Annotated in this window: 424 protein-coding genes, 3 tRNA genes, 1 pseudogene and 5 riboswitches (2 of these 433 cut by a window edge); of the genes and pseudogenes, 206 read left to right on the forward strand and 222 right to left on the reverse strand. The window is 70.0% G+C overall.

Annotation, left to right across the window (positions count from 1 at the left end):
- On the forward strand, positions 1-131 hold the final stretch of the coding sequence (locus tag NVV32_RS14005) for a TetR/AcrR family transcriptional regulator (RefSeq protein ID WP_055767609.1). It extends 484 nt beyond the left edge of the window; only the last 131 of its 615 coding nucleotides appear in the window; its start codon lies beyond the left edge, outside the window; its stop codon occupies positions 129-131.
- Positions 132-502: 371 nt separating this feature from the next.
- Positions 503-1,312 carry a type IV toxin-antitoxin system AbiEi family antitoxin domain-containing protein gene (locus tag NVV32_RS14010; protein WP_422390564.1) on the forward strand — a complete coding sequence of 270 codons (810 nt, stop codon included), beginning with the start codon at positions 503-505 and terminating at the stop codon, positions 1,310-1,312.
- Between the two features lie 125 nt (positions 1,313-1,437).
- On the opposite strand, the gene paaZ is transcribed toward NVV32_RS14010, so the two are convergent.
- Genes paaZ through NVV32_RS14030 form a run of 4 tightly spaced genes read right to left on the reverse strand, consistent with a single transcriptional unit; the run spans position 1,438 to position 6,414 of the window.
- A complete protein-coding gene (paaZ, locus tag NVV32_RS14015) occupies positions 1,438-3,525 on the reverse strand; it encodes a phenylacetic acid degradation bifunctional protein PaaZ (RefSeq protein ID WP_422390565.1) in 2,088 nt (695 codons plus the stop codon).
- Positions 3,522-4,460: a 3-hydroxyacyl-CoA dehydrogenase family protein gene (locus NVV32_RS14020; protein WP_422390566.1), complete on the reverse strand. Its 939-nt coding sequence runs from the start codon at positions 4,458-4,460 to the stop codon at positions 3,522-3,524. Before NVV32_RS14020 ends, paaZ begins: the two co-directional genes overlap by 4 nt.
- A complete protein-coding gene (locus NVV32_RS14025) occupies positions 4,460-5,206 on the reverse strand; it encodes an enoyl-CoA hydratase/isomerase family protein (RefSeq protein WP_055767599.1) in 747 nt (248 codons plus the stop codon). The genes NVV32_RS14020 and NVV32_RS14025 overlap by 1 nt, the downstream gene beginning before the upstream one ends.
- Positions 5,206-6,414: a thiolase family protein gene (locus NVV32_RS14030; RefSeq protein WP_422390567.1), complete on the reverse strand. Its 1,209-nt coding sequence runs from the start codon at positions 6,412-6,414 to the stop codon at positions 5,206-5,208. The genes NVV32_RS14025 and NVV32_RS14030 overlap by 1 nt, the downstream gene beginning before the upstream one ends.
- A 186-nt stretch (positions 6,415-6,600) precedes the next feature.
- Here NVV32_RS14030 and NVV32_RS14035 point away from each other — a divergent pair, with 186 nt between their 5' ends.
- Entirely contained in the window at positions 6,601-8,796 is a 2,196-nt protein-coding gene (locus NVV32_RS14035; RefSeq protein WP_422390568.1) for a S9 family peptidase, read from the forward strand.
- Here the strand turns inward: NVV32_RS14035 and NVV32_RS14040 are convergent.
- The 5 genes from NVV32_RS14040 to NVV32_RS14060 are packed head-to-tail and all read right to left on the reverse strand — an operon-like array spanning position 8,727 to position 14,465.
- A complete protein-coding gene (locus tag NVV32_RS14040; protein ID WP_422390569.1) occupies positions 8,727-9,806 on the reverse strand; it encodes a LacI family DNA-binding transcriptional regulator in 1,080 nt (359 codons plus the stop codon). The two genes, NVV32_RS14035 and NVV32_RS14040, sit on opposite strands and share 70 nt — an antisense overlap.
- Positions 9,806-11,275, reverse strand: coding sequence for a GH1 family beta-glucosidase (locus NVV32_RS14045; RefSeq protein ID WP_422390570.1), 1,470 nt, complete (start codon positions 11,273-11,275; stop codon positions 9,806-9,808). The genes NVV32_RS14040 and NVV32_RS14045 overlap by 1 nt, the downstream gene beginning before the upstream one ends.
- Entirely contained in the window at positions 11,272-12,171 is a 900-nt protein-coding gene (locus NVV32_RS14050) for a carbohydrate ABC transporter permease (protein WP_422390571.1), read from the reverse strand. The genes NVV32_RS14045 and NVV32_RS14050 overlap by 4 nt, the downstream gene beginning before the upstream one ends.
- An 11-nt stretch (positions 12,172-12,182) precedes the next feature.
- Entirely contained in the window at positions 12,183-13,169 is a 987-nt protein-coding gene (locus NVV32_RS14055) for a carbohydrate ABC transporter permease (RefSeq protein WP_055767580.1), read from the reverse strand.
- Positions 13,170-13,172: 3 nt separating this feature from the next.
- Entirely contained in the window at positions 13,173-14,465 is a 1,293-nt protein-coding gene (locus tag NVV32_RS14060; protein ID WP_422390572.1) for an ABC transporter substrate-binding protein, read from the reverse strand.
- A gap of 529 nt (positions 14,466-14,994) precedes the next feature.
- On the opposite strand from NVV32_RS14060, the gene NVV32_RS14065 reads away from it, so the two are divergent.
- The gene (locus tag NVV32_RS14065; RefSeq protein WP_235498697.1) at positions 14,995-15,345 is read left to right on the forward strand and encodes a PaaI family thioesterase; all 351 of its coding nucleotides are present in this window, start codon (positions 14,995-14,997) and stop codon (positions 15,343-15,345) included.
- 20 nt (positions 15,346-15,365) lie between these two features.
- Complete coding sequence (locus NVV32_RS14070) at positions 15,366-16,229, forward strand: SGNH/GDSL hydrolase family protein (protein WP_422390573.1); 864 nt, start codon at positions 15,366-15,368, stop codon at positions 16,227-16,229.
- Positions 16,230-16,379: 150 nt separating this feature from the next.
- Here the strand turns inward: NVV32_RS14070 and NVV32_RS14075 are convergent, their stop codons facing one another.
- Positions 16,380-17,261, reverse strand: a complete 882-nt coding sequence (locus tag NVV32_RS14075) for a tyrosine-protein phosphatase (RefSeq protein WP_422390574.1) — start codon at positions 17,259-17,261, stop codon at positions 16,380-16,382.
- A 100-nt stretch (positions 17,262-17,361) separates the two neighbouring features.
- Between NVV32_RS14075 and NVV32_RS14080 the strand changes: the two genes are divergently transcribed.
- The 4 genes from NVV32_RS14080 (at position 17,362) to NVV32_RS14095 (ending at position 21,241) form a co-directional block, all read left to right on the forward strand.
- A complete protein-coding gene (locus tag NVV32_RS14080; protein ID WP_422390575.1) occupies positions 17,362-18,111 on the forward strand; it encodes a GAF and ANTAR domain-containing protein in 750 nt (249 codons plus the stop codon).
- Positions 18,112-18,211: 100 nt separating this feature from the next.
- On the forward strand, positions 18,212-19,165 hold the full coding sequence (locus tag NVV32_RS14085) for a 1,4-dihydroxy-2-naphthoyl-CoA synthase (protein ID WP_055767565.1): 954 nt from the start codon (positions 18,212-18,214) through the stop codon (positions 19,163-19,165).
- A 7-nt stretch (positions 19,166-19,172) separates the two neighbouring features.
- A complete protein-coding gene (locus tag NVV32_RS14090) occupies positions 19,173-20,303 on the forward strand; it encodes an AMP-binding protein (protein WP_422390576.1) in 1,131 nt (376 codons plus the stop codon).
- 53 nt (positions 20,304-20,356) lie between these two features.
- Complete coding sequence (locus tag NVV32_RS14095; RefSeq protein WP_422390577.1) at positions 20,357-21,241, forward strand: 1,4-dihydroxy-2-naphthoate polyprenyltransferase; 885 nt, start codon at positions 20,357-20,359, stop codon at positions 21,239-21,241.
- Positions 21,242-21,280: 39 nt separating this feature from the next.
- On the opposite strand, the gene NVV32_RS14100 is transcribed toward NVV32_RS14095, so the two are convergent.
- Complete coding sequence (locus NVV32_RS14100; protein ID WP_055767555.1) at positions 21,281-21,577, reverse strand: DUF4229 domain-containing protein; 297 nt, start codon at positions 21,575-21,577, stop codon at positions 21,281-21,283.
- A 30-nt stretch (positions 21,578-21,607) separates the two neighbouring features.
- On the opposite strand from NVV32_RS14100, the gene NVV32_RS14105 reads away from it, so the two are divergent.
- Positions 21,608-22,054 carry a PLD nuclease N-terminal domain-containing protein gene (locus tag NVV32_RS14105; protein WP_082471234.1) on the forward strand — a complete coding sequence of 149 codons (447 nt, stop codon included), beginning with the start codon at positions 21,608-21,610 and terminating at the stop codon, positions 22,052-22,054.
- A gap of 400 nt (positions 22,055-22,454) precedes the next feature.
- Here NVV32_RS14105 and ccsB read toward each other — a convergent pair whose 3' ends face one another.
- From ccsB to NVV32_RS14130, 5 genes are all read right to left on the reverse strand, one after another.
- The gene (gene ccsB / locus NVV32_RS14110; protein WP_422390578.1) at positions 22,455-23,489 is read right to left on the reverse strand and encodes a c-type cytochrome biogenesis protein CcsB; all 1,035 of its coding nucleotides are present in this window, start codon (positions 23,487-23,489) and stop codon (positions 22,455-22,457) included.
- Positions 23,489-25,207 carry a cytochrome c biogenesis protein ResB gene (resB, locus tag NVV32_RS14115; RefSeq protein ID WP_422390579.1) on the reverse strand — a complete coding sequence of 573 codons (1,719 nt, stop codon included), beginning with the start codon at positions 25,205-25,207 and terminating at the stop codon, positions 23,489-23,491. Before resB ends, ccsB begins: the two co-directional genes overlap by 1 nt.
- 55 nt (positions 25,208-25,262) lie before the next feature.
- Positions 25,263-26,066, reverse strand: coding sequence for a cytochrome c biogenesis CcdA family protein (locus tag NVV32_RS14120; RefSeq protein ID WP_422392055.1), 804 nt, complete (start codon positions 26,064-26,066; stop codon positions 25,263-25,265).
- Between the two features lie 33 nt (positions 26,067-26,099).
- Positions 26,100-26,669: a TlpA family protein disulfide reductase gene (locus NVV32_RS14125; RefSeq protein WP_422392056.1), complete on the reverse strand. Its 570-nt coding sequence runs from the start codon at positions 26,667-26,669 to the stop codon at positions 26,100-26,102.
- 90 nt (positions 26,670-26,759) lie between these two features.
- Complete coding sequence (locus NVV32_RS14130; protein WP_422390580.1) at positions 26,760-27,431, reverse strand: histidine phosphatase family protein; 672 nt, start codon at positions 27,429-27,431, stop codon at positions 26,760-26,762.
- Between the two features lie 171 nt (positions 27,432-27,602).
- On the opposite strand from NVV32_RS14130, the gene NVV32_RS14135 reads away from it, so the two are divergent.
- Both NVV32_RS14135 and NVV32_RS14140 read left to right on the forward strand, forming a co-directional pair.
- Complete coding sequence (locus NVV32_RS14135) at positions 27,603-28,160, forward strand: YceI family protein (RefSeq protein ID WP_152812704.1); 558 nt, start codon at positions 27,603-27,605, stop codon at positions 28,158-28,160.
- A gap of 285 nt (positions 28,161-28,445) precedes the next feature.
- Positions 28,446-29,105, forward strand: coding sequence for a hypothetical protein (locus NVV32_RS14140; protein ID WP_422390581.1), 660 nt, complete (start codon positions 28,446-28,448; stop codon positions 29,103-29,105).
- A gap of 17 nt (positions 29,106-29,122) precedes the next feature.
- Here the strand turns inward: NVV32_RS14140 and NVV32_RS14145 are convergent, their stop codons facing one another.
- Complete coding sequence (locus NVV32_RS14145; RefSeq protein ID WP_055767534.1) at positions 29,123-29,809, reverse strand: redox-sensing transcriptional repressor Rex; 687 nt, start codon at positions 29,807-29,809, stop codon at positions 29,123-29,125.
- 218 nt (positions 29,810-30,027) lie between these two features.
- Positions 30,028-30,291 carry a glutaredoxin family protein gene (locus tag NVV32_RS14150; protein ID WP_422390582.1) on the reverse strand — a complete coding sequence of 88 codons (264 nt, stop codon included), beginning with the start codon at positions 30,289-30,291 and terminating at the stop codon, positions 30,028-30,030.
- A 60-nt stretch (positions 30,292-30,351) separates the two neighbouring features.
- Between NVV32_RS14150 and NVV32_RS14155 the strand changes: the two genes are divergently transcribed.
- The gene (locus NVV32_RS14155) at positions 30,352-31,164 is read left to right on the forward strand and encodes an HAD family hydrolase (protein WP_055767531.1); all 813 of its coding nucleotides are present in this window, start codon (positions 30,352-30,354) and stop codon (positions 31,162-31,164) included.
- 228 nt (positions 31,165-31,392) lie between these two features.
- Here NVV32_RS14155 and NVV32_RS14160 read toward each other — a convergent pair whose 3' ends face one another.
- The 4 genes from NVV32_RS14160 to NVV32_RS14175 all read right to left on the reverse strand — a co-directional run bounded on the left by NVV32_RS14160 (position 31,393) and on the right by NVV32_RS14175 (position 33,906).
- Positions 31,393-31,491, reverse strand: coding sequence for a 30S ribosomal protein bS22 (locus NVV32_RS14160; RefSeq protein ID WP_003792170.1), 99 nt, complete (start codon positions 31,489-31,491; stop codon positions 31,393-31,395).
- Positions 31,492-31,698: 207 nt separating this feature from the next.
- Positions 31,699-31,911, reverse strand: a complete 213-nt coding sequence (locus tag NVV32_RS14165) for a helix-turn-helix domain-containing protein (RefSeq protein WP_055767529.1) — start codon at positions 31,909-31,911, stop codon at positions 31,699-31,701.
- Positions 31,912-32,140: 229 nt separating this feature from the next.
- Entirely contained in the window at positions 32,141-32,653 is a 513-nt protein-coding gene (locus NVV32_RS14170) for an ArsR/SmtB family transcription factor (RefSeq protein WP_422390583.1), read from the reverse strand.
- Between the two features lie 50 nt (positions 32,654-32,703).
- Entirely contained in the window at positions 32,704-33,906 is a 1,203-nt protein-coding gene (locus tag NVV32_RS14175; RefSeq protein ID WP_055767522.1) for an acetoin utilization protein AcuC, read from the reverse strand.
- Positions 33,907-34,034: 128 nt separating this feature from the next.
- On the opposite strand from NVV32_RS14175, the gene NVV32_RS14180 reads away from it, so the two are divergent.
- From NVV32_RS14180 to NVV32_RS14190, 3 genes are read left to right on the forward strand one after another with little or no spacing between them, the layout of a single operon-like run.
- Positions 34,035-35,447 carry a TrkH family potassium uptake protein gene (locus tag NVV32_RS14180; protein ID WP_055767518.1) on the forward strand — a complete coding sequence of 471 codons (1,413 nt, stop codon included), beginning with the start codon at positions 34,035-34,037 and terminating at the stop codon, positions 35,445-35,447.
- Positions 35,440-36,108: a potassium channel family protein gene (locus NVV32_RS14185; RefSeq protein ID WP_055767514.1), complete on the forward strand. Its 669-nt coding sequence runs from the start codon at positions 35,440-35,442 to the stop codon at positions 36,106-36,108. The genes NVV32_RS14180 and NVV32_RS14185 overlap by 8 nt, the downstream gene beginning before the upstream one ends.
- A 1-nt stretch (position 36,109) precedes the next feature.
- Entirely contained in the window at positions 36,110-37,342 is a 1,233-nt protein-coding gene (locus tag NVV32_RS14190; RefSeq protein WP_422390584.1) for a glycosyltransferase 87 family protein, read from the forward strand.
- Here the strand turns inward: NVV32_RS14190 and proC are convergent.
- The 6 genes from proC to NVV32_RS14220 all read right to left on the reverse strand — a co-directional run bounded on the left by proC (position 37,308) and on the right by NVV32_RS14220 (position 45,956).
- Positions 37,308-38,165 carry a pyrroline-5-carboxylate reductase gene (proC, locus tag NVV32_RS14195; RefSeq protein ID WP_422390585.1) on the reverse strand — a complete coding sequence of 286 codons (858 nt, stop codon included), beginning with the start codon at positions 38,163-38,165 and terminating at the stop codon, positions 37,308-37,310. The genes NVV32_RS14190 and proC overlap by 35 nt on opposite strands.
- 287 nt (positions 38,166-38,452) lie before the next feature.
- Entirely contained in the window at positions 38,453-39,253 is an 801-nt protein-coding gene (locus NVV32_RS14200) for a sugar phosphate isomerase/epimerase family protein (RefSeq protein ID WP_422390586.1), read from the reverse strand.
- Position 39,254: 1 nt separating this feature from the next.
- Positions 39,255-40,268 (reverse strand): Ppx/GppA phosphatase family protein, encoded by a 1,014-nt coding sequence (locus NVV32_RS14205; protein WP_422390587.1) that lies wholly within the window; start codon positions 40,266-40,268, stop codon positions 39,255-39,257.
- Between the two features lie 55 nt (positions 40,269-40,323).
- Positions 40,324-43,071, reverse strand: a complete 2,748-nt coding sequence (topA, locus tag NVV32_RS14210) for a type I DNA topoisomerase (protein ID WP_422390588.1) — start codon at positions 43,069-43,071, stop codon at positions 40,324-40,326.
- 123 nt (positions 43,072-43,194) lie between these two features.
- The gene (locus NVV32_RS14215) at positions 43,195-45,030 is read right to left on the reverse strand and encodes a DUF7059 domain-containing protein (protein WP_422390589.1); all 1,836 of its coding nucleotides are present in this window, start codon (positions 45,028-45,030) and stop codon (positions 43,195-43,197) included.
- Positions 45,030-45,956: a rhodanese-related sulfurtransferase gene (locus tag NVV32_RS14220; protein WP_422390590.1), complete on the reverse strand. Its 927-nt coding sequence runs from the start codon at positions 45,954-45,956 to the stop codon at positions 45,030-45,032. Before NVV32_RS14220 ends, NVV32_RS14215 begins: the two co-directional genes overlap by 1 nt.
- Positions 45,957-46,042: 86 nt before the next feature.
- Here NVV32_RS14220 and NVV32_RS14225 point away from each other — a divergent pair, with 86 nt between their 5' ends.
- Positions 46,043-46,693, forward strand: a complete 651-nt coding sequence (locus tag NVV32_RS14225; protein WP_422390591.1) for a GNAT family N-acetyltransferase — start codon at positions 46,043-46,045, stop codon at positions 46,691-46,693.
- Between the two features lie 48 nt (positions 46,694-46,741).
- Complete coding sequence (locus NVV32_RS14230; RefSeq protein WP_422390592.1) at positions 46,742-49,132, forward strand: DEAD/DEAH box helicase; 2,391 nt, start codon at positions 46,742-46,744, stop codon at positions 49,130-49,132.
- 125 nt (positions 49,133-49,257) lie between these two features.
- Here the strand turns inward: NVV32_RS14230 and NVV32_RS14235 are convergent, their stop codons facing one another.
- From NVV32_RS14235 to ssd, 7 genes are all read right to left on the reverse strand, one after another.
- On the reverse strand, positions 49,258-49,644 hold the full coding sequence (locus NVV32_RS14235; RefSeq protein ID WP_422390593.1) for an Rv3654c family TadE-like protein: 387 nt from the start codon (positions 49,642-49,644) through the stop codon (positions 49,258-49,260).
- The gene (locus NVV32_RS14240; RefSeq protein WP_422390594.1) at positions 49,637-50,107 is read right to left on the reverse strand and encodes a TadE family type IV pilus minor pilin; all 471 of its coding nucleotides are present in this window, start codon (positions 50,105-50,107) and stop codon (positions 49,637-49,639) included. Before NVV32_RS14240 ends, NVV32_RS14235 begins: the two co-directional genes overlap by 8 nt.
- A complete protein-coding gene (locus NVV32_RS14245; protein WP_055767484.1) occupies positions 50,107-50,370 on the reverse strand; it encodes a DUF4244 domain-containing protein in 264 nt (87 codons plus the stop codon). Before NVV32_RS14245 ends, NVV32_RS14240 begins: the two co-directional genes overlap by 1 nt.
- A gap of 655 nt (positions 50,371-51,025) precedes the next feature.
- Positions 51,026-51,544 (reverse strand): type II secretion system F family protein, encoded by a 519-nt coding sequence (locus tag NVV32_RS14250; RefSeq protein ID WP_422390595.1) that lies wholly within the window; start codon positions 51,542-51,544, stop codon positions 51,026-51,028.
- Positions 51,545-51,627: 83 nt separating this feature from the next.
- Positions 51,628-52,410: a type II secretion system F family protein gene (locus NVV32_RS14255; protein ID WP_422390596.1), complete on the reverse strand. Its 783-nt coding sequence runs from the start codon at positions 52,408-52,410 to the stop codon at positions 51,628-51,630.
- The gene (locus NVV32_RS14260; protein WP_422390597.1) at positions 52,407-53,717 is read right to left on the reverse strand and encodes a TadA family conjugal transfer-associated ATPase; all 1,311 of its coding nucleotides are present in this window, start codon (positions 53,715-53,717) and stop codon (positions 52,407-52,409) included. Before NVV32_RS14260 ends, NVV32_RS14255 begins: the two co-directional genes overlap by 4 nt.
- Positions 53,714-54,790, reverse strand: a complete 1,077-nt coding sequence (ssd, locus tag NVV32_RS14265; RefSeq protein WP_422390598.1) for a septum site-determining protein Ssd — start codon at positions 54,788-54,790, stop codon at positions 53,714-53,716. Before ssd ends, NVV32_RS14260 begins: the two co-directional genes overlap by 4 nt.
- Positions 54,791-54,906: 116 nt before the next feature.
- Between ssd and NVV32_RS14270 the strand changes: the two genes are divergently transcribed.
- Positions 54,907-56,598, forward strand: coding sequence for a bifunctional 3'-5' exonuclease/DNA polymerase (locus NVV32_RS14270; protein ID WP_422390599.1), 1,692 nt, complete (start codon positions 54,907-54,909; stop codon positions 56,596-56,598).
- Positions 56,599-56,692: 94 nt separating this feature from the next.
- A complete protein-coding gene (locus tag NVV32_RS14275) occupies positions 56,693-58,186 on the forward strand; it encodes a hypothetical protein (protein WP_422390600.1) in 1,494 nt (497 codons plus the stop codon).
- On the opposite strand, the gene NVV32_RS14280 is transcribed toward NVV32_RS14275, so the two are convergent.
- The 3 genes from NVV32_RS14280 to NVV32_RS14290 form a co-directional block, all read right to left on the reverse strand.
- Positions 58,098-58,784, reverse strand: a complete 687-nt coding sequence (locus NVV32_RS14280; RefSeq protein ID WP_422390601.1) for an NUDIX hydrolase — start codon at positions 58,782-58,784, stop codon at positions 58,098-58,100. The genes NVV32_RS14275 and NVV32_RS14280 overlap by 89 nt on opposite strands.
- An 87-nt stretch (positions 58,785-58,871) precedes the next feature.
- Positions 58,872-59,675, reverse strand: coding sequence for an endonuclease III (nth, locus tag NVV32_RS14285; protein WP_422390602.1), 804 nt, complete (start codon positions 59,673-59,675; stop codon positions 58,872-58,874).
- 60 nt (positions 59,676-59,735) lie between these two features.
- Entirely contained in the window at positions 59,736-61,064 is a 1,329-nt protein-coding gene (locus tag NVV32_RS14290; RefSeq protein ID WP_422390603.1) for a hypothetical protein, read from the reverse strand.
- A gap of 292 nt (positions 61,065-61,356) precedes the next feature.
- Between NVV32_RS14290 and acs the strand changes: the two genes are divergently transcribed.
- Positions 61,357-63,315, forward strand: a complete 1,959-nt coding sequence (gene acs, locus NVV32_RS14295; RefSeq protein ID WP_422390604.1) for an acetate--CoA ligase — start codon at positions 61,357-61,359, stop codon at positions 63,313-63,315.
- Positions 63,316-63,374: 59 nt separating this feature from the next.
- On the opposite strand, the gene NVV32_RS14300 is transcribed toward acs, so the two are convergent.
- Positions 63,375-63,797 (reverse strand): organic hydroperoxide resistance protein, encoded by a 423-nt coding sequence (locus NVV32_RS14300; protein WP_055767462.1) that lies wholly within the window; start codon positions 63,795-63,797, stop codon positions 63,375-63,377.
- A gap of 116 nt (positions 63,798-63,913) precedes the next feature.
- On the opposite strand from NVV32_RS14300, the gene NVV32_RS14305 reads away from it, so the two are divergent.
- From NVV32_RS14305 to NVV32_RS14320, 4 genes are all read left to right on the forward strand, one after another.
- Positions 63,914-64,495 (forward strand): TetR/AcrR family transcriptional regulator, encoded by a 582-nt coding sequence (locus NVV32_RS14305; RefSeq protein ID WP_422390605.1) that lies wholly within the window; start codon positions 63,914-63,916, stop codon positions 64,493-64,495.
- Between the two features lie 75 nt (positions 64,496-64,570).
- A complete protein-coding gene (locus tag NVV32_RS14310) occupies positions 64,571-65,896 on the forward strand; it encodes an MFS transporter (protein WP_422390606.1) in 1,326 nt (441 codons plus the stop codon).
- A gap of 7 nt (positions 65,897-65,903) precedes the next feature.
- A complete protein-coding gene (gene aroQ, locus NVV32_RS14315) occupies positions 65,904-66,371 on the forward strand; it encodes a type II 3-dehydroquinate dehydratase (RefSeq protein WP_422390607.1) in 468 nt (155 codons plus the stop codon).
- 98 nt (positions 66,372-66,469) lie between these two features.
- Entirely contained in the window at positions 66,470-68,392 is a 1,923-nt protein-coding gene (locus NVV32_RS14320) for a dipeptide ABC transporter ATP-binding protein (protein ID WP_422390608.1), read from the forward strand.
- A gap of 6 nt (positions 68,393-68,398) precedes the next feature.
- Here the strand turns inward: NVV32_RS14320 and NVV32_RS14325 are convergent, their stop codons facing one another.
- Positions 68,399-69,952 carry a reverse transcriptase family protein gene (locus NVV32_RS14325; protein ID WP_422390609.1) on the reverse strand — a complete coding sequence of 518 codons (1,554 nt, stop codon included), beginning with the start codon at positions 69,950-69,952 and terminating at the stop codon, positions 68,399-68,401.
- A 403-nt stretch (positions 69,953-70,355) separates the two neighbouring features.
- Between NVV32_RS14325 and NVV32_RS14330 the strand changes: the two genes are divergently transcribed.
- Entirely contained in the window at positions 70,356-71,336 is a 981-nt protein-coding gene (locus tag NVV32_RS14330) for a DUF5996 family protein (RefSeq protein ID WP_422390610.1), read from the forward strand.
- Between the two features lie 120 nt (positions 71,337-71,456).
- Here NVV32_RS14330 and NVV32_RS14335 read toward each other — a convergent pair whose 3' ends face one another.
- The 3 genes from NVV32_RS14335 to NVV32_RS14345 all read right to left on the reverse strand — a co-directional run bounded on the left by NVV32_RS14335 (position 71,457) and on the right by NVV32_RS14345 (position 75,195).
- Positions 71,457-72,398 (reverse strand): ABC transporter permease, encoded by a 942-nt coding sequence (locus NVV32_RS14335; protein ID WP_055767447.1) that lies wholly within the window; start codon positions 72,396-72,398, stop codon positions 71,457-71,459.
- The gene (locus tag NVV32_RS14340; RefSeq protein WP_055767444.1) at positions 72,395-73,399 is read right to left on the reverse strand and encodes an ABC transporter permease; all 1,005 of its coding nucleotides are present in this window, start codon (positions 73,397-73,399) and stop codon (positions 72,395-72,397) included. Before NVV32_RS14340 ends, NVV32_RS14335 begins: the two co-directional genes overlap by 4 nt.
- Before the next feature lie 101 nt (positions 73,400-73,500).
- Positions 73,501-75,195, reverse strand: coding sequence for an ABC transporter substrate-binding protein (locus NVV32_RS14345; protein WP_082471225.1), 1,695 nt, complete (start codon positions 75,193-75,195; stop codon positions 73,501-73,503).
- A 214-nt stretch (positions 75,196-75,409) separates the two neighbouring features.
- Between NVV32_RS14345 and NVV32_RS14350 the strand changes: the two genes are divergently transcribed.
- The gene (locus NVV32_RS14350) at positions 75,410-76,414 is read left to right on the forward strand and encodes a DUF2332 domain-containing protein (RefSeq protein WP_422390611.1); all 1,005 of its coding nucleotides are present in this window, start codon (positions 75,410-75,412) and stop codon (positions 76,412-76,414) included.
- Between the two features lie 4 nt (positions 76,415-76,418).
- Here NVV32_RS14350 and NVV32_RS14355 read toward each other — a convergent pair whose 3' ends face one another.
- Positions 76,419-77,618, reverse strand: coding sequence for a MarP family serine protease (locus tag NVV32_RS14355; RefSeq protein WP_422390612.1), 1,200 nt, complete (start codon positions 77,616-77,618; stop codon positions 76,419-76,421).
- 242 nt (positions 77,619-77,860) lie between these two features.
- Between NVV32_RS14355 and NVV32_RS14360 the strand changes: the two genes are divergently transcribed.
- Positions 77,861-78,538 (forward strand): Crp/Fnr family transcriptional regulator, encoded by a 678-nt coding sequence (locus tag NVV32_RS14360; protein ID WP_055767432.1) that lies wholly within the window; start codon positions 77,861-77,863, stop codon positions 78,536-78,538.
- Between the two features lie 102 nt (positions 78,539-78,640).
- Here the strand turns inward: NVV32_RS14360 and NVV32_RS14365 are convergent, their stop codons facing one another.
- The 3 genes from NVV32_RS14365 to NVV32_RS14375 are packed head-to-tail and all read right to left on the reverse strand — an operon-like array spanning position 78,641 to position 80,208.
- On the reverse strand, positions 78,641-79,555 hold the full coding sequence (locus NVV32_RS14365) for an NUDIX hydrolase (RefSeq protein ID WP_055767428.1): 915 nt from the start codon (positions 79,553-79,555) through the stop codon (positions 78,641-78,643).
- Positions 79,556-79,558: 3 nt separating this feature from the next.
- The gene (locus NVV32_RS14370; protein WP_422390613.1) at positions 79,559-80,050 is read right to left on the reverse strand and encodes a RidA family protein; all 492 of its coding nucleotides are present in this window, start codon (positions 80,048-80,050) and stop codon (positions 79,559-79,561) included.
- Between the two features lie 2 nt (positions 80,051-80,052).
- Positions 80,053-80,208, reverse strand: coding sequence for a DUF4177 domain-containing protein (locus NVV32_RS14375; RefSeq protein WP_152812776.1), 156 nt, complete (start codon positions 80,206-80,208; stop codon positions 80,053-80,055).
- A gap of 35 nt (positions 80,209-80,243) precedes the next feature.
- Here NVV32_RS14375 and NVV32_RS14380 point away from each other — a divergent pair, with 35 nt between their 5' ends.
- The 5 genes from NVV32_RS14380 (at position 80,244) to NVV32_RS14400 (ending at position 87,535) form a co-directional block, all read left to right on the forward strand.
- Positions 80,244-82,571 (forward strand): transglycosylase domain-containing protein, encoded by a 2,328-nt coding sequence (locus NVV32_RS14380; protein WP_422390614.1) that lies wholly within the window; start codon positions 80,244-80,246, stop codon positions 82,569-82,571.
- 1 nt (position 82,572) lies between these two features.
- Positions 82,573-83,520 (forward strand): metallophosphoesterase, encoded by a 948-nt coding sequence (locus NVV32_RS14385; RefSeq protein ID WP_157365736.1) that lies wholly within the window; start codon positions 82,573-82,575, stop codon positions 83,518-83,520.
- Between the two features lie 112 nt (positions 83,521-83,632).
- On the forward strand, positions 83,633-85,465 hold the full coding sequence (locus tag NVV32_RS14390) for an ABC transporter ATP-binding protein (protein ID WP_422390615.1): 1,833 nt from the start codon (positions 83,633-83,635) through the stop codon (positions 85,463-85,465).
- Positions 85,462-87,360, forward strand: coding sequence for an ABC transporter ATP-binding protein (locus NVV32_RS14395; RefSeq protein ID WP_422390616.1), 1,899 nt, complete (start codon positions 85,462-85,464; stop codon positions 87,358-87,360). The genes NVV32_RS14390 and NVV32_RS14395 overlap by 4 nt, the downstream gene beginning before the upstream one ends.
- A 98-nt stretch (positions 87,361-87,458) precedes the next feature.
- Positions 87,459-87,535: transfer RNA gene (locus NVV32_RS14400), tRNA-Pro, on the forward strand.
- Positions 87,536-87,595: 60 nt separating this feature from the next.
- On the opposite strand, the gene NVV32_RS14405 is transcribed toward NVV32_RS14400, so the two are convergent.
- The 3 genes from NVV32_RS14405 to purD form a co-directional block, all read right to left on the reverse strand.
- Positions 87,596-88,579 (reverse strand): hypothetical protein, encoded by a 984-nt coding sequence (locus NVV32_RS14405; protein WP_422390617.1) that lies wholly within the window; start codon positions 88,577-88,579, stop codon positions 87,596-87,598.
- 362 nt (positions 88,580-88,941) lie between these two features.
- Complete coding sequence (locus NVV32_RS14410) at positions 88,942-89,841, reverse strand: phosphoribosylaminoimidazolesuccinocarboxamide synthase (protein ID WP_422390618.1); 900 nt, start codon at positions 89,839-89,841, stop codon at positions 88,942-88,944.
- Positions 89,838-91,130: a phosphoribosylamine--glycine ligase gene (purD, locus tag NVV32_RS14415; RefSeq protein WP_055767413.1), complete on the reverse strand. Its 1,293-nt coding sequence runs from the start codon at positions 91,128-91,130 to the stop codon at positions 89,838-89,840. Before purD ends, NVV32_RS14410 begins: the two co-directional genes overlap by 4 nt.
- A gap of 104 nt (positions 91,131-91,234) precedes the next feature.
- On the opposite strand from purD, the gene NVV32_RS14420 reads away from it, so the two are divergent.
- The 7 genes from NVV32_RS14420 to purM all read left to right on the forward strand — a co-directional run bounded on the left by NVV32_RS14420 (position 91,235) and on the right by purM (position 99,196).
- On the forward strand, positions 91,235-92,935 hold the full coding sequence (locus tag NVV32_RS14420) for a molybdopterin-dependent oxidoreductase (RefSeq protein WP_422390619.1): 1,701 nt from the start codon (positions 91,235-91,237) through the stop codon (positions 92,933-92,935).
- A gap of 137 nt (positions 92,936-93,072) precedes the next feature.
- Positions 93,073-94,077, forward strand: a complete 1,005-nt coding sequence (locus NVV32_RS14425; protein ID WP_055767407.1) for an asparaginase — start codon at positions 93,073-93,075, stop codon at positions 94,075-94,077.
- Between the two features lie 12 nt (positions 94,078-94,089).
- Positions 94,090-94,455: a sterol carrier family protein gene (locus NVV32_RS14430; protein ID WP_422390620.1), complete on the forward strand. Its 366-nt coding sequence runs from the start codon at positions 94,090-94,092 to the stop codon at positions 94,453-94,455.
- The gene (locus NVV32_RS14435) at positions 94,452-95,996 is read left to right on the forward strand and encodes a DUF2079 domain-containing protein (RefSeq protein WP_422390621.1); all 1,545 of its coding nucleotides are present in this window, start codon (positions 94,452-94,454) and stop codon (positions 95,994-95,996) included. The genes NVV32_RS14430 and NVV32_RS14435 overlap by 4 nt, the downstream gene beginning before the upstream one ends.
- Positions 95,997-96,015: 19 nt before the next feature.
- Complete coding sequence (locus NVV32_RS14440) at positions 96,016-96,474, forward strand: hypothetical protein (RefSeq protein WP_235498653.1); 459 nt, start codon at positions 96,016-96,018, stop codon at positions 96,472-96,474.
- A gap of 59 nt (positions 96,475-96,533) precedes the next feature.
- Positions 96,534-98,093 (forward strand): amidophosphoribosyltransferase, encoded by a 1,560-nt coding sequence (gene purF, locus NVV32_RS14445; RefSeq protein ID WP_422390622.1) that lies wholly within the window; start codon positions 96,534-96,536, stop codon positions 98,091-98,093.
- The gene (gene purM, locus NVV32_RS14450; RefSeq protein ID WP_055767397.1) at positions 98,090-99,196 is read left to right on the forward strand and encodes a phosphoribosylformylglycinamidine cyclo-ligase; all 1,107 of its coding nucleotides are present in this window, start codon (positions 98,090-98,092) and stop codon (positions 99,194-99,196) included. The genes purF and purM overlap by 4 nt, the downstream gene beginning before the upstream one ends.
- Positions 99,197-99,520: 324 nt before the next feature.
- Here purM and NVV32_RS14455 read toward each other — a convergent pair whose 3' ends face one another.
- Both NVV32_RS14455 and NVV32_RS14460 read right to left on the reverse strand, forming a co-directional pair.
- Positions 99,521-102,568, reverse strand: coding sequence for an endo-1,4-beta-xylanase (locus NVV32_RS14455; RefSeq protein ID WP_422390623.1), 3,048 nt, complete (start codon positions 102,566-102,568; stop codon positions 99,521-99,523).
- A 153-nt stretch (positions 102,569-102,721) separates the two neighbouring features.
- Positions 102,722-103,894 carry an endo-1,4-beta-xylanase gene (locus NVV32_RS14460; RefSeq protein WP_055767395.1) on the reverse strand — a complete coding sequence of 391 codons (1,173 nt, stop codon included), beginning with the start codon at positions 103,892-103,894 and terminating at the stop codon, positions 102,722-102,724.
- 203 nt (positions 103,895-104,097) lie between these two features.
- On the opposite strand from NVV32_RS14460, the gene NVV32_RS14465 reads away from it, so the two are divergent.
- From NVV32_RS14465 to NVV32_RS14475, 3 genes are all read left to right on the forward strand, one after another.
- Positions 104,098-105,099: a LacI family DNA-binding transcriptional regulator gene (locus tag NVV32_RS14465; RefSeq protein WP_235498652.1), complete on the forward strand. Its 1,002-nt coding sequence runs from the start codon at positions 104,098-104,100 to the stop codon at positions 105,097-105,099.
- Positions 105,100-105,183: 84 nt separating this feature from the next.
- A complete protein-coding gene (gene xylA / locus NVV32_RS14470) occupies positions 105,184-106,374 on the forward strand; it encodes a xylose isomerase (RefSeq protein WP_422390624.1) in 1,191 nt (396 codons plus the stop codon).
- Between the two features lie 3 nt (positions 106,375-106,377).
- Positions 106,378-107,856: a xylulokinase gene (locus tag NVV32_RS14475; protein ID WP_422390625.1), complete on the forward strand. Its 1,479-nt coding sequence runs from the start codon at positions 106,378-106,380 to the stop codon at positions 107,854-107,856.
- 67 nt (positions 107,857-107,923) lie between these two features.
- Here NVV32_RS14475 and NVV32_RS14480 read toward each other — a convergent pair whose 3' ends face one another.
- The 3 genes from NVV32_RS14480 to ppk2 all read right to left on the reverse strand — a co-directional run bounded on the left by NVV32_RS14480 (position 107,924) and on the right by ppk2 (position 110,551).
- Complete coding sequence (locus tag NVV32_RS14480) at positions 107,924-108,544, reverse strand: hypothetical protein (RefSeq protein ID WP_422390626.1); 621 nt, start codon at positions 108,542-108,544, stop codon at positions 107,924-107,926.
- Between the two features lie 238 nt (positions 108,545-108,782).
- The gene (locus NVV32_RS14485) at positions 108,783-109,547 is read right to left on the reverse strand and encodes a histidine phosphatase family protein (protein WP_422390627.1); all 765 of its coding nucleotides are present in this window, start codon (positions 109,545-109,547) and stop codon (positions 108,783-108,785) included.
- A gap of 5 nt (positions 109,548-109,552) precedes the next feature.
- Positions 109,553-110,551, reverse strand: coding sequence for a polyphosphate kinase 2 (gene ppk2 / locus NVV32_RS14490; RefSeq protein WP_422390628.1), 999 nt, complete (start codon positions 110,549-110,551; stop codon positions 109,553-109,555).
- 294 nt (positions 110,552-110,845) lie between these two features.
- Between ppk2 and NVV32_RS14495 the strand changes: the two genes are divergently transcribed.
- Positions 110,846-111,904, forward strand: a complete 1,059-nt coding sequence (locus NVV32_RS14495) for a LacI family DNA-binding transcriptional regulator (RefSeq protein WP_422390629.1) — start codon at positions 110,846-110,848, stop codon at positions 111,902-111,904.
- 94 nt (positions 111,905-111,998) lie between these two features.
- Positions 111,999-113,156: an ROK family protein gene (locus NVV32_RS14500; protein ID WP_422390630.1), complete on the forward strand. Its 1,158-nt coding sequence runs from the start codon at positions 111,999-112,001 to the stop codon at positions 113,154-113,156.
- 172 nt (positions 113,157-113,328) lie between these two features.
- Here NVV32_RS14500 and NVV32_RS14505 read toward each other — a convergent pair whose 3' ends face one another.
- Positions 113,329-113,568 (reverse strand): DUF3073 domain-containing protein, encoded by a 240-nt coding sequence (locus NVV32_RS14505; RefSeq protein ID WP_055767377.1) that lies wholly within the window; start codon positions 113,566-113,568, stop codon positions 113,329-113,331.
- Between the two features lie 301 nt (positions 113,569-113,869).
- Here NVV32_RS14505 and NVV32_RS14510 point away from each other — a divergent pair, with 301 nt between their 5' ends.
- Positions 113,870-114,880: a septum formation family protein gene (locus tag NVV32_RS14510; protein ID WP_422390631.1), complete on the forward strand. Its 1,011-nt coding sequence runs from the start codon at positions 113,870-113,872 to the stop codon at positions 114,878-114,880.
- Between the two features lie 70 nt (positions 114,881-114,950).
- Here the strand turns inward: NVV32_RS14510 and clpB are convergent, their stop codons facing one another.
- On the reverse strand, positions 114,951-117,563 hold the full coding sequence (gene clpB, locus NVV32_RS14515) for an ATP-dependent chaperone ClpB (protein WP_422390632.1): 2,613 nt from the start codon (positions 117,561-117,563) through the stop codon (positions 114,951-114,953).
- 122 nt (positions 117,564-117,685) lie between these two features.
- Positions 117,686-118,375 (reverse strand): TetR/AcrR family transcriptional regulator, encoded by a 690-nt coding sequence (locus tag NVV32_RS14520; RefSeq protein ID WP_422390633.1) that lies wholly within the window; start codon positions 118,373-118,375, stop codon positions 117,686-117,688.
- An 88-nt stretch (positions 118,376-118,463) separates the two neighbouring features.
- Between NVV32_RS14520 and NVV32_RS14525 the strand changes: the two genes are divergently transcribed.
- The 4 genes from NVV32_RS14525 to NVV32_RS14540 all read left to right on the forward strand — a co-directional run bounded on the left by NVV32_RS14525 (position 118,464) and on the right by NVV32_RS14540 (position 123,533).
- Positions 118,464-118,811: a DUF2834 domain-containing protein gene (locus tag NVV32_RS14525; protein ID WP_422390634.1), complete on the forward strand. Its 348-nt coding sequence runs from the start codon at positions 118,464-118,466 to the stop codon at positions 118,809-118,811.
- Positions 118,808-119,773, forward strand: coding sequence for a hypothetical protein (locus tag NVV32_RS14530; RefSeq protein WP_422390635.1), 966 nt, complete (start codon positions 118,808-118,810; stop codon positions 119,771-119,773). Before NVV32_RS14525 ends, NVV32_RS14530 begins: the two co-directional genes overlap by 4 nt.
- 101 nt (positions 119,774-119,874) lie before the next feature.
- A complete protein-coding gene (locus NVV32_RS14535) occupies positions 119,875-121,905 on the forward strand; it encodes a penicillin-binding transpeptidase domain-containing protein (RefSeq protein WP_422390636.1) in 2,031 nt (676 codons plus the stop codon).
- Positions 121,906-122,042: 137 nt separating this feature from the next.
- Positions 122,043-123,533 (forward strand): flotillin family protein, encoded by a 1,491-nt coding sequence (locus NVV32_RS14540; RefSeq protein ID WP_055767355.1) that lies wholly within the window; start codon positions 122,043-122,045, stop codon positions 123,531-123,533.
- 180 nt (positions 123,534-123,713) lie between these two features.
- Here the strand turns inward: NVV32_RS14540 and NVV32_RS14545 are convergent, their stop codons facing one another.
- The 3 genes from NVV32_RS14545 to NVV32_RS14555 all read right to left on the reverse strand — a co-directional run bounded on the left by NVV32_RS14545 (position 123,714) and on the right by NVV32_RS14555 (position 127,145).
- Positions 123,714-124,115 carry a YccF domain-containing protein gene (locus NVV32_RS14545; RefSeq protein ID WP_422390637.1) on the reverse strand — a complete coding sequence of 134 codons (402 nt, stop codon included), beginning with the start codon at positions 124,113-124,115 and terminating at the stop codon, positions 123,714-123,716.
- A gap of 95 nt (positions 124,116-124,210) precedes the next feature.
- The gene (locus NVV32_RS14550) at positions 124,211-125,887 is read right to left on the reverse strand and encodes a DEAD/DEAH box helicase (RefSeq protein ID WP_055767348.1); all 1,677 of its coding nucleotides are present in this window, start codon (positions 125,885-125,887) and stop codon (positions 124,211-124,213) included.
- Between the two features lie 211 nt (positions 125,888-126,098).
- Entirely contained in the window at positions 126,099-127,145 is a 1,047-nt protein-coding gene (locus NVV32_RS14555; protein ID WP_055767345.1) for a LacI family DNA-binding transcriptional regulator, read from the reverse strand.
- A gap of 227 nt (positions 127,146-127,372) precedes the next feature.
- Between NVV32_RS14555 and NVV32_RS14560 the strand changes: the two genes are divergently transcribed.
- The 9 genes from NVV32_RS14560 (at position 127,373) to NVV32_RS14600 (ending at position 137,251) form a co-directional block, all read left to right on the forward strand.
- Positions 127,373-128,356, forward strand: coding sequence for an ABC transporter substrate-binding protein (locus NVV32_RS14560; protein ID WP_422390638.1), 984 nt, complete (start codon positions 127,373-127,375; stop codon positions 128,354-128,356).
- Positions 128,357-128,455: 99 nt separating this feature from the next.
- Positions 128,456-129,979 carry a sugar ABC transporter ATP-binding protein gene (locus NVV32_RS14565; protein ID WP_422390639.1) on the forward strand — a complete coding sequence of 508 codons (1,524 nt, stop codon included), beginning with the start codon at positions 128,456-128,458 and terminating at the stop codon, positions 129,977-129,979.
- Positions 129,976-131,007: an ABC transporter permease gene (locus NVV32_RS14570; RefSeq protein ID WP_422390640.1), complete on the forward strand. Its 1,032-nt coding sequence runs from the start codon at positions 129,976-129,978 to the stop codon at positions 131,005-131,007. The genes NVV32_RS14565 and NVV32_RS14570 overlap by 4 nt, the downstream gene beginning before the upstream one ends.
- Positions 131,007-132,020, forward strand: a complete 1,014-nt coding sequence (gene yjfF / locus NVV32_RS14575) for a galactofuranose ABC transporter, permease protein YjfF (RefSeq protein ID WP_055767331.1) — start codon at positions 131,007-131,009, stop codon at positions 132,018-132,020. Before NVV32_RS14570 ends, yjfF begins: the two co-directional genes overlap by 1 nt.
- 168 nt (positions 132,021-132,188) lie before the next feature.
- Entirely contained in the window at positions 132,189-133,439 is a 1,251-nt protein-coding gene (locus NVV32_RS14580) for a M20 metallopeptidase family protein (RefSeq protein ID WP_422390641.1), read from the forward strand.
- A gap of 25 nt (positions 133,440-133,464) precedes the next feature.
- A complete protein-coding gene (trmB, locus tag NVV32_RS14585; RefSeq protein ID WP_055767325.1) occupies positions 133,465-134,343 on the forward strand; it encodes a tRNA (guanosine(46)-N7)-methyltransferase TrmB in 879 nt (292 codons plus the stop codon).
- Positions 134,340-135,557: an MFS transporter gene (locus tag NVV32_RS14590; protein WP_422390642.1), complete on the forward strand. Its 1,218-nt coding sequence runs from the start codon at positions 134,340-134,342 to the stop codon at positions 135,555-135,557. Before trmB ends, NVV32_RS14590 begins: the two co-directional genes overlap by 4 nt.
- 120 nt (positions 135,558-135,677) lie before the next feature.
- Positions 135,678-136,694: a hypothetical protein gene (locus NVV32_RS14595; protein ID WP_422390643.1), complete on the forward strand. Its 1,017-nt coding sequence runs from the start codon at positions 135,678-135,680 to the stop codon at positions 136,692-136,694.
- A complete protein-coding gene (locus NVV32_RS14600; protein ID WP_055767316.1) occupies positions 136,691-137,251 on the forward strand; it encodes a hypothetical protein in 561 nt (186 codons plus the stop codon). Before NVV32_RS14595 ends, NVV32_RS14600 begins: the two co-directional genes overlap by 4 nt.
- A 247-nt stretch (positions 137,252-137,498) precedes the next feature.
- On the opposite strand, the gene NVV32_RS14605 is transcribed toward NVV32_RS14600, so the two are convergent.
- The 3 genes from NVV32_RS14605 to NVV32_RS14615 form a co-directional block, all read right to left on the reverse strand.
- Positions 137,499-138,182, reverse strand: coding sequence for an SDR family NAD(P)-dependent oxidoreductase (locus NVV32_RS14605; protein ID WP_055767313.1), 684 nt, complete (start codon positions 138,180-138,182; stop codon positions 137,499-137,501).
- 105 nt (positions 138,183-138,287) lie between these two features.
- Positions 138,288-138,989, reverse strand: coding sequence for a PspA/IM30 family protein (locus NVV32_RS14610; RefSeq protein ID WP_422390644.1), 702 nt, complete (start codon positions 138,987-138,989; stop codon positions 138,288-138,290).
- A 52-nt stretch (positions 138,990-139,041) separates the two neighbouring features.
- A complete protein-coding gene (locus tag NVV32_RS14615; RefSeq protein ID WP_422390645.1) occupies positions 139,042-139,608 on the reverse strand; it encodes a hypothetical protein in 567 nt (188 codons plus the stop codon).
- Positions 139,609-139,771: 163 nt separating this feature from the next.
- Here NVV32_RS14615 and NVV32_RS14620 point away from each other — a divergent pair, with 163 nt between their 5' ends.
- Together NVV32_RS14620 and NVV32_RS14625 are read left to right on the forward strand one after the other, a co-directional pair.
- The gene (locus NVV32_RS14620) at positions 139,772-140,116 is read left to right on the forward strand and encodes a PadR family transcriptional regulator (protein WP_422390646.1); all 345 of its coding nucleotides are present in this window, start codon (positions 139,772-139,774) and stop codon (positions 140,114-140,116) included.
- Entirely contained in the window at positions 140,113-141,102 is a 990-nt protein-coding gene (locus tag NVV32_RS14625; RefSeq protein WP_422390647.1) for a hypothetical protein, read from the forward strand. Before NVV32_RS14620 ends, NVV32_RS14625 begins: the two co-directional genes overlap by 4 nt.
- 39 nt (positions 141,103-141,141) lie before the next feature.
- Here the strand turns inward: NVV32_RS14625 and NVV32_RS14630 are convergent, their stop codons facing one another.
- The 4 genes from NVV32_RS14630 to NVV32_RS14645 all read right to left on the reverse strand — a co-directional run bounded on the left by NVV32_RS14630 (position 141,142) and on the right by NVV32_RS14645 (position 147,036).
- Entirely contained in the window at positions 141,142-143,055 is a 1,914-nt protein-coding gene (locus NVV32_RS14630; protein ID WP_422390648.1) for an alpha-amylase family glycosyl hydrolase, read from the reverse strand.
- A gap of 3 nt (positions 143,056-143,058) precedes the next feature.
- Positions 143,059-144,000, reverse strand: coding sequence for a sugar ABC transporter permease (locus tag NVV32_RS14635; RefSeq protein WP_055767295.1), 942 nt, complete (start codon positions 143,998-144,000; stop codon positions 143,059-143,061).
- On the reverse strand, positions 143,997-145,598 hold the full coding sequence (locus NVV32_RS14640; RefSeq protein WP_055767291.1) for an ABC transporter permease subunit: 1,602 nt from the start codon (positions 145,596-145,598) through the stop codon (positions 143,997-143,999). The genes NVV32_RS14635 and NVV32_RS14640 overlap by 4 nt, the downstream gene beginning before the upstream one ends.
- A 136-nt stretch (positions 145,599-145,734) precedes the next feature.
- Positions 145,735-147,036, reverse strand: coding sequence for a sugar ABC transporter substrate-binding protein (locus NVV32_RS14645; RefSeq protein ID WP_422390649.1), 1,302 nt, complete (start codon positions 147,034-147,036; stop codon positions 145,735-145,737).
- Positions 147,037-147,291: 255 nt separating this feature from the next.
- Here NVV32_RS14645 and NVV32_RS14650 point away from each other — a divergent pair, with 255 nt between their 5' ends.
- Both NVV32_RS14650 and NVV32_RS14655 read left to right on the forward strand, forming a co-directional pair.
- The gene (locus tag NVV32_RS14650) at positions 147,292-149,031 is read left to right on the forward strand and encodes a glycoside hydrolase family 13 protein (protein ID WP_422390650.1); all 1,740 of its coding nucleotides are present in this window, start codon (positions 147,292-147,294) and stop codon (positions 149,029-149,031) included.
- A gap of 108 nt (positions 149,032-149,139) precedes the next feature.
- Positions 149,140-150,153 (forward strand): LacI family DNA-binding transcriptional regulator, encoded by a 1,014-nt coding sequence (locus tag NVV32_RS14655; protein WP_055767283.1) that lies wholly within the window; start codon positions 149,140-149,142, stop codon positions 150,151-150,153.
- A gap of 66 nt (positions 150,154-150,219) precedes the next feature.
- On the opposite strand, the gene pulA is transcribed toward NVV32_RS14655, so the two are convergent.
- Complete coding sequence (gene pulA, locus NVV32_RS14660) at positions 150,220-153,297, reverse strand: pullulanase-type alpha-1,6-glucosidase (RefSeq protein ID WP_422390651.1); 3,078 nt, start codon at positions 153,295-153,297, stop codon at positions 150,220-150,222.
- A 146-nt stretch (positions 153,298-153,443) separates the two neighbouring features.
- Between pulA and NVV32_RS14665 the strand changes: the two genes are divergently transcribed.
- Positions 153,444-154,487 carry a LacI family DNA-binding transcriptional regulator gene (locus tag NVV32_RS14665; protein ID WP_422390652.1) on the forward strand — a complete coding sequence of 348 codons (1,044 nt, stop codon included), beginning with the start codon at positions 153,444-153,446 and terminating at the stop codon, positions 154,485-154,487.
- Here the strand turns inward: NVV32_RS14665 and NVV32_RS14670 are convergent.
- The 5 genes from NVV32_RS14670 to NVV32_RS14690 form a co-directional block, all read right to left on the reverse strand.
- On the reverse strand, positions 154,484-154,939 hold the full coding sequence (locus NVV32_RS14670) for a heat shock protein transcriptional repressor HspR (protein ID WP_055767274.1): 456 nt from the start codon (positions 154,937-154,939) through the stop codon (positions 154,484-154,486). The genes NVV32_RS14665 and NVV32_RS14670 overlap by 4 nt on opposite strands.
- A gap of 50 nt (positions 154,940-154,989) precedes the next feature.
- Positions 154,990-155,985 (reverse strand): DnaJ C-terminal domain-containing protein, encoded by a 996-nt coding sequence (locus tag NVV32_RS14675; RefSeq protein WP_055767271.1) that lies wholly within the window; start codon positions 155,983-155,985, stop codon positions 154,990-154,992.
- A gap of 208 nt (positions 155,986-156,193) precedes the next feature.
- Positions 156,194-156,856: a nucleotide exchange factor GrpE gene (locus tag NVV32_RS14680; protein ID WP_055767268.1), complete on the reverse strand. Its 663-nt coding sequence runs from the start codon at positions 156,854-156,856 to the stop codon at positions 156,194-156,196.
- A gap of 2 nt (positions 156,857-156,858) precedes the next feature.
- Complete coding sequence (gene dnaK / locus NVV32_RS14685) at positions 156,859-158,727, reverse strand: molecular chaperone DnaK (RefSeq protein WP_055767265.1); 1,869 nt, start codon at positions 158,725-158,727, stop codon at positions 156,859-156,861.
- 274 nt (positions 158,728-159,001) lie between these two features.
- Positions 159,002-159,424, reverse strand: coding sequence for a low molecular weight phosphatase family protein (locus NVV32_RS14690; RefSeq protein WP_422390653.1), 423 nt, complete (start codon positions 159,422-159,424; stop codon positions 159,002-159,004).
- Positions 159,425-159,764: 340 nt separating this feature from the next.
- Between NVV32_RS14690 and NVV32_RS14695 the strand changes: the two genes are divergently transcribed.
- The gene (locus NVV32_RS14695; RefSeq protein ID WP_422390654.1) at positions 159,765-159,986 is read left to right on the forward strand and encodes a hypothetical protein; all 222 of its coding nucleotides are present in this window, start codon (positions 159,765-159,767) and stop codon (positions 159,984-159,986) included.
- Between the two features lie 131 nt (positions 159,987-160,117).
- On the opposite strand, the gene NVV32_RS14700 is transcribed toward NVV32_RS14695, so the two are convergent.
- Positions 160,118-160,834, reverse strand: a complete 717-nt coding sequence (locus tag NVV32_RS14700; protein WP_422390655.1) for a CHRD domain-containing protein — start codon at positions 160,832-160,834, stop codon at positions 160,118-160,120.
- A gap of 194 nt (positions 160,835-161,028) precedes the next feature.
- Between NVV32_RS14700 and NVV32_RS14705 the strand changes: the two genes are divergently transcribed.
- Together NVV32_RS14705 and NVV32_RS14710 are read left to right on the forward strand one after the other, a co-directional pair.
- Entirely contained in the window at positions 161,029-161,574 is a 546-nt protein-coding gene (locus NVV32_RS14705; protein WP_055767251.1) for a sigma-70 family RNA polymerase sigma factor, read from the forward strand.
- Positions 161,571-162,308: a hypothetical protein gene (locus tag NVV32_RS14710; RefSeq protein ID WP_055767249.1), complete on the forward strand. Its 738-nt coding sequence runs from the start codon at positions 161,571-161,573 to the stop codon at positions 162,306-162,308. The genes NVV32_RS14705 and NVV32_RS14710 overlap by 4 nt, the downstream gene beginning before the upstream one ends.
- 85 nt (positions 162,309-162,393) lie before the next feature.
- On the opposite strand, the gene NVV32_RS14715 is transcribed toward NVV32_RS14710, so the two are convergent.
- Complete coding sequence (locus tag NVV32_RS14715) at positions 162,394-164,022, reverse strand: LCP family protein (RefSeq protein WP_422390656.1); 1,629 nt, start codon at positions 164,020-164,022, stop codon at positions 162,394-162,396.
- A 182-nt stretch (positions 164,023-164,204) separates the two neighbouring features.
- Here NVV32_RS14715 and NVV32_RS14720 point away from each other — a divergent pair, with 182 nt between their 5' ends.
- Entirely contained in the window at positions 164,205-165,164 is a 960-nt protein-coding gene (locus tag NVV32_RS14720; RefSeq protein ID WP_422390657.1) for a DUF368 domain-containing protein, read from the forward strand.
- A 12-nt stretch (positions 165,165-165,176) separates the two neighbouring features.
- On the opposite strand, the gene NVV32_RS14725 is transcribed toward NVV32_RS14720, so the two are convergent.
- A complete protein-coding gene (locus NVV32_RS14725; RefSeq protein ID WP_422390658.1) occupies positions 165,177-165,782 on the reverse strand; it encodes a LysE/ArgO family amino acid transporter in 606 nt (201 codons plus the stop codon).
- A gap of 68 nt (positions 165,783-165,850) precedes the next feature.
- Between NVV32_RS14725 and NVV32_RS14730 the strand changes: the two genes are divergently transcribed.
- Positions 165,851-166,753 carry a LysR family transcriptional regulator ArgP gene (locus NVV32_RS14730; RefSeq protein WP_422390659.1) on the forward strand — a complete coding sequence of 301 codons (903 nt, stop codon included), beginning with the start codon at positions 165,851-165,853 and terminating at the stop codon, positions 166,751-166,753.
- A gap of 71 nt (positions 166,754-166,824) precedes the next feature.
- Positions 166,825-166,899: riboswitch (cyclic di-GMP riboswitch) on the forward strand.
- A gap of 121 nt (positions 166,900-167,020) precedes the next feature.
- On the forward strand, positions 167,021-167,845 hold the full coding sequence (locus NVV32_RS14735; RefSeq protein WP_422390660.1) for a response regulator transcription factor: 825 nt from the start codon (positions 167,021-167,023) through the stop codon (positions 167,843-167,845).
- Positions 167,846-167,908: 63 nt separating this feature from the next.
- On the opposite strand, the gene NVV32_RS14740 is transcribed toward NVV32_RS14735, so the two are convergent.
- Together NVV32_RS14740 and NVV32_RS14745 are read right to left on the reverse strand one after the other, a co-directional pair.
- Positions 167,909-168,241: a hypothetical protein gene (locus NVV32_RS14740; RefSeq protein WP_422390661.1), complete on the reverse strand. Its 333-nt coding sequence runs from the start codon at positions 168,239-168,241 to the stop codon at positions 167,909-167,911.
- A gap of 315 nt (positions 168,242-168,556) precedes the next feature.
- Positions 168,557-170,707, reverse strand: coding sequence for an MMPL family transporter (locus NVV32_RS14745; protein ID WP_422390662.1), 2,151 nt, complete (start codon positions 170,705-170,707; stop codon positions 168,557-168,559).
- A gap of 100 nt (positions 170,708-170,807) precedes the next feature.
- On the opposite strand from NVV32_RS14745, the gene NVV32_RS14750 reads away from it, so the two are divergent.
- The 13 genes from NVV32_RS14750 (at position 170,808) to NVV32_RS14810 (ending at position 181,925) form a co-directional block, all read left to right on the forward strand.
- Positions 170,808-171,278: a MarR family winged helix-turn-helix transcriptional regulator gene (locus tag NVV32_RS14750; RefSeq protein ID WP_055767230.1), complete on the forward strand. Its 471-nt coding sequence runs from the start codon at positions 170,808-170,810 to the stop codon at positions 171,276-171,278.
- Between the two features lie 26 nt (positions 171,279-171,304).
- Positions 171,305-172,102: a methyltransferase domain-containing protein gene (locus NVV32_RS14755; RefSeq protein ID WP_422390663.1), complete on the forward strand. Its 798-nt coding sequence runs from the start codon at positions 171,305-171,307 to the stop codon at positions 172,100-172,102.
- Positions 172,103-172,203: 101 nt separating this feature from the next.
- Complete coding sequence (locus NVV32_RS14760; protein ID WP_422390664.1) at positions 172,204-172,713, forward strand: low molecular weight protein-tyrosine-phosphatase; 510 nt, start codon at positions 172,204-172,206, stop codon at positions 172,711-172,713.
- A gap of 23 nt (positions 172,714-172,736) precedes the next feature.
- Positions 172,737-173,354, forward strand: a complete 618-nt coding sequence (locus NVV32_RS14765) for a LysE family transporter (protein WP_055767220.1) — start codon at positions 172,737-172,739, stop codon at positions 173,352-173,354.
- Between the two features lie 3 nt (positions 173,355-173,357).
- A complete protein-coding gene (gene pabB / locus NVV32_RS14770) occupies positions 173,358-175,439 on the forward strand; it encodes an aminodeoxychorismate synthase component I (protein WP_422390665.1) in 2,082 nt (693 codons plus the stop codon).
- Positions 175,440-175,597: 158 nt separating this feature from the next.
- Positions 175,598-175,771 carry a DUF1059 domain-containing protein gene (locus NVV32_RS14775; protein WP_082471216.1) on the forward strand — a complete coding sequence of 58 codons (174 nt, stop codon included), beginning with the start codon at positions 175,598-175,600 and terminating at the stop codon, positions 175,769-175,771.
- A gap of 38 nt (positions 175,772-175,809) precedes the next feature.
- On the forward strand, positions 175,810-176,991 hold the full coding sequence (locus NVV32_RS14780) for an EAL domain-containing protein (RefSeq protein ID WP_422390666.1): 1,182 nt from the start codon (positions 175,810-175,812) through the stop codon (positions 176,989-176,991).
- Between the two features lie 299 nt (positions 176,992-177,290).
- A complete protein-coding gene (locus NVV32_RS14785; RefSeq protein ID WP_055767207.1) occupies positions 177,291-177,524 on the forward strand; it encodes a hypothetical protein in 234 nt (77 codons plus the stop codon).
- A gap of 58 nt (positions 177,525-177,582) precedes the next feature.
- A complete protein-coding gene (locus NVV32_RS14790; protein ID WP_422390667.1) occupies positions 177,583-178,188 on the forward strand; it encodes a GNAT family N-acetyltransferase in 606 nt (201 codons plus the stop codon).
- A 38-nt stretch (positions 178,189-178,226) separates the two neighbouring features.
- The gene (locus NVV32_RS14795) at positions 178,227-179,105 is read left to right on the forward strand and encodes an aminodeoxychorismate lyase (RefSeq protein ID WP_422390668.1); all 879 of its coding nucleotides are present in this window, start codon (positions 178,227-178,229) and stop codon (positions 179,103-179,105) included.
- Between the two features lie 106 nt (positions 179,106-179,211).
- Positions 179,212-179,329, forward strand: a riboswitch (SAM riboswitch).
- Between the two features lie 175 nt (positions 179,330-179,504).
- Entirely contained in the window at positions 179,505-180,419 is a 915-nt protein-coding gene (locus tag NVV32_RS14800; protein WP_422390669.1) for an ABC transporter substrate-binding protein, read from the forward strand.
- A 10-nt stretch (positions 180,420-180,429) separates the two neighbouring features.
- The gene (locus tag NVV32_RS14805) at positions 180,430-181,191 is read left to right on the forward strand and encodes an amino acid ABC transporter permease (RefSeq protein ID WP_422390670.1); all 762 of its coding nucleotides are present in this window, start codon (positions 180,430-180,432) and stop codon (positions 181,189-181,191) included.
- A complete protein-coding gene (locus tag NVV32_RS14810; protein ID WP_422390671.1) occupies positions 181,188-181,925 on the forward strand; it encodes an amino acid ABC transporter ATP-binding protein in 738 nt (245 codons plus the stop codon). The genes NVV32_RS14805 and NVV32_RS14810 overlap by 4 nt, the downstream gene beginning before the upstream one ends.
- 103 nt (positions 181,926-182,028) lie before the next feature.
- Here NVV32_RS14810 and NVV32_RS14815 read toward each other — a convergent pair whose 3' ends face one another.
- Genes NVV32_RS14815 through NVV32_RS14825 form a run of 3 tightly spaced genes read right to left on the reverse strand, consistent with a single transcriptional unit; the run spans position 182,029 to position 184,921 of the window.
- A complete protein-coding gene (locus tag NVV32_RS14815; protein ID WP_422390672.1) occupies positions 182,029-182,826 on the reverse strand; it encodes an energy-coupling factor transporter transmembrane component T family protein in 798 nt (265 codons plus the stop codon).
- Positions 182,823-184,316, reverse strand: coding sequence for an ABC transporter ATP-binding protein (locus tag NVV32_RS14820; RefSeq protein WP_422390673.1), 1,494 nt, complete (start codon positions 184,314-184,316; stop codon positions 182,823-182,825). Before NVV32_RS14820 ends, NVV32_RS14815 begins: the two co-directional genes overlap by 4 nt.
- Positions 184,313-184,921 carry an ECF transporter S component gene (locus NVV32_RS14825; RefSeq protein ID WP_055767182.1) on the reverse strand — a complete coding sequence of 203 codons (609 nt, stop codon included), beginning with the start codon at positions 184,919-184,921 and terminating at the stop codon, positions 184,313-184,315. The genes NVV32_RS14820 and NVV32_RS14825 overlap by 4 nt, the downstream gene beginning before the upstream one ends.
- Positions 184,922-184,981: 60 nt before the next feature.
- Positions 184,982-185,106, reverse strand: a riboswitch (TPP riboswitch).
- Positions 185,107-185,271: 165 nt separating this feature from the next.
- Between NVV32_RS14825 and NVV32_RS14830 the strand changes: the two genes are divergently transcribed.
- On the forward strand, positions 185,272-185,532 hold the full coding sequence (locus NVV32_RS14830; RefSeq protein WP_055767179.1) for a DUF4235 domain-containing protein: 261 nt from the start codon (positions 185,272-185,274) through the stop codon (positions 185,530-185,532).
- A gap of 102 nt (positions 185,533-185,634) precedes the next feature.
- On the opposite strand, the gene NVV32_RS14835 is transcribed toward NVV32_RS14830, so the two are convergent.
- Entirely contained in the window at positions 185,635-186,759 is a 1,125-nt protein-coding gene (locus NVV32_RS14835) for an FUSC family protein (RefSeq protein WP_422390674.1), read from the reverse strand.
- Between the two features lie 115 nt (positions 186,760-186,874).
- Here NVV32_RS14835 and NVV32_RS14840 point away from each other — a divergent pair, with 115 nt between their 5' ends.
- The 3 genes from NVV32_RS14840 to NVV32_RS14850 are packed head-to-tail and all read left to right on the forward strand — an operon-like array spanning position 186,875 to position 189,435.
- Positions 186,875-187,522 carry a 4a-hydroxytetrahydrobiopterin dehydratase gene (locus NVV32_RS14840; RefSeq protein WP_422390675.1) on the forward strand — a complete coding sequence of 216 codons (648 nt, stop codon included), beginning with the start codon at positions 186,875-186,877 and terminating at the stop codon, positions 187,520-187,522.
- A 15-nt stretch (positions 187,523-187,537) separates the two neighbouring features.
- The gene (locus tag NVV32_RS14845; RefSeq protein WP_422390676.1) at positions 187,538-189,100 is read left to right on the forward strand and encodes an FAD-dependent monooxygenase; all 1,563 of its coding nucleotides are present in this window, start codon (positions 187,538-187,540) and stop codon (positions 189,098-189,100) included.
- A complete protein-coding gene (locus tag NVV32_RS14850; RefSeq protein WP_055767167.1) occupies positions 189,097-189,435 on the forward strand; it encodes a UBP-type zinc finger domain-containing protein in 339 nt (112 codons plus the stop codon). The genes NVV32_RS14845 and NVV32_RS14850 overlap by 4 nt, the downstream gene beginning before the upstream one ends.
- Positions 189,436-189,529: 94 nt before the next feature.
- On the opposite strand, the gene NVV32_RS14855 is transcribed toward NVV32_RS14850, so the two are convergent.
- The 9 genes from NVV32_RS14855 to NVV32_RS14895 form a co-directional block, all read right to left on the reverse strand.
- Positions 189,530-190,036: a MarR family winged helix-turn-helix transcriptional regulator gene (locus NVV32_RS14855; protein WP_055767164.1), complete on the reverse strand. Its 507-nt coding sequence runs from the start codon at positions 190,034-190,036 to the stop codon at positions 189,530-189,532.
- On the reverse strand, positions 190,033-190,413 hold the full coding sequence (locus NVV32_RS14860) for an Hpt domain-containing protein (protein ID WP_055767161.1): 381 nt from the start codon (positions 190,411-190,413) through the stop codon (positions 190,033-190,035). The genes NVV32_RS14855 and NVV32_RS14860 overlap by 4 nt, the downstream gene beginning before the upstream one ends.
- Positions 190,414-190,598: 185 nt before the next feature.
- The gene (locus tag NVV32_RS14865) at positions 190,599-190,979 is read right to left on the reverse strand and encodes a response regulator transcription factor (protein ID WP_162237509.1); all 381 of its coding nucleotides are present in this window, start codon (positions 190,977-190,979) and stop codon (positions 190,599-190,601) included.
- 128 nt (positions 190,980-191,107) lie between these two features.
- On the reverse strand, positions 191,108-191,626 hold the full coding sequence (gene mnhG / locus NVV32_RS14870; RefSeq protein WP_082471213.1) for a monovalent cation/H(+) antiporter subunit G: 519 nt from the start codon (positions 191,624-191,626) through the stop codon (positions 191,108-191,110).
- A gap of 3 nt (positions 191,627-191,629) precedes the next feature.
- Positions 191,630-191,887 carry a monovalent cation/H+ antiporter complex subunit F gene (locus tag NVV32_RS14875; RefSeq protein ID WP_055767154.1) on the reverse strand — a complete coding sequence of 86 codons (258 nt, stop codon included), beginning with the start codon at positions 191,885-191,887 and terminating at the stop codon, positions 191,630-191,632.
- Entirely contained in the window at positions 191,884-192,429 is a 546-nt protein-coding gene (locus NVV32_RS14880; protein WP_055767151.1) for a Na+/H+ antiporter subunit E, read from the reverse strand. Before NVV32_RS14880 ends, NVV32_RS14875 begins: the two co-directional genes overlap by 4 nt.
- Positions 192,426-194,036, reverse strand: a complete 1,611-nt coding sequence (locus tag NVV32_RS14885) for a Na+/H+ antiporter subunit D (protein ID WP_055767148.1) — start codon at positions 194,034-194,036, stop codon at positions 192,426-192,428. Before NVV32_RS14885 ends, NVV32_RS14880 begins: the two co-directional genes overlap by 4 nt.
- The gene (locus NVV32_RS14890; RefSeq protein WP_055767145.1) at positions 194,033-194,509 is read right to left on the reverse strand and encodes a Na(+)/H(+) antiporter subunit C; all 477 of its coding nucleotides are present in this window, start codon (positions 194,507-194,509) and stop codon (positions 194,033-194,035) included. Before NVV32_RS14890 ends, NVV32_RS14885 begins: the two co-directional genes overlap by 4 nt.
- Positions 194,506-197,508: a Na+/H+ antiporter subunit A gene (locus tag NVV32_RS14895; protein WP_422390677.1), complete on the reverse strand. Its 3,003-nt coding sequence runs from the start codon at positions 197,506-197,508 to the stop codon at positions 194,506-194,508. Before NVV32_RS14895 ends, NVV32_RS14890 begins: the two co-directional genes overlap by 4 nt.
- Positions 197,509-197,648: 140 nt before the next feature.
- Here NVV32_RS14895 and NVV32_RS14900 point away from each other — a divergent pair, with 140 nt between their 5' ends.
- The gene (locus NVV32_RS14900; protein WP_055767139.1) at positions 197,649-199,037 is read left to right on the forward strand and encodes an MFS transporter; all 1,389 of its coding nucleotides are present in this window, start codon (positions 197,649-197,651) and stop codon (positions 199,035-199,037) included.
- Positions 199,038-199,069: 32 nt separating this feature from the next.
- On the opposite strand, the gene dcd is transcribed toward NVV32_RS14900, so the two are convergent.
- Both dcd and NVV32_RS14910 read right to left on the reverse strand, forming a co-directional pair.
- Complete coding sequence (gene dcd / locus NVV32_RS14905) at positions 199,070-199,645, reverse strand: dCTP deaminase (RefSeq protein ID WP_055767136.1); 576 nt, start codon at positions 199,643-199,645, stop codon at positions 199,070-199,072.
- 88 nt (positions 199,646-199,733) lie between these two features.
- Positions 199,734-200,588, reverse strand: coding sequence for a tryptophan 2,3-dioxygenase (locus tag NVV32_RS14910; RefSeq protein WP_055767133.1), 855 nt, complete (start codon positions 200,586-200,588; stop codon positions 199,734-199,736).
- A 79-nt stretch (positions 200,589-200,667) separates the two neighbouring features.
- Between NVV32_RS14910 and NVV32_RS14915 the strand changes: the two genes are divergently transcribed.
- From NVV32_RS14915 to NVV32_RS14965, 11 genes are all read left to right on the forward strand, one after another.
- On the forward strand, positions 200,668-201,717 hold the full coding sequence (locus tag NVV32_RS14915) for a M4 family metallopeptidase (protein ID WP_422390678.1): 1,050 nt from the start codon (positions 200,668-200,670) through the stop codon (positions 201,715-201,717).
- A complete protein-coding gene (locus tag NVV32_RS14920) occupies positions 201,714-202,121 on the forward strand; it encodes a hypothetical protein (protein ID WP_422390679.1) in 408 nt (135 codons plus the stop codon). The genes NVV32_RS14915 and NVV32_RS14920 overlap by 4 nt, the downstream gene beginning before the upstream one ends.
- 37 nt (positions 202,122-202,158) lie before the next feature.
- Positions 202,159-202,229 (forward strand) — tRNA-Gly (locus NVV32_RS14925).
- A gap of 98 nt (positions 202,230-202,327) precedes the next feature.
- Positions 202,328-202,759: an aspartate 1-decarboxylase gene (gene panD, locus NVV32_RS14930; RefSeq protein WP_422390680.1), complete on the forward strand. Its 432-nt coding sequence runs from the start codon at positions 202,328-202,330 to the stop codon at positions 202,757-202,759.
- A 208-nt stretch (positions 202,760-202,967) separates the two neighbouring features.
- Positions 202,968-204,287 carry an extracellular solute-binding protein gene (locus NVV32_RS14935; protein ID WP_055767120.1) on the forward strand — a complete coding sequence of 440 codons (1,320 nt, stop codon included), beginning with the start codon at positions 202,968-202,970 and terminating at the stop codon, positions 204,285-204,287.
- Positions 204,284-205,288 carry a carbohydrate ABC transporter permease gene (locus NVV32_RS14940; RefSeq protein WP_422390681.1) on the forward strand — a complete coding sequence of 335 codons (1,005 nt, stop codon included), beginning with the start codon at positions 204,284-204,286 and terminating at the stop codon, positions 205,286-205,288. Before NVV32_RS14935 ends, NVV32_RS14940 begins: the two co-directional genes overlap by 4 nt.
- The gene (locus tag NVV32_RS14945; protein ID WP_055767117.1) at positions 205,288-206,136 is read left to right on the forward strand and encodes a carbohydrate ABC transporter permease; all 849 of its coding nucleotides are present in this window, start codon (positions 205,288-205,290) and stop codon (positions 206,134-206,136) included. The genes NVV32_RS14940 and NVV32_RS14945 overlap by 1 nt, the downstream gene beginning before the upstream one ends.
- Positions 206,137-206,166: 30 nt before the next feature.
- Positions 206,167-207,537, forward strand: coding sequence for an ABC transporter ATP-binding protein (locus NVV32_RS14950; protein ID WP_055767113.1), 1,371 nt, complete (start codon positions 206,167-206,169; stop codon positions 207,535-207,537).
- Positions 207,538-207,623: 86 nt separating this feature from the next.
- Entirely contained in the window at positions 207,624-209,546 is a 1,923-nt protein-coding gene (locus tag NVV32_RS14955) for a helicase HerA-like domain-containing protein (protein ID WP_422390682.1), read from the forward strand.
- A gap of 40 nt (positions 209,547-209,586) precedes the next feature.
- Positions 209,587-209,973 (forward strand): hypothetical protein, encoded by a 387-nt coding sequence (locus NVV32_RS14960; RefSeq protein ID WP_422390683.1) that lies wholly within the window; start codon positions 209,587-209,589, stop codon positions 209,971-209,973.
- Between the two features lie 26 nt (positions 209,974-209,999).
- Positions 210,000-210,983: a hypothetical protein gene (locus NVV32_RS14965; RefSeq protein ID WP_422390684.1), complete on the forward strand. Its 984-nt coding sequence runs from the start codon at positions 210,000-210,002 to the stop codon at positions 210,981-210,983.
- Positions 210,984-211,004: 21 nt separating this feature from the next.
- Here NVV32_RS14965 and NVV32_RS14970 read toward each other — a convergent pair whose 3' ends face one another.
- The 10 genes from NVV32_RS14970 to NVV32_RS15015 form a co-directional block, all read right to left on the reverse strand.
- Complete coding sequence (locus NVV32_RS14970) at positions 211,005-212,099, reverse strand: SDR family oxidoreductase (protein WP_422390685.1); 1,095 nt, start codon at positions 212,097-212,099, stop codon at positions 211,005-211,007.
- Positions 212,100-212,994: 895 nt separating this feature from the next.
- A complete protein-coding gene (locus tag NVV32_RS14975) occupies positions 212,995-214,977 on the reverse strand; it encodes an NHL domain-containing thioredoxin family protein (RefSeq protein WP_422390686.1) in 1,983 nt (660 codons plus the stop codon).
- A complete protein-coding gene (locus NVV32_RS14980; protein WP_422390687.1) occupies positions 214,974-217,124 on the reverse strand; it encodes a cytochrome c oxidase assembly protein in 2,151 nt (716 codons plus the stop codon). Before NVV32_RS14980 ends, NVV32_RS14975 begins: the two co-directional genes overlap by 4 nt.
- Before the next feature lie 130 nt (positions 217,125-217,254).
- Positions 217,255-217,533, reverse strand: a complete 279-nt coding sequence (locus NVV32_RS14985; RefSeq protein ID WP_055767099.1) for an HU family DNA-binding protein — start codon at positions 217,531-217,533, stop codon at positions 217,255-217,257.
- A gap of 283 nt (positions 217,534-217,816) precedes the next feature.
- Positions 217,817-218,122 carry a 30S ribosomal protein S14 gene (gene rpsN / locus NVV32_RS14990; RefSeq protein WP_026545363.1) on the reverse strand — a complete coding sequence of 102 codons (306 nt, stop codon included), beginning with the start codon at positions 218,120-218,122 and terminating at the stop codon, positions 217,817-217,819.
- A 2-nt stretch (positions 218,123-218,124) separates the two neighbouring features.
- Entirely contained in the window at positions 218,125-218,292 is a 168-nt protein-coding gene (gene rpmG / locus NVV32_RS14995; protein WP_019481734.1) for a 50S ribosomal protein L33, read from the reverse strand.
- Positions 218,292-218,528 carry a 50S ribosomal protein L28 gene (rpmB, locus tag NVV32_RS15000; RefSeq protein WP_043441573.1) on the reverse strand — a complete coding sequence of 79 codons (237 nt, stop codon included), beginning with the start codon at positions 218,526-218,528 and terminating at the stop codon, positions 218,292-218,294. The genes rpmG and rpmB overlap by 1 nt, the downstream gene beginning before the upstream one ends.
- 304 nt (positions 218,529-218,832) lie before the next feature.
- Positions 218,833-219,975, reverse strand: a complete 1,143-nt coding sequence (locus NVV32_RS15005) for a glucose-1-phosphate adenylyltransferase family protein (RefSeq protein ID WP_422390688.1) — start codon at positions 219,973-219,975, stop codon at positions 218,833-218,835.
- Between the two features lie 44 nt (positions 219,976-220,019).
- Positions 220,020-220,616, reverse strand: coding sequence for a MarR family winged helix-turn-helix transcriptional regulator (locus tag NVV32_RS15010; RefSeq protein WP_422390689.1), 597 nt, complete (start codon positions 220,614-220,616; stop codon positions 220,020-220,022).
- Positions 220,617-220,790: 174 nt separating this feature from the next.
- Complete coding sequence (locus NVV32_RS15015) at positions 220,791-221,573, reverse strand: SGNH/GDSL hydrolase family protein (protein WP_422390690.1); 783 nt, start codon at positions 221,571-221,573, stop codon at positions 220,791-220,793.
- Positions 221,574-221,654: 81 nt separating this feature from the next.
- Here NVV32_RS15015 and NVV32_RS15020 point away from each other — a divergent pair, with 81 nt between their 5' ends.
- Complete coding sequence (locus NVV32_RS15020; RefSeq protein WP_422390691.1) at positions 221,655-222,653, forward strand: diacylglycerol/lipid kinase family protein; 999 nt, start codon at positions 221,655-221,657, stop codon at positions 222,651-222,653.
- Positions 222,654-222,736: 83 nt separating this feature from the next.
- Here the strand turns inward: NVV32_RS15020 and NVV32_RS15025 are convergent, their stop codons facing one another.
- From NVV32_RS15025 to NVV32_RS15055, 7 genes are all read right to left on the reverse strand, one after another.
- The gene (locus NVV32_RS15025; protein ID WP_422390692.1) at positions 222,737-223,795 is read right to left on the reverse strand and encodes a peptidoglycan DD-metalloendopeptidase family protein; all 1,059 of its coding nucleotides are present in this window, start codon (positions 223,793-223,795) and stop codon (positions 222,737-222,739) included.
- Positions 223,796-224,178: 383 nt separating this feature from the next.
- Positions 224,179-225,231: a siderophore-interacting protein gene (locus NVV32_RS15030; RefSeq protein WP_055767086.1), complete on the reverse strand. Its 1,053-nt coding sequence runs from the start codon at positions 225,229-225,231 to the stop codon at positions 224,179-224,181.
- Positions 225,228-226,190 (reverse strand): ABC transporter ATP-binding protein, encoded by a 963-nt coding sequence (locus tag NVV32_RS15035; RefSeq protein ID WP_422390693.1) that lies wholly within the window; start codon positions 226,188-226,190, stop codon positions 225,228-225,230. The genes NVV32_RS15030 and NVV32_RS15035 overlap by 4 nt, the downstream gene beginning before the upstream one ends.
- A 1-nt stretch (position 226,191) precedes the next feature.
- On the reverse strand, positions 226,192-227,268 hold the full coding sequence (locus tag NVV32_RS15040) for a FecCD family ABC transporter permease (RefSeq protein WP_422390694.1): 1,077 nt from the start codon (positions 227,266-227,268) through the stop codon (positions 226,192-226,194).
- Positions 227,265-228,236: a FecCD family ABC transporter permease gene (locus NVV32_RS15045; protein ID WP_422392057.1), complete on the reverse strand. Its 972-nt coding sequence runs from the start codon at positions 228,234-228,236 to the stop codon at positions 227,265-227,267. Before NVV32_RS15045 ends, NVV32_RS15040 begins: the two co-directional genes overlap by 4 nt.
- 235 nt (positions 228,237-228,471) lie before the next feature.
- Positions 228,472-229,497: a glutathione S-transferase family protein gene (locus tag NVV32_RS15050; protein ID WP_422390695.1), complete on the reverse strand. Its 1,026-nt coding sequence runs from the start codon at positions 229,495-229,497 to the stop codon at positions 228,472-228,474.
- A 94-nt stretch (positions 229,498-229,591) separates the two neighbouring features.
- Positions 229,592-230,683 (reverse strand): YihY/virulence factor BrkB family protein, encoded by a 1,092-nt coding sequence (locus NVV32_RS15055; protein WP_422390696.1) that lies wholly within the window; start codon positions 230,681-230,683, stop codon positions 229,592-229,594.
- Between the two features lie 147 nt (positions 230,684-230,830).
- On the opposite strand from NVV32_RS15055, the gene NVV32_RS15060 reads away from it, so the two are divergent.
- The gene (locus NVV32_RS15060) at positions 230,831-231,913 is read left to right on the forward strand and encodes an NAD-dependent epimerase/dehydratase family protein (protein ID WP_422390697.1); all 1,083 of its coding nucleotides are present in this window, start codon (positions 230,831-230,833) and stop codon (positions 231,911-231,913) included.
- A 51-nt stretch (positions 231,914-231,964) separates the two neighbouring features.
- Here the strand turns inward: NVV32_RS15060 and NVV32_RS15065 are convergent, their stop codons facing one another.
- From NVV32_RS15065 to NVV32_RS15080, 4 genes are all read right to left on the reverse strand, one after another.
- Positions 231,965-234,034 (reverse strand): ATP-binding protein, encoded by a 2,070-nt coding sequence (locus NVV32_RS15065; protein ID WP_422390698.1) that lies wholly within the window; start codon positions 234,032-234,034, stop codon positions 231,965-231,967.
- 289 nt (positions 234,035-234,323) lie between these two features.
- Positions 234,324-235,376 carry an NAD(P)-dependent alcohol dehydrogenase gene (locus tag NVV32_RS15070; protein WP_055767069.1) on the reverse strand — a complete coding sequence of 351 codons (1,053 nt, stop codon included), beginning with the start codon at positions 235,374-235,376 and terminating at the stop codon, positions 234,324-234,326.
- Between the two features lie 103 nt (positions 235,377-235,479).
- Complete coding sequence (locus tag NVV32_RS15075; RefSeq protein WP_422390699.1) at positions 235,480-236,466, reverse strand: helix-turn-helix transcriptional regulator; 987 nt, start codon at positions 236,464-236,466, stop codon at positions 235,480-235,482.
- 113 nt (positions 236,467-236,579) lie between these two features.
- The gene (locus tag NVV32_RS15080) at positions 236,580-237,341 is read right to left on the reverse strand and encodes an STAS/SEC14 domain-containing protein (protein WP_055767066.1); all 762 of its coding nucleotides are present in this window, start codon (positions 237,339-237,341) and stop codon (positions 236,580-236,582) included.
- 150 nt (positions 237,342-237,491) lie between these two features.
- Between NVV32_RS15080 and NVV32_RS15085 the strand changes: the two genes are divergently transcribed.
- Positions 237,492-238,862: a dihydrolipoyl dehydrogenase family protein gene (locus NVV32_RS15085; RefSeq protein WP_422390700.1), complete on the forward strand. Its 1,371-nt coding sequence runs from the start codon at positions 237,492-237,494 to the stop codon at positions 238,860-238,862.
- Between the two features lie 87 nt (positions 238,863-238,949).
- On the opposite strand, the gene NVV32_RS15090 is transcribed toward NVV32_RS15085, so the two are convergent.
- Positions 238,950-239,588: a GNAT family N-acetyltransferase gene (locus tag NVV32_RS15090; RefSeq protein ID WP_422390701.1), complete on the reverse strand. Its 639-nt coding sequence runs from the start codon at positions 239,586-239,588 to the stop codon at positions 238,950-238,952.
- A 201-nt stretch (positions 239,589-239,789) separates the two neighbouring features.
- Between NVV32_RS15090 and NVV32_RS15095 the strand changes: the two genes are divergently transcribed.
- On the forward strand, positions 239,790-240,074 hold the full coding sequence (locus tag NVV32_RS15095; RefSeq protein WP_055767056.1) for a hypothetical protein: 285 nt from the start codon (positions 239,790-239,792) through the stop codon (positions 240,072-240,074).
- A gap of 33 nt (positions 240,075-240,107) precedes the next feature.
- On the opposite strand, the gene NVV32_RS15100 is transcribed toward NVV32_RS15095, so the two are convergent.
- Positions 240,108-241,088 carry a bile acid:sodium symporter family protein gene (locus NVV32_RS15100; RefSeq protein WP_055767052.1) on the reverse strand — a complete coding sequence of 327 codons (981 nt, stop codon included), beginning with the start codon at positions 241,086-241,088 and terminating at the stop codon, positions 240,108-240,110.
- 101 nt (positions 241,089-241,189) lie between these two features.
- Between NVV32_RS15100 and NVV32_RS15105 the strand changes: the two genes are divergently transcribed.
- Positions 241,190-241,579: a hypothetical protein gene (locus tag NVV32_RS15105; RefSeq protein WP_422390702.1), complete on the forward strand. Its 390-nt coding sequence runs from the start codon at positions 241,190-241,192 to the stop codon at positions 241,577-241,579.
- A 138-nt stretch (positions 241,580-241,717) separates the two neighbouring features.
- Positions 241,718-241,984, forward strand: coding sequence for a DUF6480 family protein (locus tag NVV32_RS15110; protein ID WP_055769106.1), 267 nt, complete (start codon positions 241,718-241,720; stop codon positions 241,982-241,984).
- Positions 241,985-242,062: 78 nt separating this feature from the next.
- On the opposite strand, the gene NVV32_RS15115 is transcribed toward NVV32_RS15110, so the two are convergent.
- The 3 genes from NVV32_RS15115 to NVV32_RS15125 form a co-directional block, all read right to left on the reverse strand.
- The gene (locus NVV32_RS15115) at positions 242,063-242,389 is read right to left on the reverse strand and encodes a PRC-barrel domain-containing protein (RefSeq protein ID WP_157365729.1); all 327 of its coding nucleotides are present in this window, start codon (positions 242,387-242,389) and stop codon (positions 242,063-242,065) included.
- 79 nt (positions 242,390-242,468) lie between these two features.
- Positions 242,469-243,524 (reverse strand): iron-siderophore ABC transporter substrate-binding protein, encoded by a 1,056-nt coding sequence (locus tag NVV32_RS15120; RefSeq protein ID WP_422390703.1) that lies wholly within the window; start codon positions 243,522-243,524, stop codon positions 242,469-242,471.
- A gap of 112 nt (positions 243,525-243,636) precedes the next feature.
- Positions 243,637-244,059: a ChaB family protein gene (locus NVV32_RS15125; protein ID WP_422390704.1), complete on the reverse strand. Its 423-nt coding sequence runs from the start codon at positions 244,057-244,059 to the stop codon at positions 243,637-243,639.
- A 220-nt stretch (positions 244,060-244,279) separates the two neighbouring features.
- Between NVV32_RS15125 and NVV32_RS15130 the strand changes: the two genes are divergently transcribed.
- Positions 244,280-245,473: a M14 family zinc carboxypeptidase gene (locus tag NVV32_RS15130; protein WP_235498646.1), complete on the forward strand. Its 1,194-nt coding sequence runs from the start codon at positions 244,280-244,282 to the stop codon at positions 245,471-245,473.
- Positions 245,474-245,747: 274 nt separating this feature from the next.
- On the opposite strand, the gene NVV32_RS15135 is transcribed toward NVV32_RS15130, so the two are convergent.
- From NVV32_RS15135 to NVV32_RS15160, 6 genes are all read right to left on the reverse strand, one after another.
- Positions 245,748-246,131, reverse strand: a complete 384-nt coding sequence (locus tag NVV32_RS15135) for a YchJ family protein (RefSeq protein ID WP_422390705.1) — start codon at positions 246,129-246,131, stop codon at positions 245,748-245,750.
- Between the two features lie 8 nt (positions 246,132-246,139).
- Positions 246,140-247,162: an NADPH:quinone reductase gene (locus NVV32_RS15140; protein ID WP_422390706.1), complete on the reverse strand. Its 1,023-nt coding sequence runs from the start codon at positions 247,160-247,162 to the stop codon at positions 246,140-246,142.
- Positions 247,101-248,255 (reverse strand): hypothetical protein, encoded by a 1,155-nt coding sequence (locus NVV32_RS15145; RefSeq protein WP_422390707.1) that lies wholly within the window; start codon positions 248,253-248,255, stop codon positions 247,101-247,103. Before NVV32_RS15145 ends, NVV32_RS15140 begins: the two co-directional genes overlap by 62 nt.
- Before the next feature lie 134 nt (positions 248,256-248,389).
- A complete protein-coding gene (locus tag NVV32_RS15150) occupies positions 248,390-249,337 on the reverse strand; it encodes an alpha-L-glutamate ligase (RefSeq protein ID WP_191931656.1) in 948 nt (315 codons plus the stop codon).
- Positions 249,338-249,444: 107 nt separating this feature from the next.
- Positions 249,445-251,013 carry an AbgT family transporter gene (locus NVV32_RS15155; RefSeq protein ID WP_422390708.1) on the reverse strand — a complete coding sequence of 523 codons (1,569 nt, stop codon included), beginning with the start codon at positions 251,011-251,013 and terminating at the stop codon, positions 249,445-249,447.
- A 55-nt stretch (positions 251,014-251,068) separates the two neighbouring features.
- Complete coding sequence (locus NVV32_RS15160; protein ID WP_422390709.1) at positions 251,069-252,388, reverse strand: M20 family metallopeptidase; 1,320 nt, start codon at positions 252,386-252,388, stop codon at positions 251,069-251,071.
- 190 nt (positions 252,389-252,578) lie between these two features.
- Here NVV32_RS15160 and NVV32_RS15165 point away from each other — a divergent pair, with 190 nt between their 5' ends.
- The 3 genes from NVV32_RS15165 (at position 252,579) to NVV32_RS15175 (ending at position 255,090) form a co-directional block, all read left to right on the forward strand.
- Positions 252,579-252,812 carry a hypothetical protein gene (locus NVV32_RS15165; RefSeq protein ID WP_055767023.1) on the forward strand — a complete coding sequence of 78 codons (234 nt, stop codon included), beginning with the start codon at positions 252,579-252,581 and terminating at the stop codon, positions 252,810-252,812.
- A 203-nt stretch (positions 252,813-253,015) separates the two neighbouring features.
- Complete coding sequence (locus tag NVV32_RS15170) at positions 253,016-254,653, forward strand: ABC-F family ATP-binding cassette domain-containing protein (RefSeq protein WP_422390710.1); 1,638 nt, start codon at positions 253,016-253,018, stop codon at positions 254,651-254,653.
- 53 nt (positions 254,654-254,706) lie between these two features.
- Positions 254,707-254,765: riboswitch (guanidine-III (ykkC-III) riboswitch) on the forward strand.
- Between the two features lie 10 nt (positions 254,766-254,775).
- Positions 254,776-255,090 carry a DMT family transporter gene (locus tag NVV32_RS15175; RefSeq protein ID WP_055769096.1) on the forward strand — a complete coding sequence of 105 codons (315 nt, stop codon included), beginning with the start codon at positions 254,776-254,778 and terminating at the stop codon, positions 255,088-255,090.
- Positions 255,091-255,127: 37 nt separating this feature from the next.
- Here the strand turns inward: NVV32_RS15175 and NVV32_RS15180 are convergent, their stop codons facing one another.
- The gene (locus tag NVV32_RS15180) at positions 255,128-255,925 is read right to left on the reverse strand and encodes a GAF domain-containing protein (RefSeq protein WP_162237508.1); all 798 of its coding nucleotides are present in this window, start codon (positions 255,923-255,925) and stop codon (positions 255,128-255,130) included.
- Positions 255,926-256,188: 263 nt separating this feature from the next.
- Here NVV32_RS15180 and NVV32_RS15185 point away from each other — a divergent pair, with 263 nt between their 5' ends.
- Complete coding sequence (locus NVV32_RS15185) at positions 256,189-256,779, forward strand: hypothetical protein (protein WP_422390711.1); 591 nt, start codon at positions 256,189-256,191, stop codon at positions 256,777-256,779.
- A 2-nt stretch (positions 256,780-256,781) separates the two neighbouring features.
- Here the strand turns inward: NVV32_RS15185 and NVV32_RS15190 are convergent, their stop codons facing one another.
- Complete coding sequence (locus tag NVV32_RS15190) at positions 256,782-257,978, reverse strand: TerC family protein (protein WP_422390712.1); 1,197 nt, start codon at positions 257,976-257,978, stop codon at positions 256,782-256,784.
- A gap of 134 nt (positions 257,979-258,112) precedes the next feature.
- On the opposite strand from NVV32_RS15190, the gene NVV32_RS15195 reads away from it, so the two are divergent.
- The 3 genes from NVV32_RS15195 to NVV32_RS15205 all read left to right on the forward strand — a co-directional run bounded on the left by NVV32_RS15195 (position 258,113) and on the right by NVV32_RS15205 (position 261,005).
- Entirely contained in the window at positions 258,113-259,231 is a 1,119-nt protein-coding gene (locus NVV32_RS15195) for an alcohol dehydrogenase catalytic domain-containing protein (RefSeq protein WP_422392058.1), read from the forward strand.
- Between the two features lie 77 nt (positions 259,232-259,308).
- Positions 259,309-260,172, forward strand: a complete 864-nt coding sequence (locus NVV32_RS15200; RefSeq protein ID WP_422390713.1) for an aldo/keto reductase — start codon at positions 259,309-259,311, stop codon at positions 260,170-260,172.
- Positions 260,173-260,300: 128 nt separating this feature from the next.
- Entirely contained in the window at positions 260,301-261,005 is a 705-nt protein-coding gene (locus tag NVV32_RS15205; protein ID WP_422390714.1) for an SDR family oxidoreductase, read from the forward strand.
- 218 nt (positions 261,006-261,223) lie between these two features.
- Here the strand turns inward: NVV32_RS15205 and NVV32_RS15210 are convergent, their stop codons facing one another.
- From NVV32_RS15210 to NVV32_RS15220, 3 genes are all read right to left on the reverse strand, one after another.
- The gene (locus tag NVV32_RS15210) at positions 261,224-261,907 is read right to left on the reverse strand and encodes a YqjF family protein (RefSeq protein WP_422392059.1); all 684 of its coding nucleotides are present in this window, start codon (positions 261,905-261,907) and stop codon (positions 261,224-261,226) included.
- 107 nt (positions 261,908-262,014) lie between these two features.
- A complete protein-coding gene (locus NVV32_RS15215) occupies positions 262,015-263,178 on the reverse strand; it encodes a glycoside hydrolase family 26 protein (protein WP_422390715.1) in 1,164 nt (387 codons plus the stop codon).
- Positions 263,179-263,262: 84 nt separating this feature from the next.
- A complete protein-coding gene (locus NVV32_RS15220; RefSeq protein WP_422390716.1) occupies positions 263,263-264,330 on the reverse strand; it encodes a spore photoproduct lyase family protein in 1,068 nt (355 codons plus the stop codon).
- A gap of 121 nt (positions 264,331-264,451) precedes the next feature.
- Between NVV32_RS15220 and NVV32_RS15225 the strand changes: the two genes are divergently transcribed.
- The 5 genes from NVV32_RS15225 to NVV32_RS15245 all read left to right on the forward strand — a co-directional run bounded on the left by NVV32_RS15225 (position 264,452) and on the right by NVV32_RS15245 (position 269,730).
- On the forward strand, positions 264,452-265,792 hold the full coding sequence (locus NVV32_RS15225) for a hypothetical protein (RefSeq protein ID WP_422390717.1): 1,341 nt from the start codon (positions 264,452-264,454) through the stop codon (positions 265,790-265,792).
- Positions 265,793-265,930: 138 nt separating this feature from the next.
- Positions 265,931-266,809 (forward strand): metal ABC transporter substrate-binding protein, encoded by an 879-nt coding sequence (locus tag NVV32_RS15230; protein ID WP_422390718.1) that lies wholly within the window; start codon positions 265,931-265,933, stop codon positions 266,807-266,809.
- A complete protein-coding gene (locus NVV32_RS15235; RefSeq protein ID WP_422390719.1) occupies positions 266,802-267,632 on the forward strand; it encodes a metal ABC transporter ATP-binding protein in 831 nt (276 codons plus the stop codon). Before NVV32_RS15230 ends, NVV32_RS15235 begins: the two co-directional genes overlap by 8 nt.
- Entirely contained in the window at positions 267,629-268,648 is a 1,020-nt protein-coding gene (locus NVV32_RS15240) for a metal ABC transporter permease (RefSeq protein ID WP_422390720.1), read from the forward strand. The genes NVV32_RS15235 and NVV32_RS15240 overlap by 4 nt, the downstream gene beginning before the upstream one ends.
- 125 nt (positions 268,649-268,773) lie before the next feature.
- Positions 268,774-269,730, forward strand: coding sequence for a hypothetical protein (locus NVV32_RS15245; protein ID WP_422390721.1), 957 nt, complete (start codon positions 268,774-268,776; stop codon positions 269,728-269,730).
- A 95-nt stretch (positions 269,731-269,825) separates the two neighbouring features.
- Here the strand turns inward: NVV32_RS15245 and NVV32_RS15250 are convergent, their stop codons facing one another.
- Positions 269,826-270,620 carry a GAF domain-containing protein gene (locus NVV32_RS15250; protein ID WP_422390722.1) on the reverse strand — a complete coding sequence of 265 codons (795 nt, stop codon included), beginning with the start codon at positions 270,618-270,620 and terminating at the stop codon, positions 269,826-269,828.
- A 395-nt stretch (positions 270,621-271,015) separates the two neighbouring features.
- Between NVV32_RS15250 and NVV32_RS15255 the strand changes: the two genes are divergently transcribed.
- The 4 genes from NVV32_RS15255 (at position 271,016) to NVV32_RS15270 (ending at position 272,879) form a co-directional block, all read left to right on the forward strand.
- A complete protein-coding gene (locus NVV32_RS15255; protein ID WP_422390723.1) occupies positions 271,016-271,498 on the forward strand; it encodes a hypothetical protein in 483 nt (160 codons plus the stop codon).
- A gap of 28 nt (positions 271,499-271,526) precedes the next feature.
- Positions 271,527-272,048: a MarR family winged helix-turn-helix transcriptional regulator gene (locus tag NVV32_RS15260; RefSeq protein WP_422390724.1), complete on the forward strand. Its 522-nt coding sequence runs from the start codon at positions 271,527-271,529 to the stop codon at positions 272,046-272,048.
- Complete coding sequence (locus tag NVV32_RS15265) at positions 272,045-272,272, forward strand: hypothetical protein (RefSeq protein ID WP_157365727.1); 228 nt, start codon at positions 272,045-272,047, stop codon at positions 272,270-272,272. Before NVV32_RS15260 ends, NVV32_RS15265 begins: the two co-directional genes overlap by 4 nt.
- A 244-nt stretch (positions 272,273-272,516) precedes the next feature.
- The gene (locus NVV32_RS15270) at positions 272,517-272,879 is read left to right on the forward strand and encodes a hypothetical protein (RefSeq protein ID WP_055766975.1); all 363 of its coding nucleotides are present in this window, start codon (positions 272,517-272,519) and stop codon (positions 272,877-272,879) included.
- Between the two features lie 131 nt (positions 272,880-273,010).
- Here the strand turns inward: NVV32_RS15270 and NVV32_RS15275 are convergent, their stop codons facing one another.
- From NVV32_RS15275 to NVV32_RS15295, 5 genes are all read right to left on the reverse strand, one after another.
- Entirely contained in the window at positions 273,011-273,646 is a 636-nt protein-coding gene (locus NVV32_RS15275) for a uracil-DNA glycosylase (RefSeq protein ID WP_055766972.1), read from the reverse strand.
- 159 nt (positions 273,647-273,805) lie between these two features.
- Positions 273,806-274,753 (reverse strand): TolB family protein, encoded by a 948-nt coding sequence (locus NVV32_RS15280; RefSeq protein ID WP_235498641.1) that lies wholly within the window; start codon positions 274,751-274,753, stop codon positions 273,806-273,808.
- 91 nt (positions 274,754-274,844) lie between these two features.
- Entirely contained in the window at positions 274,845-275,891 is a 1,047-nt protein-coding gene (mgrA, locus tag NVV32_RS15285; RefSeq protein ID WP_422390725.1) for an L-glyceraldehyde 3-phosphate reductase, read from the reverse strand.
- A gap of 162 nt (positions 275,892-276,053) precedes the next feature.
- Complete coding sequence (locus NVV32_RS15290; RefSeq protein ID WP_422390726.1) at positions 276,054-277,196, reverse strand: Gfo/Idh/MocA family protein; 1,143 nt, start codon at positions 277,194-277,196, stop codon at positions 276,054-276,056.
- A complete protein-coding gene (locus tag NVV32_RS15295) occupies positions 277,193-277,927 on the reverse strand; it encodes a sugar phosphate isomerase/epimerase family protein (RefSeq protein WP_422390727.1) in 735 nt (244 codons plus the stop codon). Before NVV32_RS15295 ends, NVV32_RS15290 begins: the two co-directional genes overlap by 4 nt.
- Before the next feature lie 111 nt (positions 277,928-278,038).
- Here NVV32_RS15295 and NVV32_RS15300 point away from each other — a divergent pair, with 111 nt between their 5' ends.
- Both NVV32_RS15300 and NVV32_RS15305 read left to right on the forward strand, forming a co-directional pair.
- Positions 278,039-279,058, forward strand: coding sequence for a LacI family DNA-binding transcriptional regulator (locus NVV32_RS15300; RefSeq protein WP_055766959.1), 1,020 nt, complete (start codon positions 278,039-278,041; stop codon positions 279,056-279,058).
- A gap of 165 nt (positions 279,059-279,223) precedes the next feature.
- On the forward strand, positions 279,224-279,625 hold the full coding sequence (locus tag NVV32_RS15305) for a VOC family protein (protein WP_422390728.1): 402 nt from the start codon (positions 279,224-279,226) through the stop codon (positions 279,623-279,625).
- Positions 279,626-279,708: 83 nt separating this feature from the next.
- Here NVV32_RS15305 and NVV32_RS15310 read toward each other — a convergent pair whose 3' ends face one another.
- From NVV32_RS15310 to NVV32_RS15340, 7 genes are all read right to left on the reverse strand, one after another.
- On the reverse strand, positions 279,709-280,626 hold the full coding sequence (locus tag NVV32_RS15310) for an ROK family protein (protein ID WP_422390729.1): 918 nt from the start codon (positions 280,624-280,626) through the stop codon (positions 279,709-279,711).
- Positions 280,623-283,214, reverse strand: coding sequence for a glycosyl hydrolase 2 galactose-binding domain-containing protein (locus NVV32_RS15315; RefSeq protein ID WP_422390730.1), 2,592 nt, complete (start codon positions 283,212-283,214; stop codon positions 280,623-280,625). Before NVV32_RS15315 ends, NVV32_RS15310 begins: the two co-directional genes overlap by 4 nt.
- A gap of 57 nt (positions 283,215-283,271) precedes the next feature.
- Entirely contained in the window at positions 283,272-284,063 is a 792-nt protein-coding gene (locus NVV32_RS15320; RefSeq protein WP_422390731.1) for an ABC transporter ATP-binding protein, read from the reverse strand.
- The gene (locus NVV32_RS15325; protein ID WP_055769078.1) at positions 284,060-284,902 is read right to left on the reverse strand and encodes an ABC transporter ATP-binding protein; all 843 of its coding nucleotides are present in this window, start codon (positions 284,900-284,902) and stop codon (positions 284,060-284,062) included. The genes NVV32_RS15320 and NVV32_RS15325 overlap by 4 nt, the downstream gene beginning before the upstream one ends.
- A gap of 128 nt (positions 284,903-285,030) precedes the next feature.
- Positions 285,031-285,990 (reverse strand): ABC transporter permease, encoded by a 960-nt coding sequence (locus tag NVV32_RS15330; protein WP_422390732.1) that lies wholly within the window; start codon positions 285,988-285,990, stop codon positions 285,031-285,033.
- Between the two features lie 8 nt (positions 285,991-285,998).
- Positions 285,999-286,988: an ABC transporter permease gene (locus NVV32_RS15335; protein ID WP_422390733.1), complete on the reverse strand. Its 990-nt coding sequence runs from the start codon at positions 286,986-286,988 to the stop codon at positions 285,999-286,001.
- A gap of 96 nt (positions 286,989-287,084) precedes the next feature.
- Positions 287,085-288,734 carry an ABC transporter substrate-binding protein gene (locus NVV32_RS15340; RefSeq protein WP_422390734.1) on the reverse strand — a complete coding sequence of 550 codons (1,650 nt, stop codon included), beginning with the start codon at positions 288,732-288,734 and terminating at the stop codon, positions 287,085-287,087.
- 381 nt (positions 288,735-289,115) lie between these two features.
- On the opposite strand from NVV32_RS15340, the gene NVV32_RS15345 reads away from it, so the two are divergent.
- Positions 289,116-289,589, forward strand: a complete 474-nt coding sequence (locus NVV32_RS15345) for an aminoacyl-tRNA deacylase (protein ID WP_422390735.1) — start codon at positions 289,116-289,118, stop codon at positions 289,587-289,589.
- 7 nt (positions 289,590-289,596) lie between these two features.
- Here NVV32_RS15345 and NVV32_RS15350 read toward each other — a convergent pair whose 3' ends face one another.
- Positions 289,597-290,181, reverse strand: a complete 585-nt coding sequence (locus tag NVV32_RS15350) for a GNAT family N-acetyltransferase (protein ID WP_422390736.1) — start codon at positions 290,179-290,181, stop codon at positions 289,597-289,599.
- A 152-nt stretch (positions 290,182-290,333) separates the two neighbouring features.
- Here NVV32_RS15350 and NVV32_RS15355 point away from each other — a divergent pair, with 152 nt between their 5' ends.
- Together NVV32_RS15355 and NVV32_RS15360 are read left to right on the forward strand one after the other, a co-directional pair.
- Complete coding sequence (locus NVV32_RS15355; RefSeq protein WP_422390737.1) at positions 290,334-290,933, forward strand: SGNH/GDSL hydrolase family protein; 600 nt, start codon at positions 290,334-290,336, stop codon at positions 290,931-290,933.
- Between the two features lie 71 nt (positions 290,934-291,004).
- Positions 291,005-292,219 (forward strand): ROK family transcriptional regulator, encoded by a 1,215-nt coding sequence (locus NVV32_RS15360; protein ID WP_162237506.1) that lies wholly within the window; start codon positions 291,005-291,007, stop codon positions 292,217-292,219.
- A gap of 100 nt (positions 292,220-292,319) precedes the next feature.
- Here the strand turns inward: NVV32_RS15360 and NVV32_RS15365 are convergent, their stop codons facing one another.
- On the reverse strand, positions 292,320-292,991 hold the full coding sequence (locus NVV32_RS15365) for a peroxiredoxin-like family protein (protein WP_422390738.1): 672 nt from the start codon (positions 292,989-292,991) through the stop codon (positions 292,320-292,322).
- A gap of 247 nt (positions 292,992-293,238) precedes the next feature.
- Positions 293,239-293,313, forward strand: a riboswitch (cyclic di-GMP riboswitch).
- Positions 293,314-293,330: 17 nt separating this feature from the next.
- On the opposite strand from NVV32_RS15365, the gene NVV32_RS15370 reads away from it, so the two are divergent.
- On the forward strand, positions 293,331-294,569 hold the full coding sequence (locus tag NVV32_RS15370) for a glycoside hydrolase family 26 protein (protein WP_422390739.1): 1,239 nt from the start codon (positions 293,331-293,333) through the stop codon (positions 294,567-294,569).
- A 41-nt stretch (positions 294,570-294,610) separates the two neighbouring features.
- Here NVV32_RS15370 and NVV32_RS15375 read toward each other — a convergent pair whose 3' ends face one another.
- Entirely contained in the window at positions 294,611-295,408 is a 798-nt protein-coding gene (locus NVV32_RS15375) for a DNA-formamidopyrimidine glycosylase family protein (protein WP_422390740.1), read from the reverse strand.
- Between the two features lie 368 nt (positions 295,409-295,776).
- Here NVV32_RS15375 and NVV32_RS15380 point away from each other — a divergent pair, with 368 nt between their 5' ends.
- Entirely contained in the window at positions 295,777-296,028 is a 252-nt protein-coding gene (locus NVV32_RS15380) for a hypothetical protein (protein WP_152813077.1), read from the forward strand.
- 30 nt (positions 296,029-296,058) lie between these two features.
- Here the strand turns inward: NVV32_RS15380 and NVV32_RS15385 are convergent, their stop codons facing one another.
- Positions 296,059-297,327, reverse strand: a complete 1,269-nt coding sequence (locus NVV32_RS15385) for a multidrug effflux MFS transporter (RefSeq protein WP_422390741.1) — start codon at positions 297,325-297,327, stop codon at positions 296,059-296,061.
- Between the two features lie 167 nt (positions 297,328-297,494).
- Here NVV32_RS15385 and NVV32_RS15390 point away from each other — a divergent pair, with 167 nt between their 5' ends.
- Entirely contained in the window at positions 297,495-297,935 is a 441-nt protein-coding gene (locus tag NVV32_RS15390; RefSeq protein ID WP_422390742.1) for a YtxH domain-containing protein, read from the forward strand.
- 62 nt (positions 297,936-297,997) lie between these two features.
- On the opposite strand, the gene NVV32_RS15395 is transcribed toward NVV32_RS15390, so the two are convergent.
- Together NVV32_RS15395 and malQ are read right to left on the reverse strand one after the other, a co-directional pair.
- A complete protein-coding gene (locus NVV32_RS15395; protein WP_422390743.1) occupies positions 297,998-298,930 on the reverse strand; it encodes an NAD(P)/FAD-dependent oxidoreductase in 933 nt (310 codons plus the stop codon).
- A gap of 142 nt (positions 298,931-299,072) precedes the next feature.
- On the reverse strand, positions 299,073-301,232 hold the full coding sequence (gene malQ, locus NVV32_RS15400) for a 4-alpha-glucanotransferase (RefSeq protein ID WP_422390744.1): 2,160 nt from the start codon (positions 301,230-301,232) through the stop codon (positions 299,073-299,075).
- Between the two features lie 182 nt (positions 301,233-301,414).
- Between malQ and NVV32_RS15405 the strand changes: the two genes are divergently transcribed.
- Positions 301,415-301,642, forward strand: a complete 228-nt coding sequence (locus NVV32_RS15405) for a hypothetical protein (protein ID WP_422390745.1) — start codon at positions 301,415-301,417, stop codon at positions 301,640-301,642.
- A gap of 3 nt (positions 301,643-301,645) precedes the next feature.
- Here NVV32_RS15405 and NVV32_RS15410 read toward each other — a convergent pair whose 3' ends face one another.
- From NVV32_RS15410 to NVV32_RS15425, 4 genes are all read right to left on the reverse strand, one after another.
- Positions 301,646-302,119: a MarR family winged helix-turn-helix transcriptional regulator gene (locus tag NVV32_RS15410; protein ID WP_055766901.1), complete on the reverse strand. Its 474-nt coding sequence runs from the start codon at positions 302,117-302,119 to the stop codon at positions 301,646-301,648.
- A gap of 71 nt (positions 302,120-302,190) precedes the next feature.
- On the reverse strand, positions 302,191-303,204 hold the full coding sequence (locus tag NVV32_RS15415; RefSeq protein ID WP_422390746.1) for an MBL fold metallo-hydrolase: 1,014 nt from the start codon (positions 303,202-303,204) through the stop codon (positions 302,191-302,193).
- Positions 303,205-303,345: 141 nt separating this feature from the next.
- Positions 303,346-303,450 carry an MFS transporter small subunit gene (locus NVV32_RS15420; protein ID WP_414826595.1) on the reverse strand — a complete coding sequence of 35 codons (105 nt, stop codon included), beginning with the start codon at positions 303,448-303,450 and terminating at the stop codon, positions 303,346-303,348.
- A gap of 1 nt (position 303,451) precedes the next feature.
- Entirely contained in the window at positions 303,452-304,840 is a 1,389-nt protein-coding gene (locus NVV32_RS15425) for an OFA family MFS transporter (RefSeq protein ID WP_055766896.1), read from the reverse strand.
- Between the two features lie 180 nt (positions 304,841-305,020).
- On the opposite strand from NVV32_RS15425, the gene NVV32_RS15430 reads away from it, so the two are divergent.
- Positions 305,021-306,349 (forward strand): APC family permease, encoded by a 1,329-nt coding sequence (locus NVV32_RS15430; protein ID WP_055766893.1) that lies wholly within the window; start codon positions 305,021-305,023, stop codon positions 306,347-306,349.
- A gap of 27 nt (positions 306,350-306,376) precedes the next feature.
- Here NVV32_RS15430 and NVV32_RS15435 read toward each other — a convergent pair whose 3' ends face one another.
- Entirely contained in the window at positions 306,377-306,919 is a 543-nt protein-coding gene (locus NVV32_RS15435; RefSeq protein WP_055769072.1) for an acyl-CoA thioesterase, read from the reverse strand.
- Positions 306,920-306,980: 61 nt separating this feature from the next.
- Between NVV32_RS15435 and NVV32_RS15440 the strand changes: the two genes are divergently transcribed.
- Both NVV32_RS15440 and NVV32_RS15445 read left to right on the forward strand, forming a co-directional pair.
- The gene (locus NVV32_RS15440) at positions 306,981-307,721 is read left to right on the forward strand and encodes a maleylpyruvate isomerase family mycothiol-dependent enzyme (protein ID WP_422390747.1); all 741 of its coding nucleotides are present in this window, start codon (positions 306,981-306,983) and stop codon (positions 307,719-307,721) included.
- A gap of 65 nt (positions 307,722-307,786) precedes the next feature.
- Entirely contained in the window at positions 307,787-308,788 is a 1,002-nt protein-coding gene (locus NVV32_RS15445) for an NADP-dependent oxidoreductase (protein WP_422390748.1), read from the forward strand.
- Between the two features lie 219 nt (positions 308,789-309,007).
- On the opposite strand, the gene NVV32_RS15450 is transcribed toward NVV32_RS15445, so the two are convergent.
- Positions 309,008-309,640, reverse strand: coding sequence for a GNAT family N-acetyltransferase (locus tag NVV32_RS15450; protein ID WP_422390749.1), 633 nt, complete (start codon positions 309,638-309,640; stop codon positions 309,008-309,010).
- Positions 309,641-309,882: 242 nt separating this feature from the next.
- Between NVV32_RS15450 and NVV32_RS15455 the strand changes: the two genes are divergently transcribed.
- Entirely contained in the window at positions 309,883-310,194 is a 312-nt protein-coding gene (locus NVV32_RS15455) for a hypothetical protein (RefSeq protein ID WP_422390750.1), read from the forward strand.
- A gap of 75 nt (positions 310,195-310,269) precedes the next feature.
- On the opposite strand, the gene NVV32_RS15460 is transcribed toward NVV32_RS15455, so the two are convergent.
- Positions 310,270-311,196, reverse strand: a complete 927-nt coding sequence (locus NVV32_RS15460; RefSeq protein ID WP_422390751.1) for an alpha/beta hydrolase — start codon at positions 311,194-311,196, stop codon at positions 310,270-310,272.
- A gap of 138 nt (positions 311,197-311,334) precedes the next feature.
- On the opposite strand from NVV32_RS15460, the gene NVV32_RS15465 reads away from it, so the two are divergent.
- From NVV32_RS15465 to NVV32_RS15475, 3 genes are all read left to right on the forward strand, one after another.
- Positions 311,335-312,162, forward strand: a complete 828-nt coding sequence (locus NVV32_RS15465) for an aldo/keto reductase (RefSeq protein WP_422390752.1) — start codon at positions 311,335-311,337, stop codon at positions 312,160-312,162.
- A gap of 254 nt (positions 312,163-312,416) precedes the next feature.
- Positions 312,417-313,193: a sulfite exporter TauE/SafE family protein gene (locus NVV32_RS15470; protein WP_235498639.1), complete on the forward strand. Its 777-nt coding sequence runs from the start codon at positions 312,417-312,419 to the stop codon at positions 313,191-313,193.
- 32 nt (positions 313,194-313,225) lie between these two features.
- Positions 313,226-314,266, forward strand: a complete 1,041-nt coding sequence (locus NVV32_RS15475) for a zinc-binding metallopeptidase family protein (RefSeq protein ID WP_055766876.1) — start codon at positions 313,226-313,228, stop codon at positions 314,264-314,266.
- A gap of 3 nt (positions 314,267-314,269) precedes the next feature.
- Here NVV32_RS15475 and NVV32_RS15480 read toward each other — a convergent pair whose 3' ends face one another.
- Positions 314,270-314,932: a pyridoxine/pyridoxamine 5'-phosphate oxidase gene (locus tag NVV32_RS15480; RefSeq protein WP_055766873.1), complete on the reverse strand. Its 663-nt coding sequence runs from the start codon at positions 314,930-314,932 to the stop codon at positions 314,270-314,272.
- 151 nt (positions 314,933-315,083) lie between these two features.
- On the opposite strand from NVV32_RS15480, the gene NVV32_RS15485 reads away from it, so the two are divergent.
- The 6 genes from NVV32_RS15485 (at position 315,084) to NVV32_RS15510 (ending at position 321,327) form a co-directional block, all read left to right on the forward strand.
- Complete coding sequence (locus NVV32_RS15485) at positions 315,084-315,875, forward strand: phosphatase PAP2 family protein (RefSeq protein ID WP_055766870.1); 792 nt, start codon at positions 315,084-315,086, stop codon at positions 315,873-315,875.
- The gene (locus NVV32_RS15490) at positions 315,862-316,584 is read left to right on the forward strand and encodes a TetR/AcrR family transcriptional regulator (protein ID WP_422390753.1); all 723 of its coding nucleotides are present in this window, start codon (positions 315,862-315,864) and stop codon (positions 316,582-316,584) included. Before NVV32_RS15485 ends, NVV32_RS15490 begins: the two co-directional genes overlap by 14 nt.
- 105 nt (positions 316,585-316,689) lie before the next feature.
- On the forward strand, positions 316,690-318,150 hold the full coding sequence (locus tag NVV32_RS15495; protein ID WP_055769065.1) for an amino acid permease: 1,461 nt from the start codon (positions 316,690-316,692) through the stop codon (positions 318,148-318,150).
- Positions 318,151-318,287: 137 nt separating this feature from the next.
- On the forward strand, positions 318,288-319,769 hold the full coding sequence (locus tag NVV32_RS15500; RefSeq protein ID WP_055766863.1) for an APC family permease: 1,482 nt from the start codon (positions 318,288-318,290) through the stop codon (positions 319,767-319,769).
- Between the two features lie 101 nt (positions 319,770-319,870).
- The gene (locus tag NVV32_RS15505; RefSeq protein ID WP_422390754.1) at positions 319,871-320,317 is read left to right on the forward strand and encodes a hypothetical protein; all 447 of its coding nucleotides are present in this window, start codon (positions 319,871-319,873) and stop codon (positions 320,315-320,317) included.
- A gap of 179 nt (positions 320,318-320,496) precedes the next feature.
- Entirely contained in the window at positions 320,497-321,327 is an 831-nt protein-coding gene (locus NVV32_RS15510) for a DUF1684 domain-containing protein (protein ID WP_422390755.1), read from the forward strand.
- Between the two features lie 65 nt (positions 321,328-321,392).
- On the opposite strand, the gene NVV32_RS15515 is transcribed toward NVV32_RS15510, so the two are convergent.
- Positions 321,393-321,623, reverse strand: a complete 231-nt coding sequence (locus NVV32_RS15515; protein ID WP_152813129.1) for a hypothetical protein — start codon at positions 321,621-321,623, stop codon at positions 321,393-321,395.
- A gap of 3 nt (positions 321,624-321,626) precedes the next feature.
- Positions 321,627-323,141 carry a glycosyltransferase gene (locus NVV32_RS15520; protein WP_235498638.1) on the reverse strand — a complete coding sequence of 505 codons (1,515 nt, stop codon included), beginning with the start codon at positions 323,139-323,141 and terminating at the stop codon, positions 321,627-321,629.
- Positions 323,142-323,420: 279 nt separating this feature from the next.
- Between NVV32_RS15520 and NVV32_RS15525 the strand changes: the two genes are divergently transcribed.
- Positions 323,421-324,080 (forward strand): alpha-ketoglutarate-dependent dioxygenase AlkB family protein, encoded by a 660-nt coding sequence (locus tag NVV32_RS15525; RefSeq protein WP_422392060.1) that lies wholly within the window; start codon positions 323,421-323,423, stop codon positions 324,078-324,080.
- A gap of 6 nt (positions 324,081-324,086) precedes the next feature.
- Here NVV32_RS15525 and NVV32_RS15530 read toward each other — a convergent pair whose 3' ends face one another.
- The 3 genes from NVV32_RS15530 to NVV32_RS15540 all read right to left on the reverse strand — a co-directional run bounded on the left by NVV32_RS15530 (position 324,087) and on the right by NVV32_RS15540 (position 326,042).
- Positions 324,087-324,599, reverse strand: a complete 513-nt coding sequence (locus NVV32_RS15530; protein ID WP_422390756.1) for a mycothiol transferase — start codon at positions 324,597-324,599, stop codon at positions 324,087-324,089.
- On the reverse strand, positions 324,596-325,237 hold the full coding sequence (locus NVV32_RS15535; protein WP_422390757.1) for a GNAT family N-acetyltransferase: 642 nt from the start codon (positions 325,235-325,237) through the stop codon (positions 324,596-324,598). Before NVV32_RS15535 ends, NVV32_RS15530 begins: the two co-directional genes overlap by 4 nt.
- A gap of 94 nt (positions 325,238-325,331) precedes the next feature.
- Positions 325,332-326,042 (reverse strand): FadR/GntR family transcriptional regulator, encoded by a 711-nt coding sequence (locus NVV32_RS15540; RefSeq protein WP_055766849.1) that lies wholly within the window; start codon positions 326,040-326,042, stop codon positions 325,332-325,334.
- A 120-nt stretch (positions 326,043-326,162) separates the two neighbouring features.
- On the opposite strand from NVV32_RS15540, the gene NVV32_RS15545 reads away from it, so the two are divergent.
- A complete protein-coding gene (locus NVV32_RS15545; protein ID WP_422392061.1) occupies positions 326,163-327,452 on the forward strand; it encodes an alpha-hydroxy acid oxidase in 1,290 nt (429 codons plus the stop codon).
- Positions 327,453-327,469: 17 nt separating this feature from the next.
- Here the strand turns inward: NVV32_RS15545 and NVV32_RS15550 are convergent, their stop codons facing one another.
- Complete coding sequence (locus NVV32_RS15550; RefSeq protein ID WP_422390758.1) at positions 327,470-328,522, reverse strand: alpha/beta fold hydrolase; 1,053 nt, start codon at positions 328,520-328,522, stop codon at positions 327,470-327,472.
- Between the two features lie 132 nt (positions 328,523-328,654).
- On the opposite strand from NVV32_RS15550, the gene NVV32_RS15555 reads away from it, so the two are divergent.
- The 10 genes from NVV32_RS15555 (at position 328,655) to NVV32_RS15600 (ending at position 335,671) form a co-directional block, all read left to right on the forward strand.
- Positions 328,655-328,945: a hypothetical protein gene (locus NVV32_RS15555; protein WP_157365719.1), complete on the forward strand. Its 291-nt coding sequence runs from the start codon at positions 328,655-328,657 to the stop codon at positions 328,943-328,945.
- 231 nt (positions 328,946-329,176) lie between these two features.
- Positions 329,177-329,980 carry an anti-sigma factor domain-containing protein gene (locus NVV32_RS15560; RefSeq protein WP_422390759.1) on the forward strand — a complete coding sequence of 268 codons (804 nt, stop codon included), beginning with the start codon at positions 329,177-329,179 and terminating at the stop codon, positions 329,978-329,980.
- 339 nt (positions 329,981-330,319) lie between these two features.
- Positions 330,320-330,739, forward strand: coding sequence for a DUF2243 domain-containing protein (locus NVV32_RS15565; protein ID WP_321166879.1), 420 nt, complete (start codon positions 330,320-330,322; stop codon positions 330,737-330,739).
- Positions 330,736-331,629, forward strand: a complete 894-nt coding sequence (locus NVV32_RS15570) for a cytochrome c oxidase assembly protein (protein ID WP_422390760.1) — start codon at positions 330,736-330,738, stop codon at positions 331,627-331,629. The genes NVV32_RS15565 and NVV32_RS15570 overlap by 4 nt, the downstream gene beginning before the upstream one ends.
- Before the next feature lie 48 nt (positions 331,630-331,677).
- A complete protein-coding gene (locus NVV32_RS15575) occupies positions 331,678-332,490 on the forward strand; it encodes a hypothetical protein (protein ID WP_422390761.1) in 813 nt (270 codons plus the stop codon).
- A gap of 3 nt (positions 332,491-332,493) precedes the next feature.
- Positions 332,494-332,772: a hypothetical protein gene (locus tag NVV32_RS15580; protein WP_422390762.1), complete on the forward strand. Its 279-nt coding sequence runs from the start codon at positions 332,494-332,496 to the stop codon at positions 332,770-332,772.
- Positions 332,773-332,876: 104 nt separating this feature from the next.
- A complete protein-coding gene (locus NVV32_RS15585; RefSeq protein ID WP_055766824.1) occupies positions 332,877-333,323 on the forward strand; it encodes a hypothetical protein in 447 nt (148 codons plus the stop codon).
- Positions 333,324-333,391: 68 nt separating this feature from the next.
- A complete protein-coding gene (locus NVV32_RS15590) occupies positions 333,392-334,711 on the forward strand; it encodes an alpha-amylase family glycosyl hydrolase (RefSeq protein WP_422390763.1) in 1,320 nt (439 codons plus the stop codon).
- 101 nt (positions 334,712-334,812) lie between these two features.
- Positions 334,813-335,079 (forward strand): hypothetical protein, encoded by a 267-nt coding sequence (locus NVV32_RS15595; RefSeq protein ID WP_157365717.1) that lies wholly within the window; start codon positions 334,813-334,815, stop codon positions 335,077-335,079.
- An 85-nt stretch (positions 335,080-335,164) separates the two neighbouring features.
- Positions 335,165-335,671: a DUF5684 domain-containing protein gene (locus tag NVV32_RS15600; protein ID WP_422390764.1), complete on the forward strand. Its 507-nt coding sequence runs from the start codon at positions 335,165-335,167 to the stop codon at positions 335,669-335,671.
- Positions 335,672-335,750: 79 nt separating this feature from the next.
- On the opposite strand, the gene NVV32_RS15605 is transcribed toward NVV32_RS15600, so the two are convergent.
- Positions 335,751-335,823, reverse strand: a tRNA-Ala gene (locus NVV32_RS15605).
- Between the two features lie 114 nt (positions 335,824-335,937).
- Here NVV32_RS15605 and NVV32_RS15610 point away from each other — a divergent pair.
- The 3 genes from NVV32_RS15610 (at position 335,938) to NVV32_RS15620 (ending at position 341,062) form a co-directional block, all read left to right on the forward strand.
- Positions 335,938-337,539: a DHA2 family efflux MFS transporter permease subunit gene (locus NVV32_RS15610; RefSeq protein ID WP_422390765.1), complete on the forward strand. Its 1,602-nt coding sequence runs from the start codon at positions 335,938-335,940 to the stop codon at positions 337,537-337,539.
- 36 nt (positions 337,540-337,575) lie between these two features.
- Entirely contained in the window at positions 337,576-339,084 is a 1,509-nt protein-coding gene (locus NVV32_RS15615) for a S10 family peptidase (RefSeq protein WP_422390766.1), read from the forward strand.
- 286 nt (positions 339,085-339,370) lie between these two features.
- Positions 339,371-341,062, forward strand: coding sequence for a glycoside hydrolase family 15 protein (locus tag NVV32_RS15620; protein WP_422390767.1), 1,692 nt, complete (start codon positions 339,371-339,373; stop codon positions 341,060-341,062).
- 88 nt (positions 341,063-341,150) lie between these two features.
- Here the strand turns inward: NVV32_RS15620 and NVV32_RS15625 are convergent, their stop codons facing one another.
- Entirely contained in the window at positions 341,151-341,651 is a 501-nt protein-coding gene (locus tag NVV32_RS15625; protein ID WP_055766806.1) for a DUF456 domain-containing protein, read from the reverse strand.
- Positions 341,652-341,780: 129 nt separating this feature from the next.
- Between NVV32_RS15625 and NVV32_RS15630 the strand changes: the two genes are divergently transcribed.
- Positions 341,781-342,905 carry a YrzE family protein gene (locus tag NVV32_RS15630; protein ID WP_082471200.1) on the forward strand — a complete coding sequence of 375 codons (1,125 nt, stop codon included), beginning with the start codon at positions 341,781-341,783 and terminating at the stop codon, positions 342,903-342,905.
- 101 nt (positions 342,906-343,006) lie between these two features.
- On the opposite strand, the gene NVV32_RS15635 is transcribed toward NVV32_RS15630, so the two are convergent.
- The gene (locus NVV32_RS15635) at positions 343,007-343,924 is read right to left on the reverse strand and encodes an SDR family oxidoreductase (protein WP_055766803.1); all 918 of its coding nucleotides are present in this window, start codon (positions 343,922-343,924) and stop codon (positions 343,007-343,009) included.
- 393 nt (positions 343,925-344,317) lie between these two features.
- On the opposite strand from NVV32_RS15635, the gene NVV32_RS15640 reads away from it, so the two are divergent.
- The 4 genes from NVV32_RS15640 to NVV32_RS15655 all read left to right on the forward strand — a co-directional run bounded on the left by NVV32_RS15640 (position 344,318) and on the right by NVV32_RS15655 (position 348,381).
- Positions 344,318-345,772 carry an MFS transporter gene (locus NVV32_RS15640; RefSeq protein ID WP_422390768.1) on the forward strand — a complete coding sequence of 485 codons (1,455 nt, stop codon included), beginning with the start codon at positions 344,318-344,320 and terminating at the stop codon, positions 345,770-345,772.
- Between the two features lie 109 nt (positions 345,773-345,881).
- Positions 345,882-346,511, forward strand: a complete 630-nt coding sequence (locus NVV32_RS15645; RefSeq protein ID WP_422390769.1) for a flavin reductase family protein — start codon at positions 345,882-345,884, stop codon at positions 346,509-346,511.
- A gap of 116 nt (positions 346,512-346,627) precedes the next feature.
- Complete coding sequence (locus NVV32_RS15650; protein ID WP_422390770.1) at positions 346,628-347,710, forward strand: fatty acid desaturase family protein; 1,083 nt, start codon at positions 346,628-346,630, stop codon at positions 347,708-347,710.
- Positions 347,711-348,150: 440 nt separating this feature from the next.
- Complete coding sequence (locus NVV32_RS15655) at positions 348,151-348,381, forward strand: zinc-ribbon domain-containing protein (protein ID WP_422390771.1); 231 nt, start codon at positions 348,151-348,153, stop codon at positions 348,379-348,381.
- A 3-nt stretch (positions 348,382-348,384) separates the two neighbouring features.
- Here the strand turns inward: NVV32_RS15655 and NVV32_RS15660 are convergent, their stop codons facing one another.
- Complete coding sequence (locus NVV32_RS15660; RefSeq protein ID WP_422390772.1) at positions 348,385-349,233, reverse strand: HpcH/HpaI aldolase/citrate lyase family protein; 849 nt, start codon at positions 349,231-349,233, stop codon at positions 348,385-348,387.
- Between the two features lie 278 nt (positions 349,234-349,511).
- On the opposite strand from NVV32_RS15660, the gene NVV32_RS15665 reads away from it, so the two are divergent.
- Complete coding sequence (locus tag NVV32_RS15665) at positions 349,512-351,173, forward strand: thiamine pyrophosphate-binding protein (RefSeq protein WP_422390773.1); 1,662 nt, start codon at positions 349,512-349,514, stop codon at positions 351,171-351,173.
- A gap of 66 nt (positions 351,174-351,239) precedes the next feature.
- Here NVV32_RS15665 and NVV32_RS15670 read toward each other — a convergent pair whose 3' ends face one another.
- Positions 351,240-351,563: a hypothetical protein gene (locus tag NVV32_RS15670; protein ID WP_422390774.1), complete on the reverse strand. Its 324-nt coding sequence runs from the start codon at positions 351,561-351,563 to the stop codon at positions 351,240-351,242.
- Positions 351,564-351,724: 161 nt separating this feature from the next.
- Between NVV32_RS15670 and NVV32_RS15675 the strand changes: the two genes are divergently transcribed.
- Both NVV32_RS15675 and NVV32_RS15680 read left to right on the forward strand, forming a co-directional pair.
- Positions 351,725-352,135, forward strand: coding sequence for a MarR family winged helix-turn-helix transcriptional regulator (locus NVV32_RS15675; RefSeq protein ID WP_422390775.1), 411 nt, complete (start codon positions 351,725-351,727; stop codon positions 352,133-352,135).
- Between the two features lie 107 nt (positions 352,136-352,242).
- The gene (locus NVV32_RS15680) at positions 352,243-352,677 is read left to right on the forward strand and encodes a VOC family protein (protein ID WP_422390776.1); all 435 of its coding nucleotides are present in this window, start codon (positions 352,243-352,245) and stop codon (positions 352,675-352,677) included.
- Between the two features lie 133 nt (positions 352,678-352,810).
- On the opposite strand, the gene NVV32_RS15685 is transcribed toward NVV32_RS15680, so the two are convergent.
- The gene (locus NVV32_RS15685) at positions 352,811-353,335 is read right to left on the reverse strand and encodes a CGNR zinc finger domain-containing protein (RefSeq protein WP_422390777.1); all 525 of its coding nucleotides are present in this window, start codon (positions 353,333-353,335) and stop codon (positions 352,811-352,813) included.
- A 25-nt stretch (positions 353,336-353,360) separates the two neighbouring features.
- Here NVV32_RS15685 and NVV32_RS15690 point away from each other — a divergent pair, with 25 nt between their 5' ends.
- Positions 353,361-353,573 carry a hypothetical protein gene (locus tag NVV32_RS15690; protein ID WP_055766770.1) on the forward strand — a complete coding sequence of 71 codons (213 nt, stop codon included), beginning with the start codon at positions 353,361-353,363 and terminating at the stop codon, positions 353,571-353,573.
- Positions 353,574-353,591: 18 nt separating this feature from the next.
- On the opposite strand, the gene paaK is transcribed toward NVV32_RS15690, so the two are convergent.
- The 4 genes from paaK to NVV32_RS15710 all read right to left on the reverse strand — a co-directional run bounded on the left by paaK (position 353,592) and on the right by NVV32_RS15710 (position 359,168).
- Entirely contained in the window at positions 353,592-354,923 is a 1,332-nt protein-coding gene (paaK, locus tag NVV32_RS15695; RefSeq protein ID WP_157365715.1) for a phenylacetate--CoA ligase PaaK, read from the reverse strand.
- Between the two features lie 60 nt (positions 354,924-354,983).
- Entirely contained in the window at positions 354,984-356,348 is a 1,365-nt protein-coding gene (locus NVV32_RS15700) for an MFS transporter (RefSeq protein ID WP_422390778.1), read from the reverse strand.
- A 179-nt stretch (positions 356,349-356,527) separates the two neighbouring features.
- Positions 356,528-357,250 carry an IclR family transcriptional regulator gene (locus NVV32_RS15705; RefSeq protein ID WP_422390779.1) on the reverse strand — a complete coding sequence of 241 codons (723 nt, stop codon included), beginning with the start codon at positions 357,248-357,250 and terminating at the stop codon, positions 356,528-356,530.
- A 1-nt stretch (position 357,251) separates the two neighbouring features.
- A complete protein-coding gene (locus NVV32_RS15710) occupies positions 357,252-359,168 on the reverse strand; it encodes an FAD-binding monooxygenase (protein ID WP_422390780.1) in 1,917 nt (638 codons plus the stop codon).
- 287 nt (positions 359,169-359,455) lie between these two features.
- Here NVV32_RS15710 and NVV32_RS15715 point away from each other — a divergent pair, with 287 nt between their 5' ends.
- The 6 genes from NVV32_RS15715 to NVV32_RS15740 are packed head-to-tail and all read left to right on the forward strand — an operon-like array spanning position 359,456 to position 365,837.
- Positions 359,456-360,922, forward strand: coding sequence for a fumarylacetoacetate hydrolase family protein (locus tag NVV32_RS15715; protein WP_422390781.1), 1,467 nt, complete (start codon positions 359,456-359,458; stop codon positions 360,920-360,922).
- Positions 360,915-361,583, forward strand: a complete 669-nt coding sequence (locus NVV32_RS15720; protein ID WP_055766756.1) for a GntR family transcriptional regulator — start codon at positions 360,915-360,917, stop codon at positions 361,581-361,583. Before NVV32_RS15715 ends, NVV32_RS15720 begins: the two co-directional genes overlap by 8 nt.
- Positions 361,584-361,593: 10 nt before the next feature.
- On the forward strand, positions 361,594-363,144 hold the full coding sequence (gene hpaE / locus NVV32_RS15725; protein ID WP_422390782.1) for a 5-carboxymethyl-2-hydroxymuconate semialdehyde dehydrogenase: 1,551 nt from the start codon (positions 361,594-361,596) through the stop codon (positions 363,142-363,144).
- A 40-nt stretch (positions 363,145-363,184) separates the two neighbouring features.
- The gene (gene hpaD / locus NVV32_RS15730) at positions 363,185-364,258 is read left to right on the forward strand and encodes a 3,4-dihydroxyphenylacetate 2,3-dioxygenase (protein ID WP_422390783.1); all 1,074 of its coding nucleotides are present in this window, start codon (positions 363,185-363,187) and stop codon (positions 364,256-364,258) included.
- Positions 364,259-364,260: 2 nt separating this feature from the next.
- Positions 364,261-365,046, forward strand: coding sequence for a 2-oxo-hept-4-ene-1,7-dioate hydratase (gene hpaH / locus NVV32_RS15735; protein WP_422390784.1), 786 nt, complete (start codon positions 364,261-364,263; stop codon positions 365,044-365,046).
- Positions 365,031-365,837, forward strand: coding sequence for an HpcH/HpaI aldolase family protein (locus NVV32_RS15740; RefSeq protein ID WP_422390785.1), 807 nt, complete (start codon positions 365,031-365,033; stop codon positions 365,835-365,837). Before hpaH ends, NVV32_RS15740 begins: the two co-directional genes overlap by 16 nt.
- 65 nt (positions 365,838-365,902) lie before the next feature.
- On the opposite strand, the gene NVV32_RS15745 is transcribed toward NVV32_RS15740, so the two are convergent.
- The 12 genes and pseudogenes from NVV32_RS15745 to NVV32_RS15800 all read right to left on the reverse strand — a co-directional run bounded on the left by NVV32_RS15745 (position 365,903) and on the right by NVV32_RS15800 (position 380,537).
- On the reverse strand, positions 365,903-366,913 hold the full coding sequence (locus tag NVV32_RS15745) for a DUF808 domain-containing protein (protein WP_422390786.1): 1,011 nt from the start codon (positions 366,911-366,913) through the stop codon (positions 365,903-365,905).
- A gap of 526 nt (positions 366,914-367,439) precedes the next feature.
- Positions 367,440-368,534 (reverse strand): Gfo/Idh/MocA family protein, encoded by a 1,095-nt coding sequence (locus NVV32_RS15750; protein ID WP_422390787.1) that lies wholly within the window; start codon positions 368,532-368,534, stop codon positions 367,440-367,442.
- Positions 368,519-369,214, reverse strand: coding sequence for a ThuA domain-containing protein (locus NVV32_RS15755; protein WP_055766735.1), 696 nt, complete (start codon positions 369,212-369,214; stop codon positions 368,519-368,521). Before NVV32_RS15755 ends, NVV32_RS15750 begins: the two co-directional genes overlap by 16 nt.
- Positions 369,211-369,441 (reverse strand): annotated as a pseudogene (locus tag NVV32_RS15760) (hypothetical protein); the annotation flags it as partial. The gene NVV32_RS15755 and the pseudogene NVV32_RS15760, both read right to left, overlap by 4 nt.
- Before the next feature lie 43 nt (positions 369,442-369,484).
- Entirely contained in the window at positions 369,485-370,663 is a 1,179-nt protein-coding gene (locus NVV32_RS15765; protein WP_422392062.1) for a Gfo/Idh/MocA family protein, read from the reverse strand.
- A gap of 293 nt (positions 370,664-370,956) precedes the next feature.
- Positions 370,957-371,706 (reverse strand): YfbU family protein, encoded by a 750-nt coding sequence (locus NVV32_RS15770; RefSeq protein ID WP_422390788.1) that lies wholly within the window; start codon positions 371,704-371,706, stop codon positions 370,957-370,959.
- Between the two features lie 172 nt (positions 371,707-371,878).
- Positions 371,879-373,384: an alpha-N-arabinofuranosidase gene (locus NVV32_RS15775; RefSeq protein WP_422390789.1), complete on the reverse strand. Its 1,506-nt coding sequence runs from the start codon at positions 373,382-373,384 to the stop codon at positions 371,879-371,881.
- Positions 373,385-373,695: 311 nt separating this feature from the next.
- Complete coding sequence (locus NVV32_RS15780; RefSeq protein ID WP_422390790.1) at positions 373,696-374,952, reverse strand: endo-1,4-beta-xylanase; 1,257 nt, start codon at positions 374,950-374,952, stop codon at positions 373,696-373,698.
- The gene (locus tag NVV32_RS15785) at positions 374,949-377,294 is read right to left on the reverse strand and encodes a beta-glucosidase family protein (RefSeq protein WP_422392063.1); all 2,346 of its coding nucleotides are present in this window, start codon (positions 377,292-377,294) and stop codon (positions 374,949-374,951) included. The genes NVV32_RS15780 and NVV32_RS15785 overlap by 4 nt, the downstream gene beginning before the upstream one ends.
- A 34-nt stretch (positions 377,295-377,328) precedes the next feature.
- Entirely contained in the window at positions 377,329-378,201 is an 873-nt protein-coding gene (locus NVV32_RS15790; RefSeq protein WP_055766721.1) for a carbohydrate ABC transporter permease, read from the reverse strand.
- Positions 378,201-379,196: a carbohydrate ABC transporter permease gene (locus NVV32_RS15795; RefSeq protein ID WP_422392064.1), complete on the reverse strand. Its 996-nt coding sequence runs from the start codon at positions 379,194-379,196 to the stop codon at positions 378,201-378,203. Before NVV32_RS15795 ends, NVV32_RS15790 begins: the two co-directional genes overlap by 1 nt.
- 39 nt (positions 379,197-379,235) lie before the next feature.
- Complete coding sequence (locus NVV32_RS15800; RefSeq protein ID WP_082471197.1) at positions 379,236-380,537, reverse strand: ABC transporter substrate-binding protein; 1,302 nt, start codon at positions 380,535-380,537, stop codon at positions 379,236-379,238.
- Between the two features lie 120 nt (positions 380,538-380,657).
- Between NVV32_RS15800 and NVV32_RS15805 the strand changes: the two genes are divergently transcribed.
- The 6 genes from NVV32_RS15805 (at position 380,658) to NVV32_RS15830 (ending at position 387,220) form a co-directional block, all read left to right on the forward strand.
- Positions 380,658-381,674, forward strand: coding sequence for a LacI family DNA-binding transcriptional regulator (locus tag NVV32_RS15805; protein ID WP_055766715.1), 1,017 nt, complete (start codon positions 380,658-380,660; stop codon positions 381,672-381,674).
- Between the two features lie 200 nt (positions 381,675-381,874).
- Positions 381,875-382,897: an NAD-dependent epimerase/dehydratase family protein gene (locus tag NVV32_RS15810; RefSeq protein WP_422390791.1), complete on the forward strand. Its 1,023-nt coding sequence runs from the start codon at positions 381,875-381,877 to the stop codon at positions 382,895-382,897.
- Between the two features lie 246 nt (positions 382,898-383,143).
- Positions 383,144-383,527 carry a cupin domain-containing protein gene (locus NVV32_RS15815; RefSeq protein WP_422390792.1) on the forward strand — a complete coding sequence of 128 codons (384 nt, stop codon included), beginning with the start codon at positions 383,144-383,146 and terminating at the stop codon, positions 383,525-383,527.
- Positions 383,472-383,684, forward strand: coding sequence for a zinc-binding dehydrogenase (locus NVV32_RS15820; protein ID WP_422390793.1), 213 nt, complete (start codon positions 383,472-383,474; stop codon positions 383,682-383,684). Before NVV32_RS15815 ends, NVV32_RS15820 begins: the two co-directional genes overlap by 56 nt.
- A gap of 277 nt (positions 383,685-383,961) precedes the next feature.
- Positions 383,962-384,693, forward strand: coding sequence for an HAD family hydrolase (locus NVV32_RS15825; RefSeq protein ID WP_422392065.1), 732 nt, complete (start codon positions 383,962-383,964; stop codon positions 384,691-384,693).
- Positions 384,694-384,739: 46 nt separating this feature from the next.
- Positions 384,740-387,220: a glycoside hydrolase family 65 protein gene (locus NVV32_RS15830; protein ID WP_422390794.1), complete on the forward strand. Its 2,481-nt coding sequence runs from the start codon at positions 384,740-384,742 to the stop codon at positions 387,218-387,220.
- A 145-nt stretch (positions 387,221-387,365) separates the two neighbouring features.
- On the opposite strand, the gene NVV32_RS15835 is transcribed toward NVV32_RS15830, so the two are convergent.
- From NVV32_RS15835 to NVV32_RS15865, 7 genes are all read right to left on the reverse strand, one after another.
- Positions 387,366-387,692: an L-rhamnose mutarotase gene (locus NVV32_RS15835; RefSeq protein WP_055766699.1), complete on the reverse strand. Its 327-nt coding sequence runs from the start codon at positions 387,690-387,692 to the stop codon at positions 387,366-387,368.
- 61 nt (positions 387,693-387,753) lie between these two features.
- On the reverse strand, positions 387,754-389,223 hold the full coding sequence (locus NVV32_RS15840) for an arabinose isomerase (protein ID WP_422390795.1): 1,470 nt from the start codon (positions 389,221-389,223) through the stop codon (positions 387,754-387,756).
- A gap of 136 nt (positions 389,224-389,359) precedes the next feature.
- A complete protein-coding gene (gene rhaS, locus NVV32_RS15845; RefSeq protein WP_422390796.1) occupies positions 389,360-390,424 on the reverse strand; it encodes a rhamnose ABC transporter substrate-binding protein in 1,065 nt (354 codons plus the stop codon).
- Between the two features lie 61 nt (positions 390,425-390,485).
- Positions 390,486-391,574 carry an ABC transporter permease gene (locus tag NVV32_RS15850; protein WP_422390797.1) on the reverse strand — a complete coding sequence of 363 codons (1,089 nt, stop codon included), beginning with the start codon at positions 391,572-391,574 and terminating at the stop codon, positions 390,486-390,488.
- Between the two features lie 142 nt (positions 391,575-391,716).
- Positions 391,717-392,760 (reverse strand): ABC transporter permease, encoded by a 1,044-nt coding sequence (locus NVV32_RS15855; RefSeq protein WP_422390798.1) that lies wholly within the window; start codon positions 392,758-392,760, stop codon positions 391,717-391,719.
- Positions 392,757-394,247 (reverse strand): sugar ABC transporter ATP-binding protein, encoded by a 1,491-nt coding sequence (locus NVV32_RS15860; RefSeq protein ID WP_422392066.1) that lies wholly within the window; start codon positions 394,245-394,247, stop codon positions 392,757-392,759. The genes NVV32_RS15855 and NVV32_RS15860 overlap by 4 nt, the downstream gene beginning before the upstream one ends.
- 201 nt (positions 394,248-394,448) lie before the next feature.
- The gene (locus tag NVV32_RS15865) at positions 394,449-395,480 is read right to left on the reverse strand and encodes a LacI family DNA-binding transcriptional regulator (RefSeq protein WP_422390799.1); all 1,032 of its coding nucleotides are present in this window, start codon (positions 395,478-395,480) and stop codon (positions 394,449-394,451) included.
- A gap of 227 nt (positions 395,481-395,707) precedes the next feature.
- Here NVV32_RS15865 and rhaI point away from each other — a divergent pair, with 227 nt between their 5' ends.
- From rhaI to NVV32_RS15880, 3 genes are read left to right on the forward strand one after another with little or no spacing between them, the layout of a single operon-like run.
- Complete coding sequence (rhaI, locus tag NVV32_RS15870; protein ID WP_422390800.1) at positions 395,708-396,874, forward strand: L-rhamnose isomerase; 1,167 nt, start codon at positions 395,708-395,710, stop codon at positions 396,872-396,874.
- Positions 396,871-398,958, forward strand: a complete 2,088-nt coding sequence (locus tag NVV32_RS15875) for a bifunctional aldolase/short-chain dehydrogenase (protein WP_422390801.1) — start codon at positions 396,871-396,873, stop codon at positions 398,956-398,958. The genes rhaI and NVV32_RS15875 overlap by 4 nt, the downstream gene beginning before the upstream one ends.
- 1 nt (position 398,959) lies before the next feature.
- Positions 398,960-400,417, forward strand: coding sequence for a rhamnulokinase (locus tag NVV32_RS15880; protein ID WP_422390802.1), 1,458 nt, complete (start codon positions 398,960-398,962; stop codon positions 400,415-400,417).
- 125 nt (positions 400,418-400,542) lie between these two features.
- Here NVV32_RS15880 and NVV32_RS15885 read toward each other — a convergent pair whose 3' ends face one another.
- Both NVV32_RS15885 and NVV32_RS15890 read right to left on the reverse strand, forming a co-directional pair.
- On the reverse strand, positions 400,543-400,926 hold the full coding sequence (locus NVV32_RS15885; RefSeq protein WP_422390803.1) for a DUF2256 domain-containing protein: 384 nt from the start codon (positions 400,924-400,926) through the stop codon (positions 400,543-400,545).
- A gap of 16 nt (positions 400,927-400,942) precedes the next feature.
- Complete coding sequence (locus NVV32_RS15890) at positions 400,943-401,878, reverse strand: DUF1206 domain-containing protein (protein WP_422390804.1); 936 nt, start codon at positions 401,876-401,878, stop codon at positions 400,943-400,945.
- Between the two features lie 126 nt (positions 401,879-402,004).
- Here NVV32_RS15890 and NVV32_RS15895 point away from each other — a divergent pair, with 126 nt between their 5' ends.
- Positions 402,005-403,567, forward strand: coding sequence for a diguanylate cyclase domain-containing protein (locus NVV32_RS15895; RefSeq protein ID WP_422390805.1), 1,563 nt, complete (start codon positions 402,005-402,007; stop codon positions 403,565-403,567).
- 109 nt (positions 403,568-403,676) lie between these two features.
- Here NVV32_RS15895 and NVV32_RS15900 read toward each other — a convergent pair whose 3' ends face one another.
- Together NVV32_RS15900 and NVV32_RS15905 are read right to left on the reverse strand one after the other, a co-directional pair.
- A complete protein-coding gene (locus tag NVV32_RS15900; protein WP_422390806.1) occupies positions 403,677-404,441 on the reverse strand; it encodes a MerR family transcriptional regulator in 765 nt (254 codons plus the stop codon).
- Between the two features lie 178 nt (positions 404,442-404,619).
- Entirely contained in the window at positions 404,620-404,883 is a 264-nt protein-coding gene (locus NVV32_RS15905) for a hypothetical protein (RefSeq protein WP_055766661.1), read from the reverse strand.
- A gap of 158 nt (positions 404,884-405,041) precedes the next feature.
- Here NVV32_RS15905 and NVV32_RS15910 point away from each other — a divergent pair, with 158 nt between their 5' ends.
- Positions 405,042-405,458 carry a helix-turn-helix domain-containing protein gene (locus tag NVV32_RS15910; RefSeq protein ID WP_422390807.1) on the forward strand — a complete coding sequence of 139 codons (417 nt, stop codon included), beginning with the start codon at positions 405,042-405,044 and terminating at the stop codon, positions 405,456-405,458.
- A gap of 28 nt (positions 405,459-405,486) precedes the next feature.
- Here the strand turns inward: NVV32_RS15910 and NVV32_RS15915 are convergent, their stop codons facing one another.
- Positions 405,487-406,716 carry a PucR family transcriptional regulator gene (locus tag NVV32_RS15915; protein ID WP_055766658.1) on the reverse strand — a complete coding sequence of 410 codons (1,230 nt, stop codon included), beginning with the start codon at positions 406,714-406,716 and terminating at the stop codon, positions 405,487-405,489.
- A gap of 265 nt (positions 406,717-406,981) precedes the next feature.
- Here NVV32_RS15915 and ald point away from each other — a divergent pair, with 265 nt between their 5' ends.
- The gene (gene ald, locus NVV32_RS15920; protein ID WP_422390808.1) at positions 406,982-408,097 is read left to right on the forward strand and encodes an alanine dehydrogenase; all 1,116 of its coding nucleotides are present in this window, start codon (positions 406,982-406,984) and stop codon (positions 408,095-408,097) included.
- A gap of 20 nt (positions 408,098-408,117) precedes the next feature.
- Here the strand turns inward: ald and NVV32_RS15925 are convergent, their stop codons facing one another.
- From NVV32_RS15925 to NVV32_RS15935, 3 genes are all read right to left on the reverse strand, one after another.
- Complete coding sequence (locus NVV32_RS15925; protein ID WP_422390809.1) at positions 408,118-409,185, reverse strand: Gfo/Idh/MocA family protein; 1,068 nt, start codon at positions 409,183-409,185, stop codon at positions 408,118-408,120.
- Positions 409,186-409,200: 15 nt separating this feature from the next.
- A complete protein-coding gene (locus NVV32_RS15930; RefSeq protein ID WP_055766645.1) occupies positions 409,201-410,028 on the reverse strand; it encodes a GAF and ANTAR domain-containing protein in 828 nt (275 codons plus the stop codon).
- Positions 410,029-410,163: 135 nt separating this feature from the next.
- Positions 410,164-410,757: a TetR/AcrR family transcriptional regulator gene (locus NVV32_RS15935; protein WP_422390810.1), complete on the reverse strand. Its 594-nt coding sequence runs from the start codon at positions 410,755-410,757 to the stop codon at positions 410,164-410,166.
- A gap of 114 nt (positions 410,758-410,871) precedes the next feature.
- On the opposite strand from NVV32_RS15935, the gene NVV32_RS15940 reads away from it, so the two are divergent.
- Entirely contained in the window at positions 410,872-411,432 is a 561-nt protein-coding gene (locus tag NVV32_RS15940) for an NAD(P)H-dependent oxidoreductase (RefSeq protein WP_055766640.1), read from the forward strand.
- 106 nt (positions 411,433-411,538) lie between these two features.
- Here the strand turns inward: NVV32_RS15940 and NVV32_RS15945 are convergent, their stop codons facing one another.
- The 3 genes from NVV32_RS15945 to NVV32_RS15955 all read right to left on the reverse strand — a co-directional run bounded on the left by NVV32_RS15945 (position 411,539) and on the right by NVV32_RS15955 (position 412,969).
- A complete protein-coding gene (locus NVV32_RS15945) occupies positions 411,539-411,730 on the reverse strand; it encodes a hypothetical protein (RefSeq protein WP_055766637.1) in 192 nt (63 codons plus the stop codon).
- 42 nt (positions 411,731-411,772) lie between these two features.
- The gene (locus NVV32_RS15950; protein ID WP_422390811.1) at positions 411,773-412,741 is read right to left on the reverse strand and encodes a lantibiotic dehydratase C-terminal domain-containing protein; all 969 of its coding nucleotides are present in this window, start codon (positions 412,739-412,741) and stop codon (positions 411,773-411,775) included.
- 87 nt (positions 412,742-412,828) lie between these two features.
- A complete protein-coding gene (locus NVV32_RS15955; protein WP_157365713.1) occupies positions 412,829-412,969 on the reverse strand; it encodes a hypothetical protein in 141 nt (46 codons plus the stop codon).
- A 376-nt stretch (positions 412,970-413,345) separates the two neighbouring features.
- On the opposite strand from NVV32_RS15955, the gene NVV32_RS15960 reads away from it, so the two are divergent.
- Both NVV32_RS15960 and NVV32_RS15965 read left to right on the forward strand, forming a co-directional pair.
- Positions 413,346-414,314 carry a helix-turn-helix transcriptional regulator gene (locus NVV32_RS15960; protein ID WP_422390812.1) on the forward strand — a complete coding sequence of 323 codons (969 nt, stop codon included), beginning with the start codon at positions 413,346-413,348 and terminating at the stop codon, positions 414,312-414,314.
- A 63-nt stretch (positions 414,315-414,377) separates the two neighbouring features.
- Positions 414,378-415,676 carry a PLP-dependent aminotransferase family protein gene (locus NVV32_RS15965; RefSeq protein ID WP_422390813.1) on the forward strand — a complete coding sequence of 433 codons (1,299 nt, stop codon included), beginning with the start codon at positions 414,378-414,380 and terminating at the stop codon, positions 415,674-415,676.
- A 12-nt stretch (positions 415,677-415,688) separates the two neighbouring features.
- Here NVV32_RS15965 and NVV32_RS15970 read toward each other — a convergent pair whose 3' ends face one another.
- From NVV32_RS15970 to NVV32_RS16000, 7 genes are all read right to left on the reverse strand, one after another.
- Positions 415,689-415,904 carry a hypothetical protein gene (locus NVV32_RS15970; RefSeq protein WP_422390814.1) on the reverse strand — a complete coding sequence of 72 codons (216 nt, stop codon included), beginning with the start codon at positions 415,902-415,904 and terminating at the stop codon, positions 415,689-415,691.
- Between the two features lie 9 nt (positions 415,905-415,913).
- Complete coding sequence (locus NVV32_RS15975) at positions 415,914-417,692, reverse strand: 2-oxo acid dehydrogenase subunit E2 (protein ID WP_422390815.1); 1,779 nt, start codon at positions 417,690-417,692, stop codon at positions 415,914-415,916.
- Positions 417,693-417,701: 9 nt separating this feature from the next.
- Positions 417,702-418,676 (reverse strand): alpha-ketoacid dehydrogenase subunit beta, encoded by a 975-nt coding sequence (locus NVV32_RS15980; protein WP_422390816.1) that lies wholly within the window; start codon positions 418,674-418,676, stop codon positions 417,702-417,704.
- Positions 418,676-419,896 carry a pyruvate dehydrogenase (acetyl-transferring) E1 component subunit alpha gene (gene pdhA / locus NVV32_RS15985; RefSeq protein ID WP_055766620.1) on the reverse strand — a complete coding sequence of 407 codons (1,221 nt, stop codon included), beginning with the start codon at positions 419,894-419,896 and terminating at the stop codon, positions 418,676-418,678. Before pdhA ends, NVV32_RS15980 begins: the two co-directional genes overlap by 1 nt.
- Before the next feature lie 135 nt (positions 419,897-420,031).
- Complete coding sequence (locus tag NVV32_RS15990) at positions 420,032-421,192, reverse strand: histidinol-phosphate transaminase (protein ID WP_422390817.1); 1,161 nt, start codon at positions 421,190-421,192, stop codon at positions 420,032-420,034.
- Complete coding sequence (locus NVV32_RS15995; RefSeq protein WP_422390818.1) at positions 421,189-422,490, reverse strand: hypothetical protein; 1,302 nt, start codon at positions 422,488-422,490, stop codon at positions 421,189-421,191. The genes NVV32_RS15990 and NVV32_RS15995 overlap by 4 nt, the downstream gene beginning before the upstream one ends.
- On the reverse strand, positions 422,487-422,792 hold the full coding sequence (locus tag NVV32_RS16000; protein WP_422390819.1) for a hypothetical protein: 306 nt from the start codon (positions 422,790-422,792) through the stop codon (positions 422,487-422,489). Before NVV32_RS16000 ends, NVV32_RS15995 begins: the two co-directional genes overlap by 4 nt.
- A 123-nt stretch (positions 422,793-422,915) precedes the next feature.
- Between NVV32_RS16000 and purB the strand changes: the two genes are divergently transcribed.
- The 3 genes from purB (at position 422,916) to NVV32_RS16015 (ending at position 426,802) form a co-directional block, all read left to right on the forward strand.
- Positions 422,916-424,346 carry an adenylosuccinate lyase gene (gene purB / locus NVV32_RS16005; RefSeq protein WP_422390820.1) on the forward strand — a complete coding sequence of 477 codons (1,431 nt, stop codon included), beginning with the start codon at positions 422,916-422,918 and terminating at the stop codon, positions 424,344-424,346.
- 61 nt (positions 424,347-424,407) lie between these two features.
- The gene (locus NVV32_RS16010; protein ID WP_055766610.1) at positions 424,408-425,286 is read left to right on the forward strand and encodes an endonuclease/exonuclease/phosphatase family protein; all 879 of its coding nucleotides are present in this window, start codon (positions 424,408-424,410) and stop codon (positions 425,284-425,286) included.
- 73 nt (positions 425,287-425,359) lie between these two features.
- Entirely contained in the window at positions 425,360-426,802 is a 1,443-nt protein-coding gene (locus NVV32_RS16015) for a lipase maturation factor family protein (RefSeq protein WP_422390821.1), read from the forward strand.
- On the opposite strand, the gene NVV32_RS16020 is transcribed toward NVV32_RS16015, so the two are convergent.
- The 5 genes from NVV32_RS16020 to NVV32_RS16040 form a co-directional block, all read right to left on the reverse strand.
- A complete protein-coding gene (locus NVV32_RS16020; protein ID WP_422390822.1) occupies positions 426,779-427,339 on the reverse strand; it encodes a 2'-5' RNA ligase family protein in 561 nt (186 codons plus the stop codon). The two genes, NVV32_RS16015 and NVV32_RS16020, sit on opposite strands and share 24 nt — an antisense overlap.
- A 122-nt stretch (positions 427,340-427,461) precedes the next feature.
- The gene (locus NVV32_RS16025) at positions 427,462-428,376 is read right to left on the reverse strand and encodes an FHA domain-containing protein (RefSeq protein WP_422390823.1); all 915 of its coding nucleotides are present in this window, start codon (positions 428,374-428,376) and stop codon (positions 427,462-427,464) included.
- Between the two features lie 14 nt (positions 428,377-428,390).
- Positions 428,391-428,645, reverse strand: a complete 255-nt coding sequence (locus NVV32_RS16030; RefSeq protein ID WP_422390824.1) for a hypothetical protein — start codon at positions 428,643-428,645, stop codon at positions 428,391-428,393.
- Between the two features lie 135 nt (positions 428,646-428,780).
- Positions 428,781-429,764 carry an aldo/keto reductase gene (locus tag NVV32_RS16035; RefSeq protein WP_422390825.1) on the reverse strand — a complete coding sequence of 328 codons (984 nt, stop codon included), beginning with the start codon at positions 429,762-429,764 and terminating at the stop codon, positions 428,781-428,783.
- Positions 429,765-429,773: 9 nt separating this feature from the next.
- Positions 429,774-431,456 carry a cryptochrome/photolyase family protein gene (locus NVV32_RS16040; RefSeq protein WP_422390826.1) on the reverse strand — a complete coding sequence of 561 codons (1,683 nt, stop codon included), beginning with the start codon at positions 431,454-431,456 and terminating at the stop codon, positions 429,774-429,776.
- A 104-nt stretch (positions 431,457-431,560) separates the two neighbouring features.
- Between NVV32_RS16040 and NVV32_RS16045 the strand changes: the two genes are divergently transcribed.
- Entirely contained in the window at positions 431,561-433,048 is a 1,488-nt protein-coding gene (locus NVV32_RS16045; protein WP_422390827.1) for an FAD-dependent oxidoreductase, read from the forward strand.
- 16 nt (positions 433,049-433,064) lie between these two features.
- Here NVV32_RS16045 and NVV32_RS16050 read toward each other — a convergent pair whose 3' ends face one another.
- The 3 genes from NVV32_RS16050 to NVV32_RS16060 all read right to left on the reverse strand — a co-directional run bounded on the left by NVV32_RS16050 (position 433,065) and on the right by NVV32_RS16060 (position 434,917).
- On the reverse strand, positions 433,065-433,751 hold the full coding sequence (locus tag NVV32_RS16050) for a Pr6Pr family membrane protein (RefSeq protein ID WP_422390828.1): 687 nt from the start codon (positions 433,749-433,751) through the stop codon (positions 433,065-433,067).
- The gene (mscL, locus tag NVV32_RS16055; protein ID WP_055766590.1) at positions 433,748-434,167 is read right to left on the reverse strand and encodes a large conductance mechanosensitive channel protein MscL; all 420 of its coding nucleotides are present in this window, start codon (positions 434,165-434,167) and stop codon (positions 433,748-433,750) included. The genes NVV32_RS16050 and mscL overlap by 4 nt, the downstream gene beginning before the upstream one ends.
- 192 nt (positions 434,168-434,359) lie before the next feature.
- Positions 434,360-434,917 carry a TetR family transcriptional regulator gene (locus NVV32_RS16060; RefSeq protein WP_422390829.1) on the reverse strand — a complete coding sequence of 186 codons (558 nt, stop codon included), beginning with the start codon at positions 434,915-434,917 and terminating at the stop codon, positions 434,360-434,362.
- Between the two features lie 61 nt (positions 434,918-434,978).
- Here NVV32_RS16060 and NVV32_RS16065 point away from each other — a divergent pair, with 61 nt between their 5' ends.
- The 3 genes from NVV32_RS16065 (at position 434,979) to NVV32_RS16075 (ending at position 440,162) form a co-directional block, all read left to right on the forward strand.
- Positions 434,979-436,580 (forward strand): MFS transporter, encoded by a 1,602-nt coding sequence (locus NVV32_RS16065; protein WP_422390830.1) that lies wholly within the window; start codon positions 434,979-434,981, stop codon positions 436,578-436,580.
- A gap of 164 nt (positions 436,581-436,744) precedes the next feature.
- Positions 436,745-437,542 (forward strand): ABC transporter ATP-binding protein, encoded by a 798-nt coding sequence (locus NVV32_RS16070; RefSeq protein WP_422390831.1) that lies wholly within the window; start codon positions 436,745-436,747, stop codon positions 437,540-437,542.
- Between the two features lies 1 nt (position 437,543).
- A complete protein-coding gene (locus NVV32_RS16075; protein WP_422390832.1) occupies positions 437,544-440,162 on the forward strand; it encodes an ABC transporter permease in 2,619 nt (872 codons plus the stop codon).
- Positions 440,163-440,456: 294 nt separating this feature from the next.
- Here the strand turns inward: NVV32_RS16075 and NVV32_RS16080 are convergent, their stop codons facing one another.
- A complete protein-coding gene (locus NVV32_RS16080; RefSeq protein ID WP_422390833.1) occupies positions 440,457-441,692 on the reverse strand; it encodes an epoxide hydrolase family protein in 1,236 nt (411 codons plus the stop codon).
- A 105-nt stretch (positions 441,693-441,797) separates the two neighbouring features.
- Between NVV32_RS16080 and NVV32_RS16085 the strand changes: the two genes are divergently transcribed.
- Complete coding sequence (locus NVV32_RS16085; protein WP_422390834.1) at positions 441,798-442,421, forward strand: MarR family winged helix-turn-helix transcriptional regulator; 624 nt, start codon at positions 441,798-441,800, stop codon at positions 442,419-442,421.
- Positions 442,418-443,332, forward strand: a complete 915-nt coding sequence (locus tag NVV32_RS16090) for an NmrA family NAD(P)-binding protein (RefSeq protein WP_422390835.1) — start codon at positions 442,418-442,420, stop codon at positions 443,330-443,332. The genes NVV32_RS16085 and NVV32_RS16090 overlap by 4 nt, the downstream gene beginning before the upstream one ends.
- Positions 443,333-443,341: 9 nt before the next feature.
- Here NVV32_RS16090 and NVV32_RS16095 read toward each other — a convergent pair whose 3' ends face one another.
- Positions 443,342-444,598 (reverse strand): GAF domain-containing sensor histidine kinase, encoded by a 1,257-nt coding sequence (locus NVV32_RS16095; protein WP_422390836.1) that lies wholly within the window; start codon positions 444,596-444,598, stop codon positions 443,342-443,344.
- Positions 444,599-444,726: 128 nt separating this feature from the next.
- Between NVV32_RS16095 and NVV32_RS16100 the strand changes: the two genes are divergently transcribed.
- The 3 genes from NVV32_RS16100 (at position 444,727) to NVV32_RS16110 (ending at position 447,814) form a co-directional block, all read left to right on the forward strand.
- Positions 444,727-446,340 carry a peptide chain release factor 3 gene (locus tag NVV32_RS16100; protein WP_422390837.1) on the forward strand — a complete coding sequence of 538 codons (1,614 nt, stop codon included), beginning with the start codon at positions 444,727-444,729 and terminating at the stop codon, positions 446,338-446,340.
- A gap of 342 nt (positions 446,341-446,682) precedes the next feature.
- Positions 446,683-447,087, forward strand: coding sequence for a hypothetical protein (locus NVV32_RS16105; RefSeq protein WP_422390838.1), 405 nt, complete (start codon positions 446,683-446,685; stop codon positions 447,085-447,087).
- Between the two features lie 499 nt (positions 447,088-447,586).
- Positions 447,587-447,814, forward strand: coding sequence for a hypothetical protein (locus NVV32_RS16110; protein WP_422390839.1), 228 nt, complete (start codon positions 447,587-447,589; stop codon positions 447,812-447,814).
- 266 nt (positions 447,815-448,080) lie between these two features.
- Here the strand turns inward: NVV32_RS16110 and NVV32_RS16115 are convergent, their stop codons facing one another.
- Positions 448,081-448,869 carry an IclR family transcriptional regulator gene (locus tag NVV32_RS16115; protein ID WP_422390840.1) on the reverse strand — a complete coding sequence of 263 codons (789 nt, stop codon included), beginning with the start codon at positions 448,867-448,869 and terminating at the stop codon, positions 448,081-448,083.
- Between the two features lie 168 nt (positions 448,870-449,037).
- Between NVV32_RS16115 and NVV32_RS16120 the strand changes: the two genes are divergently transcribed.
- The 5 genes from NVV32_RS16120 to NVV32_RS16140 form a co-directional block, all read left to right on the forward strand.
- On the forward strand, positions 449,038-449,856 hold the full coding sequence (locus tag NVV32_RS16120; RefSeq protein ID WP_055766537.1) for a maleate cis-trans isomerase family protein: 819 nt from the start codon (positions 449,038-449,040) through the stop codon (positions 449,854-449,856).
- A gap of 8 nt (positions 449,857-449,864) precedes the next feature.
- Complete coding sequence (locus NVV32_RS16125) at positions 449,865-451,256, forward strand: SLC13 family permease (RefSeq protein WP_422390841.1); 1,392 nt, start codon at positions 449,865-449,867, stop codon at positions 451,254-451,256.
- 276 nt (positions 451,257-451,532) lie between these two features.
- Complete coding sequence (locus NVV32_RS16130; protein WP_422390842.1) at positions 451,533-452,168, forward strand: hypothetical protein; 636 nt, start codon at positions 451,533-451,535, stop codon at positions 452,166-452,168.
- A 473-nt stretch (positions 452,169-452,641) separates the two neighbouring features.
- Positions 452,642-453,496 carry a DsbA family protein gene (locus tag NVV32_RS16135; RefSeq protein WP_422390843.1) on the forward strand — a complete coding sequence of 285 codons (855 nt, stop codon included), beginning with the start codon at positions 452,642-452,644 and terminating at the stop codon, positions 453,494-453,496.
- Between the two features lie 64 nt (positions 453,497-453,560).
- On the forward strand, positions 453,561-454,944 hold the 5' portion of the coding sequence (locus tag NVV32_RS16140) for a cytochrome c oxidase assembly protein (RefSeq protein WP_422390844.1). It continues 689 nt past the right edge of the window; 1,384 of the gene's 2,073 nt are visible here — the first part of the coding sequence; the start codon lies at positions 453,561-453,563; the stop codon falls past the right edge of the window.

Genomic DNA, 454,944 nt, shown 5'->3' on the forward strand with positions numbered 1-454,944 from the left:
CCACGACGCGCCTCATCTTCGGGACCATCAACTCGATCGTGGAGTGGTACCGACCCGGAGGACCGCTCACCGCGGACAAGCTGGCCGACGACATCATCCTCATGGTCTTCGACGGCCTGCACCGGCGCTGACCGGGCTGCTCCCCGGCGTCGGCTGGCCTCCCACCCACCAGCATGCAGGGGCGAACGTGCGAAGACTTCCATCGCTGAGGGGTTCCGAGGGGGATCGCCGCGTCGTCGACATCGTGCCTCGGGCTCGCGTCTCGGGCTCGACTCCCCCTCCGCATTCATACCGACTGCGCCCCGGGCCGCCGATGCCCGTACCGAACCGCCCGACGACGTGAGCTCTTCCTACCGACCGTTGCCGGTCAGTGGGAATGGGCACTCCTTCCCACCGACGGAAGCCGGTGAATGGGCTGGCGCGTCACCGCAACGGGGCCATGGCGTCGTCCACAGAGGGACACACGGCACCCTGGATCCCGACGGACCGTCACAGTGGTCCCATGACTGTCGTTCACCTGCTTTCCGAGCTGGGTGGGGTGGCCCGGCTGCCGGAGCTCGTGGCAGCCGGCACGGGGAGGGCCGCCATCGCGAAGGCGTGCGAGCGGGGTCAGGTCCTCCGGGTTGCCCGCGGCATCTATGCGCTTCCGGACCATGATCCCGTGGTCGTGGCCGCGCTCCAGCTGGGCACCGAACTCGCCTCCGTCAGTGCGGCGCAGCACCGCGGGCTCTGGATCCTCCGACGACCCGGGCTGATGCATGTCGCCACGGACCACGGGCGGCCGATCGACACTGCCGGCTTGCGCGTCCATCGGGCGGCACGCCCCGTGACGGACCTCGTCGTGTGCCTGCAGGTGATGCGGTGCCTGCCGGAACTCGATGCCCTGTCCATCGTCGAATCAGCAGTCGTCCGGGGTTCCGTCACGCTCGATGACCTGCGGGAGCACGTCGTCGGGCACAGGTCCGGCACCCTGCGCCGGATCGTGGCGCTGATCGATCCGCAGGCCGAGTCGATCCTCGAGACGGTTGCGAGGTATCGCCTGCTCGAGGCCGGGTTCCACGTCGCATCGCAGGTGCAGGTGTCCGGCGTCGGTCGTCCCGACCTCGTTGTCGATGGAGTCCTGGGGATCGAGGCCGACGGGCGCGAGTACCACAGTGACCGGCCCGCCTTCGAGGAGGACCGTCGCCGGGGGAATCTGCTGACTGCACGGGGCATGCCCGTGCCGCGCGTCACCTGGCCCCTGCTGCAGAACGATCCGGACACCTTCATTCGACTCGTCAGGGCGGCCCTCGAGGTGCACTCTGCCCAGTGACCGCGGTCGGTCGGTGGGCAGAAGCGTCTCCTCCCACTGACCGGCCTCGGTCAGTGGGAGGAACGCCGACCGACGGCCCCGGAGTGGGCGGAACGGCAGCCCCGAACCGGGACCAGCAGCTACGGCTACTTCTGCACGAGGGTCAGGACGTCGTAGGTCGCCACGATCTCGTCGTCCTGGTTGTGCAGCACGGCGTCCCAGGCCACCTCGCCGTACTCGTCGGTCTCCCGCGGCGTGATGCGCTTGGCCGTCAGCGTGACCCGGATGGAATCACCCGCGGCGACCGGCGTGATGAAGCGCAGATTCTCCAGGCCGTAGTTGGCGAGGACGGGCCCGGGCTCGGGATCGACGAACAGGCCGGCGCCCCAGGAGAGCAGCAGGTAGCCGTGCGCCACGATGCCGGGGAAGAACGGGTTGGCGGCAGCGGCCTCCTCGTTGGTGTGCGCGTAGAAGGTGTCGCCCGTCGTCTCGGCGAACGCGGTGATGTCCGCCAGCGTCACCTGCCGCAGTTCGGACCGGACGCTGTCGCCGATCCGCAGCGCCGCGAGGTCCTTGCGGAACGGGTGGACGTCGTCGAAGCGGCGGTCAGCTCCCGTGTGCCACTCGCCCGTGATGCTCGTGAGCATGTTCGGGGAGCCCTGGACCGCGGTGCGCTGCATGTGGTGCAGCACCGAGCGCATCCCGCCGAGCTCCTCGCCGCCGCCGGCCCGGCCGGGCCCACCGTGCACCAGGTGCGGGACGGGCGAGCCGTGCCCGGTCGAGGAGCGGGCGTCCTCGCGGTTCAGGATGAGCACGCGGCCGTGGTGCGCCGCGATGCCGAGGACCAGTTGCTGCGCCACGGCGGGGTCGTTGGTGCAGACCGTGGCGACGAGCGAACCGGATCCGAGGGCCGCGAGGCGGACGGCGTGCTGGACGTCGTCGTACCCGATCACCGACGCGACGGGGCCGAAGGCCTCGACCGAGTGGAGCGCCCCGGCTTCGACGTCCTGCCAGGTGAGCAGCACCGGTTCCATGAACGCCCCGCCCGGCGCCTTGCCGGAGGTGTTGTCGGCGAGCACGACGTCGGGCGCGTCCAGCGACCCGAACGCCAGGGACGCGCCGCCCGCGATCAGTTCGCGCACGGATTCCTGCACCCCCTCGAGCTGGGCGAGGGAGGCGAGTGCGCCCATCGTGACGCCCTCGGCGCGTGGGTCCCCGAGGGTCACACGCTCCCGGATCCGATCGCCGGCAGCCCGGACGACGTCCTCGACCAGCGCGTCCGGCACGATGGACCGCCGGATGCTCGTGCACTTCTGGCCGGCCTTGACCGTGATCTCCGTGACGAGCGACTTCACGAAGGCGTCGAACTCGGGGGTGCCGGGGACGGCGTCGGGTCCGAGGATGGCCGCGTTGAGGGAGTCCGTCTCGCACGTGAACCGGACACCGCCGCGCGCGATGGATGCATGCGACTTGAGGTGGTTCGCCGTCGAGGCCGAACCGGTGAAGGACACGAGGTCGCGGTAGTCGAGGTGGTCGAGGATGTCGCGGGCGGGACCGGAGATCAGCTGCAGCGCGCCCGTCGGCAGGATCGCCGAGCCGATGATGAGCTTCACGACGGCGGCGGTCAGGAACCCGGTGGGCGTGGCGGGCTTCACGATGGTCGGGACGCCGGCGAGGAACGCGGGGGCGAGCTTCTCGAGCATTCCCCACACCGGGAAGTTGAAGGCGTTGATCTGCACGGCGACGCCCGGGATCCGCGTGTGGATGTGCGTCCCGAGGAAGGAGCCGTCCTTCGAGAGCACCTCGGGCGGGCCGTCGACGATCACGTGCGAGTTCGGCAGCTCGCGGCGGCCCTTCGAGCCGAACGTGAAGAGCACGCCGATGCCGCCGTCGATGTCCACCATCGAGTCGATCCTCGTGGCGCCGGTCTTCGCGGACAGCTCGTACAGCGGTTCGCGGTGGGCATTGAGGTACTGGGCGAGCTCCTTGAGCTTCAGTGCGCGCTCGTGGAAGGTGAGGCGACCGAGTTCGGCCTGCCCCGTGGCCCGCGCGAATTCGATCGCCGCGGCGGTGTCGATCCCGGCCGTGCTGACGACGGCGAGCTCCTCGCCCGTGCTGGCGTCGCGCACCACGGTGCCGTCGTCGTCCGCGGCGGTGCGGTCGGGCGTCCACCAGGCGTCCTCGATGAAGCTGGGGACGACGTCGATCTGTACTCGTTCCGGGGCGGTGGTCATGGCCGCTCACCTTTCGCTGGTTGTGCCGAGGGAGGAGGGGAGTCGGAGGACGACGGCGCATCCTCCCAGTCGAAGAAGCCGCGGCCGCTCTTGCGTCCGAGGTGCCCCGCGGCGACCTTGTCGCGCAGGATGGCCGGCGGGGTGAAACGGGGGCCGAGTGTGGACTCGAGGTATTCGGCGATGCCGAGGCGGACGTCGAGGCCCACGAGGTCCGTGGTGCGCAGCGGCCCGACCGGATGCCGGTACCCGAGGACCATCGCGGCGTCGATGTCCTCCGCCGACGCGACGCCCTCCTCGAGCATGCGCATGGCCTCCAGGGCGATCGCGACGCCGAGACGCGAACTGGCGAAACCGGGGGTGTCCCGCACGACGACGGGCACCTTGCCGAGCGCGGTCACCCAGGTCCGCGTGGCGGCTTCGAGCTCCGGGGAGGTCTGGCTGCCGACGACCACCTCGATCAGCGCGGAGGCGGGGACGGGGTTGAAGAAGTGGAGGCCGCAGAACCGCTCCGGCCGCCGCAGGGCGCCGGCCAGTGCATCGACCGAGAGCGACGACGTGTTGGTGGCGAGCCAGGCGCCGCCGTCGATCACGTCCTCGACGGCCCGCAGTGCGTGCCGCTTGAGGTCCAGGTCCTCGGGAACCGCCTCGACGACGAGCCCGCAGTCCGTGAAGGCGGCGTAGTCCGTGGAGACCGAGACGCGGGCGGACAGGGTTCCGAGGTCCTCCGGGGTCGTCCCGCGGTCGACGCTGCGCCCGAGGGCCTGTGTCACGCGGTCGAGCCCGGCCGCGGCTGCGGCGTCGTCACGCTCGACGACGACGACGCGCGCGCCCGCGAGGCAGAAGGCGTGCGCGATCCCCGCGCCCATGCGGCCACCGCCGAGCACGCCGACCCAGGTGGGGACACCGGCGACCGAGGGGACGTCGAGGGAGGTCATCAGGAACCCTTCTTCCGGTCGAGGAACTGCTGCATGCGCTCGAACTTGGCCTCGGATTCGAAGAGGATGGCCTGCGCCAAGTGATCGATCACGGGATGCGACTCCCGGGGGGCGTGGAAGACGCTCTTGGTGATCCGGACGGCGAGGGGATCCTGGCGGGCGATCCGGTCCGCGAGTCCGTGGGCTGCTGGCAGGAGTTCGTCCGGCTCGTGGATCGAGGAGATGAGGCGTGCGTCGAGGGCCTCCTCCGCGGAGAGGATGCGCCCTGCGAGGAGGATCTCCTTCGCGAGCGGCTCCCCCACGAGCTCCTTCAGGCGCCAGGTGGCTCCAGCTGCGGGCAGGATGCCGAGGCCCGTCTCGGGGTTCCCGATCTTCAGGCGCGGTGTGCCGATGCGGAGATCGGCGGCGAAGGCCAGTTCCGCACCGCCGCCGAGCGCATAGCCGTCGAGGGCGGCGATGACGGGCATCGGCAGGGCCGCGATGCGGGCGAACAGGGTCGAGTTGATGCCGGCGAGAGCGTCGTCGCGCCGCCGTTCCCTCAGCTCGGCGATGTCGGCGCCCGAGGCGAACACGCCGCCGGACCCGATCAGGATCAGCGTGCGCGGAGCGCGCTCGAGGTCCGCGCAGACGGCATGCAGCTCATCGACCATCTGCCGGTCGATGGCGTTGCGGACCTCGGGCCGGTGGAGTTCGACGACCAGGGCGTTCGAGCCCTCGTCTTCGGTGAGCTGCAGCGCGGCGGGCATCAGACGCCCTCGAGCAGCATCGCGGTGCCCTGGCCGACGCCCACGCACATGGTTGCGAGCCCGAGCCGGCGCGCCTCCCCGCCGAGTTCCCGCTCCATGCGCCCCAGCAGGGTGATCGCGATGCGGGAGCCCGAGGAGCCGAGCGGGTGGCCGAGGGCGATCGCCCCGCCGTCCCGGTTCACGATCTCCTCGTCGAGGCCGAGGCGGCGGATGCATGCGAGGGACTGCGTGGCGAAGGCCTCGTTGAGTTCGACGGCGCCGAGATCGGCGATGCCCGCTCCGGTCCGGTCCAGGACCTTCTGCGTGGCGGGGACGGGGCCGATCCCCATGATCTCCGGGGGCACACCGGCGGAGGCGCCGTCGAGGATCCGGGCCCGCGGCGTCAGCCCGTAGCGCTGCAGGGCCGCCTCCGAGGCGACGATCACGGCGGACGCGCCGTCGTTCAGCGAGCTGGAATTCCCGGCCGTGACGATCCCGCCCGGCCGGACGACGGGGCGGAGCTTCCCGAGGACCTCCAGGGTCGTCTCGGCGCGCGGTCCCTCGTCGGTGTCCACGGCGAAGGACGTGCGGCCCCGGTTGACCTGCACGGACACGATCTCGTCGTCGAAGCGCCCCGCCTCCATCGCGGCCAGCGCCCGCTCGTGGGACCGGAGCGCGAAGGCGTCGGCGTCGTCGCGCGTGATGCCGTCCAGCGAGGCGAGCTCCTCGGCCGTCTCGGGCATCGAATAGGTGGTCTTCTCCCGTGCGGCGAGCAGCGGATTGGTGAAGCGCCAGCCGATGGAGGTGTCGACGACGGCGCCCGGCTTGGCGAAAGCCTTGTCCGGCTTCTCCATGACCCAGGGCGCGCGGCTCATGGACTCGACGCCGCCCGCGATCACGATGTCCGCGGCACCCGCCTTGATCATGTGGGAGGCCATGATGATGGCGGAGAGGCCGGATGCGCACAGGCGGTTGACGGTGATGCCGGGGACGGTGTCCGGGAACCCTGCGAGCAGGGACGCGAGGCGCGCGACGTTGCGGTTCTCCTCGCCGGCGCCGTTCGCGTTGCCGAGGATCACCTCGTCGACGGCGGCCGGATCGAGGCCGGCACGCTGGACCACCGAGGAGAGGACGAGCGCCGCGAGATCGTCGGGGCGGACGCTGGACAGTGCCCCGCCGTAACGGCCCACGGGGGTGCGGACTCCCCCTACCAGGAATGCCTCGGCCATGGTCGTCTCCCTCGTCGTCACAGGTCCAGCCCCGTCGCTCGGAACGAATTACTGAACGCTCGTTCTGTAAAGGCCTGCTCCACCCTTACATGCCCGCCCTGCACGGTCAACCGGCGGCAACCCGAGCCGGGAGACCCGGCCCGGCGGGTCGACCCCCGCCGTGTGGGCAGTGGCAAGATGGGAGCCATGACCGCTGACGCCACCGCGCTTGAAGTCCCCGTCCCGCCCCCCGCCAGGAAGGTCCCCTCCGACCGCACGCACCACGGGGACACCTTCGTCGACCACTACGAGTGGATGCGCGACAAGGAGAGCCCGGAGCTGATCGAGTACCTCGAGCGCGAGAACGCCTACACCGAAGCCGTCGCCCGGCACCAGGAGCCGCTGCGCGAGGCCATCTTCACGGAGATCAAGGACCGCACCCAGGAGACCGATCTGTCGGTGCCCGCCCGCAAGAAGGGCTGGTGGTACTACTCGCGCACCGAGGAGGGCAAGCAGTACGGCATCCAGTGCCGCGTCGCCGCGGCGGACACGGGTGATGTGGGCCGTGACTGGACGCCGCCGGAGGTGGTGCCAGGGCGCCCCGTGCCCGGAGAGCAGATCATGCTCGACGGGAACGAGCTCGCCGAGGGCAAGCCCTTCTTCTCCCTCGGCGGCCTGTCCGTGACCGAGGACGGGACGCTGCTCGCGTACTGCGAGGACAACGCCGGCGACGAGCGCTTCACGCTCCGCATCAAGGACCTGACGACCGGCGAGCTCCTCCCCGACGAGGTGCCGAACGTCTTCTACGGCCTCGCCTTCTCCCCCGACGGATCCCGCGTCTACTACACCGTCGTCGATGACTCGTGGCGCCCGTACCAGGTGCGCTCGCACACCCTCGGCACCCCGGTGACGGATGACGACGTCGTCTACCAGGAGGACGACGTGGCCATGTGGACGGGCTTCGAGGTCTCGGCGGACCGCACGCAGCTCCTCATCAGCATCGGCTGCTCCGAGTACAGCGAGTACCGCGTCCTCGACCTCGCCCGGCCCGACACCGGCCTCACCACGCTGATCTCCCGCGACGAGCGGATCCTGTACGACGCCGAGCCCGTCGTCGTCGACGGCACCGCGCACTACCTGCTCACCCACGACCGCGACGCGAAGAACTCGATGGTCAGCCTCGTCCGGCCCACGGAGTTCGCCCGTCCGCTCGCGGACCAGGAGTGGACGACGGTCCTCCCGCACGACGACGCCGTCCGCGTGAACGGGTTGACCGTCACGCAGACCCACCTCGTCCTCTCGGTCCGCAAGGACACCATCGAGCGCGTCCAGGTCCTGCCGCTGGCAGGTCTCGGGTCGAGCGACCAGGAGCTGCCGACGGAACCCGACTTCGACGAGGAGCTGTTCACCTGCAACCTCGCGAACGCCGAGTTCGAATCCCCCGTCATCCGGCTCTCCTACACGTCCTACCTCACTCCGCCACGCGTCTACGACTACGTCCTCGCGGCCGGTTCACTGGAGTTGCGCAAGGAGACCGAGGTCCGTGGCGGGTACGACGCGGCGGAGTACGTCGCCGAGCGGCAGTGGGCTCCGGCCGCGGACGGCACCCTGATCCCGCTGTCGGTGGTCCGCCGCGCCGACCTCGCGCAGGACGGTACGCATCCCGCCGTCGTCTATGCCTACGGCAGCTACGAGGTCAGCATGGACCCCGCCTTCTTGATCGCGCGGCTCTCGCTCCTCGACCGCGGCATCGTCTACGTGACCGCGCACATCCGTGGGGGCGGCGAGATGGGCCGGACCTGGTACGAGCAGGGCAAGAAGCTCGCGAAGAAGAACACGTTCACGGACTTCGTCGATGCCACCACCTACATCGGCTCCTCGGGCTGGGTGGACCCTGCGCGCATCGCCGCGATCGGTGGTTCGGCGGGCGGACTGCTCATGGGTGCCGTCGCGAATCTGGCGCCCGAGAAGTACCGGGCGATCGTGGCGCAGGTCCCGTTCGTCGACGCCCTGACCACCATCCTCGACCCGGAGCTCCCGCTCTCCGCGCTCGAGTGGGAGGAGTGGGGCAACCCGATCACGGACCCCGAGGTGTACCGGTACATGAAGGAGTACACGCCCTACGAGAACGTCCGGCCCGTGGCCTACCCGCGGATCGCGGCCGTCACGAGCTACAACGACACCCGGGTCCTGTACGTCGAGCCGGCCAAGTGGGTGGCGCAGCTCAGGGAGACGACGACGGGCACGGAGCCGATCGTCCTGAAGACCGAGATGGACGGTGGCCACGGCGGCGCCAGCGGACGCTACTCCCGCTGGCGCGACATCGCGTGGGACTACGCCTTCGCCGCCGAGGCCGTCGGCGCCACGGATGTGCTGGCGCGTTCCACGAGCTCCGTGGAGTAGATGACGGGCTCCGGGTGCGAGCCCGGAGCCTCGATCTCCTCGAGGAGCATGGTGCCCGCCTTCACGGCCATCTCGACCATGGGCTGCGTGATGGTCGTGAGGGGCGTGGCGGCCGTCTCCGCCACGGCGTGGTTGTCGTAGCCCATGAGGGCGATGTCCCCCGGCACGCTCCTGCCCGCCGCCTGGATGGCCTCCATGACGCCGAGCGCCATGAGGTCGGACGCGGCGAAGATGCCGTCGATGTCCGGGTGCTCGGCCAGCAGCCGCCGGGCGGCAGCGGTGGCCCCGTCGGTCGTGAAGTCGGCGTGGACCACCGGACCCTCGGGCAGGCCCGCCTCGCGGAGGCCCGCCTGCCAGCCGCGGAGGCGGTCGACGGCGGCCGTCATGTCCGCGGGTCCGGCGACGGTCGCGAGCCGGCGGCGACCGATACCGCTCAGGTGCCGCGCGGCGATGCGCCCGCCGCCCTCGTTGTCGGTGTCCACATACGTGACGTCGAACGCCGTGTCCCAGGGGCGGCCGATGAAGATGGTGGGCAGGCCGGTCTCGGAGAGCGATCTCGCCCAGGAATCGGCCTTGTGGTGGGAGACGACGATCGCGCCGTCCACGTGGCCTCCGCGCAGGTAGCGCAGGGTGCGCGCGGAGTCGTCGTCGGTCCTCGACATCAGCAGCACGAGCTGGACGTCGGTCTCGCGGAGCGCCTCCGTGATCCCGGTGATGACGACGGCGAAGAAGGGGTCCATCATGACCCGGACGTCGGGTTCGGGGATGACCAGCGCGATCGAGGAGGTGCGCCGCGTCACCAGGCTGCGGGCAGCCCTGTTCGGGATGTAGCCGAGGGACACCACGGCGCGGTCCACGGCTGCCTGTGCCTCGGGGCTGACGCGGTCCCCTCCGTTGATCGCGCGCGAGGCCGTGGAGCGCGACACCCCGGCGGCCAGGGCCAGGTCCTCGAGCGTGGGGCTCGGGCGGCCTGGCACCTGGCGCAGTGACCGGGGCGGGGAGGCGTTCATCACCTCGACAATACGACACCCGGCTTTCCCGCGTCCGCGGCCGAGGCGTCGGCGCTCAGCGCGTTGGTCGCGGCGAGGCGCGCGTACCAGAGGGCGCTGGCCTTCGGGATACGCTCCTGGGTCGCGTAGTCCACCCGGACCAGACCGAAGCGCTGGTGGTAGCCCCACGCCCATTCGAAGTTGTCCAGGAGGGACCAGGCCAGGTAGCCCCGAAGGTCCACCCCGTCGTCGATCGCGTCCTTCATGGCCCGGACGTGCTGGTCGAAGAAGGAGAGTCGGTCCTGGTCGTCCACGAAACCACCCTCGTCCGGGACGTCGTCGTACGCCGCCCCGTTCTCGGTGATGTACACGGGGATCCCCGCAGGTCCCGTGTACTCGTCCTGCAGGCGGTTGAGCAGCCGGCGGAGTCCCTCCGGCTGCACCTCCCAGTCCATCGCGGTGACAGGCAGGCCGCGCGGCACCGAGCGCACGCCGTGTGCCGCGACGTAGGGCGAGGAGATCGGGCGTTCGAGCGGCGCATGGCCCTCCTGCGGGACGGACCCCCCGGCCGGCGTCATGGTGACGGCCTCGCCGTGGTAGTAGTTCACCCCGAGGACGTCGATCGGTGTGCCGATGATCTCCAGGTCGCCCTCCCGGATGTGCTCCGTCATCCCCAGGTGCGCGACGTCCGCGAGCACGTCCTCGGGGTAGGCGGCCCGGAGGACCGGATCGAGGAAGATGCGGTTGAACTGCCCGTCGATCCGGCGGGCCGCATCGCGGTCCGCCTCGCTCTCGGGATCGAGCGGGTCGGGGACGGTGAGGTTCAGCGTGATGCCGAGGGTCGCCTCGGCGTCACGCCGGCGCAGCTCCTGCGTGGCGAGTCCGTGCCCGAGCAGGAGGTGGTGCGCGGCGGCGAGCGCCGCCGTCGGCTCCTGGCGGCCGGGGGCATGGATGCCCGCGGCGTAGCCGAGGAAGGCCGCGCACCACGGCTCGTTGAGCGTGGTCCACACGCGGACGCGGTCCCCGAGCGCCTCGTGCATGACTGCCGCGTACTCGGCGAACCGGTGGGCCGTCTCGCGGTTGGTCCAGCCGCCCTCGTCCTCGAGGGCCTGCGGAAGGTCCCAGTGGTAGAGGGTGAGCCACGGCTTGATGCCCGCTTCGAGGAGCTGGTCCACGAGTGCCGAGTAGAACGCGATACCCTCCGCGTTCGGGGTGACGCCGTCGGGCATGCAGCGCGACCACGACGTCGAGAAACGGTACGCCTGCAGGTTGAGGCTCTTCATGAGGGTGACGTCCGAGACGGACCGGTGGTAGTGGTCGCACGCGACGTCGCCGTTGTGTGCATCCGCCACCGCCCCCGGCACCCGGCTGAAGGTGTCCCAGATGGACGGTCCCCTGCCGCCCTCCCGGGCTGCGCCCTCGATCTGGTAGGCCGCGGTGGCCGCACCCCAGAGGAAGCCCTCGGGGAAGGTGATGTCGGTGCTGCTCATCCTTTGACTGCTCCTTGCATGATTCCTGAAACGAGTTGGCGTCCCGCGACGGCGAAGAGGAGCAGCAGCGGGATGGTGGACAGCACGGCCCCGGCAAGCACGATCGAGTAGTCGACGAAGTGCGCAGCCTGGAGCAGCTGCAGGGCCACCGGGAGGGTGGGGTTGGAGGGATCCAGCACGATGAACGGCCAGAAGAAGTTGGTCCACGTCGCGACGAAGGTGAAGAGTGCGAGCATCGCGGCCGCGGGCCGTGCTGCCGGCAGCCCAACGTACCAGAACGCCTGGATCATCGACGCGCCGTCGATCCGCACGGCCTCGATGAGTTCGTCGGGCAGCGCGTCGCGCAGGTACTGCGTCATCCAGAAGACACCGAAAGCCGTGACGACGCCGGGCACGATCACGGCCCAGAGGGAGCCGGTCCACCCGAGTTTCGCCATCACGATGAACAGCGGGACCACGCCGAGCTGTGTCGGCACCGCCATGGTGGCGATGACGAACACGAGGAGGACCTTGCTGCCGCGGAAACGGAGTTTGGCGAACGCGAACCCGGCAAGCGTGGAGAACAGCACCACCGAGGCGGCCGTGACGGTGGAGACGATGATGCTGTTGCTCAGGGCCTTCCAGAACGGGATGCTGTCCAGCACGGTGGCGGCATTGGCGAGGAAGTTGCCGCCCGGAGTCAACGGGACGCCCTTGCTGATCACCGAGCTGTCGTGGCTGCCCACGAGGAAGGACCACCAGAGCGGGAACACGGATCCGAGGATCACCGCGCCGAGGAAGCCGTAGGTCAGGAAGCCGGGGCGTCGCATGGTCCCGCCGGCCCCTCCGCGGCGCCGGGCGCCCAGGCCACGCTGGGCGGCCCGGGCAGCGCCCTTGCCCGCGGTCTGCTCGATCATGGGGACGGAGCTCACTGTCGGCCTCCCTGGTTGGCGATGCGGCGGGTGATGAGGAAGTTCGCCATCGCGATGATGACGATGATCAGGAACAGCAGCCAGGCGACGGCGGATGCCCTCCCGAAGTTGCGCTGGCCCCAGCCGAGCTCCCAGATGTACATGGTGAGCGTCTGCCACTGGCGGTCCGCCCCGCCGAGGCCGGCCTGGTCGAACACCCGGGCCTCGTCGAAGATCTGGAGTCCACCGATGGTGGCGGTGATGACCACGAAGATGATGGTGGGGCGAAGCATCGGCACGGTGACCGAGAAGAACTGGCGGAGCCGGCCCGCACCGTCGATGGTCGCGGCCTCGTAGACGTCCCTCGGGATGGCCTGCATGGCCGCGAGGAAGATCAGGGCGTTGTAGCCCGTCCAGCGGAAGTTGACCATGGTGGCGATGGCCGCATGGCTCGCCAGCGAGTCGGAGTGCCAACGGACCGGGTCCAGGCCCACCCCCACCAACATCTCGTTGACCAGGCCTGCCTGGTCGGCGAAGAGGTTGTTGAAGATCAGCCCCACGGCCACAGGGGCCACCACGAAGGGAACCAGGACGCCCATCCGCCAGAACGTCCGGGCCCTGAGGTTCGCATCCAGCACCGCGGCGATGGCGATGGCGATGACGACCTGCGGGACCGACGAGAGGAGGAAGATGCTGAACGTATTGCCTACCGCGTTCCAGAAGAACGGCTGCGCGAGCACGAACTCGTAGTTCTCCAGCCCGGTGAACTCGCCCTGGCCTCCGATGAGGTTCCAGGAGTGCAGCGAGACCCATGCCGTGTAGAGCAGCGGGAAGAGCCCCGTGACGGCGAAGAGCAGGAAGAACGGTGAGATGTAGAGATACGGGGACAGCTTGACGTCCCACTTCGATACCTTCTGGGAGAAGGCCAGCCGCTTCACGCTCTTGTCGCGTGGAGCCCGCTGTCTCGTAGGGGGTGGGGTGTGGACCCGGTCCGTGACGGCCATCGGCTACAGAGCGCCCACAGCGGTGACGAACTTCTCCCAGGAGGAGTCGGGATCGTCGGTCTCGTCGACGTCCACGCGGGTCAGGGCCTGCTGCATCGCGTCGTTGATGGCGAAGTACTTCGGGCCCTTGAACGGCGTGACCTCGACGGCGGTGGCGCGGTTCGCGAGGATCTCGCCGGTCGGCGCGTCGTTGAAGAAGGCGTTGGTCTGGCCCAGCAGCGCGTCACTCTCGAGCGCCTCGACCTGGCTGGGGAACGTCCCCTTCGACTCGAAGGCCTTGACCTGCTGCTCGGGAGCCGTGAGCCACTCGGCGAGCTTCTTCGCCTCGGCCTGGTTGGCACCCTGCGTCGGGATAGTCAGGTACGAGCCGCCCCAGTTGCCGCCGCCACCGGGGAAGACATCAGCGATGTCCCAGCCCTCGACGCCTTCGGCGTTGCCCTCGATGACACCGAGCATCCAGCCCGGGCAGAGCTTGGTGGCGAAGGCGTCGGACTGGAAGCTCGCCACCCAGTCGTCCTCCCACTGCGTGAGGTGGGCCGAGAGTCCGTCGGTGACGGAGGCCTGGAGGACCTGCTCGTAGATGTCCTTGACCTCGGAGTTGTCGGTCGCGATGACCGCGCCCTCGTTGTCCTCGTAGGCGTTCTGGACCTGGTTGATCATGCCCTGGTAGGTGGCTCCGGCGGAGTCGAACCAGGCGACGCCGTCACTTGCGGCGACGAATTCCTTCCCGGCGTCGAAGTAGTCCTGCCAGGAGCCGTCGAGCATGTCCGCGACGGACTCGCGGTCGCTCGGCAGGCCGGCCTTCTCGAAGAGGTCCGCGCGGTAGCACACGCCCTGGGGGCCGGCGTCGGTGCCGTAGCCGATGAGCTGGCCGTCCTCGGTGGTCGCGGCCGCCGTCTTCCAGTCCAGCCAGCGGCCCTCGACAGCGGGATCGCTGAGGTCGGCGAACTGGTCGGGGTATTCGAGCAGTTCGGGCAGCCAGTCGACCTCGATGCCCTCGATGTCGGACAGGCCCGAGCCGGCGGCGAGCCTCGTGGTGAGGTTGTCGCGGGCCTCGTTGGAGGTCGCAGCCTTCTTGTGCTCGATCGTGACGTTCGGGTTGAGCTCCTCGTACTCGGTGAAGAGCTCCTCGTAGCCGAACTCGTTGAAGGTGCCGACCGAGAGGGTGACGTCCTCGGTGCCGGTCTCGCCTTCGGTTCCTGCGTTCTCGGTTCCGCCGGCTCCGCAGGCGGTGAGGGCCAGGGCGAGGCATGCCGCCGCGGCGGAAAGTGCTGTGATGCGTGCTCTGCTGTGCACGGGTGACTCCTTTGTCAGCTTCGACACCTGCGGGCGCAGGGCTGTCGAGGGGTTTCTTTGGGTGGACTTTCCTGGCGGCCGGACGGGTTCTCTCACCGCGATGGATGACGAACCGGGACCAGGACGGGGGTGGCGGCGGCGAGAACCGGGAGCACCCGGAACCCGCCGCCGGAGCGAGTGGATTCGCAGCCCGAGACGTCGGTTCCCGCCACGCTGATCAGGAGCGGTGGGAGCGCTCTCACGCTGTCAGATCATCCTGACTGTGACGTATGGCACTGTCAAGTGGGAGCGCTTCCACGGTGTGCGGAAGACTTCGAGAGCGCAGCATCGTCGCAGGTCAGGGGCGGGACATGATGGTCTTCGTGATGGGATCGTTACCGGAAGGACGCGATCGGGAACCCGAGGACTCCCCCGGGGAAGGGCTAGAGTTGCCGTCGACCGACCCCGTTCCACCGCCCCGGAGACCGCAGCCGTGACCCACGAATCCCCCGCACCCTGGACCATCACCCTCGGCGAGCTCGACGAGAAGATGGGCGTGCGGATCCTCGAGCAGTCCGTGGAACGCGTGGTCGCCACGATGCCTGTCGAGGGCAACCGTCAGTCCTTCGGACTGCTGCACGGCGGTGCTTCCCTGGCCGTCGGGGAGGCGGTCGGCTCCTGGGCCGCGGTCATCCATGCCTCCACCCTCGGCCGGACGGCCGTCGGTGTCGACGTGTCCGCGACCCATCACAGGAGTGCGCGCGAGGGCGTCATCACCATCACCGCGACCCCGATCCACCTGGGCCGGACCCTCACCACCCACGAGGTCCTGATCACCGATGCGGCAGGCGGGCGGCTGTGCACCCTGAGGATCACGAACCTCCTCCTCGACAAGCGCTGATCCGCGAGTACCGTTAGGCCATGACTCCCGCCGCGCGTGTCCTCCGTCAGCACTCCCTCAGGTTCGCCGTCCTCGCGACCGCAGCCTCCGCCCTCCTGGCCGGTGGTGCCGCCCCCGCGGCAGCAGCGCCCAAGCAGCCGCTCTCCTATGTCTCGCTCGGTGACTCCTACGCCTCCGGTTTCGGTGCCGGCTCCTACGTGAACGCGTGCGGCCAGTCACCCTTGGGCCTGCCCGGCATCCTGGACGGCAAGAAGCAGGTGCAGCTCGTCGCCGACGCCACCTGCGCAGGAGCCAAGGCCGCCACGGAGCCGGGTGGCGCCCTCGATCTCCCCGAGCAGGTGGCCCGGGTGGCGGCTGCAGGCGCGCTCTCCCCCGCCACCGACCTCGTCACCCTCTCGGCAGGCGGGAACGACGTCGGATTCGGCGAGATCGCCGGTGTGTGCGCCACGCAGTCGACGGCCGTCTGCGCCCAGGTGATCGCCGGCAAGAACGCGACAGCGCTGCCGGTGCTCGACCGGAACCTGGACACGCTCTTCGATTCCCTCGATGCGGCCGCGCCGAACGCGACGGTCGCCGTCACCGGGTACCCCCACCTGTTCTCGCCCGAGTTCGGCGTCCCGGTCATCCCGGTCGCCTCGCAGACGGCCTTCAACGCCGGGACGGATGCGCTCAATGCGGTCATCCGGAACCAGGCCGAGGCGCACGGGTACACCTTCGTGGACCTCGTGCAGAAGTTCGACGGTCACGGCCTCGGCTCCCCGTCGCCGTGGATCACCTTCCGCGCCGGTGCGGTGGACAATCTGCACCCGACGGCGGAGGGGTACAAGTCGGGGTACTTCCCCGCCGTTCGCAGCTCGGTCAACCTCGCCCAGCTGCAGCGCTGATCACCCCTTGCCGCTGGGCAGGTCCAGCAGCACCCGGTCCTGGCGGGCAGGGATCTCCCGTCGGGGACGAGCGGCTCCGCGGTCGTCGGATGCCCGGTGGTCCTGCGGGGCCGGCTCCCGGCCCTGGCGCCGCCCGCCCGGTCGGCGTCGCTAGCGGTGCGCGGGTGCTCGCGGACCGGTGAGCCGCGCGCGCAGCAGGTCGAGCTCGGCCTCCGTGAGTCCGGCGTCGAGGAGGTAGCGGGCGGCGTCGAGCGAGGACAGCAGCGTTCGGAGGTGCCCCTGCGCGACGGTGAGCCACTCGGTCAGTTCCTCGTCGGAGCGCGGCGTCTCGTGCGGCACCTCCTGGCCCCGGTAGCGGTCATTGATCGCCGTCACGGCTCTCGCGTAGTCGGCGCCGATTTCCGGATGCGGGATGCCGGACGCCGCCAGCAGCAGCGCCACCACCATGCCCGTCCGGTCCCTGCCGGCGGCGCAGTGGATGACGACTCCCCCGGGTGGTGCGGTGATGAACGCCCGGGCGATGGCCCCGAACTTCTCCGGCCAGCGGTCCAGGTTCTCGCGGTAGTGCTCGGGGGTGTTCAGGTACGGGCCGGTCAACGCCATGAAGTCGGCGTCCGCCTGGTCCTCGGTCGGCAGGTTGAGGACCAGGAACCGGGCGAGGACGTCCGGCTGGACGCGCGGATCGGGGGAACGTCGTCCCAGCTCGAACGGGTTGCGCAGGTCGATCACGGTGCGGACGCCGTGATCCCAGGCCTGCTCCCACCCCGCCTCCGTGACCCACTCCTGCCGGCCCATCCGGTAGAGGCGCCCCGGCTGCACAGCGGACACGACCGCTCCGACGTCACGCGCGTTCACCGCTCCGTCCCAGAGCGGAGCCCGTGCCGCGGCTGCGGTTGCCGGCGTGTGCGAGCCGGACGGTCCCGCGTCCGCGGCGGGCGACACCGGCGCGCCGGACCGGACGGGCGGCACCGGCGCGCCGGACCGGACGGGCGGGACTGGGTGGAGCGGGCTCGAGACCGGTGCGGCGTCCATGCGCCGAAGCCTAGCAAGCACAGTCCGGCGGGCGGCGCACGGCCCATCGTCGACGCACACGCCTCCTGCATCGGCGGCCGGCGCTGAGTACGGTGGTCCGATGACACCGAACGGGACCGATGACAGCAGCGCCGTCGAGCAATCGGTGGACGGCGATCTCCTGGACTTCGTGACCGGGACGGAGGACGTCCACGAATTCCTGCAGGAGATCGCCGCCCGGGCCGCACACCGGCTCACGACGCCGGACCACCAGGTGATGTGCGCCGTCTCCCTGCTGCGCCGCCGACGCCCCATGACCGTCGCCTGGAGCAACGAGGACGCGCGGCGACTGGACGACGAGCAGAACCGCGTGGCCGAGGGGCCGTGCATCACGGCAGCCCGCTCGCTCGAGACGGTGTACGTCCCGGACACGCTGCAGGATGACCGGTGGCCCGACTACCTGCCGACGGCGAGCGGACAGGGCGTACGCTCCATCCTCGGCACGCCGTTCCACCTCGCCGATGAGGCGGACGCGGGCCTGAACTTCTACAGCTCGTCCCCCGATGCCTTCCCTGCCGCATCGATCGGCGTCGCGCACGAGTTCGTCCGGGAGACCTCGAATGCACTCCGGCTGGCCGTCCGTCTCGCCGTGCTCGCCTCCGAGCGGGACGATCTCGACGCTGCCCTGCGTTCGCGGTCGACGATCAACACCGCCGTCGGGATCCTGATGGCCCAGAACCACTGCTCGCAGAAGGAGGCGCTGACCTTCCTCGAGCGCGCCTCCAGCGTCCGCAACCTGAAGCTGCGGGACGTGGCGGCCGCCGTCGTCGCCTCCGCCGGCGGTACCGCGGGTCCCCCGCCTGCGCCGTGACCGGAACCGTGGCAGCCGGGGCCTTCGCCCCGGCACTCCGCGGCCTGCATCGCGCAGGAAGCTCGGCAGGGCCTGCCTCCCGCGCGGCTAGACTCGACGGGTGACTTCAGAGCTCCCCGCCTCGGTATCCGACACCTTCGACCCCGCTCGTTGGCGCGTCGTCGCAGGATTCGAGGACTTCACGGACCTGACCTACCACCGCCAGGTGGAGCGCGACCACGACGGCGACGTGGTGCGCGACCTCCCCACGGTGCGCATCGCGTTCGACCGCCCCGAGGTCCGTAACGCCTTCCGCCCGGGCACCGTCGACGAGTTGTACCGCGCGCTCGACCACGCCCGCATGACCCCCGAGGTCGCCACGGTCCTGCTGACCGGCAACGGGCCGAGCCCTCGCGACGGGGGCCATGCCTTCTGCTCCGGCGGCGACCAGCGGATCCGCGGCCGGGACGGCTACCGCTATGCGGAGGGCGAGACGAGGGAGACGATCGACCCGGCACGCGCCGGACGGCTCCACATCCTGGAGGTTCAGCGCCTGATCCGCACCATGCCGAAGGTCGTGATCGCCGTCGTCAACGGCTGGGCAGCCGGTGGGGGGCACAGCCTGCACGTCGTCGCGGACCTGACGATCGCCTCCGCGCAGCACGGGAAGTTCAAGCAGACCGACGCGACCGTGGGCAGTTTCGACGCCGGATACGGGTCCGCGCTCCTCGCGCGCCAGATCGGGCAGAAGAAGGCGCGGGAGATCTTCTTCCTCGCGCGTGAGTACTCGGCGGCGGAGATGGTGGAGATGGGGGCCGTCAACGAGGCCGTCGACCATGCGGAGCTGGAGGTGGTGGCGCTCGGATACGCGGCGGACATCGCCCGGCAGAGCCCGCAGGCCCTCCGTATGCTGAAGTTCGCCTTCAATCTGGCGGACGACGGCCTCGCCGGGCAGCAGGTCTTCGCGGGCGAGGCGACGCGCCTCGCCTACATGACCGACGAGGCCGTGGAGGGCAAGGAGGCGTTCCTCGAGAAACGCGCTCCCGACTGGTCCTCGTTCCCCTACTACTTCTAGGAGCGGCGTGGAACTTCTTCCCGTCCACACCCCGGACGGTTCCGATCCCCTGGAGCTGCTCCCATCCCTCGCCGCGGCACTCGCCGGCGAGGGTCCCGCCGTCGCCCCCCACGTGCTCCCCGGCCAGGAGTTCCGGGGCACGCTGCCCAACGACGAGATCGCCGCCGTGATCAGCACCTCCGGGTCCACCGGCACGCCCAAGCAGACGATGCTGAGCGTCGACGCCCTCGCCGCCTCGGCCATGGGGACGGCGTTCGCCCTGAAGGGCGAGGGACAGTGGCTCCTCACCCTGCCGGTGCACTACGTGGCCGGCTTCCAGGTGCTGGTCCGGTCGCTCTTCGCCGGGACGCAGCCGTGGGTCATGGACACCTCGGCGGGCTTCACCCCGGCAGCCTTCACCGCGGGGGCGGCCGAACTGACGGACAAGGTCCGCTTCACCTCGCTGGTGCCCACGCAGCTCCACCGCCTGCTGACCGATCCCTCCCCGGAGACCCTGCGGGTCCTGCGGCGCTTCGACCGGATCCTCCTCGGCGGCGCACCCGCCGGTTCCGCCCTGCGCTCCCTGGCGCGCAGCCACGACCTGCGGATCGTCGAGACCTACGGTATGAGCGAGACCTGCGGCGGGTGCGTGTACGACGGCGTCCCGCTCGACGGCGTCGACCTCCGTTCCGTCGACGGACGCCTGCGCATCGGTGGAACGGTCCTCGCCGAGGGGTACCTGGGCGCGCCCGAGCTCACCGAGGAGCGGTTCGTCTTCAATGCCGGCCAGCGGTGGTTCGCGACCGACGACGCCGGGGACGTGGCCCTCGACGGCTCGGTGACGGTGCACGGCAGGCTCGACGACGTCATCATCACCGGCGCCCTGAAGGTCTCCGCCGCCAAGGTCACCGACGTGATCGAGGCGCTTGCTGGCGTCGAACAGGCCATGGTGCTCGGCGTCCGCAGCGAGGAGTGGGGCACGGCCGTGGCGGCGGCGATCGTGGGCGACGTGGACGCCGACGTCATCCGCCAGGCGGTCCACGTCGAACTGGGAGCACACGCCGTGCCGAAGGCCATCGTGACCCTGGACGCCTTCCCCCTCCTGCCGGGCGGTAAGCCGGACCGCCGCACCATCCACACCCTGCTCGAACGCGCCTGACCCTCCGGGCAGAGGGCTCCTCCGACATCCGCACCGACCAGAAGGACCTCCCCGTGGCGACTGCCGCTCAGTGGCTCGAAGGAGCCCGCCCCCGAACCCTGCCGATGGCGTTCGCCCCGGTGATCATCGGCAGCGCGGCGGCCTTCGGGCTCGGCGAGTTCAAGCCCGTCAACGCCGTGCTGGCCGCGATCGTCTCCGTGCTGCTGCAGGTCGGCGTGAACTTCGCCAACGACTACTCGGACGGCATCCGCGGCACCGACGACGAGCGCGTGGGTCCCCTCCGTCTCACCGGCTCCGGCGCAGCAGAGCCGCGGCAGGTGAAGCGGGCGGCCTTCGCGGCGTTCGGTGTCGCGATGCTGGCGGGCCTCGCCCTGATCGTCCTGTCACAGGCCTGGATACTCCTGCTGGTCGGTGTGGGCTGCATCGCGGCGGCGTGGGGTTACACCGGCGGCAGGAACCCCTACGGCTACCTGGGGCTCGGTGACGTGTTCGTCTTCGTGTTCTTCGGGCTCGTCGCCACCCTCGGCACCACGTACACGCAGGCCGACCAGCTCTCCGCACCGGCATGGATCGGCGCCGTCTGCACCGGGCTGATCGCCACGGCACTCCTGATGGCCAACAACGTCCGCGACATCCCCACGGACAGCGTGGTGGGCAAACGGACCCTGGCGGTGCGGCTGGGCGACACCGCCGCCCGCATCAGCTATGTCATGATGCTGGCGGCCGCCGTCCTGCTGCCCCTGTTGCTCAGCTACGACTACCCGTGGGTGCTGCTGGTGCTCCTGCTCATCCCGGCCTGCCTCATGCCCAGCTGGTTGATGCTCAAGGGGAAGAAGCGCAAGAGTCTGATCCCGGTCCTGAAGCAGACGGGCCTGATCAACCTCGCCTTCAGCATCCTGTTCGGCGCCGGAATCGTCATCACCACGGCCCTCGCCTAGCTCCTGCAGTCCTGGCGGGGTCTTCCTGCACCCGTCCTGCTAGGCGCGGGGCTTGCGGTCGGAGTTGACCGGCATATTGGGGTCCAGTGCGTCCTCCGCGGCCGCGTCGTCGAGCTCGACGGCGGTGCGCACAGGTGGTGCCCCCGGCGTGAACCGACGCTGGAGCGTCGCTGCCGCGGCGTCCCGGAGGTCGCGGGCGAAGAGGTAGGTCAGGCACCAGGCGAGGATCGCGGCGACCACGGCGGAGAAGAACAGTCCGAGGCCCAGCAGCACGCAGGCCACATAGAACACGACGATCAGCAGGAGGCGCAGGGCGCTGAATTTGAGGAAGGCCACGCTCCAAGTTTACTCGCCTACAATTGGCGCATGCCTCGCCTCCTGCTGTTCGCCGCGATCCTCGGGGTCGCCGTCATCATCTACGCGCTCATCGATTGCGTGATGAGTCGCAAACACGAGGTACGCAGCATCTCCAAGACCGCGTGGTTCATCACGATCCTCGTCCTGCCGCTCATCGGAGCCGGCATGTGGTTCCTCCTGGGCCGCCCGCGCAACGACGGCCCATCCGGTCCGCGCCGGCCCGCACCGCGCAAACCCACCGCACCCGATGACGATCCCGCCTTCCTCCAGAACCTCGAGGCACAGCGGCGGCAGCAGGCGCGCGAGCAGGAACGTCGACGGCGCGAGCAGGAGCAGAAGGATCTCGACGCGAAAGCGCGCGAGCGGGATGCCCGGGGCCCTGCCGAGGACGGCAAGGCCGACGGCGAGGGGAACGACGACGCCGGATCCGGCCCCGCGGGAGTCCACCGCCCCTAGCGGGCCTTCCAAGGACCTTCGGTGTCAGGGCCTACCGAGGGCGTCCATAGGCCGTCGCGGGCTTACCGGGGGCGTTCATCATCCGCCGCGGACTCCCGGTGGCCGGCACCCCGTGCGCTGCGTCCCTCCGACCGTCCAGCAGGATGACGTGGAATGGTCGAGCCCTCCCAGGTGCGGAGGCCTCGGGCGGGCAGATCCGCGCACCTGCAGTTCCCGGCGTGCCGAGCACGCAGCAGGAAGGTACTCAGGCGCCCACGCAGGAGCTCCGGCCCACAGTGCATGGGCACACCACGGGCAACAACTCAGGGATCGCTACACCCCACCCACCCACCCACGCATCCCGGACACGACGAAGCCCCGCGGTCGGGACCGCGGGGCTTCGTCGTGGGCCCGGCTGCTCCTAGACGCCGGAGTAGCTGTGCAGGCCCGAGAAGTAGATGTTCACGATCGTGAAGTTGAAGACGATGCAGAGGTACCCGACGATCGAGAGCCAGGCGGCGCGCGTACCCGTCCAGCCCCTGGTGGCGCGAGCGTGCAGGTACCCGGCGTAGACGGTCCAGATCACGAAGGTCCAGACCTCCTTGGTGTCCCAGCCCCAGTAACGGCCCCAGGCCTGCTCCGCCCAGATGGCGCCGGCCATGAGGGTGAAGGTCCAGCCGACGAACGCGATGGCGTTCAGGCGGTAGGACAGATTCTCGAGGCTGAGGGCCGAGGGCACCAGGCGGAGGAACTTCGCGGTGTCGACCTTGCCCGCGAGCAGCTTCGCCTCCCGGCTGGTCTGCAGGAGCTGCAGCACGGACATCGCGAAGGTGATGGTGAACAGGGCCGAGGAGGCGACGGCGATGGAGACGTGCACGATCAGCCAGTAGCTCTGCAGGGCCGGGATCAGGCGGGCGACGGGCGTGGGGAACCCGACCGTTGCCGCGCACAGCATGATCACGACGAGGCCCACCACGAAGGAGCCCACGAAGCGGAGGTCCTTGCGGGTGAGGGTGATGAGGAAGATGGCCGCGACGAGGAAGGCACCCGTGGTGCAGAACTCGTACATGTTGCCCCAGGGCACGCGGTTCGCGGCGACACCACGGCTCACGACGGCGGCCCCGTGGATCACGGCCGCCAAAATCGTCAGCGACACCGCGACCCTCGCCGTCCCCCGCCGTGGGCCGGCGCCGTAGTCCATGGAGTCGTCCGCGGTCGCGCGGGCCGGCGGCGTGGACCCCGCTGCCACCGCCCCGCCCCGTGCCCCGACGCCGGCGAGTGCACGCTCGGGCGCACCCTGCTGGCTCGCGAGCCGGGACTCGATCGTGCCGATGGTCGTGCTGGACCGGACGAGGTCCAGCACGAAGAAGATCAGGGCCACCACATAGGCGATGGAGGCCAGCAGCATGAGGAGCTCGCTGATCTGCCCGAGCTCGGCGTTGACTGGTTGTGGCATCAGTTGTCCTTCGTCATGTGGTGCGAATTCCCCGTGCCGGCTGCCGATGTCCCGGCCTCCTGCAATGTATCTTCCTCCGCGGCACCCTCGGGTGCCAGCCAGCGGTCGGCCAGCAGCTTCTCGACAGCCGTGCCTTCGGCCGGCAGGCGGTGGTCCTCGCCGCGGGCGAGCAGGCCGTACTCGAGCATGATGCGCCCGTCGGGGTGCTCGCCCGTGCGGACCCAGAGCCTGCGCCTGCCGATGAACAGGGACGCCGTCAGGCCCACCAGCGCGAGCGTCGAGAAGACGAGTGCTCCGACCTCCCCCGGGTCGTGGTGGATGTCCAGCGCCACGTAGCGCTTCAGCCCGTCGAAGGTGACCGAGCCCTTGCCCTCGGGCAGGTCGTAGGTCTGGCCGACCCCGAGCACGATCCCGCCGTCGTCGTTCGTGCGGCTGTTGAGCTCGGTCAGGTTCTCGGTGTCGAGGACGTAGACGTTCTCGGGGGTGCCGTCGTCGAGCCCCAGGTCCCCGTAGTAGGAGTTGAGGTTCAGCTGCGGGTTGAAGGGATCAGGATCCCTCGAGAAGGAGACGCCCTCTTCGTCGACGAAGGCGGTGGGGAGGAAGAATCCGACGAAGCCGAGCTGGTCCGGCTTCGCGTCGGGCGCCTTGATGACGATCAGCGAGGTGTAGAGACCGTCGGACGGTACCGAGACGACAGGCCCCTCGGAGGCGATGTTGCCCTCGCCGTCGCGCACCGTCACGACCGGCGCATACCCGTTGCCCACCAGGTAGACGTTGGTGCCGCCGATGGTCACCGGCGCATTGACCTTGAGGACCTGCGGCTCCTCGTCGGCGCCCGGCCCCTCCTGCGTGGTGATGTTCGCCGTGAAGTCCAGGGGCTGACCGTAGTGGCTGGTCTGCTCGCGGTCGAAGCGCACGTCGAAGGAGTCGAGGCGGATCGAGAAGGGATCGAGCCGGTCGTCGGAGAAATTCGATCCGGGGTTGAAACTGTCGTACCCGATCAGGGTGTTGACGAAGCTGTCGCCCTCGACGATCACCTTCTGGCCGTTGTAGCCGAACAGCCCTCCGACCGCCACGGAGACGAGCACGCCGATCAGCGAGGTGTGGAAGACGAGGTTGCCGAACTCCTTCGCGAGTCCGCGTTCCGCGCCCACCGAGGGACGGTCCGTGCCGGCGTCGCGCACGTCCACCCGGTAACCGCGCTTCTTCAGCAGGGCTGCGGCCTCCTCGGCAGCGGACGACGGCGTGAGCCCTGCCGCGCGTACCCGATGGGCGGGGACCTCGAGCGTGCCGTAGACGGGCAGTCGCGAGAGCCGTCTGGGTGTCCGCGGGGGCGTGGAGCGCACAGCCCTGAAGTGCGCCCGTGCTCGGGGGACCACGCAACCGATGAGCGAGATGAAGAGCAGCAGGTAGATCGCGGAGAACCAGACGGACGAGTAGACGTCGAAGAGCTGGAACCAGTCCAGCACCGGGCCGGTGTCCGGGTTGTTCTGGATGTACTGCGTGACGACCGCGGGATTCGCGGGGCGCTGCGGGAAGAGCGAACCGGGCACCGCCGCGACGGCGAGGAACAGGAGGAGGAACAGCGCGGTGCGCATGCTGGTCAGCTGCGTCCAGGCCCACCGCAGGGTGCCGAGGAAGCCGAGGGAGGGCAGGACGACGTCGGACCGGCGGCTGCCGGCCGTGCTCCCCGTGTCCTCCGAGATGTCCTGCTTCACAGCGCCCTTCCCGTCCGTGCTTCGTCCTCGTGGCTGTTACCGGCGCGTGGGGTCGTCATATCGGCAGCACCACGTTCCCGATCACCAGGTCCTGCAACCGGGTGATCCAGGTGTTCCACAGACCCGTGACCATCAGCACGCCGACGAGGACGAGCATGCCACCCCCGGTGCGCTGCAGCAGGAGGCGGTGCCTGCGGAAGAACGCGAGTGCGCCCATGCCGCGCCGGACGCCGAGTGCGATCAGGAGGAACGGGAGCCCGAGTCCGAGGCAGTAGACGAAGGTCAGCAGGGCACCCTTGAGCGCCGTCGCGTCATCGCCCGAGATGGCCAGGAGCTGGACCGCCCCGAGCGTGGGGCCGATGCAGGGCGCCCACCCGAGCCCGAACGTCACGCCGAGCAGCGGGGCTCCCAGCAGGCCGGCGGGCACCTTCGCGTGCACGCGGCTCTCGCGCTGGAACCAGGACAACCCGCCCATGAAGACGACGCCGAGGAGGATCACGACGACGCCGAATACCTGGATGAGCCACCCCTGGGAGACGCGCAGGAAGGCCCCGAGCTGGCCGAAGAGCGCCCCGTAGGCCATGAACACGACGGAGAAGCCCAGCACGAACAGCCCGATCCCGGCGACCATCCGGCCGCGCCGCTGCTTCTCGAGGTCCACCCCGGTGAGCCCCGTGACGTAGCCGAGGTAGCCGGGGACGAGCGGGAGAACACAGGGTGAGGCGAAGGAGACGAGCCCTGCCAGCAGGGCGACCGGCAGTGCGAGGAGCATGGACCCGCTGAGCACGGCGTCAGCGAAGGCGTTCCCCGCGACGAGGGGAACGGAGGTGGAGAGGTGACCGGCCGCGGGCAGGACCATCGAGGTGGTCATCGGCGCGCTGCGCGCACGGCGCTACTCCGCGAGCGCATCGGTGATCAGCGCCTTCAACGTACTGCGGTCCGCGAGGCCGAGGATGCGTGCGGACACGCGCCCCTCCTTGTCGAGCACGATGGTGGTCGGCACGGCCTGCGGGGGGACGTACTGCGTCATGTCCAGCAGGACGCCGCCGTCCTTGTCGTCGAAGCTCTCGTACGGGATGGCGAAACTGCGCTCGAAAGCCTCGGCCGTGGCCTGCTCGTCGCGGATGTTGACCCCGTGGAAGACGGCGCCCTGCGGCGCGTATTCGTCGTGCAGCGAGACGAGGTCGGGCGCCTCCTCGCGACAGGGCGCGCACGAGGCGTACCAGAAGTTGAGGACGGCGACCTGGCCGGTCCAGTCGGAACTGGAGACCGCCGTCCCGTCGAAGAGGGTGCCGTCGATGGCGACGGGTTCGCCCCGATCCGTCGGGTCGTACTCCGTGACGGAGCCGTCACCGGCGATGTAGTTCTTGCCGTCTCCCGCATCGGCCTGCTGGGCCAGGGGATCGTCCGCGGCGCACGAGGTCACCACGAGGGACACCGGCACGGTGAAGGCCAGCGCCATGCCCAGCCTGAGCAGCAGGCGACGCCTGGTGGAGCGGACGAGTGTGGTCACGGCTTCTTCCGTTGATTTCTACGACGTGTAGTAATTCTATTACGCCCCGGGGACATTCGCCGCACCGGGCAGGAGGTCCGCGCAGGGTTCGGCGTACCGGACCCGCCGGATGACGTCACCCTCGAAGTCGATCGAGGTCACCGAGGTCAGCGTGCACTCGCGCTGGCGCGGATCGTGCCAGAGACGACGGTGCTCGGCCGCGAGTCGGGTGACCCAGATAGGGAGCTGATGGCTCACCAGGATGGCCTCGGCCGGGGCCTCGGACGCACCGCCCAGCTCGACGGCGCGGCGCCGTGCGTCCTGCACGCCCCTCATGACCCGCTCCGCCTGCTCGCTGTACGGCTCGCCCCAGGACGGACGGAACGGGTTGACGAGCAGCGGCCAGTACCGGGGCTGGCGGAGGCGGCTCTTGATCCTCGACATCCCCTCGAAGCGGTTGTCCGCCTCGATGATGCGCTCGTCCGTGGAGATCTCGAGATCGAGGGCCTCGGCGACGGGCTGCGCCGTCTCCTGCGCACGGGTCAGGGGAGAGGCCACCAGCAGGACGATGTTCGCGCCGTCGTCCCGTCGCTGCGCGAAGTGACCGGCCATCTGGGACGCCATGCGCCGCCCGAGCTCGGAGAGGTGGAACTCGGGGAGCCTGCCGTAGAGGACGCCCTCCGGATTGTGGACCTCACCATGGCGTACCAGGTGGACGGTTGATCTCTGCATGCCCCCAGTTTCCCGCATGCCACCGTGTCACGGCCAATCGCCGACGAGGAGGCGTAGGGCGCCCTCGTGATCAGTTGGTTGAAGATTTGAGCGATGTGTGGAATAAAACATGCATACGCATGCTTTTCCATCTCGTAAGCATTCGCCATCCCTCTTCTCCAGGAGATCATCATGACCGTTCCCACAGGCCTCACCTCCGGCACCTGGTCCTTCGACCCCGCGCACAGCGAGGTCGGCTTCAGTGTCCGCCACGCCGGCATCAGCAAGGTCCGAGGCTCCTTCAAGGATGTCGACGCCTCCCTCGCCGTCGGCTCCTCCCTCGAGGACTCCGCCATCACCGTCACCATCAAGACCGCCTCCTTCAGCTCGGGCGACGAGAACCGCGACGGCCACGTCAAGAGCGCCGACTTCTTCGACGTCGAGCAGTTCCCGGAGATGACCTTCGTCTCGACGTCGCACGCCGGCTCGGGCGAGAGCTACACCATCACCGGTGACCTCACCATCCGCGGCATCACCAAGTCCGTGGTCCTGGAGGCCGATTTCAACGGCGTCGCCGTCGATCCCTTCGGCACCACCCGCGCCGGCGTCTCGGCGTCCACGACCATCTCCCGCAAGGACTTCGGCCTGACCTGGAACGCCGCGCTCGAAGCCGGCGGCGTCCTCGTCGGTGACAAGGTGACCATCAGCATCGAAGCGGAGTTCGTCGCTCCCGTCGCCGCGACGGTCTGACCCGACCCTCCTCCCCCGCCGCACCGCCCGACGGCCGGCGTCGTCCCCCGACGACGGCGGCCGTCGGCGTCCCACGCGCTTCCCGCGGTGGACGTCGCGCACGGGGCGAGCCCGGGTGAGGAGCCCGCCGTCCGCGCCCGGATCGGACGCCGTCTGCCTGTCACCCTCGCGGGGGAACTACTAGGCTGACGGAAGACCGCACCGGCGGCGGGGACGTCCATGGGGGCACCGGCGCTGATCCTGCGGATCCAGGACAGCCACGCACTGCACACGGAGGACGCCGCGATGAGTACGCCACACAACGACCAGGGCCCGGGGAACAACGCGCAGGGCTGGAACCCGCCCGGAGGCGAGAGCCAGGACGGCCGCCCCGCCGGGCAGCAGTACGAGCAGCAGAACAGCTCGGGGCCCAGCGGCTACCAGCCTGCCCAACCTTCGAGCTACGCCTACCCGACCTCCGGCAACAGCGCCGGCGGCTCGGACGCACCCGGGAAGGGCCCTGCTCCGAGGGAGGTCGTCCGGGCGTACTACCTCATCCTGGCCGCCGGGGTCGCCTACCTCGTCTCCTCGATCACCTCGGCGCTGCTGATCGACATTCCCGAGATGGCCGGCGGCTCGTTCGGGGTCGGGATCAGGCTGGTCTTCGCCGTGGTGTTCGCGGCCGTCTACGTGGTCCTGGCGCTGTTCATCCGCCGGGGCCAGAACTGGGCCCGCATCACCGCGACCGTCCTGGCAGCGCTGAACGTGGTGTCCACCGTCGGGTCGCTCCTGCTCCTGCCGATCATCAACCAGGCCGCGGAGGCCAGCGGGACCGTCGTCCCCGAGACGCCCGTGATCTCGACGGCGCTCGGCCTCCTCGTCATGCTGCTCGGCGTGGCCGGCGTCGTCATGACCTACCTGAAGCCCGCGCGCCCCTACTTCGCGCCGCAGCGGCTGGGGTACTGACCCCGCACGACCGCCGGCTACTGGGCGCGGGAGATCGGACCGAGGTCCGGCTCCTGCGCCCTCTGTGCGTGGTAGGCGAGGATCTGCAGCTCGGTGGACATGTCGACCTTGCGCAGCTGCACGTGCGGAGGGACCTGCAGCACCACCGGGGCGAAGCTCAGGATGCTGGAGATGCCCGCCGCGACCAGCCGGTCGCACAGTTCCTGGGCGACCGGCCCGGGCACGGAGAGCACGGCCATGTTGGTGCGGGTCCGCTCCAGAACCGTCTCGAGGTCGTCCACGGCACTGACCCGGAGATATCCGACCTCCGATCCGACGACGAGCTGATCGGCGTCGAACAGCGCCACGATCTCGAAGCCGCGCGAGACGAAGCCCGAGTAACCGGCCAGCGCCCGGCCGAGGTTGCCGGCGCCGATGATGGCTACCCGCCAGTCGAGCGTCAACCCAAGGGCGATGGAGATCTGGCGGTTGAGATACTGCACGTCGTAGCCGACGCCGCGCGTGCCGTAGGAGCCGAGGTAGGACAGGTCCTTGCGGAGCATCGGCGAGTTGACCCCCGCGGCGTCCGCGAGCTCCTCCGAGGAGACGCGCTCGATCCCCTCGCCGAGCAGGCTGTTGAGCGCCCTCAGGTAGATGGTGAGGCGCGCCACCGAGGCGGGAGGGATATGGCGCACCGGATCACCCACGGGGTGGAGGCCTGGCATGTCCGGTGGTGTCACAGTGTGCGGCTCCGTTGCTAGCGCCGCCGCATCCCGGCGGAGGACGGCGGATCCTGGACCCTCGACGGCGGGGCGGACGTATCACCACTTTATGCCGAGCGCGCAGGGCCACCAAGCCCACCGTCGGCCGACACTCCCCGGACATCCCGGCCGTGGCTCGTCGGAGCTCCGGAGGAGCTCGGCGGGGGCGGTTCGTCGCCGCCTCACCCGCCGGAGAGCAGCCTCCGCAGCCTCGCCTCGTCGATGGACCAGAAATCGCGCTGCACCCCGTCGATGAACAGCACCGGCAGTTCCTCCGCGAAGCGGGCTCCTGCCGTGGGAGCCTCCGTGACGGAGACCTCCTGCCACTCGAGCCCCAGCTCCTGCACGACGCGGGCCACGACGAGCCGGGCCTCCTCGCAGAGATGGCATGCCGGACGGGTCAGGAGGACGATGCCGGTCGCGGGGATCTCCGCCGATGCTTCCATCACTCCACCGTACTGCCGGGTGACGGCAGGGGCAGCGGGACGACGAACTACACTCGGAGCATGCCGGACGCCGCTCGGGGCACGCAGCCCATGCCAAGGCCTCCGGCGACCGTCCAGGGCGAGGCCGCCTTCTTCGACGTGGACAACACGCTGATGCGCGGTGCGAGCCTCTTCCACGTCGGCCGGAAGATGTACCAGCGCAAGGCGTTCACCCTGCGCTTCGCCGCCGGCCTCGCATGGAAGCAGCTCCGTTTCATCATGCGCGGCGAGACCATGACGGACGTCAACTCGGTGCGGGACGCCGCCCTCGCCTTCGCCATCGGCATCGCCCACGAGGACATCCTCGCGCTCGGCGAGGAGGTGTACGACGAGATGATCGCCTCCAAGATCTGGCCCGGCGCGCGCGCCCTCACCGAACACCACCTGTCCTCGAACCGCCAGGTCTGGCTCGTGACGGGGACTCCGGTCGAAGTGGCAGCGGTCATCTCGAGCAGACTGGGCCTGACCGGCGCCCTCGGGACCGTCGGCGAAGTGGCCGACGGCCTGTACACGGGGAAGCTGGTGGGCGAGTTCCTCCACGGACCCGCGAAAGCCGTCGCCGTCCTCGACCTCGCGGCACGGGAGAACCTCGATCTCTCGCGCTGCTGGGGATACAGCGACTCCTACAACGACATCCCGCTGCTGACCGCCGTCGGCCATCCCGTGGCCATCAACCCGGACGGCAGGCTGCGCCGTCACGCCCGCGCGAACAACTGGCCCGTCTACGACTTCCGGAGCGGACGCCGCGCCGCGACGCTCGGGCTGCGGGCGGCGACGATTGCGGGATCGGTCTACGGCCTCTGGCGGAGCTTCTCCCGCTTCCGGAACCGCTGACGCGCGGCGGCTCACAGGTCGCCGTCTCCGCGGGGTGGGCACCGCCCGGGCTCCGGTCTCCGGTGGGTGGTGGCCGGCGATCCCGCCCCGTCTCCTGGGGCCGGCCTGCAGTCTCCGGGCTCCGGTGGTCGGTCCTGATCGCCCCCGGGTACGACGACGGCCCGGCACCCACACCACGAGGGCGGGATTCCGGGCCGTTCGGCAGACCTCGGCGCTGGGCCGGGCTGTCTACTTCTTGTTGCGGCGCTGGTGGCGCGTCTTGCGCAGCAGCTTGCGGTGCTTCTTCTTGGCCATACGCTTGCGGCGCTTCTTGATTACTGAACCCATAGAGTCCTCACAGACTGTTGTGGTGCCGGTCCCGCTCTCCGGCGACGTGCCAGGAGTCGGTACCGGGGCTGACGAAAGGCGTGTACCTGGTGGCAATCGCCCGGGTGATGCACTGACTCGGACGGACCTGTGGCCGCCGAAAACGCTCCCTAACAGGGTACATCCGTTTGGTGGAGGGTCAGGACGGCCCGGCCCGGCGACCGCGGCTCAGGCGCTCTCGGACTGGCCGTCCACCTGCGCGCGCTGGAGGAATTCCTGGACGGCCGACTCCGGAACGCGGTACGAGCGACCGAACTGCACAGCGGGCAGGTCCCCGGCGTGCACGAGCCGGTACACGGTCATCTTCGACACTCGCATGAGGTCGGCGACCTCCGCGACCGTCAAGAACTGCACATCCGAGAAGTTAATCCCGTCTGCCATCTCACCACTATTCCTTTGCATGGAGGTCCGTAACTCACCCTGAGACCGGCATCGAGAAAGACACCCCTGAGCGACTGATCGGCGTGTCGCCTTGAAGCATAAGGATTATCCGCCTAGGGGATTACTGTAGTGGCTGATGTGACCAAAGTGAAAGGGCGCCCCGGAGCCTGTACCCGCCTCCTCGAACCGGCCGTTCTCCGGCCTCGAAGGGCGGCGCGACCGGCCGGTGCTACGAGGACGGATCGCGACGCCGCCGGAGCTGCGACAGGAGATCGGCAGCCCGCTCCGCCGCACGTCCCATGGTCCGGCCGAGCTGCGCCCTCGAACCGTCCGCCTCGGCGAGGGGATCCGGTCCGGCGAGGACCGCGGCGGCCAGCACGGCGTCCTGCACCCGGCCCTCGCCGGCCCGGCCCTGCCCCGGCTGCGTGCCGAGCGTCTCGACGAGGTCCTCCACCGTCGGCGCCTGCGCCTCGGCGAGCGGTCGTGGCTCCACGCCGTCGAGCCACTGCCTCACGAGGCCCAGTGGAGCGGTGTCGAGCGAGTAGAACCGCTTCTGCCCCTGGGCCCGCATGGAGACCAGTCCCGCCTCCCGGAGGACCTTGAGATGCTTCGAGACGGTCGGCTGGCTCACGTGCAGCTCGATCACAAGCTCCCCCACCGCTTTGTCGCCGTCGCGCAGATGCTCGAGGATCTGCCTGCGCGTGCTCTCGGCGATGACAGCGAAAACATCATCGATACCCATTCGCCCACCCTAGCGATATATACGTCGGGCGGCATCCTGCCGCGCGATGGTCAGTCGAACCAGGGGTCCAGCCCGTGGAGGGGGAAGACGGCCTTGCGCGTCGCCATGACGGTGCGGTCCAGCTCGTCGTCGGGGTCGTAGCCGATCTCCCAGGAGCGCCACCACGTATCGGCGCCGTCACCCATGAGGCGTGGCGCATCGACGCCGTGCCGTTCGAGCACGTAGTCCCGCCAGGCCGCAGGGACGGGTGTCGCCGGGCCCATCGGAGCCCCCGCAGCGACCGCGACGAGGAGCGTCCATGACCGCGGGACCACGCTGGCGAGCGCGTACCCGCCCCCGCCGGTCGCGATCCAGCGACCCCCGCAGAGCCGGTCCGCCAGGTCCCGGACCGCCAGCATGAGGATGTGCTGGGCGTCGACGCTGACCCTCAGGTTCGTCAGGGGATCCTCGCGGTGGGAATCGCAGCCGTGCTGGCTGACGACCACGTCCGGAGCGAAGGCCCCGGCAAGCTGTGGGACCACTGCGTGGAAGGCCCGCAGGAGAGCGGCGTCTCCGGCCGTCGTCGGCAGTGCGACGTTCACTGCGGACCCCTCCGCGCCCGGCCCGCCGATCTCGTTCGCGAATCCCGTACCCGGGAACAGGCTCATCCCGGTCTCATGGAGGGAGATCGTCAGGACCCGGGGATCGTCCCAGAAGATGCTCTCGGTGCCGTCCCCGTGGTGGGCGTCGACGTCGATGTAGAGGACGCGCTGCGCTCCGCGGTCGAGCAGTCGCCGGATGGAGGCGGCGGCGTCGTTGTAGATGCAGAAGCCGCTGGCCCGGGACCGTGCCGCATGGTGCATCCCGCCACCGAAGTTGACGGCACGGACGGCGCGACCGCTCATGAGTGCGTCGGCGGCATCCAGGGACCCGCCGGCGAGCCGTGCGCTGGCCTCGTGCATGCCGCTGAACGCGGGGTTGTCCTCGGTGCCGATTCCGTGAGCCGGGTCCGATCGGTCGGGATTGCCACTCAGGTCGCGGACGGCACGGATGTAGTCGTCGCTGTGGACCGTCGCGAGGTCCTCGTCGGAGGCGACGGAGGGGGCGACCACGCGGACGCCGTCGAGGTCGAGCAGCCCGGAGTCACCCAGGAGCCGGGCCGTCAGGTGCAGCCGCTCAGGGTTCATGGGGTGCTGCAGGCCGAAGTCGTAGGCCAGCATCGCCTCGTCCCAGGCGACCTGCAGGGGTACCGCCGGACCGGTGTGCGTAGACATCCCTGCAAGGGTACGCGATGCCTGATCTCCCCACGACGGTCCGGAGTGAGATGCTTTACTACTGCAGGGGAGAATGAGGGGCAGCCGCTTCGGCGGAAGGACCGGCACACGGGGCAGAGCGGACGTCAATGGTAAGTCAACAGCCACGGTGGCTGAAGGACGATCGACGCGGGTACGTCAGGCTGCTGGCCTCGGTCCGCGACTTCGTCGACTCCTTCGCGAACAGCTCCCCCGCCCGACTGGCGCTCTTCATCTTCACAGCGGTCATCCTCCTGTTCACCGCGCTGCTGAGCCTGCCGATGTCCTCGGCGACCGGAGAGGTCACGGCACTGCACGACGCGTTCTTCACCGCGGTGTCCGCCGTCTGCGTCACCGGCCTCACCGTCGTCTCGACCGCCACCCACTGGTCCTTCTTCGGGCAGCTGGTGATCCTCCTCGGCATCTTCATCGGCGGCCTCGGCACCCTGACCCTCGCGTCGCTCCTCGCGCTGATCGTGAGCAAGCGGCTCGGGGTGCGCGGGAAGCTCCTGGCCCAGGAGGCGCTCAACAACGCCAGCCGGCTCGGCGAGATCGGCACCCTGCTGCGGATCGTCATCACCACCTCCGTGCTGATCGAGATCGTCCTCGCCATTGTGCTGATCCCCCGGTTCGTGATCCTCGGCGAGCCGTGGTGGCAGGCGGTCTGGCACGGCGTCTTCTACTCCATCTCCGCCTTCAACAACGCCGGCTTCACCCCCCACAGTGACGGGCTGGTGCCGTACGAGACCGACCTCTGGATCCTCACACCCCTGATGGTCGGCGTGTTCCTCGGCAGTCTCGGCTTCCCTGTGGTGATGGTGCTCGTCCAGGTGCGGCACCGTTTCCGCAAGTGGACGCTGCACGCGAAGCTGACCGTCTCCGTCTCCCTGATCCTGCTCGTCGCGGGCACCTTCGCCTGGGGCTTCCTCGAGTGGGAGAACGAACGCACCATCTCGGACCTGAGCGTCGCCGACAAGACGATCCACGCCCTGTTCGCCTCGGTGATGACGCGGTCCGGCGGCTTCAACCTCGTGGACCAGAACGACATGACGTCCACCACGATGCTCCTCACCGATGCCCTCATGTTCGCCGGTGGCGGCTCGGCCTCGACCGCGGGCGGTATCAAGGTGACCACCATCGCCGTCATGTTCCTCGCGATCGTCGCAGAGGCCCGCGGGGACAGCGACGTGAGGGCCTGGGGCCGCACCATCCCCTCGGGCGCCATGCGGGTGGCCATCTCCGTGATCTTCATGGGCGCCACCCTGGTGCTGATCGGCAGTGCATTGATCCTCAGCATGACGGACGAGCCCCTGGACAAGGTGGTGTTCGAGGTCATCTCCGCGTTCGCGACCTGCGGCCTCAGCACGAACCTCAGTGCCGAACTCCCGCCCGCCGGCAAGTACGTCCTGTCCGCCCTGATGTTCGCCGGGCGCATGGGAACCATCACGCTCGCCTCAGCCCTGGCGCTGAGGCAACGCAGCACGCTCTACCGCTACCCCGACGAGAGGCCGATCATTGGCTGAGAGACCCGCCCACAACGCCCCCGTCCTCGTGATCGGCCTCGGCCGGTTCGGCGCGGCGACCGCCGAGCAACTGGTCCGCCAGGGGCGCGAGGTCCTCGCCATCGAGCGGGATCCGCAGCTCGTGCAGAAGTTCGCGAGCATCCTCACGCACGTCGTGGAGGCGGATGCCACGAACATCGATTCGCTGCGCCAGCTCGGCGCCCAGGAGTTCTCCGCGGCCGTCGTCGGGGTGGGCACGTCGATCGAGTCGAGCGTGCTCATCGCCGCGAACCTCGTGGACCTCGGAATCGATCACCTGTGGGTCAAGGCGATCACCCCCTCGCACGGCAAGATCCTGAAGCGTATCGGCGCGAACCATGTCATCTACCCCGAGGCCGACGCCGGGCAACGCGCAGCGCACCTCGTGGGCGGACGGATGCTGGACTTCATCGAGTTCGACGACGGCTTCGCGATCGTGAAGATGTATCCGCCGAAGGAGACCCAGGGCTTCACGCTCGCGGAATCGGCGGTGCGCTCCAAGTACGGCGTCACCGTGGTCGGGGTGAAGTCGCCGGGCGAGGACTTCACCTACGCCCGCCCGGACACGAAGGTCTCGGGCCGGGACATGCTGATCGTCTCGGGGCACGTTGACCTGCTCGAGCGCTTCGCCGGCCGGCCGTAGGGTGCCGGCACTCCAGACCCCGGCGGCGCCGGCGGCGTCCGGCAGGGTGGCCGCGCTCAACGCTGCCGCCTGCGCCCTGGTGCTCGCCGTCGTCGGCCTCGCCGCGCAGATCCATGGCCTGGACCTCACGGTGTACCGGGAGGGTGCGCTCGCCCTGCTGGGCCGCGCGGGGGACAAGGAGCTGTACGACGACGCGCTGGTCCAGACGGACACGCGCGGGCTGCCCTTCACCTACCCGCCCTTCGCGGCGCTCCTCCTCATCCCCGTGGCACTCGTCCCCGAGGCATTCGCCCTGGCACTCGTCACCGGGCTCTCCTGCATCTGCCTCGTGGTGGTGTCGGTCGTCGTCGTACGGTACCTGCGCTCCTCCGGTGTGTCCTGGAGTCGGCCGCCCCTGGCCCTTCCGGCGGTGGTACTCATGATCGGCATCAGCGGACCGTGGCGGGAGGGCCTCGGTTTCGGGCAGGTCAACGCACTCCTGATGGTGCTGGTCCTCGCCGACCTGCTGCGCTCCACGCGGCTTCCCTCGGGGGTCCTGATCGGCATCGCCGCGGGGATCAAGCTGACGCCGCTCGCCTTCGGCCTGGTGTTCCTGGCCCGCCGCGACTGGCGCTCGCTCGCCTGGCTCGCCGCCTCCTTCGGCTCCACGGTCGCGGTCGCCTGGCTGGTGGCACCCCGCGACTCGGCGATCTTCTGGCTGGGGGCGCTCTTCGACGCCTCCCGCGTGGGTGACACCGCGGACCTCTACAACGTGTCGCTCAACTCGGTCGTCATGCAGTCCGGCCTTCCCGACGGCCTCCAACGCCCGCTCTGGCTCCTTGCGTCGCTCGCCGTGATCGTGGTCGGCTACCGCGCCATCCGGCGTGCCGACGACGACGGCGACCGGCTGCGCGCAATCACCGCGAACGCCGTCGTGATGCTGGCGATCTCGCCCATCTCCTGGTTCCACCACTGGGTGTGGATCGCCCTGCTGTTCCCGGTGGGTCTCGTGTTCGCACGTTCGCGGGCGGGAGTGACGCGCGTCGTGACGCGGATCCTGCTCGCGGTGCTCGTGCCGGTCACGATGTTCTCCTCCATCACCGTCACCCTGACCCTCACGGGCACCGTGTCCGGCCAGGGGCCGCTGCCGCTGGCGGTCTTCGCCGGCCTCGGCGTCGTCGTGCCGGTGGCCCTGCTGGCGGTCTGGTCCCTGCGTCCGGTCAGGACGACGCAGGAGCAGCCAGTTCGCGCGTGATCTCGGCGGCGCGTGCCGTCGCCGCCCGCGCCCCGCTCGCGATGATCGACGGCAGCCCCATCGCCTCGAACGTCTCGATGGCACTCTGCGTGGTGCCGTTGGGGCTCGTGACGCCGCGCCTCAGTGCTGCGGCGTCGGCGTCCTCCTCGGCCAGCATGAACCCCGCCCCGGCCACGGTCTCCCGGGCGATCAGCGCCGACAGGTCCGCGTCGAGTCCGAGCTCGACTCCCGCCGCCGCCATGGCCTCGGCGAGGTAGAAGGCGTAGGCCGGGCCGGAACCGCTGACGGCCGAGAGGGCGTCCACCTGGGACTCGGGGATCTCCACCACGGTACCGGCAGCGGCCAGGAGCTCCCGCACCCTGCCCAGGTGCTCCGGCGTCGCCGCAGACCCCGCGGAGATCGAGAGCACGCCCCTGCCGAGCCTCGACGGCGTGTTCGGCATCGAGCGGACCACGGCCTGGCCCTCGGACAGGGCGGCCTCGATCATGGCGAGCGACACCGCGGCCGCGACACTGACGACGACGGCGGTCGGCTTCAGCACCGCGGCGATCTCGCGGGCGAGCGGGACGATTCCCACGGGCTTCACGCCCAGGATGACGACGTCGGCCCCGCGCGCCGCGGCGGCATTGGCGCCGTCGTCGTCACCCGTGGCGAGGACCGTGACGCCGTGCCGTGCGCGGAGCTCCTCCGCCCGCGCCGATCGGCGGACCGTGGCGGTGACGCCTGCGGGGTCGGTGCCGGCAGCCAGGAGGCCGGCCAGGATGGACTCGTTCATGGATCCGCAGCCGAGGAAGGCGATGCGCTGTGAGGTGTCGGCAGTCATGCAGCCATCCTGCCACGAGGGGCTCACAGCCTACTCCCAGCGTCCTTGCCGTTGCAGCACAAGGACGGGTCCTAGTGTTACTGGTACCTCATAAGGGTGCGAGTGATGAGGACCGGAATTCCTGATCCGGTCCGGCGTCGGTGGCAACAGATGATTCCCCCAACATCTGAACAGTCCACCGGCGCCATTCCATTTAACCCGCAGGTGCCCGGTGGCATCGTCGCCATCTTCCCCTCGTCCTCACCACGAACGGGCAGTCCGTCGGTCGGCGAAAGGGACGTGCAGCGTCAGCTGACGAGATGCTCGCGCGCGAACCGGAGGGTCTCGGCGAGCCATTCCTCCCGTTCGCCCGCACCTCGGGCGCGTCGCGTACTGACCTCGACCGCCACCACGCCGTTCCAGGCACCGGCGGCGAGATGTTCCAGCGCTTCGGCGCACCGCTGCTGGCCCTGGCCCGGCAGCAGGTGCTCGTCCTTGCCGTTCGGTGTCCCGTCCGTCAGGTGCACGTGGGCGAGCCGGTCCCCCAGCCCCCGGATCTCCTCGTACGAGTCCATCCCGGCGATCGCAGCGTGGGAGAAGTCCCAGGTGATGCGGTCGTAGGGCTCCGGCACGGGATTCCAGTGCGGCAGGTAGGCCTTCGCCTCGCGGCCACGGACCTTCCAGGGATACATGTTCTCGACCGCGATCTCCACACCGTACTCCGCCGCCACCCGCCGGATACCCTCGGGGAACCCCTCGGCATACCCCGTCTGCCAGCGGAACGGCGGATGCGTGACCACGGTCTTCGCGCCCACTTCCGCGGCCATGGCCGCGGAGAGCTCGATCTTCGTCCAGGCCTTGCCCCACACCTGCTGCGTGAGCAGGAGCGTCGGCGCGTGGATCGCCAGGATGGGCATCTCGTAGCGCTCGCTGAGGACCCCCAGCTGGTCCGGGTCCTGGCTCACCGAGTTGTTCGTCACCATGACCTCGACGCCGTCGTACCCGAGATCCTGCGCCAGGGCGAAGGCGTCATGCACCGCGAGCGGGTAGACCGAGGCGCTGGAGAGTGCCACGGGGATGGCGGGACGTGCATCCGGCGTGAAGGCCACGTCAGGCCCCCCGGGACAGCGGGACGCGCCGCGTCGAGTCGAGCTGGGCGTGGCCCACGCCCGCACCGGGCAGCGGCTCCTCTGCCTCGAACATCTTGGCGTCGAACCGTCGCAGGAGCAGCCCTTCACGCAGCGCCCAGGGGCAGATGTCCATGGAGGGCACCTCGAACAGTTCCAGGGCGCACTCGGCGACGAGCGCGCCGGCGAGCACCTGGGGCGCGCGGAGCTCCGAGACGCCGTCGAGGTTGGTCCGATCCTTCGCGCTCATGGCGGCGAGCCGCTTGGTCCAGAGGGTGAGGTCCTCCCGGCGCAGTTCGCGGCGGACGAAAGGACCAGCAGCCGACGGCGCAGCGCCGGCGATCCGCGCGAGGGACCGGAAGGTCTTCGAGGTCCCCGCGACCAGGTGCGGCCGTCCGAGATGGGCGAACTGCGGCACGGCCTCGCGGAGGGTGGACCTGATGTAGCGGCGCAGCTCCTTGACGCTCTTGGCCGACGGAGGATCACCCTGCAGCCAGTCGCGGGTCAGCCTGCCCGCGCCCAGCGGGACGGACAGCGCGACCTCGGGCAGCTCGTCCGTGCCCATCGCCAGTTCGAAGGACCCTCCACCGATGTCCAGGTTGAGGATCGACTCCGCACCCCAGCCGTACCAGCGGCGCACGGCCTGGAAGGTGACCGCAGCCTCCTGGTCACCGGAGAGTTCCTGGAGGTCGACGCCGGTCTCCGCGCGGACCCGCGCCAGCACCTCGCGGCCGTTGCCGGCCTCCCGGATGGCGGAGGTGCAGAACGCGAGGAAGTCCTCGGCGTCGTGCCGGTCCGCGAAGGCGCGTGCCTCCTGCACGAACCCCACGAGCTCGTCCTGGCCCTCACGGGAGATGCTCCCGCGCTCGTCGAGGTAGGCGACGAGCTGCAGGGGCTTCTTGTGGGACGCGAACGGGACGGGCCTGCCGCCCGGGTGGGCGTCCACGAGGAGAAGATGGACCGTGTTCGACCCTATGTCCAGCACACCTAGCCGCATTGTTCCCGCGCTCCCAGCTCAGCCCCCACCATTGTCCGTGTCCGCAGTGCCGCGGCTACTTGCCCGCCCCGACCTTGCGTTTGGCGGGTGCCCGCCGGGTCGTCTTCTTCGGCGCCGGACCCTTGGCGCGCTTCTCGGCCAGCATGTCGATCGCCTGCTCGCGCGTGAGCTCCTCGATGGCCATCGATCCCGGCACGGTGATGTTGGTGACGCCGTCGGTCACGTACGGACCGAAGCGCCCGTCCTTCACGACGATCGGCTTCTCGCTCACCGGGTCGTCACCGAACTCCGCGAGCGGCGGGGTGACCGTGCGGCCGCCACGCTGCTTGGGCTGCTTGTAGATCTCCAGCGCCTGCTCGAGGGTGATCGTGAAGATCTCCTCCTCCGAGCCGATCGACCGGGAATCGCTGCCCTTCTTCAGGTACGGCCCGAAGCGGCCGTTCTGCACGGTGAGCTCCTTGCCCTCCTCGTCCGTGCCGAGCACGCGCGGCAGATTCATGAGCTTGAGGGCGTCCTCGAGCGTCACGGTGTCCACGGACATGGACTTGAACAGCGATCCCGTGCGCGGCTTGACCTTCGCTGGCTTCTTGGGCGGCTTGGGCTTGCCGTTCTTGTAGTACTCCACGGGCTGGCTCGCGAGTTCCTCGGCCGTCACCTCCGGGATCAGCTCGATCACGTAGGGTCCGTAGCGCCCGTCGCGGGCCACGATGGTACGCCCCGTCTCGGGATCCTTCCCGAGCTCCCGCTCCTGCGACGTCGGAGCCTCCATCAGTTCGATGGCCTTCTCCGCCGTCAGCTCGTCCGGAGCGAGGTCCTCGGGCACGTTGGCACGCTGCGGCTCCGTCCCCTCGGGCGCGTCCGCGGGGAGCGGCTTCTCGAGGTAGGGGCCGAACTTGCCGACGCGCAGCGTGATGCCGTCCGCGATCTCCACCGAGTTGATGCGCCGTGCGTCGATCTCGCCGAGGTCGTTGACGATCGTGTGGAGGCCCGTCTCCTTGCGATCGCCGTAGTAGAAGCGGTTCAGCCATTCGACGCGGCCGGCCTCGCCGCGCGAGATGCGGTCGAGGTCCTCCTCGAGCTCCGCTGTGAAGTCGTAGTCCACGTAGTCGTTGAAGTGCTCCTCGAGCAGGCGCACCACGGAGAACGCGATCCAGCTCGGTACCAGCGCCTGGCCGCGTGTCCGGACGTAGCCGCGGTCCATGATGGTGGACATGGTCGCCGCGTAGGTTGACGGGCGGCCGATACCGCGCTCGTCGAGGACCTTCACCAGGGAGGCCTCGGTGTAGCGCGGGGGCGGGGACGTCTCGTGGCCTACGGCCTCGATGGCCTTCGCCCCGAGCGCGTCACCCTTGGCGACGTTCGGCAGGCGGGTCCCCTGCGCGTCGTCGTCGGCGCCGTCCTCGGCGCGGTCGGCGTCGCGCCCCTCCTCGTAGGCGGCCATGAAGCCGCGGAAGGTGATGACGGTGCCGGACGCCGCGAATTCTGCGTCCCTGCCGTCCGCGCTCGTCGCGCCGAGGCGCAGCGACGCCGTCGACCCCTTGGCATCGGCCATCTGCGAGGCGACGGTGCGCTTCCAGATCAGCTCGTAGAGGCGGAACTCGTCGCCGCGCAGGGACTGCGCCACCTGGGCGGGCGTGCGGAAGGAGTCACCGGCGGGGCGGATCGCCTCGTGTGCCTCCTGTGCATTCTTGGCCTTGCCCTTGTAGACGCGCCGTGCCTCGGGCACGTACTCGGGTCCGTACAGCTCCGAGGCCTGCCGGCGCGCCGCATTGATGGCCTGGTCCGAGAGCGAGGATGAATCCGTACGCATGTAGGTGATGTAGCCGTTCTCGTACAGGCGCTGCGCCACCTGCATGGTCACCTTCGAGCTGAAGCGCAGCTTGCGCGCGGCTTCCTGCTGCAGGGTCGACGTCGTGAACGGGGCGGCGGGACGCCGCGTGTAGGGCTTGGTCTCCACCGAGCGGATCGCGAACGTCGCCGACTCGAGGCCGGCCACCAGCGACCGTGCGGAGTCCTCGTCGAGGCGTGCCACGGCCGATGACTTGAGCTCGCCACGGTCGGTGAAGTCCTTGCCGGAGGCGATCCGGCTGCCGTCGACGGCGACCAGCTTCGCGGGGAATGCGCTGCCCTTCGAGGAGTCCTCGGGCGTGAACGTGCCGGTCAGGTCCCAGTAGGACGCGGCGCGGAACGCCATGCGCTCCCGTTCGCGCTCGACGACGAGGCGTGTGGCGACGGACTGCACGCGTCCGGCCGAGAGCCCGCGGGCCACCTTGCGCCACAGGACGGGCGAGATCTCATAGCCGTAGAGCCGGTCGAGGATGCGCCGCGTCTCCTGGGCGTCCACCATCGGGATGTCGACCTCGCGCAGTTCACCGAGCGCGCGGGTGACGGCCTCCTTGGTGATTTCGCCGAAGGTCAGGCGGTACACGGGGACCTTCGGCTTCAGGACCTGCAGCAGGTGCCACGCGATGGCCTCGCCCTCGCGGTCGGCGTCGGTGGCGAGATAGAGCTCGTCGGCGTCCTTCAGGGCCGCCTTCAGCTCGGCGACGGTCTTCCGCTTTTCCGGGGAGACGACGTAGTACGGCTCGAAATCCTTGTCGAGATCGACGGCGAACTTGCCCACCGAGGACTTCTTGAGCTCCGCCGGCAGATCCGACGGCTGGGGGAGATCACGGATGTGCCCCATGGACGCCGCGACCTGGAAACCCTCACCGAGATACCCCGAGATGCTCTTGATCTTGCTCGGGGACTCGACGATGACGAGCTTCTTGCCGTGCTTCTTGTCCGTGGCCTTGGTCGGCACTTCTCTCCTATATATACGGGTGCGATACCTCGGCAGGTTCGCGGGTTCACGGTCCGGAACCCCCTGCTGGGCCTCACCACACAGTATGCGTCATGCGTACCTGCACAAGGGTAACGGCTGGTTTCAGGCCCCCGGAATCAGGAACCCCTCCCGGATCAGCTGCTCGACATCGACCAGCAGCCCGGTGCTGAACGCGGGATCCGGCCGCTCGAGGAGCATCGCGAGAGCCCCCGCGATCTGCCCCGCCGTGAGGTCGCCGTCGCACGCCGAGGCGAAGCCCGCGAGTTCCGTGCTGAGGAGCGACGTCCGCCGGAGACCCGCCCCCTGGCGCAGCAGGATGACGCCGGGGTGCTCTGCGCCCGGGCGCTGGTGCCGTTCCTCGGTGACGTCATCGGCCACGAGGAGGAACTCGTCCGCGATGCCGAGGCCCGACGCCGACTGCTCGGTCCGCGCGGAGAGCCAGTCCGCGCGTCCGACGGCGGCGGCCAGGTGCGGGCCGATGGGCTGCTCGATCTCGTGCGTGATCTCCTCGAGCACGACCCGGACGAGTGCGTCCTCCCCGGCAGGGCGTCTCAGCCAGACGGAACCGAATCCGACGGCCTCGACGTTCCGCGAGGAGAAGTCCGCGAGGTACGCGGCGAAACTGCCGAGGTACGCCGCCCGGTCCCGGTTCTCCGCGGCGTCGCGCAGCCAGGTCTCGGCGTACTGCACCGGGGTGAGCTGCTCGCGCTGGATCACCCAGGCATCGACGCCGGCCGGGACGAAGGAACGGATCCGCCGGTCCCACGGGGTTCCCTCCGTGATCTCCCAGTTGCCGAGCAGCTGGGCGGCGCCGCCCGGCGCGAGCACCCCGGGAAGCTCGCGGACCAGCGTCTCCACGATGGCGTCCCCTGCCAGGCCGCCGTCGCGGTAGGTGTAGGACTCCTCCTGCGGACCGGTGCGCGGCGTGATGACGAAGGGCGGGTTCGAGACCACGAGATCGAAGTGCTCGCCCGCCACGGGCTCGAGGAGGCTCCCGAGCCGGAGGGTGATCCGGTCCCCCGGCTGCTCCGAATCGACCCCGAGCACGGGCCCGTTCAGCAGGAGGTTGAAGCGGGCGAACGCGAGCGCCCGGTCCGAGATGTCCGTGGCGGTGACGTGCCGGGCATGGGACAGCAGATGGAAGGCCTGGATGCCGCAACCCGTCCCGAGATCGAGAGCGCGGCCCACCGGCGTCCGCATCACGGTCTGTGCCAGGGTAAGCGACGCCCCGCCGATCCCGAGGACGTGGTCGTGGCGGAGAGGCCCGGGACGCTGCTCGGAGCCGAGGTCGCTCGCGACCCACAGGTCCCCGCCCACGTCGGAGCCGTAGGGACGCAGTTCCACGGCGGCCCGGATGCCCTGCGCCATGCCGGGCCCGGGCGACGTCCCCGTGTCGGCTGCAGGGTCCGCCCATGACTCGGCGGAACCGCCGGTGCCGGCGGACCCGCCCTCCTCGACCGGCTGCCCCTCCTCGACCAGCCGGAGCCGGAGGAGCCCCGCTCGTCCTGTCCGGGGGAAGGCGGCATCGATCGCGGTGCCGTCCACGGCGTCCCCGAGGAGCCACAGCAGCACAGGGACGGCTCTCACCGGCTCGGAGCGGGGATGCTCGCCGCCGTCGACGCGCTGCGATGACGTCAGGATCAGGGGTTCGCGCGCCGGACTCCCCAGCAGCCTCCTGGCCTGCAGGAGTGCCGGAGCCAGCTGTCCCCGGGCGAGGGCCGCGTAGGCGGCCGGGCCCAGCAGGGCTCCGACGCCGTCGACCGTGTAGTCGAGCGCCTCGAGGTCGGCAGCGAGCGCGACGAGCAGTGCGGGGTCCTGGCTCGACGGCGCAGTCGCGACATCGGCGTCGAACTCCGGCCACGCGCTGCCCGCCCGAGCCGAGGCAGCCTCGACGTCGTCGGCGTCGCTCGACCTGACCGCATCCTCACGCCCGCGCATCAGGCGGCACCCGCTGCTGTCGCTTCGGACTCGTCGGCCTCGCAGCCCTGCGGGCAGCGCAGGGTGACGGGGTCCGCGGCGCAGCCTGCGCAGTACAGGGTGAGGTTCCGGCACTCCTGATTGGAGCAGTTCTGGAAGGTGCTGGTGGGCGCAGCACACCGCACACACCTGCCGAGGGTGACGGCGTCGTCACTGAATTCGAGGTGCATGCGCTTGTCGAACACGTACAGCGAACCCTCCCAGAGTCCCCCGTCGCGGTACTTCTCGCCGTAGCGGACGATCCCGCCGTCGAGCTGGTACACCTCCTGGAAGCCGCGATTGATCATGAGGCTGGACAGGACCTCGCAGCGGATGCCACCCGTGCAGTAGGTGACCACCGGCTTGTCCTTGAGGTCGTCGTACTTGCCGGAGTCGAGCTCGCGGACGAAGTCGTGGGTCGTCCGCACGTCGGGGACGATCGCGTTCCTGAACCGGCCGATCTGCGCCTCGAGGGCGTTGCGCCCGTCGAAGAACACGACCTCCTCCCCCGCCGCCTTCTTGGCGTCGACCAGGGCATGGAGCTCCTCGGGTGCGAGGTGCGCGCCGCCTCCCACCACCCCGTCGCGGTCCACGCGGAGCTCGCCCGGCGCCCCGAAGGAGACGATCTCGTCCCTGACCTTCACGCTGAGCCGGGGGAAGTCCGCTGCGCCGCCGTCGGACCACTTGATGTCCATGCCCTTGAACGCGGGATACTCGCGGGTGGTCTTCACGTACTGTTTGACCGCGGCGATGTCCCCACCGACGGTGCCGTTGATGCCGTCCTTCGAGATCAGGATCCGGCCCCGCAGCCCCCACTTCTCGCAGAGTGCGCGCTGCCAGAGTCTGATGGCGTCGGGATCGGGGAGCGGCGCAAAGGCGTAATACAGGGCAATACGGTTCATCGACACGACTTAAAGCCTACTTTGCGTCTCAAAACGGTCACCCTCGCGCCCGTCCCTGTGATTAGCCGCCGCCGAGAACTATGGTTCAGCACATGGGCGTACATGCAGACGAAGAACTCCTCCAGACCTGGATCGCCGGATGGTCCGCGTGCCGCGGGTACGACGCGCACCGGGACGCGCGCAGCACCTCCGTGCTCCTGACCGACCAGCAGGACCAGACGGAGCACTTCCTCTTCGAGCCCACCGCTGAACGCTTCAGGGAGCTCGCGGCCGAGACGAAGGATGACCCGCGGCGCATCCTCACGGTCGTCACGAACCGGATGCGGGAGTTGATCGACGAGGCGGAATCCGCCGGACTGCGGGTGACCGATCGGCAGCAGTCGCTGATGAGCGCGGACATGCACGGACAGGACGTCGAGGACCCGCGACCGCCGGGCGACGAGTTCACGCTCGAACGGGACAGCGAGGGCGCCTGCCGGCGCGTGACCGTTCGGTCCGGCGACGCCGTCGCCGCGCGAGGGTCGGTCTCGGTGGTCGATGACTACGCGGTGTACGACCGCATCGTCACCGAGGAGGACTTCCGGCGCCGCGGACTCGGCAGCTACGTGATGCGGGCCCTGACCGCCGGGGTCCTCGAGGACGATGTCAGGACCGGGCTCCTCATGGCGTCCGCGGACGGCCGCGCCCTGTACGAGTTCCTCGGGTGGCAGCACCTGGCGGACGTGTTCGTCGTCAGAGGATAAACCCCCTCCGACCCGTCGCTGCGCCCGCCCCGATGGGAGAATTGCCGGGTGGCGCCGCCGAACCCCCTGATCCCCCTGCTCGGGGGTGGAACCGACCCCGAGCAACTCCTCCATGTGCGGGAGATCCCGGCGCGCGAGGCGGATTATGCTCCGTGGCCTGACTGGGCCCACCCCGACGTCGTCGAGGCCTTCGGGGCTCGCGGCGTCCGTGAGCCCTGGCGGCACCAGGTCGAGGGGGCGACGTCGGCTCACGGTGGGGAGCACACCATCATCGCGACCGGGACGGCCTCCGGGAAATCCCTGTGCTACCAGTTGCCGGTGCTCGACGAGATCCACCGCAGCGAACTGGCGAACCGCGCCACGCTCGCGCCCAACGGCTCGGTGGCGCTGTACCTGGCCCCGACGAAGGCGCTGGCCGCGGACCAGCTGTCCGCCATCAACGCTCTCAAGCTGCCGACCGTGCGCGCCGAGACCTACGACGGCGATACCGAGTCGGGGGCGCGCCGCTGGATCCGCGACCATGCGAACCTGGTCCTCGCGAACCCCGACATGCTCCACTACGGGATCCTCCCGAACCACACCTGGTGGGCGAGGTTCTTCCGCCGGCTGAAGTACGTGATCATCGACGAGGCGCACAGCTACCGCGGTGTCTTCGGCTCCCACGTCGCCAATCTGCTGCGGAGACTGCGGCGGATCTGCGCGAGCTACGGGGCGCATCCCGTGTTCATCGGGGCGTCGGCCACCTCGGCCGAGCCCGCGGCGTCCTTCGGCAGGCTGATCGGGGCACCCGTACGCGCCGTCGACCGGGACAGTTCCCCGCACGGCTCGACGACGGTCGCCTTCTGGGAGCCGCAACTCACCGGCGCCAGGGGCGAGAACGGAGCGGCCACCCGGAGGACCGTCATCGCGGAGACCTCCGACCTGCTGGCCAATCTCGTCGCCGCCCGGGTGAGGACCATCGCCTTCATCAAGTCCAGACGGGGAGCGGAGAGCATCGCCCAGACGTCGCGCCGCATGCTCGAGGACGTGCACCCCAGCCTGCCCCACCGCATCGCCGCGTACCGCTCGGGCTACCTGCCGGAGGAGCGGCGTGCCCTCGAATCCGCCCTCCGCAGCGGCGAGCTCCTCGGCGTGGCCAGCACGTCCGCGCTGGAGCTCGGCATCGACATCTCCGGCCTGGATGCGGTGCTCGTCGCGGGGTGGCCCGGTACCCGCGCCTCGCTGATGCAGCAGATCGGCAGGGCCGGACGATCGGGTCAGGATGCCATCGCCGCCTTCGTCGCGAGCGATGATCCCCTGGACACCTACCTGGTCCATCACCCGGAGGCCGTGTTCGACCTCGCCGTCGAAGCCACGGTGTTCGATCCCTCGAACCCGTACGTCCTCGGCCCGCACCTCTGCGCCGCCGCCGCGGAGCTTCCCCTGACGGACGAGGACCTCGACCTCTTCGGTCCCACCACCGGTGAACTCCTCGGCACCCTGTGCGAGCAGGGCTTCCTGCGCCGCCGTCCAGCCGGGTGGTTCTGGACGCATCCCCAGAGCGCGGCGGCGATGGTCAATCTGCGGGCCGACGGCGGCGGACCCATCAACATCGTGGAGGAGGAGTCCGGCGCGCTGCTCGGGACGATGGATTCCCCGCAGAGCCACTACCAGGCTCATCCCGGCGCGGTCTACGTCCACCAGGGACGGACCTACGTGGTGCAGGAACTCAACGAGGAGGACCACTGCGCCGTGGTGTCGAGGGCCCACCCCGACTACTACACGCAGGCACGCGACGTCACGCAGATCGAGGTGATCGGACGTGACATCAGCGTGTTGTGGGGAGAGGTGCTCGCCAACTTCGGCGACGTGAAGGTGACCACGCAGGTGGTCTCCTTCCAGCGCAAGGCGTTCTCCTCGAACGAGATCCTGGGTGAGGAACCCCTCGAACTCGGTGCGCGGGACCTTTTCACCAAGGGCGTCTGGTTCGAGATCAGCCCCCAGCTCCTCGAGGCCGAGGGCATCTCCGCGGAGGAGCTGCCCGGCGCTCTCCATGCGGCCGAGCACGCAGCGATCGGCCTGCTGCCGTTGGTGGCCTCGAGCGACCGCTGGGACATCGGCGGGGTGTCCACAGCACTGCATGCGGACACCGGGCAGCCGACCATCTTCGTGTACGACGGCCATCCCGGCGGGGCGGGGTTCGCCGAGCGCGGTTTCGAGGCCGCCCGGACATGGCTGTCCGCCACACGCGATGCGATCGAGGCCTGCGAGTGCGCGTCCGGCTGCCCGTCCTGCGTGCAGTCGCCGAAGTGCGGCAACCGCAACAATCCGCTCAGCAAGGGCGGCGCAGTGGCCGTGCTGTCCCTCATCCTGCAGCAGGCGGGGCCTGCACCCGCCGCTGTCTCCGAGGGCCGGACGGCAGGTACGGGCAGGTCCATCCCCGCCGGCGGAAACCACTGACCCGCGCACGCGCCGAGGAGCGGACCGGCTGCGCCCGTGACGCGCCGGCTCCGCGGACACCGTCGCATGCAGCAGGACGACCGGCCGCCGCCTCGCGGGTCCTCCTCCTGGGCGGATGAACGTCCTCACGGTGGCGGGCCCGCGCGTGCCGCTCCGACCGCATCGGGCAGGACACCGGCGAGGTCGATCCGCACGCGAACGGTGACAGTTCCCTCGCCGGTCGCCTCCACTGCGCAGTCCTGCACCGTCGCTCCGTGCCTGGCAGCCACCTCGGCCGCTACCGTGCAGGGCTCACCGACCGCGAGCCCGCGTGCCGTGTCCGCCGCGGCCAGTGCGGACAGGTCCGCCGCCGTCGCCGCTTTCGATGCGGCCGAGGCCGCCTGCAGAAGCAGTCCGGCCGATCCGATGAGAAGGAGTGCCAGTAGCGCGAGTCCCGCCATCAGCACCGTCCCGGCGCCCGTCTCATGGTCGAGCCGATCTGGGCCGGCTCCCGGGCCGGTCGACCTAGCCATTCGTCTCCTCCCGACCGGATGCCGACGCGATGAGGTCGATGTCCATCAGGTCGACGAGCGGCCCCACGACCTCGGCCCGGACGTGTACCGTCGTCCAGCCGCCGCTTGATTCGATGGAAGCGACGGCGCCATCGCCCGCGAGCCTCCGCACGGTCTGCTGCACGGAGTCGCTGCTCTCGCCGCGAACCGCCTCCCGCGCTCCGGCGCGCGCCGCCTCGTCGATGCGCAGTTGCAGCACGCCGACGTGGCCGATGCCGAGCAGCAGACCTGCGAGGAGGACCAGGGCGGGCAGCACGACGGCGACCTCGGCGGTGACCGACCCGCGGTCGAAGCACTCGCGGCCCTGCGCCCTCGTGGAGTCGAAGGAATGCAGGACCCGCGCCGGGCCGCGAACGGAGTCGACATCGGCAGCAGCCCGCGCCCCGACGTGACCGCCGTCGGATCCGCCCTGATCCCTGCGCATCAGCCGAAGTTCAGGGCCGACGTGATGAGGGACATGAGCAGCCCCTTGATCTCTCCGCTGGAGAGGACCGCGACGAGCAGCGCGGCGAAACCCACCGCCGCGAGGGTCGCGATGGCGTACTCCGCCGTCGCCATACCGGCCTCGCGATCGATCGGGCCGGCCCCGCGGTCACGGAGGATCCGCTCGTTGGAGCGGCGGCGCCGCGCGAGAGCACGCCGGGCAGCCCGGTTGCGGCCGGCGTCGTCGGCCCCTCCGTGCAGCACAGTCCCTTTGTCCGGCGCGTGGCTGTGCCCCCGTCCGTCGCGGTCAACGAGGCCGGAGGGCGGGATGACAGGGAGGCGCGGTACGACGAACATCCTCGACCCATCCCCGCAGTGGGTAGATGCCAAGGGCTCGGCCTCACGCGGATCGCGTCCTGCGACCGGGCCCGACGGGTGAACGGGATCATCATCCTGCAGTCCCTCCCCGGCGTGCAGCGTCCTCTGGTGAGTCTCCGGGCGACTCGTGGGCAGTTCGTTGACCATGACATCTCCTTCTCGTCGTGGGCTTCCCCACGCTCGGTGCGCGACGGTCGTCGCAGGAACAACTCTCGCCAGCTCGACCGATGACCCGGTCGGACGGAGGCGCTAAGTGGATAACCGGTCGCGGATGACGCAGCAGGTCCTGCTCCGGCCCGATCGCCGCGTCGGCCGGCGGGCTGCTGCGGCGGATCCACAGGGCACGGCCCGACCGAACAGTCACGGCCAGCGGGCGGCCACCGGACCGAACGGTCACGGCAACGAGGGGGCTGACGTCCGAGCCGGACTCGGCCAGACGGGGGTCGACGACCCTGACCGGGCAGGGCCCGCCGGCGGTCGCCGGACCGGATGGAGCGGGCACGGCATGAGCGGAACCGACGGAGCACGCCGATGGACCCGCCTAGAGCGCCGGCAGGAGACCGAGGACCACGGGAACGACGCCGAGGCAGATGAACGCCGGCAGGGAGCAGAGTCCCAGCGGCAGGACGAGGTGCACCCCGAGCGCCGCTGCCTTCCGCTCTCCTGCGCTGATGCGGCGACGCCGGATCTGCAGGGCGTGTGCCCGCAGCAGTTCGGCTGACGGGGCGCCGGTCGTGACCGCGAACTGGAGTCCGCGACGCACGGCACCAACGGTCCCTGCGGCGCGCTGCTCACCTCCACGCAGGGGAACGCGTGGCCGGCCGCCCGGCTCCGTCCTCGTGGTCACCGCCATCTCCCAGGCGTCGTCCCAGGCGGCTCCTAGACGTCGTGCCTGATGAACCCGGCTCAGTGGGGTACCGACGTCGACGTCCGCCACCGAGGCAACCGCAGCCAGGGCATTCTCGACCGAGGACCCCGCGTCGAGCATCGCCGCCATCAGGTCGAGGAGCAGGGGCGCGTCGTCCACACCCCGCCGCTCGCGGGAGCGTCGCGACGGCACCGGTGCGCGCCTGGTCCGAGGTGGGTGCAGAGAGAGGAGGATCGTCCCTGCAGCGAGCAGCAGCGCCGTCAGCACACCCTCCATCAGGAGGTCGATTCCGCTCGTCGGACGAGGCGCCCCGACCACCACCGCGCGACGACCATGAGCAGCACGCCCGTGCAGAGAGCTGACCGTCCCCATGGGTCGGTGGACAGCACCTGCACCGGATCGACGCCCAGCGCGAAGCCGAGCAGCAGTCCGACGACGGGCAGCCAGGTCAGGAGGACGACCGTGGCGCGCGGTCCGGCAAGAGCCGTCTCCCTCGCGGCCCGCCCCGCGAACTCGGCCTCCAACTGGGCGGCGTAGTGGTCCAGGATCGTGGCCAGCGGGGCACCGCTCCTCTCCGCCACGGCCAGGCATGCCGCAAGATCTCCCCAGAGACGACCGACCGCCTCGGTCAGGAAGCCCCCCGTGGTGTCCTGCGGTGCGGCACCGAGGGCGTCGCTCAGGGTTTCCGGGACACTCAGGCCCAAGGCGGACGCCCGCCGTGCCGCCGAGATCACTGGCCTCGCCCGGGCGGCGAACCCGGTGCCCTCCTTCGCATACACACCCTCCAGATCGATCCACAGCACGGAGGGAGGTCTCCCCGCCCTGAGCAGGCCGGCCATCTGGCGGACGAACAGGGGTAGCTCCTCCACCGACTCCGACCCCGACTCCGACCCCGGCATGCGCCCGAATCGCGACCGGAGCCGGAGGACCCCGGGCGGACGTCCCACGGCCCTCCGACCGGCGGAAGCCACTGCGCCTTCGTGACGGACGGGCCTGCCCGGATCCGCGAGCACGAGGACGGCGAGCACGAGCAACAGGGCCACTGCTGCCCCGGTCATGGGACCGTGCGGGCCGGACACCGGGCCTCGACCGCGAGCTCCGGCACAGGACCGGTCCAGCCGACACGCCGCGCGAAATCGACCCACCCGCCGGACCGGAAGCAACCCTGCCCGGCGTCGACGAGGACGGGGTCGACGACCAGCCCGGCAGCCCGCTCGAGTCGGAGGAGGTTCAGGCTCCCGACGTGCCGCCCACGGCCGTCTCGGGCGACGTGCACCACGACGTCGAGTGCACTGGCCGCCTGGCGGTCGAGTGCCTCGGGTGTCAGACCCGCCAGTGCGGCGAGCGCACTGAGCCGTGCGGGTACGGCCTCCGCGGAATTCGCATGGATGGTCCCGCCACCGCCGTCGTGACCCGTGTTCATCGCGGCCAGGAGCTCCCTGACCTCGGCGCCACGGCACTCCCCGACGACCAGGCGGTCCGGCCGCATCCTCAGGGCCTGGCGAACCAGTTCGGTGAGGTCGAGGACGCCGGCCCCCTCGAGGTTCCCGTGCCGTGCCTGCAGACCCACCGTGTGCGGATGAGCGGGATCGAGTTCCGCCGCGTCCTCGACCAGCACCAACCTCTCCTGCGGCGACGCGAGCCCGAGCAAGGTGGAGAGCAAGGTGGTCTTCCCCGTACCCGTGGCGCCGCTGATCAGGAAATTCAGCCGCGCCTGCATCATCAGGGTCAGGGCCTGCGCCATCACCGGCGCCACGGCCCCGGACGCCACCAGCTCCTCCAACGTGAGGACACGCCGCCTGCGGATCCGGATGGACAGGAGCGTACCTGCGGTCGAGATCGGCGGAAGCACCGCATGGACACGGAACCCGTCGAGCTGGACGTCGACGGCCGGACACCCGTCATCAAGACGCCGCCCCCCGGCCGCGACCAACCGGACGGCCAGCGTCCGCACCTCCGCGTCCGCGGTGAAGATCCGCCCGATCCGCTGTAATCCGTCGGGACCGTCGACCCATACGTCCTCGGGCCCGTTCACGAGGATGTCGGTGACCGTGGGATCGGCGACCAACTGCTCCAGCGGTCCGAGACCCTCGAGCTCGGCCCGGACGAGATCGAGAGCGGTCAGGACGCCCTCCGACCCGAGCAACCTGCCGGTGGACCCGATCGCGCCCGCGAAGGAAGCATCCGTCGCGGCCACCTCGCCGGCCAGCACCGCCCGTCTGACGGAGTCCACGAGGGCAGCATCGCGGTGCCCATGCTCCGGGCGGAGGAACCCCGACACATCCGTGCTGCGGCGACCGGGCTGCTCCGACGAAAGCCGGATCTCGCGGCGCGTCCGGCCCGCCGCCGATCTCCCGTGCGTCATGCCGGCCCCCTGAGGACCCGGCAGATCGTATCGACGGTTCTCCGCGCCTTCCGCGGCAGACGGAGGTCGGCCTGGCGGCCGCTCACCTCGGCAGCGGACGCGCCGCGGACGGACGGGAGGAGCGGGAGCGGACCCGGCACCCCCAGCATCTCCGCGACGCACCATGCATCGAGCCCATCGGTGACGGGGCCTCGCAGCACGACGGTGACCGGAAGTGCCGCATGGGAGCGGAGGGCGGCACCGGCCGCCGTGATGCCGCGCGGACGGGACGGCACGAGGAGGACGAGAGCATCGCACAGCTGCACCAGCGGGCCGCCGCCGGCGTGCCCGGAGGGAAGGTCGACGAGGGTGAGGTCGAATCCGGCACGGGCGGCATCAAGGACGATCCCACCCGCTTCGGCCGTGGCCTGCAGTCCCCCTCTGGCCCGGTCTCCCGACGGCGCCCTGTGGGACAGGACCGACAGGTCCTTGACCGTCGGCAGGGCGGAGGAGAGCTGATCCGCGTTGAGCGTTCCCCGGATACCGTCCAGGTCCTCCCACCGGACGCCCGGATGTTCCTCCCAGCCGATGCTCACCTCCAGTCCCCCGCCGGCGGGGTGTCCGTCCACCAGCAGCGTCCTGTGCCCTTCGCGGGACAGCGCCCGCGCGCACCAGAAGGCGAAGGAGCTGACACCGCAACCACCCGAGGAGCCGGTGAATCCGATCACGGACCCACCGGTCGCCGGATGGAGGCGACGTCCGAGGTGTTCGGCCAGCCACCCGCCGCCCTGCGGCACGATGACCACCCGGGACGATGCGAGATGGGCCGCCTTCCCCCACACACGGGCCTCCTCGTCCGCCGCGGCAACCACGATCACGTCACGCGTCGCCGAGAGTTGGTCGAGGGGTGCGTCCACACCCACCAGCAGTACCTCGGGGTCGAGGTGAAGCGCCTCGGCGAGACCGTTCACGAGGACCGGAGCGATACCGGCGGCAGCGCAGGCCCGGGCGACCTGATCCCTGATGAACTGCGATCCACCCGCGAGGACGACCCCGCACTGCGCGGTATCGACCTTCCACCCCTGCTGAGTCATGACCCAAGCCTCGATCTCCATGAGGTGGCAGCGGGGCGGTGGTACGGCTATGTGGACAAGCAGGCGGAAAGGCTGCGGATTGCAGGAATGACACCGGGACGGCCGACAATATGGGCATGTACATCGCCGTGGCGCCGCCGTCCGGGCGCGCTGATCCCGGTGACGTCCAGCTACAGCGTCTCGACGTCGGCGGGGCCCTTGTCGGCGGGGCCCGAACGGTCTCCCGCCGGGAGCTACCGTCGGTCGTGGCGACCGAGGAGTCGGGCCGGCCGAGGTGGGTCTGGAGCAGTACGCGGCAGTGGTACCCGGATCTGCTGCGCGCAGGTTCGGATGTCGACCGCTGCTGGGATCTGGCCCTGACCCGCACGATCCTGACGAACTCGCCTTCTTCCGGCGCGTCACCCTACCTCGACGCGCTGAGGGCGAACGGGCCGAGCGGTGACGGGACGGAGCCGCCTCGCACCCTCCTGCCGCCACCGGTGGCCGCCAACCAGCATTCGCTGTTCGACCAACCCCAGGAGCCCACGGGCCCTCGCCTCGACGAGGTCGTCGAAGAGTTCCGGAACCAGCTCGCTGCGAGCGCAGGAACCACGGACCACACCAGGCTATCCCTCCTGATCGCCGCCGAGTCCGCGGGCGGACTGATCGCTGCGGAGATGGAGCACTCCGGCCTGCCGTGGCGGCGGGACGTTCATGAGGACCTTCTCGAACGGACCCTCGGACCGAGACCTCGGGAAGGAGTGCGGCCGGTGGAACTCGAGCGGCTGGCCGACGCACTGCGGACTGCCCTCGCCAGCCCTGCGCTGAATCCCGACTCCCCGCAGGACATGCTGAGGGCGCTGCATCGCGCGGGAATCGAGGTGAGGACAACCCGCTCCTGGGAGCTGGAGCAGCATCATCACCCGGCCATCGGACCGCTCCTGGCGTACAAGAAGCTGTCCCGTCTCCTCACGGCGAACGGGTGGATCTGGCTCGACACGTGGGTGCGCGACGGACGCTTCCGCCCCGAGTACGTCGTCGGTGGAGTGGTGTCCGGTCGGTGGGCGTCCCGCGGGGGTGGGGCGCTGCAGATCCCTCGCCAGGTACGTGACGCCGTCCGGCCGGACGACGGTCAGTGCTTCGTCGTCGCCGATGCCGCGCAGCTCGAACCCCGGGTCCTGGCGGCCCTCGGTCGTGATTCCGCGTTGGCGGCTGCGGCACGCGGCCGCGACCTGTACCAGGGCATCGCCGACCAGGGCTTCGGAGGTGACCGGTCGAAGGCGAAGCTGGCCATGCTCGGGGCCATGTACGGGGCCACGAGCGGCGAGTCCGGCAGACTCATGCCCCAGCTGACACGCGCCTACCCGCGCGCGATCGGTGTCGTCGAGGCCGCGGCGCGGGCCGGCGAGACGGGTAGGGGCGTCTCGAGCTACCTGGGCCGCGGGTGCCCTCCCGCGTCGGAGGAATGGTTCGCGCGGCAGCGGACGACGACGGCGGAGGAACAGCGTCGCGCCGACAGCGCGGCGCGGGCCCGCGGACGGTTCACCCGTAATTTCGTGGTGCAGGCCTCCGCTGCCGAATGGGCCCTGTGCTGGTTGGCGGAGGTGCGGCGGCGCATCGCGACGGCGGCTTTTCCTGAGCCACGCAGCCGCATCGCCTTCTTCCTCCACGACGAGGTGATGCTCCACGTCCCCGTCGCTCGCGCCGAGGAGGCGCAGGCCGTGCTCGAGGACGCTGCGCGAGCCGCGACGCGACTGATCTTCGGTGACATCCCCATCGACTTCGCGATCACGACGGCGATCGTCAGCTCCTACGCGGACGCCAAGTAGCTCCCGCGCAGGGTTGTCCACATCGTCCCGCCCTTCCGGCCGAGGAGATCGTCCGGCCCGTACGGTGGCACGGTCACAGGGGAGGGTGAGTTGGATGCACGCGCTGAGGATCGACACGGACCGGATGGAGGAGGCGTCCGCATTCGTCGAGGCGGCGGGCAGCAGGATCTCCGATGCGGTCGGTGTTCTGGGCGGGATCCTCGACCGGAGCGGTGGAATGGCGGGCTGGGACGCCCTCGGGTCCGACTGGGCTGCCTCGTACGATCCGGCCGCCGCCGAAGCGGCCGATGCCTGCCGCGAGCTCGAACTCGCCTGCTCGGACACCTCGCGCGCTCTCGCCATCGCAGCTGGGAAGTACCTCCAGGCCGAGCACGTCGCGTCGATGGGTGTCTCTGCCCTCATGACCCCGTTCCTGCCCGCGTTCCGTCCGGACGGGCCGGCATGGGTGTTTCCCTCCGCCGCTGACGGCAATAGGGGCTGTCCTCCGCCTGGCTGGGACATCGTCGCGGGGATCGCGGGCGTCCTCTGGCCGGCCGGAGACCCTGAAGCGCTCCGATCCGCGAGCACCGCATGGAGGGAGCTCGCCGCGCAGATCGAGGGAGGGATGGACGGTTCTGCGGCCGTCGCCGGCGACGCCGTGCAAGGGCTCGCCTCGGCGGACCTGACGCAGTTCCGCACGAGGAACGCTGCAATCCAGGACACCGGCCGGCAGATCGCGGTGGCAGCGCGGGACATCGCCGGCGCCTGCAGCTCGCTCGCAGAGGCCATCACCCTCGCACACGAAGAACTCATCGACGAGACGCACTCCTTCCTGCTGGAATGCGCGGCTCTCGCGGGGGTCGGCATCGCCCTGAGCTTCGTGACGCTCGGCGGATCGGCGGCGATCACGTCCCTCGTCGGAGCGGCTCGGGCTGCGCAGATGGTGATCCGGGTGCAGGCCGTCGTGGCACGGCTCACCACGGCGGCCCGCTCCGTCGGTGCGGTGGCGGCACGTCTCCCGGGAGCGGGTCGGCTCACGACCGGGCTGCATGCGCTCTCACGAACGCCGGCCGCCCTGTCCTCGCTCGTCGGTCCGCCGCGACGGACCCTGTCCGTGACGGCCTGGCATGCCGCCTCCTCCCCCCGACTCTCGGTGCTCGCGCCGGCAGTGCGGTTCGTACACCCCGTCGGAGCCGCCGCCGTCAGGTTCGTTGATTCGAAGGCGGTCTCCCTGGCCCTCTCCAATCCCGCCTCACTCACTCTCGGCCTCCTGCCGGTCGCCACCCGCCGGACGGTCCTGCGATCGGTCCTGCCCCAGGGGAACACTCCGGAACGCGTGCTCGAACTGGTCCGGGCGAAGGGCGTCGGGACACAGCTGCTCCCGGCCGCGAGCGCTGCGGTCAGGACGAAGGAACGCCTCGACACCGTTGAGGGGCTCGTGGGCCTGCCGGCGCACGTGGGCGAACGCTACCTGCCGGCGAGACCCTCGACAGTGCCGCTCGGGGAGGGCCCGGGCCGGCTCACAGCGGTGCGGGGATCTCCAGCGAGCGGTCCCACGCGCGGGTCCACCCCAGTCCGTCGAAGATCGCGTCCAGAAGCATCGCCGTGAATCCCCAGATCACGGCGTGGGGCGTGACGAAGGCCGGGGTACGGCTGACGAAGCCGTCGCGTTCCAGGAACGCCGTCCGTCTGCGGTCCGGGTCGAGCAGGGTACTCACGGGGCACCGGAAGACGAGTTCGGATTCCGCAGTGTCCACGGCGTGGGTCGGCGACTGCCGCTCCCACCAGGCGAGAACGGGAGTGACCATGAAGTTGCTGACCGGGAGGCCGACCTCCGGAAGCGGGCCGAGGAGCGCGACTCCCTCGGGATCGAGGCCGGTCTCCTCCCGCGCCTCACGGAGCGCTGCGCCGCCCTCGTCGACGTCACCGGGATCGATGGTCCCACCGGGAAACGCCACCTGCCCGGGATGATGGGACAGCGAGCCTGCGCGGACCACGAACAGGAGATCGAGGTCGTCATGGGTGAGGTCGCCCGGAGCCGGCGCTGGGCTGCGATCCTGTCGCACGCCGAACAGGACCAGGACGGCCGCACGACGGGTTCGTGCCGGATCGAGCCTGGCGAACTGCCAGCCCTCGGGCCGCACGAGCGCCGCGTCGGTGCCCTGCATCGAGCGGACCCAGACGGACACGTCGTCGCGGACGCTCATCGCCGGCCGACCGACAGGGCGCAGCGTCGTGGCCGACAACGGTCGGTCGACCGTGACGCTGCGCCCCTTCCCCTGGGCGTCGATGATTCAGGCACCCAGTCCGTGCCCTGCCTCGCGGAGCTCTGCCCGGGTGCGTCCCGCTCGCATGAGGTCCAGGAGGTCCTCGCGTCCCGGTGCGAGCTCGTACTTGAGGAGTTTCGCTGCCTTGACGGGGTCCGTCTCGCCCTCTCCGTAGGACGGGCACAGGGCTGCGACGGGGCAGACACCGCAGGCGGGCTTCTTGGCGTGGCAGATCCGCCTGCCGTGGAAGACGACGTGGTGGGACAGCATGGTCCAGTCCTTGCGGTCGAACAGCACGCCCACCTCCATCTCGACCTTCACCGGATCGTCCGATGCCGTCCACCGGAAGCGACGGGCCAGACGCCCGAAGTGCGTGTCGACCGTGATGCCCGGAACGCCGAACGCGTTGCCGAGCACCACATTGGCCGTCTTGCGGCCCACTCCGGGCAGCGTCACGAGATCCTGCAGCGAGGGCGGGACCTCGCCGTCGTAGTCGTCGACGAGGCGGCGGGACAGGGACAGGAGGCTGTTCGCCTTCGCGCGGTAGAACCCGGTGGGGCGAATGATCTCCTGCAGCTCCATCTCGTCCGCCTCGGACAGGGTCCTGGCGTCCGGATACCGCTCGAACAGGGCCGGCGTGGTCAGGTTCACCCGGACGTCGGTGGTCTGCGCCGACAGGACGGTCGCGACGAGGAGTTCGAAAGCGTTCCTGAAGTCGAGTTCGGCGACCGCGTACGGATACGTCTCACCGAGGATCCGGTTGATCTTCCGAGCACGGCGCTTGAGGGTGACCGGAGCCTCCTCCTCGAGCTTCACTTTCCTGCCTGCCACGATAGGGCTTCCTTCCAGCGGTGCGTCTCTGTCCACGTGCTCGCCGTGGCGGTCGGTGCGTCAGTCGCGGGGGGCGCGCTCGATGTTGCGGAGATCGCGCAGGATACCGACGGCGCCCGTGCGCTTGTCCTGGACGAGGAATTCGTGCCCCCGGTCCTCGATGCCCACTTCCCAGTCACCGGGTTGCAGGGTGAAGATCTCGCGTCCCGACTGTTCGTCCACGACGGGACGGGGGGATCCGACGGCGAACCAGAAGGCTTCGACGACCGGTTCCTCATCCGCGGACCGGGTGGCGGTGATCGGCTCCTGCCGCGCGCGTTCCTCCGGTGCTGCGTCGGCCGCCCCGTAGGTCTTCGTCGATTCGTCCCGCACGACGTCGTGCGCGCGAATCTGATCCGCGGCGCCCGTCCGGGACTCCGGCGAGCGGTCGGAGCGGCCATCCGTCCGCTCATCGGCATCCTCACCGACGGAGTGCGCGCCCGACTCGGCCGACGCATCCCGATCGGATGCCTGCGCGGCGGACCGCTCCAGCCCGGACTGGCCCGACGCTGCGGCTCCTGCTCCCACCACACCCGCGCCACCCGCGCCATAGAGGCCTGCACCGTTCTGCCGGACGGCAGCCGCAGCCGGATTGATGTCATCCCCCGCTCGTCCGCGATCGGTGGCACCCGACCGGCCGGGAGCTGCCGAGCTGCCGGCGTCACCCGTGGCCGGTCCGGTCGTCACGGAGGCTAACGACTTCTCGGCCTTCAGCACCTTTCCAGGCTTCTCTGCCTTCTCTGCCTTCTCTACCTTCTCCGGCCTGGGTGGGCGGGGGCCGGCGGCCGTCATGGGACGTGCCGTGCGATGGGCCGCAACCTCCGGCCGGTCCTCGAAGTCGTTCCTCACCACGGGTAGGAAGGGGCCGACGACGGTCGCCGCCAGCATGCCGAGGGCTCCGATCAGCGCCAGCAGGGACCCGGCCCGGAAGTCGGTGACGGTCTCCAGGAAGAAGAAGGCGGCGGCCAGCACGGCGCTCACGGACGCGAACTGGTCGACGGAGAGCGATCCCACCCGGAGCCCGTGCGATCCGAGCCGACGACCGGCCAGCAGTGCCAGCGCGATCACGGGCATCAGGATGCCGATGCCGATGAAGAACAGCGGCTCGGTGTTCCAGAACGTGGCAGAGCGCACCATGCCGTCGATGAACGGCAGCAGCGTACCGATGAAGACCAGGGCCACGCCCCCGCCGAAGACCGTTTCGCGGAGCGTGAAGGGACCGACGAGCGCTGTACTGGGGCCGACCGGGGAGGACGACACTCCCGGATCCGAGCCGTGCCCCGAGGACGAGGGTGCCGGCCCTCCGGTGTCCGCACCGGCGGCGCGCTGCCCCTCGGATGATTCGGTCATGGTCTTCTCCCGTTCGTAGCCCTGGTCACCGGCGGCCCCCGACCACCGGCGCTGATTACCTTCGTCCACCCTAGCCACCGGCCCGTGGCAACTCCACCGACGAGGCGCGGAGCGTCCTGGCCACTCACCGCACAATCGCCGCATCTCGGCTAGGCCGTGTGACCGCGGGCACACGGCGAGCGGAGAACTCGATAGTGTTCCGGTGGAGCACGTCGCCATGCTGCGATTCCTCGCGGCCCCGGCCGGGCTCCTCCATCGAATCTGTACCGGACACGTCATAAAGGGGTAGAACATGAGCGCCGATCGCCAGGGCGACGCCTTCGAGAACCTGCTGCACGAGGAGCGCCGATTCCCGCCCAGCGCGGAGTTCGCCGCGAACGCCGTCGCCCAGCCGTCCCTCTACGACGAGGCGCGCGAGCAGGGCACGGAGTTCTGGGCGGCCCAGGCCCGTGCACTCCTGTCCTGGGACACGGACTTCACGCAGACGCTCGACTGGACCGATGCCCCGTTCGCCAAGTGGTTCGTGGGCGGGACCATCAATGCGGCCTATAACGCGCTGGACCGCCATGTCGAGGCCGGGCTCGGCGATCGCGTGGCCATCCACTTCGAGGGCGAGCCCGGAGACACCCGGACCATCACCTATGCGGAGCTCACACGGGACGTGAAGAAGGCTGCCAATGCCTTCGAATCGCTCGGCGTCGAGAAGGGCGACCGTGTTGCGGTGTACCTCCCCATGGTCCCGGAGGCCGTGGTCACCATGCTCGCCTGCGCGCGCATCGGCGCGGTCCATTCCGTGGTGTTCGGCGGGTTCTCCGCGGACGCCCTCCGCAGCCGCATCGACGATGCCGAGGCGAAACTCGTGGTCACCTCCGACGGCACCTACCGCCGGGGCAAGCCCAGTGCCCTCAAGCCCGCGGTCGACGGTGCGCTCGAGAAGGAGGGGCACACCGTCACGAACGTCGTCGTGGTCCGCCGCAACAACGAACCCGTCGAATGGACCGAGGGGCGCGACGTCTGGTGGCACGACGTCGTGGAGGGGGCGTCCGACGAGCACGCCGCGGTGGCCCACGACGCCGAGCACCCGCTGTTCATCCTCTACACCTCCGGCACCACCGGGAAGCCGAAGGGCATCCTCCACACGACCGGTGGCTACCTCGCGCAGACCGCCTTCACGCACCGGAACACGTTCGACCTCCGCCCCGAGACCGATGTCTTCTGGTGCACTGCGGACATCGGCTGGGTGACGGGCCACAGCTACGTCGCCTACGCGCCCCTCGTCAACGGCGCGACGCAGCTGATGTACGAGGGGACACCGGACACCCCGCACCAGGGCCGATGGTGGGAACTCGTCGAGAAGTACGGCGTCACCATCCTCTACACGGCCCCGACGGCCATCCGCACCTTCATGAAGTGGGGGCGCGACATCCCCCAGAAGTACGATCTGTCCTCCATCCGCGTCCTCGGTTCCGTCGGCGAACCCATCAACCCCGAGGCCTGGATGTGGTACCGCGAGGTCATCGGCGGTGGCAAGGCTCCGATCGTCGACACCTGGTGGCAGACGGAGACGGGCGCTCACATGATCGCGCCGATGCCCGGTGTCACGGCGACGAAACCGGGCTCGGCGCAGGTCGCCGTCCCCGGCATCGCGATCGATGTCGTCGACGAGCTCGGCGCCTCGGTACCCGACGGCTCCGGCGGCTACCTCGTCATCCGCGAGCCGTGGCCCTCGATGCTGCGGGGTATCTGGGGCGATCCCCAGCGCTTCAAGGACACCTACTGGTCCCGCTTCGACGCCATGTACTTCGCGGGGGACGGCGCGAAGAAGGATGCCGACGGCGACATCTGGCTCCTCGGTCGCGTGGACGACGTCATGAACATCTCGGGCCACCGGCTCTCCACCACGGAGATCGAATCGGCGCTGGTGAGCCACCCGTCGGTGGCGGAGGCGGCCGTCGTCGGCGCGAGCGACGAGACGACGGGTGAGGCGGTGGTCGCCTTCGTGATCCTGCGGGGCTCGGCGAAGGACGACGACGACATCGTCACCACCCTGCGGAACCATGTGGGCAAGGAGATCGGGCCCATCGCCAAGCCGAGGAACATCCTGGTGGTGCCGGAACTGCCGAAGACCCGCAGCGGGAAGATCATGCGCCGCCTGCTCAAGGACGTGGCGGAGGGTCGCGAGGTCGGTGACGCCACCACCCTGTCGGACCCGACGATCATGCAGCAGATCGCCGTGTCCCTGCGGAAGTAGCAGCGCAGGCAGAGGACCCCCGCCCTCGGGCGGGGGCCTTCTGCGTCCATCGGGGCAGATCAGCCGATCGTGGCGTCCACCGTGACGTCGATGTTGCCGCGCGTGGCATTCGAGTAGGGGCAGACCTGGTGGGCCTGCTCGACGAGGGAGTCTGCCGTCTCCTGGTCCACGCCGCCGATCTCGGCGTGCAGTGCGACAGCGAGCTGGAACCCGCCGCCGTCCGTCGGGTTGATGCTGACCTCGGCCGTGACGGCGGTGTCGCTGATCTTCGCCTTGCTGCGGCCCGCGACGAGCTTCAGGGCGCTGTGGAAGCAGGCGGCGTACCCGACGGCGAAGAGCTGCTCGGGGTTGGTCGCGCCACCGGCTCCGCCCATCTCCTTCGGGACGGCCAGGTCGACGGCGAGCTGCCCGTCGTCGGTCCGGGCCTCGCCGTTGCGCCCGTCGCCCGTTGCCGTGGCCACTGCCGTGTAGAGAGCACTCATGGTGTCGATCCTTTCGTCCCGGGTGCCAGGGTGACGCCCATCCCTTGTAGACTAACTAGTAACTCTACGTCCACAAAATCGTCGCCGGAGAAGCCCCGAACCCCGAATGGAGCACGATGACCGCCCAGCCGCCCGTCCGCGAGCGCATCCTCGCCTCGGCCACCGCACTGTTCGACGCCACGAGCATCCGCTCGGTCAGCGCCGATCGCGTCATCGCCGACGCCGGTACCACCAAGGTGACCTTCTACCGCCACTTCCCCTCCAAGGACCACCTCGTGGTCGCCTACCTCGATCAGCAGCTCGGCCTGCTGCAGCAGGCCGTGGCGAAGGAGCGTGCGGCCGGGCTCGACGCCTGCACGGTCCTGCTGCACGTCGCCGAAGCCAACGGCAGCGCTGCCTGCCGTCCGGGCTTCCGGGGCTGCACCTTCATCAACGCCGCAGCCGAGTACCCCGCGGCAGGTAACCCGGTGCGGGCCGCCGTCGCCCGGTACCGCTCCTGGCTGCACGGCGTCGTCGCAGACCTCCTGCGCGACCTCGGTGCGGACGAGCCGGACCTCGTCGCGGACCAACTCATCATGCTGCGGGACGGCGCCATGGTGCACGGATTCATGGAGGACCCCGCCGCCGTGACCGGGGCGCTCGTGGCGGCGGGGCGGGCGACCATCGGGGCGCAGGTGCGACGGTCCCTGCCCGCGTAGGCTCCCTGGGCCGCAGCAGTGTGATGTTCGTCCTGAAACGTGGCCCCACGGCACTGCCGAGAGGACAATTTCAGCGTGTCCACTACGCTTCAGCAGCCTCCCGTATCGAATCCGCGCATGGCCCGCCGCGTCGCCGGCGCCTCGTTCGTCGGAACAGCACTCGAGTCCTACGACTTCTACGTGTTCGGCACCGCAGCCGCACTCGTGTTCAATGTCGTCTTCTTCACCGAGCAGGATCCGCTGACCGGCACCCTCTCGGCGTTCCTGGTCTTCGCGATGGGATTCGTCGCCCGCCCCCTCGGAGCCATCCTCTTCGGCCACCTCGGTGACCGGATCGGCCGCAAGCGGACCCTGATCTGGACCATCACGCTGATGGGTCTCGCCACGGGGACCGTGGGGCTGCTTCCCGACTACAACGCCATCGGGATCTGGGCGCCCATCATCCTGACCGCGCTCCGCTTCCTGCAGGGACTCTCCCTGGGCGGCGAGTGGGGCGGCTCCATCCTCATCGCGACCGAGCACGCCGAACCCCGGAAGCGGGCGCTCTACGCGTCGATCCCCCAGCTCGGGTCCCCGGTCGGCACCATGCTGATCTCGGTCATCTTCCTGGTCCTCGCCGTCGTCGCACCCGAAGTCATGACCACCTGGGGCTGGCGCATCCCGTTCCTCCTCGCCTTCCCGTTCCTCGCCGTCGCGATCTACCTGCGCCTCGCCATCGACGAGACCCCGGTCTTCAAGCAGGTGAGCGAGGGACACCGGCTGCCCCGCATCCCCTTCCTCGAGGTCCTGAAGTCCCAGCCGGTCGCGATCGTCGTCGCGATCGCCTCCGCGGTGCTCGGGATCGGCTCCTACTTCCTCATGGTCACCTACACCCAGGCCTACGGCACCGAGACGCTCGGCCTCTCCCAGGCCACGGTGCTCAACGCCGCCCTCGTCGGGTCCATCCTCCAGCTCGGCACCATCCCGGCGTTCGGATACCTCGCCATGCGCATCGGGTCCGCGAAGGTCGTCGCCGGCGGGGCCCTCGGAACGGCGTTGATCGCCTTCCCGCTGTACTGGGTCATCAGCATCGCCACCGAACCGATGTACATCGCCGCCATCATCCTCGGCGGCATCCTGCCGACGGCGAGCTGGGCCGCCCTCGGTGGACTCATGGCGGACATCTTCAAGCCGGCGACGGCGTTCACCGCGCTGTCCTTCGCCTACAGCATCGCCGCGATCGTCGCGGGATTCGCACCCTCGATCACGCAGCGCTTCGGCATCGCGACCGACGGCGCCTGGTGGCACCCCGGCGTCGTCCTCGCCGCCATGAGCCTGGTGACGGTGGCCGGTGCGATCGGTGCCGTCCGCCTGCGCGCGCGGCTCGCCGATCCGGTGCCGGCCGGGAGCCGTGCGGCATAGTGGAGGCATGACGCACCACACGCCCGGCATCCTCGTGATCAACGGCCCCAACCTGAACCTGCTCGGCACCCGGGAGCCGTCCGTGTACGGCACGGCCACGCTCGACGACGTCGTGCGCCTGGCCGAGGAGGCCGCGCAGGCAGCGGGCTGCACGACGACGGCGATACAGTCCAACCACGAGGGCGAACTCATCGACGCGATCCACGCGGCGCGAGGCACCGCGGACGGCATCGTCATCAATGCCGGTGCTTTCACCCACACCTCCATCGCGCTGCGGGACGCCCTCTCCGCCGTCGGGCTGCCGGTCGTCGAGGTGCACATCAGCAACGTGCACCGGCGCGAGGACTTCCGGCACCACTCGTACATCTCCGGCGTGGCCGACGCCGTGATCGTGGGGGCGGGCATCGACGGGTACCGGCTCGCCGTCGATCACCTCGCCCGCCGCCTGACCGGGCACCGGGCGGCCGAGGCGTAGCAGGCGCACCGCACCGGTCCGTCCATCGTTCCCGAAAAGTTGTGGCGAGCGGCCCCGACCGGACGGGAACACGCCCGTCGATAGGGCACGATGGTGCTATGACGGACATCACCCCCGCCGCGACCGACCGGCCCGAGGATCTCGACGCACCCCTGCTGGAGGTTCGGGACCTCGCAGTCAGTTTCCGGACCACGCACGGCGAGGTCCAGGCGGTCGAGAACGCCAGTTTCAGCCTGAAGCGCGGCAGCGCGCTGGCCATCGTCGGTGAGTCCGGCTCCGGCAAGTCGACGACGGCGATGGCCTGCATCGGCCTGCTGCCCGGCAACGGCCGTGTCACCTCCGGCAGCATCATGTTCGAGGGACAGGACCTCGTGCAGCTGCCCGAGGCGAAGATGCGCTCCATCCGCGGACGCGCGATCGGCCTCGTGCCGCAGGACCCGATGTCCAATCTGAACCCGGTGACGAAGATCGGCACGCAGGTCGCCGAGACGCTCCTGGTGCACGGCATGGCGACGAAGAAGAACGTCAAGCAGCGCGTCATCGACGTCCTCTCCGCGGCCGGCCTGCCCGACGCCGGCGAGCGCGCCAAGCAGTACCCGCACGAGTTCTCCGGCGGCATGCGCCAGCGCGCGCTGATCGCCATCGGCCTCGCCTGCCAGCCGCGCCTGCTCATCGCGGACGAGCCGACCTCGGCGCTCGATGTCACGGTGCAGCGCACCATCCTCGACCAGATCGAGACGATGACGGAGCAGCTGGGCACGTCCGTGCTCCTGATCACCCACGACCTCGGCCTCGCCGCCGAGCGTGCGTCGCAACTCGTGGTCATGCATCGCGGCCGCGTCGTCGAGACAGGTCCCGCCGACCAGCTGCTCAACGATCCCCAGCACCCCTACACGCAGTCCCTGGTGCGCGCGGCGCCCAGCGTCGCCGCGGTCCGCCTGCGGCCGGGAGCCTTCACGGCCGATGCCGCATCACGCCTCAAGCTCGCCGAGGCGGTCTTCGCGGAGCACGAGGCGGAACACGAAACCGGGCACGGGACAGCGCACGGGACGGGGCACGGGACAGGGCACGACGCCGGACCGGGTGCAGCTCCCAGCGGCGAACAGGCGTCGTCCGCCCCCGCCGCCGAGGCCGGCGGCGCGGGCGCCCATGCGGCGACGTCGTCGGCCGATCGCCCGACCGCCCCGGCACCGGTCGCGGACGGCTCGGCGCACACCCCTCCCGCGAACATCGTGGAGATCCGCGACCTCACGAAGATCTACAAGCGGCGCGGCAGCAAGGACGACTTCTATGCGGCGAAGAACGTCACCCTGGACGTCCCCCGCGGACAGACCGTGGCGATCGTCGGCGAGTCAGGCTCGGGCAAGACGACGACGGCGCGCATGCTGCTCAAGCTGATCGAACCGACGTCGGGCACCATGACGTTCGACGGCATGGATGTCGCGACCCTCGACAAGGCGCAGCTGAACGACTTCCGCCAGCGCGTGCAGCCCATCTTCCAGGACCCGTACTCCTCGCTGAACCCGATGTTCACCATCGAGCGGATCGTCGAGGAGCCGCTGAATGCCTACAAGCGCGGATCCAGGAAGGAACGCGCAGCACGCGTCCGCGAGCTGATGGACCAGGTCTCGCTCCCCCAGAACGCCCTGCGGCGCTACCCGGCGGAACTCTCGGGCGGGCAGCGCCAGCGCGTCGCGATCGCCCGTGCCCTGGCCCTGCAGCCCGAGCTGATCGTGTGCGACGAGCCGGTGTCAGCCCTCGACGTCCTGGTGCAGGCCCAGATCCTCAAGCTCCTCGGCGACCTGCAGTCGGAGCTCGGCCTGAGCTACCTCTTCATCTCGCACGACCTCGCGGTGGTACGCCTCATCTCCGACTACGTCTGTGTCATGAAGGACGGCGAGCTCGTCGAGGCCGCGAGCTCCGAGGAGGTCTTCCAGAACCCCCGCCACCCCTACACGCGGAAGCTCCTGGCGTCGATCCCCGGCAACGAGCTCAACATCAACGAGGACCTCGCGTCCTAGTCCGGCTCACCAGCTGATCCGCTCGAACGCGTCGCGCAGCTTCTCGCCGCGTGACGCGTTGAGGGCGGACACCCGCGCGATGCGCCCCGCGAGGTGGTCGCTGAACTCGGCCCGGCCGCGGCGCTGGGACTCCGGACCGTGGAGCGCGCAGTTGTGCAGGATCGCCTTCAGGGTGTCGTACTCCGTCCGTGCGACATTGGGGTGCGCATTGACCACGATCCCCGTCACCGACTGGCGGACGCTGCTGCCGCGTACCCGCGTCTTCCGGGCGTTGACCGAGAGGCCCTCGGCGGTGACGATGCGTCCCACTCCCCGGACGAAGGCATCCGCCCGACGCGCGAGGTCCGCGGAGCCGCTGAACGCGAGGTCGTCGGCATAGCGCGTGTAGACCCCGCCCGCGGCTTCGGCGTAGCCGGTGAGCCGAGCATCGAGGCGCCGCACCGCGAGGTTCGCGAGGGCGGGCGATGACGGGGCGCCCTGCGGCAGGTGCGCTGTCCGCAGTGCCCGGCGCAGGGCGAAGCGCTCGTCCGGCCCGCCGCCGTCCGGCATGGACCGGAGGACGGCGTCGGGTACGGAATGCGTAGTGAGTCCCGTCAGCACATGGGCGGCCGCCTCGGGATAGCCCGCCTGTCGCAGTGCCCCGAAGATCCGCCCGGGTACGACGTGCGCGAAGAAGGCGGTGAGATCGAGGGAGATGACGACGTCGGCCCCGGTGTGGAGCGCAGCGCCCGTGAGCGCACTGCGCCCGCGGACGAAGCCGTGCGCCGCCGGATGCAGTGGAAGCGGAGCGAGGATGCGGTCGAGCAGGCGGCGTTGGACGATGCGCAGGCGGGGTCCGGGCACCTCGAGGAGGCGCGGTACCCGGCCCGGTCGCTGCCGCCAGGAATACCGGTAATGCTGCAGGACCGGGACCGCGCGGCGGTTCCGCTGCCGGGTGTCGGCGAACCAGTCGAGGTCGCCGGGCGTCAGCCGCAACTCACGCGCCAGCCAGGTGAGGTCGCAGGACTCCCGGGACTCGTGCGCCCCGGGTCCCCCGGCTGTCGGGGCCGTGGGGACCGTCGGGACCGTGGGGGCCGCCACAACCGTCGGGGCCGTCGGCGCCGTGGGGGCGGTCGGGATGGCGGTGGTCGCGTCGGCGGCTGCGGCCGCGGGGAGGACATGCGACGGCGCGATGGGTCTGCTGTTCGCGGCGGCCGTCCCGACCGCGTCGGTCAGTGCCGGTTGCGCGGCGATCCAGCGGGACAGCTCCCGCGGGGCGCCCGCCGGTCTCCGGGGATACCCCGTCAGGACCGACCGCACGAGCGGTCCGAGCCACCGCCGTCGTGCCCCGAGAACGTATGCTCCCGCATCGACGAGGTCCTCGCGCCGCCAGTCGGACGCGTCGAGGAAGGCTTGGGCCAGCAGCCGCGCGAGGGCGGCGACGCCCGGCGCGGGAGTACGGGCGAGCACCAGGGACCCGGCCGCCGGCCGGAAGGGTGACCGTCCCGCGGCCTGCGCCAGGTCGGGCAGGACGTGGTCCTCGCGCAGGACGTGGTCGTGCGACCGGTCGTCCTGCTCCATGGCCTCCCCCTGACCCGCCCGCGGTGATCGCGCGGCGTGACGGACCCCGGCCGACCTGTCGTCCTGTTCGGGCGCTGAGCTGCGCGGAGCGCAGTCAGGTGCCCGAGGCGCTCTGTGCTGGTCGGTCTGCGTGCCCCGGGGTATCCCCGGAGAGGACCGCGTACCGCGTACGTGGCCCGCCTCGGCCGGGATCCGTCGCTGCCACCCTAGCAAGCAGTGCGCGCCCTTCCGCGCGGTACCGACCGCCGCGACACGCAGGGGACCGGAGGACCCGCCATCACCGCGCGCACCCGCCGGAGGTGTCCGGGTGGTTCCGCGCCCCCGTGGTCCCGAACCTGTACCGGACGGCCGCCAGTGAATAGATTGGCTGCACGACGACGATCACTTCAACGGACGGGGCGGCATGGGAGAGCGCGACGGCAGGGAGGGGACCACACCCACCGTGATCCCCGCACAGCGATGGTCCGAGGGGTGGCCCGCGCTGCGCGTGGCCGACTGGAAGGACACGCAGGCGACGCTCCACATGTGGATGCAGGTGGTCGGCAAGATCCGCATGGCGCACGCGCCGCTGGTGAACCACTGGTGGCAGGTGCCGTTCTACGTGACCCCGCGGGGCCTCGGCACCTCCTCCATCCCCTACGGCACCGGCGTCTTCGACCTCGAGTTCGACGTCGTCGCCCACCGCCTGCTGATCCGCACCAGCCTCGGCGAGGAACGCAGGGTGCCCCTCGAGCCGCAGTCGGTCGCCCGGTTCCACGAGCGGGTCATGACGGCGCTGGCGGACCTGGGGGTCGAGGCACCCATCCGACCCGTCCCCACCGAGGTGGAATCCACGGTCCCCTTCCCCGAGGACCACACGAATGCCTCCTACGACGCCGCCGCCGTCACCGCCTACTGGCAGCAGTTGATCCAGGCCGAGCGCGTCATCACCCGCTTCCGGGCCGAGTTCCTCGGGAAGGTCAGCCCCGTGCACTACTTCTGGGGCGCCATGGACCTGGCCTGCACGCGCTTCTCCGGCCGCCCGGCACCCACGCATCCCGGCGGTGCCCCGAACTGCGCGGACTGGGTGATGGAGGAGGGGTACTCGCACGAACTCTCGAGCTGCGGCTTCTGGGCCGGTGGCGGCGAGGAGGGCGCCTTCTACTCCTACGCGTACCCGGAGCCGGAGGGCTACCGGGACGCCTCGCCCGGCGTCGAGGGGGCGTTCTACAGCGAGGAGTTCCGGCAGTTCCTCCTGCCCTACGAGGCGGTCCGGACGTCCACCGATCCGGATGCCACGCTGCTCATGTTCCTGCGCGCGACCTACCGGGCCGCAGCCGAGACGGGGCACTGGGACGAGGGCCTGCTGATCGACCCGCACCGGCTGGAGAAGCACGCCCGGTAGGACGGCCCGGCCCCCGCAGCTGCCTCCGCCTCTGCGTCGGCCTGGCCCGCATGCGGATACGACGACGGCCACCACCGGGGTAGGTGGTGGCCGTCGTCGTGCACGGGTGGGACGCGGCGGCTACTTGCGCCGCGTCTTCGGGTCCAGCGCCTCCCGGAGCGACTCGCCCAGCAGCGTGAAGCCGAGCGCCGTGATAGCGATGCAGGCGCCGGGCAGGAAGGCGAGCTGCGGTGCCACGGCGAGTTCGGCCTGCGCGTAGGTGAGCATGCGCCCCCACTCGGCGGCCTGCGGTAGCCCACCGCCGAGACCGAGGAAGGACAGTGCGGCCGCGTCGATGACGGCGGTCGCGAGCGTCAGCGTCGCCTGCACGATGACCGGGCCCATGCTGTTCGGCAGGAGGTGGCTCATCGTGATGGTGCGCCGGCTGAGCCCCAGGGTCTGCGCCGCGAGGATGTAGTCCGCGCCGCGCTGCGACAGCATCGAGGAGCGCAGGAGCCGCGCGAAGATCGGGATCTGCGAGACACCGATGGCGATCATGATCGCGTACGAGCTCTGGCCCAGCACCGCGGCGATGCTGACGGCGAGGAGCAGGTTCGGCACGGACAGCAGGATGTCGACGAAGCGCATGATCACGTTGTCCACCCAGCCGCCGAGGCCGCCCGCCAGGACGCCGAGCAGCATGCCGCCCGCGAGCCCCAGCGCCGTGGAGACGACGCCGATGAGCAGCGAGGCCTGCGCACCCCAGATGAGCTTGCTCAGCACGTCACCGCCGAAGCGGTCGAGGCCGAGCGGGAAGCCGTCGATCTCGCCCGGCCCGGGGATGGTGGTCGGGGTGATGGACGTGCGGCCCGGCAGTTCGTCGCCGCCGTAGGGGGCGAGGAGCGGCGCGAGGATGGCCACGAGCAGGAACAGACCGATGATGACGGCGCCCACGATCGCCTGCGGATTGCGGCGCAGGCGGAGGAAGGCGTCCTTCCACAGGCCGGTTCCCCGGCCGGTGTCGATGGCGGGGTCGTTCGGGGCTGCTGAACCGCCGGCGGCGGGAGGCAGGATGGTACTCATTGCACACGCACCCTCGGGTCGATGACGGAGTAGGACAGGTCGACGATCAGGTTGATCAGGGCGTAGAGGATCGCGATGAAGATGATGAAGCCCTGCAGCACCGGGTAGTCCAGGCCGAAGATCGCGTCCCGCAGGAACCGCCCGATGCCGTTGAAGGCGAAGACCGTCTCGGTGAGGACCGCCCCCGAGATGAGCAGGCCCAGCTGGAGGCCGATGGTCGTGACCACGGGCAGCATGGCGTTCCGTAGGATGAAGCTGCCGCGGATGGTGCGCTCCATGAGGCCCTTGGCGCGGGCGGTGCGGACGTAGTCGGCGTTCTGCACCTCGAGCACCGAGGCCCGCGTGATGCGGACGATGATGGCGAGCGGGATGGTACCGAGGGCCAGCCCCGGCAGGATCAGGTGCAGGAAGGCGTCCCACGCGGCGTCGTACTCCCCGGTCAGGATGCCGTCCAGGACGTAGAACTGCGTGTAGTGGGTCGCATCGATGCGTGCGTCCTGCCGGCCGTCCGGGGGCAGGATGCCCCACTGGATGGCGAAGATGTACTTCAGGATGAAGGCGAGGAAGAAGACCGGCACCGTGATGCCGATCAGGCTGAGCACCACCGAACTGTGGTCGAGGAACCGGCCGTAGTACCGCGCGGCGAAGTAGCCGAGGGGCACTCCGACGCCGATCGCGAAGATCAGGGCGACGACGGTCAGTTCGAGCGTGGCGGGGAAACGCGTGGCGAATTCCTCGAGTACCGGACGGCCGGTGTTGATGGAGACGCCGAAATCGCCCTGCAGCAGGCGTCCGACGTAGGTCAGGTACTGCGTGAGCAGCGGCCGGTCGAAGCCGTAGAGCTCGTTGACCCGGGCGATCGCCTCGGGGGTCGCCTTCTCGCCCAGCAGGGCGGTGGCGGGACCACCGGGGAGGCTGCGCACCCACAGGAACAGCAGGATGGACAGTCCGAACAGGGTGGGGATGAGCAGGGCTATCCGTTTACCGATGACGCGTAACACTCGAGGGATCCTTCCGGGTCGACCGGCGCGAGCCGGACAGGGGGCCTACAGCGCGATGGAGCCGGCCCCGACCAGGGACCGGCTCCACACGGGTACTGCTGCTACTCGCTCAGCTCGATCTCGGTGAAGACCTCGTCATTGACGGGGCTCGCCGGGTAGGAGGTGACGCGGGGAGCGAAGGCCAGCGACGGAGCGGGGTGCGCGAGCGGGATGGCCGGGTTGTACTCGGCGATCTGCTCGTTGATGTCCTTGTAGAGCTCCGTCTGCTGCTCGCGGTCGCTGACACCGCGGGCCTCGTCGAGGGCCGCGAACAGCTCGGGGTTGTCGAAGCCGAACTCCAACTTCTCCTGCCCGAAGAAGACGCCGATGAAGTTGTCGGTGTCGTTGTAGTCGCCGGTCCAGCCGAGCAGGTGCAGGCCGTGGTCCGGGGTGCCCTGGACCTGGTTCAGGTAGTCGGGCGACCAGGCGGCGGGAGCGGGCTTGACCGTGATGCCGACCTCGCTGAGCTGGGCCTGCAGGTTGGTGAAGACCTGCTCGGGGGTGGGCATGTACGGACGGGACACGTTCGTCGGGTAGTTGAAGGTGACCTCGAAGCCGTCGGGGTAGCCCGCCTCGGCCAGCAGCTCCTTCGCGCGCTCGGGGTCGTACTCGTAGGTGGTGACGTCCGGGTTGTAGCCGTCGACGACCTCCGGGATGAACTGCGTCGCCACCTCGGTACCCTCGGGCAGCGTCTGGGCGACCAGCGCCTCCTTGTCGATGGCGTGCGCGATGGCCTCGCGGACCTGCGGGTCGGCGAGCTCGGGGATCGCCTGGTTCATGCCCAGATAGAGGATGGTGAAGGGATCGCGCGGCGTGATGTTGTAGCCGGCGTCCTTCAGCGACTGCGTGTCCGCGGGCGCCACGAGGTCGTAGCCGTCGATGTCTCCGGCCTCGAGCGCCTGGCGGCGTGCCTGCGGGTCGTCGATGATCCGGAAGATCGTGTTGGTGATCTGGCCCTTGTCACCCCAGTAGTCGTCGTAGATCGAGATCTCGAGCTGCTGCCCGACATCCCACGAGTCGAACTTGAAGGGACCCGTACCCACCGGGTGGCCCAGGGCGTACTCGCTCAGCGACGGGGCCTCGGCCGTGCCGCCGATCTCGTCGGCCGCGAACTCCTCGAGCGCCGTCGGGCTCTGCATGGCGAACGCGGGGAGGGACAGCGCGGCGATGAACCCGGCGAACGGCTTGGCCAGGTTGATGGTGACCTCGTTGTCGCCATTGGCCTCGCAGGATTCGTAGACCGCGTTCTCGGGGCTGTCGGCGAAGCCGCGGAACAGCGATCCGTAGTAGTAGGAGGTGGTCTCGGCCTGCTGGATGCCGGTCCAGTTGTACCAGCGGTCGAAGTTGAAGCAGACGGCTTCGGCGTCGAACGGCGTTCCGTCGTGGAAGGTCACGCCCTCCTTGAGCTGGAAGACGGTCGACAGTCCGTCCTCGGCAGTCTCCCAGGACTCGGCGAGCAGCGGCGCGGGATCGGCGGTGCCTGGTTCGACGCCCACGAGGCCCTCGAAGATCTGGCGGCTGACGCGGAAGGACTCGCCGTCGCTCGCGAAAGCCGGATCGAGGGACTTCGGATCGGACGATGCGGCGAAGACGAAGGTGGAGTCGATGGCGGACTCGCCCTCGGCGCCGGTGTTCTCCTCGCGCTCGCTCTGCACGCAGCCGGTGAGGAGGAGTGCTGCGACGGAGAATCCTGCAGTGAGCACGGCGCGTTTTCTTGCGAAACCGGTGCCGCGCACGGATGTGCCTCGGTTGGACATGTGTTGCTCCCTGGTGAACGAGTGATTCCTACCGGATCTACCGGTATCCATGGGGACCACAGCGGCGAACGCGCTGATCCGTGTGACGAGCCTAACTTCCGGGAGGTCCACGAACGGTATTTCCCGGGCGTCGGTGGTTACGATTTGGCATCACGGGCCGCCGCGCAGGCGCCTGTCACGGCCCCGAAACGTGGCTGAAACCGAAGGGAACGCCATGGAGACAGGAACGACGACGTCCGCCCGCTACCGGCGCTTCGCGGAACTCGAGGCACGCGGCTACTCACCGCTGTACGACGACTGGTGCATCGGCATCAGCGATGACGCGGAACTGCTCGCGCTGCTCGACACGCTCCCTCCGGCCCGCCGCCAGCCTGTCCTGTTCCTCGGCGCAGCGCGCTTCGTCGGGGTCCCCCTGGACGGCTTCGCCACCTTCCGGTCCTTCGTCGTCGCCCGGTGGCCCATGATCCGGCAGGTGATGCTGACGCGCACCACGCAGACCAACGAGGCGGGGAGGTGCGCCGTCCTGCTGCCCTCCCTCGCCGCGATCAGTGCCGTGGAGGGCAGGCCCCTGGCCCTGATCGAGGTCGGCGCGTCAGCGGGTGCCTGCCTCTACCCGGACCGCTACGCCTACCGCTATTCCCCCGGACCGGCCCTCGATCCGGTGGGCGGGTCCTCCGTCCCCGCCCTCGACTGCTCCACGGCGGGTCCGGTCCCGTTCCCGCAGCGCCTGCCCCATGTGGTGTGGCGGGCGGGTATCGACCTCAACCCGCTGGACGCCCACGACGGCGACGACGCCCGCTGGCTGGAGGCGCTCGTCTGGCCCGAGCACATCTTCCGGCTCGATCGGCTCCGCGCCGCCCTCGGCGTGGTCCGGTCGGAGCCGCCCCTGCTCGTCCGGGGGGACCTCACCGAGGAGATCGAGCCGCTCGTGGACCGGGCACCCCCGGACGCCGTCGTCGTCGTGTTCCACAGCGCCGTGCTCGCCTATGTCGACGCGGAGGGCAGGAACCGGTTCCGCGAGACCATGCTGCGGCTCGCCGAGGCCCGCGACCGCCCGGTGCACTGGCTCTCGCACGAGGGCCACGGGACGCTGGCAGGGGTGGACGGGGCGATGGGGCGCGCGCCGGGGGAACTGGACGGGCGGTTCGTGCTGCAGCACAACGGGCGGACGGTGGCACGCACCGGGCCCCACGGCCAGTCGATCGAGTGGCTCCCGTAGGCGCCTAGCCGCGCGTGCACTGACCGGCGGAGACGGCGTCCTGAAGACCCGGCGCACCCTCGGCGATCGGGCGGAGCTCGTCGAGGGACAGCGCGTAGCCCACCGGCGCATCCGCCGTCGACTTCGCGAAGACCACCCCTGCGACCCGGCCGTCCATGTCCAGCAGCGGGCCACCCGAATTCCCCTGCTGCACGTTCGCGGCGAGGCTGTAGACCTGCAGCGGCTGGGGATCGGCGCCGTAGATGTTGTTCACGAGCACCGGCGAGAGGCTCTGCACGCTGGCCGGCTGAATCCGGTACGGACCGCCCGCCGGGTAGCCGGCGAAGGCCACGGTCGTCCCGTCGGCCACTTCGTCGCCGAGTGGGAGCGGTGCGGCCTGCAGCCCGTCCACGGCGATCACGGCGATGTCCCGGGCCGTGTCCAGCTGGACCACCCTGCCGGGCAGGGCCCCGCCACCGGGTACCTCCACCACCGGTTGATCGACACCGGCGACGACGTGCGCATTGGTGATCACGCGATCGGGCGCGACGACGAAGCCGGACCCGGTCTGGTTCTGGCCGCACTGGAACGCGGTGCCCGTGATCCGGACGACCGACGCGGCAGCAGCCGCCAGTTGGGGGGTATCCACCGAGGCGTCGGGCACGGCCGCCGGCGTGGCCGGGCCGACGCCCTCGAGGAGGGTGGGGATGCCGTCGTCGACCGCGATGGTGCGGAGCTGCGCCGTCCAGGTGCGGACGGGACCGGGTGTCGCGCTGTCGATCGCCCGGATGACCTGGGAGGACGCCAGCTGCTGGGACAGGAACGGTACGCCGAGGGTCCCCACGCCGAAGGCGAGCATCGACAGGACCAGCGCCGCGACGACGACATTCACCACACCGCCGAGGATGCGGTCCACGACGCGCAGCGGCGGGACGTCCGACCACTTGCGGATCGAGGCGCCGAGCGCCGAGCCGACGGCCTGGCCGATGATGATGAGGACGATCACGGTCGCGATGACGGCGATGAGCCGCCAGGGGTTGTCCGGAACCCAGGCACTCACGAGGGGGATCGCGAAGAACGCCGCGACGGCGCCCGCCACGAATCCGACGATCCCGCCGAGCGTCACGAGGAAGCCGTTGCGGATCCCCGTGACGAGGTAGCCCAGCAGCACCACGACCAGGACGAGGTCGAGGAGGGTGAATCCCGCGAGATTGACTTCCGGCACGAACATTCTCCCCTGGCTATGGACGGCGGGAGCATGGGCGGCCTCCCGGCACTGCGAGCGATTCTAGCGGCGAAGCATGGGAGGAGCGTGGGAGGACCGGGGCGCCTGCGCCCTGACGACGCGGATTGCGCTGCCCGGGGCGTGTATCAGTCGTCACATCTGCTCCCGTACGGCAAGATGGTCAGGAGAAGGCAGCGGGTACCGCCGCGGAACGACGCACCACAGACGCATCAGGAGAATTCATGGACATCGAAGTACTGCGCCGGGCGCCCCTCTTCGCCTCACTGGGAGACGATGTCTTCGCCGCCCTGACGGACGAGCTCATCGAGGTGGACCTCCCGCGTGGTTCCTCGGTCTTCCGCGAGGGCGACCAGGGCGATCAGCTGTACTTCATCGTCTCCGGCAAGATCAAGCTCGGCCGCACGGCCCAGGACGGCCGCGAGAATCTCCTCGCGATCCTCGGTCCGGGTGAGCTGTTCGGCGAGATGGCGCTGTTCGACCCGAGCCCGCGGACCGCGACGGCGACCGCCGTGTCGGAGACACGCCTCGCCGGGCTCAAGAACGAGAACCTGCGCACGCTGCTGGAGACGCGCCCCGAGGTCTCGGCGCAGCTCCTCCAGGCGCTCGCGCGCCGCCTGCGTCGCACGAACGAATCCCTCGCGGACCTCGTGTTCTCCGACGTCCCGGGTCGCGTGGCGAAGGCCCTGCTCGATCTCGCGGACCGCTTCGGCCGTCCCGCGACGGACGGCGTCCTCGTGGCGCACGAACTGACGCAGGAGGAACTGGCGCAACTCGTGGGAGCGTCCCGCGAGACGGTCAACAAGGCGCTCGCCGAGTTCGTGCAGCGCGGCTGGCTGCGCCTCGAGGCCCGCGCCGTCGTCATCCTCGACATCCAGCGCCTGCGGCAGCGCAGCCGCTGATCCGTGCGGCCCCGGGTGCCGCACGGGAAGGACGAAGGCACCCGCCGGACGGCGGGTGCCTTCGTCATGGGATGGCGGGTGCCTCCGTCGGGTGCGGATGGATCAGCGGCCGCGCTGCACCGAACCGCCCTCGGTGAGTTTCGGGCACTCGACCTTGAGCATCAGGTCGCCGTCCTGCTCTGCGAGCTCCGGGTAGTACACCTTGACCGGTCGCTTGTGGGACAGGTAGGCGATGCAGCCCCGGCTTGACCCGATCTTCTCGAGGATGATCTCGACCGCCGGGACCGCCAGCTCGCTGAGGACGTGCCCCACGGTGTTCGGCTGTCCGACCTCGTCGCCGAGCCGGGTGGTGTCGCGGTCGGCGATCTCCTGCGCCGCCCACCGCCACTGCCCCCACACACCCTTGCTGTCGAGGATGCTCGGCTCCTGGTTCACGGGCTGCGCCGCCGCGAAGTAGTGGGTGTCGAACCGCCGGTGCGCGAAGTCGGGTGTGAGCCAGTGCGAGAGCGGCTTGATGAGGTCGGTGCGGACACCGAGCCCGCGGCGGCTGAGGATGTCCGCGAAGCGGCACTCGCCCTCGTTGATGGCCTCGCGCGCCTTCATCCACTCCTTGGCCTGTGTGCCCTCGACGAGCGAGGAGGCATCGGGTCCCGCCAGCAGGACACCCGTCTCCTCGAAGAGCTCCCGGATCGCGCAGAGGACGTGCCGTCGCGCTGCCCGGTGGTCGTCGAGCCCGAGGGTCTTCGCCCACATGGCCGGTGTCGGGCCGTACCAGGGCAGGTCGTCATCGTCGGACTCCTCGATGCTCCCGCCGGGGAACCCGATCACCCCGAGCGGTGACTGGCCGCGCCGGTAGGACAGGTAGGTCTCGGTGCCGATCGCGCTGTCACGCAGCAGGACCACGGACGACGCCGGCCGGGCCTTGAGCGGCGTGCGCTGGCCGTGCTCGATCCAGCTCAGTGCCGCGGTGCGCTGGTCCGGGTGAACAGGGAAGAGCCTGGTGCTGAGACGGTCCACGGCCTAGATGAACTCCGCGATGACCTCGACCTCGACGGGCGAGTCGAGGGGGAGGACGGACACTCCGACGGCCGAGCGTGCGTGAACGCCCGCATCGCCGAGGACGGAACCGAGGAGCTCCGACGCGCCGTTGACGACACCGGGCTGTCCGGTGAAGGAGGGATCGGAGGCCACGAAGCCCGCCACCTTCACGATCCGCGTGATGCGGTCGAGGTCCCCGATCTGGCTCTTGATCGCAGCGAGGGCGTTCACGGCGCAGGTCGCCGCGAGGGCTGTCGCGGTCTCGGCATCGACCCCGCCATCGGCCGCCCCGACCTTCCCCGAAGCTGGGAGTTTGCCGTCAATCATGGGCAGCTGCCCGGAGGTGTAGACGTGGTTGCCGCTCACGACGGCGGGAACGTACGCGGCCAGCGGCGGGACGACGCCGGGAAGCGTGATGCCGCGCTCCGCGAGACGCGCCTCGACCGCGGAAATCACGGGTTCGGGAGCTGCCACTGCTAGTTCTTCTCCCGCTTCAGGTAGGCGACCAGACCCTTGCCGTCCGGCCCGGGAACCACCTGCACGAGCTCCCAGCCATCATCGCCCCACTGATCGAGGATCTGCTTCGTCGCGTGGATGATGAGCGGAATCGTGGAGTACTCCCATTTCTTCATGGGGAAAGCGTAGCGGGTGCTTGTAAACTGGAATAATGGCTGCGCGCAAATCACCCCTCTTCGACACGGCTACCACTCTCGGCAAGATCGTCGCCTTCCTCGGAATCAGCGGGCTGGCCGGCGTGCTCGCCGCAGGTCTCCTCGTCCCCGTGGCCGCCGCCGCCGGTACAGGAGCCTCCGCCTCGATCCAGTTCTTCGAGGAGCTGCCCGCGGAGCTCGAGCGGGAGGCCCTCGCCCAGCCGACGACCATCGTGGCCTCCGACGGGTCCCTCATCGCCACGCTGTACGAGGAGAATCGGCAGCCCGTCACCCTCGACCAGATCTCGCCGTCCATGAAGGATGCGCTGATCGCGATCGAGGACTACCGGTTCTACGACCACGGCGGCGTGGACATGGAGGGCATCCTCGGTGCGATCGCCAGCAACCTCACCAGTGACACGACGCGCGGTGCCTCGACCCTGACGCAGCAGTTCGTCACCAACGTGCTGAACGACACGGCACGCCAGAACGACGGCACGGCCGTCTTCAACGGCAGCAAGTCCGTCGGTGACAAGCTGCGCGAGATGAAGCTCGCCATCGCCGTCGAGAAGGAGCTCTCCAAGGACGAGATCCTCGAGGGGTACCTCAACATCGTCCAGTTCAACGGCACGAGCTACGGCGTGCAGGCCGCGTCGAAGTACTTCTTCAACGTGGATGCGAAGGATCTCAACATCCAGCAGAGCGCGCTGCTGGCCGGTGTGGTCAACGGCCCCACGATCTACAGCCCGGAGCTCAATCCGGAGGGCGCGCTGCAGCGCCGCAACATCGTGATCGGCGCCATGCTGACGCGCGGGAAGATCACGCAGGAGGAGCACGACGCGGCCATCGCCACGGACCTCGGACTGGCCATCACCCCGACCCTCAGCGGGTGCGTCGGTGCCGCGCAGGCACCGTACTTCTGCGACTACGTCACCCACCTGATCCTGAACGATCCCGCCTACGGCGAGACGACGGAGGATCGCCGGAAGGTCCTGTACCGATCGGGCCTCACCATCAAGACGACGCTGGATTCGCGCGTGCAGGGCGCGGCACAGACCGCTGTCAACGAGACCGCGAACCCCGACACGACCGACGGCAAGGTCGGCCACACGATGCTCAGCCTCGACCCGAAGACGGGCAACATCCTGTCCATGGCGCAGAACACCCGGTACAACCCCGAGCTGGCCCAGGGCAACACGGTCCTGAACTTCAACGTCGACCAGTTCGACGGCGGAGACCCCGCGAAGAGCCTCGGCGGCGGCGGCGGGTTCCAGCCCGGCTCGACCTACAAGCCCTTCACCGTGGCGGCCTGGGTGGAGGCAGGCAAGAGCCTGAACCAGCAGATCGACGGACGCAAGCGCGTCTACCCCGAGGGTGACCGCTGGCGCGCGAGCTGCGAGCCGGGCGGGAACTACGTCATCAACACGCCCGACGGCGAGGGCTACGAGCCGCAGAACTACGGCGACGAGAACTACGGCACGTACACCGTGCTGTACGGCCTCGCCCAGTCCCTCAACACGATCACCATGGAGACCGCCAGGCAGCTGGACCTGTGCCGCATCAGGGACATCGCCTTCGATCTCGGGGTGCACAACGCGAACAGCAGCGAAGGCGCGCCGACTCCTCCCGGCATCAACCCGCCGGCGCTGATCGGTGGCGCCGTCTCGGCCGCCCCGATGTCGATGGCCACGGCTTTCAGCGGATTCGCCAACGAGGGAACGGTCTGTACAGCGCGGGCGCTGACGGAGGTCACCGCCGTGGACGGCACCAGCTATCCGGTGCCGCCCGTGACGTGCGAGCGGAAGATCGAAACCGACGTCGCCCGGGGAGTCAATTACGCGACGCAGGAAGTCATGCGGATCGGCTCCGGGTCAACGCTCCAGTACGGCGGCATCCCGATGGCCGGCAAGACGGGCACCAACGACGCCCGTTCGCAGACGTGGTTCATGGGCTACAACTCGGACATGGTCACCGCGACCTGGGTCGGTAACTGGCAGGGCGAGGGTGAGGAAGCCTCGCTCGGCGGCCTGCAGATCGGCGGCCAGGTGTACCCCGAGATCGACGGGTCCCTGATCGCCGCCCCGTCCTGGGCGCGTTTCATGCAGCAGATCCCCGGACTCTACGTCGGGAAGCCGTTCACCGCGCCGCCGTCGTCGATGATCAACGGTCCCCAGCGGGGCACCACGCCCACCTCCCCGGTCCGCCCGGGAGGACCCGGGGCCCCCGGCACCAACACCGGCGGAACTGGCACCGGCGGTACCACCGGTGGTACCACTGGAGGAGCGGCCGACAACGGCGGCAACAACGGCAACGGTAACGGTGCCGGTAACGGAGGAAACGGCTAGCGTGACATCGACTCAGACATCCCGGAGCGGGGCACCGCTCGGCTGGGCGGCGGGCCTCACCCTGACCGCCGCGGCCGCAACCCTCGCCTACGCCTCGGCGGTCGAACGGACCCTGTACGGGGTCCGGGAGGAGACGGTGCCGATCCTGCCTCCGGGTGCAGCCCCCCTGCGGGTCCTGCACCTCTCGGACATCCACATGGTGCCGGGACAGAAATCCAAGGCGGACTGGCTGCACGGCCTGGCACGCCTCAACCCCGACCTCGTGGTCAACACCGGTGACAACCTGAGCCACCGGAAAGCCGTCGGGCCCCTGCTGGAGGCCCTCGAGCCGCTGCTGGGTGTACCGGGCGTCTTCGTCCCCGGGTCCAACGACTACTACGCGCCGGTGGTCAAGAATCCCCTACGGTACTTCGCGGGTCCCTCGATCGCCCCGAAGGAGTCCGCGCCGCAGGACCTGCCGTGGGCCGACATGTTCAGTGCGTTCGGGGCGGCGGGCTGGGTGGACCTCACCAACAGGTCGCAGTCCATCGGCTTCGGCAACATGCGCATCGACTTCACCGGCGTCGACGACCCGCACCTCGACCGTGACCGCTACGTGCCCTACCCGTCGGGCAGCAGCACGTCCGCCGAGGCCCCGCACATCCGCGTCGCCGTGGCGCACGCGCCGTACCAGCGGGTACTCGACTACTTCACGGCGGGTGGCGCGGACCTCATGCTCGCCGGCCACACCCACGGCGGGCAGGTCCGCGTGCCCGGCTACGGTGCACTCGTCAGCAACTGCGACCTGCCGACGTGGCGGGCCCGGGGCCTCACGGAGTGGGACCACGAGGGCCGCACGGTGCCGCTGAATGTCTCGGCAGGCATCGGCACGTCGCGCTTCGCTCCGATCCGCTTCGCCTGCCGCCCCGAGGCGGTCCTGCTGACCCTTACCCCGAGGAGTTCCCGCTAGCGGGTATTTCCCGGTTCTTCGCGCTTCACGAACCTGATCGGCGTCACAGCGGGCTTGCCCTAGGATTGTTGCTGAGGGACACCAACAACCATCGATCACCGAAGAGATGGCCATGAAGAACCAGAACACCCTGTGGGAATCGCTCGGACGGCTGTACCCGCACGTGAGACCCATCATCCCCCGCCTCGTCCTCGGCCTGCTCTGCGCCCTCGGTGCGAGCATGATGGCGCTGGCCATCCCCCAGGTGCTGCGCGTCCTCATCAATGACGCCCTCGCCGAGGGTGGCTCGGCGCGCACCGTCTGGGTGGCCTCCGGCGTCGTCCTGCTCCTCGGTGTCCTCGAGGCCACGTTCGTGGCCCTGCGCCGCCAGTTCGTCATCACCCCGGCGACGACGGTGGAGACGAACATGCGCACGTCCTTCTACCGGCATCTCCAGAACCTGACGATCGAGTTCCACGACCGCTGGGGCAGCGGCCAGCTCCTCTCCCGCGCGATGAGCGATCTCAACCTCATGCGCCGCTGGATGGCGTTCGGGCTGATCATGCTCGTCGTGACGTCGCTGACGGTGGTGATGGGCGTGGTGATCATGTTCTTCACCAGTTGGGTCCTCGCCCTGATCTTCGTCGCCGCGGCGATCCCCCTCATGATCTACGGCTACCGCTTCCGCGCCTCCTACAGCCGCGTGTCACGGAAGAGCCAGGACCAGGCCGGCGACCTCGCCACGACCGTCGAGGAGTCCGTCCACGGCATCCGGGTCCTCAAGGCGTTCGGCAGGAGCCGTGAAGCCCTCGAGGACTTCGAGGAGCAGGCCGAGGAACTCCGGCGGACCGAGATCCACAAGGCCCGCTCGCTCGCCACCTTCTCCATGATCGTCACCCTTCTCCCGGAACTCGCGCTCGGGGCCTCGCTCGTCGCCGGGGTGACCCTGGCAGCCAACGGCGAGGTGACCATCGGTGCCCTCGTGGCCTTCTTCGCCACGGCTGCGGCCGTCGCCGGTCCGGTGGAGTTCATCGGCCCCCTGCTCGCCATGACCTTCACGGCCAAGACCGCGATCGACCGCCACTACGAGGTCATGGAGTCGGAGAACACCATCGCCGACCCTGAGCAGCCGGTCCACCTCGACACCCCGGAGGGGGAGATCGTCTTCGAGGCCGTGCACTTCCGCTACCCTGACGCGCAGGACGACGCCGGGGACGTACTCGACGGCATCGACCTGCGCCTGCGCGCGGGCGAGACCATGGCGCTGGTCGGCGTGACCGGGTGCGGCAAGAGCACGCTGCTGCAGCTCGTCCCCCGCCTCTACGACGTGACCGGCGGATCCATCACCATCGACGGCGTCGACCTGCGGAGCCTCACCCTCACGGAGCTGCGCACCCTGGTCGCCGTCGCCTTCGAGGACACCACCCTGTTCTCCACCTCGGTGCGGGACAACGTCCTCATGGGCTCGGACGCGACCGGCGCAGAGGCGGACCGCATCCTCGCGGAAGCCCTCGACGTGGCCCAGGCGCAGTTCGCCCACGACCTGCCGGACGGGGTCGACACGCTCATCGGCGAGGAGGGGCTGAGCCTCTCCGGCGGCCAGCGCCAGCGCATCGCCCTCGCCCGGGCCATCGCGGCCCGGCCGACGGTCCTGGTGCTCGACGATCCGCTGTCGGCCCTCGACGTCGCCACGGAGGAACGCGTGGAGGAGGGCCTCCGCGCGATGCTCCGCTCCACGACCACGCTCATCGTCGCGCACCGGCCCTCCACGGTGGCACTCGCCGATCGCGTCGCGCTCATGCGGGACGGGCGGATCGCCGACGTCGGGACGCACTCGGAACTGCTCGCGCGCAGCGGCCACTACCGCTACGTGATCGCCAGCCTGGACGACGAGGAGATCGCGCAGCTCGGACGCACCGCGGTCACCGGACAGACCGTGCCCGACGACGAGGAGGCGCTGGCATGAGCCGCACCACGACGACGCCCGGCGGCGCTCCGAAGGACCGCGGGCCCCGGCGGACACCGAAGGCACAGGAGACACCGGCGGAGTCGGGCTCCACGTCCGCCGGCGTCCTCAACGAGGACGACGTCCTCCTCGACCGCGCGCAGAGCAAGGCGGTGCGCTCCCGCTCCTTCCGCCTGCTCGGCTCGCTCATCCGGCCGAACCGTCGGCAGTTCATCTGGACCGTCCTGCTCGTCGTCGTCTCGCAGGCCGCGCGCGTGGCCGGCCCGGCGATCATCGCGTTCGGCATCGACCGGGCCCTGCCGGCCCTGATCGACGGCGATCCGCTCATGCTCTGGGTGGCGGGTGGCACCTACCTCCTGGCCGCCGTCCTCGCCGCCGTCCTGACGGCCGGGTACGTCCGGGCCACCGCGCAGCTCAGCCAGTCGATGCTCCTGGATCTCCGGGTGCGGGTCTTCCGGCACACGCAGCGACTGAGCCTGGAGTTCCACGAGAAGTACACGTCGGGCCGCATCATCTCCCGCCAGACCTCCGACCTCGAGGCGCTGCGGGAACTGCTCGACTCGGGGATCAGCTCCCTGGCCTCGGGTGCCATCTTCATGCTGTTCACCGCAGCCACCATCTTCGCCCTCGACTGGCGCACCGGGTTCCTGATCCTCGCGGCCGCGGTCCCGATGTTCTTCCTGGCCCGCTGGTACCAGAAGCACTCCCAGATCGCGTACCGGGAGTCCCGGGTGGTGTCGGCGAAGCTGATCGTGCACTTCATCGAGACCATGACCGGCATCCGCGCCGTGAAGGCCTTCCGCCGTGCGACGGTCAACGCCGAGCGCTACGACGACCTCGCGGAGGACTACCGCACCGTCACCGTGCGCTCCATCAACCTCAACGGCGTCTTCCAGCCCGGCCTCGTGCTGATCGGCAACGTGACGGTCGCCGTCGTCCTGGTGTCCGGTGGGTTCCGCGTGCTCGGCGGCTCGCTCGAGGTCGGCGCGCTCCTGGCCCTCCTCCTCTACAGCAAGCGGTTCTTCCAGCCCGTGGACCAGATGGCCATGTTCTACAACTCGTTCCAGTCCGCCGCCGCGGCCCTCGAGAAGGTGTCCGGGCTGCTCGAGGAAGTGCCGACCGTCCGTCCGCCGAAGAACCCGGTGTCGCTGCCGGACCCGCGGGGGGACATCGACTTCCACGGCGTCCAGTTCCGCTACGGCAACGGCCCTGTGGTGCTGCCCACGCTGGACCTCTCCATCAGGGCCGGGCAGACGGTCGCACTCGTCGGCCAGACGGGTGCCGGGAAATCTACCCTCGCCAAGCTGATCGCGCGCTTCTACGACGTCTCGGCGGGCCGGCTGACCCTCGACGGCGTCGACCTCCGGGAGCTGGCGCCGGCGGACCTCCGGCGCGCGGTCGTCATGGTCACGCAGGAGGCCTTCCTCTTCAGCGGTACGGTGGCCGACAACATCGCCGTCGGCAAGCCCGAGGCCGGGCGCGAGGAGATCATCGCGGCTGCCCGCGCCGTCGGAGCCGAACAGTTCATCCTCGAGCTGCCCGAGGGCTTCGACACCGATGTGAACAAGCGCGGCGGCCGCGTCTCCGCCGGGCAGCGGCAGCTGATCAGCTTCGCCCGCGCCTTCCTCGCCGACCCGGCGGTCCTCATCCTCGACGAGGCGACGTCCTCACTCGACATCCCGAGCGAACGCCTGGTGCAGGAGGGCCTGCAGAAACTCCTCGGCAACCGGACCGCACTGATCATCGCGCACCGCCTCTCCACCGTCGCGATCGCCGACCGCGTCCTCGTGGTGCACGACGGGCGGGTCGTCGAGGACGGCACGCCGGCGGACCTCATCGGCGGCACGGGGCGCTTCGCCACCCTGCACGCCGCGTGGAAGGACTCGCTGGTCTGAGCGGGCAGGCGCCGCCGGGCCCGGTTTTCCTCGCCGCTGATCCTCGGCTATCCTTGGACAGTTGCCGTTCCGGAGGTCCTCCCTCCCGCCGGTGGCACCGGGGTGTGGCGCAGCTTGGTAGCGCGCGTCGTTCGGGACGACGAGGTCGCAGGTTCAAATCCTGTCACCCCGACCACAGGAACATCTGCAGAAGGCCCGCCGGTCACCCGGCGGGCCTTCTGCGTCGAGGGTCGGATCAGCGCGCGGAGGTCGTCACGACCTCGTACCCGTCGGGATCCACGGCGCCGAACTTCGCGTTGGCGAGGGCCAGCGTGTTGCCGAACAGTGCCACGGTGGTCGGCACGTCGAAGAGCGGACTCGTGATGACATCCTCCACCTCGCCGCTCGATCGGTCCTCCGACAGGCTGATCCGGCTGACCTGGTTGAGCCGGTTCTGCACGGCGTAGACGGTGTCGCCCTGGGCGAGGATGCCGTCCACGGCCGGCAGGGGGACCGTCGTGATGGCAGCGCTCGCGCCCGTCGCGGGATCCACGGTGTAGAGGGCCTGATTGGCGGAGTGCGCCACGATCAGGGTGTCACCGCCGTCGAACGACGTGATGCCGTTAAGGTTGAAGCCGGGCGTTACGAGCGCGGCGGGTCCCGTGAGCGTGATGGTCTCGACCTCGCCCAGGGCGCCCTTCGGTCCGACGGGGAGGAAGTAGAGTTCGGCGCTGCGTGAGTTCGTGAACCAGGCGCCGTCCTTCGTGAGGGTGACGTCGTTGATGAAGGCGTCGCCCGTGGCCAGCTGGACGTCCGCGACGGGCGCTCCGGTGCGGGTGTCGTACACGTAGGCCTGGCCGGTCGGCCCACCCGAGACGAAGAGCAGGTCGTTCCGCACGTCGGCTTTCAGCCCCACGGCGACCCTGCCCTCGGGGGCGTCGATGAAGAGGTCCGCCGTCCCCTTCCGGACGTCGCCGCGGTAGATGTCGCCGTCGCCGAGGTCGCCCGCGTAGAACGTCGAGCCCTTGCCTGCGGCGATCCCTTCCGCACCGGACGCACCGGGCAGCGGGATGAAGGCGCCCTGCTGCTGGGACGAGGCGGCGTTCGCAGGTGGGGCCGCGGGCTGCGCGGCGACGGCACCGGCAGCGGGCAGCAGCAGGCCGCCGGTCGCGACGACGGCGACGGCGGCGCGGGCCAGGCCGTGGCGGCGGGAACGGGTGGAGGGGGAATCGGTGTTCACGGTGCTCCTCGATGGTTCTGCGCGGGCGGACCATGGGGTGTACCGCACCGCGCTGTGTCGACTGGGTCCTGGCCGTCCGGTGGACGGCCATCATCGTGTACCACGGCCGGGACGGCCGCCGGCGCCGGCGCAGTCCTGGAACTGTGGCCGGTCCTCACCCATAACGCTCGGGTCACGGCCATCGTCCCCGGGAACCATCCCGGACCCATCAACGATCGGACGCTCGTCCACACCTCTCGGCGGGTGGAGGGCGTGTCGTTGACCGGCACGCCGTCCTGGGCAGCACGGACCCGGACGAAGCGTGAACGACGGCGCGCGTCACCCGGGGAGAACCGGCGCGGAGCCCGACGCCGTCAGGAGCCTCAGGCGAACGTACGGCCCGTCAGGCGCTCGTACGCCTCGATGTAGCGGGCGCGTGTGCGCTCGACGACGTCCGCGGGCAGTGCGGGCGGGTCACCGGAGCGGTCCCAGGCGGCGTCGTCGGACGTCAGCCAGTCTCGGACGAACTGCTTGTCGAACGAGGGCTGCGCCTGCCCGGGCGCGTACAGGGCAGCGTCCCAGAAGCGCGAGGAATCGGGGGTCAGGACCTCGTCGCCGAGGGTGATGGCGCCGGTGGCCGGGTCCAGGCCGAACTCCACCTTCGTGTCCGCGAGGATGATCCCCCGCTCCCGTGCGATCGTCTCGGCCCGCGTGTAGATCCCGAGCGTCAGGGTCCGGAGCTCGGCCGCGGCGTCGTCGCCCACGGTCATGACGACCGCGTCGTACGTGATGTTCTCGTCGTGCTCCCCCACCTCGGCCTTCGCCGACGGTGTGAAGAGCGCGGGTTCCAGGCGCGAGCCGTCCACGAGGCCGTCGGGCAGCGGCAGCGAGCACACCGTCCCGGACGCCCGGTACTCCAGCAGGCCGCTGCCGGTGAGGTAGCCGCGCGCGATGCACTCGATGGGGTACATGGCGAGCTTCCGGCAGATCATGGCCCGCCCCTCGACCGCGGCGGGCACTCCCCCGGCGGCGTCGGACGCGATGACATGGTTCGGGATCCCCGCGAGCCGCTCGAACCACCAGAGGCTCAGCTGCGTCAGCACGCGGCCCTTGTCGGGGATCTCCGTGGCGAGCACGTGGTCGTACGCGCTGATGCGGTCGCTCGCGACCACCAGGACGACGTCGTCGCGCCCGTCCTCGGGCTCGTACAGGTCCCGGACCTTGCCCGAGTAGACGTGCCGCCAGCCCGGGAGCTCGGGGTGCGCGGGGGCGAAGGTGCTCATGCGGTCGCCGCCGCCGGTCCGGTGACGGACACCTCGGCGCGCGCCGCCTTCAGCGCGATGTCCGTCCGGTACTGCCCGCCCTCGAGATCGATCAGTGCGAGTCCTTCGTAGGCGGTGGAGCGCGCGTCCTCGAGGGAGTCCCCGAGTCCGACGACGGCGAGTACACGGCCCCCGGAACTCACCACCTTGCCGTCCCGCTCCGCCGTGCCGGCGTGGAGCACGTGGGCGCCGTCGACCTTCGCGGCCTTCCGCAGCCCGCGGACGCGGCGACCGGTCACCGGGGTGTCCGGGTAGTTCTCCGACGCGAGGACCACGGCGACAGCGGTCTTCGGCGACCAGTTCAGGGGGTCGATCTGGTCGAGGGTCCCCTTCGCCGCGGCGAGCAGCACTCCCCCGAGCGGCGTGGTGAGCCGGGCGAGGACGGCCTGTGTCTCGGGGTCACCGAACCGCGCGTTGAACTCGATCACGCGCATGCCGCGCGAGGTCAGGGCCAGCCCCACGTAGAGGACACCCGCGAAGGGCGTGCCGCGGTGCGCCATCTCGTCGATGACCGGCTGCGCCACGCGCGTCAGGACCTCGTCGACGAGACCGGCCGGCACCCATTCCAGGGGCGAGTAGGCACCCATGCCACCCGTGTTCGGGCCCTGGTCGCCGTCGTTGATGCGTTTGAAGTCCTGCGCCGGAGCGAGCGGGACGACGGTCCGGCCGTCGGAGAGGACGAACAGGGACACCTCGGGGCCGTCGAGGTACTCCTCGATGACCACGGTGCCGCCTGCACGGAAGCACTCGGACGCGTGGGCGCGGGCCTCGTCGAGGTCGTCGGTGACCACGACCCCCTTGCCGGCGGCGAGGCCGTCGTCCTTCACCACGTACGGGGCACCGAACGTGCAGAGCGCCTCGCCGGCCTCCTCGTCGGTCGCGGCGACTCGCGCCATGGCGGTGGGGACGCCCGCAGCGGCCATGACCTGCTTCGCGAAGGCCTTCGACGCCTCGAGCTGGGCCGCGGCCCTCGTGGGCCCGAAGACGGGGATGCCGGCGTCGAGCAGTGCATCGGCCACCCCGGCCGCCAGCGGCGCCTCCGGCCCGATCACCACGAGGTCCGACCCGAGCGAGCGGGCCAGGTCGACGACGACTCCCGGCGAGCCGGCATCGACGTCGTGCGTGGGCACGTCCGCCGCGATCCCCGCGTTGCCGGGAGCCGCATGCACCTCGCGGACGAACGGATCGGCCAGCAAGGCCCGGACGATGGCATGTTCGCGGCCGCCGGGGCCCAGCACTAGAACCTTCACAGTAGGACAGCGTACTGGAGGCGTCCGGGCCCACCCACTGGGTCGCCCCTGTTACGGGAGGCCCGCCTACCCATACTGTCCAGCGCCCTCTCCGAATACTTCACATGAGCAACTCCACCAAGCCCCGCCGCGGCCTCTCCCTCCTCGCCGCGCTTGCCGGCATCATCGCGGCCGGCGTGGTGCTCGGTGTCGCCGAGCTCGTCGGAGCCTTCTTCCGGGCCAGCGCCACTCCCGTCATCGCGATGGGGTCCACCTTCATCGACTTCACGCCGCCGTGGATGAAGGATTTCGCGATCGAGACCTTCGGCACCAACGACAAGCTCGCGCTGCTGGTCGGCATGGGCGTCACCATCACGCTGCTGGCGGCGGTGCTCGGTATCCTCGCCTTCCGCAGGTGGGCCCTCGGGGTCGCCGGCGTGGCCTTCATGGGCGCGATCATCATCGCGTGCGTCCTCACCCGGGCCGGAGCCTCACTCCCGGATGCCGTCCCCACGCTGGTCGGCACGGCCGCGGGCCTGCTGGCGCTCCGCTGGCTGATCGCCCGGCTCCGCCACGCCGCTGCTCCCGCCACACCGACGACGGGCAGGGCCGACGTGGCCGGGACCGACACCCGGGGCTCCTCGCGGGGCGATGGCGTCACCGTGACGGAGGCCCGCGAGGTCTCGTCCGAGCACGACGGCGCCCGGGGTTCCGTCGCGACCGCGGCACGGCCCACGACCGGTGGCACGGCCGGCAGCACGTCGCGCCGCGGCTTCTTCGCCGCAGCCGGCATCACCGCGGTGATCGCCGCTGCGGCGGCCGGCGGCGGACGGCTGCTCTCCGGCGCACGCAACAACATCGCCGCCGTTCGGGACGGGCTGCAGTTCCCCGCACCCGCGAGCGCCGCACCCGCACTTCCGGCCGGTGTCCAGTCACCCGTGGAGGGCGTGACACCCTTCGTCACCCCGAACGGCGACTTCTACCGGATCGACACCGCGTTGAGCGTGCCCCAGCTGACCACCGACGACTGGGTGCTCCGCGTGCACGGCATGGTGGAGGAGGAGTTCGAACTCACGTTCCAGGACCTCCTCGACGCCGACCTGATCGAGCGCCATGTCACCCTCACCTGCGTGTCGAATCCTGTGGGCGGCTATCTCGCCGGCAACGCGAAGTGGCTCGGCTACCCGCTCCGTGAGGTCCTCGCCCGGGCCAGGCCGCTCGACGGCGCGGACATGGTGCTCTCCACCAGTTCCGACGGCTTCAGTGCCTCCACTCCCCTGCCCGTGCTCCAGGACGACCGCGACGCCATGCTGGCCGTCGCCATGAACGGCGAGCCCCTGCCCGTGGAACACGGCTTCCCCGTCCGCATGGTGGTCCCCGGCCTCTACGGCTACGTCTCGGCGACCAAGTGGGTCGTCGACCTCGAGGTCACGCGCTTCGCGGACCGGACGGCCTACTGGACCGACCGCGGCTGGTCCGAGATGGGACCCATCAAGACCATGGCGCGCGTCGAGGTCCCGCAGTCCTTCGCCTCCTTCGAGGCCGGCACCGTCATGATCGGTGGTGTCGCCTGGTCCCAGCAGCGGGGGATCACGAAGGTCGAGGTGTCCGTCGACAACGGCGCCTGGGAGGAAGTCACCCTCGCTGCCGAGGCGTCGGTGGACACCTGGCGGCAGTGGTCGCACGAACTCACGCTCGAATCGGGGCTGCACACCGTCAAGGCGCGGGCCACGGACGCGGTGGACGGCCTGCAGACCGAAGAACGGGCGGACACGGTACCGAACGGCGCGTCCGGATGGCAGTCGGTCCAGTTCACCGTCACCTAGGCCACCCGGCACCCATGAGCCAGGAGCACGTCGCTCCACACGATCTGCGCCCACCGGATGAACCGTTCCCTCCGGTGGGCGCAGTTCGCCCCGCCGGACTCGGCCGACCGGCCGGAGCGATAGGGAATACTGGGATCATGCCCTCCACCTTCACTACGGCTGACGCCGTGGACTTCGCCGTCCTCGAACGCAACGGCTTCATCGAATCCCGCCACGTGGGTGCCGCCGTCGTCCTCGCTGCGGACGGCTCCGTGGTGACGGAACTCGGGGACATCACCAGCCCGATCTTCCCGCGGTCGACGCTCAAGCCGTTCCAGGCCCTCGCGAGCATGAAGGCGGGCGTCCCGCTGCGTGGCCCGCAGGTGGCCCTCGCCGCCGCGAGCCATGTCGCGAGCAACGAGCACATGGACGTGGTGCGCACCATGCTCGACGCCGCCGGGGTGACCGAGGAGCACCTGCAGTGCCCCGAGGACTGGCCGCAGGACGAGCAGGCCCGCAACGACCTCGTCCGTGCGGGGAAAGGCAAGCAGCGCATCGCGTTCAACTGCTCGGGCAAGCACGCGGCCTTCCTGTGGGCCTGCACCGAGAACGGCTGGGACACCTCCACCTACCTCGAGCCGTCCCACCCGCTCCAGCGCTCCGTGGCCTCGGTCATCGAGGAGTACACCGGGGAGTCCGTCGCGGCCTGGGGCGTGGACGGCTGCGGCGCTCCCGTGGCCGCGGTCTCGCTGACCGGGCTCGCCCGCGGGATCGGGAAGGTGTCCCGGGCACCGTCGGACAAGCACGCCGATGCCCGCGCCGCGACGATCGCGACAGCCATGCTCGACTACCCCTGGGCGGTCCACGGCGAGGGCATGGAGAACTCCGTGGTCATGGAGGACCTCGGAGTCGTCGCCAAGAGCGGCGCCGAGGGAGTCCTCGTCCTCGGAGCGCGAACAGGCGCATCGCTGGCCCTGAAGGTCCTGGACGGTAACAACCGCGCCGCAACCCTGGTGGGCCTCACGCTCTTCGCCGCCTCGGGAGCCATCGACGCCGAGAAGGTCGGCGCGGTGCTCGAGAAGGTCGTCCCGCCGGTCTTCGGTGGAGGGCGGCCCGTCGGCAGCCTGCGCCTCGCGGCCCCGGTCATGGCTCTCCTCGACTAGGGCTCCCGGACCATGGCACGGCGACGCATCACGGGCGAGGACGGACGGGACGCCCTCGCCTCCGTTGCGGCGGGGACCGGCGGCAGGCCGGAGCTCGCCACGGCGGTGCGCTTCACGCTCGAGGAGCTCGCCGAGCTGGCGCCCGGCAACAGCGTCGAGGTGCGCGTGCCGCCGTTCGGCGTGACACAGTGCGTCGCCGGCCCCCGCCACACGCGGGGGACCCCGCCCAACGTCGTCGAGACCGACGCCACCACCTGGCTGGCCCTCGTGGGCGGGACGGTCACCTGGCCCGAGGCCGTCGCCGCCGGGAAGGTCGCGGCGTCGGGGCAGCGCGCAAACCTGAGCGCGTGGCTGCCGCTCTTCGGGCGCCAGGCATGAACGTCCCCGTGCAGGGCGGGGGCCCGGGCCCCGACACGCAGGACCGGCGCACGACGGCGTCCACCGCAGGACGCGCCACGCCGACCGGCGCGATCGCCAGACGGAACGCACCGGCAGCGGGCGGCCCCCGGGACCGGCTCCGCCGCGTCCGGACCGCTGCCGCCTCCGCCGTGCGCCGCCAGCCCCGCGGAGCCTGGCTCGTCGGCCTGGCCGCCGCCGTCCTCTACAGCGTCTTCTCCGTCACCCAGTGGAACCTGCTCGACGCGCCGTCGTGGGATCTCGGGATCTTCACGCAGCTCGCGAAGGCGTACGCGGGCCTCGACGCCCCGATCGTGCCGATCAAGGGCGAGGGGTTCAACCTCCTCGGCGATCACTTCCACCCCCTGCTCGTGCTCCTCGCGCCGGCCTACGCCCTGGCGCCGTCGGGCCTCACCCTGCTGATGGTGCAGAACCTCCTGTTCGGGCTGTCCGTCGCCGTGGTCACCCGGGCCGGCATGCGCCTCGTCTCCCCCCTCGCAGGCATGGCCGTGGGCGTCGCCTATGCGCTGTCCTGGGGCCTGCAGTCGGCCGTCGCCGCCCAGTTCCACGAGATCGCCGTCGCAGTGCCGCTCCTCGCCCTCAGCCTCGAGGCGCTGCTGCGGCGACGCGTGCTGCCGGCCGTCCTCTGGGGCGGCACCCTGGTCTTCGTGAAGGAGGATCTCGGCCTGACGGTGATCGCACTGGGCCTCGTCATCGCGTGGCGATTGCGGACGGCGGCAGGGCTCTGGCTCTCGGTCTGGGGTGCGCTGTGGCTGATCATCTCGGTCCGCCTGATCCTGCCCGCACTGAACGCGACGGGCCAGTACGACTACTCGGACCGGATCGACGTCGGCGGGATGATCGCCGATCCCGCCGGCGCCGTCATCGACCTCGTGTCCGGCGCGCCCAAGCACGAGACGCTCCTGCTGCTCCTCCTCGCCGGTGGCTTCGTGGTCCTGCGGTCCTCGCTGAGCCTGGTCCTGCTCCCCACCCTGCTGTGGAGGTTCGCCTCGGGCCAGGAGGGCTACTGGGGGCCGGAGTGGCACTACAGCGCCGTCCTCATGCCGGTCCTGTTCCTGGCCCTCGTCGACGCCGTGCACACGCTGCGCAGGAGCAGGCGCGGATGGGTCCGGGCGATCGCGCTCATCGGTGTCCCCAGCGCCGTCGCGGCCGCCCTGGTCCTGCTGCCCACGCAGAAGTTCGCCGTGCTCGCCGAACCGGCCACCTATCGGCAGTCGGAGCGCTGGGACCCGGCGCATCGCATGATGGACCTCATCCCCCGCGGCGCGACGGTCGAGTCCGGCGTGGTCCTCATGGCCTACCTCGTCCCGGACACCCGGGTGTACTGGCTCGGCAACACCAACCCGGCACCGGACTACCTGATCGTCGACGCCGAGGACTGGAGCTGGGGTCCCGTCCGGCCGGCCGACGCCGAGGCCCACGCGGAGCAGCACTATCCCGGCACCGACTACACGACGGTCTTCGACGAGGCCGGCTACCAGCTCGTCGAGCGGCAGCGCTGACGCCCGCTAGCCTTGACGCATGACCTCCGAGCACCCCTCGCCGCACGGCACCCCAGAGCAGCCCGAGACCCGCGGTGCCGTGCCGGCGGACGGGCAGCCGAGCCCTGCCGACCGCGAGGCGACGCCGGTCGTGCAGCCCGATGGGGCATCCGGTACCACGGCCTCGCCCGGATCGGCCGACTCGCCCGCATCACCCGGTTCCCCCGCCTACCGTGAGGTGACCGTCCGCAGGGCGCCGAAGTTCGTGCCCTTCATGGCGGTCGGGGCGATCCTCGGATTCCTGGCGGCCCTCGTCGTCGCCTACACGGGACCGGTCGATCCCACGCTGACGCGCGAATCGATCCTCGGCTTCTTCACCATCGCCTTCGCCCTGCCGGGGGTGCTCCTGGCGGCACTCCTGGTGCTGGTCGTCGATCGCCGCAGCGTCAAGCGGGCGGAACGGGCACGCGCCCAGCGCACCTACGACGACGGCGCCTGAGGCCGTACGCCCCCTTCCCACCGCGCGGGCGCCATTGCGTGCCGTGAGAGAATGGGCCCATGGTGCGCGGCGACGGACAACTCTCCCACGATCTTCTCCCCGGCGAAAAAGGACCCCAGGATGCCTGCGGCGTCTTCGGCGTCTGGGCGCCCGGTGAGGAGGTCGCCAAACTCACCTACTACGGCCTGTACGCGCTGCAGCACCGGGGCCAGGAATCGGCGGGCATCGCGACCAGCGACGGCCGCCGGATCAACGTCTACAAGGACATGGGCCTGGTGTCCCAGGTCTTCGACGAGTCCACCCTGAACACCCTGACCGGGCACATCGCCGTCGGGCACTGCCGGTACTCCACCACCGGATCCTCCCACTGGGCCAATGCCCAGCCCACCCTGGGCGCCACCGCCGCGGGCACGGTGGCCCTCGCCCACAACGGCAACCTCACCAATTCCGCGGAGCTGTACCAGATGGTGCTGGACCGTCATGGCAAGCCCCGCGCGGGCGAGCTGGCGCAGGGCAACACCACCGACACGGCGCTGGTGACCGCGCTGCTCGGCGGGAATGACGACCGCTCCCTCGAGGAGACCGCCATGGAGCTCCTGCCGAGCATCCGCGGCGCGTTCTGCTTCGTCTTCATGGACGAGGGCACGCTGTACGCGGCGCGCGATGCCCACGGCGTCCGGCCCCTCGTCCTCGGCCGGCTCGAGCGCGGCTGGGTGGTCGCCTCCGAGCAGGCGGCGCTCGCCACCGTCGGCGCCAGCTACATCCGCGAGATCGAGCCCGGCGAGTTCATCGCCATCGACGAGGACGGCGTGCGCAGCAGCCGCTTCGCCACCCCGACCGCCGCGGGGTGCGTCTTCGAGTACGTCTACCTCGCGCGGCCCGACGCCGCGATCGCGGGCCGGTCGGTCTACGAGTCCCGCGTCGAGATGGGCCGGCAGCTGGCGCGCGAGAACTCCGCCCCGGGAGACATCGTGATCCCCGTCCCCGAATCCGGGACCCCCGCCGCGGTCGGCTTCGCCGAGGAGTCCGGCATCCCCTTCGCCCACGGTTTCGTGAAGAACGCCTACGTGGGCCGCACCTTCATCCAGCCCAGCCAGACGCTGCGCCAGCTCGGCATCCGGCTGAAGCTCAACGCCCTCGAGTCCGTCATCCGCGGCAAGCGCATCATCGTCGTCGACGACTCGATCGTCCGCGGCAACACCCAGCGCGCCGTCGTCCGCATGCTCCGCGAGGCCGGTGCCGCGGAGGTCCACGTCAAGATCTCCTCGCCGCCCGTGCGCTGGCCGTGCTTCTACGGCATCGACTTCGCCTCGCGCGCGGAACTGATCGCCAACGGCGCGGCGATCGACGAGATCAGCGCCTCGATCGGCGCCGACAGCCTCGCGTACATCTCCGAGGACGGCATGATCGACGCCACGCAGCAGCCCCGGGAGCGCCTCTGCACCGCCTGCTTCACGGGGGTCTACCCCATCGAACTGCCCGACGGCGACCGCCTCGGCAAGAACCTCCTGGAGCGCCTGGACCCCGCCGACAAGTCCGGCGCCACCGGCTGCGATCCCGGGCCCGACGCCGAGTTCGAAGCCGTCCTGACCGCCGAAGACAAGAAGGAACGGGTATGAGCCTCCCCATCACGTACGCCAGTGCCGGAGTGGACGTCGAGGCGGGTGACCGCGCCGTCGAGCTCATGAAGGACGCGGTGCGGGCCACGCACGGCGAGCAGGTCATCGGCGGGGTGGGCGGCTTCGCCGGGCTCTTCGACGTGTCCCGGCTCCTCACCTACACGCGGCCGCTGCTCGCGACGTCGACGGACGGCGTGGGCACCAAGGTCGCGATCGCGCAGGCCATGGACATCCACGACACCATCGGGTTCGATCTCGTGGGCATGGTCGTGGACGACATCGTGGTGGTGGGTGCCGAGCCGCTGTTCATGACCGACTACATCGCCTGCGGCAAGGTGGTCCCGGAGCGGATCGCCGATATAGTCCGCGGCATCGCGGCCGGCTGCTCCCTCGCCGGCACCGCGCTGGTGGGCGGCGAGACGGCCGAGCATCCGGGCCTGCTCGGTGAGCACGAGTACGACGTCGCCGGTGCGGCGACCGGAGTCGTCGAGGCCGACCGCGTCCTGGGCCCGGAGCGTGTGCGGGCGGGCGACGTCGTCATCGGCATGGCGTCCTCGGGCCTCCACTCCAATGGCTACTCCCTGGTCCGCCGGGTCATCAACCAGGCCGGCTGGGCGCTCGACCGCCAGGTCTCCGAGCTCGGCCGCACCCTCGGTGAGGAACTGCTGGAGCCCACACGGATCTACGCCGCCGACTGCCTCGCGCTCGCCCGCAACGACGACGCGCAGGTGCACGGGTTCAGCCACGTCACCGGGGGCGGCCTCGCCGCGAACCTCGCGCGCGTGCTGCCCCGGGGGCTCGAAGCCACGGTGGACCGCTCCACCTGGGAGCTTCCCGCCGTCTTCACGCTGGTCTCGCAGCTCGGCTCCGTGCCCCTGCCCGACCTCGAGCGCACGCTCAACCTCGGCGTCGGGATGGTCGCGATCGTCGGCGCCGACGGAGCCGATGCCGCGCTGGCCCAGCTCGGCGCAGCCGGCGTGCCCTCCTGGGTCATGGGCAGCGTGCAGGTCGCGGGCAGCGGGAGTACCGACGGCCCCGACTACGTGCAGGGAGCCAAGGGCGTCGACGGCGGATCGGTGCGGCTGCTCGGCGCCTACGCCTGACGCACCTGCCGGTCCGCGGCTCGATCCGCTGCGGAACGGCGCATCCGAGCGAGGGCGTTCCGCCTCGCCGTTTCACCCACCAACCAGCTCCGATCCCTGGGTACAGGCGGTCCGGCCCGCCGTTCCGCCCACCGACGACGGGGCCGGTCCGCCTCGCCGTTCCGCCCACCGACCGGCTCCGGTCGCTGGGCGGAGAGGCTTCCTCCCACCGGCCTCCGCCGGTGGGAGGAAGCGCACCCTGCGGAAAGCCGGCCACGGCTCACGACGAAGCCCCCGCCCTCTTCGAGGAGGACGGGGGCTTCGTCGTGCCGGGGGCGGGCAGGCTCAGGGCTTCCCGGGCACCTTGCGCGTCACGACGACGTCGAAGGAGCTGGTCCGGGTGTTCCCCGCCTCGTCCGTCGCCGTGCACGCGACCGTCGTGGTGCCGATGCGGAAGCGGGATCCCGACGCCGGTGCGCAGTCGAGGGGCACCACGCCGTCGAGCGTGTCGATGGCGGACGGCAGGGCGTAGGTCACCTTCGCCCCGCTGGCGCCGTTGGACACCGCCGTGACGTCCGGGGAGTCCGCGATGCGCGGGGGCAGGACGTCGGCCGGGCGGGCCGGCAGCCGTGACGGATCGACGATGCCCCAGTAGGCCGGTGTGACCTGCAGGTCGTCGTCGAACGGAAGGGGCTGCTCCCAGGGGCGTGCCATCGGCCACGTCCGCAGCCAGGTGCGCGCGTTGCTGATGCCCCAGAACGTCACGGACTCCACCGAGTCGGCGTGGTCCGTGAGCATCGCGAACAGGTCCCGGTAGTAGTAGCCGACCTCCGCAGCAGCATCGGCGTCGTCCCGGAAGGCGGGGCTGTACGGATCCACTGGAGCACCGCTGACGTCGGCTCCCTGGTTCTCGGTGGAAGCGTTGACGTCCAGCTCGGTGATCGCCTGCAGGAGGGTGGGATCGAGTGCCTCGACGGCCTCGATGGAGTCCTCCAGCCACTGCACGGGCCGGGCGACATCGACGTGGGCCTGGTGCCCCACGCCGTCGATCGGGACGGACCGTGCCTGCAGTGCCCCGATGAGGTCGAGGTAGTCGGCACGCTTCTCCGGCATCTCCGTGTTGTAGTCGTTGATGAACAGCTCCGCGTCGGGGAAGTACCGGTCGGCGAGGCGGAAGGCCTCGTCGACGAAGCCCTCGCCGAGGACCTGGAACCAGCGGCTGTCCCGCATGTCGTGGGGGTTGGCCGTGTCGCCGTCCGCGATGACCTCGTTCACCACGTCCCAGGCCCAGATGGGACTGTCACCGTCGGGATACCGCGCATCGATGTGGTCCGCGATCCCCTTGATGTGGGCCTCCATGCGCGCCTTCAGCAGCGCCTGGTCCGCCGGGCTGTTCGTGAGGTCGCGGTCACCGTCCCTGAAGAACCAGGCCGGGGTCTGGGAGTGCCAGGCGAGGACGTGCCCGTACACTTCGACGCCGTTCTCGTCCGCGAAATCGAGCAGCTGGTCCAGCTGGGTGAAGGTGAACCGCCCCTCCACCGGCTGCACGCTCTCCGGCTTCCCGGCGTTCTCGGGGGTGAAGGCGTTGTAGTGCTTGCGGAGCAGGTCGGCTGCGGCACCCACCGTCTCGCGCGCGTCGATCGCCACGCCGACGTGCTCGATCCCCTGGCTGCCGAGCACGTCCTTCAGCGCCGGCACGTCCGCCTGGATCGGCGTCTCGGCGAACGGTGCCAGGCTGAAGTCGTCGAGCAGGAAGTCGACCCCGACGGGGCCCTCGACATAGACCTGCGCCGTGTCGGCCGCAGCGCCGAGCGTGTACGTGCCCTTCAGCTCCGTCCAGCCGTCGGCCGTGACGGACGCGCCCGCGCCGGCGACGCCGTCGTAGGCACTGCCGCCGCCGTTGTCGCGCTGCACCGAGACCTTGAGGGAGGCCGGCTGCTGCCCGGGCGCGAGCCTCGCCCACACCGACACCTCGACGGCGACGCCGACGGGAAGGCCCGCCGTGACATCGAGCGCCGCACCGTGCCAGGGCTGCGTGCGGCCGGTGACCAGCAGGCTGCCGGTCCCGGTGCGGGCATCGGTCGCGGTGGTGACCGAGACGCCGTCGCCCCGGGCGGTCCAGCCGTCCGTGCCGGTCTCGAACCCGGAGGTGATCCCCGCCGTGGCAGCCGCTGCCCCACCCTGCGGGAGCGTGAAGGTCCAGCCCTCGGCCAGTTTCTCGGCCACGACCGTCGCCACGGCGTCAACGGTGTTCGACCGGTCTCCGCCGCCGTCGTGGGCGAGCACCACCGCGCCGGGTGTGAAGGCTGCGCGGAGGTTCGCCGTCAGGGTCTCCTCGCCGAGATCGTTGCCGTCCCAGTCGAAGATGACGTTGCCGAGCCCGAGCGGCTGCATGCCGAGCGCGGCAGCCACCTCGCCGGTGGCACCCCAGCTCCCGTTCGGCGCCCTGAAGTAGGGCACCGGCTGGGCCGGATCGCCGACGGCGGCGCGGATGATGCGGAGGTTCTCCTTGAGGTCCGTCTCCACCTGGCCCTGGGTCCACGATCCCATGTCCGCATAGGACGTCCCGTGGTTGCAGAGCGTGTGCCCCTCGGCGACGATCCGGCGCAGCAGGTCGGCGCCGCCCTCGGCCTGCACGTTCTGGCCGATGATGCAGAAGGTCGCGGTGATGCCGCTGTCCCGGAGGAGATCGAGCACGGCGTCGGTCTCCCCCGGATTGGGACCGTCGTCGAAGGTGAGGGCGACGGCGTTCCCGGTGCCGCGCGCAGCGGCGACGGGTGTGCTCGTGGGGTTGCCCGCACCGCCCGGGACGAAGGCGGGGTCAGGGGTCGGCTGCCAGGTGCCGCCGTCGGCGGATGCCGCCGTGCCGGTGATCACGACGTCGTCCACCAGGTAGTCGTAGGGCGCGCCGAGGTCCGCGGTGCCGAGGTAGGCCCGCAGCGTGGCGGGATCGGCGCCGGCGGGTGCGGTGAAGGTGCCGGAGACCGTGGTCCAGGCGTCGGCCGAGACGGTGGTGTTGCCGACCCAGCTGTACGCGGGTTCGACGACGAAGCGGGCCGAGGCCGTCGTGCCCGGTGCGGACGCCAGCTTCAGCTGCGCGGAGAACGTGTAGGTGCCGCCCGCCTGCAGCAGGTTCGCAGGCGTCTTGATGCCGTCGTAGTCGTTGGCACGCCCGGTCACGAGGAGGGCCTTGTCGCCGCCGTCCTCGACGACGGACAGGGTGGCGGCACCGTTCTGCACGAGGGGGCCGGGATCGCCGTCCTCGAAGTCCTCACTGAGGATCACGGTGGGCTCATCGGGGTCGGCGGCCTGCGCGGCCGGGAGCGTGAGGGCTCCGGCCCCGGCCATCAGCCCGAAGGCCGTGGCGCCTGCGATCAGACGTCGTTGTCTCATGGTTCTCCTTCGTCGTGCGTCCGGCCCCCGCGGGAACCGGACAGCAGCCGCGGAACGCGGCGGTGGGGGTGCGATGGTCACGCACGGGTGCTGCGGGTGATACCTGTGCGGGGCGGGCGCGGTCCCCCTCCGCGCCCGCCCCGCAGTGCTCGACTAGCGGTTGCCGCGTCCCGGGGACGCCTGCTCGAGCGTGTCCTGCAGTACGTAGTAGGCGGGCTTGCGGGTGAAGTCGTCCTCCATGACGGTGGCTTCGCCCTCACCGGTGAAGAAGACGGGGACCCAGGAGTACTTGTCCGTGAAGCCCCAGATGGTGAAGGAGTTGCATTCCTCGACCGACACGCAGGCCTCGAGGGCCCGCTGGTAGTAGCCCGCCTGGGTGGCGAGCTGCGCGGCGGTCGGCTCGGTGCCGGCCGCGACGTCCATGCGGACGTCGATCTCCGTGATCGCGGTCTCCAGTCCCAGGTCGTCGAAACGCTGCAGATTCGCCTGCAGGTCTCCCGGGAAGCCGTAGCGCGTGCTCAGGTGCCCCTGGATGGCGAATCCATCCACCGGTACGCCCTCGGCCTGCAGGCGCGGGATCAGCTCGAGGTAGGCGTTGCTCTTCGCGTTGACGCCCTCGACGCCGTAGTCGTTGAAGAAGAGCCTGGCCTTCGGATCCGCCTCGTGCGCCCAGCGGAACGCGTCGGCGATGATCTCCGGACCCAGCTCGCGGATCCAGATGTTGTCGGTGGTGCGCAGGGTCCCGTTGTCGTTGAAGATCTCGTTGGCGACGTCCCACTGCTGGATCCTGCCCGCATAGCGCCCGACCACGGTCTGGATGTGGTCCTTCAGGATGGCCCGCAGCTCCTCCTTCGTGAAGTTCCCCTCCTCGAGCCACTCCGGGTTCTGGCTGTGCCAGAAGAGGGTGTGCCCGCGGACCACCTGCTTGTTGGCCTGGGCGAACTGCACGATGGCGTCCATCTCGGCGAACCGGTAGGTGCCCTGTTCCGGGTGGACGAACTCCCACTTGAGCTGGTTCTCCGGGGAGACGGAGTTGAACTCGGCGGCGAGGCGTCCGCGGTACTCCTGGTCGAAGGTGAACGGGTCGGGATAGGGCTGCGTCTCGTGGTGTCCGCCGCCCGCCACGGCGGTGCCGATCCTGAGGTCCTTCGGCGCGACCCAGCGCAGGGTGTCCTTCTTGTCGTCTCCTTTCCCGATCCGCTTCTCCATTCCCTTCTCGATCCCTGGGGACCGTGAGGGCTGGGATGCGGCGTGGGCGGGCAGTGCCAGGGGAAGGATCATGGTCGACGCGAGGACTGCTGCGGCGATGGATGAACGGACCTGCATGAGCTCTCCTTTGAGGTACCTGAGGTGCGGCTACCGATACTGTGATCAGAATTTTCCGGAAGTTTCCGGAAAGACCGTTGCTGTAGGTTAGGAACATCGCACCCGGAACGTCAAGGGTGCTGTCGAAGATGGCTACGGGGGTGCGCTGATGCCTCTTCGGTGTTCCCAGGGAGGACGACGTGCAGGACAATGCCCAACCCGCGGTGACCATCTCTGCCATCGCAGCCGCTGCAGGCGTCTCGGTACCGACGGTCTCCCGCGTCCTCAACGGCAGGTCCGACGTCGCCTCCGGCACCCGCGAACGCGTCGAGGCGTTGCTGCGTGAGTCCGGCTACCGACGCCGTGGTGCCGTCGTCGCCGCGCCGTCCGGGCTGGTCGACCTCGTCTTCAACGACCTGGACAGCCCGTGGGCGGTGGAGATCATCCGCGGGGTGGAAGAAGCGCTCAACAGCGAGGGACTCTCCGTCGTCGTCTCGGCGATCCACCGCCGCGGCAGCGCGGACTCGACCCGCAAGTGGCTCGACACGCTGGGCGCCCGGCCCAGCGACGGAGCCATCCTGGTCACGACCGACCTCGACTCCTTCCTCCACGCCGAGTTGCAGCGGCTTCACCTTCCGATCGTGGTGATCGATCCCGCCGGGGTGCCCGACCTGGAGGTGCCGACCATCGGCGCGACGAACTGGACCGGCGCCGTGAACGCCACGGAATACCTGATCCAGCAGAATCATCGCCGCATCGGCTTCGTGGCGGGGCGCCCGGGGATCTGGTGCAGCCGGGCACGCCTGGACGGATACCGCGCCGGTCTCGAGGCGGCCGGCATCGCCGTGGACCCGGACCTCGTCCAGGACGGCGACTTCGACTACGCCTCCGGCTTCAGGGCCGGCACCGCCCTCCTCGCGCTGCCGGACCGTCCGAGCGCCATCTTCGCGGCGAGCGACCAGATGGCGCTCGGCGTGTACGAGGCCGCGCGGCAGCAGGGACTGCGCATCCCCGACGACCTCAGCGTGGTGGGCTTCGACGACCTGCCCGAAGCCGGCTGGGCCTCCCCTCCCCTGACGACCATCCGCCAGCCCCTCTCCGACATGGGCACGCTGGCCGCCCGGACGCTGGTCCGGTTGATCCGCGGCGACGCGGTGGAGAGCCCCCGCATTGAGCTGTCCACCCGGCTCGTCCAGCGCGCCAGCGTCCAGGCGCCCGGGACCTGACGTCGGATTGCTGCTTGACTCCCGGCGAAAAGCTAATATGTTTGTAACGACAACATATTCGTCACACACCCTCTGGAGCACTCAATGGCGATCGAGCCCACCCGCGACGACAAATTCTCCTTCGGACTCTGGACGGTGGGCTGGGAAGCCCAGGACCAGTTCGGATCCGCGACCCGCCCGCCCCTCGACGCCGTCGAGGCCGTCAACCGCCTCAGCGACCTCGGCGCGTACGGCATCACCTTCCACGACGACGACCTCTTCCCCTTCGGTTCGACGGCCGACGAGCGCCGGAACCAGATCGACCGCCTGAAGGGCGCCCTCGACTCCACGGGCCTGATCGTCCCGATGGTCACCACGAACCTCTTCAGCCACCCCGTCTTCAAGGACGGCGGCTTCACCAGCAACGACCGCGGCGTCCGCCGCTTCGCCCTGCGCAAGGTCCTCGACAACATCGACCTCGCCGCGGAGCTCGGCGCGAAGACCTTCGTGATGTGGGGTGGACGCGAGGGCAGCGAGTACGACGCCGCCAAGGACATCCGCGGCGCCCTCGAGCGCTACCGCGAGGCCGTCAACCTGCTCGGCGACTACGTCACCGACAAGGCCTACGACATCCGCTTCGCGATCGAGCCGAAGCCCAATGAGCCGCGCGGCGACATCCTGCTGCCCACGCTCGGACACGCGATGGCCTTCATCGAGACCCTCGAGCGCCCCGAGCTCGTCGGCATCAACCCCGAGACGGGCCACGAGCAGATGGCCGGCCTGAACTTCACGCACGGGATCGCGCAGGCGCTCTACCAGGGCAAGCTGTTCCACATCGACCTCAACGGCCAGCGGAGCATCAAGTTCGACCAGGACCTGGTGTTCGGCCACGGCGACCTGCAGAACGCCTTCTCGCTCGTGGATCTGCTCGAGAACGGCGGGCCCGACGGCGGCCCTGCCTACGACGGCCCCCGCCACTTCGACTACAAGCCGAGCCGCACGGAGGACATGGACGGCGTCTGGGACTCGGCTGCCGCGAACATGCAGACCTACCTCCTGCTCAAGGAACGCGCCGCGGCCTTCCGCGCGGATCCCGAGGTGCAGGCCGCACTGTCCGCCTCGCGTGTCTCCGAGATCAACGAACCCACGCTGAACAGCGGGGAGGGCTACGAAGCCCTGCGCGCCGACCGCTCCGCCTACGAGGACTTCGACGCCGACGCCTACTTCAACGGCAAGGGCTTCGGCTTCGTGAAGCTGCAGCAGCTCTTCATCGAGCACCTCCTCGGGGCCCGCTGATCCATGGCCCTCGTCACCGGCGTCGACTCCTCGACGCAGAGCTGCAAGGTCGTCGTCGTCGACACCGCGACCGGCGCCGAGGTCCGCACCGGACGTGCCCTCCACCCGGAGGGCACGGAGGTCGACCCGGAAGCGTGGTGGCAGGCACTGCTCGCCGCACTGGAGGAGGCGGACGGCCTCGGCTCCGACGTCGACGGCCTGGCGATCGCCGGCCAGCAGCACGGGATGGTGCTGCTGGGCCACGACGGCAGGGTCCTGCGGGACGCGCTCCTGTGGAACGACACCCGGTCCGCGGGCGCTGCCGAGGACCTGATCGGCGAACTCGGCCTCGCGGACCTGGTGGCCCGCACCGGGTCCGCGCCCGTGGCGTCCTTCACCGGCACGAAGGTGCGGTGGGTCCGTGACGCCGAACCCGACGTCGTCCCGGGCATCGCCGCCGTGGCCCTGCCGCACGACTGGCTGACCTGGCGGCTGCGCGGCTTCGGACCCGACGGTGGGTCGCCGCTCGGACCGGTGCTCGACGAACTCGTGACCGACCGCTCGGACGCGAGTGGCACCGCGTACTGGAATCCGACCACCGGGGCGTACGACCTCGCGCTCTTCGGGCAGATGCTGGGCCGTCCGGCCCGTGAGGCGCAGGCCGGGGACGCCGGGGACCCGGACACCGTCGTGCTTCCGCGCGTGCTGGGGCCCGCCGCTCCAGCGGGGACGGTGCACGCTGCCTACCTCGCGTCGGCCGACCGGCGCATCGTCCTCGGACCCGGCGCCGGTGACAACGCCGGCGCTGCCCTGGGGCTCGGGGCGGAGGAGGGGGACGTCGTCGTGTCCCTCGGCACCAGCGGGACGGTCTTCGCCGTCGCCGCGGACGCCGTCGCGGACACCTCCGGGACGGTGGCCGGCTTCGCCGATGCCAGCGGGCTGTTCCTGCCCCTGGTGGCGACGCTCAACGCCGCGCGGGTGCTCTCGTCCGTCGCGGACGTCCTGGCGGTCGATCATGACGGCTTCGCGGAGCTTGCCCGGAGCGCCGGGCCGGGGGCAGGGGGCGTCGTCCTCGTCCCCTACTTCGAGGGTGAGCGTACGCCCAACCTGCCGACGGCCAAGGCGAGCTTCCACAACCTGAGCATCGCCTCGGCCACCCGGGGGAACATGGCCCGTGCCGCCATCGAGGGCATGCTCTGCGGCTTGGCGGACGCACTGGACGCCGTCCGCGCAACCGGCGTCGTCCCCCGGCACCTCCTGCTGATCGGCGGCGCCGCCCAGAACGGGGCGGTCCAGGACGTGGCCGCACAGGTCTTCGACCTGCCCGTCCGCATCCCGGCGCCCGGGGAGTACGTGGCGCGGGGCGCGGCGGTCCAGGCGGCGTGGGTCCTCGCCGGCGGACGGCCGGCCTGGCCGGTCGCCACCCTCGAGGACCGTGCGTCGGACCACCGGCCGGTGATCCGCGAGCAGTACCGGTCGGCCCTTGCGTCGCTCTCGTTCTGACATCGCGCGCACAGCGGAAAGGCACCCCCGACCGGGGGTGCCTTTCTGCTCTCGAGGCCCGCGCGGCCTACCGGTGGGTCTGGTGGTCGATGCCGACCTGGTCGACCTTGCGGTGGAAGTGCATGCCCGCCTTGCCACCGAGGATCGCCGCGACGAGCGGGACGAGGAGGGCGATGGCCAGGGCGATGAGGCCGCTCGCGGTCAGCATGTCCCGGTCGAACCGGATGCTGGGCGCACCATTGAGGTTCGAGAGCACGTTGAACTGGTCGCCGGCGACCGCGGCGAGGATCGCGAGGACGATCGCGACGATGATGCCCCACAGCCAGACGGCGAGACCCTGCTTGACACCGTCGAACCGGGCCATCCGGCCGGCCACGTACCCGCCGCAGTAGTAGGCGATGAACAGGATCACGGCGAGGACGATCCCGCTCACGATCCCGATGGTCTGGGCATTCTGCTGGGCCTGGTCGGCCGCCTCGTTCGCGCTGCTGGAGGTGGAGGCCCCGATACCGACGCCGATCGCCGTCGCCAACGCGCTGAGGATGACGGTCAGGCCGATCGCCGTCAGCCACCCGAAGAACGCCGACCCGAACTTGATGCCGCCGAACTGCTCCTTCTCCGCCGCGACGACGTCGTTCCGCCGGCTCTTCGGGGTGCTCGCACCCGATGTGTTCTCTGCTGCTGACATGATGCTCGCGCTCCTTGGTGAGTAGGGATGACCAGCCCGGCCGGCTTCTGCTCCGGATCGGGATGATCAGTCTGCTTACTACCGTGATGCAGTGGCGAGGGTCAGCGCAAGCGACTTAAGTTGCCCGCTGTGCACCTTCGAGCTGCACGACGCTCCGAACCGATGGGCCGACGCGTCCCTGCGCGCCGATCGTCGACCGCGGGAGGGCGTCCGCTGAAGCGCAGCCGCGATCCGGCCGTCAGTGCCGCTTGCGAAGGTCCATCGGCAGGCCTACAGTGCCGTCTCCCGCGACGCTCGCCGCACCTCCGGCCCTCCTCCGGGACCCGGACTCCTCGGCGACGCGCTCCGCACTCTCGCCCGTCGCGTCGGTGGCCGAGTGGTCCGCTAGCCGCAGGCCGCCGAGCGGTTCGGGGTGCCACCGTTCCAGGTGCCAGCCGGCGGTCGGCGACCCGTCGAGGACTGCGGCGCCCGTGTTCCGGATGTCGAGCTGCGCGGCCCGGTCGCCGTGCATCCCGGTGCGGAGGGCCGTGTAGACGCGGATCGCTGCACCGTGGGCGACGACGGCGACGGTGTTCTGGTCCCGGTATGACCCGGCGAGGCGCCCTATCGCGGCATCGAACCGTTGGAGGAAGCCGTGCCCGTCGACCCCACCGGGGAGGCTGCGGTCGAGGTCACCGTGCATCCAGCCGACGAGGCAGGCAGCGTACTCCTGGCGGGCCACCGCGTCGGCGCGCATCTCCAGGGCGCCCGCCGTGATCTCCTCGAGCCCGGGCACCACCTGCACCGACAGGGACCGCGCAGCGCCGAGGGGTGCCGCGGTGAGCTGCGTCCGCAGCAGGGGCGAGGCATGGATGCCGACGATCGGCTCATGGGCCAGGGCCGCCGGAAGAGCCGCGGCCTGCGCTTCGCCGAGGGCCGTGAGTGGCGCTCCGGGAAACGCCGTGTCCAGCGCTCCGACCACATTGCTGGGGGTCTGGCCGTGCCGGATCAGGATCAGCCGCACGGGCGCTAGTCACCCACGGCGTCGCGGCCGCGCTGGACGATCAGCGGATCCGCTCCGTACACCACGTCCGGATCCTTGTCCTCGTAGTCGAACTGGTCCAGGAAGTAGCGCATGGCATTGAGCCGCGCGCGCTTCTTGTCGTTCGACCGCACCGTGATCCAGGGCGCATGATCGGTGTCCGTCCGCAGGAACATCGCCTCTTTCGCTGCCGTGTAGTCGTCCCAGCGATCGAGGGACGCGAGGTCCATGGGAGACAGCTTCCACCGGCGCACGGGATCGATCTGGCGGATGGCGAAACGGGTCCGCTGCTCGCGACGGGTGACGGAGAACCAGAACTTCGTGAGATGGATCCCGGAATCCACCAGCATCTTCTCGTATCCGGGTACCTGCTGCATGAAGGTCTCGTACTCGTCGTCCGTGCAGAACCCCATGACCCGCTCCACATTCGCCCGGTTGTACCAGGAGCGGTCGAACATCACGATCTCCCCGGTGGTCGGCAGATGCTGGACGTAGCGCTGGAAGTACCACTGGCCCTGTTCCCGGTCCGACGGCTTGCCCAGCGCCACGGACCGTGCAGCACGCGGATTGAGGTGCTCGGAGAACCGTTTGATGGTGCCGCCCTTGCCCGCGGCATCCCTGCCTTCGAAGACGATCACGTGCCGCAGGTCGTGGTCCTGCCCCCAGTACTGGAACTTGAGCAGCTCGATCTGCAACCGGTACTTCTCCAGCTCGTAGGCCTGTCGCGTGACGCGCTCGTCGTAGGGGTAGTCCTCACGCCAGGTCTCCACGGCCGACCCGCCGGGGTCGATCAGCTCGGGATCCTGGCCCTGGCCACCGCGGACCGTGTAGCCCTCGCTCACGAGGTGGTCGATCGCCTCGCGGAGGTTCTCGCGGATCCAGCCCTGCTCGTCGGAGTCCCAGGAGCGCCCCGGCTGTGTCAGGGCGTCCGCCCTTTCGCGGAGACGGGCTTCGTCCGGCAGCGGGGTGTCGTCGTGGGAGGTCATGAAGCCAGACAACCACGGGGGCGGAACCGGGCGCCACCGCGGATGCCGGGATTCGCGCCTGTTCACCGGGGCGCCGGACGGCCCACCGCGGCGTCCGCCGGCGCTGCGGGACAGCCAGGGTCGGAAGTTCCTGGGTGAACGCCGTCCGAAAGTTTTGACATCTGCGTCGATAGCCAGGTGGTGCCGAGAGCTTCCGCCGGTCACGCCTCAGCACGAGATCCTCTCCGCAGCGGGGCATACTCCGCACCTGGCGGCGCCTGCATCGCGCTCAGGCGCCGAGGTAAGCTGTCCCGCATGTCGATCCCGGCGGAAGAACCGCGCGTCACCCTCGCCCAGCTGGCAACTGCGGCGGGCGTCTCCCTCTCCACCATCTCCAAGGTGCTGAACGGCCGGTCCGACGTCTCCTCGAAAACCCGATCGAAAGTTGAGGAGCTCCTCGAGGAGCATGGGTACCGGCGCCGCCTCGTGTCCGCCAGTCAGTCCGCCCTGGTGGAACTCGTCTTCCACGAGCTCGAGAGCGCCTGGGCGCTGGAGCTGATCCGCGGGGTGGAGAACGTGGCGCGCGAACACGGGATGAGCGTGGTCCTGACCGAGTCAGGGACGCGGCACGCCCCCGGCCCGGAGTGGATCGAGGGCGTGATGGCCCGCCGTCCCGCCGGCGTCGTGCTCGTCTTCTCCGACCTGCCGCAGGACTATCGGGCCAAGCTGGCAGCCCGCTCCATCCCGTTCGTCATCATCGATCCCGCGGGCGACCCCTCCCCCGACGTCCCGTCCGTCGGGTCGGCGAACTGGTCGGGCGGCATGATGGCCACGCGCCACCTGATCGATCTGGGCCACACGAGGATCGCCACCATCAGCGGCCCCGAGGACATGATGTGCTCCCTCGCACGCATCGACGGCTACCGGTCCGCGATGGGCATGGCCGGCCTGCCGATCGAACCAGGCTTCATCCGGTACGGCAACTTCCACGTGGACGGCGGACGCGACCACGCATTCACCCTGCTCCGCAGGCCGCACCCGCCCACCGCCATCTTCGCGGGCAGCGACCTGCAGGCGCTCGGCGTGCTCGACGCCGCCCGTCAGATCGGCCTCCGCGTGCCGGACGAGCTCTCGATCGTCGGGTACGACGACCTGCAGCTGGCGCAGTGGTCCAGCCCGGCCCTGACCACCGTCCACCAGCCGCTCATCCAGATGGCGGAGGAGGCCACGCGGATGGTCCTCCGGCTGCGGGACGGCGAGCGGCCCAACAACCTGAGGCTCGACCTCGCGACCAGCCTGGTGGTCCGCCAGAGCACCGCGGCCCCGTCCGAGGGGTCGGCACAGGCGACGACGGCCGCCCAGCAGCGCGCCTGACCGCCACCCGGGCAGGGGCTCCGTCGAGGGTCTGGATACGATGGGGCCTGATCAGGTGGGCGGAGGCCTCCTGCGGAGCGAAGGAGGCCAGGACGTGCGGTCGTCACCCGGCACACTGAACGGTACCGAGGGTCTCCGCGCGCAGAACCTGTCCCAGATCCTGACGATGGTCCACCGCCACGGCCCCCTCTCCCGCTCGGAGCTGACCCGGCGCACGGGGTTCAACCGATCGACCGTCGGCGCCCTCGTCCTCGCCCTGACCGGGAAGAACCTGGTCCGCGAGACGGAGCCCACCGGCGGCCGCGTGGGACGGCCCAGCCCGATCGTCGAGGCCAACCCCGGTATCGCCGTCCTCGCCGTCAATCCGGACATCGACGCCCTGACGGTCGGCGTCGTCGGGCTCGGCGGCCGGGTGCACGCTCGCGTCCGGCGGGAGACCGACACCCTGCCCACCCTCGACGACACCGTCCGCCTCACCGGGGAGATCGTGGCCGATCTCGAACCCGTCCTCACAGGTCTCGACCGCCTGCTCGGGGTGGGGATCGCCCTGCCCGGGCTGGTCAATGCCGGGACCGGCCGCGTCCTCGTGGCGCCGCACCTCGGCTGGCGGGACACCGACCTCACCGGACCCTTCGGCTCGGCACTGGCGCTGCCGGCCGTGGCGGCGAACGATGCCTCGCTCGGATCGCTGGCCGAGAGCATCTTCGGCGCCGCCCTCGGCGTTGCGGATGCCGTCTACCTCAATGGGAGCGCGAGTGGCATCGGCGGCGGGATCGTGACCGGCGGCGCGCAACTGGTCGGCAGCCGCGGGTACGGCGGCGAACTGGGGCACACCCTCGTCAGCCCGGGCGGATCGCCCTGCCACTGCGGCCGGTCCGGCTGCCTCGACGCCGAGGTGCGGCTGGAACGCCTGCTGGAGGCTGCAGGAGCAGACGGGGGAGGCATCGAGGCCCTGGAACGCCTGCTGTCCGGAGACCCCGGCAAGGCGGTCCTCGCCGAAGCGGAACGGCAGGTGGGGCTGCTCGCCGTCGCCCTCGTCGACTTCGTCAACATCTTCGACCCCGAGCTGATCGTGCTCGGCGGTTTCCTGGGTTCACTCGTCGGTTTCGCCGGCGCTCGCCTCGAGGACGCGGTGAACGAGGCATCGCTGGCCGGACGGGTCGACGTCCGCCGCGCGGCACTGGGGCCGGAGCTGCTCCTCGTCGGGGCGGCCGAACTGGCCTTCCAGCCCCTGCTCGCCTCACCCGCCTGACGAGGACGCCCGGTCTGCCCGGCGGCAGTGCCGGGCGGCCGTTCGTGCGCGGACGCGGCGTGGAGCCCGGAGCGCGAGGCCGCCTTCGTCGACTTCCGGGCACACAGAACGGCGCATCGCCCGTCAGGGCTGATGCGCCGTGTGCGGTTCACCGGTGGATGCCGGAGCCGGGTCAGCCGGTGCGGCGCGTGCCGCTCCCCTCACCGTCGTCGTCGACCTCGTCGGCGTACTTGTCCGCATATTCCGAGTAGTCAGGCTCGACCGGCTCGATGGGTTCGGTACGTCGGGTGGAAGCACGACTACCCGGGCCTGTGAGCTCTCGCTGCAGTGCCGAATAATCAGTGGACGGGCTGAAGTACTTCATGTCCCGTGCCTGCTTGGTAGCTTTTGCCTTTTGACGGCCGCGCCCCATGGCGTGACCCCCTTTTTGCGTCGATCCGGAGGTGGTCACTGGGGCGCGAGGCCCAAGGCTGCAGCGAGGCCCCGGAGTATTCGGTCAATTTGTCGTAAGTATAGGTTACATGCTTTCGAGGGCACCCCCATGCCGGGCGGTCGAGGCGCGGACACGATGCCCCGGCCTGCCCCGAACGAGCCCGCGGGCGTCCCGCGGAGGACGAGGACCGTGACGGCGGCGGGTTTGTCGCTAGAGTCGACATCGATGCCGGAGGGCCCCGACGACGAGCCAAGGAACGACGAGGAGACAGCGACCCACCATGAGTGACGAGGAGCAGGTACCGGGGCGTCCCGGCCACGAGCCGGAGGCCTCGGCCGGCGCGGGACACGACGGTGCGGTGACGGGCCGACCGGGCACCGATCCGGGCAGCGATCAAGACGTCGATCAAGGCACCGATCAAGGCACCGATCAAGGCACCGATCAAGGCACCGATCAAGACGTCGAAAAGGGCAGCGACGCAGGCACCGACGCGGGAACACTGCCTCCAGGCTCGCCGGCGGTCGGTCCTCAGGGCGTGGAAGCGGCCCTGGACACGGATCCCGTCGGCGGACCCTACGCCTTCGCCCCACGCGGCGGAGAGGTCGGCCTCGGCGATCCGGGCGTCTATCCGGGCACCGATCCTGCGTCCGTGAGCACGGCAGCCGCCGCAGGAGACGCGGGAGACGCGGGAGCCGCAGGAGTCACCGCCGGGCTGCCCTCGGGAGAAGCGGACGGCGGCCGGTCCGTTCCGGGCGCGACGGCCTGGATCCCCACGACGCCGGACGGCGGGCCGGACGGGCACCCGAAGCGCGACCGTACACGCTCACGTCGCGGCGGCCGTCCCCTCCTCCTGCTCGTCGGCGGCGCAGTGGTCCTCCTCGGCCTCCTGGTGTGGGTGCTGGTGGCCCTCTTCGGCGGGTCCGAGGACGAGGACCGTGTGGACCCGTCGTCGATCGCGGCGGGTGAGTGTCTCGCGGACTTCACCGTGATCACCGAGGAGGCTGTGCTGGTCCGGTGCACCGAGCCCCACAACGCACAGCTCGTGGCCACCGAGGAGTACCCGGAGGACGCCGACTTCCCCGGGCGGGACCAGCTCGGCCTCCGCGCGGAGGCTGCGTGCACCTCGGCGTCGGAGGACATCGATCTGGACGTCGTCACGGCCGATCTGCAGGTCACCCTGCTGCGGGCGACCCCCACTGCCGAGACGTGGGCGGACGGCGACCGGCGCGTCGACTGCTTCGCCGTCGTGGAGAACGGCGACGCGATCGAGCGGAGCCTCCTGGCCCCTTAGGTCCGGCACGCAGGAGGGGAGGGACCCTGCGGTCCCTCCCCTCCTGCGTGCTCGGCCGGTTCCGCCCTGGTCAGCGGGCGGCACGCACCACCAGGCCCTCGGCTCCGTCCGGGTCCAGGGCGTCCGCCCCGGGGCGGTCCACGACGACGGTGTCGCCGTCGACGATCTCACCCGCCAGGATGCCCCGCGCCAGCCGGTCGCCGATCTCGCGCTGCACGAGCCGGCGCAGCGGTCGGGCTCCGTACGCCGGATCGAACCCGGTCAGGGCGAGCCATTCTCCCGCGGCGGCACTGACCTCGAGCTCGAGCCGACGGTCGCGCAGCCTGTCACCCAGCGCGCGGACCTGCAGGTCGACGATCCGCGAGAGCTCATCGAGGCCCAGCGGATCGAAGATCACGACGTCGTCGAGCCTGTTGAGGAACTCGGGCCGGAAGGCGGCATTGACGGAGGCCATCACGCCCGACCGCTTCGCGGCATCGTCGAGGGACGGATCCACGAGGAACTGCGACCCCAGGTTCGAGGTCAGCACGAGGATCACGTTCCGGAAGTCCACCGTGCGGCCCTGACCATCGGTGAGGCGACCGTCATCGAGCACCTGCAGGAGCAGGTCGAAGACCTCGGGGTGGGCCTTCTCCACCTCGTCGAGCAGCACCACGCTGTAGGGCCGGCGGCGGACCGCCTCGGTGAGCTGGCCGCCCTCCTCGTAGCCCACGTACCCCGGCGGTGCGCCGACCAGCCGCGCGACGGAGTGCTTCTCCGAGTACTCGGACATGTCGATCCGGATCATGGCCCGCTCGTCGTCGAACAGGAAGTCCGCGAGCGCCTTGGCGAGTTCCGTCTTGCCGACGCCGGTCGGACCGAGAAAGAGGAAGGATCCTGTGGGCCGGTTCGGATCGGACACACCGGCGCGGGCCCGCCGCACGGCGTCGGAGACCGCCGCGACCGCCGTCCGCTGCCCGATCAGGCGGGCACCGATGACCTCCTCCATGGCGAGCAGCTTCTCGCTCTCGCCCTGCAGCATGCGACCGGCGGGGATTCCCGTCCACGCGGAGATCACCTCGGCGATGTCGTTCGCCGAGACCTCCTCGGCGACCATGAGGTCGGGAGTGTTCGCCGTCTGCTCCTCCGCGGCCTGGGCCTCCCGCAGCTCGCGCTCCACCCGGGGGATCTCGCCGTACAGGATGCGCGACGCCGTCTCGAGGTCGCCTTCCCGCTGGGCACGGTCGGCGTGCGAGCGCAGGTCGTCGAGCGAGGCCTTGAGGTCACCCACGCGGTTGAGACCTGCCTTCTCGGCCTCCCACCGCGCATTGAGTCCGTCCAGTTCCTCCTGGCGGTCGGCCATCTCGGCGCGCAGCGCCTGGAGCCGTTCGGCGGATGCCTCGTCCTTCTCCCGGGAGAGGGCCATCTCCTCCATGTGCATGCGCTCCAGGGACCGACGCAGCTCGTCGATCTCCACGGGTGCGGAGTCGATCTCCATGCGGAGGCGTGAAGCCGCCTCGTCGACGAGGTCGATCGCCTTGTCGGGGAGCTGCCGGCCCGGGATGTGGCGCTGGGACAGGGTGGCCGCCGCGACCAGGGCGGAGTCGGCGATGGAGACCTTGTGGTGCGCCTCGTACCGCTGCTTCAGGCCACGCAGGATCCCGATGGTGTCGGGCACGGACGGCTCGCCGACGTACACCTGCTGGAACCGGCGTTCCAGCGCCGGGTCCTTCTCGACGTTCTCGCGGTACTCGTCGAGCGTCGTCGCGCCGATGAGGCGCAGTTCCCCGCGCGCCAGCATGGGCTTGAGCATGTTGCCGGCGTCCATGGAGCCCTCGGACGCACCGGCACCGACGACGGTATGGAGCTCGTCGATGAACGTGACCACCTGGCCGCCGGACGAGCGGATCTCGTCGAGCACGGCCTTCAGCCGCTCCTCGAACTCGCCACGGTACTTGGCACCCGCGATCATCGACCCGAGATCGAGGCTGATGAGGGTCTTCCCACGCAGCGACTCCGGGACGTCACCGGCGACCATGCGCTGGGCGAGGCCCTCGACGACGGCGGTCTTGCCGACACCGGGCTCGCCGATGAGCACCGGATTGTTCTTGGTGCGCCGGCTGAGGACCTGGACCACGCGGCGGATCTCGGCGTCCCGCCCGATCACGGGATCCAGCCTGCCGCTCCGGGCCACCTCCGTGAGGTCCACGCCGAACTTCTCGAGAGCCTGGAAGGTGTTCTCCGGGTCGGGGGTGGTGACGCGGCGGTCACCCCGCACGCCGGGCAGGGCCGAGGCGAGCGCTTCGCGGGTGAGTCCGAGACCGCGGAGGATCGACCCCGCGGCCCCGCCGTCGGCGGCGAGGGCGAGGAGGAGGTGCTCGGTCGAGACGAACTGGTCCCCGAGTGTCTCGGCCTCCTGCTGGGCTGCGCTGACGACATTCAGCGCGCCGCGGGAGAACTGCGGCTGCGCGACGGAGGAGCCGGACGGCGACGGCAGGGCCTTGATGGCGGAACTCGCCTGCACGCTGATGGTGTCCGGGTCTGCGCCGGCGGCCTTCAGGAGCGCTACGGCGATGCCGTCGCGCTGGTCCATGAGCGCCTTGAGGAAGTGCGGTGCGTCGATCTGGGCGTTGCCCGCCGTGGAGGCGTTCATGGCCGCCGCCGACAGCACCTCACGGCTCTTGGTGGTGAAATTGGTGTCCACGCGCGGTTCCTCCCCTGGTCGTACAGTTCCCCGGACTGCATTGAGTGTACTCGACTCAACTTCGGCCGGCAGGGGTTTCACCGCACGCTTCGCCGTGGGTGAACGGGACCCGAGCCTCCCCGTCAGGTCGCGCCGGGCACCAGGAGGTCGGCGAGGAGTTCCTCGATCTGCTCCTCGGCGAAGGCCGAGGCGTCCTCGCCGAACACCCAGCGCAGATGGCCCGCCACCTCGACCGAGACGATCCCGAGCATCCGGTGCCAGCCGACGATGAAGGGACGGACCTCCCCGGGACGCATGGGCAGGTCGAGCCGGGCAGCGGTCGCGGCGAGCGAGGCGCGCACGCCCGGCGACAGGACGCCGTCGTCGACCGTGCGGAGCCGGCCCGCCGCCAGCGCGTCGACGAAGAGCGACCCGAACAGACCGCCGAAGCGCCGCCCCGCATCCACCGTGGGGCCACCCTCGGGCGCGGCGTAGTGCATCAGTGGAGTGCCGTAGACGAGGCCGAACTCGGGCCGGTGCTGCAGCGCCCACGCGCGTAAGGCCAGTGTCGCGGCGCGGATCCGGCCCTCGACGTCGTCCGGTCGGCAGGCCGCGAGTGCGTCCAGGCACGCCGCGGTGGCCTCGTCGGTGCACGCGGTGATCAGCAGGGTCAGCAGGTCGTCGCGCCCCCTGACGTACCGGTACAGCGCGGGTGCGGTGACGCCGAGGCGGCGCGCCACCTCCCGGACGACGATCGCATCGGGCCCTCCTTCCACCAGCAGGGCACGGCTCGTCGCCACCAGGGCATCCAGGGTCAGGGGCGTGGTCGCCACAGGAGGAACCTCATCTCTGGGGGTTATGCGGTGAACACTGTTCACCCTACTCTGTGTGAACAGTGTTCACCCGACCTGAGGAGATTCGATGCGCACCCCCTACCTGGTCCTCGCCGTCATCGGCGGTGCGGGCACCTGGTTCTTCAACCTCCGCTCCATGGCGGCGGGTGAGGACTACGTGGCGGGCTGGTTCGCGAGCGCCGCGTCCTCGTCGGCCGCCGTCGACGTCATCGTCGTCGCGTTCGTCGCGTGCATGTTCATGGTGCTCGAGGGCAGACGGCTCGGTATGTCACGGGCCGTCTGGCTCCTCGTCCCCCTGAGCTTCGTCGTCGCCATCGCGTTCACCTTCGCCCTCTTCCTGGCGTGGCGGGAACACCACCTGCTGCGGAGCACCGACGCCCGCGCCGCGGCCCTGCCGGAGCCGGTGACGCCGTGAGGTCGACCGCCCTGCTGCGGGCCGGATGGCGGGTCAGCCCGGCCCTGGTGGTCCTGCTCGCCTGCGCCGTCGTCGTCCTGCCCGTGTCCGCGGTGCTCGCCGTGGCCGATCCCACGCTGGTTGCCGGCGTCCCCGCCTGGAACAAGCCGCTCAAGTTCGCCCTGTCCTTCGTCGCCTTCGCGCCCGTGATGCTCTGGATCTTCGGGCGGATCGAGCGCGGCCGGCCCACCCGCGCGGCGCTCGAGCTGCTCGGCTGGGCCCTGATCGCCGAGCTGGCCATCCTCGTGGTCCAGGCCGCACGCGGCAGGGCCTCCCACTTCAACACCGCGACACCGTTGGACGGCGCCCTCTGGGCCGCCATGGGTGCAGGCATCGGCACCTTCTCCATCGGCGTCATCATCGTCGGCGTCGTCCTCGCGCGGCGGCGGCTCGACGGCGGACTCGGGCTCGCGGTCCAGCTGGCCGTCCTCCTCATGACCGTCGGCGCCCTGAGCGGATATGTCATGACCGGCCCCCGGCCCGGACAGACCGGGACGGGGCCCGTGACGGGAGGCCACACCGTCGGTGCCACCGACGGAGGTCCGGGCCTGCCCCTGCTGGGCTGGTCGACCGAGTTCGGTGACAGCCGCGTCGCCCATTTCGTCGGCCTCCACGCCCTGCAGGCCGTCCCCCTCGTCGCCCTCGTCCTCGCGTGGCTGGTCGGTCGCGGCGTACTGCAGCTGACGGTGCGTCGGCAACGCCACATCGTCGCCGTCTCCGCGGCGGCCTATCTCGGACTGATGGTCACGCTGTTCGTCCAGGCGCAGCGGGGCCAGTCCGTCGTCGCGCCCGACGCCGTGACCCTCGCGCTGGCCGCTGCGCTCGTCGTCGTCCCCGCGGCGGTGGCCCTCGTCCTCGCGCTGCGTGGCGACGCGGTACCGATCCCGTCCGCAGGTAGCGCACCGGAGGCCTTCGTCCGCTGACCCCGGCGCTCCCCCGTTGCGCGTCGCCCACCGCCCCGCCGCGAGGACGGTACGGCAGGTCCCGGACCGCACATCCGCCCTTCTCCGACATAATGGGCCCCATGGGGAACCTTCACCGCGCCACGGCCGTCCTGACGACCGCAGTCCTCGCCCTCACGCTGGCAGCCTGCACCGACGACCGCCCCACGGCCGAGGACGCGGCACGCACCCTCGCCGACGGCCTCGCGCAGCTGGACGTCGCACAGTCCGCCTTCGCCTCCGCGCAGCCCGCCGAGATCACGGGCCAGCTTGCTGCGATCACCGAGGGATTCGGCCCGGGAGCACCGCAGGTCTCCGTCTCCGGCGTCGAGGAGACGGGCGAGGACACCGCGACGGCGACCCTCGACTACGCGTGGGACCTCGACGAGAGCGACGAGGACTGGACCTACAGCACGACGGCGGACCTCACGCGCGTCGAGGACGTGTGGCAGGCCGCGTGGGAGCCCCGGGTCTTCGTCCCGGACCTGCTGCCCGGCGAGAAGCTCACCCTGACGAGCGTGCCCGGTGACCGCGGCGACATCACCGGGGCCGGCGGCGAGGTCATCGTGACGCAGCGACCCGTGATCCGCGTCGGCATCGACAAGCTGCAGGTACCGGAGGCGGAGCAGGCGGCCTCGGCCCGGGCCCTCGCCACCCTGCTGGAGCTCGATCCCGCGACCTACGAGCAGCAGGTGGCGGAGGCGGGAGCGGAGGCCTTCGTCGTCGCCCTCGTCCTGCGGGACGACGCCACGCGCACCGTCACCGACGCGCAGATCGACGCCGTCTCCGGGGCGCTGCGCCAGGCGGACACCCTCGAACTCGCACCCACCCGCACCTTCGCCAGGGAACTGCTCGGCAGCGTCGGCGAGGCCACGGAGGAGCTCGTCGAGCAGTCCGACGGCGCCGTCCGGGCAGGCGACATCACCGGCCTCGGCGGACTGCAGCTGCAGCACAACGAGCAGCTCGCCGGCACGCCGGGCCTCACGGTGGACGCCGTGCCTGCGGAGACACCCGGCACCCCCTCGCAGCGGCTCTTCGAGAAGCCCGCCGTCGACGGGGAGGATCTCGCCACGACCCTCGATCCGCGCCTCCAGAGCCTCGGGGAGGACGTCCTCGCCGACGAACCCTCGGCGTCGTCGATCGTCGCCGTCCGGCCCAGCACGGGCGAGATCCTCGCCGCAGCGAACGGACCGGGCAGCGAGGGCCTGCAGACGGCGCTGCTCGGCCAGTACCCGCCGGGATCCACCTTCAAGGTCGCCACGAGCCTCGCGCTGCTCCGGCAGGGCTTCACGCCCGAGTCACCCACGGAGTGCTCCGAGGAGGTGACCGTGGACGGCCGCCGGTTCAACAACGCGGGGACGTTCCCCGCGCAGTTCATCGGGACCATCCCGCTGCTCGAGACCTTCGCGCAGTCCTGCAACACCGGCTTCATCGCGGCGCGGGACGAGATCACGCAGGCGGAGCTCGCGAGTGCGGCATCGGACCTCGGGATCGGCGTCGAGGCGTCCATCGGCACGCCGGCGTTCTTCGGATCCGTGCCCACCGAGGCCGAGGGGACCGCTCACGCCGCTGCCATGATCGGCCAGGGCGAGGTCCTCGTCTCGCCACTGACGCTCGCCACCATGGCGGCGTCCGTCGGCGCCGGGGTTCGCGTGACGCCCACGCTGCTCGCGGAGGGTGAATCGACGGAGCTCGATCCCGGGTCGGAGGATGCGGCCGCCTCCGACGCCCCGACCGATGCCGCGGTGTCGCCGACGGACGGGGCGTCGGGTACCCCGTCGTCCGACCCTCCAGCCACCCCGCCGTCGTCCTCCGCCGACGAAGAGGCCGCGCCCTCCGCCTTCACCGCCGCCGAATCGACGACCCTGAAGACGCTCATGGCGGCCGTCGTGGAGCAGGGCGGCGCTCAACTGCTCCAGGACGTCCCCGGGGAGCCGGTCCTGGCCAAGACGGGTACCGCCGAATTCGGCAGCGAGACCCCGCCGCGGACGCACGCATGGGTCGTCGCGATCCAGGGCGACCTCGCCGTGGCCGTCTTCGTCGAGGAGGGCGAGCTCGGATCCACCTCGGGCGGACCGCTCATGCAGGCGTTCCTGGCCGGCGCGGGGTCCTGATCCCGGGCAGGTAACGGTTTATCCACTTTCACGGCTTGGGGGTCAGAGAAGCATCATGCATCGCATAGGTTGAGGTTCCCGGCGGTGTCGTGTCCCGCCTTCCGCAATTCCAGCAGTTGACCGTTGAAAGGGTCGCAGTGGATTTCTCCTTCATACCGTTCGTCATCGGCGCCATCGTCCTCGTCATCGTCCTCATCGTCGTGGCGATCCTCGCGAAAATGGCTCTCCATATCGCCAGTCCCGACCAGGCGCTGATCATCTCGTCCAAGGACAACAAGGGCCAGCCGGACGTCGACAGCCAGCGCGTCGTCTTCGGCCGCGTGTTCATCAACCCCTTCGCGCAGCGCGCGTACCCGCTCTCGCTCGCGTCGCGCCAGGTGTCCCTCCGCATCGAGGGCATCTCGCTCAACGGGATCAAGCTGCACCTCACCGGCGTGGCCCAGGTCAAGGTCGGCGGGGACGCCGACGCGGTCCGCAAGGCCGCACAGCGCTTCCTCAACCAGCAGGACGCCATCGACCACTACACCCAGGAGACGCTCTCGGGCTCGCTGCGGTCGATCGTGGGAACCCTGACCGTCGAGTCGATCATCCGCGACCGCGCCACCTTCGCCAAGAGTGTGAAGGAGGAGGCGGAGCACTCCATGCACAACCAGGGCCTGGAGATCGACACCTTCCAGATCCAGTCCGTCGACGACGACTCCGGCTACCTGAAGAACCTCGGGCGCCCCGAGGCCGCATCCGCGGAGCGCAACGCGAAGATCGCCGAAGCCCGCTCGGTGCAGGAATCGGAGCAGGCCCGCGCCATCTCCGACGAGCAGGTCGCCCTGGCGCAGCAGCAGCTGACCATCCGTCGGGCCGAACTGAAGGAAGCCGCCGACGCCCGCCAGGCACGTGCGGACGCCGCCGGCCCCCTGGCCCAGGCCGAGCAGAACGAACAGGTCATCATCCGCGAGCAGCAGGTCGCCCTGCGGCGTGCGGAACTGCGCGAGCGCGAGCTCGACACCGAGGTCCGCAAGCCCGCGGACGCCGACAAGTACCGGCTCATCCAGCAGGCCGATGCGAAGCTCGAAGAGCGCCGCCGTGCCTCGGAGGCCACCGAGATCGAAGCACGCGTCGACCTCGCCAAGCGGAAGCTCAGCGCCGAAGGTGACCGCGTCGCGGCAGAGGCGGACGCCGCCGCGAACACCGCGCGCGGTAACGCGGAGGCCGCCATCAACGAGGCGAAGGGCCGCGCGGAGGCGGCGGTCATCGCGTCACGCGGTGCTGCCGAGGCGCAGTCCACGGAGGCACGCGGCAAGGCGGAGGCAGCCGGTATCGCGGCCCAGGCCGAGGCCTACAAGCAGTTCAACCAGGCAGCCATCCTGTCGAAGGTCCTCGAGGTCCTGCCGTCGATGGCGCGGGAGATCGCGGCGCCGATGTCCGCCATCGACACCATGACCGTCGTCTCCACCGACGGCGCGAGCCAGCTCAGCAAGAACGTCACGAGCGGCGTCCAGCAGACCACCCAGATGGTCAAGGACACCACCGGGCTGGACATCATCGGCCTGCTCGGCGATCTCCTCAAGAACGCCGACAAGCCCGGCCAGCACGGCTCCGGCGGATCCTCGGCGGTCAGCGGAGCGGAGTAGGACAGGGCCAGGGGCCGCTGCAGCCATCGGCGCAGCGGCCCCTTCGTCGTTCGACGAGCACCCGCACGTCACGACCGTCGCAGGTGATGGACGGCACGGTCGTCGCGGACCACGTCCCGCAGGGCACGCATCACGCCGCACCCGATACGTCGATCGGTCCGGCGTCGCGCCGCCGCAGGATCAGCGGTAGGTCGGCAGATAGGTTCCCGACGAGGGGACGATGACCTTGCCGAGTGGTGCGAGGGACACCGGGATCAGCTTCAGGTTGGCGATCCCGAGGGGGATGCCGATGATGCTGACGAACATCGGGATGGCGGTGAGCACATGACCGATGGCGATCCAGATCCCGGCGACCAGCAGCCAGATCACGTTGCCGATGCTCGATACGGCCGTGACCCTGCCGCCCCGGTGGACGACGGTCTGCCCGAAGGGCCACAGGGCGTAGACGCCGATCCTGAACGAGGCGATGCCGAACGGGATGGTCACGATCAGGAGGCAGCAGACGATCCCCGCGAGGAAGTAGCCGAGCGCGAGCCAGATGCCGCCGAACAGGAGCCAGATGACGTTCAGGAGTGCGTTCATCCCACCATTGTTCCGCACACGGTACGCCGCGCACTCACCCGGAACGCAGGAGGGACCGTACCCGGTGGGTACGGTCCCTCCTCGCGCGGCCGGTGCTAGCGGGTCCGGCGGTCGTTCGATGCCGGCGCGCTGGCCCGGCGGGAGCCGGCCGGACGGCGGGCACCCTCGGCGCGCGGGGCGGAGGACGGCGCGTGGCTGCGCTGGCCGCCCGCGGCGGGCGCGGACGTGCTGGACCAGCGGACGGCGTCGCCCACGCGCTGCCCGGAGGCGGGACGCCGGCTGCGCGTCGACGTCTCCGATGCCGTACGGGGCTCCTCAGAACGGCGGCGCGAGCCCCCGGCCTTGGCCCCTGCACCGGCATCGGAGCCGAAGCGCGGCGCCTGGGGCTGGTCCTTACGGCGCTCGGCCCGGTTGCCCTGGGCCGACTGCGGCTCGGCGGAGACGCGTCCGCGCCCACCGCGACCACCGCGTCCACCGGCCGACGGCGACGCGGACCCGCGACGCGCGCGCTTCCGCTCGGCGTTCGCGCCGGTCGAGGTGCCTTCGCCGCGCACCGTCTCGCGCTGGGCGAGGAGGGCCGCACGCGTCCGCGGATCGATCTTCTCGGCGATGTCGCCCGTGAGGGTCAGCACGAGCGGCGAGGTCGCCCGCACGGTCTCGAACGCGACATCCACCCCGGCAGCCTTCATGAGCTTGTGGACCTCGGACTTCTGCTCGGGCAGGGTGATCGTGACCACCGTTCCCGAGGACCCTGCCCGGGCCGTCCTGCCCGAGCGGTGCAGGTACGCCTTGTGCTCGGTGGGCGGGTCCACGTGCACGACGAGCTCGACGTCGTCGACGTGGACGCCGCGCGCAGCGACGTCGGTCGCGACGAGCACGCGGACGTCGCCCGTGGAGAACTCCGCGAGGTTGCGGTCGCGGGCGTTCTGCGACAGGTTGCCGTGGAGGTCGACGGCCGGGATGCCGGCGTCGGTCAGGGTCTTCGCGAGCTTGCGGGCATGGTGCTTGGTGCGCATGAACAGCAGGCGGCGCCCGGTACCCGAGGCGAGCTGCACGATGAGCTGCTTCTTCTGGGTCTGGTCGCCGACCATGAGCACGTGGTGCTCCATGGTGGTGACCGCGGCCTGCGGGTCGTCCACCGAGTGGGTGACGGGGTTGGTCATGTACCGGTTGACCACCTTGTCCACGCCGTTGTCGAGCGTGGCCGAGAAGAGCAGGCGCTGGCCGTCCTTCGGCGTGGTGTCGAGGAGCTTCTTCACGACGGGCAGGAAGCCGAGGTCGGCCATGTGGTCCGCCTCGTCGAGGATGGTGATCTCCACGGACTCGAGCGAGATGAGCCGCTGGCGCATCAGGTCCTCGAGGCGGCCCGGGCAGGCGATGACGATGTCGACGCCCGCGCGCAGGGCCTTCTCCTGGCGCTGCTGGGACACCCCGCCGTAGATGACGGTGGTGTTGAGGCCGAGCTGCTTCGCGAGCGGCTCGACGGTGGCGTTGATCTGGGTGGCGAGCTCACGCGTGGGAGCGAGGACGAGGGCCAGCGGCCGTCCCGGCTTGCGGCGGTACGCCGCTTCCTGCTCGGCGAGGCGGGAGACCATGGGGAGGGCGAAGGCCAGGGTCTTGCCCGAGCCGGTGCGGCCGCGTCCGAGGACGTCGCGCCCGGCGAGGGAGTCCGGGAGGGACTTGACCTGGATGGGGAATGGTTCGGTGATCCCCTGCGCGGCGAGGTTCTCGACCAGCGCTTTGGGCACACCGAGGGCAGCAAAAGTAGTCATGTGAAGTACACGAACTTTCTTCTCATCTTCCCCGGCGCCGGTTGGCGCAGGGGTTCGCCGAAGAAAAGTCAGACAGTGTCCACCGCGCTCACGATTCCGGGAGCTGTGTGCGGGACAAAAGAATGCGTTCTATCGACGCAGGCTGCGCGCTGAACTGGCTGATGGTACGCCGTGCGCAGGCAAGTAGGTCCAGTTTATCAGCACTCCCGGCTCACCCCTGCATGGGGACCCGCTCCGGGCCACCGCCGTCGTCGCCTGCTCGGACCGGCCCTGTACTCGACCGGACGATCAGCCGGGGCTGGAGCGATCCTCCTGCACCGAGCGCCTGCACACCGAGCAGCTCGTCGATGCAGCGGCGACCGAGATCGTGGAACTCCTGCCGGAGCGTGGTGAGGGACGGCTCGTAGTACTCGGCCTCGGGAACGTCGTCGAAGCCGATCACGCTCACCTGGCGCGGCACCTCACAGCCGCGCTGCCTGAGGGCCTTCAACAGTCCCAGCGCCATCTGGTCGTTGCCGACGAAGAACGCCGTGGGAAGTCGTCCGAGCTCCACGCCGAGGCCCGCATCGTAGCCCGATCGTGCACTCCAGTCACCGTGGAGCAGCGGCCCCTCAGCCAGCCCGTGGCGCGCGAGCGCCGACCGCCAGCCTGCGAGCCTCCGCTGCGCATCCACCCAGTCGGCGGGCCCGGCCAGGTGCGCGATCCGCCGGTGTCCGAGCGCAACGAGATGCTCGACCGCACTCGCAGCCGCACTCTCCTGGTCCAGGGCCACGTCCCCGCCACGATGACCGCCTCCCCCGACGGTCAGCATCGGGATGCCCGACTGCATCGTGGCCAGCACCTCCAGCGCAGAGACGTGCGGCGTGAGCGCGATGACGCCCTCCACGCCGTGATCGAGCAGATCACTCAGCGCCTCGTCCACCGTCGGCGCGGAGTAGTCCTTCAGGGTGACCACGGTCAGGAAATAGCCTGCACGACGCGCGGCGTCCTGGACCCCCATCAGGACGCTCGAGGGTCCGTACTGCGAGAGTTCGCCCGCGAGGACCCCGATCGAGTGGGTCCTGCCCGTCGCGAGTGACCGGGCGGCAGCGTTGGGCCGGTAGTCGAGCTCGAGGATGGCCGCATGGACCTTCCGCCGGGTGGCGTCGCTGACGTTCGGCCTCCGGTTGACCACCCGCGACACGGTCTGGTGGGAGACACCCGCGAGGGAGGCGACATCGGTCAGGCTGGGGCTCCGCGGTGTCGTCGCCGCTGCCACGGGACCTCCTTTCTCCGTCCGCCCCCACGATTTCTGACCCGACCCTACAGGCTGGAGGGGTCTACATCGATGGAGGGGCGAGCCGTGACGGCACGAGTCCGAAACGTGACACAAATCACTTGACCGTCAAATTGTTAGCGTTCACAATCGACCGCAGGGCACGAAGCCCCGCGCAGCAATGAAGGTGCAGATGCCCTTGCTGTGGTCCCCAGATCCAGGAGGCAGCAGTGCTCAAGAAGACTTTCGTCACGGTCGTCGCAGCGACGACCCTCGCCCTCACCGCCTGCGGCGGCGGCACCGACGCCGGCACCGGAGCCGGCGGCGGATCGGGTGACGGCATCACCATGGGATTCGCACAGGTGGGAGCCGAGAGCGGGTGGCGGTCCGCCAATACGAAATCCGTGCAGGACGCCGCCGAGAAGGCCGGCGTCGACCTCAAGTTCTCCGATGCCCAGCAGAAGCAGGAGAACCAGATCAAGGCGATCCGCTCCTACATCCAGCAGCAGGTGGATGTCATCGCCTTCTCCCCCGTCGTCGAATCGGGCTGGGACACGGTGCTCAAGGAAGCGAAGGACGCCGGCATCCCCGTCATCCTCACCGATCGCGCAGTCGACTCCTCGGACACATCGCTCTACAAGACGTTCCTCGGCTCGGACTTCGTCGAGGAGGGCAAGAAGGCCGGCGACTGGCTCGTGGAGGACTCGGCGTCGACCGACGGCCCCATCAACATCGTCGAGCTGCAGGGCACCACGGGTGCGGCGCCCGCCATCGACCGCAAGGAAGGTTTCGAGGCTGCGATCGCGGCGGATCCGGACCTCACCATCGTGCAGTCCCAGACCGGCGACTTCACCCGCAGCGGAGGCAAGCAGGTCATGGAGGCGTTCCTCAAGAACACCCCCGACATCGACGTCGTCTACGCCCACAACGACGACATGGGGCTCGGCGCGATCGAGGCCATCGAGGCTGCCGGGAAAGTACCCGGAAAGGACATCAAGATCATCACCGTCGACGCCGTCAAGGACGGCATGACCGCACTGGCCGACGGGAAGATCAACTACATCGTCGAGTGCAACCCGCTGCTCGGTGAGCAGCTGATGGACCTCGCCGCGAAGGTCGTGGCAGGCGAGGAGGTGCCCGAGCGGGTCGTGACCGAGGAGTCGGCCTTCACACCGGAACAGGCGAAGGAAGTCCTCGCCAGCCGGGAGTACTGAACCGACCACCTCCGACACCACGACGTGGACCCACACGTCGACGACACCAGGGATGCGGTGGGCCTCGCCCACCGCATCCCGCAAGGGAAAGACAGCTGAATGAACGAGATCGTCCCCGTCGTGGACCTGCGCGGCATCTCCATCGAGTTCCCGGGGGTCAAGGCCCTGGACGGCGTCGATCTCCGACTGTTCCAGGGCGAGGTCCACGCGCTCATGGGAGAGAACGGTGCCGGCAAATCGACGCTGATCAAGGCCCTGACCGGCGTGTACGCGATCGACAGCGGGACCATCACCGTCCTCGGGGAGCAGCATCGATTCGCCGGCCCGGCCGAAGCACAGGACGCGCGCATCAGCACGGTGTACCAGGAGGTCAATCTCTGCCCGAATCTCTCGATCGAGGAGAACATCCTCCTCGGCAGGGAACCGCGCCGCAGGGGAGGTATCCACTGGAAGGAGGTGCGCCGCAGGGCCAGGGCCGTCCTCGAGCGGCTGAATCTCGGCCACCTCGATCCCGGATCCGTGCTCTCCTCGCACTCCATCGCCATCCAGCAACTGGTCGCGATCGCCCGCTCGGTCCAGGTGGATGCGAAGGTGCTGATCCTCGACGAGCCGACCTCCAGCCTCGACACGGAGGAGGTGCAGCAGCTCTTCGCGGTCATCCGCTCCCTGCGGGACCACGGCGTCGCCATCCTCTTCGTCTCGCACTTCCTCGAACAGGTGTACGAGATCTCGGACCGCATGACGGTGCTGCGCAACGGCAGGCTCGTCGGTGAGTTCATGACGAGGGAGCTCCCCCGCATGTCGCTCATCTCGAAGATGATGGGCAAGGAACTCGACGCCCTGACGGAGCTCGACCGATCGGACGTCCGTACGCGGCCGGACAGGACCGACGCCGTGCCGCTCCTCCTGGCGGAGAAGCTGGGCCGGAAGGGGTCCGTCGGCAACGTCGACATCGCCCTGTACAAGGGACAGATCCTCGGTCTGGCCGGTCTCCTGGGATCGGGCCGGACGGAGACCGCCCGACTCCTCTTCGGAGCGGATCGCGCGGACCAGGGACAGCTCACCATCAGGGGAACCGCCCAGACCCTGAGATCACCCCGGTCCGCCATCGACCACGGCATCGCGTTCTCCTCCGAGAACCGCAAGGAGGAGGGGCTGATCGGCGACCTCTCGGTCCGGGACAATCTCGTCCTGGCGATGCAGGCCAGCCAGGGGTGGCTGAGGAGGATCCCGGCCCATCAGCAGGATCAGCTGACCGAGAAGTTCATCGGCGCGCTGGACATCCGACCCGCCGACAAGGACGCACTGATCCGCAACCTGAGCGGCGGGAACCAGCAGAAGGTCCTCCTGGCACGCTGGCTGATCACGAACCCGAAGCTCCTCATCCTCGACGAACCGACCCGCGGGATCGATATCGGCGCCAAGACGCAGATCCAGAAACTCATCAGCACCCTCGCCGGGGACGGCATGTCGATCATCTTCATCTCCGCGGAACTCGAGGAAGTGCTGCGCCTGAGCGACCACATCGCCGTCCTCAAGGACCGACGCATGGTTGCCGACCTACCCAACGACGGAGTCACCATGGAAGACGTCATGACGATCATCGCCGGATCAGCCGCATGAACGCGCTGCTGAAGCACCGCCTGACCTGGCCGGTCCTCGCCCTGGTCCTCCTGCTCCTCCTGAATCAGGTGTTCCGCGCCGATTTCCTGGCCGTCCGCCTTCAGGACGGCCACCTGTACGGCAGCCTGATCGACATCCTCCGCAACGGAGCACCGACCATCCTCATCGCCCTCGGGATGACCCTCGTCATCGCGTCCCGCGGGATCGATCTCTCGGTAGGGGCTGTCGCCGCCATCGCGGGCGCCGTCTCCTGCACCTACATCTACACGTCCCCGGACCCCTCCTCGCTGCAGACCGCAGCGGTCGCGGTGGCCCTGGCCGTGGTGGCAGGGCTGGTCCTCGGCCTGTGGAACGGGTTCCTCGTGTCCGTCGTCGGCATCCAGCCCATCATCGCGACCCTCGTCCTGATGACGGCCGGGCGGGGTCTGGCACAACTCGTCACCGACGGGCAAATCATCTCCGTGTCCAACGATTCCTACCAGTCGATCGGGGCGGGCTTCGTCCTCGGCCTGCCCATCTCCATCCTCATCGCCGCAGCGGCCTTCCTCGCCGCCGGGCTCCTGACCCGGCGCACCGCCCTCGGAACCCTCATCGAGGCCGTCGGGATCAATCCGGTGGCCAGCCGCCTCGCCGGCCTGAACGCGCGCACCATCACGATGGCGGTCTACGTGTTCAGCGGACTGTGCGCCGCCATCGCCGGCCTCATGATCAGTTCCAACGTGACGGCCGCGGACGCCAACAATGCCGGCCTCTACATCGAGATGGACGCCATCCTCGCCGTCGTGATCGGTGGGACCTCGCTGGCCGGCGGTCGGTACAGCCTCGTCGGCACCCTGATCGGAGCACTCATCATCCAGACGCTGACCACCACCGTCTACACGCTCGGCATCCCCCCGGAGGTCACCCTGGTGTTCAAGGCCCTGGTCGTGATCATCGTGTGCCTGCTGCAATCGAGCCGGGCCCGGACCCTGCTCAAGCAACGCAGACGACCCGTCACCGCGACCTCCGACGTCAAGGTGGCCATCTGATGTCCGTCGTCACCCGGACCCCCGCACCCCTGAACCGGACCCGCATCAGCCTGCTCCAAGGCAAGGCGCGCTACGCCCCCACCCTGGCGACCGTAGGCCTGTTCCTGGCGATGTTCGCCGCCGGCGCGGTCATGTATCCCGGCTTCCTGTCCGGTCAGGTCTTCCTCAACCTCCTCGTCGACAACACGTTCCTCATCGTCCTCGCCGTGGGCATGACCTTCGTGATCCTCACCGGAGGAATAGACCTCTCCGTCGGGTCCGTCGTCGCCCTCTCCATGATGATCGCCGCAGCCCTCCTGCAGGCGGGCTGGAACCCGATCGCCGTCATCGCGCTGGTCCTCCTGACCGGGGCAACCTTCGGACTCCTCATGGGCCTCGTCATCCAGGTCTTCGAGATCCAGCCCTTCATCGTGACCCTGGCCGGGCTCTTCCTCGCCCGCGGTCTCTGCTACGTGATCAGCGTCGATTCGATCACCGTCACCGATCCCTTCTTCACGGCCATGGCCCAGGCCCGCATCCCCCTCGGCGGACGGATGTTCATCTCCCCCGGCGTCGTGATCGCACTCCTCGTGGTCACCCTCGCCTTCTACGTCCTGCACCAGACCCGGTTCGGACGCACCGTCTACGCCATCGGCGGCGGAGAATCCTCCGCCCTCCTGATGGGACTGGCCGTACCCCGCACCAAGGTGCTCGTCTACGGGATCAGCGGGCTGTGTTCGGCGGTCGCCGGCGTCCTCTTCTCCTTCTACAGCCTCTCCGGATACAGTCTCGCGGCCACGGGGCTCGAACTGGACGCGATCGCGGCGGTCGTGGTCGGCGGGACGCTCCTCACCGGCGGCTACGGGTACGTGCTCGGCTCCCTCGCCGGCGTCCTCATCCTCGGCATCGTGCAGACGTTCATCTCCTACGAGGGCACCCTCAGCTCCTGGTGGACACGCATCGTGATCGGCGCCCTGCTGCTGGCCTTCATCCTGCTGCAGAAACTCTTCTCCCGAAAAGTCCCGGTCACCTGACAGGTGCCCGCGACCGGATGCGGGAGAGCCCGGACCGGTGTGCCGTCGGGGGCGCGATACCCCGGCGGTGCACCGACGCGGTGAGCCGCGCAGCCGGCGTCTCGCCAGCGGTGCGCTCATCTGCGAGGGTGGGAGCACCAGTGCCGCAGCCCCTGCCAGGAGGAACCCATGACCCTGTCCCCAGACACACTGCTCGAGGACGCGCGGGCACTCTCCGGTGACATCGCCGATCTCCGGCACCGGCTCCACCGCGAACCCGAGCTGGGGCTCGACCTCCCGCGGACGCAGGAGAAGGTCCTGCAGGCGCTCGACGGACTCCCCTACGAGATCACCCTCGGGACGGATACGACGTCGGTCACCGCCGTCCTCCGCGGCGGAGCCGGCCGGGCGGCCGCGGGTGCTGCACCCGTGGTCCTCCTCCGCGGCGACATGGACGCGCTCCCGGTGCAGGAGGCCACGGGCGTGCCCTTCAGCTCGGAGGTCGACGGCGCCATGCACGCCTGCGGCCACGACCTGCACACCGCGATGCTCGCCGGCGCCGCGACCCTGCTCGCCGAGCGGCGAAGCGAGCTCCCGGGCGACGTCGTGCTCATGTTCCAGCCGGGCGAGGAGGGGCACGACGGCGCCGGCGTCATGATCCGCGAAGGCGTCCTCGACGCAGCCGGCAGGAAGCCCGACGCCGCCTACGGCATCCACGTGGTGTCCTCCCTGCTCCCCACGGGGGTGCTCGCGAGCCGCAGCGGCCCACTGATGTCGGCATCGGACGGGCTCCTGGTCACCGTCCGCGGGGCGGGCGGCCACGGATCCTCGCCCCATTCGGCGAAGGACCCGGTGACCGTGGCGGCGGAGATCGTCACGCAGCTGCAGGTCATGATCACGCGGCAGTTCGACATGTTCGACCCCGTGGTGCTGTCCGTCGGCGTGCTGCGTGCCGGGACGCAGCGGAACATCATCCCGGAGACGGCGCGGATCGAGGCGACGGTCCGGACCTACTCGGCGGCGAACCGTGATCGCATGACCGAGGCCGCTCCGCGACTCGTCCGGCACATCGCGGCCGCGCACGGCCTCGAGGCGGACATCGAGTACCTCCACGAATACCCGGTGACGGTCACGAACCATGACGAGACTGCACACGCCGAGGCGCAGGTGGGCGCCCTGTTCGGCGCCCACCGGTACCTCACCATGCCGCAACCCATGAGCGGTTCGGAGGACTTCTCCCGCATCCTCGAGGCGGTACCCGGTTCCTTCCTCTTCCTCTCGGCCGTCGCGCCGGGCGCCGACCCGTCCGGCTCGCCCTTCAACCACTCGCCGTACGCGGTGTTCGACGACGGCATCCTGGCCGACGGCGCCGCGATCTACGCCCAGCTCGCCATCTCCCGGCTGGCCTCGGACGGGAGGCGTCCGACCCCGGCCGTATGAGGTGCAGCCGGTAGCCTTGGGGGCGATGGAGCCTCGAGAACAGAACCCCGACCAGCCGCACCGCACCCAACCCGTGTCCTTCGTCCGCCGGGGGTCCCGCCTGCAGGGCAGGCGCCGCGAGGCATGGGACGATCTCGCAGCGGCGTTCCTCATCGACGTCCCGCGGATCGAGAACGCCGACACCTCGGTGGCACCGGGTTTCGTGCTCGACGTCGCCGCCGCCTTCGGGCGCTCGGCTCCCCTGGTCGTCGAGGTGGGGTCCGGCCTCGGCGAGGCCATCACGCATGCAGCGGAACTCGATCCGGATCGCGACTACCTCGCCCTCGAGGTGTACCGTCCCGGGCTCGCCCAGACCATGCTGCGCATCAGCCAGAGAGGCCTCACCAACGTGCGGACCGCGCAGGTGAACGCCGCGGAGGCCTTCACCGGCATGATCCCGGCGTCGTCCGTCGCGGAACTGTGGACCTTCTTCCCCGACCCGTGGCACAAGGCCCGCCACCACAAACGCCGGCTGGTGAAGGAGGACTACGTGGAGCGTGCCGCGCGCGTCATCGAACCGGGCGGCGTCTTCCGGCTCGCCACGGACTGGTCCAGCTACGCCGTCCAGATGCGCGAGGTCCTGGAGGCGAGCGGGGACTTCGTGAACCTGCACGCCGGCGAGCGCACGGGCCCGGAGAGCCCGCTCACGCAGGTGTGGGCGAGCGGCGTGGAGGCAGTGGTGGGCGGTGCTCCCGTCCGGGCGGGCAGGGACCCGGTGAGCACCGGGAACACCGGCGTCAACGAGGGCACGGACGAGCGTGGCGGCTGGGCCCCGCGCTTCGAGGGCCGCACCCTGACCAGCTTCGAGAACAAGGCGATCGCGGCCGGACGGATGGTCTTCGACCTCGCCTACCGTCGCGCGTGACGGATGGGGCCTGGGCGGGCCACGCCAGGGACTCCCCCGCCTACCGGCAGATCCTCCTGGCCCTGCTGTTCGCCGGGCTGGCGACCTTCGCCCAGCTCTACTCGCTGCAGGCCGTGCTCACCGGCGTCGCCGCGGAGTTCGGGGTGTCGGCAGCCGGCGCCGCACTGACCGTGTCGGCGGCGACCCTCGGCCTCGCCGGCGCCGTCATCCCGTGGTCGGCCGTCGCCGACCGGGCCGGGCGCCGCAGGACCATGGCGTGGGCCATCGGTGGCGCCGTCGTCCTCGGTCTCCTGGCCGCGCTGGCGCCGACCTTCGAGGCGCTGATCGTCCTCCGGTTCCTCGAGGGGGTCATGCTGGGCGGGGTGCCTGCGACGGCGCTCGCCTACCTCTTCGAGGAGGTGCAGCGGATGCATGCCGCCGTCGCTGCGGGAACGTACATCGCGGGAACCACGCTCGGCGGACTCGCGGGCCGGCTGGTCGCCGGGCCGGTGGGGGATCTTCTCGGCTGGCGGGCGGGGGTGCTCGCGGTCAGCGCCATGGCCGGCGCTGCCGCGGTGGCCTTCGTGCTCCTCGCGCCCCGTGCGCGGGGTTTCGTCCCCGTCCTGCGGGGTCGGGGACCGTCCCTGGCCGCGCGCGTCCTCGTGAATCTCCGGTCGTCCCGCCTGCTGGCGGTCTACGCGCAGGGGTTCCTCCTGATGGGCGGGTTCGTGGCGGTCTACAACTACCTGGCGTTCCGGCTGGAGGCTCCGCCCTTCCTGCTCCCCGCCTCGCTGGTCAGCCTGCTGTTCCTCGCGTACCTCTCCGGCACCGCGACGTCCCGTCTCGCGGGAGGCATCAGTGTCCGTGTCGGACGCCTCCCCGTCCTCCTCTCGGTGCTCCCCGTGATGCTCGTCGGGCTGGCCGTGACGCTCTCGGACCTGCTCCCGCTCGTGGTCGTCGGGCTCGTGGTCTTCACGGGAGGGTTCTTCGCCGCACATTCCGTCGCGTCCGGGTGGACGCCGCTGCTCGCCACCGCGGGCCGCGCCCAGGCCGCGGGTCTCTACAACGCCGGCTACTACGCCGGTTCGAGCGTCCTCGGCTGGGTCGGCGGTCTCTTCTTCGGGTCGTACGGCTGGCCGGGCGTCGCCGGGTTCGCCGCTGCCCTGTGCCTGGCCGCGGGACTCCTCGCCGTCGTCGCGCTGCGGGGAGCTCCCGGCGCACATCCGCTCAGGTGACACGGGGCACCGGCCGCGCTGGTCAACACGCCGTGCCCGGCTCCCCGCCACCCGCCGGACACGGGTAGATTCGCTGGAGCAGCCGGACGATCCCGGACGCCGACCAGGGGACGCAGGGACATGGGTATTTTCAGCCGCCGGAGGGCCGGCGGGGACGCGATCAGCGCCTTCTGGGACTGGTGGGCGGACGACGGCGAGGAACTGCTGACCACCGCGACCCGGGCCGGCGACTTCGACGCCTACGTGGACGTCATGACGCGTCGCGTCCGGGCGATGGCCAGGGGACTCGAATGGGAGACCAGGACGGGCACGGACGCGGAGCACACGCTCTGCGTCTCGAGCGGCGGTGACGCGGCGCTCCGCCCCGTGGCCGAGCGCTGGTACCGCGCATCGCCACCGGCCGGCAGGCGCTGGGAGTTCGTCCCCGCCCGGAGCGCGAAGCCGGACATGCTCGACTCCACCATCACCTATCGCGGCAGGACCTTCGACCTGCGCCGCACGCGCGTCCACGCGGCGGCGACCCGGGCCGGCGACGGCTTCATCCTGTCGGTCCACCACCCCGGGTTCACCGGCCAGTGGGACGACGAGCACGGACTGTGCGTCCTGCTCCTCGAGTGGCTGCTGGGCGAGGACGACGTCGAGCGCTGGGTGCGACGCGTGGACTGCATCGTGCACGACGTCGTCGACAGCATCCCCGCCGCCGAGGTGCCCGGACGCGTGCGGGATCTCGCCCGGACCCTGCCCGAGCCCGGTTGGCTCGTCCTGCAGGGCCGGCACGGGAGCGGCGCACCGGTGACCGTGCGTGTCCTGCGCCCCCTGCGGTGGATCGACCATCCTCGCTTCGACCTGCACACCACCGTCCGCGCGGTGTTCGACGCCGACGAGCAGGGGCTCCCGGCGCCAGGAGCGGTGGCCGGGCTCGACGAACTCGAGGACACGCTGGTCAGGTCCCTCGGCATCCGCGGGATGCTGGTCGCGGTGGAGACCTCCAGGGGGGCCAGGACCCTGCACTTCTACTCCGACTCCGAGGACCAGAACGGGCGCGATGCCCTCGATATGGCCGTGCGCGAGCGCCGATCCGTCACAGCCCGGCATGCCGTCGATCCCGGCTGGAAGAAAGTACAGGACTTCACATGACCTACCGCTCCCCCACCTTCGTCGGCCACCTCATCGGGGCATCGTTCGGCCTGGTGTTCGTCCTCGTGAACGCCACCGGGCTGCCGGTCGTCCTCGCCACCACCCTGAGGGCCGCCGCCGTGGCCGCGTTCGTCGTCGTGGTCCTCGGGTTCCTGCGGACCGCACAGGACCTCCGGCGGGCCGGGCGCGCCCGACCCGCCGGATTCACCCGGTTCTACTGGTTCGTGGTCCTGATCGAGGCCCTCGCGCTCTTCGGTGGCCTCGCCGTGCTCCGGCAGGTGGAACCCGCCGCAGCGCTGGGCTGGATCGCCCTGGTGGTGGGCGTGCACTTCTTCCCGCTGGCGCGGCTGTGGCCGGAGGGCCGGCGTCAGCTGGTCGCGATCGCGACGGCGATGACAGCCCTCGGCGTGATCGGGCTGGTGCTGGCCTTCTCGACGCGCGACGCCGTCCTCGTCGGCGTCGTCTCGGGGGTCGGGTCGGGGCTCGTGCTGCTGGGCTGGTCCCTCGTCCAGTCCGTCGGGACCCTCACCGGCCGCCGCAGCACAGCGGGCACCTGACCGTTCGCGCCCCGACGGACGGGATGCGGACACCGCGTGGTGCGCGGTGGCAGCACTGTTCGGCCTGGTCTGCACCGCGGCCACCTCGGTGCTGATCCTCCGGACGTAGGCCGCCGCCGGGGCGCGGGAGTCGGGGGGACCGCCCGCGCAGGGCACGTCCGCGAGCGTGGGACAGGCCACGGCGAACGGCCGTCCGGGGTGGTCCGAACCGTGACGCCGACAGCGCCGGCGCCACGGACAGGGCGGGTCAGAAGGCCGACGACGGCAGGTCGCGCTCACCCTCGACGATGGCCGTGATGATGCGCCCGGCGACCGATCGGGGATCCTTGCCCTGCGGCAGTTTCGGCGCCTCGCCGGCGATCGGCCTCGTGGCGAGACCGGTCTCCGTGTGGGGTGGCCTGGCGTCGAGCACGCGTACGCCCTGTCGACGCAGCTCGAGGGTCAGCGCCTTCCCGTAGGCACTGAGGCCGGCCTTCGTCGCGGAATAGGCGGCCATCCCCGCGGTGGGGCTCTCGGCGACGACAGCACTGATCTGGGCGATGAAGGAGTCCTTGCCGAGCCTCGGCGCCACCTCGCGCATCAGCCGCATGTAGCCGAGCAGGTTCACGAGCATCAGTTCGTCGAGGGTGTCGTCGTCCACCTCCACAGCAGGACCGAAGGCGACGACGCCGGAGGCGAACACCACGCCGTGGAGTTCCCGCCCGTACACCGCAGCGGCGATGTCGGCCGGCCCCGTGGGCTTGCCGAGATCGGCGGCCACCTGCCCGACGACGGCCTCCCCCAGGTCGCCGGCGAGGACCGCGAGCTTCTCCTCCGACCGGCCCGAGAGGGTGAGCTGCGCGCCCTGGGCGGCAAGCTGGCGTGCCAGCTCCGCGCCGAGCACACCGGTGGCGCCGACGACCAGGACGTGGGTACCGCTGAGTTCAGTCATGGGCTCACTGTAGCAACGGGCTCCGACCGTCCCCGGGGCAGCGGATACCGGGCCGTCCGGCCCTTCGATCCCCTCCGGCACAGGGCGCGGGAGGGCGCAGCGCGCTCAGTACTGCGCCGGCGGACCGCCCCGGTGGTCCCGACGTTTCAGCTCGTCGAGCTGCTGCTGCACGGACGCCTCCGCCTCCAGCTCCTCGAACGCCTGCTGGAGCCGGGGCGACGACGGGTCGGACCAGGACAGCTCCTCGCGCGCCCGGGCCTGCGCCTCGAAGCGGCGGACCTCGAGCTCGGCGCTGCGGCGGGCCGCCTCGATCGAGGCGGCCTCACGGGAGGAGGATGCGAGGGCCTCGTGGACGCCGATGGCGGCCTGTGCCGCCGCACGCCGCGCGACCATCGCGTCGTACTCCATCGCGTTCTGCCGGACGCGGTGTTCCAGCCGCTGCACGTCCTCGTGGAGCCGCCGGGCCTGCTGCTCGGCCTCGCGGAGCTGGGCGGTGAGGGTGTCGAGACGTCGCCGCGCCGTCATGGACTCCCGGATGGCGGCACGGGCGGCGTCGTCGTCCCCACGCCGGACCGCCGCAGCCACGGCGGCTTCCACCCGGTTGAGGTAGGCCGCCGCCTCGTTCGCGGCCAGCCCCACCCGGTGGTGGTGGGCGGCGACGTCGGCAGCGCCCCGCCGCGCCTGGTCGAGCAGGGTGCGCTGCGCCGACTGAGCGTTCTGTGCCTCGACGCGCGGGTCCTGCTTCGCCTCCACGGCGGCACTGCGGTTGGCCTTCACGATGCGCGTGATACGCCGTCTGATCGTCACGTGGACCCCCGGTGGTCGCTGAAGTGGTGTCGTCCCTCCCAGACTGAACCGATCACCAGTCCGGGCGGTTCCCGTAGGTGTCCCGCCAGGTCCCCATGGCCGAGATCTCTCCCTGCAGACGGGTGGTGGCCTGATCGAGCTGGCGGGTGTCGATGGACCGCGAGGTCTTCAGCAGGCTTCGGCGCAGTTCCGCCGAGAGCTCGTCGAGGGCCTTGGCCTGGGCGGCGAGATCGGTGGTCAACTCCTCCTTGAGCTGCCGGTTGGGCTCCCGGTCCGCGGTGCGCAGCATGTTCTCGAGGGAGGCCGCTGCCCGGTCGATCTCCGCTGCGGCCCGCGGCAGGTCCCCGACCGGCCGCCCCTGTTCGGAGGCTTCCTGCAGCGCGAGGTGGGTGGCGCGCGAAGACCGCTTGAGTTCGCCGATGAGCCGTGCGGGTTCACGCGTGACCCGGTCCGGGGCGTACGCGCGGGCCGCGAGCATGCCGCGGTCCCGGGTGCGCTCGATGACGCGCGAGCGCCTGACCTTCCGCACCACGAGCCAGCCGGCGATGCCCGTTCCCGCTCCGATGGTCGCGAGCACCCCGGCACCGACCGCCAGGGTCTCGACGAGAACCTCAAGCACGGTGCTGATCCGGAGTGGCTGCCATTCCTCCAGTCTGCCCTCGTCCTCCGACAAATTCCACCCGGACCCGAGGACGGGGCAGGGGTGGGCTCCCGACGCTTCCGACTCCCGCGCTTCATCGTGCCTCTTCCAATACTGTGCGTCACACAGTATTGTTCTCGTCATGAGCAGAGACGACGACCTCGCTGCAGGGCACCTGCAGGAACTGCGGCGGGGAACCGTCGTCCTGGCCTGCCTCACCCGGCTGCGAACGCCCGACTACGGCTATTCGCTCCTCGAGTCACTCGACGTCCTGGGCATCCAGGTCGACGCGAACACGCTCTACCCACTCCTCCGCCGCCTCGAGAAGCAAGGGCTGCTGGTCAGCGAGTGGAACACCGCCGAGTCCCGTCCCAGGAAGTTCTACCGGACGAGCCCGGCGGGCGACGACCTCGCCGCACTCCTCACCGACGACTGGGATCGGCTGACCGCATCACTGCATCGCCTCTCCGAAGGGGAAGAACCATGACCAGCCTGACCGACCGCTACATCTGGGCCGCTGTCCGCACCGTTCCCGAATCCGAACGGCCGGATCTCGAACTCGACATCAGGGACCTGATCGAGGGCGCCGTCGAGGCGCGGACCGCCACCCGCCACGATCCCGCAGCCGCCGAACGGGACGCACTCTCCGAGTTGGGGGATCCGGAACGGCTCGCCGCGGACTACGTCGACCGACCACTCACGCTGATCGGACCCCGCTACTACCTCGACTGGCTCAGGCTCCTCAGGACCGTCCTGCTCATCGTCGTCCCCCTCGCGACGGTGGCCGTCCTGGTCGTCCAGCTGCTCACCACCGGGAGCATCGGCGGTGCGATCGGCAGCGCGGTATCCACGGCGATCACCGCCACGGTCCACATCGGTTTCTGGACCACCCTGCTGTTCGTCGTCCTGGAACGCAGCGGGACCACCGACGGCACCATGGAGTGGACCGTCGACCGCCTGCCCGACCTGCCCGACCACGACCGGAGCGCACGCCTGCCCGAGTTCATCGCCTCCCTGGTGTTCCTCGGCCTGTTCGCCGGCGCGATCGTCTGGCAGCAGCTCCGCTCGGTGGTCCGGGACGAGGCCGGCGGAGCCGTCCCGCTGCTCGACCCGGCACTGTGGTCCTTCTGGATCCCGTGGTTCCTCGGCCTGATCGCCGCCGAAGCCCTCTTCGCCCTCCGGGTCTATCGACGAGGCTGGTCCTGGTGGTCCGCAGTGGTCAACCTCGTGCTGGGGCTCGCGTTCGCCGTGCCGGCCCTCCTGCTGTGGGCCGGCGGCAGGGTGCTCAATCCGGCCTTCACCGACGCCGTGGGGTGGGATCCGGCGGTCGCAGCGGGAGGCGGGTGGACGGCGGGCGGCATCGTGGTCGCCGCCGTCGTGATCATCGCCGCCTGGGACGTGGCCGACGGCTTCCTGAGGGCGCACCGGGCGCTCGCCGCGCACCCTGCAAGCCCGCTCTCCGCACATCGCTGACCCCAGGACCGCACCCGGTCCGGACGGGCACGACGGCGTTCAGCGGTCCCGACCGCCGGGGCCGGTGCCGGGGAGGCGCCACGCCTGCGCCCCCGGACCCTGCCCGGAGAACACGAGGCCGTCGGTGCCTGCGACGACTCCGCCGCCGGGCAGGCGCAGGCCGATCGGTTCCGCATCGGCCCAGCTCCCCGGCAGGAGCCCGGACGGGACCCGGACGCCGTCGTAGTCGGCCCGCGCCGCGACCAGGAGCACGCACTCCTCCTCGTGCTCGCGGAGGAGGACGACGGCGTCCGCGTCCGCAGCGAGCCATCGCACCGACCCCTGCCGCAGGGCGGGGGAAGCCTCGCGGAGCGCGGTGAGGGACCGGAGGTGGGCGCTCAGGCTCCCGGAGGCACCGTCGGCCGCCCCCCAGGGCAGGGGCGTCCGGGAGTCCTCGCCGTTGACTCCGGACAGGCCGAACTCGTCGCCGGCGAACAGGGTGGGCAGCCCGGGGAGGAAGCAGGCGAGCACCAGCCCGACGGCCGGTCCGCCCTCGATCATGACGGACGCGGCCCGCGCGGTGTCGTGCGTGTTCAGCGCGGTCAGGGTCTGGGTCCGGACCCGCCAGGAGAAGCCCGAGGCGAGGGCGGTGTGCGTGGCCACCAGGTCCCGGCCCTCGATCCGGGGGACACCCCGCACCGGTGTGCCGAAGAAGTTGAGGTCCGCCGTCGCGCCCGGCCCCCGGCTCAGCCATTGCCAGAGCGGCCGCGTGAAGTGTGAGTAGGTCATGCCGCCGTCCCATGCACGGCCCGCGAGGTCCTCCGTGGCATCACCCGTGGATTCCGCGATCAGCATCAGGCCCGGCCGCACCGCGTCAATGGTGCCCCGGATGAGCGCGGCGACCTCCCGGCTGTGGTCCTCGGCCCCGTGGCGGCCGGTCATGTTGGCCACGTCGATGCGCCACCCGTCGAGGCCGAACGGCGGGAGCAGCCACCGCGCCACCACGGAATCCGGGCCCTCGACGAACCGGCGCCGCAGCTCGGCCGAGGACCAGTCGAGCTTCGGCAGGCTCGGGACGCCGAACCAGCTCGCGTACTCCGTGCCGTCGTCGCTGACGTAGTAGAAGTCCGCCTCCGCGCTCGCGGGATCGGCGAGCGCCTGCAGGAACCAGTCGTGGCCATCGCCCGTGTGGTTCACGGTCAGGTCCCCGATGACGGCGATACCGCGCTCGTGCGCCGCCCCGACCAGGCGGACGAGCGCCTCGTCGCCGCCGAGGAGGGGGTCGACGACGTCGAAGGTCGTCGCGTCGTAGCGGTGGTTGGAACGGGCGGGGAAGAACGGGGTGAGGTAGAGGACGCTCGCGCCGAGGTCGGCGAGGTGATCGAGCCGCTCGCGGACGCCGTCGAGCGTCCCCCCGTAGACCTGGCGGGGCGTGAGCCCGCCGTGCGGCCGGACCGGCTCGTGCCAGGCGCACCCGACCGCCCACTCCGGCAGGTCCCGCGGCACCGCGTCGTGGGGCGGACCGTCCGCGGACCGGCCGAACCGGTCCGGGAACACCTGGTAGACCACGGCATCCTGCACCCAGCCCGGCGGCGCCGGACGGCAGTCGATCCGGAAGTCGTCCCGGTCGGCCGGGTCCGTGGTCGAGATCCCGACGGCGCCGAGCCAGCGGTGGACCGGCCCGTCCCCGCTCGGCAGCTCGAGGAGGAAGCGGTACCGCAGCGTCGGGTTCACGGCGGTGACGCGCGCTTCCCACCACGACCACGCGGCGTCGTCGTTCCCTGCGGACGGCCCCCGGGCCTCGTCGTAGTGCGCTTCGCCGTCGCGCAGGGACCGGACGAACACGCGTCCGGGGCGCCCCCAGAGGGCGGGGACCCGGATGCGGATCACGAGCTCCTCCCCCAGCGACGGTGACTGCTGCGGGACGTAGAGCGGCGACCCGTCGTGGTGCGGGGCCAGGAAGGACTCCTGCACGTGTCAGCCCTTGACGGAACCGGCCACGAGACCGTTGGTGATGTACTTCTGCAGGAACAGGAACAGGGCCATCACCGGGACCGCTGCCAGCACGGCGCCGGCGGCGAAGACGCCCCAGTTCTCGGAGCGCTGCTGCGCCACGTAGGAGTAGAGGCCCACGGCGAGGGTCTGCGACTCCGGGTCCGTGAGCACCACGCTGGCGATGACGAACTCGCTGCTCAGCCCGATGAACGCCAGCAGCCCGACGACGGCGAGGATCGGCGTGACGAGCGGCAGGATGATCGTGAAGAACACCTGCACGTGGCTCGCGCCGTCGATCCGCGCGGCCTCATCGAGCGACTTCGGCACGGTGTTGAAGAACCCGTACATGAGGTACGTGTTCACGCCGAGCGCTCCGCCGAGGTAGACCATGATCAGGCCGAGCTGGCTGCCGAGGCCCAGCCAGGGCACGACGTCGGTGATCGCATTGAGGAGCAGGAAGATCGCGACGACGGCGAGCAGCTGGGGGAACATCTGGAGGATCAGCAGCGACAGCAGGCTGACGCGGCGCCCCGTGAAGCGCATGCGGCTGAACGCGTAGGCGGCCAGCGCCCCGAGGAACACGGTGGCCGCGCTCGTCACCACGCCGATCACCATGGTGTTCATGAACCAGCGGCCGAAGGGACGCGTGGGATCGCTGAACAGGGCCTCGAAGTTGCCACCGTCGAACGCGGTGAACAAAGCGTTGGACCCGGCCATGGTGCCGTTCGAGTTCAGGGCGGCGGAGAGGACGTACAGGAGGGGGAACACGGCGAAGACCGTCGTGACGACGCCGACCACGTGCCGCCAGCCCTTGTGCCGGAACCACTGGCCGAAGGAACGCTTGCGCTGTGCGGGGACGGAACCGGACCCCCCGGACGGGGTGGGGGCCGGTGCTACTGCCTGCGGATCGATGAACGTGGTCATCCGTTGATGTCCTCCAGAGCCTTGGTCTGCCGGAAACTGATGGCGGAGATCACGGCGACGATGATGAAGATGATGATGGACAGGGCACTGGCGAGGCCGTAGTCGCGGCCCACACCTGTCCCGAAGGCGATCTCGTAGACCATGGTGATGAGGATGTCGGTGTGGCCGATGTTCGCCGTCGTGTTGTCGAAGCGGGGCCCGCCGTCCGTCAGCATGTAGATGACGTTGAAGTTGTTGAAGTTGAACGCGAAGCTCGCGATCAAGAGGGGCGCCACGGAGACGAGCAGCAGCGGCAGCTTGATGGCGGTGAAGGTACGCCAGGCGGAGGCACCGTCCATGCGGGCGGCCTCGTTGACCTCCTCGGGCAGCGACTGCAGTGCTCCCGTGCACACCAGGAACATGTAGGGGAACCCGAGCCACAGGTTGACCACGAGCACGCTGACCTTCGCGAGGACCGGGTCGGTCAGCCAGGGGATGTCCGCGCCGCCGAAGAAGGTGTTGTTGACGAACCCGAACTCCGGGTTGAGCAGACCGGACCAGACGAGGCCGGCCAGGAACGCCGGGAAGGCGTACGGCAGGATCATCAGGATCCGGTAGATCCGCTTCCCGCGGAGGTCCGGCAGGTTGAAGGCGTTGGCGAGGAAGAGCCCGAGCGCGAAGGTCGAGAGCACCGAGACGATCGCGAAGGTGAAGGTCCAGAGGACCACCTGGAGGAGCGGCCCCCGGATGTTCTGGTCCGAGAACGCCTTCGTGAAGTTGTCGAGGCCGACATTGATCTTCCATCCGGTACTGAGCTGCTCGCCGTCCTCGGACTGGAACGAGCCCTCGCCGCGATCGGAGTAGGTGGCGCCGGTCTCGAGGTCCGTGAAGGTGCTGGTGTCCTCGTCGTAGCTCAGCGACGGGCGGTACACGTAGGCGTTGGAGCCGTCGCCGGTCTTCAGGCTGCCGTCCTCGGGGTCGTCGGAGAACGGGACCGTGATCGCGAGGATGTCCGCCTGGTTCGCGAGGACCTCGCCGAACTGCAGGGCGCGGTAGCCCTCGAGTTCCGTGCCCTTGCCGGTGCCGTCCGTGACGGCGTCCTCGGCCTCCTCCAGCGGCTCACCCGTGGTGCCGACCGAGACCGTGCCGTCGGGCTCGGTGGCCAGGAGGTGGAAGACGCCGTCGCGCTCGAGGATCGTGACCCGGTACGCGGGCGAGTCGGGCACGCGCTGCTGTGCCGAGAGCTGGATGGCGTTCACGGCGTCGGCCTTGGTGCTGTTGTGCCCGTCGCCGTAGTTGGTGAAGGCCACGTAGCCGCTGTAGATCATGACGAAGACCTGGAAGATCACCAGGAAGAAGATGCCGGGCGCCAGGTACTTGGCGGGCAGGCCGCCCCGGCGCAGGTAGACCCAGTTGATCAGCACCGTCACGACGGCGGCGAACACGAGGACCAGCCATTTCTCCTGCAGGAAGAGGGTGATCATGACGTAGACGGCGAATGCGTCCACGAGCCCGAGCAGCACGATCTTCACGAGCAGGCCGAGGGTCGAGTCGGCGCGGAGGGCGGTCTTCTTCGGCGGGCGCGTTGCGGCCGGGCCGGGAGGGGCCAGTGTGGGCATGGGGGGAGCTTTCGTTGATCGGCGACGCTACTGGGTGGATGGCCACCGCCGGGAATCGCTCGACCGGCGGTGGCCGGCCTGCTGCCGGAGCAGCCGGGACGGCGCCCGCCGTCTGGACGACGGGCGCCGCGGGGTCCTACTGTCCGGCGATCTTCGCCTCGATGTTGCCGACCATGGTGGTCCAGGCGCCCTCGGGGTCGCCGCTGCCCTTGATCAGGGCGAGCTCGGTGGCTCCCCAGTCGGCCCAGACGGCCTGCATCTCGGGCAGTGCCGGCATGGGGACGCCGTTGGCGCCGATCTCGCCGAAGGCTGCGACGATCGGATCCGAGGCGGCCTTGTCGAAGCTGGCCTTCAGCGCCGGGGGGCGTCCGCCGACGTCGTACATGGCGTCCTGTGCGGCCTCGGTGCTGAGGTAGTTCACGGCGAACTCGTTCGCGGCGAGCGCGTTGACGCTCTGCGAGGAGATGAAGAAGCCGTTGACGCCGATGAACGGCTGGGCATCCTCGTCACCGACCGTGGGGAGCTTGTCCACGGCGAGGTTCAGGCCGGCGGCCTGCGCGTCGGGGACGTTCCAGGGACCGGTGAGGAAGTAGGGCGACTCCCCCGCGTTGAACTTCTCCTTGGCGATGTCACCCGTGATGTTGGAGTTGATGATCTTCGATCCGGTGTCTCCCCATTCCACGAGCTTCTTCGCGAACTCGACACCGCCGGGCTCGCCGAGCAGCAGTTCGTCGGCGTTGTAGCTGCCGTCCTCGTTCTGGCCGAAGACCGGTACGCCCAGGGACGTCTGCAGCGGGTACAGGTGGTACGGGTCTCCCTGCTTGGGGTCCATGCCCACGAGGAACGGGTAGACGGCGGATCCGTCGGCGACGGCGGCCTCGCCGTTGGCGATGACCTCGTCGAAGGTGTCCGCAGGCTCGGGCACGAGGTCCGTGTTGCGGAGCAGTGCGATGTTCTCGAGGGCGTAGGGGACGCCGTAGACGCTGCCGTCATAGGTCATGGCCTGGACGGCGGACTCCTGGAACCCGGCGGCCTTGTCGCCGAGTTCGACGGGCGCCACGACCCCGTTCTGGACGAACGTGCCCAGCCAGTCGTGGGGGCCGACGATCAGGTCCGGGCCCTTGCCCGTCGGCACCTGCGTGATGAAGTCGTCGCGCACGGCGGCGAAGTCCTTGACCGCGAGCTTGACCTCGATGCCGGTGTCCTCCTTGAAGGACCTGGTGATCTCCTCGAGGGCCGGGGCGCGCTCGGCGTCCACCCACATGGTGAGGGTCGTCGATCCACCCTCGGCGAGGTCGGCGGCCGCTGCGGAGGTGGTGGTGGTGGACGAGGACTCGGAAGCTCCCCCTCCGCAGGCCGTGAGGGCCAGGACTGCAACCGACATCACGCCGGTGATCAAAGCGTGCCGACGCGTCGGCTGGGTGGATCGCACCTTCATTGGTGAACCTTTCATGAGCGTCTTCGGTCAGTCCCCCGGCGGCGGACGGGGAGTCTTGGAGCCGGGAGACGTCGATGCCACGACCGCTCCGGGGACGGAGCTGCGGTGACCCGAGTCACAACTGTAAACGCTTGCAAGATTTCTGCCTAGTCCGCGCAAGATCAACGCAATATCGCTGACAAACCAACAAAGCCAGCCCACTGATGGTTGGAAACGCTTCCAGAACATGCCCGGTGTGGGCTTAGGATGGTCCGCATGCCCGAGATCGCCCCCCTGCTCGGCGAGTCCCTGACCTCGCCCGCCGCCTTCCACACTCCGCTGCACGCACCGCACGAGGAGGACCAGTGGTGGCGTTCCTCCGTGATCTACCAGGTCTATCCGCGGTCCTTCCGTGACTCCAACGGTGACGGCACGGGCGACCTGCCCGGGATCACGGGCGAACTCGCGCGCCTGGCGGAGCTGAGCATCGATGCCGTCTGGCTCTCGCCGTTCTACACCTCGCCCCAGCGCGACGGCGGCTACGACGTGGCCGACTACTGCGACGTCGACCCGCGATTCGGCACGCTGGGCGACTTCGACGCCCTCGTCGGGCGGGCGGACGCCCTCGGGATCCGCGTGATCGTGGACCTCGTCCCCAACCACTGCTCCAGCGACCACACCCTCTTCCAGGCCGCCCTCGCCGCACCCGCCGGCTCCCCCGAGCGCGCGATGTTCATCTTCCGCGACGGCCGCGGCGAGGACGGCAGCATCCCGCCGAACAACTGGCAGTCCCACTTCGGCGGGCCCGCGTGGACCCGGACCGTCGCTGCGGACGGCGCCCCCGGCCAGTGGTACCTGCACCTCTTCGACTCCTCGCAGCCCGACTTCGACTGGGACAACCCGGCCGTGCGCGCGGAGTTCGAGCGTGTCCTGCGTTTCTGGCTGGACCGCGGCGTCGGCGGCTTCCGCGTGGACGTGGCGCACGCCCTCATCAAGGCCGAGGGGCTGCCCGACTGGGGCGGACGCGCCGACGGCGGTTCCACCGAGGGCTTCCCCGGCTGGGAGGCACCGATGTTCGGCCAGGACGAGGTGCACGCGATCTACCGCCGGTGGCGGGCGATCCTCGCCGAGTACGACGGCGAACGCATCCTCTGCGCCGAGGCTTCGATCGATCCCCTGCCCCGGCTGACCGACTGGGTCCGCGCGGACGAGATGCACCAGGCGTTCAACTTCGCCTACCTGCACCACCCGTGGAACGCCCACGCCCTGCGGGACGTCATCTCCTCCTCGCTCACGGCCTTCGACGCCGTGGCGGCGCCCACCACCTGGGTGCTCAGCAACCACGACGTCGTCCGGCACACCAGCCGCTTCGGCCTCACCGACGGCACGCCCCGCGGTGGTGACGGGATCGGGCACAGCGACCCCCAGCCCGATCTCCACACCGGCCTCGCCCGCGCCAGGGCGGCGTCGCTCGCCATGTTCGCCCTGCCCGGCGGCATCTACCTCTACCAGGGCGAGGAGCTCGGTCTCCCCGACCACACCTCCATGCCCGACGACGCCCGCCAGGATCCGACCTTCGCCCGGACCGGGGGCGAGCGGATCGGTCGTGACGGGTGCCGCGTACCGCTGCCGTGGCGCGCGGACCAGCCGTCCTCAGGGTTCGGCGGGGCGGACTCGACCGCAGCACCATGGCTCCCCCAGCCCGAGGGCTGGGCGGGGTTCGCCCGCGACGTCCAGGCTGCGGACCCGGATTCCACCCTGTCCCTCTACCGCACGGCCCTGCAGCTGAGGCGGGATCTGCGCCTCGGTGCGGGATCACTGAGCTGGTCCCGGCCGTTCGAGCAGAGCGACGTCGTCGCCTTCCTCAACGGCGAGGTGCTCGTGGTCCTCAACATGGGTGAGTTCGCCGCTCCCCTGCCTCCCGGCACGGTCATCGCGGCCAGCACGCCCGGCGCGGTGGAGGACGGCCTGCTGGTCCCGGACGCCTGCGTCTGGATCCTCAGCACCGCCGGATAGCGGATCCGCGCCCGATCCGGGATGATCGGGCGGGGCACGCCGACCGGCGCGCCCTTCACATCGTCCCGTGCCGGCCCTACCGGCCGGGAGCGCAGACCCAGGGGGACCATGGCCGGGATCAAGGATGTCGCCGAACTCGCCGGCGTCTCCACGGCCACCGTCTCCCGTGCCCTCAGCGGGAATGGGCGCGTGTCCGAGCGGGCCCGAGCCCGCGTGCTGCAGGCCGCGAAGGAACTCGACTTCGTGGTCAGTTCGACGGCGTCGTCCCTCGCCTCGGGACGGCACCGCAACATCGGCGTCGTCGTCCCGTCCGTGGCCCGCTGGTACTACTCCCAGATCCTCGACAGCGTGGCCGCATCCCTCCTCGAGGCGGGGTACGACCTCACGCTGTACAACCTGAACGAGGACGCCGGGTCCCGGGACCGCGTCCTGTCGGAGTTCCTGCTGCGGCAGCGGTGCGACGGCGTCATCCCCGTCTCGCTCGAGCTGAGCCGTGACGAACTGGGCCAGCTCCTGGCGGTCGGGAAGCCGGTCGTGGGCATCGGCGGCCCGCTGCCCGGAGCCGAGACCTACAGCGTCAACGACCACGAGATCGCGGAACTGGCCACCGAGCACCTGATCACGCTCGGGCACCGCAGGATCGCCCACATCGGCGGCTCGGACGCCTTCGAGAACGACTTCCGCATCTCCGGCACCCGTCGGCACGGCTACGAGTCGGCCATGGCCGCCGCGGGGCTGGACATCCTGGACTCCTGGCGGATCGACGGCGACTTCACCATCCAGGGCGGCTACGCCCAGGCCAAGCAGCTGCTCGGGTATCCGCGGGACACCCCCACCGCGGTGTTCTGCGCCTCCGACGAGATGGCCATCGGCGCCGTCCTCGCCGCGCGCGAACTGGGACTGCGCGTCCCCGAGGACGTCTCGGTGATCGGGATCGACGGGCACGAGCTGGGTGAGGCCCTCGGCCTGACGACGGTCGCGCAGTTCCCGCAGGAGCAGGGCCGGCGGGCCGTCGGGCGGCTCCTGCAGATCCTGCAGGAACCGGACGCGCACCGGCCGACGAACCATGCCGCGCGGACCGCCCTGATCATCCGCTCCAGCACGTCCGTCCCGAAGCCCTGAGGCGCGGCCGCCACCGGACGACGAAGGCCCGGCCCCCGTGCGGGAGCCGGGCCTTCCCGGGCAGGGTCAGCGGGCCTCGAAGACCGCGACCGTCCGTGCCGGGACCGTGAAGGTGCCGTCGGCGGCGGCCGTCGCCCCGCGGACGACGTCGTCGCTCCCCTCCGCCTGGACGGTGTGCAGGGCGAAGCCGGCTCCGGCTGCGGCAGGGACCCGCTGCACCGTGGCGTCGTCGGACGCGTTGAAGACGACGACGATGCCCTTCCGCCCGGGATCGACGTCCGGGCCGACGGTGTCGTCGAGGTGCATGACGATCACGCCGGGCGCCTGGTCGGTACCGCTGCCCGGGAAGGACAGCTTCTGCTGCACGAGGTCCGCCGTGCCGAGGCTGAACAGCGGGCTGCCCTGCCGGATGGCGAGCAGTTCCTGCGCCTGCAGCCGGGCCGCCTCGATGTCCGCCGCGGTCGGCTTGAGGGCGGGATCGGCGAGCAGCGGCTGCATGAAGGCGTACTTGTCCTCGTTGTCCGCCCGGGGCGGGAGGCCCCTGCCGAAGCCGTTGTCGGTGCCCGTGTGGTCGAGGACGTTGAACCAGTCGCCGGAATCGTAGCTGTTGCGGTCCAGCGACTTGCTGCGGAGCGCTTCGCCGCCCGCGTGCCAGAAGGAGATCCCCTGGCCGAACGCCGTCGTCGAGAGCGCCAGGGTCTGCATCCGGATCCGGTCCGCCATTGCGGTGTCCGTGGGCAGCTTGAAGGCCAGTGCGTCGAAGAGCGTCTCGTTGTCGTGCGCCTCGACGTAGGTGATCGCCTCCTGCGGGTCCGCGGTGTACCCGGCGGGTGAGCCGTTGTAGTCCACTCCGGCGCCGGTCACCTCGTTGCCGAGGCGGTCCGTGAACCGGTAGTCCCTGAGGTTGCCGGTCAGTCCCACGCGGATCTGGTCCTGGGACAGCAGCAGGCGGGCCCGCTGCTCCTCCTCCGTGCCGTTCCCCTCGACGCCGTTGGGGTCGGTGAGCAGGCCGGAGGCGAAGCCCTGGATCCGGGGGTCGCCGTCGAACGGACCGCCGCCGCGCACGGCGTCGCGCAGGCGGTCGTTGAACGTTCCGATGCCCGTGCCGGCCATGGTCGTTTGCGTCGCCTGCTCGAACCGTGCGTTGTCGGCCACCTCACCGAAGTTCCAGCCCTCGCCGTACAGGTATACGGATTTCCCGTCGACGCCGTCGCGCTCGAGCGTCAGCCCGTCGAGGGCCGCCCGGACGTCGAGGATGTTCTGCTTGGAGTGGTGTCCCATGAGGTCGAAGCGGAAGCCGTCGAGCTTGTACGTCCTGGCGAGGGTGACGATGGAGTCCACCATCAGCTTGCCCATCATGGTGTGCTCGGTGGCGGTGTTGGGGCAGCAGGTCGAGGTCTCGACGGCGCCCGACGCGGGGTTCAGCCGGTGGTAGTAGCCGGGCACGATCCGGTCGAGGTTGTTGGTCGAGGACTGGCCCGCGCCGGCGGTGTGGTTGTAGACGACGTCCTGGATCACGCGGAGCCCGGCGGTGTTCAGCGAGGAGACCATGGTGCGGAACTCGGCGATGCGGGTCCCGTCCGACGGATCGGTCGAGTAGGAGCCCTCGGGCGTCGTGTAGTGCAGGGGATCGTACCCCCAGTTGAAGCCGTCCTGGCCGGCCACGGCCGTGACGCACTCCTGCTGTTCCGTGCCGTCGGGCGCGAAGGAGTCGAGATCGCAGCCGGGCTCCGCCTGGAGTGCGCGGTCCTCCTCGATGGTGCCGATGTCGTTCACCGGGAGCAGGTGTACGGCGTTCAGGCCACTGGACGCGAGGTCCGAGAGCCGCGTCATGCCGTCGCTGCCGGAGCGCCCGAAGGCCGCGTAGGTGCCACGCTCGGCCTCGGGCACCGTGGTGTCGGTGATCGAGAAGTCGCGCACGTGCAGTTCGTAGACGGACAGCTCCTCGGGCTTCTGCACGGCCGGCTTGGTGAGGCGCGACCACGACTGCGGCATGAGTGCCGGGTCCTCGAGGTCCACGATCAGGGACCGCTCGGAGTTCGTCGACAGGCCCACGCTGTAGGGGTCGGTGACGATGTTGTGCTCGACGGCGCCGGTCTCGGGGACGAAGACCTCGACGTCGTACACGTAGTACGCGCCCTTCCAGTCCTTCTCGCCCTTGACGCTCCACACGCCGTCCTTGCCCGCGCGCAACGCGCGGGTGGTGATCGGGCTGCCGCCCGTCCCGTCCCGGAAGACCTGGACCGAGACGCTGCGGGCGGTCGGAGCCCACAGGTCGAGCTGGGGCTTCCGGCCCTTCCAGCTCAGGCCGAGCTCCTGCCGTGCCGCACCGGCGTAGAGGCTGTCCAGCACCCCCGGCACCTGCACCCCGGTGGCGGCGAGGACGGACCCGTCCGGTGCGAGGGCCGCGAGCAGCAGCTGGCCCCTGAGGAGCTCACCTGCCCTCCGCACGTCCTTCTTCCCGAGCGTGAGGGTGGTGAGGGAGGAGAGGTGCGGGTATCTCGCCGCGAGTGCGGGGGCGAGCTGCGATCCGCTCACGGAGAGATCGAGGGAGGCGCCCCCGACGACGGCGCCGTCCTCGACCGCCAGGCCGCCGTCGGGCGACGAGTACAGGCGGTACCGCGTGCCGTCGGGGAGATCCGCGTCCCAGGCGAGCGTTTCGGGGGTGAGCCAGTGCCCGGCCGTGGTCGCCGTCGGGGCCGCGGGGACGTCGCTGGAGATCACGTGCGTGCGGTGGTCGTAGGTGAAGGTGACGGGGCCCCCGGGAGCCTCGAGGGCCAGGTTCGCACCACCCGCCGCCCCGTCCGCACCGTAGTTCTCGCCCCATGCATCGTTCAGCGCCACCTTGTACTCGTAGGAGCCCGCGGGGACGTCGAAGGTCGCCGTCCAGGTGCCCGGTGATCCGGGCTCGGGGGCAAGTCTTGTCGCTGCGCACTCGGGCTGCCAGTCGCCGGGGCAGCCGAGTTCCGATTGCAGTGAACCGACGAGGGCCACCGTGCCCGGCACGGCCGTGTGGTCCGCGAGCGCCGGCGCGGGCGTCAGGGTGGCGAGGAGGGGCAGGGAGAGGACGACGGCGGCGAGCCGGGACACGCGTGGGGCAGCCGGCCCCCGCGCCGGCCGGGCCGTGGTGTCGAGGAGTGTCATGGTGGTCCTTCCCCGACCGCGCGTCGCTGCGCAGCCGGACTGTCCAGGAGTGGTTCTCCCGACCCTAGGGAGGGGCATGACCCGTCGTCAAGCAACTTTCACGAAAACTTTCTACGCCTGGAGGCCGCCTGCGCTAGATTGACCTCATGACTTCCGAGACCCGGACCGACCGCCCCCGCCTGGACGACGTCGCCCGGACGGCCGGCGTCAGCGTGCCCACCGTGTCACGGGTGCTGAACGGCAAGGGCGGCGCCTCGCAGGAGACCCGGCAGGCGGTGCTCGCGGCCATGGACAGCCTGGGCTACGAGCGCCCGGCGCGGACGGCCGGCCGGTCGAAGGGGCAGATCGGCGTCGTGGTGCCCGATCTCGTCAATCCCGTCTTCCCGGCCTTCGCGGGGGCGATCGCCGCCCTGCTGGCACCGAACGACTACATCCCCGCCCTCTGCACACTGCCCGGCGGGGGCATCACGGAGGACGAGTACGTGGCCCTGATGCTGGACCAGGGCGTCAGCGGCATCATCTTCGTCTGCGCCGCGCACTCGGACGGTCGGGCGAGCGTGGAGCGCTACCGCCGGCTGCGCGGCCGCGTGCCGTTCGTGCTGGTCAACGGCGCCCGCCCCGAGATCGACGCGCCGTCCGTCTCGAACGACGACGCCACCGCGATCCGGACCGCGGTCCGCCACCTCGTGGCGCAGGGGCACCAGCGCGTGGGATTCGCGACGGGCTCGGACCGGTTCATCCCGAGCCGCCGGAAGCTCGAGGGCTTCCGTGCCGGGCTCCTCCAGTTCCTCGGCGAGGACGATGCCGATCCGCACATCGCGACGAGCATGTTCACCATCGAGGGAGGCCAGAGTGCCGCCGACGAGCTGATCGACAGCGGCCACACGGGCATCGTCTGCGCCTCCGACGTCATGGCACTCGGCGCGATGCGTGCGGCGCAGACGCGCGGGCTACGGGTCCCCGAGGACATCTCGGTGGTCGGCTTCGACGACTCACCGCTCATGGCCTTCACCGACCCGCCCCTGACCACGCTCCGGCAGAACATCACCGCGATGGCGGAGGCCGCCGTCCACGCCCTCGTCACCGAACTCGCCGGCGACCGCACCTCCCGCTCGGACATCCTCTTCCAGGCGGACCTCGTGGTCCGTGGCTCCACCGGAGCAGGACCGGCGGTCAGGACCGCGCCCTAGTTCGCGGCGCGCAGGGGCAGCTGCCCCAGAGGAGGCCGGACGGCCTCCGGTCGCCACACCACGACGGCCTGGCTCCGCGGGCGGGGGCGCTGCCCGCGCGCGAGGGTGACGACGTCGCCCGCGAGACCGGCGGCGAAGACGCGCCCCGACTCGGCCTGCACGCGCCGCTGCGCGAGTTCCGCGGTCAGCTCGCCCACGCGGGACCGGAGCGCCGCGACCTGGTTCTCGAGGTCGAGGATGCGGCGGATGCCCTCGAGGGACACGCCCTCCTGGGAGAGCCGCTGGATCTCCCGCAGGGTCCCGACGTCCTTCTGGGAATAGCGCCGCGCCCGTCCCGGGGCACGGCTGGGCGTGACGAGTCCCAGCCGGTCGTACTGCCGCAGCGTCTGCGGGTGCATGTCGGCGAGCTCCGCGGCCACGGAGATGACGTACACGGGCATCGTGTAGTCCATCGGTGGCCTCCTTCCGTGCCGGTCCTCCCGGCGTTCGCTCAAATGTACTGTTACAGGCGCGCCTTCGCGGCCAGGCCGTCCCGGGGATCGGCGTCCTTCGTCGCGTCCCTGAACGCCTCGACGGCGGCTTCCGCCTCCTTGGACAGGTTCTGCGGCACCACCACCTCGACGGTCACCAGCAGGTCTCCCGTGGTCTTCGACGTCTTCACACCGCGGCCCTTGAGGCGGAGGGTACGGCCCGACGGCGTCCCTGCGGGGATACGCATCTTCACGAGCTCACCCGTGAGGGTCGGGACCTCGATCTGCGCTCCGAGGGCGGCCTCGGGGAACGTGACGGGCACGGTCAGGCGGATGGTGTCGCCGTCGCGCTTGAACAGCGGGTGCTCCTTGACGGACACCGCGACCATGAGGTCGCCCGGACCTGCCTGGCCGGGCTGGCCCTTGCCCTTGACCCGGACCTTCTGTCCGTCGCGGATGCCGGCGGGGATCCGTACGTCGATCTGCTCGCCCGACGGCTCACGCAGGCCGATCGTGGTGCCGTTGATGGCACCGGCGAAGGAGATGGAGGTGCTGGCCGTCCGGTCCGCGCCCTTCTGCGGGCGGGACTGCTGGAAGCCGCCGGGGAAGCTGCTGCCGCCCATCCCGCCGCCGCCGAAGAGATCGGCGAACTCCGGGGGGAGGGTGCTGTTCGAGAACCCCGTGCGCTGGCGCGGCCCTGCGCCCTGGCCGAAGAGGTTGCCGAAGATGTCCTCGAACCCGGCACCGGCTCCCGCGCCCCCACCCGGACCACCGGCGGAGAATCGGGCACCACCGCCCATGGCGCGGATGGCGTCGTACTGCTGGCGCTGCTCGGCGTCGGACAGGACCGAGTAGGCCTCGGACACGTCCTTGAACATGCGCTCGGACCCGGCGTCACCCTGGTTCTGGTCGGGGTGGTGCTTGCGGGCGAGCTTGCGGTACGCCTTCTTGATATCGGCGTCGGACGCATCTTTGGAGACACCCAGGATCTTGTAGAAATCCTTGTCGACCCAATCCTGACTGGCCACTGGGCGTCTCCTTCCGTAGGTACTGCTGAAGATGTGGGGGCCGGACGGGTCCGGGCGTACCCCGAGCGCCCGGCCGTTTCCTCCCGACCGGTCAGGTCGGGAAAGACGGGTGGGGCTGTCTTCTGCGGGGCCCTTGATCTTCCGGAGCGAGCTCTGCGAGCTCAGGAATCTCGTCGGCCCGGGAAGACTGCCCCACCCGGTGTTCCAGTTACTCCGGAACCGCCACGATGACCTGGGCGGCCCGGAGGACGCGCTCGCCCTTACGGTAGCCCGCGCGGAGGATCTGGCTGACGCTGTCGGCCTGCACGTCGGCACTCGGCTGCTGCATGAGCGCCTCGTGGACGTTCGGGTCGAAGGCGACGCCGACCTCGTCGATCCGGGTGAGCTCGTACGCCTTGAGGACGTTCTCGAGCTTGCCGGCGATGGCCGCGAACGGCCCCCCGGCGAGGTCGCCGTGCTGGCGTGCGGCGTCGATGTCGTCGAGGACGGGCATCAGCGAGTTGAGCACGCCGATGACCGCCTGGTCACGGGCGACGTCCCGGTCACGCTCGACGCGGCGCCGGTAGTTGACGTATTCCGCCTGGAGCCGGAGGAGGTCGTTCCGCAGGTCCGCGACGACGTCCACGGCCGGATTGCTCTCGCCCTCCGCGCCCGCCTCATTGAGGATGGCCTCGGCCTGGGCCAGGGCGTCCCCCTCGGAGGCGTCGCCCGAGGGCGCTGCCTGCTCCCCGGCCGCGGGATCCTCCGCGGCCGGGGCGCCGGCGTCGTTCTGCTGCCCACGGACTTCGCCCGTTTCCGGGTCGATCTTCCGGTTGTCACGGAAGCTCACCGGCTCCGACTGGTGCTCTTCTTCATTTCCGTGGTGCGGCATGACTACTTCTTCTCGTTGTCGTCGTCCACGACCTCGGCGTCGACGATGTCCTCGTCGGAGCCCTCGGCCGTCGGCTGGTCGTCGGCGGGTGCGCCACCGGCCTGCCCCGCGTCCTGCTGGGCCGAAGCGTAGATCGCTTCGCCGAGCTTGGACTGGGATGCCTGCAGCTTCTCGAAGGCCGACTTCACCTCGTCGTCGTTGTCCTGCGACTCGAGCGCCTTCTTGAGGGCGTCGACGTCGGCCTGGACCTCGGTCCTGACCTCCTCGGGCAGCTTGTCCGCGTTGTCGGCGATCAGCTTGTCCACCGAGTAGGCGAGCTGCTCGGCGCCGTTGCGGACGTCGGCCGCCTCGCGGCGCTTCTTGTCCTCGGCCGCGTGCTCCTCGGCCTCGCGGACCATGCGCTCGATGTCCTCCTTGGAGAGCGAGGAACCACCGGTGATGGTCATCGACTGCTCGGTACCCGTGCCCTTGTCCTTCGCGGACACGTGGACGATGCCGTTGGCGTCGATGTCGAAGGTGACCTCGACCTGCGGCACCCCGCGGGGGGCCGGCGCGATGCCGGTCAGCTCGAACGTGCCCAGCGGCTTGTTGTCACGGGTGAACTCGCGCTCGCCCTGAAAGACCTGGATGGCCACGGACGGCTGGTTGTCGTCCGCCGTCGTGAAGGTCTCGCTGCGCTTGGTCGGGATGGCCGTGTTGCGCTCGATGAGCTTGGTCATCATGCCGCCCTTGGTCTCGATGCCGAGGGACAGCGGGGTGACGTCGATGAGCAGGACGTCCTTGCGCTCGCCCTTGAGGACGCCGGCCTGCAGTGCGGCACCGACGGCCACGACCTCGTCCGGGTTGACGCCCTTGTTGGGCTCCTTGCCGCCTGCGAGCTCCTTGACGAGCTCACCGACCGCGGGCATACGCGTGGATCCGCCGACCAGGACGATGTGGTCGATGTCGGCGACCTTGATCCCGGCCTCGGCGATGACGTCGTTGAACGGCTTCTTGGTGCGGTCCAGCAGGTCCTTGGTCAGGTCCTGGAACTTGGCGCGCGAGAGGTGCTCGTCCAGGTGGACGGGACCGTCCGCCGTGACGGAGAGGTACTGCAGCGAGATGTTGGTGGAGGTGGCCGAGGAGAGTTCCTTCTTGGCCTGCTCCGCAGCCTCCTTCAGACGCTGCAGGGCGATCTTGTCCTTGGACAGGTCCGCACCCTTGGCCTTGGCCTGCGACAGCAGGTAGTCGACCACGCGCTGGTCCCAGTCGTCGCCGCCGAGCCGGTTGTCACCGGCGGTGGAGCGGACCTGGATCGTGGAGAAGGCGTCCTCGTCCTTGCCCACCTCGAGGAGCGAGACGTCGAACGTTCCGCCGCCGAGGTCGAAGACGAGGATGAGCTCGTCCTCCTTGCCCTTGTCGAGCCCGTAGGCGAGAGCGGCCGCGGTGGGCTCGTTGACGATGCGCAGGACCTTCAGGCCCGCGATCTCGCCGGCCTCCTTCGTGGCCTGGCGCTCGGCGTCGTTGAAGTAGGCGGGCACGGTGATGACGGCGTCCGTGACCTTCTCGCCGAGGTAGCTCTCGGCGTCGGTCTTCAGCTTCTGCAGCGTGCGCGCCGAGATCTCCTGCGCGGTGTACTTCTTGCCGTCGATGTCGACGTTCCAGTCGGTGCCCATGTGGCGCTTGACCGATGCGATGGTGCGGTCGATGTTGTTGACGGCCTGGCGCTTGGCGATCTCGCCGACCAGCACCTCGCCGGACTTGGAGAATGCGACGATCGACGGCGTGGTGCGGGCGCCCTCGGCGTTCGCGATGACGGTGGGCTCGCCGCCTTCGAGAACCGAGACGACCGAGTTGGTGGTTCCGAGGTCAATACCTACTGCACGTGACATGCAATTTCCTTTCGACTGCCCGGGATTTGCGAGGCGCTCATCCGCCGGGCGCGTAGATTGAGCGTTCTGCACTCAACTATAGGCCCGAGGGCTCGAGGCACCAAATCACCTTGAGTCGGGTCGACTCAACTCCTCCTCGGGCGGTCGGCTCCATCAGGTCCGCCGGGGAGAGATCGCGTGTGTGTGGGGGGCTCCGACACCACGGAGAAGACACGCGGATGGACGTGCACCCCGGCAGGCCGGCGGATGCCGGACGGGCTGGTCCGCCGGCGCACTACCGGCGGGTGAGGGCGGCGTGCAGGGCGGTGACGCGTTCGAGGATGTCGTCCCGGACCAGGCGCATGCGCTCGATCCCCTCGATACCGCGTTCACCGGGCTCGTCCGTCTCCCATCGCTCGTAGAGCGTGCCGTCGACCTCGTCGACCTGCGCCTCGGCACCCAGGACGACGACGAGGTCCGCCCGCTCCTGGTCCTCGCGGGTGATCCGCCGGGGCATGTTCCGGCTGATGTCGATCCCCAGCTCGGCCAGGACCTCCGCGGAGAGGCCGTTGACGGCAGACCCGGGCTTCGACCCGGCGGAGGCACTGGCGACGGCACCCCCGGCCACCCTGTCCATGAGGCCGGCCGCTATCTGTGACTTGCCCCCGTTCTTAACGCACACGAACAGGACCGAGGGCGTGGCTGCCTTGAAGCTCATCGGGGTACTCACTTCTGCTCTGGAGGTCGGGATCAGGGGTCGCGGATCGGAGGCCGGGGATCAGGAGGCGGGACGGGCCGTGCATGACGCGGGGCTCGGCTTCCCGGACCCAGCCTATGCACCGCCGACTGCACCGTCGACTGCACCGTCGACGCTCTCCCCTGCAGGGCTGCGCACGGTCCGGCTCCCTGCAGGACGGCGCACGGTCCGGCGCCGGGAGTCCTCTTCCCGTCGTTCCGTCCGGCAGCCCCGGCCCTGGTCCGCTTCCGTGCTCGCCGGACATCTGCGGCGCGGCCCGCTCCCCTAGCCGCAGCCCGCGGTGCCGGGGCATACTGCGGTCATGGAACTCGACGAGTGGTGGGCAGCCGTCCTGCCGGAGACGCGGCAGTGGCTGGGCGATCACAACGGCGAGGCGCTCTCCCCCGAGGTGGCCGCGGACATCAGCCGCGTGGGCGGCCTGATCGCCGCCGACCCCTGGTGGATAGGTGAGCGCGGCCCCGACGGCGTCTTCCTCTCGGATGCGGCGACCGACTGGATCGAAGCGCGCGCCAACGCGGAGTGACGCCGGGGCGCGGTCCCGCGCGTCAGCGACGCGGCGGACCTTCCCGCGCCCCTGCACCTCCGACGACGGCGGGAGCCGGACCCGACGGAGGTCGGGACCGGCTCCCTCCTCGTCCTCCCTCCTCGTCCTCCCTACGCGACGCCGGCGCGACGGCGGACCAGCACCGCACCGCCGATGCCTGCTCCCACCAGCGCCAGCGCGCCGAGGGCCAGGGGCGCGGTCGACTCCGGCGAGGAGGCCGGCGCCGACGCGACGCCCGTGTCCACACCGCCCATCGGCAGGGCCGTCAGCTGGCCCCGGACAGCACCCGGCACGAAGCCGGACGTGTGCGTGTCGGCCGAGAAGCCGGCGGGGTCGGCCTCGAGTTGCTTGAGGGAGAAGCCCTCGCCCGTGTCCACGCCGTCGTCACCCGTCAGTCCCGTGGTGAAGGGGCCCTGGAGGCAGCCCGAAACCGTCAGGGTCCCCTCGCCCGCAGGATTCGGGAAGGCGATGCGGGGCGGGCCGTTCTTCCCCGCCGCGGTCTGGTGGATGTGGGTCGAGGTCTTCGCCATGCTCTGGAACGGCGGCGTGACGCCGTCGAGCGTGATGTCGTAGCAGATGATCTCGAGGTCCGAGTTGATCATGAAGTTGAACGTGCCGGTGGCACCGGGCTCACCCGGGGCGGGTGCGCCGTCCGGGCCGATCACGTTGCCCGGGAGCGCCGCGACCGTGTAGGCACTGGTGAAGGAGTCCGGCCGGTCGACGGCCGTCTCCGCGGACGCGGGCGCAGCGCCCATCGCCGTCACGAGCGCCGCTGTCCCGACGATGCCCGACAGCCCGGCGATCCTTCTCTTCGTGGTCCTCTGCATGGTGTCCCTTCCGATGTGCGCGCCGCGGGTCGGTGCGCCTGCGAAGGTATACTCGCGCTTGCGTCCGGGCGTTCATCGCCGCGGACGGACCGCCGTCGTCGCGGAGTGGTCGGACGTCGCGGACGAACCGGTGAACGTTTCACCACCCCCGGCTGTATCCCCTTCGCACCCACACCTGCGGACAGGCGGACACGATGCTCGGGACGACGGCTCGGAGGGCGGTTTCAATCAGGGACGACGCCGGCACGTTCGACGTGCGGGAGGCCTTCGACGAGCACGGCCGTGGCCTCTACGCCTTCGCGTACAACAGCACGCGCGACGGCGGCATGGCCGAGGAATGCGTGCAGGAGACCTTCGTCCGGGCCTGGCGGGCACGGGCCAGCTACCGGCCCGACCGCGGGTCGGAGCGGACCTGGCTGTTCGCGATAGCCCGGAACGTGGTGATCGACCAGCTGCGTGCCCGGCAGAGACGGCCCACTCCGGTCACCGACGACCACCTGCAGGCGTCCGCCACCGTGGTCTCGGAGACGGGACCGGCCGATGACCGGATCGTGCTGTACGGCGGGCTGGCGCGGTTGAGCAGGGAACACCGCGAGGTGATCGTCGCGGTCCAGCTGCAGGGGATGACCTACCTCCAGCTCGAGAGGCACACGGGCGTCCCCGCGGCGACGCTGCGAACACGGATGTTCTACGGACTGAGAGCGCTGAGGGAAGCACTGCGCGAGGAGGAGGAGCAATGAGCGATCAGCATGCACGCCGGGAGGCACTGCTCGCGGCTGCCCTCACCGGTGATCTCCACGGCGACGAGCAGCGCGACTTCGACCTCGCCTGCGCCGCGGACCCGACCCTGGCGGAGGAGCTGCAGGAGCTCAGGGACCTCACGCGGCGGCTGGGCCGCGCGGACCTGGCGTGGGAGGAAGCGCCGTTGCCGCCCGGCCTCGCCGAGCGCGTCTCCCTGGCCACGGATGCGGATCCCGTCGATCCCGCCGTGGACACCGCTCCGTCCCGCTCCCGGCGCACCGGCAGCAGGAGGCCCACGTCCGGGACCCGCCCGCGTCGGTTGCAGTTCTCGCTCGCCGCGGCCGGGCTCGTGGTGGCCGGTGCGCTCGGGGGGCAGGCCCTGACGGGAGCCCTGCAGGCTCCCCCGGACGGCCCGCCCGGGACGCTCGGCGCAATGGAGGACGTCGCCTTCTCGGAGCAGCCTGCAGGAACCACCGTCGACGCCGCCCTCGTGGCGCACACCTGGGGCACGGAGACGGTGCTCGAACTGGACGGGCTCGCCGTCGGGGAGGAGTTCGAGGTGGTGCTGGTGGGTGAGGACGGCGAGGAGTACCTCTCCGGCACCTTCCTCGGGGCGGACCGCACGGTCACCTGCCGGATGAACGCCGCGGTGCTGCGCGAGGACGTGTCCCAGCTCCAGATCCGCGACGGTGGGGGCGCCGTGGTCGCGGTGTCCGACGTCGTCGTGCTCTGACCGGATCATCGTCGTCGTGCTCTGACCGGATCATCACGGACGACGGCGGGCGGGAAGACGCCTGCGACGCCCCGCCGTCCCGGGGTCAGCCGAACGGGTTGGTGTCCTGGCAGGACACCTCATCGGCGGTCTGGTTGATGGCACCCGAGACGTCAGGACCGGCGACCTGGTCGAGCCCACCTGCGGCGTCCGCGCCGACATACACCTGCACACCGTAGACCGAGGGATCTGGAGCGGCGATCGACGCCGGCAGCCCGAGCAGGGCGGCGATGGCCCGTGCCTCCTCCTCGAAGCCCTCGCCGTAGTAGATGCCGGTGAGGGGCGTCGCGGGGGCGGGCATGCTCCCGGCCCCGGCGTAGCCGGCCCCCGTCAGCGCCGGGACGAGTGACGCGACGACGCCTGCGCCGCCCGTCCCGTCCGCGACGACCACGGGGACCGAGGAGGCTTCGGGCTGCGGACCGGTGTCGGGACTCGCGGTCGGGTCGGTGCTCCCGGCCGCGGGATCACCCTCCGCGGGAACACCTTCCGCGGGAACACCTTCCGCGGGAACGTCCGCCGCGGGCGTCGTCAGATCGGCACTGGACCGGAGTGCGGCGAAGAGTTCGGACGCGAGGGGTTCGTCCAGCACCAGGCGGTTCGGATCGGCCGCGGGCACCGTCGGGACCGCGATGAACGCGACCTTCGCCGGGTCGATGTCCTTCAACCGGTTCCCGATGGTGACCATGGCGGGAACGGTGGCCAGTCCCCTGTCCACGGTGAGGTTGCTGGTCAGGGCGTCGGCGATCCCGAGCAGTCGCTGCGGGTTCCCGAGAGTCCCCTCATCCTTGATCTTCCGGGTGAGCGAACCGAGGAAGGCCTGCTGAGCCTGGATCCGGCCGAGGTCACCGCCGTCACCGAACGCCGCGCGGGCCCGCAGGAACGCCAGGGCCTGCTCGCCCTGGACGCTCGAGGTCCCGGCCGGCAGCTTCAGGCCGGACTTCGGCTCGTCGATCGCCTGGGTGACACAGACGTCCACTCCCCCGACGGCGTCGGAGAGCTCGGTGACCGCGGTGAAATCAGCCAGCATGAAGTGGTCCACCTCGAGCCCCGTGACCTCGTTGACGGTGTCCACCGCACACCCCGGACCGGCGTCCCGCATGGCGCTGTTGATCATCTCGCCGGACCTGCCGTCGAACGAGCCGCCGCCCTGCCCGTCCGTGCAGGCGGGGATGTCCACGAGGAGGTCGCGCGGGAAGCTGAGGACGTTGACGTGCTGGTTGTCCGCGGAGATGTCGAGCAGCATCATGACGTCCGCCTGCCCGTAGCCCGAGGAATCGTCCTCGGCGCCGTAGGCCGCATTCGATCCGCTCCGGGTGTCCGAACCCAGGACCAGGATCTGCAGCCGGTCGGTGCGGTCGTCCACCCCGGACCCCGACGTCCCGTTGGCGCTGAGGTCGAGACTGTCGACGTTGGTCGCGAGTCGTACCGCCCAGTACCCGCCGAACACGACGACGGCCGTGACGAGAGCGATCACGGCCACCGCCACGGGACGCTGCCACCGGGGCCGCCCACCGTCCACGTCGTCGAGGCCACGGCCGGAGCGGTGACCGGCACGGTGCTCGGGCCGGCTCTCGTCCTGGTGCTCGGCCCTGCCCGGCACGAGGAGCCCCTCACCGGGATCGGGGCGTCGGACGGGTCGGTCCGCCGGCTGGGGCTGGTCGGGCAGGTGCGTCACACGGGTTCCTTCGGGTCCGGGCAGCACGAGGCGAGCCGGGGCGAGCGGGGCAAGCTGACACGGTAGCAGCAGCGTCTGGGTGTTCCGTGGGACGCAGGACGCCGATGCGTGGTGCCTCACACACGGTCGCCGCACCCGGTCCCAGGTGGATCGGCGGATGCCGCCGCCGTACGGTGAGGAGGATGGCTTTGCACCCGACACCCAGCGGCCCTGTACCTCCGAACCCCTCGCTGCGCGCCCTGCCCAGCTTCCTGCAGGGCGCCCTGATCGGCCTGGTGGAGCTGGTGCCGGGGGTCTCGGGAGGCACCATGGCCCTCGTCCTCGGTATCTACGACCGCCTCATCGCCTCGGCCGACCATGCCGTCCACGCCGTGACCGCGCTCCTCGGCGGGAACGGCCGGGCGGCGTCGCGCACGCATCTCCGCGCCGTCGAATGGAGGCTCGTGCTGCCCCTGGTCGTCGGCATGGCTGTGGCGCTCTTCACGCTGGCCGGACCGCTGCACGCCTTCGTCGACACGCAACCCGTGATCGCCCGTGCCCTCTTCCTCGGCATGGTGCTCGCGAGCCTGCTGGTCCCGCTGTCCATGGTCACGCGGCTGCTCCCGCCTCGGCCGGCACCGTGGGCTCTGGCCGTGTTCGTGGTGGTGGTCGTCGCTGTCGGCGTCTTCCTGGGACTGGGGCTGCCGACCCTGCAGGTGGGCGAGCCGCAGGGGTGGGTGCTCGTCCTCAGTGGTGCCGCCGCGGTCTGTGCACTGGTGCTGCCCGGTCTCTCGGGCTCCTTCATCCTGCTCACGATCGGCCTGTACGAGCCGACCCTCGAGGCCGCGAGTACCCGCGACCTCGGCTACCTCGCACTCTTCGCCGGCGGTGCGGTCCTCGGGCTCGCGACAGTGGTGCGTGGCCTGGCCTATCTCCTGCGGGCGAGGAGGCGCGTAACCCTGCTCATCGCCACCGGCCTGATCCTGGGCTCCGCGCGTGCCCTGTGGCCGTGGCAGGACGGGGCGGCCCTCCTCGCCCCGGATCCCGAGGCGTGGGCGGCTCCCCTCGCCGTGTTCGTGGTCGGTGCCGCCGTCGTCGTCGTGCTGTGGCTGTGGGACCGGCGGACCCAGGCGCGTCGCGTACCGCGACGACGACCTGCCTGACCGTCCGCCGTCCTACCGGACCACGAGGAGCACGGCGAGAACCAGCATGACGACGGCGATCAGCGCGTCGAGGACGCGCCACGCCACCGGGCGCGCGAACAGCGGGGCGAGGAAGCGTGCTCCCGCGCCGAGGGCGGTGAACCAGACGATGCTGCCCAGGCCCGCGCCGGCCGCGAACCACCACCTGCCGGTGGGGCCGTGCGTCCCCGCCAGGGAGCCGAGCAGCAACACGGTGTCGAGGTACACATGGGGATTGAGCCAGGTCAGGGCGAGGCAGGTGCCGAGCGCTGCGCGCCAGGACGTCGTCGCGGCACCCCCGGCAGCGTCGAGGGTCCCGCCCCGGACCGCCCTGCGTGCGGCAAGGACGGCATAGCCCGTGAGGAAGGCCGCGCCCGCCCAGCGGATCACCTCCAGCAGCACCGGCGCCCCCTCGATCAGGGCGCCGAGGCCGCCGACGCCGAGCCCGATCAACAGGAGATCCGACAGGGCACAGACCGCAACGACGAGGACCACGTGGGAGCGTCGGAGGCCCTGGCGCAGCACGAAGGCGTTCTGCGACCCGATGGCGACGATGAGGGTCAGGCCGGCAGCGAAGCCGGTGGCGGCGGTGGTGATCACCTGATCAACCTAGGAGTGCACAGCGGGTAAGACCAGCTAAAGCTTCTTCAGCATGGTAAGAAGTGCTCATGACACATGTCGACCCTGCACAGGCGCAGGCGCTCGCCGCGATCGTGGGCGGAGGCAGCTTCGAGGCTGCTGCCGCCACGCTCTCCATCACCCCGTCGGCGGTGAGCCAGCGGATCCGTGCCCTGGAGGTCGCCGTCGGACGCCCCGTCATCACGCGGGCCCGGCCGCTCCGGGCCACCGACGCCGGGCAGGCGATCGTGCGATTCGCGCGGCAGCTCGAACTGCTCACCGCCGACCTCTCGGACGAGCTCGCCGCGGAGGACCAGCGGAGCCGGCAGCGCATCACGATCGTGGTCAACGGCGATTCCCTCCACACCTGGGTGCTGCCGGCCCTCGCCCCGATCGCGGAGACGCTCCAGATCGAGATGCTCCGGGAGGACCAGGACCACTCGCTCGACTTCCTGCGCAGCGGCGCGGCCGCGGCGGCGATCACGTCGGTCGCGGCGCCGGTCCAGGGCTGCTCCTCCCACCCGCTCGGCATCATGCGCTACCTCCCGGTGAGCACGCGCAGCTTCCGCAGGGCCTGGTTCCCGGACGGCGCGACGCCGGAGGCACTGGGGAAAGCCCCCCTCATCGTCTTCGACCGGAAGGACGACCTGCAGGACGCCTATCTCCGCCCACGTACCCGGAGTGCCCGGGACGCACCACGGCACCACGTCCCCGCAGCCGAGGAGTTCGCGGAGGCCATCCGCCTCGGCATGGGCTGGGGCCTGGTGTCGGAGCTGGAGCTGCACAGGGATCGCGGGGACCTCCTCCCGTTCGACGACGACGGGCACCTGGACGTCCCTCTGCACTGGCAGCAGTGGCGCCACGGCTCGACGGCGCTCACGGCCGTCGGGTCGGCCGTCCGACGCGGCGCTGCGCTGCTCCGGCAGCCCGGGACGGGGCGGACGGAGCGGTGACGGAGTGTGATGGAGGGAGCGATCCCACGGCGTCGGTGCGGGTTGCTAAAATCATGGAGCGGGCAGCCGCCCGTCGACAAAGGCAAACCCGGTGCGAGCCGGGGACGCAAAGCCACGGGACCCACGCGGTCAGCCGGGCCGCCGAAGAGAACAGGTCTCGCACCATGGCACGGACACCCGCCGTCACTTCCGAACTCCCGTCCGCCCGGCAGGCGGAGCATCCGTCCGAAGCGGAGCTGCTGCCGACCGAGCCGAAGGTCGCAGCCCATGAATAGCGTCGCTGCCGGTGACCGCCGCGCAGCGGTCGTGATCGAGGACGACCTCGACATCCGCAACCTGCTGTGCGCCGTCCTCGAGCAGGGCGGCTTCGCGGCAAGCGGTGCCGCGACGGGCCGCGACGGGGTGGATGCCGTGCGGCAGGAACATCCGGCGGTCGTGACGCTCGACATCGGCCTCCCCGACATCGACGGCTACGAGGTGCTGCGCCGCATCCGCACGACGTCGGACTGCTACGTGATCGTCCTGAGTGGCCGCACGGACGAGATGGACGTGCTGACCGCTCTGCAGGCCGGCGCGGACGACTACGTCCTGAAGCCCTTCCGCCCGCGGGAACTGAGGGCTCGGATCGACGCGATGCTGCGCCGGCCCCGCATCGGCCAGCCGGTGGCTCCCCCCGCGACCGTCACCCCTGGACCGTCCGGTGGTACCGCGCCTACCCCGGCGGCCACCACCGGGCCCCCGCCCGATGCGGCGGACCTCCTCCGCAACGGCAACCTGGTGCTGGACGGCGAGGCCCGCACCGCGACCTGCTCAGGCGTCGAACTCCCGCTCACCAAGACCGAGTTCAACCTCCTGCACGAACTGCTCCGCAGCAACGGTGCGGTGCGCACCAAGGAAGAGCTGGTGCGCGTATCGCGCGGCAGGGAGTACCGGGGCTACAACTTCGTCAGCCGCACGGACGAGCGCGCCATCGAGGTGCACATCGCGAACCTGCGGCAGAAACTGGCCCGGACCTCGGGGGACCCGGATCTCATCACCACGGTGCGCGGCGTCGGCTTCAGGATCATGCCGAGGAGCTCGACCTCCCGGTAGCCGTCGGCTCCCCCGCGTGGGACCGGACAGCGTCCCCGCGGGTCGGCACCGCACCAAGCCGGTCTAGGGCGCAGCGTCCGCGATCCCGACCGGGTAGGACCGGCCGAGCGCCGCCACGGTGTCCGCCGCGCACGCCCGGAGGAGTGCGAGGGAGTGCAAGGCCTCGTCGAGGTCGTCCGCCGCGATCAGGCGCTGCATCCGGAGCGCGGCCTGCGTGAGGCGCACGGCCCCTACCATGGCCGACGACGTCGTGACGCTGAGCACCGCGTCCGCTGCGCCCATGGCATCGCCGCCCCGCAACCGGACGTCCAGCCGGTCGATCTTCCCCCCGAGCGTCGAGCAGAAGTCGTGGGCGAACCGGTTGACGACGGCGGGATCGTCGAAATCGCTCCTCATGTCCTCCAGGACCGCCGGCACCAGCAGCGGAGCAGCCTTGCCCGGCGCGCCCGTAGCCGGGACGGCTTCACTCCTGGGGGGTGCCGTCCCGCTGTCCTGGTGCTGACCAGGACCTGACGGAGTCGAATGGGTGGGCACAGTCCAAGGGTAGCGACAGCGGGTTGCGAGGATGCGGAACCATCCGGTTCTTGCGCAAAGCTTGCGGAAGGCCCGGGGCGGTGGGCGCAGGGCCGCAGGGCCGCAGGGCAGGTGCACCCGGCGACGCGGAAGGACCGTCGGAGCTCATCCGGACGGCCCCTCCACGGGCGGGGACCGCTAGCGCGGCGAGGGGGTCTTCCCGAGCTTGGACGGCCACCAGATCGCCGGCCCGATGTCGTAGGCGAGGGCCGGGATGAGCAGCGAGCGCACCAGCACGGTGTCCAGCAGGACGCCGAACGCCACGACGAAGGCGATCTGCGCGAGGAACAGGATCGGGATGACCCCCAGTGCCGCGAAGGTCGCCGCGAGGACGACGCCCGCCGACGTGATGACGCCGCCCGTGACCCCGAGGCCGCGGAGGATCCCCGGCCGTGTCCCGATGCGCAGCGACTCCTCCCTGACGCGGGTCATCAGGAAGATGTTGTAGTCCACGCCGAGCGCCACGAGGAACACGAAGGCGAAGAGCGGCACCGAGGCGTCCGCGCCCTCGAAGCCGAACACGTTGTTGAACACGAGTGCGGAGACGCCGAGCGCCGTCGCATTGGAGAGCGCCACACTGGCCACGAGCAGCACGGGCGCCAGCACCGAGCGCAGCAGGATGACGAGGACCACGAGGATGACGAGCAGGACGATCGGGATGATCTTCACGAGGTCGGCCAGCGCGGTGTCATTCGTGTCGATGGCCACCGCGGTCACGCCGCCGACGAGCGCATCCGGGCTGGCGTCGTCGAGCGCGGTCCGCAGGTCCCGCACCACGTCCTCCGCCCGGTCCGAGTCCGCCTGGTACTCGAGCGTGCCGCTGATGAGCACCCGGCCGTCCTCGACGACCGCGGAACCGCTCGGATCTGCCGTGAGGCTCGCGTCGGCGATGCCCTCCTGGGCACTCACGGTGTCGAGCGCAGCGTCCTGATCCCCCTCCGGTGCCACGACGTAGACGGGGCTGCCGGAGCCCGCATCGAAGTGACGGCCGAGCGCCTCCTGGCCGTCCACGGCGTTGGAGGGCGCCAGGATCAGTGCGGACTGCGGTACACCGCTGGCCTGCAGCTGGGTGAGCCCGAGGGCTCCCGCGACGAGGATGAGCAGCGACGCGATCCAGAGGACGCGAGGACGGCGTGCCACCTGCAGCGCCACACGCTTCCAGATGCCTTTCAGCCGCTCGAGGCCGGTCTCGGCACCCGCAGCGGTGGGTGCGGCGTGCCTGCCGTGGTGGGGTGCGACGGCGACCGCGAGCCGGGGATCGTAGCGCGGCCGCAGTGGCCAGAACGCGGCGCGCCCGAACAGCAGCAGGAGCGCAGGCAGGAGCGTCAGCGCGGCAGCGAGGGAGAAGACGATCCCGATGGCCGCGATCGGCCCGAGGCTCCTGTTCGAGTTGAGGTCCGAGAAGAGCAGGCAGAGCAGGCCCAGGATCACCGTGGCGCCCGAGGCCAGGATGGGTTCGACCGAGCCGCGGTAGGCCACGCGCATCGCGTCCCACCTGGTCTCGTTCTCCGCGAGTGCTTCCCGGAACCGCGCGACGAGCAGCAGCGCGTAGTCGGTGGCGGCGCCGATCACGAGGATGGACAGGATGCCCTGGCTCTGTCCGCTCAGCTGGATCCAGTCGAGCTTCGCGAACGCGAAGACCAGCAGGATGGACGTGGCGAGGGCGAAGACGGAGGTCAGCAGGACGAGGAACGGCAGGACCACGGAACGGTAGACGGCGAGCAGGATGACGAAGACCGCGCCGAGCGCCACCCCGAGCAGGATCCCGTCGATACCGCCGAAGGCCTCCACGAGGTCGTTGGTGAAGCCGGCAGGCCCCGTGACGTAGCCCGTGACGCCGTCGGGCAGGTCGTCGGCGAGGACCTGCCGCAGTTCCGTGACCACCTCGGCGAGCTCGGCATCCGGCGAGACGAAGGCGATGTACTGGACCGCGAAGCCGTCCTCCGAGGGGATGGGACCGGCGACGGCGGGGGCGCCCTCCGCCGGCGGCTCCAGTCCCTCGACGGCACCGAGGGTGGCGCCGAGGTCCGCGTAGGGCCCGAGCTCCTGCTGCGCGATCTCCGTACCCGACTCCGCCACGATGACCGCCGGGATGGCCTCCGAGTCACTGAACTGCTGCTGCAGTTCCCCGGCCTCCGTGGACTCGGCGCTCGCCGGCAGGAATGACGCCTGGTCGTTGCTCGACACCTCCTCGAGCCGACCGAACGTCGGCCCTCCCACCGCGGCACCCACCAGCCAGATCAGGACGACGACGACGGGCAGCAGGACCCTCAACCACGTACTTCTCATGAACTTCCACGCCTTCCTCAAGGTATCTCTGCAGCAAAGTATATCTATGATGGAGATAATGGGAACCAGCCTAAGCTGGAAGGAAAGAAGGCGAGGAACGATGGCGGCTCGGGACGACCTCATGGCACTCATGCGCCAGTTCACCGTGGAGACCGATCGCTACGTGGACGTCGCGAGCAACCGTGACAGCCTCTACCGCACCGACCTGCACGCCCTGAGCATCATGATGGGTGCCGCGCGGGCCGGGCTCACCGTCACGCCGGGCCTTCTCCGGGAGGAACTCAACCTCAGCTCGCCCGCCACCACGGCGCTCGTGGACCGGCTCGACTCCGCAGGACACGTGACGAGACGGCGCAGCGACGTCGACCGGCGCCAGGTCCACCTCGAGCTGACGGAGAAGGCGCGCACCACCGGCGCCCTGCTCTTCGCGCCCCTCGGACGTCACATCACCGGCGTCCTCGACCGGTACTCCGAGGAGGAACTCACACTGCTGCGCGACATGATGCAGCAGGTGACGGACGCGACGGTCGCCGCGACGATCGAGGCGCGGGACGACACAGCCGCTGACTGAGGGCCGGCCCGCGCTACGCTCCCCTCATGAGCGACGAGGTCTACTCCCACGGCCACCACCCCAGCGTCACCGCGGCGCATGCCGCCCGAACGGTCGCGACATCGGCCGCGTACCTCGAGCCGCTCCTCGAGAGCGGGATGGACCTGCTCGACATCGGCTGCGGCCCCGGCAGCATCACCGCCGGATTCGCCGATCTCGTGGTCCCCGGCGCGGTGGTGGGTATCGACAGCTCGGCGGACGTCATCGCGGAGGCCTCCGAGGCCCACGCCGACCTCCTGAACCTGACGTTCCGCGAGGGCAACGTCTACGACCTCGATGCCGCCGACGAGTCCTTCGACGTCGTCCACGCCCATCAGGTCCTCCAGCACCTGGCCGATCCCGTCGCTGCGCTCCGCGAGATGCGACGGGTGGTGCGGCCCGGCGGGCTCGTCGCGGTCCGCGAGGCCGACTTCGGGGCGATGACCTGGTTCCCGGCCGTCGACGAGCTCGACGAGTGGCGCGGGCTCTACGGGCACCTGGCCCGCGGGAACCGGGGCGAGCCCGACGCAGGGCGGCGACTCCCCGGCTGGGCCGCGGCGGCAGGCTTCGCGGAGATCGAGGTGTCGTCGTCGAACTGGACCTACTCCGCCGAAGCGGACCGCCGGTTCCTCGCGGACTCCTGGGCGGACCGGGTGCTGCACTCCGCCTTCGCGACGCAGGCGCTGGAGCGCGGGCTCGCCGAGCAGCAGACCCTCCGGCGGCTGGCCGAGGGTTGGCGCCGGTGGGCACGGCGCGACGACGGCGTCTTCCTCATGCCGAGCGTCGAGATCCTTGCCCGGGGCTGAGACGGGGCAGCACGTGTCCGCCGTCGTGCTCCTGCTCCAGCGCGTCCGCTCGGGGGCCCGCCGGTCCTAGCCACGGCGCCGGGCGCCGCTAGGCTGTCCGCATGTACCGCATCGTCACCGTCTGCACCGGCAACATCTGCCGCTCCCCCATGGCCGAACTCATGCTGGCCCACGCGTTCGCCGGGGCGGGCATGGCGGACGACGTCCTGGTGGACTCCGCGGGCACCACGGACTGGGAGTCCGGGCGACCCATCGACGAGCGCGCGGCAGCGAAGCTGACGGAGCTGGGCATCGAGAGCCACCTCCACCGAGCGCGGCGCTTCGAGACCGCGTGGTACCGCGAGCGGGATCTCATCCTGGCGCTCGACCTCGACCACTACCGCGAGCTGCGCTCCGAAGCGCCCGACGACGCCTCCCGGGACCGGATCCACCTGCTGCGCGAATTCGACCCGTCGACCACGGACACCGACCTCGAGGAGCTCGGCATCTACGACCCCTGGTACGGCGACTCCAGCGATTTCGAGGCCACCTGGGGCATGGTCGACGGCGCCGTCGACGGCGTGGTCCGCTTCGTGCGCCAGGAGCTCGACGCCGGCGGGCCGGACGCCTGATCCCGGACGCTTACCATGAACGGGTGAACCCCTCGCTCTGGCTGGCGCTGCTCGGCGCCGGAACCCTCATCAGCTTCGTGCCCGGAGCAGGTGCGGTGAACACGATGAGCAACGCCCTCACGGTCGGGTTCCGGCGCTCCATCTGGGGCATCCTGGGCCAGCAGGCCGCCCTGCTGGTGCACATCGGGATCGCGGCCGCCGGGGTCGGGATCCTGGTGGCGAACTCGCCCCTCGCCTTCGACCTCATCCGCTACACGGGCGCGGCCTACCTCGTGTACCTCGGCGTGAGGAAGTTCCTGCAGAAGCCCGACCACGGTGCTCTCCACGCCCTCCGCGGTGCCGAGGGACGGCTCACGATGTTCCGCCGCGGGGTGTGGGTGAACCTGCTCAACCCCAAGGCCGTCGTGTTCTTCCTCGCGCTGATCCCCCAGTTCATCCGGCCGGACGAGCCCCTCCTGCGTCAGTACGGCGTGCTGGCAGCGACCGTCGTGGTGATCGACGTCCTCGTCATGTGGTTCTTCTACGCCGGGACCGCCCGCTCGTTCCGCCGCTTCACGCGCGGCGACCGCGGCCAGACCATCCTCAACCGGACCTTCGGCTCGCTCTTCGTGGGCGTCGGCGCGCTGCTCGCGCTGGCCTGAGCCGTGCCCGCCGACACCCCGCTCCTCATCGCCGTCGACGGCCGGTCCGGTGCGGGCAAGACGACCCTCGCCGTCGAGCTCGCCGCCCTCCTCCGCGAGCACCACACCGTGTCCGTGTTCCACCTCGAGGACATCTACCCGGGCTGGGACGGTCTCGACGACGGCGTGGCACGCTACGTGGAGCACGTCCTTGTGCCGCTGCGCTCGGGCAGCACCGCCCGCTGGAACGCCTGGGACTGGACGGCCGGCCGGGACGGGCCGGAGCGCACGACGGCCGCCGCGGAGATCGTCCTGCTCGAGGGCGTGGGGGCGGCGACGGCGGCGGCACGCGCGCATCTCGACGTCGTGATCTGGGTCGAGGCCGACGCCGCGGTGCGGCACCGCTCGGCGATCGCCCGCGACGGCGAGACCTACTCCCCCTTCTGGGACCGCTGGGCCGACCAGGAGTCCGCCTGGCTCGCCGTCGACGATCCGAGCGGAGCGGCCGACGTCGTCGTGCGGGGGCACGCCGGCGAACCCACGCCACCGGCGGTGCGCCTGGCCCTCACCGCCCTGCCCGCCTGTGCCGGGCTGCTCGCACCGGAGCGTGCCGTGCGGCGCGGACTGGTCGTCGCCGCCGAGCGCATCGACGCCGCTCGGGGTGCCGGGCCCGACCCTGCGGCGCTGTTCTCGGCGCTCTACGCGGAGTCCGCCGCAGCGGTGTGGCTCGACAGCTCGAATGCGGCAGGTGCGGGTGGGGACGGCGTGGCCCCGGGCGGGCGCAACCGCTTCAGCATCCTGGCCGACGACGGCGGTGCCTTCGGGCAGCAGGCCTTCCACCGGGACGGGGTCACGGAGATCAGCGCGGGCGCCGTGACGGCGCGCGTGCGGGAGCCGTTCTTCCGCTGGCTCGACGACGTCTGGGGCCGGCGGGCGGTCCGCTCGCCCGAGGGTCTCGCCTGCGACTTCGGCCTCGGCTGGCTCGGGTACCTCGGCTACGAGCTCAAGCGGGAGACCGGGGGTTCGTCCGGTCCGCCCGCCGGCGAGGCCCTCCCGGATGCGGCGCTCGTCTTCGCCGGGCGCGCCGTCGTGATCGATCATGCGGACCGTGCCGTGCACCTCCTCACGCTCTCCGACGGACGGCCCGATCCCGAGCGGGAGGTGTGGTTGGCGCGGGCACGGCGTGCCGTCGCCTCCGCCGCACCTCCCGGCAGCGGGAGGCCGTTGCCCGTGCCCGCCTTCACCCTCCGTGACACGCGCGCCGAGTACCTCGCGAAGATCCACCGGGCGCAGGCGGAGATCACGGAGGGCACCACCTACGAGGTGTGCCTCACGACGTCGCTGTCCGCCGAGGTGCCGCGTGTCGACGCCCTGGCGGCCTACCTCCGCCTGCGCGCCGTGAGCCCCGCGCCCTTCGCCCACTTCCTCCGCTTCCCCGGCTTCGCGGTCGCGAGTTCCTCCCCCGAACGCTTCCTCCGCGTGACCGCCGACGGCGCCATGCGTGCCGAACCGATCAAGGGGACGCGGGGCCGCTCCACGGACGCCGCCGAGGACGCGGCCCTGCTGGAGGACCTGCGGACCTCGCCCAAGGACCGCGCGGAGAACATCATGATCGTGGACCTCCTGCGCAACGACCTCTCCCACCACGCCGTCCCCGGCTCCGTGACCGTCAGCCGGCTGTGTGCGATCGAGACCTACGCCTCGGTCCACCAGATGGTCAGCACCATCGACGCGCGCCTGCGCCCGGGCAGCCCCCGCGCCGGCGTCGTCGCCTCGGCCTTCCCGGCCGGGTCCATGACCGGCGCCCCGAAGATCAGCACCATGGCCGTCCTCGACGCGCTCGAGCGCGAGCCACGCGGGCCCTACTCGGGGGCCGCCGGGTACTTCAGCCTCACCGGGGCCACCGACCTCGCCGTGGTGATCCGCACCCTCGTGCTGCAGGACGGACCGGAGGACGGCGGCACCCGGCTGACCCTCGGCGTGGGCGGAGCGATCACCGCGGACTCCGTCCCGGACGACGAGTGGGACGAGATCCGGACGAAGGCGCGCGGAGTGCTCTCCGCGCTCGGGGCCCGCTTCCCGGAACACGACGCGCCGACGGGCTGATCCTGGCCGACGTCGACAGGTCACGGGAAGAAAGGTCTGGTGCCCCGTGACCCGTATCCCTACGATGATCTTCTAGGCCGATCGCCGGTACCGGCGACGCAGCTCCGGGGCGAGTCACCCTGGGACGGGCCGTGGCGCAGATGGGGGATTCTTCCGACATGAAGTCGTTCGCGTGTGGTGACGTGGTTCCGGGCTGCGACGCCCGCTGGACGGTCGAGTCCGAGGACGAGCTGCTGGCCGGCGTCCGCGACCACGCTGCGGCGGTCCACGGGCTCACGGACCTGCCGCCCGCCGTCGTCGCCGCCGTGCGTGCGCGGACGACGACCGCCTGATCCCGGGCACGTCGACAGCTCCGGGGCGGTGGTGGCCCATGCATGACATCGGGACGGTCCTGCTGCTGGAGGACCAGTGGAGCAGGGACCTCGAGTCGGCATGCCGGGGTGAGGGCATCGTGTCGATGTACCAGCCGATCGTGGACACGACGCGCGCCACGATCGCCGGCTTCGAGGCACTGCTGCGCTTCCCCGGGTACGGCGAGAAGAACCCCGCGGCGTGGTTCACCAAGGCCCGCGAACTCGGACGCGCCGCAGATCTCGAAGCAGCAGCACTGCGGGTCGCCCTCGCGCACCGGTCCGGACTCCCCCGGAACACCTTCCTCACGGTCAATGTCTCGCCGGACCTCCTCTCCTCGCCCGCGATCCGCTCCGTCTGGGAGGCGAGCGGGAACCTCGCCGGGCTGATCGTCGAGCTCACGGAACACTCCGCCATCGAGTCCTACGCCGCACTAAGGCCGGACCTCGACCTCCTGAAGGAACGCGGCGCACTGATCGCGGTGGACGACGCCGGCTCCGGGTACGCGGGGCTGCAGCACCTCCTCGCCCTCCGAACATCCTTCATCAAGATCGACCGGGACTTCATCAGCAACATCCACCACGACGAGGCGCGCCGTGCCCTCGTCGACATGCTGGGATCCTTCGCCGACAGGATCGACGCCTGGATCATCGCCGAGGGCGTGGAGCAGGTGGAGGAACTGGACGTGCTGGCGTCCCTCGGCGTCCCGCTCATGCAGGGCTATCTGCTCGGCCGCCCTGCCCTGCCCTGGGTCGGTCTCGACGAGGGCATGGCGCGGCACCTCGCGACACGCTCCGGCACCGGCCGCGCTCCCGCCATCCGGGCGATCACCGAGACCGCCCTCACGGTGCGGGACCTCACGGAAGCGGGGGCGGCCTTCGCCACCCAGCCCCTGCTCGCGGAGGTGGTCCTCCTTGCCGCCGGACGCCCGGTGTCCGTCCTCACCCGGGAGGACACCGTGGCCGGCGCGGTGCCGCCGGGGATGTGCGTGAACATCCACACACCCATCCGCGAGGCCCTCGCCCGCTGTATCACCCGCGACGAGCCGTCGCGCTTCGGCCCGGTCATGGCCACCGACGACGCCGGTCGCTTCGCGGGACTCGTCCGGCTGGAACGGCTCATCACCGCGCTCACGGACGAGCCGGCCGTCGCCGACGGGTCGACGAGCGGGGGATGCGCCGTCGCCAGCGATGCTCCTTGAGGGGAAAAAGACCTGCACGCGAGCGGAAGCACCGGGTTGCCCGGCCAGAGTGGAAGGACGCGACCGAAGACCTGGACCTGTCCGCGTCCTGACGTTGACTACATCGAAGCGCGTGCGCGGACGTGGGGTTCCGCCCTCCGGGAGTCAAGAAGAGGCTTCCAGGGGGCGATCTCGACGACCCTCCGGCACAGGCGCCCTGATCGAGGCGCCGATCGCAAGCGCTTCCAGCCCGCGTTGCGCAACTTCCCAGCTTCATGGCCGAGGGTGAGACTGAAAGGCAACGACGCGAGGGAGACATCATGAGTTCGGGCCACCTTGAACGGGTCGTCGCTGCGGCACGCTCCAGCCGCTCCCACACCACCATCGAGGGCCTGCACCCCGACACCGGTGCCCTGTCCCTGACGGAGCTGCAGGTGGCCGCGGCGTCGGCCGTCAGCAGCGGGGAGCCCCTGGCTGTCGTCGCCGCCATGGCGGACCTCCCCTCGCTCGCGGTCCTGGACGCCGTCGACGCACTGCAGCCCGGGTCCCACTGACCGCTGCGGATCGGGCCGGCGCCGGTTCGTGCCGCCGGCCAGGGACTAGGGTCGATGCATGAACGCCCTCCAGCCGACCGTCCTCCGCGGCAACGGGGTCATCCTCGAACCCCTCGCTCCGGACCACCATGACGGACTGGTCGACGCCGCCCGGGACGGACGCCTCTGGGAGCTGTGGTACACCTCGGTCCCCGAACCCGAGGACATGAGGCAGGAGATCGAGCGACGCCTCACCCTGCAGGACTCCGGATCCATGATCCCGTTCACCGCGCGGACCGTCGAAACGGACGGGCCGGGCCGGATCATCGGGATGACCACCTACATGAACATCGATCGGGACACGCCCCGCGTCGAGATCGGCTCCACCTGGAACGCCGCCTCGGCGCACCGCACGGGCACCAACACCGAGTCCAAGTACCTCCTGCTGCGCCACGCCTTCGAGGTGTTCGGGTGTCCCGCCGTCGAGTTCCGCACCCACTGGCTGAACCGCCAGTCCCGTGAGGCCATCACCCGCCTCGGCGCGAAGCAGGACGGCGTCCTCAGGAGCCACACCCGTGCGCGGAACGGCGAGCTGCGCGACACCGTCGTCTACTCGATCCTCGCCCACGAGTGGCCGATGGTGCGGGACGGCCTCCTGTTCAGGATGGGTCGGCCCTCGTCCTGACGGCCGGCCGGACGCCCTCGTCGCCTACGCTGTCAGGCATGACTGTTCTGGTGTTCCTCGACCCGGCCCACGACGACGGCACCGTGGCCGACGCCTCCCGTCCCCAGCTCATGGCCACCGATCTCGGCGCCACCCGGGGGGACGGCATCTTCGAGTCGATGCTGGCCGTCGGCGGGACACCGCGCAAGGAACAGGCCCATCTCGATCGGTTGGCGGCGTCGGCCGCCGCACTGGACCTGACCGTGCCCGGGGCCGGCGCCTGGAGCCGCGCGATCCGCACGGGTCTCCGCGAGTTCGCGGCGGCCGAGCCCGACCGCACGCACGCCGTCGTGAAGCTGATCGCGACGCGCGGCGTCGAGGGTGCGGGCAGCGCGACCGCCTGGGTGCAGGTGTCCCCCGTCCCGGCGTCGACACTGGAGCAGCGGGCGACAGGGCTCCGGGTGCTGTTCCTCGAGCGCGGGTACGACAGCACCGTCGCCCAGCGCGCGCCCTGGCTGCTCATGGGGGCCAAGACGCTCTCCTATGCCGTCAACATGGCGGCCGTGCGCTATGCCAGGGCGCACGGTGCCGACGACGTCATCTTCACGTCCTCCGACGGCAAGGTCCTCGAGGGCCCCACGTCCACGGTGCTGCTCGCCTACGACCGCGACGGGCGGAAGACCCTGCTCACCCCGCAGCTCGAGAGCGGCATCCTGGCCGGCACGTCACAGAGCGCGCTCTTCGCCGCGGCGAAGGAGCAGGGCTGGGAGCTGGGCTACGGACCGCTCGAGCCGCACCACCTGCTCGAGGCCGACGCCGTGTGGCTCATCTCGAGCATCCGGCTCCTCGCGCCCGTCCTCTCCCTCGACGGCCAGAACCTCCGGACGTCGACGGCCCTGACGGCCGAATTGACCGAGCTCGTCGACCGATTCGTGTAATCCTCGCCACAATCGCGCCCGAAAGGGCCGAATGCGACGTCGATCGTGGCTTTTCACCGGCCGGCGTTTTGACCCGGCCCTCCCTGCTGGCCTAGCGTTTTCCTGAAATCAAGAGTTCCAGCCCACGGCCCTGGCCGGCTGGACAGCAACCCTCTCCCGTAGTGGGGTGCTCCAGGTGAAGATTCGGCCGCCGGGACAAGTCCCCCGGATGGCAAGTACGGCGTCGTGCGGTCCAGCACCGGAAAATCCCGGGTCCCCCGTTCCGCATCTGCGCGCACAGCCCAGAACAGCGAGCGTGTCACCCAGCAGCAAGCAGCCCTTCCTCCTGCCGCCCCGCGGCGTCCCCGACACTCCATCCTCCGCGCCCGCCAGCGGGCGCAGCTTCGACGAAGGACCCCCATGACCATCTCCCGCAAGCTCCTCGCGGCCCTCACCGTCCCCCTGCTCGCTCTCACCGTCTCCTGCGGCAGCTCCTCGAGCGAGCCCACCGAGAGCACCGACGCGCTGGCCGGCAGCGACCAGCAGTCGCTCGACCAGTACACCACCGAGGACACCACGCCGATCGACGAGATCGACACGTCCGCGCTCGGCCTCATCACCGACGGCACCCTGCGCGTCGGTACGCTCTCGGACGCACCGCCGAACATCTTCCTCGAGGACGGTGTGTTCACCGGCTACGACAACGAACTGCTGCGTGCCATCGGCGAGAAGCTCGACCTCGAGGTCGAATTCGCGTCCACCGACTTCTCCGCCCTCCTCGCGCAGGTCCAGAACAAGCAGTTCGACGTCGGATCCTCCTCGATCTCGACGACGGCGGCCCGCCGCGAGAACGTCGGCTTCACCAACGGCTACGACTTCGGCTACATGGCCGTCGTCACGAAGGACGGCTCCTCCGTCACGGGCTTCGACTCCCTCTCGGAGAGCACCCGCATCGGCGTGGTCCAGGGCACCGTGCAGGACGACTACGTCTCCAACACCCTGGGTCTCGAGCCGGTCCGCTTCCCCGACTACAACACCGTCTACGCGAACGTGAAGAACGGTCAGGTCGACGCCTGGGTCGCCCCCTCCCAGCAGGCCACCGGCCAGGTGAAGGAGGGTGACGGCACGACGATCGCCGAGACCATCATCAACACGGAGAACTTCACCGCGTACGCCGTCAACAGCGACAACAAGGCGCTGATCGACGCGCTCAACGCGGGCCTCGACGCCGTGATCGCCGACGGCACGTGGACCGAGCTCACCCAGGAGTGGTACCCGGACCGCGAGCTCCCCTCCGACTGGAAGCCCGGCAGCAAAGCCGCGGTCGTGAAGTAGCCGGTCCTGCATGGATGCCTTCGAACAACTCGGTAAGACGTTCTTCGACTGGGAGGCGATGGCCGCCGTCCTGCCGGACCTCCTGACCGTCGGACTGCCCAACACCCTCCTGCTCGCGCTGGCCTCGGGCGTCATCGGCACGATCGTCGGCATGCTCCTCGCCATCATGGGGATCTCCCGCAACCGCGTGCTCCGGTGGATCGCCCGCATCTACACGGACATCTTCCGCGGCCTCCCCGCCGTCGTGATCATCCTGCTCATCGGCCTGGGACTCGGTCCGATCCTCCGGCAGCTCACGGGCAGCACGAGCCCCTATCCGCTGGGCATCCTCGCGCTCTCGCTGATCGCGTCGGCGTACATCGGCGAGATCTTCCGCTCGGGCATCCAGAGCGTGGAGAAGGGCCAGCTCGAGGCCACCCGGGCGCTGGGCTTCAGCTACGGCTCGTCCATGCGGCTCGTGGTCATCCCCCAGGGCGTCAGACGCGTGCTGCCCGCCCTGGTGAACCAGTTCATCGCGCTCATCAAGGAGTCCTCGCTCATCTACTTCATCGGCCTCGTCGCCAGTGAACGGGAGCTCTTCCGGGTGGGCAACGATGCCGCGAGCAACACGGGCAACCTGTCGCCGCTCATCGCGGCCGGAGTCCTGTACCTGTGCCTGACCATCCCGCTCACGCACCTGGTGAACTTCATCGACCACCGGCTGCGCGTCGGGCGGAAGCAGAAGCCCGAGCCGGAGGACCTCACCACCATGAGCGAAGGAGCACGGGCATGAAGGGCATCGAGTCGGGCACGCTGACCGGACGGGGCCTGCACCTCTCCTTCGGCTCGAACCACGTGCTGCGCGGTATCGACCTGCACGTGGAGCGGGGCACCACGGCGTCGGTGATCGGCCCGTCGGGGTCCGGCAAGTCCACGCTGCTGCGCGTCCTGAACCGCCTCATCGAGCCGGACCAGGGGGACATCCTCCTGGACGGGCGCTCCGTCCTGAAGGACAACCCGGACGAGCTGCGCCGCCGCATCGGGATGGTGTTCCAGCAGTTCAACCTGTTCCCGCACAAGACGGTGCTGGAGAACGTCACGCTGGCCCTGCGCAAGCTGCGCGGGATGTCGGCGGACGAGGCGCGCCGGAAGGGCCTCGCCCAGCTGGACCTCGTGGGCCTGAAGCACAAGGCCGATGCCCGGCCGGGCAACCTGTCCGGCGGGCAGCAGCAGCGCGTGGCGATCGCCCGTGCCCTGGCGATGGATCCCGAAGTGATGTTCTTCGACGAGGCGACCTCGGCCCTCGACCCCGAGCTGGTCAAGGGGGTGCTGGCCCTCATGGCGGATCTCGCGTCGGCGGGCATGACCATGGTCGTGGTCACGCACGAGATGGGGTTCTCCCGGAACGTCTCCGACACGGTGACGTTCATGGACGCCGGCGTCGTCGTCGAGTCCGGTCCGCCGGCGGCGATCTTCGACGACCCGCGGACGGCCCGCCTGCGATCGTTCCTCTCGGACGTCCTCTAGCCGGACCGCCGGCACGGACGATGCGCCCACAGGGGGCCCGCCACGGCGGGCCCCCTGTGGCGTCTGCCCCGGCCGTCATCCCGGCGCGTTCCTCCCGACGGCGTCAGGACAGGATGAAGTTCCAGGTCCCGGCGAGGACGGCCGCGGTGACCGCACCGGCCGCGATGAGGAGCCCGACGGCCGCGACGACGGCGTCGAGCGCCGAGAACGAGCTCTCCCGGGCCCAGGTGCGTGTCCCGCCACCGAAGCCGCGGGCCTCCATGGCCGTCGCGAGGCGGGTGGCGCGCCGGATCGCCTGCACGATCAGCCCGAAGGACTGCCCGAGGAGGTTGCGGGTGCGCGCGCCGACGGACCCGCCCGATCCCACACCGCGCGCGTGGCGGGCCAGCCCGAGCGTCTCCCACTGCTCCACCAGCAGACCCGCGAGCCGCAGCGACGCGAGCCCGCCGAGCACGAAGCGGTGCGGCAGGTGCAGCTTCTGCGCGAGGGCGTCGGCGAGGTCGGTGGGGTCGGTGGTGAGCAGGACGAAGATCCCCGGCAGCGCGAGCGCGAGCCCGCGGAGTCCGACGGCGATCCCCGACGCGACGGAGTCCTCGGTGAACAGGAACGGCCCCACGTCGAGCACCACCCCACCGGTCTTCTCGGCCAGCAGTGCCGTGCCGTAGGCGCCGATCAGGGCGGCGACCAGCAGCGGCCAGATCCGGCGTGCCAGTGCCAGGACGCTGATGCCGAGCAGGGGCATGAGCACCAGTTCGCAGGTGAGGACCACAGCCGCGCTGACCCAGTCGATGCTCGCCATCAGGGCGAGCGTGATGACGGTGGCAGCGAACAGCTTGGACACCGGGTTGGCCCGCAGGAGCGTCTTCCCGGTCAGGACCGGTGTCAGGTAGTCGGTGCTCATCGGTGCACCAGGGTCCCCGCACCGCCGGAGACGTGCAGGGTCGCTCCGCCCAGTGCGTCGATGAACTCGGCGTCGTGGGTGACGGAGAGCACGGCCACACCGTCGTCGACCAGTTCGCGGAGCAGGGTGACGAGCTCGGCCCAGGTCAGGGCGTCCTGTCCGAAGGTCGGCTCGTCGAGGATCAGGATCCGCGGCGCGGTGGCGAGCATCGTCGCCACGGACAGGCGGCGCTTCTCGCCACCGGAGAGCGTGAAGGGGTTGGCCTGCAGGAGGTGCGTGAGGCGGAGGCGCTCGGCGAGTTCAGCGATGCGTCCAGGAGCCTGCGCGCCGCCCACCCTGGCCGGGCCGACGGCGAGCTCCTCCCCCACGCTCGCGGTGAGGAACTGGTGCTCGGGTTCCTGGAACACCGTCCCGATGCGCTGGACGAGCTCGGTGGACCGCCACCGGAAGGGGTCGTCACCGGCCGTGCCCGCGAGGGCCGGGACGGCCCGGACCGAGCCGGCCCGGGGGCGCAGCAGACCGCCGAGGGTCAGGGCCGCCGTCGACTTCCCGGCACCGTTGGGGCCCGTGATGCCGAGGGCCTGGCCGGCACGGACGGTGAGGTCGAGCCCGGCGACGGCGACCGGACCGCGCTTCGTGCGCGCGACGTCGAGCCCGGTGGCTGCGAGGAGCACCTCCCCTCCGGCGGACGTCGGCACGGCGCCGCCGACGGCGGGCCGTCGACCGGGCACCCACACACCCGCCTGTTCGAGACGGCTGCGGGTCGCCTCCTGCACGAGGACCTCGCCGGGTGCGCCGTCGGCGAGGACACCGCCGTCGGCATCCAGCACGATCACGCGGTCGACGACATCGGCCCACACCGCGACCCTGTGCTCGACGACGACGAGCGTGGCCCGGGTGCGATCGAGGACCCGGATCACGGCGTCCCGGACCTCGACGACGCCGTCCGGGTCGAGGTTGGCCGTGGGTTCGTCGAGCAGCAGCAGTCCGGGCTCCATCGCGAGGACGGAGGCGAGTGCGAGGCGCTGCTTCTGCCCGCCGGACAGGGCGGTGGTGGGGTGGTCGAGCGGCAGGTCGAGGCCGACGTCGTCGAGCGCCCGGTGCACGCGTCGCCAGATCTCGTCCCGCGGCACGGCGAGGTTCTCGGCCGCGAAGGCCACCTCGTCGCCGACGCGGGCGAGGACCACCTGGGACTCCGGGTCCTGCAGCACCAGACCCGCGCGTCCCCGCGCCGCGGCGGGCGGGACGCCGTCGAGCAGGAGGTCCCCCTCCTGCTCACCCTCGTCATTGCTGCCGAGCACGCCGGCCAGCGCGTGGAGCACCGTGGACTTCCCCGCGCCGGAGGCACCGAGCAGCAGCACCCGCTCTCCGGGCGTCAGCTCGAGGTCGAGGTGCCGGGCGGCGAACGCCCGGCGCCCGGCATGACGCCAGCCCCACCCCCGCGCGCTGACCTGCACGGCGCGCGGGAGGGGCCCGTCGAGTGGTGTCACACGTCCGCCGTGCGGCCGGCGGCGAACGAGGACAGCACGCCCGTCCGCGCCAGGCCCCGGGTGGCGAGCCAGGACAGTAGCCCGGCGATGACGACGCCGGAGATGGCCGCGAACAGCACGTAGAGGAGCTTGAACTCGATGGTCCACAGCGCGTTGTACAGGATGTTCTCGCTGATCCCGAGCGCCAGTCCGGCACCGAGTCCGGCCAGCAGTGCCACGGGGAGGTTCCATCTCCGGTAGAGGAACAGCAGGAACACGAGTTCCGCGCCGAGACCCTGGATGGCGCCGGAGACCAGCACGGCCATACCGAACTGCGTGCCGATGAGGGCGGACACGGCGGCTGCGAGGACCTCGCAGTAGATCGCCGCCCCGGGTTTGCGGATGATCAGGCCGCCGAGGACGCCGGCGATCAGCCAGCCCCCGGAGTAGAGCCCGCCGAGCGGCGGGAAACCGGCGGTGAGCAGACTGATGCCCGAGTAGCCGGCGGACCACGCGAAGAACAGGACGCCGACGGCGACCGCGATGACCGAGGCCACGACGATGTCGACGACGCGCCACTGGTTGGTGTGCCGGGAGACGCCCCTGAGGGCGGTGGGTGATGCCATGGTGGATCCTCCTGAGGTACAGGAGGGGGGAGTGCCGGTACCGCCGGGGCGGTGTCCGTGCACTCCGAGAACTCGACTCCCTTCGCCGGTACTAGCCGGATCAGGTTCGAGGGTCTGCGGCGGTCCGCACTCTCAGCGCCCGACCCGGCAGCGTGCTGCGGGTCTGCGCTCCCCTGTCGTGTGATGGTTGAGCGTTCCGATCCTACACCGCAGGGGCGTGCGCCCGGGCAGGTCGACCGGCCTGGACGAACCACGGCGGACGTCCCGCGGCCAGGGCGGACCCGTCCCTGCCGAGCGCCTCGTCGCGCGGCTAGGGTAGGTACAGGACCACCGGACGAGAAGGAGAAACCATGAACGTCGTGTTCAAGCTGCTCGGAGTGGGAATGAGTGTGGGTGCGGGCTTCGTCGGCACCAAGCTCGTCGACTTCCTGTGGGAGAAGATCACGGGCGAGGCGCCCCCGAAGAGCAAGGACGGACTGGAGAACACGCTGCGCTCGGCCCTGGTCTTCGCGATCGTCTCCGGAGCGGTCAGCACCACCATCCAGGTGCTCACCAACCGTTCCACGCAGCAGGCGATCGAGAGGTTCGCGAAGACCCGCGACCTGACCTGAGCCACGGGCGCTCAGGGTACCACCGCGGAGCAGCAGGACAGGACGGGCTCCCCAGGGGCCCGTCCTGTCCTCGCGCAGGGCGGTGTCCGGGCGCCTCTCCCGCTACTCGCCGTCCGCCTGTCGCAGGTCGGGCCTGACGGCCTCGAGGATGCGGTGGAGGCTCATGCCGAGCGCCGCGGCTGCGCCGAACGGCACCTCCCTCGAGGACGTCCCGTACGCCGCCGCTTCCAGGTCGCGGAGCGCGCGTTCCGCCGCGGCGAGCATCGCGGCATCGTCCTCCTCCACCGTCCAGAGGTCCAGCACGTCCCCGACGGCCGTGAAGGCGGACTCCAGGGCCGGCCGGACCGCCACCGGCAGGGGCCGTTCGCGGGATGTCCCGTGCAGGGCGTCCTGCAGGAGGTTGGTGATGTTCAGGGTGTGCGAGGCGACCACTTCGAGGACCTCGACGTGCCGGTAGTCCTCCCGGACGTCACGGGGGTGGAAGCGTCGGCGCACGTTGCCCTTGCGGCTCTCGTCCGCGTACTGGAGTGCGCTGCGGGCGTTGCGGGCCGAGGCCGAGAGGCCGTCCCGCACCTCCGCCCACCGTGCGTCGTCCTCCGCCCAGTCCTCCTCCAGCGCCTGGCCCATCTGCTGCAGGTCCCGGGCCGCGGTCCGTCGGAGCAGACTCATCTGGCCGACGGCGTCATTGAGGTGGAGCGGCGGGAAGATCAGGGCGCTGACGGCCAGCCCCACCCCCACGCCGACCACGGTCTGCACGAGGTAGCCCAGGGAGTACCCGAGGTCCTCGTTCCCGATCACGAGGACGAAGAGCCCGGCCGAGGCGATTCCCGAACCGCCGCCGGCCGTCCTCCTGAGGAATCCGCCCAGCAGCACCCCGGCCCCGACCACGAACCCGATGGTGATCCAGTTCGGGTCCCCCGCCCAGACCGCGACGTAGGCGAGGACGATCCCGAGGGTCAGGCCCACCACGGTCTGAAGGCCGAGCTTGAGGGTACCCGAGACCGTGGGGTACATGGCCAGGAGGGCGCCGAGCGGCGCGTAGTAGGGGTACTCCGACGGCGTCCCGGGGATGGCCAGGGCCAGGGTCCACGCGAGGGCGGCGGCGAGCGCCGCCTTCGCCGCGAGGAGGAGTTGCGGGTTGACGGCCGCCGCTCGCATCCGGCTTTTCAGCGCGGGGTCGAGGCGCGGGACGCGGAGGCGGCGACCGGGGATCCGGTTCTGGGACATCCCCGCAGTATGGCACCGGAGCGGTAGGTCCCGCCCGGGCCGGGGCGGCAGCATCGTCTCCATGGACAGGGAGCCCGCCCTTTCCCCAGGGGCCGTGCCGGACGATACTGGCGGCATGAGCATCCTCAGCACGCAACAGATCCTCGATGCCGGGCTGGACGACTGGCGGAAACTCGCCCAGGCCCTGCACGCCCGCTTCCTGACGCACGACTTCGCCACCGGGGTGGCACTCGTCTCGGCCATCGGCGATCTCGCGGAGGAGGCGGACCACCATCCCGACGTCACGCTGAGCTATCCCCACGTGGACGTGTTGCTCATGAGCCACGACGCCGCGGGCGTGACGGGACGCGACGTCGACCTCGCGCGCCGCATCAGCGACCTCGCCGGCGGTCGCGGTCTCCTGGCCGATCCCGCTGCTCCCGCCGTCGTCGAGCTCGCCCTCGACACGGCGGACGTCGCGGGGATCGGCCCGTTCTGGGCCGCTCTGCTGACGGGTGATGCGGATGCGCTGGACGGCGACGACGTCACCGACCCGACCGGACGCGTCCCGCTCCTGTGGTTCCAGCACACCGATGCCCACGACATCCCGCGCCAGCGCTTCCACCTCGACGTGTGGTTGCCGCACGACGTCGCAGAGGCGCGGATCGCCGGTGCCGTCGCCGCCGGTGGGACGGTCGTCGACGACGGGCGGGCGCCGTCGTTCACGGTCCTGGCGGACACCGACGGCAACCGCGCCTGCGTCTGCACCGTCCTGGGACGCTGAGGCGATCCGGCAGCCATGACCGGGCACGAGGACCGGGGGGAGGACGTCGACGTCCTGGTGGTCGGTGCCGGGCCGACCGGCCTGATGCTTGCCAACTGGCTCGTGAGGCTGGGCGTCCGGGTCGCCGTCATCGACGCGAAGGACGGACCGACGGAGGAGTCACGGGCGCTCGGGGTGCACTCGCGCTCCATGGAGATCTACGACCAGCTCGGCGTCGTCGAGCGCGTCCTGGACCAGGCCGTGCGCGCAGTATCGATGCGGCAGGGATTCGGCCGGACGGCCTTCGCGCCCATCCCGCTCACCACCCTCGGTCGCGGGATCACCCCCTACCCCGGCATGTATGTGCTCGAGCAGAGCGCCAACGAGCGGATCCTCGCGGAGAACCTCCTGGCGCTCGGCGGGTCCGTCCGCTGGCGGCACCGCCTCGTGGCCCTGGACCTCGCCGACGGCGGTGTCGTCGCGCGCGGGGACGCTCCGGCGGGCCCCTGGACGCTCCGCGCGCGGTACGCGGTGGGGTGCGACGGTGCATCGTCGACGGTGCGGGCACTCCTCGGCATCCCCTTCGAGGGGACCACCAGCCGCCGGACCTTCTACCTCGTGGACGCCGTGGGAGTGGAGGGGCTGGCTTCCGCCTCCGTCAACATCCGGCAGGGCGCCACCGAGTTCCTCCTCGCCTTCCCCATGCGGCCCGACGGCGAGGGCCGGGGCGGACAGCGCCTGATCGGGATCGCCTCCGACGACGACGCCCCCGCCGTCACGGAGGACGTCGCGCGGAGCCGCCTCGCAGCGTCCTTCGGTGTCACCTACGAGTGGTCCCGCTGGTTCTCCACCTACCGGGTCCACCACCGCATCGCAGCGCGGTTCCGGACGGGGCCCGTGTTCCTCGCCGGGGATGCCGCCCACGTCCACTCACCCGTCGGCGCACAGGGCATGAACACCGGGCTGCAGGACGCGCACAATCTCGCGTTCACGCTCGCCGACGTGATCCTCCGAGCCGCCCCCGAGCGCACCCTCGACCGCTACGAGGCCGAGCGCCGGCCGGTCGCCCTGCGGCTGCTGCGCACCACGGATGCCGTCTTCCGCGGCATCACCTCACGCTCGCGCCCCGCCCTGCTGGTGCGCCGGTACCTGCCGCGGGTCGTGCTGCCGCCGGCCGTCGCCGTCCTGCCGCACCTGCCCCTCGGGCGGCGGCTCGCGGGCTATCTCGGCCAGGTCCGCATCCGGTACTGCATGCCCGGCGCTCGGGAGGGGCAGCGGGGACGGCACGCCGTCGTCGGCCGCCGCCTGCCGTGGACGGGCGGGAACTTCGACGCGCTGCGGGCTGCGTCCTGGCAGGTGCACGCGTACGGCGCAGGAGCCGATGCTCCCGAGGCCGTCGTCGTCGCGGAGGAGCTCGGTCTGGCGCTCCAGGCGTTCACCTCCGGTGGTGCCACCGGGCTGCGTGCCGGCACCCTCTACCTCGTGCGGCCGGACGGCTTCGTCGCCTCGGCCGCTCCGCCCGCGGACGCCGTGCGGGTCTTCCGCGCGGCGCTGCAGGATCTGGCCCCCCATCTGCTCGTGGAAGGACGACGATCATGACGACCATCGACACCGGGGCACGCCCCTCGGGCACCGGGTGCGCGGAGTGCGAGGACACCGGCGGGTGGTGGGTGCACCTGAGGAGGTGTGCGGGCTGCGGGCACGTCGGCTGCTGCGACAGCTCGCCCGCCCAGCACGCCTCGGCCCACGCCGCCGGGACCGGTCATGCCGTGGCCATGTCCTTCGAGCCGGGCGAGGACTGGTTCTGGGACTACCGTGCGCAGCAGTTCGTCGACGGTCCGGCGCTCGCGGAGCCCACGAGCAGGCCTCTGGATCAGCCCGCGCCGGGGCCCGCCGGTCGTGTCCCCACCGACTGGCGACGACACCTCCACTGAAGGCGCAGACCGGACCGGCCACCCCGGGCCTGCCGGTGGACCTGCTCCGTGACAGCCGTCCGACAGCGAGGTCCTGATGCGTGGCGCCGTCGGTCTACGGGGCCCCGGGAGCGTGCTGCACGCCCAACCCCTCGAGCAGGACCACCAGGCTGGTCCGCAGTCCCGGCTCCGCGCCGAAGGACCGGTGGGCGACCGGTAGCGTCTCGGCGGCCCAGTGCAGCGTCTCCCGCCCCGCATCGGTCAGTCGGACGGTCAGCGCCCTGCCGGCGCGCGCGGACGCCCCACGTGTCAGGAAGCCCCGGCCTTCCAGCGACGCCAGCGTGCGGCGCAGGGTCTGGGGCTGCAGATGCAGGATGCGGGCGAGCGACGCCTGGGTTGCGGGCTCGACGGCCTGGAGGGCCTGCAGCGCCACGAGCCCCGCAGTGGTGAGGCCCGCTCCCTGCAGCCGCTCGTTGACGTCCTGCTCCCACAGGCGCGCCGCCGTCGTGAGGAGGCGGCTGGTCGACCACCCCTCGTCAGCGGACGATCCACCGGCCTCGGCTGAGCCGCGCGACACGGACACTGCCATGGCGCGGGAGATGGCGGCGCGCGGGCGGGTCATGCGGTCCACCCCGCGCGGCCCGTCAGGGCCGGCAGCACCTCGTCGACGGCGGCGCCCAGCTGGTGGTCCACGGCGTCGTCGATCATGGCCCACGGGCGCGGCACGGTGCGCAGTCCACGCAGGAGCACCGACGTGGCCTCGACGAGGCGGTCGGCACCGATCATGGCGGCGCTCGACCGGAGGCTCAGCAGCGCGATGACGGCCTGCTCGGTCTGCCGTGCGGTGCACGCACGCCTGATGCGCCGCAGACGCTCCGGAGCGAGCTCGACGAAGGACGCCACGAAGGACGTGACTGCTTCCGGCGACGTCTCCGCGACGAATCGCTCGAGGACGGCGCTGTCGATGGGATACGACGGGTAGGGACCCTGCACGGTCATGCCGATGACTCCTGGGTAGCGCTGGGCGGACTGAGACCAGCAGGGCTGAGCCAGGCAGGAGAAGGATGGGACGGCGCGGGGACGTTCTTCTTCACCGGCATGCGCCCCCGCAGAACCGTTGTTGACCTGACGGACACGCTACCGTGCGTCGTGCCGGTCCTGGAAGTCGTCGGCCCGGTCCCGGGTCAGGCGGCACCCTCGCGGGGTAGGACCTCGTCGAGATACGCACCGAGGACGCGTGGGCTGAACGGCTTGCCCATGAAGTGGTCGGAGCCGGCGGCGAGGCACTGTTCGGCGGTGAGCTGGGGCGGGCGCGCGGAGATGGTCAGGATGTGCGCGTGGGACAGGGCACGCAGGACGGGACACAGGGTCAGCCCGTCCATGTCGGGCAGGTTGAGGTCGAGCGTGATCAGCTGGGGGTCCGTCTCCTCCACGAGGCGCCGGCCCTCTGCCCCGGTGATGGCCTCGTGGACCGAGAACCCGCGGGAGGACAGCACGATCACGAGCAGCTGGCGGATGTCGGCGTCGTCCTCGATCACGACGGCCTCCCGCCGCTGCCCGTTCATGCCCTCGCTCCGTCCCATCGCCACCCCATCGTTCCGATCCCCCCGATCAGCAGTTACCTTACCGTCCCCGGCCGCCATACCCCCCGCTGCCCGGTCACCCGTCGGTGCTCCCTGGCCAGGGCGGCGGATCAGGAGGATCTGCCGGACTCGCCCCGGGTGGTCGCGCCGCCCGGCGCACCGCGTCGGGGAGAACCGGCACCGGGACCGCCCGTCCCGGTGTCCTCCCCCGTGGTCGCAGCGTCGCCCGGTGCACCGGCCTCGGCATCCCCGGCGGGAGATCCGGGACGCTCCTGCTCGTGGCCGGGCGCCGCCGCGGCCCGCGTGACGACGTCGTCGAGCTCGTCGAGGGTCAGCAGGTCCCGCCGCAGGTGCCGTGTGCGGTATCCGGCCCGTCCCACCATGTGCGCAGAGACGGGGCTGGTGAGGAGCTGGAAGACCCAGCAGAGCACGAGGATCGGCACCAGCAGCCAGCTGCCGTTCTCCACCGCGAGGGCGAGCAGGAAGAGCAGCAGTCCCAGCACCTGCGGCTTCGTGGCAGCGTGCATGCGCGAGAGCAGGTCGGGGAAGCGGACGAGCCCCACGCCGGCCGCGAGCGACATGAGGGCACCGCCGATGAGGAGGACGGAGACGACGACGTCCTGGACCATGGGCTACTTCCTGTCCGTGACGAAACGGGCGACCGTGACCGATCCGATGAAGCCGATCAGAGAGATCGTGACCAGCAGGATCAGGTTGTCGAGGTGCCTGTTCACCACCATGTTCAGCACGAGGGCCGCGCCGATGACGGCGAGGACGACGTCGAGCGCGAGGACGCGGTCCAGGATCGACGGTCCCAGGACCGCACGGTAGAGGGCCAGACCCGCGGCCAGCGCGAGTATTCCCCCTACGACATAGATCACGGCGTTCATGCCCGCTCCTCCGCCAGCAGTGCATCGAGGTCCGTCCGGGTCCCCATGATGCGGATGAGCCACGCCTCGGTCGCGCGGACCTCCTCGCGGATGTCCTGGGCGTCCTCGTCCGTCAGGACGTTGAGGCAGTGCAGGTAGAGCGTCGACGTCGAGCGGTCGACCTCCAGCACGAGCGAGCCCGGGATCAGCGAGAGGGCGTGCCCGGTGGCGGTCACGAGGAAGTCGGAGGAGCTCCGCAGTTCGACCGCCACCACGGCGTTCCGGAGCTCCGGTCCCCGCGTGAGGCCGAGCCAGAACACCTGCACGCTGGCGGTGACGAGCTGGACGAGGAACCTCCCGATGAACGGCACCAGCCAGAACACGTTGAACCGCCCTGTCAGCTCCACCGGAGGAAGATAGAAGAAGTTGACGACGCCATAGGCGATGATCGCCCCGAACACCAGGTTCCCGACGCCGAAGTCCTGCCAGAGTGCGCCCCACACCAGGACCAGCCAGATGACGAGGGGAAGCTCCGTGATCAGGGGGATCCGCTGCCGGCTCATCGGTCGGCCCCCGCTCCGAGGACGGCCTCGATGTACGGCGTGCGGTCGAGCATCTCCTGCGCGGCGCCGTCGCTCAGGGTGAACAGCGGCCCCGCGAGGACGGTCAGCGCGAGCCCCAGGGCGACGAGGCCGATCGTGGGGCCGGTCATGCTCGCCGGCAGCAGCCGCACGGGGTCCTTGCCGGCGAACCGACCGGTGTCCTCGCCGGTCACGTGGCGGGAGGTCCCGACGCTCGAGCCGTCGGCCTTGCTCGCGAGGAGGATGGGATCAGGGTCCTCGGCATCGGCCGGGCTGCGCCAGAACGCACGGTTCCATACGCGGGCCATCACGAGCAGTGTGAGCAGGCTGGTCGCCACTCCCCCGGCCACCAGCACGTAGGCGAGGGGTGTGCCGAGTTCCACGCCCGCCTGGATCAGGCCGAGCTTGCCGAGGAAACCGGAGAACGGCGGGATCCCGGCGAGGTTCATGGCCGGCAGGAAGAACAGGAGCCCGAGCAGCGGCGACAGCTTCGCGAGCCCGCCGAGCCGGTCCACGTTCGCCGTCCCACCACGGCGCTCGATCAGCCCCGTCACGAGGAAGAGGCTGGTCTGCACGATGATGTGGTGGGCCACGTAGTAGACGGCCGCGCCGAGGCCGATCCGCGTGGAGATCGCGAGCCCGAACACCATGTAGCCGATATGGCTGACGAGGGTGAAGGAGAGCAGCCTCTTGATGTCCGACTGCGCCAGGGCGCCGAGGATGCCCACCACCATGGTCAGCAGGGCGACCACCATGAGGAGGGAGTTGATGCGGTCACCCGGGAAGAGCAGCGTCTCCACGCGCACCATCGCGTACACGCCCACCTTCGTCAGCAGACCCGCGAACACCGCGGTCACGGGAGCCGGTGCGGTGGGGTAGGAGTCGGGGAGCCAGAAGGAGAGCGGGAAGACCGCGGCCTTGATGCCGAAGGCCACGAGCAGCATGAGATGGAGGACCAGTTGTGTCGCCGGGTCCACCGACTCCAGCTTCACGGCGAGATCCGCCATGTTGATGGTCCCCGTGGCTCCGTAGATCATCGCGATCGCGATGAGGAACAGCATGGACGACACCACGCTCACGACGACGTAGGTCACGCCCGCACGGATGCGCGGGGCGGTCCCGCCGAGCGTCATGAGGACGTAGCTCGCGGTGAGGAGGATCTCGAATCCGACGTACAGGTTGAAGAGGTCCCCGGTCAGGAAAGCGTTGGACACCCCTGCCACCAGGATCAGGTAGGTGGGGTGGAAGATCGAGACCGGCCCGTCCTCGTCGCCGTCCGCCATTCCCTGGCCGGCGGCATAGATCAGCACCGAGAGGCTGACGGCGGAGGACACCACGAGCATCAGCGCCGAGAACTGGTCGACGACGAGCACGATCCCGAAGGGTGGCTCCCAGCCGCCGAGCTTCACGGCGTGCGTGCCGGCGGACGGGGCGGAGATGAGCATCACCACCTCGATCAGGAGCGTCACACTGAGCGTCGAGATGCTCACCGCCCGCTGCGCCCGGGCGTGGCGGATCAGGATGAAGGTCACCGCGGCCCCGAGGAAGGGCAGGACGACGGCGAGCGGGGCGAGGTCCGCGGCGATCATCGGGGTCCTTCCGTTCTGCCCGCGCGATCGGCGGCGGCAGCGGCGGACGGATCCTCCGCCTCACTGAACTCGGTGGTGTCGGCGATGATGTCGGCGTCGTCCTCGTAGTCGTAGCTGTCCTGGTCGGCGACCCTGCGGTCCTCGGGATCGTCCTGCACGTCGTCCACGCGGCCCAGCACCCAGGACCGGTAGATGATGCCGAGCATGAACGCCGTGACGGCGAAGGTGATCACGATCGCCGTCAGGATCAGGGCCTGCGGCAGGCTGTCGGTGTACTCCTCCGCGGGAGTCCCCGCGGTGTACAGCGGGGATCTCCCGCTCGGGCCGCTCGTCGCCAGGATCAGGATGTTCGCGCCGTTGCCGAGCAGGATCAGGCCGAGGAGCACCCGGGTGAGGCTGCGCTCGAGCAGGAGGTAGATGCCCGCGGCGAAGAAGGCCGCCATGAGGACGATCAGCGTGATGTTGACCGTCATGGCCGTACTCCCTCTGCCTCGGTGGCGGGTGGGACGAGGGCGTCGGCCCCGGTGTCCTCGGCGACAGGGTCGTCCGATTCCGCGCGTTCGTCGATCTCCGATCCGAGGCTCCGCAGGACGTCGAGGACCAGGCCGACGACGATGATGTAGACGCCGATGTCGAAGATGGTGGACGTCACGAACTTCACGTCGCCGAAGACGGGCAGCCAGAACTCGAGGATGTAGCTCTCCAGGACGGCCCCGCCGAGGAACAGGGGCGCGATCGCCGTCAGGGTCACGATCGCGAGTCCGGCGCCGAGGAGGGTTCCGGCGCTCACCGGGCTGGCCTCCGCCAGTTCGAACCGTCCGCCCGCCAGGTATCGGATGGCCAGGGCGAGGCCCGCGGTGAGGCCTCCGGCGAAGCCGCCGCCGGGCAGGTTGTGACCGGCGACCAGCAGGTAGACGGAGAGCACGATGATCGTGTGGAAGAGCAGCCGCGTGATGACCTCGAAGATGATGGAGCGGCGCTCCGGGGCCAGGGTACGACCGGCGACGAGCCACGGATCGCGGCTGACGTCCGCGAACCTCATCGCCAGGGCACGCGCGGCACCGGCCCGCCCACCGGCGTCGAGCGGTTCCTGCCCGCGGTCCACCGAGCCGTCCTCGACGCCGTCGGCCCGGCGCCGCTTGTCCCCCCGCCCGCGGACGAAGATGAGGCTCGCGATACCGGTCGCCGCGATGGCGAGCACGGTGATCTCGCCGAGCGTGTCCCATGCCCGGATGTCGACCAGGAGCACGTTGACGGCATTCGCGCCGCCGCCCTCGTCGTAGGCCATGCCCGGGTAGGCGATCGAGATTGGAGCGGAGTTCCGGGAGGCCATTGCCGACATCGCGATCACCGCCATGATGCCGCCGAAGGCGATCCCGAGGCCCGCCCGCAGGAGGCGGTGCCTGCTCTCCGCGCGGTTCCACAGGCGGGCCGGCAGCGAGCGCAGTGCCAGGACGAAGGCGACCAGCACGATCGTCTCGACGAGCATCTGCGTCAGGGCCAGGTCAGGAGCTCCGTGGAGGGCATAGATGATCGCCATGCCGTAGCCCGTGATGCCCACCATGAGTACCGCCATGAAGCGCTTGGTGGCACGGAGCGCGGCCACGATGCCGACCAGGATCGCGGCCGCCGCCACGACCTGGGCCGGCGAATCCGCGATGCGGAAGTCTGCCGGCATCGGCGCGTCGAAGACGATCAGGGCCGTGAGCGGCGTGACGACGGCCGTGGTGAGGATGACGAAGAGATAGAAGGCGAGGGAGCCTCGCTGCGTCCGCCCGGTCACGCCCACCGCGACGTCGTCGAGCACGCCGATGGTGGAGCGGTACACCACCTCGGCGTCACGGGCGGACGGCAGGCGCCCCTGCAGTCGCTCGAAGGGACCGCGCAGGAGGTACAGGGCGGTACCGGCAGCGATGGTGACCACCGAGAGCAGGAGGGGGAGGTTGAATCCGTGCCACAGCGCCAGGTGCGCCGTGTCACCCTCGACGGGGAAGAGCGAGGCGTAGGGCTGGATCACGGCGTCGAGCGGGAGCGGCCACACACCGAACAGCACGGAGGCCACCGCGAGGACGGCGGGCGCCAGGAGGAAGGAGGTGCGCACGCGCTTGAAGTCGGTCCGCGGTACCCCGTGCTTGAGGGCGAAGGCACCCCAGACGAAGCGGGCGCTGTAGGCGAAGGTGAGGACGGACCCGAGGACGATCCCTCCCAGCAGGAGGGTGCCGACCACGCCGTCCCCGGCCCGGTGCACGAAGGCCTCGAAGACAGATTCCTTGGCGACGAACCCGAGCAGCGGCGGCACGCCGGCCATCGATCCGGCAGCGACCAGCGCGACGGCGAACAGGGCCGGTGAGGTGGCCCCGACGCCGGACAGCACCCGGAGGTCACGCGTCCCGGACTGGTGGTCGATGATGCCGACCACCAGGAACAGGGTCGCCTTGAAGAAGCCGTGGGCGAGGACCAGCCCGAGGCCCGCGAGGGCTCCGTCCTGCCCGCCGAGCCCCACGACCATGACGAGGAAGCCCAGCTGGCTCACCGTGCCGTAGGCCAGCACGAGCTTGAGGTCGTGCTGGCGGAGCGCCCGCCACCCGCCGAGGAGCATGGTGGTCATCCCGAGCACGAGGATGACCGGGTACCAGAAGGCCGTCTCGCCGAAGCCCGGGGCGAAGCGGGCGACGAGGAAGACCCCGGCCTTGACCATCGCGGCCGCGTGCAGGTAGGCGCTGACCGGCGTGGGCGCGGCCATGGCTCCCGGCAGCCAGAAGTGGAACGGGACGAGTGCCGACTTCGTGATGGCCCCGACCAGGACCAGCGCGACGGCGACGTCGATGATGGTCCCGCGCGTCACCAGGTCCGCCGACGAGGCGAGGATCTCCGAGATGCGGTAGGTCCCTGCCGTCTGGCCGATCATGACGAGGCCCACGAGCATCGCCAGTCCGCCGAAGGTGGTGATGATGAGCGCCTGCAGTGCGGACCGGCGCGCTGAGAGCCTGTGCCGGGAGTAGCCGATCAGCAGGTAGGAGAGGATCGTCGTCAGTTCCCAGAAGATGAACATGAGGATCAGGTCGTCGGCCAGGACCAGCCCGAACATCGACGCGGCGAACGCGAGCAGCTGGGCACCGAAGGCCCCGACGTCGGGATCGTCGCTCTTGAAGTAGCGCGCACAGTAGAACAGCACGAGGGCGCCCACGCCGAGAATGAGGATGCAAAGCACGGCCGCCAGCGCGTCCAGCCGGAAGGCCAGCTCGAGCTGGAGGCTGGGGATCCAGGGCACCGTGACCGAGGGCGGCGCGCCGCTCCCGCCGTCGAGGGCCACCTGGTCGGAGCCCAGCACGGCGGGCAGCTGCACGAGGAGCCAGACGAAGCCGCCCGCAGGAGCAGCGGCGAGGACGAAGAACGCGGACCTGCCGAATCGGGCGAAGAGCGCGGGCGCCACGAGCGCACCGGCGAACATCACAATCAGCACGGTGAGCATGGGGTCTCGATCTTCCGGTGGCGGTCGGTCGGGCTCCCCCAGTCTATCGACTTGAATTGGTCAAAGCTTCCACTGTCCCGGAGGCATCCCCTGCTGCGGCGCTCCTGTGATACAGGTCATGCGGCGCTAGCATTCAGCTCATGAGCACCTACCAGCAGGCCCCTCAGCCTGCCGACACCCCCGAACCCCAGCCGTCCGTAGGCACCGGTCGCATCTTCAGCAGGCCGGTCCTCGCCTGGGCATCGTGGGACTGGGGGTCCGCGGCCTTCAACGCCGTCATGACAACCTTCGTCTTCACCGTCTACCTCACGTCCGAGGCGTTCGGCGGGGAGGAGCGCGCATCGCAGGTCCTCGGCTGGGGTCTTGCCGGCGCCGGCCTGCTGATCGCCCTGCTCGCCCCGGTCACCGGGCAGCGGTCCGACTCCGGTGGCCGCCGCAAGCTGTGGCTCGGCGTGAACAGCCTGATCGTCGCCGTCCTGACGGCGCTCTGCTTCTTCGTCCTCCCGAGCCCCGGCATGCTGATCCTCGGAGTGGCGCTGATCGCCGCCGCCAACATCTTCTTCGAGTTCGCCGGCGTCAACTACAACGCGATGCTGACGCAGATCTCCACGCCCGCCACCGTGGGCCGCGTGAGCGGGTTCGGCTGGGCCATGGGGTACGTCGGCGGGATCGTGGCCCTCGTCGTGGTGCTCGTGGTGTTCATCCAGCCGGTCGTCGACTGGGCCGGGGCCTCGAGTGAGAACGGGCTGAACATCAGGCTCGTGGCGGTGTTCTCCGCCCTGTGGTTCGCGGCCTTCGCGCTGCCCGTGATGTTCGCCGTGCCGGAGGTGCCACGGCGGGCCAGGGCCGCGCAGCTCGGCTACCTCGCCTCCTACGGGCTGCTCGTCCGCAGGGTGCGGACCATCTACCGCGAGAGTCCCCACACCATCTACTTCCTGCTCGCGAGCGCCATCTTCCGCGACGGGCTCGCGGCCGTCTTCACCTTCGGCGGCATCCTCGCGGCCGGCGCATTCGACTTCTCGCCGAGCATGGTGATCGTCTTCGCCATCGCGGCGAACGTGATCGCCGCGATCGGAGCGGTGGTCGGCGGCTTCCTGGACGACCGCATCGGACCCAAGCGCGTCATCATCGGAGCGCTGGTGGGACTGCTGGTCGCCGGCTCGGCGATCCTCCTGCTCGGCACCGAGACGTATTCCTTCTTCGGCATGCAGTGGACCTCCGACACCACGTTCTGGGTCTTCGGACTGCTGCTGACGCTCTTCGTGGGCCCGGCGCAGGCCTCGTCGCGTGCCTATCTCGCGCGGCTCGCCCCTGTCGGGGACGAGGGTGAGCTGTTCGGCCTCTATGCGACCACCGGCAGGGCCGTGAGTTTCCTCGCACCGACCCTGTTCGCCCTCTGCATCGGACTTTTCGGGTCCCAGCTCTACGGCGTGATCGGGATCCTCGTGGTCCTGCTCGCCGGACTCCTCGTGCTCCTCCCGGTCAAGCCGCCCGCGCAGGTGACGCGCGCCGTCGTGCCCGAGGCGTAGCCGCGGTCCCGGTGCGGCCGGGACGGGCCGCCCTAGATGTCGGTGCGGTGGAAGTTCAGGTGGCTGCGCGACGCCGTCGGGCCCCGCTGCCCCTGGTAGCGGTTGCCGTACTCACCCGAGCCGTAGGGGTGCTCGGCGGGCGAGGTCAGCTTGAAGAAGCACAGCTGCCCGATCTTGGAGCCCGGCCACAGCTTGATCGGCAGCGTCGCCATGTTGGACAGTTCGAGGGTCACGTGGCCGGAGAACCCGGGATCGATGAAGCCGGCGGTGGAGTGGGTCAGGAGCCCCAGGCGACCGAGCGACGACTTGCCCTCGAGCCGGGCCGCGATGTCGTCCGGCAGGGTCACGGTCTCGTAGGTCGACCCGAGCACGAACTCGCCGGGGTGCAGGATGAACGGCTCGTCAGGAGCCACCTCGACGAGGCGCGTGAGGTCCGGCTGGTCCTCCGCCGGATCGATGTGCGCGTACTTGTGGTTGTCGAAGAGCCGGAAGTAGCGGTCGATGCGCACGTCGACGCTGGAGGGCTGCACCATGAGCGGATCGTGCGGTTCGAGGACGATCCGGTGAGCGGCGATTTCTGCTCGGATGTCGCGGTCTGAGATCAGCACCGTCCAAAACTACCAGCCGCACCACGGGTGCCCGGTGCGTCGGCGACGGGGCGTCGACGGGGCGGTGACGACGGCTCCGACAGCGGCGTCAGCGACCGATCTCGGTGCGCACGGCGAAGAGCTCCGGGAAGAACGTGAGCTCCAGGGCACGCTGGAGGAAGCCGACGCCGGAGGATCCTCCCGTACCCGTCTTGAAGCCGATGGTCCGGGCCACGGTCTTCAGATGGCGGAAGCGCCACAGCTGGAAGTTGTCCTCGAGGTCCACCAGCTCCTCGCACGCCTCGTAGATGTCCCAGTGCGCGGCGGCGTCCTCGTACACCAGCTTGTACACGGCGACGAGGTCCGGGCTGAACTCGTGGGCCAGACGGACGTCGCGATGCAGGAGAGCATCCGGGACCGGATACCCGCGCCCGGCCAGCAGGGCGATGAACTCGTCGTAGATGCTGCTCTGACCCAGGAGTTCCGTCAGCAGGGCCTGCGCTGCAGGATCGGCGTCGAACACATCGACCATGGCGGCGTTCTTGTTGCCGAGGAGGAACTCGACGGCGCGGTACTGGTAGGACTGGAAACCACTCGACGCACCGAGATCCCCGCGGAACTCGGCGTACTCGGAGGGCGTCAGCGTCGCCAGCACGGACCACTGCTCCGTCAGCGAGCGCTGGATGTGCTTGATGCGGGCGATCCCCTTCATGGCCGCCCGGAGATCGTCCGCCTGCAGGTGCAGCCGCACGGCCCGCAGTTCGTGCAGCACCAGCTTCAGCCACAGCTCGGAGGTCTGGTGCTGGATGATGAACAGCATCTCGTCGTGGTGCTCGGGCGAGCTCACGGGGTGCTGCGCGTCGAGCAGCTTCCCGAGTTCCAGGTAGGAGCCGTAGCTCATCTTGTCCGAGAAGTCCCGTTCGATCCCCTGCTCCAGGTCACGGGTATTCCGCTGCACGCTCATCCGGAAAGACTACGGGCCACCGGGCGGGTCCGAATGTCGGACCACGGGTCTACGGTGGGACCAATCCGAGGAGGCCCCCATGCAGAGAATCCACTGCGGCATCGTCCCGCCACACCTGCTCACCCGGCTCGCCGCCCTGCAGGACCCCCGCCTCTCCGGGGCGTCCACCGCCGCGCGGCACGCCCTCCTGGAACTGGACCCGGTCCTCCGCGAGCGGTCCGAGGCCCTGCGCGCCCCGGTGCGTCGCGGCTCGGCGATCGCCGGCAGCCTCACCCGACGCATCCACGACGCCGGCGGTCGGGAGGAGCTCCCGGGCGAGGTCGTCCGCGCGGAGGGAGCACCACCCACCGGTGATGTCGCCGCGGACGAGGCCTACGACGGGCTCGGGTCCACCTACCGCCTGTTCAGCGAGGAGTACGGGCGGTCCTCGATCGACGGAGCAGGGAAGCGCCTCGATGCCACCGTGCACTACGGCTCGAACTACGACAACGCGTTCTGGGACGGCGAACGCATGGTCTTCGGTGACGGCGACGGCGAGATCTTCGGCCGCTTCACGGCGTCGCTCACGGTCATCAGCCACGAACTGACGCACGGCTTCACGCAGTACTCCACCAACCTCGAGTACCAGGGCCAGTCGGGCGCCCTCAACGAATCACTTTCCGACGTCTTCGGCGTGCTCGTGGAACAGCGCGATCTCGGGCAGGACGCCGCATCGGCGACCTGGCTCGTCGGGGCGGGCATCTTCACCCCCTCGGTGCGCGGCGAGGCGCTGCGCTCACTGAAGGCACCGGGCACCGCCTACGACGACGACGTCCTCGGCAAGGACCCGCAGCCGGCCACCATGGCGGACTATGTCGAGACGACGTCGGACAACGGAGGAGTGCACATCAACTCCGGCATCCCCAACCACGCGTTCTACCTCGCCGCCACGGCGCTGGGCGGCGAGGCGTGGACGGGCGTGGGGCGCATCTGGTACGACGCCGTACTCAGCGGCACCATCCCTCCGGACTGTGATTTCCCCACCTTCGCGCAGGCCACGCAGGACGCCGCGGGCCGACGCTTCGGCCCGGACAGCCGCGAAGCCGGGGCCGTCGCGGACGCCTGGACCCGGGTCGGCGTCCTGCGGTGAGGATCGAGATCACGCGCTCCGGCGGATTCGGCGGCCTCACGCGCACCTGGAGTCTCGAGGTGAGCCGCACGGAGGCGGAGCAACGCTGGCTCCCCCTGGCCGAGGCGGAGGCCGGTACGGCGACGGACCACGGACGCGCGGACAGCGGATCCGCGGACGGGGCGGGGCCGCTGGTCGACGGCGCGCAGGCCGCGTCGGGGGCGGACTCCGTGGGCGCAGCAGCGCCGATGCCGCACCCCTCCGAGCGCGGGCCGGGCCAGCAGCGGGACCGCTTCACCTACCGCATCTCCATCGGCTACACCGAGGTCACCATCGGCGAGGGGCGCATCGACGATTCCTGGCGCGAACTCATCGAGCGGGCACGGGCGGAGGGGACGGACGGCGCCGGTCACGGCCCGCCCTGAGACTGTTGTAAGGTGATGGAGCGGTTTCAACTGCCGTGCGGGCGTAGCTCAATGGTAGAGCGCTAGCTTCCCAAGCTCGATACGCGGGTTCGATTCCCGTCGCCCGCTCTCGTCCTTCACGGACGCCTTCCGTCGACGTGCACCGTGTGCGCAAGGACACCCTTCCCGCCCCGTCCCGGGCCCGGCATCGGCAGTATCCTTGAGCGGTGAATCGCACCATGTTCAAGTCCAAGATCCACCGCGCCACCGTCACCCACGCGGACCTGCACTACGTGGGCTCGGTCACCGTGGACCTCGATCTCCTGGAAGCCGCGGACATCCTGCCCGGCGAACTGGTGTCGATCGTCGACATCACCAACGGTGCGCGGTTGGAGACCTACACCATCGCCGGCGAGCGCGGCTCGGGAGTCCTGGGCATCAACGGTGCAGCCGCCCACCTCGTCCATCGCGGGGACCTCGTCATCCTCATCACCTACGCGCAGATGACCACCGAGGAAGCACGCTCCTTCCTGCCCACCGTGGTGCACGTGGATGCGGACAACGCCATCGTCGACCTCGGCACCGATCCCGCGGAAGCCGTGACCGCGGGCATGGAGCGTCCCCCCTTCGCCCTCGACAACTCGGCACTGCCCGCCTGAGGACTGCGCACCACCTCCGTCCGCCTTCACGGTGACGCTGCACGCGCATCCCGCCTCACCGGCATCCCCACCCGTTGCACGATCATCGATCCCCCGCCTAGCGATTTGTGTCGGCAGGGCTTAGGGTCAAAAAGCAAGCTTGCTTAGGCTGTCGATTCGCGTGAACCGTCAGCCGGGTTGTCTACGAGGATGTGGAGGCTCGGTACGAATGCCGATAAGTCGAAGAACACGCAGTGCCGTGAACAGCCGTCGCACAGCGACCGTCGTGGCGGGCATGGTGATGGGTACGCTCGTGATGAGCGGATGCGGGCCCGCGCAGTCGGACAACGCGCTCACCTGGTACATCAACCCGGACGCCGGCGGGCAGGCCGCCATCGCGCAGAAGTGCAGCGAAGAATCCGGCGGCCGCTACACCATCGAGACCTCGCTCCTCCCGAGTGACGCCGCCTCCCAGCGCGAGCAGCTCGCACGACGCCTCGCCGCCGGTGACAGCTCGCTCGACATCATGAGTCTCGATCCCCCCTTCATCCCCGAACTGGCCGAACCGGGCTTCCTCGCCCCCGTGCCGGACGACGTCGCCCAGAGCACCACCGAGAACGTGGTCGAGGGCGCCCTCGCCGGCGCCACCTGGAAGGACGAGCTCGTCACCGTCCCGTTCTGGGCCAACACCCAGATCATGTGGTACCGGAAGTCCGTGGCCGAGGCCGCGGGCCTCGACATGAGCAAGCCGGTCACCTGGGACCAGATCATGGAGGCGGCCCGGACGCAGGACAAGTCGCTCGGTGTGCAGGGCGCCCAGGCGGAATCCATGACGGTCTGGGTCAACGCGCTCGTCGAGTCCGCGGGCGGGTCCATCATCGTGGATCCCGAAGCCACCGCGGACACCATCGAGCTCGGGCTCGACTCCGATGCGGGCAAGGCGGCGGCAGACGTCATCTCCACCATCGGCAAGGACGGACTGGGCGGGGCAGGCCTGCCCACCCAGGACGAGAACGGTTCCCTCATCGCCTTCCAGGGCGACTCCGGTTCCTTCATGGTCAACTACCCCTTCGTCTGGCCGGCCACCACGGCGGCCGTCGAGGCGGGGACGCTGGACCAGGCGGTCCTGGACGACATCGGGTGGGGCGTCTTCCCCCGGATGTCCGAGGACCAGGAGGCCGCTCCCCCGCTCGGTGGCATCAATCTCGGCGTCGGCGCGGAGAGCGACAACCCGGAGCTCGCCTACGAAGCCGTCCAGTGCATCGTCTCGGTCGAGAACCAGTCCGAGTACTTCGTGACCAACGGCAACCCGCCGTCCAACACGGAGGCGTACGAGGACCCCCGCATCGAGGAGAGCTTCCCGATGGCCGAGACCATCAGGGACTCCCTCCAGGTCGCAGCCCCCCGTCCCCAGACCCCGTTCTACAACGAGGTCTCCACCGGCATCCAGCAGACCTGGGCACCGCCGTCCGCCGTCGATCCGGAGAACACCCCGGAGACGTCGAGCAACTTCATCACATCGGTCCTCAGAGGGGAGCAACTCCTGTGACCTCCGCCATTCCCGCCAAGACGACGGCGTCGTCGACCGAACCCGGCCCGCGGCTCAGCCGGGACGACACGGGCACGAAGACCAGGAAGGCGCCGAAGCAGTACAGCGACCGCGTCCGCGCGGAACGGCGGCTCGGCTGGATCCTCGCCGGTCCCGCGTTCATCATCATGCTGCTGGTGACGCTCTATCCGATCCTGCAGGCCATCTACGAGAGTCTCTTCAAGTTCCGGCTCACGGCGCCCGGTGAACGCGAGTTCATCGGCCTCGGCAACTACGCGGTCATCCTGTCCGACCCCGTCTGGTGGTCGGGCCTGTGGACCACGGTGTTCATCACGGTGGTGACGGTCCTCGTCGAACTGGTCCTCGGCTTCGCGCTCGCCCTCGTGATGCACAAGGCGCTGAAATCGGTCCGCGGGCTCCTGCGCACGGCGATCCTCGTTCCCTACGGCATCATCACCGTCGTCTCGGCCTTCGCCTGGTTCTATGCCTTCGACATCAACTCCGGCTACATCAATTCCTGGTTCGCCTGGCTCCCCGGGATCGACGAGAACCTGAACTGGTTCGCCCAGGGCGGCACCGCGCTGTTCGTCATCATGGCCTCGGAGATCTGGAAGACCACGCCGTTCATCTCACTGCTCCTGCTGGCGGGGCTCGCCCAGGTCCCCGACGAACTCACGGAGGCAGCGAAGGTCGACGGTGCGACATGGTGGGAGCAGATGCGCAAGGTCATCGTCCCGAACATGAAGGCCGCGATCATGGTCGCCGTGCTCTTCCGGGCGCTGGATGCCTTCCGGATCTTCGACAACGTGTTCATCATGACCAACGGCGCGTACGGCACGGAAGTGCTCTCCCTGCTCGCCTACCGGCAATCCATCAGCCGGCTCGAGATCGGCCTCGGTTCGGCGGTCTCCGTGCTCCTCTTCCTGTGCGTCCTGCTGATCTGCTTCGTGGCGATCAAGCTCTTCAAGGTGGATCTCGCCGGATCCCAGGGAGGAAAGTGATGACGAACTCCAGCACGAAGAACAAGGTCCTCTGGGCCATCGTGACCGTCCTCGTCCTGATCTACGCACTCTTCCCGGTGCTCTCGATCCTGGCGACGTCCTTCAAGAGCCCCAGTGACCTGACGAGCGGGAAGTTCCTCCCGTCGTCGGGCGCCGCGACCACGAGCAACTACGAGCAGATCCTGGTCGGCGACGCCCAGGGTCTGTTCCTCTCGGCGCTCCGCAACTCGATCGGCATCTCTCTGATCGCGACGTTCATCGCCGTCGTCCTCGCCACCCTCTGCGCCTACGCGATCGCCCGGCTGGACTTCCCCGGCAAGAAGCTGGTCCTGACCACCGCGCTGGCGGTCTCGATCTTCCCGGTCATCTCGATCGTCACGCCGCTCTTCAACCTGTGGCGGACCATCGGCCTCTACGACACCTGGCTCGGGCTCATCATCCCGTACCTGTCACTCACGCTCCCCATCTCCATCTGGACCCTCGCCGCGTTCTTCCGGCAGATCCCCTGGGAGCTGGAGCAGGCGGCGCAGGTGGACGGCGCGACGACGTGGCAGGCGTTCCGCAAGGCCATCGTCCCGCTGGCCGCACCCGGCGTGTTCACGACGGCGATCATCGCCTTCTTCATCGCCTGGAACGACTTCGTGTACGGGATCTCGCTGACGTCGACGGAAGCGGCGCGGCCGGTCCCGGCGGCACTCGCGTTCTTCACCGGGGCCTCCCAGTTCGAGGCACCGACGGGGGCCATCTCGGCGGCGGCGATCATCGTCACCATCCCGATCGTCCTCCTGGTCCTGCTCTTCCAACGCCAGATCGTCTCAGGCCTGACCTCCGGCGCCGTCAAGGGCTAACGCCCCCGGTTTCAGTAAAGGATTCGCACCATGGCTTCAATCACCCTCAACCACCTGGTCAAGAAGTACGGCGACGGGTTCCCTGCCGTCAACGACGTGAGCATCGACATCGCCGACGGGGAGTTCATCATCCTCGTGGGTCCGTCGGGCTGCGGGAAGTCGACGCTGCTGCGCATGATCGTGGGCCTCGAGGACATCACCGACGGCGACCTCCTGATCGACGGGCAGCGCGTCAACGACAAGGCGCCGCGCGACCGCAACCTGGCGATGGTGTTCCAGAACTACGCGCTGTACCCGCACCTCACCGTGTACGAGAACATCGCCTTCCCGCTGCGCCTCGCCAAGGGCAAGCACTCCGAGGACCAGGTGGACAAGCTGGTCACGGAGGCGGCCGCGACACTCGAGCTCACCGACCACCTGCAGCGCAAGCCGGCGAATCTCTCGGGCGGGCAGCGGCAGCGTGTCGCGATGGGTCGCGCGATCGTCCGGCAGGCGGACGCGTTCCTGTTCGACGAGCCGCTCTCCAACCTGGACGCGAAGCTCCGGGGCCAGATGCGTTCGGAGATCTCGCAGATGCAGCGCCGGCTCGGGGTGACCTCGGTCTACGTGACGCACGACCAGACGGAGGCCATGACCCTCGGCGACCGCGTGGCCGTCCTCAAGAAGGGCGAACTGCAGCAGATCGCCTCGCCCCGCGAGCTCTACGAGCAGCCCGTGAACCTGTTCGTCGCGGGTTTCATCGGCTCGCCGTCGATGAACTTCCTGCCGGCCACGCTCGAGGGCACCACCCTGAAGACCGCCATCGGTGACCTGCAGATCCCCGAGGACAAGGCGGCGAAGGCAGCCGGCAAGAAGGTGGTGCTCGTCGGCGTGCGTCCCGAGTTCTTCGAGGACGCGAAGCTCGTCGAGGACCACAAGATGTCCAACGGTTCCACGTTCACCGCGACCCTGACGCACACGGAGTGGCTCGGCAACGAGCAGTACGGGTACATCAACTTCGATCCGGCGCCCGAGATGCGGGAGCTGCTCAACAGCCTCGCCCGGGACATGGACGCCGACGAACTGCGCCCGCAGGTGGTCGTCACGCTCGATGCCGCCAGCCGCATCCGTGGAGGCCGTGAGGCCGAGATCTGGCTCGACACCCGTAAGCTCCACCTGTTCGACGCCGAGACGGGCGAGAACCTGACGCGCGACGCCGAAGCGGGCGCCGAGCTCACCCGTGAGGCCTCGGAGGAGCGTGCGGAGGAGCTCGCGAACGCGCAGCAGTCGGGAGACGGCCAGGGTCACGGTGGTGGCTTCGGCAGTGGGCCCTCCGGGCAGGCGGGCGGCTCGCCCGTCGACGCCGGTACCGGCCGGTCCGGCGGCGCCACGGCCGCCGGGGGCAGGCACTCCGCAGGCTGACCGGCTGCGCGGTGGCGCGCACCCGAGCATCCGTGAGCAGGACCGGCACCCGCAGGGGTGCCGGTCCTGCTGTGTAGTCTGACCCTATGGTCGAACACGACGGCGCCGCCCAGTCCGCCGCCATCACTGCCGGATACGTCTTCGAGGGGCCCACCCTCCACCTGGGCGCTGCCCTCGTGGACGGCGTGCTCGACGCCGGAGCGCAGGTACGCCTGCCGCTGGCCATGATGAACCGACACGGGTTGATCGCCGGTGCCACGGGCACCGGCAAGACGGTCACACTGCAGGTCATGGCGGAACAGCTCTCGGCGCAGGGCGTGCCCGTCTTCCTGTCCGACATCAAGGGCGACCTCACCGGACTGACCACTCCGGGAACGGCCACGGAGCGGCTGACGAAGCGGACCGCCGGGGTGGGGCAGGACTGGACGCCCACGGGCTTCCCCGTCGAATTCCTCTCCCTGGGTGGTGACGGTGGCGGCATTCCCGTGCGTGCCACGATCTCCTCCTTCGGCCCGCTGCTGCTCAGCCGCGTCATGGACCTCAACGAGACGCAGGAGTCCAGCCTGCAGCTCGTGTTCCACTACGCGGACAAGAACGGACTGGAGCTCTACAACCTGGCGGACCTCCGGGCCGTGATCAGTTTCCTCACCTCGGACGAGGGCAAGGAAGCGCTCGAGGCCCTCGGCGGCCTCTCGAAGGCGACGGCCGGCGTCATCCTCCGCGAACTCGTGACGCTCGAGGCGCAGGGCATGGACGCGTTCTTCGGCGAACCCGAGTTCCACACCGCCGACCTCCTGCGGACGGACACCGACGGGCGGGGCATCATCACGTCCCTGGAGCTTGTGACGGTGCAGCAGAAGCCGCGCCTGTTCTCCACGTTCCTGATGTGGCTGCTCGCCGACATGTTCGCCGAGCTGCCCGAGGTCGGCGATCTCGACAAGCCACGCCTCGTGTTCTTCCTCGACGAGGCGCACCTGCTGTTCACGGGCTCGTCGAAGGCGTTCCGCGAGTCGATCCAGGCCACGGTCCGGCTCATCAGGTCCAAGGGGATCGGCATCTTCTTCGTGACGCAGACGCCGAAAGACGTGCCCGCGGAGGTCCTCGGACAACTGGCCAACCGGGTGCAGCATGCGCTGCGGGCCTTCACGCCTGACGACGCGAAGGCGCTCCGCGCAACGGTCTCGACCTTCCCCATCAGCCCGTACGATCTCGAAGAGGTCCTCACGTCCGCCGGCATCGGTGAGGCCGTCGTGACGGTGATGAACGAGCGGGGCGCCCCGACTCCCGTCGCGTGGACGCGGCTCCGCTCCCCCGAGTCCGTCATGGGCCGGGCACCCGAGGGAACGGTGGCCGCCGTCGTCGCCGCCTCTCCGCTGCTCGCACGCTACAGCCGGTCCGTCGACAGCCACTCCGCGTACGAGAAGCTCCGCGGTCTGCCCGATCCCGCCGGCCGTGGCGCGGACGGCGCATCCGGTGCCCCCTCCTCGGGGGTCGGGACGCCCTCGCCGGAACCGACCACGGCAGAACCGGGTGAGCCTGGAGCATCCGAGCAGCAGAACGCGCGGGGCGATGCCGCCGACGCGACGCGGGACACGGCCCGCGAGGACCGGGACGCGGAAGCGCGGCGCATCGAGGAGGAGATCCTCGGCATGCCGTCCCGGCCCGCCCGCGACCGGGACCGCCGGCCCGTCGACGACGCTTCGCCGCGCGAGGACGGACGCGGGGCGCGCGGCAGCGCAGGCGGCGGCTACGCGGGTGGTGGCTACGCGGGTGGATACGGCGGCGGGTACGCGGGCGAGGGTGCGCAGGGTGCCGGTCGTGAGCGGACGGACCGCGGCGGCAACAGCAGAAGCCGTGCGGGCGGGTACGACGCCGGACGGTCCTCCGGCAACAACGGGCCGGACCGGAACGAGATGGCGGACCTCGCCCTGAAGGCCGCAGGAGTGATCGGCAAGGAACTCGCGCGCGGGCTCTTCGGCACCAAGCACCGCAAGCGGAAATGGTACTGAGGCCGGCGTCCCGGATCCCCGCAGTGCAGGGCGCGCGCCCATGATCGTGGTGGAGATCGTCAGTTCCAGCCTGGTGGCGCTGGGACTGGGGCTGCTCGCCGCGGCCCTCGTGATCCGGCTGGTCTACGGATCCTGGACCAGGACCCAGGCGATCACCTTCACGTACGAGGGGCATCCCTACCTCCGCTGGCACGACCACCGGTACCGCATCGTCGAGGCGCTCTGGTCCAGTGGCTCCCCGGGTCGCGGGCGGAAGGCGCCCATGCCCGCGGCACCGCCGCCCGGTGAGGACGTCACCATCCACTACCACGTCCGACAGCCCACCCACTGGTCGCTCGGCGAACCCTACCGAGGCACCCGGGTGATCGCCGTCGTCGGGCTCGCGAGCGCGGTGACCGGCACCCTGCTCGGCTTCCTGCCCGCCTGATTCACCGCACCCGGTACCGTGGAGAGGTGCAGACAACCCCGGTCGTGAAGGTGCTCGCAGCCTGGCTGCTGGGTCTCATGCTCGTCGGTGCCGCCTTCGTCACGACCGTCGCGGTCCTGAACAGCAGGCTCTTCGGCCCCGAACACCAGGTGGGCCTGTACCTCGACGCGTTGCGCGACGGCGACGGCGGCGAGGCCCTCGGCCTCCTCCACGCCTCGGTACCGGAGGGATCCGATCCGACACTGCTCGACGGGGACGCCCTGCGCCGAGCGACAGCCGGCCTCACGGACATCGAGGTGGGGGATGCACGCGGAAGCGGCAGCGACCGCGTCGAGGTACCCGTGACCTACACGCTCGACGGCGCCGAGACGACGAGCGTCTTCCCGCTCCGGCAGACCGGCACCGAATGGGGATTCTTCACCGTCTGGGAGTTCGAGCCGACCGTCCTGCCGACAGTGGAGGTCTCCGCCCTGAACAGCGTGGAGGCAGCGGTGAACGGGGTCGACGTCGGCCTTCCGGGCGGCCGCGCCGCACTGGCCACGTTCTACCCGGGTGCCGTGAGCGCCCGCTACCAGGGCCGCTACTTCGCCGCTCCCGAAAGCCGGACGACCGTGACGGGCGTCGAGGCTCCGCAACCCCTCGCCCTCGCGCTGGAGCCGACACCCGAGCTGGTACGTGCGGTGGAGGAGCAGGTGCACGCCTTCCTCGACGGCTGCGCGGAGCAGACGGTCTTCCAGCCCGGCAACTGCCCGTTCGCCTTTCCCACCGACAAGCGGCTCGCCGGTGACATCACCTGGACCATCGAGGAGTACCCCCGGGCGTCGATCACCCCGAGCGGGGGGAGCTGGCTGCTCGCCCCCCTCAGCGGGAGGGCACGGATCGACACCCGGCTGCGGGACTTCTTCTCCGGTGAGGTGAGCGACGTCTCCGAGGCCATGCCGTTCGACTTCACGGCGGACCTGAACGTCACCGAGGACGCCATCACCGTCACGCCCGTGGTGAGGTACTAGCCACGCACGAACTGCCTCCGGTCAGGGGATCAGGTTCTCGGCGCGGTAGCGGTCGAACAGCGATGTGAAGACGTCGAGCGTCCTGCGGTAGCCCGTGAAGCCGGCGTCACGGCTCTTGCCCATGTCCACGATCACCTCGATCTCGATGCCGAGATCGCCGTCCGTGTGCCACCAGGAGGCCAACCGGTCCAGCGAGGTCTCGGCGAGGCCGTGCCGCTCGGCCAACGCCGACCACTGACCCTCCCTCCCGCTCATGGCCTCTTCGAGCGGACGCGGCGCGTCCGTGAAGCCCTCCCACTCCACGCCGAAGTAGCCGGCCAGCCTGGGCCACATCCACCGCCACCGGAAGACGTCTCCGTTGACGATGTTGTAGGCCTCGTCGGCGCCCTCGGGGGTGGTGGAGGCCCACACCATGTGCTCGGCGAGCAGGCCCGCATCCGTCACGTTCGCCAGGCCATTCCACTGCTGCGCCGACCCGGGGAAGACGAACGACTCACCCGCGTCCCTGCACAGGGTGGCCTGGGTGGCGAGCGTGAGCGCCATGTTCATCGCGTTGCCGACGGCGTAGCCGAGGACGGTGTGCGCCCGGTGCACGCTCCACGTGAAACCCTGCTCGGCGGCGGCGGCGAACAGCTCGTCCTCCTGCGCGTAGTAGAAGTTGGGCGAGGGCAGGCGGGGCTCCTCCTCGTGGAACGGTGTGTCCGCCATGTCACCGGAGCCGTACGACTCGAACGGCCCGAGATAGTGCTTCATGCCGGTCATGAGGGCCACGTGGGCCACCTCCTTGCCGTGCAGTGCGGTGAGCAGGTCGCGCAGCATCCCCGCGTTGACGCGGATGTTCTCCTCCTCCGTGTCGCGTCGGGACCAGGCGGTGAAGAAGACGTGTGTGGGACTCTCCGGCGCGAGCACCTCGACGAGGGAATCGACCGAGGTGAGGTCCGCCGACAGCCAGCGGACGCCGTCGCGCTCCTGGCCGGGCCTGCGGGAGAGGGCCAGGACCGGCCAGCCGTCCCCGGCGAGCTTCTCGACGAGCGCGGAGCCCGCGATACCCGTGGCTCCCACCACGAGTGCGGTGCGCTGTCCGTCGTGCTGGTTCGTTCCGGTGTCGATGGTCATGCGTGCTCTCCTCCTGCGCCGTCCAGCGGCGCGGCTTCATCCTGTGCGGCATCGTCCCGTGCAGCCCTTGTCCGGTGCGGGGCGTCCTGTTCTGGCTGTCCCATGCGGGCTGTCATGCGCGGACGTTGTCCAGTGCGGACTGTCCTGTTCGGTCTGTCCGGTTCGGGCTGTCCTGTTCGGGCTGTCCTGTTCGGGCTGTCCTGCGCGGACGTTGTCCAGTGCGGGCTGTCATACGCGGACGTTGTCCTGTGCGGGCAAGCGCCCCTCCTTGATTGCGACAACCCAGGCGGGCGCGTCTGCCCTTCCCCTGCGACAAGTCACGCTGCGCGGTCGATATTCCGTCGGGCTCACAGAGCTCCATCCCACTCATCGGACCCGGCTCGTGGGAATGTGCGCATATTCCCACCGACCGACGGCAGTCAGTGGGAGGGAAGGCTCACCCCGTCCGGGATGGCCGGGGAAGCGGTGCACGTGAAGGATGAAGCCTGCGCCCAGGATCGCGGGGCGGATCACCTGCAAGAGAACGATGACGTCTGCATCCGGAATCGCAGGGGCTGCCGCTTCCGAGAGGGGAACCGCGGAGCCAGTAGCGTCGTGTACCACCCCTGCAGGGTGCGCTTCGTCCCACTGACCGCCGTCAGTCAGTGGGAATGAGCGCATATTCCCACTGACTGACGGCGGTCAGTGGGACGAAGGAGGTCGCAACGCCCCCGAAGCCGGGCACGCGGACGGCTGGTCGGACAGATTCGCGCCCCGGCCTGGACGCACCACTGGGTGCCAGCCGCCCGATTGTTGCCCAGCACCCAGCACCTAGCACCTGGCACCTAGCACCCAGGCTTGCACGAAAGGCACCCGCCGTAGCAGGTGCCCTTGGTCCGGCTGAGGAGCGCTAGGATCAGTCGAGTCCGCGGAGGTCGAGGGTCAGCTCGGTGTCGCCGTCGGCCGTGACCGTCACCGGGATGCCCCAGTCCTGCTGGTACAGGTGGCACGCCGCATGGTCGGGGATCTCCCCGCCCGGCTCGCCGTCGCAGGACGCCGCCCGTGCCGTGATGTGCAGTACGCCCTCCCCGGCATCCGCGGCCAGCACGAGCTCCCGCGTCAGTCCGGTGGACGTTCCGCCGCCCGAGACCAGCAGGGACTCGGGCGAGGCGCTGATCTTCAGCTGCGTCGGGTCACCCCAGCGGTCGTCGAGCTTCTGGCCCTTCGGCGCCGTGAAGCGCACCGTCAGCGCCACGGGTCCGGCGGACATGGGCGACGTCGGACGCTGGGTCTGCGACGCGCCCTCGTCGACGGCGAGCGCCTCCTTGGGTAACGGTACGCGGACGAGTTGGTGCCGGTTCGTCTCCACGACGATGAGCAGCGGGTCGCCGCCCTCGGCGACGGGCGTGAGGTCGACCAGCACATCGGAGGGCTCGGACAGCCCACGGAGCAGCGTGGAGACCTGGCGGGTCACCGGATCGTACCTGCGGACCGCGCCGTTGTAGGTGTCGGCGATCGCGACGGACCCGTCGGGCAGGGCGGTGACGCCGAGCGGGTGCTGGAGGCGCGCCTGGTCGGCATCGCCGTCGCGGAAGCCGAAGTCGAACAGTCCCGTCCCTATCGCGGTCTGGACCTGGACGCGCCGGCGGCCGTTGACCTCGACGAAGGACAGCTGCCGGACGGCGGACGTCTCGGAGTCCGCGATCCAGATGGTGCCGTTGGCGTCCTCGGCGAGCCCGGAGGACTGCGCGAACCACGCCGCGGAGGCATCGCCGTCGAGCAGGCCCTCGAGTCCCGTGCCGGCCAGGACCTCGACGGCGTTGCTGCGGGGATCGTAGGCGAAGATCTGGTGCGTCCCCGCCATCGCGACGACCACGCGGTCCAGCACCGACGAGTACAGCACGTCCCACGGCGAGGACAGCGAGACCTTCAGGGCATCCGTGCCGAGCTGAGTCTCGGTGAGGCGCGGCGTCTCGCTCTCCGCGCCGACCTCGTGTGCGTTCTCCTGCCGGCCCGTCTTGGTGTGGTTACCGGCGTCGAGCAGGCGCTGCGTGCCGTTCCCCACGAGGGTGCGCACCTCGCCCGTGGCCAGAGTGACACCGCGCAGGCGGTGGTTCACGGAGTCGGCGACGACGACGTCGTACCCGACCTCCGCCGCGAGCGCGGTTGGCAGGAGCGCGAGGCCCTGGGGCTCGTTGAACTGGGCGTCGGAGGCGCTGCCGTCGTGGAAACCCTTGCTGCCCGAACCGATGGTGCGGCGCACCGTGACGAGATCCGCCTCGAGTTCGACGAGGCGGTGGTGGCCGGTGTCGCCGACGAGGAAGGTGCCGGTGGCCGGCAGCGCGAGGAGCTTGCCCGGGAACTTGAGGTCACCCGCGGTGCTCTCCGCCGGCACGTACGGGCCGTCGCCGCGGTGCAGCGTGCCCTTCGCCTCGTGCTCGGCGACGAGTTCCTCCACGAGCGATGTGAGCCCGGCGGCGTGCCCCTCCCCGGAGAGGTGCGCCACGATGTAGCCCTCGGGGTCGATGACCACGAGGGTGGGCCAGGCCCGGGCCGTGTAGGCCTGCCAGGTGGTGAGCTCCGGGTCGTCGAGGACGGGGTGGTGGATGTCGTAGCGCTCGACGGCGGCGGCGAGGGCCACCGGATCGGCCTCGTGCTCGAACTTCGGCGAGTGCACGCCGACCGTCACGAGGACGTCCGAGTACTGCTCCTCGAGGGGCCGCAGCTCGTCGAGGACGTGGAGGCAGTTGATGCAGCAGAAGGTCCAGAAGTCGAGGATCACGATCTTGCCGCGCAGGTCCTCCAGCTGCAGCTGCCTGCCGCCGGTGTTCAGCCAGTTGCGGCCGGTCAGCGCGGAGCCGCGCACCCGGTAGCCGGAGCGGACGGTGGTCTCGGTCATTCGTTGTCTCCTGCGGTGTCTCCGGCTGTGGCGCGCGCCGTCGGCTGCTGGGCGGGGCGGCGGTTCCCGGCATCGCGTGCGGCGAGGTCGGCGAACATGCTGTTGTAAGCCGTCAGGTCGGCGTCGTTATTCCGGTCCGCGGCTCGATCCTTGCGTTTGGTCTCCCGCGCGTCGGAGCGCGACCACACGACGGCGACCCCGATGGCGAGCAGGAGCGTGGGGATCTCGCCGACGCCCCAGGTGACCGCTCCGCCCACCTGCTGGTCCGCCAGGGCCGATGCGCCCCAGTCGCGTCCCATGTTGCCGAACCAGGAGGCCTCGAGCAGCGAGGTCGAGCCCATCAGGGTGACGCCGAAGAAGGCGTGGAAGGCCATGGTCGCGAAGAGGAGCAGGATGCGCATCGGGTAGGGCGCGCGGAACGGCACGGGGTCCGAACCGATCATCGACAGCACGAAGATGTAGCCGGTGATGAGGAAGTGCGTGATCATCAGCTCGTGTCCGACGTGCTCGCGCAGGGCGAACCCGAAGAGGGGCGAGTAGTAGAAGATGATGATCGACGCGACGAAGTTGCCGGCAGCGAACAGCGGATGCGTGATGATCCGTGACGGCCACGAGTGCACGATCACCAGGATCCATTCCCGCAGCCCGCGCGAGCCGTCGCGGCGCGCGGTCAGGGCCTTCAGGGCCAGGGTCACGGGTGCGCCGAGGACCAGGAAGAGCGGCACCACCATGGTGAGCGCCATGTGGTCCACCATGTGCGCGCTGAACAGCACCATCCCGTAGACGGCGGGTGCGCCCGAGGTGAAGTAGGTCAGGAGGGCGAGGCCGAGGAGCCAGCTGATGAGCTTGGCCACGGACCACGAGTCCCCGCGGCGGTGCAGCTTGACCATCCCGAGCACGTAGGCGACGCCGAAGGTCAGGGCCACGGTGATCCACAGCCAGTCCGGCCGCCACTCGGTGAGCCAGCGGCTCAGGGTCGGCTCCGGCGGGAGGTCGTACCCGGTCAGGATGCGGGCGGGGCCGGCCTCGGTGGGCAGCACTTCGGAACGGGGCGGTGCGGTGCGCCCGAGTGCCCCCGCCACGCCGGAGACCGCACCCATGATGACGAGCTCGACGGCGATGAGCTGCCACAGGACCCGGCGCGCGGAGAGCCGCGACTGCGCGGTGCCGCCCGACGCGCCGAGCTGCGGGATGATCCACTGCCGGTGCATCCAGCCGATGCCGCCGAGCAGCAGCGTGGCGATGGTCTTGAAGGTGACGAGCAGGCCCCATTCGGAGCTGAGCTGCGCGAGGTCGGTGATGCGGAGGCTGGCGTTCACCACGCCCGAGGCCACGACCAGGATGAACGCGAAGCCGGCGAGGGCCGAGAAACGCCTGAGGACCGGGAGGGCCTGGTCGCCGAGCTTGCCGCTCACCACGGCGAGGGAGATGATCCCGCCCACCCACAGGCAGACACCCACGAGGTGGAGGGCGATCGAGTTGACCGCGGCGTTGTGGTCGTCGCCGCTCGCCGAGTGCCCGATCAGGGCCATGGGCAGCAGGTTGAGCAGGGCGAGCACCAGGGTGAGGGCGAGACCGATCTGCGAACGGACACCGAACAGGAGCGTGGCGAGGACCGCCGAGACGATCGAGGTCACGAGCCACGCGCGCCCGGTGGAGAAGTCCGTCAGGAACGCGGCGAGGCCCTGGGTGTACGCCGGGTCGGTGCTCAGAGGCAGGCCGGCGGCGTCGGAGTAGGTGAAGACCATGACGCCGAGCGCCCCGATGGTCCAGAGGACCGCGGACACGGCGGCCAGCATGAGGACGCGGGTGAAAGCCGGGTGCTCGGCCGCGGTGTCCTTGGGCTTCCGCCCGGACGTCCCGACCTTGCGCGGGAGCATGATCACCGCGAAGACGAGGGCACCGATGGTCGCCGCGGCGGCGGTGTTGTTGAGGACCTTGGCGACGGGCAGGCCCCAGCGGGTCAGCGCTCCCGGATCACCGAGTTGCCGGGCGGCGGCGGCACCGGAGTAGAACAGCGCGACCACGAGCGAGACGAGCACGACGACGCCGGCGAGGACCAGCCAGCCCGTTCCGATAGCGCGCTCCGGGGAGGCTGCGGCGAGGGTCTCGCGCGGTTGCTTCGCAGTTGTCGACACATACACCATTCTCTACCCGGAGTAGAAATAGGGCGAATCTTTCGCGGGATGCCGCCGAGGGCGGACGGGCGCCGACGACGAGGGGCCGCTGCCGTCATGGCAGCGGCCCCTCGGTCGTTCAGTCAGCGGGTGACGCGGACTACTTGGCGGAAGCCTTCAGCTTCGAGCCTGCGGTCAGCTTGACGCTGTGGCCCGCGGCGATCTGGATGGTCTCGCCGGTCTGGGGGTTACGGCCGGTGCGCGCTGCGCGGCTGGTGCGCTCGACGGCGAGCCAACCCGGGATGGTGATCTTCTCGTCCTTGGCGACGGACTCGGCGAAGACGTCGAACAGGGCGTCAAGGACGCCGTTGACGGCGGCCTGGCTCGTGTCGGCCTTCGCTGCTACCTCGGCAACAAGTTCACTACGGTTTTTAGCCACTTCAGGTCCTCCTGGACGTCACTCTTCGGAACGAGCTTTTCGCGGTATTCGAAAAGCCTCTGTCCGAAAACCTATCAGCTTGGGCGCCGCGCCCCGCGTGTTTCCGGGGCTTTTCGGCATAATCACGGCATTTCCGGGGCTCTTTTCGGCCGTCGTAGGCCTAGCGCGCCGCTTCTCGGGGCCCGGCACGGCAGAAGCCGGCAACCCTGGGGTTGCCGGCTTCCGTGGTGTCACCGCCGGAGGCGGCGGGTGGTGCTGCTGGGACGCAGGGTCCCGGGAACTGCTACCAGCTGGACTTGGTCACACCGGGCAGCTCGCCCCGGTGGGCCATGTCGCGGAAGCGGACACGCGAGATGCCGAACTTCTGGAGCGTTCCGCGGGGGCGCCCGTCGATCTGGTCGCGGTTGCGCAGGCGCACCGGCGAAGCGTTGCGGGGGAGCTTCTGCAGGCCGAGGCGTGCCGCTTCGCGTGCTTCATCCGTGGCGTTCTCGTCGACGAGGGTCTTCTTGAGCTCGAGGCGCTTGGCCGCGTAGCGCTCGACGATGACCTTGCGCTGCTCGTTGCGAGCAATCTTTGACTTCTTGGCCATGTTTAGCGCTCCTCTCGGAATTCGACGTGCTTGCGGATCTTGGGGTCGTACTTCATGAGGACCATGCGGTCCGGATCGTTACGACGGTTCTTCCGCGTCACGTACGTGTAGCCCGTGCCGGCGGTCGACTTCAGCTTGATGATCGGACGTACGTCCTTGTCCTTCGCCACTAGAGCTTCACTCCCCTCGCGAGGATCGATGCGACGACCGCATCGATACCGCGCACGTCGATCGTCTTGATGCCGCGGGCCGAGACCTGCAGCGTGACGTTACGGCGAAGGGAAGGCACGTAGTAGCGCTTCTTCTGAATGTTGGGGTCGAACCGACGCTTGTTGCGGCGGTGCGAGTGCGAAATGCTGTGTCCAAAGCCGGGCTCGGCTCCGGTCACTTGGCAGTGGGCTGCCATAACTCTCCTCCAGATTAGATGAACGTGACGGAATCACTTGTCGAGCGTCCCGCCACCAGTAATGACACCGTTATTACTGCAGCTTTCCGGAGGTGTACCCGGCAGGGTGAGAACCTGCCAGAGTGCCTCGCCGCGGGGAAGACGGTGAAGATCAGGCGGGGCGGCCTTGCGGCCGGTCCAGCCCTGAATTCTAGTAGTCACGGGTAGCCGGGCGCATTCCGACCTGTCCTGGGAACAGGGCGGCCTCCACCACAGCCAAACGCCTTACCATACTACCGACAGGTTCTGGCCTGACCAAAACGGGTCAGTCGCCCGGCTCGCCGTCCCGCCCGACGACCACGGGCTCGTCCGGGCCGCCGCCGATGCGGTCCGCGGACACGACGGCGTCCGAGTCGACGATCGCCCAGCGCACCGACACCCCGGTCCCGATCCGCACCCGGTTGAGCACCACCGAGTCCTCGACGACGGCTCCGGGCTCGATGACCGCCCCGGCACCGATCACGCTCCTCCGGACGGTCCCGTGGACCCGGGCGCCGGGAGTGATCAGCGACCCTGCGATCACGGCGCCCTCACCGACGAAAGCCGGTGCCACGTGGGGCGGCTCGGTGAGGATGGGCCAGGCGGGATCGGCGAGGTCCGGTCCCCTGCCGGCGAGGAGGTCGAGATGCGCGCGGAGGTAGTTGGCCGGCGTGCCCAGGTCTCGCCAGTAGCCCTCGAGGCGGTGCTCGACGACGGCGTGCTGCTCGACCAGGTGGGGAACGAGGTGGTGCCCGTAGTCGCCGAGGTTCTCCTGCTGTCCGTCGAGTCGGTCCAGCGCCTCGAGCAGTGCCTCCGCCGAGTAGAGGAAGACCTCCGCGGCGACGATCCGCGACTGCGGTTCCTCCGGCTTGTACGCGAACCCGGTGACGCGGCCGTCGTCGTCGACCGTCACGACGCCGTGCGGTGAGGCGTCGCCGTCGAAGTCGACCGTGACCATGGTGAGCGCCGCTCCCGCGCGCAGGTGGGTGTCGACGACGTCGCGGTAGTCGAGGCGGTACAGGTGGTCGGAGCTGAGGACGAGGACGAGGTCCGGCGCGAAGTCCCGGATGAAGGCGGACTGGCGGAGCAGGCCGTCCGCGTTCCCCTCGGCGAACCCCTCCCCCTCGCGTCCGCTGAACGGGGGCAGGACGAGCAGGCCGCCCCTCGTCCGGTCGAGGTCCCAGGGCCTGCCGTTCCGGAGGTGGTCGTTGATGGTCTTCGGCTGGTACTGCTCCATGATCCACACGTCGGAGATCCCGCTGTGGTGAAGGTTGGACAGCGGGATGTCGATGAGCCGGAAGCTCCCTCCGAGCGGCATGGCGGGCTTGGCCCGGTGGTCCGTCAGCACACCCAGCCGGCCGCCCGCACCCCCGGCCAGCACGATCGCGAGGATCCGGGGTTGGTGCCGGTACTGTCCCTGCTGTGCCATCTGCCGTCCTGTCCTCGTCAGGGCCGTGAACGGCCTCCGCCAGCCTAGTGACCGCTGCTGTGAACCTGCTGGTGGAGCGACGCCGCAGCGGCTGCGTCGGGTACCGCGTGGTGGCCCCGGACCTCCACCGCGGGAGCATCCGGCTCGACCCCATCCGTGCCCGGCCCGATCTCCGCCAGGATCCAGTGCGTTCCGTCCAGGCGCCGGAGGATCTTCCGGCCCACCCGCTCGAGATCGGCGACGTCCTGCGCGTCGAGGGCGTCGAACACGGTGCTCCGCACCTGGGCGACGTGGGAGACGGCGAGGTCCTCCAGCATCCGGAGGCCGTCCGGGGTCAGCGACGCCGTCGTCACCCGGCCGTCGGAGGACGACGGCACCCGGGCGACCCAGCCGCGGGACTCGAGCTTCTTGACCACGTGGCTGAGCCGCGAGAGCGACGCCGTCGATCGCGCCGCGAGGTCGCTCATGGGGAGGCTGGTGCCGTCGGACTCGGAGAGCATGGCGAGGACGTGGTAGTCGAACAGGGTGATGCGCGCTTCCCGGAAGAGGTGTGCGTCGAGCGTCGACGGCAGGAGCGACGTCAGCGCGTACAGTGCCAGCCACGCCCGCCGCTCGTCCGGTGTGAGCCAATGCGCCGCCATGCGCTCATTCTGGCACATGGCCGGCGGTGTCCACCGGGCTCCGCGACCGCCCCGTCCGGGTTGCGGGGGCGGTGCCCGCGTGGTCCTTTCGGCGGACGGCCGGCCATCGGTCCCGCGCGGTGCGACACGCGGGAACCGGCTCCCAGCGGCGACGGTGCCCGGCGCAGGAGGCCCTCAGGCGGTCACGGAGGCCCGGAGCGGATGCCCTGGCACCGGGTACTTGGGCTGCAGGTCGTCCCCCGAGGACACCCCACGGAGCCGGCGCCCCACCCACGGGCTCAGGTACTCCCTGGCCCACTGGGCGTCCGCTCGGAGCTGCTCCGCGCGCTTGAGTGCGGGCCGGGCCTCGAGCGCCGGGAGGTCGATCCGGTGGGAGGCCTTCATGGCCTCGAGCACCCGCACCGCCATGAGGGTGTGGCCCGCGGCCGACATGTGCATGCGATCCACGTCCCAGTAGCCCCAGTCCTGGAACTCCCGTAGCCGCCAGTAGTCCACGATGGTCGCACCACGCCCGTCCGCGATCTCCCGCACCCACTCGTTGTAGACGGCGGTGCGTCCGCGGGTCCTGCCGAACACGGCGGATCCGGAGGCGTCGAAGCCCGTGAAGAGCACGACGTCGGCTCCCGAGGCGCGCAGGCGGGCGATGCCGTCGTCGTACCGCGACATCAAAAGGTCGATGTCGATGCGCGGGCGGAGGATGTCGTTGGCGCCGGCGTACACCGTGACGAGCGTCGGCTCGAGGGCCAGTGCCGCGTCGATCTGCTCGTCGAGGATCTGCCGCATCTTCTTGCCGCGGATGGCGAGGTTGGCGTACTCCCAGGACGGGTCCGCCAGGACCAGCTGCTCGGCGACGCGGTCCGCCCAGCCGCGGACGCCGTTGGGCGATTCGGGGTCCCAGTCACCCACGCCTTCCGTGAAGGAGTCTCCGAGGGCCACGTAGCGCGAGGTGTTGGTCACGATCAAAGATTACCTTCGACGTCGGGGTGCCCCGCGATAAGCTCGACGGAGCCATCCGTTGACACCCTGCCGAAGGACACCATGCCGACCGAAGCACCACCCGAGGCTCGTACGGACGCCACGCCTGCCGGCAGCTCCCCCCGCCGGCGCGCGGCCCTGATCATCAACCCGATCAAGGCCACCGACGTCGACGTCGTGGGCGCCGTCCGGCGTATCGCCGAGGAGGACGGCTGGGACGAGCCGCTCGTGATCGAGACCACGGCGGACGATCCGGGCCACGGCCAGGCACGCGAGGCGCTCGACGCCGGTGTTGACCTGGTGATCGCCGCCGGCGGCGACGGCACCGTACGCTGCGTCGCGGAGGAGCTCGCGGAGACGGGGACCATGATGGCACTGGTCCCGCTCGGCACCGGCAACCTCCTGGCCCGGAACCTGGACATCGCCGTCGATAATCCCGATGCCGCCGTCGAGGCCGCGTTCCGCGGGACCGAGCGGACCATCGACGTCGTGCACGTGACCGTCGACCGGGCGCAGGACGCACACGTGTTCCTCGTCATGGCGGGGATCGGGTACGACGCCGCGATCATGTCCGACACCCGGGACGACCTGAAGGACAAGGTGGGCTGGCTCGCCTACGTCGATGCCGGTCTGCGGAACCTGCCGGGCAAGCCCACGCGCACCACCCTCTCGGTGGACGGCGGCAAGCCCTTCGAGCGCAGGCTGCGCAGCGTCATGGGCGGGAACTGCGGGAAGATCATGGGCGGACTCGAGATCTTCCCCGGCGCGAAGATCGACGACGGACTCATGGACCTCATGACCGTGGCACCGAAGGGCGCGCTCGGCTGGCTCGCGGTGGCGGGCAAACTCTTCGCCCGGGGCAAGGGCAAGGACCCCTCCCTCGAGTACTTCCAGTGCCGTACCGCGGAGGTGACCCTGCGCGAACCCCTCGAGGTGCAGCTCGACGGCGATCCCCTCGGCCAGGCCACGCACATGGCCTTCGAGGTGAAGCCCGATTCGCTCAGGCTCCGGATGCCCCTGGGGTACAAGGACCCTGCGGTCGTCAGCGAACCGCTTCCCTAGCCCGTTCCGGGCCGCATCGCGCCTCGGCTCCGGGCGGGCTCCGGGCTTTGGGGCCGGCTCCGGGCTCCGGACGGGCTCCGGCATCAGAGCCAGGGCTGGGGGTCGACCTTCTCGTCGTCGACCATGACCTCGAAGTGCAGGTGGCAACCGGTCGAATTCCCGGTGCTGCCCACGGCGCCGAGGAGGTCGCCGCGTTGCACCCGTGCGCCCGCGGCAACGTCGAGGACGCTCAGGTGGTTGTAGGTGGTGCTGAGGCCGTCGCCGTGGTCGATCACGATGCGCTGCCCGCCGCCGTACGCGTGCCAGCCGGAGTCCACGACCGTGCCGGCGTCGGCGGCCTTGACGGCCGCCCCGCAGGCGCTCGCATAGTCCTGGCCGGTGTGGAGTTCCTCGCCCGATCCGCCCAGCGGGTTGATGCGGTAGCCGAAGGTCGAGGCGACGACAGGGTTGTCCACGGGAACGCTGAAGGCCTTGCGCTCCTTCGCTGCCGGTGTGAGCGACGCCGAGAGGGCGCGCGCCGTGACGATGCTCGGAGCGATGCCGTCCGCTGCCGGACCTGCTGCGACGAGGCCGAAGGTCACCGCCGCATCGGCGGGAGCGGTGACGGCCGGGGAGACCCGGGGCGCCGGGATCGCAGGGGCGTCCGTGGCGACCTGGGGGGCGGTGCCCTGGGCGGCCGGCGCGACAGCACCCATCACCAGGCCTGCCGAGGCAAGGACGATCCCGGCCGTGGCCGCGTTGCCCCGCAGCCGCTCCAGCCGCGTGGTGCGGCCGCCCGCGCGGTGCCCTCCGGCGGTCCGCGGCGCCGTGGCACGTCCGCCCGCCGGGGCCGATGCGGCCTCACGCAGGGATCGACGGGAGGGCAGGATCGGCGGCGCGGCCGTGTCCGCGGACCGGGCCGCGCGGAGGGCCCGACGGGACGGGAGGGTCGTGGGAGGACGTTCGGACGTCTGAGCGGGGATCCGCGCAGGGGCGGGCACCTCGGACGTCCGGGCCGCAGGGGTGGGGAGGACGGGGGTCATCCGTCGGGCGGTCTGGGAAGGATCGGCGGGGTGCTGGTCGGCGCGACGCCGATGGGTGTCCTGCTGGTGCGCGCGCCCCTCGGACGCACGGCGGCGACCGGGCATGACCGTCTGGCTCAACGACTGACCTCTTTCAGGACGCCCGCGACGTCGGTTGGCGGATCGGAGCAGGACTCGATCCGGCTCGTCGGCACGGCAGCACCGCGAAAAGCCGCGGAGGGCGTGCGCCGACTGGACCGCGAGGGGGACACGGATGGTGCGGCATCTGCCGCCGGTCCGTGGCTCCTCCGCCCCTGTCACAGGGTGTTCAGCGGTCCGCTGACAGGGTCGGGCGTGCGGACCTGGGGGAGAAAGCTGCTGTGGCTGCTCAAACCCTAGGGCACCACGGGCGAAGTTACAATTCCGTTACCCCGCCTGTGGATCATCTGTGTGATACTCCGGTTCGGCTCCGGATTCCTGCGGAAAAGCCCGGCGAAACCTGCGGTCGGAGGCTCCGATCCGGGTCAGGACAGCTCCGCGCGACCCTTGCGCCAGTAGCCCATGAACGCGACCTGCTTCCGGTCCACGCCGACGTCCCGCACGAGGTAGCGGCGCAGGCCACGGACGACAGCAGCCTCGCCGGCGATCCAGGCATAGAACGGCTGCGTGCCGGGGAACCTCTCGGGATTGACCGTCGACTTCACGATGGCCGCTTCCAGGAGCTGCGGTGTCTCCCACAGGATCGTCCGATCGATGTCCACCTCCTCGGGCTCGCTGCCACCGCTCACTGCACCCGATCCGGAGAGCGAGACCCAGCCGGGGACCCTGACGGCGTCACGGACCGCTGCATCGAGCGCTTCGCCGTGGGACGACCCGTCACGGGTGAGCCAGGTGATGGAGACCGAGGAGCGGGTGCGGATGTCCTGGATGTCCCGCGCGTCGGGGACCTCGAGGAAGGCGTGGCCGGTGATGTCCTCCGGCAGCGACTCGAGGATCGCGCTGATCGCCGGGACGGCGGTTTCGTCCCCCGCCAGCAGGACGTGCTGCGCGAGGCCCGGACTCCACTCGATCCCACCGTAGGCCCCCGCCGTCGCGCACTGCGCCGCGGACGAATTCGGGCCGATGACGCAGACGCGGTCGCCCGGCTGTGCCGCGGCCGCCCATTCGGCGGCGGGCCCGCCACGCCCGTCGGCGTCGAGGTGCAGGACGAAGTCGACGTCGATCTCCGGCCGCTCGCCGCCGCAGCGTGCTGCGCGCACGGTGTAGGTCCGCATGGAACCCCGCTCCCCGGCGTCCAGGCCGAGCCAGGTCTGGTACCAGCTCGACGCCGACCCACCGGCCATCATGCCGGCGATGTCCGGGCAGTCGCGGCCCTCGGACGGGATGACGATCTTGATGCGGAGGTCGAGGGTGTCCCCCGCGACCCCGAAGGAGGTCAGGCACGCACCGCCGAAGGTGATCCGGCGGAAGGACGCCGTCAGGTCCTGCACGGCGGTGACGACGACGTCGAAGGCCAGGACCATCGGTTCGGTGTCGGAAGCGGTCCGCCTCGCGGTCCGCTCGGTCACGTCGGTCATGATGCTGCCTCCACTCGTGCAGGAACGGTGTCCTGCGGATTGGGTCGGTACCCCCGTGACGGCTCGCGGCCGCCCGGGGAGGAAGGAAGGTGGAGGGCCGGCGCCGCCCCGTGGTGCCGGCCGATGGGGACGACCATCGGGGTGTGGGACACCGGGTCCTCGATGACGCGGCATTCGAGGTTGAACACCCCGGAGACCGTCTGCTCGGTCACGACGTCCGACGGCGGCCCCTGCGCCACGATCCGGCCGTCGCGCATGGCCACGAGGTGGTCCGCATACCGGGCTGCGAGGTTGAGGTCGTGCAACACCATCACCACGGTGGTGCCTGATCGGCGGTTGAGGTCGGTGATGAGATCCAGGACCTCGACCTGGTGCGTCACGTCGAGGAAGGTGGTGGGCTCGTCGAGCAGCAGGATACCCGTCTGCTGCGCGAGCGCCATCGCGATCCAGACCCGCTGGCGCTGGCCGCCGCTCAACTCGTCGACGTTGCGGTCCGCGAGGCCCAGCGTGTCGGTGGCCTCGAGCGCGGAGGTGACGGCGTCGTCGTCCTCGGGGGTCCACTGGCGGAACCAGCCCTGGTGCGGGTAGCGGCCGCGCCCCACCAGGTCGGCGACGCTGATGCCGTCCGGTGCCACCGGTGTCTGCGGGAGCAGACCGAGGACGCGGGCCACGGCCTTGGTGGACTGGGCGTGGATGTCCGTGCCGTTGAGGATGACACTGCCCGTGACGGGCTTGAGCAGCCGGGCGAGGCCCCGGAGCAGGGTGGACTTCCCGCAGGCGTTGGCCCCGACGATGACCGTGACCTTGCCCGCGGGCAGCTCCAGCGAGAGCTTGTCGACGACGGTGCGCTCGTCGTACGCGAGCGTGAGCGCCTCGGCGGACAGCGTGTCCGGCGCGGTACCGGGAGCCGCGGAGGTGGTGCGCGGCGGATGCGCCGCCGGTTCGTGGCGAAGGATCATCTCAGCCTCCCTGGCCTCTGCGGTTGGCCGTGGCGAGCAGCCACAGCAGGAACGGCGCTCCCAGCACGCCGGTGACGACACCGACGGGAAGCGAGGTGCCGTCGATCAGGTTCGCCGCGACGAAGTCCGCGGCGAGGACGATCACCGCGCCCACGAGTCCCGCCATCGCGAGCGATGGTCGGTTGCCGAGCAGCCGGCGCGCGATCGGGCCGGACAGGAACGCGATGGACGCCACCGGGCCGGCAGCCGCGGTCGCGACCGCGGCGAGGGCGACGGCGGTGGACATCAGTCCGAGCCTCGATGCCTCGACGCGGACACCGAGGCCCGCCGCGGCGTCGTCGCCCAGTTCGAGACCCTGCAGGCTGCGCGACAGGACGACTGCGGCCGGCAGCAGGACCAGGAGGGAGGCGACGAGCACCGCGACGCGGTCCCAGGTGCTCGAGTTCAGCGATCCGTTGAGCCAGAGCACGGCCTCGGAGGCGGTACGGAGATCCGTGCGGGTGATGAGGAAACTGACGAGCGCGTGCATGACGGCGGCGAACCCGATGCCCACCAGGATGAGCCGGTACCCCGCCACGCCGCCACGTCGGGAGATGAGGTAGATCGCCGCGGCCACCACCATCGCCCCGACCAGCGCCGAGAGCGAGACCGCGGCACCTGCAGCACCGAAGAGGACGATCGCCGCCACGGCCGAGGCGCTCGCACCGTAGCTGATCCCGATGATGTCGGGGCTTGCGAGCGGATTCCGCAGCATGGTCTGGAACACGGCGCCCGAGACGCCGAACGCGACGCCGATGAGGAGGCCGATGACCGCGCGGGGAAGCTTATTCTCCAGCACGATGAAGCTGGCTCCGGGGATGTCCGCCCCGCCGAGGATGCGGAGGAAGTCGGGGATGGTCACGGTGTAGGTCCCGAGCAGCACGTTCCCGGCGAACAGGACAGTGACGGCGAACGCTGCCGCTGCCACGCGGCGGGCCGTGCTCCGCCGGCGCTGCACCCGGGCGCCCGCCGGCGAGGAGCTGCGGACCCCGGCGGGACCCTGCCCGGCGGGCGCGGGAGCCTGCTGGAGGGCGCTCACAGCTGGGCCATCCGGCGGCGCCGCACGAGCCAGACGAAGACGGGTGCGCCGACGACGGCGGTCATGATGCCCACCTGGACCTCGCCCGGCGGGAGGATCACGCGTCCGATGATGTCCGCACCGAGCAGCAGAACCGGCCCGAGCAGGGCGGAGAAGGGGAGGATCCAGTGGTAGTCGGGGCCCGCCACGAGCCGCACCATGTGCGGGATGACGAGCCCCACGAAGGCGATGGGCCCGGCTGCCGCCGTCGCCGCGCCGCAGAGGATGACGACGCCGAGCGCCGTGATCCCGCGCGCGAGGCCGACGTTCTGGCCGAGGCCGCGGGCCACGTCGTCGCCGAGCGCCAGGCTGTTGAGCACCTTGCCCGTGGCGAGGGTCAGCACGAGCCCGCCGAGGAGGAAGGGCGTGACCGCGCCGATGACGTCCCACCCCCTGCCAGAGAGGGTGCCCACCTGCCAGAAGCGGAAGCCGTCGAGGGTCTCCTGGCTGGACACGAGGACGGCATTGGTGAGGCTGCCGAGGCCGGCTGCGAGGGCCGCGCCGGCGAGGGCGAGCTTGACCGGCGTCGCGCCCTCACGGCCGAGACTGGCCACGGCGTAGACGGTGAGGGCCGCCGCACCCGCCCCGGCGAAGGCGAACCAGATGTAGCCGGAGGCGCTGCTGAGCCCGAACACGTAGATCCCGATGACGACGGCGAGCGAGGCCCCGGCATTGATCCCGAGGATGCCCGGGTCGGCCAGCGGATTGCGGGCGACGCCCTGGAGCGCCGCGCCCGCCGTGGCGAGCGCTGCTCCGACGAGGAGCCCGACGATGGTGCGCGGGACGCGGGAGAGGACGACGGCGTGCTCGCCGTTCGAGGGATCGAAGGCCGTGACGGCGTCGATCATGGTGCCGATGCCGACCGATCGCGCCCCGATGGTGAGCGAGGCGATGCTGACGGCGAGCAGAACGAGCGCCGCGACACCCATCCGGACGAGGTTCCGCGGCGTCGAGGACCGACGGCGGAGGGCCGTGGCCGGCCGGGGGGCGGTGGAGGGAGCGGGGCGCACGGCGGAGGCCTGGACTGCCATGGTGCCTCCCTCGGACGGACGATCGGTCTGAAGTAAGGCTAGCCTAGGCTCCGGACAATTAAGAAACGAGTTTGTTCCCTAATCCGGGCCGCGAGGGGCTGCGGGGGCACCTCGTCCGCAACCCCTCCGCGACCTACACCGCAGCCGGCGGGGTGCCGTCCCCGAAGGGCCTGCCACCGAGGGATTCGCGCCCGTGCGGCGTGGTCCACCCTGCGAGGTCGGGACCCTTCGGCACGATGCCGGTTGGGTTGATGTCCTCGTGGACGATGTAGTAGTGCTGCTTGATCTGCTCGAAGTCGATCGTGTCGCCGAAGCCGGGCGTCTGGAAGAGGTCGCGGGCATAGCCCCAGAGGGCCGGCATCTCCGTCAGCTTGTTCCGGTTGCACTTGAAGTGGCCGTGGTAGACCGGATCGAACCGCACGAGGGTGGTGAACAGTCGGACGTCGGCCTCCGTGATGGTGTCCCCGACGAGGAAGCGCTGGTTCGTGAGACGTTCCTCCAGCCAGTCCAGTGCGGTGAAGAGGCGGTCGTAGGCGGCGTCGTAGGCCTCCTGCGACCCGGCGAACCCACATCGGTAGACGCCGTTGTTCACCTCCGTGAAGACCCGCTTGTTGACCGTGTCGATCTCTTCCCGGAGTGCTTCCGGGTAGAGGTCGGGAGCGCCCTCACGGTGGAAGTCCTTCCACTCGCCGGAGAAGTCGAGGGTGATCTGCGGGAAGTTGTTGGTGACCACGGCGCCGGTGGTCGTGTCCACGACGGCCGGCACGGTGATGCCGCGCGAGTAGTCGGGGTCCCGCTTGAAGAATGCTTCCTGCAGGCGCTCGATGCCGAGGACGGGATCCTTGCCGTCCGGGTCCAGGTCGAAGGTCCAGGACCTGCTGTCATGGGTGGGTCCCGGGGTGCCGAGGGAGATCGCGTCCTCCAGTCCGAGGAGACGGCGGACGATGATCGTGCGGTTGGCCCAGGGGCAGGCCCGTGCGGCGATGAGGCGGTAGCGACCCGCTTCGACGGGGTAGCCGTCGGCGCCGTCCCTCGTGATCCTCGTCTCGATGTACTGCGTGTCCCGCGTGAACTCCTTGCCACCGGTGACGTAGGACCCTCTGGTGCTGTGCTCGGACTGCTGCTCGGACTGCTGCTCGGACTGCTGCGTGTCGGTCATGCCGCCAGTCTAGGTGTGCTTACGGACAGGAGGCCCGGTCGCGGTGACGACCGGGCCTCCTGGTGGAACGGATGCCGAAGCGGGGCGGGAGCCGCTACTGCCTGCTGTGATCCCGTCCGTACTTCTCACGCAATTCGCGTCCCTCACGGACGAGCTTGAGGTGCTTCTCCTGCTTCTTCTCCGCAGCCTTGGAGGCCCGCGGGGGAAGCTGGATGGTCTCCTCGGCCTCGATACCGCCCTGCAACTGGCGTCCGCGCTCCATCTCGGCATCGAACTCGACACCGAACAGCAGGGACAGGTTGGCCAGCCAGATCCACAGCAGCAGCACGATGACCCCGGCGATGGCGCCGTAGGTCTTGTCATAGCTGCCGAAGTTCGCCACGTAGAGGGAGAACGCCGCGGTGGTGATGGCGAGCACCAGCAGGGCGATCAGGCCGCCGAGGCTCATCCAGCGGAACTTGGGCTGCTTGATGTTCGGGGACCCGTAGTACAGCACCGCGATCATGAGCACCGCGAAGAGCACCATGACGGGCCATTTGGCGATGTTCCAGATGGTCACGGCGGTACTGCCGAGACCGATCGTGTTGCCGACGGCCTCCGCCACGGGACCGGACAGGACGAGCATGAGGCCCATGATCACGATCAGGACGAGGACGACGATCGTGACGAGGAGCATCTGCGGGCGCAGTTTGAGGAACCCGCGACCTTCCTCGACCTCGTAGACCCGGTTCATGGCGCGGGAGAAGGCATTGACGTAGCCCGATGCCGACCAGATGGCACCCGCGAGTCCGATGACGAACGTGAGACCGGCGGCCTGGTTGGAGGCGAGGCCCTCGATCGTCGGCCGGATCGTCTCGAGCGTATCGCGGGGCGCGAACTGACCGACGATCTCCAGCACCTGGTTCGTGGTGCTCTGGGCCTGCCCGAACAGACCGAGGAGGGACAGGAGCGCCAGGATGCCGGGGAAGATGGCGAGGACGGCGTAGTAGGTGAGCGCCGCTGCCAGATCGGTGCACTGGTCCTTGCCGAACTCGCTCAGGGACCGCTTGAACACGTACTTCCACGCCGGCTTCCTGACGTCCTTCGGATCGTCCGGCTTGCGCGGATCGTTGGGATCCGGCGCGTTCCGCGCCTTCTCGGCCGCGTCACTGCGCGACGCGCTGCTCACCCTGCTGTTGCTGCTCACGGAATCCTCCAGGTCTCGGCCCCGGAATCGGAGCGGGGCGTGCTTACGGCTGTACGTCTGCTTCAACTGCACCATAAGCTTACTTAGTAGTCCAGTCCCCAGGGGCGCACCCCGCGCCCGTGACACCTCGAGTCACAGGAGCCACCCATGCGCATAGCAGTCATCGGCGCCACCGGAAACGTCGGCACGGCCCTGCTCACCCGGCTGCAGGGCGCCGCCCGGGACCGCGAGTCCATTCAGCGTTCAGGGTACGACACCGCCGAGGACACGGGCGGCATCTCGCTCACGGCCGTCGCCCGGACCATCCCCGATACCGGCGGGGCACCGTACGACGGCATCGACTGGCACGCCATCGACATCGGCACGGACGAGGGCCGGGAGGCCCTGACGCGGGCGCTCGACGGCATCGACGCCGTCGTGCATCTGGCCTGGGCCATCCAGCCCAACCGCGACGAGGCGTTCATGCACCGCACCAACGTCACCGGCACGGCGAACCTGCTGGCCGCGGCGGGCGCCGCAGGAGTCCGGCACGTGGTGTGCGCGTCCTCCGTCGGGGCGTATTCGCCGTCGGACAAGGAGACCCGCAGGGATGAGTCATGGCCCACGGGTGGTATCGGGACGTCCCACTACAGCCGCCACAAGGCCGAGCAGGAACGGCTGCTCGATTCCTTCGAGGCGGAGTACCCGGAGATCCCCGTGGCCCGGCTGCGGCCGGGGCTCATCTTCCAGGGGGCGGCGGGCAGCGAGATCGGCCGCTACTTCCTCGGTCCGCTCGTGCCGAAGATCGTCCTCGGCCGGATCCCCCTCCCCCTCCTGCCGATTCCCCGGGCCTTCGTGTTCCAGGCGGTCCACGCCGACGACGTCGCCGACGCCTACTGGCGCGTCGTGGCCCGGCGGGCGTCAGGTGCCTTCAACATCGCAGCAGAGCCCGAGCTGACGCCGGAGCGGGTCGCCGACCTCCTCGGCGCACGCCGCGTGACCGGGTTCCCGGTACGGGTGCTCCGGTGGATCGTCGGGGCGTCGTGGGGGCTGGGTGTCCAGCGCACCGACCCGGGGTGGATCGACATGGCCTCCCAGTGCCCCGTCATGGACACCTCGCGGGCACGCTCCGTGCTCGGCTGGGAAGCGCGGCGCTCCTCTCGCGAGGCCATGGCCGAGGTGCTGGCCGGGCTGCGGGGAGGGTGGGGCCGCGGTGCGTCCCCCAAGTTGTACCCGCGGTCCGCGGCCTGAGGTCCCGACGCGGGGCGACTCCGGGCAGGAGCCTCCGGGCCCCTGGTCCGGTCAGGAAGCGGAGACCCGCGGCGAGCCCTCCGCCTCGACGAAGGGGATGCCCTCGGGCAGCTGCGCGGCCGTACCCGGCAGGCTGACGGTGAACTCCGCGCCGCCCTCCTCGACGTTCCGGACGACGATCGATCCGCCGTGGCTCTCCGCGATACGCCGGCAGATCGCGAGCCCCAGCCCCGTCCCCGACGCCTGGCTGAGCCCGTTCTCGGACCGGTGGAACTCCTCGAACACGCGGTCGAGGTCGGCGTCCGGGACACCGATGCCGTTGTCCCGCACGCGCACGAGGGTGCGGCCGGACGTCGGTTCGGACGTCGTGGTCACCGTCACCTCGCCCGTCCCGTCGGTCCGGCCGTACTTCATCGCGTTGCCCACCAGGTTCTCCATGAGCTGGAGGAACAGCCGCTCGTCGGCGTAGACCGCGTGCGGTGCGTCGACGTGGAAGGACACCTCGGGGAGCTGTGTGCCCGGCAGCGCCGTCCGGAGGTCGATGATCCCCTCCACCATCCGGCCCACGTCGATCCGTGAGGCGGTGAGCCGCTCCTCCTTCGCGAGGCTGTAGGCGAGCAGGTTCCGGATGAGCGTCCGCATGCGCAGGCTCGCCTGCTGCAGCCGCTCGATGCTGGCCCGGCGTTCGTCCGCGGGAAGGTCCGGATCCTCGAGGAGTTCCAGCCAGCCGTCGAACACGGTCAGCGGCGTGAGGAGATCGTGTGCCACCACGGACGCGAACCGCCCCAGATCCCGCTCGTACAGGCGCTCGTGCGTGACGTTGCGCAGCACGACGACGGCGCCGCCCTCGCCCGGCAGCGGCATCGCGTCGACGGACAGGTGCATGACCTCACCCGAGCAGTGCGTGAGGTCGAGGTCCATCCGCTCGGTCACGACGCCCTGGAGTGCCAGGGTCAGCGGGTTGGCGTCGTCGTCGAGCTGCTGCCCGTCCGGCGTCGTGACCGTGTAGTCGCGCCGCCACACCTCGCCCGGACGCGCGGTTCCGCCGCCGAGCCACCGCTCGCTCGTCGCGTTCTGGAAGATCAGGCGCTTGTCCGCGCCCGCCACCAGGACGCCGTCGTTCATCCGGCCGATCACGAGGTCGCGCAGATCGGCGGCGGCCTTCGCCTCGGCGTTGGCCCGGTAGAGACGGGAGATGAGGCGGCGCCGCTCATCCATGCTCAGTGCCAGCACGGCGGAGAGGGAGAAGGCGATGAACATGAAGGACTGCGCGACGTACGCGGCGATGCCTGGGTCCAGGTCCTGGAAGGGCCCCCGGCGCTCGAGGGTGAAGAAGACGAGGAAGGCACCGCTGACCAGGCCATGGAGCATCGCCCAGCCCGAACGGAGGCGGAGCCCGGCCCACATGTGCGCCGGGATGGTGGTGTAGGCGATGGGCAGCGCCGTACCGGCCCCGAAGGTCGCGACGTAGAGGACCACGGAGACGACGGCGAGCATCGCGTACTCGGCACGGCGGGCGGACGGGAGCGAGGGAGGTGTCTGGCCCGCGGCCCTGGCCCTGATGCTCGAGGCGATCACGACGCCGAGCGACCCGATCCCGGTGAGCGAGACGCCGTGGCGGACCAGCCACGGGACGAAGGCGGACAGGGGATCGGCGGATCCGTCGATCGCGCTGCCCACGACGATCGCGAGGGCGCCGACGGAGCAGGCCGCGATCGCGATGGATCCGAGGCGGAGGTAGTCCCCCACGGTCCGGATCTCGAGTCCGGGGATGAATCGGCGGAACAGGACCACGGCGGCGGCCGTCTGGGCGATGCTGCCGAGGGCCACGGCGAAGCCGAGGGACGGGCTGAGACCCGTGAGGAGATTGACCGAGGCGAGGATGGGGAAGGCGGCGACCAGGGAGACGGTGAGGTCCACCCTGGACCGCGATCCCCAGAGGCTCCACAGGAACGCGATACCGGCCGCGGGCCAGACCAGGGCGAGGCCCGAGGACTCGAGGTTCGTGCTGCGGCCGAAGGCTGCGGCTGCGGCCAGCACCAGACCGAACAGGAGATGCAGGGTCGTCGGCGACAGCGCTGCCAGCCGTCCCGCGACCCCGTGCATCCGCCCCTCGCCCATCCCACTACCCGTCCGAAGAATTGCCGTCCGCCCTCTGAGCAGGGCCGCCGTGGACCTCAGCTTACTGGTTGGCCGTCCCGGCCGGTGTCCGCCGTGGGGTCCTCTGCGGCGCGAGGACCCCACGGCGGACGGCGAGGGGCCGCAAGGTGGTCCGGGACAGCTCGGGACAGCTCCGGGACAGGTGGGGACCGGCGCCGTCCACAGCGGACCGAACGCGGACAGCGCGAGCCATCGGTCGATGGTTCGCCCTGTCCGGCAGTGCGGCCGGCGCCTGCCCCGATCCGGGTCGCTAGCCCGCCTGGCCCAGCGTCGCCGTGTCGATGACGAAGCGGTAGCGGACGTCCGAGGACAGGACGCGCTCGTAGGCCTCGTTGATGGCCTCGGCCGAGATCACCTCGACCTCGGGGGCGATGCCGTGCTCCGCGCAGAAGTCCAGCATCTCCTGGGTCTCGCGGATGCCGCCGATCCCGGAACCGGCGAAGGAGCGACGCTGGTTGAACAGCGTGAACACGTGCAGGGGCAGCGCATCAGCCGGAGCCCCGACGTTGACCATGGTGCCGTTGAGCCGCAGGAGTGAGAGGTAGGCGTCGAGGTCGATCTTCGCGCTCACCGTGTTGATGATGAGGTCGAAGCTCATGGCCAGCTTCTCGAAGGTCTCCGGGTCGCTCGTTGCGAAGTAGTCGGTGGCTCCGAAGCGCTTGCCGTCCTCCTGCTTGCTGAGGCTCTGCGACAGGACGGTCACCTCGGCGCCCATGGCGTGGGCGATCTTCACGGCCATGTGGCCGAGGCCGCCGAGTCCGACGACGGCGACCTTCTTGCCGGGACCGGCGTTCCAGTGGTTCAGCGGCGAGTAGGTGGTGATGCCGGCGCACAGGAGCGGAGCCGCAGCCTCGTAGGGGATGCTCTCGGGGACCGAGAGGACGAAGTTCTCGACGACCACGACGTGCGTGGAGTAGCCGCCCTGCGTGATGGTGCCGTCGCGGTCCTTCGCGCCGTAGGTGCCGACGTTTCCCTTGAGGCAGTACTGCTCCTCACCCTCGGCGCAGTTGGCGCACTCGCCGCAGGAGTTCACCATGCAGCCGACACCGACGCGGTCGCCGACCTGGTGGCGCGTGACCTCGGAGCCGACCTCCTCGACCACACCGACGATCTCGTGGCCGACGGTCAACGGGTACTGCTGCGGCCCCCACTCCCCCCGCACGGTATGGATGTCCGAGTGGCAGATCCCGGCGTAGGCGATCTTGATGAGGACGTCGCGTGCGCCGACCTCGCGGCGTTCGATGGTGGTGGGGACGAGCGGATCCGTGGCGGACGGCGCTGCGTAGGCGTGGACTGTGGTCATGGGTTCCTCCTGGAGGATGTCGGAACGGCAGGCGGGACCGCCTGCCGTGGATCTCGGGGGTGCGGGCTGCCCGACCCGGGACACGGGAAGGGAGCCGCTCGGTCTAGCCGTCGTCGTCGACGGAACGGCCCGGAGGAAGCCGGACGGCGCCAGGCACGGACCGCGACCCGTCGGTGCGTGCGCCGTCGCCGGGCAGCACCTCCGCCGGGCCGCCGGAGCTGTCACCGACCGGGACGGTGCCGGGACGCTCGTGCGCGCTCCAGCTGGCGAGGAGCGCCAGGGCGTCCGACGACGGAGAGCCGGGTTCGGCCGTGTAGGCGAAGAGGGTGAGGTGCGGGTCCGCGGCGAGCTGCAGGCCCTCGAAGGTGAGGGTGAGCTCACCCACCACCGGGTGCCGGAAGGTCTTCGACCCCGTGGTGTGGAGATGGACGTTGTGCGCGGCCCAGCGTACGCGGAAGGTGTCGCTGCGCGTGGCCAGCTCGCCGATCAGGGTCGTCAGTTCGCGGTCCTGCGGGTTGCGTCCGGCTTCGAGCCGGAGCAGGGCGACGCAGTCGTCGGCCGCCCGCTCCCAGTTGCCGAGGAAGTCCCTGGACCGCGGGTCGAGGAAGGTGGCGCGGGCGTAGTTGGCAGGGCCCCGGGCGCCGTCGGACAGCGGCGCGTAGAGCGCGCGGCCCAGGTGATTCGCGGCGAGGAGGTCCAGCCTGCCGTTCTGCACCACCGCCGGAGCGCCCACCATCGTGTCCAGCAACCGCTGCACGCTCGGGCGGACCCGGCGCGACGCCGGCTGCCGGCGTGCGCGCACCTCCGTGGTGCCGGAACGGGCGAGATGGTAGAGGTGGGTACGTTCCGTGTCGTCGAGCTGCAGTGCGGCACAGAGGGACTCGAGGACGCCGTCGGACACTCCGGACAGGTTGCCGCGCTCGAGGCGGACGTAGTAGTCGACGCTGACGCCGGCAAGCATCGCCACCTCCTCGCGGCGGAGGCCGGGCACACGGCGGTTGGTACCGAACGCGGCCAGGCCGGCCTGGCCCGGTGTGATGCGAGCGCGCCTCGACGTCAGGAAGTCCTGGATGTCGCTCTGGGTGCTCACCCCTCCACGGTAGGCGGGATCGGACCGGTGTGGGAGGCCCTGCTGGTACCTGCACGGACAGGACCCGGGTAGGAGATCGGGCCGGCACGGTCCCCGACCGGCACGGATCGTGGTCAATCCCCCCGCGCAGGGCTCGCTCCGCGGGCCAACCACGCACGCGCCTCTGCGGCCGTCGGGAAGAAACGCGTGGGATACGGCGGATTGTGCAGCTGCTTGTAGTAGGCGGCGATCACACGGTCTCCTTCGACGCCGACGATCGCGAGCGCTGCCACGCCGAGCCGGTGGGCGAACACCTCCAGGGCGCCGGGCGTCAGCGAGACCATGTTGTTGTTCAGCGCGAGCATCGGTGTGCACCCCTCGGGCGCGAGCGCCGCGACAGCCGTGACCAGAGACTCCGCCGTGGACGTCCTCACGCTGGTGCCGCGGTCCCACTCCACCACGATCACGCCCTCGTCGAGCCGGGCGAGGTAGGGCTCCGGCTCCTCCGCCGGACGGCTGGTGGGTTCGCCGACGTCGGCATGGCCGGTCAGCCAGGCCAGCGCGTCCGGCTCGTTCGTGAAGTACCTGCTGGGGGTGACGGACCGGTAGTTGAACGCCGTGAGGACCTTGCCCACCTCGTCCACGCCGACCACGCCCGTACGCAGCGAGCACGTGTCCTCGATCAGGAGGTGCCGTGCCTCCAGCGTGATGGCCTCGACGAGGCCGATCAGGACCAGCAGCGGCCTCCTGCCCTGTGGCGAGGCCGCCGTCACCGCGGCCATGGTCGCATGGACGTCGTCGGCCTCGATGGTGACCCCTGCGGCCCAGGCCAGGCGCAGCACGGCGCCCTCGTCGGTCAGGGTGAATCGAGACTGCTCCCCAGCGTCCCCCGTCATGCACGTCCTTCGTCGATCCTAGGCTTCGATCCTAGGGGCAGCCGCCCGTGGGCGACACTCCCCGCGGGATCCGGCGGCGCGTTGTGACCCGGCCGGAATCCGGTGGAGGATGGGGGCAGCGACCCGTGCACGGACCGAAGGAGCTGTTCCATGGAGTACACGTTCGATGTCCTCGTGATCGGTGGTGGACCCGCCGGTATGGCCGCTGCCACCCGCGCCGCCGAACTCGGGGCGCGCACCGCCGTCGTCGAACGGTCCGCCCTCGGCGGTACGTGCGTGAACTCGGGATGCGTCCCCACCCGCGTCCTGGCGAAGACCGCCCGCCTGTTCCGCGAGGTGCGGACGGCCTACGACTACGGGATCGTCGTGGACGAACCCTCGGTGGACTGGGACAAGACCGTGCAGCGCGTGCGGGCCACGGTCGCCCGGGTCCTCGAGGCCAAGGGGTACGGCCCCACGATGGAGCGCCTCAACATCGAGCTCATCGAGGGCGACGCCGAACTCACCGGCGAGCACGCCGTCCTCGTCGACGGCCGAGAGGTCACGGCGGCCTCGATCATCCTGTGCATCGGCGGCAGCGGGCGCCGGCTGCCCATCGAGGGCGCCGAACTCGCCGTCCTGCCGCACGAGGTCCTGGACCTGGAGAGCCTCCCCGGCTCGGTGGCCATCATCGGCGGCGGCCACACCGGCGCGCAGATGACCACCATCTTCGACGCCATGGGATCCGACGTCCTCCTGCTCGACCTCGCTCCGCGCATCCTCATGACGGAGGACGAGGACGTCGCTGCGGCGGTCACCGCCAGCTTCACCGGCAAAGGGGTGCAGGTGGAGACGGGCATCGACGGTATCGACAGCATCAGCCGGAACGGCGCGCACCTCACCCTGACCTGGAAGCGCGACGGCGGACAGCAGTCACGCGACGTCGACGCCGTCATCATGGCCGCCGGCTGGCCGGCCAACCTGCCGGGACTCGGACTGGAGGCGGCGGGCGTGCAGACCGCGCGCTCCTTCGTCCCGGTGGATGGCTACCTGCGGTCCAACGTGCCCCACATCTTCGTCGCGGGCGACGCGAACGGCAGCAGCATGCTCGTGCAGGCCGCGGTCTTCGAGGGCGAGACGGCCGCGGAGAACGCCGTCCTCGGTGCCACGCGGACCACACCCCACCACCTCCTGCCCGAAGGCGGCTTCACCGATCCGGACTACGCGGGTGTAGGCCTCACGGAGGCCAAGGCCCGCGAGCGTGATGCCGAGTGCCACGCCGTGACGGTGCCCTACGCCGTGGTGGAGCGTCCCATCATCGACGACCGGGAGCAGGGCTTCCTGAAACTGGTGGTCGATCGTCGGCGCGAACTGATCCTGGGCGCGCACGCGGTCGGCGAGAACGCCGTCGAGGTCATCACGGCCGTCGCCTCCGCCATGGCAGGTGGAACCGATCTCGCGACGCTCGCCCGCGTGAAGTTCGCCTACCCGACGTACAGCGCGGTGATCGGCCACGCCGCACGGGCTGCACTCCGCGGCTGACGGCTTCCGGTCTCGCGGACCCCCATGGTCAGCGGCCGGCCGGTCTGCAGCCGGCGAGGGATGGTTCCCCGGACGAGTCCGTGAGCGCTAGCGCGGCATCCGGGCAAGGGTCCGGTACTGCGGATTCTGCTCGACGAACGCCTGCGCGGAAGGGCACCCCGCCACGACGCTCAGCCGACGCTTGTGCGCGTTGAGCATCGCGTGGCGCATGAGTACCGGCCCGAGGCCCCGGCCCTCGAAGCCGGGCTTCTCGACCAGTGCGCGCAGCGTGAGCTGGCCGCCGAGCATCGAGTAGCGGATGTAGGCGGCGAGGGAGCCGTCGAAGTAGAGCTCGAAGCGGGAGTTGAATCCCGAGTCCTTGAACACCTCGCGGATCCCGCCTGCCTCGCCACGGGCTGCGATCCTGCGCGAGCGCTCCTCGATCTCCTCCACCGCCGCCGCGTAGCGTTCGCCCGCCTGCAGTGGCGGATGGTCGGAATCGAGCATGCGGAACATCCTGTTGGCCAGGATGCGGAGGTCGGCCAGGGGCACCGCGGAGAGGTCGGGTGCCTCCAGGGCCGCGCCCATCCACTGTGCTTCGCGCTCCCGCTTGGTGAGAGGCACGTCGGTGGAGATCCCGCGGTCGGGCGCCGGGATGGTGTCGGTGTGGGTGAGACCGGAGACGGAGTGGAGCGATGTGCCACCGGTGGTGCTGGTGACATCGGGAACAGTTGAGGGCTCTGTCATGGGGAATCCGATGATGGTCAGGAACCGAAGCCTGCTGCTAGACCGTGGCGTGAGGAACACTAGCCGGTGCCACCCCCACTTCCGCCGACCGGTGATCACACAGCCCCGGCGAGGACCCGTGGGCGCGTCACTCCTTGCCGAGGAATAGAAGACGTGTTCTATTATTCACAGGAAAGCGGACGCACCAACGGAGGACAGCAGATGACAGCACAGGTGATCGGTGTTCACCACGGGCACAGGCGGCTCGACGAGCCGGCAGCCGTGCGCTTCACCCCTCAGGGCCGGCCACTGGCCCTGCGGTGGCACGGCGGGATCTGGCAGGTGATCGGCCGGCCGGCGACGGTGGCCGCAGCAGCGGCTTCGACGACGGGATGGCACTTCTCCGCCCAGACCGGACCGGCCTCGCCCGTCCTGGAGTTCGGCATCGCATTCGACGCCGCCAGCGACGGTTGGCGGCTGGTCAGTGTGGGCGGCAGCCCGGACTGACCACGCCCTCCTGGTCGACGGGGGCGGCGGACGTCAGGCGGGATCGGCAGCGACGAGGGCTGCGCGCGCGTCACGCCGACGCCAGTAGGCGGCCAGCGCGGCTCCGGAGACGTTGTGCCAGATCGAGAAGATCGCCGCCGGCAGGGCAGCCTCCGGGGTCAGGTAGGTCCGGGCGAGCCCTGCGGCGAGCCCGGAGTTCTGCATCCCGACCTCGATGGCCGTGGTCCTCCTCGCAGGCGTGGGGAGCCCGAACAGCCGTGCGGCCCCGTAGCCGAGCGCGAGGCCGAGCCCGTTGTGCAGGATGACGGCCGCGAGGACCAGGAGCCCGGCGGAGAAGATGATCGACGCGCTGCCGGACACCACGGCGATCACCACCAGGGTGATGGCCGCCACGGAGATCCACGGCAGGGCGGGAAGAAGCCGCTCGACGACCCGGGGCAGGAAGAAGCGGACGGCGAGTCCGACGATCACCGGTACCAGGACGATCTGGAGGATGGAGAGGCCGATTCCTGCTGCATCGACGGGCATGTACCGGCCCGCGAGCCAGAGGGTGAGCAGCGGGGTGAGCAGCGGCGCGAGGATCGTCGAGACCGAGGTCATGGCCACCGACAACGCCACATCGCCGCGGGCGAGGTAGGAGACGACATTGGAGGCGGTCCCGCCCGGGCAGCAGCCCACGAGGATGACACCCGCGGCCAACGCCGGCGGCAGCCCGAGAGCCATCGACACCAGCCAGCCGATCGACGGCATGATGACGAATTGGGCCACGACGCCGATCACCACGGGGAGGGGACGTCTGGCGATGAGGGCGAAGTCGACCGGCCTGAGCGTCAGACCCATGCCGAACATGATGACGCCGAGTAGCGGATTCACCAGGGGGCCGAGCCCCGTGAAGGTGTCCGGCGTGAGCACTGCCACCAGTCCGCCGGCGAGGATCAGGAGCGGGAACAGCGTCACGGCCGTCCGTGCGCTGCGTTCTTCGGCGGCCTGCGGTGCTCTCGTCGTCCCGGTCATCCTTAACGGGATATCACGTGCCGGCCCGTATGACGCACTGCTAAAGTTGCCTCACCTGGAAGCCAAGGGTACTTAGTTCCTCACTGACAGCAGGGAAGACGATGGCGACGACCGACAGGAAATTCGCGGCGACCGCGGAATCGACGAGCAAGCATCCCCACGACTGGGGACGGGCCATGGCGGTGGCGATCTGCCGGCTCACGGAGATGGCCCGGGAGGCGGGCGATCCGGTCCACCACGAGGCTTTGGTCGGCGAGGACCTCCACCTCTTCGTCGAGGACACCGAGGAGGGCGTGAACATCACGATGTCCTGGACGCCGCGCGAGCAGGGGGCCCTGGCGGCTGCTCCGTCCCACAGCACGGGCGAGACGGGCGGAGCGGCAGGGGGCTCCGACGAGGACGAGCAGGACGTCTCCGACGCCGCAGCCCACTCCGCCGCGGGCCAGCGGTTCGACCCGACCGGAGGCAGCACGGCCGGCGTCGGCCAGTAGCCGAGCGGGCGCCTCGTCCAGCGACCCGCGCGGAGGCCCGACCCGCCCATGGGTCGGACCGCGATCATCGATAAGCACACTTAGCGTTTCGGGCGTAGGGTGGGTGGAAACCGTACTGCCAACCACGTGGAGGACAGCATGAGCGAGAAGCGCCCCGATCCCTCGAACGCAGGGAACCCCGATCCGCTGGACAACAACATCACCGGCCTCGAGCCGGGAGGTGGCGTCCCGCCGGGAGAGACGCCACCCGCCGAGGCGAGCACCACCTGGCAGCAGGGCCATGCGGATGAGGAGACGCCCTCGAAAGGCCTTCAGGGGGTCTGGCTCGGCGTGATCGGGCTGGTCGTGCTCCTGGTGCTCGTGTTCATCGTCGGGAACATCGTCGGCATCTTCCAGATGTTCTAGCCGGCACTCCTGTCGAGCACGCAGAAGCCCCCGTCCACCGACAAGCGGACGGGGGCTTCTGCGTGGGCGGGAAGCGTGCTAGGACGCGGACGCCTCGTCACGGAGACGGTAGTAGTCGATCAGCGCAGTCTCCTCGGCAGGTGAGAGCTCGATGCTGTTCGCGGACTTCGGGGCGTCGGTGATCTCGCTCTTCGTCCAGGCGAGGTGGAGATCAGCACCCTCGAAGCGCGAGTTCGCGAGCGGCACGAAGTGCTTGCGGGAGTTCAGCAGGCCCAGCGACACGGTGATCCAGGCGGGGATGCCTGATTCCTTCTCGAGATGCACGTCGTTCACATCGCCGAGTTTCTTGCCCTTGCTGTCCCAGGCCACGGCGGCCTGGAGCTTGTTGATTTCTGCCTGAGACATCGGCTTCCCTTCGAGGACGAGGATCGGTTCGCTTCCCATTCCAGCCCAGATGCGGCCGGAGGGCAATCAGGACAGTCCGTCAGGCCTTGTCCGCGGCTTCGCCGAGCATCGGCAGGAAGCGGTCCAGTGCCCACACGAGGCTGAGCGGGTTCGCCGCGGAGACGGACAGCGTCAGCGTGTTGTCGCTGTCGGCCACGAGCGCGCCGTCCTGCACCGCGGGGATCTGGCCGAGCAGCGGATCGGTGGCGATGGCGTCCTTGGTGGCCTCGTCCGGGACCCACGTGACGAAGATGTCGGAGTCCAGTTCGTTGGCCCGCTCGGCGGACCAGGGGATGAAGAACTCCTCGGACCCCTTCGTGTTCTCCGTGACGACGTCCGCCTGGACCATGCCGAGCTCGGTCAGGAAGCGGGGCCGGTTGTCGTTGGCCGTGTAGACACTCACGGCATCGGCGGTCGCCGGAGCCAGCGTGCCGTAGATGAAGGTCTTGCCCTCGAGCTGCGGGTAGTCGGCGGCGGCGTCGGCGATGGCCTGCTCCGTCTCGGTGACGAGCTGCTCCGCGTCGCCGGACAGGCCCAGGGCATCGCCGATGATCCGCGTCGAGTCCTGCCATGCGGTGCCGTAGGCGACCTCGGGATACGCGACGACCGGGGCGATCTTGCTCAGGGTGTCGTAATCCTCCTGCGACAGGCCCGAGTACGCAGCGAGGATGACGTCGGGATAGGTCGCAGCGATGTCGTCGAAGGCGATCCCGTCCGTCTCGGAGTACTGGACCGGGGCGCTCTCGGTGCCGATCGCGGCGCCGAGCTCCTCCAGCTTCGTGTCCTTCCACGGCGTCGACTGGTTCTCGTTGCCGCCGTAGGAGTCGGCCGGCATCCCGACGGGCACGACACCGAGGGCGAGGGACACATCCGCGTTCACCCACGAGACCGTCGCCACACGCTCGGGCTTCTCGCTCAGCGTGGTCTCACCGAAGGCGTGCTCGATGGTGACGGGGAAGGCTCCCGCGTCGGCCGGGGCGCTGCTGCCACCGGTTGCCGTGGAACCGCCGTCGGCGGGGCCGGTGGAGCAGGCGGAGAGGGAGAGGGCGGCGACGGCGGCAGCGGCGATCAGGCCGCGCAGGCGTGAGGGGGCCATGAGGCTCCTTGGCTTCTATGGCCTCGCTGGAGGCCGTGGGGACGGGATAGAAGTAAGGCTAACCTAAGGTCCTCTCTATTACGAAATGCTTTCGTTGCGTAATAGGCTGCGGCTACCTCTCGCGGGCCTTGCGCGTCTCACGGTCGTTGGCGCGCTGCAGGGCCTCGACGAGTTCGGCCTTGGTCATGCTCGACCGGCCGGGGACGTCGAGTTTCTTCGCGAGGTCGTAGAGGTGCTTCTTCGAGGAGTTCGCATCCACTCCCCCCGCGGTCGGCCGCGCGTCAGCGCCACCGCCGGCCGCCTGGTCGTCGGACGGCCCCTTCGAGTCCTTCTGCTCCCAGTGGTCCCCGACCTTCTCGAACCCGTGCTTGAGGGAGGCGAACGCCGTACGGCGGGCGCGCTCACCGTCCCCGTACTGGTCCTCCGCCGCATCGAGGGTGGCGGCGAACGTGTCCTGGGCCTTGACCTCGGACCGCTGGAGTGTGCTGGGCAGGGTCTCGGGCTTGACCTTGCCGTCCTTCGTGAAACGCGACATGACCGGTTCCTTCCGTTTCGACGCCGGCTCCGGCGGGAACGGGCGGGACCGCACCGGCCCCTCGACCACCGGGTTCCTTCGAGCATACTCAGCACCCTGTGCACCGTCGCTCCGGAACGGTACCGTAGGGCGCACCAGTCATTGGGGAGGACCAACCGCACAGGGGGTGCGTGCGGTGTTTCCCGACCGGCATCCACTCACGCGCCAATGGAGGAATTTCGTGATCAGGAGCGACACCACCGCATCAGGCAAGCCCAGGACATCCAGGAGCCGCGCTCTGGCACTGGGTCTCGCCGCCCTCGTCAGCCTGCCGCTGCTGACCTCCGGGCCGGCACAGGCGAAGGGGAACTTCCCCTCACCCGAGGGCAGCACCAGCACCGCGAGCATCCTCACCTATGCCGACACCATCAAGGAGCTCGAGAAGATCGAGAAGACCTCCCGCTACGGCGTCGACGTCTTCACCCTCGCCGAAGCGGGCACCACGGTGAACACCAGCGAACAGGGCAGGGACCTGTACGTGGCGACCGTGGGCGACGGGCCTCGGGACGTCTGGGTGCAGGGTCGCATCCACGGCAACGAACCGTACGGCGCCGAGGCCATCCTCAGCCTGCTGAAGGACCTCGGGACCAACGGATCCCCGCAGTACGAGGAGATCCGCGACGCCTTCACCATCCATTTCATCCCGATGTACAACCCGGACGGAAGTGAGCTGAACATCCGGCAGACCGTCCTCTGGGACACCGCCGCGAATGCCCCGCGAAAGGACGCGAACGGTCGGGACCTCATCGTCGACCTCAACCGGGACTGGGTGGCGGACAAGTTCCAGGCCCGCGAGTCGCTGGCCTTCTACGAGTACTGGACCATGGTGGACCCGGACTACGGCATCGACATCCACCACCAGGGCCTCAAGCAGCAGTACGGCACGGGCGACGACGTCACGCTCTCCCTCGGGATCTCGCTCGCGCCGGGTGGACCCACGTTGCCGACGCTCGAGGGCGGCGCGTACGACATCCTCACCCGCCAGATGCACGGCTACGTCTACGAGGAACTGAAGGGCGCCGGCTACATCACCATGGACCGGTACCAGGTGGGCGGCAGCCTCGAGATCGACATCAAGGGCGGCGTCGTCTCGGCGATGATGCTGGGCCTGGACTACCAGGGCCTGAACGCCGAGGGTCACTCCAACCCTGTGGTGTTCTTCGAGACTTCCGGCAACACCAGTGACGGCTCGCTCGGCCAGAAGGCCCGCGGCAAGAGCATCCAGCAGAACATCCTCGCCATGCGCACGCTGCTCACCGGGCTGGCGAACGGCGAGGTGCAGCAGACCGATCCTGAGGTGTGGGAGGAGATCCCGCACGCTCCGGTCACGGGCTACAGCACGGACTACGCGGGCACCATCCCCGTCACGCCGTAGCACCCGTTCGGGTCATCAGGAGAGCGACGACGGCGCCCCCGCGGAGAGCAGGGGCGCCGTCGGCTGCTCACGCAGGCCATGGCCATCCTTCAAGCCGCTCCCGGCCCTCCTGCCGGACACGGTGCCGGCGATGGAGCGCGGACACGGTGCCGGCGATGGAGCGCGGACGCGGTGCCGCGCCTCGTCAGACGCCGACTCGAAGCTCATCGACGGTGGAGACGATCTCGCACCTCCAGGGGTCGGACAGGACGGGCGTACTACCTGGTCCGATCCCCTACCGCCACTGCGCGTCCCCGTCGACGTACAGCCAGCGCCCGTCCACCCGGATGAACCTGCTGCGCTCCTCCAGCAGCCCCGGCTGCCCGCCGCTGCGGAACGACGCCCGGTACTCCACGAACCCCGCATCGTCCGACTGGCCGCCGTGGGTCGTGTCGACGATCTGCAGGCGCCGCCATTCCGTGTCCCCGTCGAGGTCGATGCCGAGCGGCCGCGTCGACGCGTGCCAGGAGTCGAGCAGGTACTGCTCGAGCCCGAGGGCGAACGCGGAGTACCTCGACCGCATCAGGGCGAGCGCCGTCCCGGCAGCACCACCCCGGTGGAGCGGTGCGCAGCACTCCTCGTACGGCACGGCGGACCCGCAGGGGCAGTCGTCGGACACCGGGGGTCTCAGGAGATCTCGTCGGCCACGCGGACGAGGACCTTGCCGACGGTCCCGTCCTCCACGGCGTCGTGGGCCGCGGCGGTCTCCTCGAGCGGGAACCAGGTCAGGGGGAGCCCGGCATCCTCCCCGACGGGCAGCGCACCGCTCCGCAGGGCCGCGGTGATGTCCTCCGCTGCCGCGTCGAGCGCATCCTGCCCCACGGTGTAGAGCAGGAGGCCCTGCCACCGGACGTTCTTCACGAAGCTCTCGATGATCGGCGCGGAGAAGTGGTCCCCGCCGTTGTTCGCGTAGTAGGCGATGCTGCCGTGGTTGGCGATCACCGCGACGTCGAGGGCCGCGTTCTGCGCCGGGGACACCTCGACGACGTGGTCCACGCCGTCGGGCGCGACCTCACCGATGCGATCTGCGAGCGCGTCGTCGGGGTAGCGCAGCACGTGGTGCGCCCCTGCGGCCCGGGCCAGCTCGGCCTTCGCGTCGCTGCTGACCGTGGCGATGACGGTCGCCCCGGCCCAGACGCCGAGCTGGATCGCCGCGTGGCCCACGGCCCCGGCGCCACCCTGCACGAGGACCACGCGCCCCTCGAGTGCGCCCGGCGCGAGACGGGACGGGCCGTGCTCGTGGACGGTCAGCGCACGGTGCGCGGTCATGGCGGGTACACCCAGACTCGCCGCGAGACCGAGGTCGACGCCGTCCGGCAGGACGACCGCACGCTCGGCGGGCACGACGGTGAACTCCTGGGCCGTGCCGGTCGGTCGGCCGTGAGCCGCCAGGTACATCCACACGCGGTCACCGATCGTGTGCCCGTCGACGCCGTCGCCCACGGCGTCGACCACACCGGCGCCGTCCTGGTTCGGCACCACCTCGGGGAACGCGATGGTCCCGCCGGCACGGGCCTTCCAGTCGGTCGGGTTGACGCCCGACGTGACCACACGGACCCGTACCTCCCCGGGGCCCGGCTCCGCGATCTCACGCTCCACGACGGAGAGGACGGACGAGGGGCCTGGGGAGGTGTAGACGATTGACTTCATGGTCAGAGCGAACCACGGAGGGCGGAACCGCATTCCCGCCGCATTCGCCCGCGACCCCGACGGTGCCTCGGTCCGCCTGGACAAGCGCCTGCACGAACGGCTGCACGAACGGCTGCACGAACGGCTGCACAGTCGTCCGGCACAGTCGTCCGGCACCGGAACCCGCGCGGGCATGACGACGGCGCCTCCGCTGGTCCGCGCGGGCGCCGTCGTGGGTCGGTGGTCCCTGCGTCAGCCGCGCGCGGCGAGGAACGCCTCGAGAGCCGGGAGGTCGTCGGTGGTGATGTGGTCCACGCCGGCGTCGGCCAGCTCGGCCCAGATCGCGTCGCGGGCGGCGCCGGGGAGGTCGGGGGTCGCCCAGAAGCGGACGCGCGAACCCTGCTGGTGCGCTGTTGCGACCGTAGGCCTCGAGCTCGGCACGCTCGGCGACGGGCATCTCGCCCACCCCACGCCAGGTGAACAGCTGGGTCCAGTTGTTGCTGATCAGCGGCATGAGCGACGAAGGGAGCGCACCCCCGAGGTCCGTCGCCCTGCCGTCGTAGGAGCTGAGGCGCTGGCGGTCCGCGGCCATGGTCGCGAGCGGCCGGTTACCGCTGATGACGACACTCACCGCGCCCTGCTTGACCGTGCCGTTGCCGTAGCGCGTGAGCATGCTGCGGTGCTCCTCGAGTTCCGCCTCGATGGCCGCCCACGTCTGCCCGGCGTCGCCCTTGATGTCCACGAGGAGCTGGAACTCGCCGTCCCACCCCGGGTAGACGCTGCCGGCCCTGCCGCGGACGAGCTCGTCCAGCGGGTCGAGGTACAGGCTCTCCAGAGTGACACCCGGGGTCACGTCCTCGGCATCGTGGGCCACGAGCAGCTCCCCGTCGACGAGGTGGACATCGGCTTCGACACTGGTGAAGCCGTGCTCGAGTGCGTCGTACAGCGGACGGTCGTGCTCGTAGTCGTTGTGCGCGTGGGCGGCGGCCTGCGGGTCCCCGAGGACGACGTCGTCGCGGGCGGGCGCGGCGGACGCCGGCAGCGTAGCGAGTGCGGCGGGCAGGGCCAGGGCGGTGGCGGCGAGCAGGACGGGCAGGGTACGGGCGATCGGCATGGGCCTTCGGCTTCCTCGTGGGGTGCGGTGACTCCCCACGCTAGGAAGCACAGGTGATCGGAAGACCGACGCCGGTGGGCCGCCGGATGAACCTGCGGTACCGGGAACCACGCCGCCACCGGCGGGACCACTGCTCAGCCCAGGGTCTTGAGGTACCGCACCAGCTCGCGAGGAGCCGAGGCGGGAGCTACCGCCTCGACCGCTGCGTTGTAGTTGGTGTTCGTGTTCACGTCGTAGGTCAGCACCCGGCCGTCGGCGGTCTCGATGAACTCGATGCCGCACACCTCCAGGTGGTTGCGCCGCGCGAACTCCTCGAACTGCGCGATCACCGGATGGTCGAAGTCCTCGCGGAGACTGAAGAGCTGCTGGTCCGGCTCGGGGGCGATGGTCGCCCCGGGCGGCATGATCGGCTTGCCGGTCTCCGGGTCGATGGCGCAGGCGTCTGCCGGGCAGAGCTGGAAGCCACCGCGGGCCGTGTCGGCCTTGATGGCGTAGACGAAGCGGCCACCGACGATCTCCGCACGGGTGATGAAGGGCTCCGCGGCCTGGATGAACTCCTGCACGAGCGTGATGCCATCGGCAGGCTCCTCGAACTCGCCCGACGCCACGTAGGCGGCGAGCTCGTCATGGGACTCGAACTTCCGGACCCCGAGACCCTTCCCGCCCTGGTTGTGCTTGACGATGAACGGCGGGTCGAAGCCCTGCGCCGCCTCCACGATGCGCTCACGACCGACGGCGGCCACGGTGCGCGGCGTGTCGATACCGGCGGCCCTCAGCGCGGTGAGCTGGTCGACCTTGCTCATCTCGAGCTCAAGGACGCGGCGCCCGTTGACCGTCCGGCGGCCGTGCGCCTCCAGCCACGACAGCACGGAGCGCGCGTAGTCCTTCGACAGACCGTGGTCGCGGGTGTGTGCGGAAGCGCTGATCCGGGACCAGAAGATGCCCTCCGGGGGGACCGCGTCCAGATCCAGCACACCGTCCGTGAGCAGCCACTCGACCACCTCCACCCCCTCGGCTTCGAAGGCGCGCGCGAAGGGCGGGAACCACTCGGGGTTCTCGTGCAGGGCGTAGACCGTGGTCACGGATCGTCCTTTCGTCGTGGGACAGGCTCGCCCCGCATAACCCGTGCTCCCGGGCACCTATTCCGCCCTGGCCGGACCCGGGCCCGGCCAGGGCGGCCTCTCCCCGGCTAGTCGATGAAGATGTCGTTCCCCGGGCCCATGGGCAGGTCGAGATAGAAGAACACGGTGAGGATGGCCACCCAGGCCAGCCAGAACGGCACCACGAAGGGCAGCATCCTGGCCATCAAGGTGCCGAGCCCGGCGTTCGGCTCGTACTTCCGCAGCATGGTGAGCAGCACGATCATGTAGGGGTTCAGCGGCGTGATGACCTGCGTGGCCGAGTCACCCACGCGGAACGCCCCCTGGATGAAGGCCGGCTCGTAGCCGAGGAGCGCGAACAGCGGCACGAACACCGAGGCCATCAGGGTCCACATGGACGAGCCCGAGATGATGAACAGGTTCAGGACGGAGGCGAGCAGGATGAACGCGAGGACCGCCGGATACCCCGTCAGGCCGATGGTCTCCAGGCCCGTCGCGCCCGCGACCGCGATCCAGGACCCGATGCCGGACCAGTTGAAGAGGGCGATGAACTGACCGAGGATGAACGCCAGCACCAGGAAGCCCGCCATGTCCTTGATGGCTTCGCCCATGACCCGCGGGACGTCGCGACCCGTGGTGATGGTCCCGACGACGCGTCCGTACACCAGGCCCGGGATGGTGAAGAGCAGGAACACGATGAAGACGATCGAGCTGAGCAGCGGCGAGCGCGGCAGGAATCCGCCGGTCTCGTTGCGCCACGGCGAGTCGGGGATGATCACGGCCACGAGGATCACGAGCGCGACGACGGCGCCCACGATCACGGACCAGCGCAGGGCGCGTGCCTCGACCGGCTCGAGCCCGGCCGTGAGCGCCACGGGCGCGGAGGCGTGCTCCCCGTCCTCGACGACCTCGTCCACGGGGACGTCCTGCCGGGCCAGGCGCGGCTCGAGCACCCTGTCGATGATGAACCCGGCGATGAGGATCAGCACCAGCGAAGAGGCGATGTTGAAGTAGTAGTTGGACAGCGGCGTGACCGGGGCGCCCGCGTTCGGCAGGTTCTCGGTGACGGCCGTCGTGATCCCGGCGAACAGTGCGTCGAGGCTCGTGACCAGCAGGTTGGTGGAGTAGCCCGCGCCCGCGGCCGCGAAGCCGCCGAGCAGTCCCGCCACCGGGTGGCGCCCCGCAGCCTTGAACACGAGGGCGGCCAGGGGCGGGATGATGACGAAGGCGGAGTCGGACATGACCGAGCCCACCACGCCCACGAAACCGACGGCGTAGGGCAGCGCCCAGCGGGGAGCGGACCCGAAGACCCGCCGGATGAGCGCGCCGAGGAGCCCGGACTTCTCCGCGACGCCCACGGCGAGCAGGATGGGCAGCACCGTGGCGAGCGGAGGGAAGCCCAGGTAGTTGGCCCCGATGTTCTCCGTCAGCCAGGTCAGTCCCTCACCCGTGAAGAGCCCCCTGATGACCGTGGCCTCCTCGGCGCCGGGCACCTGGACGGTCACGTTCGCGAGGGCCATGCCCGTGGTGACCACGGCCGTGATCGCGAACAGGATGAGGAACAGCATGAACGGATCGGGCAGCTTGTTGCCGACCCGCTCGACGCCGGTCAGGAAGCGGTCGCCCAGCCCGGGACGGGCTGCTGCAGTGGATGACATGCGTTCTCCTTGGCGGTGGGTGCTGCGGATGGGCGATGCTGCTGGTCGGTGCTGGTCAGGCGAAGTAGGACGGCACGTCGATCGCGCCGCCCTGGTCCTCGAACTCCTCGTGGACCGCGGCACGGAGCAGCGGATCGGTCAGGTAGTCGAGGGCCGTCAGGGCGAGCCCGACGGCGCCGTCCAGCGCCCCCTGCTCCGCCGCCGCGCTGCGGGCCGCCTCGGCGAAGGCGCGCGTGTGCAGCGCCGTGGCCGGTTCGGCGATGCGGATGAGGGGATGGATCCCCGGGACGCGGTAGCTCACGTTCCCGAAGTCGGTGGAAGCGGCAAGGGTCTCCGAGACGACACCGAGCGGGAGGGGTGCCCGCCCCCGCCGCTGCTGGGCGGCCACCCAGCGACCGGTCAGCGCGGTGTTGGTGCGGATGGGGAGCGACGGCGGATGCTCGTCCCACTGCAGCTCCACGCCCGTGCCGGTCATCAGCGCGGCGCCGCGGGCCACGTCCTCGAGGCGCGCGCTGAGGTCCCTCAGCGTGGCCGGCTGCTGGGACCGCGCGTAGAGCTTCAGCACCGCACGGCCGGGGATGATGTTCGGGCTCTGCCCGCCCTCGGTGAGGTTGGTGTGCACCCGGTCCGACGGCGGCAACTGCTGCCGCAGCAGGCCGATGCCCTGGTACGCGAGGTTCGCGGCGTCGAGCGCGTTGCGCCCCATGAAGGGCTGCGCGGATGCGTGGGCCTCCACCCCCGTGAAGGTGATGGTGAGCAGGCGGCGTCCGAGCCACACCTGGTCGGCGAGGTCGTAGCCGTAGGGGTGCACCATGATCGCGGCGTCGACGTCGTCGAAGGCTCCGTGGCGCGCCATGACCTCCTTGCCGGAATGTCCCTCCTCGGCCGGGGTGCCGAGGAATACGACGCGGCCGGGCAACCGGTCCGCCACCGATGCCAGGGCGAGGAACGCGCCGAGTCCGGCCGCGGCGATCACGTTGTGGCCGCAGGCGTGGCCGATCTCCGGGAGGGCGTCGTACTCGGCGAGGACCGCGATGGTGGGCCCCCGGTCCGCGCTGCCAATCTCCGCCCGCACCGAGGTCTCGACCCCGTGCACGCCGAGGCGGGCGTCGAGGCCGTGCCGGGTGAGCTCCTGGTGCAGCAGCGCCGCGCCGGCGTGCTCCCTGAACGCCGTCTCGGGGTGGGCGTGCAGGTGCTGGACCACGTGCCGCAGGCGCCCTGCCACGCCCTCGACCCCGCGCTCGACGTCGTCGGCCAGGGCGGCCGGCGCCCCGTCGAACGGCGAGGGGTCCGGCGTGGCCTCCGCGAGGAGGGTCCGCGTGCGTTCGTCGATGGCTCGGAGGTAGGCCCGGTCCGGGTCGGTGGGGTGGCTCATTCGAGTAGCTTAGGCAACGATCAACCTGCTGTGCAGACCCCGCGGGACCTCCGGAGTAACATCCCGGGCCGGCGTCCCGAAACATAATCTGCCCGAAATATCCCGGCAACACCGCTCCCGAATCATGAAGGGGTCGCCGGCCGCAGCACGAGCCGGCGGACCGCACATCCCGAATCCTGAGGAGCACCCGATGTCCGTCGTCGCCACCCCCGCCACCGCAACCGCAACGTCCCGGATCCTCGACCTGGGTTCGGTGACCGCGGGCACCGTGGTCGAAGCGCGCCGGAGGGGCGAGGTCCACTACCGCGGCTGCGTCGAGGACTCGGCACCCGGGCTCGGCGTGGTGTGGGTCCGCGACACCCTGGCCGGGCACCGGGCCATCCTCCACCTCGATGACTACAGCATCTGGCGGGTCACCGCCTGACCGCCGTGGACGACATCAGCGCAGGACCCGGTAGCTCGCGTGGACGACGCCCGAGGCATCGTGGCTCCGCCCACCGCGATGTCGCCGGTGCCGACGCAGCCCGGCCTGCGTCCCGGTCTTCGGGCGCGGAGCGCTGCCCGACGACTACGCCGGATGGGGTCGGAGGACCGGTCCCGGCCATGTTCCCCTCCTAGACTGGGACCATGACTGCAACCCTCGTGGCGAAGGACCTGTCCGGGGGCCACGCCCACCGCACCCTCTTCTCGAAGCTCGACCTCACCGTCGCGCCCGGGGACGTGGTGGGCGTGGTGGGGGCCAATGGCGCCGGGAAGACGACCCTCCTGCGGCTGCTCGCCGGCGCCGACACCCCGATCGCCGGAACGGTCCGCACCACGCCTCCCGATGCCTTCGTCGGCTGGCTCCCGCAGGAGCACGAGCGGCTCGAGGGCGAGACCGTGGCCGGGTACATCGGCCGCCGTACGGGGACGACGGCGGCGACCCTCGCCATGGAGGATGCCGCGGCCGCCCTCGGGAGCGGGGCCAGGGGAGCGGACGACGCCTATGCGGCCGCCCTCGACCACTGGATGTCCTCCGGCGCCGTGGACCTCGAGGACCGCATGCCGTCCGTGCTGGCCGATGTCGCCGGAGCGATCGACCCTGCCACGCCCACGACGGCGCTCTCCGGCGGACAACTGGCCCGCGTGGCCCTCGCGGCCCTGCTCCTGAGCCGCTTCGACATCGTGCTGCTCGACGAGCCCACGAACGACCTCGACCTCGCGGGACTCGAGCGCCTCGAGTCCTTCATCCAGAACCTGCGCGGCGGCGTGGTCCTCGTGTCCCACGACCGCGAGTTCCTCGCCCGCTGCGTGACCACCGTCGTCGAACTGGACCTGGCGCAGAACAGGGTGGCCGTGTACGACGGCGGGTACGACGCCTTCCTCGAGGAACGCGCCGTCGCTCGGCGCCATGCCCGCGAGGCCTACGAGGAGTACGCGGACAAGAAACAGGACCTCGTGGGACGTGCGCGGACGCAGCGGGAATGGAGCTCGCAGGGAGTCCGCAACGCGATGAAGAAGAGCCCGGACAATGACAAGATCCGCCGGAAGGCGAGCGTCGAGTCCTCCGAGAAGCAGGCGCAGAAGGTCCGGCAGATGGAGTCGCGGATCGACCGGATGGAGGAGGTCGAGGAGCCGCGCAAGGAGTGGCAGCTGCAGTTCACCATCGGGTCCGCAGCGCGCTCCAGCTCGGTCGTGGCAACCCTGAACAACGCCTCGGCGACGCAGGGGTCCTTCACGCTCGGCCCGGTGTCACTCCAGGTGAACGCCGGCGAGCGCATCGGGATCACCGGGCCGAACGGCGCCGGGAAGTCCACCCTCCTGCGCCTCCTCCTCGGCCACCAGGAGCCGGACGACGGCGGCTCGGCCCTCGGCTCGAGCGTCGCCATCGGGGAGATCGACCAGGCCCGCGGGCAGCTCGACGAGACCCTGCCGCTCGGCGAGGCCTTCGAAGCGCTCGTCCCGGAGATGACGCAGGGCGAGGTGCGCACGCTGCTCGCGAAGTTCGGCCTGAAGGCGGACCAGGTGCGCGCCGCCGTCGGATCCCTCTCCCCGGGGGAACGGACCCGTGCCGGGCTGGCGCTCCTGCAGGCCCGCGGCGTGAACCTCCTCGTCCTCGACGAACCGACCAACCATCTCGACCTCCCCGCGATCGAACAGCTGGAGGACGCCCTCGAGTCCTACACCGGCGCCCTCCTGCTCGTCACGCACGATCGGCGCCTGCTCGAGAACGTCCGGCTCGACGGCCGCTGGCAGGTCGACGCGGGCAGGGTCACGGTCGGCTGAGACGGCGCCTTCGCCGCGCACGACACGATCGTGACACCATGGGGACCGGGGCAGGGACGACCGGCCCCCCGGACGAGGGCGCCGTACCCGGAGTGCGACAAGACGGCGCGTGGGAGTTCATCATGGCCTGGCTCGTCCTCATTATCTCCGGAATCCTCGAAGCCGTCTGGGCAACAGCCCTCGGCAGGTCGGAGGGCTTCAGCAGACTCGTGCCGAGCCTCGTCTTCGCCGTCGCGATCGTCGCGAGCATGGCGGGCCTGGCCTACGCGATGCGCTCGCTGCCCATCGGTACCGCCTACGCGGTCTGGGTGGGGATCGGGGCGTCGCTGACCGTCGTCTATGCCATGGCCACGGGCGCCGAGCCCGCGTCCCTCCTGAAGATCGTGTTCGTCCTGATGATCGTGGGCGGCGTCGTCGGGCTGAAGCTGTCCCACTGACACCGTCCGCCCGACGCGTGGCGCGACCGCGGGGCGGCTAGACGCCGATCAGTCCCTGCACCGAGGCCGCGAGGAGCTCCAGCGTCCGCGCATCCGCCGGAGAGAAGCCACGCGGTGTGTCCGACACCACGCACAGCGACCCGATCCGCCAGCCCCCCGGGCCGAGCACCGGGTATCCGGCATAGAAGCGGATGCGTGGTCCTCCGGTCACGAGGGGGTTCGACGAGACCCGCGGATCCAGGGCGGCATCGGTGACGACGAAGGGCTGGGCATCCCCGACCGTGCGGTGGCAGAAGGACGTCTCCCGCGGGCCGTCCGTCCCGATGGTCCCGGAGATCGAGGTGATGACCTGCCGGTCCCGGGTGATCAGGGCCAGCGAGGACGAGCAGCCGGGGAAGCGGCGCGCCGCCTCCGCCGTGATGGCGTCCACCTGGTCCTCGCCGACGCAGCGGAGGAGACCGGTCCGCTCGAGCGATTCGAGGCGCAGGAGTTCGGCGCGGCGCGCGCTGACCAGGGGTGCGATCAGGTCCGCGGGCGAGATGCCGCAGGTGCTCCAGGAGGCGAAGGGCTCCTCCCGGTCAGCCCATGCCGGCTGCCTCCCCGACGGCGCCCGGGTCCCGGTACCGGGCGTCTCCTCGGCGAGGACGTTGACGGCGCGGGCGATGAGGTCGCGGTCCTCGGGCCGGGCGGTCAGCAGGCCGTTGAGGTACCCGTCCACCACGACGCCGTCGGCGGACCCACCGAGACCGACGTACACGACCCACGCCTCGAAGGGGTCCGCGCCGACGTCCGCCAGCACCTGCCGGGTCAACCACTGCTGCGTGACTGCTTTCACGTTCGGTCCCGTTCTCGTCGGCGTCCCGGTGGACGCGCGGTCGGCCGGAGTGACACACGCCACGGCCCCGGTGAGCATGATTCGACGCGGCAGGGCCGGCGGATGTGTCCCCCTCCGGAGTCTTGCGGGGGTTTCGACGGGCTGCCTTGAGGTACTGCCGCGAGCTTGCGCCAAAACTGAGCGTCAGCGACCGCTTCAGTTGACGTGCGGTTGCGAGGATCGGTCGAGGCTCAGCTGGGGGCCGCGACGAGGAGCTGACCACGATGCAGAATGACGACACCCTGACGGCCATGGAGTTCGCCGGGCTCTCGACCTACGAGACCTGGATGCACTACTGCAACATGGGCGGCTGGACCGACTACTTCGAGTTCGACGCCTACCTGTACGGCGTGTACACCCTCGACGACGACGACGCGGATCTCGTGTCGCAGGCCGTCAACGAACTCATCGACGACGCCTGCCCCGCCGACGAGGCGGCCCTCTGCCGCGCCCCCTACTCCTGGACAGCCGTCACGGACCGCACGGTTGCCGACGTCGTCCTCCATGATGCGATGCTCGACGACGGCCTGTTCGAGGACACCCTGCCGGGCTGCATCCTGCCCGGCGTCGGACCGGGCACGGAGGGCGAGGACGCAGGCCGACTCGACGAAGGGCCCATCCGCGTCCCCGTGGACGACCTCGTGGGTCCGCACTCGCCCGACACCTTCGGCTCGCTCTTCCTGACGGGCCTCGACGTCCGCCCCCTCAGGGGCCGCCCGGGCGTCCCCCTGCCGCCCGGCGCGCCCCTCGAGCTGCTCGGCGAGATCCTCGACAGCGGCGTGATCGGCCGGATCATCTCGCGCGAGCGGCGCTAGCCCTACCGTCCCGGTTCGCGCTCCAGCGCGGCGTCGTGCTCGGCGTGCGCCTTCCGGATCATCTCCATGAACTCGGTCTCGTTCCGGATGAGCCGCTTGAACTTCTCGGGCAGGGTCCTGAGGTCCCGCTCCTCGGCGCACAGCCTCGCGTAGATCTTCTCGCGCTCGCTGATATCCGTCTCGTAGGTGAGGTCCAGGTACTCGGCAGCGTGCCGTTTGGCTCCGGAGATCGCGTTCTTCGCCCGGCCCTTGGGGCTCAGCACCGAGGCCAGCACGGTCACGACGAGGACCCCGAGGATCACGCTCAGCGACAGGCCCGTGCTGATCTCCACGACCTCCACGTGCTCGCCGTTGTTGATGAAGGGGAGGTTGTTCTCGTGCAGCGCGTGCAGGATGAGCTTCACGCCGATGAAGCCGAGGATGACGGCCAGTCCGTAGGAGAGGTAGATGAGGCGGTCGAGCAGCCCGTCGATGAGGAAGAACAGCTGCCGCAGCCCCATGAGCGAGAAGGCCGTGGCCGTGAACACGATGAACGTGTTCTGGGTGAGGCCGAAGATCGCGGGGATGGAGTCGAGGGCGAACAGGATGTCGGTCGCGCCGATGGCCACCATCACGAGGAGCATCGGCGTGAGGACGCGCTTGCCGTTCTCCATGGTGAACAGCTTGTCGCCGTCGTAGTGCTCCGACGCCGGGAGGAAGCGCCTGGCGAGCCGGATCACCAGGCTGTCGCCGTCGTCGTCGTGCCCGCCCGGCTTCAGCAGGTTGCCGGCGGTGATGAGCAGGATCAGCCCGAAGATGTAGAAGACCCAGGCGAAGCTGTTGATGAGGGCGGCGCCGAGGAAGATGAACCCGGTCCGCGCGATCAGCGAGAAGACGATGCCGAAGAGCAGCACCTTCTGCTGGTCCGCCCGTGGCACCTTGAAGCTGGACATGATGATGAGGAAGACGAACAGGTTGTCCACGGAGAGCGCCTTCTCCGTGACGTAGCCGGCGAAGTACTCGGTGCCCATGGTCGGTCCGCCGAACAGGAGGACGCCGATGCCGAAGACCAGAGCGATCCCCACATAGATGGAGGACCAGATGGCGGACTCGCGGAGGGTCGGCGTGTGCGCCTTGCGGACGTGGAAGAAGAAGTCGAAGAGCAGCAGTCCCACGATGCCGATCACCGTGGCGGTCCAGACGTAGAACGGTACTTCCATGATGCAGGCTCCTCAGAAGATGCCGGCGGCGAGCCGGTACGGTCCGCCCCCGGTCGTGATCGTAACGGTACTGGCCTCCCCCTAGACTGGCGCAGTCCGTACCTTTATGACGAGGGGATGCCATGAGCCCGATGATGCGCGCCGCGGTACTGCGTACCGCCGAACTGCCTGCCCCGTATGCACGGAGCAAGCCCCTCGCACTGGACCTGGTTCCCGTGCCCGCACCCCGTGCGGGTGAGGTCCGCGTGCGGATCGCCCGGGCCAGCCTCTGCCACTCGGACCTCTCGGTGATCAACGGGTCCAGGGTCCGCCCCCTGCCGATGGCCCTCGGTCACGAGGCGACCGGCGTCGTGGAGAGCGTGGGCGACGGCGTCGACGACGTCCGGCCCGGGGACCACGTGGTCCTCGTCTTCGTACCCGCCTGCGGCTCCTGCCGCGCCTGTTCCGCCGGGCGGCCGGCGCTCTGCTACCGCGGCGCCGAGGCCAACGGCAGTGGTGACCTGCTGCACGGTCCGGCCGTCCTGGCCACCGCCGACGGAGAGCGCATCAACCACCACCTCGGCGTCTCCGCCTTCGCCGACTACGCCGTCGTGGCCCGGGAATCACTGGTGGTGATCGACGACGACGTGCCGTTCGACATCGCCGCGATGTTCGGCTGCGCGGCGCTCACGGGCATCGGCGCCGTCCTCAACACGGCGGAGGTGGCAGCGGGACAGTCCGTGGTCGTGTTCGGCCTGGGCGCCGTGGGCCTGATGGCGGTCATGGCCGCCGCGCAGATCGCGGGCACCACCGTGATCGCGATCGACCCCCTGCCGTCCAAGCAGGAGCTCGGTCTCCGGTGCGGCGCGCAGCACGCTGGTGGTCCGGAGGACGCCGCGGACTTCGTGCGGCAGGCGACGGACGGCGGGGCCGACGTCGTCATCGAGGCCGTGGGCAGCGCCCGCGTGCTGGAGTCGGGGCTCCAGCTGCTCGCCCGCGGCGGTGCGCTCGTCTCCGTCGGACTGCCCCACCCCGATCAGGCGATCTCGACCCAGGCCCTGCAGTTCGCCGGTATGGGCCGGCGGCTGCTCGGCTCCTACATGGGGGACGCCGTGCCCGAGCGGGACATTCCCGCCTACCTCGACCTCTGGCGGAGCGGGAAGCTCCCCGTCGAACTCCTGCACACCGACACCCGGCCCCTGGCCGACCTCAACGAGAGCCTCGACGCCCTCGCCGAGGGCCGGGTGGTGCGGCGGATCTTCACCGTCGACTGAGGCTTTGTTGTCATTGGCACCAATTCCTGAAGCGTGCTTACCATGAGGGCAGCACGTCTATCCAAAGGAGAACGACAATGCAGCAACGCACACTCGGCGGTACCAGCGTCAGCGCAGTCGGCCTGGGCGGCATGCCCATGTCCATCGAGGGTCGTCCCGACGAGGACCGTTCCATCCGCACCATCCACGCCGCCCTCGAGGCCGGCGTGACCCTGATCGACACCGCGGATGCCTACCACCGCGACGCGGACGAGGTGGGCCACAACGAGTCCCTCATCGCGAAGGCGCTCTCGAGCTTCGGGTCGGGCGCAACGGACGTGCTGGTCGCGACCAAGGGCGGGCACCTGCGGCCCGGTGATGGCTCGTGGACGCAGAACGGCCACCCGGACTACCTCAAGGAGGCCGCGAAGGCATCCCTGGCGAGGCTCGGCGGCGACGCGATCGACCTCTACCAGTTCCACCGCCCGGACACCGAGGTGCCCTACGAGGATTCCATCGGTGCCCTCAAGGACCTGCTGGACGACGGCGTGATCCGCATGGCCGGCATCTCCAATGCCACGGTGGACCAGATCCGGAAGGCGAACCAGATCCTCGACGGCCGCCTCGTCTCCGTGCAGAACCAGTTCTCCCCCGCCTTCCGCTCCAGCGAGGACGAGCTGCGCTACTGCGGCGAGAACGGCATCGCCTTCCTCCCGTGGAGCCCCCTCGGTGGCATCCAGAAGGCCGGTGGGCTCGGTGAGACCTTCGCGCCGTTCCAGGAGGCCGCGGACAAGCACGGGGTGAGCCCCCAGCAGGTCTGCCTGGCCTGGGAGCTGGCCCTCTCGCCGACCGTTATCCCCATCCCGGGCGCCTCGCGGCCGGAAAGCATCACCGACTCGGCGAAGGCCGCCGAGCTCCAGCTCTCCGACGAGGAGATCCAGGCGCTCTCCGCGGCCCTCTGACCAGCCGACACGCGGCACCCGGGAACGCCCTCCCCTCCCTCGGACGGAAGGGCGTTCCCGTACAGGCCGTCCGCGCTCTGCACCGGTCGGCAGTCCGCGTGTCCTGCCGGCGTTGCTAGGGTGGCAGCATGTCCCCCCACCCCGTCGCCCTCATCACCGGCGCCTCCCGCGGCATCGGCCGCGCCATCGCCGACGAGCTCGGCTCCACGCACCACCTCCTGCTCGGCGGCCGCGACCTCTCCGCGCTCGCCGAGCTCTCGTCGTCGTTCCCGTCCGCCGAACCGTTCGCGGCAGAGCTGCGCGACGCCGGTCAGGTGGCCGCCGCCGTGGCGGGCATCCCCCGGCTGGACGTCCTCGTGCACTCCGCGGGCGTGCTCAGGATGGGTTCCGTCGCCGACCTGTCCGACGACGCCTGGCGCGAGAGCTTCGAGGTGAACGTGTTCGCGGTGGCATCGCTGACGCGCGCGCTCCTGCCGGCACTGCGCAGCGCGCGCGGCCAGGTGATCGCGATCAACAGCGGGTCGGGCTATTCCTCCGGCGCAGGTTCCTCGGTGTACAGCGGCACGAAGTTCGCGCTGCGTGCCCTCACCGACGCGCTGCGCGACGAGGAGCGGGCGCACGGCGTGCGGGTGAGTTCCATCCATCCCGGGCGCGTCGCCACGGACATGCAGGAGGAGCTGCATGCCTGGGAGGGCAAGGACTACCGTCCCGAGGCCTGGATCCAGCCCGGCCAGGTCGCGAAAGCGGTGCGGCTCGCCGTCGACGCCACACCCGAATCGACCATCGAGACGCTGAGCATCCGCCCGTCGGGCATCACGCTCGAGGGCGGCTGACGCCTCCCCCCGCCGGCTACCCGCGTACGGTCGCCGTCCTTCCTCCTCCTGCGGGCGCGGAACAAGATCGGGGAATCCGGGCATGGGCGGTGCCGTGATCGCATGCAGGTTCGCGACCGGTCGATGACCGTCCTCGTCCTCCACGCCCTGGGCGGCTGCCCTTTCCACGGCCACCCGGGCAGGAGGAGACATCAGATCGACGGCGACCGAGGGTGAGGTCAGGCGGCGGGCACGACGCGCGGCCTGCCGAACTGCGTCTGCACGCCGGGCGAGAAAAGCACCGAATCCGGCGGACCCTGGACGCGGATCCCCGCGGCTCCCAGCAATCCGTCGTCGAGCTCCGTGAGCGTCGCGGGGTGGAGGGGCCAGGGCGTGTGCGTGTTGGGGATGTACAGCGTGCGGCCGGCCAGGGTGCTGTGCAGGCCGAAGCGCGCCGTCAGCTCGAGGGACAGGCGGTCCACCGCCGTCCGTGACACGTCCGGCCGGACGGCGAAGCGGGACTCGGCCTGCCGTCGGAAGCGGGCGACGTCGTACCCGTACTCCCGCCCGTCGCCGCTCCCGCGCCGGACGGGCGAGCATCTCGACCAGACGTACGGGATGCCGCCGGCCCGGGCGGCGAGGACCACGGCCAGCCGCGACGCGTCGAGGGTCACGAACACCACCCCGCGCGTGCCGTCCGGGCCGCGCGAGTAGAGCCGGACGTTGATCTCGGTGAACGAACCGACGTACGGGACCGGCAGGCCCCGGCCCAGCCCCGCACCGATCATCCGGAAACCGATGAGTCCCACCCACGAGGAGCCGTCCACCTCGTCCGGCACCACGCCGGGCGGCATGTACCGCGCCACCTCGGCCGCGGCGACGCGCCAGTGCAGGAATACGGCGTCCGCCCAGAACTGGTCCATGATGACCGGCCGGGGCAGCGCGGGCGCGAGCTGCCAGTCGTCCTGCGGCCCGCCACCGCGCTGTGCCGCTCCGCCTGATCGCGCGGCGTCGTCCTTTGATCCACCGGTCATGAGATCTGCTCCCCGCAGTCGTCGGGCTCTTCCGCGAAGCGGTACCACTCGGGCATCGCCGCGGTGAATTCGGCACGGACCGCGGCGTCCTCGACGACGGTCCAGTCCACCGCGGAGCCCACCTCGGGCTCCACCTTGTTCCATTCGAACCAGTTCACCATCTTCAGGTGCGGGAACCGCTCGTGCACCGCCGGGTCGAAGACCTGCTCCCACCAGGCGCGCTTGATGTTGAGGGTCCGCAGGTCGCCGATCCCGTCCGTGACGAGGGCCGCGGTCTCGGGGATGGCGACGGGCTTGCCGTGCCGCACCCCGTAGTCGGCGTAGAAGTCGGGGAGCATCGAATCGTCCCCGTTCTTCCCGTCGTAGGCGCCGGTGAGCTGCTCCACGAACTTGCCCTCCTCGGGCATCTCGCTCTCGCCCCAGGGGTAGGTGCTCCCCCAGTGGTACAGGGACATGCCCACCCAGTCGACGGCGTCGTCGCCGGGATAGTAGGGCGCGTAGGGGTCGTCGTCACTCGTGATCACGCCGTCGCCCGTGGTGTCGAGAGCGGCGAAGCCGGCCGTGCCGGGACGCGCCTCGTGGGCGCCGCCCGCGAACGGGTAGCCGCCGGCATAGTTCGGAGCCCACATCATCGCCGAGCCCGGAGCCCGGCCGTGGACGGCGTCCGATACCCGGCGGAACGCGTCGATGTACTCGGCGGGCTGCTGCCCCCACGGGTACCACGAGCCGTTCATCTCGTGGGCGAAACGCACGATCACCGGCACACCGCTGGTGTTGAAGCCCGCCAGCATCGCGGCGAGCTCGTCGGCACGCTCCGCCGTCACGGCCAAGAGACCCTGCTGCGGCTCGAGGGTCAGCAGGAGTGTGCCGCCCTCCTGACGCAGCTGTTCTGCCGCCGCGGCGATGAGGGCCCGATCCTCGGCGGCGAAGGGGAAGTCGGCGAAGGACACGGCGACGGCGGGCCGGCTCCCCAGCTTCCCGGCGTACTCGGCGAGTGTCTCCTTGCCCCACTCGAGGTTCACGCCCATGAGGGTGCCCACCTCCGGTGCAAGGTCACGTCCCTCGATGGGCGGGCACGGCCTGGCCGTGGGGTTGATGTTGCAGGCGCAGAGGGACAGGAGGAGCAGTGCGGTGAGCACGCGCGCGAGGGTTGAGACCACCCGGCCAATCTACAACGGAGCACCTGCGCCCCCGTCCCGGCGCCCCTGCGACGGCAGGATCGCCGGGCGGCGGAAGCAGTGGCTTCAGAAGGCATAACGGATGCGGCAGTACGGCAGCGCTTCGGCGGCGAGGCCGAGGAAGGCATCCAGGTAGCCACGCTTCTCGTAGGCGATGTAGCGCACGTTCGCGAAGCCGTTCTGGGACTGCTTGGTCTCCTGCAGGTCCGGGCGCCACAGGATCTCCTCCGCCTGGGGGTGCCAACCGAGATTGACCTCGTGCAGCTGCTGGTTGTGCGTCAGGAAGATGACCTCGGCCGCGAGCTGCTGCTTCGCGGCGGGTGACAGCGCTGCGTCGAGCTGCGCGAAGAGCTCCCGCCAGTCCTCCTTCCACCCGGGCGTGATGATGACCGGTGAGAAGTTGACGTGGACCTCGTACCCCGCCTCCACGAAGTCGTTGATGGCGGCGATGCGCTCGGCCACGGGTGTGGTGCGCACGTCGACCATCCGGGCGAGCTTCTCCGGCATGAGGGAGAACCGGATCCTGGTGCGTCCCTGCGGATCCCACCCGAGCAGATCGCGGTTCACGTACTTGGTGGCGAAGGAGAGCTTGGCGGTGGGCAGCTCCCGGTAGAGCGACACGAGGTCCTGCACGTTGTCGCTGACGAGGGCGTCGACGGAGCAGTCGCTGTTCTCCCCGATGTCGTAGACCCAGGCCCGGTCGTCGCACTGGTTCGGTTCCAGCTTCATGCCCTGGCGCGCCACATGCCGCTCGAGGTAGCCGCTGATCTGGTCGATGTTCGCGAAGACCGTGATGGGATTGCTGTACCCCTTGTGCCGGGGGACATAGCAGTAGGCGCACGCCATGGCACAGCCGTTGGCCGTGGAGGGCGCGATGAAGTCCGCGGACCTACCGTTGGGCTTGGCGGTGAGAGACTTCTTCACCCCGATGATCAGGGCCTCGGTCTTGATGCGGACCCAGCGGCGCACGTTCGCCTCGTCGCCGCTGAGCTCCGGGATGCGCCAGTGACTGGCGACCTCGACGACGTCGGCCTCGGGCCAGCGCGCAAGGATCTCCTGTCCACGCGGCAGCGCTGCTGCTGCAGGCTCGACATAGATGCGACTGATCTGCAGGAGCTTCTCGGCCTGGAGCATGGGACCCTTCGCGTGGCGTTGTGTCCCTCCACGGTAGGTTCCACCACCGACACTTCCCCGGCGAACCCGTCCATTCCTGTCCTTGTTGAGAATGATCTTCATTTACGTCTAACCTAGGGGTATGTCGCTACATCGTCGAACCCTCCCCCTGTCCACCGCCGTCCTCGCAGCCCTGGTGCTCACCTCGTGTTCCACGCCGGCCTCGACGGGCTCCGGGGCCGATACCCCGGCGAGTCCCGCCACGACCGCCGACAGCCCCTCGGAAGCCGGCACACCTGGCGCCGACGCCACGGATCGGCAGGAGGTCGACGGTCTCGCACCCCGGGCGGTCCTGACGTACGACGGCGGCATCATGGCTGTCGATACCGAGACCGGTGACGTGCTGACGAACACCGAGTCCGAGGGCTTCCTGCGCCTCAACGAGGCCGGCGACGGACGGCACGTCCTCGTCAGTGCCGGTAAGGAATTTCGGGTGTTCGACAGCGGCCTGATCGTCGAGGGGCACGGGGACCACGACCACTACTACGAGCAGGCCCCTGCGCTCACGGGCTCCACGGTGGAGGCCGCCGAGGCCGGACACGTCGTTGCGCACGAGGGGAAGACCGCGCTCTTCGCCGACGGCAGCGGAGCGATCAGCATCATGGACACCTCGGCATTCGAGGACGGCCGGATCGACGCGGACGAGGTCGAGGGCTTCTCCACCGATGACCCCCACCACGGGGTGGCCGTCCCCCTGACGTCGGGTGATCTGCTGATGACGCAGGGGACAGCGGATTCCCGATCCACCGTGCAGGTCGTCTCTCCCGAGGGTGAGGTCCTCGCCGAGACGACGGACTGCCCGGGGGTACACGGCGAAGCCGCTGCCATGCCGACCGCGGGCGGCGACGTCGTCTCCCTGGGCTGCGAGAACGGTCCGGTGGTCTATCGGGACGGCGAGTTCCACAAGATCCCCGTCGACGAGCCCTACCAGCGCTCCGGCAACCAGTTCGGCAGCCACGAGTCCCCGATCGTCCTGGCCGACTACAAGACGGACCCTGACGCGGAGCAGGAACGCCCCACCCGCGTCGGGCTGATCGACACCCACGCCTCCGTCATGACCACCGTCGACCTCGGATCGGCGTACTGGTTCCGTTCACTCGCCCGGGGCGCCGACGGTGAGGCCCTCGTCCTGACCTATGACGGGGAACTGAACATCCTCGACGAGGAGAGCGGAGCCGTCCTCCACGAGGTGAAGGTCGTCGCACCCTGGGAGGAGCCCGAGGAATGGCAGTCCCCCGCCCCGACCGTCAAGGTCGGAGCCGACGGTTTCGCCTACGTCACGGAGCCGTCCGCCAAGAAGCTGCATGTCATCGACGTCGCCGAGGGTACCCTGCTGGACAGCTTCGACCTTCCCGAGACCCCGGTGGAGCTCGCCGTCGTGACCGGAGAGGGAAGCCACGGACACGACCACGCCGACGGCTGAGGCCACCGGCACTGAACAGTCGCGACGGCCCGTCGGGTCGTCGCGGCTGCCCGTCATCGATCAGGCCCCGACCCTCCCCGAACCCCCTCAAGGAACCCAGTGAACGTCCTGTCGCGTCCAATCCTCGTTCTGCCGGTCATGGCAGCCCTCGCCCTGTCCGCCTGCGCCCCGCCGGCCGACCCCGCCGATCCCGCCGGCGCGACCAGTACGTCGATGAAGGTGCTCACCTCGTTCTACCCCCTCCAGTTCGTCGTCGAGCGCGTGGGCGGGGACACCGTCGAGATCGGCACCATCACCCCGCCCGGCGCAGAGCCCCACAACCTCGAACTCTCACCGGCAAAGGTCGCCGAACTGGCCGACGCCTCCGCAGTGGTCTTCGCCTCCGGCTTCCAGGCCGCTGTGGACGAAGCGGTCGTGCAGACCGCACCGGAGCATTCCATCGACGTGGCGGATGCCGCACAGCTCTCGACCGCCGGCGGCGGCACGGCCGAGGACGACGACGCGGGGGACCCCCACTTCTGGCTCGACCCGGAACGCCTCGGCGACGTCACGGACGTGGTCGCCGAACGTCTCGGCGAACTGGACCCGCAGAACGCAGCAGAGTATGCGGCGAACGCCGACCAGCTCAACCAGGAGCTGTCCACCCTCGACGAGGACTTCAGCACGGGTCTCGCCACGTGCGAGCGCCGCACGATCGTCGTCTCCCACGAGGCGTACGGCTACCTGACGGACCGCTACGATCTCGAGCAGACCGGGGTCTCGGGCATCGACCCCGAAGCCGAACCGGCGCCGGCCCGGATCGCGAAGATCCGCCGCGTCATCGAGGGCCAGGACGTCACGACCATCTTCACGGAATCCCTCGTCAATCCGAAGGTCGCCGAGACGCTGGCCGCGGACCTCGGCGTGACGACGGCGCTGCTCGATCCGATCGAATCGCACGCGGACACCAGCGGCGACTACCTCGACGTCATGCGCGGCAACCTCAGCGCCCTGCGGGAAGCCCTCGGCTGTGCGTGACCGTGCCGGCCGGCATCCTGCGGTGCAGATCGACGGACTCCACGTGCAGCTCGGCGCGCACTCCGTCCTCGAGGGCATCGACCTGGAGGTCGCGGACGGCCAGACCCTCGCCCTCCTCGGGGCGAACGGCTCGGGGAAGACGACCCTGGTCAGGGCCCTTCTGGGACTGGTGCCGCCCACCCGCGGGCGGATCGCCGTGTACGGCGCGGACCTCGCGATGCGCCGCACCGTGCCCTGGTCACGCGTGGGGTACGTCCCGCAGCGCGTGAACGCCCAGCCGGGCATGAGCGTCACCGCCGAGGAAGTCGTCGCCGCCGGCTTGCTGGACCATCGGCGCCTGACTCCCGGGCCGCACGCTCGCGAGCGCGCGCAGGACGCCCTCGGGCAGGTCGGTCTGCGCGAACGCGCCCGCGACAACGTGCACCTCTTCTCCGGCGGACAGCAGCAGCGCGTGCTGATCGCCCGCGCCCTGATCCGCCGGCCGGACCTGCTGATCATCGACGAGCCGCTGTCCGGTATCGACCAGGACTCGCAGGCGGCACTCGCGGTCACACTGCGCGGTCTCCAGGCGCGGGGAACCACCATCCTGGTCGTGCTGCACGATCCCGGCGCCCTCGCCCCGCTGATCCACCGCACCGTCGTCCTCGACCACGGCCGGGTGAGTCACGACGGCGCCGCAGGCATCGAGGGCCCTCCGTCGAGGGCCCGGAGCACACTGCCCTCCGACGCCTGGGAGGACGCGCACGTCCGAGGGACGGGCCGCGCACCCCACCCGGACCATCACGCACTCGACCTCACGACCGGCGGGGGAGGATCATCATGACCTTCCTCGACACCCTGCTGTCCATGCTGTCCAGTGAGCTGATGCAGCGGGCCCTGCTCATCGCCGGCCTCGTCGGTGTCAGCGCTCCGGTCATCGGCACGTACCTCGTCCAACGCCGCCTTGCACTGCTCGGCGACGGCATCGGCCATGTCGCCCTGACAGGTGTCGCGATGGGATGGCTCGCCGGCGCTGCCGCCGGCACCGCATCCGCCGACGCCCTGGCCGTGCCCGGTGCGGTCGCCGCCGCCATCATCGGGGCGCTCCTCATCGAGTTCGTCCGCGAACGCGGCCGCACCAGCGCCGATGTCGCCCTGGCGATGCTGTTCTACGGTGGTATCGCCGGCGGCGTGCTCCTCATCGGGCTCGCGGGCGGAACAGCGGCGAATCTCACCGGGTACCTCTTCGGATCCATCTCCACCGTCGACTCCCTCGACGTGTGGCTCAGCGCCGGACTGGCCGTCCTCATCCTCGGCGTCGGCCTCGGCCTGCGGCCGGCACTGTTCGCCCTCTGCTACGACGAGGAGTTCGCCCGCGCCAGCGGGCTGCCGGTGCGGGCCCTGAACATCCTGGTCGCCGTCACCGCCGCGCTGACCGTGGCGATCTCCATGCGTGTGGTCGGCGTCCTGCTGGTGTCGGCACTGATGATCGTGCCGGTCGCCGTGGCGCAGCTCATCGCGCCCTCCTTCCGCGCCACCATGGGACTGGCCATGGTGCTGGGCGGAACCGTCTGCGTCGTCGGCCTCTCCATCACGTATTTCCATGCGCTCTCCCCGGGAGCCACCATCACGGTGCTCGCCATCGCCCTCTACGCAGGCGTGGCGGTTATCAGCCCGCTCCTGCACCGCAGGCCTCATCATCAGCGCCACGATCCTCCGCACCTGCAGCCCCTTCCCCGGGTCGACGCCGTCGGCGAGGATCGAGCCGTGATCAGGGTGGACGACCACGCGCGCGTGGCGTCGGCCAGCCGCGGTGCTCGGAGTGACGCACCACGGCGGAACACCTCACGCTCGGCCTGACTGCCGGTACTGTCTCCTGCGACAGCACTGCCGTCGCCTGCCGGAGTGGGCGTGTGGGCTGTCCCGTGCTGCGGTGTTCTGTGCGGCGAGGACACTGCACGTGCGGTACGGGCTACATTCGGTGGATGTCTCCCATCATGATTCCCGTGGTCGTCACGGTCCTGCTGTCGAGCGTGATCCCCGTGATCGTCGGCGGGGCCGTCCGCCGGGGTGACCGGAGCGGTCGCGGAACGGCTCGCACGGATGCAGACACGGGGGCGCTGTTCGTCGTGAGGAATCGGCGCTGGCAGGCTGCCCTGTTCCGGGTGCTCGGCATCGTCCTCCTGGTTGTCGGGGGATTCTTCACGATCGTCTCGGTCGCCAGGACCGAGGAGTTGGAGGGTCCGGGTCCCCTGGTCGGTGCGGCCGGGATCACGGTGGCCGGGGCGGTCTTTGTGGTTCTCGCCATGGGCATCCACCGGTTCAGGGTCGAGGCGTTCGACGACCACCTGACGGTCCGCCCGTGGTTCCGAGCGACGCGGGTCGTCGCCCTGACCGACATCGGTTCGGTCCGTCCGGCGCCCAACGCCCTCGGCGGGATCGACGTCAGGGACGTGGGCGGCAGGATGCTCTTCACGGCGACCAGGATCAGCATCGGCTACACCGACCTGGTCGCTTTCCTGCAGCAGAGCACCCCCCGGCAGCAGACCACGGCTCCCGCGGTGCCAGGCGACGTCGCACCCTGGCAGGGCGCCAGCCTACGGGCTGAGTCGTACCCGCTCCCCCGCGGACGCAAGGGAACCCTGGAATCAGGCGTCCTCCTCACTGCGGGAGACGTGTCAGCGCCCATGTTCACGAGCGAACTCGCGGACCTGCTCCATCACCGTGTCGGCATCGTGGAGTCCACCACCGCTGATCCTCTCGTCTTCCTGTGCTGGCCGGACTCGGGATCGCCCACGTCGATCGTCTGGGAGTCCACGAAGGACCTGCCGGCCGAATCCCTGGCCCTCCTCAGCGATCCGATGGACGCAGGCCCCGCCGCCGTCGTCACCGGCACCGAGCTCACCGACTTCTCCGAGTGGATCGCGGCCCTTCCCCGCTGACCCGGCGGAGTGAGGCGCAGTCCACCCGGAACGGGGTCGGAACCGGTGTCCGGTTGCCCGGGGAAGGGGCCCACCGCACGGATGATGGAACGCGTCTACCCCGGTGGTTCTCCGGTCCACATCTCGAGCTGCACCTGGGCTGCGAGGAGCCGCAGGTCGCGTGCGTCGGCTGGTGTGAAGGCCCGCGGCCGATCGTCGATGACGCAGAGGGAGCCGATGCGCCACCCGTCGGCACTGGTCAGGGGGTGTCCCGCGTAGAACCGGATCTCGGGACTCCCGGCGACGAGGGGGTGGTCGCTGTAGTCGGGGTCGCTGCGAGCATCGGTGATGACCAGGGTGCGGTCCGCTTCGACGGTGCGGGAACAGAGAGCGACGTCGCGGGGCAGGTCCTGCCCGATCGGTCCCACCACGGATTTGATGACCTGCCGGTCATCGGTGATCAGTGCGATGGACGCCGAGGACGTTCCGAAACGCCGGCGGGCCTTCGCGGTGATCCTGTCGAAGCGCTCCTCCGCGCCGGAATCGAGGAGCCCGCTCCGGGACAGGGCATCGCATCGCCTGGCCTCGTGGGCCAGGAACCCGGCCCGATCCTCCGGCCGTCCCGCGTCACCCTCTGCAGGGCGCCCGGACCGCGGGCGGAATGGATGGCCGGTGCTGACCTCGTTGGAGGCGACGAGCAGCCGGTACAGGCCATCTGCGACCCAGGTCTTCCCGGTTGCGCCGTCCTGGCTGTACTGGGCGCCGGTGATGACGAGTCCCTTCTCCGCGAGCATCTCGTTGATGGCGTACGAGAGGAGATCGCGATCGGCACGGGGCAGGCCTATCAGCCCGGAAAGGTAGCCGGACACGTCGACCTCGTCGGCCTCCCCACCGAAGCCGACATACGACACCCAGGCATCGGAAGGATCGAGCCCCCCGGCCTGAAGGGCTTGGACCGCTGTCCACTGCTGCCTGCAGCTACTGATCATGAGTGACGAAGCTCCGTACTCGGCGAACGTTCTTCGCCCGGACATCGGCATCCCGGGCGGACTGATCCTCCACCTTAGGACGAGTCACCATCACAGCGGACACCGAATCGTCCGGGACAGATCCTGCGGGCCGGCTGTCCCGCTCCTGCTGCCGCTTCCCTCGTCACCGCGATACGCGGTGGAACCCGAGGAGCCGTGTCGCGGATCCATGGTGCCATCATCGGCCCCTGATCCCGCGTCGACCGGACCAGCTCGCACCGGGGGACGACTGCCGGGTGTGATCTGCCGGGTCCGGCTTGTAACGGCAGGTGGTCCTCGTGTCGATGATTCAGGCACCGGTGTTCGTCCGCGACGCGTCTGCGGTTCTCGGAAGAATGGTGGTGGGGACGGGGTTCCAGAACGGGACGATCATGTCGGACTATGCAGCAGAAGAGGAGCGGCAGCGCTGCCTGATCGAGGCGGCGATGACCGCCGCGGCTTTCGTGCTCGCGGACGTCGGGCGCCGCTACGTCGAGACCGGCGGTCACGCCGACCTGTTCGAGCTCGAGGCGTACCTCGGCGGTCTCATGCCCCTGCCGGTGACAGAGTGCAATCTCCTCGCTCGGGCACTCAACGAACTCATCGATGAGGAACCTCCGCTGCCAAGAGCCCCCTCCCGGCCTCCCCTCCGCGTCAGCCGGCATCGGCCAGCCCTGGGGGCGGGTCGGAGACTGGCTCTGGCGCTTCCCGGGCTCGCTGCCGGAATGAGGACCAGGACGAGGACTTCGTGGGCATCCTGGGACTCACCAGTAGTACACTAATCATTAGGGTACGAAATACAGGAGGAGGATGACGACGCGGATGGATGACGACCTGTTGCTCGAAAGACAACTCTGCTTCGCCCTGTCGGTCGCTTCCAGGAGCGTGGTCGGCGCCTATCGTCCGGTCCTCGACGACCTCGGCCTCACCCACCCCCAGTATCTGGTGATGCTCTCGCTCTGGGAGGAGAGCCCCCGCACGGTCAGGAACATCGGCCGGGCGCTCGCCATGGAATCGGCGACCCTCTCCCCGATGCTCAAGCGGCTGGAGGCCCTCGGACTCCTCACCCGGACGCGCGTCCCGGGCAATGAGCGGGCACTCGCCGTCGAGCTGACGACTGCCGGACGGGACCTGCGGTCCCGCGCGGTCGACGTCCCCGGCACCATGATGAAGCGCCTCGGGCTCACCCGGGACCAGGTGGACGCACTCAACGAGGCGATGCACGCGATCATCAGGGCCACGGGGACCGAACTGCCGAGCTCCCCCGCCGGCCAGGCCCGCACGAACCTCCACCCGGACGCATCGATGACCCACGAGAGGCCCCGATCATGAGCACCAAGGAACCCTTGTCAGCACGGTTCATGGCTGCAACCGGCAAGCTACGCATGTTCTTCGGGCCGGCCCAGCGGGGCTCCACCGCGGGGCCGATCGTGTATCTCGACGACGAGGCGCAGCGCCGGCGGCAGGAGGAACTGCAGCAGTGGACCGTGGTGCGGAACGCGGACGGCTCCACCTACCTGACTCCGAAGCGCGAGGAGCAGGGCCGCGAGCACTAGGTCCGGGGACAACCACCCGGCGTGAGGGCTCCAGGGATACGGATGTCCGGAGCGAGCGTGCACGCCTGCGATGCATCCCTCGCCCTGATGACATCTCGATGAACCGGGCGGTAACTTGCGGATTTCCTGCGTCGGAATCCCTAGGGGACGCACCCCACCGGTGGCAGACTTGCGATGGTCACCGTCTTTCCGCCCGTGGGGATATGCAGGGCGCCCTTTTTGACTCGAACGAGGTCTCAGTTCCATGAGCGCACAGCGCCCTCCAGCCTTCACGTCCACGGACGCCTCGGGGCTCCCCCGAACCACGCTCCTCATGGTGCCCGGCGGACGTGATGCGCAGGACGTCGGCGCGCTGGCGGCGCAGATCGCCGTCGAGACGGAAGCGCTCCTCGAATCCCTGGAAAGTGCTGTGGCGCGGCTCGCGCTCGCTCACCGGTCCTGCACGCAGGACCCGGAGGACCAGGTGACGGACGACGACGCCTTCGCGTGGGTGCAGCAATCCCTGGAGGACGTCGCTGCCACGCTGCGTGGGTTGTCCCTCAACCGCTCCGAGGTCGAGGCAGCACCTGCCGAGCCCCGCGTGCGCGCGGTCAACGGCCCCGCCTGAGCCCTCGTCCGGCACTGATCGGCCAGGACTCCTCGTCCGGCACTGATCGGCCCGGACTGCTCTCGCCCACGGAACGACGACGCCGACCGCCCCACGCGGGACGATCGGCGTCGCGGGTAGGACGACGGGGACTACTGGATGGACTGGCGGGCCCGGATGCCGGCCCTGCCCATCGCGTCCGTGTAGGCCGACTGGATGTCCTTGAGCCACAGCTCCTGGTTCGCCGGGGTGCCCTTGAAGGCACGCTCCCCCGGGGACCGCACTTCGTAGATCTTGAACCCGCGCTTGGCAATCGCGCGGTTCTCGAGCTTCATCAGGCGCCGCGCAGCCTTGTGCGCGTCAGCACCGTGCGCCACCAGGGCGGAGGCACGGGGCACCTGCTGCAGGAAGGTGAGCAACGGCTTCACGCCGTCGGAGATCTGGTCCATCGTCAGCGCCCGCTCCTTGCCCTCGGGCAGGTACCACGGGTGGGCGTTCCAGGGCATGAAGGCGTCGGGACGCAGTCCCACGGCCTCGTAGATCCCGGCCATCCGGATGGAGCTGGGGTCGTCGTTCTCGAAGGAGACGAACCCCGAGGGCAGGGAGGCCCCGGGGTTGGAGAAGAGACTGACGATCTTGCACCCGTCGACGTCATGGATCGGATCGATGTAGGGCACCGCCGATCCCGGCTTGGACTCGGCCAGGGTGTCACACAGCCGGTTCACGTCCTCGATCTGTGGATCGTAGCGTTGTTCCCACTGCTGGTCCCTGTACGTGGGGTCTGCCATGCGCTGTACCAAATTCCGCCTCCTCGCGAACGGCGCCAGAGGTGGCGCGAACGTGTCCGCTGACTTCCAGCCTACGCCAGTCCGCGGCCGGCCTTCCTGGAGCGGGCCCCGCCCCGGCATCCGCACCCTGGCCGCCCACCCGGGTCCTACCCGAATGCCTCAGCCCGCCGCCGGCGCCGTCGGGTACTCGACGTACGCGAAGCGCCGCCCGTCCGGGGCCCAGCTGTTGACGTTGAGCGACCCCTGGCCCCCGATCAGTTCGACGGCGTCCCACGCGTTCCGCCCGTCGGGCTCCGCCACGCGCAGCACCACCGGCTCGTCGGCGGGGTGGCCCAGCACGCCGGGTGGGTAGCTCAGGTACACCAGGCGGCTGCCGTCGGGGGCCGGATGAGGAAACCAGTTCACGCGGTCGTCCGACGTCAGCTGTTCCACGCCGCTGCCGTCCGTGCGCATCCTGAACAGCTGCGAGTGGCCCGCTCGATCGGAGGCGCGCTCGGAGTTGAAATACAGCCACGCGCCGTCCGGGCTGTACTCGGCGCCGTCGTGCGGCCGGTCGGAGTCCGTGAGCCGGCGGGTGGAGCCGTCCCTGACGTCCGCGGTGAAGATGTCGAAGGCCTGGACGCCGTCGCGGCGCCTGCAGCCGATGTGCGCCAGGGTGGTCCCGTCGGGCGAGATGCCGTGCAGGTAGCGGGCCTCCAGGCCGTCGTCGGGCCGCGTCACGCGCCGCGCCTCACCGCCGCCGAGGGGCACCTCGTAGAGATGCCCGTCCTGGGAGGAGAGATAGAGGTACCGTCCGTCGGCGGACACCACGTGGTCGTTGTTGGCGTCCGTCACCGCTCCCGTGAAGATCACGCGCGGCTGCCCGTCCTCCTCCGGCGGGGTGCGGTAGAGCAGGCCGTCGCAGTTGAAGACGAGCCAGGCGCCGTCCGGCGTCCAGTTCGGCGCCTCGATGACGAAGTCGTCGGTCTCGAAGACGCAGGTCGAGGAGCGGGTGACGACGTCGAAGACCATGAGGCGGGCACGCTGCCCCGGGAGCAGCCGGCGCCACCGCGGGGTCTCCGGCCGGAGCCCGTGGTCGTCGCTCCTGCTGCCGCTCTGCCGTTCCACGGTGGTCCTCCCGCGCGTCGCCCTGGTCTGTGCAGCACGGGATCGCACTGCCCTCGCAACGTTCCTCAGCGGCATCGTCATCGTCGCCGCGCTAGGCCTCGAGGGCGCTGGCCCAGAGGTTGATGTCGGACTCGACGGCGAATTCGTCGATCGCGTGCAGCTCATCGGCCGTGAACGCCAGGTTCCGCACGGCGGCGAGGCTGTCCTCGAGCTGTCCGACGCTCGACGCACCGATCAGCGCAGAGGTGACCGGCGTACCCTCGGACCTGTCGCGGAGCACCCAGGCGATGGCCATCTGCGCGAGGCTCTGGCCGCGGCCCGTCGCGATCGCGTCCAGGCCCCTGATCCGCCGCAGGTTCTCCGCGCTGAGCTGCCCGGCGTCCAGGGACTTGTTCGCCGCGGCGCGTGAGTCCTCGGGGATGCCGTCGAGGTACTTGCTGGTCAGGAGGCCCTGCGCCAGCGGCGAGAAGGCGATGGACCCGGCGCCCACCTGCTCGAGGGCCTCGTACAGGTTGGGCGTGCCGTCCTCCGTCCAGCGGTTGAGCATGGAGTAGGAGGGCTGGTGGATGAGCAGCGGCGTCCCGAGGTCCCGCAGGATGGCCGCCGCCTGCAGGGTGCGCTCGGGCGAGTAGGAGGAGATCCCCGCGTAGAGCGCGCGGCCGGAGCGGACCGCGGTGTCGAGGGCGCCCATCGTCTCCTCGAGCGGGGTGTCGGGATCCGGGCGGTGGCTGTAGAAGATGTCGACGTACTCGAGGCCCATGCGCCCGAGCGACTGGTCGAGACTTGAGAGGAGATACTTCCGCGAGCCCCACTCACCGTACGGGCCAGGCCACATGCCGTAGCCGGCCTTCGTCGAGATCACGAGTTCGTCCCGGAAGGGCCGGAAGTCGTCCTTCAGGTGCCGGCCGAAATTCGTCTCGGCACTACCGGCCGGGGGTCCGTAGTTGTTGGCGAGGTCGAAGTGGGTGACGCCGAGGTCGAAGGCCCGGCGGAGGATGTCACGCTGAACGTCGAAGGGCTTGTCGTCCCCGAAGTTGTGCCACAGGCCGAGGGAGACGGCGGGCAGCCGCAGGCCGCTCCGTCCCACACGGCGGTAGGGCATGGAGTCGTAGCGGTCGTCGGCGGGCAGGTACGTCATCGGACAGTCCGTTCTCGATCTGGTGGAGAGCAGGGCGGCTGCGGGCGGCTCGCGCGTCCGCGGTCTTCGTCAGGTGGCTCCGTCGGGCCACCGGGGGCCGGCCGGGCGCCGTCGGTCCTGGCCGAAGCGGCACCGCGGCTCATCCGCGGCGCCGCCCCGGGATCAGGAGAGGGTCGCGGCGTACGGGTCCCAGTCCTCCGGCAGTGGTTCGGCTGCGGTCGCCGTGCTGGAGAGCGTGACGAACTCGCCGGTGGCCACGCTCTCGGAGATGGAGACCATCGCATCGAGCACGTGGTACGCCATCTCGCCCTGTGCGCGGTGCGGACGCCCCTCGCGGATGGCCCGCGCCATCTCGAGCACCCCGCTGCCGCGCGTGGACGTCGCGCCCACGGCGGGGATCACCTCGGCCTCGTCGGAGCCGCGGCGGGTCAGGGTGAGGTCACCGGTGAAGTTGTTCGGGTCGGGGAACGCGAGGGTGCCCTCTGTGCCCGTTACCTCCACGAAGCCCGCACGCTTGAGCGGCGAGTCGAAGCTGAAGATGCTCTGCGAGGACTCGCCGTTCGCGAACTGGGCGATGGCGCTGACGTGCGAGGGCACGGTGACGTCGAAGACCTCGCCGGCCTTCGGACCGGAACCGATGGTCCGGGTCGACCGCGAGGTGGAGCCGAACCCGGCCACCTTGGTGATGGCTCCGAAGGTCTGCACCAGCGTGGTCAGGTAGTACGGACCGATGTCGAACAGCGGCCCTGCACCCTCCTGGAAGAGGAAGGCGGGGTTCGGGTGCCAGGACTCGGGGCCCAGGGACTGCATGAGGGTGAGGGCCGTCAGGGGTACCCCGATGTCACCGCGGGCCACGAGGCGCAAGGCGGTCTGCAGGCCGGCGCCGAGGAAGGTGTCCGGGGCGCAGCCCAGCCGCAGGCCCGCGGCGTCGGCGGTCTTCAGGAGCCCGATGCCGCTCTCGCGGTCCAGCGAGAAGGGCTTCTCGCTCCACACGTGCTTGCCGGCCACGACCGCGGCGGTGGCCACCTCGACGTGCGCGGCGGGGATGGTCAGGTTCACCACGATCTCGACGTCGGGGTGGTTGAGCGCGTCCTGCACGCCGCCCGAGGCGGGCACTCCGAACTCGGCGGCGCGGGCTGCGGCAACCTCCTCGAACATGTCGGCGACGATGTGCACCGTCACGTCCGGGAAGCTCGTGAGGTTGGTCAGGTACTCCTTGCTGATGACGCCGGCGCCGATGACGGCGACGCCGACCGGGCCGGTGCGGTGGCCCGCTGCAGCGGTACCGGGGGTGTCCGTGCTCATTTCTTCCCCTCGTCGAGATAGGTCAGGCTGTCGGCGACGGCGGTGAAGACGTCCCCGTCGAAATCGTCGAGTTCCACGACGGCGGCCTCGAGGCCGGGGACGGCGTCGAGCACGTCCCAGACGCGCATGGAGCCGTGGCCGACCGCCACCTGCTCCTTGTCGTTCCTGGTGAGCGGACCGTCCTTGATGTGGACGAAGCGCACGCGGTCACCCAGGCGGCGCAGCAGTTCTGCGGGGTCCTCGCCGCCGACCGCGGCCCAGTAGGTGTCCACCTCGAGGACGACCTCGGGGTCGAGGTACCGGGTGAGCACCTCGAGGGCCGAGGTGCCGTCGATGCGTTCCTCGAGTTCGAACTCGTGGTTGTGGTACCCGACCCGGATGCCGTACTCGGCGCCCTTCTTCGCTGCCGCGTTGAGTGCCTCCGCCGTCGCCTTGATGTCCTCCTCGGTGGTCCAGTGCGAGCGCTCCACGTGGGGGTCGATCACCGTGCCGATGCCGAGCGTGCGGGCGGCCTCGAAGATCTCGTCCTGGTCGGCGCGCAGCAGGGGCGCATGGCCTGAGGGTGCGCTCAGCCCGTTCGACGAGAGCGCTTCGGCGAGCTGCTCCGCCGTGGCGACGAAGTTGTAGGGCTCGACGGCGGTGTAGCCGAGGTCCGCGACGCGCTTGATGGTGCCCGGCAGGTCCTCCCCCATGGCTGTCCGCAGTGTGTAGAGCTGGAGTGAGTACGTCACGGGGATTCTCCTCGCTGAGAAAGTAGGACTACTGAACCGGTTCAGATATGACACGAACCTAGGGGATAGGACGGGGCCGGTCAAGGAAAACCTGACGCTATTGTGGAAGCCATGGCCAAGGAAACCATCGCCGGCCTGGCGAAGAGGCTGGGCATCTCGAAGGCATCGGTGTCCTACGCGCTCAACGGCCAGCCAGGGGTCAGCGAGGTGACGCGGCGCCGCGTGCTGGACCTCGCCGAGGAGCTCGAGTGGTACCCCAGCTCATCGGCCCGCGCGCTCTCCCGTTCCCGGTCGGGCGCGGTGGGGATGGTCCTCTCGGCGGATCCGGACCTCATCGGCACCGAGCCCTACTACATGGGGCTGCTCGCGGGCATCGAGACGGCCCTCGCCGAGGGCGACATGGCACTGATGCTGCGCATGGTCGGCACGGACCCGGCGCAGGAACGGGCCACGTACGAGCGGTGGGCGGGTGAACGCAAGGTCGACGGCGTCCTCATGTTCGACCACCTGCACGAGGATCCGCGGCCCGCGCTGCTCGACCGGCTGGGCCTCCCGTTCGTCCTGCACGGCGCCCCGGAGCGGCACGGGCCGGCCCTGTTCTCGGGCACGACGACGGACCACGCCGTGGATTCCGCGACGATCGTCGACCACCTCCACCTCCGCGGCCACCGGCGGATCGCGCACGTCTCGGGTCCCCACCGGTTCCTGCACGAGGAGCAGCGCATCGCCTGCGTCCGGCGCAGTGCTGCCGCGCACGGCATGGCCGTGGTCACACGCGAGGGGAACTACGCCCTCGCCGCCGGTCACGACGCCGTCGTGTCCCTCCTCGGCGACACCGCGGAGGACGGCGTCACCGCCGTGATCCTCGGCAACGACCTCATGTCCATGGGCGCGCTCCTGGCACTCCGCGAGCTGGGCCTGCGGTGCCCCGAGGACGTGGCGATCGTGAGCTGGGACGACTCACTGCACTGCCAGCTCGCCTCTCCGTCGGTCACCGCCCTGTCCAGGAACCCGGTCATGCAGGGGCGGGTGGCGGCGGAGCTCCTGCTCTCGCTCCTCGACGCGGGCACGCTGCAGACGCGTGCGATGCCGGCGAGCGACCTCGTGGCCAGGTCCAGCACCGGGAGCTGACCGCGGCCGCCACCGGCCCGCACCCGGAGGTGCAGCCGGCCACCGATGATTTCCCACCGCCCGAGCCGTCCATCAGGAAGCGGACCCGGCAGGAACCCGCAGGACGCACCAGCGCACCAGCGAACCGCACCAACCGACCATGATCGAGCGTCAGGAGCACATCCCATGGCTGCACCCCTCGTCTACCTCAGCTTCCCGGGCACGGCACGTGAGGCCCTCGGCTTCTACCGGGACACCTTCGGGGGTGATCTGACCCTGCACACGTACGAGGAGTTCGGCAGGACCGACGGACCGCCGGACGCCGTGGCGCACGGGGTGCTCGACGGCGTGGTCGCCCTGGGCGGATCGGACGCTCCCGACGGCGGGACCACCGTCCGGCTCGAGGGCGTCCTGCTGTCGCTCCTCGGCACTGCCGGACCCGCGGTCCTGCACAGGTGGTTCGACGCCCTCGCCGACGGCGGTTCCGTGACCGATCCCCTGGCGAGGAAGCCGTGGGGAGCCACGGACGGCCAGGTGACCGACCGCCACGGCCTGCACTGGCTCATCGGCTACGAGCCCGAGGAATAGCCGACCCGGCCCCCGACAGTGCGACCGTGCGACCGTGCGACCGGTCGATCCCTTGGCTGGAGCGGCCGGAGTTCCGCCTCGGCTCAGCCCGCCGTCGCGAGGGCCGCGCCCAGCGGCAACGCCTCACCGGCGAGGGACAGCGCGCCACGCACCCCGGACTCGTCCCCGAGGGCGGGCCTGACCACGTAGCCGCTGCGGGTGTCGGTCAGCGGGTGATCGGCGAGCGCGCCGCCCACCAGCAGGGCCAGTTGCTCCCGTACGGCGTCGAGCAGCCCCGGCGTCTTCAGCACCCCGCCCCCGACGACGATCCGCTGCGGCGCCGCCGCATAGGTGACCGTGGCCAGCAGCTGGGCCACGTAGTAGGCCGAGAACTCCACCGCGCGGTGGCGCAGCGATCCGAGCTCGTGGCCCGGGCGTCCCCACCGGGCAGCGACGGAGGGACCCGAGGCGAGTCCCTCCAGGCAGTCCCCGTGGAAGGGGCACACGCCCGGGAAGGAGTCCTCCGGGTGCCGTCGGATGACCAGGTGTCCCAGTTCCGGGTGGCTGCGGAGCGTGAAGGGCGCCCCGTTCACCACGATGCCGGCACCGATCCCCGTTCCCACCGTCACGTAGGCGAGGTCCGCGACGCCCCGGCCCGCACCGAACCGGTGCTCACCGAGCGCAGCCCCGGTGACGTCCGTGACGAGGCGGACGGGCGTCCCGTCCACGAGGCCGAGACCGGCGATGAGGTCGGTGTCGCGCCAGCCCGGCTTGGGTGTGGAGGTGATCCGGCCGTAGCGGGGGGACGCGGCGTCGACCTCGACCGGCCCGAAAGAGGCCAGCCCGACGGCGTCGAACCGCCCGTCGACGGCGTACGGAGCGAGGAAGGCGCGGACCGCCGCGAGGGTCTCCGCGGGTGAGGTGGTGCCGATGCGCGCCTGGTCGACCGGGCTCCCGGGGTCCCGGGGATCCGCGACGGCACAGATGACCTTGGTGCCACCCGTCTCGATACCGGCGATCATGACGCCGCGGTCCCTTCCGCGGCGTCCGGCCGTGGCGTGCCCGCGAGGGCAGCGCTGTCACCGATGCAGCGGATCACCGGGGACCGCTCCGCCACCGACAGGTCTGCGGGCACGGTGAGGGGTGCGCCGTCCCGCCGGCTGACGGTGAAGGTCACGGTCTCGCCGGGCAGGAGGGTGACCATCATGTCGTCGACGGTGAGATCCGGCGCCGGGACGTCCAGCAGGTCGGCGAGGCGGTCCGCGAAGACGCACAGGTCCCGTAGCAGCGACCCCGCCTCGACGGTGATGCGGAGGAACCCGCCATCGGCCGAGGCGCGCGCCGTGAAGCTCGGTCCGGACGGCGCGAGCGCCGCATCGGGGACGAAGAACCAGGTGGAGCGCAGCCCGTCGGCGTCCGCCACGAGGAATTCGCGGTCGCTCGCCTCGGTGAGTGCGGCGGGGAGCGCCGTGCGCGCCGTCCCATCCGGAGCTGCCGTGAGGGTGAGCTCCGCCCGTCCCACCTCGGCGCCGTCGAGCGTCAGGCGGCGGACGACGACGTCGTCCGACGCCGCGTCGAGCCCGTCGTTGACGAGGACGATCTCGAGTCCGTCCGGACCGGTGGGGTCGTCGGTTCCGCCCGCGGTGACGGGGACGATCGCGAGCATCCGTTCGGCGAAGGACCGGCGGAGCGCGTACCAGACGGGCTTCTCGATGCCGTCACCGTCCACCGCCGACCAGCTGAGCACGGGCCAGCAGTCGTTGAGCTGCCAGATGACCACACCGGCGCACCGTTCGCGGGTCCGCAGCCATTCGGCGCCGACCGCCTGCGAGCGTGCCTGCACCATCTGGGTCAGGTAGTGCCAGTCCTCCGCAGCCTCGGGGGCACCGAAGTAGGGTTCGAGGCCGCGGGCGAGTTTCTCCATGCCGTCCGCGGCACGCATGTGGTGCGCCACCTGCGGGTTGTCGGGCACGAGGTCCCCCTCCGTCACGACACGGCGCAGGGTGGACCAGGCCGGGGGCGCACACCAGCCCATCTCGGAGACGAAGGGCGGATCGACGTCGCGGTAGTGCACGAAGTCTACGGTGTTCCACACCTCCCAGATGTGGACGGGTCCCTCGTCACGGCTGTTGGGGTGCTTCTCCAGCGACCCCGCCCACGGGCTGTTGGGGACGTAGGGGCGCGAGGGATCGAGACGCCCGATGACGCCCGGGAGGACCTCGGTGTAGAAGGCGGCGCCGTACGGGCGGCCCTGCAGGATCTCGGGCCAGCCCCAGTCGTACATGCCCCAGACGCACTCGTTGCCGCCGCACCAGATGACGAGGCTCGGGTGCGCGGACAGGCGGGCCACGGCCTGCTCGGCCTCGGTGGTGACGGCCTCGATCATGGCGTCGGACTCGTCGTAGGCGGCGCAGGCGAAGAGGAAGTCGTGCCACACCATCAGGCCGCGCTCGTCGCAGCCGGCCATGAACTCCTCGGTGGAGAAGTACCCGCCGCCCCAGATGCGCAGGAGGTTGGCTCCGCCGTCCACGGCCTGGTCCAGGCGCCGGCCGAGCCGCTCCTCCGTCACCTCGGCGATGAAGGGATCGTCCGGGATCCAGTTGTAGCCGCGCACGCGGACGCGCCTGCCGTTCACCACGAGGGCCCAGGTGGTGCCGACGGCGTCCGGCTCCTCCTCGACAACGACGGTGCGCAGGCCGATACGGCGCGTGCCCTCCGCGAGCACGTGGCCCTCGGTCCCGGCCGTCACGGACAGGCCGTAGAGGGGCTGGTCCCCGAGGCCCGTCGGCCACCACAGCGCGGGATCGGCGACCTCGAGCGCGAGCACCGCCCGGTCGGCCCCGGCCGCCACGCTGCTGCGGGCCACCTCCGAGCCGTCGGGCGCGGTCAGGACGGCCGTGACGGACACGTCCGACGTCGTCCCCTGCCGGTCGAGGCCCACGGTGATGCCGACGCGGGCCGAACCGCCGTCGAGCGTGACATCGGGGCGGATCGAATCGATCCGCACGCCGGACCATGCCTCGAGGCGGATGGGCTGCCAGATGCCGGCGGTGACGTAGTGCGGTCCCCAGTCCCACCCGAAGTTGCAGGCACTCTTGCGGACGAAGGGGTACGGCTCGTCGTACGGCCGGGGCAGCTCACCGACCTGGATCTCGCACTCGTGCGCGGCGTCCCAGGCTGACCCGAAGCGGATCTCGAGCAGGTTCTCGCCAGGAAGGAGCAGGTGGGCCACGTCCCAGCGGTACCCGATGTGCTGGTCCGCCGTCATGGCCACCTCGTGGCCGTTCAGCGTGACCGTGGCGAAGGTGTCCAGCCCTTCGGCCACGAGCTCGATCCGCTCCCCCGCGATCGTGCCGTCCCATGCGAAGTGGCGGGCGTACGTCCACTGCGAGTGCCCGATCCACATCTGGTCCGCCTCGCGAAGCCCCACATCGGGGTCGTCGAGCAGGCCCGCGGCCATGAGGTCCGTGTGCACCTGGCCGGGCACGGAGGCCCGGATGGGCGCGCCGGACGTCGCGTACGACGGCGCATCCACCGGTCCGGCGGTCCAGGTGAGGTTCCAGCTGCCGCCGAGGTCGAGGGCCTGCGGTGCGGGGGTGAAGGTATTCATGCGCGTACTCCAGTAGGTCTGCGGCGGCTTGCGCCGCCTGTGGTTCGGGGACCGGGGTCAGGCGCTGAGGCGCTTCTCCGGGTTGGGCGCGGCCTCCGCGAGGAGCTGCGTGTACTCGTGCTGGGGGTTGAGGATGACGTCGTCGGCCGGGCCGCGCTCCACGATCTCGCCCTTGAACATCACGAGGATGTCGTCCGAGAAGTGGCGTGCGGTGGCGAGGTCGTGCGTGATGTAGAAGACGCCGAGGTTCTCCTCGCGCTGCAGGTCGGCCAGGAGGTTGAGCACTCCGAGGCGGATCGAGACATCGAGCATGGACACCGGCTCGTCGGCGACGAGGATCTTCGGCTCGGGCGCGAGGGCGCGGGCGATCGCGATGCGCTGGCGCTGGCCGCCGGAGAGCTCGTGCGGCTTGCGCTGGGCCATGTCGGGGTCCAGCCGTACCCTCTCGAGCAGCGACATGACACCGGCCATGACCTCGTCGCGGCCCGTCGCCTTGCCGTGCAGGATCAAGGGCCGGCCGATGTGGTGGGCGATGGTGTGGTAGGGATTCAGCGAGGCGAACGGGTCCTGGAACACCATCTGCACGTCGCTGCGGTACTGCCGGAGCCCTGCACCCCGCCTGCTCACGGGCTCGCCGTCGAGCAGGATGCTGCCGGAGGTGGGCCGTTCGAGCTGCATGAGCAGCTTGGCGAGCGTGGACTTGCCGCTGCCGCTCTGTCCCACGAGGGCCACGGTGCGGCCGCTGTCGATCGAGAAGCTGACATTGTTCACGGCCTTCAGGGTGCTGGACCTCAGCCCGTTCCGCAGCCGGTACTCCTTGACCAGATCCCTGACCTCGAGTGCGCTCATGCCTGTCCTCCGTCCTGGTGCCGCGTTCCTCCGCGGATGAAGTCGCCGCGTTCGCCGGTCAGGCTGGGGAAGGAGGCGAGCAGCTTCTTGGTGTAGTCGTGCTGCGGGTTCGTGTAGAGCTCGACGGCGTCCCCGAGTTCCACGATCTCGCCCTCGCGCATGACCGCGATGCGGTCACTGATCTCCAGCAGGAGCGGGAGGTCGTGCGTGATGAAGATGACGGCGAAGCCGAGATCGGCGCGCAGGCGCGTGATCTCGCGCAGGATCTCGCGCTGGACCACGACGTCGAGGGCGGTGGTCGGCTCGTCCATGATCATGACCTGCGGGTCCAGCGCCATGGCCATGGCGATCATGACGCGCTGGCGCATGCCGCCGGAGAGCTCGTGCGGGTAGGAGCGCAGGCGGGCCCGATCCACCCCGACGCGTTCCAGGAGGTCGCCGCACCGGGTCCGGCGCTCCTTCCTGGACAGGTCGGGGCGGTGCGTGGAGAAGATGTCCTCCATCTGCCGCTGGACCGTGATCACGGGGTTGAGCGAGTTCATGGCCCCCTGGAAGACCATCGCGATCTTGTCCCAGCGGAAGGCCCGCAGCTCCTCCCCGCTGAGTTCGTTGAGGTCGATCACGTAGCCCTCGCGCGAATGGAAGTGGGCGGTGCCGCCGGTGATGACGGCGGGGGGCTTCAGGAGGCGGTTGATGCCGTAGGCGAGCGTGGACTTCCCGCAGCCGCTCTCCCCCGCGAGACCGAGGATCTCGCCCCGGCCGAGCGAGAGCGTCACGTTCTTCACCGCTCGGACCACGCGGTCGCCCTTGTACTCGACGCTGAAGTCCTCGATGGTCAGGACCGGGTGCTCGCGGGCCTCGGCGGCCCGCTCGGTGCGGCGCTCGCGTCCGGGCCGCGCCTCGTCCGCGGATCCGCGTGCGCCGACGTCGGTGATGCTGACGGATTGGGCTCCCTGGTCGGTGCTGCTCACAGGACGTCCTCCTTGGTGGCGGCGCGCAGTTCTGCCTTCGAGAGCTTCCAGCCGCGCCGGGTGGCGCGTGTCTGCGAGCGCAGCTTCGGATTGATGATCTCGTCGATCGAGAAGTTGATGAGGGCGAGGGCCGCGCCGAAGAGGGCGATCAGCAGTCCCGGCGGGACGAACCACCACCAGGCGCCCAGCCTCAGCGCGAGGCCGTTCTGCGCGAAGTACAGCATGGTGCCCCAGGTGAAGGAGTCCGCGGCGCCGAGGCCGAGGAAGGACAGTCCGGCCTCGCCCAGGATGGCGAAGATGACGGCGAACACCACCTGCGAGGCGAGGAGCGGGATCAGGTTGGGGAGGATCTCGACGCCGAGGATGCGCCAGGGCTTCTCGCCCGACACCCGGGCCGCGGCGACGTAGTCGCGGTTCCGCACGCTCAGGGTGAAGCCGCGCAGCACGCGCGCCGACCCGGCCCAGCCGGTGATGGCGAGGACCACGGAGACCAGGAGGATGCTTTTCTCCGGGACGTAGCTGGAGATGATGATGACCAGCGGGAGCCCCGGGATCACGAGCATGACATTGGTGAACAGGGAGAAGGACTCGTCGAGCCAGCCCCCGAAGTAGGCGCCGATGATCCCGAAGAACGCGGACAGGAAGAGGGTCAGGATGCCGACGATCAAGCCGACGGTGAGCGATCCGCGCGTCGCGTACGCGAGCTGCGCGAAGACGTCCTGCCCGGTCTGGGTGGTGCCGAGGATGAAGCCGTCGGCGGGGCCGGCGAGGCCCACGTTGTCGACCTCCGAGGGATCACCCACGAAGAAGGGGGCGATGATCCCGAAGAGGATGATGCTGCCGGCGATGAGGAGCCCGATGGCCAGCTTCGGCGTCATCGGTGGCAGTGATCGTCTCGACCGGGTGGAGCGCGCGCTGGTGGCGGCGATCCCCGGGTCCTGCGTGGTGGCGGTCATGGCGGATCCTAGCTTCGGGCCCGGGTGCGGGGATCGATGAACGAGTAGAGGAGGTCCACGAGCAGGTTCGCGCCGAGGACGGACAGCGTGATGACCAGGAACAGGCCCTGCATGAGCGAGTAGTCGTTGCTGCCGACGGCGTTCAGCAGGGCGGAGCCGATGCCGGGGTAGGAGAAGACGGCCTCGGTGACGATCGACCCGGCCACCACGAAGCCGAGCGAGATCGCGAATCCCGCGACCGACGGCAGCACGGCGTTGCGTGCCGCGTAGGTGGTCATGATCCTCAGGGGACGCAGGCCCTTGGCCTCGGCCGTCAGGATGTAGTCGTCGGAGAGGGTGGAGACCATCATGTTGCGCATGCCGAGCATCCAGCCACCCACCGAGGAGATCACGATGGTCAGGGCGGGCAGCGTCCCGTAGTAGATGACGCTGCTGATGAAGGCCCAGTTCCAGCCGGGGCTGACCTCGTAGACGTTGTAGCCGCCGTTCAGCGGGAACAGGTCCCACATGCCGCCGAGCACGAACAGGAGGATCAGCGCGAGCCAGAAGTAGGGCACCGACTGCAGCATGGTGGTCACGGGGATCAGGTTGTCGAGCCACGAGCCGCGCTTCCACCCGGCAAGCATCCCGAGGCCCACCCCGAGGACGAACGAGATGACCGTGGCGACGCCGATGAGCCCGATGGTCCAGGGCAGCGTCTGCGCGATGATGTCCGTGACGGACGCCGGGAAGAAGGCCACCGACGTCCCGAGGTCGAGGGTGAAGAGCTTGCCGAGGTACTGCCAGTACTGCACGATCAGCGGCGCCTGGGTGTTGGTGCCGAGGAGGAGTTCGACGGCCTCGCGCGCTTCGGGAGTGACCGGTCCGCGCTGCGCGAGCTTCGCGAGCATGATGTCCACCGGATTTCCCGGAAGGAGCCGCGGGAGGAAGAAGTTGACCGTCAGTGCGGCCCAGAAGGCGACGAGGTAGAACCCGAGCTTCTGCAGGATGTATTTCATGGCGATCGACTTTCCACGACGGGTCGAGGTCCGCGCCCGGGGGCGGGACGGCGCGTCGGTGGGACGCGCCGTCCTGCCCGTGGTGCGGAGGGGAGCCTACTGGGCGGGGGTGATGTTCTTCAGGACGATCCCGTTGTCCCAGGCCTTCCAGGTGGCGGCGAGGGCGTAGGGGTCCTCGTTGGTGGGCCAGCCGGTGGCGCGCTCGGTGTTGAACTCGGTGAGCAGCGAGTTCACGTAGATGGGGATGTACGGCATGTCCCGGACGATCTCCTCCTGGATGATCCCGTACTGCTCCTTCTGCACCGCCTCGTCGTTGGTGGAGCGCGCGACGGCGAGCGCCTCGTCGACCGTCGGGTTGCTGTAGCGGGAGGTGTTGTTGTTCAGCGCCGACTCACCCACCGGCGTCGTGTTCGCCGAGTTGTACCACTTCTCGTAGGAGTAGTACGGATTGTTGGAGGGCTGCAGGCCGATCGACTCCAGCGTGAGCTGGTACTCGCCGATGTTGAGGTTGTTGACCCACTCGTTGTAGGTGATGGACGTCGGGTTCAGCTCGATCCCCACGTCGCGCAGTTGCTGCGACATGGCGTCGTTCAGCGAGATGAAGTCGCTGTAGCCGGTGACCGTCTGGATGCCGAGGGAGAGCCGCTCGCCGTCCTTCTCGCGGATGCCGTCCGAACCCTCGACCCATCCGGCGTCCTCGAGCACCTTCTTGGCTCCCTCGACATCGGCGTTGGCCGGCGTCTCGGTGTTGGCAGGATCGGCGATCCAGTCGGCATCCCGCTCGGGGAGCACCAGGGTGGGGGATGCCGTACCGGCGAAGCCTCCGCCGGCGAGGGCGTTCAGCTGCTCGCGGTCGATGCCCTGGTAGATGGCCTGGCGCACGGCGGGGTCTGTCTGCGGTCCCTCACAGCCCAGGGCCTCGTTGGAGCAGGTGAAGATGGAGGCGGTCAGCGCGGGGGTGTTGACGTAGGACAGGTTCTCGTTGTCCGCGAGGATCTGCTCGAGGCCCGGCAGGAAGGAGCTCATCCAGTCCACCTCCCCGGCGAGCAGCGCGCCCGTCGCGGCGTCCGCGGTGTCGAGCGAGATGTAGCGCACCTCGTTGATGGCGGGCTTGCCCTCCTCCCAGTAGAGATCGTTCTTCTCCAGGAGGTAGCTCTGCGCCGTGAAGTCCTTGACCTTGAACGGTCCGGTGCCCACGGGGTCGGAGTTGATCTCGGTGATCGGATCCGCGACATCCTTCCAGATGTGCTCGGGGACGATCCCGCGGTTGCCGAGCACGCTGGGCTCCTGCATGAAGGAGTTCTCGGTGAACGTCAGGACGACCGTCGTGTCATCGGTGGCTTCCGCCGTGGCGGCCAGGCCCGTGGTGTTGAGCTCCGGCGTCTCGTTGACGAGGTTGAAGGTGAAGGCGACGTCGTTCGCGGTGAAGGGTTCGCCGTCGGACCACTGGACGCCCTCGCGCGTCGTGATGGTGAGCTGCGTGCCGTCCTCGTTCCATTCGAACGATTCCGCGAGGAGCGGGGTGGGCGGCTCGTCGGATGCCGCGTTGTACCAGAAGAGCGGCTCGAAGATCACGCCGAGGGTCGGCTGGAGCGCCGTGGAGGAGAACGGGTTGAAGTTCTCGGAGATGGTCCCGGTCGCGCCGTTGAAGACGGTGACGGAGGTGTTCTCCGAGCCGCCGGCGTCATTCGATGCTCCCCCGCCGCCCGCACAGCCGCTGAGGGCGAGGGTTGCGACGCTGAGCATCGTGGCTGCTGCCAGACTCAGGCGCCTGGTTCCCGAAAGTGATGAGGACATCTTCGTACCTTTCAATCGTGGGCGGCTACGGTGCCGCCGGCCGGTTCGACCACCCGAGGTAAACCGTTGGGTACTTTCTTAGGCGACTTTATTATCTAAGTCAAGTAAGTGTCCGACGTGCGTCCCGAAGCGTGGCCCCTCCGTGCTGCCCCAGCAGAGCCGCCACACTCCTCCATGAAGCGCAGCCGTCGTCCTGCACCGGATCCCGGTCCGCCAGGACCCTCGCCCCACCGGCCTGGTCGGCGCCGCCCGCCACCCTGCCGTCGTCATCGCGGGGAAGCACCATCACGCCCGGCCGCAGCGAGGCCGCGCGGCCCTACGATGGGCACCATGGACATCGACGGCACCCACCCCTCCCCCGCCGAGCGTGACGCGGAGGCCCGGGGCCTCGACATCGTCCTCGTGGCACGGCACGAGGACGGCACGTTCGACGAGGTGGCCGCCGCACAGGGCCTGTCCGAGGACGACGGCGTGAAGACGATGGTGGCGAAGATCAGCGGGGGCATCACGGTCTTCGTGCTGATCCCCGGGACCCGGCGCCTGGACTGGGCCAAGCTCCGCGCCCTGCTGTCCGTCAACAAGGCTTCCCTCGTTCGCCCGGACGCCGCCTTCGAGGTCACGGGCTACGCCCCGGGCACCATCACGCCGCTGGGCAGTTCGACGGTCCTGCCGGTCTACGCGGACGAGCGCATCAGGGGTCGACGGATCGGCATGGGATCGGGATCCGCGGACCACCTGCTCTTCATCGACGCCGACGCGCTGCTGGACTCGCTGGGCGCCGTGACGGGTGACATCACGTCCTAGGTCCCGTTCACCGGTTCGGCAGGACGCATTCAGCGCCGGCGGCTCCCGCGCCGGGTTCGACGCCGGGTTGAGCGCCGGCGGCTCCCGCGCCGGCAGCTGCGGGGCCGACGGCTGACCCCGACGTCGCGGCAGGAGCACCCAGTACCCTCGCGTAGCAGACGGAGTGGTCCTCACCGACGTAGGCGCCGAAGGCCGGGATGCGGTGGTACCCCTCGCGCTCGTAGAAGCGCATCGCATCGGGCTGCCCCATCCCGGTCTCCAGCAGCAGTTCCGCGACGCCCCGGGCCCGTGCCTCGTCCTCGATCCGCCGCAGTATCGCCGTCGCGACGCTATTGCCGCGAAGCTCCGGCAGGACGTACATCCGCTTCACCTCCAGGCCGCCGCCTGCGAGCGGTCGCAGCCCGCCGCACCCCACAGCCCTTCCGTCCTCGGTCCGGGCGACGAGGAAGAAGGGCACGTTGGCGGCCGTCGGCTGCTCGCCGGGTTCGTGATCCTCGCTTCCGTACCTGACGTGCAGCTCCGCCTGCTGGGCAGTGCGGAGCGCGTGCGCTTCGGGGGCGTCGAAGGGGACCGGATCTAGGGTCAGGTGCATGGTCGCTGGTCATCCTCGTGAGGCGTCATTCGTGCCCCTCCCATCCTTCCATCGCGGCCTGCAGGCGCGGAGTCGCGGGTCCCGTATCCGGGAGGTTGCCCGGATGGACTAACTTAGTGCACTAAAGATAGTGAGCAATGAAAGGAGTGCCGATGGACGTCCACGGGTCCCTGATCTTCGCCGGGGACAGCGTGACCGACTGCGGCCGGCGCGAGGACCCGGCGGGGCTCGGTTCCGGCTACGTCCGCGAGCTGGCGTCGACGCTCGTCCCACGGGGTGTCCGGGTCGCCAACGCGGGCGTCGGCGGCGACCGCCTCGCCGACCTCGGCGACCGATGGGAGGCCGACGTCGTCGCACGGCACCCGGACCACGTCTCGGTGCTGATCGGCATCAACGACACCTGGCGCCTGCATGACACCGGCGAGCGCTCGGATCACGGCGCCTTCGCCGAGCGGTACCGGCTCCTGCTCTCGGCTCTTCCCTCGACCACGCGGATCGTCCTCCTGGAACCCTTCGTACTTCCCGTCACCGAGGACCAGGAGCGGTGGCGGGACGACCTCGATCCGCGGATCGAGGTCGTACACCTGCTCGCCGAGGAGTTCGGCGCAGTCCTCGTACCCATCGACGCGGTCCTCCACCGGTTGGCCCGGACACTCGGCGCCCCTGCCCTCGCCGCTGACGGCGTGCACCCCACCGAGCGCGGACACCGGGAGATCGCCGCAGCCTGGTCGAGGACCGTGGGGGCAGCGTGACGATGCCTCCGGGGGCCGGCCCGCAAAAGGTTGCTCCTTCAACTTCCTTGGCCGCTGAGCTACCATTGACCGTGATCGAAAAGACCCGCCGCCGCGAGTCTTCCCGGGGCAAGATCATCGACCTGATCCGCTCCAGCGGGCCCATCAGCCGGGTCGAACTCGCCGAGAAGACCGGGCTGACCCAGGCCACCATCTCGACCCTGGTGCGCACCCTCCTCACCGAGGACATCATCGTCGAATCCGGTCGCGGCGAGTCGACAGGCGGCAAGCCACGCATGTTCCTGGAACTCAATCCGGCGTCGCGCCTGGCGGTCGGACTGCACATCGGCCAGGACTACATCACGTACATCATCTCGGACCTCCGGGGCCACGTGGTGGGGCGGCGACGCGTGGACGGCCCGGGCGGAACCTCGCCCCTGACCGTGGTCAGCAGGATGACCCGCGACATCGACGCCCTCATCCTCGAGTCCGGTGTCGACCGGACGAGCATCGTCGGCATGGGCATCGCCACACCGGGGCCGCTCGACCGGGCAGCGGGCACGGTCCGGAACGCGCCCTCGCTCGAGACGTGGAGCGACTTCCCCATCCGGCGCGCCCTCACCTCCACCACCGGCTTCCACTGCGAATTCGACAACGATGCCACCGCCGCCGCCATCGGCGAGTACTGGCTCGGAGCCACCGAGGGCTATGCCAACTACGCCTCGGTCTACATGGGCTCCGGTATCGGCTCGGGCATCGTCATGGACGGCACCATCTACCAGGGCGTCAGCTCGAACGTCGGCGAGATCGGCCACGTCACCGTCGACGCCCGCGGACTGCCCTGCCCCTGCGGCAACATCGGGTGCCTGGAGCTGTACGCGAGTCCGCGCGTCGTCGTCGCACAGGCTGCAGAAGCGGCAGCGCGCGGCGAGCTGGGCATCCCCCTGACAGGCGTCATCTCCGAGGACTTCGCCGCACTCGGCACCGCCGCGGCGGACGGGGACGCCGTGGCCCTGCAGCTCATCCGGAACTCTGCCGAGTACGTGGCGAGTGCCGTGATCTCCATGGTCAACCTCCTCGATCTCCAGCTCATCGTCCTCGCCGGGAGCGCGTTCTCGACGGCCGGCGCCTTCTATGTGGACATCATCAGCGGGCTGCTCTCCCGGCGGGCGATGGCGCGCGCCATCCATCCGGTCGAGGTGCGCCTGTCGGTCAACGGCAACGACGCCGCGGCACTCGGCGCGGCGACCCTCGTCCTGCAGGACCGCATGTCACCCCGGTCCCTCCGCTCCGTCTCCTTCGCCTGACCGGGCGGACCCTCGCTCGACCCGGCCCGACCGACCGACTGGAGAGGCACCGGCATCGGCGCTGGTGGCAGCCTCGGTAGGACGGGCCGCCGGCGGGGACCTACAGCGCCACGAGGGCGTCGATGATCTCGTAGGTCTCCGTCCGCGTGGTGTAGTCCACCCGCACGTCGATCAGCCGGATGGTGCCGGTCGCATCGGCCACGACCACCGTGGGGAACGGGATGGCGGCAGTGCTGTCCATGTTGCTCCCCGCCACGTCGATGCCGAGGGCCTCCCGGGCCCGCAGCGACTCCGGGCTGGGAGTCGTCACGATGCCGAGGTGCGCCGCGAGCGCATTGCCCTCGTCGGAGTACAGCTCGAAGTGCAGTCCGGCCTGTCGCCCTCCCCGCGCGGCCACATCCGGCGCCTGCGGGCTGACCGCGATCAGCCTGGTTCCGAAGGCCTCGACCACGGGGCGGAGCTCCCGCTGGTAGGTCTTGAGCGCGATACTGCAGTACGGACACCAGGACCCGCGGTAGAAGACGATGATCGCGGCGGCGGCATCGAGCACCGTGGACAGGCTCACGGTCCGGCCGGCGGCGTCGTGCAGGACCGCATCCGGGAGCCGGTCACCGACGCGGGCGATACCCTCCGGCAGTCCCGCGCGGCGGAGGTCCTCCTGCTCGCGGGCGAAGACCGCGGCGAGTTCCGGCCCCACCCGTGCCTCGAATTCCGGCCTGTAGCCGTCCACCTGAGACGCAATGGTGCGCGTGAACGCCGGTATCTGCTTCATGGTTCCCTCCAGCACAACCCGTCGCGGGTGCCTCCAACCGCGACAGGACCATTGTGGGCCAGGACACACCAAAAGCACAGCAGTGCCGGGCTTCCCCGCGCGGTGCAGGTGCTGGGCACCGGAGGAGTCGCTGCGCCGGACCTGCACCAATCCTTCGGCAGAATTCGGGGTAATCGCACCCCGGGGCGTGTAGGGCGCGGGAGAATGGAAGCAGTCCACGAGGACGGACGACCGGCGGGTGGCCGCCGGGCGACAAAGGCAAACCCGGTGCGAGCCGGGGACGCAAAGCCACGGGACCCACGCGGTCAGCCGGGCTACCGAACCAGCGAGGTACCCCGCATGAGCATCGTCCCCGCCCAGCCCCTCCCGCCCGGCACGCTCCCCGCCGCCGCCCGGATCCTGTTGCTCCTCACTGCGGTGGCCGTGCTGATGGTGGGTCTCACGCCTCCTCCGGCCGGCGCCGCGGCGACGATCACGCTGAGCAGCTCCGCCGGGACAGCCGGCGCAGGCGTCACCGTGACGGGTGCTGGCTTCCCCAAGCGCACGAAGGGGACCGTCGTCGCGGGCACCAGCCGCGTCGCGGTCACGACGACGTCGACCGGCACCCTCCAGGTGTCGATCGTGCCCGGCGGTTCGGGGACGGTGACCATCAGCGCAGCGGTCGGCAGCGCCGCTGCCTCCACCGGGTACACGGTCCTCGCGGCGGCGCCCGGGACCGACTCCTCCAAGGGCATCCGCTTCGGCGTCGGCACCGGTGGCGGTCCCGCCGCAGGGGGCGAGCTCGACGAGGTGGCAGCCCTGGCGGGCGAGGCTCCGTCGATCGTCCTCTCCTACAAGGACTTCAACCAGCCCGCGCCCATCGCGGAGCTGGAGGCCGTCAGGGCGCGGGGCGCCGAGACGCTGCTGACGTGGGAGCCGTGGACCTGGGGCGGCGGCACGGAGCAGCCCGCCTACTCGCTCGACCGCATCGCCGCGGGCGACTTCGACGCCTACCTGCGTGAGTGGGGCAGCGCCCTCGGTCAGTGGGGCCGGCCCGTCTACCTGCGGTTCGGGCACGAGATGAACGGCGACTGGTACCCGTGGTCCGAGGGCGTCAACGGGAACGGTGCGGGAGACTACGTGGCCGCCTACCGCCACGTGCACGACGTCGTCCGGTCCACCGGAGCCACGAATGTCAGCTGGGTCTGGAACCCGAACGTGCCCTACTGGGGCTCCACCCCGCTGGACGGCCTGTACCCGGGGCAGGGCTATGCCGACGTCGTCGCCCTCGACGGCTACAACTGGGGTACGTCGCAGACCTGGAGCGGCTGGCAGGATCCTGCGGCGCTGTTCGGGGACGGCCTCGCGCAGCTGCGGCGCCTCGCACCCGGTACGCCCATCGTGATCGCCGAGACGTCCTCCTCCGAACTCGGCGGCTCCAAGGCCCGCTGGATCACGGACCTCTTCGGATACCTCTCCGCCCAGCCGGACGTGGTCGGCCTGGTCTGGTTCCACATCGCCAAGGAGGCGGACTGGCGGATCGACAGCTCCACGGCGTCGGTCGACGCCTTTGCTGCCGCCCTGGACGCGAGGCGCTGAGGACCTCTCCTCCTTCACGGCGCGGGCCCCCACATCGCGCGTCAGCGAAGGGGCTGACACCGCGGGCACCACCAGGTCCGGCGACGGCCCGGATCACCGGGCACCTCCGCCCGCACACGGATGGTGGTGCCGCAGCGCAGGCACTGCTTCCCGGCTCGTCCCGCGACCCAGTGTTGCTCCCCCTTCCGCGTCCTGCCGGTGGTGACCTGGTGGGCGCCGGGCTGGGTCGCCGAGAAGCGCAGGCACCGTGCGCCCAACGCCACGAGGGCCGGGACGTCGACGTCGGCCATCACCGTGTCGGGGTGCACGCCGCGCAGGAAGCAGAGCTCGTTGGCCCACAGGTTGCCGAAGCCCGCCACGTTGCGCTGGTCGAGCAGGGCTGCCGCCACCCGCTCGCCCGGGTCGCGTCGCAACCTCCGCACCGCCTCCTCGACCGACCAGTCCGGACGGAGCGGGTCCGGCCCGAGATGCCCGACGACGTCGTGTTCAGCGCGCGTGGCCACGAGGCCGACGACGGGCAGGGCCAGGCCGTAGGCCGTCGGCCCGTCCCTCACCGCCAGGATGACGCGGGCGTCGGGCAGGAGCGCGCGGGGAAGCGACCTGCCCGGCGCCGTCACCGTCCACGAGCCCTGCATGCGCAGGTGGGTGTGGAGCGTCACGCCGCCGTCGAAGCGGGTCAGCAGGTGCTTGCCGTGGGTGGCGTGCTCCATCAGCCGCATGCCGTCCAGCGCGTCGGTGGCATGCGCCGGTACGCGCAGGTCGCCGCGCTCGAGCGTGCGGCCGTCGAGGGACCTGCGCAGCCTCGCGGCGAGCCGGAAGACGCTGTCTCCCTCGGGCATGGGGCCTCCCTGCCGTTGCTCGTCGGGGCTGTGCGCGGTGGGCGCGGATGGATCCGGGCTACGGTACCGCCCGCCACCGACACGCGTGCGGCCCAGCCGCCGTCCGGTCGCCCGCGTCGTCGTCCATGTCATCGTCCACGACATCGTCCGCGTCGTCGTCCATGTCATCGTCCGCGTCGTCGTCCGCGTCGAGAACGCCGGGCGGACTCCCCGCTCGCTCCCGTCCACACGTCGTCGATCCCCCGCCGGATGGCTTCCGTTCTCGCCGGGCGACCGATATCATCGACCTTTGCCGGGCTTCCCGGCATGCGTGGTCCAGAAGCGGGCCCGGTCGCCCGTGTCCGCTCCGAACCACCGAACAGGCCCCCATGAGCACAAGACTCTCGCCCGCCGAGGACTTCCCGGAAGACCTCACCACGCTCGATCTCCCCACGGTCGAGGTGCTGAACAGCAAGATCCACCGCGAACTCGACTACGAGTACGCGCACGACGGCGAACCCTCCCTCGAGACCGAGATCCGCCACGAGGAACTGACCGAGGAACTGGACCGGCGCGACCGGCGCCCCGAGTCCTCGCCCGTCCTGCCCGACGTCGTCGAGCCGGCCCGCCGCTCCTCCTGACCAGTCCGGTGTCCTGAGGTACCGGTTTCCTCAGGACGCCGGGGCTGCCTCCGGCCATGGGCGCGACGACCGCACCGAGACCATCAGGACCAGGCAGGCCACTCCGGCGCAGCAGAGCATCACGACCGCCGTCGGCACCGGCGACGTCAGCCCGAAGGCACCGGTCAGCGGAGCGATCACGGCAGCGCCCACCATGTTCGCGGCGCCGAGCAGCGAGGCCGCCGTCCCTGCACGCGACCCGTGGCGCTCCAGCGCGGTGGCCTGCAGGGCCGGACTGATCAGGCCGAACGCGGCAGTGAAACCCATGACCGGTCCCACCAGGCCCCAGAGTCCGAGGCCCGGCAGCAGCACCACGCTCAGGACGAGGATCGAGGCCGCCAGCACCAGGGCGATCGCTCCGACGCGCACCGTGATCAGGGGCGAGGCCCGGCGCGCGATCAGCGCGCCCACCTGCGCGCCGACCACCAGGAGCGCCCCCTGGGCGGCGAAGACGAGTGCATACTCCGTGGGGCTCAGGCCGAACACCTCCTGCACCAGGAAGGCGCTGCCGGCCATGAAGGCCATCATCGCGGCGAAGAGCAACCCCCCGGCCACCGCGACGGACCGGAAACGCCCGTCGGTGGCCAGCGCAGCGTAGTCGTCCCGAAGCCTCGTGCCCTCCCGCAGGCGCCGGCGCTCCTCGGTATGGGTCTCGTTGCGGAGGAGGATCCCACCGGCCACGCAGAGCAGGACCACCCCGTAGGCCAACAGGGCCCAGAACAGGCCGCGCCACCCCACGACGCCGAGCAGCTGCGCGCCGAGCGCCGGCGACGCCACGACGAACACCCCCGAGACGATGGACAGACGGGCCAGGAACACGAGGAGCCGGCTGCCACTGTAGAGGTCGCGGACGATCGCGAGGGCGATGACGGCGCACGCCGCGGAGCCCATGCCCTGGACCGCCCTGCTCGCGATGAGCCAGCCCAGGCTGGGCGCCAGGGCGCAGGATGCCGTGGCGACGCAGTAGAGCACCATCATCACGGCGAGGGGGCGGGCTCGCCCGATCGCATCGGACACCGGCCCGGACGTGAGCTGACCGACGCCCATCCCGATGAAGGCGCCGGTGAGCGTGAGCTGGACCGCCGCCTCGTCCACGCCGAAGTCGCGGCGGATCGCCGGGAAGGAGGGCAGGTAGAGATCCATGGTGAGCGGCCAGATCACCTGCAGCATGGCGAGTGCCGCCAGGACGGGCAAGGCCCGACGCCGGGACGCCGACGGCACATCGGTGGTGGGACGGATGACGTCGAGCTCCGAGTGCACTGGTGACCCTTCGGTTGGATAGCGCTTTCCACACCATTCTCACGCATGGCCCCCGCCATCGGAACCCCGGCCGTCTACAGCACCGCTGCCGGCGAAACTCTGCTCGCGGCGCACCGGTGCCGTGGTCTAGATTCGATTGCACTGCAGACCGACGACAGGAGAACAGCGTGAAGAACAAACTCGTTTTCGCAGCGGGAATGGCTGCCGGATACGTCCTCGGGACGCGGGCCGGGCGGGAGAGCTACGAGCAGATCAAGGGCAAGGCGCAGCAGCTCTGGAACAGTCCGAAGGTCCAGGACACCGTCAGCTCCACGACGGACACCCTGAAGAGCACGACGCCGAAGGTCCAGGACACCCTCAAGGGAGTCCTGAAGAAGGACGGGTCGGGAGGTCCTGACGGTGCGGAGGCACCGCAGGATCCGGGCAAGGACGTCGGCGCGAGTGGGGACCTTCCCCTGGACCTCCCGCCCACCGCGAGCGCCATGGGTGGTGGATCCGGCAGCGCCGGCGGCACCACGGGCCCGAGCGGCGGTGATCCGCGCACCGTCGAGGACACCCCCTTCCAGGAGCAGGACGAGTCCACCCGTCCCGACCTCGGCAGGAGCTGACTCGGCCTCGGCGGCGAACAGGGCCCCGGCGTCGAGCCGGGGCCCTGTCCCATGCCGGGGCCCTATCCGCGGACGGCTTCCTCCGACGCGAGGGACGCCTCGGCCTCGTCCCGCACCATGACGGCATTGATGGCCACCGCGACGCGATAGGCGTCGCCCGCTGCCGGCAGCAGCTGCGCAGCCGGGTCGGCGGCGTTCCCCACTGCCCAGACCCGCTCGACCGAATTCCGTCCGACCCCGTCCGTGGTCACGCAGCCGTCGTCCCGCATGGCGCATCCGAGCGCCTCGAGCAGCGGCAGGAAGGCGTCCGACCCTGGTTCGCAGAAGACCGCGGAGCACGGGACGGTCGCACCGCCGTCGAGCGCGACGCCCCGGACGGCCCGGGGTCCGCCGTCGTCGCCGCCCTGCAGCACGAGCCCGCGAACGGTCCCTCCGACGATCCGGATGCCGCGGCACCGGAGGCGGCGCTCGTCATCGTCGGACAACGCGCCGAGCACGTGCGGGAAGAAGGTGACGTCCTCCGACCACTGGCGGACGAGCAGGGCCTGCTGCACGGATTCGGAGGAGGACCCGAGCACTCCCAGCGCCTGGTCGCGGACCTCCCAGCCATGGCAGTACGGGCACTGCAGCAGGCCGCGCCCCCAGGCCTCCCGCGCCCCGCCGATCCCGGGCAACTCGTCGCGGAGCCCCGTGGCGACGACGACGTGCCTGCCGCGCACCGAGGCGCCGTCCGCCGTCCGGATGATCCAGTCCGCCCCGTCCGCCTGGGCATCCTCGGCCCTGCCGTCGATGAACGCGACCCCGTAGGGGTCGAGGTCCTGCCGGGCGAGATCCACGAGGTCGCCGGGACGGATGCCGTCCCTGGTGGTGAACCCGAAGGCCGCCCGGGCCGGCGCATTGCGCGGCGAGCCGTCGTCGATCACCGCCACCCGGCGTCGTGCCCGCCCGAGGACGAGCGCCGCACTCAGGCCCGCCACTCCGCCGCCGACGATCACGGCGTCGTACGCATCCTGCCTGTCGATGCCTTCATCCGATCACGCCTGCACCCACCGGGCAGGACGAAATACTCGTTGCCGTCCGCCGGGTCAGCCACGCGACGCCGTCCGCCGGGTCAGCCGTGCGACGCCGTCCGTCGGGTCAGCCAGGCGACTCGCTCGGACCGGCGGGACCGAGGGCGCGCACCAGCGACGCGAACCGCTCGCTGCCAGCAAGGTCTTCGACCAGCACCGCCCGCCCCTCCGCATCGGCCAGCGGGATGCGCCAGTTCGGATACTCGTCATTGGTCCCGGGCTGGTTCTGGGTGCGCTGCTCCCCCACGGCATCCGCGAGGGCAACGCCCAGCAGGACGGAGGGCGTCTCCGCGATGAGGGCGTGCAGTGCCTCGACGGTCTGCTGCACCGACACGTCCCCGGCAGCCAGCAGACCGCGCGATCGCAGCAGGGAGAGGAACTTCTCCTGCACCGCGCGGTCCTCGGCCTGCTCCTCCTCGACGGGACGGCTGAGCAGGCCCAGCCGGTCTCGGAGCTTGACGTGCTCGCCCGCGAGGTAGCCCGCGGTCGGCGGGAGATCGTGCACGGTCACCGTGGTGAGGCACCCCTCCCGGTAGGACTCCGGCGGAAGCGGACCGTCGTCGTCCTGCTCGAACCAGAGGATCGAGGTCCCCAGGATCCCCCGCTCGGCGAGGTATTCCTGGACCCCCGGTTCGAAGACCCCGAGGTCCTCGCCGACCACGATCGCCCCGGCCCGTTCCGCCTCCAGGGCGAGGATGCCGATCAGCGCCCGGTGGTCGTAGTACACGTACGCCCCCTCGCCCGGCGCCTGGCCCTGCGGGATCCACCACAGCCTGAAGAGTCCCAGGATGTGGTCCACGCGGATCCCCCCGGCGTGCCGCAGGATGTTCCGGAGCATGTCGCGGAAGGGTGCGTACCCGGCTTCGGCGAGGCGCTCGGGGTGCCACGGCGGCTGGCTCCAGTCCTGCCCGTGCTGGTTGAACATGTCCGGCGGGGCACCCACGCTGATGCCCGCCGCCAGCACGTCCTGCAACGCCCACGCGTCGGCCCCGCTCGGGTGGACGCCGACGGCGAGATCGTGCACCACGCCGATCGACATGCCCGCCCCGGTCGCCTCGAGCTGCGCCTCCTGCAGCTGCTCGTCGAGGAGCCACTGCAGCCAGGCGTGGAAGCCGATGCGATCCGCGTGCTGCTCGGCGAACGCTTCCGCGCCCGCCGACCCGGGCCGTCCGACGTCGTCCCATTCCTGCGCTCCGGGCTCCAGCGACTCCGCGAGGGCGGACCACAGCGCGAAGTCGGCCAGCCCCTGGCCCTGGTGCGCGCGGTAGGCATCGAAGTCGTGCTGGCGCTGTTCGGGGCGCTCCACGGCGTACACGAGCTCGAGCGCTTCAAGCTTCGCCGTATAGGTCGTGTCGCGGTCCAGCAGGTCCGCGGTGCGGTTGACCGCGTCGAATCCCGCCGCGAGTACCTCGATGCGCCGGCGGGCGGCGTCGTCGAGCCTCGCGTACTCCGGGATGTCCTCGATCCGGAGGTAGAGGGGGTGGAAGTAGCGCCGGGTGGTCGGCAGGTAGGGCGACGGCTCGACGGGGGGCTTCGGCTCGGCCGCGTGCAGGGGGTTCACCAGCACGAAGCCGCCGCCGTGCTCCGCTGCCGCGCGGGCTATCCCGGCCAGGTCCGCGAGGTCTCCGATGCCCCACGAATCCGCGGACCGGACGGAGTAGAGCTGCGCCATGATCCCCCAGGTGCGGCGGTCCAGCAGGGACGCCGTCGTGCTCAGCCGGTCCGGCGTCACCACGAGCGTGCAGGAGGACTCGACGCCGTCGACCCTCGCGTGCACGGTGTGCCAGCCGAGCGGCAGCGCGTGCGGGAGGGTGCCCTCGCGCCGTTCGAGGTCCTGCCCGTCGACGGCGCGCGTGACCGTGGCCTCGCCGACGGTCCCCGTGTAGTGGACGCCGTCCTCGTCGACGGCCCAGAACTCGACATCGGACCCGGCGGGCACGTGGAGGTGCAGCGGATCGGTGTCACTGCTGCGTACGACGACGACGGCGGGCAGCACGGAACGCCACGGGCCGGCGTCCACCTCCGCCAGGGACCGGCTGATCTCGGTCTCCGACGAGGCAGCCACGCCGAGGGCCCCCAGCACGGTCTTCAGGGTCGCCTCGGACACCTGCGCTGATCCGCCGTCCCATCCCTTGAAGGTGGTGCCGACCCTGTGGGCCTCGGCCAGCTGCTCGAGCGGCGTCGGGGTCGTGGGTTCGGAGTCTTCGTGCAGTGTCGTGTCGGCCATGCTCCCAATCTAGGCGTGGATCAGCAGGCTTCGCATGTTCCCGGCGTCCCGGACGGGATGTGACGGGAGGGACGCCCGGCGCGGGGCCTCTGCCGGATAACAGGCCGGGGTGACCCAGGGCAAGCTGCTCGTGCACGCCACCCCGGTCGAGCAGCCCGCGGCTCCGGGTGCGACCGTGGAGCATGGCGTACTTCCTCGAATACCTCGTCCCTGCCGAACACGACGGCGCGGAGGTGCCCGTGGATGCTCCGACCCCCGACGGCGGCACCGGAGAGCGTGTCATCCACCTCGACGCGCTGCCGGCGCGGAGCCGCATCTCGGCGGATTCCCTCGCGGACGCCCGGGCGGAGGCCGGGAGCGGCCCGCGGACCGGCTCCTTCCGCGAGGGTGAGGGGTGGACCGAGGGCTGACCCTTACCAGGTGTCCTTCGTGTAGGTCAGGTTGAGGCGGGCGATGAGCGAGCCCAGGACCTCCACGTCCTCCGGATCCCAGCTCCGCATGAGGGCGGTGAACGCCGTGCGGCGTCCGCTCTGGGCGGCCGCGAGCTGCTGCTCGCCGAGTGGCGTCAGGAGGACCCGCTGCGAGCGGGCGTCCAGCGGGTCGAGGCGGCGGGTCACGAGGCCCAGCCCTTCGAGGGCCCCGAGCTGGCGGCTCACCGAGGGCTTCCCGACGCCGATGCTCTGGGCTATGTCCGTGGCACGCAGGGACCCCTCGCGCTGCAGGAGCGTCAGGATTCCGTAGGCTGCGGGCTCCATCGCCGGGTGCACGTTCTTCGCCAGGGCATGGGAGGTGGTGCGCTCCCGCCTCCACAGCACGCTGGTCTGCTCCTCGAGCACCTCGATGGCACGTTCGAACTCCACGTCGTCGTGCCCCATCGCTGTCTCCATGGACGCATCGTATAGATGCCCGGAGCAAGCAGGACGGGTTTCGCCGGATAAGTCCGACTGTGTCCGACGTCTCACGTACCGATCAGGCCGCCGCCACGGACGAAACCGCGGTGCATCTCCGTCTGGTTGAGGGCCGAGAGGAGCTGGAAGCCGTGCAGCCCGTCCCAGCCGGCGGTCCAGGCGAGGCGCGACGCGAGCTCCCACACCGTGGGCTCCGGCCCCTCCTCACCGAGGATCGCGGCGACCTGCCGAGCCCGGGCCAGCTGGTGCCCGGCGCACGCCGCCGCCCGCTCCCCGAGCCCGGTGAAGCGGAAACCGTGGCCCGGCAGCGCCTCGTAGTCGCTCCACGGCGCCAGCGCCCCGACGGACTCGACGTAGTCGGCCAGCGGGTTCGTCGCCGTCGGCCCGCCGAGCCCCAGCCCGGGGAACACCGTCGGCAGCACGTGGTCGCCCGTGAACACCAGCCGGCGGGCGTCGTCACGCAGGCAGACGTGCCCGGCCGTGTGACCGGGGGTGGGCATCACGACGAGGCCGAATCCCGCGACGGGCAGCCGGTCGCCGCCGTGCAGCTCGTGGTCGACGGCGAGGACGAGGCCCTCCGGAGACCGGTCCACGTACTGCGCCAGCTCGGTCCGCCGCTCCTCGGGCACCCCCCATCCCCCGAGCCGTCCGAGGGCGGCGTCGAGGTCCAGCAGCCGCGTGCTGTGCTGCTCCAGGGCCGCCCGCTCGTCCGCGTGCATCCCCAGCGGGGCGCCGGACGCTCGCCGCAGCCGCGCCGCCATACCCACGTGGTCCGGGTGGAGGTGGGTACCCGTGATGCCCGAGACCGCTCCGGCGCCGGTCGAACCGGGCGCGACGACGGCGAGCGCGGCGAGCAGGCGCTCCCAGTTCCCGTCGGAGTCCCACCCGGGATCGACGACGTGGATACCGCCGTCGCCCGCGGTCAGCAGGTAGGTGAAGGAGTACGCGAGGTGCCCGCCGGGCATGGGCTGGGCGAGGGCCCAGACGTCGTCGCGCACCCGGTCGAGCTGCGGGAGCTCCCCGCGGTCGAGGGCATCGGACTGGGCGCTGCTGGTGCTTCGCATGGTTCCTTCCGGGCGCCCTGCTCGGCGAGCAGGGCGGTGCAGTGCGGGGGCCACCGTCGTCGTGCCCACGCCGGAACGCCCGCCGATGAACGCCGACGGCACTGCCGTCGGCGTTCAGGGCGGGCGTCCGGGTGGTCGGCGTCAGCCGCCGAAGAGGGCGGCGACGCGCGTCAGGGTCTGGAAGATCCCGTAGGCGAGCGGCAGTCCGACGAGCGCCCAGACGACGGCGATGCGTGCTCCGGTCATGTCAGGCCTCCCTTACAGATTCGCGCTGTGAACCCTTGACCGGCTCGTGGAAGCGGGGGTCGACGGGCTTGATAAGCAGGTTGGCGATAAAGCCGATGATCAGCAGCCCCACCATGGTGAGCAGCGCCGGCTGGTAAGCGCCGGCGGTGAGCTCGCCCGGCGTGCCCTGGGCATCGAGGAACGCGTTGACGATCAGCGGTCCGGCGATGCCCGCGGCGGACCATGCCGTCAGCAGGCGGCCGTGGATGGCGCCGACCTGATAGGTGCCGAACAGGTCGCGGAGGTAGGCCGGGACCGTGGCGAACCCGCCGCCGTAGAAGGAGATGATGACGAAGGCGAGGGCCACGAAGAGGAGCGTGGTCGAGCTGCCCGCGAGCGCCAGCACCAGGTAGAGGACGGCGCCCACGCCGAGGTACACCATGTAGATGCGCTTGCGGCCGATGATGTCGGAGGTCGACGACCACACGAAGCGGCCACCCATGTTGCCGATCGAGAGCAGGCCCACGAATCCGCCGGCGACGGCGACGGTGACCGCCGTCGTGCCGTCCGCCGCGCGGAAGAAGTCCTGGATCATCGGCGACGCCTGCTCGAGGATGCCGATACCGGCCGTCACGTTGCAGAACAGCACGATCCAGACGAGCCAGAACTGGCGCGTCTTGATGGCGTTGGCCGCGGAGACGTTGTCCGTGGTGACGAGTGGCTTGGACTTGAGCTGGGAGGGGTCGAAGCCGTCGGGCTTCCAGCCGTCCGCCGGCACCTTGATGGTGAAGGCTCCGAACATCATGTAGACGAGGTAGACGACGGCGAGGGTCAGGAAGAGCTTGCCGACGGCGTCACCGCTGGCGACCCAGCCCTCGGCACCGGAGTTCGGGTCGTACATGCGCAGCAGCTGCGTGGAGAGCGGGCTCGCGATGAGCGCGCCGCCGCCGAAGCCCATGATGGCCATGCCGGTGGCGAGTCCCGGCCGGTCGGGGAACCACTTGATCAGGGTGGAGACCGGTGAGATGTACCCGATGCCGAGGCCGATGCCCCCGATCACGCCGTAGCCGAGGTAGACGAGCCACAACTGGTTCGTGAAGATGCCGAGCGCTCCGACGAGGAAGCCGGAGGTCCAGAACAGCGCCGAGGTGAACATGGCCTTGCGGGGGCCGTTGCGGTCCACCCAGGTACCGAGGACGGCGGCGGACAGGCCGAGCATCACGATCGCGATCGAGAAGATGATGCCGATCTGCGTCAGAGTCGCGTCGAAGTGGTTGACCAGAGCGGTCTTATAGACGCTCGTCGCATAGGCCTGGCCGATGCACAGGTGGACGGCGAGAGCCGCCGGTGGAATGAGCCATCGGTTGAATCCCGGTGGCGCGATGGTGTGGTCGCGGTCGAGCCAACTCATCGATAACCTCTCTGTCAGAATGAGTGGCCGCCCCCCGGCCATCGTTGATGAAGGCAATTATGCTGTGCGTCACACCGAACTGGCGAATGCGCGACGACCGGCGGTAGGTCTGGCGCGCCGAGCGGCGCCCTCCACCGAAAGATACCCAGCACCCTTAGCACTTCCCCTACACTGGCGCTCATGGCCATCACGGAACAGACCACCGACACCCGGCTCAAGCGCGGTATCTCGGGCCCCCTGCTGTACCTGTTCATCCTCGGCGACGTCCTCGGCGCCGGGGTGTACGCGCTGGTGGGGGTGATCTCCGCGGAAGTGGGCGGTGCCATCTGGATGCCCCTCATGGTGGCGCTCGCGCTCGCCCTGCTGACCGCCGGCTCCTATGCGGAACTGGTGACGAAGTATCCGAAGGCGGGCGGGGCCGCGGTCTTCGCCGAGCGTGCCTTCAGGAAGCCGTTCATCTCGTTCCTGGTGGGGTTCTGCATGCTGGCGGCCGGCGTGACCAGCGCGGCGGGCCTGGCGCAGGCCTTCGCCGGTGGGTACCTCACCACCTTCATCGACGTGCCCGCCGTTCCCGCGGCCCTCGTGTTCCTCGTCCTGCTGGCACTGCTGAACATGCGCGGCATCAAGGAATCGGTCCGCAGCAACGTCGTGATGACCGTGATCGAGGTCTCCGGGCTCGTCCTGGTCATCGTCGTGGTCGGCATCTTCCTCGCCGGAGGCAACGGCGACCTCTCGCGGGTCAACGACTTCCCGCCCGGAGTCAGCGCGGCGTCCGCCGTCCTCGCGGCGTCGCTGATCGCCTACTACTCCTTCGTGGGGTTCGAGGTGTCCGCGAACGTCGCCGAGGAAGTGCGGGACGTCAGCCGCGTCTATCCGAAGGCCATCTTCGGCGCCCTGCTCACGGCCGGTGTCGTCTATCTCCTGATCGGACTCGCCTCCTCGGCAGCACTCGCCCCGGAGGAGCTCGCCGGATCGAGTTCACCCCTGCTCGACGTCGTCGCCGCGACCGGCGCGGGCATCCCGACCTGGCTGTTCAGCCTCGTGGCCCTGATCGCCGTCGCGAACGGCGCGCTGCTGACCATGATCATGTCCAGCCGCCTCACGTACGGGATGGCGGAGCAGGGCCTCTTCCCCTCCGTCTTCAGCCGGGTCCTCCCCCGTCGCCGCACACCCTGGGTCGCCATCGTGGCCACGACCCTCGTCGCCATGGCCCTGAGCCTCACCGGCGGACTCGAGTCCCTCGCCTCGACCGTCGTCCTCCTGCTGCTCTTCGTCTTCCTCAGCACGAACATCGCCGTGATCGTGCTCCGGAAGGACCGGGTGGAGCACCAGCACTTCCGCATCCCGGCGATCTTCCCGTACCTGGCCATCGCGTCCTGCGTCCTGCTCCTCACGCAGCAGACCGGGGAGATCTGGCTCCGCACCGCCGTCCTCCTCGCGGTGGGCCTTGCCCTGTACGCGGTCCAGAAGCTCGTGCGCGGGCGCACCGGGGCCCGCACCGGATCGTAGGGCTGGCCGGGGCACGACGCCGTCCTGTCACCACGCGTGCGGTGCGGGCTTCCGGGTGCTCGGCAGGGCATTGCTGAGGCGCCAGGCATGGATCCACTCGGGCAGCACGAGCTCCACCGGCGGCGCACCGAACGCCGCGATGATCTCCTCGTTCGGCACCGGTCCGGCCGGCGAGACGAGGCGCGTGGCGATGACGGCCCGCGCGTAGATCTCGCCGTCGGCCACCGCGCGCTGCTCGAAGTAGATGGCGCGCTCGTCCAGGCCGATGATCCTCGTCTCGATCGTGTACCGCTGGCCCAGCTGCAGCGACTTGCGGAAACTGATGGTCTCGCCCGCCGCGACAGGAGTCCAGCCGCGCCGGCGCATCCGGCGCCAGACCCCGCTGCGCACCATGAGGTCGAACCTCCCCAGATCGAACACGGAAAAGTACATGCCGTTGTTCATGTGCATCGCGATGTCGATGTCCGTGGGAAGGACCCGGAGCCCGATGGTGCCGGGCTGCCAGATCCCGAGGGGCGATCGCCGGCGGGACATCACCAGCAGCAGAAGCGTGCGGAGGATCAGGTGCATGCCGGTCATATTACTCGTCGGTAACATAGCCCTGCTCCGGCGGCGAGCCTAGACTCGGTTGATGACGCCCCCTTCTCCCCATGCCCTGTCCTTCGGCCGGTATCGGGAGCTGCTGGACCGCGAGTACCGCATGCTCGCCGACCTCGTCCACACCACCCTGGATCGGCCGGTCCCGGCATGTCCGGGCTGGACCGGGGAGGACCTCGCGAGGCATACCGCGATCGTCTTCCTGCACAAGGCCGAGACCATCCGGACGGGTGAACGGCCGAGTCACGGCTGGCCTCCGGTGAGCGTGGGCAGCCTCCCTCCGGCAGCCCTGCTCGCCCACTGCTACGACCGGCTCGTCGAACAGTTCGACGGACACGAGGCCGGCGATCGAGCCGAGACATGGGTAGCGGAGGACCAGACCGTAGGGTTCTGGATCCGGCGCCTGACGCACGAGACGGCCATCCACCGCTTCGACCTCGAGGAGGCCGCAGGAGCCGACACCACGCCCATGGACGTGGACCTGGCGATGGACGGGATCGACGAGGTACTCACCGTGATGCTGGGGCGTGGCCGTCCCGACCCGACGGCGTCCGGCTCGACGGTGCGGCTCGAGGCAGGCGGGCACTCCTGGGACGTGCACCTCGCCCCCGCGCGGGCCGTGGTGGATCGGGATGCCGCGGCCGACGGGCAGGAGGCGGTCAGGGCCGACGCCGAGGGGATGCTCCTGTGGCTGTGGGGCCGCACGGCAGGATCGGCACTGGAGGCGAAACCGGCGGCAGGAGAGCTCCGGGCCCGGCTGGCTCGCGCCCTCTAAGTGGAATAAATCCTCCGGATAACTGTTCAAGCAGGTAGAGACATCGCCGATCCGAAGGACCAGTCATGACCGTCAGCACCCAGATCCAGCTCGCCTCCCGCCCCGTCGGCACTCCCGGCCCGGAGAACTTCTCGACCGCATCGGTCGAACTTCCCGACCTGGCTCCCGGGGAGGTGCGCGTCCGGAACGACTTCGTCTCCGTCGACCCCTATATGCGTGGCCGCATGAACGATGCGAAGTCCTACGTCCCGCCGTTCGGCCTCGGCGAGACGATGAGCGGCGGAGCCGTGGGACGTGTCGTCGAGTCGAGGTCCGACACCCTTCCGGTCGGGACCGGCGTGCTTCACGGGCTCGGCTGGCGGGATGTCGCCCAGGCTCCGGCCACGCAGTTCTCGCCGCTGCCCGAGACCGGCCTGCCCCTCTCCGTGTTCCTGGGTGCGGCCGGCATGACGGGACTCACGGCCTACGCCGGACTCAAGCGCGTCGCAGGGCTGAGGGAAGGCGACGTCGTGTTCATCTCGGGTGCCGCAGGCGCCGTCGGATCCATCGCCGGGCAGGTGGCCCGCAAGCTCGGCGCCTCCCGCGTCATCGGCTCGGCGGGGTCGGCGGAGAAGGTCGCGCTGCTCACGGACAGGTACGGCTACGACGACGCCTTCAACTACAAGGACGCCCCGGTGCGGGAGCAGCTGCTCGCGCTCACGCCCGACGGCATCGACGTCTACTTCGACAACGTCGGCGGGGACCACCTCGAGGCGGCACTCGATCGCCTCACGACCGGCGGCCGCGCGGCCCTGTGCGGCGCCATCTCCCAGTACAACAGCACCGAGCGCTCGCCGGGGCCGGACAACATGGCCAACCTCGTGACGCGCTCACTGAAGCTCGAGGGCTTCATCGTCGGCCGGCACCAGGACCTGCAGCCGGAGTTCGCGGAGAAGATGACGGGCTGGCTGGCGGACGGCAGTGTGGTCTTCGACGAGACGGTGGTGGACGGCATCGAGAACGCCGCCGAGGCGTTCCTCGCCATGATGAGCGGCGCCAACACGGGAAAGATGCTCGTCCGCGTCTGAGCCACGATCCCGCAGCGGGCCCGCCATCGCGAGCCTTCGGGCACGTGCACGAGCTCCCGTCGGAGGACGGCTCGACGACCATGGTCGAGAGGATCGCCCCGTCTCGGCGCCCTTCGGCGCCGTCGGGCCGGTGGCGGAGCGCTGACTGCTCCCGCCGCACCTGCGCAGCCTCCTCCGGAAACGCAACCTGTACGTGGTCCCCGCGTCGTCCTGCCTGCCCTAGTCCTCGCCGCGGGAGCGCAGCGACGCTTCGAGCCGCCGGCGCTGATCGGCCGGAAGGAGCAGCCTGTACTGGGGGAACTCCACGAGGAACTCGCGCACGCGGGGGCAATAGGGCACGACGGCGATGCGTCGCCGGTGAGCGCTCAGGAACACCTGCCGGATGAGTGCGGGCTCCACGTCCACGGCGTCGAAACGCGGATCGACGACGGCCTGGATGAGCACCGCGTGCGACCCCTTCATCTCGTACTTCACGTGACCCACCATGGTGCCGTCGCTGAAGAGCTCGAAGCGGGAGAACAGGGAGTTGTCGCGGAACCCGCTGCGGGTGCGCGCGGGCTCTGCGCGTGACTCGGCCTGGACCTCTCGCCGCTCGATCTCCTCGACCAGCACCTCGTACTGGTGCAGGGCGTCCATCGGAGGGAAGTCCCGGTCCAGGAGGCGGTACGTCTGGTTGCAGAGAACCCGCAGCTGGCGGGTCGACACGACGGTCAGGTCGTCCGGGAAGTCCGCGTCATCGGCCCGGGCGGACGGGACGGTCGTGATCGCCGGTGCCGCACCCCACCCGAACTGATCCTGCTCGGTTGGCTGCATCGACTGCGGACGGTATTCGACGAACGGGGAAGTTTCCATGGTCAGCTCCACGATGGTGGTTCGATGGCCCGCTGCTAGGCCCTGCTGAGACTATAGGCCGATTCTTTCCCGATGTGAAATTAAGTACCCTTACTACTTTCGACCGCGCCGCCGGGGCCGGCCGGTCGCCCTTGAACCAATCTTGAGGTCTCACACGGGAGGGCTTGAAGCGCGGGGCGCTACGGTGACCGGAGCAGGCGGGTCCCGCCGCACCCGTGCAGTCATGGCCGAAGGAGCCCGCCGTGCAGTTCGAGACCGCCCACTCGGCCATGACGACGTCACTGCTGACGCTCGACGAGGTCCACCGGCACTACGTGAACTCCGGTGGCTCCTTCGACCGCCTCGAGATCGACGCCTACCTCCACGGCCTCGCCCCGCTGCCCCGCGAGGAGCGGGACTGTCTTGCGCAGGCCGTCAACGAACTGCTCGACGACCTGACCGCGGCAGGCCTCGCCGTCCGGTCCCCGCGCGCGACCTACAGCGAGACGTGCAGTACCCGCCGGGTGTCGCCGGCCCTCGGGTCGGGTGTCGCCACGCGGAGGATGATCGCCTGATCCCCGGTCCCGGTCCCGGTCGAGGATCCCGGGGCGCAGCGCAAGGGGTGGGGTGCGTCCGGTCACGGCAGACCCTCACAACGAACCCATGAACGCTTTCGTCGCCTCGATGATGTCCGACTGCACGGTGTCCCTCCCGGCCGTCGCGGCGCCGTCGCCGGGTTGCTGCCCGTAGTCGCCGAAGAAGGCGTGGACACCCCCGGGAACCTCCGTGAAGCGGGCGCCGGCGGGCAGCAGTTCCCGTGACGCGGTGATGTCGGCACGCGTGGTCAGGCCGTCCTCGGACCCGCTCACGGACAGCACCTCGAGGCCGCTCCCCGAGAGATCGTCGAGGGGGTAGGAGGCCCACAGCAGCAGGCCACTGACGTCCGCGTCGCCGGCTGCGAAGATCGAGGCCGAGACGCCTCCGAGCGAGTGTCCACCCACGGCCCAGGTCACCACCTCGGGGTGCGCCTCCATCACCGGACCCGCCTGTGCGGAATCGACCAGCGAGATGCCGAGTGGTTCCTTGAGCACGACGACGAGCGTACCCTCCCTCGCCACCTCCGCGAGCAGCGGGACGTAGGCGAGGGCCTCGACCCGTGCCCCCGGGTAGAACACCAGACCACGCGTCACAACCTCCGGTGCGTCCCCGGTCGGCACGAGGGTGATCGACGTCGCGTCCTCCACGAGGCCCACGTCCACCAGCGCCACCCCTTCCCCGAGCCGTCCGGCATCATCGCGGAACGGGAACGGTGCGAGCCACGCCAGGGCCGCCATCACGCCGATCACCAGGAGGGCCGCGAGGCCCTGGAGAACCGCCCTGCGCCGACCGACCCGCACGTCCCGCCGCCGGGACCGGAGCAGCAGCACCGCGACGAGGAGTCCCGAGAGCAGGGCGACGGCCAGGAGTGACGGCAGGAGCGGATGCGACCGCGGGACGGCAGGATTCGTGGCGATGAGCCACGCCGGGGTCAGGATCAGGGCGACGGCGGTGCAGACGGCGGGGATGCGCGAGGGCATGGGGCCCCTTTCCGGCGCTGCGCGCCATCGATCCACCCATGATATCTCCATCATGGAGATACTGCCGCGGCACGGTTGACGGCGTGCTCGCCCCCGGGACAGGGTTGACCTGCCCCCCACCCCCGATCAGGAGATCCCATGGCACTCGCTCCAACCGTCCAGCTGCGCAGCGGCGCACGCCTGCCCCTCCTCGGCCTCGGCACGTGGCCCCTGAAGGACGACGAGGCGGCCACGACCGTCGAGCGGGCGATCAGCGCGGGATACCGGCTGATCGACACCGCCGAGAACTATCGCAACGAGAAGGGCGTGGGTGAGGGTGTCCGCCGCTCGGGGGTCCCCCGCGAGGAGCTGTTCATCACGACGAAATTCAACCGCGAGCACCACAGCGTCGACGGCGTCCGTCGGGCCTTCGAGACGAGCGCGGACCTGCTCGGCGTCGATTACGTGGACCTCCTGCTCGTGCACTGGCCGAACCCTGGGCAGGGCCGCCACGTCGAGGCCGTCCAGGGCATCGCCGCACTCATGGACGAGGGCCTGGTCCGGGCGATCGGCACCTCCAACTACAAGCCGTCACACCTGCAGGACGTCATCGATGCCGGGATCGTGCCCGACGTCAACCAGATCCAGCTCGACCCGCAGCGTCCGCGGATCGTGGACCGCGCCTTCCACGACGAGCACGGCATCGTGACGGAGTCCTGGAGCCCGCTCGGGCAGGGCAGCGGACTGCTCGACGAGCCGGCGGTCCGGGCCATCGCGGAGGCCCATGGAATGACTCCCGCCCAGGTGGTGCTGCGCTGGCACGTGCAGCAGGGCCTCGTCGCCATCCCGAAGTCCTCGCATCCCGAGCGCCTCGCGCAGAACCTCGACGTCTTCGACATCGAGCTCTCGGGCGAGGAAGTGGCGAGCCTCTACCTCCTGGAGAGCCAGGAGGCGGAGATCGTCGATTCGGACGAGTTCGGCCACTGATCGGCGTCACCGGCCACGGTGGACGGCACGGAGCACGGCGACCCTCTCGGACGGGAACCAGTCCACCTGCATCCTCGGGAGCCCCGACCGCGAGGATGCCCGAGGCACACGGGCGTCACGGCGGCCCGCCACCTCGGCATATCCTTGTCGAGGTGCTTCCCTGCCCGGCAGCCCGAGCGCCCTGACCGGCGCACCGCGGCCGACGCCGGGCCCGACCGGAACCCACGGACCGATGCCGGGAGGATGGTGGGCGCGTGCTCGAGATCGCCGTGATCCTTGTCGCCGGTTTCTGGGCGGGCATGATCAACGTCGTGGTCGGTTCGGGCACCCTGGTGACCTTCCCCACCCTCCTGCTCTTCGGCTACCCGCCGATCGTCGCGAACATCTCGAACAACATCGGGCTCGTGGGGGGAGGCCTGTCGGGGTCCTGGGGGTACCGACGCGAGATCAGCGCCAACAGGGGGTTGCTCCTGCGGTTGCTCCCGCTGTCCGTGCTGGGCGGACTGGGCGGCGCCCTCCTGTTGCTGGTCCTTCCGCCCGAGGCCTTCCAGGCGATCGTCCCGATCCTCATCATCGCCGGACTCGCCATGGTCGCCCTGGCACCACGCGTGCAGCGGGCCGCGGCGGCGAAGGCCGGCGAGGCCGCGCCGGACACCCGCCCCTCCCGGCGTCGTTCGCTGCTCCTGCTCGCCGGCATCGCCGTCCTGGGCGTCTACGGCGGCTACTTCGGAGCGGCGCAGGGCATCCTGATCGTCGGCCTGATGAGCATGGTGACCATCGAGAGCCTGCAGCGCATCAACGCGATCAAGAACGTGCTCACGACGGCGGTCAACGCGGTCGCCGCCATCACCTTCATGCTGTTCGCCTGGGATTCGATCGACTGGGCCGTCGTCCTCATCATCGCCGTCGGCGCCACGCTCGGCGGCCTCCTCGGAGCGAGGGTGGGACGGCGGCTCTCCCCGCTCGCCCTGCGAGCCACCATCCTCGTCATCGGCACTGCCGCCCTGATCCGGCTCGTCTTCTTCGGCTGACCGTTCTTCCGCCCCCCTCCCCCCAGGACCCCATGCAACGCTTCACCTGCGCCGTGTGCGCCTCCCCCCTGTTCTTCGAGAACTCCCGCTGCCTCGCCTGCGGCACGCAGCTCGGCTTCCACCGCGGCGAACGGAGCATCACCGCCCTCGACGACGACGGCCGATATGTCGATCGCGCGGGCCAGTCCCTCGTGCGGTGCGTCAACCTGACGCTGTCCGGCTGCACCTGGCTGGTGCGCGAGGAAGGGGACGAGTGCTTCAGCTGCACCCTCACGCGCACCCGCCCGGACGACCACGACACCACCGGGCTGGCGCAGTTCCTGGACGCGGAGCGGTCAAAGCGGCACCTCATCTACGAACTCGACACCCTCGGCCTGCCGATCGAGGACAGGATCAGCAACCCGGAGCGGGGACTGGCCTTCGACCTCCTCTCCAGTGTCGAGGAGAAGGTGGTGATCGGCCACCAGAACGGTCTCATCACCATCGACCTCGCAGAGACGGTCGATTCCCACCGGGAGAAGATGCGCGCGAAGCTGGACGAGCCGTACCGCACCATGCTCGGGCACTTCCGGCACGAGACCGGTCACTACGTCGAGGGGACCCTCGTATTCTCGGACCCCGAGATGACCGAGCGTGCGCGCGACATCTTCGGCGACGACCGCGACAGCTACCAGGATGCGTTGAAGCGGCACTACGACCAGGGCCCGCCGGAGGGCTGGGAGAAGAACCACATCTCGCAGTACGCGACCATGCACCCGTACGAGGACTTCGCCGAGACCTTCGCCCACTACCTGCACATCTGTGACACCGTCGATACAGCCCTGCAGTACGGCGTGGCGGGCGGACCCGGACCGGACACGACGGCCGATTTCGGCGAGGTGGTGCGCGAGACCTGGATCCCGCTGTCGGTGGCCCTCAACCAGGTGAACCGCAGCATGGGCGCGAACGATCTCTACCCGTTCGTGCTGCCGCCGGCGGTCATCGCCAAGCTCGAGTTCGTCCACCGGCTGCGTGCGGGCAGTGCCCCTGCGACGACGCGGACCTCCACCACAGGACCGTCAGCCGCACACTAGGCGCTACGGCCAGAGCAACTCGCGCCGCCAGCCCTCCCCGAAACGGGTGTAGAGCAGGCGGGTATGGCGGCGCTCCTGGTCGGCCTGCCAGAACTCGACGGCGTCAGGTGCCACCGTGAACACCGTCCAGGTGGTGGACGCGAGTCCTTCGGTCGCCTCGATGCGCTCCACCTGGCTCTCGACGGCGGCGTCCAGCCCTGCCCTGTCCTGCAGGGGCGAGCTCTGGCTGCCGGCCAGCACCAGCGCACGGGCCACCGGATGGCGGCGCTGGAAGTCCGCGTCGTTCTCCTCCGTGGTGCCCGTGGACACTCCGCCCCGGATCCGCACCTGGCGGCCTGCCGCGGGCCAGAAGAACGTGAGGGCAGCCTTCGGGGTGGCCGTGAGCTGGCGGCCCTTGGGGCTGTCCCTACTCGAGGCGACCTGGAATCCGTCCTCCGTCAGGTCCTTGAGGATCACCACGCGGGCGTCCGGCGCGCCGTCGGCGTCGACGGTGGCGAGATGGACCGCGTGGGGCGCTGCGACATCGTCCGCCACCGCCGTGCGCAGCCAGTCCAGGAAGAGGTCGAGCGGCGAGGCGGGCGCCGAGGCCGGGTCGAAGGGCGGCATCTCGTCGGGGAACACGGGAACGCCACGGACGATATCGCGGATGGGACCTGGATCGCTCATGCCGCCAGCCTAGACCCGGGCCGAGACGTTCCGGTGCCGCGCCGACGGCCGGTGGAGGGTGCCCTAGCAGGACGGGCGCCGGATGCACACACCGCGGCCGCAGTTCCCGCAGCCCGGTGCCCCTGCAGGGCAGGGCGCATAGAGTCAGGGGATGCCAGCCCATCAGGACCAGTACGTCGGCCCCCGCGACCTCACCCGATGGTCCACCCCCGTCGGCCGTCTCCTCGTGCGGTGCATCCGTCCCCTCGCATCCAGGCTGGGCCCGCACGCGGCGCTGCTCCTGCTCATCGCCGTCGGCGGCGGGATCGCGGCGCTGCTGACGGCGGCGTCGGCGGAGGTGTACGAGTCGGTCGTCGAGTCGGACGGCGTCGCGGCACTCGACGGGCCCGCCCTGGACCTCGCCGTCTCGCTCCGCCAGGACCGGCTCGACGCCTTCATCACGGGATACACCGACATCGGTGGCCCCGTCGGCATGCCGATCCTCGCCCTCGCCGTGATGGTGCTGCTCGCTGTCAGCCGCCGCTCATGGACTCCCGTGATCCTGATCCCGGCCGCCGCCTTCGGCTCGCTGCTGATGACCGTCGCGGGCAAGGACGCCATCGGGCGCCTCCGCCCGCCCATGGATCTCGCCGTCCCGCCCTACGAGTCCTCGCCCTCGTTCCCCAGCGGGCACTCGCTCAACGCGCTCGTGATCGCCGGGATCGTCGCCTACCTCCTCGTGCTCCGGCAGCACCGCAAGCGCACCCGGGCCCTGACCGTCACGCTCGCCGTCCTCTTCGCGGTCACCATGGGCCTCAGCCGCGTGTTCCTCGGCCACCACTGGCTGACGGACGTGCTCGTCGCGTGGACGCTCGGGATCGCCTGGCTCGCGGTCGTGATCACCGCCCACCGGCTCTTCCTGACCTTCCGGCTGCACCGTGCGGCACTCCGTGACGCCGCCTGAGACCGGTGCACGGTCAGGTCCCCCTGCGGGCCGGGCGACGGCGTCCGGGGCGGACGCCGTCGTACGGCCACTCCGGCGCGATGCCCGCCGGAACCGCGAGGTGGTCCTCCGCGCCGCCCGACGCATGTTCGCCGAGCACGGCACAGAGTGCAGCTTCGAGGACATCGCCCGGGAAGCCGGCGTCGGTGTCGGCACCGTGTACCGGCGCTTCCCGGACCGCCGCACGCTGATCGAGGCGCTCCTCGAGGAGCGCAGGGCGGACGTCGACCGCGCCGCGACGGAAGCCCTCGCCCTCGAGGGCCCCTGGGCGGCGGTGCCGGCCTTCGTGGGTTCGGTGGCCCGCATGCAGATCGACGACCGGAGCCTGCGCGACCTGCTCGACGACCACGGATTCGTCTCCGCCGGAGTCGCACTGCTGCGCGAGCGGCTCTCCCCCACCGCGGACGAGCTCGCGCGTCGGATGCGGAACGACGGCGCGGCCCGCCCCGACCTGACCGGAGCGGATCTCCTGGTCCTGATCCGCATGCTCGGTTCCCTGACGCGCGAGCAGGCCGACGCGCCGACGCGGACCGGTGCGCCAGGGCCGATGGACGCCCCGGAGGAGCGCGAGGCGTCCGACAGCGGATCGAACGGCAGCCTGCCGACGGGCTTCGACCGCTACCTGGAGATCCTGCTCGACGGCCTGCGCCGCGCCGCGATCAACAGGTAAGGAGAACCGACGGATCATCGTCGATTCTCCTGACTTCCCCCGACGCACCGACCGCCCCATACTTGCTGGGTGCACGAAGCACCACCCACCTACGAACGGACGATGATGTCGGAGCATGCAGGCGCACGGGGATCGCAGTCGGTACTGCGGCGGAAACCCATCGACAACGTCGAGGACGAGACCGGCCGTACCGGCCTCTTCAAGAGCCTGGGGCTGTGGCAGCTGACGGCGATCGGCGTCGGCGGCATCATCGGCGTCGGGATCTTCACCCTCGCCGGACTCGTCGCCAACGGGGGCGAGGACGGCACCGCCGTCGGGCCGGCCGTCCTCATCTCCTTCCTGGTCGCCGGCCTGGCGAGCGCCGCCGCCGCGCTGTCCTACGCCGAGTTCGCCGGGATGATCCCCCGGGCGGGCTCCGCCTACACGTACGGCTACGTGGCCCTCGGTGAGATCATCGGCTGGTTCATCGGCTGGGACCTCCTCCTCGAGTACATCGCGATCGTGGCGGTCGTCGCGATCGGCATCTCCGGCTACTTCACGGAGTTCATGTCCGGCATCGGCATCACCGTCCCCACCTGGATGCAGGGCACGCCCGACACCATCGAGGGCGGTCTGATCAACCTCCCCGCGATCGCGGTCTGCCTGCTCATCACGTTCATCCTCAGTCGCGGCACCAAGACGTTCGGCCGGTTCGAGCTCGTCGCCGTGGGCCTGAAGATCCTCCTCATCCTCGGGATCGTGGGACTCGGGTTCTTCTACGTGGACGCCGAGAACTACTCCCCGTTCCTGCCCTCGGGCTTCGGCGCCGTGTTCACCGGCGCAGCCACCGTCTTCTTCGCCGTCTTCGGCTACGACGCCATGAGCACGGCTGCCGAGGAGGCGACCGACGGCAAGAAGCACATGCCCAAGGCCATCCTCCTGTCACTGCTGATCGCGATGGTGCTGTACGTCCTCGCGACCCTGGTGCTCACCGGCATGCAGAACTACGAGGACATCAGCCCCACGGCCGGGTTCGCCTCCGCCTTCCAGTCCGTGGGCCTGCCCGTCGTCGCGACGATCATCTCCGCCTTCGCCGTGCTCTCGATCCTCACCGTCATGCTGACCTTCCTGCTCGGCGTCACCCGCGTCTGGTTCTCCATGAGCCGTGACGGCTTGCTGCCGGCCTGGTTCTCGACGACGGACCGCAACGGGACCCCGCAGCGCGTGACCTGGATCGCCGGCATCGCCTCGGCGCTGCTCGCCGGCGTCTTCCCCATCCGGGCCGTCGCGGACCTCACCAACATCGGCATCCTCGCCGCCTTCGTGGTCGTGTGCGTCGCCGTGATCGTCCTGCGCCGCACGCGGCCCGAGGTGCCCCGCACCTTCAAGCTGCCCCTCATGCCGATCGTCCCGGCGTTCGGTGTCCTGGCGTCGCTCTTCCTCATGCTCCAGCTGCACTGGGAGACGTGGGTGCGCTTCGGTGTCTGGCTGGTGATCGGCCTGGCCGTGTACTTCTTCTATGGCCGCCGCAACTCGCTGATGAATCCGGACAGCCCCCGCCACGCCCTCCTCCGGCGCGACTCCTAGGGTCCGGCCCGCCGTCGTCCCCGTCCGCCGCATGTCACGATGTGCGGCGGACGGGCCGATCCTCCTATCCTCGACGGGGACCTCCGCCCTGCGGCCGGTTCCTCCTCCACGCCCTACCCTGCGAAGGACCAGCACCCATGGACCTGTTCCGGACGAAGTCGATCGAGCAGTCGATCAAGGACTCCGATGAGAAGGGCCACGGCCTGAAACGCTCGCTGACCACCTGGGATCTGATGATCATGGGCGTGGCCGTCGCCGTGGGCGCCGGGATCTTCTCGGTCGGGGCACAGGCCGCAGCGTTCAACGCCGGCCCCGCCGTCACCATCTCCTTCGTCCTCGCAGCGATCACCTGTGCGCTGGCGATCATGTGCTACGCCGAGTTCGCGACGGCGCTGCCGGTCGCGGGAAGCGCCTACGTCTTCACGTACGCGACCATGGGCGAGCTGCTGGCCTGGATCATCGGCTGGAACCTCATCCTCGAACTGCTCATGGCAGCTGCCGTCATCGCGAAGTTCTGGGGCGTCTACCTCTCGGACCTCTTCAGCGTGCTGGACCTGGACATCCCCTCCGACATCAGCCTGCTGGGCCTGAATCTCACCTGGGGACCGCTGCTGATCGTCGCGATCTTCACCGCCGTGCTGATCTACGGGACCAAGCTCTCCGCCCGCGTCAACAGCGTCTTCACCGTCATCAAGATCGGTATCGTCCTGTTCGTGATCGTGGTCGGTTTCTTCTACGTGAGCCCCGAGAACTACACGCCCTTCGTTCCCGCGTCCGAGCCCGCCGCCGAGGGCGGCACGGGCTGGGCGGATCAGCCCTTCCTCTCCTTCCTCAGCGGCGCCTCGCCGGCGGCCTTCGGCTTCACCGGCATCATCTCCGGCGCGGCCCTGGTCTTCTTCGCCTTCATCGGGTTCGATGTCGTCGCCACCTCCGCGGAGGAGGTCAAGAACCCGAGCCGCACGCTCCCCCGCGGTATCTTCGCCGGTCTCGCCGTCGTCAGCGTCCTCTACATCCTCGTCACCCTCGTGGTCACGGGCATGGTGCCCTACACGGAGCTCGGCGCCTCCGGAGCGCCCTCGCTCGCCACCGCCTTCCAGCTCGTGGGAGCGGACTGGGCCGCGGGTGTCATCTCCCTCGGCAGCCTCATCGGCCTGACCACCGTGATCATGGTGCTGCTCATGGGCCTGGCCCGCGTCATCTTCGCCCTCAGTCGCGACGGGCTGCTGCCCCGGGGCCTCAGCCGGACGTCGGACAAGCACGCGACCCCCGCCCGGACGCAGATCCTGTGCGGCATCGTCGTCGCCCTCCTCGCCGGTTTCACGCAGGTGGAGGTGCTGGCCGAGATGATCAACATCGGCACCCTGTCCGCCTTCATCACGGTGAGCCTCGGCATCATCGTGCTGCGCCGGAAGCGTCCCGATCTGACCCCCGCCTTCCGGGTCCCCTTCGGTTCGGTCATCCCGATCGCCTCGGCCGCCCTGTGCCTGTACCTCATGTTCAACCTCGCCACCGTCACCTGGCTGTTCTTCGCCGCGTGGCTGGTCCTCGGCTTCGGTGTGTACTTCGCCTACGGGTACCGCCACTCCCGCCTCCGTGCGCGGGGGGCGGTCGACGCCTGACCCGGTTCCCGGCTGCGCGTGCGGAGCGGCGCTCCGCACGCGATGATGGTCTACCCAGGGCCCGCCGTTCCGCGTCCCGCCGTTCGATCAGGAGAAGCGCCATGTCCCACGATCCCTATCCCGGTGAGCACCCCCGGGCAGGACACCACGAGAATCCGTACGACGACGCCGGCCGCGGCGACCAGCGGCAGGGCGCCGAGCCCTACCCGTCCGTCCCGCCCTACCAGCAGCCCTACCAGCCGTCGTTCGCCGCCGGCGGCTACCAGCCCGGCTACTACCAGCCGTCCCCCCAGGCGGCGGAGGGTGCGAGCGCCGCCCAGCTGTCCCTCATCCTCGGGATCGTGGGTTTCTTCATGGCCGGCTTCGTCCTCGGGCCGCTCGCCATCTGGCAGGCGTCCAAGGCCGAGCGCCTGGGAGTCCCCGCGACCGCCGGCAAGATCCTCGGCTGGATCGTGACCATCCTCAACGTGCTGGCCATCGTCGGTGTCATCGTGTTCTTCGTCGTCGTCCTCGCCGGAATCGGCGCATCGGCCGGCTACAGCACCTGACCCGTAGGAGGCGGACCTCCAGCCCGGCCCGGGCGGCTTCTCCGCGAGGTGACGGGTCCGGGTGCGGCGCCGGGTCCTCGCCGCGCAGTGGAGGCCGCCGGCCGGCAGCGTCGGCGGGAATGCCGGCCGCGCGCCGCAGGTTCTAGGCGGTGCAGGATCAGACGCACCAGGAGGCCAGGATGAGCACCACGACCCGGACGGCAGAGCAACGCTGGTCGGACTTCCGGACGGCCCGGGACGCCGCCCTCGCCGAGCCGCACGGCTGGCTGACGCTCACGTCCTTCCAGTGGCTGGCGGACTCACCCGGCGTCCTCGAGGGCGTACCCGGCGACTGGTCGGGTGCCACGACCCACGCCGCCGTCACCGCCGAGGGGGCGGACGGCCTGACGGACCTGACGAACGGCCGGCTCGTCACCGGCACCATCACGGCGGCGCTCGACGACGAGGAGTCCCTCAGCTGGGTGGCCTTCGGCGGCCCGGACGGGCGCCGCGTGGTCGTGGAGCTCGCACGCCGTGCCGGGCGCTACGCCGTCCGGACCCGGGACGTCGAGGCACCCGCCCTGGCGCACTTCACGGGCGTCCCCGTCTTCGGTTACCGGCCGGACCTCGTGGTCGAGGGGCGCTTCGAAGCGTTCGCTGCGCCCCGGGAGGAGACGATCCCGACGGCCCATCCGGACGTCCCCGGAACGCACCGCTCCGTCGGCGAGGTGGTGTTCCGGCTCCCCGGCGAGGACGGCGAGTTCCGGCTCCGCGCCTCCCAGGAGGAGGCAGGGTCCCTCGCCATCACCTTCCACGACCGGACCAACGGCGTCACCACGGCACCGTGGCGCAAGGTGGTCACGCGCCGGCCGCGCCCGGACGGGACGGTGGTGCTCGACTTCAACCGGACCATCAACTATCCGAGCGCTTTCACCCCCTTCGGCATGTGCCCGGCGCCGGTCGAGGGCAACGTCCTCGCCGCGCCGGTCGAAGCCGGCGAGAAGCGCCCGGACGACCGACCGCACGACTGACCGGCCGACCGACCGGACGACTGACCGGACGACTGACCGGACGACTGCTCACAGGGTGCGGCGGATCAGTCCCGGGTCTCGGGGTAGATGCTCCTGGTCTCGGTGCGGCGGTTGCGGTTCGTCACCCAGTCCGAGGGGTAGATCTTCGGCAGCACGTTCGCCAGCGCCAGCGAGGCGTAGATGACCGTGTTGATCGCCACGAACGCGGCGAGGACGGCGAAGAGGCCGGAGTGCAGCACGGTCTCCGGGAGGAGGATGCCGGTGGGGACGATCGGACCTACTGAGGTACTGAACATGGCCTAGGCCTCCTGGGATTCGAGTGCGGGCGCCGGGGCGGCGTGGGTGAGGTGCGTCCAGCTGGCCTTGCGGCCGAAGGAGAGGTCGACGACCCCCTTGACGTAGACGAGGTTGAGGAACATGTCGAAGAACAGCTCGGGGAAGAGTGTGGCCGCCAGCAGCCGCGCCTTCCAGCCGCCCTTCCACACCGTGATGATCCGTTCGAGGGTGAACAGCAGGCCGAGGCCCAGCCAGAAGGGGAACCAGATCCAGGTCTCGAGGGACACGACGGTGATGAGGATGAGGGCCAGGTAGGCGGTGAGCGCGATCACGCCGTACCCGATGCCGAGCTGCTGGGCCCAGTAGCGCATGGTCGGGGCCGTCACCCCGTAGGCGCCGATGTTCTCGAGCGCCCCCCGCTGCCAGCGCAGCCGCTGGTTCCACAGGGTGCGCCAGGAGGGCATCAGTTCGGTGACGACCGTGCAGTCCTGCGGGGAGATCATGAGGCCACCGAGTGACTTGATGGCGATGGTGAGCTCGTTGTCCTCGGTCAGTGCGGCGGTGTCGTACACATCCCCGGGCGTGCCCGGGAGGGTCCTGCCCCGGCTCGCGGCGATGGTGCGGAGCGCCAACGGGCGGAACAGCGACGCCGTCCCCGTCAGCACGAACACGCGCCCGCGGCGACGGCGCATCTGGCGCGAGTAGCGGATGTACTCGTTGCGCTGGAACTGGCCGATCAACCCGTGGCCGTCCTCACCGTAGAAGAGCCCGCCGACCGCCATGAGCGCGCGATCGTCGACGAAGCGCACCAGGGCGTTGGCGAGGAAGCCGTCGTCGAGCTGCGTGTCGGCGTCCATGATCATGACGACGTCGTTGTCCCCCTGCTGCGGCAGGACCGTCTTCAGCGCCTGGTTGAGGGCGCCGGCCTTCTTGTGCGAGTTGTCGACGGATTCGATCACCTCGACGCCGGCCTCGCGGGCCAGGCGTACGGTCGCGTCCGTGCAGTTGTCGGCGACGACGATGATGCGCTCCGGACGGTGCGACTGGCTCTTGAGCGAGGCGATGGTCTGTGGGAGCGAGGCCTCCTCGTTGTGTGCGGGGATGAGCACCGTCACCGTCACCTCGCCGGAGAAGGCACCACGGTTGGCCGACATGACGACCTTGGGCGCGAGGGGCTGGTGTCCCGGGTTCATGGAGCGGCGCGCCTTCGTCGCGATGCGCCGTTCCACCAGGGCCAGGCCGGCTCCCGCGAGGAGGGCGAGGGCGATCGCGGAGAGGATGACGTTCATCTCGGGGGCGTCCGAGTTGTAGAGGACGCTCCAGATGCCCACCACGGCGTCGTGCGACTCGGAGATGGAGGTGTCCGGTCCGTTCGCGGCGACGGCCAGCCACAGCAGCGCCGCGGCCAGGGTGACGAGCCCGACGATCACGAGGCCGACGATGCGGTCGAGCCTGCCCTTCGTCGCATAGGGCGCCGGCTGCGCGTCGTCCGGCTCGGGCTCCGCGTTGTTCCGGGGTGCACTGCGCGTCATGGTCATGTGGGTGTTCCTTTCGAGACCGGCACCACGGGTCCGTCGTCCGACGTCCCTGGCATGGGTAGTGCGCCGCCGCCCAGCCGGGCTCCGCGCTTCGGTCTCGAGTCTTCCCTGCCACCCTCGACCCAGCCCGGCACTGAGACCGAAGAAAAGGTCAACGAATCCCGTAGCCTTCCCGCAGGTCGGGCGTCCATGCGACGGCTGGCCCGTCCCCGCGGTGTGCGTGCGCGGAAATGTGCGGACGGGACGTCGACCCTCCGGTCGGCGGACAATGGAAGGGTGATCCATCTGCCCGACGCCCTGATCCCCCGGCCGCGCCGCGAGCTCACTCCCGGGGCGGTCCTGGTGCCGGACTGGCTCGATCCCGCCCGGCAGCGCGAGCTCGTGACCCTGTGCCGTGCATGGGCGGGGGGACCGGTGCCGATGCGCTCCCCACGCATGCCGAACGGCGGCGTCATGTCCGTGCGAAGCGTCAGCCTCGGCTGGCACTGGCTGCCCTACCGGTACAGCCGCACGGCCGACGACGTCGGAGGTGCCGCCGTCGCGCCCTTCCCGGAGGTGCTGCGCACGCTCGGCCGTGATGCCGTGGCCGCCGCCTACGGCGCGGACGAGGCCGCGCGGTACGAGCCCGACGCCGCACTCGTCAACTACTACGACGACGCCGCGAGAATGGGCATGCACCAGGACCGTGAGGAGCGGACCGACGCACCCGTCGTCTCGCTCAGCCTGGGGACCTCGTGCGTCTTCCGGTTCGGCAACACCGAGAACCGCAACCGGCCATGGCAGGACGTGGAGCTGGCCTCGGGGGACCTCTTCGTCTTCGGCGGTCCCTCGCGCTTCGCGTACCACGGGGTGGTCCGCACCCTCCCGGGCACGGCTCCTGCGGGCATCGGGTTCGAGGGCCGGCTCAACATCACCCTGCGCGAGACGGGTCTCTCCTGAACCGGGTCAGCCCGTTGAGAGGATGATGCCGCGCGCGTACGCGGCCTGGCCGGCGTGCTGGACGGCGTCGTCGACCACGCTGACGAGCCTGACCAGGAGCGTCACCGGTGGATCCCAGTCCTCGTCCACCACCCGCTCGAGGTCCGCCTCGACCAGCCCGCCCACCAGGCGTTCGGTCACGCGGTGCACAGCGTCGAAGTAGTCGAGCAGTTGCCGGCCAGAACGGACCCGGACGGCGTCCACCTGTTCGGAGGTGTGTCCGAACCCGGTGTCCGAGCGGTCGATCGCGAGGTCCCACCGATCGGCGAACCCGTCCGAGAGCCAAACGTCGTCATGCCCGAAAGCCTCGGCGAGGTGACTGTCTTCCACGCGGGCGAGGTGCCAGACGAGCCAGGCGACGGAGTTGCCGGATCCCCCCGGGCGGACGGACAGCTGTTCGGCGTCGAGGCCCTCGACAGCCGCGTGCACCAGGTCGGGCAGGCGGCCGAAGGCCTCGACCAGGACGTCGACCGACCTCATGCGTCGTCCCGCGGTGCCGCTTCGGCACGCGACGCCATCAGCAGGGTGAAGCGGCGGCGCTGCCGGGCGGGGATGAGCGAGAGGAACCGGGGGTGGGCGGCCAGGAAGTCCTGCGCCTCGGGGCAGTAGGGCATGACGGCGAGGCGCCTGCGGTGCGCGTTGAGCAGGACGGCCTGCATCAGGACCGACTCGACACCGATCCGCTGGAACCGCGGGTCGATCACCGAGTGGAGCAGGAGCACATGTCCACCGCGCATGTCGTACTGCACGTAGCCGGCCATGACGCCGTTGCGGAACAGCTCGAAGCGCGAGAACAGGGCGTTGTCCCGGAACGTCTCCCGGGCAGAGTCCGCCGACCCACGCTGCGCAGCCTGGCGTTCACGGCGCTCGAGCTCCCCGATGAGGGCGTCGTACTGCTCCCTCGCCTCGAGTGCCGGGTGATCCGTGTCAAGGTGCTGGAAGGTGCGGTTGCAGAGGAGCCGCAGCTCCCGTGTCGTGACTGTCGCGAGGTCCTCGGGGAACGCGGATCCGGGAGTCGCCGGCGGAGCTTCGACGGTGTGCAGCGGGAGTTCCCGCGACGGCGTGGAAGCCTTCTCCTGAGCGGTGGGATGGTCGAGTGTCTGCGGCAAGCGTTCCATGGTCAGCTCCACGTCCGGTGGGTCCACGGCCTTCTGCTCGACCAGTAGGAGCAGTCTAGGTGAGCTTCCTCATTGTGGGAAGGTCAGCAGGCTGTCAACCCTCGGGATGCTGGTCGTGGACACCGGATTCCCGGTAGAACCGCTCGATGTGATCCCGCACCAGGCCGGCAGCCCTGCGTCCCTCGCCCGCGACGATCGCCGCCAGGATCGCCCGGTGCTCGTGCCTCAGCCGGTCGGAGGTGGAACCCCAGTCCGGGAGGTCGGCGGTGAGGCGCTGCGTGTAGGCTGCGATCGATCCACGCAGGGAACCCATCATGGCCCCGACGAGCACATTTCCGGCGGCTTCGGCCAGTGCGACATGGAACAGTGCGTCGCGCTCCAGGAAGGACCCCGGCCCGGCGTCGTCCCCGTCCGGCTCGTCCATCTCGTCCAGGAGCCGCGCGGCCCGTTCGAGCGCCGGCGAGCCGCGCCACGCATGCTCCGCGGCCCACGCCTCGAGGAGGAGGCGTGTCTCCACGATGTCCTTGACCGGCAGGTGCGCGCTGGCGACGTGGAGCCGGAGCGCGGAGTCGAGGGCGACCGCCGGGTTGCCCGTGATGATCGTCCCGGCCTGCGGGCCGGATCCCACGCCGGCCCGTACGACGCCGAGTGCCTCCAGCACGCGGGTACCCTCGCGCACCGACGCCCTGCTGATGCCGAGCTGCTCCGCCATGCTGCGCTCGCCCGGCAGCCGAGAACCGATGGCGAGCCTGCCGGCCGCGAGTTCCTGCTCGAGCCATGCCGAGACGACCTGATGGGTACGCATGGGGCCAGCCTATCTTGTGTGGTCGGACCACACGCCGTAGGATCTGTGGTCAGACCTCAGCCGCCCGGCACACCGCCGCGATCCCTCCCTCGAGCAAAGGCACCCCCCGTGACACCCTCCATGAATCCCGCCGCCCGCACCGCTGTCCCGCCGGCCCTCCGGCGCCGCGTGCCGAAGGTCGCCGACCTCGCTCCCCTCATCCAGTTCAAGAAGCCGGAATTCGGGTCCGCAGCGCGTCTGAAGCAGGCCAACACCATCTGGGACCTCCGCGACATGGCCAAGCGCCGCACACCCACCGCACCCTTCGACTACACCGACGGCGCCGCCGAGGCGGAGATCTCCCTCGGCCGCGCCCGGGACGCCTTCCTCGATCTCGAGTTCCGGCCGGGCATCCTCCGGGACGTCCGGACGGTGAGCACGGCCACGCCGATCCTCGGCGGCACCTCGGCCCTCCCCTTCGGCATCGCACCGACCGGTTTCACACGCATGATGCAGTCGGAGGGTGAGTACGCCGGGTCCCGGGCCGCCGAGGCAGCGGGCATCCCCTACACGCTCTCGACCATGGGGACCGCCTCGATCGAGGACGTCGCCGCGGCCGCGCCGAACGGGCGCAACTGGTTCCAGCTGTACCTGTGGACGGATCGTGACCGCTCCATGGAACTGATCGCGCGCGCGGCAGCGGCCGGCAACGACACCCTCATGGTCACCGTGGACACGGCCGTCGCCGGGGCCCGCCTCCGCGACGTCCGCAACGGCATGACCATCCCTCCGGCCCTGACACTGAAGACCGTCCTCGACGCCTCCTACCGCCCCGCCTGGTGGTTCAACTTCCTGACGCACGAACCCCTGTCCTTCGCCTCGCTCTCCCGCTACTCGGGCACCGTCGCGGACCTCATCAACTCGATGTTCGACCCCACCCTCACGTTCGAGGACCTCGACTGGCTGCGCAGCGTCTGGAAGGGGAACCTCGTGGTCAAGGGCATCCAGACGCTCGACGACGCGAAGAAGGCCGTGGACCACGGCGCGGACGGCATCATCCTCTCCAACCACGGCGGACGGCAGCTCGACCGCGCCCCGATCCCCCTGCACCTGCTGCCCCGAGTCGCCGCCGAACTCAAGGGCAAGACGGACATCATCCTCGACACCGGCATCATGAGCGGCGGCGACATCGTCGCCGCCGTGGCCCTCGGTGCCGACTTCACCCTGATCGGCCGCGCCTACCTCTACGGCCTCATGGCAGGGGGCCGCAAGGGCGTCGACCGCACCATCGAGATCCTGGGCACCCAGACGGCCCGCACCATGCAGTTGCTCGGCGTCGACAGGATCGAGGACCTCAACCCCGACCACGTCCGGCTCCTGGGCGACGCGACCACGGAGGCCGATCTCCCGGACGCGGCCCTGACCCGCTAGTCCGCCGAGGGTCGGCCTCAGCCGCGGCCCCTCGACCTGGCCTCGGCCTGCTGCTCCCTGCCCTGCTCCACGAGGTGGTCGTCGTCGGTCCGGTTGCCCTTCAGCTCGACGGCCACACCCTGCACCTCGTCGGCGATCGCCCGGACCGCGTCGACGGGGTCGAGGGAGACCTCCTGGTCCGGCAGCTCCGGGACCACCGTGATGCCGTCGGCCGAACTCCGCTCCTGCAGCTGATCCCGGTGGCGCCTCGATGCCGCGTCGTTGGTACCTTCCATCTCACCGACCGAGGGCTCGCCGAGCTTCCCGGCGGCATGGCGGACGCAGAGATCGGCCACCTCCTGCGCGTGCGCGTGCATGACGGAGTGCGCCGCGCCCTCGATCTCCACGACCGACGCCACCCTGGGGAACGCCTCGCTGAGGCGCGTGACCCAAGAACGCGGGCACACGGCGTCGTGCTCGCCGCGGATGATCAGTGTCGATGCCCCCACGCGGGCTGCGGTCCGCTCGATCGGGTAGGACATCATGCGCGGCAGGATCTTGAAGAACCAGCCGAAACCACAGGTGAGGTAGGCGACGACTGCGAGCAGCTTCACGCGGGAGGGCTCGTGGAGGGCAGCCCGGAGGAACCGCACCGCCTGCGCCGGAGTGGATCTCCTCGATGCGTCGATCACCGGGCTGATGAGCACGAGGGTGGACAGGCCCGGCCGCCTGGCCGCCAGATCGGCGCAGATCTGCGTCCCCATGGAGTGCCCCACCACCACCGGGTCCTCCAGGCCGAGCTCGTCGATCGCCGTCCCGACGAGGTCCGCGAACTCACTGATGGACAGTGCGTGCCGAGCGTGCGGCACACCACCGAAGCCGGGAAGGTCCAGCGCGTAGACCGGCCCGAACTGCATCAGGTGCGGGGCGAGCTGCTCGAAGTAGTGCGAGGAGACGCCGATGCCGGAGACCAGCACGAAGGGCCTCTCGCCCGGCTCGCCCGCCGAGCTCACCCGGGCCCAGACGCCGTCGCCCTGGACCCTCTGGACCCTGATGTCCGGGCTCTCGTCGGAGCCACCGGTTTTCGTCACGTCTCATTCTCGTACCGGACGTCGGCAAAGACTGAATCGAGGTCTATCATTCATCTGTGGACCTGCCTGGGGCGGGTCCCGGTACATAAGTCTGGGGAGACGAATATGGAGCGTAGGCGGATGCATTATCCGTTGCGTTACAGGCGCGCGCGATCGCTGCTCTACGTGATCGGCCTGTTCTGGTTGTGGCTGTGGCTCGGCAGCGCAGCGCTGATGGAGGGTCTCTACCATTCGCCGCTGCACGCGGCCCTCGCGATGTACGCGATCGCCGTCGCCGTCCTCGTCTCGCTGCCCGCCGCCCTCCTCACGGTGCTCCGCATGGTCCTCACGCATCCGCAGCGGACCGGCGTCGTGGTGCCTCTCACCCGGGCCGCCCGCCCGGTGCAGGACGCCCACTGGTGGTACGGCGAGAAGGCCTCCTGACCGACGGGCGAACCCTGGTCCCGCGGGCGATCCCGGGATCCGCGTGATTCCCGTCATGCCCCGCGACCATCCTCCGGCCCCTACCGGACGAATCATCTGTGAGCTACTGCTCCTTCGACCGGTTCCCGGGCCGCCTCCGGGGCGACACCGGCACTGCGGAGGTCCGCAGGACCGACCGGATCGGGGTGTTCCCGCCCCGCTCCTCGACCGCAGAAGGACAGGAGGGGGATCGTGGGCCATATTGACCGTGCCACGATGACCCTCATCGCCCTCGGGGAGGACGTCGGTGACGGCCGGCGCGAGCACGTCCAGTCCTGCCCCGCGTGCACCGAGGCGATGGCCCGCGTCCGCAAGCGCCTCCTCTGGATGGACGCGGCCGGCGCTCCGGCCACGGACCTCCCACCACCGTCGGTCTGGGAGGCGATCCATCGGCAGCTGGAGCTGGGCGAGGATCTCCAGCCCGACCCCCTGGGCACGCCCGGCGGGGCGCACGCCGAGGTCGGCGCCATGTCGCCGCATGAACCCGCCCGCACCAGCCATCCCGCTCGGCCCGGCAGGTCCCGCAGGATGAGCGGCCGTCGTCGCTCAGTCGTCGGCGCCCTGACGGCGGCTGCGGCCGCCGCCCTCCTGTGGACCGCCGTCGCCGAGGCCCCTGGTCCGTCACCGGAGGCCGGCGACGCGCGGGGGGACACCGCGGCTCCCCGCACCATGGCCACGGCCGGACTCACGGCGATGGGATCCTACGCCGATGCCGGGAGTGCCCGCGTTGACCTCATGTCCGATGGTGGGCGCATGCTCGTGGTCCACTCGGCCGCCACCGCGTCCCGCGGGCACCGCGAGGTGTGGCTCCTCGCCCCGGACGCGAGCACTATGGTCAGCCTCGGCGCCATGGAAGGGGTGGACGGCGCGTTCCGGGTGCCGGACGACGTGGACCTCTCGTCGCTGCCCGTCGTCGACATCTCGAGCGAGCCCGACGACGGCGATCCGGCACACTCGGGCGATTCGATCCTCCGGGGCCGGCTCGACGCGGGCTGAGCCGACGGACGCAGGGGCGCAGCTCCGCGTCCTCCTGGCGGACCAGCTTCCGTCCTGCCTTCAAGTACTCGCCGAACGCACGGGTTCTTCTCCACAGGCCCACTGCAGTCCGGCGCATCGCCATCCGCGCCGGACCATGGCCGTCGGAGCACGGCGGGAGTCTTCCGGGTTCAGGGCGGCGCGGACCCGAAAGTGCTGGACGCTCCCCGCGCGGCACTGGCACGCTGACAACGACCGCACCCTTCGACGACGGGGAACACCATCGCTTCGACCACGCGCCCTCCCGCCCCGCCGGGAAGTGGTGCCCGCGCGCCCGACCTGCGTCGGCGGAACGTCCTGGTGGGCATCCTGTTCGGCTGCGGCATCATCGCCTTCCTCGATGAGGCCGTGTTCCACCAGCTCCTCCACTGGCACCACTTCTACGACCGCTCCACCCAGGCGGCGGGCCTCGTGTCCGACGGCCTGTTCCACGCGTTCAGCTGGTTCGCCACGGTCGCCTCGCTCTTCCTGTTCGCGGACCTGAGGAGACGGGGTGCACTGGACGCCCGACGCTGGGCGGGCGGGATCCTGGTCGGCGTCGGCGCCTTCCAGCTGTTCGACGGCCTGGTGCAGCACAAGCTGCTCGGCCTGCACGAGGTCCGGTACGGCGTGGACCTCCTGCCCTACGACCTCGCGTGGAACGGCGCGGCGCTGACCTTCCTGGTCGCCGGGGTCCTCGTGCTGCTCGCCGTCGGCCGGGCGGAGCGCCGGCGGGGGTGAGGTTCTCCGCTGTGCTGGGCGACGCCGTGCTGGGCGACGTCATGCAGCACCCTACAGGTGGTGGCGGGATGGCGGCCGGCGACGGTGATGCCGTCACCTTCGCGGTGCGGACCGCCGTCGTCCTCGCCTGGTCGGGACTGGCTGCGGGCTATCTCGTCGCCGACCGCGCCGCGGTGCTGCGCGGCCGCACCTCCTGGCCGGTGGCGCGCACGGCGTCGTGGCTCTCGGGCGCCCTGCTCGGCCTCGTGGTGTCCGTGGGTCCTGTCGCGTCGGCTGCCGGGAACAGCTTCGCGGCCCACATGGCGGTCCACCTCGTGCTGGGGATGCTCGCGCCGCTCCTGCTCGTCCTCGGTGCGCCCATGACCCTTGTCCTTAGAGCCGTCCCGGTCCATGCCGGGCGGCGGCTCGCAGGCCTGGCCGGCAGTCCGCCGATCCGCATCCTCACCCATCCGGTCACCGCACTGGTGCTCTCGATCACGCCGATGGCCCTGCTGTACCGGGACGGTTCGGCCCTCGCCCTGCTGCATGACCCCGTGGCCGGCCCGGTCCTCCACGTCCACTTCGTGGCCTCCGGGGCACTCTTCGCCTACGCCGTCGTCGGGGTGGATCCCCAGCCCCACCGGGCGTCCGTCACGCTGCGTGCAGGTGCGATCCTCGTCTCCATCGCAGCGCACGGGATGATCGCGAAGCATCTGTACTCACTGTCCGGTACTGCCGGGATGCCGGACGGGACAGCGGTGGCCGCGCAGCTCATGTACTACGGCGGTGACGCCGTGCACGTACTGCTGCTCGTCGTCTTCTGCCTGCAGGTGTACCGGCGGACCGGACGTGCGGGACGCCGACGCGCAGGAGCCTCCTCCAGCGGCCCTGCGTCCGGGCGCGTTGTGTAGCCTTGCCGGAGCGGGCCGAGGGCCCGGCGAACCACCGGAGGATCACGCATGCCACGCTTCGCCCCGATCACGGGACTGTCCCTTGCCGCCCTGGTCGTCCTGACGGCCTGCTCGACATCGACGGATGCGGGCGAGGCGACTGCATCCGCGCCGGCATCCGCCTCGTCGGCGGAGCCGTCCACGGGAGTCTCCACCGACGCGTCCGGGAGCGCGTCCGGGAGCGCGTCCGACGGCGCGTCTCCAGATGCGGCGGAAGGGAGCGGGACCTACTCGTCGGACGACCTCTCGGCCATCCTCGCATCGGTCACGCAGGCGGACGGCAGTACCCTGCAGATGCTCCCCACGGCCCAGATCGAGCAGAGCATGGAGCAGGCGCGCCAGTTCCTGGCCGGCGTGACGGTCAGCCCCGAGGAGTGCGCGGTCTTCGTGTCGAACAGCCTGGAGGCACCCGAGGGCGCAGGCGTCGCGACGGGCGTCTCCAGCGCGGACGGAGACGCCGTGCAGACCATCCTCTCGGCGGCCTCCGCGGCCGAGATCGCCTCCGCCGGCGAGGAGGAGGCCGCCGAGACCGCGGAAGCGCTCGAATCCTGCTCCTCGATGAGCGTCGAGGCCTCGGGAGTGTCGATCGACCAGACCGTCGAGGCGGTGGAGGCCACGACGGACGCCGACCGCACGGCCGGGACGCTGGCGGTACAGACCACCCCGGACGGGGCGACGCAGCAGACCATGACCATCGTCGGCACCCGCGGTGACCTCGCCGTGACGGCCGTCCGCACCGCCAAGGACACGCTTCCCGAGGGTACGCAGGAAGAACTGCAGGGCCTCGTCGACTCCACCCTCGCCGCCGCCGAGCAGGGCTGAGCCGTGCGCCTCGAGGGGTGGCACATCATCGTGATCCTCGGATTCCTGCTGGTGGTGACGGTGATCGCCGGGGTGATCCTCCTGGGCTCGGCGGCCCGGAGGGGGCCTCGACCGCCCAGCGGACAGCAGGCGCAGGGCGCACCCCCCGGATCCCGCCCGGACGCCGCGCACCACTTTCGGACGAAGGAGGACCGCCTCCGCGAGATCGACGAGCTCCATCGTCGCGGCGTGATCAGCGAGCACGAGCATCGGGAGACGCGCAAGCGGATCCTCGACGACTGAGGCTCTCGACCGTCCGAGTGGACAGGTGTCTGTCAGTCGGCATATAACTAGTTAGCCGAACTAGTTGACAGTACGGTTCGTATTCCTGAGCGAGAGGGCGGGCAATGACGCAGACCATCAGTGAAACCATCCGTGGCTCCCTGGGTGCCGGTGACACCGCCGTCGGAGCGCCCCTCCACTGTGGCGGGCCGATGACCCTGCGCGAGACCTCCTGGCGCGGCACCTCCTACGGCATGATCGAGCAGCCGGCCGGAGGGTTCGACGTCGAACTCGTCTGGGCCTGCGCCTGCGGCTTCCAGCTCTCCCACGAGGAGCCGAAGGATCTCGCCCTCCCCCTCTCCCCGGCACTCCGCCGGGTCGCAGCCGCAGCCGCCGATCTCGAGGACGTCCGGTGGCACCTGGACCAGATCACCGACGAGCTCGAGACGGCAGTGCTCGTGGCCGCTGACGGCGGAGCTGCGATCGTCGACATCGCCGAGGCCGCCCACCTGCAGCCCGCCGACGTCCACCAACTCGCATCCGGCGGACACCTTCTCGGCCACGTAGGCTGATCGGGCCGGTCCGTCGGAGCGGTACGCCGACCCTCGGTCGGCGACCACCTGCTGGAAGGCCGTTGCCCGTGAAGAGCGCCCCCTGGGTAGAGCACGTCATCTGGTGGCAGGTGTACCCCCTCGGCTTCGTCGGGGCGGAGAAGACCTCCACCGACCGGCCCGCCGCGGAGCATCGGCTCCTGGACCTGCTTCCGTGGTTGGACTACGCGGTGGAGCTGGGCGCGTCGGGGCTGGCCCTCGGACCGGTGTTCGCCTCCGAGACGCACGGCTACGACACCACCGACTACTTCCGGATCGACGCCCGCCTCGGCACACTCGATGACTTCGACACCCTGGTCGCCGAGGCCCACCGGCGCGGGCTGAGGATCCTGCTGGACGGGGTGTTCAACCACGTGGGCCGGTCCTTCCAGCCGTTCCAGGAGGTCCTCGCCGAAGGACCGGGAGCGGGAAGTGCCCGCTGGTTCGTCCTGGACTGGCCCGACGGCGCAGGCCCGGGGACCGAACCCGGCTATCGAGACTTCGAGGGCCACCACCACCTCGTCGCCCTCGATCACCGCGAGCCCGCCGTCGCTGATCTCGTGGTCGAGGTCATGGGGTACTGGCTGGACCGCGGAGCGGACGGCTGGCGACTCGATGCCGCCTATGCCGTCCCGGCGCCGTTCTGGGCCGACGTCACGGCCCGGGTCCGGTCCGCCCATCCCGACGCCTACCTGGTCGGCGAGTACATCCACGGCGACTACGCGGCCGAGGTCGGCGCGGGCGGTCTCGACGCCGCGACCCAGTACGAACTGTGGAAGGCCATCTGGAGCTCGCTCAACGACGCCAACTTCTTCGAACTGTCCGCGGCGCTCGAACGGCACAATGCCCTGCTGGCGTCCTATGTGCCGCTCACGTTCGTCGGCAACCACGACGTCACGCGCATCGCCAGCAGGCTCACCGATCCGGCCCTCGTGGCGCACGCCGTCGTCCTCCTCATGACGCTCGGCGGGACCCCTTCCGTCTACTACGGCGACGAGCAGGGGTATCGCGGTGTGAAGGAGGACAGGGCGGGCGGCGACGACGACGTCAGGCCGTTGTTCCCGCCCGCACCCGCTGACCTCTCATCGGTCGGCCAGGGCGTGTTCGCCGCCCATCAGCAGCTCATCGGCCTGCGTCGCCGGCACGCGTGGCTGCACCGGGCGACGACGCAGGTGCTGCAGCTCTCCAACGAGGTGCTGGCCTACCGCGTCACGGCCGAGGGGCCCGAGGAACTGGTGGTGGCCCTCAACCTCTCGCACGGGCCCGCACGGGTCGACGTGGGCGGCGCCGCGGGCGTCCTCGCGGGGGAAGCGGCCGTCGACGGCGCCGGAGCGCTCGTGCCTGCACGCGGTTGGGCGGTCCTCGGCTGACGGCTCCCCGTCGTCGACCGCCCGGCAGCGTGCCCTGCCGGGCCTCCGTGGGGATAATGGGTGCACACGATGCAGCCAAGATGCAGAGGAAGGGGGTCGCGATGAGTCCGCAGGATGCCCGGGAGACCCAGGACCCGGTCGATTTCACGCCCTGGCCCCGGCCCGTTCCGCTCCACGTCCTGAACGGCGTGAAGAAGCTCATGCTCGTGGCGGTGATCCTCGTCGGGGTGCACCAGCTGCTGCCGTCGACGAGCCTCGGCTCCTCCCTCAGCAGCACCTTCACACTGCTCGTCGTGATGTCCTGGCTCGCGCCCCTGGCCCGCATCGTGGCCGCCCGGCCCTGGACCCGCAGGTCCGCCGAGGAGTGAGGTCCGAACCTCTGCCGCGGCGCGCCACGGAACCGCCATCCACAGTTCGTCCCGAATTCATTAAAACGACGGTACTGTTCGCGATATGACACTGACTTCCGCCCTTGCCGCAGGCATGCTCCCGGCGATGACCTCCACGACCACCACGACCGACCCCGCAGCGGCCGCCGGCGCTGCCGTCGGTGGCCTCCTCGGCGCCGTGATCGCTCTCGCCATCACCGGCTTCGCGCTCATGGGGATCTTCAAGAAGGCCGGACAGCCCGCGTGGGCCGCCTTCGTCCCCCTCTACAACATCATCGTGCTCCTGAAGATCTCGGGCCTGTCCCCGTGGCTCGTGATCCTGTCCTTCATCCCGGTCGCGAACATCGTCCTGCTCGTCCTGCTCGCCATCAACCTCGCCAAGGTGTTCGGCAAGGGCGCCGGGACAGCAGTGCTCATCTTCTTCTTCAGCCTGATCATGTACTTCGTCCTGTCCTACGGCGGCGCCCGCTACCTCGGCCCCGACGCAGCGCGCTACCCGCTCGGACAGGCGCCCCAGCAGGGGCACGGCGCGGCCGGTTCCTACCAGCCGGGCCAGTACCAGCCCCGGTGACCTGACCACACCGCTGCACCACAGACGAAGCGAGGCCCCTGGTGACCAGGGGCCTCGCTTCGTCCGTGGACGGGAACTGTGGAGCTTGGGGGAATCGAACCCCCGACCTTTTCATTGCGAACGAAACGCTCTACCAACTGAGCTAAAGCCCCGGACACCTCTGCCGAACACCCATACTGTACCCAGAAGGGCGGCTTGATCCCAAAGCGCCGTCCGCTGCCCCGGTGCGCACCGGGGTGTCAGCGGCCGGGAGTAGTCTTCTCCCCATGTCCAGCAATCCCCGGCAGGAAGCCCCTGCCCAGCCCCAGAACGACGACGTCCGGCCGTGGCCCGCCCTGTGGTCGCTCGTCATCGGGTTCTTCATGATCCTCGTCGACTCGACGATCGTCTCCGTGGCGACGCCGGCCATCATGGCCGGGCTGGACGCGGGTATCGACAGCGTCATCTGGGTGACCAGTGCCTACCTGCTGGCCTACGCCGTGCCGCTCCTCGTGACCGGCAGGCTCGGGGACCGCTTCGGACCGAAGCGCATCTACCTCGTGGGGCTTGTCGTCTTCACGCTCTCCAGCGCCTGGTGCGGCCTGTCCGGCACCGTCGAGGCACTGATCATCGCCCGCGTGCTGCAGGGCCTCGGGGCCGCGCTCATGACGCCGCAGACGATGTCCGTGATCACGCGGATCTTCCCGCCCGAGCGCCGCGGCGCTGCCATGGGCCTGTGGGGTTCGGTCGCCGGCATCGCCACGCTCGTCGGCCCCGTCCTCGGCGGCGTCCTGGTCGACTCCGCGGGCTGGGAATGGATCTTCTTCATCAACGTGCCGGTCGGTGTCGTCGGGTTCATCCTTGCCTCACGTCTCGTACCCACACTCCCCACCACCTCGCACCGCTTCGACATGCTCGGGGTCTTCCTCAGCGCGGCGGGGCTCTTCTGCCTGGTGTTCGGCATCCAGGAGGGGGAGAGCTACGACTGGGGCACCATCGCCGGCCCCCTGTCGGTGTGGTCGCTCATCATCACGGGAATCGTGCTGCTCGTCGCCTTCGTGGTCTGGCAGCGCATCAACCGTGGTGAACCCCTCGTGCCGCTCCGCCTCTTCGGCGACCGCAACTTCTCGCTGGCCAACACCTCGATCACCGCGATGGGTTTCTCCATCACCACCATGACCCTGCCGCTCATGCTCTATGCGCAGACCGTCCGCGGCCTCTCGCCCACGCAGGCCGCCCTCCTGCTCACGCCGATGGCCGTGATCTCGGGTGTCCTCGCTCCGTTCGTCGGGAAGTTCGTGCAGCGCAACAACCCGAAGTTCATGGCCGTGGCCGGATTCGCGGGGATGTCCGCCGCCCTCTTCTGGCTCGGCTCGATCCTCACTCCGGACGTCGCCCTCTGGCAGCTGCTCCTGCCCATCTCCCTGCTCGGCCTCTCGAGTGCGGGCATCTGGGCTCCCGTGTCGCTCACCGCCACCCGCAACCTGGCTCCGTCACTGGCCGGTGCCGGGTCGGGGGTCTACAACACCACCCGCCAGATGGGTGCGGTCCTCGGCAGCGCCGCCATCGCAGCGATCATGCAGTCACGGCTCATGGCGAACATGGGCGGTGGAGGAATGACCGCGACCCCCGGCGGCGCCCTTCCCGACGAGGCGAAGGCGGGCTATGCCCTGTCCATGGGCCAGTCCCTCTATCTCCCCGCCGTCGTCGTGCTCATCGGCTTCGCGGCCGCACTCTTCTTCGCCAAGCCCCAGCAGAACCGGGTCTGGGAGGGCGACGCAGGGGCCGTCGGAGCACCCGCGACGGAGGGATCCGCATCCTCCTCACCGAAGCAGGGCGGGGCCACCGGACCTGCCGCGCGGCGCGAGGCGACTCCGGCCGACACCTGAGCTGTTGCCTCTGGGAACTACCGGTAGTCTTCTGCCATGGCTGACGAGACGCAGGACACACCAGGAACGACGGCGACCGATGCGCGGAAGGGCGCGGGCGTCGCGGACACGAAGGACGTCTCGGACGACTTCGCCGTCCGGGAGCACACGGCACCGTCCGGCCTGAGGTACACCACGAACACCGGCCGCCTGGTGCTGCGGCGCGAGGAGACGAAGGACGGGAAGGCCGACGGCTTCAAGCCGAAGGCCGAGATCTTCGTCGTCGCGTACACCAAGCAGGACGCCGAACCCGGGCGCCCGGTCACCTTCGCCTTCAACGGCGGGCCCGGCTCGGCCTCCGTCTGGCTCCACCTGGGCCTCCTCGGCCCGCGCCTGGTGGACTCCGGCGACGTCGGGTCCATGACGCCGGCCCCCTTCGGGCTCGTCGACAACCCGGACAGCCTGCTCGAATCCAGCGACCTCGTGATGATCGATCCGGTGAACACCGGGTTCTCGCGGGTCGTCGAGGGCGAGGAGGCCGACGAGTTCCACGCCTTCATCCAGGACCGCGACCTGGTGGCCGAGGTGATCCGTCTCTGGACCACGCGCAACAACCGCTGGCTGTCGCCGAAGTACCTCGTCGGGGAGTCCTACGGGACGTTGCGCGCCGTCGCCGTCGCCGGCCGGCTCTTCGACGCGTACGGCATGGCCGTCAACGGCCTGGGCCTCATCTCGACGGTGCTGAACATGTCGACCCTGCGCTTCTTCCCCGGCAGCGACCTCCCCTACGCCCTGCATCTGCCCACGTATGCCGCGATCGCGCACTACCACGGCCGCCACGGCGACCGTGAGCTCGCCGACGTCGTCCGCGAGGCGGAGGAGTACGCGGCCCGGGACTTCGGTTTCGCCCTCACGCAGGGCAGCCGGCTCACGCCCGAGGAGTACGAGGAGACGGTGGCGCGGCTGCAGGCCATCACGACGCTCGACGCCGGATTCATCCGCCGCTCGAACTTCCGCTGGGCGTACCACGAGTTCGCGGCGGAGATCCTGCGCTCGGAAGGACTCGCCGTCGGTCGTATCGACGGGCGGTTCGCCGCCCGTCCGGCCAACCTCCAGGCGTCCGACTCCTTCGAGGACCCGAGCATCCGTGCGATCACGGGGCCGTACTCGGCGGCCATGAACCACTACGTGCGCGCCGAACTGGGCTACGAGAACGATCTCCCGTACGAGATCCTCACCGCCCGGGTGCAGCCGTGGAGCTACCGCACGTTCGAGGGCGCACCGGTGGACGTCTCGGGTGTTCTCGAGCGCCTGCTCGTGCACAATCCCGCGCTGCGCGTGCACGTGGACTACGGCTACCACGACGGTGCGACGCCGCACTTCGCCGCCGAGTACGTCTGGGCCCACATGAACCTCGACGACGCCGCCCGTGCGCGCTTCACGCACCACTACCACGAGGCCGGCCACATGATGTACCTCAACCCGGTGGCACGACAGGCACAGCTGCACGCGCTGCGGGACTTCGTCACCGAGGGACGGGCCGCAGGGGAACAGTACGTAGACTGATGAAACAGTCCGGCGATCACCGCCGCCGGCTCCCGAGCAGAGGACATCATCATGCTGAAGAAGATCCTGTGGGCCCTGGTGCCCGTCATCGCCTCCCGCGTCCTGGCCAAGCGCACCAACGGGCAGGCCCCGCGCGCCGACAAGATGCGCTTCAAGGGAGAGTAGCCCGTCAGCCGGCAGGCACGAACAACGGCAGGGAGGAACGGCCATCGCATTCCGTGACGCGGACGGTTTCGCCGATATCCGCTCCTACGCGGCCATCGGGGACGGCCGCACCGTCGCCCTCGTGGCGCTGGACGGCTCCATCGACTGGTATCCCACGCCGGACCTCGATTCGACGCCGTCCTTCGCCCGCCTGCTCGACGCCGACGAGGGCTTCATGGCACTGGCCCCCACGGGCGGATTCTCGGTGGAGCGCCGGTACGCCGACGGGTCGAATGTCCTGGAGACCACGTACACCACGGACACCGGGACCGTCCGCGTCACGGACTCGCTGAACACCGGCGTGGCGGGTCGTCTCCCCTGGGGAGAACTCGCCCGCCGCGTCGACGGCCTCACCGGCTCCGTGGAGATGGCCTGGTCCGTGGCGCCGGGGACCTGTTTCGGCACGGCCTCGCCGTGGGTGGACAGCGGTCCCGGCGGCCCCATCCTCCGCGTCGATGCCGTCGCACTGGGCATTCGCGGCATCGACCACGGCGTGAAGACTGCCTCCGCCCGGTCGATCGACGGCGCTTTCACCACCTCGGTGGGATCGCGCCACCTCGTCGCCGTCGTGTCCACGCACGGTGAGCCGTTGCCCCTCCCGGACCCGCAGACCATCGACGACGGCGTGGACCGCACCATCCGCAACTGGCAGGCGTGGTCCGACAGCTTCGCGTACGACGGCAGCTACCGCCACGCGGTGCTGCGCAGCGCCCTCACGCTGAAGCTGCTGCTGCACAGCCCGTCCGGATCGATCGCCGCGGCGGCGACCACCTCGCTCCCGGAGAGTGCCGCCGGCGGAAAGAACTGGGACTACCGCTACGCCTGGGTGCGGGACACGGCCTACACGCTCCATGCGCTCACGCGCGCGGGACTCCGGGAGGAGGTCCACGCCGCGGTGTCCTGGATGCTCAAGAACCTCCGCTCCCAGGGATCCGACCTCGAGGTGTTCACGCGCCTGAACGGCGAGGTCCCGGAGGGGACGGAACGCCCGGACCTCACCGGCTGGCGGCACATCGGACCGGTCGTGGACGGCAACCCCGCCGCGGGCCAGTTGCAGCTGGGTGTCTTCGGCGACGTCTTCGACATCGTCTGGCAGTACGTGCAGGCGGGTCACGTGCTCGACCCCGCGACCATGCGGCAGCTCGCGGACCTCGCGGATCTGACCTGCGACATCTGGCAGCGCCGGGACGCAGGGATGTGGGAGCTGCCCGAGGAACGGCACTACGTCACCTCGAAGCTCGGATGCTGGAACGCCCTGCGCTGCGCGGTCCTCCTCGTCGAGCACGGGCAGTTGCAGGGACCGGTGGAGCGGTGGGAGGCCGAGCGGGACCGCATCCGGGACTGGGTGCAGGAGCACGGCTGGTCGGAGGAGCGGCAGAGCTACGTCTGGTACCCGGGTTCCACCGACCTCGATGCCTCGATCCTCCTGCACGCCATGAGCGGCTTCGACACGGGGTCGCGCATGTCCTCCACCATCGACGCCCTGCGCGCCGAGCTCGGGGCGGGCCCCCTCCTCTACCGGTACAGCGGCATGCAGGACGAGGAGGCCACGTTCGTCGCCTGCGCGTACTGGATGGTGTCGGCGCTCGTCGCCGTCGGCCGGCGCGACGAAGCGGTGGATCTGATGGAGGAGCTCCTCCCGCTCGCCAACGACGTCGGGATCATGGCCGAGATGATCGATCCCGATGACCTGTCCTTCATGGGCAACGTGCCGCAGGGGCTCAGCCACCTGGCGCTGATCGTCGCCGCGCTGGCCATCTCGGGGAAGTCCTGACCGCGAGCGCCGCGGTCAGGGCCGCGCCGGCGAGCCGAGGGCCGGTGCGGCACGGATGCACCGCGGAGCGGCCGGGTGCGGACCGGTCTCAGGCGGTGGCGAAGTAGACCCAGACCCCGATGACCCACGTGGTGCCGGCCAGGCAGGCGAGGGCCAGTTCGGCGAGGATGCCGAGGCCCGTGGCCTTCAGGGCGTGCAGGCTCGAGGTCAGGGCGGCGCGGGAGTCACGCTGCCGCGCGTACTCGCTGGCGAAGAGTCCGACGGCGAAGCCGACGAACAGGCCCACGACGGGGATGACGAACATGCCCACGATGCCCAGCAGGACGCCGATGGTCACGGACCTGCCCGGGATCTTCCGCTGCTTGAGGGTCCTGCCGGTGAGCACGATCCCGGCTGCGAGACCGGCTCCGGCCAGGACGGTGCCGATCGCGAAGACCACCCAGCCCTCGGTACTCGCCACCGTCAGCGCCCAGGCCAGCAGCGAGACGATGATGAGGACGCTGCCCGGCAGGACCGGCACCACCACTCCCGCGACACCCACCGCGATGAGCGCGCCGCACACGACCGTCATGAACACCTGGAGATCCATGGTTCAAGTCTCGCATCCGGCTGCGCGACGCGACGCCGCGGAACGGCTCCTGCGCGGCGTCGCGTGGAATACTGTGACGGATACTAAGCCAACTTAGCGAGCCCGAGGGCCCTGAGATCAGGAGGACCAGTGAGTACACCAGGAACAGGGAACACCGACGGCGAGCGCCGGGCCGCGGACGACGACGGCCCCCGGCACGTCGAGTCCCCCACCGAGCTGATGGACACCGGCAGGTCCGGTGCGGGGGCGAGCAGCGCCGGGCGGACCGACACCGGCAGTGGGGCCGGCGCTGGATCACGTAGCGGGACCGGCAGCGACCGGGCGAGCGGAGCCACCCGCTCCGGCAACGACGGCGGCACCGGCGACTACGTGCCCGGTGGCTACTCCGCCGAGGAGGACACGAGCGGCGACTACGTGCCGGGCATGTACTCCGACCCGTCCCCGGAGGACCGGTCGTCGAAGGACACGTCCACCCGCGAGCACACCCGCCCGACGCCGGTCGCGGCATCGCGGGAACCGGCGTCCTCGCGGGACGCCCAGCCGCCGACGCAGGTCCATCCGCAGGTGGCACCCGTCACCGCGTCCAAGGCGCACGACGAGGACCGCGGGAAGGACCGCCACTTCCCGCGCACCGCCACCGCCGGCGCCGTTGCGGGGTCCGGGTCCGGGCTGCCGAGCCTCGAGGACCGCAAACTGGTCCACCAGCGCGAGAAGGAGCACTTCGGCGGCATGAAGTTCGGCTCCGCCTTCTTCGGGTGGCTCACGGCGACGGGCATGTTCGTGCTGCTCTCCGCCCTCGTGGGGGCGATCGCCGGCGCGTTCGGCTACGGCGCGAACCTCTCGACGTCGGATCTCGCGAGCGGGTCCACCGAAGCCCAGAGCACGGGCATCACGGCCGCCGTGGTGCTCGGCGTCATCCTCCTGGTCTCCTACTACGCCGGAGGATACGTGGCGGGGCGGATGGCCCGCTTCAGCGGCGTCAAGCAGGGCCTCGCCGTCTGGCTGTGGGCCGTCATCATCGCGATCGTCCTCGCCGTGGTCGGCTTCATCATCGGCAACCAGGCCAACGTGACCGAGCGCTTCCAGGGACTCGGCGTCCCCTCTGCGCAGGACCTGACGGGTCCGGGCCTGATCGGCCTGCTCGTCGTCGCGGCCATCGCACTGGTGGGTGCGATCCTCGGCGGCCTTGCAGGGATGCGCTACCACCGGAAGATCGACCGCGCCGACTTCGATGCACTGGAGGACGCGGCGTAGGAGCGTCGAGGACGCGGGCAACCGCCACCGGCCTCCGGCAGAGCACGGAACAGCCCCGGACCCTCTGGAGTCCGGGGCTGTTCCGTGCGGCGCCGCGGAACTCAGGGCGAGGGCATCCCACCGTTGACGTTCAGGGTCTCACCGAGGACGTAGCTCGCCTCGGAGGAAGCCAGGAACACGTAGGCCGGAGCCAGTTCGGTCGGCTGGCCCGCGCGGCCCAGCGGGGTCGACTTCCCGAACTCGGGCAACGCCTCCGCGGGCTGGCCGCCCGAGGGCTGCAGCGGTGTCCAGATGGGACCCGGGGCGACGGCGTTGACGCGGATGCCCTTCGGCGCCAGCTGCTGCGCGAGCCCCTTCGTGAAGTTGTTGATCGCGGCCTTCGTGCTCGCGTAGTCCACGAGTGTCGGTGAGGGCTCGTAGGCCTGGATGGAGGTCGAGTTGATGATCGCCGATCCGGGCTTCAGGTGCTTGAGCGCTTCCCGTGTGACGCGGAAGAACGAGTAGATGTTCGTCTTGTACGTGTGGTCGAGCTGCTCGTCGCTCAGCTCCTCGAGGGACTCCACGGCTACCTGCTTGCCCGCGTTATTCACGAGGATGTCGAGGCCACCCAGTCCGTCGACGGCCTGCTGCACCAGCGAGGTGCAGTATGCGGGGTCCTTCAGGTCGCCGGGGATGCAGACGGCGGTGCGGCCCTCGGCCTCGATGATGCCCTTGACCACCTGGGCGTCCTCCTCCTCCTCGGGCAGGTAGGACAGGGCGACGTCGGCCCCCTCGCGCGCGTAGGCGATGGCGACGGCCGCACCGATACCGGAGTCGGAGCCGGTGATGAGCGCCTTGCGGCCCACGAGTCGTCCGGTGCCGCGGTAGGAGGTCTCCCCGCGGTCGGCCTTGATCTCGAGGTCCGACTCGAGGCCCGGCTCAGCCGTGTGCTCCGCGGGCGGCGAGATGCTCTCGAACCGCGTGACGGGGTTCTGGAAGGTGTACTGGTCGGTCGATCCTGTCGTGCTGTCGGAGGTCATGTGTGTTCTCCCTGTACAGAATGCGTGTCCCGCGCAGCGGGCGCGGGATGGACTGGCCGCCGGAAGCTAAGCCTGCTTATCACATTAGGGCCACAGGGTGGCGGCGGACAACCCGGCCGGCGTGGTGGGGGCGGGTGGACCTCGACCGTGGGAGTTGCTACGGGAGGGCTGCGGTCAGAAGACGACGGAGAAGAGGCCCGCGCCGATGCTCAGCACCAGGGCTGCGATGACGAGCCAGATGATCGGGGTGCGGAGCCTGCGCATGAGATCCATAGTGCGGCCAGTCTAGCCGGAGGATCCTCGGCGGGATGCGGACAACGACCGACCGCATGCTCCGTCGCGTGCAGGGCCGGCCCCTTCTGGGCCCGTCACGCCGGACGTACACTGGGCGCCATGACCGAGCAGCCCCCGGCTCCTCCGGGGGCCGGCACAGACGCACCCGGAGGAGTCGACCTCTTCGTGCGGTCCCCGGCCGAACGCTCACGGACCTTCACCGGCATCCTGGTCAACACCGGCATCGCCAACATCACCACGAGCTACCTCTGGTTCGCCTTGACCTTCTGGGCCTATCTGGAGACACGCAACGTGATCGCCACCGGGGTGATCGGCGGGGCCTACATGCTCCTGGTGGCGCTCTCGAGCATCAGCTTCGGCACCTTCGTGGACCGCTACCGCAAAGTGTCCGTGATGCGCTTCGCCGGCGCCTTCACGCTCGGGATGTTCGCCCTCGCCGGGGCCATGTTCCTGGTCACGCCCGAACCGATCCTCCTCGACCTGGCACGGCCGTGGTTCTGGGTCTTCACCCTGATCGTGCTGATCGGCGCCGTCGTCGAGAACATGCGCAACATCGCGCTGTCGACAACGGTGACCATCCTCATCGAGCCGGACCGGAGGGCCAACGCGAACGGGCTCGTCGGCATGGTCCAGGGCCTGATGTTCATCATCACCTCGGTGCTGTCCGGACTGTCCGTGGGATTGCTCGGCATGGGTTGGACCATCGTCGTCGCACTCGCACTCACCGCCCTGGCCTTCGCGCACCTGCTCACCCTGCGCATGCCGGAGGAGGTGCGTGCCGCCGCCACCGACGCCCACGGCGCCTTCGACCTCCGCGGATCCTACGCGGCGGTCCTCGCCATCACGGGCCTCTTCGCCCTGATCCTGTTCTCCACGTTCAACAACTTCGTCGGGGGCGTCTACATGGCGCTGATGGATCCGTACGGGCTCGAGCTGTTCTCCGTGGAGCTCTGGGGCACGTTCTTCGCCGTCGGAGCCTCCGGGTTCATCGTGGGCGGAGCCCTGATCGCGAAGTTCGGACTGGGGCGGAACCCCCTGCGCACCATGCTCGTCGCCGTCGTCCTCATGGGCGTCATCGGCGCCCTGTTCACCATCCGTGAATGGGCCTGGCTGTATGTCCTCGGGATCTGGCTCTACCTCGTGCTGGTGCCGTTCATCGAGGCGGCCGAGCAGACGGTCATCCAGCGGGTGGTGCCCCTCGAACGGCAGGGCCGGGTCTTCGGGTTCGCCATGGCGTTCGAATCCGCAGCAGCTCCGGTCACCGCGTTCCTCATCGCCCCGCTCGCGCAGTTCTGGATCATCCCCTACGCCCGCTCGGACGGTGGTGCGGCGCAGCTCGCCCCCCTCCTGGGCAACGGGACGTCCCGCGGGATCGCCCTGGTGTTCCTCGTGGCCGGGATCGTCATCATCCTCGCGGCGCTCCTCGCCTTCCTCACACCCGTGTACCGCCGGATCTCCGCGTCCTACCGGGAGGGTACAGCCGCCGGTGCGGACGGAACGGTGGCGGCCGACGCCGAGGGGACCCACGCCCCGTCCGGGAGCACGACACCCTGAGAGCTCCGGGGGCTGCACCAGCGGCGCGCACACCGACCCCGAACACCTGACCAGGCGGCGACCGGTCGATCCGCCCGGGGTACCCGGCACGCCGGGCTAGGCTTCCGGCATGCGCAAAGACGTGATCCCCGACCCGGACTCCAGCCGTGCCTTCTACAGATTCCTGACCTCCGTCGTGGTGCCGAGGCCCATCGCGTGGATCTCCTCGACCTCTGCGGACGGGGTGGACAACCTCGCACCCCACTCGTTCTTCACCATCGCCTCGGTCAACCCGCCGATCGTGCAGTTCACCTCCGTGGGCCGCAAGGACTCGGTCCGCAACATCGAGGCGACCGGCGACTTCGTGGTCGCCTTCACACCGGAGGGTCTCTTCGAGGCCGTCAACGCGACCGGGACGAACTTCCCCCCGGATGTCAGCGAATTCGATGCGGCGGGGCTCACCCGTGAGCCGAGTGCGACCGTGGGCCCACCCCGCGTCCTCGAATCCCCGGTGGCCCTCGAGTGCCGGCTGCACCTGATCCAGGACATGGGTGACTGCACGCTCGTCTTCGGTGAGGTGCTGCACGCGGTCGTGTCGGAGCACATACTCGACGGCGACCTGCCCTCGGTCCAGGCGTTGAAGCCCCTCTCCCGTCTCGGGAAGGACGAGTGGGGCACGGCCGGGACGGTCCGGGAGATCACGCGCATCCCGGTGCAGGACTGGCCCGGGCACTACGACGCCGAGAAAGCAACACCGTGACCTGCCCGTGACATACGCTCAGCCACTCCTCAGGCTCCTGACATACAGTGAGTGAATCTGCGGGTTAGCACCCCACCCCGGGCTGGGAAGCCTTCCACCGGCCCCAGGGAATCCCATTGAGCATTGTCGCCGCACCGCGCACCGTCCGTATCTCGAAGCCGAACGATGTCGTCGCCTCCTACTCGGTCCTGCTCAAGCAGGTACGGAAGGAAGGCCTGCTGAACCGCCGACGCCGCTTCTACGTCGCGGTGTTCGCCCTCCTGGCCCTGGCCATGGGCGCGGCGTGGACGGGGTTCGCGCTCCTGGGTGACACCTGGTTCCAGCTGCTCATCGCCGCGGTGCTCGGCGTCGTCCTGACGCAGATGGCCTTCCTCGCCCACGAGGCATCCCACCGCCAGATCTTCAGGACCCGCGGCGCCAACGACTGGTCGGGCCGCATCCTCGCCGCCGGCGTCGTCGGTATCAGCTACGCCTGGTGGATGGACAAGCACACCCGCCACCACAACGACCCCAACACCAAGGGCAAGGACCCCGACATCGAGGTCGACACCATCTCGTTCCTCGAGGAGGACGCCGCCAAGGCCACAGGCCTCCAGGCGTGGATCACCCGCCGGCAGGGCTACCTCTTCTTCCCGCTGCTCACCATGGAGGGCATCAACCTCCACGCCCGCTCCATCAGCACCCTCTTCGCCCGCCGCACCATCAAGGGCCGCTGGGTCGAACTTGCACTCCTCGGCGCCCGCTTCGGGGCGTACCTCGGCATCCTCTTCTGGTTCCTGCCCGTCGGCATGGCCTTCGCGTTCCTCGGCGTTCAACTGGCCGTCTTCGGCGTCTACATGGGAGCGAGCTTCGCCCCGAACCACAAAGGCATGCCCGTGGTCCCCAAGGACAGCACGCTCGACTTCTTCCAGAAGCAGGTCCTGACCTCCCGCAACATCCGCGGCGGGTCCTTCGTGAACAACGCCTACGGCGGCCTCAACTTCCAGATCGAACACCACCTCTTCCCGGACATGCCACGCCCGCACCTGCGCCGAGCGGCCGTGATCGTCCGCGAACACTGCGAACGCCTCCGCGTCCCCTACACCGAAGTAGGCGTCGCGGCCTCCTACGGCGCCGTCGTCTCCTACCTCAACCGGGTAGGCCTCGCCGCCCGCGACCCCTTCGACTGCCCCATGGTCAACCGCTTCCGCCGCCCCTGACACCCCGACAGTGAGCAGCTCCGCCCTCACCCGTCCCGGCCCGGCCGGATGCACGATCGGCGCGGGAGGCGGACGGAGGCACGGGGACAGGGGCACTGTTGGAGGGTGGGTGTGCTCCGGGTCGACGTCGAGACCTCCGAACGCGACGAGGCCATGGAGGCGATCGAGAACGTCTTCGGCTTCCGGACCGCGTTCACCGGTAGGAGCATGACCTTCCGGCAGCACAGCCTCGTGGGATCCGGGATCGCCGTCTCGCAGCTGTACTTCGGTGGCACGATGACCGCGGAGGTCGAACCGATCGACGATGTGGTCATCGGCGAGGTGCCCACGGGGAGATACGATCTCGGGCTGGGACCGCGGAGCCCCGAGGTGACGGGACGCGGACTGTTCATCCCCCCGGTGGATGCTCACCGGCCGGAAGGACTCGCTACGGTGGAGGGATGTTCTTCCTCTTCGGCCTCACCACGCGCGAGCAGCTACGGTTCACCCGATCGGCGTCCTGCCGTTACTGCGGGCAGTTCGCCCCGCAGCAGGTGGTCCAGCGGAAGACCAGGCTGTCGGTGTTCTTCGTGCCGCTCCTCACGCTGAAGCGGACGCGGCTGCAGGTGTGCACCAACTGTGGCGGCACCTCGCGGATCAGCGGGTCGGAAGAACACGCACTCGCACGCTGACGGTCAGGCGTTCCACAGGCCGTAGGAGTCCGCCAGCGAGGAGATCTTCTGGGCGCGTGCCAGCCGCGGCAGGTAGGAGCCATCGCCCACCACCGCTCCGGCCGCGTGCTCACGCAGCAGCTCGGAGGCCCAGCTGATCTCGGACTCGCTCGGGGACAGGCCCCGGTTGATGGTGTCGGTCGCATCCGTCAGGAGGCAGAGCTTGCCGGTCATCCCCATGGAAGCGGTCACCTTGCATGCCTCCAGCAGGTCGTCGCCGAGGGCACCGACGGTCGGCCCGTCGATCGGACCGGGCAGCCGCCCCACGCGGGACGCCACCACGAGCTTGGACCGTGCGTAGGCCAGCGCCATCGGGTCGTCGGACGCCCCGGTGTCGCGGCGGAAGTCGCCGACGCCGAACGCGAGGCGGAAGGTGCCGGGGGCACTCGCGATCGCCGTCGCGTTCTCGATGCCGAGCGCGGATTCGACCAGGGCCAGGACCGGGGTCCCCGCCTGCAGCCGCATGGCCGTGTGCGTGACCTGCTCGGGCTTCTCCGTCATGGCCAGCATGACGCCGCGGAGGCCCGGTGCCCTGGACAGGGCCGCGAGGTCGTCCGCCCAGTAGTCGGTCTCGATGCCGTTGACCCTCACCCAGGCGGTCATCCCGGTGGACAGGGCCTCGACCACGCGATCGCGTGCCTCGGCCTTGCCCGCGGTGGGGACGGCGTCCTCCATGTCGAACACCACGGAGTCCGCCTCCGACGTCAGCGCCGGGATGAAGTTGTCCTCGGAAGCAGCGGACGCCAGCAGCCACGATCGGGAGAGCTTGGCGGGAAGCGCGGCGGCGCGGCTGTTTCTGAGGGAGGTGGCCATGGTCAAACAGTACTGAGGAGTGCTGCGCATTATCCACCGGAGACGCACCGCGGTCCGTGAACACTACGACCAAAAGGCGCACGGGTCCGGACAGGGGGCGACCGACGGGTGCACGGGGTCGGCTATAGTGGCGACGTCGGACGCCCACCGCGCGTCGTGCCTGAAAAAGAGGCAATAAGGGCTGTCGGCCCGAGGCACATACGGATCCCACCCACCAACGTCCCGGGTGACCGTGTGCACCTCGCCACCGCCCGGACGTTCGTCTTGAGAGATGTCCGATGGCCACCGTCTCCGCCCGCATCGTGTCCGCCCTCCAGCCCGCTGCCTCCGAGGTCTTCGGTGTCATGGGCAATGGCAACGCCCACTTCCTCGACGCCGTCATGGCGGCACCCGGCGCCTTCCACTACACCGCCGTCCGGCACGAAGCGGGCGCGGTCGCCGCCGCGGACGCGTATTTCCGCGCCGCCGGCCGGTTGGCCATCGCCACCACCACCTACGGCGCCGGCTTCACGAATGCGCTGACACCCTTGGCCGAAGCGGTGCAGGCGGACATCCCCCTCGTGCTGGTGGTCGGTGATGCCCCCACCAGCGGCCGGCGTCCCTGGGACGTCGACCAGGTGCGGATCGCGGCGGGGCTCGGTGCCACGACCTTCACGGTGTCCGCGGACCACGTGCTGACGGAGACGACGGCGGCGGTCGGGCACGCGCTGCGCCACCGGACGCCCGTGGTGCTGGCCATCCCCTACGACCTCGCCGGCGTCGAGGCCGCGGACGAGGACCAGCCCGTCCCCGTCGGGCCGGAGGTGCCGCGGTTGCCCGCCGAGGGTGACCTCGAACGTGTGGCTGCGGTCCTGGCCGCAGCGGAGCGGCCGCTCGTCCTCGCCGGCCGCGGAGCCTGGATCAGTGGGGCGCAGGGCGCAGCGACGAAGCTCGCCGAGCACCTCGGGGCCCTCATGGCCACGTCCGGCCTCGGCGCCGGCTTCTTCGGCGACCATCCGGCGGCACTGGGAATCGCCGGCGGATGGGCCTCGGAACCCTCGGCGCAGCTGATCGCCGAGGCCGATGTCGTGCTCGTCCTCGGTGCACGGCTCAACCAGTTCACCACCCGCTTCGGGCACGCGTTCGGCGGCTCCGCCCGCGTGATCCAGGTGGACGTCGCCGACGCCCCCACCTCGGCCGTCGTCACGGACCATCTGCGCGGCGATGCCCGCGCGATCGCGGAGGCGCTGACGGACGTGCTGATCGGGACGCCTGCGGCGGGACACGCCGCTGCGCGCTGGAGCGACGTCGCCGCAGCCCGCGCCCTGCTGGCCCACGACGCCCGCGAGGACGGTGACGCCCTCGCCGCCGACGGGCGGCTCGATCCGCGCAGCCTGTGCCGCGCGCTCGACGGAATGCTGCCGGCGGACCGCACGATCGTCCAGGACGGCGGCCACTTCATCGGCTGGGCGCCCGGCTACCTGCGCGTCCCGGCGCCCGACCGGCTGATCATGGTCGGGACGGCCTACCAGACCATCGGTCTCGGCTTCCCGAGCGCCGTCGGTGCCGCGCGTGCCCTGCCTGCGTCCACCCTCGTGCTCTGCACGGGTGACGGCGGCGGCCTGATGGCCCTCGCCGACCTCGACTCGTTCATCCGGACCGCCCGGCGCGCGGTGATCGTCGTGTTCAACGACGCCGCCTACGGCGCGGAGATCCACCAGTACGCAGTGCGCGGTATCCACTCCGGCCCCATGATGATCGACGAGGTGGACTTCGCCGCCCTGGCCACCGCCCTCGGCGCCACGGGCCGGACGGTCAGGACCCTCCAGGATCTCGACGGCGTGGCGGGCTGGCTCGGCTCCGACGACGACGGCGTGCTGCTGCTCGACTGCAAGATCTCCCAGCAGGTCGTGGCTCCGTACATGCAGGAGATCGTCGCCGTCGCGACCGGCGCGAAGTAGCGCTGAGCGGGCCTCCTGTTCCGACTGGGGGTGGCTGGATCCGTCGACGCCTGCGCGGCAGGTCGATCATGCGGGCTCGATCGACAGCCCGGTGAGGGTGCCGTCCTGCTCGGTGAAGGTGAAGGCGAACCTGAGGGGACCGCCGGGGAACTCACCGTCGACCGACGCAACGAGGCGCGTCCCCTGCCACGAGATCGGGGTGATGACGATCCTCTGATCGACCTGGTGTACCTTGATCCACTCGCGCAGTGCGGGTTCGGTGTCGTAGGTGGTCCCGTCGTCCGTGACGGTCGCGCCGGCGGCGAAGACGGCGAAGAGCACGTCGGCATCGTGGGCGTTCGTCGCAGCGACGAAGTCGCCGACGGTGGCGGGCAGGGTGATCTCAGCCATGGTGATGCTCTCTTCTCGTGGGGCGGGCGCGAGACGCGCCCGCAGGGTTCGGACCGACGGTTCATGCCGTCGGGAGGTGGCGACCGGGATCGGGCCCGGACAGCCTGCGCTGCTCGCTTGCCAACCTCAGCGCGCTGATCCTCCTGTGGGACTCCCCGGCCGTGCAGGGCCAGATCCTCGCGAAGAGCGGCGAGTCCCTGGATCAACCCTCCCATCAGACCCTTCGACTCCTGTTGGCATGGGGCTCCCTGCGCCCCACGGCCCTCGCGGACGAACTCGGCGTCGGGGCGTCGTACGTGAGCAAGATCGTGGGTCGCCTCGAGGCCGACGGCCTGGTCCAGCGGTCGACGGACCCGGATGACCGCCGAGCCACCCTGATCACCCTGACGCCGGCAGGAGTGAAGGCCGCCCGCGGCGTCTACGCCCTCGGTGACAGGATGATCGGTGAAGTGCTCGAGGACTGGTCTGCTTCCGACATCGACCGCTACACCGCCCTGACCGAGCGCTTCGTCGATGACGCGATCCGGTCGATCGCGCGGATGCGCAAACAGGGCCTTCGACCTCCGCAGTAGCGGAGGGTGACGGCCAGGGCCACGATGCGGTGCCGGTGCGGCACGCGACGCCGGCCGGGTCACCCACCCCTGTCGACACACCTCCACCGCGCTCCTACGCTGGTGCGATGGCTGACGTGAAGCAGGTACAGGTGACCTTCGACTGCGCCGATCCGCGCGCCGTCTCGGCGTTCTGGAAAGCCGCCCTCGGGTACGTGGACCCACCCGTGCCGCCGGGCTTCGATTCCTGGGAGGCCTTCGATGCCTCCCTGCCCGAGGATCGACGGGGCTCGATGTCGGCCTGCCAGGACCCGGACGGGATCGGACCCCGCCTCTTCTTCCAGCGGGTACCCGAGCCGAAGTCGGTGAAGAACCGGATGCATCTGGACGTGCGCGTCGGGACAGGGCTGCGCGGCGACGAACGCGTCGCCGCGCTGGAGGCCGAGGCAGCCCGGCTGGTTCCGCTGGGCGCGCGCCGGCTGCACCTCCTGCCGGCGGACGACGAGGACGAGGCGTGCCTCGTCATGCAGGACGTGGAGGGCAACGAGTTCTGCCTCGACTGAGGCCCCTCGACGCCCGACGGCAGGACTCCCACCCGGCCCTCGGAGGGAGCGGGCGGATGAGTAGGGGCACCAGGGCCAGCGCGGTCACCGCTCCGGCCAGGACCACCTCAGGGCGGGGTCCGGGCTCCGGCGGTCATCGACCCGGGGCGCGGTTCCGGTGCCGACGCACTGCTGCCCGGTTGGCGCACCGGACGGAGCAGTACCGTTGCCGGCCGTTCCGCGTCGTGTCGACGACGACGCGCGAGCACGGGTCCCCCGCGCAGCGACCCAGCCGGTGCATGCCCCGGGTGACGAGGTGCAGCGAGGTACCGACCCCGATCACGGCCCGCAGCACGCTCGGCAGGGCCTGGCCCTCGTCCCGGTAGTGCAGGTGCCAGCCCTCGCCGTCGTGGTCGGTCAGGCGCGGATATGCGGCCACTGCGGCCATCACGTGGTTCAGCAGCGCAGCCCGGGTATCGTCCGAGTCGGCATCGACGACGGCCAGCCACTCGTCGATCACGCCGCGCACCGACGGGTGGTCATCGCGTGCGGAGGGGAAGGCCATGGTCATGCCGAACCCGCGCGTCCTGGAGATGATACCCGCCCGATCCGCAGGCCAGTCGTCCGCGAGTGATGCCGCGAGGAGGACCGCGTATTCACCGTAAGGGTTGAGATGCATAACGGCATTACACCACCCTGAGGACATGAGACCCACCCCGCGCCAGGACACCACCCGCCCCGACCCGGTGCACTTGCACCACGAGCACGCCTGGGCGACCGAGTCGGTGCACCCGACGTCGGAGGGACGGGTGCACTATGTGCGTTGCGGCACCTGCGACGTCCGGCGGGTCGACCTGCAGCCGACCGGCACCCTTCCGCCGATCGCCCTGAGCTGCCCGATCGGCAGCTCGAGGTGAGGCCCGCCGGACCGCCCGTCAGCCTCGCGGACGCAGGTCGTAGATGCGCCGAAGTTTGCCGCTGGAGCGGACCAGCGAGCCCTGCTCGACGATCCGGACCGAACACGTGGAACCGATGTGGGTCTTGATGCGGTGCTGCAGTTCCTGTGCGGCGGCGGCGCCGTCGCTCGCCGAGACGCCCTCGCGCACCTCGATGTTGATGGTGAGCTGGTCCATCCGCTGGCCCTCGGGCCGGGTGAGTTCCAGCTGGAAGTGCGGGCTGAGCGCCGGGATGGCCAGGGCGAGTTCCTCGACCTGCGTGGGGAACAGATTGACCCCGCGCACGATCACCATGTCGTCGCTCCGGCCCGTGATGCGCTCCATCCGCCGCATCCCCGGGCGGGCCGTACCCGGCAGCAGCCGCGTGAGGTCGTGCGTCCGGTAGCGGATGATCGGCAGGGCCTCCTTGGTGAGCGAGGTGAACACGAGCTCGCCGGACGAGCCGTCGTCGAGCACCTTCTCCGTGAAGGGATCGATGATCTCCGGCCGGAAGTGGTCCTCCCAGACGTGTGAGCCGTCCTTGGACTCCACGCACTCCCCCGCCACCCCCGGGCCCATGACCTCGGACAACCCGTAGATGTCACACGCGTCGAAGCCCATGCGGCCCTCGAGTTCCTGGCGCATGCCCTCGGTCCAGGGTTCCGCCCCGAGCACGGCGGTCTTCAGGGAGGTCGACCGCGGATCCGTCCCGGCCGCCGCCATGGCGTCGAGGATGGTCAGCAGGTAGGTGGGAGTCGCCAGGATGGCGTCCGGCTCGAAGTCCCTGATGAGCTGCACCTGGCGTTCGGTCTGCCCGCCGGAGATCGGGATGACCGTGCAACCGAGGCGCTCGGCACCCGCGTGGGCGCCGAGCCCCCCGGTGAACAGTCCGTAGCCGTACGCGTTGTGCACCTTCCAGCCGGCCTTGACGCCCGAGGCCCGGAGCGACCGCGCCACCAGCGACGCCCACCGGTCCAGGTCACCGGCGGTGTAGCCGACGACGGTGGGCTGCCCCGTCGTGCCCGATGACGCATGCACCCGCGCCACCTGCGCCTGCGGAACGGCGAACATGCCGAACGGATAGACGCTCCGGAGGTCCTCCTTCGTGGTGAAGGGGAACAGGGCCAGATCGGCGAGGGACCGCAGGTCGTCGGGATGCACTCCGGCGTCGTCGAACTTGCGCCGGTAGAGCGGGACGTTCTCGTAGGCGTGACGCAGGGTCCACTGCAGCCGCTCGAGCTGCACCGACTCCACCTGGTCGCGCGTCCATGTCTCCTCGACGTCGAGCGTCGAGGGGTCGGCCGCCGAGGCCTGCAGGGTGGTGGTGTGCATGGTGCTCCTCAGCAGTGTGGTGGTGGTGGACGCGGGCGCCGGCCTGTCGGGGACGGCCGGCTAGCCGCGGTCGGCGGCGCGGTCGGCGATCTGTTCCTCGCCGGCCTCGAGCGGGGCGCCCTTCGTCTCCTTCACGAGCGTCACGCCGACGAAGGAGATGATGCAGAGCGCCATGATGTACAGGCTGATGGAACCCGACCACTGGGTCTCCCGCAGGAGCGCTTCCGCGATCAGCGGCGCGAACGCCCCACCGAGGATCGCCCCGAGGGCGTAGCCGATCCCGATGCCCGAGTACCGGACGTTGGCGGGGAACATCTCGGCGTACATCGCGGACATGGGCCCGTAGGACAGGCCGAGGCCGATGGTGAGGACGAAGATGCCGATCCCGTAGGCCCAGATGTTGCGGGTGTCGATGAGCAGGAACAGCGGGATCATCCAGACGAAGATGAGCCCGTAGCCGATCTGGAAGGTGCGGACGCGTCCGATGCGGTCGGACAGGATGCCGCCGTACAGGGTGAAGATGAGCCAGCCGAAGGCTGCCAGGAGCGTCGCGAGGAGGACCGGCGCGGCGGGCATCCCGAGGACGCGCTGGGCGTAGGAGGAGAGGAACGCGATGACGAGGTAGCCGGCGGCGTTGTTGCCGATGAAGATCACCGCGGCGAGGACGACCTGCTTCTTATTGGTCTGCAGCAGATTCCGCAGGGGTGTCGCCGTCTCGCGCTTGCGTTCGATCATGCGCTTGAAGACGGGGCTCTCGGCGACGGCGGACCGGATGAAGTACCCCACCACAATCAGGACCACGGACAGCAGGAACGGGATGCGCCAGCCCCACGCGAGGAAGTCCTCGGGGGACAGGGAGGTACGGAGCATGAACAGCACGAAGGTCGCCAGGATCATCCCGACGGGAACGCCGATCTGCGGGTACGCGCCCCAGAAGCCACGCTTGTGCACGGGCGCGTGCTCCACCGCCATGAGGGCCGCGCCACCCCATTCGCCACCGGCCGAGAAGCCCTGCAGGATGCGCAGGAGCATCAGCAGGATCGGAGCCCAGATGCCGATCTGCGCGTACGTGGGCAGCAACCCGATGAGGGCGGTGGCACCGCCCATCATGACGAGGGTGAACACCAGCATCGCCTTACGGCCGATCTTGTCACCGAGCCGACCGGCGACGACAGCACCGAGCGGACGGAAGAAGAAGCTGATGCCGATGGTGGCCCAGGCGACGAGCTGCGCGAGTCCGGGGCTCTCGCCTTCGAGCGGGCCGAAGTAGAGGGTCGCGAAGACGATGCCCGCGGCCTGCGCGAAGATGAAGAAGTCGTACCACTCGATCGTGGTGCCGACCATCGTGCCGGCGAGGACCCTGCGGTCCTGCGAGCTCATGCGGGCGTCGGTGCCCAACTGCGGCCGCTCTGGTGCCAGTGCCATGAAAAACTCCTTCGTCTTCCGGTGTGTGGTGCGGGTGTTCGTGCGGCGCCGGCCCGGGAGCGGGAGCTCGGCCGGTGGTCGGTGCCCCACACATTACCGAACGATCGTTCATTCGGTAATGCTGGGTTCTGAGTGACGTGACTGTGACGCGCGTTACGCGGACGCGGTGGGACCCCGGATCAGAGGAGCGCCCCGACGGCACGGGCAGCCTGTGCCACCCGCGCTCCGAGATCCTCGACGGACGAGTCGCTACGGACGTAGACGACGGCGAGCGCGGCGGGCAGCTGCCCCCGGACCAGGATGGGGGCAGCGATGGAACTGACCCCGGGGATGACTTCGTCGTGGCTCGCCGCGAACCCCGTGACCGCCGCCGCGCGCGACTCCTCGCGGTACGGCTGACCGGGGGCGAGGTGGTCCCACTCCGCCTCGGTCAGGGCCGACTGGATGGCGATGCCCGGCGCACCGGCGTCGAATCGATGGCGCGAGCCGGGCCGCTGCACGATCGTCCCCTCCCCGTGGGGCGGTTCGACGGCGACCAGCGTGACGCAGTGGCTGCGGTCCCACACGGCGACGAACGCCGTCATCCGCAGGTCCGCCGCCAGGGTGGTGAGCTCCGGCAGCGCGGCCGTCTGCAGCCGCGGCGCCACCCCCCGGGCGAGGTTCGCGAGACCGGGACCGGCCAGGAACCGCCCGCCCGCGTCCCGGATGACGAGGGAATGCTCCTCCAGTGTGCGGAGGATCCGGTAGGCGATGGAGCGGTGCACCCCCAGCTCCACGGAGACCTGTGCGGTGGTCCTGCCGTCCGGCGCGTCGGCGAGGATCTCCAGCGCGCGGATGCCGCGGGAGAGGGTCTGCGAGGCGGGGGCGGAGGTGGCCGCCCGCGCGGTGTCCGCGGTGCTCATGTCAGGCGAACGCCCGGCCGCGCTGCACCCTCGGGGCGGCCGCCAGCAGCGGGGCGAAGAACGCGGCGAGCCCGCCGGTATCGGCCAGGGGCAGGACGTTCGCCACGTACTGGTCCGGGCGGACGACCACGACGACGCCGCCCCGGTGCAGCCCGCGCTCCTCGAAGATGTCGGCACCGGGGTCGGTGGCGTACACCTTCTCGTAGTCGGTCAGGCCGAACGGCCCGACGGAGGGCTTGAACATCACCGGGACCCGGCCGATGTCCACCTGCGTGTGGGCCTGCTGGTAGACGACCTTCACATCGAACCAGGCATCACCGTCGAGGCCTTCGGGTGTTGCGGCGAGCGGGGAATCTGCCGCGGAACCGAGCCAGTCCGCGAGGGCGGACACGCCCGACGCGGCACCGGCCTCGGCAGGGTCGGCGAAGACGTAGATGCGCCACCGGCCGTCCGCCGTGGCGTGATGGCCGAGGTGGGTCGGGACGCCGTCGCAGACGCGGACCACCGGGGCGGACTTGAAGCGCTTGCCGATCGGGAAGCCCTCGGCGAGGCGCTGGTGCTGGTCCCCGGCGACGAGCAGGGACGGCTGGTACTGCGTCATGAAGCCCGCCGGGAACTCGGCGGTGCGGACGTAGAAGTCCTCCAGTTCCGATGGGCTCGCGAAGTCCTCGGGCCGCTTCGCCATGAGGGTGGACCATTGCTTGTCGAAGTCGATGAGGTTCTGCGCGACGACCTGGCGCTCGGCGGAGTAGGTCGCGAGCAGCTCCTCGGGACTCCGGCCCTCCAGCACGTGGCCCAGCTTCCAGCCGATGTTGAACCCGTCCTGCATCGAGACGTTCATGCCCTGGCCGGCCTTGGCGCTGTGGGTGTGGCAGGCATCTCCGGTGATGAAGACCCGCGGAGTGCGCCTCCCGCGGTCCTCCGGGAGGACGTCGTCGAACCTGTCGGTGAGGCGATGACCCACTTCGTAGACGCTGTGCCAGGGCACGTCCCGGACATCGAGCGTGTAGGGGCTCAGGATGGCATTGGCCTTGCCGATGATCTGGTCGATCGTCGTGCGACGGACGGCGCCGTCGTCCTCCGGTCCGGTCTCGCCGAGATCCACGTACATCCGGAAGAGGTGGCCTCCCTCGCGCGGGATCAGCAGGATGCTGCCACCCTCGCCGGACTGGATGGCGCACTTGCGGCGGATGTCGGGGAAGTCGGTGACGGCGACGGCGTCCATGACACCCCACGCATGGTTCGCCCTGTCCCCGGCGAGGGTGCAGCCGATCGCTGCGCGGACCCTGCTGCGGGCGCCGTCGGACCCCACCACGTACTTGGCCCGTACCCTGCGGGTGGAGCCCTCGCCCGCACCGGCCGTTCGGAGGAGGGTGACCTCCACCGGGTACTCCCGATCGTCGTCGACGTCGAGGCCCACGAACTCGAAACCGTAGTCCGGCTCCAGGCGGGTGGGCGCGTTCCTCATGAACTCGGCGAAGTAGTCGAGCACACGCGCCTGGTTCACGATCAGATGGGGGAATTCGCTGATACCGGCCGGATCGTCCTCGGGACGGGCCGTGCGGATGATGCGCGTGGAGTCCTCGGGGTCGGGCTTCCAGAAGGCCATCTCCACGATCCGGTAGGCCTCGTCCGTGATGCGCTGCGCGAACCCGAACGCCTGGAAGGTCTCCACGCTACGGGCCTGGATGCCGTCCGCCTGGCCGATGGCGAGCCGAGCCGGACGGCGCTCGACGATGCGCGTGGTGATCCCGGGGAACTGGGAGAGCTGCGCCGCCGTGATCATGCCCGCGGGACCGGTCCCGATGATGAGGACGTCGACCTCGTCCGGCAGATCCTCGGGACGATCGATGCCGGCACCTGCCGCAGGGTGCACGCGGGGATCGCCGGAGACGTACCCGTGATGATGGAATTGCAAGGGTTCCTCACTTCATCGTGACGACTCTGTTCGATAATCGAACGGCATGTTCTTCTTTCGTCCAGCGATGGTAGCCCTGTGTGACAGCGCGCACAATCACCCCCGTGATCGTGGCGTCGATTCCGCGACGCGGAGTTCCAGGACCTGCTGGTCGCGACCCTGGCGGACGTCAAGGGCATGTCGACGACCTGAGCGCCGGCCCGTCGATCCGGACTTGACGTGTCCCCGGTCATAGCCCTAACGTTCGTATACGATTTCATATCCGATCGTCTACGAGGGAGTAGGGCATGGACCTGGTATCCGAGGACCTGATGCGCGCAGCCGGCAAGGTGATCGCCGTGCACATCAACTACCCCAGCCGGGCCGCCCAGCGCGGCCGCACGCCGGAGCAGCCCTCCTACTTCCTCAAGCCCTCCTCCTCCCTGGCCATGACGGGCGCCGGGGTGGAACGCCCCGCCGGGTGCGAGCTGCTCGCGTTCGAGGGCGAGATCGCCCTCGTGATCGGGACCGCGGCGCGCCGCGTCGGCCCTGCCGACGCGTGGAGCCATGTGGAGTGGGTGACGGCGGGCAACGACCTGGGCGTGTACGACCTGCGCTACGCGGACAAGGGCTCGAACCTCCGGTCCAAGGGTGGCGACGGCTTCACCCCGGTGGGGCCCGGCCTGCTCCGGGCGGGCGACGTGGACCCGGCGGCACTGCGCATCAGGACCTGGCACAACGGCACCGTGGTGCAGGACGACACCACCGCGTACCTGCTCTTCCCCTTCGCCCGGCTCATCGCCGATCTCTCCCAGCTGCTGACGCTCGAGAGGGGTGACATCATCCTCACCGGCACTCCCGCCGGTGCCTCCGTCGCCGTGCCGGGCGACGTCGTCGAGGTCGAGGTCTCCACCGTCGACGGGACGGCGGCGACCGGGCGCCTGACCACCCACATCACCGCGGGAACCACGCCGCTCGCCGCCTACGGCGCGCAGCCGAAGGCCGACGACGTCCAGCGCGAGGAGGCCTACGGTTCCGCGGAAGCCGCCGGCCTCGCTCCCGCAGCCAGCGCACTCCCCGCAGCACTGCGGACGAAGCTCGAGCGTGTCGCCACCGCCACCCTGTCCTCCCAGCTGCGCAGGCGCGGCCTGGACAACGTGAGCATCGACGGGCTGCAGGCCACCCGCCCGGACCGTCGCGTCGTCGGCCTCGCCCGCACCCTGCGCTACGTCCCCAACCGCGAGGACCTGTTCGCCGCCCACGGCGGTGGATTCAACGCGCAGAAGCGGGCCGTCGACTCGGTCGGCGCGGGCGAGATCCTCGTCATGGAGGCGCGCGGGGAGAAGGGAACCGGAACCATCGGCGACATCCTCGCCCTCCGCGCACAGGTCCGTGGAGCCGCGGCCATCATCACCGACGGCGGCGTCCGGGACTTCGCGACCGTAGCGGCCCTCGACATCCCCACCTACTACGCCAACCCCCACCCTGCTGTCCTCGGGCGGCGCCACATCCCCTGGGACACCGACGTGACCATCGCCTGCGGTGGCACCACGGTGCAGCCCGGCGACATCATCGTCGCCGACTCCGACGGCATCCTCGTCATCCCGCCGTCCCTCGCGGAGGAGGTGGTCGACGACGCCCTCGCGCAGGAGCGGGAGGAGGAGTTCATCGCGGCCATGGTGCGCGAGGGCCACGGCGTGGACGGCCTCTACCCGATGAACGCCGCCTGGCGGGCGCGCTACGAGCAGCAGGACGCCGGGGCCCCGCATGACTGAACCGGCGCTCATGGCGAGCAAGTCCGAGCAGGCGTACTCCGCGGTCAAGGCCCGCATCTCGGACGGCACGTACTCCCCCGGACACCGGCTGGTGCTGGCGCGCCTCGCCCACGACCTCGGGGTGAGCGTGGTGCCCGTCCGGGAAGCCATCCGCCGCCTCGAGGCCGAGGGGCTCGTGACGTTCCAGCGCAACATCGGCGCCACCGTCGCCGGGATCGATCCCACCGAATACCTCTACACGATGCAGACGCTGAGCATCGTGGAGGGCGCCGCCACGGCGCTGTCCGCACCGCTGATCGGTCCCGCGGGCCTTGATCGCGCACGGGCCGTCAACAGCGAGATGCGGGCCTGCCTGCAGGACTTCGACCCCGTCAGGTTCACCCGGCTGAACCAGGACTTCCACAGCGTCCTGTTCGAGCACTGCCCCAATCCGCACCTGCTGGACCTGGTGCACCGGGGCTGGACCCGCCTCGCCTCCATGCGCTCCTCGACCTTCCGCTTCGTGCCCGGCCGCGCGAGCGAGTCCGTCACGGAGCACGACGCCCTCCTTGACCTCATCGGCTCCGGGGCCGGCGCAGACGTGATCGAACGCGCCGCCCGCCTCCACCGCAGTGCCACCCTCGACGCCTACCTCGCCCGGACCGGCGCGGACAACAGTTAGGACCCGCACCATGACGCCCCCTGCAGACACCCCTGCCGCCGACTCCCGGCACTTCGTGCCCGAGGACCTGCCCACCCACCTGCAGCACTACATCGGTGGACGGACCGTCGACTCCATCGGCGGGAAGACCTTCGAGGTGCTGGATCCGGTCTCGAACCGGGCCTACGCCACGGCCGCGGCCGGCCAGGCGGAGGACGTGGACGCCGCTGTCGCCGCTGCGCGGGAGGCGTTCCTGCACGGCCCCTGGCCCCGCATGAAGCCGCGCGAGCGCGCCCGCGTCCTCAACCGCATCGCGGACGCCGTGGAGGCCCAGGAGTCACGGCTCGCCGAGCTCGAGACCTTCGACACGGGCCTGCCGATCACCCAGGCCAAGGGCCAGGCGCTGCGCGCCGCCGAGAACTTCCGCTTCTTCGCCGATCTCATCGTGGCCCAGTTCGACGACGCCATGAAGGTGCCCGGATCGCAGATCAACTACGTGAACCGGAAGCCCATCGGCGTCGCCGGGCTCATCACGCCCTGGAACACGCCCTTCATGCTGGAGTCGTGGAAGCTCGCTCCCGCCCTGGCCACGGGCAACACCGTGGTCCTCAAGCCCGCAGAGTTCACGCCCCTCTCCGCGTCCCTCTGGGCGCGGATCTTCGAGGACGCGGGCCTGCCGGCGGGGGTCTTCAACCTCGTGAACGGCCTCGGCGAGGAAGCGGGGGACGCGCTGGTGAAGCACCCCGGCGTCCCGCTCATCTCCTTCACGGGCGAGACCACCACCGGGCAGACCATCTTCCGGAACGCCGCCGAGAACCTCAAGGGCCTCTCCATGGAGCTCGGCGGCAAGTCCCCCTGCATCGTCTTCGCGGACGCCGACCTCGACGCCGCCATCGACTCCGCGCTCTTCGGCGTGTTCTCCCTCAACGGCGAACGCTGCACGGCGGGCTCGCGCATCCTCGTCGAACGCCCGGTGTACGACGCGTTCTGCGAGGCGTACGCCGCGCGGGCGAAGGCCATCGTCGTCGGTGATCCCCACGACCCGAAGACCGAGGTCGGCGCCCTCGTCCACCCGGTGCACTTCGACAAGGTGGCTTCCTACGTGGAGCTCGGGAAGACCGAAGGCCGCCTCCTCGCCGGTGGCGGACGCCCGGACCACCTCCCGGAGGGCAACTACATCGCCCCCACGGTGTTCGCCGACGTCTCGCCCGACGCGCGGATCTTCCAGGAGGAGATCTTCGGTCCCGTCGTCGCCATCACGCCGTTCGACACCGACGCCGAGGCGCTCGAGCTCGCGAACAACACCCGGTACGGGCTCGCCGCCTACGTCTGGACGCGGGACCTGGCGCGCGCCCACACCTTCTCGCAGAACGTCGAGGCGGGCATGGTGTGGCTCAACAGCCACAACGTCCGCGACCTGCGCACCCCCTTCGGTGGCGTGAAATCCTCCGGCCTCGGCCATGAGGGCGGTTACCGCTCCATCGATTTCTACACGGATCAGCAGGCCGTCCACATCACCCTCGGACCGGTCCACACACCGAAGTTCGGGAGCATCGCGGCCTCCGCCGCCAACGAGGGCTGACCAGCCCTCCCGACCACCCTCCCTCGAAGAAGAGAAGACCATGACTGATTTCGTCCCCACCACCGCCCTGCCCGCCCCGGACATCGTGCGCTGCGCCTACATGGAGATCGTGGTCACCGACCTGGCCCGTTCGCGCGCCTTCTACGTCGACGTGCTCGGCCTCCACGTCACCGAGGAGGACGACGAGGCCATCTACCTGCGCTCGCTCGAGGAGTTCATCCACCACAACCTCGTGCTCCGCAAGGGACCGGTCGCAGCCGTGGCCGCCTTCGCCTACCGGGTGAGGTCCCCCGAGGAGGTGGATGCCGCGGAGGCGTACTACCGCGAGCTGGGCTGCCGCACCGAGCGTCGTGCCGGCGGCTTCACGAAGGGCATCGGCGACTCGGTCCGGGTCGAGGACCCCCTCGGCTTCCCCTACGAGTTCTTCTACGAGGTGGAGCACGTGGAACGGCTGACGCAGCGCTACGACCTGTACTCCGCGGGTGAACTGGTCCGGCTGGACCACTTCAACCAGGTCACCCCCGACGTCCCCCGCGGCAGGGCGTACCTCGAGGACCTCGGCTTCCGCGTCTCGGAGGACATCCAGGACGCCGACGGCGTCACCTACGCGGTATGGATGCACCGCAAGCAGACGGTCCATGACACGGCGCTGACCGGAGGCGACGGACCACGCATGCACCACGTCGCCTTCGCCACGCACGAGAAGCACAACATCATCCAGATCTGCGACAAGATGGGCGCCCTCCGCATCTCCGACCGCATCGAGCGCGGCCCCGGGCGCCACGGCGTCTCGAACGCCTTCTACCTGTACATCCTCGACCCGGACGACCACCGCATCGAGATCTACACGCAGGACTACTACACGGGTGATCCGGACAACCCGACCGTCACCTGGGACGTGCACGACAACCAGCGCCGCGACTGGTGGGGCAACGCCGTCGTACCGTCCTGGTACACCGAGGCGTCCCTGGTGCTCGACCTCGACGGCAACCCGCAGCCCGTCGCGGCCCGCGAGGACAGGAGCGAGATGGCGGTGACCGTCGGCGCCGACGGCTTCTCCTACACCCGCGACGCGGGCACCGAGAAGGGCTTCAAGCTCGGGGCGCAGCTGTAGCCATGCTGGACACGACGACGATCCGGGCCATCGCGGACGAACTCCTCGAAGCGGGCCGCACGCGGACCCCGGTCCCCCTCCTGACCGCGCGCTACCCGGACATGACGGTCGAGGACTCCTACGCCGTCCAGCGCCTGTGGCGGCAGCGGAACGAGGCTGCCGGACGCACGCTGGTGGGGCGCAAGATCGGCCTGACCTCGCGCGCCATGCAGGCCGCCACCGGCATCACCGAACCCGACTACGGCTCCATCTTCGACGACATGGTCCTCGAGACGGGCTGCTCGGTCGAGTGGGAGCGCTACACCGGGCCGCGCGTCGAGGTGGAGCTCGCATTCGTCCTGAAGGACGATCTCACCGGGCCCGGCTGCACCCTCTTCGACGTGCTGAACGCCACCGACTACGTGGTGCCCGCCCTGGAGATCCTCGACTCGCGCATCGAGATGGCGGGCCGCACGATCGTGGACACCATCTCCGACAACGCGGCGATGGGCGCCATGGTGGTCGGCGGCCGGCCGGTGCGGCCCGACGCCGTCGACCTCCGATGGGTCGCCGCCCTCCTGTACCGGAACCAGGTGGTGGAGGAGACCGGTGTCGCGGCCGGGGTCCTGGACCATCCCGCTGCCGGCGTGCACTGGCTCGCGAACAAGATCGCCGCCCACGGCGACGGGCTGAAGGCCGGGGACATCATCCTCGCCGGGTCCTTCACGCGCCCGGTCGCGGTGGACAGGGGCGACACGATCCACGCCGACTACGGACCCCTGGGAGCCGTGACGTGCCACTTCCGCTGAGCCCCACCTTCCCCTACGCCCTCGCCACCTCGGAGCGTCCGCTCGCCGGGATGTGGGTCTGCTCCGGCAGCCCGCTGGTCGCGGAGATCTGCGCCGGCTCCGGCCTCGACTGGCTGCTGGTCGACGCCGAGCACAGCCCGAACGGGCTCGAATCGATCCTCGCCCAGCTGCAGGCCGTCCACGGCTACCCCGTGCAGGTGCTCGTGCGACCGCCCGTGAACGATCCCGTGCTGATCAAGCAGTACCTCGACCTCGGCGTGCAGAACCTGCTGATCCCCATGGTGCACTCCGTGGCGGACGCCGAGGCCGCCGTGGCGGCCACCCGGTATCCGCCCGAGGGCGTGCGGGGCGTCGGATCCGCGCTGGCGCGCGCCGCGCGCTGGAACAGGGTGCCGGACTACCTCGCCACCGCGTCCGGCACGGTCAGCGTGACCGTCCAGATCGAGTCCGCCGCAGCCGTCGACGCCGTGGAGGACATCCTCGCGGTCGACGGCGTGGACGCGATCTTCGTGGGACCGTCCGATCTCGCCGCCTCGATGGGCCTGCTCGGCCGGCAGGAACACCCCGAGGTCCGGGCCGCCGTCGAGCACTGCCTCGCCGCGGCAGGACGCGCGGATGTCCCCGCCGGCGTCAACGCCTTCACCCCGGCGACCGCGCACCACTACCTCGACGCGGGGGCGCGCTTCATCCTCGTCGGGGCCGACGTCGCCCTGCTCGCCCGGGGGTCGGAGGATCTGGCCGCGGCCTTCGTCCGGCCTGCGGACGGGACCGGACCGGCCACGAGCTACTGACCTCCGGGCTTGCTGATCCTCGTTCCCCGACGCATGCCCCGCAACGGCCGGGACCCGCGTGCCGATCAGGCGCCGTCGTGTCCCTTCGGGCGGTGACCCGCGACGGCCGCGCGGAGGTCACCCTCCTGGTGGTCCCCCTTCCTGCCGAACGGCAGGATCTTCAGGAGCGGGTGCACCACGGCCATGACCACGGAGCCCCAGATGGCACCGACGATCGCGGAGCACAGCGTGTTCACGAGCCAGGCGAGGAACCCGCCGACGACGGGGATGCCGACGAACGGCTCCTCCACGGTGTGCACGAGGTCGTAGGGCAGGTGCCACCCGAGGTCGTAGGCGCCCTGCAGCATGATGTGCCCGCCGACCCACAGCATGGCGATGGTTCCGACAAGGGTGATCCCGGCCAGCACGGCGGGCATCCCCCTGACGAGGAGCGCACCCATGCGCTTAGCGGCAGGGGAATCCTTCGTGGTCAGGTGCAGCCCGATGTCGTCCATCTTGACGATCAGCGCGACCACCCCGTAGACGGCGACCGTGATGATGAGGGCGACGACGACCAGGATGATCCCCTTCGCCCAGATGGACTCGGCGGCCACCTCGTTGAGCGAGATGACCATGATCTCGCAGGAGAGGATGAAGTCGGTGGTGATGGCCCCCTTGGTGACCTTCGCCTCGGCTTCCGGGCCGCGGTCGACGGCGGGGGTGTCCTTGGCCTCGTGGTGGCCCCGGAGCTTGTGCCACACCTTCTCGGCGCCCTCGTAGCAGAGGTAGGTGCCGCCCAGCATCAGGACGAACGGGATGACCCCGGGGATGAAGGCGCTGATCAGCAGCAGTGCCGGCAGGATGATCAGCAGCTTGTTGCGGAGCGAACCCCAGAAGATCCGCTTGATCATCGGCAGTTCACGGGAGGGATCGGCGCCGGACACGTACTGCGGCGTCACGGCGGCGTCGTCGATCACCACGCCCGCGGCCTTCATGCTGGCACGTCCGGCACCGGCGGCGACGTCGTCCACCGAGGCTGCGGCGATGCGCGCGAGCGCCGCGACGTCGTCGAGCAGCGCGACGAGACCGCCGCTCACAGGGACCCACCCCGCCCCGCGGGAACGGACGGCTGGGCATGGAAGCCCCGGGCGGAGCAGGTGTTCGGCATGGTCAGATCATATGTCGGGGTGGGCACCGGAGGCAGGCGCGGGTCCCGCCCATGCGGTCGCGGTCCTCGCAACCGCTCCGCCCTCGCGGCTCGATCGATGGCCGGGCCGAGGCGTTCACGGTCCAAGGAGCTGACCAGCCTGTACTGGCACGTGGGTCGCCCCGGCCCATCGAGATGACACACGTCACGAGTCGCGGCGAGAGGAGCCTGGTTGCAGCCACTCACTGCAACCAGGCCCTTCTCCTCGACCGGCGTGTGCTTCGCACGACCGGTCGAGCACCCATCCAGCTATCGCGGACCGGATGGGACGCAGGGCAATCAGTGGCCTTCCGAGGAAACCTCGAGTCAGTGAGCAGATTCGGTGCTGCCCGAGGCGGAGGACGTTCTGCGGAACTGCGGTCAGAGAGATTCCAGGAGACGGCCTCTCCCGTCGTCGACCCAGGGGCAACCGTCCCTCACAGGGAGGTCAGCGGCACCAGAGGGGGTCTGACCACCGTGCTCCGTATCGTCTCGGCCCTCCCGCTGGAGGTAGAAGTCAGCAGCGATTCCATGACGTCGAGTACGTGGTAGGCGAGGTTGCCGTTCGCCCTGTGCTGCTCGCCGTTCGGCGTTGATGCCATGTCGGCGAGCCCGTACCCCCTGCCCGCACCGGTGTATCCCGCGCTGACGGGAAGCACCGTCCACCCGTCCTGATCCCCGTTCCCGAGGTTGCAGATGGACACCTCGCCGTCGAAATAATTCGGATCAGGAACGGTGAGGCTGGCCAGCTCCCCGTGAATCTCGATATTGGAAGCCCGTGTTCGTACCGCATCGAAACTCATGACCAAGGTGGACAGAGCTCCGGACTCGTGGACGAGGACGCCGGTAACGTGCGTGTCGATGGAGACGGGTACGGTCTGCCCCGCGCGCGGACCGGATTCGATGGTCCGCTCCTTCCGCGTGTGGCTGGCCGCACCGATGACGGACGTGACCGGCCCCAGCAGGGTGACGAGCGCGGTGACGTAGTACGGGCCCATGTCCAGCAGGGGCCCGCCGCCGGGGACGTAGTAGAAGTCGGGGTTGGGGTGCCACCGTTCGTGGCCCGGTGCCATCATCGTGGCCGAGGCCGAGATCGGGCGGCCGATCATGCCGCTGTCGATGGCATCGCGGGCTGTCTGGATGCCTGTCCCGAGCACGGTGTCGGGCGCACACCCGATGCGCACTCCGGCTTCGGTGGCCAGGGCGAGCACCTCCCGTGCTTCATCCGTGCTCGCAGCGAGGGGCTTTTCGCCGTAGACGTTCTTGCCGGCAGCGATGGCTCGGGAAGCCACTTCTGCGTGGGCGGCAGGGATCGTGAGGTTCAGGACCGTGTCGATCCCGGGGTCGGCCAGGAGCTCGTCCACCGTCAGCGCCCGCACGCCCTCCTGCGATGCGGCGACGGCTTCCGCGCGGCTGAAGTCGAGATCCGCCACCGCCCTCAGATTCACCGATTCCAGCGACGGCAGGGTCTTCAGGTACTGGGCCACGATCGCTCCGCAGCCGATGATTCCGACGTTCAACGGCTCGCCCACAGCAAACCCCTTTCGATGATGGTTCGGACGTTCGGATCATCGAGGATCTCGACGCGGTGACCGGGCGTCGAGACGAAGATGCGTCCCTCGCCCCACTGCCGGGTCCAGACGGCCGGAGACGTCACGGGACGGTTCCACGGGTCCCAGTCACGGACCGCCTGGGTCGTGGTCGCGAGCACGTCGATGTAGTCGTCCGCCAGGACCCAGTACTGCTCCGTGACGAGGTCGAAGTCCCCGATCCCCTGCATGATCGGATGGTCCGCCGCAGCCGGCAGCACGGTGACCCGATAGGGCACGTAGTTGTCGGACTGCTCGCCGATCCTCTCGTCCGGATGCTTGCCCGGATGGCACGCGAACTGCCCCCCGATGAGATGGAGGTAGTCCGACTCGTTGCGGTAGGAATCGGCGATGCCGCCGTGCCATCCCGCGAGCCCGGTCCCCGCTTCGATGGCGGCCCGCAGCCCGATGAACTCGTCCTTCTCGATGGTGTTCATCGTGGTGCACTGGAGGATCAGGTCCACGGTCGACAGGTAGTCCGCATCCGCGTAGATCTTCGGCGATCCCTCGACCCGGACGGTGTACCCGTTCTCGCGGAGGAACGGGATGAAACGGTCCGTAGCCTCAACGGGCTGGTGACCGTCCCACCCTCCGCGGACGACGAGTGCTTTCTTCATGGTCATGATCCTTCTTTCGTGGAGGCGTGCTCGGATACGTCAGGGGTGCTCGCGTGCCGCACCGGGAAAGCGGCGTCGACGGCGGCAGCAGACGGGGCTGGGCGTGCCGTCTCTCGGAGGAGCGCCAACGCTCGTGGGGCGCCGATGAGCCGGTCCATCCCGGCGTCCTCCCACTCGATGCTGGTGTGGCCTTCGTAGCCGATCGAGTCGAGCATGCGGAAGATCGGGTTCCACAGGAGGGTGACGGGGCGCGGTCCGATACCGGCCGGGGCAGCCTCAGACATGCTGCCACCCCGAGTCGTTCGCTGCGCTTCGCTCGATGGCGTGCAGGACCTTCTGGACCCCAAGGGCCTCGTCGAAGGACGGCGAAGGCGCCACGCCGTCGGCGATCGCCTGCACCAGGTCCACGACCTGGTGCGTGAACCCGTGCTCGTAGCCGAGGCCATGCCCGGCCGGCCACCAGTTCCCGGTGTAGGGGTGCACGGGTTCGGTGACATTGATGGTGCTGAAGCCCGAGGTCTCGGCGGGCTGAGTGCCGTCGTAGAACTCCAGTGAGTTCATGTTCTCGAAGTCGAAGGCGAGCGAACCGAGGCTGCCGTTGACTTCGAGCCTCATCGAGTTCTTCCTGCCGAGCGCGAAGCGCGTGGCCTCGAACACCCCGATAGCCCCTGAGTCGAAGCGCGCGCTGAAGACGGCGGCGTCGTCGACCGTGACTGTTCCGGTGTCCCCGTCACTGGCGCCCTGACCGCCCAGGCCCACGAGGGTCCCGCCGAGTGGGCGCTCGTTCACGAACGTGTTGAGGAGACCGGAGACCCCCGTGACTCGCAGGCCTGAGACGTACTGCGCGGCATCGATGCTGTGCGCTCCGATGTCCCCCAGCGCGCCCGAACCAGACCTGCTCCTGTCCAGGCGCCAGGTCATCGGCGCAGTCTCATCCGACAGCCAGTCCTGGAGGTACTGGGCGCGGATGTGCCGGATGGTCCCGATCCTCCCCTGCCCGACGAGCCGCCGGGCGAGGGCGAGAGCCGGAGTGCGGCGATAGGAGAACCCGCACATCGCGAAGACACCCTTCGCCGCGGCGGCCTGCGCTGCCGCCGCCATGCGCTCCGCCTCCTCGACCGAGTTCGCCAGCGGCTTCTCGCAGAGCACGTGCTTGCCGGCTTCCAACGCCGCGATCGCGATCTCCGCATGCGTATCCCCGGGGGTGCAGATATCGATCAGGTCGACGTCATCACGATCCACCAGGGCCCGCCAATCCATCTCGGTGTCCGCCCATCCCATCTTCCCGGCCGCGGCCTTCACGGCACGTCCGTCCCGACCTGCGAGGACGGCGAGCTCGGGGTGAAGAGGCAGGTCGAAGAAGCGGGGCGCGGTGCGCCAGGCATGGGAGTGCATCGCTCCCATGAAGGCATAGCCGACCATACCGACCCGCAGGGCGGGCTTGTCTGTGGACATCATGAGGCTGGTAGTTCCTTTCATCAAGAGAATCGAGCAAGAATTTCGCCCTCACCATAGGCAGCGAACGAGCTGCCCGGTTTCCCGATCACAGCAAGATCTTTGACGACGGGAAACGGCCCACCTGCAGTCATCCGCATCACACGTAGCAGTCAGAAGCTTCCACTGGTCGGTCATCAGCAGATCGCCGGTGGCAAACGTGGAAGGCCCTGACCGAGACGAAGGAGTCACCCCGGCCGCTCCTCCGGACCCGCGCTCGGGATGCTCACGTCCGCGATGTCGCCATCCATCCATCAACCCCGCTCATCCGGGACGGTCTCCAGGACCTGCCTGATCTGCTCTTCTGACAAGTGCCAGCGCGTGCCGTCTCTCACTACCTGGCTCCAGAGAGGTTTGAAGGCCCGCAGCATGGATCTGTAGGTCGGCAGCATCTCGGTAGGCGAGACCCCGCCCTCCGCCAGGACCACATCAGCTTGTTCGGTCCATCGGTCGTGCTTCACGAGGTATCTGGCGTAGCCGAGCATGCGACTCTCGAGTGGATGGTTTCCGTCGAAACCACGGAACGTGCCGTAGCGCTCGTCCACCCCGATGTGCTGCCACCCCCCGTCGAGGGCTCTGGCACTGGCTCCGATGACCCGGAACATGTCGAAGATGTCCCAGACGAGCTCACATTCCGCGTGAGACATCGGAGTGACTATCCCAGCGAACTCCGCCGAATAGTCCCCGACGAATCCGCTTTCCAGAATCTGGATCGCTTGGACCTCATCGTCCTTGTTGTAGTAGGCCTCTCCGAGGTCTCCCTTCGCTGCCAGAATCAACCGGTGCGCCTGAACGAGCATCCTGCGCTCGAAGGGTGATAGGTCAGGGTTGTCGACGTCCAGGTCCGACCCATCACCCACTGCGCCCTCTCGTACTTCGAACTGCATATTCTCGGCGAGTCGGTCCCGAATGTAACGACTGAGCGTCACATCGTGCAGCCGCGCTGCTTCTGCAATTCGATCTCGCAGTTCATCGTCGAGTCGTATCGTGACGGTGGTGACCATGCAGGCCTCCTCTCGGGGCAGATACCCTTGCGCGGGTCGGTCGGCACTGACGTGAGTCATGAGGGGTAGATCCTTCGTACGAATATGTGTGCCGGTGCATCCAGCCTCGAATCCGGGACTCAGGCCTTAGTCACACGGCATCCCTGACGTGGTGAGCGTCAGGACCGGAGAGCTACCTGAGGCTGATGGCGGACCAGGACACAGGCGGAAGGATCAGGGTGAGCGTCCCTTCGCTGAGAGCGACGCTCCCGAGTGGTGCGAGGCCGACCCGGTTCTGGTCCTCGAACGTGTTCTTCGCGTAGACGTCGTCATCGTGCAGGGTGAGTGCCTCGGTGATCGTGGTGGCTCCCAGATCGGAGACGTCGATCGAGACGTCGATCGATTCGGTTCGACTGCGGTTCACGAGGAACACTGCAGACGAGCCGGCCTCCCCATCGATTGTTGCAACGGCGTCGACGAGAGGGGCAGGGCCGTAGGCGGAAGTCTCGTAGGTGGCCACCTCGATGATCGGGCGAAGGATCTGGCCTCGGGCCAGGCGTGCCGTGACCGAGAAAGGGAAGAACGTACTCTGACGCCATGCAGCACCACCTGGCTCGGTCCTGATCGGCGCGATGACGTTGACGAGTTGTGCCAGCGACGCAGAGGTGACCCTGTCGTGGTTCTTGAGCAGGGTGATCAGGAGGTTGCCGAGCACGACGGCGTCAGCGACGGAGTACACGTCCTCGAGCTGGCGGGGCGCATAGGTCCACTGGTCATCGACCTGTCCGGACGCTTGATGCTCGTCGAGATACCAGATATTCCACTCGTCGAAGGACAGGTTGATGGTCTTGTCGCTGCGCACCTTGTGTTTGACGTGGTCAGCGGCGGCGACGACGGCTCGGATGAAGTACTCCATGTCCAAGGACGAGGCGAGGTAGGAATCGAGGTCACCACCGCGCTCCTGGTAGTACGCGTGACAGGAGATGTAGTCCACATGTTCATAGGCGTGTTCGAGCACGATGCGCTCCCAGTCGCCAAAGGTGGGCATCGAGGACCCGGAGGATCCACAGGCCACGAGTTCCAGGGTCTTGTCCGCCGCTTTCATGGCCTGTGCGGTCCGGGCAGCGATCTGGCCGTAAGCGTCGGCGCTCATGTATCCGGTCTGCCACGGTCCGTCCATCTCGTTTCCCAGACACCACATGCGTATGTCGTAGGGCTCCACAGCGCCGTTGGCGATGCGTTGGTCGCTCAGTGCCGTTCCTGCTGGATGGTTGGCGTACTCCAGGAGGTCAAGGGCACTGTCGATCCCACGAGTCCCGAGATTCACCGCCATCATCAACTCCGAGCCGGTGAGTTTGCACCAGCGAGCGAACTCGTCGATTCCTACGTGGTTCGACTCCAGAGCATGCCAGGCGAGGTCGCGGCGTACCGGGCGTTGATCGCGTGGTCCCACACCGTCTTCCCAGCGGTAACCCGACACGAAGTTGCCACCCGGGTAACGGATGGTGGTCGATCCGAGCTCCTTGACGAGCTCGACCACGTCGAGCCGGAACCCGTCCTCATTGGCGGTGGGATGATCGGGCTCGTGAATACCGCCGTACACACACCGGCCGAGGTGCTCGACGAACGACCCGAAGATCCTGCGGTTCAGGGGTGCAACGATCGCTGAACGTTCAATACTGATACGGGCATCGGTCACAACATGATCCTGTCCATCATTACGTCTGAGGAAACTCTTCCCTCAGAGCCCGGGCCCCCGAACGGCGACATGCCCGGGGCCTTGGCCCTGGTGTGGAGCAAGGAACTGCTCGGCATCGCTCCTCCTGAGCGAAGCGTTCCTCCATCGCCGTCATCGCCTCCATGCACAACACCTCGCAGGACGTAGGGGCGGTGCGAGGATCGCCCGGACCCACCACCGGTCCGAGGAATGACGAGGTCGGCCGCGTTCCGGGCCGTGTGACGAGTTGCCGGGTGCAGGTGGTTGCGGTCCGGTTGGCGCGACGATCGGCGTCAGCACAATCGGATCGCGTCCGTCTCACGCCCCCGGGAGAGCGAGACGGGGGCGCTCCGCCCGTCGCGCGTGATCACGTAATCACCGAAGAACCCTGCGATCGACACCTGTCCGTCAAGATTCGTGCGCATCGATGTGCGAGGCAGCCACCATTCGTCCTTGATCAGCGACCGCAGTGCATGGAACGAGGGTTTCGGCGTGCCGTCGGCACGGACCATTCCGCCCGGTGCGCCGAGCCATGCTCCGTCGTCGGTGAACCCCCAGTACGTGATGGCGTGCACCGCCGGGTGACCCACGAGTGAACGATAGTGACGGACGATCTCATCGGCCTGCCTGGCCTCTCCATCGGGTGTCGATGGCCAGGAGGGGATCTGATAGTCGTTGAGGTCGACGATCTCCGGTGGCATGAGGTCCCCCGACAGCAACGTGGTCTCCGTCAGATGGAGGGGCAGCCCGAAGCGGGCGAACCGGTCGACCATCGCGAGCATGGTCTCTTCTCCCCAGTACCCCTGATGCATGTGCGTCTGCAGGCCGATCGCGTCTACGGCGATCCCTGCTTCGAGCACGCCCTCGATCAGGGCTTCGTAGTCCGTCGACAGGTCGAAGTCATTCAGGACGAGAGTTGCCGACGGGTTGGCGGCGCGAGCTTCCTCGAACGCGAGCTGGATCATGGGCACGCGGCCGATGCTCTGCGCGAGCCGGGTGATGCCGTTGTCCTCTGCGGTGAAGACGGGCATGATCACGACCTCGTTGATGGCGTCCCACGTGTCGATCACCCCTGAGAAGTCGGTGACCTCGCGTCGGATCCTCTCGCGTTGCAACCGCTCGATCTCCGCGACCGGTAGACCGGTGAGCCACTCGGGCGAGAGTGTGTGCCAGGTCAGCGGGTGCCCCTTCACCGTCACGCCGTGCCCAGCGAACCACGAGGCGGCCCGCAGCAGCCTTTGAGTGTCGGGCCTGCCGCGGGTCGGCTCGAATCCCCGCCAGTAGAACGGAAGGGTCGCAGTGTTGAAGACGTCCAGCCACATCGTCCCGAGCTCCGGCAGGCCGTCGAGCTGCGCCCCGCCGGGAACGGGCTCCGCCGCGGTGTCCTGCGCGGTCTCACCATTGGCCAGCGGGATGAAGTCGAAACCGATGTTGCCGAAGGCGAACTCGTGACTCTGCTGTTCCACGGTGACATGTGCGTTGCGCACAGGGTCGCCGACGGCGTCCAGCACCCTGATCTGCATGGTTCCCCGGCGGTGATCGACACTCATGAGGCGCTGCGTGCAATCTCGGTGAAGCTCGGGTGGAAGGCCCGGTCGAAGCCGACGACGCGGGCTTCACCGGCGAGCTGCACCGAGTGCGTGATCCGCAGATCGGTACTCGATGCCCCGAGAGCAAGGACGATCTCCCCCGGTTCCACGACCCGCTGGCCGTTCCTGCCGGTGAAGCTGGTGACATCTGCGGGGACGTGTACCGAGAGTTCGACGGATTCGCCCGGGTTCAGGTCGACGCGCTGGAATCCGACGAGACGCTGCACCGGGCGCACCACTGACGCGACCGGATCGTGGACGTAGACCTGGACTGTCTCCGTCCCGGAGCGGTCCCCGGTATTGCTGAGACGGAGGCCGAGGGTCGCCGTGCCGTCGACTCCGACCGTGTTCGGTCCGTGCTGGCCGGCACTCCAGTCGAAGGTCGTGTAGCCCATCCCGTGCCCGAACGCGAAGGCTGCGGTCGGGTCGATGCTGGACACGTCGTTGGAGCGCGCAAGGGGAGCGGCCAGATAGGTGGACGGTTGCGTTCCCTCCGAGGCCGGGATGCTGACGGGCAGGCGTCCGCTCGGATTGACCCGGCCGGAGAGGATGCCGGCGAGTGCTCCGGTTCCTTCTTCTCCTGCGAAGAACGCCTGCACGATCGCACCGGCGCCCGTGACAGCGGATCCGAGCGCGTACGGTCGTCCGGCGAGCAGCGTGACGACTGCAGGAGTCGATGTCGCCAGCACGGCGTCGAGAAGGTCCTGCTGGGCTCCGGGTAGACGGAGCGACTCGACATCGCACCCCTCACCGCTCGTACCGCGGCCGAAAAGCCCGGCCCGGTCACCGAGGGCGACGATGACGACGTCGGCCTGCGTTGCAGCCTCCACGGCTGCTGCGATCCCGGCGGTCTCTCCTCCGTCGATCGTCGTGCCTGGCACGTACTCGATGTCAGCGTCGGGAAACTCGATGCGGAGGCTGGCCAACAGTGTCGGCAGTTCGATGCCGAGGGGCGTGTCGGGATGCTGCACGCCGACATGCGCGGGGAACGAGTAGCAGCCGAGTACGGCGAAGGGGTCGTCGGTCGTCGGACCGACGACGGCGATCCGGCGGGGAGCGGCGAGCGGAAGGGTCCCGTCATTGCTCACCAGCACGATGGATTGCTCGGCGATCTCGCGGGCGACCGCCCGATTGCCGGCGTTGTCCAGGTCGATGGTGCCGCGGATGCCGTCCGCCGTGTCCACGTCGACGTCCCGCAACGCTTCGGGGGTCGCATCCCAGTCCGGATCGAGCAGCCCCAGTTCGACCTTCTGGCGCAGCACGCGCCGGAGCGCGCGATCGACGACCGACTCGGGCAGCTCGCCCGACCGGACCGCTTCAGCCAGCGGTGCGCCGAAAGTCTTCACGGTCGGCAATTCGACGTCAACGCCCGCAGTGAGCGCGAGAGCGGCGGCCTCGCCCCACGACCCTGCGACGCCGTGCAGCATTTTCAGGAAGGCGATCCCGAAGTAGTCGGCCACGACCGTGCCGTCGAAACCCCAGGCGTCGCGCAGGACTCCGGTGAGCAGCGACTCGTCCGCCGCCGATGGCACACCGTCCATGTCGGTATAGGAGTGCATGACCGAACGCGGCTTGCCCTCCCTCATGACCATCTCGAACGGGACGAGCAGGACATCGGCGAGTTCACGCGGCCCGACCGACACCGGCGCGAGATTGCGGCCGGCCTTCGACGCCGAGTATCCGACGAAGTGCTTGAGCGTTGCGACGATCCCTGCGGACTCCAGGCCACGGACGTACGCCGTTCCCATGGTGCCGATGAGGTACGGGTCCTCCCCGATCGTCTCCTCCACGCGACCCCAACGGGCATCCCGCACGACGTCGAGCACCGGGGCGAGGCCCTGGTGGATGCCGACCGAGCGCATGTCGGAACCGATGCGGCGCGACATCCGCTCGATGAGCCCCGGGTTGAACGAGGCCCCCCAGGCGAGGGGCACCGGATAGGCGGTCGCCCCCCAGGTGGCGAAGCCGGCGAGGCATTCTTCGTGCGCGACAGCCGGGATGCCGAACCGGTTGGATGCTGCGATCCGACGCTGGCTGCGGAGGAGGGACAGCGCTCCGAGTGCCGGGTCGACCGGAGCCGAGCCGAATGGCCGAGTCAACTGGCCGAGCCCGTTCGGCAGGAGAGCGTCGAGGTCGATGACGTCGTCCATGTCGTTCTGATGGGGTGCAACGTCTCCGCCCTCGGTGGACGCTCCGACCCAGACGCCGAACAACTGGGCGATCTTCTCCTCGAGCGTGAGCTCGGTCAGGAGTGCTTCGGCACGGTCGGAAGCAGATGCGGTCACGTCGTGCCATGCCGGCATGGTCGTCGTGGATGTCGTGGTGCTCAAGGGGGTCCTAACCTTTGACGGCGCCGGTAAGTCCGCCGACGATGCGACGCTCGAACAGCGTGAAGAATATGAGTGCCGGGATCATGGACAGGGAGGTGAAGGCGAGAACCTTCGCCGTGTCCACCGAATACTGCGACGCGAACGCCTGGACGCCGAGCGGCAGGGTGTACGTCGCCTGGTCACCGAGGATGAACAGCGGCAGGAGATAGCTGTTCCAGCTCGCTACGAACGCAAGGATGCCCGTCGTCACCACGCCCGGCAACGACAGGGGAACGACCATCCGGAAGAAGAAGCCCAGCCGGCTGGTCCCGTCGATCGACGCCGCCTCTTCGATCTCATCGGGGATGGCCTTGAGGAACGGCACCAGGATGATGATCGTCACCGGCAAGCCGAAGGCGATCTGCGGGAGTATCACGCCGGCGAGGCTGTTCATCAGGCCCAGTTCCCTGACGAGGATGTAGAGCGGCGTGATCGCCACGGTCATCGGGAACATGAGCCCGGCAGCGAACAGTGAGTACATGGCCCCGCGGCCGGCGAACCTGTACCGCGCGAGGACGAAGCTCGCCATCAGGCCGAGCACCACCACACCGATGGTCGTAGCGAGCCCGGCAATCGCCGAGTTGCCGACCTGCTGCCAGAAGGTCCGGCTCGCGAGCACCTCCGCATAGTTGTCGAAATTCCACGGATCCGGGAACCCGGCGGGCGAATTGGTGATCTGCGAGTTGTCACGGAACCCACCGAGGATGATGTAGACGACAGGTCCGAGACAGAGTGCGATGAAGACGAAGGCGATGAAATAGGTCGCCGGGCTCCCCCACTCCTGGCGGTCACTCGGCGGACGCTTCTTGTGCAGGCGTGGCGGGGCTTCGAGAACAGCCATCACTTCTTTCCTTCTGTGAGGGCACCGGCAGTGTCGCGTGAAAGGACGAACCGCTGGTAGATCAGTGCGATGACGAGGGAGATCAGGAACATGACGACGGCGACAGCACTGCCGTAGCCGAAGTTGCCGGACGTGCGTCCGTTGGCGACCATGTAGGTGGCCATGGTCGAGGTCCCAGCAGTGGAGGCGACATACTGGCCCCAGATGATGAAGACCAGGTCGAACAACTGCAGCGAGCCGATGATCGACAGGAACGCCCAGATCCGCAGGGTCGGCCCGAGGAGCGGCAGCGTGATGGTGCGCTGGATCTGCCAGTAGCTGGCTCCGTCGATCGCGGCCGCCTCGAACAATTCGTCGGGGATGCTCTGCAAGCCGGCGAGGAAGAGGATGACGGCGAAGCCGATGTACTTCCACGAGATGATCACCATCAGTGACCAGATGGCGATACTCGGATCGGAGAGCCAGTCCTTCTGGAAAGCACCCAACCCGATGCTCTCGAGCACCCCGTTGACCGAACCGGACGTCTGCAACATGAGACCCCAGCCGATGCCGACGATGACCTCGGAGATGATGTACGGGACGAAGATGAGTACGCGGATGATCGAGCGGCCGCGGATCTTCTGGTTCAGCAAGAGCGCGAGGACGATCGCAATGGGGCCCTGGATGACCAAAGAGAGTACCAGGATGAACCCGTTATGGCGCAGCACATCGTGGAACGCGCTGTCCTGGAGAATGATCAGGTAGTTCTCGAAACCGACGAAGTCGGTGGCCGGCCCGAAGCCCTTCCAGCGGAAGAAACCGTAGTAGCCGGCGAGGACGACCGGGAAGATGACGAAGCTGACGAAGACGACGATCGCCGGCCCGGCCAGAAGGATGATCTCGAGGCGCTTGCGCCAATCCGCCGCACGCCGCCTGGGTCGCGGTGCGGCAGGGGACGCCGCATGAGCGCCATCCCCTGCCGCAACCGTGTCCCGCGGCGGTCGCTGGTCCGTCATCGACGGAGCGCCCCCTGCAGGTTCACTCATGATCCGCTGCTAGCCCTTGGCCGCTGCGTCGCTCATACCGGAGACGATGTCCTCGGCTGTGCCCTGTCCGGCGAACATGTCGACGGCGCCCGTGTTCAGCGCGTTGCCGACGTTCTGTCCGAAGAGGGTGTCGAGCCACACGGTGACGTACGGTGCTTCGTTGTACGCCTCGAGGATCGACTGGAGCGCCGGATCAGTGACAGCCGCCTGGGCGTCCTGGTTGGCGGGGATCGTCTGGAACGCCGCTGCGTAGCCTTCCTGCTGCTCCTGCTGCATGAAGAAGTTCAGGAAAGCGGTGCACTCTTCCTGGGGTGCCTGAGCGGAGCAGGTGAATCCGTCGACACCGCCCATCATGGCGCCAGGCTCACCGTCGCCGCCATCGACCTCCGGGAACGGGAACCACCCCAGGTCCGGCAGAGGCTTCTCGTCAGGAGTCAGCGAAGCGATGACACCGGGGTTCCACGCTCCCATGAGCTCCATGGCTGCCTTCTTGTTGGCGAGGAGTCCGGCAGAGCTACCCGCGCCCTGCTGCGCCGAGGTGGTGAGGAATCCGTTGTTGAACGGCTCCGTGTCGACAAATGCCTGCAGGTTGTCACCGGCCTCCAGCCAGCACGGGTCATCGAACTCCATGGTGTCGGCGGCCGTGTTGATGGCGTCCTGCGAGCAGGCTCGAACCGCGAAGAAGTAGTACCAGTGAGCAGCAGGCCAGGCATCCTTCGCGCCGACCGCGATGGGATCGATGCCCGCGCCCTTGAGACCGTCGACGGCTGAACCGAGCTCGTCGATGGTGGTCGGTGTTCCTTCGACGCCCGCTTCGGTGAGGAGATCCTGGCTGTAGTAGATGCCACCGGGCAGCAGGGCTGTCGGCATGCCGTAGATCTTGCCGTCGACCGCGAAGGCGTTCAGCACGCTCTCGGGCACAGCGGCTTTGGTGGCGTCGTCGATGGAGTCCGTGATGTCCATGGCCTGCCCGGCCGCGACGACATCTGCGAGCTTGCCGCCGCCGCGCGCCATGAAGATGTCGGGTGCATCGCCGGAGTTCAGCGCCGTCTGGAGCTTCCCGTCCATCTCTTCGTTCTGGATCGACTGGATCTCGATCGTGACACCCGGGTTCGCCTCCTCGAATGCTGCGGCGGTTTCCTCCCAGTACGCCTTGCCGGCGCCGGTGGTCGAGTTGTGCCAGAAGGTCATGGTGACATCGCCACCGTCTTCCGCTGCTCCATCGCCGGATCCACACGCCGACAGCCCGCCGAGGGCGAGAGCTGATACCGCCCCGACGGTCAGCAGCTTCCTCATGTTGTGCTTGTTCATCTTTGAACACCTCTCGAAAGTTTCGACATTTTCGTCGAAGACACCTAGTGTGTGGTGAGCGTAACAGTGATGGCCGGGTGTGACGCAAGTGTTTGCCGCAAGAGGTTGGATTGGATCCCGATGATCGACTCAGGCCGCAAGGTCAAGCTCAATGAATTGGCTGCGGAGGCCGGTGTTTCGCTCTCCACGGTCTCCAAGGTCCTCAACGGCCGTTCGGACGTGTCCGCGCGGACGAGAACGAAAGTCGAGGATCTTCTCGGTAAGCACGGGTACCAACGACGCCCCGGCTTGCCCAACAGGGACACCTTGATCGAGCTCGTCTTTCCCGAACTCGAAACGGCGTGGGCCATGGAGATCATTCGAGGAGTCGAAAATGTCGCTCGTACCAACGATTTGAGCGTCGTCCTCACGGAGTCGGGCGACCGCCACTCCCCGTCGCCGGCCTGGCTCACCGGGGTGCTCCGCAGGCGCCCCGTCGGGGTGGTGCTCGTCTTCGCCGATCTCGCAGCTGAAGCCAAGGCAACTCTCCAATCGCGTGCCATCCCGTTCGTGATCATCGATCCGGCCGGGGATCCGGCCTCGGACGTCCCCGCGATCGGGTCGGCGAACTGGTCCGGCGGCCTCGTCGCCACCCGCCATCTCATCGAACTGGGCCACACCCGGATCGCCGCGATCACCGGCCGCGACGACATGATGTGCTCCTTTGCCCGCCTCGACGGATACCGGTCCGCCATGAACACCGCCGGCATCGAGATAGATGACCGCTTCGTGCGATTCGGTAACTTCCGGGTCGATGGTGGCCGCAGTATCGCTCGTGAACTCCTGACGATGCCCGACCGCCCCACAGCCATCTTTGCGGGGAGCGACCTCCAGGCGCTCGGCGTCATCGAGGCTGCGAGGACCCTCGGCCTGCGTGTGCCCGTTGATCTGTCGATCGTCGGGTATGACGATCTCCAGCTTGCCCAGTGGTCCAGCCCTGCGCTCACGACCGTGCATCAGCCTCTGACTGCGATGGCTGAGGAAGCGGCGCGGCTCGTGATCCGCATGAGTGAAAGCACCCTCAGAACCATCCCGCGGATGGACCTCGCAACGCGGCTCGTCGTCCGTGACAGTACGGCCGCGCCGATTGCGGGCTGACGAGACGGGGTTGATACGACCCGAGATCGACCGCGGATCGTCTCAATGACCCGACAGCGAACCCTTCGTCGATGGTGACGGGAACAACGAGGTCGACGGAGGCACAGGACAGCCTGTGCCTCCGTCGACCGCAGCTCAGCTCGTACTCATTCCGGTCCCTCAGCGGCGTATCGTCAGGGACCGTACAACAGGCGGGTTCCATGAATTATCAGGAGACAACCATGCAGGGCTTGAAAGTATTGTTCATCGGCGGGAGTGGAGTGATCAGCACCTCCTGCACGAGACAGGCAGTCGACGCAGGGATGGACGTCTATCTCCTCAACCGAGGAAGGAACACCCTGCGTCCGGTTCCCGAGGGGGTCACCACGTTGATCGCCGACTCCCGGGACAAGCAGGCGGTCCTCGATGCCACAGCCGGTCACATCTTCGACTGTGTGGTCAGCTGGGTCAATTTCACTCCCGAGCAGGTGAAGCAGGACATCGAGATCTTCGCCGGACGTACCCGACAGTACGTCTTCATCAGCTCGGCCTCTGCCTATCAGACACCGCCGACGCACATGCCCGTACTGGAATCGACTCCTTTGAGGAATCCCTTCTGGGAGTATTCGCGCAACAAGATTGCCTGTGAGGACCTGCTCACCACGGCTTATCGCGCGGAAGGATTTCCCGTCACGATGGTGCGACCCTCTCATACCTACGATGAGACACTGGTCCCGTTCGACGGAGGATGGACCGTTGTCGACCGCATGCGCGCCGGGCGGCCCGTCATCGTGCCCGGAGACGGAACCTCCTTGTGGACGATCACCCACAGCCGCGATTTTGCGAGGGGCTTCGTCGGTCTGCTCGGAAATACCTGCGCGATCGGTGAAGCTGTGCACATCACCAGCCAGGAGGCCCCTTCGTGGAACCAGATCTATGCCCAGATCGCGGAAGCTGCCGGCGTCCCCGACCCCGTCCTGGTCCACGTGGCCTCGGAATCCATTGCCGAAGCCGACCCCGAGTGGGGCGCAGGTCTACTGGGCGACAAATCGCACACGATGATTTTCGACAACTCGAAAATCCGCTCGTTCGTCCCCGGATTCGCGGCCAGGATTCCGTTCAGCCAGGGCGCTCGAGAGATGATCGCCTGGCATGACGCGGACCCGGGACGCCGAATAGTCGACCCCCGGATGGATGCCCTGATGGATCGGCTCGCTGACGTCTACGCACCGCGTCCTCTCTGATGGACGAATGATGTCCTGCACCTCGCCGGGGCAACCTCTCCATTGCTGATACGAGGATCACGTCGTCGACCTCGGTGTATGTCCGGGCACTTCCTGGAGCGGGTATCTCGTGCCCGGACATACACCTGCCCTGGGGCAGGCCGAAGCCCCGATCGGGCAGCTTCGGTGCGACGGGCATCGATCATCGCCCGCGGCATCATCCACGGTTCACCGTCCGTCATCCGCCCCCTGGTGGACACTGGTGCCATGACCGACTTCTCCGGAACAGACATCGCCGCCGAACTCCGACAGGTGACCAGGCACTGGACCCCGCGCGTCGTGGGGCAGGTGAATGATCAGTACATCAAGGTGGCCAAGCTCCTCGGGGAACTCGTCTGGCACGCCCACGAGCACGAGGACGAGATGTTCCTCGTGGTCTCGGGGCACCTGCGGATCGAGATCGACGGACAAGCGACCGTGGAACTGGCACCCGGGCAGTTCTACGTCGTACCGCGCGGCGTGCGGCACAATCCCGTCGCCGAGGAGGAAGTGCACATCGTCCTCGTCGAGACGGTCACGACCTCCCACACCGGCGATGTCGCGGTTGCGGGCTCGGTTCCGATCGCCGACCAGACGAGTCACCTGGCCTGAGGCCCGCAGCGCCGTCCGTCCCGGCCCGGGGGCCGGGGTGATCCCCGGGCTCGTCGCCCTCCGGGTGGAACGACGCTACGCCCTCGCCGACATCGCCGACGCGCACCGGCGGGCAGCAGAAGGTCACACAGTCGGCAAGCTGGTCGTCACCCCCTGACCGGGCAGGACCGTCCGCTGCCGGCACGGGGGACCGTGCCGGCAGCGGACGACCGGTGGGCGCCCCGTCATCCTGCGCACCCTCCACCTCCCCGGGGTAGGATGGCGGCGCAGGGTTGCGCTTTACATGGGCGGAAAGTCGCGTGTCCTCGCACCCGACGACGTACCCGAAGCACCACCGAGGGTCGTCGCCGACTCCGCCCGACACCATCGACCCCGCGCAGGCGGGATGGTGTACCGACCCTCCCGAAAGCCACTCCGTGCACCCTTCCCCCGCCATGGCCCGGCTGGCCTCCCTGCAGGCCCTCCTCTTCGACCTCGACGGCGTACTGACCCCGACCGCCGAGGTGCACATGCGTGCCTGGGCCCGCCTCTTCTCCGAATACCTTGCGGGCCGGGGAATCGACCGCCCCTACACAGACGAGGACTACTTCACGCACATCGACGGACGCCCGCGATACGACGGCGTCAGGGCCCTGCTCGCCTCCCGCGGCATCACCCTGCCCGAAGGTTCACCCGAGGACGCGCCGACGCTGGACACGGTGTGCGGCCTCGGCAACCGGAAGAACCGGACCTTCAACGAGACCCTCGAGGAACAGGGTGTCGCGGCCTACCCCGGCTCCCTCGCACTGCTCGACGCCGCGCGGACGGCCGGCCTCCGGACGGCCGTCGTCACCAGTTCACGGAACGGCACAGCGGTGCTCGCGGCGGCCGGCCTCACCGCACGTCTCGGCACCGTGGTCGACGGCCTGCTGGCGGCGGAGCTCGGCATCGCGGGTAAGCCGGCCCCCGACACGTATCTCCACGCGGCGGAACTGCTCGGCCTTCCGGCCTCGGCCTGCGCCGTCGTCGAGGACGCCCCCTCCGGGGTGGCCGCCGGTCGTGCCGGTGATTTCGGGCTCGTGATCGGCGTCGATCGCGGCGTGGGTGTTGCGACACTCCTGGGCGACGGGGCGGACGTCGTCGTGGACGATCTCGCCGAACTGATCCCCTTCCTCGCCGCCGGCTGACGCCGCCGCTGCCTGCCCGCTTCCGCTCACCCAGTACAGGAACCCCATGATCTTCCCCCCAGCAGACCCCGTGGACCGCAACCACTTCCCGGTGGACGAGTGGGCCCTCGTCGAGACCGAGTTCGACGGCGCCCATGCGGGCCGCAACGAGACCCTCTTCACCGTCGGCAACGGCTATCTCGGGATGCGCGGCAACCTCGATGAGGGGAGGGACGGCTACGACGCCGGCACCTTCATCAACGGATTCCACGAGACCTGGCCCATCCAGCACGCCGAGGAGGCCTTCGGATTCGCCCGCGTGGGCCAGACGATCGTCAACGTGCCGGATGCCAAGATCATCCGGCTGTACGTCGACGACGAGCCCTTCGTGCTCACGCGCGCCGACATCCTCCGGCACACCAGGCGTCTCTCCTTCCTCGACGGCGTCCTCACCCGCGAGATCGAGTGGCGGACGCCGTCGGGCAAGCGTGTCCTCATCCGCTCGCGCCGCCTGGTCTCCTTCACCGACCGGCACCTCGCCCTCATCGACTACGAGGTGGAGATGCTCGACGCCGACGCCTCCATCCTCATCTCCAGCCAGATCCTCAACCGGCAGGACGGCCTGGACGAGTACCACGTCAGCGCCCCGGTCGACGGGGAGTCCTTCGACCCCCGCAAGGCGGAATCGTTCCGCGACCGCGTGCTGCAGCCGCGGCTGAAGCGCTCCGACGGTCCGCGCTACCTGCTCGGCTACAGCACCACCAACTCGCGCATGACCATCGCCTGCGCCATGGAGCACGAACTGCTCACGGACAACGAATGGGACCAGAGCTCGCACATCGAGGACGACCTCGCGAAGCACGTCTACCGCGTCCGCGCGAGGCCCGGCCATCCCGTCCGCCTCCTGAAGACCATCAGCTACCACACGTCCCGCAGCGTGCCCGCCCGCGAGCTCGCCGACCGCTGCGGCCGCACCCTCGACCGCGCCCGCGAGACGACGGTGGAGGAGCATTTCGGCAAGCAGAAGGACTGGCTCGCCGACTTCTGGACCCGCTCCGACGTCGAGATCGAGGGCCAGCCCACCGTCCAGCAGGCGGTCCGCTGGAACATCTTCCAGCTCGCGCAGTCCACCGCCAGGACCGACGGCGGCGGTATCGCGGCGAAGGGCGTCTCGGGCTCCGGCTACGGCGGGCACTACTTCTGGGACACCGAGGTGTACGTCCTGCCGTTCCTGAGCTACACCGCGCCCACCGTCGCGCGGAACGCACTGCGCTTCCGGCAGTCGATGCTCGACTCCGCCCGTGCGCGCGCCGGCGAACTGAACCAGCGCGGCGCCCTCTTCCCCTGGCGAACCATCAACGGCCAGGAGTCCTCCGCCTACTACGCAGCGAGCACCGCGCAGTACCACATCGACGCCGACATCTCCCACGCCATGATGCAGTACGTGGCGGCGACGGGCGACGACGACTTCCTCCACCGAGGCGCCGTCGACGTCCTCGTCGAGACAGCGAGGATGTGGGCCGATCTCGGGTTCTGGCGGAGCAACGGGGATGACAACTTCCACATCCACGGCGTCACCGGACCCGACGAGTACACGACGGTGGTCAACGACAACCTCTACACGAACGTGATGGCGCGGGCCAACCTCCGCTCCGCGGTGCGCGCCGTCGAATCACTCGCCGACGTGGATCCCGCCGCGCACGCCCGGATGGTCGCGCGGCTGGACCTCCAGGAGGACGAACTCTGGGAATGGACACATGCCGCCGAGAGCATGCACATCCCGTTCGACGAACGCGCCGGCATCCACCCCCAGGACGCCGCGTTCCTCGAGAAGGAGCTCTGGGACCTCGAGAACACTCCCCCGGACAAGCGCCCACTCCTGCTCCACTACCACCCTCTGGTGATCTACCGCTTCCAGGTCCTCAAGCAGGCCGACGTCGTCCTCGCGCTGCTCCTGCAGGGACACGAGTTCACGATGCAGCAGAAGCGATCCGACTTCGAGTACTACGAGGCGCTCACCACAGGGGACTCCACGCTCTCCGCCGTGGTGCAGTCGATCATTGCCGCCGAGGTCGGCTACCACGACCTCGCGCTGAGGTACTTCATGTCGTCGCTCTTCGTGGACCTCGCCGACCTGCACCGGAACACGTCCGACGGCATCCACGTAGCCTCGACCGGCGGCGTGTGGAGCGCCCTGGTGTACGGCTTCGGGGGCATGCGCGACCACGGGGGCCGCATCACCTTCGAGCCGAGGCTGCCGGTCGCGTGGACGCGCGTGACCTTCCGGGTCACCCTGCGGGGGACGCGACTGCGCGTCGAGGTGACGCAGCAGGCCATCACGTTCACGGTCGAGACCGGTGACACCGCGACCGTCTGGGTCCACGGCCGATCGGTGACGGTGACGGCGTCCGGTCCGGTCACCGTGGCGCTCGAGGATCAGGGCCCACGCCTCACCGGGACGCCGACCACGAGCGACATCGAGGGGAGCAGGCGTGCCGACGGCTCCCTGGTCACGGCCTCGATCCCCCGGATCTCCGTCGACCCCTGAATCGGCACTCCCTGTCCCTGCGGACGGAACGGATCAGTGCCTGGCGGCAAAGGCGACGGTCCCGGCAGGACCGGCCTCGATGGACCGTGAGATGCGAGGCCGTGCGGGACGTCCGGCTCCGGGCCGGGACAACCCCGCCACTGCCCTACAGCTGGTCCTCGAGGTGGAAGACCTCCTCGAGGCGCAGGAACCCCTCGTCCGGGCGCCCCTCCAGCGCGACGAAGAACGGCGCCATCTCCGCCTGCCACCGCCCGTTGACCTCCGTGGCGGCCATGGCGGCCTGGGACGCGGCGAAGTCCTCGCACTCCATGTAGCCGATCAGCATCCCGTCCGGCCGCAGGAACAGGGAGTAGTTGTCCCACCCCGTGTCCTTCAGCGCCCGCGCCATCTCCGGCCAGATGGCTGCATGCCGCTCCCGGTACTCGGGGATGCTCTCGGGGCGGATCTGCAACTGGAAGCAGACGCGTTCCATGGGTTCTCCTTGGTGTCTCGATGATCTGTGGTCGGTCTGTGGTCGATCTGGGGGTGGGCTGTCAGAGGGTGACGTGGCGGTGCTCGACACCGAGGAGGGACGCGGCCGCCTTCACATCGGCCGCACGGTGCCCCACGCACAGTGCCCAGTGGTGGCCGATGCCGGTCTGGCTCCACGCGTCGACCCACAGTCCGGGGTCACCGCCGAAGTCCACGCGCGACGTCGTATTGCCGATCGCCAGGAGAGGCCCGGGTACCACGGTGCCCTCGGACGTGACGAAGACGTAGGAGCCGTCCGGATCCTGACCGATCCCGAAGGTGGTGACCGGCCCGTGGCGCACGTCGAACTCGACCGAGACGCCCCACCCGCGCTTGCCATGGAAGACGCCGAGCCCGCGCAGGAGCGGGTCCGCGGCGCTGACGGCGAGATGGGCCGGCCCGTCATGGCCCATCTCCACCACGCCGTCGAAGAAGTTGAGGGCCTGGATCTCCGTGAAGGATCCGCCCGCGCCCATGGCCTGGGCGGCGAGCATCGCGATCGAGGTCCGCAGTTCGTACTCGCCCGCCATGGGGACGCCGCGGGCCGTGAGGATCGAAGCCCCGAGGATCATCCCCGCTCCGAGCCGCTCGTGCTGCTCGCCGGCGAGGCCCCGGTGGTAGTAGGCGAGCGAATCGAGGTCGAACTCGGCGACCAGCCGATCGAGTCCCACCGACACCTGCGCGCCCCAGGCGAAATCGCCGTCGTCCACGGACTCGTCGACGCTGAAGAGGCTACGCGCCAGCGCCAGGCGCTCACGCACCTGCTCGTCGGTCACCTCGGCGACGAGCTCGCGGAGGTCGTCGAACTCGAGGACCTCCACGTGGGAGCCGAAGGTCGTCGACACCGAGGTCAGGTCCGTCGAGACGTCGAGCATGCCCGGATAGACGTGGCCCATGAGTCCGTGGCGGGCGTGGCGCAGCCGGCCGCGCACCCCGGCGGCGTGGACCCACTGGTCGATCCGCGCCCAGGCGGACTCCTGCGTCAGGTAGCCGGACACGGAACGGAAGGGTATACCGGCACGCTTGAACACGTTCGCCACCTCCGGCACGGGGCACTGGCCGCAGTACGCGAGCCATGTCCCCGTGTCGACGTTCGCGTGGTCCATGGCCTCGGTGGGCTGCAGGTCGATCACCAGGACGGGCGTCTTCGCGCGCTGGGCGATCGGCAGCACCATCGAGGACGTCAGGTAGGTGGTGAGGAAGATGACGATCAGGTCGCAGTCCGCGCGGCGCAGCTCTTCGGCCGCCACGGCGGCCTCACGGGGATCGGACACGAAGCCGACGTCGGTGACCTCGGCATCGAGGGCGGTGAAGCGCTCCGTCACGTACCGCGCCGACTCCCTGAGCTGCGGGAGCAGGTCCGGGAACTGGGGCCAGTAGGCGCCGAGCCCTCCGGACACCAGGCCCAGGCGGGTCGGCCGGCGTCGGACCGGTTCGAGCACCCCTGACAGGGCGGGCGATGCGGAGGGCGCACCCGTGGAATCGGTGGTCATGGTGGCTCCTCGACGGGAAGCGGAACGGCGGGCGGGGGTGCGGAAGGGCAGGGGGTGCGGAACGACGAAGGGGTGCGGAAGGAAGGGGTGCGGAAGGGCGGGACGCCGTGGTGGGCGCCCCGCCCCGCTCGTGCGGCTAGAAGTCGTAGTCGTCGATGTTCTCCGCGTTGAACTGCGTGGGCGGGCCGACCAGGACGATCCCGCCCTCGCCGATCTCACGCTCGCCGAGCTCGCCGGCCTCGAAGGTGTCGCCGGGCTCGCCGGTGATGTCGCCGTCGGCCAGTGCCTTGCCCGCGAAGGCGGCGACGTAGCCGAGCTGTGCCGGATCCCAGAGCGCGAACTCCGTCACGGTGCCGTCCTTGACGAAGGGGCGCATCTCGTTCGGCAGCCCCAGCCCTGTCAGCGCGACCTTGCCCTTGTACTCCGACGTGGAGAGGTAGCGGCCGGTGGCGGCGATCCCGACCGTGGTGGGCGAGATGATGCCCTTGAGGTCCGGGTATGCCTGCAGCAGGCCCTGCGCCTCCTGGAAGGACTTCGTGTCGTCGTCGTCGCCGTAGACCTTCGCCACGAGCTCGATACCCGCGTAGTCGGGGTTGGCGGCCAACTCCTCCTCCATGTACTTGATCCACTCGTTCTGGTTGGTGGCGTTCGCCGTGGCCGAGAGGATGGCGATCTCGCCCTCGCCGCCGATCTGCTCGGAGACGAGCTCGAGCTGGATGAGTGCCACGTCCTTCGCGTCGACCTGGCTGACGAAGACGTCGCGGTAATCGGGGTTGGTGTCGGAGTCGAACGCCACGATCTTGGCTCCGGCGGTGCGGGCCTCCTCGAGGGCGGGGCCGACGGCGTCGGGGTCGTTCGCGGCGATCACGATCACGTTGGTGCCGCGCTGCGTCTCCGCGTTGATGAAGGAGACCTGGCTGGACGCGCTGGCATCCAGCGGCCCCACGACCTCCGAGGAGGCGAACCCGGCCTCCGATGCGCCGTCCTCCCCGCCCCCGAGCACCACGTCGGTGTAGGGGTTGTTGAGCTGCTTGGGGATGAAGGTGACGGTCTGCTCGCCGTCGGACCCGCTGCCGCCCTCGGAACCGCCGCCCTCGGACGCTGCTCCACCGCCGCAGGCGCTGAGGACAAGCGCGGTGCTCGTCGCCAGGGCAACGAAAGCCGCTCGGCGTCGGGTGGTTCCTGAATGGATGAACCTCATTGTTTCTTCCTTTCGATGGGCGCTGGGGACCAGTCGCCGGGTGCGAACCTAGGGGGACGGCCTAGGAAAGTGGTGCGGAGCGGACACGCCGCGCATGGCGGGCCCGCCGGAGGGCGTCGGTGATGGTGGGGGCCACGACCGAGAGGATGAGGAGGGAACCGGTCACGATGATGAGGACCACCTCGGAGACGCGATCCAGTTTCAGTGCGTAGTTGATGGTGCCGATCAGCAGAACCCCGGCGAGGACCCCCGGGATGGAGCCCTTGCCGCCGAAGATGGACACGCCGCCGAGCAGCACCGCCGCGATGACCGCCAGCTCCAGGCCGCTGGCGTTGTCGCTGCGGGCACTCGAGTAGCGCAGCGTCCAGTAGATGCCCGCCAGGGCGGACACCGTCCCGGTCGCGAGGTACAGCAGGAACTTCGAGCGGGCCACGTCGATACCGACGAAGGTCGCGGCCTCCTTGCTGTAGCCGAGGGCGAAGAGCCCGCGGCCGAACGGCGTGAAGTGCAGGACGACGGCGAAGGCGAGGATCAGCAGGACGACGCCGATCATGACCGTGGGGATGCCCGTACCGCCGATCTTCGAGGTGAAGAACGCCGTGAGCGCGGGAGGGAAGTTCGCCACGGCGTTGTCGCCGATCACCACGAGCGCGAGCCCGCGGAACAGGGCGAGCGTACCGATGGTCACCGCAAGGGAGGGCAACCCCAGGTAGGCGATCAGCACCCCGTTGAAGGCCCCGGCGGCGAGACCGGCGAGGAGGCAGATCACCAGGACCAGGGCGATCGGTACGCCCGCCTGCCACAGGACACCCATCAGCGCACTGGTCAGCCCCGCGATGCTCGCCACCGAGAGATCGATCTCCCCGGAGATGATGACCAGCGTCATCGGCAGCGCGATCAGCAGCGTGGGGATCACGTCCAGGAGGAGGAACCCGACGGTCACGGGCGAGGCGAACCGGGGGATGACGAGGCACGCATAGATCACGACGACGAGGAGCAGGTAGATCATCACCGCGTCACGGCCGAGCAGCAGCCGTGCGGCGCCCGTCCGGCCCTTGGGGACGGCGAGGACCTTCGCGGTGCCGGCCGTGTGCTGCACGGCACCGCCCGCAGCGACCGGCTCGGACGTCCTGGTGTCTGGGGCGGCCATGCGCCTGCCTTCCGCTGAGTCTTGCCCTGTGTGCTGCCCTGTGTCCTGCCCTGCGTCCCGGAGCCCGTCCTCCGCCGGGGCCTGCGCCCCCACGCCGCCCGGGACGGCTGCCGCCTGCGGGCCGGGTCGGCCGGCGAGGCGGTCAGACATTGCGGGCCTCGGCGATCCTGAGCTTGCGGGCGGCACGCACTCCGGCGATGCGGTCGATCACGACGGCGGCGAGGATGAGGATGCCGACGATCGCCTGCTGCCAGAACTTGTCGACGCGGAGGGCGGTCAGGGCGCTGGTGATCGTGGTCAGGAGCAGTGCACCGATCGCCGCACCGACGACCGTGCCGCTGCCACCGAAGATCGCCACCCCTCCGACCACCGCCGCGGCGACGACGTCGAGCTCGAGTCCGGATCCCGTCGTCGCGCCCACGGAGTTGAAGCGGCTCGCGTAGAGGACGCCGGCCAGTCCGGCCAGCGCGCCGTTGACCACGAAGGCCAGCAGGACGCGGCGGGTCACGGGGATGCCGAAGAGCTTCGCGGCCTCCGGTTCCGAGCCGATGGCGTACAGGTCACGGCCGGGCCGTGTGCCGAGCATGTAGACCGCCACGATCGCGACCACGACGACGGCGATCAGCGTGATCACGGGGAACCCGAGAACGGTGTCGACGGACAGGTTGCCGAAGGCCTCGGGCCGATCGCCGGCGAAGTACTGGGTGCCCCCGGCCCAGGCGTTGTTGATGCCTCGGAAGATGTAGAGGGTCCCGAGCGTGATCACCAGGGCCGGCACCTTCGCGATGGTGATCAGGAGTCCGTTCACCGCTCCCAGGACCGCCCCGAAGGCGATCCCGATGAGGAAGACCAGGATGATCGGCAGGCCGGGCGCGGCCACGAAGACGCTGCCCGTCCCGAAGGCGACCAGGCCGAGGATGGACCCGACCGACAGGTCGATGTTCCGGGTGATGATGACGAGGGTCTGGCCGACCGCGAGGATCATGAGGATCGTCGCGTTGAGCAGCAGGTCCTTGACCCCCTGCTCGCTGAGGAACAGCGGGTTGATGGCCGCCGTGACGGCGACGAGGAGCACGAGCGCCAGGATGACGGGCAGCTCGCGGAGCCTGAGGAACGAGCCGAGGGGGGAGGACGTCGAGTGCGCGGCCGGCTGCGCGGGCGCCGCGTGTCTGCTGTCGAGGCTCATCGGGAGGACTCCAGGGCTGCGGTCGCGGCGTGCATGACGGTTTCGGAGGTGGCCTCGGAGCGGTCCAGCCGTCCGGTGATCCTGCCTTCCCGCATGACCAGCACGCGGTCGGCCATGCCGAGCACCTCGGGCAGTTCCGAGGAGATCATGAGGATCGCGATGCCCCTGCCCGCGAGTTCGGAGATGAGGCGGTGCACCTCGCTCTTGGTCCCCACGTCGATCCCGCGGGTCGGCTCGTCGATGATCAGCAGCTTCGGGTCCGTGGCGAGCCATTTGGCGAGGACCACCTTCTGCTGGTTCCCGCCGGACAGTGTCGAGACGGCGTGCTCGGGTGAACCGGACTTGACCTGGAGGCGCTTCCCCCAGGTCGCGGCGGCCTCGCGTTCCGCCTTCCCGCTGATCAGCCCGAAGCGGGCGAGCGAGTGCCGGAGCGTCAGGGCGGCGTTGCGTTCGACCGAGAGCTCCATGACCAGGCCCTGCTTGCGCCGGTCCTCCGGCACGAAGCCGATCCCGGCGTCGATCGCCGCCCTCGGGTCCTTGCCCCGGAGCGTCCGGCCGAGCATCTCCACGCTGCCGGACTCGTAGCGGTCGATGCCGAAGACCGCACGGGCCACCTCCGTGCGGCCTGCACCGACCAGTCCGGACAGCGCCACGATCTCGCCGGCACGCACCTCGAAGTCGATGTCGTGGAACACCCCGGGCCGCGTCAGGCCGCTCACCCGCAGGACGACGTCCCCCGCTTCCGTCTCGGTCTTGGGGAACAGGGCGTCGATGTCGCGGCCCACCATCTCGCGGACCACCGCCTCGACCGTCGTCGCGCCGGTCTCGTGCGTGGCGATGTAGGCGCCGTCCCGCATGACCGTGATGCGGTCGCAGAGGCCGAAGACCTCGTCGAAGCGGTGGGAGATGAACAGGATGCCACTGCCGGCGTCGCGGAGGCGCCGGGCGACGGCGAAGAGGCGCTCCACCTCGATACCGCTGAGTGCGGCCGTCGGCTCGTCCATGACGAGGATGCGCGCGTCCAGGGAGATCGCTTTGGCGATCTCGATGATCTGCTGGTCGGCGATCGAGAGACCCTCCGCCACACGGTCCGGATCGATGGGGACGCCCAGCTGCCCGAAGAGCTCCCTGGCCTGGCGGCGCATCTCACCGCGACTGATGAGTCCGAAGCGGCCCTTGGGCTGGCGGCCGATGAAGATGTTCTCCGCCACCGTGAGGTCCGGGAAGAGGGTGGGCTCCTGATAGATGACCGAGATGCCGGCCGCCTTGCTGTCGGCGACGGTCCGGAAGCTGACCTCCTGCCCGGCGACGGTGAACTCCCCTGCGTCCGGCTGGTGCACGCCGGCGAGGATCTTGACGAGCGTGGACTTGCCGGCGCCGTTCTCGCCGACGAGGGCGTGGATCTCACCCGGTGCGAGGTCGATGGTGCCGTCGGCGAGGGCGACGACCGGCCCGAAGGTCTTGAATGCCCCCCGCAGGGTCAGCACGCTCTCCCGTCGGCCGCCGGCTGGTGCGGCCCGGTCCGCGGCGTCACTGCCACGACCATCAAAGTGCGTCAATGCAACTCCTCGATGAAGAATGAATCGTTTCAGAGCAACGGTCCACCTCGAATAGTAGGCGTGACCCAGATCACCGTCAACAGCCCCGGATCGAGCTTCGGCTCGGGCCCGCAAACCGCCGCCGGGCGCTCAGCCCGCGGCCCGGACCGCCGCCGTCGTGCTGCCGCGCTCCACCAGTTCGGGATCGAAGATCACCTGGCGGCGCCGCGAGGACGGGCCCTCGATCTCCTCGAGGAGCAGCTCCACCGCCGTGCGCCCCATGAGTTCGGTCGGCTTGCGGACGCTCGAGAGGGGCACGACGGCGGAGGCGGAGAAGTCGATGTCGTCGTACCCGATCAGTGCCAGGTCCTCGGGGATGCGGAGGCCACGGATCAGGAGCACGGCCTGCATGACCCCGATGGCCAGGAGGTCGTTGGCGCAGAAGATCCCGTCCGGCAGACGGCCCGCCGGCCGACGGGCGATCACGCCGCCCACGTCCCGCCCGGCGAGGACCGTCATGGCGTCCGCCTCCACGACCTCGAGGACCGCGCCCTCCTGCTCGCCCACGGCCTGGCGGGCGCCGGCCAGGCGATCGGCCACCTGTCGGAAGGAGGCCTTCGTCCCCACGAACACGATGCGGCGGCGCCCCGCTTCGAGGAGGTGGCGCACGGCCATGTAGCCGCCTGCGACGTCGTCCACCGACACCGAGCTGCAGCGTCGCTGCGCATCGACGCGGTCCACCAGCACCACGGGCATGCCGCGTTTCCGGAGGGCCTCGACGCGCGGGCCGACGTCCCCCACGGGCGAGATGAGCAGGCCCTGCACGCGCTGCTGCTCGAAGACGTCGATGTAGCGGGCCTCGCGCTCGGTGTCCTGCCCACTGTCCCCCAGCACCACCGTGCTCCCGTTCTCCGCGGCGCAGTCCTCCGCGGCACGCGCGAGCGAGGAGAAGAACGGGTTGCCGACGTCGAGCACGATCAACCCGATGGTTCGGCTCTGGCCCGCACGGAGTTGCCGGGCGGCGTCGTTGCGCACGAAACCGAGGTGGTCGATCGCGGCCTGGACGCGCTCGCGCGTGGCGGACGAGACCCGCGCGGGATGATTCAGCACGTTGGACACCGTCCCCACGGCCACCCCCGCGCGGTCGGCGACGTCCTTGATGCTGACGGGTCGGCTCTCCATCGATACCTCGGGTTCCTCGGCGCTCGGACCCCGCGGGACGGTCGGCCGGCGGGACTGTTGACACTCGGTCTGCAGCAAGGATAGCTTTGAAACGTGCTAATGAAACGATTCAACGGCACGGCACTTCTGCTTCTCCTCCCGAGCCGTCCCCGGGCGTGGAAGATCCCCGAGAAATCGCTGTCCGGTCTGTGATGGAGCAGCCGGCCGCCACACGCTGGAGAGAGTACATGACTGTCATCGACGACATCACCGCGGAGCTGGACCAGCTCGCGATCGAGGTCCCGTCCTGGGCCTACGGAAACTCAGGGACGCGTTTCAGGGTCTTCGCGACCCCCGGGACGCCGCGCACGGTGCAGGAGAAGATCGCCGACGCGGGCACGGTCCACCGGCTCACGGGCCTGGCGCCCAGCGTCGCCCTGCACATCCCCTGGGACAGGGTGGACGACTACGGCGTCCTCGCCTCCTACGCGGCCGATCACGGCATGCGCCTCGGCACCATCAACAGCAACACCTTCCAGGACGACGACTACAAGTTCGGCAGCCTCACGCACAGCGACGCGGCGGTGCGGAACAAGGCGATCGACCACATGTACGAGTGCATCGAGGTCATGGACGTCACCGGCTCCCGCGACCTCAAGATCTGGCTCGCGGACGGCTCCAACTACCCCGGCCAGGCCGACATGCGCTCCCGGCAGGACTGGCTGCAGGACTCGCTGCGGAAGGTCTACGACCGGCTCGGCGAGGACCAGCGCCTGGTCCTCGAGTACAAGTTCTTCGAGCCGGCGTTCTATCACACGGACGTCCCCGACTGGGGCACCTCCTACGCCCACTGCCTGCAGCTCGGAGAGAAGGCCCTCGTCTGCCTCGATACCGGCCACCACGCTCCCGGGACCAACATCGAGTTCATCGTCGCCCAGCTCATCCGGCTCGGGAAGCTCGGCTCCTTCGACTTCAACTCGCGCTTCTATGCGGACGACGACCTGATCGTGGGAGCCGCGGACCCGTTCCAGCTGTTCCGCATCATGGCCGAGGTGGTCCGCGGCGGCGGCCTCTCGCCCGAGAGCGGGATCGCCCTCATGCTCGACCAGTGCCACAACCTGGAGGAGAAGATCCCCGGCCAGATCCGCTCCGTGCTCAACGTGCAGGAGATGACGGCGCGTGCTCTGCTGATCGACCGCGCCGCGCTGACCGCCGCGCAGGAATCCGGCGACGTGCTGGGTGCCAACGCCATCCTGATGGATGCCTTCTACACCGATGTCCGGCCCGGACTCGCGCAGTGGCGTGCGTCGAAGGGCCTTCCGGCCGACCCGATGGAGGCCTACCGCACCAGCGGCTACCAGGACCGGATCAACAGCGAGCGACAGGGCGGCCAGCAGGCCGGATGGGGAGCATGACAGTGACGACGACGACAGGACCCGCGACCGACGCCACCACGAACCCGACGGTCAATCGGACCGTGCAGGAGCTCATCGAGCGCTCCAACCGCCTGGGCTCGGACAAGCGCACCACGAACTACGCCGGCGGCAACACCTCGGCGAAAGGTGTGGGCACCGACCCCGTGACGGGCGAGGACGTCGAGCTGCTCTGGGTCAAGGGCTCCGGCGGTGACCTGGGGACGCTGAAGGAGGCCGGCCTCGCCGTCCTCCGCCTCGATCGGATGCGCGCGCTGCAGGGGGTCTATCCCGGCGTCGAGCGCGAGGACGAGATGGTGGCGGCCTTCGACTACACCCTCCACGGCAAGGGCGGTGCGGCGCCGTCCATCGACACCGCCATGCACGGCCTCGTGGATGCGGCGCACGTGGACCACCTGCACCCCGATGCGGGGATCGCGATCGCGACGTCGGCGGACGGCGAGGCCCTGACCACCGCGATCTTCGGACCGAAGGTCCTCTGGGTCCCCTGGCGCCGTCCCGGCTTCCAGCTCGGGCTCGACATCGCCGCCATCAAGGACGCCCACCCCGAGGCGATCGGCACCATCCTCGGGGGCCACGGCATCACGGCCTGGGGAGACACCTCCGCCGAGGCCGAGGCGAACTCCCTGTGGATCATCGAGACCGCCGAGCGGTACATCGCCGAGCACGGGACCCCCGAGCCCTTCGGGCCTGCCCTGGAGGGTTACGGCCCGCTGCCGGAGGACGAGCGCCGGGCCAGGGCCGCCGCCCTCGCCCCGACCATCCGCGGCCTCGCCTCCACCGACAGGGCGCAAGTCGGCCACTTCACGGATGATCCGCGGGTGCTGGAATTCCTCGCCTCCAGCGGGCACCCGCGCCTCGGCGCACTCGGCACCAGTTGCCCCGACCACTTCCTGCGCACCAAGGTCAAGCCGCTCGTCCTCGACCTCCCGGCCGACGCCGACGTCGAGAGCTGCCTGCTGCGCCTGCGTGAACTGCACACCGAGTACCGGACCGACTACGCCGCGTACTACGACCGGCACGCGACGCCGGACTCACCCGCCATGCGCGGGGCCGATCCGGCGATCGTGCTCGTCCCCGGCGTCGGCATGTTCTCCTTCGGCGCCAACAAGCAGACCGCCCGCGTCGCAGGGGAGTTCTACCTCAACGCCATCAACGTGATGCGTGGCGCCGAGGCCGTGTCCACCTACGCGCCCATCGAGGAGAGCGAGAAGTTCCGGATCGAGTACTGGTCGCTCGAGGAGGCCAAGCTCGCGCGGATGCCGAAGCCGAAGTCCCACGCCGGGCGCATCGCCCTGGTGACGGGAGCGGCGTCGGGCATCGGCAAGGCCATCGCCACCCGTCTGGCGGCCGAGGGCGCGTGCGTGGTCATCGCGGACCTGAACATCGACAGCGCGAGCAGTGTCGCCCAGGATCTCGGTGGGCCGGACGTCGCCATCGGCGTCCGGGCCGACGTCACCGACCCCGCCCAGGTGCTCCGTGCCGTGCAGGCCGCCGTGCTGGCCTTCGGCGGGCTGGACCTCGTGGTCAACAACGCCGGGCTCTCCATCTCCAAGCCGCTCCTGGAGACCACCGAGAAGGACTGGGACCTGCAGCACGACGTCATGGCGAAGGGCTCGTTCCTCATGTCGCAGGCGGCCGCGAAGGTGCTGATCGAGCAGGACATGGGCGGGGACATCATCTACATCTCCTCCAAGAACTCCGTGTTCGCGGGCCCCAACAACATCGCCTACAGCGCCACGAAGGCAGACCAGGCGCACCAGGTACGCCTCCTCGCCGCCGAACTCGGCGAGTACGGCGTGCGCGTCAACGGCATCAACCCCGACGGGGTGGTCCGTGGCTCCGGGATCTTCGCCGGCGGCTGGGGCGCCAAGCGCGCCGCGGTGTACGGCGTGGACGAGGAGAAGCTCGGCGAGTACTACGCCCAGCGCACCCTCCTCAAGCGCGAGGTACTGCCCGAGAACGTCGCGAACGCCGTCGCCGTCCTGACCTCCGACGAGCTCTCGCACACCACCGGGTTGCACATTCCCGTTGACGCGGGCGTCGCCGCCGCCTTCCTGCGCTGACATGGGCGCCCCTCCAGCACCCGTGTTCGCTGCGGTCGACATCGGGGCCTCCTCCGGCCGCGTGATCCTCGGCAGCGTCTCCGGGGGCAGCCCCCGCCTCACGACGGTTCACCGCTTCCCCAACGGCGCGCAGTTCCTCGGCGGCGCGCTGCGGTGGGACATCGATGCCCTCTTCGCCGAGGTGGTGGTGGGGCTGCGCCTGGCGGCCTCCGCCGCAGCGGAGTCGGGTCTGCGGATCGCCGGCATCGGCATCGACACCTGGGCCGTGGACTACGGCTTGGTCGACGACGGCGGGATCCTGCGGCACCTGCCCTTCAGCTACCGCGACACGCGGACCCGGGCGACCGTCGACGTCGTCCACCGCACGCTTCCACCCGAGACCCTCTACGACCGGACCGGGCTGCAGTTCCTGCCCTTCACCACGGTCTACCAGCTCGCCGCCGAGCGGTCGCTCGACGGCGTGCAGGCCCTCCTGATCCCGGACCTGCTCGCCTACCGGCTCACCGGCGAGCGCCGCACCGAGGCGACCAACGCGTCCACCACGGGCCTGCTCGATGCGCGGACGGGTACCTGGGCCGAGGATCTCCTCGACGCGCTCGGTCTCCCCGGTGACCTGTTCCCCCCGCTCGTGGAACCCGGAGCCGTCATCGGGCAACTGCTGCCCGAGGTCGCTCGCGCCACCGGACTGCCCGAGGAGACGGCCGTCGTCGCCGTCGGCTCCCATGACACCGCCTCCGCGGTCGCCGCCGTCCCTGCCACCGGGCCGGGCTTCGCCTACATCTCCTCCGGCACCTGGTCGCTCGTCGGCGTCGAACTCGACGCGCCGATCCTCACGGCCGCGAGCTGCGCCGCGAACTTCACCAACGAGCGGGGTGTGGACGGGACCATCCGCTACCTCCGCAACACGGGCGGGCTGTGGCTCCTCCAGGAGTGCCTGCGGGAGTGGGCCGTCGAAGGGCCGGTCCCGGATCTGCCGACCCTGCTCTCGGCTGCCGCGACGCTCCCGGCGGGCGGGCCCATGATCGACGCCGAGTCCACGGATTTCCTCGCGCCGGACGGGATGCCCGGCCGAATCCGCCGTGCGGCCGGCGATCTCCCGACCCGGGAGTCGGTGGTGCGGTGCATCATGGACAGCCTCGCCGACGCCTACGCGCGCACCCTCCGGGACGCTGCACGCCTCTCGGGACACACCATCGACGTCATCCACGTGGTCGGCGGCGGATCGCAGAACGCCCTCCTCTGCCAACTGACGGCGGACCGCACGGGCCTGCCGGTCCTCGCCGGTCCCGTGGAGGCGACAGCCCTCGGGAACATCCTCGTCCAGGCGCGGGCGGCCGGCCTCCTGGAGAGCGGCCCCGGTCTCGGGAGCATCCGGCGAGCGGCGTACGCCGCGGCGGACACGGTCCGGTACGAGCCTGCACGCAGCGGGGCACGGACGACCGTGCCCCAGCAGGCCTGACGTCCGCGGGCGAACGCCCTGGCGACGTCTGTGCGGCCGGTCCGGACGATGGATGGTCCGGGCGACGGCACGTCTTGGCGTGGAGCACCGACGATGGCGGGACACCTGCCCGCAGTGCGGCGCGATCAGCGGGGTCGGCGCAGTGTGACGGGGCCCTTCGCCGTCGAGGGATCGACGACGACGCCGCGCTGCACCATCTCCGCGAGTCCGCGGGCGGCGAGCCTTCGGGCGGCGTTCCGCGCCGGCTCGTGCAGCGACGCACCATGTCCGCCGAGGGCCGCTGCGGCGTCGGCCGGGTCGACCCCCGAGCCGCGTGCTCCGGCGCCGAGCCGCCCGAGCAGCCACTCCTCCAGCGCCGTGTCGATGGCGCGGACCTTGCGGGACCGGCAGGCGTCGCTGCAGTAGGCGACGTCCTCCCAGTTCCGCTCCCACTTCTTCCGCCACTCGATGCGGCGTCCGCAGGAGCGGCAGGACCTGGGCTCGTGTGCCGGCCCTGCCGACCTCACCATTGCCGCACCACGCCCGTCACATGCGCCCGAAGACGGAGCGGATCACGGCGAACGCGCCGTAGCAGATGAGGCCCAGGGCGACGGCGGTCAGGACGTACGTACCGAGCGGGTGGTGCTGCAGGGCCTTGAGGCTGCCGTCCAGCCCCGTCGACTCCTGGGCATCGCGGACCAGGCCGGCGGTCACGAACAGGCCGCCCACCAGGAGGAGCGCGAGGCCCTTGGCGACGTGCCCCACGACCCCGACCACCTCGATGATGCGGCCGTGGGCGGTGTCCTCGAAGGTCCTGAGTTCCGGGCGGAAGTTCCTGCGCACCCCCTTCACCACGAAGTGGACGCCGATGCCGAGGATGATGCCCGCGGTCAGGAACACGAGCAGCACACCGAACGCCGAGGCCAGCAGGGCCCTGGTGAAGTCGACCGTGGACTCGGAGGAGTCCGGCCCGTCGCCGAGGGCGAACCGCGCGAAGGTCGCCGCCATCGACCCGTAGATGATGACGAGCGACCCGGACGAGATGAGCTTGCCGAGGCGCTGCTTCCGCGGGAGGTGGCGTGCGCGGAGGGTTGCTTCGCTGAACTGCCAGAGCGCCAGGCCCGCGCAGCCGACGGCACAGATCCACATCAGCGCCGTCCCTGCGGGCCCTTCCGCGACCTCCTCCAGCGCACCCGTCGGTTCGGCCTCCCCGTTCCCCCCGAAGGCGATCCGCAGGGCGATCAGGCCGATCAGGATGTGCACGACCGCGAGCGCTCCGAATCCGAGCCGCGCCGCCACGTCGAGGACACGCGTGTCGGAGACGTGCTCGACGGCGTCGGCCGCGCGGCTCGCACGGCCCCGCAGGCCCGCGCTGCTGTCCGTCGTCGCCACCGTGCCCTCCCGCATCTGCCCCAGCCGTCCCTTCCGCCGGTCGGCGGGGACGCTCCGGACGTCTCCCCTCCAGCATAGGAGGAGCGGCACCCCCTTGAGGCTGTCGCTCCGAGGCGGCACACTGGTGGTGCCGGTTGCATCGGCACCACCAGCGCACACCCCGGTCTCACCCCAGCAGTACGTCGGACAGCGCTGTCTCGACCACTGGGAGTGCACATGCTGAATGAGGACGTCGTGACGGAGAGCGGCTCGCTGCGCCTCGCGCAGGAGCGGGACCTCATCGTGGGGCTGGAGGCGGTGGAGATCAGCACCGACCTGCCGCAGGCGATGATCGACGCGGCCGCGATCAAGGCGGCCGCGGAGGAGTTCGGCCGCACCGACGTCGCCCTGTGGGCCGAGGTCACCGCACTCGACGCCCTGACCCGGACCGAGGGCGCGCGCGACGCCCGGGCTCGGGGTGCGCGCATCCTCGGCTGGGCGACCGAGCAGGGCGACACCCGGCTCGCCAGCCGCTGTCATGCCCTCCTCGCGATGACGGACCTCATGGCTGGCCTCTCGGGCGCCGGCGCCGAGCACGCCACGATCGCCGTAACGCTGCTCGACGGGACCGAGCTGCCACGCCTCCGCGCGAAGCTGCTCACCCGCCAGGCGGTCGGCCTGTTCGCCGCGGGCCTGCCGCAGCACGGCTTCGACGTGACCCGGCGAGCCCTGGCGCTCGCGGAGCGGCTGGCCGACCACGAGCTGAAGGCCCAGCTCGCCTCCAACGCGTTCCACGCCGCCATGGACGAGGCGCTGCCGGAAGAGGCATCCCTGTGGACCGAGATCCTCGACGAGGTGGTCGCCGCCGCACCGCACCTCGAGAGCGAGTTCAGCGATGTCCTCATCCGCGGTCACCTCGCGGCCGGCCGGCCGGAGGACGCGTCGGTGGTGCTCGAGCGGTACGGCATGGACGTCACCCCGGGATCGCAGCCTGAGCTCCGCGCGAGCCGGAGGCTCCTCCTCGCGCAGATCCACCACGGGCTCGGGGAGCTGGACCTCGCTGTCCGCGCCCTCGACGAGGCAGAGGCCCTCACGACCCTGCACGAGCTCGAGGAGATCGCGGCGTCCGTCCTCGAGGAACGCGCCGCCGTCGCGGCGACCCAGGGTGACTTCACACTCGCCTACGAACTCCACCGTGCGTTCCACAGCGCCTCCCGGACCCGCTGGCTCGAGGCCCGGCGCTCCCAGGTGGACCACCTGTTCGCGGCCCAGAACCTCACCGAGGCGATCGTCAGGGCGGAACAGGCAGAAGCCGCCGTCGCCGTCGATCCCCTCACCAAGGTGCGCAACCGGCGCTGGGTCGAGGACTCCCTGTCCGACGTCGTGCGGTCATGGCAGACCGGCGGCGCCTGGACCGGGTCCCTGGCCATCGTGGACCTCGACCACTTCAAACAGGTCAACGACCGCTTCGGCCACGCTGCCGGGGACGACGTCCTCGTGTCGGTCGCCGAGTGCCTGCAGGAATGCCACGGCGTCCGGGACGTCGCGCGCATCGGCGGCGAGGAGTTCCTGCTGGTCCTCAAGCAGCACGCGGACCCGCAGGATGTGGCGGACGCCGTCCTGTCCGCTGTCCGCCATCTGCGATGGCCCCACATCCACCGCGGGCTCCACCTCACCGCGAGCCTCGGCTTCGCGGGGTGCGTACCGGGCACGACGTCGTCCGCCCTCCTCCGGGAAGCGGACCTCAACCTCTACCGTGCCAAGCGCACGGGACGGGACCGGGCCGTCGGACCCTGGTAGCCACCCCTGGATCCACAGAGGATGCACGCCGTGCAGGGCCGGCCGGGTACGGGCCGCACGGGCCGATCGGGCGGTCCGGCCGGACGGGTGCGGACCGTGCGGGCCGGTCTCAGGGCCGGCGTGCCAGCCATGCCTCCAGCGACGCCCGGACGAACTCGGCGCCGCCCGGTCCGCCGTAGTTCGCGGCGAAGCGCGGGTCGGCGACGTACATCTCGCCGAGCCCGAGGAGATAGTCGGAGGACAACCGGCCCTCGTCATCGCGGGGGACGCCCGGCACGGTCGAGAGCCAGGCGATGTGCCGGTCGGCCAGCCGGCCGGCCTCCGCGCTGCCGGCCGACACCCCCGTCGACGCGGCGGCCGTCCAGGCGGCGTTGAGGTCCGCCACCTCGTCCTGGAAGGCGCGCCGTTCCTCCTCGCTCCTGCCCCGCCACCAGGAGTCGCCCTGCGCGTAGGCGTCCTCGCCCCATTGCTCCGTCACCTCCCGTTCGTGGCGGGTGTGGTCGAATCCGTCGAACATGGTCTCGGGCATCGGTTCTTCTCCTCGTTCGAGGGCCTCCACCGTGGTGAGGACCGCGTTGATCTGCTGGTCGAGCCGGCGCTGCTCGCTGCGGAGATGATCGAGGTGTGCGCGCAGGGCCGATGCCGGACTGCCGCCCGGTTCGTCGTCGACGATGGTGCGGATCGCCGGCAGGGACAGCCCCAGGGTGCGCAGCAGCAGGATGCGCTGGAGCCGCAACAGGGCAGCGGAGTCGTAGTACCGGTACCCGTTCGCCCCGATGCGTGTCGCCTCGAGCAGGCCCACCTCGCCGTAGTGGCGCAGCGTCCTGCTGGTGGTGCCCGCCAGCCGCGCGACGACCGTGATGGGGTAGTCCATGCCGCTCCTTCCTCGTACCTCCGGCGCTCAGGGGCACCGGTGGGTACAACGGTAGGAGTTGACGCAGCGGCAGGGTCAAATAAGGCGTGTCGGCCACGGCGCGCAGATAGTGGACAGGAGCCGTGGGTCTCCGGTCGGGCCGGTCAGCCCGACCGGACAGCGGTGCACTGCGGAAGCGTCAGCTGTACCAGAACCACTGGGGCGGGCGCCACGACGTCGGCACCGTATGGGCGTTGAAAGTACCGCACTCTGAGCAGCTGTAGCTGGCACTCGCCGGAAGCAGGTCCGTGGAGTGGTCGGCCTGCCGAGCCGGGACGAACTCCTCGAAGATCAGGTAGTCGTCGGTGTGGCACCGGGGGCAGGAGGGTGATTCGCCCGTGTCGAGGAGATGAGAGGTGGGGCCGCTGGTGCGCAGGCTCCGCCCGTGATCGATGGTTGTCATGAGATTCACCTTTTTCGTCTTGCCTCCGGCACTGGAAACAAGTAGTAAGGGTACTTATACCTAGAATATAGACTCCCGCTCCGCCGTGCGGAAGCAGGGATTTCTCGGCGCCGGGGTGGGGTCCGGATGCCGCGACGCCGGCTGGCACAATGGGCTCCATGACTTCCAGGGCCCCGAGATCGTCACCAGCCCTCCCGCCGGAACTGGCGGGTCCGCTCCGCCGGGCCCTCGACTCCAGCCGCGACGTCACCGTCTTCGTGGACGGCACGGCGCACCGCCTTCCCGCGGAGGCCCAGGCCGCCGTCGTCGACCTCCTCGCCCGCCTGTCCGACGGCGATGCCGTGCAGGTGACGTCCGTCGCCGAGTTGCTCACCACGTCGCAGGCGGCGGAGCTCGCCGGGATCTCGCACAGCTACCTCCGGAAGCTCACGGATGCGGGAACCCTCCCGGTCGAGTACCGGGGCTCGCACCGGCGCCTCCGCAGGGCGGACGTCGAGGAGTGGCTCCGTGGCCAGCTCGAGCGCAGGGATCCGGCCGGGGCACCGCACGGGGCGGACGCGGCCGGGTCCCGCTGACGGCCCGGCTCAGCTCGGTGGGACGCGGTCAGTCGCGCTCGAAACGGGGCCGTGACCGCCAGCGCTGGGCCTTGAGGGCCAGGTGCAGTTCGAGGCGCACCAGCCCCGCCAGCGGATCGACGCCGATGATGGAACGAATGCGCGCCAGCCTGTTGTAGACACTGCTGCGGTGGAGATGGAGCTGGGCCGCGACGTCCTGCACCGACCCGTTCTTGTCGTAGAGCAGTTCGAGGACCGGAAGGAGTTCCTCCACACGGTCGGCCTCGCTCAGCTCCGCGAAGTGGACGCTGCCCTGCGCGGGAGCCTGCCAGCCGGCGGCGCCGAGGAACTGGTAGGCCCCGATGTCCGCATAGGCGCAGGTCTCGCCGAGCTGCGGATCCACTGCGGCGGCCTGGACGGCATGCTGCGCCTGCAGCATGGCCTCCATCAGGTCCCGTGGATCGGCCGCGGTCTCGCTCAACCCGAGGATGAAGCGGCCGGCCGACCGGCCTGCGCGCTTCTCCACCTCGCGGGTGTACCTGTCCAGCACCTGCGCCAGCGCCGTGCGGCCCACGTCCGCCGCGCACAGGAGGACCGAGACGTCCGAGGACCCGGCGCTGAACAGGACGGGTGCGACGCCGACCGTCGCCTGCAGCGCGAGGGTGCGCTGCAGCAGCGCGGCCTCGTTCGGGTCGCCCCCCTCCCTCGGTGCGGTCGGATGGGGGACCTCGTACACCATGGCGATGCGCCAGGGGCCGTGGCCACCGAGCTCCCGCCAGCCCCGCAGCTCCTCGACGGCGGTGGCGACGCCGCGGCAGGCCGCCAGGAACGTCCCTTCACGCCGGGTCCGGCGCTCGGAGGATGCCGTGTCGGTCTCGAGGAGCAGTTCGGCCAGCCGGTCGATGGTCGGCCGGACGGCCGGGAGCGCGGCCAGGATCCCGGCGGCGGGGTCATCGCTCGACTGCTGCTGCACCCACAGGTAGCCGACCCGGAAGCCCCGGACGAGGAGGGGGACGCAGACACGTCCGAGCATCCCGAGATCCTCGTTCGCCGGAACGGCGACGGCGCGCACGGCCTGGGTGATGCCGTGCCGCTGCTGCCACTCGCTGACGTCGGCGGGGACCCGCTTGCTGAGGAGGAAGTTGACGCGGACGCGGTCGGCCGAGGTCTGGTGGCTGCTGTAGGCGAGGAGCACGCCGTCGGGATCCTCGAGCGAGAGCCCGCGTCCGAGGCGCTGCGCGATGGACTCGACGACGTCCTCGATGGCCTGGTTCTGCACAGACCAACAGTAGGGCGACCGGTCGTCGCGGGCGACATCTGCCGCGCCCGGACTCGACATCTGTCGATGGCGGCATCGACGTCGCCGTGCTAGTGGTGCGCGTCACAGAGCCACGGTTCCGCGGCGGGGCGCCGTTCCGCCCCTCCGGGCGGGCCGGCCGGCGATGCTCCACGGTGACGTTGATCCGGGACCCCCGATCGGGCCGCCCGGCGCGGGCCTATCGTGGAGTCACCCCGTCCGCCCCGATCGCAGCCTGGAGAATCCCATGATCATCGGCGTCCCCAAAGAAGTGAAGAACAACGAGTTCCGGGTGGCGATCACCGCGTCCGGCGTCCATGAGTTCCGCGCCCACGGACACACCGTCCTGGTCGAGCGCGGTGCCGGGACCGGATCCAGCATCACCGATGCAGAGTACGAGGCGGCGGGAGCCGAACTCGTGGACGAGGCCGACGACGTCTGGGCCCGCGCGGACATGGTCATGAAGGTGAAGGAACCGGTCGCGGCGGAGTACCACCGCTTCCGCGAAGGGCTCATCCTGTTCACGTACCTCCACCTGGCTGCCGAGCCGGAGCTGACCCGCGCCCTGCTCGACGCCAGCGTCACCGCCATCGCCTACGAGACGGTGCAGGACGGCCGCTCGCTCCCCCTCCTCGCTCCCATGTCCGAGGTCGCCGGCCGTCTGTCCGTCCAGGTCGGCGCGCAGGTGATGACGGCACCCGCCGGCGGCCCGGGCCTGCTGCTCGGCGGGGTGGCAGGAGTGCGCCCCGCCAAGGTGGTGGTTCTCGGCGCGGGCGTCGCGGGGACCAATGCGACGGCGATGGCGGTCGGGACGGGTGCGGAGGTCACCATCCTCGACATCGACATCGCCCGGCTGCGCGAGATCGACGCGCTCTACGCGGGCCGCGTCAAGACCGTCGCCTCCAACTCGCTGGAGATCGAGACCTCCGTCCTCGAGGCGGACCTCGTGATCGGCTCCGTCCTCATCCCGGGCGCGCGCGCCCCGAAGCTCGTCACGAATGCCCTCGTCGCGCGGATGAAGCCCGGCAGCGTCCTCGTCGACATCGCCGTGGACCAGGGCGGGTGCTTCGAGGATTCGCGCGTCACCACCCACGAGGACCCGACCTTCCGGGTCCACGGGTCCCTCTTCTACTGCGTGGGCAACATGCCCGGCGCCGTCCCGAACACCTCGACCTACGCGCTGACGAATGTGACCCTCCGCTACGCCGTCGCCCTCGCGGACAAGGGCGTGCAGGGAGCCTTCGCCGCCGATCCGGCGCTGGCCCGCGGACTCAACGTCGCCGCGGGCCGGGTGGCACACCACTCCGTGTCGGCGGCGCACGGCCTCGAGCTCGCCGAGGACTGGGCCGCGCTGGTCGGGTGACCTGTCCGCCGGCCGCGCGCTCAGCGCGGGCCGCGCCGGACGGGGAACGCCGCGTGGACCCGCTCGATGAGCCGGACGACGGCGAGGGCCTCCTCCACCGCAACGGGAGGGGGTCCCTCCCCGTCGATCGCCGCGGCGAGGCCGGCGTAGAACGCCGGGTAGTCGCCCGGTCCCACGGGGAAGGGCTCCGCGGTCCCGCCCGCGCCGAGCACACCGCGGCTCGCGCCCGGCAGGCCGGCAGCGGCTACGGCGACTCCGGCCGGAGGGACACCCCGGTCCAGCAGCGCCTCCTGCGGGTCCGTCCCGGTGATGACGAGCGAACCGGCGCTGCCGGTCACGCGGAACCGTGGGCGGGCCAGCGGCTCGAGCGTGCCGGCGCGCACATGGCTCGTCACGCCCGACGCGTGCTCGATGACGACGAACGCCGTGTCCTCCGCGGAGGTGTCCTCCCGGTTCCGGTGCAGCTGCGCGAAGACGGCCTCCCCCGGGCCGAAGAGCACCAGCGCCTGGTCGATCAGGTGGGTCCCGAGGTCGTGGAGGACGCCGCCGCCCGCAGCGGGCGCCGCCTCGCGCTTCCAGGCCTTGCCGACGGTCGGCTTCCAGGACTCGACAGCGGACTCGACGCTCCGCACGGACCCGAGCCTGCCGGCGTCCACCGCTGCCCGCACGGCCAGGACGTCACCGTCCCAGCGGCGGTTGTGGAAGGGGACGAGGAGCCGGCCGGCCTGCAGGGCGGCGTGGCGCAGCCGTTCGCCCTCCTCGGCGTCGACGACGAGCGGCTTGTCGACCACCACGTGCAGGCCGGCCGCCAGGGCCGCGGTGGCCAGCGGACCGTGCGTCGCGTTGGGCGTCGTGATCACCGCGAGTTCGAGGGCCGGCACCGCGCGGAGTGCGTCGCCGAGGGTGCCGACGACGACGGCATCCGGATGTTCCGTCCGTGCCGCGTCCTGCCGCGCCTCGCTGCGCGTGACCACGGCGGCGACATCGAAGCGCGGGTCATGCCGGAGCAGCGGGGCGTGGAAGACGCGGCCGCCGTGGCCGAACCCGACCAGGACCGTGCTGATCGGACGGTCGGGAGGTGCTGACACGGGCGCGCGGAAGGATCAGGACGGGTCGAAGTGCGCGCGGGGCACGGAGCCGTTGAGGCCGGCGACCATCCCCGCCGCCAGGACGCGCAGCTTGACGTTGCGGGAGTTCGACGCCCGGCGGAGCTTGTCGAACGCGTCCTTCTGCGAGCAGTTGTCCTGCCCCATGATGATGCCGACGGCGAGATCGATCTCCGTACGGGTCTGGAGGACTGCGTGCAGGTCCTCCGCGGTCGCCGTGTGCTGCGCCACCCTCACCGCGAGCTTGAGTGCCTGCGACGCCTGGACGGTGAAGGCCCGTGCCACCCGGCGGTACTCGTCGCTGAAGACCGAGCTGTCCTCTGCGTACAGGTTCAGGGCCGCGCGGGCGGACCCCTCGAGGTCCAGGGGGAGGCAGAACATGGCGCCGACGTCGTTGCGGGCGATGTGCCGCATGAAGTCCGGCCAGCGGTCCTCGGAGACGACATCGGCGATGAAGACCTCGTCGTGGACGCGGAGGGCGTGCAGGCACGGGCCGTCGTTGTGGTCGTACTGCACCTCGTCCATCGCACGGGCCTTCTCGCCACTGCTCGCGACGGTGAGCTGCTCGCTCGGAGACCGCTGCAGGGTGATCCCGCAGTAGGTGTCCCCCTGCGTCCCCAGCGTCTCGGCCGTGAAGTCCGCGAGCTCCTGGAGGAAGGACCGGACGTCCGGATGGTCGACGAGCAGGTCCTGGAGTCGCGCGGCGGCCTCCGCGGGCGGCAGGACCTCCACCTCGTCGGCGACCATGTGGAGGATGCGCGAGGACGGGTCGTCGCCGGCGGATGTCGCCCGGGCATCGGCCTGCGCCTCGGGTAGCTCCTCCATACCGACTCCAACCTCGACTCGCCCGCCGGCAGGCTGCCGGCGCTTTTTCCACAGTGTACAAGGGGTCGGCGATCACCCCGGACCGACATCGGACCGCCTACCGGGGCCCTGAGCGGCGGAGCCGGCGGCGCGCCGTCAGGCGGCGAGAGCAGTGACGAGGGCGGCCCACGAGGCGGTCAGCCGCTCTCCGGACATCCCCCGATCGTCCTGCAGGTGGAGCAGCAGACCGGCGTTGAGGACGGCGGCCAGGTGGTAGGCGCCCACCTCGGGATCGGATACCCCGATCTCCCGCAGCAGCATCGCGAGGTGCAGGCGGACCAACCGCTGCGTCGGGTGCTCGAGATCGGGTCCGCCCTGCTGTTCCGTGGCCCGGAGGATCTGTCCGTCCAGGCGTATCCTGGCGATGCTCGCCTCTCCGAAGGCGATGAGCCGCTCCAGCGGCGGGGCGCCCGGGCCGAGCGGCGGCGGACCGCTCATGAAGGCCTGCTGCAATTCCCGTCCGGCCTCGTCGGCGAGTGCGTGCATGAGGCCCGCCCGGCTTCCGAACCGGCGGAAGACGGTTCCCTTGCCCACCCCCGCCCTGCGCGCCACCGCATCGGTGGTCAGCCGTTCCGCACCGCAGGTCGCCACGATCTCGGCCGCGGCGTCGAGCAGGAGCCGGCGGTTCCGCGCCGCATCCATGCGTTCTCCATCGTCGCCCGTGACCCGGAGCAAGCCCTCCCCCTGCATGGGGCAAGCATAGACCCGGAATAAAACGGACCGTGGTCCGCTTGACCCTGAGCAGACGCGGTTCGATACGTCCGCACCAGCCCCGGCCGCGAGGTCACTAGCAACGGAGATTTCATGACCACCACGATCCTGACACTCGTCGGCAGCCTCCGCGAAGGCTCCATCAACCGCCAGCTCGCAGAGGCCGCGAAGGAGCACGCGCCCGACGCCGTGACCGTGGTGACGTTCGATCGCCTGAGTGAGGTCCCGTTCTACAACGAGGACATCGACAACGACGCCGACCGCCCGAAGTCGGCCGACGACCTCCGCGCCGCGGCCGCCGACGCGGATGCCCTCCTCCTCGTCTCGCCCGAGTACAACGGCACCATGCCCGCCGTCCTGAAGAACGCGATCGACTGGCTGTCCCGCCCCTACGGCGCCGGCGCCATCTCGAGCAAGCCGGCCGCCGTCATCGGGTCCGCCTTCGGCCAGTACGGCGGAGTCTGGGCCCACGACGAGGCCCGCCGCGCCCTCGGCGTCGCCGGAGCGTCGGTCGTGGACGACACCAAACTGTCCATCGGCGGATCGATCACCCGCTTCGCCGAGGTCCACCCGAAGGACGACGCCGAGGTCGCCGGCCAGGTGTCGGACGTCCTCTCGGCCCTGGCGGGAGCTGCGTCACCCGTCGCAGCCTGAGGCTCCTACCCTCGGCCGGGCATACCCGGATCGGAACACGACGACGCCGGCGCAGGGATGCGCCGGCGTCGTCGTGCGTGCACCGGAGCGTTCCGGCGACCGGGTGTCAGTGCCAGAGGCTGTCCGCCCAGGCCGCGTCCCTGAGGTAGTCCCGCGCAGGTCCGATCTCCCACAGCTGACCCTGCGATTCGAGCACGCCGTCGTTCTGCATGGACTGGACCGCCTCGGAGGAGCAGCCGAGCGCCTCGGAGAGATCGTCCTGGTCCATGGCGAGCACGATGGTGTTCCTGGCATTCATGGTGCAGTCCTTCGCTCGATGGGTCCTGGGCGGCCGTGACCGTCAGGGCTGTCGTGGTGCAATGAGGTCCATCTGCGGCTTCCAGCTCCGCGCGTAGAGACCGAGGGCGGCCTCCTCGCGGGGGACGAATCCGAGGCGGTTGAGCGTCATGTGCGCCTGGTAGACCGTGAGGTGCTGGGCGCTGCGGCTGACCCGCACCTTGTCGGCGCGGTAGAGGTAGGTGTCGAGCGCCCGGTACCAGCGCCGTCGCCAGTTGTGCACCGCGGACTCGGATGCCGTCGCCGCCATCAGGGCATGGAAGCCGGTCGCCTTCGAGGAGACCTGCGCCGCCATGGCGTCGCGGACTGCCGGAGCGCGCGGCCCGACGTCGGCGGTGCAGGTCCGCAGGTGGCTGTCCCAGTAGAAGTCCCAGGTCAGGCGGCGGCGATCCTGCCAGCCGGCCGAGCGCGGCCCTCGCATCATGCTCTGGGCGGCGTCGAACAGGACCAGGGCGCCGAGCGCCGAACGGCTCTGCATGCGGGGGAACCGCTGGTTGCCCCAGATCGCCAGCTCGGAGCTGAGTTCGAAGACCTCCTCGGCCAGGTGGAGCCCCTCCACACCGCCGTACTTCACGAGGTTCGCCTCGAGCTGGGGGTCGGCCATCTCCTGGCCGCCCGAGTAGTAGGTGTTGCTCGCGGGAGCCGTGTAGTGCTGCCGGACCGCCAGCAGCGGCAGGGCCTGCGCACTGCGGGCCTGGAGCGCCCGCTGGAAGGTGCGGAGCCTCTCGAGGACCCGGGGGTGCGCGTGGATGCTGAGCCTGATCTGGCTGACCACTCCGGTGGATGCGTCCTCGCACCGCGTGAAGTACCAGCGTTTGGCGCCGAGCGCCTGCGCCTGCGCCACCAGCGGGGTGACCAGCTCTTCGATGATGCCGTCCGCTACATCGAAGCCACCCGTCGAGAGGGAGAGATGCCACCACTGAGTGCTGACGACCGTCCGTGAGGCGGTTCGCACGGCTGTCAGCTGACTCATGGCTCTCTCCTTCAGGGTCTGTGATCACCCCCGCTGGGGCGGGCTATGGGAGCGGCGCCCGGGCTCTAGTCCGGCGCCGCCGTGTTCCTACTTGGGCCAGTCCCAGCTGCTGGCCGAGACCGAGGCCTTGGGCCAGTCCCAGCTTGCCGCGCTGATGGTCTGACCTGCCGGCACAACGGCTCCGACCAGGATCATCAGGCCTGCAGTTGCGCCGAGTACCTTCTTCATGGCGATCCTTCCTTGCCCGTTCCCCGGGAGGTCGAACTGGTCCGCACTGCGGATGCGCAGTGCCCGTATCCATCGGCATCCCGGTCAGGACCCCGGTGAACCGGCTCCATCAGAATGTCGGTGCGCAGAGGGTAGTGTCCAGCAGTACGGGTGGCCGTTTGCGGACATGACGCCAACCGGACGCCGAGCGGATGCGGACACCACGCCCAGGCGTGCTCACAGGGATCGCGGGGACGGCGGATCCGCGGAACGACGCGGATCCGCGGCTCGGACGGGGCCGGTGGATTGCCAGCCCGCCAGATGTGTCATTAACTGGACATGTCATGTTTTTCGCACCGTGCTGAATGCTCATGACCGGGGACGACAGGGAGGGTTCATGCTGGATGCCACGGCGCTGGAGGTCTATCGCTATGCGGTGGGTCATCCCGGCTGGACCCGTGCCGAGGTGTCGGAGAAGCTGGGCCTGACACTGCGCCGGATCGACGAGGCCATCGGCGAGCTGTCCCGGCGCCGGCTGCTCAGCCCTCAGGCTGGCAGCGACGACGGCCTCGTCGCGGTGTCCCCCGATGTCGCCCTCGCCGATCTGGTCGACGCCGACGAGCGCACCCTGCAGGACCTGAAGGCACGCATCAGCAGCCAGCGGCGCGAACTCTCGAGCCTCCTCCCCACCTTCCTCGATGCGCGCAAGCACGTCCTCGCGAGCACCTCGGTGGAGACACTCGAGGACCCGCACCTCATCCACCGCGTGCTCATCGACTACGGCCGGGATGTCACGGAGAAGGTCTACATCGCGCAGCCGGGACAGGGCTCGACGGCGGACGTCCACGAGGAGAGCGTGCGGAAGGACCTCGAACTCCTGGAGAAGGGCGTACGCCGCCGCACCCTGTACGACACGAGCACGAGGGACCACGTCCCGACACGGAAGGCCGTCGAGGCCATCGCCGCCGGCGGGGGCGAGTTCGGAGTCCTCCCGTTCATCCCGCTGCGCATGCTGATCTTCGACGAGAAGCTGGCGCTGGTGGGCCGTCAGCTGACGCGCGACGACAAGGCGGCGCTGGTGATCCGGGACCACAGCCTCATCAACATCTTCACGCAGCTGTTCGAGATCGCCTGGGAGATCAGCCAGGCGTTCCTGGCACCCGAGGAGGTGGAGTCCCCGCTCAGCAGCCTGCAGCGCTCGATCATCCAGGGACTCGCCAGCGGACTCTCCGACGAGTCGATCGCACGGCGGCTGGACATCAACGTCCGGACGTGCAGGCGGCACATCGCCTGGATGCTCGAGACCCTGCGCGCGGACAGCCGTTTCCAGGCCGCCCTGAAGGCCCGCGACGCCGGCTGGATCTGACAGCCCACGCTCCACTGGTCAACACCTGTTGCCTGATGGTCAACACGCGCCTAGACTCTGGGCGTGACGTCCTCAAGCGAAGCCTCCGCCGACCTCCTGCCCGCCGAGACGGAAGCCGCCCTCGAACGCGCCGTCGACTCCGCAGCACGGCACGATCCGCTCTTCTCCGTGCGCGCGGCGAACATCAAGCAGTCGGCCGTCCGCGACGTCTTCGACATCTCGATCCGCCCCGGCCTCGTCTCCCTGGCCGGCGGCAGCCCCTACCTGAGGTCCCTCCCCCTCGAGGACCTCGGCCGTACGGCCCAGAAGATCATCGCCGAGCACGGCCTGGAGGCGCTGCAGTACGGCGGCGGGCAGGGCATGGCGGAACTGCGCTCTCTCGTCTGCGACGTCATGGCCGCCGAGGGGATCGTGGGCGCCAGTCCCGACGACATCGTCATCACCACCGGATCGCAATCCGCCCAGGACGTCGCCGCCAAGGTCTTCTGCGATCCCGGAGACGTGATCCTCTGCGAGGACCCCACGTACGTCGGCGCCCTGAACACCTTCGAGGCCTACGAGGTGGACGTCGTCACCGTCCCGATGGACGAGGACGGACTGATCCCGGACGAACTCGAGCGCATCATCGGCGAGCTCGAGGCGGAGGGGCGGACCATCAAGCTGCTCTACACGATCCCCAGCTTCAACAACCCGAGCGGCATCACCCTGGCCGCCGACCGCCGCCAGCGCGTCGTCGACATCTGCCGCGCGCACACGATCCTGGTCCTCGAGGACAACCCCTACGGCATGCTCCGCTTCGACGGCGAGCCCCTCGAGCCCCTGCGCGCGGCCAACCCCGAGGACGTCATCTACCTCGGCTCGTTCTCCAAGATCTTCGCACCCGGTGTGCGCCTGGGCTGGGCGCTGGTGCCCAGGCACCTCTACCGCCGGTTCTACCTGGCCTGCGAGGCGGTGGTGCTCTGTCCGTCGCCGCTCACGCAGATGCTCGTCACCGCCTATCTCACGGAGTACGACTGGCGCGGCCACCTGCAGTCCATGCGCGGCCTCTACCGCGAACGGTGCGAGGCCATGCTCGGCGCCCTCGCCGCCGAGCTGCCGGACGGCGTGCACTGGACCACGCCCGACGGCGGCTTCTTCGTCTGGGTCACCCTGCCCGAGGGGATCGACACCTATCCCCTGCTCTACACCGCCATCGACGCCGGCGTCGTCTTCATCCCGGGTGCCGCCTTCACGCCGTCGGACGAGCCGTCGAACAAGCTGCGCCTGGCGTTCAGCGCCGTGTCCCCCGAGGACATCGTCGAGGGCGTCCGGCGTCTCGCGCCGATCCTCCGCGGTGCCATCACCGGTCTCCGGACGCCCTAGGGCTCAGCGCGGTCAGCGCCTCTGCTGGCGGAACGTCACCGTGATCGAGATCAGCGCGGCGACGATCACCAGGATGGACAGGCGGGCGATCGTGTCCAGCCCTGGGAAGGCGAGTTGCAGGAGGCTCGAGGCGATGAAGCCGACGACCACGACCAGCAGCAGCCTGCTCAGCGGGTACCGGGCGCGCGGTCGACGGCCGGGATCCTGCCCCGGCAACTCCTGGTTCATGCGCCAACCCTAGTCGAGGAGCAGCGCGGGTTCCTCGAGGATCGAGGCGACGTCCGCCATGAAGCGGGCACTGAGATCCCCGTCCACCACGCGGTGGTCGAAGGACCCCCCGAGGGTCGTGATCCACCGGGGGATCACCTCGCCGTCGAGCACCCAGGGTTTCTGCTTGATGGTGCCGAAGGCCACGATCGCCACTTCCCCCGGATTGATGATGGGCGTTCCCGTGTCGATGCCGAGGGCGCCGATGTTCGTGACGGTCAGCGTGCCGCCCTGCATCTGGGCAGGCTGCGTCCTGCCCGCCCGCGCCGTCGTCGCCAGCTCGTTGAGGGCCAGTGCGAGTTCCTTCAGGGAGAGATCCTGCGCATCCTTGATGTTCGGCACCATGAGGCCCCGTGGCGTGGCGGCGGCGATCCCGAGGTTCATGAAGTGCTTGACGAGGATCTCGTCATCGGACCAGGTCGCGTTGACGGAGGGGTTCCGTGCAGCAGCCCAGATGACCGCCTTCGCGAGGATCAGCAGGGGCGAGACCTTGATGCCCTCGAAGTCCCGGCTGGCCTTGAGCCGCTTCACGAACTCCATGGTGCGCGATGCGTCGACGTCCACGAAGATGCTGACGTGCGGCGCGGTGAAGGCGCTCTGGACCATCGCCCTCGCGGTGGCCTTGCGGACGCCCTTGACCGGGATGCGCTCGATGCGGTCGCCCCCGAGGAGCTTGCGCTCCGACCAGAAGGAGTCGGCGCCGTCCTGCTCCGCGTCACGCTGCGACTGGTAGCTCATGAGGTCCTGCTTCGTGACCTCGCCGGCGGATCCGGTGGCCGGGACATCGGCGAGGTTGATGCCGAGGTCCCGTGCCGCCTTCCGGACCGGTGGCTTCGCCAGGACGCGATTGATGAGCTGGTTGAGTGGGTTCACCCGGCCCTGCGCGCTGCCACTGGCGGACGGCGCCGGCGTCGCGCTGGGCGCCTGCTGTCGATCTGCCGTCCTCGGGCCGGCTGAGGCCGGCGGTGCGGGCGCGACCGTCGCGGTGGACTGCCCGTCGGCGGGCTGCTGGGAGCTTCCCGCCGCCCGGCCATCGCTCCTGCCCGGATGGCCGGCCGCCGACGCGGCGGACACGGCCCGGGCCGGGCCGGACGGTGACTTACGGGGGCGGCGTTTGACGGCATCGGCCTTCGGGCCCGTCCCGACGAGGGGGCCGGGCACCGGATCCGCGGAACCCGATCCTGCTGCCGTGTCCCCTCGCGTTGCTGCGGGGCCTGCGCCGGACGTGGCCTCACCGCCGGCAGCGGAGTGACCTCCGGTGACCGGTGCGGAGCCATCGCCGCGAAGGGCTCCTGCCTGCGGGCCCGCCAGTTCTCCCGGCATCTCCGGCACGGGGACCTGGCCCTCGGTCGCGGTGGCCGGGCGTGCCTCGCTCCCGGCGGGCTCGTCTGCCGGTACCTGCGCGTCGCGGCCGTCCGAACCGTCGGGCCGAGGCGCCGCCCCGGACGTCGGCGCAGTCACGGCGGAGCCACCACTGCCGCCACTGCTGCCGCTGCCGGACGGTCCGGTGCCGTCCTCCACGGAGATGATCGGCGTCCCGACCTCGATCGTCTCGCCCTCCGGCACCAGCAACTCGGAGACCGTGCCCTCGTAGGGCGAGGAGAGCTCGACGAGGGACTTCGCGGTCTCGATCTCGCAGATGATGTCGTTGACGGACACGGCTGCGCCCGGCGCCACCCTCCACTGCACGATCTCCGCCTCGGTGAGGCCTTCACCGACGTCGGGCAGGTTGAACGTCTTCAGCGTCATGGTGGTCCTTCAGTATGCGAAGGCACGGTCGAGTGCCTCGAGGATGCGGTCGATGTCGGGCAGGTACTGCTCCTCCACACGGGCGACCGGATAGGGCATGTGGAACCCGCCCACACGGATGACGGGCGCCTCGAGGAACAGGAACGCACGCTCGGAGATGCGCGCGGCGATCTCGCCGCCGATCCCGCCGAAGGTCGGGGCCTCGTGCGCGACGATCAGCCGCCCGGTGCGGGTCACGGACTCGGTGACGGTGTCGAAATCGATCGGCGAGATGGACCTGAGGTCGATGACCTCGACGCTCCGCCCGTCCTCCTCGGCAGCGGCGGCCGCCGCCAGCGCCACGGGCACCAGCGGACCGTAGGCGACCACCGTCGCATCGGTGCCACGGCGCAGGACGTGCGCGGTGAACGGATCACCGACGGGTGCCCCCGTGTCCACCTCGCCCTTGAGCCAGTACCGCCGCTTGGGCTCGAAGACGATCACCGGGTCCTCGCAGCTGACGGCCTGCTGGATCATCCAGTAGGCGTCCTGGGGATTCGAGGGCGTGATGATCCGCAGGCCGGCGGTGTGGGCGAACAGCGCCTCCGGCGACTCCGAATGGTGCTCCACGCTGCCGATGCCACCGCCGTAGGGGATGCGGATGACCACGGGGGCACTCAGCATCCCGTCGCTGCGGGTGCGCAGCTTGGCGAGCTGGGTGGTGATCTGGTTGAACCCCGGGAACACGAAACCGTCGAACTGGATCTCGCAGATGGGCCGGTAGCCGCGGAGGGCGAGGCCGATCGCGGTGCCGATGATCCCTGACTCGGCGAGCGGGGAGTCGACCACGCGCATCGCGCCGAAGTCCTTCTTCAGTCCGTCCGTGACCCGGTACACGCCTCCGAGCTCACCGATGTCCTCCCCCATGAGCAGGGTCTTCGGATCGTTCGCGAGGGACGCGCGAAGCCCCTCGTTGATCGCCCTGGCGATGGTCATGGTCGCCATCAGGCGTGCTTCCCTTCGTCGGCGAAACCGGACTCGTACTGCTGGAAGAACCGCAGTTCCTCCTGCACGAGTGGGTGCGGCTCGGCGTACACGGCCGCGAAGCGGCTCTCCAGATCCGGCGCGGTCATCGACAGCACGGCCGCCCGGAGGTCCGAGGCCATGACCCGGGCCTCGTCCGCCAGCCCCTCGAAGAAGGCGTCGTCAGCGAGTCCGGCCGAGCGCAGATAGGTCTCGAGGCGGGCCAACGGGTCCCGGGTCCGCCACTCCTGCTCGTCACCGGACAGCCGGTACTTGGTCGGGTCATCCGCGGTGGTGTGTGCACTCATGCGGTAGGTGTACGCCTCGATCAGTACCGGCCCCCTGCCGGTCCGCGCGTGCTCGAGGGCCCAGCGGGTGACGGCCTCGACCGCGAGGACGTCGTTGCCGTCCACGCGGACGCCCGGGAAACCGTACCCCTCGGCCCGCTTCGCCAGCGGCACGCGCGTCTGCACCGTCGAAGGCACGGAGATGGCCCACTGGTTGTTCTGGCAGAAGAACACGACGGGTGCATCGAAGGACGCCGCGAACACCATGGACTCGTGGATGTCGCCCTCGGAGCTGGCTCCGTCGCCGAAGTATGCGACGGACGCCGCCTGCGGCAGGGAAGGATCGGCGAGCTGGTCCCGCTGGATCCCCATCGCGTAGCCCACGGCGTGCAGGGACTGCGCGGCGAGCACCAGCGTGTAGAGGTGGAAGTTCCGCTCCCGCGGATCCCAGCCGCCGTTGGTCACGCCGCGGAAGAGACGCAGGATCTCGGACAGCTCGACGCCGCGGGTCAGCGCGACGCCGTGCTCGCGATACGTCGGGAAGGCGTAGTCCTGGGCCTCCATGGCGCGGCCCGACCCGATCTGGGCGGCCTCCTGACCGGTGAGGGGGACCCAGAGGGCCAGCTGCCCCTGCCGCTGCAGGGCGGTGGACTCCTGGTCGAAGCGGCGGACCAGGTACATGTCCCGGTAGAGCGAGAGCAGGTGCGGCGCGTCCGACGTCGAGAGGTAGGGGGCGAAGTCGACGAGCTCACCGGCGATCCCGGCCGTCATCCCGTCGGCCAGCCGGCCCTCCGGATCGAGGATCCGGAGCATGTCCGGCTCGGCCTGACGGTCCTGCCCGAGTTCCGCCGTGCGCGCCGCGCGCTCGACCTCCTCGACCTCGAACTCCGCTGTCGGCAATCGACCGCCGTTCATCCCTAGCTCCTCATCCGACCTGCACATTCCATGTGGGGAATGTATGCCATCAGTCATACACCGGAGAACATATCTTCCGGTGACATCCTGACCAAGACTAGTCAGCGCGGGCCGACGGGCCTATTTAAGACGGCGTCAGCGTTCCGCTGGACGGTGCGGGAAGTCTCTGCACAGCGCGAGGAAACGGGTGTTCGCGGCCTCCTCGCCGATCGAGACCCGAACCCCCTCGGACCCGAAGGCACGGACGGACAGGGCATGCTCGCCGGCCCGGACGGCGAAGTCCTGGGTGTGCTCGCCCAGGGCGAGCCAGACGAAGTTCCCCTCGGCCTCCGGGATGGTCCACCCCAGGTCCCGAAGGCCCGCGACCACCCGGATGCGCTCGTCGACGATGCTCTGCACGCGCACCTCGACCTCGTCGATGTGGCGCAGGGACGTCACGGCCGCGTGTTCGGCGATCTGGGAGACCGCGAAGGGAACGGCGCTGACGCGGAGGTGCTCGGTCAGGGCCGGCTGGGACACGGAGTATCCGACGCGCAGCCCGGCCAGCCCGTGCGCCTTGGAGAAGGTCCGGAGCACGATCACGTTCTCGTACTCGCGATAGAGCTCGATGCCGTCGACGGCATCGGACCTCCGGACGAACTCCTGGTACGCCTCGTCGATGACGACGACGATGTGGGCGGGTACCTTCTCGAGGAAGGCGACGACGTCGTCTCGGGTGAGCACCGGCCCGGTCGGGTTGTTGGGCGTGCAGAGCATGACCACGCGGGTACGGTCGGTGATCGCGGCCGCCATCGCGTCCAGATCGTGGGTGCCGTCCGGGCGGACCGGCACCTGCACTCCCGCGGCGCCGGCGAGCCCGACGCTGATGGGATAGGCCTCGAAGGAACGCCACGCGTACACGACCTCGTCGGGGGCGTCGAAATCGTTCTGGCCCGCGAAGGTCGCCAGGATCTGGTTCAGCGCGCCGAGGCTGCCGGCCCCGGTGACGATGTCGGTCGCAGGGACGCCGAGGTAACCCGCGAGCTCGGTCCGGAGGGCCGTGGTCATCGGGTCGGGGTACCGGTTGACCGAGGTCTCGGAGGCGATCGCCTCCAGCACGGCCGGGAGGGGCGGAAGGGGGTTCTCATTCGAGGACAGCTTGAAGCTCTCCAGGCCCTCCACCACCACGGGCGGCTTGCCCGCGGCATATCGCGGGAGCTTCCCGAAGACGCCGCGTGGGCGCAGGCCCTGGTTCGTGCTGCCCGCGGTGTCCCGCCCGGAGGTGGACGGTGCCTGCGAGTCGTCGATCGAAGTCATGGCCATAGCCTAGACCCGCCGTCCGCGGCACGCCCTCCCGCCGCCGTCTGCGCCACCGGCAACGGATTCGGTCTCCGGACCGCGGTGAAGGAGGACCGTCGGGCCGCGCCGCGCGTAGCGGCCGAAGCGAGGAGTGACGTGGCGGGACCCAGCGACGGCGCGGTGCTGGCGTCGACCAGGCGCGCCCCCGCTGTGTAGTTCCCGAGCTTGTGCGCCGGTCCCAGCCCCCAGGGTTCGGCGGACCCGTCCGCCTCCCGTCCCAGCGGCGGCACCTGATGGGTCAGCGTGACGGTGGTCCGGTGGGGATCGTCGGGGTTGGGGATCGCGTCGAGGAGCGGGACCGGGTCCACTGCATGCTCCAGGTGCAGGTACTCGGTGTCCGCCGTCGGGTGCCACCCCGTGGGTGAGCCGACCGTCACGACCAGCTGGACGTCGTACGACGCGCCGAGACCGGTCCCGCGCGCGAGATTGACGGCGTGGATCCCGCCCTGGCTGTACCCCGCCAGGATGAGTGCGTCCCCCTCCTGCGCCCCCGCTCGACGCAGCGCCTCGCGCACAGCGGCTTCGGTGTGGCGGCTGTCCTCCGCGAGAGCCTCGGCGACACCCCCTGCGTCGAACGGGTTGCTGCCGCGCGCGTCGCCCACCAGCCCGGACTGCGTTCCGGGCAGCACCACCAGATGGACCGGCTGCGTCTCCGTACCCAGCCGCAGCACCTCGAACACGCCGGGCCCCTCCGCCTCCACGGCGGAGATCCGGGCGACGACGCCCTCGATCGACCCATCGAAGGCGACCACGTCCGAGGCCGTCCCGGAGCCCCCACCGCGCGTCTCCAGCAGGTTGATGGGCCTGACGTCCAGCGCGCCGCGACGGATGGCTTCGCGGGCGAGGGCCCGCGCCGTCACCACCGATGCGCGGCGCGCCGACTCGGTCGCTGCACGGGCCGCATCATCCGCCCAGGCATAGGCGTCCACGGCAGATCTCAGCCTCTCCCCCGTCTCGGTGAGTGACGCCGCGTTCTCCATGGCCGAGTAGAAGGAGGCACCGACCTGCCCGCGTGCCTCCTGGTAGGCCGCTCCGGCGCCCGGGGGCAGGAACTGCACCGGACGCCATGGCAGCTCGGCGACCTCCGCATCGAGCTGCGCGAGCGCCGTGGCGACCGCGGCGGTGTCCGATGCGAGCACGGAGAGGACGCTCGCGGCGTGGTCGAGTTCCTCCCACTGGAAGCGGATCCCGCCCACACCTCCGCGGATCAGCAGCAGGCCGTCGCCGGGATCCTCGGGCCCGAGCAGCCGCGTCACAGCCCTGCCCCTCGCTGCAGGGCCTCCGCCACGCGGACGAGGCGGCCGTACTCGCCCAGGAGACGGGCTGCGGAGTGGAGCAGCTCGATGGTGCCCGAGAGCTCGCTGCACCGCTCGGCCAGGTACGTACGGAAGGCGCCGCCCGCGGGCGAGTCCCAGGAGAGGAGGGAGACGGACAGCGCGTGGCGCCGCACATCGGTGAGGCTCTCCGCATGCCGGGTCAGGGCTGCCTGGATCGCCAGTACGTCGTCGCCCGCGCCGCCCCCCGGACGGCTCGTACCACCCTCCCCGCCACTGTCCATGATCCGTCCCCTCGCCCGCCCTGTTCGTCCACGCTAGGAGCCCTGCGGAAAGGCCACCCGAGGGTGGCCGGGTATGTGGACAGGCCGTGAGGAGCCGGCCCCGCTCCATGGAAGGATGGAGCCATGGCTGACTCCGCACTCTCCCGGGTTGAATTCGCTGCTCTGTCCCGAGGGGAGGGAACGTCGCTGACCCTCGGCCCCCTCGACGGCCGGTACCGTGACGCCGTGGCGCCCCTCGTCGACTTCCTGTCGGAGGCGGCCCTCAACCGCGATCGCGTGCACGTCGAGGTGGAGTGGCTCATCCACCTCACGCGTCACTCCGTCCTGCGCGGTACCGAGCCACTCACCGCGGACCAGGAGGAACGGCTCCGCGCCGTGGTCACCTCGTTCGACGCCGCCTCGGTCGCGGAGCTCGCGGAGATCGAAGCAGTCACGGTGCACGACGTCAAGGCGGTGGAGTACTTCATCGGACGGCGCCTGGACGGGATCGGCATCGGACACCTGAAACCGCTCGTCCACTTCGGCTGCACCTCCGAGGACATCAACAACCTCTCCTACGCGCTCGGGATCAAAGGCGCCGTCACCGAGGTCTGGCTGCCGGCAGCGCGCTCACTCGTCGCCTCGATCGCCGATCTGGCACGTTCGTCCCGCGAGACCCCGATGCTCTCCCGGACCCACGGCCAGCCGGCGACACCGACCACGCTCGGCAAGGAGATGGCCGTCGTCGCCCACCGCCTGACGCGCCAGCTGGACCGCATCACGGCCACGGGGTTCCTCGGCAAGATCAACGGCGCCACCGGAACCTATGCGGCCCACTACGCCTCCGTCCCGGACGCCGACTGGGAGGGCGTGGCCCGGACCTTCGTCGAGGGCCTCGGCCTGACCTGGAACCCGCTGACCACGCAGATCGAATCCCATGACTGGCAGGCCGAGCTCTACTCCGACGTGGCCCGCTTCAACCGGATCCTCCACAACTTCTGCACGGACGTGTGGAGCTACATCTCCATCGGCTATTTCGCGCAGGTCCCGGTGGCCGGCGCCACCGGGTCCTCGACGATGCCGCACAAGGTGAACCCGATCCGCTTCGAGAACGCCGAGGCGAACCTGGAGATCTCCTCCGGCCTGCTGGACGTGCTGTCCTCGACGCTCGTCACGTCCCGCTGGCAGCGCGACCTCACCGATTCCTCCAGCCAGCGCAACATCGGTGTCGCCCTCGGCCACTCCCTCCTCGCCGTCTCCAACGTGGCCAAGGGACTCGCGAGGCTCGATGTCGCGGAGGACGTGCTGGCAGCAGACCTCGACGGCAACTGGGAGGTGCTCGGCGAGGCGGTGCAGATGGTCATGCGCGCCGAGGCGATCGCGGGCGTGCCGGGACTGGACGACCCCTATGAACGCCTCAAGGACCTGACCCGCGGCCGGCGGGTTGACGCGGCCCGGATGCGCGAGTTCGCGAGCGGGCTCGGGCTGAGTGCGGAGGCCGAGCAGAGGCTGCTCGCGCTGACGCCCGCCGGCTACACCGGTATCGCGGCTCGGCTCGTGGACCATCTCGGCTGACCGCGTACCGGCGCTCCGCCGGGCAGCAGTCACGATCCCCGTGCCGCACCGGAAAGGCTCCATGCCACGAACACCACCCGCCCCGCCGCTCATCAGGGCCGGCAGGAGCTCCCTGCACGTCATGACCTTCAACATCCGCTACGACCGTCCTGCCGCCCGGCCCGGGGACATCGACTACTGGCCGGACCGCATCCCGCCGCTGCAGGACGTGCTGCGGCGCGAGGTGCCCACGGTCCTCGGCGTACAGGAGGCACTGCACCACCAGCTCGTGGTCGTCGAGGCCGCTCTCCCCCCGCGGTACCGCATGATCGGGGCCGGGCGTGACGGCGGGAGCCGGGGTGAGTACTCCGCGATCTTCTACGACGCGCGCCGCCTGCAGCTCATCGAGTGGGACCAGTTCTGGCTCTCCGACACCCCGAAGCTGATCGGGTCCTCGACGTGGGGTAACGGCGTGCCGCGGATCGCGACGTGGGGCCGCTTCCGGGACACCTCGACCGACCGCGAGATCCTGCTCGTCAACACGCACTTCGACCACGAGTCGGATCTCGCGCGGATCCGGAGCGCCGCCGCCGTGCTCGACCTCGTCACGTTCTTCCGCCCCCGGCTGCCCACCATCGTCATGGGTGACTTCAACTCCGACGCCGGCACCTCGTCCGCCTATCGGAGCTTCCTGGACTCGGGCGTGCTCGGCGACGCCTGGGTCCGCGCGGACGAACACCTCACGCCGGACCTCGGCACCTTCCCGCGCTATGAACGGCCGGTCGACGGCGGGCGCCGCATCGACTGGATCCTCACGACGCCGGACGTCCTCGTGCGGCAGGCCGCCGTCAACACCTCCACCCTCGACGGCCGCTGGGCCAGCGACCACGCGCCCGTGCAGGCCCTCGTCGAGATCCCCCGCAGGGGGTCGGGCGCCGCCTACCCCGTGACGCCGCGCTAGCAGACACGCCCGCTGGCTCGGAGCGCCGATGTCCTGTTGACCCCGGCGTCGGGCGGACCGGACCCTTGACGGCATGGAGTGGGTGACCGGGGTCCTTGCCGCGGAGGACTACGAGGTGGGCCGGCAGATCGTGCAGCGCGGGGTCGCGGCGGTCTACCTGGTCGCCTTCACCTCGGCGCTGAACCAGTTCCCCGCCCTCCTCGGGGAGCGGGGACTGCTGCCCGTGCCCGAGTACCTCCGGCGGGCTGGCGACCGCGTGGGTCCCACGCTCTTCCGCCGCGGATACACCGATGGCCGGCTCCGTGCCGTGGCCTGGACCGGCATCGTCCTCTCGGCGCTCCTGGTCCTCGGGCTGCCGCAGGCAGGCCCGCCCTGGCTGCCCCTCGTCGCCTTCCTGGTGCTGTGGGGGCTCTACACGTCGATCGTGAACGTGGGGCAGGTGTTCTACGGGTTCGGGTGGGAGAGCCTGTTGCTGGAGGCCGGGTTCATCGCCGCGTTCCTCGGGTCGGACGAGGTGGCCCCGCCGTTCCTCGTCCTGCTCATGATCCGCTGGCTCGTCTTCCGTCTCGAGTTCGGCGCGGGCATGATCAAGATGCGCGGCGACCGCTCATGGCGCGACCTCACCGCCCTGGACCACCACCACGAGACGCAGCCGATGCCGAACCCGGCCAGCCGGTTCTTCCACCTCCTGCCGAAGCCCCTGCACCGCATCGAGGTGGCCGGCAACCACGTCACGCAGCTCGCGGTGCCGTGGCTGCTGTTCGCACCCCAGCCCCTCGCCGGGATCGCCGCGCTGGTGATGATCGTGACGCAGGGCTGGCTCGTGGTCTCGGGCAACTTCGCCTGGCTCAACACCCCCACCATCATCTTGGCCTTCGCGGCCGTACCCGATGCGTTCTACGCCGCAGTGGTGCCCGCCGTCGATCCCGCCGGCTCCTACCAGCCGACCCCGCCGTGGTTCACGATCGTCGTCGTGCTCGCCGTGCTCGTGCTCGCCTCCCTGAGCCGGCCGGCCCTCGTGAACCTCTTCGCCCGGCACCAGCTGATGAATGCCGGCTTCAACAGGTGGCACCTCGGCAACGCGTACGGGGCGTTCGGGAGCGTCACGAAGGTGCGCTACGAGGTGGTCGTGGAGGGGACGCTCGACGACGTCGGTCCGGACGCGCGCTGGCGGGAGTACGGGTTCAAGGGCAAACCCGGCGACCCGGCGCGCAGGCCACGGCAGTTCGCGCCGTACCACCTGCGCCTGGACTGGATGATGTGGTTCCTCGCGCTCGGGTCCGAGCGCGGCTGGTTCACGCCGTTCCTGGTCAAGCTCCTGCAGGCCGACCCGCAGACCCTGGGACTCCTCGCGGAGGACCCGGTCGACGGCGCCCGCCCCCGGTACGTGCGGGCGCGGATCTTCCTCTACCGTTTCGCCAGTCGACGCGAGAAGCAGGAGACGGGCCTGTGGTGGATCCGCGAGCCCCAGGGGCTTCTCGTCCGGCCCGCGTCACTGCGCGCCGAGTCGCCCTGACGCCTGAGGAGACCCTCCGCCGCCGAGCAGGACCAGGCGCTTCTCCTTGGCATCCCACCGCCGCACGATCCCGGCTGCGAGCCGGACCGGAGGGCTGTCCCTGAGGAGTTCGAGCGCTGCGCCCAGTTGCTCGGCGGTCAGGCCGTGGCCGAGGGTGATGTGGGGCGTCCAGGCTCCGCGGACGGTGGTCGGCACGGTCTCCTGGATGCCGTCGAGCGCGAACCAGATGCGTCGGTGCAGGCCGGTCAGTGCCGTGCCCGCGACGATCTGCCGCGCCAGGACGAACTTCCGGCGCGTGGGGAACACCAGGAAACCGGCGGTCACCAGGTCGGGGGCGGGGCCGCCGGACGCGGCGGCGAGGTCGGCGTCGTACCGGTCGTCGATGCGCGCGGCCGCGGCGAGCGTGATGTGCGGGGCATTGCTGAAGGACTGGTGCCGAGACTGGTTCGGCAGGCCCGCGTCCTCGAGCGCGGCCCAATCCTCGAGGACGCGGAGGTCCGAGGGCGGGTCCAGCAGGAGTTCGATGCTATCGGCCATGCCGCGCACCCCCTCCCGCCGGTCCCGTCACGGCCGGGCTCATTCCTGCCCGGCCCCCCCTGCCCGACCTCATCGCCGAACTCCCCGACCCGACACGCGCCGGTGGTTCGGCGCACGCCGGGTCAGCGCGGCCGGCGGAAGTCGCCGACCCCGGCCGAGCCGTCCACCTCGGTGGCACCCGTGCGCGGGTTGCGCTGCGGACGCTGATACGAGAGCTCGCCACCGTTGCGTCCGCCGAAGGGCCTTCCGTGGTCGGCGTACTCCTCGCGGAAGAACGCGAGCGCCCACTCCCCGAGCTGGATGCGGGCACCCGTTCGGAGGATGGACTGCTCCTTGCCGTTGACGCTCCCCGTGATGACTCCGTGCGGCACCAGGACGTACTCGTCGTCCTCGGTGTGGATGACCTCCGCGTGCAGCTCGTCGAGGCCCGTGAGGCGGAGCGTCGCGTCCTCGCCGCTGCCGATCGTGGTGCGGTCACCGAGGAGTTCGACCTCCCGCGGCACCTGCCCGTCCCACGTCTCGGAGTTCTGCACGAAGATGAGCCGTGGACGCCCGCTCCCGTGCAGGTAGTGCGTCGTCGTGATGGTCCGCTTGATCCTCCGGTTCACGGTCGGCACGAGGGGGAACGGCGTGCCCGGAGGGAGGATCGACGGCGTGTCACCCTTCTCCAGGGCACGCCGGCCGATGCCGAGCAGCGGAGCGAGCGTACCGGGCGAACCGAGGCGGATGTGCGGCGAGCGCGTGATGAGGCGCTGCGCCATCGAGGACTGCACCGCGCCGAGACTCACCAGCAGGCCCTTGGGCCCGCTGACCGAGATGGCGAGGCCGCGATCCGCGAGTTCCTTCGCAATGGAACGCACCTGACCGAGCCCCGGCAGGTTGTTGCCGCGAAAGGAGGCCGGGTCGTCCACGAAGACGTCCACGGTGCTCCCGGCGGCCTTCACGGTGCCGGAGAGGCGCGCTTCCGGCTTGCCGTCGACCGCGGGCTCGCCCAGCGAGAAATCGATGTCAATGTCGAGCCTGAGTGTCGAGGCCATCGTGGTCCGGCGGATCAGCTCGCGTGGGGGTCGGAACCGCTGGCGGCGTTGTCACTCGTGGTGATCCGCAGGGTGCCGTTGAACTTCCAGGTCGCACGCGGGGCATCGGGGCCGATGTCCCGCGGGACCTCGATGGTCATGTCCTGGAGGGTGTAGTTGATGGCTGCGCCCCGTCCGGTCAGGTAGGACCACATCTCCTCCGCGAGATCCGTCCAGTCGCGGATGGTGTGGGACTCGCCGGTGCCAGCGCTTGAGGTGTTTTCAGTCATGTCGATTCCTTCGTCGGTGATCCAACAATGACAGACGTCCTCTAACTCCGTCTGACCTGGTGCTCCCCACCCTAGCGGAGGGTCAGGCCGACCGGAACCCGCCCGCGCAGGGGCCGGCGGATCCTGGTCCGGCGGCTACCACTTCGGGTGGACCGTGGCCCTGAAATGGCGGTCGTAGATGGCAGCGACGGCGTCGTCCATGCCGGCGGCGACACCGGCGGACCCGGCGGCCGCCGCGTTGGCGCGCGCCTGCTCCGGGGTGCGGGCGCCGGGGATGACCGTGCTGACGCCGTCCTGCGCGATGATCCACGCGAGCGCGGCCTGCGCCGTCGTGACGCCCTCCGGGACCAGCTCCGCGAACTCGCGGGCGGCCTGCAGGCCGGTCTCGTAGTCGACGCCCGAGAAGGTCTCCCCGACGTCGAAGGCGGCGCCGTTCCGGTTGTAGTTGCGGTGGTCGTTCTCGGCGAAGGCGGTGTCCTTCGTGTACTTCCCGGACAGCAGACCCGAGGCGAGCGGCACGCGGGCGATGATGCCGACCCCGGCCGCCTTCGCCGCGGGCAGCACCTCGTCGAGGGGCTTCAGCCGGAAGGCGTTGAGGATGATCTGCACGCTCGCGGTGTTCCCCCGGGCGATGGCGGCCAGGGCCTCGTCGGCCCGCTCGACGCTCACGCCGTAGTTCCTGATGACGCCGTCGGCCACGAGGGTGTCCAGCGCGTCGTAGACCTCGTCGGAACTGTAGACGGCGGTGGGCGGGCAGTGCAGTTGCACGAGATCGAGGGCATCGACGCCGAGGTTGGTCCTCGACCGGTCGATCCACTGGCGGAAGTTCGAGAGCGTGTAGTTCTCCGGCGTCTGGTCCACCCGGCGGCCCATCTTGGTGCCGACGAGGATGTCGAGGTCCGGGTTGTGCCTGAGGAAGCCGCCGATCGTCGACTCGCTCCTGCCGTCGCCGTAGACGTCCGCCGTGTCGAAGAAGGTCACGCCGGCCTCGACCGCGGCATCGAGCACCGCGACGGCGTCCTTGTCCTCCACCTCGCCCCAGTCCGCGCCGAGCTGCCAGGTGCCGAGGCCGATGACGGAGACGGGACGGCCGGTTCTTCCGAGAATTCTCTGTTCCATGCTCGAAGACTATAGGCCGGGCAGCGTGGCCTCCGTCATCGACGTCGCCTGCGCCATCCGACGCTCGACAGCGGACCGCTCCCCGGACGACGGTTCCTCCTCGAGGGGTGCGCGCGCCTTCGTGGGGGTCCGGGCCGGCTGCGTCCCGGCGTCGTTCCCCGCCCCGCCGACGCCGTCCTCCGCGGTCGGTCCCGATCCTCTGCCGGGGATCCAGCGGGCGGCCTCGCCGCGCAGGGACACGCGCCGTTCGGTGTCCATCTTGTCCAGCAGGTTCACGCTCATCCGCGAGCGCGGGTTGCGGGCGAAGAGCTCCCGATGGTCGGCCACGAACTCCCAGTACAGGGCATCCCAGCTGAACCGCCAGGGGCCCTCGCCGAAGTCGCTCATCTTCCGGATGTAGTTGCTGCCGCTGACGTAGGGCTTCGTGGTGATCATGGTGCCGGCCGCGTACTGGCTCATGGCGTAGACGTTGGGCACCATCACCCAGTCGTACGCATCGATGAACATCTCCATGAACCACTCGTAGACGGCGTCGGGCTTGGCGCGCATCAGCAGCGCCGCGTTGCCGAGGATCATGAGGCGCTCGATGTGGTGCGCGTAGGCCGTGTCGAGGATGCGCGTGATGACGGAGTCGACCGGTTCGAGCCCGGTGTCACCGGTCCACCAGCGCTCGTCCAGATCCGCGGTGAACCCGAGGGTGTTCCCGGTGCGCATCTCCCTGCCCCGCAGCACGTAGGAGGCCCGGATGTACTCCCGCCAGCCGATGACCTGCCGGACGAAACCCTCCACGCTCGCGATGGGCGTGCCGTGGCGCCCGGCGAAATCGAGCGCGAGGTCCACGACCTCCACGGGGTTGAGGAGTCCGGTGTTCATGCTGGAACTCAGGGCGGAGTGGAACAGGTAGGTCTGCCCGACGGCGATCGAGTCCTCGTACGGACCGAACAGCTCGAACCGCTCCGCGAGGAAGGACTCGAGGGCGTCGAAGGCCTGCCGATGGGTCACGGGCCAGTTGAAGGACTCCGCGTTCCCGGGATTGTCGGGGAACTCTGCGGCGACCCAGGTGATGGCGTCCCGGACCTCCGGCCGCCGGTCGAATTCCGGCAGGTCCGGCAGCTCGATCTTCTTCGGCAGCTTCTTGCGGTTCTCCGTGTCGTAACTCCACCGCCCGCCCTCCGGGGACCCGTCGGGGCCCACCATGATGCCGAGCCGCTTGCGCTGCCACTCGTAGAACGTCTGCATCCGCCAGGTGTGCGAGGAGAAGTAGGTGCCGAGGACCTCGCGGTCGGTGATGAACTGCGGCGTCTCGAGCACGTGGACCTCGACGCCGGCGTCGGCGAGCGTCTGCGTCAGCCGCCGGTCGAGCCAGTCGTCGACGACGTCGTAGTAGGTCACGACGGTCGCTCCGCACCCGGCCAGGGCGGCGGCGAGACGCTCCTGGCTCGGGGTGTCCGCCGAGGTGTCCACATAGTGCACCTCGTACCCGGCGGCTTCCGCGCGCCGCGCGAAGATGGTCATCCCCGCGCGGTGCAGGACGAGTTTCTGCTGGTGGAACCGGAGGCTGCGGAACAGGAGGTCATCCTCGAGGAACACGAAGAGCGTGCCCTCGGGTGCATCGAGGTGTTCCTCGAAGAGCTGGTGGGGGAGGACGAGACGGACGTGCACAGGGCCTGCCTTCCTGGTGCGGGCGGTCATGGGACGCCATGCTAGTGCCCTCCTCCGACAGGCTTTCCGATGCTTGACTGTAAGCATGCTGAGTGGTTCGGTGGAGGCACCGGCCGACTCCCGAAGGGAAGCCCATGAGATCGCTCTGGCTCGACACCGCGCCGCCCATCCCGTCGGATGCGCTGCAGGAGGGAAGCGCGTTCGATGCGGTGGTGGTGGGCGCGGGCCTCACCGGCCTCACGACGGCGCTGCTGCTGGCCCGCGCAGGGCATCGCGTCGCCGTCCTCGAGGCACGGACCACCGGGGCAGTCACCACGGGCAACACCACGGCCAAGCTCTCGCTGCTGCAGGGCACCAGCATGTCGACCATCCTGGAGCACCACGACGCCGAGCTGGCGCGCGCCTACGTCACCGGTAACCGCGAGGGCCAGAGCTGGCTCCTGCGGTTCTGCGACGAGCACGGCATCGCCTACGAGACCCGCGACGCCGTCGACTACGCCACCACGGACACCGGAGCACGGAGACTCGTCGCCGAACACGAGGCGTGCACGACCGCCGGCCTCGTGACCGAGCTCGGCAATTCCGCCACCCTCCCCTTCCCCGTGCGGAAGACCCTCCGGCTCAAGGACCAGGCGCAGTTCCACCCCCTGGAGGTCCTCGCCGGCCTGGCCGCCGAGTTCAGGCGGCACGGCGGCGTACTGGTGGAGGGCGTCCGGGTCCGGGGGGTCGTGAAGAGCGACTCGCCGGACGTGGAACTGGCTACGAGCGCGGGCCCGGTCACGGCGTCGAACGTGGTGCTGGCCACCGGGATCCCCGTCCTGGACCGCGGCGGGTACTTCGCCGTCCTGCAGCCCATGCGTTCCTACTGTGTTGCGCTGACGGTCGAGGACGACGTCCCCGAGGACATGTACCTGAGCGCCGACTCCCCGACCCGGTCGCTGCGGACCGCCCTGGTGGACGGGACGAAATATCTGATCGTCGGCGGGAACGGCCACAAGGTGGGCCACAGTTCGAACACCCAAGCCAAGGTGGACGGTCTCACGCGCTGGGCCAAGGAGTACTTCCCCACGGCCAGGCGCGCCTACGCCTGGTCGGCGCAGGACTACACGCCCGCGGCGTCCGTCCCGTATGTCGGGAAGGTCCCGGCGGGCGGCGGACACATCTATGCCGCGACGGGCTACAACAAGTGGGGCATGACCAACGCGGTCGCCGCCTCCCTCGCCCTCGCCGGGGAGATCCTGGGCGGCAACATGCCCTGGGCGGCGACGCTCTACCGGACGAAGGTCAGCCCGGCGGATGCCCTCCAGACCGCGCAGGCGAACGCCGTGGTCGGTCTGGAACTGGTCACCGGATGGCTGTCCGGCCTCGCGAAGAGCGGCACCTCCACCCCGGGCGAGGGAGAGGGAAGGGTGATCCGCGAGGGCGCGCGACCGATCGGCATCTGCACCGTCGACGGCGTGCAGCACCGCGTCTCGGCCGTCTGCCCGCACCTGAAAGGGATCCTGTCCTGGAACGACGCCGAACGATCCTGGGACTGCCCGCTGCACGGCTCGCGCTTCACCGCGGACGGCACACTGCTCGAGGGACCGTCCACCTCGGACCTGGCGACCACCCGGCGCTGAGCCGGGGATACGACACTCAGGGCTTGCCGGCCGCCCTTCCGGCCCGACCGTCGAGCAGCGAGCCGAGGGGTGGAAGGCTCCGGCTGACGAGGATGACGAGGGCGCCGAACGCCGCGAACGTCAGGGCGATCGCCACGACATACAGCAGCACGGAGGCGTACCCCGTGGCCGGATCGAGGAACGGGTAGGGCACCCATCCGTCCGTGGCCCCACGGATCAGCACCACGACGGCCCAGACGAGCGGATACACGAGGATCAGCCGGATGACCCGATAGGAGAGCGGCCGGCGATCGGTGGTGCACAACCAGTCGAGTACCGCGTAGATCGGGAACGTCACGTGCAGCACCCAGTTGGCCCAGGCGAGTTCCACGCCGCCGGCCAGGCCCGCGAGCAACAGGTTGTACACCACACCCACGACGAACATGTACGTGGTGATGGCCGCCCGGACGGGGACGAGCCACTCCGGACCCGGAGTCATCCGCAGCTGCAGGACTGCGGCCAGCAGGAGGATCACCGCCGCCATGATGTTGCTCTGCATCGTGAAGAAGCCGAAGAAGTTGAACGGGTTGATCGTCGTCCTGGACGCCGTGTCGAGGAAGGTCGAGACGACGGCCAGCACGACCACCGCGACGACGCCGATCCGGACGGTTGCCCGCAGCGGCACGCTTCCGCGGGCGGCACCCCCCTCCGTGTCGCCACTCATGGCCGCGCGTCCCTCGCCGACATCTCCTTGAGGAGGTCCCGCATCTCGGTCAGGAGAGCGATGTCCACGGGAGTGGGCTCCTCCTCCGGTTCCTGCGGGGCCGAGAGGGAGCGCAACCGGGCGTTCGCACGGTTCATCGGCACCACGAAGAGGAAGTAGACGACGGCCGCGGTGATCAGGAACGTGATGATCGCGGTGACGACGGCGCCGACGTCCACGAAGGTGGCGTCGTTGCCCGGTCGGATCGGGAAGCCCCAGCCGGCGGCGTCGACCCCGCCCGCCGAGGCGATGACCGGGTTGATGATGTTCGCCGTGAACGCCCCGACCAGGGCGGTGAAGGCGCTCCCGATCACCACGGCGATCGCCAGCTCGATGACGTTGCCCCGCAGGATGAAATCCCGGAATCCCTTGATCATGTGATGCGTCCCCTTGTGCTCGGTGTGCGTGCGTGATGTGCCTGCTGGACGTGCCGGTGGAGGGCGTCCGCCGGACCTGCCGGCGGATCATGTGCGGGCGCGGCCTGCGGGACCTGCCCGGGACGTGCATGCAGGGCCAACTGTAGTGAGGCACCGCGGCTGCGGACAGTAGCCGGAGTCACGGGCGAGGCGTCAGCCCGTGGCTGCGCCCGCGCTGCGCCTCGACACGATGAGGTCGACGACGTCGAGGAGATCCCGGATCTCCCGCTCGCTCGTGCGACCTGATCCCGCCGACGCGAAGAACGCCGCGTCGTAGTAGAGGCCGTCGCCGAGCAGTTTGACCGCCCGGGCCGTGGTGCGGTCGCCGAGCTGGGCCTCGAGGGCGTCGAGCCACCGCTCCTGGATGTCGGCGAGGGACACCTTGGCCGTCGGGTGGCCCTGCTGGGCCAGTCGGGCCATGGAGACGAGGGCACGATCCAAGGCGCTGTCCTCGAACACGGAGGTTCGCACGTAGTATCGCGCGGCGCCGTCCGGGGCTGCGGTCATCGCATCGCGGTCACGATCGGCGAGAGCCCGGAGTCGGTGCGCGAGGCCCTCGACGAGCGCTTCCTTCGACGGGAAGTGATAGAGGAGTCCACCCTTCGACACCTCCGCAGCGGCGGCGACGGCCTCCATGGTGGCAGCCCTCTCACCGTCGCGGATCAGCGCGTCCTCGAAGCTGTCGAGGATGCGCTCGCGGGAACTGGACACTCCCTCATGATACCCGTCACGTTTGTTGTACTGTACCGGCTGGACGGTATAGCTTGGACCGATGACCACCACTCCGTCCTCCTCCGCACGTCCGACCGGGGTGAATCCGCGTGCCGTTCACACCCCTTCCCCTTCCCTGGCCCCCACCGCCGACCGTCGCGCCTGGTTCGCCCTGGCCGTGCTGATGCTGCCGGTGCTGCTGGTCTCCGTCGACAACACCGTCCTGAGCTTCGCCCTGCCCGAGATCTCGCGTCACTTCGCGACCAGCGGGACGATGCTGCTGTGGATCGTCGACAGCTATCCGCTGGTCCTGGCGGGACTCCTCGTGGCGATGGGCAGTTTCGGCGACCGCTTCGGCCGTCGCCGGCTCCTGATGATCGGAGCCGCGGGCTTCGCCCTGTTCTCGGTGGCAGCAGCCTTCGCACCCACGGCGGAGTTCCTGCTGGCCTCCCGTGTGGGGCTCGGCGTCTTCGGCGCGATGCTCATGCCCTCCACGCTGTCGCTGATCCGCAACATCTTCACCGACCGCAACCAGCGGCGCATCGCCATTGCGGTGTGGGCTGCGGGCTTCTCCGCCGGGGCGGCTCTCGGGCCGCTGCTGGGCGGACTGCTCCTCGAGCATTTCTGGTGGGGCTCCGTCTTCCTGCTCGCCGTGCCCGTCCTGCTGCTGATGCTCGCCCTGACGCCCGCCGTCGTGCCTGAATCGAGGGATGCGAACCCGGGACGCGTGGACTACGCCGGGATCGTGCTCTCGATCGCCACCATGCTCCCCGTGGTCTACGCCATCAAGAACCTCGCCAAGGGCGGTCCGTTGCTGGTATCCGTCACGGCGGCGTTCATCGGGATCGCAGCCGGCACCGCGTTCGTGGTGCGCCAGCTCCAGCGACGGGATCCGATGCTGGACGTGAGGCTGTTCACCATCCGTGCGTTCTCCGGCGCGGTGCTGGTCAACCTCCTGGCGATCTTCTCGCTCGTCGGGTTCCTGTTCTTCGTCTCGCAGCACCTGCAGCTCGTGCTCGGGTACACCCCGCTCGACGCCGGCCTCGTCCTGCTGCCGGGGCTCCTCGTGACCATCGTCGCGGGCCTCGCCGTCGTACCCGTGGCCCGGCGCCTGCCGCCGCACGTCGTCGTCTCGGTCTCCCTCCTGTTCTCCGCGCTCGCCTACGCCATGCTGGCCCTGCTCGGCGAAGGCGGTTCTGCCGGCTTCCTCATGATCGCCTTCGTGGTCCTCGGCATCGGCGTGGGCGCCTCCGAGACCGTCTCGAATGACCTCATTCTCTCGACCGTCCCTGCGGCGAAGGCGGGGGCGGCGTCGGCCGTGTCGGAGACCGCGTACGAGGTCGGCTCGGTGCTCGGGACGGCCGTGCTCGGCAGCATCCTGCTCGCTTCCTACCAACGGAACCTGCTGCTGCCCGCGGGCCTCACCTCGGCCCAGGCGGACTCGGCGACCGAGACGCTCGGTGGCGCCGTCGAGGTCGCGTCGCAGCTCGGCACGGGCAACGCGTCGCTGCTGCGTGACTCGGCGTTCCACGCCTTCGACAGCGGGGTGACGGTCACCTCGGGGATCGCAGCCCTGCTGATGATCGGCGCATCGGTCCTCGCGGCCTGGAGCCTGCGTGGCGGCGCACCGGTAGCGACAGGGCGGACGACGACGGAGCACTGAGCGGGGCACTCGGCTCGGCGGCGCCACCGTAGCAGGGGGACCGCGCACTGCCGAGCCGGGCAGTCGTGGGGCGGCCGTGCCTCATCCCGCAGTATGAGCCGCGGCCGGCGAACCCCGGCCCCTGTGCTGATTCGCGCGGCCCGGAAGCTCCCTAGCGTAGGAGGATGACCACGTCCACGAATACTCCTGTGAATCCGCCCGGCGCCGTCGGCGCCCCCGACACCGTCGACGTCCCGAGCGGCAGCGCCGTCGCCGCACGCGGCGTGTCCAAGAGCTACGGCCGCGGCGAGACGGCGGTGCACGCGCTCCGCGATGTCTCCCTCGACTTCGAGCGGGGGCGCTTCACCGCGATCATGGGCCCGTCCGGCTCGGGGAAGTCGACGCTCATGCACTGCCTCGCCGGCCTGGACTCGGTGGACGCCGGGCGGCTGTGGATCGGCGGGACGGACATCACGGACCTTCCCGACGCCGATCTCACGCGCCTGCGCCGGGACCACGTCGGGTTCGTCTTCCAGGCCTTCAACCTCGTCCCCACGCTCACCGCGAAACAGAACATCACCCTACCGGTGGCCCTCGCCGGCGGTCACGTCGACTCCACCTGGCTGCAGCAGATCGCCTCGACGCTCGGCCTCACCGACCGCCTGTCCCACCGCCCCCACGAACTGTCCGGCGGCCAGCAGCAGCGCGTCGCCGTCGCCCGCGCGCTGCTCACGCGGCCCGACGTGATCTTCGGCGACGAACCGACCGGGAACCTCGATTCCGCGACCGGCGCCGAGGTCCTGTCCCTGCTCCGGCGCAGCTGCCGCGAGATGGGACAGAGCATCATCATGGTCACGCACGACCCCATGGCGGCGTCCTACGCCGATCGCGTGGTCCTCATGAAGGACGGCACGCTCGTGGGCGAACTGCAGCAGTCGACCCCGGACGCCATTCTCGGCGCACTCGCGAAGCTGGGTGCCTGACGTGCTGCAGGTAGCCCTCGCGCAGATCCGCATGCACGCGCGCCGCTTCGTGGCCGTCGGCCTCGCCGTGGTGCTCGGCGTCGCCTTCCTCTCCGCGACCCTCATGGTGAACGCGACTACCAACGCCAGCCTCCGGGAGAGCATCGGCGCCTCCTACGCCAGGGCGGACCTCGTGGTCACGGGGCTGGACGGCACCCCCGTCCCCGCCGATGCCGTGGCGCCCCTCGCCGGGCTTGACGGCGTCGAGGCGGCGTACGGCCAGGAACGCACCTACGCCCAGCTGGCCACGGGCGCCCAGACGTCGCTGGCCGCGCTCACCACGACCGCTCCGGCGGCACTCGAGAACTCGACGGTCTCCAGCGGATCCTCTCCTCAGGCTCCGGAGGAGGTCCTGGTCGACGAGGTCTCCGCCGAGCGGCTCGGCATCACCCCGGGGGACACCGTGGCGCTCGACGGTGTCCCCGACGCGCAGGGGTCGCCGGCGGCCGGGCCGCTCAGGGTCACGGGCCTCCACGCCCCGAGCCCCGATCCCAGCCTGTCCGGCGTCGTCCAGGTCCTCGCCTCACCGGAGGTGGTGCGCGGGAGCAACGGCGGAACCGCGTCCGTCCGCAACGTGCAGCTCGCCCTCCTGCCCGGCGCGGACGAGCAGGCGGTGACGGCTGCGGCCCTGTCCGTGCTGGACGAGGCCGCGGCCGCCGCGACCGCGGACGAGGGTCCCGCGGGATCGGACCCGGGGACGTTCACGGTCCGCACGGCCCTCGAGCAGACGACGGCGGACGTCGCCCAGCTCTCGAGCGGAGGCGACATCCTCACCGGCATCCTCCTCGCCTTCGCTGCGGTGGCCGTGATCGTCGCGGCCCTCGTCATCTCGAACACCTTCTCCGTCCTCGTCGCCCAGCGCACACGGGAGCTGGCCCTCCTGCGCTGCATCGGGGCCGAACGGCGGCAGGTACGCACCTCGGTGCTGGTCGAGGCAGCCGTCGTGGGCCTGGTGGCGTCCGTACTCGGCGTGCTGCTGGCCGTCGGGGTCATGGCCGCCCTCGTCGGCCTCGCGGGGCGGACCTCCTTCGGATCCTTCGCGGTGCTGGCGGTACCGCCCTCCGCCGTCGTCATCGGTATCGGCGTCGGAGTCCTGATGACGGTCCTCGCCGCGCTCGTCCCCGCGCGGGCCGCGACGAGGGTGGCACCCCTCGCCGCACTGCGTCCCGCCGAACCGCCGGCGGCCGGCAGCAGGAGCGGCCGGACCAGGCTCGCCCTCGGTCTCGTGGCACTGCTCCTCGGCGGCGCGCTCCTCGCCTTCGGCGCAGTGACAGTGGCCCTCGTGCCGGCACTCGTCGGTGGCGCCCTCTCCTTCCTCGGCGTCATCCTCCTCGCGCCGTTCTTCGTCCCGGCGAGCGTCGCGGCGATCGGCCGCCTCGCCCGCCCACTCGGGGTCCCGGGGTCTCTCGCCTCGGTCAACGCCGTGCGCAACCCCGCGCGGACCACGGCGTCCTCCGCGGCACTGATGGTCGGCGTCACCCTCGTGACGATGATGATGGTCGGCGCCCAGACGGCACGCACGTCCTTCGACCGCGAACTCGAAGCGAACTATGCCGTGGACCTCCAGGTCACCGGGCCGGGAAGCGCGACGGCGACCCCTGCGGAAGCCGGGCGGATCACCGTCGACGCACGGACCCTTCTCGCGGTCGACGGCGTGCTCGATGCCGTCGAGGTCACTCCCGTCATGCTCACCAGCGCCGAGGACGGCGAACTGCTCGTCTACTCCGCCGATCCGGCCGACGTGGCGGGCGTGCTGCGCGCCGAGGGCCTGGAGCTGATGGACGGCGAGGTGCTCGCTCCGCAGTCCTGGGAGCAGGACGAGGTCACGCTCGACGGCGGGAACGGCCCCGCGACGCTGCCGGTCACGTCGACGGACGCCGCGTTCTTCCTCCCGCTCATCACGACGGCGACGGCCGAGCAGCTCGGAGGGACCCCACCGGACGCCCTCGCCACGCTCCTCGGGCCGAGCCTCGACCCGGCGTCCGCGCCACCGGAGGCCCTGCGGGACGGGACTCTCGCCGAGTACATCGGCGCCACGTTCTGGCTCAGGCTCGTCGACGGGCTCGACGGTACGGCCGCGGCCGACCTGCAGGCGGAGATCGTGACCGCGACGGGGGTCTCGGAGTACAACGTGTCCGGGGCGGTGATCGAGCGCCTGGCATACAACCAGATCATCGACGTCATGCTGCTGATCGTGACGGCCCTGCTGGCCGTCGCCGTGCTGATCGCGCTCATCGGCGTCGCCAACACGCTGTCCCTGTCCGTCCTGGAGCGGCGCCGCGAGAACTCGCTGCTGCGCGCACTCGGGCTGACGCGCGGGCAGCTGCGCGGCATGCTCGCGGTCGAGGCCGTCCTCATCGCGGGCGTCGCCGCGCTGCTGGGATCCGGCCTCGGCATCCTGTACGGGTGGTTGGGCACGCAGTCGGCCCTCGGCGGCATCACGGCGGTCGCTCCCGCGGTGCCGATCGGACAGATCGGCGCGGTCCTGGCCGTCGCCGTCGCGGCCGGGCTCCTGGCCTCGGTGCTGCCGGCCCGCCGCGCTGCGCGGCTGTCACCCGTCGCGGGGCTCGCGGCCGACTGAGCGGACCACCGCTCTGCGCGGCCGGCACCCGTCGCGGGGCTCGCGGCCGACTGAGCGGACCACCGCTCTGCGCGGCCGGCACCCGTCGAGGGGCTCGCGGCCAGACCACCGGACGCCCGACCCGGCGGCACCCTCCGGTCGCGGGGCGGAGCGCCGATCAGGCCTTCCGCGCCGTGACCGGTGGGAGATCCCGCCACGGCCGCGCCACAGCCCGCGCGCCGCGCGTCACCGGGTCCGGCACTTCCTCCCGGGGCGCCCGGCGCCGCAGCATCGCAGCCCGGCGGCACCGGTCGATCAGCGCAGCGAACGGAACGTCGCGCGGATGTCGTCGACGAGCAGCTCCGGCTGCTCGAGCACGGCGAAGTGGCCGCCGTCCGCCACCTCGGAGAAGTGCACGAGGTTCGTGTACCGCCGCTCGGCCCAGCGCCGGGACCGGCGGACGTACTCGCCCGGCATGATGCTGAGTCCCACGGGCAGGGTCAGCGGGTCCTCGAGCGTCCCAGGAGTCGCCCAGCCGTTCCTGCCGGACTCCCAGTAGAAGCGCGCTGCCGACGCCGCGGTGTTCGGGAGCCAGTAGAGCATGATGTCGTCGAGCATCTCGTCGAGGGTGAAGATCGCCTCCGCATCCCCGTGCCGTCCGTGCGCACCGCCCACGTCCTGGAACATCGCATAGATCCAGGCCGCCAGGCCGACGGGCGAGTCGGCGAGCGGATAGCCGATCGTCTGGGGCCGTGTAGCCATCTGCTGCGAGTAGGCGGAGAGGGTCTGCCAGTAGTACCCGCCCTCCTGCAGCATCGCCTGTTCCTCTTCCGACGCCGCCCGCATCTCCTCCTCGGACGGCATGAAGAGCGCCATGTTCAGGTGGATGCCGGCCAGGCCGATGCCCTCGGACTGCTCCAGAGAGGCGAGTTCGGTCGTGACGGACGCCCCGAGGTCACCGCCCTGCGCGAACCAGCGGGCGTAGCCGAGCCGCTCCATCAGCACGGCCCAGGCCCTGGCCGTTCGCTGTGCGTCCCAGCCGGCTCCGGTGGGCCGGCCCGAGAAGCCGAAGCCGGGCAGGCTCGGGATGATGACGTCGAAGGCGTCCGCTGCGTCGCCGCCATGGGCTTCGGGATCCGTCAGGGGCCCGACGGCGTGCCGGAACTCCAGGACGGACCCGGGCCAGCCGTGGGTCAGCAGAAGGGCGCGGGCGCCGGGGATGCCGGAGCGGACGTGCACGAAGTGGATGTCGAGGCCGTCGATGCTGGTGGTGAACTGGCCCCAGGCATTGAGCACCCCCTCGGTCCGGCGCCAGTCGTAGGCGGATGCCCAGTGGTCCGCCAGGGCCTGGAGCTTCTCCAGCCGTGGCCCCTGCGTCGTGTCCGGCACCGTCTCGCGGTCCGGCCAGCGCGTGGCCAGGATGCGCCGCCGGAGATCGTCGAGGTCCGCCTCCGGGATGTCGAGGATGAACGGCGTGACGGCGGGATGGTCATCGCGCCTGAGAGCTGCGGTCGGGTGTTCCGTCGTCGAGGAGGGCTGTGCGTCGGGCATGGGATCCTTCTGATGGTGGTCGGGTCTCCGACCGGCGGGTGTCAGATCATCCTAGCCAAAGATCGTCTCACGTGAAGATCATCTTTCATTGCTACGATTGACGGTATGACCGCTTCACCCTTCTCTGATTCGCCTCCCGAGCCCTCCGCCCCGCCGCGCGGCGGCGACATCGACTGGGATGCGGGGGGCATCGAGACCGAGCTGGGCTGGTCGGTGCAGGCGATGTCGCAGGGCTTCTCGCGCATCGCCACGGGTGCGGTCGCCGACGTGCCCGGCGGGCCGCGCGGGTACCAGGTCCTCGTGGCCATCACCACCGAGGACCCGGCCTCGCAGCTCGTCCTCGCGCAGCGCCTCGGCATCGACAAGACCGCGATGACCTATGTCATCGACGCGCTGGAGGAGGCGTCGCTGGTCGAGCGCCGACCCGACCCGCGGGACCGCCGCATCCGCCGGGTCCTCCCCACGGATCAGGGCCGGGCGGTCCTCACCTCGGCCCGAGCTGCGCTCCGCGCCGTGGAGGGAACCCTCCTGCGAGCCCTCGGCAGCGAGGAACAGACGCAGCTGCGCCGCCTCCTGGCCCGCGTCGCCCTCGATGCCGGTGCCGTCGAGTCCTGCCTCGGGCCCGTCCCAGGCGCAGGCCAACCCGCCGCCACACCCCACCTCTCGGCCCGCGGGCGTCCCGCCGGTGCCCGAGCAACCGCCCCCACAGAGAAGAGCACCTCACCATGACCACCCTCCTCGTCGCCGGCGCCACCGGCGACCTCGGCCGCCGGATCGTCCGCGAACTGCTCACCGCCCGGCCCGACGCCGTCGTCCACGTGCTGACCCGCCCGGGCAGCGGCACCGCACAGTCCCTGTACGGCGAGCAGGACCGCGTCGAGATCAGGGTGGCCGCCTACGCGGACCACGCGGCCCTGGTCGCCGCGCTCTCGGGTGCCGATGTCGTCATCTCCGCGGTGAGCGGCGCACGGGCCGTGATCCTCGATGCCCAGCGGGCGCTGCTCGCCGCGGCCGTCGAGGCCGGAGTCCCACGCTTCATCCCGTCCGACTACTCGGCCGACTACCGTCGCGTCAGCCCGGGCACCAACCGGAACTTCGAACTGCGCCGCGAGTTCGCCGCCGACCTGGACGCCGCACCGGTGCGCGCCACCGCTGTGCTGAACGGCGCCTTCGCGGACATGCTCGCCGGCCAGGCGCCGATGATCCTCTTCGCGCGGAAGAAGGTGCTCTACTGGTCCTCGCCGGACCAGGTGCTCGATTTCACGACCAAGGACGACGTCGCCCGCACCGTTGCGCACGTGGCGCTCGACGACGCCGCACCCCGCGTCGTCGAGGTCGCGGGGGACCGTGTCACGGCGCGCAGCATCGCCCGGATGATGGGCGAGCTCACCGGCACGCCATTCGGCACGCAGTGGGCCGGCACCACGGCGATGCTCTCCGGTGCCGCACGGATCGGTCGCCGCCTGTCCAGGGACGAGGAGGCGACCTTCCCGGCGTGGCAGGGCATGCAGTACTTCGTCAGCATGTTCAGCGGCGAGGCGGAACTGCAGCATGTGGCGAACCACCGCTACGGGCAGCAGGACTGGACATCCGTGCGCGATGTCCTGGCGAAGCACCTGCAGGTCGACGCCGCAGGCTGACCCGGCTGCTCAGCCCGGCCCGGAGCCGAACCAGACCCGCACCGTGAGCCCGCCGCCGGGCGTCCGGTCGAACGCCAGGTGTCCGTCGTGGGCCTGCGCGATCCGCACGCAGGTCGCCAGGCCGATCCCCGTACCCGCCGGATCACCCTCGCGCTCCAGCCGGACGAGGGGCTCGAGCACGCGGTCGTAGTCCTCCTCAGGGATGCCCTTCCCGTTGTCGGCGACGTCGAGACGCCAGAACGCGGGGCTGCCGGAGCCGGTGATGTGCACGCTCGGCGGCAATCCGGGCCGCGCGTACGCGACGGCATTCGCCACCAGGTTCTGGATCAGCACCCGGAGCTGCTCGCGGTCCGCATGGCCGGTGAAGTCGTCCACGGTGACGCGCACGCCGTCGACATGGTGCCCGAGGTCGTCGACGGCCGCGGACACGACCTCGGCGAGGGACACGGGGTCCCTCCGCGTGGCGCCCCCCACCCGGGAGTAGCCGAGGAGGTTCTCCACCATCGCGGACATGCGGAGCGCACTCGCGCCGATGCGCTTGAAGTAGGTGCCGGCGGTCCCCTCCTGCAGTGCCGGCTCGTCCTCGGCGAGCTCGGCCAGCCCCACGACGTTGGTCAGCGGGCCGCGCAGGTCATGGCTGATGCGCCCGGCGAACTCGCCCAGCAGCTCGTTGCTGCGGCGGAGTTCCGAGACGGTGGCGTCGAGCTGGCGCGTCCGGAGCTGCAGGTCGAGGACGTCGACCACCTGGGCCGCGAGCGTCTCGAGTCCTGCGGCCTGCTGCTCCGTGAGTTCGCCCGGGTGTTCGTCGAAGATGCAGAGCGTTCCCAGCGGGACACCCTCCGTGGTGAGCAGCGGCGTCGTCGCATAGAAACGCACGGCCCCGAAGCGTCCGTCGACGAAGGGGTTGGCGCGGAAGCGGGCATCCTCGGTGCAGTCCGCCACGACCACGGTGTGCCCGTACCTGAACACCTGCCCGCACAGCGAGTCCTCCCGTGCGCACATGAGCGGCTCGAGGCCGAGGGCGGCGATCTGGTGGAACTCGTCCTCCGTGATGACATTGATCGCGCCGTACTGGGCATAGCAGAGCTGGACCGCGAGAGATACGAGGTTCTGGAGGGCGGCGGGTGCGCCCGAAGGTGCGGCGGGCTGGGGCATGGACCCGACCGGCAATACCTCGCCGAGGGCCACGCCGAGTCCGTACTGCGCGAGCAGATCGGCATGGACCGACCCCCTGGCTGGACGTCGTTCCGATACCTGATCGGTCATGCGATCACGTCCTCCCGGTAGCCGCACGCCATGATCTGCCTCCAAGGGTAGTCCCCGGTACCCACGCGCACAGCGAACACCGGCAGCACCCCGACGGGCCGCACCGCGCGATCGGGGACAATGGAAGCGTGGCCCTGCTTACCGAATCCCCCGTCCTCGACGCCGATGCCGTCCGCCGTGAAGCCGGACGCCGTCGTACCTTCGCCGTCATCTCGCACCCCGACGCCGGCAAGTCGACGCTGACCGAGGCCCTCGCCCTGCTGGCCCGCGCCATCCAGGACGCCGGCGTGACGCACGGGAAGTCCAGCCGCCATGCCACGGTGTCCGACTGGATGGGCATCGAACAGGAGCGCGGGATCTCCATCAGCTCCGCCGCCCTCCAGCTGACCTACCGCGACACCATCCTCAACGTGGTGGACACCCCTGGGCACGCGGACTTCTCGGAGGACACCTACCGGGTCCTCGCCGCCGTGGACTCCGCCGTCATGCTGATCGACGCCGCGAAGGGCTTCGAGCCGCAGACCGTGAAGCTGCTGGCTGTCTGCAAGGCACGGAACATCCCGATCATCACGGTCATCAACAAATGGGACCGGCCGGGCCTGGACGCCCTGGGCCTGATCGACGACGTCGGCGAGCGCACCGGGATGACACCCGTGCCGCTCACGTGGCCGGCCGGCATCGCGGGCCACTTCCAGGGACTGCTGGATCTCCGCGCCGAGCGGGCCATCGCCCTCGAGGCGGTCGAGGCCGGTGCGCAGGCGGCCGAAGAGACGGACATCGACATCGACGCCCTCGATCCGCGTGACGCCGGACCCTGGCTCGAAGCGCGGGAGGAATCCGGACTCGTCGAGTCCTCCAACGGCTCGTTCGACCGCGAGGAGTTCGAGGCGGCCCGCCAGACGCCTGTCCTCTTCGCCGCGGCGGCCAAGAACTTCGGGGTGTCGCAGCTGCTCGACATCCTCGTGGACGTCGCGCCCTCCCCGACGCCCCGCCCATCCCGCGACGACGAGCCGCGCCCCATCGACGCACCGATGTCCGGCTTCGTCTTCAAGGTGCAGGCCGGCCAGGACAGCGCCCACCGCGACCACATCGCCTACCTGCGCATCTGCTCGGGCACCTTCGAGCGCGGCATGGTCATCACCAATCAGCGCACCGGCAAGCCCTTCGCCACCAAGTACGCGCACCGCGTCCTCGGCCGCAGCCGCGAGGTCGTGGACACCGCCTGGCCCGGCGACGTCGTCGGGCTGGTGAATGCGACGAGCCTCCGCGTCGGTGACAGCCTCTTCGCGGAGGAGCCCGTGCAGTTCCCGGACATCCCCCGCTTCTCCCCCGAGCTGTTCGCCGTGGCGCGCGCCAAGGATCCGGGGCGGTACAAGCAGTTCCGCCGCGGGATCGAGCAGCTCGAGCACGAGGGCGTGGTCCAGGTGCTGCGCTCCGACCTCCGCGGTGACCAGGCGCCGGTGCTCGCCGCAGTCGGGGCGCTGCAGTTCGAGGTCGCCGCCCAGCGCCTCGGCACCGAGTTCAACGCCCCCACCTCGCTCGACAACCTCTCCTACACCCTCGCCATGCGCGTGGCCCCCGAGAGCCAGGGCGTCCCCGAGACCTTCCGCGGCGGCGAGATCCTGTCCCGGTCCGACGGCGAGAAGGTCGCCGTGTTCGGGGACAAGTGGAAGGTGGGCCACTTCACGAAGGACTACCCGGACGTCGTCCTCGAGCCGATCGGCGCGTCCGCCGACCTGTAGCGGTCCAGGGCGACGGTGGGTGCCTCCCCGGCTGCAGACCTCGTTCACCTCCCTCCGGCTGCTCCGGCAGTCGTCCTTCCTTCGAAGCTGGGCGCGTGCTCCCCGCCGACTGGGTGTCCGCCCGGAATCCGGTGAAGGGTTGGTTGCAGTGCTGTCCCCGCGGTGTCACCTCTCGACGATCCGACCTACGGTCGAAGAGACCGCCCGATCACCGACACCGCAGAGGACCGGACCATGCGACTCCCCCCACACCAGCGAAGGCAGCCAGAACGACAGCAACGAAGCGCCGGTATCCGCCGTCGTGTGCGGCTACCCCTGATCGGCGCTCAGGCAAGCGGGCTGGTGGCCCTTGTGATCGCCGTCTCGTCCTGTGCGACCGGGGGCGAGGACAACTGGAACTCCACCGCCGTCGGAGACGACAAGAGCATCGGAGCCCTCGACCTGCGCAGCGTCCTTCTCGTCACCGACGCCGAGGGCGCGCCTGCGAGGATCCTCGGAACATTCGAGAACACCACCAGCCAGCCGATCGAGTTGACGATCAGCGACGATGACGAGGAAATACGTCTCACCGTCGCCGAGCAGGGAAGTATTGCGCTCGACACGACGGAGACGCTGCTCCGGACCTCCGGTGATGCGCCAGGCGCCCGGACGACCCTGGTGGCGACCACAGCCGAAGGATCCGTGGACCTGCTTGTGCCCGTCGTCGACGGAACGCTGGACCCCTACCGGCCTTATCTTCCGGACTGAGCACCGACGGCAAGCCGGCTTCCGCCCTCAGCGTCCGCTGCGGCATGGCGGGTCGCCGGCGGCGAAGGCGGTCGACCCGCAGTGCCCCGGCCATCCCCCACCGGTTGACCTGACGGTCGACAGCGACCGCCAATCGACGTTCGAAGGAAACAGACCATGACTTCGCAGGCCGAACTCGAACTCGTCCGGGACACTCTCGTGGACAACCTCCTGACGATCTTAGGAGCGGCTGCACCTGTATCCCGACAGACATCTGTCCGTACTTCTCCCGGGACCCGCCAAGTCCTTCTGTGTGCAGCTGTCGCGGATCTCGAAGCGATCGACCACCACCTTCATTCGACCCGGAGTGATCTGCGAGGGAAATGCTAGTGCGGGCGGTTCTCGTCTCATTGAAGCTGGCAGTTGCCCTCGTCGTGCATCGCGCCAGGGTCATCCGCACAACTACTCCCGGCCCAAGCCGCCACATTGCTCCGTAGAACGCCTCGGAAAGGAAGGGCGCATGGACAACTATTGGACCATCCATGTCATCTCGACCATCGTCTGGGCCGTACTGAACGCCTACCTGGCCGGACGCAACAACCGCTCCCGCCCGGCCTGGTTCGTGATCTCCCTCCCCCTGGGCGTGATCGCGACCCTGCTCATCGTCATGCTGAGACCCCTGCCGGCAGGACGGTCCACCACGACAGCCGCTCGCCCGCGCTCGAGCCGTCCCAGCGACACCACATGATGCGGAGTTCGTGCTTCACGAAGGAGCCAGCAGCTTCCCGATGATGTCGGCGCCAGCGCGCGGCGATCTATCGGCCGATGACCCCTGCTGGATGGGCAGCTCCGAGAAGTGACCGTGATCGAGAGCCCTCCCGGGTCGCCTGGTCCACCCGGCCGGAAGCAGCAGCGGCGCCGTCGGCCCACGGTGTCGTAGGGTCCGGACCAGTGGCACCCAGCGCATTTCCGAGTGCGCTGTCACGGAGCACTGGCTCCCCTGACTGGTCGGTGTCAGGGCACAGGAGGGGAGTGTCCGAGTCGACTGCTCGCGCTCGCCGCAGCCTGAGCCACAACGGGTCCCAGGCGGGGGACATCCTCTTCGCCGATCCGTTGTGTCGGGAAACCGAGACCGAGCGCTGCTACCAAGCGTCCGGAGTGGTCGAACACGGGCGCGCTGATCGACCCGACGTCTTCGTGGCGTTCGCCGAAAGCAGCAAAATAGCCCTGAGCGCGGCCCTCGTCGGCCTGCGCCCTCAGCCGGTCGAGGCTTTCAGGAGTGGATGCAGTGAAGCGTTCCAGTTGATGGGCGCTCCCGTCACCCAGCTCTTCCCACGCTTCGTCATCGTAGGCAAGAAAGATCTTTCCCGGAGCTCCGGCGTGGAGGGGCATCACCATACCGACCATGAAGGGCCGCATCACGACGTGCCTCGTCTCGGCCACTGCAACGATCGTTCGGTACGCGCCGTCGCGGATGTACAGGGAAGCAGTTTCCCCGGTCTGATCACGGAGTTCCTGGAGAACCGGCTTGATCAAGCGCACGATGTCCAGGCCGACCGTACCCGGCGTCGCCCAGCGCACGAGGCCGATGCCGATGCGGTAGCGGTCTCCTTCACGGTCGAGGAAACCCTCATGCACCATGCTCTGCACCAGACGCTGGCACGTACTCGAGGGAAGTCTCGTCGCTCGAATGATCTCCTGGAGTGTCGGTTCGGGTCGCTCGATCGAGAAACAGTCAAGGATGGTCGTGACCTTGCCGAGGACGAGAAGCGGCGACGCTCCCTGCGGTTTCTGAATCACCACCACACTCCTTTGGATCTGCTGAATCGGCGCGCCTAACTGTACCTTCCGCCGGAGCGCGCCCTTCCGTCCGGCTGATGCGTGATGGTTGACACAGCATGTTTAGACCCACACTATGGGTTGTACGCCCACATCGTGGGTTGGACACATCACAACGAGGTGGAGCAGATCATGAGCATTTCGCACGTCACAGCGGAGACCGAAACCGAGCCGAAGCGTCCGGGGTCATCCCGCGTAGGCCTGATCGTGCCGAGTTCGAACACCACGATGGAGACGGAACTCCCAGAACTGTTCCGCCGTCAATCGGAGGCCACGGGCCACAGGTACACCTTCCATTCGGCTCGGGCCGGGATGAAGAACGTCAACCGCGAAGAACTGCTCGCCATGGTCGGTAAGGCTGCTGGGTGCGCCGAAGCGGTGTCGGACGCCGACGTCGACGTCATCGCCTACGCCTGTCTGGTAGCAGTCATGGCGCAGGGTCCCGAGGCGCACCTGGAATCCGAGCGGGTGATCGGCGACGCAGCGGCGGGAAACGGCCACCCGGCTCCGGTGACCAGCAGTGCCGGCGCCCTCGTTCGGACTCTGCAGGAGATCGGCGCCACGAAGGTTGCCATGATCACGCCCTACATGAAGCCCCTCACCGGGATGGTCGTCGACTACATCCAGGGCTCGGGGATCACCGTCCTCGACGCTACGAGCCTCGAGGTCGACGACAACCTCGCCGTAGGCGCTCTCGACCCCGAGAACCTGCCTGACATCGCGCGTCAGCTCAAGCGCGAGGGCGCCGACGCGATCGTCCTGTCCGCCTGTGTCCAGATGCCCTCCCTTCCCGCTGTCCAGGCCGTCGAGGACGAGCTCGGTTTGCCGGTGATCACCGCAGCGACGGCGACCACGTACGAGATCCTCAAGGCTCTGGGACATGAACCGGCCATCGCCGGCGCTGGCCGCCTGCTCGCGGGAAGCCTCATCATTGCCTCTTCGACGGTCTAGGCGTTCCCATGTCGATGTCCCTCATCGCTTTCGCAGTCCTCATCGTCGCCTTCGCCGTCGGGTCCTTCACCCGGATCAATGCGGGCCTCATCGCGACCGTTGCCGCATTCGGGGTCGGAACCCTCCTCGCCGGGCTACCCATCGCCGACGTCATCGCTCAATTCCCCTCCGGACTGTTCTTCATCCTGGTAGGGGCGACCCTGCTCTTCGCCATCGTTCGGATCAACGGCACCATCGATCTGCTGGCGTATTGGGCTGAACGCCTCGCCGGCGATCGTAGAGTTCTCGTGCCGATTCTGATGTTCCTTCTGACCGCCCTCCTCGCGTCGGCAGGAGCCTTCACGCCGGCAGCCATCGCCATCGTGGCCCCCGTGGCTCTCGCCCTCGGCATGCGCTTCGGTATCAGCACCCTCGCCATGGGGCTCGTCGTCGTTCAGGGCGCCAATGCCGGCGCTTTCTCACCCGTGAATCCCTTCGGTGTTCTGGCGAACGTGATGCTCGACGATGCCGGCGCCTCCGCTGATTCCCTCAAGCTCTACCTCTACTGCTTCATCTTCAACGCCGTACTCGCCGCTCTTGCCTACGTCCTTGTGCAAGCAATCATGCGACGCCGCGAGCTGAGGAAGAACGACCACGAAACCGTCCGCACCGACGTCGACGCAGCAGCAGCGGACTCGGCCGGGCCGGGTGGCCCATCAGTGGGCGCCGACACCGAGTTCGAGTCCGCTGGTACACGAGTACGAAGTGATACAGCGCTGGCCGTGCCGGAAGAACCTGTCGCCACCAGGCCGATCAAGGTCGCCGTCACCCCTATGCGCGTCCTGACCCTGCTCGGGATCGTCGCACTCCTGGTCCTCACCACTGTCGCGGGCCTCGACGTCGGCGTAGCCTCGCTCATCGTGGCCCTGGCCTTGATCTGCATCGACCCAGGAGTACAGAAACCAGCGGTCGAGAACATGCCCTGGTCCGCGATCGTCCTCGTCACCGGCATCGTCACCTACGTCGGGATGCTGGAGGAGATGGGCGCCCTCGAGGAACTCCAGTCCGGGATCGCCAGCCTCGGCAACAGCTCGGCTGCAGCACTCATCACGAGCTACGTCGTTGCCATCGTCTCCGCCTTCGCCTCCACCACCGGCACACTCGGAGTCATCAGCCCCATCGTGACCCCCATCGCCATAGACCCTCTCCTGACACCCATCGGCGTCGTCACGGCGATCGCCATCAGCTCGTCGGTCGTGGATGTCAGCCCCATGTCGACCAGCGGGGCACTCCTCATGGCAAGCGCCCAACCCAAGGACGAGCGGCTCTTCTTCCGAGCACTACTCCTCTGGGCCATCGCCATGATCGCCATCGTTCCCGTCCTCGTCTGGTTCGTCTTCGTCCACCTCGGGCTGGGCTAGACACCTCGGGACGAGAGGTCCTTCACCCCACCTGTACTCGGCGAGCCCAAGGGCAGGCCTCAGTGGATGGAAGAACGCCAGAAGCCTCGACCTGGGACCGGGTCGGGGCTTCTGGCAGGAGTGGCCCCCCGTCGCGACCGAGGTGCAACCGTGCATCCGACCGCCGTCGGCGACCCTCGCGGAGGACGAAGCTCCCTGAGAAGGAGAACAGGCCGGCCGACACGCCAGTTTCTACGACTTGTAGAGAAGGTTACGATGATCGCAGGAGGAGGACCGATGAACGGCCATCAGAACATGACACCTACCTCGCGTCTCGTGCGGGGTTGGCTCAGTGCTGCCCTGGCCACCTTCCTCGCTGCCGCCTCCCATGCCGCCGCCGGAGGCACCGTTCCCCTGGTCGCCGTCGTAGTGTCCCTCGTGGCAGGGGGGCTCGTCTGTGTAATCCTCGCCGGACGCCGGTTGACCCTCCCGCGCGTCGTCGTAGGGGTAGCAGCCAGCCAGCTGGTCTTCCACGGGCTCTTCGGCATGTTCGCCACATCCGGCGGGAATCCGGATGGCGCCGTCGCTGCGCCGCATCATCTGCACGGCGCAAGCACACTCATGGCCTCGCCGGGTCTGGCGCACACCCCGGATGCGAGTGGGATGAGCGCCCTGATGCTGCTCTCGCACCTCCTCGCGGGCGTCGCCGGCGTCGCGCTGATCCGCCATGCAGATCACCTGTGGTGGGCGTTGCTCGCCATCCTCTGCGCGACCATCGACGCGATCATGGTCGTCGCCCGCCACGTTCCCATCGCCGATGCCCGACGCTTGATGGCCTTCGGTGACGGCTCCCCCTTTCTCTACGACCTCCTGCACTGCGACACGCGTCGTCGGCTGAGGGGCCCTCCCCTGCTCGGGATCGCCGTCCCCTGACCACGCGGCCGATCGATGCCCCTCGGCCTCGATCGGAACGTCCTCCTCTCCCGCGTACCGAGTAAGCGAGGGCATCCTGGGCGGCGACCCGCGGACCATCGAACCGGCCTTCAGCGCGGACTTCGTGGACGTCGGTACAGCAGCCATCGTCGTGGACCAGTAACGGTGTACCGAGGTGCAGGAGAACCGGGCCTTGACCGCGCCACGCTGACGCAGCCCCTCGACGACCTGGCCGACGGCCCGTTCATCGTGCACCGCAGGTCCTGTCCCGGACCGACGTCGATGGCCGGTTCCCGTCCGACAACACCCCGATGAGCTCGAGCCGCTGCCCGAGTGGACCACGCCCCGTGGCTCCCCGGTTCTCGCCACCCCTCCCGGCGGCCGGAACGGCAGCCTCATCCGGGGCGCCCCTCTTCATCGCCTGATGGTCAGCGCCGGGCCCACCCGCGCCGACCCCGTCACCAAGGACCACCATGAACCATTCATCAACAGCATCATCGTCATCATCGTCACGGCACACCGCACAGCGCGTACGCCTCGACCACGAACGGGGTGCGAAACGCTCCCGCCTGCTCCTGCGCTGGGGCATCGTCGGAGGCATCGCAGCCCTTCTGGCAGTCGTCGCCGTCGTCATCGTCGCCACGAGCCGGGCGGGCATCCCGACCGCCGGCCCCGCACCGGCCTACGGCAATCAGTACGGGGGTATCACCCTCACGTCTCCCACCCAGCTCATACCCGGGGAGGACCGCGACGTCGACGCCGAGACCGTCGCCCTGCCCGACGGGACCAGCGCGGCGACCATCACGCCGGGCGGGGTCGCGGACCCCGGAGGACAGGGACCGGTCCCCGTCATCGCCTGGGTCGACGTCAACTGCGTGCACTGCGCGGACTTCGAGAGCGCCTACGCGGAGCAGATCCGGTCGTGGCTGCAGAACGGCGACATCACCATGGAGTACCGCACCGTCGCCTTCCTCGACCGGAATTCGACCACCGCCTACTCCTCCAGGGCAGCCAACGCGCTCTCCTGCACAGCCGAAACCTCTCCCCAGGCGTACCTGCCGTTCCTGGCAGCCCTGTTCGCGAACTTCCCGAACGGAGAACTGGACAACAGCGACCTCGCCTCCCACGCGGAGGATACGGGGGCCGAGGACATCACAGCCTGCCTGGAGGAGGACACCTTCCGTCCGTGGGTGAGCTTCGTCAGCAAGAGCGCATCAGCCGATGGGATCACCGGCACCCCCACGGTGTACGTGGACGGCAAGGAACTGGCCTCCCCCGCAGACTTCGAATCAGCAGTCACCACCGCCATGGCGGCCCGCAATGACTGAGCCGGGATCCCAGCAGCAGGAACAAGGGCCCGCGGCAGAGCCGGCGGAGCCGGCTAAAGGACAGGTGCCGGTCGAGCGGACCGTCGTCGTGACCGCAGGGGGGGCCGGGACGAAGGGCCGGCGCCCAGCACCGGAACGGGCGGTCCTGCAGGTCGTCCTGGGTATCGCGGTTCCCCTGGGACTGGGGGCGACGATCCTGGCCATGTACGTCACGGAAGCCCTGACCACCTATCGGACGACGATCCTCGATCCCGGTGATTTCGTCGTCCACGCCCGCCCCCTGGCCCGCGTGCTCCAGGACTTCAGCGCAGCGTTCACCATCGGCTTGCTCCTGCTGTGCTCGGTCGCCCTGCCCGGCGCCGAAGCGAACAGGGCCATCATCGGGTTCGCCCAGTGGAAGGCCCTGAACTGGGCGTGGCTCTCCTCAGGTGTCTGGTTCGTCTCGTCGGTCGCATCCCTGGTGTTCATCGCGGCGGACACGGCAGGCCAACCGATCAACACCGAGGAATTCTTCCCGCTCTTCATGTTCTTCATCACCGAACTCGATCTCGGCGAGATCCTCCTGGTCGCCCTGCTGGCCGTCTTCCTGCTCGTGACGTTCCTGCCCATGGTGCGCTCGAGCACCGGGTCCGGCATCATGCTGGCCGTAGCCATGATGGGGGTTCTCCCGCTGGCGTGGGCCGGACACGCGGCGGGCTCCGACGATCACGGCAACGCGGTCAACTCCCTCGCCCTGCACCTGGTCGGGGTCTGCGTGTGGGTGGGCGGTCTGGCCGCGATCCTGCTGCTCGGCTTCCGGCTCGGCACGGACACAGGTCGGGTCCTGCGCCGGTACTCGACCCTGGCCCTCCTGTCCTTCACCGCGGTGGCGTACTCAGGGATCATCAACGCCCGCCTGCGCATCGGTCCCTGGGAGAACCTCGCCACACCTTACGGGCAGCTGATCGTCGTCAAGATCCTGGCCCTGGGGGTACTCGGACTCGCCGGCTGGTACCAGCGCCGTCGCATCCTCCCCCGCCTCGACGAGAACCCGGAGGATCGCCGCGCCCTGACTCTGTTCGGGGCATCCGAGGCCGCGCTGATGATCCTGACCATCGGGATCTCCGTGGGACTCGCCGCCAGTCCCCCACCTGTACCCCAGGGATCGATCGCCGACGTCGACCTGCGGCGGTCCCTCCTGGGCTATCTCTGGCCCGAGCCGCTGACCATTCCCCATTTCCTCGGAGCCTGGCACACGGACTGGGTGGTCAACCTCTTCATCGTCGCGGCCGCCATCGCCTACATCCGTGCCGTGATCATCCTGCGCCGCAGGGGAGATCTGTGGTCGCTGCCTCGGACCGCCGCGTTCCTCGCGGGATGCGCCCTCCTCATCTGGCTCACCAGCGGCGGCCCGGCCGTGTACGGGAAGACGAGCTTCTCCGGGCACATGATCCAGCACATGGGCCTCA

The sequence above is a fragment of the Arthrobacter sp. N1 genome (genome assembly GCF_048288285.1).
In the GTDB taxonomy this organism is placed as follows: domain Bacteria; phylum Actinomycetota; class Actinomycetes; order Actinomycetales; family Micrococcaceae; genus Arthrobacter_D.

Bases quoted from the DNA above. Each gene is read 5' to 3' on its own strand.
- NVV32_RS14865 (WP_162237509.1), bottom strand. From the start codon at position 190,979: ATGAACGGGCAGCGGCGGGAGGCCGTCGTGATCGAGGACGACGCCGAC.
- NVV32_RS14655 (WP_055767283.1), top strand. From the start codon at position 149,140: ATGGCCGGGATCAAGGATGTCGCCGAACTCGCCGGCGTCTCCACGGCC.
- NVV32_RS14010 (WP_422390564.1), top strand. From the start codon at position 503: ATGACTGTCGTTCACCTGCTTTCCGAGCTGGGTGGGGTGGCCCGGCTG.
- NVV32_RS14065 (WP_235498697.1), top strand. From the start codon at position 14,995: ATGGGCGTGCGGATCCTCGAGCAGTCCGTGGAACGCGTGGTCGCCACG.
- NVV32_RS14815 (WP_422390672.1), bottom strand. From the start codon at position 182,826: ATGAGCACCGACTACCTGACACCGGTCCTGACCGGGAAGACGCTCCTG.
- NVV32_RS14050 (WP_422390571.1), bottom strand. From the start codon at position 12,171: ATGATCGAGCAGACCGCGGGCAAGGGCGCTGCCCGGGCCGCCCAGCGT.
- NVV32_RS14395 (WP_422390616.1), top strand. From the start codon at position 85,462: ATGAGCCGCACCACGACGACGCCCGGCGGCGCTCCGAAGGACCGCGGG.
- NVV32_RS15070 (WP_055767069.1), bottom strand. From the start codon at position 235,376: ATGACCACAGTCCACGCCTACGCAGCGCCGTCCGCCACGGATCCGCTC.
- NVV32_RS15305 (WP_422390728.1), top strand. From the start codon at position 279,224: ATGGCTGCACCCCTCGTCTACCTCAGCTTCCCGGGCACGGCACGTGAG.
- NVV32_RS14350 (WP_422390611.1), top strand. From the start codon at position 75,410: ATGGAGACAGGAACGACGACGTCCGCCCGCTACCGGCGCTTCGCGGAA.
- rpsN (WP_026545363.1), bottom strand. From the start codon at position 218,122: ATGGCCAAGAAGTCAAAGATTGCTCGCAACGAGCAGCGCAAGGTCATC.
- NVV32_RS15955 (WP_157365713.1), bottom strand. From the start codon at position 412,969: ATGAAGAAGGTACTCGGCGCAACTGCAGGCCTGATGATCCTGGTCGGA.
- NVV32_RS15265 (WP_157365727.1), top strand. From the start codon at position 272,045: ATGAGCACCAAGGAACCCTTGTCAGCACGGTTCATGGCTGCAACCGGC.
- NVV32_RS15260 (WP_422390724.1), top strand. From the start codon at position 271,527: ATGACGACGCGGATGGATGACGACCTGTTGCTCGAAAGACAACTCTGC.
- NVV32_RS15495 (WP_055769065.1), top strand. From the start codon at position 316,690: ATGTCGGAGCATGCAGGCGCACGGGGATCGCAGTCGGTACTGCGGCGG.
- NVV32_RS14380 (WP_422390614.1), top strand. From the start codon at position 80,244: ATGGCTGCGCGCAAATCACCCCTCTTCGACACGGCTACCACTCTCGGC.
- NVV32_RS15690 (WP_055766770.1), top strand. From the start codon at position 353,361: ATGAGACCCACCCCGCGCCAGGACACCACCCGCCCCGACCCGGTGCAC.
- NVV32_RS15245 (WP_422390721.1), top strand. From the start codon at position 268,774: ATGTCTCCCATCATGATTCCCGTGGTCGTCACGGTCCTGCTGTCGAGC.
- proC (WP_422390585.1), bottom strand. From the start codon at position 38,165: ATGACTGCCGACACCTCACAGCGCATCGCCTTCCTCGGCTGCGGATCC.
- NVV32_RS15815 (WP_422390792.1), top strand. From the start codon at position 383,144: ATGACCGACTTCTCCGGAACAGACATCGCCGCCGAACTCCGACAGGTG.
- NVV32_RS14745 (WP_422390662.1), bottom strand. From the start codon at position 170,707: ATGAGAAGTACGTGGTTGAGGGTCCTGCTGCCCGTCGTCGTCGTCCTG.
- NVV32_RS15885 (WP_422390803.1), bottom strand. From the start codon at position 400,926: ATGGTGAGGTCGGCAGGGCCGGCACACGAGCCCAGGTCCTGCCGCTCC.
- NVV32_RS15535 (WP_422390757.1), bottom strand. From the start codon at position 325,237: ATGGAACGCTTGCCGCAGACACTCGACCATCCCACCGCTCAGGAGAAG.
- NVV32_RS15895 (WP_422390805.1), top strand. From the start codon at position 402,005: ATGCTGAATGAGGACGTCGTGACGGAGAGCGGCTCGCTGCGCCTCGCG.
- rhaI (WP_422390800.1), top strand. From the start codon at position 395,708: ATGACTGTCATCGACGACATCACCGCGGAGCTGGACCAGCTCGCGATC.
- NVV32_RS15160 (WP_422390709.1), bottom strand. From the start codon at position 252,388: ATGAGCCACCCCACCGACCCGGACCGGGCCTACCTCCGAGCCATCGAC.
- NVV32_RS15230 (WP_422390718.1), top strand. From the start codon at position 265,931: ATGGCAGCCCTCGCCCTGTCCGCCTGCGCCCCGCCGGCCGACCCCGCC.
- NVV32_RS15510 (WP_422390755.1), top strand. From the start codon at position 320,497: ATGAGCACCACGACCCGGACGGCAGAGCAACGCTGGTCGGACTTCCGG.
- NVV32_RS15900 (WP_422390806.1), bottom strand. From the start codon at position 404,441: ATGGACTACCCCATCACGGTCGTCGCGCGGCTGGCGGGCACCACCAGC.
- NVV32_RS14635 (WP_055767295.1), bottom strand. From the start codon at position 144,000: ATGACCACGTTCATCGATCCGCAGGCAGTAGCACCGGCCCCCACCCCG.
- NVV32_RS15085 (WP_422390700.1), top strand. From the start codon at position 237,492: ATGGAGTACACGTTCGATGTCCTCGTGATCGGTGGTGGACCCGCCGGT.
- NVV32_RS14835 (WP_422390674.1), bottom strand. From the start codon at position 186,759: ATGTCCCAGAACCGGATCCCCGGTCGCCGCCTCCGCGTCCCGCGCCTC.
- NVV32_RS15035 (WP_422390693.1), bottom strand. From the start codon at position 226,190: ATGATCCTTCGCCACGAACCGGCGGCGCATCCGCCGCGCACCACCTCC.
- NVV32_RS14700 (WP_422390655.1), bottom strand. From the start codon at position 160,834: ATGCAGAGGACCACGAAGAGAAGGATCGCCGGGCTGTCGGGCATCGTC.
- NVV32_RS14495 (WP_422390629.1), top strand. From the start codon at position 110,846: ATGTCGATCCCGGCGGAAGAACCGCGCGTCACCCTCGCCCAGCTGGCA.
- NVV32_RS15910 (WP_422390807.1), top strand. From the start codon at position 405,042: ATGACTTCCAGGGCCCCGAGATCGTCACCAGCCCTCCCGCCGGAACTG.
- NVV32_RS16050 (WP_422390828.1), bottom strand. From the start codon at position 433,751: ATGAGTGGCGACACGGAGGGGGGTGCCGCCCGCGGAAGCGTGCCGCTG.
- NVV32_RS14720 (WP_422390657.1), top strand. From the start codon at position 164,205: ATGGCTTTGCACCCGACACCCAGCGGCCCTGTACCTCCGAACCCCTCG.
- NVV32_RS14360 (WP_055767432.1), top strand. From the start codon at position 77,861: ATGGACATCGAAGTACTGCGCCGGGCGCCCCTCTTCGCCTCACTGGGA.
- NVV32_RS15505 (WP_422390754.1), top strand. From the start codon at position 319,871: ATGTCCCACGATCCCTATCCCGGTGAGCACCCCCGGGCAGGACACCAC.
- NVV32_RS15225 (WP_422390717.1), top strand. From the start codon at position 264,452: ATGTCGCTACATCGTCGAACCCTCCCCCTGTCCACCGCCGTCCTCGCA.
- NVV32_RS14480 (WP_422390626.1), bottom strand. From the start codon at position 108,544: ATGTCAGCAGCAGAGAACACATCGGGTGCGAGCACCCCGAAGAGCCGG.
- NVV32_RS15795 (WP_422392064.1), bottom strand. From the start codon at position 379,196: ATGACGGACCAGCGACCGCCGCGGGACACGGTTGCGGCAGGGGATGGC.
- NVV32_RS14650 (WP_422390650.1), top strand. From the start codon at position 147,292: ATGCCCGAGATCGCCCCCCTGCTCGGCGAGTCCCTGACCTCGCCCGCC.
- NVV32_RS14680 (WP_055767268.1), bottom strand. From the start codon at position 156,856: ATGCCGCACCACGGAAATGAAGAAGAGCACCAGTCGGAGCCGGTGAGC.
- NVV32_RS15980 (WP_422390816.1), bottom strand. From the start codon at position 418,676: ATGGCGACCATGACCATCGCCAGGGCGATCAACGAGGGGCTTCGCGCG.
- NVV32_RS15785 (WP_422392063.1), bottom strand. From the start codon at position 377,294: ATGCCGGCATGGCACGACGTGACCGCATCTGCTTCCGACCGTGCCGAA.
- NVV32_RS15820 (WP_422390793.1), top strand. From the start codon at position 383,472: ATGTCGCGGTTGCGGGCTCGGTTCCGATCGCCGACCAGACGAGTCACC.
- NVV32_RS15975 (WP_422390815.1), bottom strand. From the start codon at position 417,692: ATGACGCTGAAGACGTTCAACCTGCCCGACGTCGGTGAAGGCCTCACC.
- NVV32_RS14130 (WP_422390580.1), bottom strand. From the start codon at position 27,431: ATGCAGAGATCAACCGTCCACCTGGTACGCCATGGTGAGGTCCACAAT.
- NVV32_RS14620 (WP_422390646.1), top strand. From the start codon at position 139,772: ATGAGCAGAGACGACGACCTCGCTGCAGGGCACCTGCAGGAACTGCGG.
- NVV32_RS14150 (WP_422390582.1), bottom strand. From the start codon at position 30,291: ATGGAAGCATCGGCGGAGATCCCCGCGACCGGCATCGTCCTCCTGACC.
- NVV32_RS16110 (WP_422390839.1), top strand. From the start codon at position 447,587: ATGGACAACTATTGGACCATCCATGTCATCTCGACCATCGTCTGGGCC.
- xylA (WP_422390624.1), top strand. From the start codon at position 105,184: ATGGCGATCGAGCCCACCCGCGACGACAAATTCTCCTTCGGACTCTGG.
- NVV32_RS16045 (WP_422390827.1), top strand. From the start codon at position 431,561: ATGAGATCGCTCTGGCTCGACACCGCGCCGCCCATCCCGTCGGATGCG.
- NVV32_RS14740 (WP_422390661.1), bottom strand. From the start codon at position 168,241: ATGAGGAGCGATTTCGACGATCCCGCCGTCGTCAACCGGTTCGCCCAC.
- NVV32_RS15195 (WP_422392058.1), top strand. From the start codon at position 258,113: ATGCGCGCCGCGGTACTGCGTACCGCCGAACTGCCTGCCCCGTATGCA.
- NVV32_RS14975 (WP_422390686.1), bottom strand. From the start codon at position 214,977: ATGACCGAGACCACCGTCCGCTCCGGCTACCGGGTGCGCGGCTCCGCG.
- NVV32_RS15480 (WP_055766873.1), bottom strand. From the start codon at position 314,932: ATGAGCGATCCAGGTCCCATCCGCGATATCGTCCGTGGCGTTCCCGTG.
- NVV32_RS15105 (WP_422390702.1), top strand. From the start codon at position 241,190: ATGGCGACGACCGACAGGAAATTCGCGGCGACCGCGGAATCGACGAGC.
- NVV32_RS15700 (WP_422390778.1), bottom strand. From the start codon at position 356,348: ATGGCACTGGCACCAGAGCGGCCGCAGTTGGGCACCGACGCCCGCATG.
- NVV32_RS14120 (WP_422392055.1), bottom strand. From the start codon at position 26,066: ATGGTCCTGCCCGCGGCCGGTCACCTCTCCACCTCCGTTCCCCTCGTC.
- NVV32_RS14550 (WP_055767348.1), bottom strand. From the start codon at position 125,887: ATGACTACTTTTGCTGCCCTCGGTGTGCCCAAAGCGCTGGTCGAGAAC.
- NVV32_RS14475 (WP_422390625.1), top strand. From the start codon at position 106,378: ATGGCCCTCGTCACCGGCGTCGACTCCTCGACGCAGAGCTGCAAGGTC.
- NVV32_RS14580 (WP_422390641.1), top strand. From the start codon at position 132,189: ATGACCCTGTCCCCAGACACACTGCTCGAGGACGCGCGGGCACTCTCC.
- NVV32_RS15345 (WP_422390735.1), top strand. From the start codon at position 289,116: ATGGACATCGACGGCACCCACCCCTCCCCCGCCGAGCGTGACGCGGAG.
- NVV32_RS14035 (WP_422390568.1), top strand. From the start codon at position 6,601: ATGACCGCTGACGCCACCGCGCTTGAAGTCCCCGTCCCGCCCCCCGCC.
- mgrA (WP_422390725.1), bottom strand. From the start codon at position 275,891: ATGACGTACCTGCCCGCCGACGACCGCTACGACTCCATGCCCTACCGC.
- NVV32_RS14375 (WP_152812776.1), bottom strand. From the start codon at position 80,208: ATGAAGAAATGGGAGTACTCCACGATTCCGCTCATCATCCACGCGACG.
- NVV32_RS14055 (WP_055767580.1), bottom strand. From the start codon at position 13,169: ATGGCCGTCACGGACCGGGTCCACACCCCACCCCCTACGAGACAGCGG.
- NVV32_RS15610 (WP_422390765.1), top strand. From the start codon at position 335,938: ATGTCCAGCAATCCCCGGCAGGAAGCCCCTGCCCAGCCCCAGAACGAC.
- NVV32_RS14945 (WP_055767117.1), top strand. From the start codon at position 205,288: ATGACGAACTCCAGCACGAAGAACAAGGTCCTCTGGGCCATCGTGACC.
- ccsB (WP_422390578.1), bottom strand. From the start codon at position 23,489: ATGCCACAACCAGTCAACGCCGAGCTCGGGCAGATCAGCGAGCTCCTC.
- NVV32_RS16025 (WP_422390823.1), bottom strand. From the start codon at position 428,376: ATGGCCTCGACACTCAGGCTCGACATTGACATCGATTTCTCGCTGGGC.
- NVV32_RS14160 (WP_003792170.1), bottom strand. From the start codon at position 31,491: ATGGGTTCAGTAATCAAGAAGCGCCGCAAGCGTATGGCCAAGAAGAAG.
- NVV32_RS15410 (WP_055766901.1), bottom strand. From the start codon at position 302,119: ATGGAGACAGCGATGGGGCACGACGACGTGGAGTTCGAACGTGCCATC.
- NVV32_RS16080 (WP_422390833.1), bottom strand. From the start codon at position 441,692: ATGCCCGACGCACAGCCCTCCTCGACGACGGAACACCCGACCGCAGCT.
- NVV32_RS14710 (WP_055767249.1), top strand. From the start codon at position 161,571: ATGAGCGATCAGCATGCACGCCGGGAGGCACTGCTCGCGGCTGCCCTC.
- NVV32_RS15440 (WP_422390747.1), top strand. From the start codon at position 306,981: ATGACGCCCCCTTCTCCCCATGCCCTGTCCTTCGGCCGGTATCGGGAG.
- NVV32_RS15080 (WP_055767066.1), bottom strand. From the start codon at position 237,341: ATGACGGGGGACGCTGGGGAGCAGTCTCGATTCACCCTGACCGACGAG.
- pulA (WP_422390651.1), bottom strand. From the start codon at position 153,297: ATGACACTCCTCGACACCACGGCCCGGCCGGCGCGGGGGCCGGCTGCC.
- NVV32_RS14325 (WP_422390609.1), bottom strand. From the start codon at position 69,952: ATGGAGCAGGACGACCGGTCGCACGACCACGTCCTGCGCGAGGACCAC.
- NVV32_RS14240 (WP_422390594.1), bottom strand. From the start codon at position 50,107: ATGCGCAGGGATCAGGGCGGATCCGACGGCGGTCACGTCGGGGCGCGG.
- NVV32_RS15520 (WP_235498638.1), bottom strand. From the start codon at position 323,141: ATGACCATGACGCGCAGTGCACCCCGGAACAACGCGGAGCCCGAGCCG.
- NVV32_RS15320 (WP_422390731.1), bottom strand. From the start codon at position 284,063: ATGAGCGCACTCGAGGTCAGGGATCTGGTCAAGGAGTACCGGCTGCGG.
- NVV32_RS15685 (WP_422390777.1), bottom strand. From the start codon at position 353,335: ATGCATCTCAACCCTTACGGTGAATACGCGGTCCTCCTCGCGGCATCA.
- purB (WP_422390820.1), top strand. From the start codon at position 422,916: ATGGCTGACTCCGCACTCTCCCGGGTTGAATTCGCTGCTCTGTCCCGA.
- acs (WP_422390604.1), top strand. From the start codon at position 61,357: ATGAGCGCCGATCGCCAGGGCGACGCCTTCGAGAACCTGCTGCACGAG.
- NVV32_RS14935 (WP_055767120.1), top strand. From the start codon at position 202,968: ATGCCGATAAGTCGAAGAACACGCAGTGCCGTGAACAGCCGTCGCACA.
- paaZ (WP_422390565.1), bottom strand. From the start codon at position 3,525: ATGACCACCGCCCCGGAACGAGTACAGATCGACGTCGTCCCCAGCTTC.
- NVV32_RS15020 (WP_422390691.1), top strand. From the start codon at position 221,655: ATGCCGACCGAAGCACCACCCGAGGCTCGTACGGACGCCACGCCTGCC.
- NVV32_RS14260 (WP_422390597.1), bottom strand. From the start codon at position 53,717: ATGACGCACGGGAGATCGGCGGCGGGCCGGACGCGCCGCGAGATCCGG.
- NVV32_RS15380 (WP_152813077.1), top strand. From the start codon at position 295,777: ATGAGCACAAGACTCTCGCCCGCCGAGGACTTCCCGGAAGACCTCACC.
- NVV32_RS14025 (WP_055767599.1), bottom strand. From the start codon at position 5,206: ATGCCCGCCGCGCTGCAGCTCACCGAAGACGAGGGCTCGAACGCCCTG.
- NVV32_RS15790 (WP_055766721.1), bottom strand. From the start codon at position 378,201: ATGGCTGTTCTCGAAGCCCCGCCACGCCTGCACAAGAAGCGTCCGCCG.
- NVV32_RS15175 (WP_055769096.1), top strand. From the start codon at position 254,776: ATGGCCTGGCTCGTCCTCATTATCTCCGGAATCCTCGAAGCCGTCTGG.
- NVV32_RS15030 (WP_055767086.1), bottom strand. From the start codon at position 225,231: ATGACCGACGTGACCGAGCGGACCGCGAGGCGGACCGCTTCCGACACC.
- NVV32_RS14690 (WP_422390653.1), bottom strand. From the start codon at position 159,424: ATGAGCTTCAAGGCAGCCACGCCCTCGGTCCTGTTCGTGTGCGTTAAG.
- NVV32_RS15930 (WP_055766645.1), bottom strand. From the start codon at position 410,028: ATGGAGGAGCTACCCGAGGCGCAGGCCGATGCCCGGGCGACATCCGCC.
- purF (WP_422390622.1), top strand. From the start codon at position 96,534: ATGGTGCGCGGCGACGGACAACTCTCCCACGATCTTCTCCCCGGCGAA.
- NVV32_RS15655 (WP_422390771.1), top strand. From the start codon at position 348,151: ATGTTCTTCCTCTTCGGCCTCACCACGCGCGAGCAGCTACGGTTCACC.
- NVV32_RS15430 (WP_055766893.1), top strand. From the start codon at position 305,021: ATGGCCATCACGGAACAGACCACCGACACCCGGCTCAAGCGCGGTATC.
- NVV32_RS14625 (WP_422390647.1), top strand. From the start codon at position 140,113: ATGACCAGCCTGACCGACCGCTACATCTGGGCCGCTGTCCGCACCGTT.
- NVV32_RS15350 (WP_422390736.1), bottom strand. From the start codon at position 290,181: ATGCACCTGACCCTAGATCCGGTCCCCTTCGACGCCCCCGAAGCGCAC.
- ssd (WP_422390598.1), bottom strand. From the start codon at position 54,790: ATGACTCAGCAGGGGTGGAAGGTCGATACCGCGCAGTGCGGGGTCGTC.
- NVV32_RS15310 (WP_422390729.1), bottom strand. From the start codon at position 280,626: ATGATCGCCGGTATCGAGACGGGTGGCACCAAGGTCATCTGTGCCGTC.
- ppk2 (WP_422390628.1), bottom strand. From the start codon at position 110,551: ATGACCTCCCACGACGACACCCCGCTGCCGGACGAAGCCCGTCTCCGC.
- NVV32_RS15800 (WP_082471197.1), bottom strand. From the start codon at position 380,537: ATGAACAAGCACAACATGAGGAAGCTGCTGACCGTCGGGGCGGTATCA.
- NVV32_RS15770 (WP_422390788.1), bottom strand. From the start codon at position 371,706: ATGGTCACCACCGTCACGATACGACTCGACGATGAACTGCGAGATCGA.
- NVV32_RS14020 (WP_422390566.1), bottom strand. From the start codon at position 4,460: ATGACCTCCCTCGACGTCCCCTCGGTCGCCGGTGTCCCCACCTGGGTC.
- NVV32_RS16095 (WP_422390836.1), bottom strand. From the start codon at position 444,598: ATGACCGATCAGGTATCGGAACGACGTCCAGCCAGGGGGTCGGTCCAT.
- NVV32_RS15880 (WP_422390802.1), top strand. From the start codon at position 398,960: ATGGGCGCCCCTCCAGCACCCGTGTTCGCTGCGGTCGACATCGGGGCC.
- rpmB (WP_043441573.1), bottom strand. From the start codon at position 218,528: ATGGCAGCCCACTGCCAAGTGACCGGAGCCGAGCCCGGCTTTGGACAC.
- NVV32_RS14960 (WP_422390683.1), top strand. From the start codon at position 209,587: ATGATCGTGGTGGAGATCGTCAGTTCCAGCCTGGTGGCGCTGGGACTG.
- NVV32_RS14510 (WP_422390631.1), top strand. From the start codon at position 113,870: ATGAGTGACGAGGAGCAGGTACCGGGGCGTCCCGGCCACGAGCCGGAG.
- NVV32_RS14420 (WP_422390619.1), top strand. From the start codon at position 91,235: ATGAGCAACTCCACCAAGCCCCGCCGCGGCCTCTCCCTCCTCGCCGCG.
- rhaS (WP_422390796.1), bottom strand. From the start codon at position 390,424: ATGAGGTTCATCCATTCAGGAACCACCCGACGCCGAGCGGCTTTCGTT.
- ald (WP_422390808.1), top strand. From the start codon at position 406,982: ATGATCATCGGCGTCCCCAAAGAAGTGAAGAACAACGAGTTCCGGGTG.
- NVV32_RS14175 (WP_055767522.1), bottom strand. From the start codon at position 33,906: ATGTCTACGCACACCGGTCCGGCGGTACCCCTGCAGGTCGCCTGGGAC.
- NVV32_RS15940 (WP_055766640.1), top strand. From the start codon at position 410,872: ATGACCACCACGATCCTGACACTCGTCGGCAGCCTCCGCGAAGGCTCC.
- NVV32_RS15805 (WP_055766715.1), top strand. From the start codon at position 380,658: ATGATCGACTCAGGCCGCAAGGTCAAGCTCAATGAATTGGCTGCGGAG.
- NVV32_RS14910 (WP_055767133.1), bottom strand. From the start codon at position 200,588: ATGAGCGTGCAGCGGAATACCCGTGACCTGGAGCAGGGGATCGAACGG.
- NVV32_RS15840 (WP_422390795.1), bottom strand. From the start codon at position 389,223: ATGACCACCGATTCCACGGGTGCGCCCTCCGCATCGCCCGCCCTGTCA.
- NVV32_RS14890 (WP_055767145.1), bottom strand. From the start codon at position 194,509: ATGACGGTCAACATCACGCTGATCGTCCTCATGGCGGCCTTCTTCGCC.
- NVV32_RS15905 (WP_055766661.1), bottom strand. From the start codon at position 404,883: ATGACAACCATCGATCACGGGCGGAGCCTGCGCACCAGCGGCCCCACC.
- purM (WP_055767397.1), top strand. From the start codon at position 98,090: ATGAGCCTCCCCATCACGTACGCCAGTGCCGGAGTGGACGTCGAGGCG.
- NVV32_RS15060 (WP_422390697.1), top strand. From the start codon at position 230,831: ATGCGCATAGCAGTCATCGGCGCCACCGGAAACGTCGGCACGGCCCTG.
- NVV32_RS15435 (WP_055769072.1), bottom strand. From the start codon at position 306,919: ATGCACCTGATCCTCCGCACGCTTCTGCTGCTGGTGATGTCCCGCCGG.
- NVV32_RS14885 (WP_055767148.1), bottom strand. From the start codon at position 194,036: ATGATCGCCGCGGACCTCGCCCCGCTCGCCGTCGTCCTGCCCTTCCTC.
- NVV32_RS14330 (WP_422390610.1), top strand. From the start codon at position 70,356: ATGGGAGAGCGCGACGGCAGGGAGGGGACCACACCCACCGTGATCCCC.
- NVV32_RS15240 (WP_422390720.1), top strand. From the start codon at position 267,629: ATGACCTTCCTCGACACCCTGCTGTCCATGCTGTCCAGTGAGCTGATG.
- NVV32_RS14750 (WP_055767230.1), top strand. From the start codon at position 170,808: ATGGCGGCTCGGGACGACCTCATGGCACTCATGCGCCAGTTCACCGTG.
- NVV32_RS15115 (WP_157365729.1), bottom strand. From the start codon at position 242,389: ATGTCTCAGGCAGAAATCAACAAGCTCCAGGCCGCCGTGGCCTGGGAC.
- NVV32_RS14790 (WP_422390667.1), top strand. From the start codon at position 177,583: ATGAACGCCCTCCAGCCGACCGTCCTCCGCGGCAACGGGGTCATCCTC.
- NVV32_RS14805 (WP_422390670.1), top strand. From the start codon at position 180,430: ATGGATGCCTTCGAACAACTCGGTAAGACGTTCTTCGACTGGGAGGCG.
- NVV32_RS15045 (WP_422392057.1), bottom strand. From the start codon at position 228,236: ATGGGTGTCGCGGCGCTCGTTCTGCTCGCCGTCAGCATCGCCTCGCTC.
- NVV32_RS14670 (WP_055767274.1), bottom strand. From the start codon at position 154,939: ATGGACTACACGATGCCCGTGTACGTCATCTCCGTGGCCGCGGAGCTC.
- NVV32_RS15635 (WP_055766803.1), bottom strand. From the start codon at position 343,924: ATGACCTCCGACAGCACGACAGGATCGACCGACCAGTACACCTTCCAG.
- NVV32_RS14880 (WP_055767151.1), bottom strand. From the start codon at position 192,429: ATGAGCCGGCAGCGGATCCCCCTGATCACGGAGCTTCCCCTCGTCATC.
- NVV32_RS15335 (WP_422390733.1), bottom strand. From the start codon at position 286,988: ATGAAATACATCCTGCAGAAGCTCGGGTTCTACCTCGTCGCCTTCTGG.
- NVV32_RS15110 (WP_055769106.1), top strand. From the start codon at position 241,718: ATGAGCGAGAAGCGCCCCGATCCCTCGAACGCAGGGAACCCCGATCCG.
- NVV32_RS15420 (WP_414826595.1), bottom strand. From the start codon at position 303,450: ATGACCGGAGCACGCATCGCCGTCGTCTGGGCGCTCGTCGGACTGCCG.
- NVV32_RS16090 (WP_422390835.1), top strand. From the start codon at position 442,418: ATGACCACCCTCCTCGTCGCCGGCGCCACCGGCGACCTCGGCCGCCGG.
- NVV32_RS14525 (WP_422390634.1), top strand. From the start codon at position 118,464: ATGCGCACCCCCTACCTGGTCCTCGCCGTCATCGGCGGTGCGGGCACC.
- mnhG (WP_082471213.1), bottom strand. From the start codon at position 191,626: ATGGTCCAGGACGTCGTCGTCTCCGTCCTCCTCATCGGCGGTGCCCTC.
- NVV32_RS14895 (WP_422390677.1), bottom strand. From the start codon at position 197,508: ATGCTCACCGTGCTGATTGTGATGTTCGCCGGTGCGCTCGTGGCGCCC.
- NVV32_RS15830 (WP_422390794.1), top strand. From the start codon at position 384,740: ATGATCTTCCCCCCAGCAGACCCCGTGGACCGCAACCACTTCCCGGTG.
- NVV32_RS14900 (WP_055767139.1), top strand. From the start codon at position 197,649: ATGAGCACCTACCAGCAGGCCCCTCAGCCTGCCGACACCCCCGAACCC.
- NVV32_RS16010 (WP_055766610.1), top strand. From the start codon at position 424,408: ATGCCACGAACACCACCCGCCCCGCCGCTCATCAGGGCCGGCAGGAGC.
- NVV32_RS14455 (WP_422390623.1), bottom strand. From the start codon at position 102,568: ATGAGACAACGACGTCTGATCGCAGGCGCCACGGCCTTCGGGCTGATG.
- NVV32_RS16015 (WP_422390821.1), top strand. From the start codon at position 425,360: ATGGAGTGGGTGACCGGGGTCCTTGCCGCGGAGGACTACGAGGTGGGC.
- NVV32_RS14135 (WP_152812704.1), top strand. From the start codon at position 27,603: ATGACCGTTCCCACAGGCCTCACCTCCGGCACCTGGTCCTTCGACCCC.
- NVV32_RS15625 (WP_055766806.1), bottom strand. From the start codon at position 341,651: ATGGATCTCCAGGTGTTCATGACGGTCGTGTGCGGCGCGCTCATCGCG.
- NVV32_RS14155 (WP_055767531.1), top strand. From the start codon at position 30,352: ATGCCGGACGCCGCTCGGGGCACGCAGCCCATGCCAAGGCCTCCGGCG.
- NVV32_RS14955 (WP_422390682.1), top strand. From the start codon at position 207,624: ATGGTCGAACACGACGGCGCCGCCCAGTCCGCCGCCATCACTGCCGGA.
- NVV32_RS15120 (WP_422390703.1), bottom strand. From the start codon at position 243,524: ATGGCCCCCTCACGCCTGCGCGGCCTGATCGCCGCTGCCGCCGTCGCC.
- pdhA (WP_055766620.1), bottom strand. From the start codon at position 419,896: ATGAACGGCGGTCGATTGCCGACAGCGGAGTTCGAGGTCGAGGAGGTC.
- NVV32_RS15615 (WP_422390766.1), top strand. From the start codon at position 337,576: ATGGCTGACGAGACGCAGGACACACCAGGAACGACGGCGACCGATGCG.
- NVV32_RS14460 (WP_055767395.1), bottom strand. From the start codon at position 103,894: ATGCAGGTCCGTTCATCCATCGCCGCAGCAGTCCTCGCGTCGACCATG.
- NVV32_RS15100 (WP_055767052.1), bottom strand. From the start codon at position 241,088: ATGACCGGGACGACGAGAGCACCGCAGGCCGCCGAAGAACGCAGCGCA.
- NVV32_RS15585 (WP_055766824.1), top strand. From the start codon at position 332,877: ATGACGCAGACCATCAGTGAAACCATCCGTGGCTCCCTGGGTGCCGGT.
- NVV32_RS14255 (WP_422390596.1), bottom strand. From the start codon at position 52,410: ATGACCGGGGCAGCAGTGGCCCTGTTGCTCGTGCTCGCCGTCCTCGTG.
- NVV32_RS15990 (WP_422390817.1), bottom strand. From the start codon at position 421,192: ATGACTTCGATCGACGACTCGCAGGCACCGTCCACCTCCGGGCGGGAC.
- NVV32_RS14600 (WP_055767316.1), top strand. From the start codon at position 136,691: ATGACCTACCGCTCCCCCACCTTCGTCGGCCACCTCATCGGGGCATCG.
- hpaD (WP_422390783.1), top strand. From the start codon at position 363,185: ATGACTGATTTCGTCCCCACCACCGCCCTGCCCGCCCCGGACATCGTG.
- NVV32_RS14070 (WP_422390573.1), top strand. From the start codon at position 15,366: ATGACTCCCGCCGCGCGTGTCCTCCGTCAGCACTCCCTCAGGTTCGCC.
- NVV32_RS14335 (WP_055767447.1), bottom strand. From the start codon at position 72,398: ATGAGTACCATCCTGCCTCCCGCCGCCGGCGGTTCAGCAGCCCCGAAC.
- dnaK (WP_055767265.1), bottom strand. From the start codon at position 158,727: ATGTCACGTGCAGTAGGTATTGACCTCGGAACCACCAACTCGGTCGTC.
- NVV32_RS14640 (WP_055767291.1), bottom strand. From the start codon at position 145,598: ATGCCCACACTGGCCCCTCCCGGCCCGGCCGCAACGCGCCCGCCGAAG.
- NVV32_RS14825 (WP_055767182.1), bottom strand. From the start codon at position 184,921: ATGGCATCACCCACCGCCCTCAGGGGCGTCTCCCGGCACACCAACCAG.
- NVV32_RS15315 (WP_422390730.1), bottom strand. From the start codon at position 283,214: ATGAATACCTTCACCCCCGCACCGCAGGCCCTCGACCTCGGCGGCAGC.
- NVV32_RS14970 (WP_422390685.1), bottom strand. From the start codon at position 212,099: ATGACCATCGACACCGGAACGAACCAGCACGACGGACAGCGCACCGCA.
- NVV32_RS14235 (WP_422390593.1), bottom strand. From the start codon at position 49,644: ATGGCTAGGTCGACCGGCCCGGGAGCCGGCCCAGATCGGCTCGACCAT.
- NVV32_RS15485 (WP_055766870.1), top strand. From the start codon at position 315,084: ATGCCAGCCCATCAGGACCAGTACGTCGGCCCCCGCGACCTCACCCGA.
- NVV32_RS15660 (WP_422390772.1), bottom strand. From the start codon at position 349,233: ATGGCCACCTCCCTCAGAAACAGCCGCGCCGCCGCGCTTCCCGCCAAG.
- NVV32_RS15050 (WP_422390695.1), bottom strand. From the start codon at position 229,497: ATGACCGACACGCAGCAGTCCGAGCAGCAGTCCGAGCAGCAGTCCGAG.
- NVV32_RS14845 (WP_422390676.1), top strand. From the start codon at position 187,538: ATGACCGGGCACGAGGACCGGGGGGAGGACGTCGACGTCCTGGTGGTC.
- NVV32_RS15850 (WP_422390797.1), bottom strand. From the start codon at position 391,574: ATGGCCGCCCCAGACACCAGGACGTCCGAGCCGGTCGCTGCGGGCGGT.
- NVV32_RS14270 (WP_422390599.1), top strand. From the start codon at position 54,907: ATGTACATCGCCGTGGCGCCGCCGTCCGGGCGCGCTGATCCCGGTGAC.
- NVV32_RS14165 (WP_055767529.1), bottom strand. From the start codon at position 31,911: ATGGCAGACGGGATTAACTTCTCGGATGTGCAGTTCTTGACGGTCGCG.
- NVV32_RS15835 (WP_055766699.1), bottom strand. From the start codon at position 387,692: ATGGAACGCGTCTGCTTCCAGTTGCAGATCCGCCCCGAGAGCATCCCC.
- NVV32_RS14275 (WP_422390600.1), top strand. From the start codon at position 56,693: ATGCACGCGCTGAGGATCGACACGGACCGGATGGAGGAGGCGTCCGCA.
- NVV32_RS15300 (WP_055766959.1), top strand. From the start codon at position 278,039: ATGGCCAAGGAAACCATCGCCGGCCTGGCGAAGAGGCTGGGCATCTCG.
- NVV32_RS14045 (WP_422390570.1), bottom strand. From the start codon at position 11,275: ATGAGCAGCACCGACATCACCTTCCCCGAGGGCTTCCTCTGGGGTGCG.
- NVV32_RS14030 (WP_422390567.1), bottom strand. From the start codon at position 6,414: ATGGCCGAGGCATTCCTGGTAGGGGGAGTCCGCACCCCCGTGGGCCGT.
- hpaE (WP_422390782.1), top strand. From the start codon at position 361,594: ATGACGCCCCCTGCAGACACCCCTGCCGCCGACTCCCGGCACTTCGTG.
- NVV32_RS16070 (WP_422390831.1), top strand. From the start codon at position 436,745: ATGACCACGTCCACGAATACTCCTGTGAATCCGCCCGGCGCCGTCGGC.
- malQ (WP_422390744.1), bottom strand. From the start codon at position 301,232: ATGGCCGACACGACACTGCACGAAGACTCCGAACCCACGACCCCGACG.
- NVV32_RS14140 (WP_422390581.1), top strand. From the start codon at position 28,446: ATGAGTACGCCACACAACGACCAGGGCCCGGGGAACAACGCGCAGGGC.
- NVV32_RS15875 (WP_422390801.1), top strand. From the start codon at position 396,871: ATGACAGTGACGACGACGACAGGACCCGCGACCGACGCCACCACGAAC.
- NVV32_RS14040 (WP_422390569.1), bottom strand. From the start codon at position 9,806: ATGAACGCCTCCCCGCCCCGGTCACTGCGCCAGGTGCCAGGCCGCCCG.
- NVV32_RS16030 (WP_422390824.1), bottom strand. From the start codon at position 428,645: ATGACTGAAAACACCTCAAGCGCTGGCACCGGCGAGTCCCACACCATC.
- NVV32_RS15065 (WP_422390698.1), bottom strand. From the start codon at position 234,034: ATGGGCGAGGGGCGGATGCACGGGGTCGCGGGACGGCTGGCAGCGCTG.
- NVV32_RS15640 (WP_422390768.1), top strand. From the start codon at position 344,318: ATGACCGAGCAGCCCCCGGCTCCTCCGGGGGCCGGCACAGACGCACCC.
- NVV32_RS14440 (WP_235498653.1), top strand. From the start codon at position 96,016: ATGACCTCCGAGCACCCCTCGCCGCACGGCACCCCAGAGCAGCCCGAG.
- aroQ (WP_422390607.1), top strand. From the start codon at position 65,904: ATGACGCACCACACGCCCGGCATCCTCGTGATCAACGGCCCCAACCTG.
- NVV32_RS15155 (WP_422390708.1), bottom strand. From the start codon at position 251,013: ATGTCATCCACTGCAGCAGCCCGTCCCGGGCTGGGCGACCGCTTCCTG.
- NVV32_RS16000 (WP_422390819.1), bottom strand. From the start codon at position 422,792: ATGGACAGTGGCGGGGAGGGTGGTACGAGCCGTCCGGGGGGCGGCGCG.
- NVV32_RS14915 (WP_422390678.1), top strand. From the start codon at position 200,668: ATGCAGAGAATCCACTGCGGCATCGTCCCGCCACACCTGCTCACCCGG.
- NVV32_RS14840 (WP_422390675.1), top strand. From the start codon at position 186,875: ATGAGCATCCTCAGCACGCAACAGATCCTCGATGCCGGGCTGGACGAC.
- NVV32_RS15595 (WP_157365717.1), top strand. From the start codon at position 334,813: ATGAGTCCGCAGGATGCCCGGGAGACCCAGGACCCGGTCGATTTCACG.
- NVV32_RS15540 (WP_055766849.1), bottom strand. From the start codon at position 326,042: ATGCGTACCCATCAGGTCGTCTCGGCATGGCTCGAGCAGGAACTCGCG.
- NVV32_RS14855 (WP_055767164.1), bottom strand. From the start codon at position 190,036: ATGACCCGCCCGCGCGCCGCCATCTCCCGCGCCATGGCAGTGTCCGTG.
- NVV32_RS14105 (WP_082471234.1), top strand. From the start codon at position 21,608: ATGCCTCGCCTCCTGCTGTTCGCCGCGATCCTCGGGGTCGCCGTCATC.
- NVV32_RS15705 (WP_422390779.1), bottom strand. From the start codon at position 357,250: ATGAGCACCGCGGACACCGCGCGGGCGGCCACCTCCGCCCCCGCCTCG.
- NVV32_RS15010 (WP_422390689.1), bottom strand. From the start codon at position 220,616: ATGGCGGCGCATTGGCTCACACCGGACGAGCGGCGGGCGTGGCTGGCA.
- NVV32_RS14760 (WP_422390664.1), top strand. From the start codon at position 172,204: ATGTACCGCATCGTCACCGTCTGCACCGGCAACATCTGCCGCTCCCCC.
- NVV32_RS15095 (WP_055767056.1), top strand. From the start codon at position 239,790: ATGACAGCACAGGTGATCGGTGTTCACCACGGGCACAGGCGGCTCGAC.
- NVV32_RS15715 (WP_422390781.1), top strand. From the start codon at position 359,456: ATGGACCTGGTATCCGAGGACCTGATGCGCGCAGCCGGCAAGGTGATC.
- NVV32_RS15825 (WP_422392065.1), top strand. From the start codon at position 383,962: ATGGCCCGGCTGGCCTCCCTGCAGGCCCTCCTCTTCGACCTCGACGGC.
- NVV32_RS15475 (WP_055766876.1), top strand. From the start codon at position 313,226: ATGCAACGCTTCACCTGCGCCGTGTGCGCCTCCCCCCTGTTCTTCGAG.
- NVV32_RS14735 (WP_422390660.1), top strand. From the start codon at position 167,021: ATGAATAGCGTCGCTGCCGGTGACCGCCGCGCAGCGGTCGTGATCGAG.
- NVV32_RS14410 (WP_422390618.1), bottom strand. From the start codon at position 89,841: ATGAGCACCTTCGCCCCCGCGCACCCCGAGCTCCCGGGCTGGCGGCAC.
- NVV32_RS15140 (WP_422390706.1), bottom strand. From the start codon at position 247,162: ATGAAGTCAATCGTCTACACCTCCCCAGGCCCCTCGTCCGTCCTCTCC.
- NVV32_RS15275 (WP_055766972.1), bottom strand. From the start codon at position 273,646: ATGGCAGACCCCACGTACAGGGACCAGCAGTGGGAACAACGCTACGAT.
- NVV32_RS14425 (WP_055767407.1), top strand. From the start codon at position 93,073: ATGCCCTCCACCTTCACTACGGCTGACGCCGTGGACTTCGCCGTCCTC.
- NVV32_RS15670 (WP_422390774.1), bottom strand. From the start codon at position 351,563: ATGGCTGAGATCACCCTGCCCGCCACCGTCGGCGACTTCGTCGCTGCG.
- NVV32_RS15460 (WP_422390751.1), bottom strand. From the start codon at position 311,196: ATGCCCTCGCGCATCCCCGCCGTCTGCACCGCCGTCGCCCTGATCCTG.
- NVV32_RS15680 (WP_422390776.1), top strand. From the start codon at position 352,243: ATGGCTGACGTGAAGCAGGTACAGGTGACCTTCGACTGCGCCGATCCG.
- NVV32_RS15810 (WP_422390791.1), top strand. From the start codon at position 381,875: ATGAATTATCAGGAGACAACCATGCAGGGCTTGAAAGTATTGTTCATC.
- NVV32_RS15515 (WP_152813129.1), bottom strand. From the start codon at position 321,623: ATGTTCAGTACCTCAGTAGGTCCGATCGTCCCCACCGGCATCCTCCTC.
- NVV32_RS14565 (WP_422390639.1), top strand. From the start codon at position 128,456: ATGAACGAGATCGTCCCCGTCGTGGACCTGCGCGGCATCTCCATCGAG.
- NVV32_RS14705 (WP_055767251.1), top strand. From the start codon at position 161,029: ATGCTCGGGACGACGGCTCGGAGGGCGGTTTCAATCAGGGACGACGCC.
- NVV32_RS14850 (WP_055767167.1), top strand. From the start codon at position 189,097: ATGACGACCATCGACACCGGGGCACGCCCCTCGGGCACCGGGTGCGCG.
- NVV32_RS16040 (WP_422390826.1), bottom strand. From the start codon at position 431,456: ATGACCGCCCGCACCAGGAAGGCAGGCCCTGTGCACGTCCGTCTCGTC.
- NVV32_RS16020 (WP_422390822.1), bottom strand. From the start codon at position 427,339: ATGGCCGATAGCATCGAACTCCTGCTGGACCCGCCCTCGGACCTCCGC.
- paaK (WP_157365715.1), bottom strand. From the start codon at position 354,923: ATGCACACCACCACCCTGCAGGCCTCGGCGGCCGACCCCTCGACGCTC.
- NVV32_RS14435 (WP_422390621.1), top strand. From the start codon at position 94,452: ATGAACGTCCCCGTGCAGGGCGGGGGCCCGGGCCCCGACACGCAGGAC.
- NVV32_RS16120 (WP_055766537.1), top strand. From the start codon at position 449,038: ATGAGCATTTCGCACGTCACAGCGGAGACCGAAACCGAGCCGAAGCGT.
- NVV32_RS14390 (WP_422390615.1), top strand. From the start codon at position 83,633: ATGAAGAACCAGAACACCCTGTGGGAATCGCTCGGACGGCTGTACCCG.
- NVV32_RS15415 (WP_422390746.1), bottom strand. From the start codon at position 303,204: ATGCGAAGCACCAGCAGCGCCCAGTCCGATGCCCTCGACCGCGGGGAG.
- NVV32_RS14215 (WP_422390589.1), bottom strand. From the start codon at position 45,030: ATGCGCGGGCGTGAGGATGCGGTCAGGTCGAGCGACGCCGACGACGTC.
- NVV32_RS15200 (WP_422390713.1), top strand. From the start codon at position 259,309: ATGCAGCAACGCACACTCGGCGGTACCAGCGTCAGCGCAGTCGGCCTG.
- NVV32_RS14080 (WP_422390575.1), top strand. From the start codon at position 17,362: ATGACACCGAACGGGACCGATGACAGCAGCGCCGTCGAGCAATCGGTG.
- NVV32_RS15170 (WP_422390710.1), top strand. From the start codon at position 253,016: ATGACTGCAACCCTCGTGGCGAAGGACCTGTCCGGGGGCCACGCCCAC.
- NVV32_RS15210 (WP_422392059.1), bottom strand. From the start codon at position 261,907: ATGGACCAGTTCTGGGCGGACGCCGTATTCCTGCACTGGCGCGTCGCC.
- NVV32_RS15855 (WP_422390798.1), bottom strand. From the start codon at position 392,760: ATGAGCCTCGACAGCAGACACGCGGCGCCCGCGCAGCCGGCCGCGCAC.
- NVV32_RS14860 (WP_055767161.1), bottom strand. From the start codon at position 190,413: ATGACCGTGCAGGGTCCCTACCCGTCGTATCCCATCGACAGCGCCGTC.
- NVV32_RS15720 (WP_055766756.1), top strand. From the start codon at position 360,915: ATGACTGAACCGGCGCTCATGGCGAGCAAGTCCGAGCAGGCGTACTCC.
- NVV32_RS14430 (WP_422390620.1), top strand. From the start codon at position 94,090: ATGGCACGGCGACGCATCACGGGCGAGGACGGACGGGACGCCCTCGCC.
- NVV32_RS16065 (WP_422390830.1), top strand. From the start codon at position 434,979: ATGACCACCACTCCGTCCTCCTCCGCACGTCCGACCGGGGTGAATCCG.
- NVV32_RS15190 (WP_422390712.1), bottom strand. From the start codon at position 257,978: ATGGAAGTACCGTTCTACGTCTGGACCGCCACGGTGATCGGCATCGTG.
- NVV32_RS14320 (WP_422390608.1), top strand. From the start codon at position 66,470: ATGACGGACATCACCCCCGCCGCGACCGACCGGCCCGAGGATCTCGAC.
- NVV32_RS15645 (WP_422390769.1), top strand. From the start codon at position 345,882: ATGCGCAAAGACGTGATCCCCGACCCGGACTCCAGCCGTGCCTTCTAC.
- NVV32_RS14785 (WP_055767207.1), top strand. From the start codon at position 177,291: ATGAGTTCGGGCCACCTTGAACGGGTCGTCGCTGCGGCACGCTCCAGC.
- NVV32_RS14345 (WP_082471225.1), bottom strand. From the start codon at position 75,195: ATGTCCAACCGAGGCACATCCGTGCGCGGCACCGGTTTCGCAAGAAAA.
- NVV32_RS14810 (WP_422390671.1), top strand. From the start codon at position 181,188: ATGAAGGGCATCGAGTCGGGCACGCTGACCGGACGGGGCCTGCACCTC.
- NVV32_RS14795 (WP_422390668.1), top strand. From the start codon at position 178,227: ATGACTGTTCTGGTGTTCCTCGACCCGGCCCACGACGACGGCACCGTG.
- NVV32_RS14730 (WP_422390659.1), top strand. From the start codon at position 165,851: ATGACACATGTCGACCCTGCACAGGCGCAGGCGCTCGCCGCGATCGTG.
- NVV32_RS15145 (WP_422390707.1), bottom strand. From the start codon at position 248,255: ATGCCGATCGCCCGTACCCTGCCCGTCCTGCTCGCCGCCACCGCCCTG.
- NVV32_RS14830 (WP_055767179.1), top strand. From the start codon at position 185,272: ATGAACGTCGTGTTCAAGCTGCTCGGAGTGGGAATGAGTGTGGGTGCG.
- NVV32_RS14775 (WP_082471216.1), top strand. From the start codon at position 175,598: ATGAAGTCGTTCGCGTGTGGTGACGTGGTTCCGGGCTGCGACGCCCGC.
- NVV32_RS15370 (WP_422390739.1), top strand. From the start codon at position 293,331: ATGAGCATCGTCCCCGCCCAGCCCCTCCCGCCCGGCACGCTCCCCGCC.
- NVV32_RS14290 (WP_422390603.1), bottom strand. From the start codon at position 61,064: ATGACCGAATCATCCGAGGGGCAGCGCGCCGCCGGTGCGGACACCGGA.
- NVV32_RS14225 (WP_422390591.1), top strand. From the start codon at position 46,043: ATGGGCGTACATGCAGACGAAGAACTCCTCCAGACCTGGATCGCCGGA.
- NVV32_RS15780 (WP_422390790.1), bottom strand. From the start codon at position 374,952: ATGAGTGTCGATCACCGCCGGGGAACCATGCAGATCAGGGTGCTGGAC.
- NVV32_RS14595 (WP_422390643.1), top strand. From the start codon at position 135,678: ATGGGTATTTTCAGCCGCCGGAGGGCCGGCGGGGACGCGATCAGCGCC.
- NVV32_RS15185 (WP_422390711.1), top strand. From the start codon at position 256,189: ATGCAGAATGACGACACCCTGACGGCCATGGAGTTCGCCGGGCTCTCG.
- NVV32_RS14800 (WP_422390669.1), top strand. From the start codon at position 179,505: ATGACCATCTCCCGCAAGCTCCTCGCGGCCCTCACCGTCCCCCTGCTC.
- NVV32_RS16035 (WP_422390825.1), bottom strand. From the start codon at position 429,764: ATGGAACAGAGAATTCTCGGAAGAACCGGCCGTCCCGTCTCCGTCATC.
- NVV32_RS14695 (WP_422390654.1), top strand. From the start codon at position 159,765: ATGGAACTCGACGAGTGGTGGGCAGCCGTCCTGCCGGAGACGCGGCAG.
- NVV32_RS14545 (WP_422390637.1), bottom strand. From the start codon at position 124,115: ATGAACGCACTCCTGAACGTCATCTGGCTCCTGTTCGGCGGCATCTGG.
- NVV32_RS14780 (WP_422390666.1), top strand. From the start codon at position 175,810: ATGCATGACATCGGGACGGTCCTGCTGCTGGAGGACCAGTGGAGCAGG.
- NVV32_RS14605 (WP_055767313.1), bottom strand. From the start codon at position 138,182: ATGACTGAACTCAGCGGTACCCACGTCCTGGTCGTCGGCGCCACCGGT.
- NVV32_RS16125 (WP_422390841.1), top strand. From the start codon at position 449,865: ATGTCGATGTCCCTCATCGCTTTCGCAGTCCTCATCGTCGCCTTCGCC.
- NVV32_RS15960 (WP_422390812.1), top strand. From the start codon at position 413,346: ATGCTGGATGCCACGGCGCTGGAGGTCTATCGCTATGCGGTGGGTCAT.
- NVV32_RS14170 (WP_422390583.1), bottom strand. From the start codon at position 32,653: ATGGGTATCGATGATGTTTTCGCTGTCATCGCCGAGAGCACGCGCAGG.
- NVV32_RS14145 (WP_055767534.1), bottom strand. From the start codon at position 29,809: ATGCCAGGCCTCCACCCCGTGGGTGATCCGGTGCGCCATATCCCTCCC.
- trmB (WP_055767325.1), top strand. From the start codon at position 133,465: ATGGAGCCTCGAGAACAGAACCCCGACCAGCCGCACCGCACCCAACCC.
- hpaH (WP_422390784.1), top strand. From the start codon at position 364,261: ATGCTGGACACGACGACGATCCGGGCCATCGCGGACGAACTCCTCGAA.
- NVV32_RS15355 (WP_422390737.1), top strand. From the start codon at position 290,334: ATGGACGTCCACGGGTCCCTGATCTTCGCCGGGGACAGCGTGACCGAC.
- mscL (WP_055766590.1), bottom strand. From the start codon at position 434,167: ATGATCAAGGGATTCCGGGATTTCATCCTGCGGGGCAACGTCATCGAG.
- NVV32_RS14950 (WP_055767113.1), top strand. From the start codon at position 206,167: ATGGCTTCAATCACCCTCAACCACCTGGTCAAGAAGTACGGCGACGGG.
- NVV32_RS15365 (WP_422390738.1), bottom strand. From the start codon at position 292,991: ATGAAGCAGATACCGGCGTTCACGCGCACCATTGCGTCTCAGGTGGAC.
- NVV32_RS14205 (WP_422390587.1), bottom strand. From the start codon at position 40,268: ATGCGGCTAGGTGTGCTGGACATAGGGTCGAACACGGTCCATCTTCTC.
- NVV32_RS15665 (WP_422390773.1), top strand. From the start codon at position 349,512: ATGGCCACCGTCTCCGCCCGCATCGTGTCCGCCCTCCAGCCCGCTGCC.
- NVV32_RS15090 (WP_422390701.1), bottom strand. From the start codon at position 239,588: ATGACAGAGCCCTCAACTGTTCCCGATGTCACCAGCACCACCGGTGGC.
- NVV32_RS15465 (WP_422390752.1), top strand. From the start codon at position 311,335: ATGGCACTCGCTCCAACCGTCCAGCTGCGCAGCGGCGCACGCCTGCCC.
- NVV32_RS15270 (WP_055766975.1), top strand. From the start codon at position 272,517: ATGAGCGCACAGCGCCCTCCAGCCTTCACGTCCACGGACGCCTCGGGG.
- NVV32_RS15205 (WP_422390714.1), top strand. From the start codon at position 260,301: ATGTCCCCCCACCCCGTCGCCCTCATCACCGGCGCCTCCCGCGGCATC.
- NVV32_RS15220 (WP_422390716.1), bottom strand. From the start codon at position 264,330: ATGCTCCAGGCCGAGAAGCTCCTGCAGATCAGTCGCATCTATGTCGAG.
- NVV32_RS14300 (WP_055767462.1), bottom strand. From the start codon at position 63,797: ATGAGTGCTCTCTACACGGCAGTGGCCACGGCAACGGGCGACGGGCGC.
- NVV32_RS14645 (WP_422390649.1), bottom strand. From the start codon at position 147,036: ATGAAGGTGCGATCCACCCAGCCGACGCGTCGGCACGCTTTGATCACC.
- NVV32_RS15165 (WP_055767023.1), top strand. From the start codon at position 252,579: ATGTCCGTCGTCGCCACCCCCGCCACCGCAACCGCAACGTCCCGGATC.
- NVV32_RS15340 (WP_422390734.1), bottom strand. From the start codon at position 288,734: ATGCTCAGCGTCGCAACCCTCGCCCTCAGCGGCTGTGCGGGCGGCGGG.
- NVV32_RS16130 (WP_422390842.1), top strand. From the start codon at position 451,533: ATGAACGGCCATCAGAACATGACACCTACCTCGCGTCTCGTGCGGGGT.
- NVV32_RS15530 (WP_422390756.1), bottom strand. From the start codon at position 324,599: ATGAGGTCGGTCGACGTCCTGGTCGAGGCCTTCGGCCGCCTGCCCGAC.
- NVV32_RS15600 (WP_422390764.1), top strand. From the start codon at position 335,165: ATGACACTGACTTCCGCCCTTGCCGCAGGCATGCTCCCGGCGATGACC.
- NVV32_RS14875 (WP_055767154.1), bottom strand. From the start codon at position 191,887: ATGAACGCCGTGATCTATGTCGTAGGGGGAATACTCGCGCTGGCCGCG.
- NVV32_RS14570 (WP_422390640.1), top strand. From the start codon at position 129,976: ATGAACGCGCTGCTGAAGCACCGCCTGACCTGGCCGGTCCTCGCCCTG.
- NVV32_RS16085 (WP_422390834.1), top strand. From the start codon at position 441,798: ATGACCGCTTCACCCTTCTCTGATTCGCCTCCCGAGCCCTCCGCCCCG.
- NVV32_RS14125 (WP_422392056.1), bottom strand. From the start codon at position 26,669: ATGGCGCTGGCCTTCACCGTGCCGGTGTCCCTCGTGGTGACCTCGTGC.
- NVV32_RS15125 (WP_422390704.1), bottom strand. From the start codon at position 244,059: ATGTCGCGTTTCACGAAGGACGGCAAGGTCAAGCCCGAGACCCTGCCC.
- NVV32_RS14075 (WP_422390574.1), bottom strand. From the start codon at position 17,261: ATGGACGCCGCACCGGTCTCGAGCCCGCTCCACCCAGTCCCGCCCGTC.
- NVV32_RS14980 (WP_422390687.1), bottom strand. From the start codon at position 217,124: ATGGTGTATGTGTCGACAACTGCGAAGCAACCGCGCGAGACCCTCGCC.
- NVV32_RS15500 (WP_055766863.1), top strand. From the start codon at position 318,288: ATGGACCTGTTCCGGACGAAGTCGATCGAGCAGTCGATCAAGGACTCC.
- NVV32_RS15445 (WP_422390748.1), top strand. From the start codon at position 307,787: ATGACCGTCAGCACCCAGATCCAGCTCGCCTCCCGCCCCGTCGGCACT.
- NVV32_RS14280 (WP_422390601.1), bottom strand. From the start codon at position 58,784: ATGAGCGTCCGCGACGACGTGTCCGTCTGGGTCCGCTCGATGCAGGGC.
- NVV32_RS15935 (WP_422390810.1), bottom strand. From the start codon at position 410,757: ATGCAGGGGGAGGGCTTGCTCCGGGTCACGGGCGACGATGGAGAACGC.
- NVV32_RS14305 (WP_422390605.1), top strand. From the start codon at position 63,914: ATGACCGCCCAGCCGCCCGTCCGCGAGCGCATCCTCGCCTCGGCCACC.
- NVV32_RS15865 (WP_422390799.1), bottom strand. From the start codon at position 395,480: ATGGAGAGCCGACCCGTCAGCATCAAGGACGTCGCCGACCGCGCGGGG.
- NVV32_RS15425 (WP_055766896.1), bottom strand. From the start codon at position 304,840: ATGAGTTGGCTCGACCGCGACCACACCATCGCGCCACCGGGATTCAAC.
- NVV32_RS15405 (WP_422390745.1), top strand. From the start codon at position 301,415: ATGGCGTACTTCCTCGAATACCTCGTCCCTGCCGAACACGACGGCGCG.
- NVV32_RS16135 (WP_422390843.1), top strand. From the start codon at position 452,642: ATGAACCATTCATCAACAGCATCATCGTCATCATCGTCACGGCACACC.
- NVV32_RS15330 (WP_422390732.1), bottom strand. From the start codon at position 285,990: ATGACCGCCACCACGCAGGACCCGGGGATCGCCGCCACCAGCGCGCGC.
- NVV32_RS15970 (WP_422390814.1), bottom strand. From the start codon at position 415,904: ATGAACCAGGAGTTGCCGGGGCAGGATCCCGGCCGTCGACCGCGCGCC.
- NVV32_RS15545 (WP_422392061.1), top strand. From the start codon at position 326,163: ATGAATCCCGCCGCCCGCACCGCTGTCCCGCCGGCCCTCCGGCGCCGC.
- NVV32_RS15450 (WP_422390749.1), bottom strand. From the start codon at position 309,640: ATGGAAACTTCCCCGTTCGTCGAATACCGTCCGCAGTCGATGCAGCCA.
- NVV32_RS14665 (WP_422390652.1), top strand. From the start codon at position 153,444: ATGACTTCCGAGACCCGGACCGACCGCCCCCGCCTGGACGACGTCGCC.
- NVV32_RS15950 (WP_422390811.1), bottom strand. From the start codon at position 412,741: ATGAGTCAGCTGACAGCCGTGCGAACCGCCTCACGGACGGTCGTCAGC.
- NVV32_RS15755 (WP_055766735.1), bottom strand. From the start codon at position 369,214: ATGACCATGAAGAAAGCACTCGTCGTCCGCGGAGGGTGGGACGGTCAC.
- NVV32_RS14535 (WP_422390636.1), top strand. From the start codon at position 119,875: ATGGGGAACCTTCACCGCGCCACGGCCGTCCTGACGACCGCAGTCCTC.
- NVV32_RS15765 (WP_422392062.1), bottom strand. From the start codon at position 370,663: ATGTCCACAGACAAGCCCGCCCTGCGGGTCGGTATGGTCGGCTATGCC.
- NVV32_RS14180 (WP_055767518.1), top strand. From the start codon at position 34,035: ATGGTAAGTCAACAGCCACGGTGGCTGAAGGACGATCGACGCGGGTAC.
- NVV32_RS15375 (WP_422390740.1), bottom strand. From the start codon at position 295,408: ATGCCCGAGGGAGACAGCGTCTTCCGGCTCGCCGCGAGGCTGCGCAGG.
- NVV32_RS15575 (WP_422390761.1), top strand. From the start codon at position 331,678: ATGCCACGCTTCGCCCCGATCACGGGACTGTCCCTTGCCGCCCTGGTC.
- NVV32_RS15945 (WP_055766637.1), bottom strand. From the start codon at position 411,730: ATGAATGCCAGGAACACCATCGTGCTCGCCATGGACCAGGACGATCTC.
- NVV32_RS15005 (WP_422390688.1), bottom strand. From the start codon at position 219,975: ATGGCACAGCAGGGACAGTACCGGCACCAACCCCGGATCCTCGCGATC.
- yjfF (WP_055767331.1), top strand. From the start codon at position 131,007: ATGTCCGTCGTCACCCGGACCCCCGCACCCCTGAACCGGACCCGCATC.
- NVV32_RS15290 (WP_422390726.1), bottom strand. From the start codon at position 277,196: ATGAGCACGGACACCCCCGGTACCGCTGCAGCGGGCCACCGCACCGGC.
- NVV32_RS14755 (WP_422390663.1), top strand. From the start codon at position 171,305: ATGAGCGACGAGGTCTACTCCCACGGCCACCACCCCAGCGTCACCGCG.
- NVV32_RS14505 (WP_055767377.1), bottom strand. From the start codon at position 113,568: ATGGGGCGCGGCCGTCAAAAGGCAAAAGCTACCAAGCAGGCACGGGAC.